Origin of the sequence: Paenibacillus campi (assembly GCF_034659835.1) — a bacterium.
Lineage (GTDB): Bacteria > Bacillota > Bacilli > Paenibacillales > Paenibacillaceae > Saccharibacillus > Saccharibacillus campi.
Map to the genome: position 1 here is coordinate 115343 of NZ_JAXSQZ010000001.1, position 461373 is coordinate 576715.

Genomic DNA, 461373 nt, shown 5'->3' on the forward strand with positions numbered 1-461373 from the left:
CAATACGGTCGATGGTTTTAAGTCTGTACCGTCCACACTGATTCGCTCCGCCCTTAGCCTCGGCGCCTCCCAGCGCCAAGTGTTCACACGGGTCATGATTCCGTCCGCTGTGCCTAATCTGCTCATCGGCGCGCAAATCAGTCTTGGCTTATCGTTTTCCGCATTGATCGTATCGGAAATGATGGGCGCTGATTCCGGGCTTGGTTATATGATCGTCGATGCACGTAACTATTTTAAAGTGACCAATATGTTTGTGGCGATCATTCTAATCGGCATTGAATACAGCATCTTCGCCGTATTGCTGAAATTGCTGGAACGCCGTGTACTAGGCTGGCGCAAAGGCGGTATCGGACAAGCGGTCGAAAAAGCACGCGTTACACGGGGCTAATTACAGCTGCCTAATGCATCAAATGTGAGTAACACGAAACCGAGATAAAGCATTAAACGATCACTAGACATGCATACCATAACAACGCAGAATGATCATAAATACGGTATCCATATAGATAAATATACAACCATTTGGAAGGGGTAAAAGGTATGAAAACAAACTGGTTCAAAATGATTACAGGTGTAGCTATGGTCGCGCTCGTCGCTACCGCATGTTCAGGCGGTGGCGCAAACAGCAAAGATACAGCGGCGAATCCGTCCGCATCGGCAAATGGAGCATTGGAACAAACGGATGTGACGCTAGTCGGTGTACGGGATGCCCAAATTTCATCGCAGCAAATTATCGCTGACAAGCTCGGCTATTTTAAAGCAGAAGGTTTGAATGTGGAAAGTAAACTGATCGAAAGCGGCCCCGATATCGGCCCGATGGTATCCGGTGGCAGTGCGCCGGTCAGTGTGCAGACGAACTTTATGGACATTATTTTGAAATCGAACAATATCGGGGTGAAAATCGTCGCTCCACTGGCACAAATCGCCGGTACACAGGCGGTCGTTGGCTCCGCTAAATTGCAGCTTAATTCCGCCAAAGATTTGGAAGGCAAAACGATCGGTATCCCGAACGGAGCTGACGTCAAAATTGCGATCGACAATATGGGCAAGGAGCTGGGCGTCGATGTGAGCAAAATCAAATTCGTCAATTTGGCACCAAGCGATGCGGTAGCCGCACTGCAAAACGGCTCGATCGACGCGATGGCAGCATGGGAACCGTTTATTACGAAAGCGATTCAAGGTGGCGGCAAATTTCTGTTCAGCGGCACTAAAAGCGAGCTGCCTGACAAAAAAGGCGATGTAAACTGGATGAGCGTACATACGACCATGCAGGTGACGGATAAATATTTACAGGAAAACCCGAACACGATCAAAGCGATTTTGCGTGCATTGGAAAAAGCGACCAAGTACATTAATGACAACCGTGCGGATGCAATCAAAATATTGGCACCAGAGCTGCATTTGTCCGAAGCGGAATTGACCGAAATTATGAAACGTAATGTCTATTCGATGGAAGTGGATGACTCGTACGTTAATGGAAGTAATGGCGCAGCAGTTGGTAACTATTTGCTGTCGGTTGGCAATATCACTTCGATTCCTGCGCCTGCTTCTTATCATGATCTAAGCCTGCTGAAAGCAGTCGATCCATCGCTGATCAAAGCGGAGTTTAAGTAAGCTAAGCGATCGATCGCGACGGATCGCATGGCTGTAAATGAACGTGAATGAACAGTGCGCATAATAACAATGACCATAACGTGACAATCAATAAAGTGGTATCTTGGCTGCTGTAGATGTTGGATTTCAATCCGCTGCATATCCTTATTTATAAAGGGAATCTATGCACTATCAAACTATATATTTAAAGCGGTTAGAGCAGTAATCAAACGAAGCGATGCTGAAGCTTGGCATCGCTTCTCTGTCATATAAGAAACGAGCGAAATGTCAGCTACTGCAAGCAGGCTCGTCATTGTGTACCACATTACGATAGTCCATCATATGATCATAACAGACAGGAGCATGCTGAATATGAGCAGATTCGAAACCGGATTCGATACAATTATTCAAGGTGGCACCGTCGTTTTTCCCGACACCATTCAGCGTTGTGATATCGGCATTCGGCAGGGGCAAATCGTTTATATCGGTGCCATCGATTCCGCCACACTGGCACAAGCAACACAGATGATCGATGCGACTGGTCTGCACATTATGGCAGGCATGATCGATGCGCATGTGCATTTGAATGAGCCGGGACTCGGTGACTGGGAAGGTTTTGTTACCGGTTCAAGCGCACTGGCGGCAGGCGGTTGTACGACCTTTTTGGATATGCCGCTCAATGGGATTCCGCCGACCGTCACCGTCGCTGCGTTAGAGCAAAAAGTACAGGCGGCACATGGCACTACGTATATCGATTATGCTTGTTGGGGCGGGCTAGTGCCAGGCAAGTTGGAGCATTTGGAGCCGCTAGCGCAGGCAGGGGTATGCGGTTTTAAAGCGTTTATGTCTGCGCCAGGCGACCCGGATGAAGAAGCATTCCGTAATGTGGACGATGAAACACTGCTAGAAGGGATGCGCCGGATCGCCCGTACCGGGCATGTGCTTGCTTTGCATGCCGAATACGAGCCGCTAGTCGCGCAGCTTACCGCCGCATGTTTGGCAGAGCAGCGCACATCGGCAGCCGATTATAGCGCATCACGCCCGATTGCCGCCGAAGTAGCGGCGGTACGGCAGGCGCTCGATTATGCGCAACAGACCGGATGTCGACTGCATTTTGTCCATATTAGTAGTGCGGAAGCAGTGCAGCTTATTCAGCAGGCGCGAGCGGATGGAATGGATGTGACACTGGAAACATGCCCGCATTATTTGGCATTAACCGATCATGATCTGGAACAGATCGGCGCCGCTGCTAAATGTGCACCACCATTACGCAACCAGCAGCAACAGGAGCAATTATGGCAATGTGTAGCGAGCGGCGAGATCGATATGATCACTTCAGATCATTCCCCGTGTCCAACCGTGCTCAAACAGCAAGCACAGCATATGTTTGACGCATGGGGAGGCATTTCCGGTGCGCAGCACTCGCTAGAGCTGATGCTAGAAGAAGGGCATTTGCGCCGTGGCTTGCCACTTCCATTGCTAACGCGTCTGTTGTCGCTGGAACCGGCACGCCGGTTTGGACTGTTGTCACGTAAAGGTGAACTGCGAATCGGTGCCGATGCCGATCTGGTAATCGTCAACCTGCATGCAGGCTACCGTATCGAAGCCGAGCAGCTCTATTACCGCCACAAACATAGTCCATATATCGGACGCACGCTCGGTTGCCGGGTCGAGCAGACGATCAGTCGCGGACAAGTCGTTTACACAAGGCAACAAGGAATGATCGGTGAGCCGCAAGGTCAGCAGATTAGGGTCACGATTGGACAAGAAGCGGGGACGGTAACATAGAGTGCTGCTCATAAAGTGATACTAATACAGAACAGAACTGTTGGCAGACGGCAATTGGAAATAAAGAAATGGGGGCGGCTAACGTAAAGCTATCTATAATCGATCGTTAGCGCGCCGTTTGTCCAATATGTTGTAGCACATCATACGAATATGTTCCATGCGCTGTAAATAGTCTGCAAGCGAAATATCGGCTAGCTGCAAACTTTGCTCGCCATCGTTTTGATTATGCAAAATCGCTTCCGGGTGCAGGCTGATCATACAAAGCTGATTCCAAGTGGGAGCGATCGTGAAAATACGCTCTGTGCAGTGCAAGCTTTTGTACATTTCAGTATATATGCGCCCCCCAATACCCAAGAAACTCCTTTCGCTTACAGAAAGGAGTTTCTTGGCAATACAATACGATATTATCCGCTTCAAAAGCAGCTATAGTACTAGCCCAGTAGTATGACCGAGATTACGATAAATTTTGAGGCGGATTCAAGCTTTAAAATTCAAGCTTTATTTGTAACGATTTCAGTCTACAATCAAAGTTAAAAATCAACTTGGTCGGCGTACTGGTAAATTGCCGCAAGTAAAAATTAGATTTCCATCTACACCAACCTGTTTACCAATAAGGCTACATCTACGACGAATGAAAGTGAAACAATGCACGAACCTATTGTCCCAGCATCCAAACGATAGGCTTATACCCCTACCCCGGCACCTTCCGCTGTCAAAATCGCTTGCTCCAAATCAGCAGTATGCAGATCAGCGTTCAAGTAGCTGTCATCGCCAGGCAACAGCAGATTGAATTGCTCACTGCTGCAAATAGAAATTTTGCATTTTTCCACGACAAAATCGAGTACATGCCCGCCACCGTTACGCTGCTCATTAATAAAATGCAGATGATACCCCGCCACACCGATTCCTTGTGCAAAAGCAGGTGTCCAGAACCCGGCAATCACACCGTTCGTCCGTTCAAAATGGAACGAGGACTGCGATTTGGTCACTTCGACAAATGGTTTGTACGGTTTGCTCTGATGCGTCACCGTCCGCGTATTCACCTCACGAAATGTACCTTCAATCCGAATCGCATGAAAAATGTTCGGGCTGGATAAACGATCATTCAGCACTTGTTCCAACTGCCCGCGCGTAAACGTTCCGTTTAGCTCAAACGTCTGCTCTGGTTCAAAAAAAGTAACGGTCGAAAATGGAGTCGATTCCTGCAATTCCACTTTGCGCGCTGTTCCGTTCGGGTACAGATGATAATATTCACCGTCAAACGCGATCATTTCACCATCCAATTGATGAAATGTACCGATTCCGAAATCGCCATATTGTTGCAATTTCTCAAATGTAATCGCTCCATCATATAGCCCGCTAAGTAGCGCAACCATCGTCGACGCTTGATATACTGTATGATTACTCATGTTTATTCTCTCCTTTATATGGATCGTGCTAATCTGTCCTCCATTGCATCATTCATTAGAACTTTGCTTTATAGTGAAGCGTTTATGCTTGAACGATATGAGCGAGCAGCCAAGGCATCATTGCCATTGTGCTGACCGTATACATCGCATCATTGCAAGCTGTCTTCGTCAACTTCGGATGGAGTTGACAAACAAGAACGGTCAGCCGCTCGCATCATCGTAGACTGTGTTCGTCAAATCCTAGGCTGAGGTAACCCTTTGAGTGGATGGATTCGTCCATTCGTAAGCATCCAACACACGATGGAACGAAGACAAAGGATTAGCTATTGAACGAAAACAAGGGAGTAGCCTGACCTCTAAGCTAGAGGTCAGGCTGTATGCCCAGCTGCTGTTAGTTGGTCGTACCTGGCAGCAACTTTTGTCCAAGCTTAATATTGTCTTTGTAGTCGATCGGCACATCGATCACGACTGGGCCTTGCTGCTGTAGCGCTTCACGCAGTACGGATTCCAGTTCGCCCGGTTCATGGACACGCATGCCTTTGGCGCCAAAGCTTTCCGCATATTTGACGATATCGACATTGCCAAAATGTACACCAGATGTGCGTCCATATTTCATTTCCTGCTGGAAGGCGACCATATCGTACGTACCATCATTCCAGACGATATGCACCATCGGCGTTTGCAGACGAACCGCCGTTTCCAATTCCATCGACGAGAACAGGAAACCGCCATCGCCGGAAATAGATACCGCCTTTTCATGCGGATTGACGAGTCCGGCAGCGATCGCCCACGGCAACGCGACACCGAGTGTTTGCATGCCATTGCTGAACAGCAGGCGGCGCGGTTCATATGAACGGAAATAACGTGCCATCCAAATATAATGCGAACCGACATCGCACGTAACGGTCACATCATCGTCGATCAGCTTGCGCAGCGTTTGGATGAAAAAGAGCGGGTGAACCCGGTTATCATGAGACGCTGTATAGCTTAGATCATCCTGATTCAAACGGTTTTGCAGTGGCGCCAATAGCGCTTGCGCTTCTGTACTTAGTCGCAAACCGTGCAGCTTCGGTGTTAATGCTTGTACATTCATAGCGATATTACCGATCAACTCAAGCTGTGGTTGATAATCTTGGTCGATATCCGCTTTGCGATTGTCCAGATGATAGACAAGGCGTTGACCGTCTTTATTCCATTGATACGGATCGTATTCGATCGGATCATAACCGATGGTTAGCACCAGATCAGCTTGCTGGAGCAGCAGATCGCCCGGCTGATTGCTGAACAGACCGACCCGTCCGTAAAAATGATCGACCAGCTCGCGTGAGATCGCACCTGCCGCCTGGAATGTTTCCACTACAGGCAAATCGGTATGACGAATGAGCTCACGTACCGCTGTCGTAACTTCAGGAGCACTTGCTTTCATGCCGAGCAGCAATACCGGCAGTTTGGCATTGCGAATGTGCTGGCATACTTCATCGATTAGCGCAGCAGGAGCAGTGCCCAATTGCGGCATAGCCGACGATTGAAAATGAAACGGCTTCGCTTCACTGAGCAACACATCGGTTGGCAGACTGACAAAAGCTGCGCCCGGCTGCGAAGCGGACGCTTCACGAAATGCGTTGGTGATCGCCTCGGCAACATTGTCCGGATGACCGACTTCAACGCTATATTTAGTAACCGGTGCAAACAGACCGGCATTATCCATCGATTGGTGGGTACGTTTCAGACTGGCACTGCGTGGTACAGCACCAGCAAGCGCTACGACCGGGTCACTTTCCGAATTGGCAGTGACCAGCCCAGTAACTAGATTGGAGGCGCCTGGCCCGGAGGTGACAAGACATACGCCCGGCTTACCGGTCAGTCGTCCAACAGCTGCTGCCATAAATGCGGCATTTTGCTCATGCCGACATACGATTAGTTGTGGTCCACGTTCTTGCAGCACATCAAAAACCGGGTCGATTTTGGCGCCCGGAATGCCAAACACATATTGCACACCTTGTGCGATCAACGTATCAACAACCATATCCGCTCCAGTCGTCTGCTTTTGCACAGCCGGCTTGGCAGCAGCTTCATTCGCTTGATGCTCATTAGGCATATGCAGATTGCTAGTGGAAACTACAGGTGCTTCAGTGGTAGCGACTGCTGCTGTTGCACTGTAGGTTTCATTAGCTTCAGCAGCACCTAATGCAGCGGCGTTTGTTGAGCTGTTAGTTTCAGTAGCTGTTGATGCAGTGGCGTTTGTTTGGTTGTTAGCTTCAGTAGCTTCTGATGCAGCGTTGTTTGTTTGGTTGTTAGCTTCAGTAGCTTCTGATACAGCGTTATTTGTTTGGTTGTTAGCTTCAGTAGCTCCTGACGTAGCGTTGTTTGTTGAGCTGTTAGTTTCAGTAGCTATTGATGCAGCGGCGTTTGCCTGATTGTTAGCTTCAGCCGCTGTTGCAGCAGTATTGGTGTGGTTGTTCACTTCCTTGACCGATAAGTCGGTATACGCTCGATCTGTGTCACCGTTAACTACCGTCGTAGTCGATGTTGCATTAGTCCGTTCGGTTTTAGCTGTGTCTATACTTGCTGTTTTTGTACTCAATCTCTCCATCTCCTCTTTATTTTGTCTTGTTCTGTCTCATGAACAGAACCTGTTCTATCCAAGATTCTTTTTCTGTATTTACATGTAAATATGGAAAAGAGTACATTTCTATTTTATTACCATAAAAAGTAAAATCAACAGTTAAAATTTAAAGTATTAACTGGAAGCGATAACAAAAAGAGTAGTATGGACAAATAGATATCATATGTCCAAAATTTTATATTGAGTTTAATGAAATGCGGTTATTTGATCGTTTTTGAAGGAATATAACGAATTTTGATAGAAAAAGGTAAAGTATTCATATTATGACGGAGCAGCGAATAGGAGCAAGAAAAACGATTTTTTCCAATTTAAAGCGAAGTATATTGCTTAAAAAATACAATGTTTTCATGAATAAGCAAACGGTATGTTACGCCTGAATAAAGAAAGAAAAGGGTAAACAGAAACAAAGCGCAACGTATGAACATGAATTTAAAACGACCTGCAATATGTATAAAATATGCATAAAAACATACGAAAAACCACTACTCTTTGCGCAAAGAATAGTGGTTCTCATACGTACAATTAACGATTATCGACCGTCTCCGGGTACATATCGTGATTCATCAGCCGATGATCCGCCATTTGCTCGTATTTGGTGCCTGGTTTGCCGTAGTTGGTGTACGGATCGATGGAAATGCCACCGCGCGGGGTAAATTTGCCCCATACTTCGATATAACGTGGCTCCATTAGCTTCACCAGATCGTTGAGGATAATGTTCATGCAGTCCTCATGGAAATCACCGTGATTGCGGAAGCTAAACAAATACAGCTTGAGCGATTTGCTTTCGACCATTTTCTGATCGGGAATATAACTAATATAGATCGTCGCAAAGTCCGGCTGTCCTGTAATCGGGCACAGACTGGTGAATTCAGGGCAATTAAATTTAACAAAATAATCGCGGTACGGATGCTTGTTATCAAAGCTTTCCAGTACGCCCGGATCGTACGAAAATGTATATTGTGTACCTTGATTGCCAAGCAATGTCAGGTCTTTCATCTCATCTTGCTGTCTTCCTGCCATAGGTAAAAGCTCCTTTATAAGATCATTGTGGATGACTTGCATCATTATATGCGTGTCAACCGATATCGCTGTAAATACGTGTTGCACATGAACTGGTTATTATGACGCAGATACGCTACTTCAGCTAACTGCTTTCGTCGCCGGATGAAGGATCGCAAGTAGGATGTCTCCAATAAAATCAGGTTTGCATGCACCTAACTAAACGCGTTGGTGATCAAGCAATGATACGATCGACATACGCTGAATTGATTTGAGATAAACTACTGTTTTGACCGAGATTAAGCTGAATTTTGAAGCCGGATCAAGCACTTATTGATAAACAATTTAGCACACAATCAAAATTGAAATTATACTTCGTCTTTATGCTACTGGTGTCATCGCAGTTAAACCTTTGTCTGGCATGCGTAGTTGACCGCTACCCTATACCCCGCGTTTGTTCCCCCATACGAGCGTATGCAACTGTGGCAAAATACGCGCATCATTAAATGAACGACGCTCCATCGCCCGCTCGATCAACCATTCATAACGACGTAGCAGCGATGCCGCCATATCGTCTTCCTCTCGCAGCACATCCGGATTACCGGTCTGCATATAAAATGGAAGCGACGGATAGCGCAGATGCACTTGCTCTGCATAATCAAGATCAGCTTCATCAAAAATAACGACTTTCAAACTCACCTGCTGGTTGATCGCTTGCAGCACGCCGGTTTGTTCATCTTCGTCAGCAAACATAATCTGCTGCATCATCGACTCGACCGAACTGCGGCTGAGCCGGTGAATGATATCGTCCAGTAAGGCAAAATCGGTTGACATGCCAGAGCTTGGCGGCTTGGGTGAAATCGTCACATCGTCGATGCCAAGCAGCCAGTCTTGCCAGCGTGAGCCTTGCGTTTCTACAGCGGTACGAATCCCGTTGTCACGCAGCAAACGCACTAGCTCACCAAGCGAACCGAGCAATGCCGGATTGCCGCCAGAAATCGTCACATGACCAAAACGGTCGCCGCCGATCGCTTGCAGCTCCGCCCAAATTTGCTCGGCACTTAGCTTGCGAATTTGGTCTTTGGCACTACCGTCCCACGTAAACGCCGAATCGCACCAGCTACATCGGTAATCGCAGCCAGCCGTACGCACAAACATCGTCTTTTGCCCGATCACCATACCTTCACCTTGTACGGTCGGCCCGAAAATTTCCAGCACCGGGATGGAAGCAGTAGCTTTAGCAGCACCTGCCTTAGCCGTACCGCTATGACAATCAGTACGAATATCGGTAGTATCGCTTTTAGCACGAGCAGCCCAAACTTTACTCATTCGCCCATCCACTCCCGTCTAGCTTCGGCATAACTTGTCGGTGTCTCATACAATTGCACAAACTCCGTCCGTCCACTTTCGACCGCGCTGGCATACGGCTCGCTTTGCAGTGCCAGCTCCATTTGCTCATATAGCCAGACGACCATATTTTCCGCCGTTGTATTCATCGGTGGCAGTGTTTCATTTAAATAACGGTGATCTAAATACGGCTCAATCCGCTCTTTCCAAATCGTTTTAATATCGCCAAAATCAACCACAATCCCGTTAGCTGACGGAATGCCGCTAATGCCAAAAATAACTTTATACGTATGTCCGTGTAAATTCATACATTTACCTTCATAAGCATGCAAATGATGGGCGGCATCAAACGTAAATTCCTTATTCACTAGCACACGCTTACGGTGATACTGCAGCTGTGCATGCGTAATGTCGGTGCCATATTGTTGCAGCTTCTCGACAATGCGAAATGGCCCAGGCTGATTCATCGTACCGTTCCTCCCGAATGGGAAATCGAAGCCGGAGTATCCGCATCGTCCAGTTCAATTGAAGCGCGTTTGGACGGAGCTGTCGCTTTGCGTTGTTGCAAATATTGCTCCAAACCTGCTTTACGCAGTTTACATGCTGGACACTCGCCACAACCGTCGCCCACGATGCCATTGTAACAAGTGAGTGTACGCTCACGGATGTACTGGAATACGCCTAACTCATCCGCCATTTTCCACGTTTCCGCTTTATCGATCCACATTAATGGCGTATGGATAACAAATTGGTGATCCATCGACAAATTCAGCGTCACATTCAGTGATTTGACGAAAATATCACGGCAATCCGGATAACCGCTAAAGTCGGTTTCACAGACACCAGTTACGATATGACGCGCCCCTTTTTGTTTCGCCAAAATCGACGCAAAGCTTAAAAACAGCAAATTACGTCCATCGACAAATGTGCTCGGCAGCGCGCCTTCTTCATGTGTAATGTCAATATCCGAGCGAGTGAGCGCATTAGGCGCAAGCTGATTGAGCAAACTCATATCAAGAATCGTATGCTGCAAACTTTGCTCTTTAGCAATTTGCTGCGCGACTTTGATCTCGGCGCTATGCCGCTGACCATAGTTAAACGTCACCAGCTCCACTTCAGCAAACTGCTTTTTTGCCCAAAACAGGCAAGTCGTACTATCCTGGCCACCGCTAAATACGACAACCGCTTTTTCATTTGTAAGCATAAAAAAATCTCTCCATTTCCTTAAAAGGGTATCGGTGAGCATAACAGGAAAGAACACTCCACTGGAGCCAAGATCACATGGATTCAACGACTAACTGATCAACAAACGACATCGATACGAGACAGATCGGCTCTGTGTGAGCCGAATAGATATTGAACGTACTTGCGTGCCACTGCGAAGCTAGCATGAGCGCTATTATGCGGAGCTGAGCCGTGAAAGCAATACGCTATTGCGTGCTTATGCCGAGCCGAGCGTGAAAGCGATGCGCCATTGCGTTCCCCTGCCGAAGCGAGCATGAACACGATGCGCCATTGCGTTCCCCTGCCGAAGCGAGCATGAACACGATGCGCCATTGCGTTCCCCTGCCGAAGCGAGCATGAAAGCGATACGCCATCGCGTTCCACTGCCGAACCGAGCATGAAAGCGATACGCCATCGCGTTCCACTGCCGAACCGAGCATGAACACGATGCGCTATTGCATTGCTATGCCGATCGTAATCGCATAAATAAAGGCAACTATTCGTCAATATCAATGTAAGATGCGGTAATGTTGAATAACAGGCACCTTAGCCATCGCAGGCTAACAGGTTGCTTGTCGTCGTAATAAATGGTGATCTATATCGCTGTCATAACGCGGACTGCACGTCTGCACTAGCACAGCATCTTCCAACTGCTATCTCTGTCGTCCTTCGGGAAGCGAGAGATTCATGAACATAATCTATAGGCATTTCAAACACAAAACAGAAATGCAAAAACAGACCTTGCCTGTACACCGAAAAAATGACCATGCCATTTCCTTCAGCCTACCGTCAAGGCGGTTTTAGTTTTTTATAGAGGGAGTTCGCGAACCTCTCCCGCGTTGTTGCCGGCACGATAATGCGTTACAAGCACAGTTTCCTATTCAACAACGTCGGACTTTCTTCTGTTCAGGATGCGGTATCCAAAAATCGCTTAACTAGTATAGCATATTTGTGTGAAGATGGAAGGTGAAAGTAGAATCGAAGTATGTAAAAAGGGGCATTGAACTATGTAAATAATAATTCCATATCTGCTATGTATCGATATGAATATAAAAAATATTTTCATAAAAACATCTAAAGTTTAGAGAAATAAAACGTCATAGATTCGTGTTAAAATACATAAAGATGAATATTTAACCAATAGCTTGACCCGCTTAAATGTGGTGTCAGATCGATTCTATTTTATTGAACGTATATCTGCATCACACTATGAACTTTTCTGGGCTATTCGACATTTTAAAGAGAAGTGAATGTGGATACATAAGATTTCTCAAGGTTTAGATTTTTTGTAGAAGCTTGTAGTGTTATGGCTGGCGATTATGCTGGATTGTTGGAAGTTACACAGGAGTTTAAAGATTATGAGAGTGATACAGCTTTCATGAACTTGTTTTAGAGCTGTTTAACATTAAAAAAGCACAGAATTGGAGAGAAGTACAAGAATTCATTATCAATGATGCCATTTGGAAACGTGATTTGGACACAATTGCAAGATTAATGGACGACATATTAGCTATATTGCAATAGGAAAAAATTAAAGGCAAAAGTATTGATATAAGAGTAAAACTAAACATAAGGAGAATGGATATGTTTTCCAAATATGAAATAGAATTAATTGAAGAATTACGAGAACTTTTTTTAGATGGAATGCTTGTTATAGAAGGGGTCAGACTGAACTGTTTAGATATGTTGTATCATCTAGTTCGCAATAAAACATATCTAGATAACTTCACAGTCAAAGAAATTGAATCACTTGAAGATCAATTGCGATTGTATCAAGATTTTATGCTAAGTTTGAATGTGACATTTAACGAAGAAGATAAACAATTATATTTTAAATTAGAACAGCTTTTGAAAACGCAAAAAAGCAAATCATTATAAGACACACAGCTAAATAGAGTTGTTATTTAGGAGGAGAAAAATGAGGATTTGGAAACTATGGAATAATGAGAATAATCTAGGGTTAATTACGACAACTGAGAAGAGCCCAGAAATATTGGATCAAATAGATGGGAGATCATTACTTGATGGCTGGATGCCCCTTCCTGTGAAAATTGAAGGCAGCAAACGCAAAAAAAGGGACTTTCCGATTTTTTTGTTAAACGCTCCTGTAGTTAATCAAAAAACTAAAGCATTGTTAGAAACATATTTGGACGATCAAGTTGAATTTCTCCCCTTAGACTTTCAGTCTTCCGATCCCAAAGATACATCTTCATTTTACATTTGTAATGTACTTCGTATTGTCGAATGTGTAGATGAAGAAAAGTCGATCCGAAAATATTCTAAGAGTGGGACATTTCGCGGGTACGAAAAAATTGTATTTGATGAGCGGATATTTAGCATGGAACAAGACTTGAAAATTTTTAGAATTGAGGCAATTTCTCACAAGTCTTGTTATGCTACAGATCAATTTAAACAATTCCTTGAACAGCATCACATTAGTGGACCTAATTTTGAACTCATATGGGATTCTGAAATGGATTACGAACACACTCAGCAGAAGTACGACGAAGCCGTTCGTAAGATTAATGAAGACCCTCAACTCATTTTGAGTTGGACAGAAACGATCGAACTTCTGAAGCAAGGGAAATGTGCCGTTAGTGATCATTGGAAAATTAAATATGATGCGAATCAAAACTTTTTGCTAGGCAAGCTCACTCCTGATCTGAATTATGAGTTTATGCAGCCGTTGTATATTCCGCCGATTTTGCTTGATTTGAAATGGAAAGAAAGTGATCTATGAGGATGCGAGTAGTAGGTGGTTGGGGATTTTACAACAACGAAGAATAGTGCTATTAAAAGGTGACGCAGTGTTGCAACAATTAACAAAACTATACTTCTATAAGTGAGGCTATCCAATGAAAATTTGGGAAATGTGGAGTAATGAAAATAATGTGAAAGTAGTTACGATAGAGGAAAGTAGCCACGATATTTTAGATCAAATAGATGGAAGATCATTGCTGGATTGTTGGACACCTATCCCGGTAGAAGTTAAAGGAGGAAAGCGTAAGAAAAAAGATTTCGCTAGTTTTTTATTGAAAGCTCCAGTAGTTAGTCACAAAACAAAGGCATTATTAGAACCTTTTTTAGGAGACCAAGTAGAGTTTCTCCCATTAGACTTTCAGTCTTCCGATGCCAAAGATGACACTACATACTATATTTGCAATGTGCTCAATATCGTCAATTGCATCGACGAGGAAAAATCAATTCGTAAATATTCCAAGCGTGGAACATTTATTGATTACGAAAAAATTGTATTTGATGAGCGGATATTTAGCATGGAACAAGACTTGAAAATTTTTAGAATTGAGGCAATTTCTCATAAGTCTTGTTATGCTACAGATCAATTTAAACAATTCCTTGAACAGCATCACATTAGTGGACCCGATTTTGAACTCATATGGGATTCTGAAGTGGATTATGAACACACTGAGCAGAAGTACGACGAAGCCGTTCGTAAGATTAATGAAGATACGCCATAGAATATTAATGGGAGAAGGTATTTGGAAGCAATGATTTGTATGGATTGATTGTTTACTATTACAACAAACGAATGTTTGATTACGTAGTCAGCAGATTCGATGCTTACACCCAATATTTGTATCACTGCGATTAACACTGAAGATGCTCTCTATGATGGACATGTTCAAGTGGAGAAGGGGTAAATGTCTATGAAAATTTATAAATTACATTTAGGTGAAGTATCGATTATGAAGTCTTCAAGGGATAAGAAAGCCAGAGATGAACTCAGTGATAAGCTATTCAAGGGAGAATTTATAAAGGATTGGAAACCATTCAAAGTAGAAACAGCAATAGAAGGGGAATATACAGATTTCGGGAGTTTTACAAGTGGTTCTGCTTTATGGAGAAAAGATATTGTTGATTTACTCGTACCATTAGTTGGCGAACAAGTGCAATTTCTGCTTGTACAACATCCGGAATATGATTATTTTTTAATGAACATATTAAATATATTGGATCGTATCGATCATCGTCACGCTATATCGGAGCGGATCGAAATTCTGGATTTAATAAGACAGTACCAAGTCTATGTGTTTGATAACAATTGGTTAACGCATTCCAAGCAACGCTATATCTTTCGTATTCCTGAATTAAATCATCATATTTATGTTTCGGAAGATTTCGTGAATATCATTCTAGAGAATGATATAGGTGGGATTTTCTTTGAATTATTATACGATTCTGAAACTTGGCAAGACCCTAATCCTAAAGTGACCGCGCAATATCAGGATTTCATTTCGAACCATATTGAAGTAGGAGCTTATTATAATTGGAAGCAGGTAGAAGAAGGTTTGCAACATGGGAAAGCTTATGCAAGTGCTCATTGGAAAGTTCAATTAACAGAAGATGGAGATCGCATTTTCGGGCAATTGCGTAGAAGTTTGGATTATCATTTCTTTTTCACTACTACGATTCCTCAAGAATTATTTGCCTTGAAGTGGTATGAAACAGAGCGAACTGATATATAAAAATACACAGCGTAATCCATTGGAGGAATTATTTTGAAAAAATTGGTTGTTTGGTATCTTTTATTTACTATCTTAGCAAGCCAATGTTTAATTACGGTGTCAGCAGACTCAATGCTGACACCCAATGTTCGCATTAGTAATCATAAAGGTGAAAGTAGTATCGAAGTACGTAAAAAATAACATTAAACTACATAAACAATAATTCCATATCTTATATGTATCGATAACAATATAAAAATGATGTCAGTAAAAATATTAAAAATTTTATACAAACAAAGCGCCTTTTTGTTGGATAAAAATACATAAAAGCAAATATTTAACTAGTTTTTGAAAATGGTTTTAAAGTATGATCTTGTTGAAAAATATATATAAATACTAATTTTACAATTGAAGGGGACAAAGAGAAAAAATGAAAAGAATACTAGCATTATTGTTTTCCTTACTTTTACTGCTGCAAACAATAGACCCTAGCGTCTATGCGGCAGGAGAGACGACCGGGATTGTCGCAGCTACCTCGGCAGAGGAAAGGTCAACCGACACGAGCACCAACGTAGCAAGTGACAGACAAGCAGCCGATGATATAGCTAGCAGCAATGAATTAGCACAGAATGATACCGACCTCAATCCAAGCACTGTAAATGAAGCAGTATATACAACAATCCCTCCTGTATTGCCTCAAGAGGAGGAGCAGAAATACATAGTCCGTCTTACCGACAATCATGAGCAACAAAGCAATCAACCAATCGCCGCTGAACTGGAAGATGCGGTCAAACTTCCGTTAGTCGATCGCTATTCTGCCGAACTGACACCAAGTGATGTAAACGATCTTATTCGAGACGGTGCAGTACAGTCGGTAGAGCTGGATCAACCGATCGAGCTGGCAGCAAGCAAAATGCAGGAGACAGATTTACAAAACGAAGCACAGCAAATCCCGTGGGGATTGTATGCTATCGGTGCCAATCTGATACACGCTTCAAATACCGCTAAAAAAGTAAAAGTGGCTGTACTTGATACCGGAGTATCGAGCCACTCTGATTTAAACATAACAGGCGGCGTTTCCTTTGTGGAAGGGGAACCCGATTATAACGATCAGCAAGGTCATGGCACACATATGGCTGGTACGATTTCGGCGATCGATGATACGTATGGAATCGTTGGGGTAGCGCCTAATGTAGATTTGTATGCTGTCAAAGTCATTAACGCCGAAGGCAAAGGATACACCAGCTCGGTCATCCAGGCGATCGATTGGGCGATCGACCACCAGATCGATATTATTAATATTAGCTTTACGAGCGTAGAATACAGCGATTCACTGGAAAAAGCAATCCAGACTGCGCGTGACAAGGGGTTACTACTATTCGCGGCAGCAGGCAACTCAGGTAATGGCAGCGATAACGTAAGATACCCTGCCAAATATCCGGGCGTGATCGGTGTAGGTGCTGTAAATACAGCCCACCAAAGAGCGACTTTTTCCGCGACTGGCGATGGCGTCGATCTGGTCGCTCCAGGAACGAATGTGCTTAGCACATTGACGAATAACAAATACGGCGTTTTATCCGGTACATCTTCAGCAACGGCATTTGCCTCTGGTGCGGCAGCACTATTATGGGGACAACATCCGGACTGGACATCCCGGCAAGTGGAAGACCAAATGCTGGACACCGCCACATCATTAGGTGAATCGGCACAATACGGCAAAGGTCTGATCAATATTGCCAAAGCATTAGGCAAAATCGATGGCTCCATCGCTCCATTAACAGACGGCGAAGACCCTTCATTGATTACCCTTCCGACAGAACCGGTCGAGATTCCACCAGTTCCAGGCGATTTAGAGCTGGCTTCCTATGCACATGTGGGCAATAACCAGACGATTAATGCAGGGGATGTAGCCAAAGTATCGCTTAAACTACAAGGCGGATTGAATGGAGAAAATGTTCACCCTCGTGTCACTATTACCGTAGCACCAGCCAATGATCCAACTAGCGTATTGACTCCATATACGAAAGTGGTCATGGACCCCGATCTGGATGTGGAGATTCCATTTGAATGGAAGACTGCGACCGATACGACGCCAGGTGTGTATACGATCAAATATGCGTACCGTGCTTTTGCCGACGGCAGCATGGACGATACGTTCAAAATTACCGTATTACCGGCTTCCGGCGAAGTGCAAGACACCTATGAGCCGAACAATACAGTCGCAACGGCAAAAGTCGTCCAAGAGGGAGAAAGCTACATTTCGTACATCCCGACGAGCGATGATGTGGACTATTACACATTCACCGCAACGACAACACGGACGGCTAAAATTCAACTGTATTCTTCGCGTGCTGCTTCGTATAGCATCACCGCCTATACCGATAGCCAAAGCCCACTGGCTTCTGTCACATCAGCCAATGGGGATACGGGAGAACTGTCGCTCTCGGTTGAAGCGGGTAAAACGTATAATCTCAAAATTGTTGGCAGCAATGGATATTTTGGAGCAGCTGCTTATACATTGTCAATTGATGGTTATGTGGCTTCAGGGCTGGCGGCGCCGACTAAATTGATCACTGTTCCTAACTATAATAGTGTAAAGCTGACCTGGGATATGATGTCAGATGCGACAGCTTATATTGTTCAAGTTAATGGTAAGACTGTAGCAACAATCACAGACAATGTTTTCAAAGTAGTGGGACTTAGCTCATTAACTTCCTATACGTTTGGAGTCGCAGCCGTTTATCCTACTGGCACTAGTAAGTTTACGACTGCTCGTGACACGACGTTAATTTCAGAGCTGATTATTAATGTTCCGCAGGATAGCAAGTTGACAGCAGGTGCAGAGCAATTATTTACCTTTAAGCCTGCAACAACGGGCATTTATCATATTTATACAGGTTCTTATTTGAATAATGGCAAACAAAGCTTTACAGATTTGAAAATATTTAATGATGCTGCCCAAAGCAGCCTCGTAGCCGATGGACAAGATGCTGTAGGTACATCATTTGCGGAGATCAAAGCACCGTTAACAGGGGGCAAAACATATTATGTGCGCTTATCTGGCTTTGATCGCCTTCCAATGGAAGCCAGAATTACAGCTAAAGTAATTAGCTCCGATATTCCTTATATTGCACTGAATGAAGCTAAAGATATTGATGAAAACAAAGATAATAGTACACTGTATATTTTTGTTCCTGGAGCAACAGCGAATTACAAATTGCTGACTAGCTATTATGGCGGTCAGTCAGGGAAGGCTAACAATACACGCATACAGGTTTACCAAGATGCAGGTTTGAAAAGTCTAATTACAGGGGGGGAAGCAGATGATAGCAGTACATCTGGTTTCTCCAAATTAGAAATAAACCTAGATAAAGGCGTACCTTACTATGTGAAAGTGTCTGCTTATGACAAAGTATATGCCAGATTGTTTGTAACAGCAGGAGCAATTAACTATACTCCATTACAAGCTCGTCAAGCTACAGACGTTTCTGTTAGAGCGGATCAGCAAGTATATTATTCATTTACACCCGCTCAAACAGGAAAGTATAGACTGTTCACGGCTACTCCTGGTGGTACTTCCAGAACGATAGACCCGTATATCTATCTATACAGTGACCCTACACGAACGAATTTGATTGGTGAAAATGATAATGCGGAAGGAAGTAACAAGTATTACGGCAGCCTGGATTCTAAGTTGGAGACGGAATTACAAGCTGGAAAAACTTATTATCTTACTGTAGAAAATGATGCAGTAGGGAAAGCAATGACTATTAGATTGCAAGTAGAAGACGCTTTTCAGTCAACAAAAGCTACTGCGCAAAGAGTGGATTGGGATCAGATTTATGAAGCTGATAGTTTGAATCAAAAGTTAAGTACAAGCTCTCTGTATGATGTTGATTTCTATCGCTTTAGTTTGAGCAGTACATCTCAAGTCAATATTAATCTGTATGATAACTTTGCCTATATTGAAAACCAAAATAATAGGCTGTATGGTTTTGTCAGAACAGATGATGTCGGTGGGCGTGTATTTACACTACCTGCCGGAGAATACTATTTGCGAGTGGATAGCACACTGACAGGAGTTGCTTCGGCACAGATTTTGGCTAACAAAGAGTACACCATGTCTTTGTATATTAATGAGATCAATATCGATACAGATGGCGGTACAGATAGCTTTGAAACATCTTCTATACCAGCCAATGCAGGTACAGGTGCAGGAATTTTCTATAGCTTTACGCCCAATACCGAGGGAGAGCGCAGATCACAAGCTGTATTTAAATATCCGAATAAACTAGGTTTTAGTAAAATCGTTTACAAAATATATCCGAATCAGTTTGCTGGAGCATATACAGAAGACTATACTGTTTTTCAAAGCTCTCGAAATCATGTTTCTGCGATCGCTAGTGTGGATTTAAAATGGGATGGAAGTGTTGCTGAGCGACTTCGAACCGATTTATCCTGGAAGTATAATGGCGCATATTATGCTAAAGATGGGCTATATCAAATTGCATCCTATCCTTATCCATTAACAGAAGCAGAACGCGCTAAAATTATAAAGGGACAGGTAAAATATCAAGAAATTTATGTACAGAATAGTGTATCGTTCAATCAGATTACGGGCAATCATTACTATCCTCCACCGTTTACATTAGATGGAACTAAGAACAGTGATCTTGTTCGCGCAGGGATGTATAACGAATGTGATAAGTGTAAGGAATACTATAGACAGTATGTAGTACAGGCACATGAGGTGGGTCATTCAAATTGGTATGCTGAATATGTCACCTGGTTCAAGAACAACTACGGCACAACCAGCTTACAGAAGTTTTTTGATGGAGCAGATAAACTAATCAGCCCAGACCCTAATGCAACACTTTCAGAAATGATCCATAGTGCGTTATTTGCGGGAGAGCTTATACCGGTTATTTCGGTTGGCGCTGGCGGTGTAGACAGTATTATGTATCTTTCCGAAGGTGAGTACACCGAAGCGAGTTTAAGCGCAGCTGGAATGATTCCATTTGGAGCTAGTATAAAGGTTAGTTATCGTACGGTTAAAGCTGGCGGTGAGATTGTTAGAGTAACTAAAGAGGTTAACATAGCAGGCATAGCTAGAGCAGACGAAGTTGCCAAGTATGCGAAGAAAACGTGTAACTGCTTTGTAGCCGGTACAAAAATTCAGACGATTCATGGGGAAGAACCGATCGAAGATATTAAAATTGGCGATCAGGTACTCTCTAAAAATGCAGAAACTGGGCAAAAAGACTATAAAACCGTAACAGCGTTATATCGCAATGAAAAAGAGACAACGTATAAGCTACATGTGAATAATGAAGTGATTGAAACAACGGATAACCACCCGTTTTGGGTAGAAGGTAAAGGATGGGTCACAGCGATTGACCTGAAAGTTGGCGATCCGTTAAAGCAAAGCAATGGGCATGTACTGGCGATCGGGCAGATTGAAGTGGTGCATCATGAGCAGAAGGTAAAGGTGTATAACTTTACCGTTGCGGAGTATCATACGTATTTTGTGAGTGATTTGGGGATTTGGGTTCATAATTTGAATTGTGTTGTGACAGCAAATGCAGTCCGCAAATTGGATGCTTCTATTTTGGATAAATCTGAAAATTACTCTTGGTCTTCATCCAGTAAAGCAGTAGGACATTTATTAGATAGACATGTAGCTCAAAGAAATGAAGATTTGATTAAAAGAACTTATGACAAATCAATTCCTGCGACTTCATTTACCAATAAAAATATAGCCAGTAAAGCTATGTTGGAGGTTTTTAGGAAGAACGCAGAAGACATTGCTGAATTTGTAAACAATTCGGAAAATGGTGCGAGGAAAATTATTCATTCGGAGCATTCGATTGCTATTGGTAAAGGTGTAAATGTAAGAGGCGAAAATGGTTCTAGCAAAGTTGTCAATGGATTAAATAAATCTACTTTTATTTTAATAAGAGACGATAAAACTGAAGCAGGCTTTTATATTTTAACAGGCTATCCGACATTTTGAGGAGGAGTTAGATATGGATTTGAACGAGTTTAAAAGATTTGGTTTTTTCTTAGGGGCTTACAGTGTAACAGCTGAAAATTATCAAGAATTGTTAGAAATTGTAGAGGAATTCAGAGACTACGAAGGTGATCCTACAGTCAGTGAACTGATCTTAGAATTGTTAAAGATTCAAGAGCAAAATAAATGGAAAGAAACTCAAGACTTTATTATTGAACATGCGCTTCGTAAGTATGATTTAGAGGAAGTAGAACAATTTATAAATGACATGCTAACTATATTAAAAGGAGAGACAAGTGAAGAAGTATAGGTGCTAGGTTACAAGTAATTATTTTTTAGTAGAGTATCAAGATGTGAATCGTGCTAAGTACTAATCGTAGATTAAACCATAGCATAGTACATACTATGCTATGGCAAACCTATTAAAAATTAGAAAGGCTAATTCGTGCAAAGGCAAGAGTGTACTTAGAAGTCATTAAAAGTCAGGTCACAGCGATTGAGCTGAAAGTTGGCGATCCGTTAAAGCAAAGCAATGGACATGTACTGGCGATCGAGCAGATTGAAGTGGAGAAGGTAAAGGTGTATAACTTTACCGTTGCGGAGTATCATACGTATTTTGTGAGTGATTTGGGGATTTGGGTTCATAATATTAATTGTACATTCACTAATGGGGAGCTTTTCGAAACATCGATTAAATCAAAATCTGGTCTTTTAATAAAGGGAGTAGCAGAAGTTGAAGTCAAGGATAGTACTTTGATTTTAAAAGATTTAGCTATTTATCCTGATGGAGTTGTTGGTAATGCAGCTAAAAATAGTGTGGGTGCTAAAGATTTTGTTGCTTGGAAAAATCAGGTGAAAGAGATGGCAAAGGAGCAAGGATTTAACACATTGAAGATTACTGGAGTAAGAGCACCTAATTTATCTTCTGCTAACCCTGGAAAAATAATTGATTACACATTTGATTTAACAAAGTGATAGGAGTCGAAATCTATGTTTTCTAAAGAACAGATTGAGGAAATCGATGTTTTACAAGATTTATGTGATAGTCTCCAAGTTAACGGAGAACCTTTTATATGTTTTGATATTTTGTCTGATATTGTTCATAGTAATAAAGGATTTTCAAAATTATCTCAAGAAGAACTTTTATTATTAAAGAAACAGCTATTTGAATATAAAAAATTTTGGCAGGATATCGATTGGTTTGATAATCGTATTTTTCTTGAATTGTTACCACAATTCGAAACTAGGATTGAGATTGAGTTATTAAAATATTAATTATGGAAGAGTTATACAAATAAATGGGTGGTGAGAATGGATGAGAGTAATAACTATACGATATCCAACTTCATTGGATAAAATAGAGGACATTCACGTAGTTCGATTAAGTGATGCTCAAATGTTGAAATTCGGATTGAAATAAGGTACTAACATGGATTTAGGATAAGGCGAATACATTGGAATTTCGTTATGTATTTCTAATCCGTACAATTACAAAGATATAAAAAAAGTTATCGAAAATGGATTGGGAGAGCAAGTAATCTTAGAGGAGTGTAGTGGGGCTAATATACATCCGACTAGAGCAATTTATAGGATGTTGTGGGAATGCAATGAATGGATGTCGAAACCGTATCATAGCGAACGATTGGAACAATTCTTTTTAACTTCAATCGACCTTTATTTTAAAGACATTGATCTGCCAGCACGTATAAGTATTCAATTTTCAGATGATAGCTCGTATGAATTCTTAATTTATTTTAACTATCATGATCTGACTCTAAAATACAATGAATGGTCCTTCTTTTTAGAGAATTTATAATTTAAATGACCTAACATTTATTAATTCTCAAACTAAATACCAATCCACTCAGAGCATAGTCCACTCTATGCTCTGATAAACTAAAAGAATGCATTAACACATAGAAAAAATTCATTTATACAAAGGGGTATTACTTTGAAAAAAACGATGATATGGAGCGTTGTGTTGTTGCTATTTTTGATTGAAATCTCGGTTTTTCCGAAGTTAGCTGCTGCTGAAAGCTATTCACCCGCTTCTGGAATCCAACTCGATGGTATTCGCGGTACCAACGGGATTTATTATGGTGATGTCAAACTCAGTTTCGATAGTGGAATAGAATACAGTTTGGATCAAGGAGTAAATTGGAAATTACCTACGTCTACTATCGTTCTTGTTCCTACGAAAGGATATAACATTTGGTATCGTACAACAAATAGTTCGTCAAACAATGAATTAACGATTGTCGTAAAAACAGATACTAAGCCGCCATTAACGACTGCCGAATTGCTAAATAGTACAGATGGCTATACAAAAGACAGCTTGAAAATTCAATTATCTGCTATAGATAACGAATCAGGTGTACAAAAGACACAATATAGTACAGATATGGGTCTTACCTGGATGGACTATAGTAGTACAGTCACTTTAACAGACGAAGCACAACAAATATTTTCTTATCGATCAATAGATAAGTACGGTAATGTAGAAAAAACACGTAAGCTCAATACGCTTATTGATAAAACTCCACCTAATCCGCCATCCATTCAATTATCTCCAATGAACTGGACAAAGGATAATATTACTGTATCGATAACAGATGGTCTGGATCAACATAGCGGTACGGTTCGCTCCGAGTACCAGATCGGTAATAATAACCAATGGACTACATACTCTACACCATTTGTAGTCACTGCAGAAAATCAAGATATATATGCTCGTTCTATAGATGCAGCCGGAAATATAAGTGTAGTCATGCAGAAGTTTGTTCCTATTGATCAAACGCCTCCGTCTTCACCAACTATTGAAATGAGCGAGAAGTGGGAGTGGTTGCCCGTTGATATTGCAATTGACCATAGCAAAGATAATGAAGAAATTAATCGTATTTGGTATGAGTATAAGTTGGGCGAAAATGGGGAATGGAAAGATTTTGTCGAGGATTTGATGATAGACACTCTCGGCGAAACCCCCATCTCCTTCCGCTCCTTCGACGAAGCGGGCAACTACAGCCCGATCGTCAACAAAGTAGCGCGTTTCGACGATATCGCACCTACAGAACCAACCGCTTTCAAAGTATCCAATCTACGCTACAATCGTTTCGATCTATCCTGGTCAGGAGCTACCGATAACATCGGAATTAAAGGGTATGACATTTATACAGCAGATGATCAATATTTAACGACAGTAACAGACGCTACATATCAAATGACCGGTCTTGCAGCCAATACAACGTATACATTCAAAGTGGTTACCTATGATAACGCTTATAACGAATCCGGCTTTAGCAAAACGATTGAAGTGACAACGCATAGTCGTCCTGATTTTCAGTCGGGACAATCTTATAATATGGTCGCTTTACGTGGGGATGGACGGGTCTGGACATGGGGAATAGCTAAAGAAGGTTCATTAGGAGATGGTACAACAGCAAGTCGTGATGTACCGAAACCGATCCCGAATTTTAAAAGTGTGAAGGCTATCTTTAACGGAAACAATATTACACTAGCTCAAAAAGTAGATGGTAGTGTGTGGGGCTGGGGTGGCTATCCGATTAACAGTGCTGTCCCTATAGAAATCAAACCATTTGATCAGGCGAAACAAATTTACGTTAAAGATCATACGATCTTTGTCGTGCAACAGGATGATATGTTATGGGCATGGGGCAAAGGAACGTTGTATGGTTCGGTTAATGCTGAATTGGAGCAACCAACCAAGTTGAATGTGCGAGATGTCAAATATGTAGAAATACAAGCACAGCATATTCTCATTATGACGAATCAAGGGGCATTATGGACGTGGGGGATGCCGTCTTCTGGTCTGTTAGGTGTGTCTCCGCCTGCGAATACGTATTATCCATTTGTCGTTAAATTTTCGAATGCTAAAGTTGCTAAAATTGCGGCGGGTACAGCGTTTGACTTGCTTTTGAATGATGATGGTACGATGCAGGCTTGGGGATATGATCAACAAGGTCAGCTCGGTAACAATCGGGACAATAACTTTTTCCAACCTGCTCCGATGTATTTTTTCCCGGGCGGAACGTCTGTGTTAAGGCAATCGATGTCTGGAGAAGCCGGAGATTATCGTAAAATAAATAATATTAGAGATATCGTTATCGGTGAAAACCATGCGCTGGCAGTAGATCAAAATAACGAATTATGGGGCTGGGGTTCCAATACACAAGGTTTGCTTATGCATAATGCCCAGTATAAAGAAGAAAATGGAATCATCTATCAAGCGGAAAAATTAAATATAAGCCGTGTCAAAGAAATAGTAAAACATGTACCGTATCAAACGGATTCCTATTTCACGCTAGTCATTACAACAGATAATCGATTAATCGGATGGGGAAATAACAAAAATGCCGTCTTAGGCACACAGTCCACAGCCAAAGTACCGCCTGTTGTACTTGCTGATCATATTGATAAAGTGGCTGCTCGTGCGGGTGATGTGATTTATACGAAAGACGATGAGACGTTTTGGATGCTTGGCAATGGTGTTTGGAATGGCAAAGACTATGCTTCTTATGCTACTCCGGTTAAAGTCGATTTCGATAATGGTGCTGTACCGCCTGGTGAAGACACTCCGCTGCCGACGGTAGATGAACTGCCGGAGCAGCCAGCTCAGCTTGAATTGAAACAAAAAGGAGCCGCAACTGCGACGATTAACTGGACACAATCTGAACAAAAATTCCAAATCGAACAATACCGAATTTTTGTCGATAATAAGCAAGTCGGAACGTCCACTACCAAAACGTATACATTAACAGGGCTTCAGCCCGCACAAACGTATGTCGTTACGGTCGAAGCCGTCAGTGACACAGGCAAAGTGTCCAACCGAAGCGAACCATTAACGATCGAAACCGCAACCGATACACCTTCCAAGCCAGCAGATTTAAAAGGGACAAGTTCTACATTGCATACGGTAGACCTGGTTTGGCAACGAGCAAGCAGCGTGTCCCCGATCAAACAATATATCATTTTCCAAAATGAAGTGGAAATCGGTCGAACGTCTGCACTGACCTATAGTGTGAAAAAACTTCGTTCTGCGAGTGTGTACGAGTACACGGTGCAGAGTGTGAATGAGGCGGGGAAAGCATCCGAGTACAGTGACAAAGTTTCAGTATCATTGGAGGCAGATATTCCAACTATACCGAAGGATATAACGATGAGCAAGCCAGTCGACGGAAGTGCAGCGGTTAGCTGGACGGCATCGACGAGTCAAATGGCGATTCAAAAGTATATCGTACGGATCAACGATACAATCGTTGCGGAGACGTCAGAAACGAAATATACGTTGAGTGCGATAAACAAAAACAAACTTTACAACATGACTGTCACTGCTGTTACAGAGGAAGGTTTATCGTCAGCTCCGGGTGTACTCCTATTGACGGCAGCACCAATCAATCTGTCCACTACCGATGTGGACATGTACACTAAAAAACTGAGCTGGGAAATAGCGGATGACCAGAAATCCAGTGTGAAAACGTATAATGTGTATTTGAATGGGAATTTATATAAAGCGACAGCCGATACCCATATTGCGTTGGAATTGCTCATTCCTGGCAAGTTGTATACGGTACAAGTCACAGCGATTAGCAATACGGATACACAATCGCCATCAAGTGAAGCGGTGGAATTTTCCACGATTGCCAGTCCATTGCAAAAGAAATTTATTTTTGCTTTGAATGGTAATGCAGGCTGGATTAAAAATAATGCTAATTTGTTAATGTGGGGTAGTAATATTGAAGGGCAGCTTGGTGATGGGACTATAATTGATAAAACGAATGCTATTCCAATCGATATTCAAAATGTAAAACAACTATCTAGCGGTGGCTATTCAGGCAGAGGGTATTATACACTTGCTGTCACCGATGACGGCAAGCTATGGGGCTGGGGCACATCGTATGATCACGCTATAGGCGATTTAAGCCCACATGCCGGTACGCCCAAACCAGTTACGTTATCTTCAAAGTCCATCGATTCGGTGATGTCGGTTACTAGTGTGTATGATATGAACTATATTCTGAAAACCGATGGCACCATTTGGCGCTTTGGGGCAGCTGCCAGCGAGTTAAAGCAAGTGGAAGGAATTACCTCTGTTGTGCAGATCGTAGGCAAGTACGCGTTGAAAACGGATGGAACAGTATGGAAATATACCGGTGATCAAGTTGTGCAACTCAAAGGGCTGTCTGATATCCAGCAAATTACGTATAGTTATGGCTTGAAATTGGATGGAAGTGTATGGAAATGGACATCCAATGGCAATACCGATGATATTACCGTTAATCAAGTTACAGGGTTAAGCCAAGTCATTCGAGTAGAATCAGGTGGGGGTCATCTTGTAGCTTTAAAACAAAATGGTACGGTATGGACATTGGGAATTAACGATCTTGGACAATTGGGAGATGGAACGAAAACAACTCGTACAGAGCCTGTACAAGTTGCAAGTTTAACGAATGTCGTTGACATAGCCGCCAGCGGTACTTCATCATTTGCTGTGCTGGCAGATGGAACGGCTTGGAGCTGGGGCTTTAATTATGGAGGGCGACTGGGAGACGGTACAACGACAGATCGTCTAGTACCTGTACGTGTAATGGAAAATACACCGCCCGCCGTCACGCTGCTGGAACCAGCCGGGTCAGCTCAAAGCCCTACATTAACAACCAATCCAAAAGTTACTTTCAAATGGGCACAAAAAGATACAGCAGTAGGCACATTATTTAGCGATATACAAATTCAAGTGCTTAATGAAGCAGGGGAGAAAGTGTTTGATTCTGGTACAGTGAGTCAAACCGGTTCACAACTGACGAGTGAAACGAGCAGCTGGATCGCCAGTCAGGATTTTTCGAAAAACATCAAGCTACAAGCTCAAGTACGGGTGAAAGATGGAAGCGCATGGTCAGACTGGTCATCATCCGGCTGGTTTCAAGTGATCGATGAGCCTGTGAATCCAGCTGTATTTAGTATGTATGGTGCAATGGGCTGGTTAAAAGCAGACGGAAGTGTATGGATGTGGGGGCGAAACAATTCGGGGCAATTGGGAGATGGAACGAGTAACGACCAGCCAAACGCGATCCCGGTGAATATTCAAAATGTAAAGCAATTAGTTAGCGGTGACTCGTATACACTTGCACTTAAAACAGACGGATCGTTATGGGGCTGGGGCAGTGCGTATAGCGCAGAATTAGGCGTATCATCTTCATATAAACAGACGCCACGTCCTGTAAGGCTAGCAGGAAAGCCGCTCCAAGATATCCAACAGGTTGTTTGTATGTATGGTTCAAATTATATATTGAAAAATGATGGTACAGTTTGGTATTTTGGAAGTTACGCTGAATTACGAAAAGTAGACAATCTCGCATCCATTACGCAATTGATCCGAGGTTATGCTTTAAAAAATGATGGCACCGTATGGAACTATGATACGAGCTATCCTTATCAAGTACCTGATTTGACAAATGTGCAGCAACTTACATCTGACTATGTACTGAAGCAAGATGGGACAGTCTGGAAATGGTCGCATAATAGCAATTATCCGAAGGAAACGACTTTGACACAAGTATCCGGATTAACTCAGATCGCTCAATTACAAGATGGAATGGCATTGAAAAAAGATGGAACCGTTTGGACATGGGGAGAGAGCTATTATGGACAGCTTGGAGATGGAACGACGAGTTACCGCCAAGCCCCTGCTCAAGTCAAAGGGTTAAGCCAAGTGGTAAGCATATCTTCTAATGGAACGTCTTTAATTGCTCTGCAAGCCGATGGAACGGCTTGGAGCTGGGGCTTAAATGATCAAGGCCAATTAGGAGATAGTACAAAAACCAATCGTTTAACACCTGTACGTGTAATTGAAAATACTCCACCATCAGTCAAATTGCTCGGACTTGGCGAAAACGCTGCAAGCTCAGTCACGAACACAAACCCAAGAGGCGATTTCAAATGGGAGCAAACCGATACGATGGCTAACACATTGTTCAGCGACATGCAAATTCAAGTACTGGACGAAAAAGGCGTGAAGATAGTAGATTCTGGTGAAATAAAACAGGATCAAATACAGATGTCCACCAACACAGGGAGCTGGCTTACAGGTGCAGACTTGCCGGAAAATGTGAAGCTGCAAGTGCACGTACGAGTTAAAGACGGAAGCATGTGGTCAGACTGGTCACAACCGGGCTGGTTTATGGTGGAAGTTGAAGTTCATGCTCCGCTTAATCGTACTGTTTTCAACTTGAATGGTGCTATGGGGTGGATAAAAGCCGATGGCAGTGTATGGATGTGGGGACAAAATTCGTATGGTGAATTGGGGGATGGCACAAGCAATCATCGACTGCACGCCATTCCGGTTGAAATGAAAAATGCAACGCAGTTAGTGAATGGGGATTCATACGTTCTTGCACTCAAAACGGATGGGACATTATGGGGCTGGGGCACTTCGCAAGCAGGAAAATTAGGTGCTGAAAATGTAGTTAAGCAGGGACCTAAACCGATTGTTTTTTATGGACAACCCGTCACAGACATTCAGCAGGTGTCTACCAATGGGTCCACCATCTCTGTCTTAAAAAATAATGGTACAGTATGGTATGTGAATAATGGGTTACGCCAAATATCTAATCTTGACTCTGTTGCTCAATTGTACCAATATTATGCGGTGAAAACAGACGGAACGGTTTGGAGATACAGTAGTTATTCTGTACAGAAAGCACCGGAATTTACGAATGTGTATCAACTAACAGCACGCCATATCCTGAAAAAAGATGGCACCGTCTGGAAATGGACATATGACTCATCGACACAAAAAACAACGTTGACTCAGGTGAGCGGATTAAGTCAGATCATTCAGGTGCAAGATGGAATGGCATTGAAAAAAGACGGAACGGTTTGGACATGGGGCAATAATACGTATGGACAACTTGGAGACGGAACGAACACGGCTCGCGAAACGCCAGCTCAAGTGAGTGGATTAAGTACTGTTTCGAGTATAGCTTCTAATGGATATTCTTTAATTGCGGTTCAGACAGATGGGACGGTATGGACATGGGGGGACAATACACAAGGACAACTGGGAGACGGAACGAAGACGAATCGTTCTGTACCTGGACAAGTGGTGGAAAATACACCGCCCACTGTTAAAATGTTAGGGATGGGACAATCTGCTCAAAATGCTAAAGTTGTAGATACGTTACGTGTTCCTTTTAATTGGGAACAAACAGATAATATGACAGGTACGGTGTTCAGCGATCTGCAAATTCGAGTGTTAGATGAAAGTGGACAACAGATACTGGATTCTGGTGAATTGAAGCCAGAGTACAGACAAAGATCGATTGGCAAAGTGTTCTGGATTGCGAATCAGGATTTGCCGGAAAATGTGAAGCTTCAGGTTCAAGTGCGGGTCAAAGATGGTGCTGCATGGTCAGACTGGTCACAACCAGGCTGGTTTAGTATCAAACTTGAAGTGGATACCTCTACACTGCCTACACCGGCTGTGTTCATGTCTTATGCTAGAATGGCATGGACAAAAGCAGATGGAAGTTTATGGATGAGTGGGCAAAATAATAGTGGTCAATTAGGTGATGGCACAACGGTTGAACAGTTAAAAGCAGTACAAGTTCTTATGCGCAATGTGAAGCAACTAGTTAGTGAAGGTTCCTATACACTTGCACTCAAAACGGACGGGTCGCTGTGGGGATGGGGGATGGCAAGCGATGCTGGCTTGGGCGACAATACGGAAACGATAAAAATGCCTAGTCGAATGATGATAGAAGGTCAGCCACTCAACGATATTCAGCAGCTAGCGAGTATGAACCAAATAAACTTTATATTAAAAAATGATGGCACCGTCTGGTATTTTGGCAAAACAGCTACTTTGCGTCAAGTACCAAACTTGAGTTCGATCATTCAGATTACGCGTGGTAGAGCGTTGAAAAATGATGGCACGGTCTGGGAGTATGATACCAGTTCTGCGCAAGTTATATCTGGTGCAACGAATGTTCAACAAATTACGTCTTCCACTATCCTTAAAAAAGATGGAACAGTTTGGGATGTATGGTATAATGGGTACTCCAAAAAATTCGTAGTGCAACAAGTGTCAGGGCTAAGCCAAGTTACTCACATCCAAACCGGTATGGCAGTGAAAAAAGATGGTAGTCTATGGACTTGGGGCGATAACAGCTATGGACAATTGGGAGATGGCACCCAAAAATATAGACAAACTGCTGCTCAAGTTAGCGGGTTAAAACAAATTACAAGCATCTATTCCAGCGGGAATTCTGTCATTGCTTTACAAGCAGATGGAACCGCTTGGAGCTGGGGCGATAACTATTATGGACAATTGGGAGATGGCACAAAGACCAATCGTTTAGTACCGGTCAAAGTATTAACTTCGAATTGATTCTGGATCGTCTGTTATGTGTATTGTAGTAAAACAACGTCTTTCTAATCCGAAAGACGTTGTTTTATTGTTTTAATACTTATGAGTGATAGGGTTGCTCAAATGGTTACACCAATTGCCCATCTTCCCTTTCTAGAGTACACTGACATAGGAGAATATGTAGTTTAATACGGTGAAATGGGCGCAATGATGCCTGTTGCATGCAGCGTATGATCAAACGTAACCATAACAGCCCTGTTCTAACATCATTATGGTATTGTTCAGGAAGCCAGGGATCATCATCACGAAGTCGGTGAAGCCCTGTTTTAACGTCATTATGGCATTGCTCACCCTGTATAGGCGATGAACGAAAGGATGCTGTTGTTTGTTGCTGTTGCTTAGGCAATGCCGTTCCATACCACTACATGCTGATTATTATGCACATGGCTGATCATGAACGAACCTAGCTAATTACAAATGTAATTTGCACCAAACTATAATCACCATCACCAAATACAGAAAGGCGGAACCCCAATGACAACGATTCAGATTCGTCAGCCCAAATTAGAAAGGCTAGAAGAACCGGAGAAAGGTTTTCTCGGACGTGTAGAGCTTGAAGTAGAAGGGCATGCAGAGCCGTATGAATTGACCTTGTTTTCCAAGCGTGGACATGATTGGGATTATAGTCTGCATTTTTTGGACGCATCAGGTAAAGAAGAAGAAATTGAAGCGGTAGAGCGGATCATTGAGGAAAATGATGACGAGTTTGACCGAATCATCGAAGCGATTTGGGCAGTGTATCCAGGTCCGGATGAGCATAAACCTAAAGATTATCGCGTTTAAGCTACCGGGTTACGAATTGTAAAAAAGATATTACGGTTCCTGTTAGCTGCTCTTGCTGGACTGTCAGTAGAGCAGCTATTTTTGTAAAAAAATACATATTAGAAATAAGGTATAAAGACGCATGTCTAAAGGTTGGATAGCTATTTGTAGCGGTAATAAAGGAACCGTAATGAAACAGCACTTCGTTTAACTTCATATTACACGTTTAAAAGATACTATAATCTGTAAAAATGCTGTATTATGGGCTTTTTTGATTGTTCAAATCGAGTTTTGGTGGGTATATATGACTAGCACTTGCATATATGTGTAGATACAATATGACAAATATCTTCAAAATTTGAAGCTTGGAGTCTTTAGACTCAGGTTTTTGTAGCCTATGCCCTGTATATTTAGTAATACCTGGATGATACACAAAAAGGTCATTATTATGAAATGAGAAGCGATAGCGTGAAATAAGCTTACATGAAGACGATAAAGTAGCCAAATGATGGGCTTGTATTTGCATTCTGCTAGCGGTTATGATAACGAAGGCTTAGAGGCAGCAGGGACAAATGGAATGGATGCCTCGTTGCATGTTCATACTAACCTCATACGGCTATGATCTCGAGAGATGAATGTCTGCAATGCACGAGAGATGAGTGTATGCAATGGATGAGATCGAGGAGACAATCGTTTTCATGTTAGCATAATGTTTCTTATTAAGATTGATGATCATGATGTATTTATCTATGAGTAAGGGATATGGGCGAACGATATTAACGCTGTTATAGATACGAATGAATGGCAGCGGGGGCGATGATCGCTGTCATGATGGAAGCGCGACAAAAAGGGACGTTAAACAATGCCAATCTGATGGATTGTCCAGAGAGGAGATTAGTAATGATCAGTTTTTTTCGCAATAAAACGATTCCGTTAGCGGAGCAATGGAGCAAGCTGCAAGAAGCGGGAATTTATCTCCGTGCTAATATGGGCATCGAGCAAGTTGTAGCTGGCAATTCACTGTCCTGGTATGAGGAAAAACCGTATACGCATTTGCTCATTTCGCTTGGAGAAAAAGTGTGCAAAGATACGATTGATCCGGACTGCATGTATCCGAGTGACCAGCTCTGGTATGTTGATTTGCAGGCGGTAGAAAATACAGATTTGTACAGCCAGCTGGCAGAGCGGATGGTGATGATGACCGATGGGGCGCTGGATATGCGTCATATTCGTAGCTGTCTCGATCATGAGCACAAGCGTGTATTGTTTAGCTTTTTGCATCAGGGCGAACGGATCGAGTGGGATATCCAGTATTATAGTGAATGGATCGACAAATCGTTTTTTGATCGGGTCATTCAGCTTAATCGTCAACGTGGCGATGAGCGCGAATTTGTATATATGACACTTGGTCAACATTTGCTAATCGGTTATATCGACCCAGCACAGTTTAAACTGTTGAACAAGCTCGTTGACCCGAAATTTAACGTATGGACGATGAAAAATTAAGTTTGCTATAAGCCGGATAAGCGAGTAAACGTAGATGCGATCAGCTTGGTGCATGTAGGCAACCAACGGTAACGGAATTTGGATGCTAGCTTTTAAGCAGACATGGACTGGATTTGATATGATTTTGCCGTTCATTAGTTAATGGCGTTTATACTTTAAGTGTGTATTACGATTGCATATACACAGTTGAAATGTAAATATGTATACGTATACGTGATAAGTAGTATTCATGTTTAAAATTAAAGCCGCTACCGAACCAGACTGCATAATGCGGTTCTGGTTCAGTAGCGGCTTTTGTTTTGGTAGATGACATAAAGATGTGTGTTCGCATTCTGCTATGCAATATAGATGCTGTTTATTTTCGTTAGCTGCACTATATTTATGAATTGTTTTATTCTAAATGTGATCTTTTCGACACTGATGAAATGGCAACGATGAGATGTAGAAGACACTGTTTAGTAAGCAAACTTAGTTGCTACTACGGTAAGGAATAAGCAGCTGGACTGCTGTCTCGCGACGGAATATTATTTTTCAGCCGTGCAAGTGACCAGTTCACCTGTAGCTAACACCGACAATTGTACACCTGTCGACATTTGCAGCTGCACCGGGTGGATTTCGGAGACGCGATCAGAGAACAGCCAGCGACGTCCCGCAGGCCCAACGAGCAAATATACATCCTGTTGACCGACAAAATTGAGTCCCGTATCGTCAATCTCATCCGGTTGGACAGGGAATCCGGCTTTGTACAGCAGTTTGGCAGTTTGTTTTACATCTATGGTCGTGATATTCATCTCACCGATTCCAAGCAAATGCGCTGGCGAGAACGGTACATCCAGCATAGGTGCATACTGCTGACGCGAGATCAGTTCGATAATATTACCGGCAGGGTCTTCAATATAACAGGAATAAGCATCCAAAAAACTAAAATACGCTTCGTCCTTGCCATTTTCAGTGAGCAGTTTACCAGCTTCGCTGAGCCAGTGTTTTGCTTCTTGAAAATGATTAGCAGCGATATTAATCGCAATATGATAAAACGGCTTAGTTCCCGTTGTGGCAACACGAAATTGGATACTGGATTGACCGGATAGGATCGTAAAGGCATTCTCTTGTTCTGTAATAAGCTCGGTGCCAAGCAGAAGTGCATAAAATTCGTGCATTCGTTCAAGTTCAGCGGTATATAAAGTAAGCTGTGTAATGGAAGTCATGTTATCTCCTCCTGGCTGTAAATAGTGTAGTATAAGGCGATTATACATAACTTTAAGCACACAAAGCAGAAAATCATCAAAGCTTTAGCAAGTGCTCATATACCGTTCAGCCGATGTTCATTTGGTGAATATAGAGGGTGCTTATGTGCGTTGGTTCCTCATTCCGTGCATTCAGCAGATGTTCATTTGATGAATATGCCGCCAAATGGGATCACTTCACGCAAAATACGTTTGAATAAACCATTGTCTTCCAAATGCTCAGCCAGTTCTCCGTGGTCGTGTCCGCTATGCAGCAATACAGAGCCATGACCGGTCATTGCCCACTGGTAATGCATATGCTGGCTGGCAAGATGGTTGCCGTATACACTTAGCCGCAGATCGGCATTTTCGGGATAGGCGAGCAGGCTGCGTGCATCGACATAGATCGGCTCGTGCGGGTGCAACGACAGTTCGACGACAGCGCCGCGGGTGAGCAGACCGATTTCGCCATCGCCGCCGAATTTGACTTTGATCACATCGCGGGTGATGACGATATTTTTTAGTTTGAGCAGTCGGGTTTGCATCGTAATGCCGGATGTATAATAAAATAGATGGCGGAAATCGTACAATAGATCGCTACCGGCATCAATACGAATCGGGATCAGATTAAAGCCCGGCGGCAATGAGCTAACAAAGCGGCATGGCCCGGTAAAATCGGCACGAATTAAATTGCGTTTGCGATACATCCCTTTTACATCCATCAGCCGATCGTTGCGTCCAGCCGATGCGCCTTCATAGGCGATAATTTGACCCGGATGCAGCATATGTAGCTTTTCGGCATCCGCCAACTTCACGATCACCGCTTGCCCGCCATGCGGGAGTGATGACGATTTTTGCCATTCCAATTGCAACGGGATCGCCTCCTTTGTACAGAGTGTATTTCGTAGCTTGACCAGCTTCAATGTACGATCTGATCGATTTTATCGTATGAACATCTACCTGCATTATACCTTGAACTTTTCTAAGCTAAATGACATTAAACTGCACGTTCAGTGCGGTCAGTCTACTAGTAGCTTGACCCACTTAAATTCAATGTGTGATTGACTACATCTTATAAAAAATATACTGGAATCGCAGCCTAAGAACATCGCTGCTGTGCAATATCCAACTGCATAGTTAACGTGATCAAGCTATGAAGCGATGTCTTCCAACCGTTAACTTTGTCATAGTAGCGGTCGAATCGGTTATATCTCATATGAAATAAATCACATGTATAACAAAGCAACATCGAACGTCAGCGAACCGCATCGCATGAGTTGCAAAACAGTTTGAACATACGCCCTAATTTGTATATCTTACTATGATATAATAACTCCTCGCAAAAAAACCGCCGTCATCTTAACGGCGGCGCAGTCCAAAGCGGACGAGGCGGGTGAAAATAAACCAGAGCAGCACGATTCCAATCGCGGAGAACAGCAATGTTTTCCAAAAACGAGCGCTTGCAGCACGCTCGGCTTCCGCTTGCTGCAATTGCTTGACTGTCTGGGTAAGCAGCTCATTTTGCTCAGCGAGACGCTTATTTTCATCGCGAAACGATTGCATATTTTGCTTCGCTTCATCGAGTTCGGTCATTGCTTGATCGTAGTTTTGCTTCAGTTGCTGGACTTCCTGCGGTAGCTCGGTAAAACTGCGGATGCCATTTTTATAATCTTCCCACCAACCGGCATGAGCGGCGGACGGTTTCAGCAGCAGACCGGTGCTTGTCAGCATGAGTATGACGAGGGCAGACAGCAGCAGGCGTTTATATTTCATTCGGATCGTTGTTCCTCCTTCGGTTAAAAAAACAAGTGGATGATCGAGGTCGAGCGGAAAGGATGCTGGATACATAGACCGTTATCGAGTTGGATCGTTTGGACATATGATGAGTTGCTTGTGAATCAACGTCATTATATACGCAATCAACACGGGAAAGATGCCGAATTTGAAAATTTTATCAAAAAAATAAGTTTGGTAACGTTGACAATATCCATTTTTTGGAGTAAAGTAGATCAAATGTTCCATGCGGTCATCTTTTCTATCATTAGGGTTACATGTATCGACGTTGCGACCGATATATTTGCCCAGTCAAGTTATAATAGATGGCATCATAGCATAGGACTGCCGCCCTTATGTTTAAAGTGGAATAGGGCGGGGTAATAGTTAGTTGTTCTGCACCATATTGTGAATGGCGGTTCGTCCATGCGAGGCGGTTCACACTTAAACGTTTCCTATTTGCGATTCCTGTGAGCACAGGATCAACGACACTATATACAGTCGGATGATCGTAGCGGATGTACGATGATCTATTTTAACAACAAACACAACTATAACAGCAAGGAGTGACACATGATGCAACAAACAAACTTTGAAGCGAATTTCAAAAAAGTAATGATTACCGTTAATGGCGAGCCTGTCGGCAAAGGTCTAGTCATCGACAGCGTAACGTACGCACCGGTTCGCGAGCATGAGCTGACAGCTTCGGTCGTCGAGCAACCATCGACTGCACCTACTGCTTAATGAAGTAGGCGAAGGGTAGACTATACGCAGACTAAGTTAAATTTCAAGTTTGATTGTGTACTGAAATCGTGATCCATGCGGTCTTAAAGTAGATTCAACACTCAAATTAATCTTGGACAAGTGACTACTAGCTTGTCTCAAATACATTTATAGCTTGTCGATCTAACCATTGCTTGATGATGAATAGGTTAAGGTACGTTCAAACACAATTTCCATTTGAGACAGTCTACTACTACTTTGACCCTATTAAATTTTAACTTTGATGATGTGCTTCCATATGTATCATTCAGCATTTGAAGCAGATTTAAAGTTCATATGAATAGCGGTCAACGTACTAACGCGTACCTAAGCTACTTGTTCGCCTTTTTGAGGCAAACGTATATAGAGTATGTAACGTAAGACGCAGGCTACGGCACTGTGTCTTTTTTGTATGTTTGATAGCGGATAGATGATTAGCTAAAACAATGACGATTGGAGTTGTTTGATGAAGTGTTTCAAGTCGCCAGTCTGCGTACAATAGTCAATAAACAGTTTGCTATTGCGACATATACGGGATAGCGGCGTCTATGAACCGAGGCTGGAGGGATAGGATGATGGAGAAGCATGAAACACGTGCACAATTAGAGCAGGAGTTACAGCAGATTACCCAATGGGAAAAGGCACAGCATGGCACATCATGGATGGATAAAATCGGGCGTATTCCGTTTGCGGTACTCGATCGTTTAACACCTAAATTTATCCGTGATAAGCTGGGCATCGCCCTGAATGAAATCGGACGTTTTATTCAAAATGGCGGCGCGTATTTGATCTCTCCCAAAGCGATGATGAAAAAGCTTGCCAAAGCAAGCGGTCAGCCGGATGCTGAGCTAAAACCGAAAGATGTAGCACGCCTACCGCTACGCGTTATGGATAATGCCGCTTTGGATTTATCGCGCAGTCGTTCCAATCTGGCAGCGCTGGAAGGGGCGGCGTCAGGGATCGGAGGAATTTTTACGATTGCGGCGGATATTCCGGCGATGATTGGCATTTCATTAAAAGTGCTACAGGAGATTGCGCTTTGTTACGGTTACTATCCAGCTGATCCGCAGGAAAGGCTGTTTATTTTGAAATGTTTACAGTTTGCTGCTTCCGATGTCGTTGGCAAAAAGGCAGTGCTGCAGGAGCTGTCTAATTTTGAGCAGGCGGATACGGGCAAGGAAGTATTTTCGCAAATTCAAGGTTGGCGTGAAGTGGTAACTAAATACCGCGACAATTTCGGCTGGCGCAAAATGTTTCAGGCGGTTCCAGTCGCAGGCATTTTGTTCGGTTCGATCGCTAACAAAAATTCACTTGATAGCATTGCCGAAGCAGGACGGATGTTATATCGCAAGCGCCGGATTATGGAGCGTATGCGCGAACTGGATGAAGTGGCTGTGAATAAAGCATGATGTGAGTTACAACAGAAACAGCCGTTTTGGTGCCTATACGCACAAAACGGCTTTTTTCTTTTCACAAAAGCGAACATATGTGCTATAATATCGGTAGTTGTCCATTATCCTGCTACATATCATAAATGGCTATACTATTCGCAGTCGTCGCGCGCTGGCAAGTTCAATGAATCAGGTATGTCCCTGCCTGTCCATTGGATCGTAACTAGCAGCATAGAAGTGGTTTGATGCATGTACAATACGTAATGTAAAAGACGGTACCTATTCGTACAGACAGGTTTGTTACGATCATTTTATAATACCGTTTCGAAACGCTCCCATTATAGCAGATTGTCCCCTGCTGTAGGGGGTATTGAGCATATTATCGTAGTATGCTTATGCTATGTTGGACTGCTTATCGTGTTTCAGCGTACATACAATCACATGTCGATAATCTGTCCATACGAATACGATACGCTGACGAAGCTGTATATAAAGCTACCGTATTTACTAATTACTGAATATTGTCGCCTGCTAATGTTAGATTACCGACACGCATCGCCAATATCGTATGATCCGGATATTTAGAATGTTGTTCAGCGAATACGACTACAATCCCTTTATTATGTTTCGTATTCGTCCATAGTTGGCGAAGCTTGCTTTGTTCTCGCTTGCTGGAGGACAATGTATACGTGGAGCCATCTCCACTAAACGCTTGCAATGTATCGAGAAAAGCATCCCAGCTCACTTCGCGTTTAAATCGATCAGACGTTTGAGAGTAGATGAGTTCATAATTTCCTGCTGCAATATTGCCTGGCAACTGTTCCGGTGGAAGTGGATATTCCTGTATGGTTTGCAGGCGAGCTTGTTTATGCGGTGTCAGCTTGATTACAGACAGATGGTCTCCACCTTTACGTGCCAGTTGGCTTTGTTCGGTGGAGACAGAATTGCCGAGCATGCCGCAACCGCCTAGTAGTAGAGCGGATACGATCATAACCGGTGCAATATGCCGCCAGTGCTGTAGTCGATTCATAAGAGACACTCCTTATGTGCCGGGTCGCCTGCCCGGTTATGTAATAGGTATAAATTAACGATACTACAAAACAATACATTAACTATACCATTTACTTAAATTTAATATGACGTTAATGGAATGAAAACAGCGGATTTACAAACGCATAGAAAGGAAGAATGTTGCCTCATGATGGGTAAATCCCACTTCATTATTAGTACCGGTCTGACCGTCTCGATTATGACGATGGCAGATGTCCCCGTTACGTCAGCCGCCGTTGTCGCCGCCGCCGTCAGTTCATTATTACCCGATATTGACGAGCCTAATTCAATCCTTGTTTCCAAAACATTGTCTGAACCGATTTTGCGTGTATTGCAGACGATTATGCTGGTCGCAGTCGTATGGATTTTATGGAAAGGTTTATTTGGAATGCCGTGGGACCTCGGTATTGCGGTCGCGGTCGTATTTATCGCCTTTTTGCCGTTACGTTCATTGCGCAAAGTAGTGATGTGTTTGATCGGGATTGGGATTATTATATACGGACAAGACATATCGCCGTGGAATTATATGGGCGGTAGCTTATTGATTATTTGTACCTTTTTACCGCATCGCGGGTTGACGCATACATTGTATGGAACAGCAGCATGGGCAGCGTTATTGTACGGAACGACCGCTCATACTGGCAACAGCATCTGGATTGCTGGTAGTATCTCGTATTTGCTGCATCTGCTTGCCGATTCACTGACGAATCGGGGCGTACGATTGCTACCACCGCTTAAATGGCGGTTGCGTTTTAACTTGATGAGTACGGGCACACGCAAAGGCTCAGCGGTGGAGAACGTTTGTATTTTGCTGACGATTATTATCGCTGGGATCGTCTTTTTGCCGAAATTGACGGGTGGGTAAGCGAAATGGGTGACACATATCACCTTCATAAACACAACAACCCTGCTACTCCTAACGTTTGATCTGCACAAGCAGAATGGGCATTAGAGCAGCAGGGTTATTTTATGAACAAGGAACATATGTTCGATTAAATGTCAAAAAAATATAGCATTTCCTGTGGAATGCCGGTACGCATCGCAAACGCCTCCAATGTCTCATCGTCACGTTGTTCGCGTCCTGTCGTTAATAAGGTGATCGCAAACGAATTCGCCTGCCGCTCCAGTTTGCCAGGCCAAAAATAAGAATGCTCCTCCAAAAAGAAGCGACTTAGCCCTTTGTGCAGGCGATCATGTCCCAATTCATGAGCACATACGAATCGTTGCCACTGTTCAGACAGCCCTTGATTAATGACGATAAAGCGTCGTCTCAGCTTGGCATAGTACAGCCCTTTGGTCGATTTGCCGAGGTCCATGTAACGAATATGTATGCCGAGCGCTGTAGCAATCTCAAAAGGGCAATTGGTCTGGTATTGATGTACGAGCCTGGCTGCGATATCATCCATCGTTATCATTCACCTCGATTAAGCGTTAGGATTGGAGCATCCGGTAGGGAAGCTGTTGAAATCGTCTGGCATTGGAAACATACCAACAGCCTCGTTTATGAACCGCTCCTTTCTTTGGAAGCAGGAGCGGGTGGCTTGCGTTTGTTCATATGTTTCGCTTCCCAAAACAAGCCGGTAAGCACATCTTTAATCCGCTGGCGGTCGTCTTCATCAAGCGGAACGCCATCAAACATTAATTCGCCGTCTTCTTCCAGCATTTTTTTGAAGTCTCGTTTGTCACGAGTGTTTGCCCATGCCGGAATTTGTGCGTGTTGTTCAGGGCGCAAATAGCCGGCATGATCCATCATTTCGGCATACGAAACGCCCAGCGCACCGGCGATCTTTTCGATCGTTTGCGGTTTGGGAACACCGCGTTTTCCGTTTTCAATGCGCGAGATTTGGGAGGTGCTAATACCGGCTGCATCTGCCAACTGGTTAATGCTCCATTTTTTCTGTTCGCGCATCTGTTTCAAATATAGTCCAAATGAAGATTGCTCCATTGACAAAACATCCTTTCTCCCGGCATCATGCGCCGCAAACTGCAATACGAAAGCTAAATGGGAGCAACTGCATTCGTTACTGCCCCATATCCAATCTTTATTTAACTATACCCCATTATTGCCATTAGGTAAACATTGGGAAATATCTCTTTGCCAAAAGGCATAATCGAGTGAGTAACAGCGAGCAATTGCAGGATTGGATGGTAAAAAATGCTGAATTTGGCGGTTTACGAAATGAGGCAAACATGATATCTTAAATATACGAAATGCGAACAAAATACGAACAAGAAGTAAAAAATGGAATTGAGATGACGGGAAATAGCAAATGGATTGCCGATCATCCAACAAATCACTATGTTTTTTTTGCCAAAAGGCAAAAAGTATATAAATAAAATTTGCTGCTTTTGACCTTTGCTTACTGATAAGAACTACTTTTAAGAGCCATTTTTAAAAGCTATCTTTAAGAACTATCTTTAAGAGCTACTTACACTGATTACACTAAAGGAGTGTTGTATATGAATCCGATGATTTCCTTGCCCGAACTTGACCGCCGCGAAACCCGTACTGCTGTGGAGGCTGTATTTGAAAAATATCGTATTTATAAAACGATCACATTTGAAGTACGCGAAACGTCGGTTACAGCATCATATGAAGCAAGAATGCACGGACCGACTCATATGACTAGCGATCCGACTGCCGGTGCAGCCATTTACAATGTAGATACGCCAGCTGCAAGACGTGCTTATTGCGAGCGGATTGAGGCGATCGTTGCCCGTCTCGGTGAACGGGAACAATTGCTCATTCGTGAGCGTTATTTGAAGCAGGACGATGTGTTTGATTATAAAGTGTACAGTTATTTATTTGATCCGCCGATCAGCAAAGATACGTATGTCAAAATTCGCAGCAAAGCATTTTATAAGCTGGCGCTTGCTTTTGCCGATAACAGTATGATTCATCTCGATGAGCTTGCGCCAGCGAAAAAACGTGTGCGTCGTACGGATATGAGTTGCAGTTCGTTTGCGAATAGGTAGCTCGTTCGTTTTTAAACGTAATCCATTCGACTATAAAATGATAACTCTAACGGTTTACAGGCATCGCCTCATAAACAATATAGCAACCTCCCTAAGCGTGAAAATACAAATAGCTAGAAACGATAACTTATCGTAAGTGAATAATCTCTGTTTGCAGAAGTGAAAAGACTGCTCGTCGATCGGGCAGTCTTTTTGTATAATTGATTCGTAATAGCGATGCTTCGGTTATGTACACATAGGGAGAAGGAACTATATGCTGAGAACGTACTCATTATAGAGGGAGCAATAGCATATTTCATTAGTTTATGTTATTTTATGGTAAATATAGTAGTCGGTATACATAATGAATGAGCGACATACATAATTATTTATAGATAGGGGTTATTGTTCCGTGAAAAGTGAATTTCCTGCCACCACATCATCCGGCGGTTCAGGACGTGTCTGGTCCAAATATGTCCGCCGTGCCTGGTTGTTTGACAGTGCCGTTGTGTCGGTGCTGGTCGGTTTGCTCGGGTCGATCTATTTGAATTTTGCGCTACAGCAGACGACTGTATTGGAGCCGGTTAGTTTACGGGAGCAGCTGATGTTGTTTTTGATGTTTTTGATCCCGATAGTCAGTTATGGATTGGTCATACTGGCACCGCTTAATGGCTGGATTCGCTCTAGTGTACGGCGGGTGTTGTTTCAGTTTCTGCTATTTAATGTAACGGCACTGCTGTTCACACAAATCGTCATCAGCACATTACCGTTGCCGGATGCGTTTGAGTCTTCGATGGTGCTATGGTGTGTGCCGATATTCGGGATGATCTCGTATTTGTATTCAAGTTTGTTTTTGAATCAGACGTCAGCGGCGGTATAAAGTGTTACAGACAGGAGTGCAATCGCTTGGATTGGATGCAGCAGCAAAGTAACATGGCTAGTACTTTGACCAAGTTAAATGTTAATTTTGATTGTGTACTGAAATCCTGATCCATGCGACCTTAAAACAGACTCAACACTCAAATTAATCTCAGTCAAGATACTAGTAGACTGTCTCAAATGAAAATTGTGTTTAAACTTCCCTAAATCGATTCAGCACCAAGCGATTGTTGGATCGACAAACTGTAAATGTATTTAAGACAAGTTACTAGGGATGGAGCGCCCATGATTAACGAATTGGATCAAGCGCATTTGGCATAACCGGTGAATGTGTTAGAGTGCATCAACAGGCATCAACAGTCCATAGAGAAGGCGCAGCGAATAGAGCATACAACACTGATCGTTTAAGCAGATATAAAGCTAGTAGTTATTGGGCAAATGGAGAGAGTTTTCGGCATGTACGCGGCTGAAGGCTCTTTTTGCGTATTTTTGACGCTATAATTCCGCCAAGCTTCGCTTATAATCGTCCTTTTTCCGTCCGGTATGCCGTCTCCATTAGGGGAAAACCGGTGTAAGATTGTATTATCGGAAATGAAGCAAACGAGCACATCACCGAAAGCACCTACGCTAATGTTACAAGGACCTGCTATGAAGCGGTTTTTTTTGATGCGGTCTATAGTGCCAGTGCTTCATTTCTGTTTTGCAGTATAGTTTGAAATGGACGGGAAAGGAGGGGAGTGGGATTCCGAAGATTAGGGCAACACTAAAAGCGCAGCTGGCGCAGTTCATTCCCGAATGGCAAGGCAAAGTGTTCGATCTGCCATCAGCAACAGCTACGTTAAATGCACCGTGCGCGGTCATTACATTTGCTGAAGAAGTACAAAAATCCGCTTGGGCAGGATACCGGCGTATCGTTAAAGTTTCGCCTTATGTTACACCAGCTGCGGGTGGGATGGAGCAGATCGAGGCATGGTGCGCTCTTTTGATCGCGAAGCTGCATCAGACGCGTTTGACTGATTCGACTGGAGCCGCGTTTACATGTGTGTATTTGGGCACAGCCGACAGCGACCAGTTGGATGCGGGCGGACAGCTGCTTACACGACCGATTCGTTTCGGTATTTATGTGCCTGAGCCGACCGGCATAGAGCAGCAAGCAGCATCTGGTTCGGCAGCTGTCTCAACGACAACAGCGACATCATCTGCATCAACAGAGACTGTTGATACATGGCTAGAGGCGTTAAACCGCTGGACGTATGAGCAGCTTGGCGACGAATGGACGGTGTATAACGATGCCTGGCCTTCCGGTTATGTAGCGCCGTCGATGTTGTGGCGTTTAAGCGGTGTCAGCAGTACGGCAGCAGGTACATCAACGTTTGAGCTGCGCAAGCAGTGGATCGGGCATGTGTACGGGGTTAGCGAGCAACAGAACAAACGCATTGCCGCCCAACTGGTAGAGCGATTGAATGCAACAGTGAAATTAAAGCTATCATCGAATACAGCACAGCATCGTTACGTAACGATTGGGGAAGCATCCGCCGATGTACAGGCAGATGCTTTTTTAAATGGGCAAATTCGCCTCACCTTGCTGGCGCGCACATCGCGTGATTTGCCGCAAGCACCGCTAATGCGTGACATTCATCATACATCTATGCTCGATAGCTAAGCATTGTATTTTGGCATTATAAACAGAAACGAGGTTGAGTCTATGACGGCAACGACCGAGCTATCGGCAGTGACAAATGAAGCGCGTTATTCGCTACAAGTGCTGCTGCCGTATGCACAAACGACATTTGGCGTAAAACCGGAAGTGATGCATGGTGTATTCCATGTTATGGCAGAGCGCACCTTTACGATTGAAGAAGTACACACACACATCCAACAATTTATGAAAGCGAAGGTGGAGTAATATGGCAGGCGGAACTTGGGAAAGCACGAATCGACCGGTATTACCGGGTTTGTATATGAATTTTCAGGCGGCAGCAGCTTCAGCTATTCAAGGCGGTGATCGTGGTACCGTTGTTGTGCTCGTCAAAGGTAACTGGGGTCCAACGAAGCAATTTGTGGAAATCGGCAGCGAAACGGCGATTACGACTACATTTTCGGGCGAAAGTACGAATGGTGCAACCGCGTACAGCTCGCTTTATCTTGCCTTGTTAGGTGGGCCGAAAAAGCTGCTCGCCTACCGTCTTGCCGATACGACGGCAGCAGCGGCAAGCGTTAGTCTAAAAGCGGATACGACAGCGGTGTTGAAGCTGGATGCCAAATATACCGGTACACGTGGTAACGGCTTTAGCGTCACTGTTCAGCCAAGCATTGCCGATAGCAGTAAGCAGGAGTTGCGTCTGTATGAAGGTACACGTCTGCTGCGTGCGTATGTGTCGGCAAACGGTACAGCTGCCGATTTTACGGCACAGATCAATGCGGATACGGACAATGCGTATGTGATCGCTTCGGTCATTGGTAATGGCGGCGTCGTATCCAGTATCGCTACCGCAGCATTTACCGGTGGTGTCAGTGGCAATGCAGGTCTGGTCAATGCGGACTATATCGCGGCGCAGGCAGCGCTGGAAGCGGAAGATTTTAATGTGCTGGCGCTTGATTTTGCCGCCGATTCTGCGCTGCTGCAAAGCTTCTCGGCTTGGGTGAAACGAGTGCGTAGCGAAGGTAAAGGCATCACGCTGGTCGTTGGCGGCAATACTGCCGATGATATTTCGTCCAAAGCCGCCACAACCGCAGCAACACGCTCGCTGGCGCTGAACAATGAAGGTGTGATTAATGTCGGCACAGGCGTACGTATCGGTACAATCGACTATAGTTCTGCACAGACAAGCGCCTATGTTGCCGGTTTAATTGCCGGTCAGCGTTTGAATGAATCGACGACATATTATGTGGCACCATTTGACGATGTGACTCGCCGTTGGACGCGTTCGGAACAAGAGCAGGCGGTAAAAAATGGCGTGTTTATTTTCTTTTACGATGGTCGTCAGGTCAAAGCATTACGCGGCGTCAATAGCCTCGTCATTCCAGCTGCTGGTCAAAATAACGCGTGGAAGAAAATTCGTTCGATTCGTGTTATGGATGCGATTAACAGCGATTTGCAGCGTGCGGCAGAGGAGTCGTATATCGGTAAAGTAAACAATACCGAAGAAGGCAGACTGGCGTTAATCGGTGCGATGAAACAGTATTTGAACCTGCTTGCACAAAGCAGTGTAATTGAGGCATCCGGTTTTGACGTCATTCTCGACCCAGCTTATTACGGTGACGCGCCTGTACTGAAGCCGGCGGCAGACCAAGTATTCCTGCAATGGAATGTGAAGCTGACCGATGTGATGGAGCAGTTGTTTGGCACATTTTACGTGCAATAATGGTTTTGCTGTGGGCAAGTGCACGATATAAATAAACCATTCAACCCAAATACTAACGATTCCTGAGGAGGAATAAACGATGCTGGATGCTTCAAGAGTAATTCTTGGTACACATGGACAACTGCATATCGATGGAGTGTGGCAAACACATATTAATAAGCTGGAAGCAAGCGTGGAAATTGAAAAACGCGAGCTGAATCTGGTCGGCAATGACTGGAAAGTGCACAAAAATGGTATCAAAAAAGGGACGGGTACGATGACCGGCTATAAAGTCACATCCGATATGATCCGCCGTGGTTTCCAAAAATTCGATATTATTTCCAAACTGGATGATCCTGAATCGTATGGCCATGAACGTGTGCGTCTAATCCGCTGCATGGCAGACAAAATTCAACTTGCCAACTGGACCGCAGGTGAGGAAGTGCCGGAAGAAACGACGTTTACGTTTGAAGGGTACGAGCTGCTCGATCCGATCGTAGCAAATTAAGACATGCTGAACAGATCGGTGCGATTGCACATGAACGTATCGTTGTGACAAGACGGTAGCCTAACTTGCAGGCAAGCGGTACAGCCGTAATGGACTGACAACTAACGAGTGTGGCAAATAAGTATAAACGATTTGTCGCATTCGTTGTTTGGTCTATAGCTGTACATCATCATTTATTTACAGGAGGAATTGTTGTATGAGTTTGAATGAACATATGTCGGAAGAACAAATTTTGGACAGTCTGTTTGAAGCGGCGGATAAACTGCCGGAGGAAACGGTACGCATTCAACGTCTCGATATGCTGATGACGCTACGCGGTCTGACGTCGAGTAAGGTCGATAGCATTCGCGAGCGTTGTACCGTGCGTAAGACGGTGAAAGGGCATACAGAGGAAAAAGTGGACGGGGAGACGTTCAATGCACTGCTCATTTCGGAAGCGACAGCGCAATTGGAAGTGAAAGGGCTGGCGCTGAACGGCTGGGGCGATCCGCGGATTACGAGTCGTTTGAAATTGTCCGGTGGCGAGCAGGCGGTGCGCCGGATGTTGTTGGCGGGTGAATTGGATGCGGTAGGGGATAAAGTGTTGGAGTTATCCGGTTTTGGTGTGGAGCTTGAAGACATAAAAAACTAATCGATACCGGCGGAATCACGACGATAATGTATCATATGTGGGTACGTCATCATCTCCGACCGGGCGATTTCTGGAATTTGCCAAAAGGCGAGCGTATGCTGCTATTGGCATTTACTAAACAAGAATTAGAATCGATCAATGGATCATCATCCAAATGATATAGCAGTGCGCAATGTAATAATACAAGGAGGTGAAAAAGTGGCGGATTCTAAAAGTTATAAAGTGAATTTAATAACCGATGTGCAAGACCTGATTAAAGGCAATCATGAGTTACGGGCAACGAGCCGCTATATGGATAGCGTAAAACGGGCGACCGAACAATTTGGCAGAGCCAGATACCAGGGCTTGATCAAAGTTAATACGGAATTGAAATATATGGAACGTCATTTAGCCAATATTTATAGTCTGGCGGTGCGTGTAGCACGTTTACGGGTTACGCCAGCCGTTTATTTGATCGATTACGCTACACCAGCGTTAGAACGACTTTTGCAAAAGTTAAAGAAAGTTAGTTCGTATGCTGTCCTGGCAAGAGCGAATTTTAATATGCCGATCCTACCTGCAACAGTGATGACCAAAGTGGATACTACGACCACGACCACGATTGAAGGATGGAATATGGATGCATGGATTGCAGCGCTCAATACAAATACGACTGCGATAACAGGGCTTACAGCTAAATTGGATACTTTAAAATTAGATGGCGGTGGGGAGAAAAAGGAAGAACCTAAAGGATTTCTGGATTCATTGGTTGGTTTTCTAGGCGGAGGCAAATCGGTTGGAGAAGGACTGAAATCGGTTGGAGAAACGCCTGAAAAATGGACTGAAATGGCAAAAACATGGAAAGATTTGAAAACACCTGGCAGTAAAATAGCTAAGATTATCAAAGTAGTACAAACTACAGGAGAGTTTGCGGAAACAGTATTTAAAGCAGGTGAAGGGTTAATTGGTGGATCAAAAAGTCTTTTGGAAAATGGCAAAGGAATGTTTAATAGTTTGGTTGAAGGCGCGGGAGGGATGGTTAAAGGTTTCTCTAAATTTTTGGGACCTTTAAGTTATGCATTTGATGCTACGCGGTTTGCAACTGCGGACAATAACGAACAAAGAGGATCAGCTATTGGTTCAGCTATTGTCGGCGGAGCCGGTACAGCTTTAGGAGGCGCTTTAGGTTCGGCTTTACCGGGAGTGGGGACTGTCGTTTTAGGAGCAAGCTTAGGTGTTGGCGGAAGTATAGTAGGGGATAAGCTTGGCGGAATGATAGGTAAAATTTTCGATTCACCGAATGTACCTACACAGACAACAGTTACGCAAAGTATTAAAAATGGAGCGACTATACCGCCTATAGACTTTTCGCATGTTACCGGCTTTCCTACATCACCACCTAAAATGATGTTAGCCCCTCAACCGACATTTGCCAGTCGATATGTATTGCCGATCGTTGAGAACTATATGAAACCTAAAGTGGAGGCGATGTCTCGACAAAATGCGGCTAACTCTCCATTACTGCCAGCTCCCCTCCATGTCGGTAAAGTACCGCCAGCAGCTACAATTACGACGAAAACAAGCGTTCAATCGGTCGTAAAACTTAGCGACACACAAATGGGAACGATCTCAGGAATGCTAAAAGATTTCAAAACAGAGCTGACGAACAATATATCTGTCAATGTTCCAGCAGGTGCTGTGCAAGTGACCGTTAAGGAAAATAAAATTGATTATGATTTACTCGCTAGCCAAGTCGGGCAGCGAATTATGGTTGAAGTTAGAAAAGCGCTCGAAAATCGCAAACCTCCTGCTCAAGCGATCAAATAACTGTTTTATGTATACTGCTAACTATACATGAAAGGAGGAACCCGATTGGACATCTACCTGATCGATGGCACGCGCAATTTTTTCCATTTTCCCGTTAATCCCGAAGAAATTACAATTTCCCGTTCTAAAGGCTATGAGACGATCAATATGCTGGAGCATGGTGAATTCGATTTTACATTGGGCGATAAAATGAAGGAAATCAGCTTTGCTTCCTTTTTCCCTAAACATTATGATCCATCGTATTGCCGTTACCCAACATTGCCGACTCCGCAGGCAGCGACGAATCAATTGAATCAGTTTCTGATATCCAGACAGCCTGCCCAGCTCGTGATCACCGGTACCGGCGTTAATGTCCCTGTGTATTTGATCATGTACAATACGACATTCCGTGGCGGCGAGCCGGATGATATCGCGTTTGAGCTGACGTTTCGTACATGGCGTGATGCCAAAGTACAGTCTCTAAAAGCAGCGGTTGCAGGCAAAACGACCGGGCAATCCGGGTCACGTACCGATCTGAAGCAAACGAATAAAACGTACATCGTCAAAGCAGGCGATTCGCTCTCCAAAATCGCCAAGCTGGAGCTAGGTGACAGTTCCAGCTGGAATGCTATTTACAAGCTGAATGCGAAGATGATCGGCGGTAATCCGAATGTGCTCAAGCCTGGACAGAAGCTGGTGATGCCGTCATGAGCTACAAAGTGATCGTACGGAACCGGTATGATCTGACCGCACTAGTAGAGACGATCAGTTTGCGTGATTCGCTTGATCAGATCGCTTATCAGGCGAGTATCCGGCTAGCGGTACGAAGCGACTCTGGCTTGCCTAGGCTAGCGCCGGGGATGGACATTCGCATTAGCGGCATTCCGTTTGGCGACAAGCAGTTTCATCCACTGCTCCATCCGGGCGTAATTTGGGAAATCGAAAGTGCTAATAGTGGCAGCAAACGGCTTAATTTGACCGTATATGACCGGATGATCTATTTGGAAAAATCCGAAGACGAATATTTGCTGCCCAAAGACCAGACGGCAAGCCAGCGGCTAAAAACGTATGCCAAAGACTGGAACATTACGCTCGGTACGATTCCGGACACCAAAACGAAGCTAGGCAAAGCGGTGTATCGGTCGCAAACGATCTTTGCGATGCTGTTTGCTGATCTAAAAGAAACCGCCAAATCCGGCGGCCCGATGTTCCATCCACGGATGACGAGCCGCGGCTTGGAACTGTTTGAGCTGGGCAGCAATCGTGAAGTGCAGCAATTGGAGCGCTTGATCGATCTGACACAGCTGCGCACATTGGAAGGTGCGGTTACTAAAGTGAAGGTGCTGGCTGCCAATGAAGCGACGACTGGCAAAGAAGTGCCTTCCAAAGTGCTCGCTGTCGAGCAAAAGGATGCCGCTACTTTCGGAACGCTGCAAAAGCTAGTTAATGATGACCAGATCAAAACCGCAGATGCTGCCAAAAAAGTTGCCAAACAGATGCTAACTGGTGTACAGCAGACATTCAATGTGACTGCACCGGATATCAATACGATTCGTGCCGGTGATGCGGTACTGCTGAGCGGCATGAATCTGCTCGTTATAACCGTCAGCCATGATCTGGGCAATCCGGGCACGATGACACTGGAGCTTGCGACCCGGGACTATGTAAGAAGGAGGTATTATTTTGAGTAAAAAAGACCCGTATGGGCATTTTGCCGATGTAATGCGTTCAACGATGTCGCAGCATACACAACAGGCGATTAGCGGTCTGGGAGCTGTGCTAGGTACGATAACCGCTTCCGGTGTGAAGCTGGATGACTTCAAGCATGAAATTCAAGATTATATGATCGCTGAGCTGCCCGGTTTGCTGGAATTGCCGCAACGTATATACACAGGCAGTGTGCATCCGCAAGGACAAGGTAGCTTTCATGGCGGTGTCTCGCTTAGCGATTATGCATTTGATGCCTCTGCGGTGCAGCAAAGTGTACTGCATGTACAGCATGGCTTGAAGCCGGGGGACCGTGTACTTGCACTGCGTGTGAACAGTGGAAATGATGTGGTCATCGTTTGTAAGGTGGTGAATGCGGGTGGCTAATTTGTTTCCGAGTACAGATGATTTTATTTGGGGCGATGAAGAAGCGGTAGCCGCTGCCGATCGCGGTGAAATTTCATTTGGACGAAGCTGGCGCTATGATTATGATGCTGGCGAATTTGTGATGACACCGAGCGGACGAGTGGCGGTTGCCGCTGGCAAACAAGCATGGGTGCAGTGGTGCCACAAAGCGCTACTCACACCACGCTACCGACATGTGATCTATTCGCGTGACTACGGTAGTGAACTGGATACGTTAATCGGCACCGGGCAGGGACGTGCGGTGCTGGAAAGCGAAATTACACGCATGGTGACCGAGGCGCTATTAGTTGATACCCGTACAGCTGCTGTAGATCAGTTTACATTTGAATGGGCTGACGATCATTGCCAGATGAAATGCCGTGTCATCAGCGTGCAGGATGATATTGAAATTTTGGAAAGTGAGGTGATCTGAGATGGCGGATTTCCCTTATTATTTGGAGCAACAAACAGAACAACAAATTATGCAGCGTATGCTGGACAAAGTGCCTTCGGATATCGACAAATCCGAAGGTTCTTTTATGTGGGATGCCGGAGCACCGGTTGCGTTTATGCTGTCCGAGGCGGCGATTTGGGCGCAGGAGCTGCTGCGGCGTGGTTTTGCCAGTACAGCGGCAAGTACGGATGACAGCTATCGTTCGGAGGAGCTGGATTTGCGTGCGGCTGAGCATGGATTGACTCGTCGTGCGGCTGTCGCTGCTGTCGGAATGATTCGTTTTACGGGTGAACCTGGCAAAACGGTGCCTGCCAGTACGGTCGTCTCGACGCCTGCTGACGATGTATCCGGTGAAGCTTCGCAGGAATATGCAACGACAGCAGCCGTTACGCTGACCGCATCCGGCATAGGCGATGTGCCGATTCGTGCGCTTATCGCTGGCAAAAGCGGTAATGTTGCCGCAGGTACAATTACTATTTTGTCGACTGCCATCAATGGGGGGATCAGCGTAACGAATCCGGCTGCGATTACAGGTGGTACAGATATCGAGACCGATACATCGTTGTTGGAGCGTTTTTATGCAAAAGTACGCAATCAAGGGACTAGCGGCAATAAAGCGCAATATATGCAGTGGGCAAGCGAAATTGCTGGCGTAGGGGCGAGCCGTGTCATTCCGTTATGGAAAGGGCCGGGAACGGTCGGCATCTATGTGCTCGATACAGACAAACGGGCAGCCAATGCCGAGATGGTGACTGCCGTACAAACGTATATCGATCCGACGCAAGATGGACAGGGTGCAGGCACAGCACCGGCGGGACCGATCGTAACGGTTATGCCTGCTCAAGAGGTGGCGATCGATATTAGTGTGAAGTTGACGTTAGCAAGTGATGCGACATTGCAACAGGTCAAAACACTCATTCAAAAAGGGGTAACCAGCTATTTGAAGCAGCTTGCTTTTCATGATTCATTGGTGCGGTATACACGCATCGCTGCTATTTTGCTCGATATTCCGCCGATTATCGATTACGCCAATCTGACCGTAAATGGCACCAGCGACAAAAATATCGAAATTAGCGCAAATCAGGTCGCTGTACTTGGGACGGTGACAGTCAATGGCTGATGCTACTACAAATCAGTTCATTCCAGCAGACGCGGACTTTTTTACCAGTGTAAAAGGAGCCGAGCTATTTTCTTACTTACCTGTTTATTATGACCGCTCTCGTGTCATGCGCACCGACAGCGAGCGCAAAGGTGCCGAAATGGATGCGTTATATGATGCATTGGATGATACATTTCGGCAATTTTTCGTGCGTACTGCTACATGGGGCATCGAGCGCTGGGAAAAAGAACTCGGTATTGTGCCAGATGTGACCAAACCGCTGGAACAACGCCGGGCGGTAGCCGAATCCAAGCTGCGTGGTGGCGGCAAGTTTTCGGGGGAACAGGTTAAAAATGTAGCGGCAGCGTACGAACGCGGATCGGTACAATTGACGTTTCAGCCGAGCGATTGGTCGTTTACGATCACCTTTCTCGATACGATTGGCGTGCCGCCCAATCTGTCCGATTTACAAGCGACGATCGAGCAGATCAAACCGGCTCATCTGCTGGCACGATATGTGTTTCGTTATTTGCGCATTAAAGAAATTCACAATACGATGACGATCCAACAGCTTCAACAACGAAAAATGTCAGATTTCGCGGGGGGAAACGTATATGTCGAGTAATACAGAACAATTGAATCTGCTCAAAGTCGATCCGGTGACGGATAGCCAGCAGTATTTTAATGTGGATACGATGTTAAATGCGAATTGGGATAAAGTGGATGAGTTTGCCGGGCAGATCGCGGATAAGGTGGATGGTGATCTGTTGCCGCGGTTGAATACGGCTGCAACGACAGAGCTTATCCTAAAGCCCGGAACGCAAACGATTACCGTCGCTCGTGATACACCGTTTAACTTCTCCGGTATGTCTGGACGGATGCTGCTAAATTTGCTAGGGCGGAACGGGAATTGCGAAAGTTTGACGGGCTGGACATTTTCCGGCACGGCTACGCTTAATACGGCGAATGTGGCGACAGGTGCAGCTTCCATTCAAATCACATCCAATTCAAACGTTGGCATCATGTCCAGAAATGTAGAGCTGAAAGTGGGCGCGACGTATATACTGGCAGCCTCGATCAAGCTCGGTACAGCTAGCGGAGCTGCCGTTAGTGTCACAACTATTGCCAACGGCTCGCTGGCAACGTCTGCAAGTGACTTTACGACTTCGTATATGCGCTTTACAGCAACTTCATCGGTGCATAGCATTGCGGTGGTGACACAGGCAACACAGGGACAGACCGCGTATGTGGATGCGATTCGATTATATGAAATTTCAGCCGCGGAATATACGCAGCTTGGCAATATGACGGGCACGGATGTAGAGAAAGTTTATCCGTATACAGAAGGGCTAGCAGGTGTAAAAAATCCGTATGCGATTCGCTGGACATCGGCTGCCAAAACCGATGTGGCGGCAATGCTTGCGTTTGACACTGAGCTGCTGGCGGCGCCTGTGCCGGCAAGTGATGCAGAGCGGGATCGGTTGGAACTAGGAGTAGATGGGCAATATTATAAAACGAGTGTTTGGAATAAAATCATTCTGGATGGTAGCTTGCCATGGGTTTATACTCAATCTTGGACAGGATATAAAGCTGTGGCATGGCTAGATGTGCATTCACCTCTTTCCAATAGCGGTTTTATTACAAAGTACGACAAATCTGTGTTATCTCGCTGGGTAGCCGGAAGTAGCGCTACTTCCGCAGACTCGCATGTGCTTGACGGTTCAACTTCTGATCTGTGGATAACGATTTCATCGGCAGATTCCGGCTGGGGTGATAATTATAACCCTAACGATAACGATGTTAAAGCCTACTTCTTCGGTTGGAAAATGTATGACACCTCTATAAGTTCAGACGGTAGTGGTATTTACAATCGGACCGACGGCGCTAATAAAGCTTGGGCACGACGTACAAATGGAGTAGATGGATCAGGAGGCTATGCAGAGGGAACTTTGATCGTTCCTACGACACCGGCAACGAATTTCAGTCCATACGAGATCATTTATCGTCGCTCAAGTTCGGTTAAAGTGCCCGTTGCTTCCGAAGGAGCAATGTCGTTAATTCAAGGCAGTAATATTATAGAAGTCGGGTCAGGGTTAGTTTTACGAGAATCGACCAAGCCGCTATTATATCCCGGCTCAAACGATCGATATATGATTAATTTTACTGGCTATGTAGGTAACGATACATTTGTTAATCCTTTTAGTAAAAGTCCGAGTTCAGTTCTTCAGGTCTATGATAACGGCCTGCCGACATCCTTCAATACGGGTGTTACAACGGATAAGGTGACATGGAAAAATGGAGTGTACGTGGATCGGATCGATGGATATTCACCCGATAAAACATATTCTGTCTCCTATTTTCAGGCGGGCAGATTTCCTGTAGTTGATATCCAGGGAAGAACTTGCGACAACGAACGTGCAATCTTAAATGATCTAGTTCGCGACATAGGGCAAGTTACACGCCGAGTCTCTGCAACCGAACTCAGAAAGCTTGAAAAGGAAAGTGCCACGCCTTGGATAGCTCCAACTTGCCTCAATGCCTGGTCTTCAGACAAAAGCAATCCTGTCGCCTATCGTAGAAAGGATGGCACTGTTACGTTTACTGGAGTCGTTATAAACGGCGTTACTTCAAATGGGACGGTTATTTTCCGGCTCCCTATGGGGTTTAAACCTCTACAGGAGCATCATTTTTCTTGCTACACATACCAAATCTCAGACGGCTCCTATGGCTCTGTTGAGATCGTTATACGAATGAATGGCGATGTGGTTATAGGCCAAGGCGGAAAGTCTTATATCTCTTTTGCAGGGATCAATTTTAGCACAATGTAAGGAGGATACTTTATTTATGAGAGTCGCACAACTTGTAGATAAACAAGGTAATTTTATAGAAGACGTACTCGTTGAAGACTCCTTCGAGAGGAAGTCTACACTGACAGATCAAGGTACGATTATTGCGGTTGCTGTGCCAACAGGTCTATACAAACTACGCTGGAACTTTGAGCAATCGAGATGGGAAGAAGCGCTATCGGTGGAGGAAATCGCTGCCCTGCAACCTGTCATTACTGAAACGCCGGAGCAGAAAATCGCACGGCTGGAGCAGCACGATCTGGACAATAAAGAGTTAATCACATCGCTGTATGAGATGCTGCTCGCGCAAGGAGGTCATTAATTTGAATAGTCTGAACATGAAGTTTGCCGAAGCGTATTGGGTGCTTGTGCAGGCAGGGCGTCGTACAGAGGAGGCAGTGCCGGAGGAATTGCGATCAGAATATGAGGCGATCAAAAATGCCGCTGCGGTGCCGGGTTCGACACAATAAAGGGATAAAGTTATAAACAGCATCCATGTCGCATAATATAGTGCGAAGGCATACCCTAATATCAAGGTAAAATTATGCAGTATTGAAAGTGTATTTAACAGTATGAGTATATGCAATATCGGTTTGAACGTTATGATACGTTTTGGGCAGTATGCCAGGTCGGATCATACGTTTAAGAACGAGAAGTAAAGCCATACCGAGCTAGCGATTCACAAGCGTAGCCATATGTGTACGCAGATTCACACCGGAAGGAGAAGGAAGGGGATGGGGGAGCCGTGGCCGCAAATCATCAAGTTAGTCGCGACAGCAGTGGGCATTGCTGCAGGCTACCTGTTTGGGGGTTGGGATGTGTTAATCAATTTGTTACTGTTGCTCGTTGTGGTCGATTGGTTATCCGGGTGGGCAGCCGCCTGGATGCGGGGCGAGCTGAAAAGCCGGATTGGTTTTAAAGGTATTATCCGCAAAGTAACGATTTTTGTCATTGTGGCGATTGCTCATTTTATAGATCAGGCGCTTGGAAGTTTGCGTTATTTCCAAGATGCAGTGATCTTTTTTTATTTGGCAAATGAGCTGTTGTCGGTCATTGAAAATATGGGCAAAATGGGGTTACCGATGCCGGATGTACTGCGTAATGCGGTACAGATTTTTGAATCGAAAAAGGCGCCGTCGGAAAATCCGAATTTGACCGAAGAAGCGCAGCCAGATGCGGTGAAGGCGAAAGGGGACGATGCAGCGGTTCAAACAGAGCTGCCGCCTGCTCTGGAGGAACAAGCGTCAGATGCGAAGGAGAAGCCTGACATCGTGTTAGTACCGGCTGAAGATGAGCCGACGCAGACGCGTAATCGGGATCGTTAGCAAGCACAATTGTCGTGCATGACTGAGCTTCATTTAAGTTTTGAAGTTGTTTCAATTCAAGCTCTTATTTATCAGCGTTTCAGTACACGATCAAAGTTGAAATTTAATCTGGTCTTCATAGTAATGCGCTTTGTTATTCTAATTTATCGTCTATATGTATCTTATGATCGTTTAACTATGAACAGATGTAGAGCAGTTTGAGCCTTCTTTTTGCTGGAGAACGGACAATGGTCGCTTACTTTACGCTGCTGTATACATGGGCTAGCAAGCTTAGCATCACTTGATTGTAAACGCATATAGGTGCGCCTTTACGGTTGTACAAGTTAGGATAGGAGTAGATCGGGTAGGATCGAGCAAACAATTTCTGCCCTGCTGTTATTTTTGTTATGTTTTATTAAAAACTAATGCCGGAAAGGTGGAAAAATCACGATGCAGACAAGAAATGATGCACAAGCACAAGGGATCGACGTATCTCATTGGCAGGGCAATATTGACTGGAATCGGGTGAAGGCAGCTGGCAAGCAGTTTGTGTTCATTAAAGCGACCGAAGGCAAAAGTTATCGGGATCAGCAATTTTTGAGCAATGTGAGCGGAGCGCGTGCGGTAGGCTTGCTGGTGGGTGCGTATCATTTTGTGAATGCGGTCAATGTTGTGGATGCGAAGCTGGAGGCGGCTAATTTTGTAACTCGTTTGCAAGATGCCGGTGGGACGGCAAGTTTTGAGTTGCCGCCGGTGATGGATTATGAAAGCAATCCAGGCAATTTAAATAAACGGTCGATCAATGCGGTGGCACTTGCTTTTTTACAGGAGGTAGAGCGGCTTGGAGGGCGTAAGCCGATCGTGTACACCGGCAATGCGTTTGCGCAAAATTTCGAGCCCGCGCTGAGTGATTACGATCTGTGGATCGCCCGTTATAGCAATACACGTGTGCCGGATGATGCGCCTGCCTGGAAAAGATGGAGCTTCTGGCAATATACCGATTCCGGGCAGGTGAGCGGCATCGGCGGTGGTGTTGATTTGAACGTATATTGCGGGACGCTGAGTGAATTAAAAGCACGTTATGGAAGCGGAAACGACGGACAGCAAGGAGGTGAACATCAGATGACAAATGATGAGAAAAAAGCGTTTGTCGAGCTGCAAGCGCTCGTTAAAGCGCAGGCTGATCGTATCGCTGCATTGACGGATAGCCGCGATCTGCTCAAGACGAGCCTTTCCACTATAGACCAACGCCTGCAAAAGATCGAGCAAAGCCATGCGATGCCGATTCCAGAATGGGCTAAATCGTCTGTGCAAAAAGCGGCAGCAGCTGGGTTAATTCAGGATAGCGATGGCGGCAGTTATGATTTTTACCGTTTGCTGACGGTGCTGGATCGTAAAGGATTGATTTAAATACAGCTCAAAAAACCGTTTGTTAGGCTATGTACTATTTCATTGTATGATGTCTGAATTTGCATGACAGCAATTTCAGCGATGACTCAATTGAACGATTATGAGCGAAACACGAATGATATAAATAATAAAAAGGCGATCCGTGTCGCTTCTGATTGCGCATTGTTTGTACCGTATAGCTTGTAGCCTAATATCCTGCAACACAGGAATAGCTATTCGCTTGCAGTATACACATTACGAAGCAGAAGCGGCGGTGGATCGCCTTTTTTATTTGGTTGAACGAGATGGATCATAAAGTGCTAGGGCAATAGACAAGTTGCCAACTAGCCGCAGTAGCTTGTATAACAGCAAGGATTACGGATTACATACATTACTACAGTTACCGTTTTACATATACAGTTTGATGTTGTACAGATTCCAGTTCTGGATAAGACATCTAGCAGATTTAAAGCCAATCTTTAAAGCGATCGATGTGCTATACGGCTATACGATCATACCATCAGCTTATCACCTATCCGGCAAGCGATCCTTCCGTCTAGTTCATGGAGCTAGCTCTGCCAACAGCTATCTGTATTCACTGCCCTCTCTCGTCTCTACCCGGCTGCCAGCTGATCCGTTTAAGATGCGGATGGAACTTCCAGTTTTTGCCCCGGATAAATCCAATGTGGATTTTTGATATGGTTTACATCGCGCAACACTTGCCAAGTGGTGCCATACTTTTTGGCGATCGCATACAATGTATCCCCGCTTTTTACGACATACACGATTGGAGGTGCAGTGGTCGTTGGGATAGGGTCTAGCGGTTTAATTGATGCTGCCGGTTTGGTTGGTTGTGATGTGGCTGGTTTTGTAGGTGTAACAGACTTGCTCGGTGTGCTTGTGCCTATACCTTTAGCTGGTGCAGTTGTAGTAGACATCGCCGCTTCCGTAATGCGTTTGCCGGAAGTGAGATTAGTGCTGCCTTTTTGCTGCATATAGTCGATCAGCGCTTCATCCAATGTGCCGTACGTACCGGTTTGCTGTTTGCCGACGAACATTTTGTATTCGTCACCGCCTGCTACCATAAAGTCATTTGTAGCGACATTGTACGTTTTGTTAAGATCGAGCGCTTTGCCGTCTACGGTGACAGAGTGAACGCGGCTACCGGCAGGTTTGGCTGGATCGATTTGGTACGTAATACCGGATACGTGTGCAAATGCGCCTTTTGCTTTTGGATAGTCGGTAGCACCATTTTCCAGCGCAGCCAATATGTCTTTGCCGGTCACTTTAATGGAGATGACCAGGTTACCAAATGGCAGCACGGTTACGATTTCGCCTTTGGTAACTGGACCCGCATCGATTGATGCACGGATACCACCGCCATTCGTAATCGCTGCATCCGCACCGGATATATGACGCATCGCATCGGTGATCAGATCGCCCAGATTCGTTTCGCCGGTGCGCACTTTTTCGCGTGCACCGTTAAGCGCAACCGGGGATTGAGCGACGACTTCGTTCAGGATCGGTTCCTGGGATGCTTTGATGGAATCGATCAGGTTGGCAACTTCAGCATTCGGAGCGACATTTGCCGCCGCTTTTTCATCGATCGTGTACGCTTCTTTTTTGGTCACTGCGCCTTTATCGACCCACAGATCGATCACGCCCAGATGTTCGCTATAAGAGCCAGTGCTGGCGATCAATGTGCCGTTTTCAGTTTGACCGTTTGCTAGCAGTGTATGGCTGTGACCGTCGATAAACACATCGATACCTGGTACGGCTTTGACGATATCGATGCTGGTCGGGTTACTTGATTCATCCATCCCGATATGTCCAAGCGCTACGATCACATCGACTTTGCCCTTCAACTCGGCAACCATTTTGCGTGCGGCTGCGGTTGGATCGGTAAATTCTACATTTTTTACATTGTTCGGATTCGTTTTGTACGCTGTTTCCGGTGTTTCCAAACCGAAAATACCGATTTTCACACCGTCTACTTCACGAATAATAAACGGCTGGAATGGTGCTTTGCCGGTATCTTTTTGCACAATATTGGCAGAGATGACCGGGAAGTTTGCCATTTTGGCAAGTTCGAGCAGACGCTCATAACCGTAGTCAAATTCATGGTTGCCCGGCTCCATTGCAGCATAACCCATTTTGTTCATAACTTGGATCATGCTTTCGCCGCGGACAAGTGTGGCGAACGATGTGCCATGCACGGCATCGCCATCATCAAGCAGCAGTGTATTCGGATTAGCGGCACGGTACAGATCAGCCAGTCCGGCAATTTTCGCCAAACCCATCGATGGAGAATCTTCAACTGCATGAGCATGAACGTCATTCGTATGTAACAGTGTAATATGTGTGCCTGTACCAGCATCTTGCTGAGCTTGTTGCTTGATGCCGTCCACCGTCAACGTAGCCGGTGCAGCAGCGCCTGCTAGACTGGCAGCATTAAAAGTCATAAATGCTGACACCGCGAGTGCAAAAATCGTTTTGCCATTAAACATAAGTAGTATGTGCCTCCTTTTGACTCAATTCCTATTCATTCTAGCAGTTTTGTATTAACGCTGGGAATACATTTATTAGCGTAGTATGTAAAAAAATTGATTTAATGTTGTCTGTATGAAATTTGATACATATTTATAATGAATCCTTTTGCACATAGATTGCTGTATGACTCACTTATTACGTATCGAGGTAGTTTATATTTATTTTTTTTGTAAAAATATTATCTATAAATAGAAAAATATAGGCGAAATATGTCTGAATATGACGTTTTGAGTTATGTTTTAATATTAAAAAATAATATTTGTTAAAAATATTGCCAAATAAAGATATGTAATGTACATTGTATTCACTTATGGTCTATTCCATACATTGGAAACGATACAATATTACATAAGGAACGATAAAAATTGTATACCTCTGATGGATAGGCTCATTCTTTTAAGCTGGAAAGGGGAAAGCAATATTGAGAAAACACGGGATGTTTGGATTGGCACTGGTGTTATGTTTAGTTTTGGTGTTAGCTGGTTGCAGTGGCGGAGATAGTGAAAATTCAGCCGAGCCTGCGGCGGTAAATGAAGGGGAAACTGCGGCAACAGGCGGTACGCTCATTGTCGGGCGCGGTGGCGATTCGGCAGCACTTGACCCAGCGATTGTGACAGATGGGGAATCGATCAAAATTGCGCAGCAAGTATTTAATCCGTTGCTTGCTTACAAAGCCGGCACAACTGAGGTCGAACCGGCACTGGCGGAAAGCTGGGACATTTCCAAAGATGGCTTAACGTACACATTCAAGCTGCGCCAAGGTGTAAAGTTCCATGATGGCACGGATTTTAATGCCGAGGCAGTCGTATTTAACTTTGACCGCTGGAGCGATCCGAAAAGCAAGTATAAGTTTGAAGGGGATTCGTTTGATTATTATGACTCCATGTTTGGTTCCGCCGATGGACGCATCATCGCCAGTGTAACGGCTGTCGACGATTATACGGTCGCGTTCAAGCTCAATCATCCACAGGCACCATTCCTGCAAAACATCGCTATGCCTGCTTTCTCAATTGCTAGCCCAGCAGCCATTGAAAAAGAAGGGGCAGCATTTAAATCCAACCCGGTCGGTACAGGCCCATTCGTGTTCAAAGAGTGGAAACGCAGCGACTCCATCACATTGGACAAAAATCCGAATTACTGGCAACAAGGATTGCCCAAAACAGATCAACTCATTATCCGTTCGATTCCTGATAATACAGCGCGTTTTAACGCCTTGCAAAATGGCGAAATCGATCTGATGGAAGACCTTAGCCCCGATGATCTCGCTACACTCGAAAGCAACTCCGAACTGCAAAAATTCAATCGCCCTCCGTTTAATGTGGCGTATATCGGCTTTAACTTAACCAAAAAGCCATTTGATAATGCCAAAGTACGGATTGCACTAAACCATGCTGTCGATAAAAAGAGCATCATCGATGCCTTTTATGCCGGACAAGCTGAAGCGGCAATCAATCCGATCCCACCGACGTTGTGGGGCTATAATGCAAATGTCAAAGACTATGACTACGATCTGACAAAAGCAAAACAACTGCTTGCCGAAGCCGGTTATCCAAACGGAATTGATCAAGAACTGACTTTTTATGCGATGCCCGTATCACGTCCATACATGCCGGACGGTAAAAAAGTCGCTGAAGTTATTCAAGCAAGTTTTGCCCAGATCGGGGTGAAGGTAAATATTCAATCGCCAGAGTGGGCGACCTATCTAGAAGATTTACGCAAAGGAGACAAGGACGATCTGTATATGATCGGCTGGACTGGCGACAATGGCGACCCGGACAATTTCTTCTATCCGCTGCTGGATAAAGATTCGATCGGCGCCAACAACTATAGTCAATATGCGAGTGAGCCATTGCATAAATTGCTAGTGGAAGCACAGCGTGAAACGAATCAAGATGCCCGTGCCAAGCTGTATGAGCAAGCACAAGTTATCGTAAAACAAGATGCGCCGTGGATTCCACTCGTGCATTCCACACCACTGCTGGCGGCAAGTGTGAAGGTGAAAGGTTATGTCCCTTCACCGACAGGCTCGGAATCCTATGCAGATGTGTCTATTGAACAGTGATTTAATATAGCTAATAAGATGAACTGTTTGGTGAGAAATGCCGTCTCCTCTGTAGGTGACCTTTGTAGCATCATCGCTATTCAGGCAAATCGTTGTTCCATTGTCCAGGCGACATGAGAATGTTGAACGCTTTGGCAATTTACATGTAATGTCCATGTCCATCATAACTGTATGCTATGCAGTACAGTTATGATGGACGATATTGTATTCAGAACATAAAGCGGGTGAACATATCGATATGGGCTCTTATATTGCAAAAAGGCTACTCGTACTCATTCCAGTGCTGCTCGGTATGACGCTGATCGTATTTTCGATCATTCATGCGATTCCCGGCGATCCGGCAGATACGATTTTGGGAGAAAAGGCGACAGAGCAGTCCAAACAAGCGCTGCGCGAACAGCTCGGACTGGATCGTCCGTGGTTGGAGCAATATACCGCTTATTTGGGCGATTTGTTGACCGGTGATCTGGGGCGTTCGATTCGTACAAGAGCGCCGATTACGGAGGAAATTGGTCCTTATTTGGCAGCAACGATTGAATTAACGATGGCAAGCATGTTATTTGCGATCATGATCGGGGTCAATGCAGGCATTGTTAGCGCCTGGAAGCATCGCTCCTGGTTTGATTATATTTGTATGTTGATTGCTTTAGTTGGCGTATCGATGCCGATTTTCTGGCTCGGTTTGATGGAGCAGTGGATTTTTGCCAACAAGCTGCATTGGTTGCCATCGATCGGTCGTATCAATCAGCGTGATCCGCTGGAAAGTATTACTGGCTTTTATGTAATCGATGCGATATTGTCTGGTCAATGGTCGCAATTGTGGACGGTCATTAAGCATCTCATTTTGCCATCCGTTGCGCTTGGCACGATTCCGATGGCGGTCATTGCGCGGATGACACGTTCCAGTATGCTGGAAGTGATGCAGTCCGATTATATCCGTACAGCCAAAGCGAAAGGCATCTCACAATTTCTCGTCATTTATCGACACGGTTTAAAAAATGCATTTATTCCGGTGCTGACCGTCATTGGCATTCAGGCCGGATCATTGCTGGGCGGTGCGGTATTAACCGAGACGATTTTTGCTTGGCCTGGTGTCGGACGTTATATTTATGAAGCGATTAGCAATCGCGACTATCCGGTCATTCAATCGGGTATTCTAATTATCGCGCTCATGTTCGTACTTATTAATCTGCTGGTGGATCTACTGTATGCTTGGTTTGATCCGCGTATCCAGTACAAGTAGAGGTGATTCCATGACACAGGCTTCACTGGGTACAGGCTCGGATCGCCCCGCCCAAACGATTCGCTCCGGGCCGTGGCGTGACGGGATTCGTTTGTTTATGCGTAATCGTACCGCTGTTGTCGGACTGGTGATCGTATTGCTGTTTATCGTATTGGCGCTGATTGCGCCGTGGATTACCCGTTATGAATATACGGCACAGGTGCTTGCGGATCGGTTACAACCGCCATCGGCAAAACACTGGTTCGGTACGGACGATCTGGGACGCGATATATTTACGAGAACGATTTATGGTGCACGCATTTCGTTATGGGTTGGCTTTTTGTCGGTGATTGGCTCGCTTGTGATCGGTACATTGCTTGGCATTGTGGCAGGCTTTTACGGCAAATGGGTCGATATGATTATTTCGCGGCTGTTTGATGTTTTGCTCGCTTTTCCAGGCATTTTGTTGGCGATTGCGATTGTGGCAATTTTGGGACCGTCGCTGCAAAATGCATTGTATGCGATTGCAATCGTAAACATACCGACGTATGGCAGACTTGTGCGCGCTCGTGTATTGTCGCTGCGGCAGGAAGAATTTATTACCGCCGCCCGAGCGATCGGTGTGCGGGATACACGGTTGCTGTTCCGGCATATTTTGCCCAACAGTCTCACTCCGCTGATCGTGCAAGGGACACTAGGGGTCGCAACTGCTATTATTGAAGCGGCAGGACTTGGTTTTCTCGGTTTGGGCGCACAGCCACCGGAGCCGGAATGGGGGAAAATGCTGTCTGATTCGCGCCAATTTATCCAAACCGCGCCCTGGACGGTCATTTTCCCAGGCGTATGTATTTTGCTAACATCGCTTGGTTTTAATCTGATGGGTGACGGGCTGCGCGATACGTTTGATCCGAAGCTGAAAAATCGCTGAGCGGTTAGCAAGCTATCGTACGGTGCGTCGCTGATTTTATACAAATGACGTATGCTCTGTAGGCTGATTATTATGTGCGATAATGCTTTCGGTTGATGCTTTAAAAGGGCAATTTGCTTAGCTGTATTAGTGTGCCGATAAGCGTTTAATTCGATCCGAACCTCTAGGTTCGGATTTTTTTCTACTATAATATAGGGGTAAATAAAGGGGGGCAAATAGACATCATTTGCGCTCGTTAATCGTGCCGAGACGATGGACAAAAGATCATCTTACTGTTCTGCTTATTGGCAGTCTTCAACTGCATACTTTAATAAAAACACAATTGCGTAATCTGCTATGCTAGCCTGCTCCATAAGAGCGGGATCACGAACACCGATTACGTGCGCAATTATCCAAGTCGATCCATCCCTATAAGTTCAGCCGATTTGTGACTTGATCTTTTCGCAGCGACAAAAAGCGTGTATAATCACTCCAACTGTGGGTGTATACGTCATACGAACAAACAGGATACCGAACGGACAGGAGAACGATGATATGGACAAATTTGTACAACTAAAGACGCTGCGCGAGCACCGTCAATATGCTGAAGATAAACATGAAGCTTCACGGGAAGCGTATGAGCGGGATTATTCACGGCTCATTCATTCACCGACATTTCGCCGCTTGCAAGGCAAATCGCAAGTGTTTGGCGCGGGCACTGGTGATTATTACCGCACTCGTCTGACACATTCGTTGGAGGTGGCGCAAATTGCGCGCCAGGCGGCGAAAAGTTTGCTCGCTCGTCATCCTGAAATTAGCGAGGAGCAGGCGGGCAATCCGGGGCTGATCATTCATCCCGAAGTGGTGGAATGCGCATCGATTGCGCATGACTTTGGTCATCCTCCATTTGGACATAAAGGGGAGGAAGTGCTGGCAAGCATTCTCGATGACTGGATTGCCAGCAAAACGACCGAAGCGCTGCGCGGTAAATCGGTAACCGAGCAACAATATGAGCGCATTCATGAGCAGATGCGTGAGAAATACGAGCATTTTGAAGGTAATGCCCACAATTTCCGGCTCATTATGTATTTGGAAAAACGCGAAAATTTGGATGGGCTTAATCTATGTGATGCCGTGTTGCTCGGCATTAATAAATATCCATATTCGGGCTTGGACAACAAAAAAGGATTGTACCATCGTGAATGGGAATACATCCGCAGCATTCGTCAACAATGGGGCATACCGGATGGCAAAACGACGCTGGAAGCGCAGCTGATGGACTTATGCGATGATATTGCTTATTCTGCCCATGATTTGGAAGACGGTATTAAAGCAGGCAAAATCGAAGTGCATGAGCATTTTATGAATGACCCGCATATTCATAAGCTGATCATTGAGAAGATTACGACGCTGGAAGACTGGTTTTGGAAAGGCTGGCAGCGTGACGGGATCGCGGTAAAAGTGGAGCAAGTGTTGACCGCTTATTTGCGTATATGGCGTGAGAAGCTGCCGACATGCGGTAACGATTATTCCCGCACACGGCGTGAAGTAAAAGCATACTGGGTAAATCATTTTGTAAGCCAGCTTGGTGTAATCGATGATGCAAGCTGGAAAAAGATTACGTTTGTATGCGCTGGACGCGAGGACGACGATATGTTGCGTACGGTCAGTGTATTGAAAAGTTTTGCCTGGGTAACGATGATTCGCGATCTGCGTGTACAGCGTCTGCAAAAGCGCAGTGAATGGATTATTCGTCGCTTATGGAAAGCATTTATCGATCAGGAAACATCGATGTCGATCATCCCATCGGATTGGCTGCAACGGTTTCAGCAAGATCAGGAAAGCGAGCAACCGGTATGGACGTGGGAACGGATGATTATTGACTATATCGCCGGCATGACCGATGCATTTGCTGAGAAAATTTATAACGAGCTGTATGGTCTGAAGGTCGGCTCGATCTACGATGTAGATTGAAGGCGCACCGGCAGCGGAAGGAGGAAACAGCATGAACGATCAGCATACGCCCATTCCGCTGGGCATACTGGATATGTCGCCACTGCTGGAGCAAGCATCCCCAGAGGAGGCGCTGGAACGTTCGGTGCAACTGGCGATTGCGGCAGAGCGTTGGGGCTACGAGCGCTTCTGGTTGTCTGAGCATCACGATATCGACGGGCTTGCTTGTACGGCACCTGAAGTGCTGATCGCCCATATCGGTGTGCGTACGTCATCGATTCGGCTCGGAGCGGGAGCGGTATTGTTGCCGCATTACAGCGCGATGAAAGTGGCGGAGACGTTTCGTATGTTGTCGGCGTTATACCCGGATCGCATCGATCTTGGCATCGGGCGTGCACCGGGCGGCTCTGCTCACGCGGCGATTGGACTAAGCGGCAATTATCTTGCCCATGTTGCCGAGATGCCTGCACGCGTGCGCGATTTGCGCAGTTTGCTGGAAGATTGTTATACGGTGGAAGGGACAGCGGTGCTGGCACGTCCACTTGCCGCCTACACACCGCAGCTATGGCTGCTAGGCACGAATCGCAAAAGTGCCACATTGGCAGCCGAGCATGGTGCAGGTTATGTGTTCGGTCATTTTATGAGTACAAGTGATGGACAGGCAGCGATTGCACAGTATCGAGAACAATTCCAGCCATCTCGATCGCAAACGGATGCACGGGTGATACTGGCAGTTAAAGTGATCACGGCTGCAACGGAGCAGCGTGCAGAGCAGCTATATAACGGATGGAAGCGATCGCCAGCTGGTCTGGCGGCGATCGGTGAAGAAATGCCGGAACCGATCGTAGGTGGGCCACATACATTGTCGGCGCGGATGAATAAGCTGTTGTACGAATACGATGCCGACGAACTGTTGCTCATCTGTCCGCTCGATCGTTATGATGATCGAATGCATACGTACGAGTATGTGGCAAAATGGTTGCTGTCTGACGATGTTTCAGCAGCACAGTAGCTGCACGATCGGCATGCTTCGTTTGTAATGGTTTCTCTGTTCCAATGGTTATGTTTACGACAATGGGAGCAGTCGTAAGGAACTGTTTTTATACGGCTACAGTAGTAAATTTGCGGTTTATGTATCCTTGTGTTAGCTGAAGTGAGAGACAAATACAGTGCTTTTCACCTGGTCGAAAATGTAAAATGAACACCTATTCAGCGTTATTATATTTATGCATCGATATGAATGCCGATATAGATGTTTGGAGACGTATATAAATTAAAAACGCCTACTACTTTTACTGCAACAGTGTGGCAGGCGTATACTCACATAAAGCTGGCAGGGCTTTGCTGACAAGCGATTGCGGGAACAGAAGTGATCGATCAGCTTGTCGTTCATATTTAGCCTATGTATTGTATTGCCACCGCTGCTCGCTTTGCCGCTATAATATCTATAGTAATGATTTAAACATAAAAGTGAATAAAAAAGGCTCTTTTCCTGTATAAGGAAAGAGCCCTTTTTTATAATGTTTTGCATGTCTCGTTTTCATTCCAGGTTTATTTATGCACAAGTGAATAGCAATCCAAACCTAATATGAACGAGCGACCGACCGTCTACTGCAATCTCTATTACATTTCAGCGCATCGGTTAATAACCGTTCGAATAGTCCACCAGATTGACAGGCAACTTTTCCCCCTGCTGATATGCTTTCAGATTGGTCAGGAAAATATCGATGACACGCTCGGTGTAATGCTCATTGCTGCCAGCAATATGCGGTGTAATGATGACTTGCTCCATCGACCAGAGCGGATGATCTTCCGGCAATGGCTCAGGATCGAACACATCCAAACCCGCACCGGCGATGTTGCCCCCTTGCAGTGCAGCTACGAGATCGTCTGTTTGTACTGTTGCGCCACGTCCAACGTTGATAAACAGCGCTGTTTGCTTCATCGTCTCAAAGCGACCGCTATTAAACAGCCCGCGGGTTTGCTCGGTCAGTGGCAAAATATTGACGACTACATCCGCCAGTGCTAGTGCGGTGTCCAATTGCTCCATGCTGTACATATGATCAAATTCATCCAGCGGTTGACCGGAGCGGCGTACACCGACCGTTTTCATCCCAAATGCACGTGCCAGACGGGCGGTGCCAATCCCGATGTTACCTGCGCCGACGATCACAATCGTTTTGCCATGCAGCTCGCTAAAGCTGCCGCTCTCATCCCAACGCGCCTTACTCTGATTGCGAATCGCCTGATGCAGATTACGACTAAACGCGAGCAGATAGGCAAAAATTTGCTCGGAAATCGCAATCGTATGCACACCGTTAGCGCTCGTCAGCAGCACCTGCTTTTGCTCCAATTGCGCCAGCGGCATTTTATCGACACCAGCCGACCATGCTTGTACCCATTTGACCGCACAATGCGGAGACAAAATAAAATCCTGAAATTTGCGCGACCAACCGACGATAATCTCGGCATCCGCCAAATCGTGCTCGGTCGCTTGTTTGACCGGAATAGCGATCACTTCATCATGAGGAGCGGCTGCTTGAATTTGCTGTTGTTGCTGCTCATTTAAATGTTGCAGAAAAACGATCTTGGACATAAAACAATCTCCTCCTCGTATTAGGCACGATATCGGGTCAGCGGGTGATCCGTACATAGTGTCTGCTGTCTTTGTCATCATATCAAATTTGGTGTACTGTACCAAACAGAATGGATTACACCGATTCAAGCCCAGTGAAAACTTTGCACTTAACGTCAGATTGTTGTATACTATTTGCATTCGTCAGGAACGTGTGTTCGGGAAATGATTGCCGAATTATGGAAGTTGGAAAATTGGTCGTGTTCCAGCATCTACCTATGGCAAACAGGCGCACGGACATAGGCTGAAGGGAGTGTCGGACAATGGCTACCGGTAGCGAGCAGGAGCGTGTATTTGCTGCGATTGCCGTGAAAGGGGCAGCACAGCAATGTTTGGCAGCATGGAGCGCACAGATGCAGCAACACTATGCTTTTCGCAAATGGACAGACAGTGCCGATTTACATATTACGCTGCAATTTTACGGTGATGTGGATCGCGCCTACTTACCGGAGCTGTCGCAGACACTAACTGCCGCTGTTTCAGCGCATACGCCGTTCACATTAGAGCTGGGCGCTGTCGGCAGCTTTGGTTTGCCAGCGCGTCCGCGTGTGCTTTGGATCGATCCGGCAGGCGATCGGCACGCATTAATGTCGCTGCAAAGTGATATTGTGCGCGCCTGTGCAGCGATCGGGTATCAGGCGGAACAGCGATCGTATCATCCGCATATTACGATAGCTCGTAAATATGCCGACACAGAGCCAATTAAGCCGCTCGTTTTTGACGAGATCGAATGGCAGCATCCAAATTGGTGCGTACAATCTGTCGTTTTGTATTGCACTCGCGTGGGCAGCATTCCAATGTATGAAGCAGCAGGTCATTTCCCACTTATTGGAGATGGCATACTCTAAAATTTCGATTTTGTCAATTTGACAAAAGTAATCAATTTATAATAATATACTTGCTGCTGCAAAAGGCAGTGGATTTTCAGGGGAAACAACATCATTATTGCATCATGTACAGACGTTATCGTTTGGATATTCGGTGAGCGGATATCGATTATTAAGTTGGCTCTTTTTGCGGATACAGGGTATGTCCGCGAAATTCATGTAAATTGCTTATGATTCAAAATTTGGATGTTGGTGTATTCAAATGGAAGGTCTAACGATTACATAGAAAATAGAGTAAGCCAACGTTACTGGAGGAAAAACATGGATTTTATTAGACGCAATCAGTGGATTACGCCTCTGCTCGGCGTGCTTTTTATATTTGTTATGAGCCTTCCATTTTGGATGGCAAATCATACGACACATAACCAAACCTTTACAAAGCTGCCAGCGTGGGGTGCGCAGCCGGCAGGTTCTGTTTCGTATGCACAAAAAGACAGGGGCAGTACGACAGGTACGTTTATCGCATGGAATGAAACCCATACACGTAACCTGATTCAACAAGCAAAAGCGAACAAAGCAACATTAGCGAAGCAGCAGGCTGCACAGGCGAAACAGGAACGCACAGCAATCGCACAGGCAAAAGTAAAACAAGCCGCAGCAATCACAGCTGATGCATCCGTCAGCAACACTACCCCCACCAAATTATACTTTACTCGGACAAAGTTACTTTCCCAGGATAACCATGCACATGCGACCTGGACCTACGCATTGTCTGATAAAGAACGGCTTATGCTTGAACGAATGGTCATGGCAGAAGCTGAAGGTGAACCGTACGAAGGCAAAGTGGCAGTTGCCAATGTTGTCTTAAACCGGCTGCGGTCCGCCAATTTCCCCGACACGATTAAAGGTGTACTGTATCAAAAATATCAATTTTCACCGATCTCCAACGGTCGCTTTGAGCGCGTAAAGCCCAATGCCGATTCGATTAAAGCTGTCCGCGAAGCGCTGGAAGGACGTAAAGAAGTGCCGGATAATACGTATTATTTTGTGTCGCTATCGCTGGCGACTGATTTTTCGGTTCCAAATTCGCAAACGGTCGTCAAAAAAATCGGTCATCATACCTTTTACAAATAAGCGCCAGTGGACGTACTGTACTGCAATTTAGCGGGCGTTAACAAACGTCAATCCGTGTCAGCGGCAAAATATAGGTAGCTGTCGGACTGCAATTCAGCTATGTTCGATTTTGCGCAACAGCCGTCCAAACGAGCCGATCAGTACTCGCAAAGTTACAAACACATCGATTTTGGTGATAAAATAAACGGTAGTGATACGATCTATTTTATTGCGGAGGTGCTTTATCGATGAAAATTACGTACTATGGACAATCGTGTCTGCTTGTGGAAGAAGGCGGCAAAAAGGTCATTATCGATCCTTTTTTGTCCGGCAATCCGCAAGTTGATGTTGATGTGAACGATATTAAAGTGGACGCGGTTATTTTGACGCATGGACATGGCGATCATTTTGGCGATACGGTTGAAATTGCACAACATAACAATTGCCCGGTAATCGCAGTAGTGGAGCTGGCGCAATATGCCGCAGCCAAAGGCGCAGCGGAGACGGTTGGGATGAATTTGGGTGGTTCAAAACAGTTTGACGGCTTCAAAGTGAAATACACGATCGCTTTTCATACTTCATCCAATGAGCTGGATGGGCAAAATGTATATCTCGGTGAGCCAGCCGGTATTTTGCTGACGATGGGCGGCAAAACGCTGTACCATGCCGGCGATACCGCTTTGTTCGGTGATATGAAGCTGATCGGTGAAATGAACGACATCGATGTGGCGGCATTGCCGATCGGTGACTTTTTCACGATGGGACCTGATGATGCGCTATATGCGGCAGAATGGGTACAAGCGAAACATATCATTCCGGTACATTACAATACATTTCCGCCAATCGAACAGGATGGCGATGCTTTTGTCGCTGCACTGGCAGCAAAAGGGATACAAGGTACCGCATTAAAAGTCAGCGAGAGCATCGAGCTGTAAGCTAGCTGTCTGTCTGTATCCGGCTGCACGATAAGCTTTTCTCGTTGTGCCTGATCGCAGTTACCGGTGACCGGATCACGGTAGAATCACCCTGCTTCACTTACTTTATACAGAAACAGACTTTATACATGAACGGATAGCTCTGACAAAGGGCTGTCCGTTTTTGTTGTAGCGGTAAACGGGAGCGCCTTCCCAATGATCATATCACCGATCCCAGTAAAATTTCGACGAATATATTGAATTATTTATTAATTTTAATGTATAATCATACATTGTATGCAATGCGTTACGTTATCACGCTAATGCTTTGACGCAAAATAATAATTTATCGCATATATAAAAAGTTTGAATTGCCATCATGTAAGGTCAGTGTTAAAATGTATAAAACTAACGAAGGTTACAGTGATATCACATCGATAACTAAGTTGCTTGCATGTTAGCAAAGTGGATATTTATTCTTCGCTCTTTACTTCAAACCTATATCCAAATATAGGCTGCTTCCATCACGGTCTTGTACAATATGTACAAATATTGTAGATGATACTGTATGGAATGAGCGGTCTGTTTTGTATACCCTACCCTTAGAAGCATGTATCTTCGTCCGGCCGTCCTCTGGCTCATCTCTTGACAGTCACTTCATAATAGAAAGGTTGCGTATTATGAACATTACAGGTTTACCTCCGAAGCAGGGTCTGTATGATCCGCAGTTTGAAAAAGATGCTTGCGGTATGGGATTTACCGCGCATATTAAAGGAACACCTAGTCACCAGATTGTCAGTCAAGCACTGACCATGCTCGAAAACATGGAGCATCGCGGCGGCCAGGGAAGCGAACCGAATTCCGGTGACGGAGCCGGTATTATGGTGCAGATTCCGCATTCCTTTTTTGTAAAGGAAGCAACAGCGAATGGATTTGAATTGCCAGACAAAGGTCAATATGGCGTAGCGATGGTATTCCTGTCCCGTGACGAGGAATTGCGCGAACGTCATGAAGCGCTGCTCAAAGACATTATCGAGCAGGAAGGTCAAATGTTGCTTGGCGTGCGTACCGTGCCGACCGATGACAGCACACTTGGCAAAACGGCTAAGGCGGCAAAACCGGTCGTACGACAGTTTTTTATCGGACGTGGCGAAGCGTTGCGCAGTGCAGATGAGCTTGCTTTTGAACGTAAGCTGTATGTCATTCGCCGGCTGGCAGAGCGTCATATTCGTTATGCGGAAGCCGCAGGTGGCGAGACGTTTTACGTACCGAGTTTGTCATGTCGCAAAGTCGTATACAAAGGCATGTTGACGACGATTCAGGTCGGTGCGTTTTATCTCGATCTGCGTGACGAAGCGTTTGAATCAGCGATTGCGCTCGTTCACTCCCGTTTCAGTACAAACACATTCCCAAGCTGGGATCGTGCGCACCCGTATCGTTTTATGATTCACAACGGTGAGATCAATACGATGCGCGGTAATGTGAACTGGATGCATGCGCGTCAATCGCTGTTTGAAAGCGAAGTGTTTGGCAATGATCTGGACAAAATTCGTCCGGTCATTAACCCGGACGGTTCGGATACGGCAATGTTTGATAACACGCTCGAATTTCTGTACTTGAACGGACGTTCATTGCCGCATGTAGCGATGATGATGGTGCCGGAGCCGTGGAGCAACCACGATACGATGGATGAGAAGAAAAAAGCTTTTTACCAGTATCACAGCTGTCTGATGGAGCCGTGGGATGGACCTGCTGCAATGGCATTTACCGACGGTATTCAGATCGGCGCGATTCTCGATCGTAACGGACTGCGTCCGGCGCGTTATTATGTGACTAAGGATGACCGTATTATTCTGTCTTCTGAAGTGGGCGTACTTGATATTGCCCCTGAAAATATACTGTACAAAGATCGCCTTCGTCCGGGCAGAATGCTGCTGATCGATACGCAGGAAGGTCGTATCATTTCCGACGAGGAGATCAAAGAACAGATCGCATCCGAGCATCCGTATGCGGAATGGTTGGAAGAACATCTGGTAAATCTGGACGATGTGCCGGAAGCGCCGGAAGCAATTCAGCCTGATCATGATAATGTGCAGCAGTTGCAGCTTGCGTTTGGCTATACGTTTGAAGAATTGCGCAAAGTGATCGAGCCGATGGCTTCGACAGGTGCAGAAGCGCTCGCCTCGATGGGGTATGATGCACCGCTTGCCGTATTGTCCGACCAACCGCAGCGTCTGTATAACTATTTCAAACAATTGTTTGCTCAAGTTACGAACCCGCCGATCGATGCGATTCGTGAGGAGATTGTAACATCGACAGCGACATCGCTCGGACCGGAAGCGAATTTGCTTGATCCGCAGCCGGAAAGCTGCCGTCAGATCATTTTGAATACACCGATTTTGTCAAATGAACAATTTGCCAAAGTGCGTCATGTGCGTCGTCCTGGCTTTAAAGCGATGACGATCCCGATTTTCTTCGAAGCTGCCAAAGGTACCGAAGGCTTGCAAGCTGCACTCGTCAACCTGTGCGAGGCGGCAGATCGTGTCATCGCCAAAGGTCACAATTTCCTAATTTTGTCCGACCGTGGCATGGATAAGGAAAATGCGGCAATTCCAGCCTTGCTTGCTGTCGCTTGTCTACATCATCATCTGATTCGTCAAGGTACACGTACCCGTGTCAGCCTGTTGCTGGAATCCGGCGAGCCGCGCGATATTCACCATTTCGCCTTGCTGCTCGGTTACGGCATTAGCGCGGTAAACCCGTATCTCGTATTCGAAACGATGCAAGATATGATCAAACAAGGCATGTTGCGCGGTATTTCGCATGACAAAGCGGTGAAAAACTATATTAAAGCAGTGACCAAAGGTGTCGTGAAAATTCTGTCCAAAATGGGCATTTCCACGATTCAATCGTACCGTGGTGCACAGATTTTCGAAGCGGTCGGTCTGAAACAGGAGTTTGTCGATCAATATTTCACTTGGACACCATCCCGTATCGGCGGCATCGGTCTGGATGAAGTGGCAGTGGAGACGCTGGCTCAGCATAACCGTGCTTTTACGGATAAAGACGGCAATGACCGTGTGCTCGATTCCGGCGGTGACTATCAATGGCGCAATGATGGTGAACAGCATATGTTCAATCCGCAAACGATCCATCTATTGCAACATTCCGTTCGTACCGGTGACTACAAGCTGTACAAAAAATACGCTGCGCTTGTCGACGGCGAAAACGAGAAGCATTTGACATTGCGTTCCTTGCTCAAGCTGAAACCGAACGGCGCTCCGGTGCCGCTGGAAGAAGTAGAGCCAATCGAATCGATTATGAAACGCTTCAAAACAGGCGCGATGTCATTCGGATCGATTAGTAAAGAAGCGCATGAAAGCTTGGCGATTGCGATGAACCGGATCGGCGGCAAAAGCAACAGCGGTGAAGGCGGCGAAGACCCGGCGCGCTTTATTCCGGATGCTAACGGCGATTCCCGTCGCAGTGCGATCAAACAGGTTGCATCCGGTCGTTTCGGTGTAACGTCCAATTATTTGGTCAATGCCGATGAAATTCAGATCAAAATGGCGCAAGGTGCCAAGCCTGGTGAAGGCGGACAATTGCCTGGCCGTAAAGTATATCCGTGGGTAGCGGAAGTTCGTCACTCTACACCTGGTGTAGGTCTGATCTCGCCGCCTCCACATCATGATATTTATTCGATCGAAGATTTGGCAGAACTGATCTATGACCTGAAAAATGCGAACCGTCGCGCTCGCATTAACGTGAAACTTGTATCCGAAGTCGGTGTTGGCACAATCGCTGCTGGTGTAGCTAAAGGCCGTGCTGATGTGATCCTTGTGAGCGGTTATGATGGCGGTACAGGTGCATCCCCGCAAGGTTCGATCCGTCACGCGGGTCTGCCGTGGGAGCTTGGGCTTGCCGAAACACAACAAACGCTCATTATGAACAATTTGCGTGACCGTGTCGTACTGGAAACAGACGGTAAAATGCTAAGCGGTCGCGATCTCGCGGTTGCTGCATTGCTTGGTGCTGAAGAATACGGTTTCTCCACCGCACCGCTCGTGTCGATCGGCTGTATTATGATGCGTGTCTGTCAAATGGACACTTGTCCGGTCGGCGTAGCGACACAAAATCCGGAACTGCGCAAAAACTTCACTGGCGATCCTCAGCATGTGGTGAACTTTATGAAGTTTGTCGCACAGGATTTGCGCGAAATTATGGCAGAGCTAGGTTTCCGCACCGTCAAAGAAATGGTCGGTCGTCTTGATTGTCTGGACGCTTCGCAGGCGGATGCACACTGGAAAACAAAAGGTCTCGACCTATCCGTACTGCTCCATCAACCGGCGCTTCCAGAAGGTAGCGAGCGCTTTAACGTCCAGCAGCAAAACCATCTGTTGGAAGAAACGCTTGATCTTCGTCAATTGCTGCCATTAGCTGCACCAGCCTTGGAAAATGGCACAGCGGTTCATGCCGAGCTGTCCATCTGCAACGTCGATCGCGCGGTTGGCACAATTCTCGGTAGCGAAGTGACGCTTAAATACGGCGCAGCGGGTCTGCCGGATGATACGATCTCATTTACATTCAAAGGCTCGGCTGGACAAAGCCTCGGTGCGTTTGTACCGAAAGGCATTACACTGCGCGTTGAAGGCGACTGTAATGACTATGTTGGTAAAGGTCTGTCCGGCGGTAAAATTATCGTGAAGCCGGATGCGGCAGCTACATTCGCCGCTGAAGACAATATCATTATCGGCAACACCGCATTGTATGGCGCAACGAGTGGTGAAGCGTATATTAGCGGTATTGCTGGTGAGCGCTTTGCTGTACGTAACTCCGGTGCAAAAGTCGTCGTTGAAGGCGTGGGCGACCACGGCTGTGAATATATGACTGGCGGACGTGTCGTTGTACTCGGCTCGACCGGACGTAACTTTGCCGCTGGTATGTCAGGCGGGATCGCGTATGTGCTTGATCCAAGCCATGATTTTGTCGGTCGCTGTAACTTGGAAATGGTACTACTGGAAGATATCGAAGATGCGGACGAGCTTGCCGAGCTGCGGACGATGATCGAACAGCATGTTCAGTATACTGGCAGTGAAGCGGGCAAACGTGTATTGGAAGATTGGGAACATCAATCGCAGGATTTCGTGCGTATCATTCCGAAAGACTACAAACGGATGCTCGAACAAATCCGCAAAGTTCACGAAAAAGGTCTGACTGGCGAAGCGGCATTGCTCGCAGCGTTCGAAGCCAATATGCGTGAACTGGCACGTTCTGGTGCGTAATTTGTTACAAGCTTTAGGGATGCTGCTGGCGCTGTTTGAAGTGTTTGAATAGCGCTAGCCAGCTCTGAACACATTCATTTCGAACCCGCTCTGCGCAGCGCTATCATCGTAGCTGCTGCGCCAGAGACGGGTTCTTTTTATATCCAATGTGTAGTATGTTACAATGAATGCGCTACAAACAATGTCTGCTTATGTGCGACGGTAGCTTCGTTTTTCCGTTAGAGACGGTATACGAAGTACAATATAAAATCAAATCTGCCATTCTGTTTTGTATCCATAGGGCAGATCGTTCAGCATACGGCATACGATGTAGATGGCTATCGATTTTAATCAACAGCTCAAACTTACAGACAGCTGCCGAATGAGTTAAACCGTAATATGATGAATCGTACGATGATGAAAACGCACTATGATGATACCGTACATACGAAAGCAGGCTGCTCTTGGCTAGACAGTGCAGCGTCAATCCGAAAGGAGTCAACCGATGATGATCCATATTAACCAGCTCAGACCGTACTGTTTGCTACCGGATGGCAGAGCCGAAGGGAGCCATCCGTCCCAACCTGATTCGACGAATGGACAAGCACGAGCGATACCGTCTCCGTCTGACCTTTCCACCAGCAATACGACGACCTACTCCAATGCGCCAACGTCAGGTGGCAAAATGGACGAGTTAACCGCACCTGTCGTACAATTTCGCGGAGTGACGAAAAAAATCGGCTCCAAAACGATTATCGATAATTTGACATTGGATGTACCAGCAGGTTGTGTATTCGGTTTTCTCGGTCCGAACGGCTCCGGCAAAACGACGACGATCCGCATGCTCGTTGGTTTGATGACACCGACAGCCGGAGACATTCGCATTGAAGGGCAAAGCATTCGCACGCATTTTGAACAGGCGATCAGTAAAGTGGGTGCGATTGTGGAAAACCCGGAAATGTACAAATATATGACCGGCTACCAAAATCTGATGCAATATGCACGTATGTCGCCAGGTGTTACACGCGAGCGGATTGCGGAAGTGGTCGATTTTGTCGGTTTGGGCGGGCGTGTGCGCGATCGGGTGAGTACGTATTCGCTTGGGATGAGACAACGTCTTGGCGTCGCGCAGGCGCTGCTGCATCGTCCGCGTCTGCTCGTGCTGGATGAGCCAACGAATGGGCTTGATCCGCAAGGCATTCGTGAGCTACGCGATTATTTGCGTGCGCTTAGCCGCGAGCAAGGCACAACTGTGTTTGTGTCTAGTCATTTATTATCCGAAATGGAACTGATGTGTGATATGGTCGCAGTTATTAATGGCGGCAAGCTCGTCGATGTACGCCATCTGCATGCACAACCAGCTTCTGCTACAGCCGTTGCGGAACAATTGATCACTGTTCGGTTTGAAACCGACCAACCACAGCATGTACAAGAGCTAATTCCAGACAGTTATTTGGAGGGCAGTAGCTGTATAGCACGCGCGACCCGTTCCGATATTGCTCGCTTTAATGCACAGCTTGTACAGCAAGGAATTGCCGTGTATGGAATCATTCCGCTGCGGCAAACGTTAGAGGATCAATTTCTGGCGATGACACGGGAAGGCGGTGGGCGTCATGATTAATTTTATGCAACTCGTCTGGAATGAATTGTTAAAAATTCTGCTGCGTATTTCCAATTGGGTAATGTTGATTTTGCTCGCCTTGTTGTCGCCGGCGCTGCTCATTTTGCTAAAGTTGGGCGATTATCCGGCTGCTGCACCGATGGCGTTGGATCAGTCGTTTTCGATGTTTTTCCTAGTTGTGTTGTTTGCGCTAATTGTGGCGTCGGAATCGGTCGCGATCGAATTTACGACCGGCACGATTAAGCTGCTGCTCATTCGTCCGTGGCAACGCTGGAAAATATTAAGTTCCAAATTTGTGGCGCTAGTCGTTTTTTTGCTCGGGTTGACGCTGTTGTTTACACTAATTAATTTGGCGGTAGCGTATATGCTGTTTCCGGCAACTGTAACGGTATTGCCGGATTGGGCAGCCGCAGCGCCGGATAGCAATTTGTTTTTGCTCGTTGTATATTCGTTTATTCGTGCACTTGTGTTGGCGACATTTGCGTTTATGCTGTCCGCGCTGTTTCGGTCACCAGCATTGGCGATCACCTTATCGATGTTACTTTATTTTTCAGGTACGCTTAGTAACGGATTGTTGCATGCTTTTCTGCGCCCGCAAGATTACTGGATCGTTAAATATTTGCTGTTTACGAATTTAGACTTGACCCAGTATTTCTCTAACCCAAGCGGTAGCTTTGGCATTACATCGCTCGGCTGGTCGCTGTTGATGTTGACGGTGTATGTTGTCGTGTTTGCACTAATCGCCTGGGTATCGTTTTCCAAGCGGGATGTGCGTGCTTAATGTTGTGCGTGCTTAATGTATCGATCGTTTTAACTACTGATGAAATTATTCATTGCATGCGTTTACTAGCAAAGGGGTCTTCTGTTCAATGTGCAGAAGACCTCTTTGCTGTATTTGGTAATACATGTATGCGATATAAATGGTGTAATAATGAGCGCAAGTTCGCGTGTCCATGCTTATCGTTTAGGTGCGTCCACTGTTTCTGTTTGTGTATGTACGAACTCATTTGTATACATAAACCTGTAAATGGCAAGCAAAGTCCGTCTCACTAACATGTCTATCCTAGCCATAATTATACGTACAACAACGCTAATTGTTGATTTAGCCGAAAAATAACAAGTCATTCTTTTGACCATAACAGACGAGATATGTTCATTTTATTATATGCAGTGCCGATCGGTATGACGTATAAACAGTCCTATGCTAAATGGCATTATTTTTATAGCTATATCATTCAACACGATGCTTGCACAATAAACTCATATTCTCAAATAAACTTGATCATAACAGTGTTCATTTGGAACTATACGTTTCTGTATAGCGATCCAGCACATAATCGACTTGATTACGTTGGAAAATAAAAAAACTAAGCGCATAAGCGATATAATAATAACGTTGTTCCACATTATTTCGGTTAAAGCAAAAGACAGGCTGCCTATTTTTAAAAATTGAGCTATACAATCATTCAATACATCTCCCTATGTTTATAGCGAAAATCGATACAGAAGCTGATAATATTACAAATGTAAGCGCTTATATCATATTTTGGTAAATGATGATCGGACGTACATTCCATGACCAACGCATACAAAAGAGGAGGAAATGAATTGTTGAAAAAGTCCAAATTACTACGAATTGTCGGAACAGCCGCTATCGCAGGTGCATTGTTCACCTCGTTTATGTCGGAGTATAGTTATGCCAGCCTCACGAATGGAAACAAATTTCTCGGCAATATTATTGCTGGCAGCGTTCCATCTAGCTTCGGAACGTACTGGAACCAAGTGACACCGGAAAACTCCACCAAATGGGATGCGGTTGAACGTACACGCAACTCCATGAACTGGGGACAAGCTGATATGGCTTACAATTATGCGCAAAGTAAAGGGTATCCTTTTAAATTCCATACATTAGTCTGGGGCAGCCAGGAGCCTGGATGGGTGAAAAATCTGTCAGCAGCTGAGCAGAAAGCCGAAGTGACACAATGGATTCAATTGGCAGGGCAAAAATACGGCAAATCCGCGTTTGTCGATGTAGTTAACGAGCCGCTGCATGTCAAACCATCTTATCGGAATGCGATCGGTGGAGATGGAGCAACAGGCTGGGATTGGATTATCTGGTCATTCCAGCAGGCAAGACAACAATTTCCAAACTCCAAGCTGCTCATTAACGAATACGGCATTATCGGTGATCCTGCACTGGCGGATCAGTACGTAAATATTATTAATATTTTAAAAAGCCGCGGTTTGGTCGACGGTATCGGTATCCAGTGTCATCATTTTAATATGAACAACGTATCGACAAGTACGATGACAACGGTGCTAAACAAATTAGCTGCAACCGGATTGCCGATCTACGTATCCGAGCTCGATATGTCAGGTGATGATGCGACCCAACTCGCACGTTACAAAGAAAAATTCCCGGTACTGTGGAATCATCCTGCCGTCAAAGGCGTAACGCTGTGGGGCTATATTCAAGGACAAACATGGGAACCTAATACCCATCTGTTGAACAGCAACGGTACAGAGCGTCCGGCACTAAAATGGCTTAAACAATTTTTCGGTCAATCCGCACTGACTGAAGGGCAATCGATTATGTTGGAAAAAGATAGCTTGGAAACGGCGGATGCAGGCGCACAGTAACATATACGCTTCAAATCATATCTATGTATTGATAACATACATGTTGCGGAGGACACATAATGGGTGGGATAGGCATGGATTTGATTGCTAGTTAAACGGATTGCTTGCCTAGTTGATCGTCGCCATCCACGATGAAAAGAGCATCTGTGATTCCATTATAGGAGCATAGATGCTCTTTTTCGTGTTATAGAAGCTATTTTCGATTTGAAATGACGGTTTCGTAAACTAGTTTGTCCGCATAACCGACAGAGTGCCTCATTTCAACATTTTAATCGTACATGTACACTCTCTTGAACTTGTTTATACGTAAGATTGTTGTGAACTGCACATAAGTAGGCATGCATCACCACTTAAGTCTGTATACATATCTCCCAATACTTTTACCAACTAAAATGTAAAGACTGATTTCTCTAGCTTTTACAAAATATACGTGCAGCACCAAATGAACTTCCCGCTTGCTGAATCAAATTCTCACCAGATTGGTTATATGGTAATGGCAAGCTGTTGCTAAATAACCATCAGTTTTGGCATCATTTCTGATATGATAGGTTTTGCATAGAGAAGATCGGTGTCGAACAGGCAAGATTCAGAAAGGAAGGAACGTTTAGCATGGTCTGGTTGGTATTGTTCGGTATCGTATTTATTAGCCAGTGTGGCATTATATTGTTATTGGAATTCCGTTCACCGACCAAAGCGGTCGCCTGGTTGTTTATTTCGTATTGCGCGCCTTTTTTTGGCTTTGTCATTTATTATTTTGTCGCCCGTAACTATCGGAGCCGGCGTACGATTCGTAAAAAAGGTACGATTTTGTTCCGTGAAGTACGTAGTCGGTTATGGAGTCAGGCAGCTGTTATTCAGTCGGTGGACAATATGGGCAATCCTGAATTTGCCACACAGACGCGTCTATTCTCATTATTGTCGCATTTAACGGAAAATCCGATCACCGCTTGCAGCGAAATCGAAGTGTTGACCGATGGCGAAGCGACCTATGCGGCGATGCTGCGCGCATTGGAGCAAGCGCGGCATCATATTCATATTCAGTTTTACATTTTCCGCGATGACGAGATTGGTCAACGTTTTATCGACATTTTGATCCGCAAGGCGCTTGCCGGGGTAAAGGTGCGCATGATGTGTGACGGACTGGGCAGTTATCATTTAACAGATCGGTTTGTGCGTCGGTTGAAGTCAGCGGGAATTGAGTTTTACTTTTTCCTGCCGCCATTTACTTCATTTATTCAGCGCGAAGTCAATTACCGCAATCATCGCAAAATACTCGTTATCGATGGGGAAATCGGCTTTATCGGTGGCTTGAATGTCGGTGACGATTATCTCGGTCATGATCCAAAGCTCGGATACTGGCGTGATACGCATTTGCAAGTGCGCGGGGATACGGTTTATTTTTTACAGATCGTATTTTTGGAAGATTGGGAGTTTGCTTCCGGTCAGCGAATTACGGATTCGATTTATTTTCCGGTGCATCAATGTGTCGGTAGCGAGCGCGCGCTCATCGTTGCGAGTGGGCCAGATCGGAACTGGGATGCGATTCAGGAGATGTGCTTTAGCGCACTGGCAGTGGCGAAGCAGCGTATTTGCATTACGACCCCTTATTTTATTCCCGATCAGAGCATTTATGCGGCGCTGAAAACGGCGGCGATTAGCGGGGTAGAAGTCGATATTATTATTCCAAATATATCGGATTCACAAGTGGTGCAGTATGCTTCACTGTCGTATTTGGAGGAATTAATGCGTGTGGGCGTGCGTGTACATCAATATGAAAAAGGCTTTGTACACGCCAAAATTGTCATTATCGACGATCTGCTCGCCTCGGTCGGCACCGCTAATATGGATATGCGCAGTTTTTACAGCAATTTTGAGCTATGTGCGGTGCTGTTTGAGCAGGAGACAATCGAGCGGTTAATGGACGATTTCCGGCGTGATTTGCAAGTTAGCCGCAAAATTAACTACCATGAATTTATTCGCCGTCCACGCATCCAGAAAACGATGGAAACATTATCCCGTATGTTGTCTCCACTGTTGTAAAAATGCGGTGGAAGGCGGAAGTAAGCGGCGAATGTGGTATACTGGAACAAAAGTCAATAAACACGATGCCCTGATCGCTTATGCGGTCGTATGGCATATTGGAGGATCATATGGCACAATCACTGCCTCAGCAGACGGCAAACTTTACGAGCCGCAGTCTGGAGGATACCGAACGACTGGCTGCTTTTTGGGCAAGCCGAGCGTTTCCGGGCATGATGATCACGCTTGATGGCGATCTGGGCGCAGGCAAAACGCATTTTTCCAAAGCGTTTGCCAAGCATCTCGGCGTCGCTGGCATGGTGAACAGCCCGACATTTACGATCATTAAAGAGTACGAGGGTCGTATGCCCTTTTACCATATGGATGTGTACCGTATTACCGAAGATGAAGCCGCCGAGCTGGGGCTGGATGAATACTTTTTCGGACAGGGAGCGACACTGGTGGAATGGTCAAGCCGAATTGAATACCTGTTGCCAGAGCAGCGATTGTCGCTGCATATTACCGTAAATGCGGACGATAGCCGCACGATCGTCTGTACCGGTTATGGCGATCCATATGCAGACTGGTGTGCTGAGTTCAAACAGAATGGAGTTAATGACAATTCATGAATGAAATGAACGAACAGCCGCGTAAGCGGTTTTTAGTTTTGGATACAGCGACCGCTGCACAAGTGGTCGCTGTGATGGACGGCAACAATGTGCTAGTAGCGGAAAGTAGCCAAGCTGATCGCAATCATTCGGTCGGCTTGCTGGACAGCATCGCCCGTATGCTAGAGACGGCAGCGGTGTCGCGCCGTGAACTGGCTGGGATTGCGGTTGGCGTGGGACCGGGTTCCTATACCGGCATTCGAATCGCCGTGACGACAGCCAAAACGCTGGCATGGACGTTACAGCTTCCTGTGGCAGGATTTTCCAGTTTGGCAGCGCTGGCGCTAAGTGGATATCGTCAGGCACAGACAGCTAGCGAATCGATCACACTACCAGCGCAGTCAGTTCAAGCTGACGAAACATCGTTAGACGAGTCTGCTGTTGCCGCTGCTACCAACGAGCAGATGATCGATCCTATCATCGTGCAGGCGCATGGTGCTGACGATACGGCATATGAATATGAGCCTATCGTGACAGCTCGCACAGCTGCTGCTACCAGCTGGATCGTGCCGCTAATGGATGCGCGCAGAGGTCAGGTGTATAGCGGACTATTTGTCGCCGCAGGCAACGGTGAGCCGGTTCGTCTGGAACAGGATCGTATCGTGCTTATGGACGAATGGGTCGAGCAATTGAGCGCGCGTTATGCTGCATTATCAGAGCAGGAGCGCCCGGCGTTCATTTATATAGTCGGTGATACCGCTGTTCATGAGCAGCGTACGAGCAAGCTAGCTGCATGCGTCGGAGACCGTTTACGGTTGCTGCATTGCAGTCTGGAAGCGGAAGATGCAGGGGTGGTTGGAGCGGCAACATTGTTGTCCGGGCAAAGTGAACCTGCGCATACATTATTGCCCAATTATACGCAGCTATCAGAGGCGGAAGCCAACCTGCTGCGCCAATCCTGATGAAAGGACGTGCCGATGTGGCAATGTTATCGGAGCAGGGGGAAGAACATGTCGTTCTTCGCCAGATGAAAATGGATGATTTGCCGGCAATTATGGAAATTGAGCATGAGGCGTTTACACTTCCCTGGACAGAGGAAGCGTTTCGCAACGAGCTGACGATGAATCATTTTGCCAAATATATGGTACTGGAATTAAATGGGTATCTTATCGGTTATGCCGGTATGTGGACGATTATGGATGAAGCGCATGTGACTAATATTGCCGTTCGTGAAGCATATCGCGGCAGACGGCTTGGACAATTATTGCTAATGCGGATGATGGAATGGGCGCTTGAGCTGGGTATGATCCGGATGACGCTGGAAGTGCGTGTTACGAACGAGTCAGCGCAAAATCTGTATCGCAAACTGGGCTTTACGAATGCAGGTGTACGCAAAGCATATTATTCGGACAATAATGAAGATGCACTCATTATGTGGTGTGAACTTTCTGGAGACAGGGAGTCTGAAAACGGGAAGGAAGCGTGAACGATAAATGATACAGCAACAGCACCGGGAATCGGTGTGCAATATACTCGCGATTGAGACGAGCTGTGATGAAACGTCGGTGGCGATTGTGCAAAACGGCAAGCATGTGCTGTCCAATCTCGTATCAAGCCAAATTGAAACCCATAAGGCGTTTGGTGGTGTCGTGCCAGAAGTCGCTTCACGCAAACATGTGGAGACGATTACGCTAATGATCGAGCAGGCGGTACAGCAATCCGGTCTGACGCTGGACGATATATCGGCGGTCGCTGTAACGGAAGGACCAGGGCTTGTCGGCGCATTGCTCGTCGGCATTATGGCGGCGAAAAGCGTAGCATTTGCGCTCGATAAGCCGCTGATCGGTACCCATCATATCGCTGGACATATTTATGCCAACAATTTGACCGCAGAGATCGCGTATCCTGCGCTAGCGCTCGTTGTGTCTGGTGGACATACGGAATTGGTGCTGCTAGAGCGGGAAGGGCAGTTTCGTCTGATCGGCAGTACGCGCGATGATGCGGTTGGTGAAGCGTATGACAAAGTGGCACGAGCACTCGGTTTTCCATATCCAGGCGGGCCGTATGTAGATCGGCTGGCGATGGAGGCGGAAAGCGCAGTTGAATTGCCGCGTGTATGGCTGGAACCGGATTCGTATGATTTTAGTCTGAGCGGTTTGAAGTCGGCGGTGCTAAATGTGGTCAATCAGAAGAAAATGCGCGGTGAAGAACCGATGACGGCTGAAATCGCACGTGGCTTTCAAGAGTCCGTCGTTGAGGTGCTAGTCGAAAAGGCGATTCGCGCCGTTAACGCCTATGCGGTCAAACAGTTACTGTTATGCGGCGGGGTTGCCGTGAATAAAGGCTTGCGTCATACATTGACCGAACGCTGTGAGCGTGAAGGGATTGAGCTGCTCATTCCACCATTTGAATATTGTACCGATAATGCGGCTATGATTGGCGCTGCGGCTTATTTAAAATGGAAAACCGGCGAATTTTCCGATCTACGCATCAAAGGAGACCCGTCGTTATCGCTAGAACGATGGTCAACTGCGGCGATCGGCTAATATAGTGACAGCATTACCCATAGGAATGTCATGTTAAAAAAGACCGTACACGGAGCATGTTTCTCTCTACGTGTACGGTCTTTGGCATGATGAACAGGCACCTATTTACCTATTTACATACGAGCATCATTTGCCCTCATACAGCTAGCGGCTAGCACACGGAGTCCACATTCGCACAAGCTACTGTTCGTACTTTGACCGAGATGAATCTGATTGTTGAATGCGGATCAAGCTGCTATGGATAAAGAATTTAGTACACAATTAAAGTTGAAATTTAACTGCGTCTGTCTATTAGCCTGTCTCAAGCACAAATTAAGTTTGCACGGATGTGGGTGGTATTCATAATCAAGTGACATCCATGTATTGGAGGCAAGCTATTACACGTATATGGCTGTCAGATCGCCATAATACGATCAATAACAGAGCAATTATAGAATATACCGTACACTAATACAGTGCGGGAAAACGGCATTAAATGGTGTAAGCAAGCCGATTACGTACTTAAAGCCGTACCGGGCGCTAGCTGCGTCTGGAATTTTTACTAATATTGGATTTTACAATGCTATGCATCTAAAAGGTAGTTTTGTCAAGATGTTAACAAAGTTATCCACATATCCCCCAAAAAATGTGGGCAAGTCACAAATTGCTTGCTGTATCTGTGTTTTTGAAAATGCTTGTTTAGGGGATAGTTAAGCACAGCTTTTGTTACGTATTATGTGGATAATGTGCATAACTTAGTGGATAAATATGGATTTTTCTTAAAAAGACGATTATACCAACTAAAATTCGCCTATTCATCGTCAATTATTCGTCCAAAAATCACTGTGAATTGTGGATAAGTCTGTTCACAACATTACACTATTGGTTTACAAAAAAAGTATGAACTTTTACAATTCCGTGGATACGTATTGACAGGCGTTTATTCAGCGGCTAAAGATTCCCACTCCTCATACGCTTGCTCCAATGTCTGCTGATTGGTGGCGATTTCTGCCTGGCGCGTTTGCACGGCTGCATAATCTTGATAAATGTCCGGCAATGTCAGTTCCTGTTCCAACTCGGCAATCCGAGCTTCACGAGTGGCGATTTCACTCTCTAGCTGTTCCAGACGGCGCTTGCGATTACGTTCCTCTCGTTTCGCCTGTTTGCTTTCTTCAAACGAATTGGTAACGGCACGGTTTGAATCGGTCGACGATGTGTCCGACTTTGCCGTTTTACGCGCATTGGCAGCTTCTTCGGCAGCCATTTCCAGCAACTCCTGCTTTTTGGCTGTATAATCATCAAAATTACCAAGATACGTCGTCAGACCATCCGGACGCAATTCCAAAATGCGCTCTGCCATTTTGTTGAGGAAATAACGGTCATGGGAAATGAACAGCAGTGTGCCTTCATAATCCATTAACGCCGATTCAAGCACCTCTTTGCTAACGAGATCAAGATGGTTCGTCGGCTCATCCAAAATGAGCACATTCGCTTCCAGCAGCATGAGCTTGCTGAGCGAGACGCGCGCTTTTTCGCCGCCGCTTAAGGCAGACACCTTTTTGAGCACATCTTCGCCGCTAAACAGAAAGTTGCCAAGTACGGTACGAATACGCACTTCTTCCAGATGTGGAAAGCTGCTCCACACTTCTTCCAGCACCGTATTAGTTGGCGTCAGATGTCCTTGTTCCTGATCATAATAACCGATCTTCGTTTTGGCACCCCATTCGATTTTGCCGCTGGCTGGCACATGATCGCCGATAAGCGCTTTGAGCAGTGTCGTTTTACCGGTTCCGTTCGGGCCGATTAATGCGACCATATCGCCACGCCACAGCTCGAATGAGATCGGATCAAATAGCCGCTGTTTGTCCGCATAAGCAAGCGTCAAATTGTGCACGCGCAGTACGTCTTTGCCGGATACGACGGACGTCTCGAACGTAAAGCTCGCTTTTTTCAGATCACCGGCAGGGCGATCCAGTCGATCCATTTTCTCCAATGCGCGTCGGCGGCTCTGGGCACGCTTCGTCGTGGAGGCACGCACGATATTTTTTTGGATAAACTGCTCCATCCGGGCAATCTCATCTTGCTGTTTTTCAAATTGCTTCAGCTCTGATTCGTATTCCGCCGCTTTAATATCGATATAGCGGCTATAGTTGCCGGTATACCGTCTGGAGCGATGACGTTCGATTTCGACGATGCTTGTCACCAGCCGATCGAGAAAATAACGGTCATGTGAGACGATCAGCAATGCGCCGGAATACGCGCGCAAATAATCTTCGAGCCAGGCGAGTGTGTCTAGATCGAGATGGTTCGTCGGCTCATCCAGCATGAGCAGATCAGGTGCCTGCAATAAAATGCGGGCGAGTGCAAGCCGTGTTTTCTGACCGCCGCTAAGTGTAGCTACCGGCGTATGTTGCGGAAAATCGGCAAAGCCCATCCCGTGCAAAATGCTGCGAATTCGCGTCTCCATCTCATACCCACCGCGCTCGCGGAAAAAGTCGGATTGACGGGAATAACGCTCCAGCAGCTCGGCATACGCTTTCTCATCGCCCATATGCACCGGATCAGCAATTTGCTGCTCCATGACACGTAGCTCACGTTCGGTGTCGATCAAGTCGGCATAGACGGAGCGCATTTCTTCACCGATCGTATTGCCGTGATGCAAACCGCTATTTTGCGCCAAATAACCGAGCGTTACTTCTTTGCTGCGGAATATTTGCCCGCCGTCATGGGACATTTCGCCAGCGATAATTTTGAGTAATGTGGATTTGCCGGCACCGTTAACGCCGACGAGACCGATACGCTCACGTTCTTCAATTTGTAAATTGATGCCTTCAAGCACCGGAGTGATGCCGTATAATTTCGTAATGCCACTTGCTTGCAATAACACTGTCCATCCATCCTTTCCTGCAAGAACAACTATACGCGAAGCTGTTCGTCTGTCTGTTATGAAGTGATGTACCGTTTCTCCGCCATGCTGATTTACGTATGATCGTCGTTGACTTCGCATAAGCGTGATCTTGAATCATTGGAGTAAACGGTACGATATGACGTAATAGTCAAGCGTTATATTTCATCGTTATATCGTATAGGGATGATTATGAATGCGTAGGGATGCGCAATCCGCCCATCCTGTCTAGTGTACATGAAAAGCGGTGATTTTGCATGATTTAATCCGGTCTGCTAGCCGAAAAAGTGCACGATGATACCGCGCGTAAGCGCAGAGGAGAACGATAAATGAACCGGAAAGGGAAATTGGTTTTTTGACAGGAAAGTGTTACACTGTCAATATGAATGACCTATGCCTTTTCGCTATAGGGATATGGTCTGTGTACGGGAGGCTTGAAATGGAACATCAGATCGATAAACGGCGGCTGCGGCAGCAGCTTCAACAGCGAAGACGCGAGCTTGAACCAGAGCAGCGTATTCAGCAATCGGCGGAGCTGTGTGCGGTTGCAACGGAGTTTGTGGATCATTTACGCACGCAGACACGTACTAAGCCGTTTACGGTGTTCAGTTATTTAGCCTATCGAGATGAGCCGGACACACTGCCGCTACTGGAGCATTGCTGGAAGCAGGGGGATCGTGTACTCGTACCGCGCATTCAGCGAGCGCAGCAAGGCATTTTTGAACTATACGAAATTAGCGGTATCGCTGATGTGGAATCCGGCATGTACGGCATTCCCGAGCCGAAGCAACATCTGCCCCTTTACGGTGTCGAACGCTGGCAGGAGATTGATTTAGTTATCGTACCAGGGCTTGGATATGACCGTGCTGGTGGGCGTATCGGCTATGGCGGTGGGTATTATGATCGCTTTATGGCACAGCTTACCGTTTCCGCCAATGCTTGTCCACTGCTTGCTGCACCGGCATTTGAGTTGCAATTGTTGCCTCATATTCCGATGGAGCCGCATGATTTTAAAGTTCAGTTTTTATTTATGCCTTCCGGTGTAATAGTTACGCATCCATGACGGTGTATGCCGTCATTTGATAAATGAAGCAAGCGATGAAAGTTGGGATGGCATTGAGTGATGAACAACATAATGAATATGAAGGTTTGCCCACCGCAAGCGGCGCACTGACTCATTTTAATGAACAGGGGCGAGCGCGAATGGTTGATATTTCCGGCAAACAGGAGACGGTGCGCATAGCAATTGCAACGAGCCAAGTGACGATGCAGCCGTCCACATTACAGGCGATTCGTTCTGGCGCAGTAGGCAAAGGCGACGTACTGGCAGTCGCTCAGGTGGCAGGTATACAAGCAGCCAAACGTACGTCAGACTGGATACCGATGTGTCATCCATTGCCGCTGACCGGTGTAAATATTACATTTGCTGATAATGGCATCGATGAGCTGTATATCAAAGTGCAAGTCAAGACCGAAGGCAAAACCGGCGTTGAAATGGAAGCTTTGACCGCCGCTTCAGCCGTAGCGTTAACGATTTATGACATGTGCAAAGCGTTACAAAAAGATATGGTGATCGGTCCCACATTGCTGCTGTCCAAAAGCGGCGGTAAAAGCGGAGACTTCACGAGAGACTAAACCTAACCGCCATATGATGCATGAACACACAATGCAAGCGATCATATACAGAACAGCCGAAATAGGGATGGCATAGAGATGGGAGGGTGAGCGTATGGTTTGGAGAACGGCTATTTTAACAGCTAGTGATAAAGGGGCGCGCGGTGAACGCGAGGATACAAGCGCACAAGTCATCCGCGAACTGGTAGAGGAGGAGCTTGGCGGTAAGATTGTAGAATATCGTGTCGTACCGGATGAGCCGGATGAAATTATCGCCGCATTGATTGAGATGACCGAATATTTTAATGCGGATTTAATTTTGACAACAGGTGGAACCGAGCTTGCCCAACGTGACGTTACCCCGGAAGCGACGCGGCGTGTTATTCAGCGCGAAGTGCCTGGAATGGCGGAAGCGATGCGAGCGACCGTGATGCACAAAAATCGTTCGGCTATGCTATTTCGCGGCATTTGCGGCATTCGTGAGCGCAGCCTAATCGTCAATTTGCCAGGTACGCCGAAAGGTGTGCATGAGCATCTGGCAGCGATTATGGATCAATTGCCAGAAGCGCTGTTGATGATTACCGGTCAGTATCGACCTGGTGATGAGCGCTAAACAAAGTTGCTGCCCTATTCAACAGATGGCATCGTTTACACCGTATACATTCAAGCTGGTATATCGATCGTTTACCTGTCCGCAACAATGTGCTAGTACGCTGTCTCAAATAAAAATCAGGTTCGCACATACCTAAACGTATTCATTGTCAAGCAATTATAAACTAGGCATACCGTGAGTTTATCTGAGACAAGCTGCTAGTAGTCTGTCTCAAGTGGAAATTGTGTTTGAACGTACCTTAACCTATTCATCATCAAGCAATGGTTAGATCGACAAACCGTCAATGTATTTGAGACAAGCTACTAGGAACAGTTTGTCGGTAATATAAAATGAGTGGCTTCTGCCATTTTTTGGCGGAAAAACTGGATATATGGGTATGCAAACGATGAAGCTATGTTCATGTGATCCGATAGTGAAGCCGAGTGCGTATGTATGCTATGATAGGAGCACGATCGACGGATGCTGTCGTACGATGAAGGAGGAGTTTCAATGCTTAGCGGTATAGGCCCAACCGGCTTTATTTTGCTAATTATACTGGCGCTTATTTTGTTTGGACCGAACAAGCTGCCTGAGCTTGGGCGTGCGGTAGGACGTACATTCCGTGAATTTAAGGAAGGTACACGTGATATGATGAAAGATGACGATAAATCGAACAAGCCACCAACGGCAGAGCCTGTTCAGTCTGTACAACCCGTTCAGACGAACCAGCCCCAGCTTCATCACGAGTCCAAACCGGACGACAAACAATAACACGACGGGTGCTTCGTTCAGAATTGGACATGATCACCGTTCACCTATGCTGGAGGCTCTATCGATGGAGCTTCCGAATCCCTTCCTTTCGGAAGGGATTTTCTTTTCGTATATGGTAAAAGAATGCAGCAGTCATCTGTTTTACAGGTGAGGACGGGCATGAAAAGTGAGGGAACCTATGAACAAATCGGAAAAAGAAATGTCGCTGGTTGATCATCTGACCGAGCTGCGGCGCAGGCTGATTATCGTCATTGCGGTGTTGTTTTTCGGAATGATTTTGGGCTTGTTTGTTGCCCAGCCGGTATACCAATATCTCGTAGCAGCAGAAACGGCGCGCAATCTCGTCTTCCACGTCTTTTCATTCTGGGACGGCATCGGATTATATATGAAAATTGCGATGGTTGTCGCGCTCGCATTGACGCTGCCATGCGCATTATATCAGGTATGGGCATTTGTTAGCCCCGGCTTGTTGCCACAAGAACGACGCATGGCACTGCGATACATTCCGTTTGTGTTTCTGATGTTTATGATCGGTGTGTTGTTTGCGTATTATGTCGTCTTTCCGATGGCGCTAGCATTTACGTCACAGGTGACCAAAAGTATGGGGCTGGAGGAGACCTATGGAGTTGTCCAATATTTTACGTTTATGTCCAATATCGTTTTCCCGGTTGCCGCGCTATTTGAATTGCCGCTGATCATTATGTTTTTGACCACATTGCGGATCGTCTCGCCTGCTCTGCTGCGCAAGTTGCGGCGGATCGCCTACTTTGTGCTTGTATTTATCGCGATCGTCATTACTCCACCGGATTTTATCTCCGATACGCTCGTTGCCATACCGTTGATTGGCTTGTATGAGCTAAGTGTGTTTTTGTCTGCGATCGTATACCGTAAGCAACAAGCTCGCGATCGTGAGCAAATGGAACCATAATAGCGTATATAAAAATGTCGACAAAACCAGAAAAGTAAAGATGATTATAACGAAATAACCCACATTTCGAATAGCGAAAAATGAATATTGTTTAGGTTGCGCCATTCGTTTGCATCCTCACCTTGTCTTCCTAACCGCTCATGGTGCTTTTCCAAAGTCATTCAATAGTACAGGCAAATGGCTGTACTGACTGGAAAAGCATTTTTTTTACTTAATTATGTATTAAAACACTATCTTTTTTTAGCATAGCCGATTATAACTAGTAAATAAGGACTGATTCCAATTTGGCTCGTTTGTAGAATAAAGACGACAAACACAGGTTACTGGAGATGCACGGGTGAATGGGGGGGAGGGCGAATATATAAACGGGAAGCATACAATGCAATATATCGCTTGAATGGCTTGGTAACGGGATGCAACAATTCGCAGCGCATTTGCTTCAAGCCAATAAGCAAACATGTTTAGTATAAAGATAAAAGGGGTTAAGACGTTGAAAAAAATAGTCGCTTTGCTTATTACGTTTGGTTTGATTTTTTTGTTGCCTACGCTTGGCAGTATGGTGAGAAACGGTGCGGATGGAATACTGTGTAAATTTGAAAAAATTAATAAGCATCTACCGTGCGGTTATGGCATATTTCCGGCACAAAGTGTAGCCGCCCCTCCTGGTTTCAATTTGACCTATTTTATTGGCGCTTCTGTAGTCGCTGCTTTTATTGTTATGTTCCTTGTTTTTCCGAAATTGTTCGGCTTTAAAAAGCCATTGCTGCAAACTGTTGTTAGCGAAAAGGCCAAGTTTCCATATTGGTTTTGGGCAGCATTACCTGTATTGATTTTTTGTTGGATCATTATGTGGACGCGTGCCAAGCTGCCGCTTGATCTTGAACCGTTAACATCGTTGCCGATTTCTTTTTCATTAGAAAAATATACATTTGTGCCGCTATGGTGGGCATTCATTTGTATTTTAGACGGATTTGTATACAAACGTAACTATGGCATATCGTTGATATCGAGTAAGCCTAAAGTGATGCAATTGCTCGCGGTTGTTTCCTGTTATAGCTGGTTTGCCTTTGAATATCTTAATTATTTTGTAATGGAAAACTGGTATTATCCTAATGGAGAAGTATTAAGCAATTTTGGGAATATTGCTTGGTTTTCCATGTCGTATACGACCGTATTGCCAGCGATTGTGGAATGGTATTTGTTACTCAAAACGTTTCCGCGTATGCGAGGACGTTACAGCCAAGGTCCACGTTTAAAAATGGGCAAAATCTGGATGATCGGTTTGTATATTGTCGGCATTGTACTTGCCTTTTTGATGGGTTATTATCCATACCAATTGTTCTGGGTATTGTGGGTCGCATTAGTGCCGTTGCTGTCAGCAGTTATGGGTTTAAACGGTTTGTGGACACCGTTCAAACCGATTAGGGAAGGTAACTGGTCACCATTATTGCTCATTGCGATCGCTACGCTAATCAATGGTTTCTTCTGGGAGATGTGGAACTTTGGTAGCGAATGGTTCAAGGATGGCATTCCACTCAATCCGAACTATTGGCAATATTCCGTACCTTATTTGGATAAATTTAAAATTTTCTCTGAAATGCCGATTTTGGGCTATTTTGGATATTTATTTTTCGGTGTAAACTGCTGGATTTTGTGGTTGACGGCAGCGTACATTTTCAAATTTGACCCTAACTTTGAACTGAAAGGCAGACAGGATGAAACGAGGGGACGCTAATGATATGGAAAGATCAAAAATACACCGTGATAGAGGAAATTGCCGATCATGGCAACAAAGCCATCTATCGCTGCATTAACAATCTTTCCGGACAACGTGTAATTGCTAAAGTGCTAGGGGCTAAAGTGTCCACGTACGAAGCGATTATGCGCATCAAAAAAGAATACAAATTGTTATCCGAACTTAGTCCGACGATCACAGGCATTATTCGTCCGATTCAACTTGAAGAACGCGGCGGTTATATGGTGTTGACATTAGAGGACATATCCGGCGAATCGCTGAAAAGCATTATGAACAAGCAGCGTTTGGATACACAGACGATTTTGCATGTGGCGATCAAATTAACCGATATTATCGGCAGCATTCATGAACGACAAATTATTCATAAAGACATCAAACCTGCCAATTTGATCTGGAATCGTGAGACAGATGAGCTGCGTTTGATCGATTTTGATCTGTCGGTGCGCTGGCATAATGAAAAGTCCGACTATATAGTAAACGGTGTGATGGAAGGCAGTCTCGGTTACATTTCGCCGGAGCAGACCGGACGTATTAACCGTACGATCGACTATCGTTCCGATTTTTATTCGCTCGGTGTAACATTGTATGAGATGTTGACAGGCAGTCGTCCGCATCCGATGTCTTCTACGATGGATCAGATTTACGCCATTATTGCTAGAAAGCCGGTCTCGCCGTATGAGCAGACAAGCGGCAAAATCCCACAATCATTGTCCAATATCGTGATGAAATTGTTGGAAAAGTCGCCGGAGGATCGTTATCGTAGCGCCTACGGCATTCGTGCCGATTTACGCAAATGTCTGGCTTCGCCAGTGAATTATCATTTTAAAGTCGGACAGGATGACCGGATGACCTTTTTCCGTATTCCACAAAAGTTGTATGGACGTGATCAGGAAATGGCATTGCTGGAAAATGCGCTTGATCGCAGCATTCAAGAGCGCGTACAACTTGTGCTCGTCGCAGGCGAAGCCGGTGTTGGTAAAACGGCATTTGTGAATGAGTTGCAAACATCGGTCTCGACTCGTAAAGGCTATCTTGTACAAGGCAAATTTGAACAATATAACAAAAACATTCCGTACAGTGCGTTTATTGAAGCATTGCGCTCCCTGCTTAGTCAGTGGATGAACGGCCCAGATGAAGAACGAATCGGCTTGCAGCATGCGTTAAAACTTCATCTTGGTGCCAATGCGGGTTTAATGACTCGCTGGTTGCCAGAATTGGAGCAGTTAATCGGCTCGCAGCGTGAGCCGGATCAACTGTTGCCAGTGGAGGAGAACAATCGGTTTTTCATGTCAGTACTGCGTTTGCTGGAGACATTGGCAGGGCAGCAAAAGCCGATCGTACTGTTTTTGGACGATGTGCAATGGGCGGACGGATCAAGCATACAGCTGTTTACGCGGTTGCTGGAAAGCAAAACGTTAAAACGAGTAATGATGATCGCCTCTTATCGACCGAATGAAGTGAACGAGTTGCACCCGTTAACGATAGCGATGCAGCGTGTGCAAGAGCAAGAGTTTATTCATCAGCTGCATTTGCTGCCGCTGAGCGAAGCGGCGATACAGCAGTTTATTAGCGATACGGTGGAATTGAGCACTCAACTGCTGCGATGGATCGCGCCGATCATTTATCGGCAAACCGGTGGCAATCCGTTTTTTGTGCAGGAAATTTTGCGGGATTTATATAAACAACAGGCGCTTTATTTTGATGAAGGTACCGGGCAATGGAATTTGGATCGTTCGCGTATTCATGCACTGACATCGAATGAAGACCTGATCGATTATTTGATTCAAAAGATGAAAACCTTACCATCGGAAACACAGCTCATTTTGAGCACGGCTGCACTGATTGGGCGCAGTTTTCACTGGCGTGTGCTGCAATTGATCGGGCATGCCGACAAAAATCAGTTATTACCTGCATTGCTGCAAGCGGTAGCGCAAGATATTTTGTTACCACAGCAAGCGAGTTATCATCTGCTGGATGAGTCGTCTCTGTCCACAGAGGAGCTGAATCGGCTCGATATTCAATTTACATTTCAACATGATAAGCTTCAACAGGCGTTATATCAGATGATCGATCCAAAATTACGCAAAAATTTGCATGTAAAGCTCGGTTGGCTATTGTTAAACCAGCATCCTGAAAATGGAATCAAAACCGATATTATGGATATTGCGGGTCATCTAAATCAGGGGCTGGAGCTGGTCGTACGCGATGACGATCGGGAACGTATTATCGAAGTGAATTTGCAAGCAGGACGACGTGCGAAAAAGGCGTTTGGTTATGGAGCAGCATTGACATTTTTGGATGCAGCGATCGGTTTGTCGACTGTACATCACTGGTCTACCCATTACGAACGTATGTATGAGCTGCATTTTTTATATAGCGAATGTGCGTATTTGTTACAAAAATGGGATCAAGGCGATCGGATTAGTATGCTGCTGCTGGAAAAGGCGGAGACCGATCTGGAGCAAGCTTCCATTTATGAGATGCGATCAAGTCACTATATGTATCTCGGTATGATGGAGGAGGCAATTGCTGCTGGGATCGACGGGCTTGCCTGTTTTAATTTCAAAATGCCCAAACGATTTACAATGGCAAATGTAGCCAAAGAATTGATCGCCGTTAAACTTAAACTTGGCAAACGCAAGCCGCAGGAATTGTTGGAGGAACCGGAAGTTAAAGAGCCAAGAATGAAGATGATTATGCGGCTGTTGCGAGGATTTGCCGCACCATCATTTATTACAGGGAAGAAGGAACTTTTTGCCTGGTCTGTGCTCAAACAAACTGCACTCTCTGTCCGGTATGGCAATTCGCCGGAGTCGGCAGGTGCTTATGTCGGTTATGCCATGTTATTGTCCGGTCTTGGTGATTTCAAAGGGGCGGAGGAATATGGTCGTCTGGCGGTTGAATTGAACCGCAAATTTGATGATTTGCAATGGCGTAGCCAGATTCATGTATTGTACACGTTATTCTGTTATACATGGAGTCATGATTGGGAAACACTGGAAGAAGAATATAGCTTGACGATGGAATATAGTCTACAATCCGGAGACTTGCTATATGTATCACATGCGTATTATTATATGAATTTATGGAATCCGGGTATGGAGATCGATACGTATTTGCAGGAAAGCGACTATATACTCGACAAGATTGAAGATACCAATTATATGCCAACACTGGCGACCGCTCGTCTAGCTCAACAAAAGTTCAGACTGCTGGCAGGTAAGCTGGAACGTACAGATTCGCTTGATGAAGGCGCATTTAGCGAAAAGGAATATTTAGAGTTGCTGCATAAGGCACGTTATTATTCAGGCATAGCGATCTATTATGTGACCCATTTGCAAATTTCCTTTTTGTTTGAGCAAAAAGGACGATCCAAAGAGCTGCTGCAACATGCCGATCCTGTGATGCCAACCCTTGCCGGCTCGGCTTTTATGGAGGAAGCGAGTTTTTATACGCTAATGTGTCTGGCAGCGGATTACGATCTGTATACCGCCAAAGAAAAAGGACGCGTACGCCGCAGAATGAAGCGTGAGCTGGGCAGAATGAAAAAGCTTGCCAACCATCATCCGCATAACTTTTTGTCACAGTACGAAATGATGCAGGCGGAATGGCTGCGTGTCAATGAGCGTTACCGTGAAGCAGAAGGGCATTATCATCAGGCATTGCGGCATAGCGAGCAAGGGCATTTTACCCGCTATAAAGCGATTGCTAGTGAGCTTGCCGGACGTTTTTATTTGGAGCGCCAATTGCCGGAAATTGCCGCTTATTATGTAAAGCAAGCATCGTATTATTATTCCGTCTGGGGCGCTAAAGCAAAAGCGATGCAGCTTCAAAGCGCATATGAAGACTTAATGGGACATATTCAATGGCTGCCGCTACATGGCGATCAGACGATGAGTATCTCTACCGAAAATATCGATATTCATTTGCTGCTCAAAGCATCCCAGTCGTTTTCACGTGAGATTGAGATCGATCAATTGCTGCACAATATTATGAATGTAGTACTGATCAATGCAGGCGCTCAGCGTGGCTGTATGATTATGAAATCCGGCCCTAGCCTGTGGGCGGAAGGCAGATATGACGAATATAGCGATCAGATCAATGTGCAGGTGTATCATGATCAGCATACATTGGGAACGGAATTTCCGTGGCTGACACTGGAAGAAGTGGCGACCGATAAGGAAACGCTCATTTATAGTGACGCACGGCTCAGCAATCGTTTGTCCGATGTCCGTTATATGTCGGATCATCAGCCTAAATCGGTATTGTGTATGCCGCTAGTGAATCAGGATCGTGTAATCGCCGTCATTTATCTCGAAAATAACTTGATCACCGGTGCATTTACCCGTGAACGGCTGAATATGATCAATTTGCTGTCACGCGAAATGGTGTATGCGATCGAAAATGCCAGCCTGTACAGTGAACTGGAACATCTAGTCACACAGCGCACCGAAGAACTTGCCATCAAAAATGATCAACTGATCAAATACCTCGATATCGTCGATAAAAATGTCATTATCGCCAATATTGATACGTATGGTCGTATCGTTCATGTCAGTGAGGAATTTTGCTTTTTGACCCGTTACAAACGTGAGGAATTGATCGGCAAGCCGCATCAGTTGTTTAAGCTTCCGTCGGAGCGTAATGATGTGTTGGAACCGTTTGTAATGAATGCGAGCAAAACATGGCATGGGGAACTGCTGCAATTTTGCCGGGATCAAAGCAAATTATGGCTGGATGTAGTGATCGAGCCGGAATTTGATGGGAAAAAGCTGGTCGGTTATACATGCATCGGACAAAATATTACGGACAAAAAGCAGATTGAACGCCTATCGATTACCGATGAGCTGACCGGTCTGTACAATCGCCGTTACTTTAATAGTCAAATTGCCTACAAGCTAGAGCAGGCAGCCATTCAACAAGCTAGCATCACGTTTATTTTGCTCGATATCGACCATTACAAAAAATACAATGATATATATGGTCATTATGAAGGCGATAATGTGTTGCGGATTATGGGTTCAACCTTGCTCAAACAAACCGGAAACGAAAAGATGGCATTCCGTCTTGGCGGCGAGGAGTTTGCGATTTTGTACATTGGCAGCACCTATGATGAATCGTACGAGCATGCCGAACGGATTCGCGATAGTATTGAAGCATTGCAAATTCCACATGCGCAAAATGATGCTGCTCCATATGTGACCGTATCGATCGGTGTCGGCTTTATCGAAGCGACGACGCAAAGCCTATCGGAAGAAGAATTGTATCGTCTGGCGGATGAAGCGCTGTACGGGGCGAAAGATAATCGTCGTAACTGCGTCGTTATTCATACGGATCAAGCCGCATCGTCGCCATCCAAAGCAACGGTTAATCGTGGTGCCTATCCAGAGGCAGAACGTTGAGACAGTACGATATTTGTACAGTAACAGGAACAGAGCGTTATTTTTCTGAAGCGCCCGTTTAAGCGGGTGTGCTGACTGGAAAATGATTCTCTGTTCTTTTTTATAGGACAGCAAGACGATTTTTACATAAAGGGACTTGAAATCATCGTCCAAGTTGAGTATCATAAAGTTGGTTGTTAGCACTACACGTTGTCGAGTGCTAACACATAGGTGCAGATGAGCTGCACAATGTAATTATTCAAATTAAGGAGGCTATTTTTCATGATCAAACCTTTAGGTGAACGTGTATTGGTAGAAGCGAGCCAGCAGGAGGAAACAACTGCATTCGGTATCGTGCTTCCGGATTCCGCCAAAGAAAAGCCACAAGAAGGCACGATTATCGCTGTGGGTAGCGGACAACTGAAAGATGGAGTTCGTATTCCGCTTGAAGTTAAAGAAGGCGACCGTGTGCTGTTCTCCAAATATGCCGGTACAGAAATCAAGTTTGAAGGCAAAGAATACCTGATTATGAAAGAAAGCGATATTCACGCAATTATCGGTTAATTCCGCGATCTTGCCTATACATCGCCTGGACGATTGACGTTCAAGCAACGCTTTTCCCAAAATGAATTTCCAACATACTGAGGAGGTACTTTTCAAATGGCTAAAGACATTAGATTCAGTGAAGATGCTCGTCGTTCCATGCTGCGTGGTGTGGATGCACTGGCAAACGCAGTAAAAGTAACACTCGGACCAAAAGGTCGTAACGTTGTTCTGGAGAAAAAATTCGGTAGCCCGCTCATCACAAATGACGGTGTAACGATCGCCAAAGAAATCGAGCTGGAAGATGCATTCGAAAACATGGGTGCACAACTCGTTAAAGAAGTAGCAACGAAAACAAACGATGTTGCCGGTGATGGTACAACAACAGCAACCGTGCTGGCTCAAGCGATGATTCGCGAAGGGTTGAAAAACGTAACTGCTGGCGCTAACCCGATGGTAGTGCGTAAAGGGATCGACAAAGCGGTTCGTGCTGCCGTAGAAGAACTGCAAAAAATTTCCCGTCATGTAGAAGACAAACAATCGATCGCGCAAGTTGCTGCGATTTCCGCAGCTGACGATGAAGTTGGCCAACTGATCGCAGAAGCGATGGAAAAAGTCGGCAACGACGGTGTAATCACAGTGGAAGAATCCCGTGGATTCGCAACTGAACTGGAAGTTGTAGAAGGTATGCAATTCGACCGTGGCTACATCTCTCCATACATGATCACAGATACAGATAAAATGGAAGCCGTTCTGGACAACCCATATATTCTGATCACTGACAAAAAAATTAGCAATACGCAAGAAATTTTGCCATTGCTGGAAAAAGTCGTACAACAAAGCAAACCGCTCGTACTGATCGCTGAAGACATCGAAGGCGAAGCGCTGGCGATGCTCGTTGTCAACAAACTGCGCGGTACATTTAACGCGGTAGCTGTAAAAGCGCCTGGCTTTGGTGATCGTCGTAAAGCGATGCTGCAAGATATCGCTGCATTGACTGGCGGACAAGTAATTACTGAAGAACTCGGTCTTGATCTGAAATCCGCAACGATCGACCAACTTGGTACTGCACGTCAAGTACGCGTAACGAAAGAAAATACAATCGTTGTTGACGGTGCTGGCGACAAAGCCGACATCGATGCACGTATTAGCCAAATCCGTTCGCAACTGGAAGAAACAACTTCCGAGTTCGACAAAGAAAAACTGCAAGAGCGTCTGGCTAAACTGGCTGGTGGCGTAGCTGTCATCAAAGTCGGTGCAGCAACTGAAACCGAACTGAAAGAGCGCAAACTGCGCATCGAAGATGCCCTGAACGCAACTCGCGCAGCGGTTGAAGAAGGTATCGTATCCGGTGGTGGTACTGCACTTGTGAACGTATATAACGCAGTAGCAGCTGTAAATGTAGATGGTGACGAGAAAACAGGCGTTAACATCGTCCTGCGCGCTCTGGAAGAACCAATCCGCACAATCGCTGCAAACGCTGGTCAAGAAGGCTCTGTTATCGTTGAGCGCCTGAAAAAAGAAGAAGTAGGCATCGGTTACAACGCCGCTTCCGGCGAGTGGGTAAACATGTTCGAAGCAGGGATCGTTGACCCTGCCAAAGTAACACGTTCCGCTCTGCAAAACGCCGCTTCCGTAGCTGCAATGTTCCTCACAACTGAAGCTGTCGTTGCTGATAAGCCAGAACCAGCAGCACCTGCCGCTCCAGATATGGGCGGTATGGGTGGAATGGGCGGTATGATGTAAGAAGGGGTTAAACCCTTGCTGCATCAGCAATCCGGTAGTGAAACAAAGCTATCATTTAACAAATAAGTAATATAAAAGCCGCTCAGGAGATTTGCGAATCCCTGAGCGGCTTTTATATGTTTGATCAGTAATCGACGTAACAACCAAAATAAAAGCTGACACTCAGGGGAGAATGTCAGCTTTTTATATAGGTACTTATTTGGCAGATAAGCACCTGATCTATATTATTCGGTCGATTGTGAAAGGGGGACTTTCAATCGTGTATGGATGATGTTGTTCACTATTGGCTTGTATACTGGTGCTTCTGAGTTGATGGGGAGCAATTCAGAAGCGTATACCGGCAAATGGTAAGACTAGTTTAGCGTTTGCAGCTATACGTTACAATACTGCTTATTTTTGTGGGATTTTCAATTCAAAACCAACAGGCAGCAAGTTGTTGGCAGCAACTAGCTCGTCTACAGTTACACCATATTGAGCAGCAAGTTGAGTCAGGCTGGCACCTTGTGGAACGACAACAGTGATCGTTTTGTTCGTTGCATTAGCGGCTGGCGCTTGGGAGTTGGCAGGCTCCTGTGTCGTTGTTGCGCTATCTTGTTGTTCTGGCGTACCGAACATCGCTTGGAATTGAGCTTCTTGTGCAGCTAGGAAAGCGGCGTTGTTAGCGATCCGTTCTGCTTTGTCTTTATTTTTCTGATGGTTCGATTCGTCGGTTGCCGCGTACGCATGACCGCCTCCGATTGGGGCGATGGCAACGGCACCCAGACTTGCAGCTAAAGTGGCAGACAACAGGATTTTGTTAAATTTTGTATTCATGTGTAATGGCTCCTCTTAGTTTGGTTTATTTGGCTCATGATCGTAATACCGTGTTGTTCTTATAAACTAAATATAACATACATTTAAGATGATTGCAATACTAAATAAAAGCAAAACTATTTATTAGTATTGCATCGAATAAAGTGAGCGAAAAAAACTGCACCTTTATTGTAAAAGGCGCAGTCACGATACGAATTCAACATAGATGTGTATCGTTTCGCTTACCTGATTGGTGTATAGCTAGTATACTGCGGCTATATGTCGGTTTTATGTCCATAGGAATATTATCAATATCGATACCGTTTCACCAGCAACTACATAACGATTATGAACGACATCGCCATTCATAACGCGAAGAAACGCTTTTACCGACTACTCTGGTGAATAATTTCAGCAAGGCGATCAGCGACAACGTGAGCACCGCGTTCAAGCTCACTTTTACTGAGGTCAAGCCAACTATGTCGTTCATCCATTTCAAATGCATTGGCGAAAAAGCCGCTCAATCCGCGTCCACGCCGATCGACTTCCACCAGCACTTGCAGACCGTCTCCACGGAAAGCCATCATCAACTCCAACTCACTCACACGACTATTAAACTGGGGGCCTGGATAAAATTCAATCTCTTGTACATACGGAACACCAAATGGAGCACGGGAAGCATACTCAACTGTCGAATCTTTAAACCGGAAACCGAGCAATTCGGTGGCGTCCAGCACAGTGCTCATATACGGATGCGGTCGCACGGAGATATAGTCCTGATCGGTTGGGTCTACACTCATTTCGATATCCAGTCCGGTATGTAACCATACTTTTTGATGTTTGAGTGTGAGTGGGGTTTGCGCAGGTAATAGAAAGGAGAATGGAACGTCCACTTTTTCCCCGCTTTTGATCAACCCGCTGTCAGCGACACGGTGACGTGCGATCGTATAATTGACTTCCTGCTTTTTGTCATCCTGCTCACGTGTATAGCGGGTCATCACTTCGATATAAATACTACCAACTGCCTGATCGACATTGCCGCCTTCAATATACACGACACCACGTACCTCACTATTTGGCGTATATTCGTTTTGCTCAAGCACCGTATCAATTTTGGCTGCGCCTACACCTACACGCGCCAGCATTTTGTTGAAAAATGACATCATACATTTCTCCTTTAATAAAGTAGGATAGCTTTACCAAGGCATAATATTTACAAAATGAACGACCTAAGCCATGTTTCAGGTCGATCCATTTGCATCGTATGTCTGCCTTAGTTCAGTTATGTTCAATATACGAAGTGAACGGAATTTACGTTTCTTTAAATATGTAGCAACAATGAAACTGCGCAAAATTAGTTGCATTTTGTCGAATTTTGACTTAGTAATCTATCAAAATCGAATCTTCCAACCGATATAGAAGGATAAGGAAATGTAATTTATGAACCTATATAGCCAGGAGGCAATCCAATGAATATTAAAATGAAATTGTACAGCGTTTTTTCGGTTATGACTTTGATTGTGCTTATTGTAGCAGGGGTTAGTAGTTATGCTGCACATTATTTGAATAACAGTTATGAAAGTTTGCTGAATGGCCATGTCGAAAATATTGCGGCGATTAAAGATTTAAAATATTACGCTGCTGACGAAACGAAATATATGCGTGGCTATTTGTTGACAGGCAGAGAGGATCAGCTTGAGTCTTTAAAAGAAGCTAAAAAGAGCACAACTGAGCAAATTAAAATGCTGGAACAGTTGCTGTCAGGAGACAGTGAGCAATTGCTTAAAAAATTCGAAAGCGCACAAACCAACTATGCTAATTTGACAGATCAACTCGTTGTTTTGAAGCAGCAAGGTAATGAAGCTGCATATAATGAAATAGTTTCTACCAAATGTGTGCCGATAGCGCAAGAACTTGCTAACAATGCGGAAGCGATGGAAAATTATGAGCGTCAGCAATTAATACAAGCGCGTGCCGATAATGCGCACACGGTTAAGGTAGTCAACTGGACGTTGATTATCGCCGGTGTAATGGGCGTATTGCTTGGTATGATTATCGCTACTTTTGTCGTGCGTATGTTTTCACGACCGATTAAGCTGGTGGCAGACTCTGCCAAAGAAATCGCGGAAGGCAATTTGACGATTCCAGATATTGAACTGAAGTCACACGATGAGCTGGGACAGATGGCAACTTCATTTAATCTGATGAAAAATAAGCTGCGTGAGCTGATGAATGTAATTGCCGGTAGCTCGGAGCAGATGGCAGCCGCTTCGCAACAATTGTTCGCTAATGCCGAAGAAGGTATTAACAGTTCGTCTCAGACAGCGGTAGTCGTTGGCGGCATTTCTGACTCGGCAACACAGCAGCGTATGCAAGTGACCGAAAACAAAGCACGACTCGATCAAAATGCTAGCAGCATTGCCAATATCGTAGCGGCAACTTCCCAAGTATCCCAATCGTCCGAACGCGTATTAAGCGAGGTGGAACAGGGCAATCGCAATGTACAACATACGGTTACACAGATGAGTGTTATCGACAATACTGTACAGGAAACCGCTGCTTCGCTCTATAAGCTTGCCGAGCATTCACAGGAGATTGCGGCGATTGTGCAGGTCATTCGCGATATTGCCAGCCAGACGAATCTGCTGTCGCTCAATGCATCGATTGAGGCAGCACGCGCAGGCGAGCATGGCAAGGGCTTTGCTGTCGTGGCGAGTGAAGTCAAAAAGCTGGCTGATTATTCCAGTCAATCCGCCGGTCAGATTAGCACCAAAATTGAAGATATGATTCAAAATATGGCTTATACGGTATCTAAAATGGAAGAAGGCGCACGTCAAGTACAAAGCGGTACAGCAGCTGTACAGGAGATGGGAGCTATTTTTGATACGGTACAAGAAACGATACAGATCGTTTCTATTCAGGTGAAAGAAGCATTGCAAGCATCTGATGTGCTGTCCAGCGCAGCTACAAGCATTATGGACGCGGAGAACCACATTGTCGGTATGGCAGAAACGATTATGGACAATTCGCATACCGCAACCGATGCATCAGAGCAACAAGTACGTATGATGGAAGAAATTTCAGCGGCAGCGGATTCGCTTAGTCAATTATCGTTTGAACTGCAAACTGAGATTGGCAAATTCCGCATTTAAATGGCGAGTGGTATGGTCGTTACGTGGCTGCTGTTATGATTTGAATTGAATTTGTGTCTTGCCTGTTTCAGCTAAACGTATGTTCCCATCTTGTGCAAACCCGTTTATACTTATAATGTATAGCGGTGTCCGACTTGCTAATTTGGCGGGAACGGGCACAAGGGGGAGGAATTGAATGTCATCGAAGAAAAGATGGGCTGCCTTAACGGCGTTGATTGCAGCGATTCTTATTTATTTGATTACTGGCAAGCTTGATCTGTCGCATGTGCTGGGGGAACTGCACACCGGAACAGGCAGCGTACAGCAGCAACAACATCAAGATGGGAAAGCGGATTACACACTACAGTTTCCGCTTAGTCGTTACCCGGAGACTGGCGCACATATTCGTGAAGCGATCGCTGCTGGCAAATCAGCGATTTGCACGATCGATCGTTCTGGTGCGGAGGAGAATCGCAAACAATCGCTTAAAGGTATACCTACCCGTAAAGGGTATGACCGGGATGAATGGCCGATGGCGATGTGCCGTGAAGGTGGCACAGGTGCGGATATTAAATATGTTACTCCAGCCGACAATCGAGGGGCGGGATCATGGATTAGTAACCAATTAGACAATTATCCGGATGGCACCCGCGTATTAATTGAGGTAAAATAGCTAGTGTATGGTTATTTATAATCAATGATGCAAATCGATAAAGGAGGAACGAGTGTGGAAACAGCGATGACGGCTCTATTGCCTTTATTTACGGAATTTAATGCACATACACCTTATATTCTGCTGTATGCGGTTATGATCTTGGGCGCGAGCATTTTGTTCGGAATTTGGATTAAAAAGCTGAGCGATCATAAGGACGATTCAGACAGCGGCATGTAAGTCGGAATGCGGCATATATGTACAATGAAATGATGCGGAACAACTCCAACATCATCGCTTCATGATGATGTTGAAACTGTCCGCTGAACGCAAAAGGCGCTTCCTGCTAAGGAAGCGCCTTTTGCGTGATACCACCTGCGTGATACCACCTGCGTGATACCACCTGCGTGATACCACCTGCGTGATACCACCTGCGTGATACCACCTGCGTGATACCACCTGCGTGATACCACCTGCGTGATACCACCTGCGTGATACCCTATGTGAACTATCGATTACTGTTGATCTTTCAGTTGTTCAATCGAGCTGACATTCATATAAGCTGGAACGACCAAGCCTACTTTGACGCCTTTCATATTCGCGCCAAGGTCTTCCAATTGATTTTTGTATTTTGCCCAGTAGTCGGCATGGGTGAGTGGCAGCCATGCGGCTACAGTTGCGTCTGCATCGCCTTTGGCTACACCGGTAAACATCGGGCCGGCTTCTACTTGAAGTGCGGTTACTTTGTAGCCGAGTTTAGTTTCAAGAATGTATTTGAGCAGATTAGTGCTGGCGATTTCGGAATCCCATGCGACATAGCTCAGTGTGAGCGATTTGCCGTTTGATGGACTTAAGCCTTTTGTCCATTCGTTTACGCGATCCGGATGCGCTTCAGTCCATTGTTTTGCTGCGACTGCTGGATCGGCACCGTCTTGGATTGCGACCATCATTTCGCCCATTTCATCGGACGTCCAGGAGAAACGGTCAAGAAATTGATAGGCGGTTGGGTCTTGTTGTTTAAGACCTTTACGTACAAGTGTATGAATTTCTTCGGCATCACCGTATGATTTTTTCGGATCGTCCAAGTATTTAAGATCGTATTTGCTAAACATCCAGTGTGGTGTCCAGCCGGTTACGATAATCGGTTCCTGATTGCGAATCGCTTTATCGAGTGTGGCGGTCATTGCGGCGCTGGAGCCTTCGACCAATGTCCAGTCGCTTAGACCGTAATCTTCCATCGCTTTATGGGTCGCTTTCATAATGCCAGCACCGGCATCAATGCCGATAATTTGGTGATTCACCTGTGCACCGACAGGATCGGAACTAGTCGCAGCAGTGCCGCTGCCAGGAAAGCTTGGGAATGGCTGGCGTTCCGGGTTACATGCCGAAATAATCAGAATCAGCACGATACAGCCGGAGAGAAGCCAGTTTCTGTATTTTTTCATAGGTGAATTCGCTCCTTTTGCAGTTGTAGTTGTATATAGTGGCTTGCTCCAAGATAAGGATTTAATTCGTTCGCTATCTTAATCGGATAATACAATCGTTCAACATATTAACTTTACATAAAATAGGCAAATGATACGCAAAATATGAGCTATATAGGTTGCGCATGCAGCGGTACTTTATATGTTTAGGCAATGAATCATATATTAGTAGTAAAGTTTTGAATCATTGCCTTATCGCAATGGAAAAGCGGCTGTATTAAGCCGCTCGTTTGCTTTTGCCATTGAAAAAGCTTTGGGACAAACGATCCAGCACGATCGCCAGTACGACAACAGCTAGTCCAGCTTCAAAGCCTTCACCGATTTTAAGCTGACCTACCGCACGATAAACGACTGCACCGATGCCTTGCGCACCGATCATCGAGGCGATCACGACCATCGACAATGACAGCATAATCGTCTGGTTGACGCCTGCCATAACGGATGGCAACGCGAGTGGCAATTGTACTTTAAACAGCTTTTGTCCGCCAGTGGAGCCAAATGCGTCAGCCGCTTCAACAAGTTCACCAGACACTTGCGTAATGCCAAGATGGGTCAGGCGAATCGTTGGCGGAAGTGCAAAGATAACAGAAGCGACTACCCCTGGCACTACGCCGAGGCTGAAAAAAGTAACAGCCGGCAGCAAATAAACGAATGCAGGCATCGTCTGCATAAAGTCAAGAATAGGCGTTACGATCCGGGCTACGATTTTGCTGGACGCACACCAAATACCGAGCGGCACACCGATGATGATCGAGATGAGCGCTGATGTGACGACCAGACCGAGTGTATTCATCGTTTCAGTCCAATAACCGAGGTTATAAATAAGTAGAAAGCCGAGCGCCGAAAATAGCGCCATCGTCCATCGTCCTGCCATATAACCAAGTAGTGCGATAATGATCACAAACAGAAATGGATGTGGCAACATAAACAACCAAGTGAACACATCAACGACATACGTAATAATGTTGGACATGCCTTTGAAAAAGGCTGCCCAGTGAATGCTGAGCCACTCTACAATGACATCAACCCAGTTTGCTACAGGAATTTTAGGCATTTAAAGCAACCCCCTCATTTTCAACTTCGCCAGCGAGTGCGCCGAGCAGTGCACCGCGTACGATTACGCCAGTCAGACGTTCCCGTTCATCGACAACTGCAACCGGCAACTTCGCTGTACTTACGAGTTCAAACAGGTCGTTCAACATGCGCTCAGGCTCAACATGCGGAACCTCTTTAATCAAAATATCATCAAGTTTCATTTGCTGACGAACCGCATTAGCAGCATCTTCGGCGGTAATAATGCCGAGCAATTTCTTGGAACGATCAATGACAAACAAGTTCGAAATGCCGCGTTCACGCATCAATTCTAGTGCGACACGAGGGCCGCGATCGAGTGTGATCGTTTCCGGTCTGCGCATCACATGGGCGGCAGTCAGTACTTTGGACAGATCAACATCTTCAACGAAGCGCTCCACATAAGAGTTGGCTGGTTGGATCATAATTTCTTCCGGTGTGCCGATTTGCACGACAGCTCCGTCTTTCATGAGTGCGATGCGATCACCGATACGCAATGCTTCGTCTAGATCGTGGGTAATGAAGATGATCGTTTTGCGCATTTTCTCTTGTAGTTCTAGCAATTCGTCCTGCATATCGCGGCGAATCAACGGGTCAAGCGCACTAAACGCTTCGTCCATTAGCAGCACTTCCGGATCGTTGGCAAGCGCACGCGCCAGACCGACACGTTGCTGCATACCCCCACTGAGTTCATCCGGCATTTTGTCACCCCAGCCTTTCAGACCGACCAGTTCGAGCGATTGTAACGCTTTTTCGCGGCGCTGTGCTTTGGCAACCTTTTGGATTTCCAATCCATATTCCACATTGTCGAGTACGGTACGATGCGGGAACAGTGCGAATTTTTGGAACACCATGCTGATCGTTTTACGGCGCACATTGCGTAGTTGTTCTTTGTTCATTTTACGTAGGTCTTTGCCGTGGACAAGAATTTCGCCGGATGTCGGTTCAATCAATCGATTAAACATGCGCACGAGCGTAGACTTACCGCTACCGGATAACCCCATAATGACAAAAATCTCGCCTTCCTTGATCTCCATATTGACACGGTTAACACCGACAGTGATCTGCTTTTCTTTCGCCATTTTCTCTTTAGTCCAGCCTTGCTCTAGCATTTTGACACCTTGCTCGGCATTGGGACCAAACAGTTTGCTGACATTTTTAATTTCCAGAATGGTAGACATTCCATCGTCACCCCTTATTAAGATGTAGAATTTTGCACATACAAAACGATTTTTCATTAAAACGATTGCTAAAATTATTCATACTGTCTGCACTGCTGCACAGTTTCCATATGGCGGCGTGTTGATGAACATTACCGCAGCATGGAAAGCCTCTGAAGCGAAGCAGAACGCAATGCTTAATCGGTTGCTTGCTCAATAGTAACGTTATTAACCAGTTGTTAGCGAAATGAAAACAAAATTTATTTTCATGTGGATGAATAATTTTCATGGCTTGCATAACAACGGGATTAATTGTAACAAATCCGATTTTGCAAATCAACCGTAAAATCCGTATAATAAGTTTGTACAGAAAAAACTGTACAGTATTTACGATTAGAATACTGCCATATGCTAGATGATGCTCCGCATTGCTCATCTTTACATTTAGTCGCAATTTTTTTAAAATGGGAAAAGTCAACTATGTTCAGATTATTTGGTACAAACTGTATATATAGAATGGAGTGGGCAAGCATGAGCTTGAGCCAATTGGATGAAAATCAACTGGAAATTGTACAAAAATTAAGAAAACGAGTCATCGAGGTAATCGGTCGCAATATGGATTTATACGGGATTTCACATTCCACAGGTCATTTATATGGCTTGCTTTTTTTTGCGGATCGTCCGATGACATTGGATGATATGGGACGCGAAATGGCGATGAGCAAAACGAGCATGAGCACCGGCGTACGTAATTTGCTTGATTTGCATATGGTTAATAAAGTGTGGGAAAAAGGGTCACGCAAAGACTTATATGAAGTGGAATATGATTGGTATCAAACGTTTACCGATTTCTTTGTCATTAAATGGCGCAAAGCGGTGGAGAGCAATTTGCTCATACTGCGCAAGTCGGTCAAAGAGATCGATAAACTGATTGCCGAGCAAGGACAATCGCCTGTGCGCGATGTGTTGATGCGTGACAAAGAGAAAATGCAGGAGTCGATTAAATACTATATTTGGCTGGATCGATTGATTGATACGATGGAAGATGGTTCAATTTTTGAATTAGTGCCACGGGAAGAATAATAATCTACGGCCATTCGGAGAAAACCTAACATAAAGCATTTATTCATTGTATTTATAATTATGCAATGTAATGAATGCTTTTTTAGTTGCATATAATGAGGAAGATGCTTGTTATAGATAGGCTTTCAATGTTTTTTAGTCTGATTAATAAAAGTTAGTATATTATTTATACGTAACAAAAAATTTGTCTATACAGAAATAAATGGCTAGCCAATAGCTAATTAAGATGCTAATATAACGATATGTAATAAATGCTTCCTTGATTTTAGGTAGCAAAAAGAGGAGGTGGTTAACTAACCTAACACTTAAATGAAGTTTCTAAATGTATGGACGATATTAGGGGTAGGCTCATTCTATTTGGTGTACGACTACATTATATTTGAAATGAGGGACGTCTTTTGGTGAAAACATCATTTAAGATTTTGCGTAAGTTGTCTATGGTTTCATTTGCCGTATCGCTGACGGTAGGAACGGTTTGGGCTCCGAGTGCTGCCCATGCTGCTGAATTGGGAACGGCACAAGCGCCGTATATTTTGGAGCAAAAGACACTGCCTGATCATCTGTTTAATTTGCATAGTACCGATCAGGAACATATAATCTCACCTAATATTAATACATCAAGTACAGCAAATATTCGTGTCATTGTACAGTTAACAAAGCAACCGGTAGCTGTAGGGGAATACGCAGCTACGCTTGGCTTGGACGCTATTGCCGAACAATCTACCGAAAGTTCGATTAACAACCAACAAAAGAACTTAATCAATCGTGCGGCAGCGGCAGGCATTAAGCTGCGGGTCAATTATCGTTACAATACAGTATTGAACGGATTGGAAGTTACCGTTCCCGCCAATCAAGTGCCTAAGCTGGCTGCATTGGATGGCGTAAAATCCGTCTATGAAAATAGTACGTATTATGCGACTCCCGTACAGGACCCACCTACACTTACCGCAAGTCAGGCTACATATGATGCGGTTCCACTGTCTTTAATCGGCGCTGAAAAAGCATGGCAAAAAGGACTGACCGGCAAAGGGGTCAAAGTCGGTGTAATTGATACCGGTATCGATTATGATCATCCTGATCTGAAAGGCGCTTATAAAGGTGGATATGATTCGTTTGACAAAGATGATGATCCATATGAAGCGCCTCCAAGTGACGGGTTTGCAGGTAGCCTACACGGTACACACGTATCCGGTACGATTGCAGGACGGGCTGCCAATACACAAAGCGAAGTGGTGCAAAAAGGCGTTGCCTATGGAGCGGATTTGTACGTATATCGCGTATTGGGACGCAGTCCGGGATCATCGAAAGTTTCCGGTTCTTCTGCACAAGTAATTGACGGAATTGAACATGCGGTCAAAGACGGGATGGATGTGATTAATCTTTCATTAGGTACGGATGCAGATAAAAATGTAAATTCTCCAGATTCGATTGCGATTAACAACGCTGTATTAAGCGGTGTGACCGCAGTTATTGCAAACGGCAATTCAGCGACACGAGGCTATTATTATTATTCGATGGGTTCACCAGCAAGTGCGCAGCTTGCGATCTCGGTCGGCGCATCGTCTATTCCTTACACATTGTACAATGCAAGTGTGACCGCTTCGGTCTATGGTGACGGAACAGCCGCTAAATCGGAGGGCGATGTATCAACCGTAAATGAGCAGGTATACGGCGATTCAACGTATGGACTGAACATGTTGGCATGGACGACCGGACGCGAAGATTTTGCATCGGTACTCGGTACGTCTGCTCAAGAAGGCGTTTATGTTGGATTAGGAGCAGATGACGATTATGCAGGCAAAGATGTGCAAGGGAAAGTTGTATTGATTTCTCGTGGTGTTATCACATTTGCGGATAAGATTACGAATGCCCATAAACATGGTGCGAAGGCAGCGATTATTTTTAATGGTAATTCAAGTCCAAGCAATTCGAACGAAGCGGATTTATCGGATAGCATTAGCGGACGTGACGGTCATATCGGCGCGGCGGCGTTTATTGGAGAAGGATTTGACTATGTGCCAGCTTTTGATATGAGCGGTAAAGAAGGACGAGCATTGGCGCGTGCTGCACTGGAAAGTGCGAACGGAAATATAACGTTCACCTTTGGCAGTGACTATCCAAAAACGTCAGTGTCCGGCGATCATATTGCTTATTTCAGCTCACGCGGTCCAAATCAGGACGGGTTGCTCGGCATTAAGCCGGATATATCGGCACCAGGTGTAGGCATTCGTTCCACCATTCCAGCGTATGGCAAATACTTCCCGGATGCTTCGTACAGTCAAGCCTATGAGCGTGAAAGTGGTACGAGTATGGCATCACCGCATGTTGCCGGGATGGCAGTGTTGCTCAAGCAAGAACATCCGGACTGGACACCGTTTGATATTCGCGCTGCACTGGCGAATACTTCCGATACGCTGTTTGATGAACAAGGCAAACGATATGATGTGTATTCGCAAGGAGCAGGACGCGCCAATGTCGGTAATGCGATCGATACACCTGCTATATTGGAGACGGTAGAAGATATTACGATTTTGGATAAAGATTGGAACAAAACGAAAGTGACCAACTATAATCCATCCGCCGCTTTTGGATTGATTGGAGCGGGTGACGAGGCGGTAACAAAGCAATTGCAATTGAAAAATACATCCGGCTCTACCGTTACGTATACGGCAACTGTAAAGCTGCATCCATCGGTAACGTCCGATCCGTACAACCCTGTGGCAACGCCAGATGTGAACAATGTTACGGCTACACTTGAAGGTGTTGATGCCAATGGCACAGTAACGGCAGCGCCTGGTCAGGCGGCGAAATTTGCACTGTCGTTTAAAGCAGCTGCAAATGCAGCTGATGGACCATATGAAGGTGATGTTGTATTGACGGCTGCCGGTTATCCGACATTGCATTTGCCATTCGTGGCACAGGTCGGCAAAAGTCAGCCAAACAGCGGCTTAGGTTTGCAGGAATTGACGGTGAGCAATCCGGTCATTCGTCTGGATGGTAAACAAGATTCCACTAATATACGGTTCCACATAGTGGACAATAAGTTTAATTTACTTGAATTGGATGTCACTGATCTGGATGGAAATTCTATTGGTATCCTCGGACAAAAGGTATTGACGCCAGAAGCAGGCGCTACAACATATCCAACCTTTACGCCAGGCTATTATGAGTTTAATAACATCGACAATGTGTATATGACCTATGACGATAAAAATCAATTGGTGTATAAACCGTTGGAAAAAGGCAAATATAAGCTTGAGCTGTACGCAATATATATCGCTCCAGGCGGATATATTGACTTTGATTCATTGAAATCTGCTTCGGCTGTGTATCGTATTGATGGTACGGAAAGCGATCGTGTGAATACGGCAGCCAAAGCATTCAATTACATTATTGATGGCAATTCAGTACTCGGAAAACCGGTATTAAATCTGCCGAATGATGGACGTTTGCAGTATAAAGTATTGTCCAGCAGTGATACAGACTATGTCGATAACAGCGGTATACTGATTAAATATCCAAACTCCAGTTATCGGATCGCCCGCTTGCAAGTTCAAATTAGCTCCATTGCTGATCCGACTGTTACACGCACTGTGCAGGCGTTGGTAAAGATCACAAAGCCTCAATAAAATGATCATTATAAAATGCGAGCGGATCGAGTGTTGCAGTTCCCAAAGTGGAAACGACGAACCGATCGCTTAGCTGGCAATGTATAAATCAAAGTACACAGCATAATAGACCCTTTGGAAAGTAGGCTGATTATAGTTCAGTTTACTCATTCCAAAGGGTTTTTTTTATGTTTATATGTACACTTGTATTTTTGAATACGTGTGAAATTATAGGGGTTTAGATTTTTGGTTCATGGTGCTAAAGTCTATAATTTTATACCATTTAAGCTTGAAAAGGAGGATTATAGTTGCGAATTACTTTTTTTAGATACATAAACAGTGATTTCTAACGCTTTTTAGTTGTTTAATAAATAATATTTTTAAATAAATAAGTATCGTAAAAATAATCTATAGTTGGATAAAATATCTAGCCAGTGGTTAATTCAGATGATAATATAATGCTATGTAACAAAATCTACCTAAAAATAGGATAGAAGGAAAAGGAGGTCAATTAAACTAACATATGTATTTTTTTGATTACAACAGGGGTATGTTGAGGTAAGGTATACACTACTATTGGAAATGAGGGACATCATTTGACGAAGACGAAATTTCACGTGTTACGCAAGCTGTCTACCGCATCTTTGGCTGTGCTGCTTACTGCAGGAACGATTTGGGCACCAGGAGCTGCTTATGCCGCTGAGCAAGGTACGGCACAATCGCCGTATATTTTACAGCAACAAACACTGCCTGATCGACTGATTGGTTTGCATAGTACGGATCAGGAGCATGTGATCTCGCCTAACATTAATACAAACGGTAAATCGAATATTCGTGTCATCGTGCAGTTGACCAATCAACCCGCAGCTGTAGGCGAATATGCTGCCAAGATTGGTTTGCAAGCGCTTGCTGCGGAGTCTACGGAAAGTGCGGTTAACAACCAGCAGAGCGATGTTGTTAGGCGTGCACTGGCGGCAGGTATTAATTTGCATGTTAATTATCGTTACAATACGGTTCTGAACGGGTTGGAAGTTACGATTCCTGCCAATCAGGTGCCTAAGCTGGCTGCATTGGATGGCGTAAAATCAATCTTCGAAAACAATACGTATTACACCATTCCAGTGCAAGACCCGCCTTCATTGACGGCAAGTCAAGCTACATACGATGCTTCTCCATTATCTTTAATCGGTGCGCAAAAGGCATGGCAAAAAGGATTGACTGGCAAAGGGGTCAAAGTTGGTGTGATCGATAGTGGTGTCGATTATGATCATCCGGATTTAAAAGGGGCGTACAAAGGCGGATACGATTCGTTTGATAAAGACAATGATCCGTACGAAGCGCCTCCAATATCTGTTAGTGAAGACCCATACGGCATCGGTTTCGCCGGCACATCGCACGGTACACACGTATCCGGTACGATCGTAGGTCGCGCTGCCAATAAGCAGAGCGAGATTGTGCAAAAAGGTGTTGCCTATGAAGCTGATCTGTACGTATATCGCGTACTCGGACGTAATCCGCAAACAGGTCGCGCTTCCGGTTCTTCCGCACAAGTAATCGATGGTATTGAGCATGCGGTCAAAGACGGCATGAATGTAATCAATCTGTCACTCGGTTCCGATGCGGAGAAAAGCGTCAATTCCCCGGATTCGGTAGCGATCAACAATGCGGTGCTGAGCGGTGTGACTGCGGTCATTGCCAACGGTAATGCTGCTAAAGCAGGTTACTATTATTATTCGATGGGTTCGCCAGCAGGCACACAGTTGGCGATTTCAGTAGGTGCTTCCACCACACCGTATAATCTGTATGAAGCGAGTGTGACCGCTTCGGTTTATGGCAGTGCAGCAGCTACGGATACGTCTGTACGTACTTTGGACGATCATACAGCTAATGTGAACAATAACGTATATGGTGATTCATCCTATGGATTGAGCTTGATGGGCTGGTATGCAGGGCAGGAAGATTTCGCATCTATTCTCGGTACATCGGCACAGCCTGGTGTGTATGTTGGATTAGGTACGGATGCTGATTATGCAGGCAAAGATGTGAAAGGGAAAGTGGTATTGATGTCACGCGGTAATTTGACATTTATCGATAAGATGACGAATGCTCGTAAATACGGTGCCAAAGCTGCAATTATTTTCAACGGTAATACAAAGCCAGGCAATACAAGCGAAGCCGATTTGTCGGAAAATATTAGCGGACGTGACGGTCATATCGGGCCATCCGCTTTTATCGGTGAAGGCTTTGATTATGTGCCAACATTTGATATGGCAGGTAAAGAAGGACGCGCGCTTGCACGCACTGCATTGGGGAATGCCAATGGTGAGCTGACATTTACATTTGGCAGTAATTATCCAAAAACTGAAGTGCCAGGTGACAATATGGCAGATTTCAGTTCGCGCGGTCCAAACCAGGACGGTCTGCTCGGCATTAAGCCTGATGTGGCTGCACCGGGTGTAGGTATTCGCTCGTCTGTACCGGCATACGGTAAATACATTAAAGATGCTTCGTACAGCGAAGCGTATGAGCGTCAAAACGGTACAAGTATGGCATCACCGCATGTTGCCGGGATGGCAGTATTGCTGAAGCAAGAGCATCCAAACTGGACGCCGTTTGATATTCGTGCCGCACTGGCAAACACTGCCGATACGATTGCAGATCAGGATGGCACACCATATGATGTGTATTCTCAAGGTGCCGGACGTGCGAATGTTGGCTCGGCGGTGTACACACCGGCTGTGCTGCAAACGGTAGAAGATATTACGATTCTCGATAAAAACTGGAACAAAACGAAAGTGACTAACTACAATCCATCCGCAGCATTCGGTCTGCTTGCAGCAGGTGGCGATGCAGCAACAAAGCAGCTGCAATTAAAAAATACGTCTCGCGCTGCTGTGACCTATAAGGCAAGTGTGAAGTTGCATCCGTCAGTCACCTCTAATCCGTACAATCCTGTTGCCACACCGGATGTGAGCAATATAACGGCGACGCTGGAAGGCGTTGGTGCAGATAGTTCCATCACTGCGGCAGCAGGTAAAGCAGCCAAGTTTGCACTGTCGGTTCAAGCATCCGCAAATGCAGCCGAAGGGCCGTATGAAGGTGAAGTCGTATTGACGGCAGCAGGTTATCCGACACTGCATCTGCCATTTGTGGCGCAGGTTGGCACAAGCGATCCGGATAGCGGACTTGGTTTGCAGGAAATTTCCGTCAGCGAACCGGTTGTGCGTCTGAACGGTAAGCAAGATGCTACAGATGTTCGTTTCCGCCTGCTGACCAATGATACAAATGTGCTGGAATTGTATGTATACGATCTGAATGATGAATATGTAGGCACACTGGCGCAAATGGTGCAGCCGCCAAAAGAAGACGGTTATCCGGCATTTGCGCCAGGCTACTATCAATTTAGCAATATCGACAATGTGTATATTAGTCAGGATGAGAGTGGCAAGCCGGTCTTTAAAGTGCTTGGCAAAGCCGGTTACAAGCTAGAATTGGTCGCTTATCACATCAACCCGGACGGCAAAGTCGTCGATAGTTCCATTAAGCGTGCCTATGCTTCGTATCGTATTGACGGTACAGAGCAAGATCGTGTAAATACGGCAGCACGAACATTCAATTATATTATTGACGGCAATACCGTATTAGGACAATCGGTACTGAATTTGCCGCAAGATCGACGCGTGCAATACAAAGTATTGTCCAGCAGTGACGTGAAATATGTGGACAATAACGGTGTATTGATTAAATATCCGAGCGCAAGCTATCGAATCGCCCGTCTGCAAGTACAAATTAGCTCGTTAAATGATCCAACCGTACAGCGTACTGTACATGCACTCGTCAAAATTACAAAGCCTAAACATAAATAATCGCGCAGCACAAGCACATGAAATCGATCATTGAGTGGACAATATAACACATCGGATCGTATAAGATGACAACCGATACCCTTTGAAGTAGAGCGATTTCCTTCTATGAGGAAGCTCACTTTAAAGGGTATTTGTCATATAAGCGTCTCGCTTGTCTTATGTATGGATAACAATCGATAACAATCGATAACAATCGCAATTGTTGAAGCTAACTAGCTTGGCTTACTGAGTTGTGCGGCTACATCGGAAGATTGGCTCCGTTTATGATCTATTTGCAAATCAGACTTTATGAGGACAGATCAAAGGATATTGATGTCAAACTATATTTGGTTCAACACGCATAATATTGAACAGGGAAATGTTTTTAAATGTCGGGTACGAATAGTTCAGTATACTCATTTTAAAGAAAATTTTCAGAAAAGTATATTATATATAGTCCTTTATACTCGACATTTTTCTTTATAAATAGTCTTTTAGTCTCTAATATTATAGGTATTTAGAATTATTTTATGAAAAAATCAACATTGGAAGAAAAAAATATTCTGCTTATAAATTACTTTTGTTGGATAAATAAAGGTGATTTTCAGGCGGTTTTTGCTGTTTGATAAATAATATTTTTTGATAAATAGGTATCGCAAAAAAAATGCTATCTGTGAAAAAAGTCTCTATTCAACAATTTAAAGACGGTGGTAGGATAGCACTGCTTTACTATAATCATCTGAAATGAGGGAGAGCACTTGAACACAAAAACAAATACAAAGCGTAAGCAGTTGCTCACATGGTCCATTGTAACTATGTTGACAGTTAGCATAGGTACAGGGCCATCCACCGCTGCGGCTGCCGCGCAAGGAACGGCACAATCTCCGTATATTATCAATCAAGCTGATACAGCAGGTTCCATCTCCGGATCGCTTCATGAGCAGGAACATATGATTTCACCGGATATTGATACGTCTTCCAGCAATCCGGTATCCGTTATCGTACAGATGACAGATCAGCCTGCTGCTGTACAAGTAAACGATGATAACGAGCAAGCCGAGCCGCATGATCTTCTTTCTGATGAGAAATTGGCAACTTCTCAACACACTGTTTCCTCACAGCAAAATGATGTTTTGCAACAAGCGAGCAATGACAATATTTCGTATAAAGTAAATTATCGCTATAATACCGTACTTAACGGGTTCGAAATGACACTTCCGGCTAACCAGATTCCAGAGCTTGCCAAATTGCCGGGCATTAAGTCGATTTACAAAAATAAAAAATATACGATTTTGCCGGTTCCCGACAATCAGGATACAGCGACTAAGGCTACATATGATGCCGTGCCTTTATCGCTCATTGGTGTGCAGACGGCATGGGCGAAAGGGTTAACCGGTAAAGGTGTAAAAGTCGGCGTGCTTGATACCGGTATCGATTACGATCACCCGGATTTGAAGGGAGCGTATAAAGGCGGCTATGATTCGGTCGACCACGATCGTGATCCGTATGAAACGCCACCGGTGTCCGCTGCGGACGATGTATACGGAACAGGTTATGCCGGTAGCTGGCACGGTACACATGTATCCGGCACGATTGCTGGACGTGCGGCAAATACGCAAAGCGATGTCGTGCAAAAAGGAGTCGCCTATGGAGCCGATCTGTATATGTATCGGGTGATGCACCGCGATCCACAAACGAATTCTGATACCGGGGACACAGCGACGATTATCGATGGCATTGAGCATGCTGTCAAAGACGGCATGGAAGTGATCAATATGTCGATCGGTACGGATGATGACAAGGATATCAATGCACCGGAAACGATCGCGGTTAACAACGCCGTTTTGAGTGGGGTAACGGTCGTGATCGCTAACGGTAATGCAGCGACCCCTGACTCTTATTATTACTCGATGGGTGAACCGGCGACATCACAGTTAGCGATTGCAGTAGGCGCATCCACTGTACCTGTTACCCATTACAGTGCAACAGTACGTGCCGATGTATATAGCGCAGATGTGCCGACTGATCGGGTAACAGCGAATACGTACGGTCCTAGTAATACAGCTGTGGCGAATACGAACAATCAAAATTCTAATTCTGTCAATCGTGCGTATGATCTGAATATGCTCGCTTGGGAGACGGCACATGATCAATTTGCTTCGGTGCTGGGCACCAATCCACTGCAAGGCGTCTATGTTGGTTTGGGTGCTGATGCGGATTATAACGGTAAAAATGTAACCGGTAAAGTCGTGCTTGCTTCACGCGGCGGGCTGACTTTTGTACAAAAGGTTAAGAATGCGAAGCAACATGGAGCATTGGCACTGATTTTGTTTAATGGCAATTCGGATGCCAATGATCCAAACAAAGCCGATCTGTCCGATAGCATTAGCGGTCGTGATGGCTATATCGGTTATGGTGCTTTTCTAGACGACAGTTTTGACTATATTCCAACCTTTGATATGAAAGGCGCAGAGGGACGTGCGCTTGCGCGTGCTGCACTCGCCCATACCGATCAACCGATTCAGTTTACATTTGGTGCAAATTATCCACAACAGGATGTGTCTGGCGATCATATCGCTTCATTTAGCTCACGCGGTCCGAACCAAGATGGCGAGCTTGGCATCAAACCTGATCTGGTAGCACCAGGTATGTATATCCGTTCAACCATGCCGGAATACGGTAAATATATTAAAAATGCCAGTTATGCCGATGCTTATGCACGTGAGAACGGTACAAGTATGGCAACACCGCATGTGACAGGAATGGCTGCGCTGCTCAAGCAGGAGCACCCAGACTGGACGCCATTTGATATTCGCGCAGCGCTTGCCAACACATCAGTTCCATTAGTGGACGAATCCGGTCAACCGTATGATGTGTATTCGCAAGGAGCGGGACGTGCCGATATCGGCGCAGCAGTAAATACACCAGCGGTGTTGGAAACGGTAGATAATATTACCATTTTGGACAAAAAGCTGAACAGTAAAGCGGTCACCAACTATAATCCATCCGCATCGTTCGGTGTGATGCAAGCAGACGGCAAGCCGCATGACCAAACATTGCAACTCAAAAATACGTCCGGCACGGCAGTTACGTATCATGCAAGTGTACACATGCACCCATCGGTCACATCCGATCCATTGTCACCTGTACCGACACCGAATGTGAACAATATTCAAGCTGTGCTGCAAGGTATCGGTGCCGATGGTACGATTACGGCTAATCCGAACGAAGCGACTTCATTTACGCTTTCGGTTACACCTTCCGCCGCAGCGGCAGACGGTGTATATGAAGGTGATGTACAGTTGACGGCTGACGGTTATCCGTCGCTGCATCTGCCATTTGTACTCCATATCGGTCAAGATCAGCCAGATACTGGCTTAGGCATTCAACAAGTGCAGATCAACCATCCGGTCGTTCGTTTAAACGGCAAAGAAGATGCGGCTGATTTGAGTTTCCGTTTGATGTCGACTAATATTAATGCGCTTGAGTTAGATGTGTTTGACATCAATGGTGATTATGTTGGTACACTGGTGCAAGAGATTAAAACGTCGCCAGATACGTTTGCGCCTGGCTATTATGATTTGAGCGGACTAGACAATATCGTGACGTATTTGGGTGATGACGGCAGCTCGCAAGTACAAATATTGCAGCCAGGCACGTATCAACTGCGTCTGAACGCGTATCATCTCGACGAAAATGGCAATGTCGTACAAAGCGCTACCAAAATTGCCAACAGCATTTACCGTATTGCCGGTACAGAGCAAGATCGTGTCAAAGCTGCGGCTGCGGCATTTCATAAAGTAATTACAGGCAATCAGACGATCGGACAGCCTGTGATCACATTGCCGCAAAGCAATCGTCTGAACTACCAGATTTTGTCCAGCAGTGATACAAATTATGTGGACAATACCGGCAAACTGTTAAAACTGCCGACTTCATCGCACCGAATTGTGCGCCTACAAATTAAAATCAGCTCCATCAACGATCCGTCTGCATCGACTACGGTAACAGCACAGATCAAAATTCAGCGTCAGCAATAAATAGTCATATCGTCTCATCGTTTGAATAACTTGTTCATTACTTTGGTGAAGATGTGCACAAATGGTCGGCTGTGCATTCCACACTGTGAAAAGCAATAAGGAGGCGGAGCGGATCATGCGCTTCAATACGCATACTCTCCGCTTCATTTCTTTTCCGTAATGGATGATCGCTTGTCTGATCTAATGGTGAGCATGCTCTAAATAGCTTGCCTAATTCTGCTTCAGACTAGTTTACGAAACGATAACACCAAAAAGGCATCCTTTCCCGTTTGGGTAGGATGCCTTTTTGGTGATGCAAAGCCGATTGTTTTATCGAGAGTATGTTGCGCTCTACAGAATAAGCTTAGCCATATAAAGCGTATCGGTGCAGTGGCAACTCATTTGCGACAAATGGCAAACCTATCAAGCATATTCGCACATTGGCAACTATAACAAACACCAGTCATTGCTATCGATGCCATTTCAGCCTTCCAGTCGGGTCACCGAGCCTATATGCGTTTGTAATTTCTTGGTTAAACAGTCCGTTTACTGCTGAACTTCTTACTCTTAAACTTTGCGCTGCTTTACGCCAAGCTGACGATATACAAGCGACTGTTGTTGCACCGCTTCAGCATATTGATCATGCTCTGGCTGCTGCAATATAAAGGTCAGATCATCGTGAAAATCTTGCAGCATATAACCTTCTGGTAAATCTTCAAACAGGCTATGATAGTCAACCGTCGGCAGTGGCTGCTCGCCTTGGGCACAGCGCTCTAACCAGTCGATCCAATCGGATACGGTAAGGATGCCGCTCATACACAAATCTTCCTGCAAACTGATAATATCTTGTAGCTGTTCATACGTTTCCGGCTTGTTATAGCGCTGAAAAGCTTCAATGACGATCGTATACAGCGCATCAGCTGCGGCAGCGAGATCGCCGGTCAAAGCAGACTCCAACTGCTCGTGAAAATCGTGCAGTTTTAATTGCCCGCCTTCATCATACAGCAGCGGCACGACCGAACATTGATGCAAAATATCGATCAACGTATCCTCTGCTAATGTTCCTTCTACAAACCATCGTTCAAGTTGATGTGGTGACATGGTAATCCTCCGGCTTCGGTTTCGGCAGCTTGTAAGCTACTTTAACCGTCGTTGATTTCTGTTCATATGATCCGTAACGATTATACACTACATCACCGCGCTATAGTTATGCTTTGCACAAATTGCGCGATTACCGCTCCCATTGCGAACCGGCAGGCGAAGGGCAACGGCTTGCTTGTAAACGGGTGCGAATATGCACAAGGCAGCCGCAATGTTTACACGTTGTGCCAAATTGCAGTGAAGGGCAGACCATGCAGCGCTGAAAACGTTCCTCCTGCACCACGGCAGTTGCCAGTTCTTCTGCCTCTTTGCCAGCTAATGCAAGCTGAACGAGCTGATTAATTTTGTCTTCTGACAGCACAGGGCTGCGATTACAGCCTTTGCAGTCATTGTTAGTGTTGGGAACGTGCTGCTGCGTTGGACGGGGGATTGCACTCATCGGTTATGCCCCTTTCACAAGTATTAAAAAAGTAAATTAAGCAGGTATTTAAGCTAGGTAGCTTGTATCAAATACATTTACGGTTTATCGATCTAACCATTGCTTGATGATGAATAGGTGAAGGTACGTTCAAACACAATTTCCATTTGAGACAGACTACTAGGGCGTATACGCAAACCTGGCGTGTTGTTGCAGCTACCACTGCGGTACGGAATAAGGGGACGGACTCCCGTCTCGCACAGGAATCTACGGAGTAGGAGTAATGGTAGATTCCCATGCTCAAAAGTCCGTCGTTCCCCCTTATTCCTTCCCTCCGCTCCGTGCTGCTCGCATCATACAAGTTTGCTTACACAACTTAGTAGCTTGACCAAGTTAAATTTCAATGTTGATTGTGTGCTGATATCCTAATCCATAAGGGCTTGATCCAGCGTTAAAAATCAAATTCATCTCGGTCAAGGTACTAGCCTAGAGCAGTTCGTAGTGTGCTGTAAGTATATATTCATACGATGGAGTCGAGCAGACAGCATATGTAAGCTAAATGGGTCAGTCTACTAAACAGTTGGCTATGACATGGGACTAGTTAGCATATAACGATCACTGCTCCAATCGTTATACGCTAACTAGTTTGTCCAAGTCTATTCCGAGCATGATGCTATGACCGTATCAACTTTTGACAAAGCAATATGACCGTTCGCTCGGGCAGTTCATCTGTTATGAAGACAGTGTGATGCGTGCAACAGAAGCTGGTGGAAGCTCGAAGCTTAGTACACCTGCTGCCGACAGGCTAACGTCGAATGCTTTAGGTGCTACACGCTCTGGTTGCTCAAACGTATTATGCGCATCCAGTGCATCACCGGTCAGTATGATTCCGTTTGCGCTGTAAGAGCCGCCTTCGATCTGACAGCTAAACGTTTCGGATTCATGATGGCTTAAGTTACATACGGTAATATTCACTTCACCGTTTGCATTTTTTGATGCGGCAGCGCTAATTTTCGGAATTGATTGTGCGCCAACTACGTATTCCGGGCTTTCCCATTGCAGTTTCAGACGCTCGCTATCTTGATGCACCTGGTACATATGGAACACATGATACGTTGGCGTGAGCAGCATTTGGTCGCCTTCGGTCAATACCATCGCTTGCAGCACGTTTACCATTTGCGCGATATTTGCCATTTTGATGCGATCCGCGTATTTATAAAACAAGTTCAGGTTCACCCCGGCTACAACCGCGTCGCGCACTGTATTTTGCTGGAATAAGAAGCCTGGATTAGTGCCTGGTTCCACATCAGTCCAAATGCCCCACTCGTCGATAATCATGCCGACTTTTTTCTCGGGATCGTATTTATCCATAATTTTGGCATGTTTGACGATTAATTCTTCCATAAACAATGTGTTTTTGAGTGTACGGAACCATTCTTCGGCAGCGAAGCCGGTTGCAGAGCCTTTGACCGGGAAAAACTCGCCGGACGGAATCGTGTAATAGTGCAGACTTAAGCCATTCATCAGATGGCCTGCTTCGCGCATGAGCACTTCCGTCCATTTGTAATCGTCCGTATTGGCACCACAGGCGATTTTGTACACTTGATTGTCGCCATAGTTACGTACATACGTTGCATAGTGACGATACAGATCGGCATAATATTCTGGACGCATATTGCCACCGCAGCCCCAGTTTTCGTTGCCGACGCCAAAATAAGTCAACTTCCACGGTTCATCACGTCCGTTGCGTCGACGCCAGTCCGCCATCGGAGAAGCGCCGTCCTGTGTCATATATTCCACCCATTGCTGCATCTCGTGCACCGTACCACTGCCGACATTACCGCTAATATACGGCTCTGTGTTAAGCAGCTCGCACAATCGCAAAAACTCATGTGTGCCAAAATGGTTATTTTCCTCTACACCGCCCCAGTGGCTATTGACCATACGGGCGCGTTCTTCCGGTTTGCCAACGCCATCTTTCCAATGATATTCATCTGCAAAACAGCCGCCTGGCCAGCGCAGTACCGGAATATTCAACTCGCGCAGCGCTTCCAGCACATCATTACGAATACCGTCTGTGTTTGGAATTGGAGAATCCGTGCCAACCCACATGCCTTCATAAATACAGCGTCCAAGATGTTCAGCAAATTGTCCATGCAGATGACGGCTTAGCGTTCCAGTCGTTACAGTTGTGTTCACATTCATATTAATCATACGTACATTCCTCCTTATAATGGTAAATGCGCAATGATAGCGCTATTTGATGTGCCACAAAGAGCACTTTAAAACTTACCGATAAACGTTTGTGTTTTTGTTAACATAAGGATATAGTGAAAAGATAAACAAAAATGTTACACACTCGCTAATGGAGGAGCTTGCCCATGAATCTGGATATTTCGGACAAATCATTGCCTGTGTACGAAGCCCTTGCCAGCAGTGTACGGCACAAAATTATTCAACTGCTCGCTGATAAACCGATGAACATTCGCGAACTAGCGGAAGCGGTCGGTCTAACTAGCGCGATCGTCTCTATGCATGTCAAAAAGCTGGAAAAGGCAGCGATCATTTCGACCAATATGCAGCCCGGTAAAGGCGGCGTACAAAAGGTTTGCTATCTTCAGGTCGAAGAAGCAACGATCTCATTTCCGAACAAAATAGAGCAAGTGCGCTATTATCATGAAAGCGAAACTTCGATCGGTCATTATACTGATTTGGCTGCTGAGCCAACGTGTGGACTTGCTTCAACCGAGAAGTTTATCGGTCAGATTGACGATACGCGCTACTTTTTTGATGCTGAGCGTTTCCAAGCGAAAATTTTGTGGTTTAGCGAAGGCTTTATCGAGTATAAAATTCCGAATTTCCTGCTCTCCACCGAAAATCCGTTGGAACTGATCATATCGATGGAAATTTCTTCGGAAGCTCCGCTAACCGACAATCGTTTTCCGTCCGACATTACATTTTATTTAAATGAAGTCCGACTAGGCACATGGACAAGCCCAGGTGATTATGGTGACAAACGCGGCAAATACAATCCTGCCTGGTGGCCGGAAATTATTAACCAATACGGCTTGCTCAAACATTTACAAGTTACCCGTGAGGGCACTTTTATGGATGGCATTCAACTGTCCGATGTCACACTGGATCAAGTTAACGTACGTGATCGGCAGTGGACATTGCGCCTTGCTGTAGAAGCTTCCTCCGAGCATATCGGCGGGCTGACTTTATTCGGACGCGGCTTTGGCAATTACAATCAGGACATCGTATTCCGTCTGTATTACGATAAGCCGCTGCGCTCGACTGCATCGCCTGCTCAACAGGAAAAGCAAGCGCAACGTTAACCGCTGCCTACTGAGCCCGATACAGGAATATGATCGGCTTAGCAAAGCGTTGATAACGCTTGCAAAAGTAGGCTACATATCGTTTACTCCAAGCGAACAAGCATCGCAACATATGTTGCTTTGACCGAGATTAATTTAAATTTTGAAGTTGGCTCAAACTGTTATCGCTGAGCATATGAGCACACAATAAAAGTTGAAGTTTAACTTGGTCTGCCTAGTATTCCGTTCTGATTGGTCATACAGCCGGACAACCGTTGGCTCATCCATTATAGCTGTTACGGTTTATTGCGATCATGGAGTATAGTGAGTCCAACATACGAATCATACAGCAGAAAGGGAGCGATACAAGTACAGTTTCGATCCCTTTTTGCTATGTTTCTATCCGACTACCTCGGCAAACAAGATTGCTTACACTTTAAAATAACAGCGATCCCCTGCGCGACATTACCCTTTACGCAAACGAATCACATTCCATGACGCTTTGCTCAAACGCGCGCTCAACATTCCGCCATCCAGCGTAGATTGACCACGGTTATGCGGTTTTACCGCTTCATGGTCAGCAGTGTTCACCGATTTCAAATCATCATTTTCCAGCACGATATGTTCTTCAATCACATAGCCTTCAAACGAACGAACATCACAGTTTAGATCAAGCGCATCGGTCAGATGGCGATTGACAGCAAAAATCGTCAAATGATCGTTTTCCTCATCATGTACAACCGCACTGTCCAAATAAGGTACATCAGTGTAATCTTTGGCATCATATACAGGGGAATCGATGACCGGCTTTAGCGAGACACCGCGACCGTATACGGAAGCATGCATATATGGATAAAAGATCGTCTGTTTCCACGAACGTCCGCCTGTCTCGGTCATAATTGGTGCAATTACGTTTACGAGCTGTGCCATACAAGCCATTTTAACGCGATCGGCACGACGCAGGAACGTAAGCAACATGCTGCCAACGAGCAATGCATCTTCAAAATTGTACACATCTTCAAGCTGTGGTGGTGCAATGCTCCACGGATCGATTTTGCTGTCCGATTCATTGGAGTGATACCATACATTCCATTCGTCAAAGCTCAAGTACATATTTTTTTTGCTGCGTTTTTTCGCTTTAATATAATCACAAGTAGAGATAACGGTATGAATGAAATGATCCATATCGACCGAACGTGCCAAATAATTTGCCGGATCATTTTCCTGGTTGCCGTAATACTGATGCAGTGAAATGAAATCGACCTCATCATACGTATAATCAAGTGTTGTCGCTTCCCACTGTGGGAAAGTAGCCATACCTGTATTGGAGCTGCCGCAGGCGACGAGTTGAATCGACGAATCGACCAAACGCATCGCTTTCGCTGCTTCCAATGCCAGTTTGCCGTAATCTTCAGCATTTTTGTGTCCGATCTGCCACGGCCCATCCATTTCGTTGCCAAGACACCATGTCTGGATACGATGCGGATCGGCATAGCCATGCTGTTTGCGCAGATCGCTGTAATATGTACCGCCCGGATGATTGCAATATTCGACCAGATTACGCGCCGCATCGATGCCGCGTGTACCAAGATTGACTGCCATCATCACCTCAGAGCCAACTTCGCGTGCCCAGTGTGCAAACTCATTCGTGCCGACTTCATTAGGTTCAATCGTTCTCCATGCTAACTCCATCCGCTTCGGACGTTGCTCGACTGGCCCGACACCATCTTCCCAATTGTAACCGGATACAAAATTGCCGCCCGGATAACGAATGATCGGCACTTGCAGCTCCTGAATGAGCTGTTTCACATCATTACGATACCCATGTGTATCAGCGAGTGGATGCCCTGGATCATAAATACCGCCATATACCGCCCGACCGAGATGCTCGATAAAGGAGCCATAAATTCGTTTGTCTACCTCGGCAATACGGAACGATTTGTCGACAATCATTTTGGCTTTGATGCTTGTTTGAGACATAATACTCATCCTTTCATTTTCAATGTGAAGGTGGTGCATAGATTGAAAGCGGGCAGCCGTATGTATAACCGAGAAGCAGGTGGCTGCCAAATCATGCTTTTATAATTTGAATGTATCATATCGTTCGGTTATAGGTCAATCATAACATTAATAATTAACATTTTTATTAACTATAAAAATATAAAACTTTATTCGTCCCACTCGTCTCCTGACGCCCCATATTTTGTTAGTTAGCGTAACCTTTTGAACGAAGGAATTTGCTATAATTTGTGTATGTAAGCGTTTCAATAGATTGTGTAATGACGTGAATTGTACATTTGTATGAACGATATGCCAACGCAATCTCAATCCAAAATAAAACAAGGGGCTGAATAACAGATGCAGACGCAACCGATTTTTCCTCCTTCCGTGCGCGAAGTGATCGATTTTATTGAGCATGGAGCTTTATTGAGCGAACCTTATCAAGGACAGTTACAAACGATTAGCGTCACCGCACAACTACCGGAGCGCTATGGTGGCGAAATCGAGGTGAGCGTGTCTAATCTGCTGTTTACCGATTTGCAGCAAGCGTTGGATTTTTATGGGAATGAAGATGTGGAGCCGCCTTATTATTTTTTGCTCGATATGACGGTGGAAGCGTCTGGGGACATTCCGGCTGCGGCAACGGAGGCGCAAAAGCAACTTGCACGTGCGCTGATTGAGTATGAAGAAGAACGTGATTTTTATAACCTTATAAAGGAAAGAATCGCGGCGCTTGCAGCCGAGCTACAAATTGAGGATGAACATATCGCTCATGTAGCAGATATCATTAGCGGCGATTTGTATCAATGTGCCAAAGCGCGTTTGTTACTGGAGGAGCCGCATCCTTATTTTGAACAGATGCTAACGATTTACCAAAATCAGGGCATGCCTGTCGGCTGGTTCGGCAGTGAACGTCTGGATGAAGGACAGTTCATTATATATGCACAGCGTTTTTCGCTAAAATAAGCGCGCATCGTTTATGTGTCCTCCAAACCGGTTGGCGGATTTGGTTGTTCCTATTTACAAGTACATTCGGTTCCGATATTATATATTTATAATTATTCTAAATATAAATACAAATTGTAGCTACCGATAATCTTTTAATATATTGGAGTACGGTATTGTACCGCGTGCGTGACGATACAGACATCAGAGTTCATTTCAATTATGGTCGGTATGTGCATGTATGAATCGGCATATGATGCGGATTAGATCGTTGTAGCATACCGTTTGAATAGATAACGAATATGCAGGTGAGCTGCCAAACTGAAACGATAAAGTTGAAACGTTACTTGGACAGAATGAACAAAATCAACCGGAAGGTGTGAGAAACATGATGGTGCTGACGGAACAGGTAGACCGGATTAAAGAGCGTTTGAAATCCAAAGGCTACAAACTGACGCCACAGCGTGAAACGACAATCCGGGTATTGCTGGAGCATGAAAAAGACCATTTGAGCGCAGAGGAAGTATTTCTGCTCGTTAAAGAGCGGTTTCCGGAAATCGGCATGGCAACCGTATATCGGGTACTTGATCTGCTAAACGAACTGCAAATTGTGCAAAAAGTAAATTTTGGTGATGGTGCCGCACGCTTCGATTTGCGTGCCGCCAATAGCCCGCATTTGCATCATCATCTAATCTGCACACGCTGCGGTAGTGTAGAGGAGATTATGGAAGACTGGCTGGTCGCGTTAGAAAAGCGTGTCGAACGTGAATACGGCTTTACCGTAACCGACCACCGGCTCGATTTTCAAGGCGTCTGCTCCGCTTGCCAGGCAAAGGAACGGGAGAAGAACAAAGGCGGCAAAAACTGCCAGGCGGTTTCTTAAACGGTAGATGTTGTGAAGCGATAATTTGAAACGATCGGCGTAAGTGTATGTTTTGTGAGCATATGGAGTTGAACTTGCTAAGAGCAGCTTATTATGAGGTTATAGTTGTGAATAGGGTGCTGTAAATACGGTTATGGAAAAGAGCCTGCAAAGGCTCTTTTTTGATGGGCGGGTTATTAGCTCGGTTTGCGACAGTACACTCCTTCAAATGACAAGTGCAAGCCTAACTTTTCAATATGTAGGCTTTATGACAGTTATAAAATGTAACAATGAGAAGCTGTGCATATTGATCTTTCTGTATATTGATCATAATTGAAATGAAAAAAGTGAAATTTTAAAAAGCAGCGCGCAACATCCCTGTAAACAGTACAACTATGACGGTGCAATCGGCACTCGCACCTGATTTCAGAAACGATAATGATGCCTTTTCGTCGAAGTATGTAATTTGCAAAATGTCCGCTTCTATTCTGAAAGAAGCGGGTAAATACTACAAACAAGGCGAAACCGAACAGAATGATGCTGGACGGCTGTTCGCCTTTTTAAGGTGTAATTATATATAATAGGATTATGTCCTTCATTGCCGCGCTTCCGGCATACGGAATGCTCTGCCTTGGACAGCGGTTTATCCGAAGCGGTCTCGCCTTGTTTTAAGATGCTGCAATTGCCTTTCACAGCGTTTTGAAGTTCGTTCGTAATTGACAGTTGTCCGGCTTCCGCATTAACATAGTTGTATTGCCCGGATGGGCAAAAACGGATAGAAGGTGACTGTAATTGCAAGAGCAATATCGACCAACAAGAGCGGAAATTAATCTGGATGCGCTGCGGGCGAATTACGAAGCTTTTCGGAGTGCATTACCGCACACAACCAGACTGATGCTTTGTGTAAAAGCAGGAGCGTATGGACACGGCGCCGTCGGGGTAGCCCGCGAGCTGGAGCAGCTCGGAGCGGATTATTTGAGCGTGGCTTTTCTGGATGAAGCGATTGAGCTGCGTCAACATGGCATTTCGTTGCCGATTTTAGTGCTCGGTTATACGACACCTGAAGCGGTCGCGGCAGCTTATGAGTATGACGTTACTTTAAATGTGTTTACAGAAGAAGTGCTTGAAGCGATTGCCGGACTGTCTGTGGAACCTTCCGGTCGCAAGCTCAAGGTTCATATCAAAATCGATAGCGGAATGGGCAGACTTGGTTTGCTTCCAGATGAAGCACCTGCATTTGTCGCAAAGGCGTTTGCAGTGTCGACATTGGAAGTGGAAGGGATGTTTACTCATTTTGCAAGAGCCGATGAGCATAATAAACAATATACACTGATGCAATACGACAATTTTCAACGTGTAGACCGCGAAGTGCGAAATATGGGTTATACTATCCCTGTTATACATACGGGGAACAGTGCTGCCGCGATTGATGCTCCCGAATTGTCCCCACAGATGATTCGGGTAGGAATTGCACTGTATGGGCTGTATCCTTCGACCGAAGTGAACCAGCAGGTGATAGCATTAGCCCCTGTCATGGCTGTTAAAACCAAAGTGGTCTATGCCAAAACGCTGCCGGCAGGTGCGGGTATAAGCTATGGTACCCGCTATGTGACCGAGCAGCCTGAGGTCATCGTCACATTGCCAATCGGTTATGCGGATGGATATTCGCGCTTACTTAGCGGAAAAGCCGAAGTGCTATTGCACGGACGCAGAGTACCGGTCGTTGGCACGATCTGTATGGATCAGTGTATGGTATCACTTAAATCTTTTGCCAGAGCGGCAGAAGAAATCCAAATCGGCGATGAGGTTGTCTTAATCGGCCGTCAGCAGGATGAATATATTCCGGCTGATGAGCTTGCTTCCTGGCTCGGCACCATCAATTATGAAGTGATCTGCATGATTGCTTCCCGCGTCCCTCGTCTCTATTACCGTGACGGCGAAATCGTTAGCCGTTTGAACCCTTTGCTGCGTTAATACTGCGTCAAAAAAATTTTCGCAGGTGGAAGGAAACGGAAAATGTTGAGCGAATCTTACATAATGTGATGAAAAGTCTGTACTCATACTGTGATTGTAGTTTATAATGAGGGCAGCAAAATGGCTTTATGTATTGTGCATAGAGTCAGACCATAAACTTGGATTCGCATTATGAAAAAATGCCGTTACAACAGCTAAGGGGTATAGCTGAAAAGGTTTTGGGGGTGCTGGATAGTTGGACAACATGCAGAACGTGCAAGGGATTATGGTCCATTTACCGGATCAGCTTTTGCAGGAAATCGATGGGATCGCAGCCTTGGATAATTCCGACCGCAATGAGTTAATCAGAAAGGCGACGAAAGTGTATCTGACGGAGCGTAAGAAACGGATTGTCCGTGAATCGATGCAGCGTGGATATATGGAAATGGCCAAAATCAATTTAAGAATTGCTTGTGAAGCATTCTATGCGGAGGAAGAAGCGGACATCACTCTGGACCGCTTAGTTAGCGGGGTGTAGACATTGATCGTAAAGCGTGGCGATGTATTTTTTGCAGATTTATCGCCCGTCGTCGGTTCTGAGCAGGGTGGCGTGAGACCGGTTCTGGTGATCCAGAACGATATCGGTAATCGCTTCAGTCCGACGGTCATTGTGGCGGCGATTACGGCGCAGATTCAAAAAGCCAAATTGCCGACACACGTGGAGATCGACGCGAAGTCTCATGGGTTTGACCGAGACTCCGTCATTTTACTAGAGCAGATTCGTACCATTGATAAGCAACGTTTGACTGACAAAATCACACATTTGGATGAGGATACGATGCGCAGGGTGCACGATTCTCTCCAGATCAGCCTCGGCCTGGTGGACTTCTAAAGGCTTTCGGCAAGCAAGTGAACCCGGTGACTGCACCGGGTTTTTTGCGTCCCATAAGTATAGCTTGCGATAGCGTTTGAGATCATGCCCAAATTTTGAGATAATACAGCTATTGATGACAGGGTTCTCTGCATGAACAGAGAGCGGAAAGAGGGATTAGATTGTCTGAACAAAAAGTAATTCATGAAGCACAAGCCCAAGACAGTGAGCAGCAGGTACGTCAGCGGATCGTACGCCAAATTGCCGATGAACTGCATATTTCGCAAAAACAGATTCGTACGACGATCGACTTATTGTCGGAAGGAAATACGATTCCGTTTATCGCCCGTTACCGTAAAGAGATGACAGGCGAGCTGGATGAGAATCAGCTACGCGATATCGAGGAGCGCCATCAATATTTGCGTAATTTGCAGGAACGCAAAGACGAAGTGCTGCGCATCATTAGCGAGCAGGACAAGCTGACCGAACCATTGGCAGCCGCGATTCAAAATGCAAGCAAGCTGCAAGAAGTTGAAGATTTGTATCGCCCTTACCGCCAGAAACGCAAAACACGCGCTAGTGTAGCACGTGAAAAAGGACTGGAACCACTGGCAGAGTGGATACGCAGTCAGCCTAAGGCGCCTGAAGCGCTCGTAGAGGCAGCCAAGTATGTAGACGAGGGTAAAGGTGTAGAAGATGCGTCACAAGCGCTGCAAGGCGCGATGGACATTATTGCCGAGGAATTGTCGGATGATGCGACAGTACGCGCCTGGATTAGACGTTACACGCTCGATCATGGCATGCTCGTGACCGAAGCGCGTAATGCAGATGAAGAAACGGTATACGAAATGTATTATAGCTATCGTGAGCTGGCAAAAAAAATGCCGCCGCACCGCATTTTGGCAATCAATCGTGGAGAGCGCGAAAATGTGCTCAAAGTTCAACTGGAAGTTGACCCGGAACCGATTTATCGCTATATGGAAAAGCAGCTTATTCAGGGATCATCCGCTGTGCAAAAGCTGCTGAGCGAAGTGATCGAAGATGCGTACAAACGTCTAATTGCACCGTCGATCGAGCGTGAAGTGCGCACCGAGCTGACTGAAAAAGGCGATGAACAAGCGATTTCCATTTTTGCCGGTAATTTGCGTAATTTGCTGCTGCAAGCGCCGATCAAAGAAACGCGCGTGCTTGGCGTTGACCCTGCTTATCGTACCGGTTGTAAATTGGCAGCGGTTGATGAGACGGGCAAGCTGTTGGAAGTGGCGGTAACGTATCCGACACCACCGGTCAACAAAAAGCGTGAAGCGACCGAAATTTTCCACCGTATGATCAACGAACACGAAATTGAACTGATCGTCATCGGTAACGGCACCGCATCGCGTGAAACCGAGCAATTTGTAGCTGAATTGATTCAGGAGATCAATGACCGCCAATTGGCGTATTTGATCGTCAGTGAGGCGGGCGCGAGCGTCTATTCCGCTTCCAAACTAGCACAGGAGGAATTTCCTGAGCTGGACGTAGCACAGCGCAGTGCGGCATCGATCGCCCGCCGTGTACAAGACCCGCTTGCCGAACTGGTCAAAATCGATCCAAAAGCGATCGGTGTCGGACAGTATCAGCATGACGTATCGCAAAAAAATCTGGAAAGTTCGCTCAAAGGCGTCGTTGAATCGGCGGTTAACCATGTCGGTGTCGATGTGAATACCGCCTCGCCATCGCTGCTGTCTTACGTAGCTGGTGTGAACGCCACGATCGCCAAAAACATCGTCAAATACCGCGAGGAAAACGGGCGCTTTGTTAGCCGTAAACAGCTGCAAAAAGTGCCGCGTCTTGGTGCCAAAACGCTGCAACAATGCGTTGGCTTTTTGCGCATTAAAGGCGGCGACAATCCGCTTGATTATACCGGCATTCACCCGGAATCGTATGCGGCGACAAGCAAGCTGCTGCAATCGATCGGCATTCAGCCGGAACAACTTGGCAGCGCGGAAGCGGTAAGTGCGCTAGCGAGCGTAGATGTAGAGCAGACAGCAGTAGCGCTTGAGCTTGGTGTGCCGACATTGCGCGATATTTTGGATAGCCTTCAGCGCCCTGGACGCGATCCGCGTGATGAATTGCCATTGCCGATTTTCCGGACCGATGTTCTCAAAATTGAAGATTTAACACCAGGCATGGAGCTACAAGGAACGGTGCGTAATGTGATCGATTTTGGTGCGTTTGTTGATATCGGCATTAAAAACGACGGGCTTGTCCACATTTCCCAGCTTAGCGAACAATTCGTCAAGCATCCGATGGACGTTGTGTCGGTAGGGGACAATGTGACCGTCTGGGTACTGAATGTGGACGTCAAAAAAAGCCGTGTCGGCTTAACGATGCGCAAATCCTCCGCCCAGGCAGCAGCCGGTCAATAAAAGCGCTACAAACGAAGCTGGACAGCCAGCAGGTGTAAATAATACCATTTGCTAGAAGCAGAAGCAGCGATAACGTAATAACAGCCCTGTAGAGCGCTCTACAGGGCTGTTTGCGTACTAATCTGCTACGATCTGGATTGAAGTGAAGCATAAAGGCATTATACGTAACACAGCCAAAATACAGACAACTGCATCCATTCAGCAGCGTCATAACACAAAAGCAGCCTAATCAAACGCCATCACATACTAAACGCAGCTAACACTATAATTTGCATACCAATATAGCAAATGAAGCCATTCAAAACGCCTGATCGATTCAAGCCAGCAAATCAATGGTAGTCCACTTGTAATGAATGCCATGATTCAACTTTATATGCCAGCATCATCACATGCTGATTAACGTTAGTACAAGCGCTCAATATTGTTCTTCGTATTCTTCATACCATTGTTCAAGCTGTGCTTGTAATGCACGTATTTCCGTCAGTAATGAGATCAGCGGATACTGCTGCTCCTGCAAACGGGCAAAAGATTGCTCCAACTCATTAATATAATCCAGCCCGCCAACCGTTTGCGCACCATCTTGCAGCAGCTCCAGCTCACTGCATTCCGCAATCGCATACGGCAGCGCAGGCACGTCAGTAGCGGTCAATTTGCTAATTTCCTTATGTAATCGTAAATTAAGCGCGCTGAGCTGGTAAGCATAATCGGCAGGCATTTCCACATAGTGGAGCTGGTTGTCCTGTTGTAAAATTACGTAGCGCATCGGTGAAGTGCTCATGATCATTCTCCTTAAATCGAATTGCCGGAAGCCCGGTCAGCATGTTCACACATCCAGAAATGCTCGAACATGCAGTTTGTACTTGAAGTGTAGCGCATAACAAAGTTAAAATTCAAGAGAAGATGCTGATTTACGCTGCTTTTCTGAAAAGACGATATATTATATACAAGCACAGTCCATTCGGAACAATCACGTCAAAGGAGCAGAATACGTTTCATGACAAATGAAGAACTGCAGACATGGGTAGAGCAATTATCGCTCCAGCATTTTGAACGTCCATTTGTGCACCAAGCTGTATTTAATACGCGTCTGCGCACAACGGGAGGACGTTATTTTTTAAAAAGCCACAATATCGAGATCAATCCGCATCAACTTGTCGCCTTTGGTCACGATGAGGTGGAGAAGATTATTAAGCATGAGTTATGCCATTATCATCTGCATATTCTAGGCAGAGGTTATCAGCATAAAGACGCAGAGTTTAAACATTGGCTACAGCGGGTGGGCGGTGGACGCTATTGCCAAATTCCGCCGCATATGCTGAACACTAAGCGTCAGGAGCTGTATCGATATCGGCTAGTATGCCGTGATTGCGGTACGCAATATTTGCGTAAACGTCGTATGAACCCGAGCAAATATCGCTGTGGCAAATGCGGTGGAAAACTTACATTAGAATCGCTTGACTTGCCTAGAGAAACATGGTAAATTATTTTTTGTATTCAATAACGTTCCCTGATAGCTCAGTTGGTAGAGCACTCGACTGTTAATCGAGTTGTCACAGGTTCGAGTCCTGTTCGGGGAGCCATTTCTTGGAGAGATACCCAAGTGGCTATAAGGGGACCCTCTGCTAAGGGGTTAGACTGCGTAAGCGGTGCGAGGGTTCGAATCCCTCTCTCTCCGCCATATGAATATTATAATCATATAGCGATCATTAGCAATGAGCATACATAAGCAAGTCAAGAGTCGGCGCAGCCGGCTCTTTTTGTTTTAAGATGGCTTAAAAATGCAGTGAACTTCACTTCTAAAGCAAAGCGTATGGCAATAAATATATAGTAGCTGTTTAAGCAGCATAGATGCGCTGACTATACCTTTACACAACTACACAACTACACAACTACACAACTACACAACTACACAACTACACAACTACACAACTACACAACTACACAACTACACAACTACACAACCAACTTATCAATCATAGACATATGCCAAAAAGATCATCCAATTCGTACCAAGGATGATCTTTTGCCTAAATAAAATAATAATGAATAGCCTAATCTTGTGCACAAACAGAGGAGACGAGCAATACGACTGTTTGGACAACTAAAAAACTTCCCTTAAATCATTTTTTCGCTGCTCTAATTCTGTTCCATGCGGACGCCTATACGAATGTACGCATACAGCTTGTAATCAATGTCTATATCTCAACAACGAGGCAATGCCAACGGCTCATCAATGCAAAGCTAACTATTCATACGAGCGGCACATTCATCCCCAGCGCCTTATAAATCGCATGAGCTACGCCATCCTGCTCATTCGTCAATGTAATCTCATCTGCGATCGCCTTCACTTCCAGTTCGGCATTACCCATCGCGACACCAAGCCCGGCAAGCTGGATCATCGAAATATCGTTAAAATTATCACCGATCGCCATCGTTTGCTCTAGCGGGATATTGTAGTGTGCTGCCAAATGTTGTAATGCCGTGCCTTTGGAAGCATGTTTATGCTCAATCTCAAAGTTCATATGACCCGATACAACCATCGTAATATCTTCACGACCGTCAAAATGCTTCCGTCCCACTTCCAACTTATCCTGTTCAAAAGACAGCGCCAAAATATTATAAAAATCAGTGTGATCCGGAATCTCATGATACGTATGCACACGGATCATTTTCAGCTTAGCGCTCATACTTTGCATCGCTTCCAGCATTTGCAAATAGCTCGGATCGGGATTCGTACTTAACAAACGATCGATCTCAACCGCAAGCAGTTGATGACCAGTGCTGATCGTATAAATGCCTCTGCTCGTATGCACTTGATAGTAGTAGTCATTCTTTTCCAGCCAGTCCAACACTTCTAGCGCCTGATGGCGTGCCAGTGGTAGCGAAAACATAGGCTGTTTCTGTTCATCATGAATGACCGAACCATTAGAGGAAATAACCGGTGTGACCAGCTCTGCCGTTTCCAAAAATGAGCGCACATTGTTATGCTCACGTCCGGTTGCGATTGCCACAACAATGCCTGCCGCCTGAGCAGCACGAATAGCGGCTTTGTTCGTTTCATTAATATACGTATGTCCGCTTAACAGCGTACCATCCAGATCGATGGCGATTAATTGGATCGTCATACATTCAACTCCTTGGAAAATGATTGATCGGCAACCCACAATTCCACCTCATGCTGATCAAGCAGTTCCAGCATTTCAGGGGTAGGGGAACGATCGGTAATAATCAGATCGACTTCGGACAGATCGGCAAATTTGTAAAACAGCTCACGACCAAATTTGGAATGATCGGCAAGTACGATCGTCATCTCGGCTTGCTGCATCATTTTGTGTTTAATACGGCCTTCTTCTACGGTGAGCGACGTTAGCCCTTTGTTAGAAATGCTGCCCACCCCGATAAAAGCGCGTTCGGCAAAATAATGCGATAATGCTTCAACGGCGGCTGATCCATACACATAACGATGTTGGGATTGCAATTGCCCACCAAGCAAATGGACGGAGATGTCCTGTTTGTTAGATAATATGTCCGCCTGATTAATTGAATTGGTGACGATCGTGCCGCCAGGTGCATCGATAAATTCGGCGCAAGCCTGGACGGTAGTAGAGGAATCGAGGATGATGCGTTGCCCACTCTGAACAAGCTGTGCCGCCCGGCGACCGATTTGCTTTTTCGCGGCAGAAACGGTGTTTAAGCGATCATTGTAACTTGGAATAATGATCGGTCCGGCAGAAAGCAATGCGCCGCCACGTGTGCGTACGATGGAGTTCTGTTCTTCCAAACGTACTAGATCGCGCCTTGCCGTATCACGCGATACTTGAAAAATACGGCAAATGTCTTCGACCGTAATACGCTGATGCTTGCCGAGGTATTCCAAAATGTGCAACATGCGTTCTTCCTGATACATAGACAGTCTCCTTTGGCACAAGCAAGGTTGCTGTGGCACTCATCATGATTAAATTAGTCTATATAATAAGCACAACAAGTATACGACACACCTAAAACACGATATTAAGCAACAAGCCCAGTTCAAACGTATTTCTTAAGTGAAATAAGCTTTTAATGCTTTTTATTAAGTTTATATAAGTGATTATAAGTATTTTTAAGCGAAACTACAAGTTATTATTTACTCATTGTATTTGACGAACAGAGTGGAAACATGATGTTAAACCAAAATATGTACATTTATTAGTAGCTTAGCGCGATCAAATTGTAGGTGAATTTAGCTCTTGGATGTTGATGCTGAATACGTTTAAAAGAGTCCAACTTACTATTAAAGTGAGACAGCCTGGCGTATATGCAAACTCATATGTTGCGAGTAGCACTTCGCTGCGGGAAGGAAATGAAGTGTAAGGACGGACTTCTACTGTTTGTGATGCTCCAACGCAATAGTTTGTGTACACGCTTTAGTGAATTGACCAGCTTACATTCAGTTTCTGATTCACTCCATCTTCTGAAAGATACACTGGAATCGTAGCAGGAGAACAGCGCTGCTCTGTAATAGCAAACTGCCCATTTAACTTGGATTGTGTACTGAAACCCTGATCCATGCGATCTTAAAACAGATTCAACACTCAAATTAATCTCGGTCAAGCTACTAGTAACTTGTCTCAAGTACATTTATAGTTTGTCAATCCAACAATCGCTTGGTGCTGAATCGATTTAGGGACGTTTAAACACAATTTTCATTTGAGACATCCTACTAGTAGTACTTTAACGAGCTTACATGTAATGTCTGCTATACTTCACCTAAAAATCATCGCTACAATTGCAGCCATCTAAGCATTCGCAAAAAAACGAAAAAAAGTGCTTGCAATGTAACTCTGTACTTGATATAATAATTTTTGTTGTTGAGAAAATGAGGCCCGTTGGTCAAGGGGTTAAGACACCTCCCTTTCACGGAGGTAACAGGGGTTCGAATCCCCTACGGGTCATCCCTTATTTGATGAGTGAGAGCCATTAGCTCAGTTGGTAGAGCACCTGACTTTTAATCAGGGTGTCGAAGGTTCGAGTCCTTCATGGCTCACTTTTTATAGTACATGCGGTCGTGGTGGAATGGCAGACACGCTATCTTGAGGGGGTAGTGGGTGTATACCCGTGGAGGTTCGAGTCCTCTCGACCGCATTATGCAATACGTAAAAGTCCCTGTTTCGCGACAGGGACTTTTTGTTTGCAATTTGTAGAATAAAATGGAATAATTTGAATAAATAAGGTGATCTTGCGCATAACCTTGTTGAATTCCGTTCCAAACCATACTATATTAGTAATCATAATTGTGTTTTGGTTTGAAACTCGACAGACTACATAATTCTTGTGACAGGCGGAGCGATGATCATGATCCGAAAAGCTGGAATTGGTAGTGGGGAAGCCGATTGTTTTTGCTTTATTATGTACGTTCTGAAGCGAACGTAAACAGCTAGTCATTGCGGTTATTCGGGAATATCAAGTATTTCAGCCACTTGTTTGCGGTATCGTACTGCCTTGCGTGTGCCATTGATTAAATTGGATAACCGAGACGGCGGAATCCCGTAACACTCGCAAAACGTTTTTTGATCCATTTGTAGCTCTGCCAGCCTTTGTTTAATTGCCCAACCAAAGGAGGTAACAGGCTGCTTGCGGTTCAACGGTATCACCCCTTGCTTGCCAAAGTGTAACATGCCATACGTCTAACTGACCGGTACCGGTTCCTAGTCAGCATAGTGAATATGGTATAATGTTTCAGGAAAAGAAGTAAAAAAATGTCGTTAGCTAAATTATATACTTAAATGCGATTTTTATCAATATTAAATTACTTATAAAAGTGTTATTGGAAGCTTTAGATGACATGGTCGGGGAGTTGAAATCATATGCAGTCGCAATCGATTTATGAACGCATTGAATTACTGATCAAAAATAAAGGCATTACGAAAAAGTCTTTCTGTGAACAACTCAAAATTAGTACCGGTAATTTTGGAGACTGGAAACGCGGTAAGTCGACACCGGGTACACATAAGCTGATTGAAATTGCAGCGTATTTTGACGTTAGTCTGGACTGGCTGCTCACGGGTAAAGAACGCTATGCAGAAGCAATTAACGAGCAGACGAGCCCGTATTTTTTTGAATTGATGGGGCAATTGAATTGCCAGGATGAAGTGTTGTCGGAACGGGAAAAAGACTTTATTAAAGAATATATTGAGTTTTCGGTATATCGCAAAGCGAGACAGCAAGACAGTAATCGCTAAAGTGATATCTCTTATAGCGGATTGAACCGGAATTCGCTTGAAATAGGGCATATTTGCGAGCGGTAAAAATCGTGTAGGGTGCGGAGCAAGCTGACGTGTTCGTCATGTTTCGATTGGAATAAAGGATGCGCGCAATGCGATCAAGTTGTACGGGCTAGTATACGATCAAGTGCGGCAGTTGATGCGGTACACAAACTCGGTTACCGTGGCATCATTGTAGATCGTATACGATGAAGTGCGGCAGTTGATCATACACTTATGTTTATAAGGTGATAGGATATTGAGCAACGATGACTGCGTAAGTATGTGCTGATGCATCCCAGTTCACTAATGTAAGTTTGCACATGTATGAACGAGCTGCAACATAGACAGGCTGATCCTCACGTCTAGTGACGAGAGGATCAGCCTGTTTTTGTATAATTATGTTGCGAGTTGCGAAAGTTTACAGCATCGGTAGTTCATCTGATGCTAGACGGTATAACGTTTAAGCGCCTCATCATCTATAATCGCTCAATACAAAGTCTAGCTATAGCGCGTACTTTTAAACAGTCATTACGGTCATTCGGTTGCCATTATGACAATAGCCGATTTCGTCCGCACTCAGTTGCCAGACAAGCTGGACGAGAACGGGACAGAAGGATACAACGGATCGGTAAAAGGATGCTCTTGTTTATGAACGATATGCCGGAGTTGTTGTAACCATTGCTGCTCCATTTGCGACGATAATTGGTCGGTAAGCAGATGGGCTTCCTGAATCGTTAAACTAAGCGGAGCGGCGATCCGGCTTATGCAGCAGGACAATAACGTATAAAAATAACATTCGATCGCTTGCTCCCGTTCCATCCCCAACTGTATATTGATCCAGGCGTGCAAAACAGTGAGCGATAAAATCGCTTCATATTGTTTCATCGCTTGCTCTAACAGCTCAAAGTCCATCCACGGATACAGTGTATGCGCTAATTTCAGTAAGCGCTTACCTGTTTTTCGGGCTTCCTCCATATTAGTCGGCTCGATAATTTGTTGAATGATCGCATGATCCATCTGTGCAAGCATTTGGGCATCTTGGTGGATGGCAGCATAGTATACACCATAAATAGCAGGAGCTTCCCAGCGAAATAAATGTGGCTGTAAATGGTCACTGATGTAATGCTCTAACGCGGCAACATCGGTAATTCGACCTGCTCGCACATGTCGTTCCAAATTATGAGCATGCGTAAAACTGGCCGTAGGCAGCTTGGCTTCCAGTAGTTGCACATAGGCAAGCAACTTCTGATTGCTGTTCATTTGGTATCCTCCTCCGCAAGGTAGGGTTATGAATTTGTATTTGCATGTCTATATATATTACATTGTAAGCTGAATTGAAATGATTTGATGATTTTTTGTGTTTATTTGTTAACTATAGTTACATAATTGTAGTATTCGTGTCAATAATATTAACCCAAAATGCGAAAATGAATAAAATGATAGAGTAGATGAGTACTTTAGACGCTCAATAGGATGTAAACCGATTTAAAGTATAGATGCCTATAGTGAGAACAGGGGCAAGTGAGTTTTAATAAAAGCTAGAATAAGTAAGCATGTTAGTATACATTGATATATCACTATATTGCTATGAAAAGTGCAATAGCGGTTTTGGCTAGATCGACTTTGCTTGTCTTTGCTTGCTATTGTAAAATAGGCATTTACAAGTGGAATAGAAGATGGTATATTATAAAAGTTGCTGCGGATTGTTGATTTATTTGGCAAGTTAGTAGCATTCATACTGTCTGCGCGGTCGTGGTGGAATGGCAGACACGCTATCTTGAGGGGGTAGTGGGTGTATACCCGTGGAGGTTCGAGTCCTCTCGACCGCATTTTGCATTGTATAGTGAGTTTATAGTCAAAAAAGCAAGCAACGAAATCTAAATCAGATTCGTTGCTTGCTTTTTTGTTGTGAGCGCAACATAGACTATGTTGAACGTGATTCATTTCAGTGTTGACGTTAGTTCGCTAGCGTTTTAAAGCTGCTTGCGGATATCGTCTTCGATTTTGTCGGGTGTCGTTTGTGGGGAATAACGTTTGATTGGTGTGCCATCAGGGCTGATCAGAAATTTGGTGAAATTCCATTTGATCGCTTTGGAGCCGAGAATGCCAGGTGCCTGTTCAGCCAAATATTTGAATAGAGGATGTGCTTGTGAGCCATTGACATTAACCTTTTCAAACATCGGGAAACTGACACCGTAATTCAGTTGGCAAAATTCAGAGATTTCTTCGTTGCTACCAGGGTCTTGATTAGCAAACTGATTGCTTGGAAAGCCTAAAATTTCAAAGTTTTGAGCTTTGAATTTGTCATACAGCTCTTGTAGACCGGAAAATTGAGGCGTTAATCCACATTTGCTTGCCGTATTGACGATTAGCAATGTTTTGCCATTATATTGATCGAGCGAAACTTCTTCACCGCGTATGTTGGTCGCTTTAAAATCATGCACGTTCATTCGTTATCCAGCCCCCTTTTAATATAATGATATCAAATTAATTTTAAAAAATTAAAATGGTAAAGTCAATTTTAGTGTACCTATATAAATTCTTAAAAAGGCGTTTCAATCGTGGAACAGTGCTTTACAAATATAGTGTTGGTTCAAAATCATGACGTATAAAGGAGCTGAATGATAATGGCATTGTATACGGCAACAGCGAAAGTTCACGGTGGACGTCAAGGTAAGGTTGAATCCAGCACAGGTGCTGTAGATGTGAATCTGGTTATGCCGAAAGAACTCGGTGGTGGTGGCGGTAACGGCACGAATCCTGAAGAACTGTTTGCGGCTGGATATGGAGCATGTTATCAAAGTGCACTTGCGAATGTAGCGCGTAAAGCGAAGGTGAATGTGACCGATACGCTCGTCACGAGCCATGTGATGATCGACAAAGACCCGACAGACGATGGTTTTAAACTGTCTGTCCGTCTCGATGTCAGCATTCCCGGTTTGTCGCATGATGAAGCGTTGGAAATTGCTAAACAGGCACATGAATTTTGCCCGTATTCTAAAGCGACACGCGGCAATATTGATGTTGAGCTGAATATTGTGTAATAGAATAGATCGATATGGAATAGATCGTTGAATGACAGCGATAGGTGTCATCGTATGATATAAGGTACACCATGCTGCCGAGAAATGGATGGGCAGCTGATCGCTGTACTATGAACGATGCGAAAATACCTTCTTTGTGTATGCAGAGAAGGTATTTTTGTTGATTGTTATCAGGATAGATATAACGATGCGTATATGCCATTAAAAGTATATGTTTATGTGTACGTAACCTTGATTTAAGTAGAGCTATCATTAGGATGAAAATGATATTATTTGTTGTCACAATGATCGCAACTTTGCCTATCTAGTAGACTGTCTCCATTAAAAATCAGGTTCGAACGTACCTGAATACGTTCATGATCAAGCGATGATGACAAAGACATATTTTGAATGTACTTAAGACAAGCTACTAGTAGACTGTCTCAAATGGAAATTTTGTTTGAACGTACCTTAACCGATTCATCATCAAGCAATGGTTAGATCGACAAACTGTAAATGTATTTGAGACAAGCTACTAGTACGTTGACTGCTTTCAATATTGGATTTCAATCCGCTGCCTCTCCTTATTTATAAAGGGAATCTGTGCAGCATCAAACTATATATTTAAAACGGTCAGAGTATTAGCACCTTGACTGCTTTAAATATTGGCTTTGAATCCATTGTATGTCCTTATTTGTAGCGGTAATCTACAGCTACACCTTTTCAACCTATATATTTAAAACGGTCAGAGTGCTAGCCTAGCAGAACATAATATTTTTCACTACGATCCAATCATGCGTATCGATCGGCAACTGGCGACTTTTTGCATGAATGGCGATTAAATTTATGCGTTACGGGTAAGGTTTACATAATAGAACATGCTTTAGCATCGTTTGATAAGACAATTTTAACTGGTGATCATCTATCCGACAAATCATGACAATCAACGCAAAATTGCTCGTTTCGCTCTGTATTTGTGCTCCCCCGCGCACATACGGAGTTGACACATACCCTAAAATTCTTTAATATGTCATATGTCGTATACACAAACGGAGTAGCCGATTTCGGTAAAGCGCTGCTGGTAGCACGGATTTTGATTGTTGGTAAATAGAAAGTCAAAATGATCGGTGCGGCTTGGCAGCTACAAACTTAGTTTGTCGATATAGCGCAGATGAATTGGAATTGGCTATGAAATTTTAAGGATAACGGGTGATGATAAAATGGCATATAGACCGACGATTACGAAGCTCAAAAAAGCCGGTATCAATGAAAAAGAAGGACTGTACGAATTTACGGCAAAACTGGTAGATGGAACGGAGTGCCGTATGTTCTACAATCGTTTTCCAGAATGGAAAATGACCTATATTAACCGATTGCTGACCAAGCCATGTCCAGTATGCCGCAAAGATTTTATTTGCAATTGCTTTAATGCGTTTGCAGGCGAAATTGATCAGCAAATTAAAGATCGTCAACTGATTGACGAAGCACTGGCATAAGCTATTTGTCACAACGCTATAACAATCAATCATAGGCAAAGCGCGGGGGAAATCTTCTTCGTGCTTTTTTGCTATTTTGAATAATAGGCTGATTTTGGGTTATAAAAGGAAGTAGGGGCAAATGACTTTGTATAAAGGAGAGTGACCGAAATGGTAACTGCACATGCTCCGGTATCCAGACCGGGTGAACGAACCGAATTGACGGATCAACAGATTGAACAGCTCATTCATGGCGATCATCCGATCGTGCTCGTAGATGGGGTTTGTCATTTTTGTCAAGGAGCGACCAAGTTTATCATCAAGCGCGATCCGCAAGGAATTTTTCATTTTGCATCATTACAGTCCGAAGTCGGTCAAAAGCTACTGCAAAAAGGCGGTATGCGCAACGATGTGATGGACACATTTGTGCTGATTGAAAAAGGAACTTTTTATACACGTTCAACTGCTGCGCTGCATATTGCCCGCAAATTGCGGTTTGCGTGGCCGTTGTTGTACGCTTTTATTATCGTGCCACGTCTGTTGCGAGACGGAGTATACAATATGATCGCCCGTAATCGGTATCGTTGGTTTGGCAAATCAGATCAATGTATGCTGCCTACACCGGAAATTCGGGAGCGTTTTTTGGAATAATTTGATCGTGTAGAATTAGGGATAATAATGCGAGTGTTCGTTGGTTATAGTGTAGGCGGTTGACATGATACGATAAATATTGCAGCAAAAGCCTGTTGTATGGCAGATGCTCGCTCTAAGCTGTATGGGAATAGCATCCGGCAAGGCGGCATATCATACGAACAGGCTTTTTGGTGTTTGAGTATAGCGATGAAGTTTGAATTTTTATTATGCAATTATATTACATTGACCGAGATTAATTGGAGCGTTGAAGCTGGCTCAAGCTTTTATTCATAAGGAGTTTAGTACAGAGTCATCGTTGAAATTTAACTTGGTTTGCGTACTAATACCTTGACCGTTTTAAATATATCGTTTAAAAAAGTGTAGATTATTGCTACAAATAAGGACTTAAAGTGGATTCAAAGCAAATATCGAAAGCAGTCAAGCTACTAGTACCTTGACTGAGATTAATTTGAGTGTTGAGTCTGTTTTAAGGTCGCATGGATCAGGATTTCAGTACACAATCAAAATTAACATTTAACTTGGTCAAAGTACTAGTAGGCTGTCTTAAATGGAAATTGTGTTTAAACGCACCTAAATCGATTCATCATCAAGCAATGGTTAGATAGACCGTAAATGTATTTGAGACAAGGTACTAGTGATTTTATTTTGAAATTACATATTTGTGCAAAATCCCTTTGTTTTCGTCTGTGTAGATGGCATCGTTAGCATAATCAAACATCGCGTCTGCGGGCGTTCTGTACCACGCCTCAACGATAGATAATGTAGCTGGATTTAAAATATATGTGCGATCCAGCATATTGACCATTACATTTCCATCCAGCGTACGCACTATCCATGTATAATCGGCTGGTGTACCTTTTAATGTAACTATAGCTGATGGTTTGGTAGATGTAGCAGTGTACAATTTAAATGTTCGATTTTCATACAAAATATAGCTATTACCGGTCGCTTGGATACGATAATCATCTGCAACTTTATGTTTCCAGATTAGCTTGCCTTTGGCATCAAATTTGAACAACATATTACCGGCGGCAACTTTATTATACGTACCGATGAACACGGTGCCGTCATCAAGTGTAACAATCTGATCATCATACCGGTCAAATTGAAGTAATGAGGAATGACTGTACAAACGTTTCAAATCGAGTCCGTACGCTTCGAATTTGGCATGTTGTAATGAAGTTTGATTGTTGTGATATCGACTCGTATCGACGATAATGCGGTTACCGCTTGCGCTCATCACATAGGCTGGAATGGTTTGCTGTTGAAGCAGTTTACCGTTGCGATCATACCGTTTCAACATCGATTTTACATTGCCTGCTGAATCGGTAGGAATCGTAACCGCTACGAGCAGTGAGCCGTCTTTCATCAGATTGGCAGTGTACGGAAAAGCGTTTGCCAGTTTAGGTAGCTTTATTTTCCAATTCGGCTTTCCAGATGAATGGAGGGACGTTAACCAATAATGACCATCTGTATATAGATTGCAAAAATAGACGGTTCCATCATTGGTGTACAATGTGTCGCCTAAATCCCCAGATTCCCCCAGATCGTTATAGCTCCATTGCAGTTTGCCATCGTTTGCACTGTAAGCCTGAAACGTATCTGTTGATTTATTGCTCGTATAGTTGGTGGAATGTGAAGATTTTACATACACAAGTGCTTTGGACGGTATTACTTTTACCGAGTACACTACAGAAGAATCCGGATTATAGGTGGAAGCTGCAAACAATGGTGCAGACCATGCAGCGGAATGGAGCTTGGAAATCGTCTCTGCTGCATACGCTGGCAGTGTGATGTTAATGGACATGCTAACGATCACTGTAATTAGCAGTATCGTCCAGCCATAATGGCGATAGGAATGCGATTTGTTTTTCGTCATAATAAGATTACACCTTTCCGATGAGTATGTTGAAGGGAGCTGTAACATATGTATGGACAGCGATGGGCAAAATAAGCTAACAGCGACAATGCCTGCGCTTACGAGTAATGTCTGTTGCAACGCTGCGTTTATTATAAAATAATAATGCACGGAAGGTATGAATACATGGTAACAATATGTAACAGAATAGCCTGATTTACACACAAAAAGCCTCTCTTGTAACCGACCATTATAATTCTGTTCTCTATGCCGTTGTGCATAGCATAGAGCGGAATCACGGTCGTAATACAGGCAGGCTTTTTGTGCATTTGCAAATGAGGAGCACAGCGGGATTTATTTTTTGAGCACGTATTTGTACAACATATCATCCCTTACCGAGTAAACGGTACGATGAACATAATCCAGCGGTGATCCTAGATTGGTCGTATCGATCGTCTCTACGATCGCAAGCGTAGTCGGATAAATTACATACGTACGATCAGCCAAGTTGATCATTAGATTGCCGTCGCTTGTGCGGAGCAGCCATGTGTAATCGTCGGGATCACCTTCCAGTGTGACCGATGCCAGCGCTTTGCCGGATGAGGTGTTATACAATTGGAGCGTTTTATTTTCATAGACGACATAGCCGGTTCCGGTTGATTGGGTGAGCGAATCGCCTGGAATCATTCGTCCCCATAGCAGCTTGCCTTTGGCGTCAAAGCCGAACAGTTTGTTGCCAACGTCTTGAATATTGGCACGAATGAGCACGGTGCCGTCGTTGAGCACAAACATGGAATCACTGCCGTCGCCATAAATGTTGGCATGGGCTGGGAATTGATAGCTGTACAATCGTTTTAGCTCCAATCCGTACACATCCATGCGTGGATTGGAAACCATTTCCCACCCGTTTTGATTTTTGTTCAGCTTGCTGGCGGCGATCAAAATGCGGTTACCTTCCGCCTTGAGCAAGGAGCCTTGAATCGACTGCTGGTTGAGCAATTTGCCGTTATTGTCATAGCGGGTAAGGGTAGAGCGAATAACCCCTTCGGAATTTACCGTACCGCGACTCGCTACGAGCAATGAGCTATCTTTCATTAACGTAATAGTTGCTGCCTTGCTGAGCGATTTTTCCCAGTTTAGTTTACCGGAGGCATGGATCGAGTATAGCTTGTACGTACCGTCCGAATATTCGGCATACAGATAGACGGTGCCGTAATGAGTATAAGCAGTCTGTGTCGATAATGTATAAGCGCCGGCAGGCTTATGCAAGCTATAGCTCCATTGCAGTTTGCCTGTCGCCACGCTATACGCTTTTAATGTGTCCAAATACCAGCTATTTTGTGTTTTGCCGGTTGTGTTCGGAATATCTTGCTGGGTATGTACATAAACCAGCGCTTTGGACGGTACGGCATGTACATCTGTCACTCTTGATGCAAGTGCATTGTCGACATGATCAGCAAGCAGCGGTGGCGATGACCATACAGCCGGGCTAAGTCTAGTTACCGTATCTGCTGCAAATACAGGTAGGGCGATAGACATGCCAAGCACGCCTGCAAGCAGTGCTGAAATCCAGGCGTAGCCGCGATGTGATCGTTGTGCATTGTTCATCATTACATTCCGCCTTTCTGGTAGTGGGATCGATAAAGCGATTCCGTGCATATCCTTATACTTTTTAACCTGAATTGGGAATGACGCAACAATGATGAATGAAATGTCATCGTTTAAAAACGAGCATACACAACCGTACGACGATTGTATTGCCGTTTGCGGAAAATTCGCAAACATAGTCTTGCAGACCTATCCATTCTATGCTATTCTTACGTTAAATTATAGTTATTTCAACGGAAGCACCGTTTAAGTTACGCATCTGAAGTGCGTAGTTTAAACGGTGCTTTTTTGTTGTGTTTATCCAAAAGGGGGATGCCGATGGCTCCGATTCAAATTGTAGTTTGCGTTGAGGATCAACAATATATTGAGCTATTGCTGCGCTATATTCGTTCCAGCGAGTATGCAGCCAAAGTGACGATTCGTGCCTTTTCGGAGGTGACGATGTTTATGCAATATATTGCCGAGGAGCGACAGAAGCCGCTGATTGTTGCTGAGGAGGTATTTTTGCAAGCATGGCGTATGCATGAATCGCTTTCCTACACACGTTGGGTACGGCTGGGCGAGTTGGATGAGCTGAATGCAGATGAGTATACCGTTGCCAAATACCAGCCATTGCATCATTTATTAGAGCAATTGTGCAGCTTTACCGGTAGATCAGCGCTGGAATCGCCACGTGAGTCAGGGCGTGCAATGATTACGTGTCTATATTCTGCTGTTGCTGGAAGCGGCAAATCCGTAACAGCGATGAATATGGCGAAGCAGCTTGGACTGCAAGGGGAATCGGTATTTTATTTAAACCTGGAGGCGATGAGCAGTAGCGGTTTGCTAACGTTTGCTCAAACGAATAATATGCCTGAGCTGTCACGACTGCTGTACGATTTACAAGCAGCCACGGAGAGCAAGCAAACGTTAGCGTATCCGATTCATACGTATACGATCCGTGCTGAGGAAATTCGTGCGGATACGTTTATGCCGCCAGCGAATGTGAATGAATGGTTGCGTATGACCGTGGAGGAGGCATTAAGGCTGATCCACTATATCGCTGACAGCGGCGTATATGATCATATTATTATTGACAGCGAGTCCGGTTGGACGGAGCGTGTACAGGCGGCTTTAAAGTGTAGCGACCGTATTGTGTGGCTATTAACAGACGATTTGTTATGTAAGGTCAGAACGGAGCAGTGGCTTGCGTATTTGCAAAACTATAATAAACAGTGGCTGGAACGGTTGGAGCCAAAGCTTTCTTTTGTCATGAATCGGTACAAGGGAAGTATAATGAACGCTTTGCCAGCAGGCATACAGCCAGACGCGACATTGCCTGATGTGCCTTCTTGGAAGCAGGTGACAAGCAGTGAGTTGTTATGGTGCTCGCCTATTTTCCAGCGTGCTATTTTGAAGCTATGCCGTCTGGATCGAGAGCCGATGCACGATGCGCAACAGTCTGCTGGCGGGGTGGGAATGTGAATGAAGAACTGTTTGTTGCGCTGCGTAATGAGGTGCGTTCAGGGCTGGATGTGACGTTTGCGGTCGATGATCGCGAGCTGATGAGCCGAATTGAATATAAAGTGCTGCATGAAGCGCGTTATCCTGGGCTGACGGCAGGTGAGCGTCGCAAATTGGTGCGGCAGGTGTTTGATTCGTTTCGCGGGCTCGATATTTTGCAGCCGCTTGTCGATGATCGCAGTGTGACGGAAATTATGATTAACAGTTATCAGGATATTTTTATTGAGCGTCATGGACAGGTAATACGAAGTGAAGCTGTATTTGAGTCACCGGAGCGACTGGAAGACATTATTCAGACGATCGTTGCCAGCGTGAACCGTGTCGTTAATGAATCGTCACCGATCGTAGATGCCCGCCTGCCGGATGGTTCGCGTGTCAATGTAGTGTTGCCGCCTGTCGCGCTCAAAGGACCAACGATGACGATCCGTAAGTTTCCCGAACAGCCGCTAACGATGGACGATCTGGTGCGGATCGGTGCGCTTGACCGGACAGCTGCGGAACTGTTGCAAACGCTAGTACGCAGTAAATTTAATATTTTTATTAGCGGTGGAACCGGCTCTGGTAAAACGACTTTTCTGAACGCATTGTCACAGTATATTCCGCCGGATGAACGTGTGATTACGATTGAAGATTCAGCGGAATTGCAAATTTGCACTGTACCGAATCTCGTTTCGCTGGAAACTCGGAATGCCAATACGGAAGGCAAAGGTGAGATCGGTGTGCGTGATTTGATTCGCTCATCGCTGCGCATGCGTCCAAACCGTATTATCGTCGGTGAGGTGCGTGGTGCGGAAGCGCTCGATATGTTGCAGGCGATGAATACAGGTCATGATGGATCATTCACTACAGGTCACAGTAACAGTGCACGCGATATGCTAAGTCGGTTGGAAACGATGGTATTAAGCGGAGCTGAACTGCCGATTCAAGTGATCCGACAGCAGATTCGTTCGGCGATTGATATTTTTGTACATGTGGCTCGTTTGCGCGATCGTTCACGGCGTGTAGTCGAAATTGCGGAAGTGCGCGGGATGAGCGATGGCGAAGTGATTTTAAATCCGCTGTTTGTGTTTGAGGAACAAGCAGAACGGGATCGCCAAATAATCGGCCAGCTCAAACCGACAGGGAATTTGCTGCTGCATACGGATAAATTGCGTGCTGCCGGGCTGGAAGAATGGAGACAGCTAGCTGCGATCGTAGATATGGATAATTGTCTGAAAGACTGAGCGGAAAGGAGTGAACGGTCATGAATAGCGATCTTCGTTCTTCGATCGCAAAGCAGCAACAGCAGCAGACGGTGCAATCCGTTACTACACATCATTTGTCCGAGCAGCAGGACAGGTATAACGATGTACATCAGCAGACGGCTTCATCGACTGGGCTTGCCGATTATACGACATGCGAGCTTTGTATCGCACAGCGTGTAGGATGTATGATCATGTGCGGAGCGATATTTGCGGTGATCGGATATTTGTTTTATCACAATTGGATAATGAGCATCGTGCTGGCATGTTTGACATCGTTTACGCCGCGTTTGTTGCGCAATTATTTGCTGGAACGCAGACGCAGCGCATTAAGCGCTCATTTTAAACAGGCATTGTATTCATTATCTTCGTCACTGGCGGCAGGACGGTCAGTGGAAAATGGATTTCGTGAAGCAGCACAGGATTTGCGCATATTATATCCGGATGGAGATAACGATATGATCCGTGAACTGACGATCATTACGACACGTATGGATTATGGACAGCCGATTGAACAAGCTCTAGAAGACTTTAGCGTGCGGGCTGCTAATGAGGATATTGCCAATTTTGCGGATGTATTTATTACATGTAAACGTACTGGCGGTGATTTGGTGGAAGTCGTGCGCAAAACATCGACCATTATCGGTGAAAAGCTGGATATTCAGCAAGATATCGCGGTGATGATTGCGCAGAAGAAATTCGAGTCTTATCTTTTGATGGCGACACCATTTGTATTTTTGATCTTTTTGAATATGGTAGCTGAAGATTTTATGAAGCCGTTGTATGGCAATCCGCTCGGGATTGTGGTGTCTACATTATGCTTACTGGCGCTGACAGGCTGCTTTTGCATGATTCGTAAATTTATAAATATTCGTGTGTGATCGGTTTGATCGGTTTGATCATGATCATACGGAAGGGAGGTGAAGCGATTGATAGAGGCATGGTTGGAGGGAATCGTTGCCATTTTGCTGATCGCAGGCTGGTTTGTATTATATCAAAGTGCCGAAGAAAAGCATAAACAGTTGGCACAGATGCCATTTGACGTTATTAAGCTAAGGCGGTTTACACCTGCATCGTTAGTGCTGCTTGAAAAGGTTCGATTTGTAGCTCGTTTTCCCGGTATATTTTATCGTATTCAAAGCTATATTCAAAAAGGATTCGGGGTCCATTTGAGCGGAGAACGAACATTGTTGTACATTGCCGAAATGGTAGGTTATTGCTGGCTGCTGCTAACAGGAGGCTGTGTCGTGTCAGCGCTGAACGATGGTAGTGTAAACTGGCTTGTGCTCTGCACTTTACTGGCGCTCGTCTTGTCTGCTTCGCTTATACGTGATTTGCAAAGAAAAGTGCAAGAGCGTGAGCAGGAGATTTTGATGGAGCTGCCGGAGCTGCTTAACAAAATTGTGTTGCTTGTGGGCGCAGGCGAAACGGCTCAGCGTGCGATCATACGCTGTGTACAGCGTAAGCAAGGAAGCGCATCCACCCATCCGCTCTATCGCGAGCTGTTCCAGATGTTAAATGAGCTGGAGAACGGATATCCGTTTCAACAAGCATTAGAATCATTCAGCAAGCGCTGTGGCGTACAGGAAGTGTCGGTATTTACAACGACTGTGTTGCTGAATTTCCGCCGTGGAGGCGGTGAGTTTGGACTGGCATTACGCGAGTTATCCCGTACGTTATGGGATAAACGTAAAGCGGTTAGCCGTATACGTGGAGAGCAGGCATCTTCGAAGATGGTATTACCGATGGTAATGATTTTTGTAATAGTAATGATTTTGGTCGGAACGCCGGCATTTATGATGATGAATATGTAAGGGGGATACGAAATGACATCTGTATTTACACTCGTTGGTAATGGAATGAAAAGTTTTTGGCAGCAGGAAGATGGTATTGGCACGCTGGAAATGGTGCTCATCGTGGCGGTTATTTTGATTATTGCGCTTGCTTTTAAAAACAAAATTACACAAGTCGTTACCACTATGCTGAATTATATGGATAGCCAAAGTAAAGAGTTTACCGAATAATACGATGACCAAACGATCCTTTTGGAGCAGTGCGCGCGGAAGCTTCACGATTGAAGCTTCTGCCGTATTTCCCATCATCCTGTTGACGACACTGCTCATGATGCTGTTTTGCATGTATTTGTATCAAAATACGATGTTAAAACAAGCCGCTGCCAAAACATCGGAGCGTGCAGCTTATTCGTGGGATAACAGTTACAAAAATCCGTATACCGGTGCATTTGCCGAAGGTGAACACGATGGGCTGTATTGGAGGCTTACCCAAGACGAAATGCTGAGCAAACTATTTGGCTGGGCGGGTACGGCAAATGAGGCTAAAGTTTTTATTCCAAGTGGAGGTGGCGGATCATTGCCTGAGAAAAAGCTGGCTGCGGCTTCCACATGGGTTCCTCGTGGAATGAATGGAACGGTGCAATACAACAATGGAATGTTAGTACGTTCGGTTGAAACGACATTGTCCCGTCCGCTGTTTGTGCCACCGCTGGAACGAATGCTGAACCGCTCGCTTCATTCGCAAATTCGTGCGGGCGCAGTCATTGTAGAGCCAGTTGAGTATATCCGTAATGTAGAGCTGATGCGTTATTATGCAGCCAAAGCGAAAGGGGGAGCAGGACCGGCATTGCAATTGGATAAAGCAGGCGCTATTTTGCAATGGTTTGGTATGTAAGCATGATGCTAGTACGAACGATTATACGATGCAGATGTATGAATGATGGAAATATGCAGTGGAGGGATTATGAATACAATAAGGCGTACAGTTGGCACGAACGTATGGCGTAGCCGGGTGAGGTTGTTATGGCATCGAATGGCTGATGCCCGTGGTGCGGTAACGATTTTTATGATTGTTGTGCTTGCTGGTGTGTTTATGTTTACGGCGGTGTTTATCGATTATGCCCGGATTGCGGCGATGCAGGTGCAAGCTGAACGGTTAACTCATACGTTGGTGCGCTCGGTGATGTCTGCTTATGAGCCTGAGTTTCAGATACGATATGGGTTATTCGCTTTTGGTGCAAGCAATGCGGCGAGTTTGCTCGATACAGCGGTAGCCGACAATTTGAGTTATACCGATATCGACAACAGCTTCAATCTTATTCCGTTACAAATAGATAAAACTTCAATCGCGATGAGTAGGCCGCTCGGTAAATATGATGTATTTAACGGACAAGTACAGGAAGAAATGAAGTATAAAGCGCCGATCGACTTTACCGTTGAAGTGGTAGAAAAGCTGCGCGGTATGTCTGCGATTATGAAAGAGACAACACAAACGGTCGATGTGCTGAATGCGGTGCGTATCCCTTATGAAAAAAGAGAGCAGGCGATCAACGATTTGATTGCATTACAGAAAAACACAGCGCTAGATGTGCATGTATTGGCAAAGATGGTCATGTATCCGGCATCAAACAGCATCGCTTCCCGAAATATCGGCTCGATTCAATCGCTTGCCGATATTGCCGCTCAATTTGCTGATTATGCTTCCAAAATCTCTGAAGATCAAAAGCGCAAAAAGAAAAAAAAATCAGCGCTCTATACCGAAAAGATAGCCAATTACCAAAGCAATGCTGCATCGTTAATCGATAAAGTAATGCCCAAAACGAATGCGCTTATGATCACTCATGAGTCTACATACAAACAAGCCGTTCGTTTGATGCAAACGATCCGCGAACAAAATCAAAAAATCGCGACGATTATTAAGCAAGCACGAAGTCGTTCCGCAAATGCTTCATATGATCGGGTTAGCACGACCCGCACACCAGGCAGCACAAATGGGTCAGCAAATGCTTCGGCAGAAGCTCAGATTGCCGAGCTACGCAAAAATTTGGATCAGCTTGTGTTGTCCGACGAATTGATGCAGCGAATGGAAACAAATTATACGAGCCAGCATGCCGATTATGCGGCGATTAAGGATGCGATACGAATTGCCGTTGGAGAAGCACAGCAGCAGATTAGACGCACATCCGGCAGTACGTCAGTATTAGCATCCCGAACGATAGCGGCAGCCCATTTGCTGCAAACGTATAGGCAAGCTTATATGGGCAAACCGGAGTCGCCTTCAGGGGCGCTCGGTAAAATTGAGCACGATATCGATACCGCTCGCGCCGGTACGGATACGGTTGCCGCCAATGAGCAAAAGGCGAAGCAATCGATGCAAAAAGCAACTGCACTAATCGCGACGATCACCGCGCTTGGAGCGGGCGCAACAGCCGCTAACGTAAGCTTTGATGAGGTCGATCGTTATTATGAATCGAATCTGGAATTTAATAAGGGGACAGGTGGCACTACAGCCACTACTCAATCGCTAAACAGCGATCCTTATGATGAAAGCCAGCAATCGATGGGTGCGATGGATATGATGTTTGGCGGTGTGTCTGATGTGCTGATGAAAAGCCGGAATGAGTTTTTTATGAATGAATATGCGATCCATTATTTTGAACCGTTTGATGTGATGATGTGGGGCAATTTGCTCGATTCTGTCAAGCAACGTGATGCGTCATTGGCAGGTGATTTTCCGATTAACGATGTGTCCAACAGCGGTAGTGCACAAGAGGCGCTAACGATGCTTACGATTGATCAGCAGCAGTTGGAATATATTATTTACGGTTTTAATGGCCCGGTCGCTAATCTGACGGCTGCGTATAGCGAAATTTTTGGTGTGCGACTGGCGATTCGTATCGCAGAAGGGTTGGTGAAAAATGCACGTTTAGGACATCCGCTCGCTGTGCTGGCGGCGGGAATCGCTTATGGCGCTGAGCGCGCCGTGCTCGATATGATTGATCTGTTTAGCAAAGGTTATACGAATTTGTCGGATTATTGGAAAGTGGAGTTTGCCTATCGTGATTATTTACGCTTGTTTTTGTTACAAACGAACAAAGAACAGAAAATGTCCCGTATGCTGGCGCTCATTCGCTACAACACACAGATCAATCCGCAAGAACGAGATACGTATGCGACAGCATCTGTACATACAGGGATGAAAATATGGTTTTTGCCGGGCATTACTAATATGTTGCAATCCGGTTATAGAAACAGTTCAGTAGAACAGGGTGTATATTATGCGGATCAACAGGCAGATTACAGTTATTAAGCGCGTAAAAAAGCTGCGTCGCGAACAACATGGCAGTATAGTGCTGGAAGCGGCAATGGTCATGCCTATTTTTTTGTTTGTGGCTATTTTCCTAGTATACATCGTGCATATGACATTGCTATCGACAGCGCTTAACAGTGCTGCTTCAGACACAGCAAAATATGTGGCAACCCATATGTATCCGGTCAAGACAGCTGCACAGGCGATCGATAATGCGCCGCTGATGCAAAAGCTGAGCCTTACCGATCTTGCCGCTCAATATGGCTCCACGTTTCCACCGCCGCTAAGCGACTGGATTCAAGATGTTGCGAGTACAGGTGATACCCGTCTGCGTCAGCTTAAAAATCAGGCTGCTGCCGCTGCGCTGGATTCAGCGATCAAACCGCTCATCCAGCACATTTCTGCGGATCATGGACTTGATTATGAACTTATTCATGTGACCGAGGTGACGGTGCCTGATTTTACGGGCGATCCTTATTTTGGGGTCGAGCTGAGCTATGAGCTGCCATTTCGTATACCGCTCATTTTCAAACCGATCGTGTTGCAGGCGCGAGCGACAGAACGATTATGGATCGGTGATACCGGAGAAGGAGAAGCGGCATCCGGTGATGATAGTAAAGAGGAGACAGGCGTACGGGTCGTATCGGTGCCTCATCCTGCTCATCCCGAATCGCTCATTTCGATTGCGGCGACAGCACCGGCAAATGCCCGTGTCAAGCTGGAAGTGCATTACAAAAGCGGTGTTAGCAGAGCGCAAGGACTAGGCGAAGCTACCGCTGATGCAAACGGAAATGTGATTTGGACATGGAAAATTCCATCCTCCGCTTCTGCTGGTTGGGCAACGTATGTGTTGACGACAGCAGATGGGCAAAAGATTCGTGGTACATTTGAAATTGCGACGTATGATGGTCGCCCGGTCATGCCTGCTCCTGCGAGCGGCGGAGCTTATCCGTCACGATAATATGAACAGTAAGTTGTAGCTATTTGGAAAAAGCGAAGCAACACAATGGCAAACGAGCCTGTACTGTTTGTATCGCCCATAAAGGAGTTAGCTGAAATGGAAATGATATTTATAGGCAGTGGGATTTTTATTTTATGGGCATGTTGGACGGATATCTGTACCCGCAAAATTCCGAATCTGCTTAATTTGATCTTTGTGCTAAGCGGGCTTTTGTATCATATTATGAATGCTGGCTTGAACGGGATATGGTTTGCTAGTAAAGGCATTGTGCTTGGGTTTGGCATCATGCTGTTATTGCATATGATGCGGGCAGTTGGAGCGGGCGATGTAAAATTATTTGCTGGCATTGGTGCATGGTTTGGGATCGCGATGACAGCGCAAGTGATGATGTATTCGATTTTGTTTGCCGGGCTGATCGGAATTGTCATTATGATCTGGCGGCGGGAAACGATCGTGCGCATGCGCACCGTATTGTGGCGGATCAGTGGAGCTTTGTTATGGAAGCAGCCGCTTCGTCCGGATCAGATAGAACAGCAACAATATTTAACATTCCCGTTTATGACGGCTGTATTGCCAGGTGTAATTTTTTGTTATCTGTATGTGTAAATTTGCTGTATTACGATGTATATGATATAGGCAAACGGCGAACAAATCGCTAATAGTATCGAGTCCATTTCATTTCGCTGGAATAGTTAGAGCTGTAACTTTTATATTCGATACATGATGTCGTTTTACTTTAACAGGCGAATCAGTTTGCGTACACATGTTAACCGATTGCAAAATCGGAACGGAGCAAGGAGGGGATTGCGTTCATGGGCAGCATATTGGTGCAGGATTTTATCCAAGATGGTAAAACATTTATGATTATCGATAGAGAGCAAGGCTTTCAGGCAGCTGAGCTAAGTCGCACGCAAACAGGTATGATGTTGTCCAGTCGTATACAGGGGGTATTGCAGTTGCATTTGCATGATCTGAATATGATGTCGCAACTTCGCTACGATATTACAGGTAAACGAATGCTAAAACATTGTTTGCAAAGTGAAGCGATCGGGATTGCCGAATATTTAGGTTTGCTGCTGCAACTCGTTACGACGCTTGAGGAAGCGAACCAGCATATGCTGTCATTGCCCAATTATGTATTGAATGAAGACTATATGTTTATCGAAGGCACATTACAAGCAGGACGATTATATATAACGTATGTGCCTGTGTTGGAGTCGCTGACCGATACGTCGGTACAGGAGCAGATCAGTCAGCTTGCTTCGCAATGGATTATTACGGTACGCGAACTTTATGGCAATGTAGTACAGCAAATTTTGCGCCATTGTCAGCAGGAACAGTTTACACTTGCGAGCCTAAAACAACTATTGCTAAGCGAGCTTGCTGGAGAGCAGCGGTTTAGCGACGGACAAGATAGATTAGCCGAAAAGCCATATTTGTCGCATACGGATGATCATAATTGGACATATGAGCCGATAGAACGTTCAATGCACATGCATGCCAATACAGATGTTCCATCCAATATGAAAACGGAGCTTTATAGCTTCTCCGGTAATCCTCCGCCTGCATCACACCGGTTCGATTCGTCAACAGATAGAGTAACCAAGCCAACAGATAATGCCGTTACCGGGCAACCGATACAAGCTGGTCTAACGATGTCTCCCCATACAGATGCTTTTAAACCTACAGGGAGGATAGCAGGTCAGTCGTCCACTGATCAAGCTGCTTCCGCCAGTAGAAAAGCTAGTACTGCTGCATCTTTATTTTTCGCAAACAAAAAAAAGCAAGTTGCACCGAGCAGTCATCCACATGACAAGCCTACAGACCAGATGGAAACAAAGGCTAACAAGCTGCCATCCTCCTATCGTACCTATCTTCTGGCAGGTAGCTTACTGCTGATTGCGATGATCTGGCGGTATGGATATATGGAGCATGGCAATGAGCTGATGTTATATGGATGTTCTGCACTAACACTTGCGGTCATACTGATCTTATATTTGCTGATTAAAGGGAAGCTCTCAATAAAGCCACAACTAAAACCGCAAGCAGAGTCAACAAATGCAAGCTTTGCTGCTCCACTTAAACCGCTGCAATTTGGGAGTAAAGCTAGCCAACAAAATGAACGATCTGTACAGGAACAATGGCGCTGGAACAAGGAAGTTACAGTTGGTACTAGCGCTACTACCGCAAAAGGTATGCCTGCAACTACACAGTCTGGGAGAGAGTACAGTGCTGCGCCTATTGCTAATACTAATGCACATCCACGTTCGTCGCAGGAACAAGCATCGCAAAGAGAACGAAGTGTGGCTGAGTTGTTTGGCTCTTTTACCCGATCAACTTCCGGAAATATGCCTGAAATGCATGAAAGTCATGTTGCATACGACGATCCAGAAATGATGGATGATCGTTTGCCAGACAGGAAAGCAGCATCGTACACTAGTATGCAGCATGGAACCGCTGCTGTTGCAGCTAATGTTCATCGGTCAGAGCAGTCTACGATGTATAGTGAGCCTTGGAGGGGAGTAGGATATGCTGAGCCGGGTGATGTAATGTTTGGCGACGCATTTACAGAAACATTATCTTCACATATGGCAACTGTACTGCTGGATGCACATCAAGCACCTCCGCAGACAGCTACAAATGGTGAGCAGTTTCGCGGCTATCTGGAACGTCATGACCAAGAGGGAGACGGGCGTGAGTCGATTCGTTTACGAAATGGAAGCTTTATTATCGGACGAGCGGAGGATGGAGTTCATTATCGCGAACAATCGCTCGGAACGTCACGCAACCATGTGGAACTGGAAGTGCGCAGTGGAAATGTGTTCATTAAAGACCTCGGTTCACGTAATGGCACTCAACTCAAAGACGAATCGCTCGTTCCTTATAAAACGTATCCTATACAGGATGGAGAAAGCTTTACAATAGCAAGAACGGTGTATACACTTCGGCTGAACGGCTGAACGGCTGAACGGCTGAACGGCTGAACGGCTGAACGGCTGAACGGCTGAACGGCTGAACGGCTGAACGGCTGAACGGCTGAACAGTAGGACACATGGATGCAGCTAATAAATTATAGCTTGGAGAATAAATATGGAGTAGTTTTAAATACTGTTGTCTAGTATGGAGTGATGATTATGTACGAGCTGAAAATGAACAGTGTTATGTCCACAATTTATAGCTCTACCGTCTGTACCTATACAACTTTATACTGCAATTGTTTATGTTGAGTGTCTATTCCATACAGGAATAACAGATGATAGAGTGTCCATACAATCAGCCAATCATTACATTAGTCTCAACAATTATAGTAAAGCATAACGTAGCAATTTTAGTTTGAAAGTAGAAGCGTGAAAAGTAAAAAGTCAAACTAGAAGTAACTAAGCATATACGATAACAATGAAGCAATAAAATAAGCAAAATTGAACGATAGCAATATGGAAACGAGCAATAAAGAAGCCTTGAGCAAGCATTAAACAAGCACCAACAAGTAGTAAAAAAGCAGTAGAACAGCATTACACCAACAATTACAGAAAAGATCATATAGCTATACCATAATTAAAAGTAGCCCTTTCAGCTTACACAAACTTTTGCAACTGTATAGCATTCACACCAATGCCCGCAATTTGAAATCCATTCTGTTACCTTAAAACACAGGCACTGGAGCCTTTCATAAATTGCGGGTCATTGTCATTACAAACAGTCACTAAATCGTTATGACGATTGCGTTTTGGCAATGCTCATCTTCAACAACTGTTAAATAATGTAATTTTCGTCTTCTCAAACGATCAAATGATTAAACGCTCCACTTATCAAACGATCTATTGAACGTTTCAATACATTTGTGCATACACTAACGTTGACTATTTTGACCATACTTAATTTAAATTTTGCGGTCATTTCAAATTCGTATTCACAACAGTATAAAAGTATATATGAAAAGTGGAAATTAATATTTAAAGCGTTCAACCGCTTACAAAAACTATAACTTTATAACATTCAAACTATAACTTCATAATAAAATGCCGTTACGTCAACATAAAAGGCTGCTACATCAAGCCCGTTTATTCTCGTGCACTGCCACTTCCTTGCTTTCCAGGTCAGTAATAGCGGAGCGCAAATCCGGATAACGGAAAGTGAAGCCGTGATCCAATGCTTTTTGTGGGATCACTCGTTGACCTTGCAACAGGATGACTGACATTTCACCTAGTACAGGCTTGATCGCAAATGAAGGCACATGGAACCAGTGTGGACGGTGCATTACTTTAGCCAATGTAGCGCCAAATTCGCCATAACGTACAGGGCCTGGTGAAGATGCGTTGACAGGACCTTCTACTTGTTTATTTTTAATGCAAAAATCAATCAATCGTACCATGTCATGAATATGAATCCACGATACCCATTGATGACCAGAGCCTATTTTACCGCCAGCATACAATTTGTAAGGCAGGCTCATCAATGGATAGGCACCGCCATCTTTGCCAAGTACGAGACTGATCCGTAGTTTGATCAGACGCACATCTTTAATGCTGTCTGCTACAGCCTCCCATTGCTCTGCCAGGCTAGAAGGGAAATTCATCGTCCGGCGCTCACTGCTTTCATCAAATGTTTCATCGTCGGACGTCCCATAAATCGCCATCGCACTTGCTTGTACGACAACTTCAGGCTTATGCTGCAATTTTTCCAGCGACTTCGATACGATGTTGACGGTACGCATCCGCGATTCAACCAAATCCAGCTTCGTTTTGGTCGTCCAGCGTTGGTTTAACGATTCGCCGGACAAATTGACAAGCGCATCGATTCCTTCAATTTGTTCCGGATGTTGTTCCAGATCATCCCATGTGATGTAATGAACTCTTTGTGCTGCTGAACGTTCAGGTGTCAACTCACGGGTCACAATCGTAATTTCATGCCCTTCATGAAGCCAGTGTGGAACGAGATGTTTACCGACAAAGCCGGTACCGCCACATATTACAATTTTCATAACAATTCCCCCTTGGTTGGATGTTGGATTTTAATAATGAATATGGTCTCAATTCAAATTGCTAAAAATGTTTGAATTTGCATAGGTACGATAAACGTTTGGAGCATCGTGTTTGAAACGTGGCAAAGTGTATACATGAAGTTATATGATGCCTGAAATTAAATATACATGTATACAATATGTGCAAACCCGAGAACATGTCTTCGAACTGGTTTATGAACTGCTCGATGTAGTTTATTGTCATTGGAAGATGCTGTGCATGCAGCTCAGTTCACTTAAAACTTGACCATTTGAAGCGATTGTTAGATAAACAGACTGTAAATGTACTTACGACAAGCTATTAGTAGATTGACTGCCTTCAGTATTGGCTTTGAATCCACTGTATGTCCTTATTTATAGCGGTAATGTGAATGATTTTAAACTATATATTTAAAGCGGTCAGATTATGAGTAGGCTGACCGCACTAAATGTGGAGTTTACTGTCATATATAGGCTAGAGAAGTCTATAGTACGATGCAGACCTATGTCATATGATGGTGGCGATCAAACAGCACCTATAAGTTGGTCGAGCTACTAGGTAGTGTCTTCAAACCTTCAGCATTGTCATTTTATTATTCAAGTGGGTCGCGTTTTAAGTGAGTTGAGCTGTGTATACAAGCGTAATCTAATGAAAAAAGCGCATCGAACTGACTATGAAGCCGTTTGAAGACACGCCGTAGTACCTTGACCAGTTTAAATTCAGTGTCTGACTGACTACACCTTACGAAAGATACACTGGAACCGTAGCCTGAGAACATCGCTGCTATACAATATCAAACTGCTTATTTAACGCGGTCAAGCTACTAGTAGCTTGTCTCATATACATTTACGGTTTGTCGATCTAACCAGCGCTTGGTGCTGAATCGATTTAGGGACGTTTAAAAACAATTTTCATTTGAGACAGCCTACTAGTAGATTGTCTCAAATACATTTACGGTTTGTCTATCTAACCATTGCTTGATGATGAATTAGGTTAAGGTACGTTCAAACACAATTTCCACTTGAGACATCCTACTGGTAGCTTGTATCATATACATTCAGGTATGTCTTTGTTATCATCGCTTGATCATGAATGTATTGATGTACGTGCGAACCTGATTTTAATGGAGACAAGCTACTAATCCAAGCTACCCTATGATGTATTACCCACGAATGCCCCTTACTGACCTGCCATAACATTTATCATTTATTCATGGACGATTTCTGGCTTTCTGGCAATATTCACGTTAAAATAGGTGAGATTCGACTGATGCTTTCTCTAAATGAAGCTTAATCAACAATCGATCGGTCATCAGCAAGGACAGAGTTGCTTTCATCAAGGAGGAAAAGAACGTGTTAAAAATAGGTTCTCATGTATCATTTTCAAATAAAGGATTGCTCAGTGCAGCGAATGAGGCGGATGAATATGGCTCGAGTTCGTTCATGATCTATACCGGAGCACCACAAAATACGCGCCGTAAGCCTATGGACACGATGTTTATCGAAGAAGGCAAAGCGAAGATGGATGCGATGGGCGTCGAAGAAATTGTCGTTCATGCTCCGTATATTATTAATCTTGGTTCATACAAAGAAAATACGTACGAACTGGCTGTAAACTTTTTGCAGGAAGAAATTCATCGTACCCATGAAATTGGTGTACATAATATTGTGCTGCACCCAGGTGCATTTACCGATATGGATGCCGAGTATGGCATCAAGCGGATCGCGGCTGGTTTGGAGCAGGTGCTGGCTGGTGTACGTGAAACCGATGTGAATATCGCGTTGGAAACGATGGCTGGAAAAGGAACGGAGATGGGGCGCAGCTTTGAAGAAATCGCTCGCATTATGGAGCTTGTGCCGCATAATGAGCGTCTGAAGGTCTGCTTTGATACTTGTCATACGCATGATGCAGGGTATGATCTGGTGCACAATCTAGATAGTGTGCTGGAACAGTTTGATCGGATCGTTGGGCTTGATCGCATTACGGTTGTGCATGTGAACGACAGTAAAAATCCGGTCGGTGCAGGTAAAGACCGTCATACACCGATCGGTTCCGGTTGGATTGGTTACGAGGCGATCCAACGTATCGTGCACCATGAGCAGTTGCAAGGACGTCCGTTTATTTTGGAAACACCGTGGATTGGAAAAGATGTCAAAAAGCAGCATCCAATGTACGAGATCGAAATTGCGTTACTGCGCGGCGATGTTGCCGGGCGTTTTGGCAATGAGTTTGTCGATGATGTGGGCAAGCTGCATCATTTCTTTGACGGAAAAGACATTGATGCGCGTACGTATGTGCTGGACACATGGGCGGTACTGAAAAATGATGCCAAAGCACGCAAAGCCGATCCGCGTGAGCCATTGGAGCGTTTGTATGATCTGGTTGCTGAAGCTGGACTGTTTGCTACGTTGCGCGAGGAACAGATCAATGCACGTTTGATCGCCTGGCTTGCAGGTAAGCAGGCGCTTTAGTGAAAGGTCTTAATATTTACACGTGGGATTCATCATTACGCTTATACTTATGCTTGAATGGATCACTGTAAATATGGATTCGCAATGACTTCAACATTCAAATGAACAATGGGTTAGGGTATGTCTGCAAATTGCGTTACAGACTATGCGATGCGTTTAGTTTATGTTAAACGATGTTCTAGATATGGCTCATTCAATTTGCGTCATGCCTTATTTTGTTTAAGGCAGCACGATCGTTATGCGGTTATTCGTTGATTAACTATTGCTTCTATAAACAGCAAATGACTTAGTACTAGTAGCTTGTCTCGAATACATTTACAGTTTGTCGATCCAACAATGGCTTGGTGCTGAATCGATTTAGGGACGTTTAAACACAATTTTCATTTGAGACAACCTACTAGTAGATTGTCTCAAATACATTTACGGTTTGTCGATCTAACCATTGCTTGATGATGAATAGGTTAACGTACGTTCCAACACAATTTACATTTGAGACAGACTACTAGTAGGCTGTCTCCTATACATTCAGGGTATGTCTTTGTCATCATCGCTTGATTATGAACGTATTCAGGTACGTTCGAACCTGATTTTTAATGGAGACAATCTATTAGGCAGTGTCTTCAAACTACTTTACAGATCGTTCGATCCGGGTAATTTGCGTCAGACTAAGCTGCACAGGGTCTTATTTCTAACCTTTGTGAACAATAAATAATATGTAGGACAGTTGGAAGACACCACCTAGTAGGCTGACCGCGTTAAATAGGCAGTTTGATATTGCAGACCAGACATATTCTCCTGCTACGATTCAGTGTATTTTTCATACGATAGAGCCAATCAGACATTGAATGTAAGCTGGTCAAGCAACTAGAATTCACTCCTCCCGGCTATTGTCGGGATTATTTTTGCTTGTGTTCTTTTTCGCTTTAATGCGGTATATTAAAATAGTTGATTTCTGGCTAAACGGCAAGAAATCTATTTACTTTGCGTGGCATATCACATAGATTGTAATATAAGATATTTTGCCATATGGGTGAGGGCATGTGTTCAAACTGCTTTACACACTGTTCGATACAGTTTATTTACGTCCGACTATGTTGTATAAGTCGAATCAGTTGATATGCCCGTGGTATAGCTATTTAAGGAGGAAATGAATGTATTATGGAAGTACATGTTAAACAAAACCGATCTGCACGCGAACCGCAGGATAACCGTGCACGTATGCTAATTTCTTGCCCGGACGGTCCGGGTATTGTAGCGGCGGTGTCGCAGTTCCTGTATGAGCATGGAGCAAATATTGTGCAATCTGATCAATATACGATGGACCCGGATGGTGGCATGTTTTTTATGCGGGTAGAGTTTGATCTGCCACAGCTTGCCGATAATTTGGCATCGCTGCAACAAAACTTTGAAGAAATTGCCGGACGTTTCCAGATGAAATGGACGATCAATCAAGTAAGTCGCAAAAAACGGCTAGCGATTTTCGTTTCCAAAGAAGATCATTGTCTGGTTGAACTGCTCTGGCACTGGCAAGCCGGTGATTTGGATGCGGAAATCGCTATGGTGGTGAGCAACCACAACGATATGCGCGGTTATGTGGAATCGTTTGGCATTCCATTCCATCATATTCCGGTTACTGCCGATACGAAGCAAGAAGCAGAGCGTCGTCAATTGGAAGTGATCGGTTCAGATATCGATGTGATCGTGCTAGCGCGTTATATGCAAATTATTTCGCCATCGTTTATCGAGCATTATCGCAACCGGATTATTAATATTCACCATTCGTTTTTGCCTGCATTTGTTGGCGGTAAGCCATATGCACAGGCATACGATCGCGGTGTGAAAATCATCGGCGCAACAGCGCACTATGTTACCGAAGAACTGGATGGCGGGCCGATCATCGAGCAGGACGTACAGCGTGTTAGTCATAGTGACAACGTAAACGAACTGAAGCGCATCGGGCGTACGATCGAACGTGTTGTGCTGGCGCGTGCTGTGCAATGGCATGCCGAAGACCGCATTCTCGTTCACCAGAACAAAACGGTCGTATTTAATTAAAATGTCATAACAAAACCTCCTGACATACGGCAACGATCGTAGCAGGAGGTTTTTTGTTTATCGTTTTGTTTGATTGATACCGCAATAGCAGGATCGTTTACGAACAAACAGACGAGTCCAAAATCACAAATCAAGTATACCGTCACAAGCGAATACAATGTCGCAACCAATTATCAAATTACTATTAAATGGTGCATATTACGGCTCTCGATAGATTATTCGCTCAACGACGGATCATTTTAATACCTGTTTAACGTTAATATGTTACTTTCATAATGCCGTAAGTTCGTTCATATAGACTCGGCGTTAAAAATAGAGCTGCCGTTGCATAAAATGTTTGCAAATTCACTATCCTGAAATTAAAATTTTGCAGACTCGCAGACTCGCAGACTCGCAGACTCGCAGACTCGCAGACTCGCAGACTCGCAGACTCGCAGACTCGCAGACTCGCAGACTCGCAGACTCGCAGACTCGCAGACTCGCAGACTCGCAGACTCGCAGACTCGCAATTAGCGTATAATCGTCCGTCCCATCATACCTAGCACAGCGCCATACACAAGATGCCCTGCTAGCCAGTACATATAAGCGGTCATATCCGTTATCTCAGGCACGCGGGTTGATAGCATAGTCAGCGGAAAAAACAGCAATGACGAAGCGGCGCCGATCGCGATGCCGGCGAGCCACGGATGGCGCCAGTATTCGATTCCAAATCGGTATAGCACACCGAGAGCTAGCGCAACAACTAGATGAAGCGCGAATTCAAATGTCTCCGGCAATCGTTGAGGCAATAGTGGTACGAAATCGATATTTAATAATAGCGTATACACCAGTGCACCTGTCGCATATTGTACCGCTTTGAGCAGCAAGCCGAGCACGATTCCACTTACCAATCCAGCGAGTAAACCTTGTCCAATCATTCGTTTCAAAATGGAATCCTCCCTTTTAGCGTCTGCAATATTGGGTATAAATACAAAGAGTGAAATAACGATATGGTAAACTTCCGCAACAAGTGTTACAATGGACAAAGGGTTAATAAGTCAAATTGAAAGACTCAAGGGACATATTTCATTTGGAACTTACTCCAACGGAATAAACGATCTTGTTTCAGATGAAATAAGAGCCGAGCACCTCGCTTTACCAAGAAGAATGAGGAGGATTAACATGACTGACAAGAAACAAGAGCAAGAACAAAGCATTAGTAAATCCGAAAACTCTAATGTGGACAATCTGTCGATTTCCACAATTCGTACACTTTCCATCGATGCAATCGAGAAAGCCAATTCTGGACACCCTGGTATGCCAATGGGTTCCGCTCCAATGGGCTATCAACTGTTCGCTAAAACGATGACACATAATCCGGCAAATCCGACTTGGGTCAACCGCGATCGTTTCGTGCTGTCCGCAGGTCATGGTTCCATGTTATTGTACAGCTTGCTGCATCTGTCCGGCTACGGTCTGGAAATGGACGAAATCAAACAATTCCGTCAATGGGGCAGTAAAACGCCAGGTCACCCAGAATACGGTCACACAGTAGGTGTGGACGCAACGACTGGCCCACTCGGTCAAGGTGTAGCGATGGCAGTAGGGATGGCAATCGCTGAAGCGCATCTGGCAGCTACTTATAATAAAGGCAACGCTAACGTAATCGATCATTTCACTTATGCAATCTGTGGTGATGGCGATATGATGGAAGGCGTAGCAAGTGAAGCAGCTTCAATGGCAGGTCATATGAAACTGGGCAAACTGATCATGCTATACGATTCGAACGATATTACGCTGGACGGTAAAGCGAATCTGTCTTTTTCCGAAAACGTGGAAGCTCGTTACAGCGCATACGGCTGGCAAGTGCTGCGTGTAGAAGACGGTAACGATCTGCCGGCAATCGAAGCGGCATTGGCGGAAGCTAAAGCTGATACATCCCGCCCAACGCTGATCGAAGTGAAAACGGTGATCGGTTACGGTAGCCCAAACAAACAAGGTATCGGCGGTCATGGCGGTACACACGGTAGCCCACTCGGTTCCGCAGAAGCAAAACTGACCAAAGAATTTTACAAATGGACATATGAAGAAGATTTCTACGTACCGGAAGAAGTTCGCGAACATTTTGCCAAAGTGAAAGAACGCGGCGTAGAAGCGAACAAAGCGTGGGACGATATGTTTGCTCAATACAAACAAGAACATCCGGAACTGGCAGCTCAATTTGAGTCCGCATTTTCCGGAAACCTGGCAGATGGCTGGGATAAAGAACTGCCGTTCTATAGTACAGAAGACAAAGCGGTATCTACACGCGTCGCTTCTGGTAATGCGCTGAACGGTCTGATTAATGGTGTTCCTCAGCTGGCAGGCGGCTCTGCCGACTTGGAAAGCTCCACGATGACTCACCTGAAAGGTCTTGACAACTTCACACCGGAAACACGCGCTGGACGTAACATCTACTTCGGCGTTCGCGAATTTGCGATGGCAGGTGCAATGAACGGTATCGCTCTGCATGGCGGTATCAAAGTATTCGGCGGTACATTCTTCGTATTTACCGATTACCTGCGTCCAGCTGTACGTCTAGCTGCGCTGATGGGGCTACCAGTAACGTATGTGCTGACTCACGATAGTATCGCTGTCGGTGAAGATGGCCCTACGCATGAGCCGATCGAGCAACTCGCTTCCTTGCGTATCATTCCAGGTCTGACTACAATCCGTCCTGCGGATGGTAACGAAACATCGGCTGCATGGGCACATGCGATCGAAAACAAAGGCGGCCCAATCGCGCTCGTGCTGACTCGTCAAAACTTGCCAATTTTGGCAGGTACAACAGAAGGCGTACGCGAAAACATCAAAAAAGGTGCTTATGTTGTATCCGATGCAAAAGCGGGTCAACCGGTAGCGCAACTGATCGCAACAGGTTCCGAAGTGCAACTGGCTGTCAAAGCGCAAGCAGCACTTGCGGCTGAAGGCATTGAAGTGCGCGTCATCAGCATGCCAAGCTGGGAACTGTTCGAAAAACAAGATCAAGCATACAAAGATTCCGTACTGCTGCCTGACGTAAAACCTCGTCTGGCGATTGAAATGGCACAAACATTCGGCTGGGAACGTTATGTTGGTGATAAAGGCGCGATCCTCGGTATTACTACATTCGGCGCTTCCGCTCCTGGTGACCGCGTAATCGCTGAATACGGCTTTACAGTAGACAATGTTGTGCAAAAAGTAAAAGGCTTGCTGTCTTAATTTGCGGACAATCGCTTAAACGGTTGCGGAGTCGTATCGCTTCAAGCGATCGATTCGATCAAATGTCTGTAACGGACATTTGATCGTCCGCATTTGGGTATAATGAATTGCTTACAAGGCGTAGGAGTGGCGAAGCGCCGTCCTGCGCCTTTTTGCTAGGGCGTGTACGAAACTTCGTATGCTGCGAGCAGCACTTCACTGTGGGAAGGAAGAAGGCGGAAGGGCGACTTTAGTGTTTGTAGTTTCCAAACACAAGGTGTAATGAACAGAGGGTTTTGCGCAGCAAAAGACCTTACCTCTTTTGAGCACGGCAATCTACCTTCTCTCCTACTCTGTAGATTTCGGTGCGAGACGGGAGTCCATCTTCTTATTCCGTAGCGCAGTGGGAATGTCTCAATACGCCAAGTTTGCGTACACGCCTACTATTACCTAGACCAAGTTAAATGTTAATTTTGATTGTGATTGTGTGCTGAAATCCTGATTAATACGACCTTAAAACAGATTCAATCCTCAAATTAATTTCGGTCTAGGTACTATACTTTGGGTGATCCTGAAGGCAATGCCATTATGAATGCAGGGAGCGGAATGACCAATGAGCCAATTCGAACAGGTGACGGTAATCAAGCAAGCGAATGTATATTATGACGGCAAGGTGACGAGCAGAACGGTATTGTTGCCGGATGGTAGCAAAGTCACACTGGGCATTATGCTGCCGGGTTCGTATGAATTTGGTACAGACAGTCATGAAACGATGGAAATTTTGGCAGGCAAGCTGTCTGTGCTGCTGCCGGATAGTGAACAATGGCTGCATATCGATGGTCAAGCGACATTTGAGGTGCCTGCTAATACACGCTTTAAGCTGGAAATTAGCACGGTTACCGATTATTGCTGCTCCTATTCCTAATTCGTCCGGCAGCTGATACATTTAGCATCATGCCGATCATTGTGATAACGACTACTAAGTGGGATACATCGCTGTAAGCGCGCAGGCACCTGCTTGCATTGCAGCGTGCATCGCGTCATACTTAACATTGGGTTTGCCCCGTACAGTCGGCGTGAACGAGTTGACTGGCTGTACAGGGATACGATGCAGCTTCAGGCTACATACAGTTTAGGCTGCATACAGAATGTATTCGCGGGAGGGTATTGATTATGTCTAACACAGTAAAATTTGACTACAGCAAAGCACTTTCGTTTGTTGCTCAACATGAAGTGGATTATTTTGCCGAGCCGATTCGTCTCGCGCATGAACAGTTGCACAATGGTACAGGCGCAGGTTCTGACTACCTCGGCTGGATCGATCTGCCAAACAGCTATGACAAAGACGAGTTCGCTCGTATTCAAAAAGCGGCAGCTAAAATCCAGAGCGATTCCGACGTATTGATCGTGATCGGTATCGGTGGTTCGTACTTAGGCGCACGGGCAGCGATTGAAATGCTGAGCCATTCGTTCTACAATGTACTGCCAAAAGACAAACGCAAAACGCCGGAAATTTATTTTGCCGGTAACAATATTAGCTCCACGTATGTGAACCATTTGCTGGAAGCGATCGAAGGCAAAGATTTCTCGGTCAATGTCATTTCCAAATCCGGTACAACGACTGAACCGGCGATTGCATTCCGTATTTTCCGCGCTGAGTTGGAGAAAAAATACGGTAAAGAAGAAGCGAGAAAACGTATCTATGCAACAACTGATCGTGCCAAAGGCGCTTTGAAAACATTGGCGGATGCGGAAGGCTACGAAAGCTTTATTATCCCTGATGATGTAGGTGGACGTTATTCCGTACTAACTCCTGTCGGTCTGCTACCGATCGCGACCGCAGGCATTAACATTCAGGACATGATGGATGGCGCAGCAGCGGCAGCCAAACAATACAGCAACCCGAATGTAGCTGAAAACGAAAGCTACCAGTATGCAGCTGTACGTAATGCACTGCATCGTAAAGGAAAAGCGATCGAAATTCTCGTGAACTATGAGCCATCCTTACACTTCGTATCTGAATGGTGGAAGCAGCTGTATGGCGAAAGTGAAGGGAAAGACTACAAAGGCATCTATCCAGCAGCGGTTGATTTTTCGACTGATTTGCATTCGATGGGTCAATTTATTCAGGACGGTAGCCGTAACATTTTTGAAACGGTCATCCAGGTGGAAGAAGTGGCAAGCCATATTACGATCGAAGAAGACGCGGAAGATTTGGACGGTCTGAACTTCCTGGCTGGCAAAACACTGGATTTCGTTAACAAAAAAGCGTTCCAGGGTACACTGCTGGCACATACAGACGGACAGGTGCCTAACTTGATCGTAAATATTAAAGATCAAACGCCGTATACGTTTGGCTATCTCGTATATTTCTTCGAAAAAGCTTGTGGCATTAGCGGATATTTATCCGGTGTAAACCCATTTGACCAAGAAGGCGTCGAAGCTTACAAAAAGAATATGTTTGCTTTACTCGGCAAACCGGGCTTTGAAAAGCAAAAAGCGGAGCTGGAAGCGCGTCTTTCCGAATAATCGAACGACGATTTGCTGGAATTTGCGGAAGAAGCTTTTGTAAAGGTCTTTTCGACCGGGCTACTTTTGATGTAAAATAGGATAAACTTCATGAGGAAAGCAGTTCTCTGACCGGGGTGTCGGGGGGCTGCTTTCTTGATACCTAAATATATTGTATGATATCTTTAGTAACGATGAAGCGATGAGCGCCGGAATGCGGGTCTACTATCGGCATTTGTGGATGAATATATACTACTATTATTTACTGTTTGTTCTGCCTCATACGATCGGCAAGAATGATCTTGTACAAGGAAAGGAACATCATGACAACAGACAAACCAGAACGCTACAAAACGATACAAGAAGCCGGTGAAAAGGAAATTGTGATCAAAAAATCACGATTTATCGGTCACTCCAAGCCGGTCGCTACAGAGGAAGAAGCACTCGAATTTATCGAGCGCATCAAAAAGCAGCATTGGAATGCCACGCACAATTGCTCTGCTTATCTGATCGGCTCACGCGGTGAACTGATGCGTCAGTCGGATGACGGAGAACCAAGCGGGACGGCGGGCAAGCCTATTTTGGAGGTGATCAAAAATCAGGGATTGCAAGATATCGTCATTGTGGTCACCCGTTATTTTGGCGGCATTATGCTGGGAGCGGGCGGTCTAATCCGTGCTTATACGGACGGTGCGGTAGCGGCAATCGAGGCAGGTCAAGCGATCACCCGTGTGCTTCATCAACAAGTACGGGTCGAGATTGATTATACTTGGCTTGGCAAACTGGAAAATGAGCTGCGTAATCGTGACATTCGCATGGGGGAAACGGAATTTGCAGATAAAGTCATTTTGAATTGTCTTCCGGTAGCAAGTGAAGCGGAAGCGTTTGAAGCATGGATGACTGATCTTACCCAGGGACAGTCCGTTATTACGCGGGGAGAACAGCGCTATTTTACAGAGTAAATGATCCGGCGGGATACTGGATAAGAAACAATCGATGACGTCATGTATCTGTTCATGACAGCAGTGCGATTGGGGAATGGCAACTGGGATATGCCATTGTAGACGGATAATGGCAAGTTGATTACCATTACCGATACCGACTGCACGGGACGGATCATGCAAAATGCTTGCTTGAAGGGGAATCACACTATGGCGCGTAGAGCGGTTGAGCAGGAGTTATCAAGAGAGAGAATTTTGGAAGCTGCCAGGCATCTGTTTGTGACAAAAGGATACCGGGCGATATCGATGCGAAGTATTGGTCAGCATCTGGGCTACAGTCATGGTTCGCTTTATTATCATTTTAAGGAAAAAGCCGAATTGTTTTATGCGATTGTGATGGAGGATTTTGATCATCTCTGTCAATTGCTCAATCAGGTGAAAGATATGCCGGAACAGGGCGAGACCGGTAAAGTCGAACGGTTGCTGCTGGAATTTATCCGTTTCGGGTTGAACAATGCGCATCAATATGAAATTATGTTTATGATTCGTGATGAAGAATTGCTGAGCTATTGTCGTGCTGAGCAAGCGCGTTGTTTTGAAGTGTTTGCGTCCATCGTAAGGGGCAATATGGACTTGAATGAGCATTCGCTAGAAGCGATGCATACGGTGCCGCTGAGCTTGTTTTTATCTATTCTTGGCTTTATCTCTTATTATATTCAAGATCGAGTTACGTATGAAGAAATACAAGCCGCTGCAGTTGCACATGTCAAAACGCTTTGCCGGGTATTGTGAGCGCAAGCGATAGCCAGCAAGGAGCAAAGTTACCCTTGTTCAGCTACTCGCTCGCGGAATCGTATCGATATCGTATAGTCAAGCTATGCCGTATCAAATCCATACCGAAAAAGGATGTAAAGAATGGACTTTGTGCCTCTGCACGCTTTAAGACTTTCCCTTGTCAAAACGTTGAATCCCTATAGCAGACAAAGGAAACAAAGCAATGATAACCCTACCGGTTACGGTAATCATCATAAAAGGCGGCTCCCCTGAACATAACGATCAGGAGGCCGCTTTTTGTTGTCACATTTTGTTATATCGTGTGGCAAGCTGCTAGGGCGTGTCTTCAAACTATTTTACAGATTGTTCGATACGGGTAATTTGCGTCAGATTAAGCTGTACAGGGTCTTATTTCTAACCTTTGTGAACAATAAATAATACGTAGGACAGTTTGAAGACACCACCTAGTAGGCTGACCAGCTTACATTCAGTATCTGATTCACTCCATCTTATGAAAAATACACTGGATTCGTAGCAGGAGCACATCACTGCTCTGCAATCTCAAACTACTTATTTAACGCGGTCAGCCTGCTAGCCAGTATTGCCATATTCATATATTATCGTCTAGCTATATTTTCATGTTACAGCCTATTTTCATAGTACAGCCTATTTTACGATCGGCAAAATCGTATACAGTTAGCCTTCCATAATTTTCACGATGTATTCGCGTGTACGTGGGCCATCGAATTCGCAAAAATAAATCCCTTGCCAGCGTCCCAGCACCATCCGTCCGTGATCAATAATGACCGTTTGCGAAGGCCCGGTCGTGATCGATTTTAGATGGGAGGCGGTATTGCCTTCCATGTGCCGATATTTGGGATGTTCCCACGGATACACTTCATCCAGACGCATGAGCACATCATGTTTAACATCCGGGTCGGCATTTTCGTTAATAGCGATGCCAGCTGTTGTATGGGGGCAATAAACAATGACGATTCCGCTTTGTACACCGCTGCGACTAATGAGCGCGGCGACGTCTCGCGTAATATCTCGAATTTCATCGCGTTTTTTCGTTGAAATTGTAATCGTTTCCAGCATAATAATCCCTCCTGATGAGCTTTTTGTCAGTCTGGTGCTTACATTTGATTCGATTGTGTACATAGGGACGAAAAAGGTAATTTTTTCGCTTGATTCTGCTCTCATATTACCCGATTTGCTGGATCATTGACTACAGTCGTTTATCAGTGACTGTTACAAATGCAGTTTCAACTTGTCCAAACATAATTCCACGGCATAGTTGTTTGTTAGGCAAAATCGCTTGGATTCAGCATCATACAGGCGATTTTCACCTTGAAAAAGATAAATTTATCCCGTGAACAGCAAACTATTAATCATTTTGGCAAAAAGTCGACGGAATATTGACGCAAATGTGACGATTTTGCTAAAGTATGGCTAAGATTTAAAACCGAGTATACAAATAGGGAATAAAGGTTAAAACTTCGCCATATGAGCAAACTTAGCTTATAACAGTAGTTAATGCTTGTAATCGTTACAGGCGATTTGATGCAATCCATTTATCGTTAATGTAATCCACATGATGTTAGCCAATCGACGCAATTCGATCTGCAATTGAATTAATGCAATCTATCATGAGCTGCCTCGATCGACGTATTAAGGGCGAGCAACTTGGTCTTTATGTTATGAGCGGTGAATAAGTACAACTATTAATGGTCAACGGTAAAGGGGTCATGGCGTGAATAATACGTGGATTCGACACAAAGGCTGGACCTGGGGCTTTCGGACAACTGTATTGCTCTATTTTTTAATACTGATCGTACTGCCGATCGCTGGTGTGTATGTAAATTCATTGTCAGATGGCTGGACAGCGTTTGTGCAAAATATCGCTGATCCAATCGCCTGGAAAGCGGTGTTGCTCACTTTGCAGCTTGCACTGGTGGCGACGCTGATCAATGTGGCGATCGGCACGATGAGCGCATGGGTACTTGTACGTTATGACTTTCCTGGCAAATCGCTGCTAAACAGCATTGTCGATCTGCCATTTGCATTGCCGACTGCGGTAGGCGGATTGATGATTCTCGTGCTGCTCGGCCCGCATAGTGTAGTGGGACGGCTCGCTTCGTCGCTTGGCATTGATCTGGTGTTTCATCAGCCGGCAATTGTAGTAGCGATGGTGTTTGTGACGTTTCCGTTTGTTATTCGGGCGATTCAGCCGCTATTGGAAGAACTCGATACGTCGGCAGAGGAAGCATCATATACGCTTGGTGCTTCGCGGGCGTTAACGTTTTGGCGGGTTATTTTACCAGCGATGTTGCCAGGCATTTTGAGTGGCGCGATGCTTGCCTTTTCACGCGCATTGGCTGAATTTGGTGCGGTAGTCTTGGTAGCTGGTAATATTCCGGGGCGGACGCTGACGGCATCGGTTTACATTTTTGGTGAGGTGGAGAGCGATAATGAAGCAGGTGCGGCGGCGGTATCGATTTTGCTGCTGACATTATCATTCCTGATTCTCTGGCTTATTAATCTCGTACAAACAAGGAGAGCGGACAAATGAAAAGACTATGGATTACGCTCACCTGGCTTGTATTCAGCATTCTGATTCTCATTCCGCTTATCGTACTGGCAACCGGAGCATTTAGCGAAGGGACGGGCGGTTTTGTCAAAGCATTGGCACGACCGGAAGCGCTACATGCGCTGAAAATGACCGGTTTGATCGTAATTGTCGTCACATTGCTAAATGGACTGTTTGGTATTATGATGGGCATTTATCTCGTACGTGCTCACTGGCTTAGTCGCCGTTTACGTCAATTGTTTAATAGCATCGTCGATCTGCCGTATGCGGTATCACCCGTTATCGGCGGGTTGATGATCGTACTGCTGCTCGGACCGGATGCAATTGTGGGTGCTTTTTTTGAGCGGATTGGCTTTCAGGTCGTTTATGCGTTTCCGGGGATGGTCATTGCGACGCTGTTTGTCACTTTTCCGTTAATGGTACGTGAAGTGATGCCTGTGCTACAGGAACTGGGCACCGACCAGGAGCAGGCGGCATCTACACTTGGCGCATATAGCTGGCGGACGTTTTGGCAAGTGACCTGGCCGTCGATTCGGTGGGCGGTCATTTATGGCACGATTTTGACGGTGGCGCGCTCGCTCGGTGAGTTTGGTGCGGTGCTCGTCGTGTCCGGCAATATTATTAACAAAACGCAAACGGCAACTACACTCGTTTATCAAGATATGGAGAACTTCAATGTGACCGCAGCTAACGGCGTTGCGCTCGTGCTGGCTGTATTCTCGATCGCTCTGTTATTGCTAATGGAGCGTGCGAAGAAACGAAAGGAAGTGCACTGATATGCATATCGAAGTTCGCAATCTAGACAAGCATTTTGGTCAATTTCACGCGGTAAAAGATGTAAGCTTTTCGATCGAAAAAGGGCATTTGATCGGACTACTCGGCCCAAGCGGTGGCGGCAAAACGTCGATTTTGCGCATGCTGGCAGGGCTGGAAGCGCCGGATAGCGGTGATATCGTGTTTCACGGTGAGCGGGTCAACAATTTGCCACCCCAGGAGCGGGAGATCGGTTTTGTATTCCAAAACTACGCGCTGTTCAAACATATGACCGTATTTGAAAATATCGCGTTTGGGCTAAAAGTGAAAAAGCTGAAAAAGCAGGCGATTCGCGAGCGTGTACAACAATTGGTCGAGCTGACCGGATTGTCTGGTTTTGAGCATCGGTATCCGCATCAGCTGTCCGGTGGGCAGCGGCAACGGGTTGCGTTTGCAAGAGCGCTGGCACCGCAACCGCAATTGCTGCTGCTTGATGAGCCGTTTGCTGCGATCGATGCGAAGATTCGGCAGGAGCTGCGCACATGGCTGCGTGAGCTGATCGAACGTGTCGGCATCACATCGATTTTTGTTACCCATGATCAGGATGAAGCGATTGAAGTGGCGGACGAGATTATGATCATTAATGGCGGACGAGTCGAGCAAAAAGGCACACCGTGGGACATTTACAAACAGCCATCAACACCGTTTGTCGCTTCATTTATCGGGGAATCGACGATAATCGACGAGGTTAATCGGCTGAAAGGGTTTGAAAATAGTTCGCATGCAGCGCGTGCGCTCATCCGTCCCGAATATATCGAAATCGGACATGCTAGCGAATTTCGGCTGCTGTCGGCGACGGAAAAAGGGATCGTACGTCATTTGCATTTTCGTGGCAGTCAGTGGATGGTCGAGGTGGAGGTGGGCACAAGCCGCCTGATCACCTATCGTTCGCTGGAAAAGGAAACGCTGGAGATTGGACAGGAAGTGCATGTGCTTGTACACCGTGCGTATTTGTTTAACGATGATGAAAGCTGGATCGCTGAAAATGCATTGAAGGCGGATAATGTATCGATGTTTATTTAAGTCGCCTGATGAAAAGAGGAGGAATCCGGCGTGAGCACAATAGGCAATAATACACGGTGGAAACGATACGGCGTTGGTGGACTGGCAATTTTGCTGCTGTTTACGATGCTGCTGTCCGGCTGTGGGCAAAAGGGCAACGAATCGTCCGCATCGGCAACACCGACGAATAGCGCAGACGTCACGCTCGTTATCGGTGCGTACAGTGTGGCAAAGGATGCAATAGGCGAGATTTTGCCGAAATTTCAAGCGTATTGGAAGCAGAAGACCGGGCAGACGGTTAATTTTCAGGAATCGTATGAAGCGTCAGGCACACAAGCGCGAGCGATTGCCGGTGGCTTTGAAGCGGATGTGGCGATTTTGTCGCTGGAAGGTGATGTTGATAAACTCGTCAAAGCCGGTCTAGTTAATAAAAATTGGAAAAAGGATGCACCGGATAACGGAATGATCACACGCTCGATCGTCGTGCTAGGCACACGTAAAGGTAATCCGCTCGGTATTCACAGCTTTCAAGATTTGACCCGTCCGGGTGTAAAAGTACTGTATCCTAATCCCAAAACATCAGGCGGCGCACAATGGGACATTAATGCGATCTATGGCGCAGGATTGAAAGCATCGGAGCGAGCAGAGGGCAAAAAAGACCCTGCTGCGGCAAAAGCATTTCTAGAGGCAGTGCATAAAAATATCGAATCACTCGACAAAAGCGGACGCGCTTCGATGGCGGCGTTTGAATACGGTGTTGGTGATGTGATCGTCACGTATGAAAATGAACTGCTGGCACGGATCGCCAAAGGTGCTGCTTATGATCTGGTCGTACCGAACGATACGATTTTGATCGAAAATCCGGCGGCTGTAGTGGATGCGTATGCCGACAAACATGGTACACGTAAAGTGGCAGAGGCGTTTTTGCAGTATTTGTACAGCCCGGAAGCACAGGAGATTTTCGCGCAAAATGGGTTCCGTCCGGTGGACAAAACGGTCTTTAAAGAGCATGAAAAAGAGTTTCCAACACCGCCGGGATTGTTTGATATTAACTATTTGGGCGGTTGGAGCAAGGTGCGCAGTACATTGTATTCCAAGCGCGGGATTTGGTATCAGGTGTTGGCAGGAATTTAGAGTTCAAGCGGACGGTCATTATCTAGTCCGTGCGTGCTAGCGATCTTGCATACGAATATGCCGGGAACAATGGATGTGCGGTAAAACCGCGATCAGATTGAAACCGCGTTGGAATGGATCAACATATGAGGTAGTTTGTCCGATGATAACGATATATGGCAATCAACAAGGGAAAAGCCGTCAAACGCGCTTTTCCCTTGTTTATGATATGTTATGCATCGATTGTATAGGCATATCGATACACGGATGGAAGTTTACATGATCACATATCGCAAATTTCGCTAAAATGGTATAATGTAATGTATAATCGTATGGATACAAATAACTATGAATCAATCTGAACAGCCTGACTTTTACATTCGCTATGACGGCTGAACAGGTCGCCTGATGCCACTTGACTGGCTAGCGCAGACCGGCAGAGCGATTTTTTGTTGGCAGGCACGGTAATCCGGTAATGAAGCGATGTGTTGACACGGATCAATGAGCTTTATCATCCGGTAGGATCGATTAGCGTGTCTACCTGTACCACACAATCGAAGCGAAGCGGTATACTTACGGATATAAGCTTGCCAGTACGGATACTGTAATCTTGACGAGCAAAGACGATATCAACTAGGCGCAAGGAGAGAAAACGGAATGAACGGACGCATAGTGGACCGATTAACTTTTTTGGGTACCGGAGATGCGATGGGGGTTCCCCGCGTATATTGCGATTGTGAAGTATGCGAGGAGGCACGAAGCGGAGGTAGCAATCGCAGATTGCGTTCTTCGGTACTCATCGAAGGAAATGGTGGCGATTTCCTGATGGATTGCGGTCCTGACTGGCGATTGCAAATGGAAATGATCAATCGTCGTGCAGATATTACAGATATTGTGATTACACATGCCCATTTTGATCATATTGGCGGTTTGCCGGAATGGGCGGATGCTTGTCGCTGGCAAGAAAAGCGTGGACGTGTATTTGCGCCGCAGGAAGTGCTTGATCTGATCATGCGCCAGTTTCCGTGGATTGATCGCCATCTGGAGCTGACCGCAAATGATGAAGGGATGCTGCTGAGCGGCTGGCGGCTGACACCTTGGAAAGTGAATCATGGGCAAAATGGGTATGCTTACGCCTACCGATTGGAAAAGCAGGATTTTAACTGGGTGTATTGCCCAGATGCGATCGGTATGACTGAGGAACAAAAGCGTCCGTTAGAGCGACTTGACCTGCTTGTGCTCGGCACTAGTTTTGTCCACGAGCAAGCTGAATATGCGACACGCTCGGTGTATGATATGCATGAAGCTGCCGTTTTGATCGAAGAAGTGTCCCCGATTCAAACGATTTTTACGCATATGTCGCATTATGTGGATGTGCGGCAAAAGTTGCCGTTGCCAGAAGGCGCGACAACAGCGCGCACAGGCATGACGATTGATCTGGGTAATTATTCCGCTCTGTTGTCGGAGGAATAACAGGCAGTTGTTCATCGCTAACCGCGTTGGAGGTAGACTTCAATTGGAGTCGCATACGAGTAAAAGCCGAAGCGATGGTGAATAGGCTTCGGTTTTTAATGTGTAGCTAGATTGCTGTATAATAGTACGAATGATGTATTAAGTTACATAGCAATGGCATAGTTTGTAGAGGAATCGGTATCAAATGATACCGGTTTCTTTGTGTTTTTTGGATGATTATTTAGACAAAATGTTTTATTTTTAACGATGTGAAGTCGGATTACGTAGTATTATGTAGTCTTGCTTTAGGATTATAAAAAATGTCATTATTCCTTACAACATAATCCTAATAAATGGCTATTTTGTACATATGAGAGGAGGAGTAAGATGATTACCTTCCATGAAGTTAACAAATTTTATGGTGATTTTCAGGTATTAACGGGCATTAATCTTCATGTTGAACCAGGTGAGGTAGTCGTCGTGCTTGGACCTTCCGGTTCCGGTAAAAGTACGATGCTGCGCTGTATTAATCGGCTGGAAGAAACGAGCAGCGGACAGCTGACCGTTAATGGTGTAAGAGTGGATGAACGCAAAACCGATCTGAACAAGCTGCGTCGCAATATCGGGATGGTGTTTCAGCATTTTAATCTGTACCCGCACAAAAAGGTGATCGATAATATTACACTTGCTCCGATCAAAGCGCTCGGTGTGTCCAAAGCAGAAGCACACCAAACGGCAATGCAGTATTTGGAAAAGGTTGGAATCGCTGATAAAGCGCAGGCGTATCCGTCCCAACTGTCTGGCGGGCAACAGCAGCGTGTCGCAATTGCACGCGGGCTGGCGATGAAACCACAAATTATGTTGTTTGACGAGCCGACATCGGCGCTTGATCCCGAAATGGTCGGAGAGGTGCTTGATGTAATGAAAGCACTCGCTCGTGAAGGGATGACGATGGTCGTAGTTACCCATGAGATGGGCTTTGCGCGTGAGGTGGCGGATCGGGTTGTATTTATGGATCAAGGTAAAATTATCGAAGAAGCGCCGCCGGAACAGTTTTTCTCCGCTCCACGTGAAGAACGTGCCCAGTTGTTTTTAAGCCGTTTGCTTAACCATTAATGATTATATTTCAGACGAAAAGGGGAAATACAATGACTAACAAAAAGAGATTTTCATTCCTGCTCGTATGTTTGATCGCACTCGTAACCGTACTTGGAGCATGTAGCACAACGACTGCTCCAAGCGCAAGCAATGGTGCAAACGGCACCGATAACGCCAGTTCGGTGCTAGATCAGATCAAACAGCGCGGCAAGCTGATCGTTGGCGTGAAATATGATACAAAGCTGTTTGGATTGAAAGACCCGGCAAGCGGCAATGTGGAAGGGTTTGATGTCGATATGGCACATGCGCTTGCTAAAAGCATTCTTGGCGACGCAAGCAAAGTGGAGCTAAAAGAAGTGACTTCCAAAACACGTATCCCGATGCTGAACAATGGCGATGTTGATATGGTCATCGCCACGATGACGATTACGGATGAGCGCAAAAAAGAAGTCGACTTCTCGAATGTGTATTTTCAAGCTGGTCAATCGCTGTTAGTGAAAAAAGGCAGCCCGATCAAAGGCATTGAAGATGTGACCGCTAATACAACGATTTTGGCAGCCAAAGGCGCTACTTCGATCAAAAATATCGAAGCCAAAGTACCGGGCGTCAAAGTACTGGAATATGATAACTACCAAGATGCATTCAATGCGCTCAAAGCGGGACAAGGTGATGCGCTGACGACGGATGATGCGATTTTGTACGGTATGGCTGCACAGGACCCGAACTATGAAGTAGTCGGTAAACCATTTACAGATGAGCCGTATGGCATCGCTGTGAAAAAAGGTCAAACCGCACTTGTAGACGCGATCAACAAAGGATTGAGCGAGATGAAAGCAGACGGTTCGTACAATGAAATGTACAAAAAATGGATCGGTAAAGAGCCTGAAAGCAAATAAGTAATCCGGTATAAACCAAATGATCCGGCATTGCTCACAGAGCAGATGACAAAGGGTGGGCGAGTCGTGCCCATCCTTTTCATTCTAGTTCGATTTCAATCATTGTAGTGAACATGAAAAGCTGAAGGAGGGATGCTGGATGATCGATTTTTCGATTCTGGTCAATTATTTCCCCTATTATGTGGAAGGTTTTTTAAATACGATTTTGGCGAGTGTGCTGGCGTTGATTGGCAGCTTTGTGTTGGGCGCGGTGTTGGCGGTATTTCGGATTACCGGTATGAAGCCGCTGCAATGGATCGGCACTGCTTATGTAGAGTTTGTGCGTAACATCCCATTATTGCTGATCGTATTCTTTTTCTGGTATGCATTGCCGACATTTGGCATGCGCTTGAATGGATTTCAAGCGGGTACGGTTGGATTGACGGTCTATACTGCTGCTTTTATTGCAGAAGCGATTCGTGCCGGCATTTTGTCTGTACCGAAAGGGCAAATGGAGGCGGCACGTTCGTCAGGCATGACGTATGTACAGGCGATGGTGCATGTTATTTTGCCACAAGCGATCAAACTGGTCATCCCGCCGCTTAGCAATCAGTTTATTAACTTAATCAAAAATTCCTCTGTTTTAACCGTGGTGGCGGGTCTGGATTTGATGTATTTTGCCGATAAGGTGAATGGTGATAGCTATGCAACGGTAAGTGCGTATGTGTTTGCCGGGTTGTTTTATCTTGTGCTGACATTGCCGATGAGTTATGGCTCGCATGTGCTGGAACGTCGATTGGCGAAAAGCTCCTGATGCGGTGTATGGAATAGGAATAGATGTGTACAGGGATACAGTAGTCGTGTGTGACATCTTTCCGGTAGCTTGGCTTGATCCATGTGATCATATGAATAGCTGATGTTCGTAGAGTGTGGATGATCTGAATACAAGCTAACGCTACGGACGATACATAGCAGCTTGTTGGATCACCTGCATACATATTCGCTCGAAAAGCCCGATAGCTGATACCGGCACAGAGGAAGAAGGAGGGATCGTATGGATTTTGCGGGAGCTTATTCAGCCGATAATTTGCGTTTTTTAATGGAAGGTTTGGAGATGACGTTATACGTCGCGTTTTGGGCGATTTTGTTAAGTTTTGTGATCGGTTGTATTATTGGGGTTATTCGCTATATGCAAGTGCCTGTACTGGCGCAGGTGTTGGCGGTTATTGTAGAAGTGCTACGGAATTTGCCGCTACTGCTCATTATCTTTTTCATCCAATTTGCAATTCCACAAATTTCATTTTTTGGTTTACAATTTAAATTTACGATTCCAGCAGGGGCGATTATTGCGCTAACATTGTTTGAAGCGGCGATGATCTCGGAAGTGGTGCGTGCTGGTCTGAAGTCGATTCCAAAAGGGCAAGTAGAAGCGGCACGTTCGTCCGGGCTTGGCTCGATCCGTACATTATGGCATATCGTGTTGCCGCAAGGTTTGCGCCGGATGGTGCCGCCGCTCGTCAGTCAATTTATTTCGCTGCTCAAAGATACATCGTTGGCGGTAATCGTCGCACTGGCTGAGCTAATGCATAATGCACAAATTATTATCGGTCAAAGCCCGAATTTTTCGATTCCGATTTTGCTGCTTGTCGCGATGATCTATTTTGTTGTAAATTATACATTATCACTAATCTCAAGACGGCTGGAGACGAGAACGGTTTGACGGTTACTCACACGATGTGCGAATGATACGACTAGCGTATTACAATATCATTACAACTATCGATTGCGATACGATCTATTTTGGCATAGTGAACAGTAGGAAGCCGGTTTCCGGAAGGAAGCCGGTTTTTGCTATATGCGTAGCTGTCGTCGTACACGAATAGCATTGTATTTTTGCGATCAAAACCGCATGAGAGGGACATTTTATGGTAACATATAAACAATTTCAAAAATCGATGATTGTCGTGCTGTCCACATTCCGGAAGCCTGTCGCCCGCTTCCGCCGCAAGGAGGCTGAAGGGCGGATGCCTGCATTGTTTAGAAACGAAAAAATTCAGATGTTCGTGGTGGCGCTTGGTACGGCTATAGCAGGGGAGTTCAAAATCAATCCGGTGCCTGGTGATCTGTTTCGCATTGGTCTTGGTGGCAGTGCGTTTTTGCTGTTTTTGCTGTTGATGACACGACTTCCGTATATACGTACCGGTTTGTATACGGCAGTGACGGTAATTGTATTTCGGATGGTGCTTGACTATGTGTTTACACCGGACAGCTTTTCTCTGCTAAACAGTTTGCAAATTCATACGTCGGCAGGGCTGTATTATTTGACATTTGCGTGCGGGATGGCGCTTATTCAAGGTCAGATTGAACGGATGCATTTGTTGTTGCTTGGTGTGGTGGCAACTTGTATCGATTTTGGCTCGAATACGGTTGAGATGGTATCGCGGTGGCTATTAAATGGCTCGGATATCGTTAATCCGGCGACATGGGGCTATATTGCGCTCGTAGCGGCAATCCGCGGCTTTTTTGTAACCGGTTTGTACAGTAGCATCGCGGTCAGTCAAATTCGCGCGCTCTCGCAGGAGCAAAACAAGCGCATGGAGCAAATGCTATCGATCAATTCGGGGCTGTATGGTGAAGTGTTTTATTTGCGCAAATCGATGGATACGATCGAGCGCGTGACGAGCAGCAGTTATCGGCTCTATACCGATTTAAAGCGTGCCGAATTGAAGGAATTTAGCCAGCGCCAGCTTGGTATTACCCAGGAAATACATGAGGTAAAAAAAGATTCCCAGCGCGTTGCTGCCGGCTTGCTCAAGCTGTTTGATCAGGAAACGAAAATGGTGCTCGCGCTGTCCGAAATTATGGATTATGCGATTCGTGGCAATCGTAAATATGCGGTTATGCTCAAAAAGCAGGCGTCTATTAGCGCTTATCTGGATGAAGACTTTGTAACTGCGGATTATATTCCGCTGCTGACGCTGCTTAATAATTTGCTGGCGAATGCGATTGAAGCGCTAGGGGATACCGGTTCAATCGAGTTGCGGATCGAGCAGGAAGGCTGCTGGACAGTCATTACGGTGTCCGATTCAGGCAAAGGTATTCCGGCGAAACACCGAGATACGATCTTTGAGCCTGGCTTTACAACGAAATTCGGTGAAGGCGGCAGCGCAGCGACCGGAATCGGGCTATCGCATGTGCATGATATTATCGGCTCGCTTGGCGGTACGATCAAGTTGTATACGGATAAGCAACATGCACCGTGGACAACGATTTTTCGAGTCAAGCTACCGACCGGAACGTTAAAAAAGGGGGAGTAGTATGGGATTGACTTTTTGTATTGTGGACGATGATCCAGCAACACGAGCAATGCTGGAAAATATTATTCAGGAAAGCCGACTCGGGGAAGTGACCGGTACAGCACGCGGTGGTGAGGAAGGCATACGCATCATTTTGGAAACGAAACCGGATGTGGTGCTCATCGATTGGCTGATGCCGGATCAAGATGGGTTGGAGACGATTACGCAACTTAAACGTCAAGGTTTTGACGGCAAATATGTGATGATCTCGCAAATTGAAAATCAGGAAATGGTCGGGGAAGCGTACCAATCGGGAATTGAGTTTTTCATTCGTAAGCCGATTAACCGGATCGAAGTAGAATCGGTGCTAACACGGGTGAGTGAACATGCGGAAATTCGTCGCTATTTGCATGAATTGAAGTCATCATTGTCCAAGCTGGATACGCTCAATTTGTTATCCGCTGATCGGCAAACAGTCGCTGCGGTTAAGCCGCGCAGTGTGAGTGAAGTGATTCGTCCGATTTATATGAACCTCGGTATCGTGGGCGAAGCCGGGTGCAGCGATATTACGGCAATTATGGAAATGTTGTTGCAACATGGGCAAAGCGGGCCTTTTCCACCACTGAAACAGCTGTATGAAGGGGTGGCGGCAGGATATAAAGCAACACCGCGCGAGATCGATAAAGAAGCCAAAGCGATTGAGCAGCGGATTCGCCGCACGGTAACGACAGCGCTGACACATCTGGCTTCAATCGGGCTGACTGATTACGGTAATCCAAAGTTTGAGCATTATGCACCGCTCTATTTTGATTTTGAAGACATTCGGGCGAAGATGAAGGAAATCGATGAAGAACGTGATGATGGTAAGAGTAAGGTAAGCATTAAAAAGTTTTTGCAGGTGTTGTATTTGGAAGCGCTGGATCAGATGAAAATGGGATGAAGCAAGGGTATACAAAAAGCACCTTGCGGTGAGTATAGGATTATCCATCCGTTAGCTAAACGGGATGATCCTATACTCTCTGGCAAGGTGCTTGTTTGCATGGGACAAAACGAATGAAGCGATGCAGTTGGAACGGGTGGAGCCGACAAACACATAAATGAATACTACATGCAGCCCTGTCTAGACCGCATCTAAGCGGCTACAGTCTGGCTCCTTCACGTCCGCTTTCCCATTCAAGCCTGCTGCTGCTGAATCATATTAAACGGAAGCTTGCTCCGCATTCAAAATGAACTTTTCGATCACTTGTTTTACACCGTCTTCATTGTTGCTAGCTGTAATATAATCAGCGATCGCTTTCAGCGGCTCGATGGCATTGCCCATCGCTACGCCAAGACCGGCAACTTCCAGCATCTCATGATCATTCCATGAATCTCCGACAGCGATCGTATCTTGCAAAGCGCAGCCGAAGTGGTTAGCAAGAAATGTCAATGCAGCACCTTTAGTGCCTTCATGATGCATAATTTCGAGAAATTCCGGCTTGGACTTCGTAATATGCACGCTATCGCCAAGCAGTTCACGCAAAATTGGTTGCAGCTCATCGAGAAATGCCGGATCGTCAATAATGAGCATTTTCGGTGTTGGCAATTCCATCAATTTGGAAAAATCAGGCTCGATGTAATACGGTGTACGATTGAGTGTAGTGTAGTCGATCAAATGCTGGTTCAACTCGCGTGCATACAGCTTATCGTCGATATATGTTTGCAGATGCAGATTGTGTTCGATACAGTAGTCATGCAGTTTGCGTGCAGCTTCGACCGGAACATAACGCTCGTACAGTACTTGTTCATCCATCAGATTTTTCACGAGTGCGCCTTGATACGTAATGATCGGTACGTTCAGCCCGGTTTGACGAGCGATCGCTTGTGCGGAAGCATAAGCGCGACCGGTAGCGAGTGTAACGACTGTACCTTTCGCTACCGCTTGTTCTAGTGCCTGCTGGGTAGCAGGGGTGACTTCTTTGTTATCGTTAATGAGTGTGTCGTCAATATCGATTGCAATCAATTTGTACATAGGGTTTACGCTCCTTCAATCCAATTGGGTATGTTTCTATTTATAAAAATTAGTCTTCCAGCAGCACCAGTCCGATAAATTCATCCAGCTCGATATTGCCAAAATAATGCTTGATGTCTATGCCGCTCATCGCCTCGCGTACACTGATCTCCTCATAACGCTTGCCGCGCAGACGATCTTCAATATCAGCTACATCGCCAATGCCGAAAAAGTCGCCGTAAATTTTGATCTCCTGAATATGCCCGTCTTTAATATCCATCCGAATATCGATAATGCCGACCGGGAATTTGCGTGTATGTTTAATATTCGATGCTGGCGATTGCCCGTAATTCCAATCCCAGTTGCGATAACGTTCGGCAGAAATGTCATGGATTTTGTTCCAATCCTGCTCTGTGAGCACATACTGCGGCACATCAGCTGGCTCCACGCCAAAAATATGGCGCAAAATTTCGTCGCGGAACTGCTGCATCGTCAGCGGCGCTTGCAAAAATTCGGAAATATTGGCGACACGGCTGCGGACGGACTTGGTGCTTTTTGATTTAAACTTTTCCGGGTTGACCTTAAGTGCGGATTGCACATTGTCCAGCTCAGAGTCGAACATAAGCGTACCGTGGCTAAACATTCGTCCACGGGTGGAAAATTGAGCATTACCGGAAATTTTGCGTTCGCCTACTTGCAGATCATTACGTCCAGACAGATCGGCAGCGACGCCAAGCTGGTGTAATGCTTCAACGACAGGCTGGGTAAATTTGCGGAAATTGTGGAACGACTGTCCGTCATCTTTGGTCAAAAAGCTGAAGTTTAAATTGCCGTGGTCATGATATACCGCGCCACCGCCGGACAGACGACGGACGACATGAATATGGTTCGCCTTCACATATTCGGCATTGATTTCTTCAATCGTATTTTGATGTTTACCGATAATGATCGATGGCTCATTAATGTAAAATAGCAAATAGCTGTCATCCATCGGCAAATGCTTGAGCACAAACTCCTCAATCGCCAGATTGATGGTCGGGTCATGAATCCCCTGGTTATCAATAAAAAGCATGGGACGTTCCTCCAGTATCATTTTACGTTGCCGGTCAGTTGCGAGTGTGTGCCGCTGCGACGATCCTGGCGGAAAAGAAGCGAACGATGAACTTCGTTTCATGCTGATTCGGTACGGTTTGTTGCTCTGGTCGGTGACCGAGGGGAGCGTACACTATACGGCAAACAGAAGCATACAGGGCATACTGCCTTCTTGTCCATTGTAAACGAAACCGTCTGTAAAACCAATTGAATGTTGCAAAATGACAGTATCGATCACTGGCAACGATCATAGTAAATTCCATTAAAATCCATAATGTCGTTTTACAGGAAAAAGGGAAGGGTAATAAAAAATAACGCTTGCAAAAGGAGGCAAATCATCATGAATGATCAAGCACGACAATTGCTGAAAAGTAAGCAGGAGAAGGATGAACACAATCAGGATATGAAAAAGTTTGTGGAAGGCAAAGAGCAGGCGCCTGATTTGGAACAGGCAGTGTCCGATCAGAATCGTCAGCCAGATCAGCAAAATCGGATGAAAGACCAGGAAAATCGAATTACCTGATAGTGAATAACACGATATATGAAGCTAATAAGCGTGTGATGGTGCTAGTTGTCGAGCTAGTAGTTTGACCAGCTTACATTTCATGTCTGATGGACTACATCTTATGAAAAATACGCTGGAATCGTAGCCCCAAAACATCTCTGCTCTGCACGATCAAACTACCTAATTTAACGCGGTCAAGCTACTAGTAGCTTGTCTCAAATATATTTATAGTTTGTCGATCTAACCATTGCTTGATGATGAATCGGTTAAGGTACGTTCAAACAAAATTTCCATTTGAGACAGACTACTAGGGCATAATGGTGCATTAATGCTGACTTAATATTCAGCGTATTTAGATTTATTTAGATTAAGATGATACAAACAATGATCCCCTCCGGGCAAATAGTGAACAAAGCTCATCGCTTGATGAGACAAACACTGTAGACCGGAGGGGATTTTTGGGCTGCGATATACATATCATGCAAATGCAATTGTGACAATCATCATTATGCCCTATAATCAGGGGGATTGTATTGGTGTTGACCGAATGTGATCTAAGATTATGCATATGCCCAAAAGGAGACTTAGTGATGAATTTTAACGCTTCCAAACTGCGCTGGATGTATTCGATCCTGATTACAGCCGCGTTATCGATGCTGCTATCTGCCTGCGCACCAACGCAGCCTGCGCCAGCGACTGAGCAATCTGCATCTGAAAGTGCAGCAACAAACAACAGCAATTCCGTAACATCCACTGAAAGCAAGACGACTGATGAACAGACGACCTATCCGCTTACGGTTAACGATGCGACCGGTTATGCGTTTACGTTTACACAACAGCCACAACGCATCGTCTCGATTTCACCTGCCGAGACGGAAGCGCTATTCGCACTTGGACTTGATAAGCAAATCGTTGGTGTATCGGAATACGATAATTATCCGGCAGGGGTGAAAACAAAAGCACAGATCGGCGGTGTGAGTAAACCGGATGTGGAAGCGATCGTGGCGCTGCGCCCGGACGTCGTATTTACCGGTATTTCTTCAAGTGAAGCATTGGTGAAAGAACTGCGTGCAGCCGGTATTCCTATTTTCAAAACGACGCCTAAAACGATCGCTGATGTCATCAGCAATATCGAGCTGTACGGCAAAATTACGAATCATCAGGCGGAAGCAAAACAAGTTACCGATCATATGCGTCAGCAGATGAAAACGGTCACCGATGCGGTCGCTTCATTGACACCGGAGCAGAAGAAAAAAGTGTATATCGAATTTTCGCCAGGTTGGACGGTCGGTAAAGGCGAATTTATGGATGAGATGATTACACTGGCTGGCGGTATCAATATTGCGGGCAATACGACCGGCTGGCATGAAATTAATGAAGAAGCGATCGTTGCTGCTAATCCAGATGTAATTTTATATTCCAAACAATCAACCGATCCGACGACTAAACAAACGCTCGATCAAATTATTCGCGCACGCAGCGGCTGGAACAAGATCAAAGCGATTCAAAATGACCAGCTGTTCGGACTTGACGATGATCTGGTCAGTCGTCCCGGCCCGCGGGTAACTGACGGTCTAGTTGAGATCGCACAGGCGATGTATCCGAATTTGTTCAAGCAATGAGTCGCCGATATGTATTGCCGTTATTGATATTTCTGCTGTTGCTTATCGTTAGTGTTGTGCTGAATACAGGCATCGGCTCCGTGTATATACCGGGTAGTCAAATTGTACGCATGTTGCTGCATCATCTGCCAGGCATGCAGCGCTGGACGACACCGGATTGGAGTGAGGCAGCCGAGCAAATTATGCTTTATATTCGTTTGCCGCGTGTGCTGCTGGCGCTGCTCGTTGGGGCGGCGCTAGGATTGGCGGGAGCGGCGTTTCAAGGTGTACTGCGCAATCCGCTTGCCGATCCGTTTACGCTTGGTGTATCGTCCGGTTCGTCGGTTGGGGCGGCGGTATTAATTTTTACCGGTTATCAGTATTCGTTGTTTGGCGGCTGGACTTTGCCGCTAATTGCCTTTGTCAGCGGGGCGATGACGCTGTATATCGTACTGGCGCTGGCGAGAGAGCAGGGCACTATTCCGACAGGCAGCTTGATTTTGGCGGGCGTCGTGATGCAGTCATTTCTCGGTGCGATCGTCTCGTTTCTGGCGTCGATGTCAGAAGGTAGTGTAAATGAGATTATTTTCTGGACGATGGGAAGTTTGAGTTTGCGCGGCTGGGCGTATGTGTTGGCGATGTTGCCGTATGTTACGGTCGGTCTGTTACTGCTATGGAGCCAGGCGCGTACGATGAATGTGTTATCGCTCGGAGAACGGGAGGCAGCGCATCTAGGCGTGAATGTCGATCGTACGAAGACGATTGTACTGATGATTGCGACACTCATCACCGCTGCGGCGGTATCGGTATCCGGTGTCGTTGCGTTTGTCGGTCTTGTCGTGCCGCATATGATCCGTTTGCTGCTCGGACCCGATTATCGGCTGCTCATTCCATTGTCCGCACTGGGCGGCGGTATTTTTCTAATGTGGGCGGATACGGCGGCACGCACGGTGCTGGCACCTACGGAAATTCCGCTCGGTGTGGTGACTGCGTTTGTAGGGGCACCGTTTTTTGCTTATTTATTGCATCGTAGTAAACAGAAGCAGCGCGAGATGATGTGATGGGCTAGCCAAGTTCGTAGTTTGACCGGGATGAATTTGAATGTTAAAGCTGGTTTAAATTTTGAGCGATAGAGATACGTGTGTACAATCACAATGCATAGTTAACTTGGTCTAAGTATTAAGGCGTGTACGCAAACTCGTAGGTTGCGAGTTGCAGTGGTTACTGCCTTAACAAGCTATGTTTGCGTACACGTTTTAGTAAGCTGATTGCGCTAAAGGTGAAGTTTAATGTCATATAGCCTAGAGAAATTTATAGTCTGATGCAGGTATATGTGCATAGGATGGAGTCAATCCGATAGTGTATTTAAGCTGGTCAACGTACTAGGGCGTGTCTTCAAACTACTGTACAGATCGTTCGATCCGGGTAATTTGCGCCAGATTAAGCTGTACAGGGTCTTATCTCTAACCTTTGTGAACAATAAATAATACGTAGGACGGTTTGAAGACACCACCTAGTTGGTTGGTTATAGCACGGTGCGAGCTGCACAGAACGGAGGTGAACGATGCTGCCCAAATGGAAGAAACGAACTTCCGCTCCATCGCAACATGCCAAGCAGGGAAATCAACCGAGCAAACTAATAAACTCAAGCTGGTCGCTATCTGATCGTTCAGCGTCATCGTTTACAGCTACGAATGCGAGCAGTCCGCTCTTGCAATTAAACGATGTTGCCAAATGTTATGGCGAACGTACGGTGCTGCACGACATGAACTGGGCGGTGCAGTCTGGCGAATACTGGGGTATTATTGGGCCGAATGGTAGTGGCAAAACGACGCTGTTGCAGTTGCTCGCTGGCACTGAGCGTGCAGAGCGCGGCACGATTATGTTGCAACAGCGTCCGCTGCAACAATATAGCCGTCGTGAGCTTGCCAGACATACCGCTGTACTCGGGCAGGAGGGGTTGGCACCACTGCATTATCCGGTCAAACAAGTGTTGGCGATGGGACGATATCCGTATCAGAACTGGCTCGGTCATGATGAATTGGAAGCGGCGGACATATTGCTGGAAACGATTATGGAGCGGCTGGATTTACAGGAGCTGGCGGAGCGCCCGCTTGATCAATTAAGCGGCGGGCAGCGCCAGCGGGTAGCATTTGGGAAAGTGATGGCACAACAACCGAAACTGTTGTTGCTCGATGAACCGACTACGTATTTGGATATTGCGTATCAGGTTCATTTTATGGAATGGTTGGATGCATGGCGTAAGGAAACGGGTATGACGGTAATCGCTGTGCTGCACGATCTGAATTTGGCGGCGCGGTATTGCGATCGTTTGCTAGCAGTGCAGGAAGGGCGAATAATGATACAAGGGACACCGGAGCAGTTGATGGAGGAATCGGTACTCAAACAGTTATTTCGCATTCGTCCGGCGATTGTACGCCATCCTGAAATCGCTGTGCCACAACTGTTGTTAAAGCGTCCAACTTCTACATTCACTCCTTATCGGTAGATTATAGTACGAGGCGGAAGTCCGTCCCCTTATTGCGTACCGTAGTAGTTGTTATCCTAACATGCCAAGTTTGCGTGCACATCCTAATCTACGAAAAACCGCCGCTCTCTGCTCTAAAGCAAGAGAACGGCGGTTTTGGCAATTATCGCTTTGTTATGGTAGAGATTACGCTTATTTCAACGTAAACTTGCTAACTGCATCTTGTAGTGAATGAGCTTGCTCGTTCAGCTCTTGCATAATGGCAGCATAGGCTAACATTTCGGATGATTGACGATCCGTATTTTTGGCGATGCCTTGAATATTGTCGAGTGCTCTTTGGGTAATTTGAGCTGTTTCATCTACCGATGCGCTCACCTGCTCGGAGCCAGCAGAGATTTCTTCGGTGGCAGCAGACGCGGACTGTACGGTCATATTTACCTGCTGTACAAGCTCTACAAGCTGATCAAATGATTGTCCGGCTTGCTGCACGAGCTGCGCACCGGATTGTACTTCCTGGCGCACCCGATTCATCGATTCCGTCGATTTCAATGATTCTTCGCGAATGGATTGTAATGCCGATTCGATCTGCTGCGCTGCACCGCGCGATTGATCTGCCAGCTTGCGCACTTCGGCAGCGACAACAGCAAAGCCGCGTCCATGTTCACCAGCGCGTGCTGCCTCGATCGATGCGTTTAACGACAGCATTTGAATTTGTTTCGTAATCTCCCCAATTGTGAGCAAAATCTGGCTGATCGCTTCTGAACGATTGATCAACATTTGCACCGATTCGCGTGTGTCGGAAACGACCATTTCCACCGAATGCATTTGCTCGATCGCATGTTGCGCCATTCCGTTACCAGATACAGCTTGCTCGGATGCTTGTCCAAGCTGATCGGAAATGTCAGCAGTAGAAGAAGCGATATGTTGAATACCGTTGGTGATTTCTTCCATAGCACGCGCATTTTCGGTTGACGAGGATGCGATCATCGTGCTGCCGTCTTTGATCGTTGTGATCGAGTCGACCGATTGGTCGACCATAGTTTGCATTTTGTTAATTCGTTTGCTGAGCGCTTCGGTGCCAAACAACACTTTGTCCGAGCTGTCGATCACATGATTGACCATCATACGCAGATTTTCGGTCATAATACGGAAACCGCGCGCAAGCTGGGCAATCTCGTCGCTGCCGGTCATTTTGATATCTTGTTGCAAATTACCTTCAGCGACAAGGCGCGTATGGCGCACGAGTCGGGCGAGTGGCAATGTGATTTTGCGGCTAAATCGATAAGCGACAAACAGACATACCGCTACCGACAAGATGACGACGACAAGGGTCGTTATAATCAGATTCGTAATAATGCCGCCGACAAAGCTTGCATCCATACTGGCTGCGATTAACACATCGCTGCCAGGAATATGATAATAATACGTCATATCCGTACCGTGTTCGGTGGAATACAGGTCGGTCAGCAGCTTGCCTTGCTTCATAGCGATTTGCATATTGTCGCTTAACGGAACTTCCTGTTTGTCTTTAAAGTTTTTGGAACTGTTGGCTGTTGCCGCGACGACTGCTTTGTCGTTATCAATATGCAACACATACAAATTGTCCAACTCATATTTCGTAAGCTGTGTATTCAAATACGATTCAAGCTTCATAATTTCGCCGTTATTGCCCTGTGCAGCGAGCAGCACCTGTGTGTTATCCAAATCTTTCAAAATACCGTCCATCGCAATGTTAAGCACCTGTCGAAATTGAGGCACCACATTATCGTTGACCACTCCCCTGGTCATAAAATAAAAAAATGTGCTCATCACAACACAAACGACGATAATTAACAGTGCAAAAGTGAGCATAATTTTACGGCTAATCGATTGATTCATGCGAAACATATACAATCTCCTTCCTGTACTTAACACTATGTGAGGTCCAAGCGGCAATTTCGACGATTTGCGCTATCTTTGACACAAACACAGTTCCCCTACGTAAAAATAATTGACGCAAACAGTTAACTAACTTACATTATAAACAATAACCGAAAAAGAGAGCAGTTTTGTGACTTCAGTCCCCTGTATGATCAGTAAATAATCCGACTCCCTTCAAGCTTCCGGAAAAACATAATCTGTTAGTAGCAGTAAATATGTAAACCCAGGCTTTATATACGCTTAATGAACTAAGCAAAAAGACTTAAATAATTATTTATATTATATCAATTGACCGTTGTTTGAATAGTTTTTTGCACACATAAATTTGAAAAAAGTTAAAAAAATATGAAAAAAAGTTTATTTTTTGTGAAAATGAACGACATAAATTACATATAGCTAACATGAATTTTTATAAATTAAATAAATTCATAGTTGGCCTATTGGGCAATGAACATTTAGCTAGCTAGGTAACTATTTGCATCATCATTCCGGTTAACCTGATCCCAAGGTGAGTTATACGTGTACATGACTGCTTTTAACAGCAAATCAATGTAAGGTAGCATAAATTGGGCTTGTCGAGTTAGGGTTACTATGATAAAGTAAAACAGTTTTCAGCATGTTTCGCGGTTCGTAGACCATCCCGCGTTAGCAAAACTAGGGGGAAATTGGATTGTTTAATCTATGGTGGGGCATATTATTCGTGCTTGTTACGTATACATTGTTTGTATTATGTTATCGATTGTTCGGTATTAAAGGAATTTATGGTTGGATTGCGATTGCGGCGATTCTTGCCAACATTCAAGTGATCAAAACGATTGAGTTGGTCGGTATTGTTACGACGCTTGGCAATACGCTATATGTGAGTATGTATTTGGCAAGCGATTTGCTGAATGAACGGTTTGGGCCTGGAGTGGCGCGTCGTGCGGTCTGGTTTGGATTTTTGACATTGATTGTGACGACGATTGTGATGCAGATGGCGTTGCAGTTTGATGTTGCGCCAGGTGTGGACATTTCGGCGGATGCACAGCGCGCATTGGAGCTAATTTTTGGCCAAGTGTCCATTTTGCTAATTGCCAGTCTGACTGCATATCTAGTTAGTCAGCTACTTGATGTGCGTCTGTATCGCTGGTTACGCCGTTCGTTTCCGAAGCCGGAACAGCTATGGATTCGCAATAATGGCAGCACGATGATCAGCTCATTTGTCGATACGTTGATCTTTTGCACGATTGCGTTTCTCGGTATTTACGAATGGTCGGTCTGGCTGCAAATATTGTTTACGACCTATATTTTGAAGTTTATGTTGACCGCTGCTGGTACGCCGTTTTTATACTGGGCGCGCACATTTAAAGTTCCGCCGGAAGATCAGCCACTATTGCTGCGTCACGGTTCTTCCCATAGCGAAGCCGAGCGGGAATGGACATAATAAGCTGTACGTTTATTATACAGGAGAGAGTTGCAGTTTTGCTAGTTTGACGATAGCCGCACTGGTAGCTGGTCAAATCGTAGCCTATGAAAATAAAACCACGTCGTTTGCAGCGCTTAATATGCGCACAGACGCCGTGGTTTTTTTGTAGTTTGAAATTTGTCCATGACAGGCTGATCGGATTGATCCAGCTTCGATCGGTGGGTGAGTCATACGCGGACAATACGATGCGTTTGGGCACACAAGATGTGCTTAGACAGCGCTATACGGTCAGACAGCGCCAGATGACTCAACCTTATACGATAGCGTGAAAAAGCATCATCAACGCCAAAACGTGCACAATTAACCGATCACAGTTAACTCTTTCGGGAAAGAGGAGAGCACATCGATCCCGGTCTCCGTCACAATCACATCATCTTCGATGCGCACGCCGCAGTGACCCGGAATGTAAATGCCTGGCTCTACCGTAAACAGCACGCCCGGTTCCAGCACATTTTCATTACCGCCATGCACGGATGGGTATTCATGCGTATCCATACCAAGTCCGTGTCCGAGACGGTGGATAAAGCGATGCCCATAACCTGCTTCAGTAATGACATCGCGTGCCGCTTTATCGATCGAAGCAAATGTTACACCTGGACGTGTCGCCTGAATCGCCGCTTCATTGGCTGCCAGTACGGTATGGTAAACACGCGCCGTTTCTTCATCAATATCCCCGATAGCAAACGTACGTGTAATATCAGAAGCATACCCATTGTAAAACAGCCCCAGATCGAACATGACCAGCTCGCCGGTTTGCAGTTTGCGTTCACCAGGCACACCGTGCGGCAATGCTGTATTCGGGCCAGACAATACCATCGTGTCAAAAGCGGGCTTTTCCGCGCCGACCTTTTTCATTTGATATTCCAGTTCGGCAACGAGATCAAGCTCGGTCATACCGACTTTGACGCCGGAAATGCAGCGGCGCAGCACTTCTTCGATCTTGTAGATCGATAAGCGCATCCGTTCCACTTCGTCCGGCGATTTGCGCGAGCGCATGCTGTTCAGTATGCTCGTTATATCATGATACGATTCCGCATGCAATACCGAACAAAGCTGCTCAAAGCGCGCTACAGACAAATGTTCTTTTTCCACGCCTAGTTTGCCGATTTTACCGCTGCCGATACACTGTTTTAGACGAACATACGGATTATCGGTATCGAGATGGGTTTCAATGCGTTGTACGCTGGATGTGCTGCGCGCTTTGTCTTCATCGAGCGCAGGCAGCAAAATAAACGGCTCATTTCCTTCCAAAATAAATAAGCCGAGAAAACGTTCATGCGGATCACTGGCGAAGCCGCTCAAGTAATATACATGTTTAGGATCGGTAATTAGCAAACTATCCAGCTCTGCTTGCTTCATCAATCCGCGTACGGTTGCGATTCTGTCGTCCATTATTACAGCTCCTTGTCGTTATAAAATAGAGGTAATTACATTAACTCTATCTATTGTAGCGGTTATTGCAATTTAGGAAAAGTCGGTTGCTTATCGGTTACACGTCCGTATACATGTTACAGCATACAGGGGATATAATGAACACCATTCAGCGCTAGTCTGAAGTGAGAGCACTCAAGCAAATTGAACTTAACCTACATGACTTGCGAGAGCAGTAGTAAATATGTGCATAACAAAGCCGCTTCATTTCCCTATAGAAAGGAAGCGGCTGCGATGATCGAGCTAGCTCAATCATTGCGACGAATCATAGTTAACGTATTGGGCGAAGTGGCTAGCTCATTTTAATGGTGAGTTTAGACATATTTGCACTTGTTTATCGACAGCGGATAATCAACAGTATGTTATTTATCCATGCGCCGCCGTCAAAGCGGATTGAATTTCCTTCATCTGTTCCAAATGGCGCTGTTCATGCAAGCCGATAAATTCGACCCATTCTTCCAATGTCATCGATCCGAACACAGGATGGTTCATCGTTTTGCTCTGTAATTGCTGTACATTGGTCGTTTGCAGCAATTGCTCCAAATGGGTGCGTGAACGTGACAGCCGGGTATGCAGTTCCTGCCGGGTCATATGTTTATCCGCAGGTGTTAGTTCAGCGGGCGCTTCGATGCGGCGCGAACGATCCGGTGTCAGACGGAAAGAAGGGGCATCGCTATGCTGAGACATGGGCGCCGGTGTAGGCTCATTTTGCTGGAGTACTGCCCCCATACGTGTAGTAATCGCTGTTTCCATTAAATATAGATGCTCTAGCACTTGGGCAATGCTCCATTGTCCAGCGTGAGCATGTTCGTTCAGTAGCGTTTCGTCTTGTGAATCCATAAAATCTCGAATATGCTGACGAATCGTAACGGTATGAGGATGAATCATAACAAAACCTCCTTACATGGTCGTTTGCCTGTTTCAGGCATGGGCACTGTGCATCCATGTCCAAAGCGGTTATAATTGCAGAGTACCCCGCTAAGCACGGGTTTGAAACGAAAGCGGTGTATGCTGCCCATATCCCAAATTATACACTATTTTGCAGTCGCACCGGTATGAGCAGATTGGCAGCAGGATAGCGATGCCCGGGAATGGTACATAATTCGGCAGACGGTTATAGGCTGTATCGGTATGTTTTGCAATGATGAATGGTTAACGATGTATTGTTGGTTTGCTGGCTTGAGCGCCAGTGTTTTATTCGTTGCTATACAACTATTCGTTCAGAAATGCTCTAAACAGGGTAATAAAGAGCAGCAAGCTAGCCTCGTCATTATATCAGTTGCAGGATATAAGCAGCCTGAAGGCGAACATAATGCTGAAGCGCAGCAACGATTTGCTGTAGAGGCTAGTATGGATTGCACAGCAATATACAGACTTCGTTTGAAAAGGAAAGGAGCTTGATGAGACGATGACATCCATGCAACCCGGTCAACCGGACCCAGAGCAACAACGTGAAATGGAAGATGATTATGGCTACGCTCCCATTTATACGGCGCAGTTATTATATAAGGAAAAGCCTGTGATTGATCATGAAGCATTATATGCCAAAATTATCGAATATACCGGCCCGATCCGCACATCCGACGATTTTGCCGATGATACGGAAGAAACGTTAGCGGTATGGGAAGCGCGTAGTGAAGCCGGGCATGAGGAAGATGAAGATCATTATCACTTTTTTCATCTGAATCATACGCTCAATTATCAGGAAGGCGCGATGCCGGTGCAAACGGTATTAATGCCAGTCACCGATTCACCGACGGTCGATCGGTATGAGTCATCGCTTCAGCAATCGTGGCATTGGCTGGAAGCGGCGGCTACAGTAGAAGCGTGCCAGCATGAATGGATGCTGACCGATATGATGGCGCGAGGTATGCCACCACAGCGTAGATTACCGTTGTTTAATAGTGTATTGCGCGCGATTTTGGAAGTTGCTCCATGTGAAGCGGTTTATTACAAAGCTAGCGATAAGCTGGTCCCAGCAGCAGAGCTGCTGCAATCGCTTCAGCAGGAGCAGCCATTGTATGGTGCGCTAAACATTCGTCTGTATCAAATCCCTGGCGAAGGTGAGCGCAAGGAAATGGTCATGGACAGCTGCGGGTTGGCAGCGCTTGGCGTGCCGGACGTACAGTGTCATTTTTATGATATGGAGCCAGGCGAAGTCGCGCAGTTTCTAATGAATGTGGCGGATTATGTGTATCATCAGGGCGATATTATCGCGGATGGCGAAACGATCGGTTTGCATGAAAATCAGCGCTGGCGTGCCGAACATCAATATTCACTCGTCATGCCACGTCGCGTTGTGCTTGATCTAGACCCCGGAGCGCCGTACTATGCCGGACATCAACAAGCACATACGTCCAACGGTGGACAGGATCAGGTTGAGTAATGGAATATTACAAGTTGCGCTTTGAGGAAAGCAACGAGAATTACTATTTTGAAGTGGACGATGAGCGCACTGTACTGCGTCAAGTTATTGAAGATGAAGAACGCTGGGTCGTATCGTGTCGTCCGGATGAGGAATTGCATTTCTGTCTGTTTGATCAAGTATTTGATCAAAGTATGGAGGATGCGGAAGGACGGGACGTTACCGCCGAACAGTTTGAAGATGTATGGGCGGCGGCGACACAGCGGTATCGCAAATCATGGGAGCGTACGAAGCAGCGTTTTGCGCCCGGAGATCAGGTGTCCGGCATTGTGGAAGTATTTTATCCGCAGGGCACTATTCTCAGTCTGCCGAGCGATGCTTATGGCATATTAGCTGATCGCGAATGCAATGGATCGGTAACCGTGGCAGGACGTGCGCCGGGTTATATGCTAAAAGCGTATGTGATCGGATGGGATGAGATCAATATGTGGCTCAAACTATCGTGTATGAAACCACATGCCATGAAATAAAGGAGGCTACAGCATGCTGGATACGATCGTTCCTTCATTGCAAGCGAAGCTCGAAAGGCAGCAGCTATTGCCGGCAAACTTGTGGGAACAGCTTGATGAAGGGGCATACTTGGACTATCGTGATAGTACAGACTTTGATACCGCCTGGATTGAGGCGTATCAAAAGCTGCGTCGTGAAGGGCTGACGCCGACCGAACAAGAGCAGGTGCAACAATGGAGCCGCCTTGCATTTGACGAGGTGATTCGCGCTTCAGGTAGCGGTGATCTGGCGGCATATGTGAGCGATGATATCGATTTGATCTGTTGTGCGCATCTGCTCGGGCTGGACGATGAGTTTGTAAACTGGCTTGCCGGTTGTTATGCGGAAGGTCGCTTGCCGTCCTGAACGTAGCTAGCCGATGCATCCGCATGAACATATGGAATATCATCCAAGCGGATGTACAGGTATAGCAGATTGTCGCTATGATTTGCTTACTGCCTCACTTTGCGCTGGATTATTTCACTTAATATAAGCAGACCAAATACGCCGTGCACCCGTTATCGGGCAGCACGGCGTATCATTTGGTTAAACACTTCAGACAGTACAAGCCCAAGCGCAATCGAGCCGGACAGCATCGCTGCTTGAGCGGCAAGCGAAGTGGCGGTAGCATAGTCATTTTCGACGAAATTACGCATCGAATTGTAGGCAAGTCCACCCGGTACGAGCGGAATGACACCTGCCACGCTGAAAATAATAATCGGTGTTTTGTATATGCGTGCAAAAATTTGGCTAATTCCGCCCACGATAAACGTAGCGATCAGCGTAGCCACAATCGGATTAATATGCATATAGAGCAGCACATAAACCATCCAGCCGAGCATACCGGCAATGCCGCATTGCAGCAGCGAACGCCGTGGTGCATTGAAAATAATGCCAAAGCCGACGGAGGCGATAAAGCTCGTAATTAACTGAGCCAGCATAACAGCATTGACCTGCCTTTCTGTGCTTACATAAATGTTAAAATAATCGCTACACCCGCGCCAATCGCAAAGGCGGTTAACAACGCATCCGCACCTTTGGAAATGCCGGATACGAGATGCCCTGCCATCAGATCGCGAATCGCATTGGTAATTAACAGTCCCGGCACAAGCGGCATCACCGAGCCGATAATAATTTTATCCAGCTCACGCCCGATATGAAATTCGATAAAAATCGAGGCGAGCAAGCCGATACAAAAGGCAGCCGACAACTCGGCAAAAAATTTAACCTGTACCCATTTATGCAAATACAGCATCGTCGTATAGCCGAAAAATCCGGCGATGATCGACGGCAGAAAATCATTCCAACTACCTTGAAACATAATCGTAAAGCAGCCGCTGGCAAGCGCTGCAGCAATCATTTTCATCCACGGTCTATATTCTTGCGGGCCTGCTTCAATCACTTTGAGCAGTGGATACGCTTCATGGGCGTTCAGCTCACCGTTGCTAATACGCCGCGAAATATCGTTAACCTGCGCAATTTTATGCAAATCGGTCGTGCGTTCATCGATCCGTACAAGCCGTGCACTTTCCGCACCAGTCGTCGAAAACATAATCGCCGTCGGCGTTACATAGCTATGCGCGCCTGGCATGCCCGCAGCGACGGCGATACGTGTCATCGTATCTTCAACACGATACGTTTCCGCGCCGCTTTGCAGCATAATTTGCCCCGCCAGCATACATGTATCCATAATTTCATTAATCGCCCGGCTGAACGTTGACGGTTGCTCCAAACGTATTCTCCATCCTCTCCTGAACATTCATCTCTCACATTATGCGTGATCTATGAAAATCATTCAATCCTAAAATGTTATTTTGCAAAAAAACAGCAGTTTGCAGAAATCGTAGCAAACATCATTCGATCAGATAGGAGCAGCTACAAACCCAAATCCGGCAAAAAATGTTTATGCTGACCGTAGAGCGCATGTTTTATTCTTGTGTATGAAGGCGTATAATATGATGTAATCTACTATCCAGCGGCTGGTATGAGCAGCGTCATCGCATATACGTTCGACCTCACCACACGCAATAGTGGGATCGGCATGATCTCTGTGAGCGCTGTCGTTACTCGGTGCAAGCGATCCGGTATACAGTCAGCTTCTCCTAAGGTGTTGCCGAACTACCGTTTTGTCGGCATGCATATGATTCTACTGCTAAGGGAGGAAAAGAGGATGGACAAGGTATTACATGAAAGTCAAGTACTGGAGGATGTGTTCAAAGAAGGATTTCATCTGGAACAGGTCAAATTCTGGCGAGGGCAACGACGCAATCTTGCTTTTTATACCGAGTCTATCGGGGAACTGCGCGTGACGACCGGTAAAATTGTTGCCGATGATCCGTACAGTCTGATTGAATCGACCCCTTTTGTGCAGGAGTTTCCGCAAGGTTCGTTTAAGTTGGAGCTGGCGATCGCTCGTATTACTGATCCTCAGTCTACACATGAGATCGTGGCGGACGAGCGTGTCGCTTTTGCACGGATCGTGTTTAGCGATGCGCCGGTGGCAACATGGAAAGGTGCTGAACGTGAATTTAGCCCTGAAGTTGACCCGAATCATTTGGATGAACAAGCACGTTGGGGCTTTGCCGTCGATTCAGGCACCGGCAGCTATTTGGATGCTAGAGGGTATTACTGGCTGGCAGAACAGCAGGAGCTGGACGATCCGCAGCTTGCTCAGGATTTGATGGACGCTTGGGAAACCGCAGCGATGGAGACGTTTCGTCCGAACCGGAGCTGGCTCATGACCGAGCTGCAAACCGGCGATAATATGGCGCTATTTTCAAGCGGTTTCGGCAATGGCGTGTATCATAGTTATATCGGTTATGCGGCGGATGGAAGCTGTGCACAGCTTGTGACTGATTTTAATGTATATCCCGATTAAGCTAATCGTTAGGATGATCGTATAAAGTGATAAAGTTGCTGCGGAATGGATGACAGTATGCGCAAGTAAGCGTTGATAAAATAAACAACAGCCGGGTGGACAGATTCATCCGGCTATTGCCGTGTAATAATACATAAAGCAAGCATGATACCGGCACTTAACCGTTGTACCGGATATTGGATGGGAAGTGACACTAAACTTCCGATGACTGAGAAATGGAACAGGCACTAGACGATGAGAGGAGAGAGCAAGATGAGTAATTTGGACAGAGCGATTATTTTGGCAACACGAGCCCATTCAGGACAGGTAGATCGGGCGGGACAACCTTATATTTTACATCCGCTGCGTGTGATGCTGAAGATGAGTTCGGAGGATGCAAGAATTGCGGCGATTTTGCATGATGTGTTGGAAGATACCGAAGTGACGGCACATGATCTGGCGGCGGAAGGTTTCACAGAGGAGATTATAGAGGCAGTGCAGGCGCTAAGTCGCCGTGATGATGAAGATTATGAAGCATTTATTCAACGTGCTAAGCAAAATTCGTTGGCACGTACGGTTAAAATGGCGGATATCGAAGATAATATGGACCCTTCCCGCAATGCAGAGCCATCGGTCAAAGATATGGAGCGATTAAGCAAGTATGGGCGTGCGCTTGATGAGCTGATGAACGAGCAGTAAAACAGCGATTCGATCGTCGATACACGACGAGCTCATAGCTAAACATAGGAAGCAGAATTGCCGTTGTATGCGGCAGCTCTGTTTCTTTTTTTAATAACTAAATGCAGATCATATTTATGTAATTTCATATGGATTATGCTTCATGTAATTTATTAAAAATATTTCGATTATATTCGTCAAATACCTAACTGAAACTATGTTAGTGACCGATAACTAAAAGAATACTTGTTTATTCAAGTAATTTGACTACATCTTTCAAAGGGGTTATACACTGATGATCAAACAAACGAAAGATACAGCAAGCGCCAAAAAGATCATTCACTTCGCAGGCACATCGATTTTGGCAACCGGGCTTGTCGCAGCACCCGGTGCAACGCTAGCTGCAAGCCATTCGCCTAGCTCGCTACAAACGCCCCCTTCCTATCAGATGAATCATGATGCGCCTGAAGTGTATGCCGGCGACTCGATCGCTTATTTTAAACAGAAATTTTTTAAAGGGCAATCTTCATTAACGGTTGGCGAAAGCGGTTCTATACCGATCGCGCAAAGTTTAAACTTTACTATCAAAAGATCAGTTGTTTTGTCCAGCAAGTTGCAGGCGACCGATGAGGATGAATTGGATACGCTATCATACCAACTGATGAGCCAGCCTAGCAGTGGCATATTAACATTGGACGGGAAAACTGGGGAATTCACATACATCGGTCATGATGAGGGCACATATACATTTTCCTATCAAGTCATCGATTCACAGGAACATAGCTCTGACCCGGCAACGGTTACAATCATCGTCGAAAAAGATAAAGAGAAAAATAAAAACAAGCAATCTGCAACTTCAGCACCAACAGAAATACCGGCACAACCTGTTGAACCGACAGTTCCGGTAGCAAGCGGCGACATGACGATTGATGCGGTGCATACTGATAATGCTCCAGGCACACCGAACAATTCAACCGGACGCACACGCGGTGTGGCAACCTTGTCGGCAGCTAGCACCGAGCAAAAGGTTGTGTTAAACATACTGTCTGAGCGGATTGCGAATACAATCAAAGAGGCACAAGTAAAACAAAATATTGCGATCGATGCGACCGTATTAAAGGATAAGCAGCAATATCAATTGAATTTCACGGGTGATATCGTCCAAAATCTGCTGAATAAGCAAAATGGCTTAACTTTGCAAACCGGCGACCTGCAAGTACAGCTCCCATCTGCCGCACTTAGCCGGATGACACAGCAGCAAAATTTGGGCATTACCGATGCTGCAAAATGGACATTAACCGCGCAAAAAGTAGCATTACCTGCTAACTCTAACTGGAATGGCGCAGTCATTACACCGCTATCGAATACCGCCTATGAGCTAAAGCTTGCCGTAAATGATGCCAACAATACAACCAATCCGTCCAGCTACGAAAACCGGTATGTGAAACTCGGCTTTATCGTGCCGGAAGCGGTCAATGATCCTGGCAATTATATTGCGCTCGCTACCGATCCCGCTGGCAATACGTATATAGTTCCGGTTACGTTTGATGCACAATGGCAGGCGACGGTGCACACATTGGAAGGCAGTACCGTACACATTGCCAAAGTGACAACGCCAGCAACAAGCGGCGGTTCATCAGCAGTTGATCTGCTGCAACAAAAGCAAATTATTCCGTTTATTGATCGTGCACCTGCACAGTCGGATGCGTCGTTAACCCGTGGTGAACTGGCATTGTATTTGTCCCGTGCGCTTGGAGTGAATACGGCGAACAGCTCGGGTAGCGCATTTACCGATCTGGATGCAAATTCTGAACAGAGCAGAGCGATTGCAGCGCTCTCCAAAGTAGGGGTGCTGAAAGGAATTAGTATGACCACATTTGCGCCGGATCGCGTCATTAGTCGTGAGCAACTTGCTGTTATTTTGACCCGTGCGGCAGCGGTTTACGGTTTGAGCGAAACAGGCACTACCACTATAAGCACCGATACGACAAGCAATTCTGCCAGCAAATGGGCACAGCAAGAATTGCAGCAAGAGCTGGTACAAGGTAATGATACCGGCATTCGCTCATCCGGCAATCGATCACTGAGCGCTCAACCGGATATGAGCGAAAGTGAAGGTGCACAGATGCTAGTAGACTGGCTGCAAAACGCGAAACTGCTGAACTGAAATGACTGAATTGAAATCGTTGAATACAAATGACTGAACTGAAATGATTGGACGAACATTGCTGAACGAAGCAGACAATTCCGGCTCAAGCGCAATTGCTAGTAATAGTAATAGTGAATGTATCGGTGGTAAATGCAACAGTGATCATCACACAATCACATAAAGTTCGGATTACGGATGAAGCATGGTCATCTCATGATCCGTAAACGACAAACAGGAGCAGCGCATCGATGTGAAGGTGTCCTATCGTTAGATATCTGTCTAACATGGGCACAGTCATTCAGAGGATGTTTGCTCTTGTTTGCTTTGTATGGAGAAATAACATGTCCAAAATTTGCGTGTTTCCATATCATATCGTACTATCTTGTCTCATTCTACTTTAGTATATGCGTATGTCCGGAGCGCTTGATAATGAACAAGTTTAGCTGCATTTAAATCTGATTTTGGATGGGGACAAGATCGTAGCCCCATCCAAAATCCATGCTGTCCCATTTAGAGTTGATTTTGGATACAGACAGCTGACACAACTACCGTTACGATAGCTCTGTCAGCGATACTAGTACTGGACTAGCGTCTTCGCCGCCGGTATTCATCACCGTGACGATTGTTGTGCCAGCGATACCGCATACGGAATCGCATATTTGGCAACTTCAAACGGATGGAAGGAATTACCGATCCGATTAAAGTTGGCTTCAAATAACCAGATATTTTGCTGTTTGTCGATGCCTAGATCGATCGCAATCTCGGGAAAGCGACGTTTAAGTAGCGGCTCTACATAAGTGGCGATAGTAGCTGCCAGCTCGCGAATCGTACTGTCAAGCGCGTCGCCAGGCTGTTGACCATATTGTGTATGAAGCAACCAGCTCCATTTGGTAGACAGACGTAATGTTTGCTCATGATTGGTCACTTTCCGATACGTCGACACCGCCACATACGGCTGGATAAAGACGACTTCCCAAGAACGATCCGCCTTTTTCATCACATGGACACGCAGATGAAATGGATGACCTTCCGAAGTAGAACTTTCGACAAAGCGCTGTAAAATATAGCCTTGTCCAATCGTCATCCCGACCAACTGGCGCAACTCATTGGCACCTAATGTATGCAAATACGACTGATCATACACTTCATAGCCTTCAGCCTGCCGCTTTATATTAAAAATATGCTGTCCATGTGATCCGGTATCCGGCTTAAGCACCGTATTATGATGTTGATCGATAAACGATAATACATCGTCCGCACGATTGGATTCGTAAAATGGAATCAGCACAGCACGTACCGATGCAGGCGCTTGTTGCAATAAGCGATAAATATGCAGTTTGCTCATTGAGCCGCTTTTTAGTTCATGGGTAGCCGGGATATGGGCGAGTTCGCTATACAGTCTAGAATAAGCGGCGATACCGCGTTTTTTTAAACGATCAAATAGCACATCCGGATATGGACAGCAGTAAGCGACCCATTGTGACTGTTCCCATACATAACCACGCAAACGTTGCTGTGCATAAAAGATGTCGTCGGCATCGATCCGCACGACAATCGCTTCATGCAGCCGCGCAACCGCCGAACAAGCTTCTACAAAAATCAGCTCGCTTTCCTCGGCATTTGGAATTGCAAGCAAACCAATCACCGTTTGCTCGGTTTGCAGTTGTGGCAACTCGTTTAGCAGCAAATGACGCTGTGCCAAATGCTGTGCATAGCCGATCGTATGCACCGCCCGCTCGGCTTCATGTTCCCGTGTTTGCGGAGCTGTATTCGCTTCGTAAAACCACCATTTGCCCGCTGCATCGACAGCCAGATCAATGCCAAGCTCATCGAGTTGGTAATCGTACAAATCGTCGATATAACAAGCAAGTCGAATGCCAAGCTCCGGCAATTGCGCAATCGATTGTTCCGCGATATGAGCGCGATATCGATATAGCCATTCCATCCAATCCGCCGTCTGTCCGCCTTGTTCCAAATTGCTTGTGACAGCATCCGGTTGCCCATACCGTACATAAATACGGGTGATGACAAACTGACCGTGTTGGTCGCGCTGAATATGAAGCCGACAATCAAATGGCTGTCGCTGTTCAGTCGTACTGTCAATATAACGCTGCACGAGAAACGGCTGCTCTCCGATCAATGATTGTGCTAGCTGCTGTAATCCGTCCGGCGCCACTTGCAGTACGGTATCCCCGGAGCGCCATATTAAGCTTTGTTTATCTGTCTTTGTAATGCGCACAATTTGCTTGCCTTGACGCCCTTGATCCGGCTTCAAAATGATGTCTTGCTCTTGTGTCAACATCGTGAGCAAGCTATCGCTGCCTGTATAGGCAATAGTAGGGATAACGAGTGACGACCATGCAGTGGATTGGCTTAGTTCATGTTGAATCCGCATTTTGCTATGGATCGAGTGGGACGTAAAGGTGACGAGCCGATTTAGCTTTTGTTCAAGTACGGAGCGTTCAGCGGGAAGTTTTGCCATTTCATTAATGACAATGTCTGGCAGTGGATGAGATTGCACAAGCCAGTGATCGGACAGATCGGGATCGGGAACCATCGCCTGTACGGTGCGCTGTTGCGCATCAAAGCTTGATTCATCAAAAAACAGCAGGCGTACATCGCGCTGCTGGGCGGCATCGACCAGCGCACGAATGCGGGCGGGTGGTAACGTTTTCAATGGATGGGCGGCATGATATACCCCTATATCGGTCATACACAACCTCCTTATTGGATATCGGCAAAAGTAATGAATGATCATAAAACTACACGGAACAGCTCAGCCCGCATGGAAAAAGTAACGGCTGGATCGACAGTGGCGATCCAGCGCGATGTGGGTAATTGGAAGAATCGTAATTGACGATCCGATCTATATCGTACAAAGCGATATCGTGCAAAATAATGATCGAAAGCTCTAGTAGGCTGACCGCGTTAAAGAAGTAGTTTGCTCGTGCAGAGCAGCGATGTTGTCCTGCTACAATTCCAGTGTATTTTCATAAGGTAGAGTGAGTGAGACACTGAATTTAAGCTGGTTAGCCTACTAGTAGCTTGTCTTAAATACATCTACAGTTTGTCGATCTAACCATCGCTTGATGATGAATCGATTAACGTACGTTCAAACAAAATTTTTACTTGAGACAGCCTACTAGTATCTTGTCTCAAGTACATTTACAGTTTGTTTATCTAACCATCGCTTGGTGCTGAATCGATTTAGGTACATTTAAACATAATTTTCATTTGAGACAGCCTACTAGAACGTGTACGCAAACTCGTATGCTGCGAGCAGCGGTTGATGTTCCAACGCCATAGTTTGCGTACACGCTCTAGCTAAGGAGTCGGACATCTGACTTTATATGGTGATAGGCACAATCAGATGTCGTTAACAACATCTGATTTGGCTGCAAATGCATATAATAAGCGGCTACTGCGATGTTTTTGCATCGGCAGGATAGACGAGTCCAAGCTGCTTACGTGCTTCTTCCATCATCTCGACCGTAATTAATGAATTTTCCCAGGAAGCGACCTCGGACTGCTGCCGACCTTCAGCGATTAGATCGAGAAATTCACGGATTTCATAATACATCGGCGGTTCATACTGGGTCACATGCAAATCTTCCTCATAGCCGCCGCGATACGTCATAACGATTTGGTTGGGCTCGCTAATTTTGTCGATCCGGATGCTGCCCAGCTCGCCTTGAATTTCGGATGGCAGCGAGGAGTCGGTAATTTTGGAATACATTACGACTGCATCCATATCGTCATACGAAGCGACGATGCTGCCTTCGCCGTCAACGCCGGATTCCAGCATTACGCCAGTAGCTTTGACCGCATTTGGGCGACCAAACATGACCGCCAGCGGATACAGACAATACACACCTAAGTCCATTAAGGAGCCATTGGAAAATTCTGGGCGAAACGCATTTTGCACATTGCCTTCTTTGTATGCATCATAACGTGATGAATACTGACAATAATTCGCAAAATAGCGCCGGACTTGTCCGAGCTTAGGCAAACTTTGCTGTAATGCGCGCAAATTCGGCATTAGTACCGATTTGATCGCTTCCATCAGCGTGACACCGTTACGCTGTGCCGCTTCGATCATCGCTTGCACTTCTGCGGTATTGGAAGCAAGCGGCTTTTCACACAGTACATGCTTGCCATGATCCATACATAAAATCGCTTGCTCTGCATGCAGTGAATTTGGACTGGCAATATAGACGGCATCGACATGCCCGCTGTCCAACATCTCTTTTAGCTCGGTAAACAGATGGGGAATATGATGCTTTTGTCCAAATTGCTGTGCACGCTCCCCGGTACGCGAATAGAGCGCAGTCAATTCAAAATCGTCATTACGTTGAGCTGCCTCAATAAAACGTTCAGTAATAAAATTTGTGCCAATGATACCAAAGCGGACCATACCATCGCCCTTTCCTCGTCAATAAATTGGAGTACATCGCCGTCTCAAACACGTTCAGCGATCAATAAAAACCGATTCTGTTTTACATCAAAATAGCCATGTGATTCGATATGCAAATGAATGGCATACAACTGCTCCATATAATGCGCAGGCACAAATCCAGGAATTTGCCATTCAATTGCTTTTAAATAATAGATCAGCGCACCGATATCGTAAAAACGCTGTATCGGACATTGCTCTTGCTTACGCACGATCCGAAAGCCATGCTGTTCCAGTTGCTGCGTGGCAAACGTCAGTGTCCAATGACGAAATTCATCATTATGTGGTGCGCCAAGCGCGTCATTTATGTCAGTACAATCCGTGCCACCTACCTGTTGTGTGATTAGCATCGCTCCGGGTTTCATAATCCGCCATAGCTCTGCGGGATCGTACGCTTCATGACGATTGCTAACCAGATCAAACTGCTCATCCGCAAATGGAAGCTGATCATCACGCTCCAGCGCTTTGACTGTAATGCCAAGCGGTTCCAGACGCTGGCGCGCAATCGGCACATTCGGTGCATACGCCTCGGTGGCAAACACCTGTTTTGGCAAAGGGCGCAGCATCGCCAACAACTCCCCACCGCCTGTGCCCATATCAAGCATACAATCGGCAGCTACCAGTCGGTTCGTCAGCAAGCTGACATACGACCAGTCGAGCGGTTCACTAGCGATACGTCCTGTAGCGGTAATCCAGGCAAAATCCCAGCCGGCAAATGTCTGATCATAATGTGAAAGATACTGTGTAAAAGCAGTCGGATACGTCGTCATTCAGAAAAGCCCCCTAAATGTAAATAAAATACCTTTGTTCCTGTGATTGCGCGAATCGCCATCATAGGTGGGCCTCGCTGCCTCGCTGGATGACCGACTGTTGGACAGCGTTGTTATATCGGATGTGTCGCAAAAGGAAGAGCCTGTTTGTTCATCGCTGTCTCTCCTTATTCACAAAATAAAAATCATGCCCCGTGTACAGCCTGCTTGCTTCGGTCTTGATCATACGGATCGGTGTCTTCAAACCGTCAACATCGCCATTTTAGCAAGCGAAAGCATCGTATTTCAAATCAAAGGAGTGTTTTATATAGCTTAGTCTGACACCAATAAACGACATTAAACAGGATGCGAAGCAATTTGCAGACACGCTATAGTAGCTTGACCAGCTTAAATAGCTGTCTGATCGACGCTATCGCATGAACATATACCTGCATCACATTATGAACTGTACTTCTCTAGGCTAGACGACCTTAACCTCCATATTCAGCACGGTTAGCCTACTAGTCCACAGCGAGTAGCATCGAGACCATCGCTGTCAAAATAAAGCGATGGTCTCGATAGACGGTTCAAGTGCAGTCTCATTTATTATACCTGAGTATGCAGCAGGCTGACAAAGTGTTATTTGATAACGTTTCCTTTTTGTTTTGAACGGAAGGTCTTTTGCTGCGCAAAAAACCTTTTTTCATTGCACCTTGTGTTTATCGCTAGCAGAAAGGGGTTGTCAATTCCCTAAATGAGCATTTCAATAGAAAATTATGATTTAAGCTCAATTTGGATCGTAAAGTTCGATCGATGGAACGGCTGCAAATAGCTGTTTTCATATTGAATAAATGGTGCAAAGTTGATAAAGTTCATTCATAACTTAGTAATAAGGTAGGAATTGTTGGTTAAAGGGATTCGTAACGATTTTTGAAAGTATGTTCAAAGCATTTATTTGCAAACAAACAAAGATGGGGTGTTGGGATTGAACAATCGCAAACGAGGAAGCGCACAGAACAGATCAACTTATGCAAACGGACAGGCGGAACGTCAAGCAGAACAAATGATTTCGAACCGAAGAAAATATCGCTCGAGTATGCTTGTTTTGTCAGCGGTACTTTTGTTCAGCCTGGCTTTAAGTGGATGCGGCAACGCGTCTTCAAACGCTTCTTCGGCAGCTGAAGGCGGCAAAGGACAGGTGGAATTGCTCAACGTTTCGTATGATCCGACCCGTGAGCTGTATGAGGAATACAATACCGCTTTTCAAAAATATTGGAAAGGGAAAAGCGGGCAAGATGTAACGATCAAACAATCGCATGGCGGATCAGGCAAACAGGCGCGTGCGGTGATCGATGGGCTGAAGGCGGATGTGGTCACACTTGCACTCGGTTATGATATCGATGCAATTGCCGATAAAGGGCTACTGCCAACCGATTGGCAAAGCAAATTCAAGCATAACAGCTCACCGTATACTTCCACCATCGTCTTTCTCGTACGCAAAGGCAATCCGAAAGGCATTAAAGACTGGAACGATCTGATCAAACCGGACGTGCAGGTAATTACACCGAATCCGAAAACATCGGGCGGAGCGCGTTGGAACTATCTCGCCGCTTACGGTTATGCACTTCAGCACAACAACAATGATGAGGCGAAAGCAAAACAATACCTCGCCGAGCTGTTCAAACATGTACCTGTACTCGATACCGGAGCACGCGGAGCGACGACTACATTTGTTGAAAAAGGCATCGGTGATGTGCTGCTCGCCTGGGAAAATGAAGCATTGTTATCACAAAAAGAACTTGGTCCCGATAAATTTGAAATCGTCTATCCATCGATCAGCATTTTGGCAGAACCACCTGTTGCTGTTGTCGACAAGGTAGCAAAGCAGCACGGTACGGAAGAAGTGGCAAAGGCGTATTTGGACTATCTATATTCTGATGAAGGACAGCAGATTATCGCCAAAAATTACTATCGTCCGATCAATGAACAAATTGCAGCCAAGTATAAAGATGTATTTAAAGATATGAAGCTGCTGACGATCGATAAAGATTTTGGCGGCTGGAAAAAAGCACAGCAAACGCATTTTAGCGATGGTGGTGTATTTGACCAGATTTATACACCAGGCTCCTAAATGATAGCTGGTACTTGCAAAGGGGCATCGTTCGTCCAAGTAGCGGATGATGCCGCCTATTGCGCTCGGAAAGTCGAGCAGTTACATGGCGAAAGTGCTTGTTAAGCCAAGCACCAGATCGTCCACAACAATAACAGCAAAGGAGCCGTTTACGATGAGCATACATGCAAAGGAGCCGACCGATCGCGTGCCTCGTTCTTATAGGCGCAAACGAAGCGGACGAAATGGTGAGCGCGGCATTTTGCCTGGCTTTGGATTATCGATGGGGTTTACCATTTTGTATATGGGGTTGATTGTGCTAATTCCGCTGGCAGGGCTAGTCGTGAAAGCGACCGGTTTGAGTTTGAGCGGATTTTGGGAAGCGGTAACAGCGCCACGGGTGCTCGCTTCGTATCGGGTTAGCTTTGTGACGGCATTTGCTGCTGCACTCGTCAATCTTGTATTTGGTCTGCTGCTGGCGTGGGTGCTCGTCCGGTATCGTTTTCCAGGCAAACGACTAATCGACAGTTTGATCGATCTGCCATTTGCGTTGCCGACGGCGGTGGCGGGCATTGCCCTTAGTACGATTTATGCGCCAAATGGCTGGATCGGTCAATTGTTTGCGCCGCTTAATATGAAGATCGCTTATACGCCGCTTGGCATTACGCTCGCATTGATTTTTATCGGGGTGCCGTTTGTTGTACGTACGGTGCAGCCGGTATTGCATGATTTAAATCGGGATACAGAAGAAGCGGCGGTCATGTTGGGGGCGTATCGGTTACGCGTATTTGTAAAAGTGATTTTGCCGCAGCTATTGCCTGCTTTGTTGACCGGATTTGCGCTCGCTTTTGCACGTGGTATTGGCGAATACGGATCGGTCGTGTTTATTTCAGGCAATATGCCGCTAAAAACAGAAATTGCGCCGCTGCTCATTATGACCAAGTTGGAGCAATATGATTATGCCGGGGCAGCAGCGGTGGCATTGGTGATGTTAATTATTTCGTTTATTTTGCTGTTGCTGATTAATATGTTGCAGTGGCGTATGAATCGTCATGCGGTTTAGATAAGTTATGAATACTGTGAACGTAATTTGTATGCGTGTTGAAGCTGCTTTGATTCATCATTTAGAGCGAGCTCCATTATAAATCAAAGCTGCTGTTTAAAGCGTTATGCTACTAACGTATAGTTGTAAAATTTCATGTTTGACGCTTTCATTTAACAAATGATTGCAGCGGGCTTGTCGGATCGTAAGCTTGTTAGTTTATGCGCTGACATGGTAGGGATTTATTAGTACATGCGCATAGAAGTTTTAGGAGGTGAGCGGATGGCTGAGGCAGTTTGGCAAGCGGCACAGCTACGTCGACCGGCACAGCCGCAGCATGCGACTGAATCGGTAGCGGTACGGGTGTTGCTCATTACGGTAGCATTGTTATTTTTGAGCGTCATCGTTGTGTTGCCGCTTGTCTGTATCGGTATTGAAGCATTTCGCAAAGGTTGGGAAGTGTATGTCGCTGCGGTCGTTGATCCGGATGCGTTATCTGCGCTGCGGCTGACCGTACTGGTGACGGCGATTGCGGTGCCGCTGAATACGCTATTTGGACTGGCGGCGGCATGGGCGCTTAGCAAGTTTAGCTTTCGTGGCAAACAAGCACTCATTACGCTAATCGATATTCCATTTGCCGTATCACCGGTCATTTCGGGACTTGTGTACATTTTGCTGTTTGGTGCGCAAGGTTTTCTTGGGCCGTGGCTTGATGAACAAGGGATTCAAATTGTGTTTGCACTGCCGGGGATGGTGCTGGCAACGATGTTTGTCACATTGCCATTTGTCGCGCGCGAATTGATTCCGCTAATGCAGGCACAAGGCATTAGTGAAGAAGAAGCGGCGGTCAGTCTTGGCGCGCGTGGCTGGCATATTTTCTGGCAAGTGACATTACCGAATATTAAATGGGGATTGTTGTACGGGATCGTACTGTGCAGCGCACGCGCGATGGGCGAATTTGGCGCCGTCTCGGTCGTATCCGGTCATATTCGCGGCGAAACGAATACGTTACCACTGCATATTGAGATTTTGTACAATGAATATCAATTTGCTGCCGCGTTTGCCGTATCATCGATTCTCGTACTGCTGGCGCTGATCGTGCTGGTGTTAAAGTCGATTCTGGAATGGAAAATGGAACAAAGTTCGCAGCAATTATAAGCTGCTGCTTTTACGATGTCGATTGGGTAGTGCATCATTTGTAAGCGGTTATAAAATAATTGTGCCGATTGACGTTTTAACGATAGGCAAGCCTCTGCTAAATGGGTAATAATTGGATAATGCCTGTTAGAAGGAGGGAATTGACATGAAGGTAGAGCAAGCGGGAGTGAACACCGTTTCATGGGATGAACCGCTACGGCGCATAATGGAACAACTCGCCCGTTCGGAGCCGACGCCGGGTGGAGGTAGCGTCGCTTCCATCGTCGCTGCTCTTGGCGCGGCAATGACCTCAATGACGGCAAACTTTTCCCAAGGTGAAGGCTATGAGCATATCGAGCAACATGTCGCACAGGCACTGCAAGATATGGAATATATTTCGTCAGCCTGCGAATGGTTGATGGTGGAAGATATCGAGGCATTCGGTCAATATATCGAAGCATTGCAATTACCCAAATTAACCCCGCAGCAGCAGGAAGAACGACGGTATATGATTGATGAGCTGCGTATTCAGTCGATTGATACACCGTTGCGGTTGATGGAATGCTGTTTGTACGGGATGTATAGTGCAGCGCCATTGATCACAGTGTGCAACCGGACGGTGCTGTCCGATGTTGGCATTGGCATTATATTGTTTGAAGCGGCGGCACATAGTTCGTTGTTAACCGTCAACATCAATCTCGTTACACTGAAAGACGAGCAGCATAAGCAGACGTATGCCGGTTATGCGACCGTATTGATGAACAAAATTATCGATCGCAAAATGGAGTTGCTGGAACAAGTGCAACGCCGGATTTATGAAAAAGATTAACTGTTTAGCCTGTTTAGCAGATTGAATTTAATCGATAAAATGTCCATAAAAAAGCCTCTTACCCTATACAGCCGATTCAATGGCTACATAGTGTAAGAGGCTTTGGTTCGTTAATTTTGTTGTTGCATTACGTATATAAGCATCGTTATAAAGGAGTTTGTTCGTTAGTCATAATGTTCAACATTCAAACTACATATGGAAAGCGGCGGGCAGCCTAATCTATTTTATTGCCAAACACATAATTACCGGCATAGCCACGGTAATAATCTTGTTCCCGCCACGCTGGCAGCATTTCACAGCTACCGACATACAAAATTTCATCCCCACGAATAAGCCATTCCAATCCATGCTCCGGTTCCCATTCACATTCCAATTCCAGATGTAGCACCGGCTCGGCATTGTCGGCATTGTACGCTGTCGGAAAGGGTGTAATTTCCATGCTCATCGGAGCGATATAATGTAAAATATGTTCCAGTTGCCCAATCGGCGGCGGCGTCTCACCGACATAGTCGCAGAAATCGATACAGTAGTCATAGCTATATTGACACAATTGCCGCAGCAATGACGGATGCAATGTATTAAATGCCTCTGCACAGCGCTCGGCATAGGCAAGCGGAATGTCCGGTTCCAGCCACTGTACACGAATCGGCTGTTGAAATAGCGTGCTGTCCAACATAGCGATTAGACAGCCTTGTTCCTCTGTAATTTCTTTTAATAAAGCAGCTTGCACATTCGTTCACTCCTTAACCTATATTTTTGGCATAATAAATTTCGTTCATCTCCCGTGTTAAACGGTCGGTAATATGCTGCTGTTCTGCCGGGGACAATGAATCGCTCGTATAACCGAACAGATAGTTATCCAGATCAAACACATTGCGTTTACATTTAGTATGGAAAATATTTTCCTGATAAATATTCACATCGATCATTTGATACAACTCTTTGACTTCCTCGGGAATAAAATTCTGGATTGAGCTAATATCATGATCGATAAACAGTTTATTGCCTTCAATATCGCGTGTAAAGCCGCGTACCCGATAATCGATCGTCATAATGTCGGTATCAAACGAATGGATCATAAAATTAAGCGCTTTGAGTGGCGAAATCTCACCACATGTCGACACATCGATATCGGCGCGGAATGTACTAATGCCTTCGTCAGGATGATATTCGGGATACGTATGCACAGTAATATGGCTTTTATCCAAATGGATAAGCACATGCTCTGGCAGCGGTCCCGGCGATTCTTCAAATGAAGCATTCGGCGCCGTCTCCACCGGGCCTTCCGAAATGAGCATCGTTACGCTCGCACCTTGTGGCACATAGTCCTGTTTGGCGATATTTAGCACATGCGCGCCGATAATATCGGACACATTGGTCAAAATATGACTAAGCCGATCCGCATTATACTGTTCATCGATATATTCCAAATACGCTTCACGCTCCTCACGTGTGCGTGTATAACAAATATCGTACATATTGAAGCTAAGCGACTTGGTTAGATTGTTAAAGTTATGCAACTGGATACGTTGCTGTCTAGTCAGTCCCATACCGTTACCTCCTGTTGTTCGGTGAAATAGGTAAGCAGGCAGAATAATGTAGCACCATTCCGCCATCCTGTCCCGGTAGCTAACGTCTGCGCTCAGCCACTTCTTATACTTTTACCCGTACAGCTTTTGCAAAAACAATGTCTGTGCAGTCGCCCGATCGTGGTCATTGATGCAGCCATATGCTGCAAACTTCTGTGCAGGTTAGTGCAACCTATGTAATTGCGCCGGCTTGTTTGTCATTATTAGCATATTTGCGAAGCAATCCGCCTATTGCTGCCAGCTGGATATCTATCCGTTTATCGCGCCATCGATCGCATAGTCACATATCTACCAGCCTATTGCTGATGGTGCATTCGCATCATTCCACTAGTAGCCTGTCGCTGCCCGTCAGTCAGCATCCAGCGTCCGCTGTGTACCTATGACTCGTAACACTGCACTATAGCCCCCGCCGGGGAGGGGGCTATAGTGCGCATGATGACGGAATGAACGGACAGGATCATAGCACCGATCTTATCAGCAATGCTAAAGCTGCGACTTGCGGCGTTCCTGCGGTGCATCCTGCCAATGCGATTTGTTCAGCACGGTAATACGATCACCGCTGAGCAGCAAATACGTATCCGTGCCGGTCTGAATCATTATGCGTTCTCTCGTGCCATACGGCGTTTGGAGCAGAGCAGCATGGCAATCCGGCAGCGGGTGATCATGATCCAGCGCTACGTAGACAGCTTCATTCAGAGGGATTTCCAGCTTGGATTGCTGCCAATCGATGACTAGTTGATCTTCGTCACGGGCAATCTTAATACTAGACATATCCATTCCTCCTTACTTAGCGTAGTCACGCTGAAATAAATAGAGACTGCTTCATTACTGCTTATGCGCCCGGCGTCTAAACAATGATGAACAGTCTCTATACATTTAGATTACCCAACCTGAATAGGGTGTCAAGCACCTTTTGCATTGTTTGCAGCCGGCTCTGTCGTATAATGGACGATACTAAAGCGCGCTCCGCCGAGCGGTGAATCATCGTAGACCAGGTCGGCATGCAGGCGGGTAGCAATCTGTTTGCTAATCGCCAATCCAAGCCCGGTGACTCCATTTGTACCCGTATAAAAGCGTCTGAAAATATGCTCACGTTCACCTTCTGCCAGTCCTGGGCCATTATCATCAATATGCATCATCCAATCGATCCCAGCCTCTGTTTCCGATGGCAATTCCACCGTAATACTCACTGCGGATTGGCAATGCCGAATCGCATTTTGCAGCAGATTAAGCAAAATTTGAAACAGTTGCTCACCGGCAATTTCCACCGTATGAGAAGTACCATGCGCTTGCAGTTCGACCCCTTGTTGCCGTGCCGCCGGTTGTAGCAAATACACGGCTTCTTCTGCCATACTTTTCAGATCGACCGGAGTGAGTGGCCAGTCTTCATCTACACTTTCCAATCGTGTCAGTTGCAGCAGCTTGCCGACCATATCGGTCAACCGTTGCGACTGAACCGAAATAATATCAAGCCCTTGTTCTACCGGCATCACTTGATCTTGAATTGCATACACATACCCTTGAATCGACATGAGCGGTGTTTTTAGCTCATGTGATACATTTTGCAAAAATTCTAACTGATAGCGATGATGCTGCTCCAGCCGTTCCGCCATCAGCCGAAACGTGCTCATTAGCTCACCGATTTCGGTATGATCCGCCTGCAAAAAAGCTTGTCGATTCATCAGATGCGGCTCATACTGATTCACCGCTTCTTTTAACCGATTAAGCGGTTGTACCGTCCGCCACACAGCGAACAGACCGATTAACAAAATGACGATAAAGCTTGCCGCAATCGACAATAATGTAGTACGCAGCAATGGGATATACAGCGCGCGCAGTGAGGAGAGCGGGGAATACAGAATGATACGAAATGGCTGATGCGCCAATCTGGCTTCGCTGTATAACACCTTGCTGCCGTGAAGCTGCATGATGCCTTCGCGATTGGTTGGGAAGTCCGCCATCGTTTTGCCGACTTCTTGCGCCGTGCTGGAAGCGACGATCCGATCATTCGTATCAAGTACAAAGTAATGCGCATAAAAGAGCGTGTCCTTGATAAAAAAACGGAAACTTTCACTGTCCAGACTGTCCAAATTGTCTGCGGTCATCATATGCACAGCCTTAATCGTCTGATCTTTCAACTGCAGCTTGACCTGATTCAGTAAAATATCGTCAAGCAAGCGGATGAAAAAGAACACTGTAATCGCCACGGTCACGATCATGCCTGCGAATAGCGCTAACAGCATTTTGCTGCGTATGGTGTTCATGGATTATGCACCGCCGCCTTGTAACCAAATCCCCACACCGTATCAATCGTTAACGTAGAATGCTGCTGTGACAGCTTTTTGCGTAAACGTTTAACAAGATCGTCAACGACACGAACTTCACCAAAAAAGTCGTAATTCCACACTTGTTGAATTAACTGCTCACGGCTAAACGGGCGATCAGGATGCTGAGCTAGAAACAATAGCAGTTCAAATTCGCGTCCGGTAAGCGACAATTCATGCCCTTGCACAATGACGCGCCGAAATTCTTCGGACAGTTGCACATTACCGACATGAATATATGCAATCGACTGTTGGGACTGCGTCGTGCTGCCAGCAACCGCAAACGGTTCGACCGCACCGGTTTCACCGACGGCGATCCGGGTGCTGCGAATGAGCCGCAGCATACTTTTGACACGGGCAACAAGTTCACGTGGATTAAATGGCTTGCTTAGAAAGTCATTACAACCGAGTTCCAGACCGTTTAACCGATCCACTTCTTCACCGCGTGCCGAAATGATAATAATCGGCATTTCTGTAAATGTACGCAGCTCGGTCAGTAGTGTTAAGCCATCGATGCCGGGTAGCATAATATCGAGAATAAGGCAATCCGGATGCTCAGCGTGTACTTGTTCAACCAAATCACGTCCGTGTCCGAAAGTTGTTACCTCATATTGTTCTTTGCGCAAATACCCCGTAATAAGCTGAGCGATATAAGGATCATCATCAACGACAAAAATCCGGGTCATGGTGTCCACCTCTATTTTATGAATGACATTGTACTTCTCTAATGTAGCAGACGCGACGGGTTCATTTCAAAGCATTATTTTATAAACGAGTTCAGTTATAGAAGAACAAAAAGACGGAACCTCCGTAGAGTATTCCGTCTTTTTGCAGCAAGTTTTTGCAGGAGGGAGGGTGTACTCCCGACCGTCAGTTTTGCCCTGGATCAAAACTGCGGCATTTGAATCAACATGAACGCAGGAGTTGAAGCATGTGCCGACCGAATATTTCTGGTCAGGCTGGCTGATTCTGGGGGAGAATCAATCCGATATTTTATTTGTGGGAAGTTGTAGCCGCTTTTTTAGTTGTTTTGTGAGTCACTTTTTTATGAGCCGCTTTTTTGTGAGTGTTTGTTTTGTGAGCCGCTTTTTTATGAGCAGCAGTTGCTTTGTGAGTCGCTTGTTTTGTTTTGTGAGCAGCAGCTTTTTTAGCTGTTTTAGTTTTGTGAGTTGCTTGTTTTGTTTTGTGAGCAGTAGCTTTTTTAGCAGTTGCTGTTTTGTGAGTCGCTTGTTTTGCTTTGTGAGCAGCAACTTTTGTAGCTGTAGCTTTGTGAGCAGCAGCTTTGTTTTTGTGAGCAGCAGCTTTGTTTTTGTGAGCAACTACTTTTGTACTGTGAGTTGTCGCTTTTTTAGCGGATGTTTTGTGAGCAGTTGCTTTTTTGCTAGTTGCTTTTGTAGCCGCTTTTTTGTGAGCAGCAGTTGCTTTGTGAGTCGCTGCTTTTTTAACAGTTGCTTTGTGAGCAACCGCTTTGTTTTTATGAGCGACTACTTTTGTTTTGTGAGTTCTTGCTTTGTGCGATGCTTTTTTGTGAGTCGCTTTTTTATGTGTAGCCTTTTTGTAACCTGCTTTTTTGTGGGACGCTTTTTTAGCGGTTTTTTTGTGAGTTGCTTTTTTGTGAGTCGCTTTTTTAGCTGTACCTTTTTTAGCAGTTGCTTTATGTGTCGTAGCAGCTTTTTTCTCTGTTGCGGACTTGGTTGTTTTAGCGGCTGTGCTTGTTGCAGACTTGGAAGCTTCTACTTTTTTAGTTGGAGTAGTTGTTGTTGCGGAAGCCGCGAATACACTGCTTGCTCCACCCAGTACGCTAATTGCTGTCAGTAATGCTGCTACGTTTTTTGTCCATTTGTTCATTTCTATTCACCTCATTATAAGTTTGAGCAGTTTGCATGTTCCCGGCTTACCGTATGCGCGTCCGGCGGATGCTGTCGCTTCCGGACTCGGTAGCTTTTGAGTGCTCCCTGCTGATGTAAGTTCATCTTAACAAGGGAATATGTGAGAACAATGGAATAGATGTGTGAAAAGTGTATGAAATGAATTAATGTGATTTGGCGCGTTGACGAGTTAGCAACCAGAACAAAATCGTAATCGCCACCGGATACAAAATCGCCCATCCGGTAAACGGAAACACGATCAGTGTGAACAAAAAGGAGATGCCGCTAATCCAGCGTCCGAGTCGTTCCTTCCATAATAGACGCACCCCGGCAGCACAGCCGGCGAGATAGGTCAAAATAAAGGCGGAGTTAGGCAGTTGCAACAGCAGTTCCAGCTTCAGCCAGCCAGTTGCATACAATGATAAAATCAACATAAAGCACATTGCCAGAAAGCCGATTCCTACCGTCGGTGTTCGAAAACGCGGCGATAGATGGCTGAAACGACGTGCTGCATACCCATTACGGGATAGTGCAAACGCGACACGCGAAGCGGCGCCGATATAAGCGACCGATGTTGCGGTACAGATGAAGGCGGCGGTCAGACCGGACAGCACCGCACCCCAAACACCGAGCCGACTACCGATTACATGCACAAGTGATGCGTCCGCATTGTTCATATAACTCTGTGTGCCAATCGTCACGATGGCAGTCAGCAAATAGAGCAAGCCAACGATCGCTGCCGCGATCATGACGCCGCGCACGGCTGCTTGTTGCGGGTCTTTAAATTCCTCGGACAGATGCGATACCGCTTCCCAGCCGATAAAGCACCAGAACAGCATCGCTGCCGCTTGCCCGACTGGCACCCAGCCATGCGGCATAAATGGAGTGAAATTCGCCGCCCGTACATCCGGTATGGCGACGACGATCGCCACGCCAAGCACCAAAATGATCGCACCGACGATAATGACCTGAATTTTGCCAGCAAGTTGAAAACCGATCCAGTTGACGAGCAAACTGAACAGCAGCAATACCGCAGCGATGACTACACGTACCGGCTCGCTCCAGCCGAGCGCAGCGGTCAAATAACCGGCACCAGTCAATGTTGCCACCGGCGCACCAATCGGTACAGACATAAGGAAAAACCAGCCGATTAGCGCACCGAGTTTAGGCCCAAACGCGAGCGTCACAAAATGAGATACACCGCCTGCATTCGGATAACGAGCCGATAACAAGCCCATTGACAGTGCTAGTGGCAAAATGAGCAATGCCATACAGCCCCAGGCAATCAATGCAGATGGGCCAGCCATACGAGCGGTAATGCCTGGTGTGAGCAAAATGCCGGAGCCGACAACCGCTCCGATATACAGCGCTACCGCTTGCGGCAAATTAATATGACGACCAAGCTGAGCGGTCTCTGTTGCCGCAGTGGCGCTACCTGATGTGCCGGAGGCGGGAGCTGAATCGGACGTTCTCGCTGAAGCGGAAGGGGCTACTGTAGCTTGATTAGCATTGGAAACGACGGATGCGGATACATTGCCGCTAGCTGAAACAGGTTGTGAAATCGTGCCTGATGTGCTGGCTGAGTTGCCGCCAGCAGCGGAATAATGTGAACTTTTCATTGCATTCCCTGCTTTCCTTGAGATTTTGTTCAGCTTAACAGATAATAGGTTCATCGGTAAAACGGATTATTTAAATGTTATCTATCGGTATTTCCGATGGGAAAAGGAGAGGATAATGATGGAGTCGCGACATCTGTTTACATTTTTGACCGTAGTAGAGACAGGTAGCTTTACGGCTGCTGCACGTAAGCTGGATTATGCGCAATCGAGCGTGACCGCGCAAATGCAAGCATTAGAGCAGGAACTGGGCACACCGCTATTCGACCGGATTCACAAACGCATTTTGCTAACCGATGCGGGACGGCGCTTGCAGCCGTATGCGCAGGAAATTGCGCGGATGCACAATCTGGCGCGTGCAGCGATTGGATCGGGTGATCAGCTTGGCGGGGTGCTGCATATCGGTGCACCGGAATCGCTGGCGGCTTTCCGTCTGCCGCCGATCATCAAAGAGTTCCGGCAACAGTATCCATCGGTACAAATTATTTTGAAGCCAGGCGCATGCAGTGATCTGCATGAGAGGTTGCGACGCGGCGAGTTGGATATTGTATTTTTGCTGCAACCGCATATGGAAGATTATGAATTAAAAGTCGATCTGCTCGTCGAGGAACAGATGGCATTGGTCGCGCCGCCGGAGCACAGACTGGCGACATTGCCGGTAGTAGAGCCGGTTCATTTGCGCCATGAGACGATTTTGAATACCGAATCCGGCTGCAATTATCGTGTACTGTTTGAAAAGGTGCTGAATCGGCATGGCATTTTCCCTGATCCAAGCATTGAATTTTGGAGCAATGAGGCGATTAAACAATGTGTGATGGCAGGGTTAGGATTGGCTTTTCTACCGTTCATTACGGTGCAGCGTGAGTTGGAGGAAAGGAAAATGACCGCTCTGAACTGGGACGATACCGACCAGCGTGTATGTACCTACATTAGCTATCATACGAAAAAATGGCAGTCCCCGGCACAAAGTCGTTTTATCGAGCTGACGCATCGGCATGCCGAACGCTGGCGGCAGCCCGCGGTATTTGCGCATAGTCAATTGTAAGAAAAGAATTGTAAGAAAAGAATTGTAAGGAAGTACCGGAGTAAAGGAAGTAAACGAAGGAGAGGAAGCGGGCGGCGTGTTTCCTCTCCTTATATTGATAACATCTTTCCGTATTTTTTTATTGTAAACGCTTCCAAAAATAACTAAAATGAGTGTGAAAATGATCGTGATCGATTTCAACCGATCTCAAGGGGGCGTATGATGATGAGTGCAGGCAAATGGGGTTCGCGTCAAATGTTGGCAATCAGTGTTACCTTTTTACTGCTGCTAACAGGTTTAGGCTGGGGCGGTCAGCCCGCAAACGCGGCAAGTGTGACGATTACAAACGGTACCGATTGGCAAGATACCGCAGGCAATCCGATTCAGGCGAACAGCGGCAATATTCTCAAAGTAGGCTCCACCTATTACTGGTATGGCGAGCATGCCACTAACGGCACATTTGATAAAGTAAATGTATACATATCAACCGATCTCAAAAATTGGACGTTTGACAATAGCATACTGACCAAAAACTCCGCTGCTGAGCTAAATTCTAGCAAAATCGAGCGTCCCAAAGTCATTTATAATGCAGCGACCAAAAAATACGTATTATGGGCGCATTACGAAAATGGCTCCGATTATTCACTGGCACGTGTAGCGGTCGCTACGAGTGATACGCCGGATGGCAATTTCGTCTATCAAGGCAGCTTCCGTCCGCTCGGTTATGAATCACGCGATATGACTGTATTTGTCGATACCGATGGCATAGCGTATTTGATTACAGCGTCTCGTCAAAACAATGGCGGTGCCAACAATACGATGGCGATTTTCCAATTGAATGCGGATTATACGAATGTCGCTTCGTTTGTCGGCTGGGTATTTGATAATGCTTATCGTGAAGCGCCAGCGGTTGTGAAAAAAGGCAGCACTTACTACTTGTTCACTTCCCAAGCGTCCGGTTGGTATCCGAATCAAGGTGCCTATGCAACCGCATCTTCGATGACAGGCACATGGTCAGCATTGTCGCCATTTGGTGATCCGTCTGCCTATGCGACCCAAATTCATTCGATTGCGACGATTAGCGGCAGCTCAGGTACGAGCTATATTTATATGGGCGATCGCTGGAATCCGCTCCATTTAAGTGACCATAAATTCATTTGGCTACCGTTGACACTGAACGACAGTGCACGCACCGCCACACTCGATTGGTATAGCAGTTGGTCGATCGATGCCGCTGCCGGAACGATCTCCACTCCGGCACGTACGAATCATGCACTTGGCAAAACGGCGACAGCGATCTCGGCAACGACCGCCAATCCAGCCTCCAATGCAAACGATGGTAATGCGCAAACGTCATGGGCAGCGACTTCGTCGTCATGGCCGGCATGGTGGCAAGTTGATCTTGGTACGGTGAAAGCGATCAATGAAGTCGATATTTCTTGGTTTATGTATAAAGGTTCAGAAGGTTACTATAAATACAAAATCGAATACAGCACAGATGGGGTCAACTATACGACGATCGACCGCACGAACAATACGACTTATGGTTTTACGACGGATGCGGTTTCATTTAGCGCACGTTATGTACGTATCCATATGGTCAATGCTTTACTGCACAACAATCCGCACAACTGGTATACGCCGACATTGTATGAAGTGCGGTTGTTTGGGAATTAAGTGGATTATAGCTGGCGGTGATCGTGTACATTCGGATTATAGATCATATCATAGCTGTACATGATGGGTCATCATTATGTGCCTGTATGTGCATTTAAGCGTTATGCAATCAACGCTCGCAATCGACATTGGAGCTTTACCATCCAGTGCCGATTGCGGGCTGTTTGCGCTTTTTTTCGCCCTGTTATACAAAATTTCTATAACCGATTCAGCACACAGCCGTTTACAAATAAACAGTAATCATCTAAACTACGTTCACAATAAAATGACATCGTGAGACAGAAAAAGCTGTCTGGTGAGCGCCATAACTTTATAGTTTGAAAGGAGTAAAGCATGAATCTTATACACAATATATTAAATGACTACCCGCTGATCGTACTGGATGGAGCGATGGCAACCGAGCTGGAAAAGGACGGTGCTAATCTGAATGATGAGCTATGGTCAGCCCGCTTATTGCTTGATAATCCGGCGGCGATCGCTGCGGTGCATCGCCGTTATTTTGAAGCCGGAGCGGATTGTGCGATTACAGCCAGCTATCAGGCGACGGTGAGCGGGTTTATGGAGCGTGGATTGTCACAGAGGGACGCGACAGCGCTTATTGCTCGTGCGGTACAATTGGCAGTGCAGGAGCGTGATGCTTTTTGGCACAGTTATTTGGATAGATCGTCTGGTGTTGCTGTGCGTCCCCGTCCATTTGTGGCGGCATCGGTTGGGCCTTATGGAGCGTATTTGGCAGACGGCTCGGAATATCGCGGTAATTATGGGCTAAGCGAGCAGCAACTGTATGAATTTCATCTAGAACGGATGCGCATATTGATCGAAGCGGGTGCAGATATACTAGCATGTGAGACGATTCCGTGTTTGATCGAAGCGCAAGCGATTGTGCGTGCATTACGGCAATTCCCACATATCTATGCATGGATTAGCTTTAGCGCGCGTGACGGTCACCATATTAGCAGCGGTGAAACGGTGGCGCAGTGCGCTGCCTGGCTTGATGATCAGCCGCAAGTTGCTGCACTTGGCATTAACTGTACTGCGCTAGAGCATATTCCTTCGTTAATTCAGCAAATGGGCAAGCATACGTCCAAACCGATTCTTGTTTATCCGAACTCTGGTGAGCAGTATGATCCGGTCACCAAAACATGGCATGGCACCGCATGTGCTGGCAGCTATGGCGAACATGCCCGCACATGGTACGAGCTGGGCGCGCGTTTGATCGGTGGCTGTTGTCGTACGACGCCACAACATATTGCCGAAATCAAAGCTGCATTGCAGTCATAAGTATGAACATCATCTTGATCATTATGGAAAGTGAAAGGTAGGAGTTCGATGTCGGTACAGCAAGATCAGGGACACCCGGAATCGTCGGGGGGAGAATTTCAACGCAAAATGAAAAGCCGTCATTTGGTCATGTTATCACTTGGCGGTGTGATCGGCACCGGGCTATTTCTCAGCTCAGGTTATACGATCAATCAGGCAGGCCCGCTCGGTACGATTATCGCGTATCTTGTCGGCGCGGTGATCGTGTATCTGGTCATGCTCTGTCTGGGCGAGTTATCGGTACATTTGCCGGTAACAGGGGCGTTTCATACGTATGCGGCACGGTTTATCGGACCAGGCACAGGCTATATGATCGCCTGGATGTACTGGCTAACGTGGGCGGTGGCGTTAGGATCGGAGTTTACGGCAGCCGGATTGTTAATGCAGCGCTGGTTTCCGGATAGTTCGGTCTGGCTATGGAGCGCTATATTTGCAGTATTGGTATTTTTGCTGAACGCCTTTTCGGTACGTTCGTTTGCAGAGGCGGAATTTTGGTTTTCCGGTATTAAAGTAGCGGTCATTTTGCTGTTTATCTTGCTTGGCGGTGCGGCGGTGTTCGGACTGTTGCCGCTGAAAGATGCGGCAGTAGCGCCGCTATTGAGCAATTTTACGAGTGATGGTGGTTTGTTCCCGAACGGGCTATTGCCGATCTTTATGGCGATGCTGTCGGTGAATTTTGCTTTTTCCGGCACCGAGCTGATCGGGATTGCGGCAGGAGAGAGTGTGGAGCCGGAGAAAACGATTCCGCGTGCGATCAAAGCAACGGTCGGACGGCTAATTATCTTTTTTGTCGGTACGATCTTTGTCTTATCTGCGCTCATTCCGTGGCGGCAGGCAGGTGTGATCGAAAGCCCGTTTGTTATGGTCTTTGATCGGATTGGCATTCCGTATGCAGCTGATCTGATGAACTTTGTCATTATTACCGCGCTGTTGTCGGCGGCAAACTCCGGGTTATATGCATGCTCGCGGATGCTCTGGTCGTTATCGTCGGAACAGTTGTTGCCGCCAACATTTGGACGCCTGACTCGTGCCGGTATTCCGCTCAATGCGATGATAGTGAGTATGTTAGGCGGCGGTCTGGCACTGCTAACCAGTGTAATCGCACCGGATACGGTGTATATTTTCCTCGTTTCGGTATCCGGGTTTGCCGTGGTGGTCGTGTGGATGGGCATTGCAGCTTCACAGTATATGTTCCGGCGCCAATATGTGCGAGAAGGCAAGCGAGTGGAAGATTTGAAGTATCGGGCACCGTGGTATCCGTTTGTACCGATTGCCGCCTTTGTGTTATGTCTTGCTTCATGTATCGGGATTGCTTTTGATCCGAATCAAAGCTTGGCATTTTATTGCGGGATTGCGTTTATGATTGTGTGCTATGGGGCGTATGCGATCCAGCGTATGTGGAAGAAAAAATAAAAATAAAAATACCCTTCACGATGCGTATGCGAACACCATTCAGGTGAACTTATACGATGTGAGGGGTATTTTTATGCTTATCGACGTCGATGCTTGTCGGTATCCGTTAGTGCAATGAAGTGACTTTGAAACGACTGGTCGGCTTGAGGTTGACTACTTAACTATACTAACAAAAACAACGCATCGATCATGCTTATTAAGCACATACGGCATGTACAGCTATCCATTAGCTAATTAGCGAATGCTATACGCATAATGATACAGCGAGTTAATATCCGCATTTAACTGAATGCCCATATTGCTGAATGTGATCGGAATAATATCATAATAATGCGTCGATACCGGGCCGCGATACGTATATTGACCTGCCGCAGCGCCGATGCTCAGCGGGATTGAGAAGTAGCCGAGGCTATCCGTTGTGCCATTTTGTTCAAAGACACTGTTGCCAACGCGTGTTTGTACTTTGACCGACACGATGCCGCTCGCGACCGGATTGCCTGTTTTATCAAAAGCGCGTCCTTTGACGACGATGTTATAACCGACACGCCACTTCTTGCCCTGACCATAATCGATAAAGCCTTGTACGCCACGGTCGGATGTAATCTCACTTACCGCTACACGGGAGATCGCTGGTCCAACGCTTAATGTGTACGGTGTCGTCAGATCGAATTTGGATGGGGCATACACTTGTGTGTAATAGCTGCCTGCTGGCAACGTGATTTGTCCGAGTTGATTTTGTTTCAACGAACCGAGGTTTTGCAGATTGGCATCTTTAATATATACAACATAGTCGCCGTTGGCGGATGGATTGTTCAGACGCACATTCAGCGTCGTTTCCTTCGTTAACGTAATTTTGCTCCAATCTTCGTCAAGCACATTGTCGATATTTTGCTGACTGACAAATGCTGCACCACGATCTTTGGCAAAATACGGATTATCATCCGGTTCGCTCGAATCGTAACTGTCGGACAGTACGGTAGCAAGTGTGAACGGATTGCTCGTATCGGCACCTTGGTAAGACGTTACACTAATAAAATAATAACCTGGTGTCGCCACCTGACTAAGCAATTCATAGTGCCCTGCTCCATACGAGGAATAGGAAACGAGCTGCAATGTGGAATCAGTTTCATTGTAACGGTACAGTTTCAAATCATAATCAAGATTCGCCTGACTGACTGTCATAAATGCCGTTAATTTGAGTGCACTGCTTATATTCGTATAATACCAGCGTGCACCGCCCTGTTGATCGATATAACCGGAAACGGCAGTAGGCGTCGTACTCGACTGGATCAATAGCGCCGTATCTGGGGAAGTGTTACTGCCATATGTATTATCAGTGGCGGTCGCAAGCATATTGGCAGCGAATAAGCTGTGCTGAGCAGGCAGATGGGATAAAGGAATGTTTTGAGTTGATACGGTCTTTTCGTTACGCACAGTTACAGGTTGAACATGAGTCGCCAGTGGCAGTTCGGACTGCTGCTTGGAGAATGAGTTAGCAACTGAACTGCTTTGTGCAAGTGCACTTGGGCTAATGCCGGCGATGCCGATTGCCATTGTGAGTGCAACTACACGTAAAGATTTAAATTTCATGTAAAAAACTCCTTTATATGGTTTTGTTGACGATTTTAGTATAAATCTAAATGACTAGATGTCAAACTGTTTTTTATACTTTTAGCCCCTTGTTATCCGATTTATGGAATTATGCATAATTCTTTTGTAGTGGTTAAAAAGGTGCGAATCGTTTCCGTGACAAGCATACAGCCCATTGTAATGCGTGTAGTAACTTTTATAATGGATGTGATGTTCATTATTGGTTAGCTTGAAATCCTATGCTTGAATCACGGTAAAGGCTGGGAAAATTGTTGTGCATCGGTTATAATAAACATAAAGAAAGCAGACCAGGCAGGTACTCCTACTTACTGGGCTGCTTTTTGCCGTCTGCACTGCTGTGTACTCGTTATGCGGATGCCGGCAGACAGCATTTTAGATCGTAATGTAGATACATGACAGCCTGGATGATGGCATGACATGTTGACTTGAATACGTACTAATGAGAGCTGGTCAAGTTTAGATAGACAGGAGTTTTGCATAATGAGCATACAGGCGCCTGTAATGCAGCAGGCACAGCAATTGCTGCAAAAATATTTCGGGTATGAAGATTTTCGCGAAGGACAGCGCAAAATTGTCGGCAGTCTGCTCGATCGCCGTGATACGCTTGGCATTATGCCAACCGGGGGCGGTAAGTCGATCTGTTATCAGATTCCGGCGCTCGTCCATGATGGCGTCACACTCGTCATTTCGCCGCTGATCTCGCTAATGAAAGACCAAGTGGACGCATTGGAAGCGGCAGGTGTGGCAGCCGCTTATATTAATAGCACACTCAGTGGACGCGAGGTTAATCAACGCATTAATGCGGCGCGGCGCGGGGAATTGAAGCTGCTGTATGTGGCACCAGAGCGATTGGAGCTGGATTGGTTCCGCGAGGAAATGAACGGTGTGAATATTACGTGTCTGGCGGTAGATGAAGCGCACTGTGTTTCGCAATGGGGACATGATTTTCGTACCAGCTATTTGGAAATTGCACCTTTTGTCGATCAATTGCCACAGCGACCGATTGTTGCCGCCTTTACAGCGACGGCGACTCCGGAAGTGCGCAGCGATATTTTACGGCTATTGCAATTGAAGCAGCCGGAAGTGTTTATTACCGGGCTAGGAAGGGATAATTTATCGATGTCCGTTCTGCGTGGTACAAAGCGCAAAGAATTTGTGATCGATTATGCGCACACCCATGCCAATGATTCCGGCATCGTATATGCGGCGACACGCAAAGATGTGGACGATCTGTACAGCCGTTTGCTTAGCAGTGGCATTCAGGCAGGACGTTACCATGCCGGGATGAGTGATGAGGAGCGCGATCGCAGTCAGGAAGCGTTCCTTTACGATGATATTCGTGTCATCGTAGCGACCAATGCGTTCGGAATGGGGATCGACAAATCCAACGTACGTTATGTGATCCACTACAATATGCCCAAAAATATGGAAGCGTACATTCAGGAAGCCGGACGCGCCGGGCGTGACGGCGATCCGAGTGAATGTATTTTGCTATTCAGCCCGCAGGACATTATGACGCAAAAATTCCTGCTTGAACAAAATATGAATGAAGGCGATCGCAAACATAACGATTATCGCAAAATGCAGCAGATGATCGACTACTGTTATACGACCAAATGTTTGCGCAATGCGATGCTTGATTATTTTGGCGAGCAGCATTCCGGTGAACATTGCGGTCAATGCAGTTCCTGCCGCGATAACCGCGAACTGGTCGATACGACGATTGAAGCACAAAAGATTTTTTCGTGCATTTACCGTTTGCGTGAACGCTTTGGTGTCTCGATCGTCGCGCAAGTGCTCAAAGGCTCACGCAACAAAAAAATACTGCAATACAAATTCGACGAATTGCCAACCCACGGTCTGCTGTCGCACTTGACGGAAAAAGAAATTTCCGAGCGCATTAATGTGCTGGCAGCGGAAGGCTATCTGCTGCTCACTGAAGGTCAGTACCCGGTCGTCAAATTGCAGCCACTTGCCGCCGAAGTGCTCAAAGGCCAGCATAAAGTGATGCAACGCGCCCCATTGCCAGTCACCACACCAGCAGCGGCAGGACGCAGCACATCCGGCAGCCGCGCGCGTGCTGGCGATGATGGGCTATCTGCCGTTAACGAAACGATTTTCGAGCAATTGCGCCTTATTCGCCGTGAGCTAGCATCCCGTGAGGGCGTGCCGTCGTATATCATTTTTAATGATGCGACATTGCGCGAAATGAGTGTAGTCGAGCCGCAAAATGAAGGCGAAATGCTGACGATCAAAGGTGTCGGTGAAGTGAAATATCGCAAATATGGCGAGCCGTTCCTTGCTTTTTTCCAAAAGAAGACGATGGAGGAAAATAGCACGTACGGGGATGAGTATTAACACAAGCGCAGAAGATGAAGGCAGACTAGCTACAAGCAAACAGCATATGCCTACATGATACATGATGCGTGTGAACATCATAACAAGCAAAAATAAAAGGGAACCCCGTCCGTGGAGGTTCCCTTTTGCGATTGCTTAAGTCTGTCCAAAAGTCAGGCGGATATGAGCTACACATACTACGAATTAAATTGACAAAATATACAAGTCTGCTCGGCATAGCTATTGTTATCATTGACCTTCACAACAGCTACACGCTCGTTTTAAAATGCGGATGAAGATTGGACGATATCAACTCGTCGTTTACGATATTACGCCGTTTTACGACGGAACAACATCTGATCGAGCGAGAAACCGGTATTGTTGCTAACCGCCAAATACAGCGCAACGAGAATAAATGCCAAATCAAGTTCATAACCAGCCATTTGCCCATTGCCCATCAGCCCGGCAGACAATTTGACCGTAAAGATGGCGCCCAGCAAAACGATAATGAGTAACACCGATACATAACGAGTAAACAAGCCGATAATGAGCAAAATGCCACCAACGAGTTCAATTGGAGAAACGACATAAGCGAGAAAGCCCGGAATGCCTACACTTTGGAACCAGTCCGACACACCTGCCAAGCCCATCTGAAATTTACTAATCCCATGAGCCAAAAATAAAATACCAAGTACCACCCGCATAATCGTCGATACTACTGTTAACTTCATCATAAACCACTCCTTAAATAATTTGATTACTAAAAGTAATTTACAACCTGTTTGCTAGTTGTGTCAATAAAAATATTGTTAGTAGTTATTTAATATTTTCACAGGTAATATTTGTTGGAGTAAGCAATTGGATGAACACGAAAAGAAATGAGGTAACAAAATGCGCTAGACAAGTGCGATGAATATAGCAAATGAATACAATAAAATTTTAAAAAATAGACAATGGTCTCATTTGGATTCGTAATCCGGCTCGTTCATGCTATTTTTATTTGTACATAGGCATTACAAGCAGTTTCAAGATAGTTTGTCTTTGTTCTTTTTCAAAATCTCTGTCAGCTCCTATGTTGATACACAAACATATAAGCTAGCCAGCACCAATTTCATTTGCGTCATTACACCGCCCGCCTGTATGATGGAAACTACTAGCAACACGCTAATTTTATCGATGCAAGGAGAACGATCACGATGGAAATCGGTTCGATGATTCGTGCCATTCGTAAACGTAAAAACATAACGATTGCCCAAATTTGTGAGCAGACCGGTCTATCGCAAGGATTTATGAGTCAATTGGAAAATAATAAAACATCGCCTTCACTCGCTACATTGGAAAGCATTGCAGCCGTATTAAACGTTTCGCTTGCCTATCTACTGCTGAGCCGTGAAGAACGCATCAATGTAGTGAAAAAAGATGAGCGTCCACTCACTTCGATCGGCAAGCAGCCGATGACGGTATACGAACTCGGCATTACACGCAATATGCGGGTCACGCTCGTGGAACTGCCGCCCGGCAAATCCAGCTCTGAGCAGATGGTGGCGCATGAAGGAGAAGAAATTCATACGGTCGTACAGGGACGGGTACGCGTAGAATACGGCTCCGAATTGACCGAGCTGGATGCGGGTGACAGCTTTAGCTGGAATGCGGTCGTACCGCATCGGGTGACCAATATCGGTGCAGAGCCGGCAAAAATATTAATCTCGGTCTATCGGGAACGGGAGTGGATATGAATGAGCGGCAGGCGACCGCTATTTGCCACCTATGTTGGCATCGATTATTCCGGCGCAGACAGACCGGATGCACGTATTAAAGGACTCGCGGTTGCAGTAGCGCAGCAGCACAAACCGTTTCGGCTGCAATGCCCGCCATTACCGCGTCATCGTTCACTACAGTCTGTTCAACTATCCAAAGCAAATCTATGGTCAAGGCGCCTCGTCTATGAGTGGTTATTGCATGAACTGCATCATAGCCGTGAGCGGATGATCGTCGGGTTGGATCATGGTCTATCGTATCCAAGTGATCAGCTCCAGCGGCTTGGGTTAAGCAACTGGGCTGAATTTTTACATTGGAGTAGCCGTACATGGAAAACGACCTGGCTGACGATGAAGCAGAGCAAAGAACAGGCGGCATACGTCAATTCCGTCGCCAAACGACTGGTGGAGCGCGATTTTATCCCATCTACTAAAAGCGTCACCGATCTGGATCGTATATCCGGTATGCAAGGGGCGGTATCGTATTCGACCCATACCGGTTTGCCGTGGATATATCGATTGCGCCAATGGCAGCGGCGCGGGTTAAAGGTGCATTTTTGGCCGTATGATGGATTACACGTACCAGACGATTGCCATCTAATTACCGAAGCCTATCCAGCGCTATATCGGCGGCGCATAACCGCTACAGCATCGTTTGAGCGACTGAGCGAGCATGAGCGTGATGCCGCATACATTGCGGAGTGGATGCAGGCGCGCGATCAGAGCGGTACGCTTGCTCCGTATTTGGAACTCGCCACATTAAGTCAGGCAGAACAGCAAATTGCCCTGCTGGAAGGCTGGGTACTGGGCTGTTTATAACATCAAGCAAAGGAGCGGATCATCCATGAAGGTTGTTCTGTCCACATTAAATGCGAAATATATTCATACGTCACTTGCCATCCGTTGCCTGAAAGCGTATAGCGAGCACGAATTTGAGATTGAACTGGCGGAGTATACGATCAAAGACCCGGTGATGAATATCGTATCCGATCTGTATCGCAGACAGCCGGAGGTGATCGGCTTCTCCTGTTATATTTGGAATATCGAAGAAACGATTCGTGTAATCGAAGTGCTGAAAAAAGTGATGCCACATACCCGCATCGTGCTCGGTGGGCCGGAAGTATCGTATGATACCGAGCAATGGATGCAGCGTCTGCCGCAGGTCGATTTTATCGTGATCGGTGAAGGGGAGGAGACGTTTCATCAACTATTGCAAGAGATCGAAGGTGCCGGCAAATACCATTTCATTTACGGTGTCGCTTATCGCAAAGGCGATGAGATTATCGTCATGCCAGGCAGACCGAAGCAGGATTTGAATGAGCTGCCTAGCCCGCATCGTTTTGCGGAAGATATTCCGCATTTGGCGAAGCGGGTCGTTTATTTTGAGACGAGTCGTGGCTGTCCATTTAGCTGTCAGTTTTGCTTGTCCAGTATTGAGGTAGGGGTACGATATTTTGATATCGAGCGTACGAAAAGCGATATTTTGTACTTGATCGACAATGGTGCCAAATTGATCAAATTCGTCGATCGTACGTTTAATATTAAACGAGACTATGCGCTGGAAATGTTCCGCTTTTTAATTGACAATCATAATGGCTGTACATTCCAGTTTGAGATTACGGCGGATATTATGCGGCCTGAAGTGCTCGATTATCTTGCTGCGCATGCACCGCCAGGGGTGTTCCGGTTTGAGATCGGCGTGCAGTCGACTAACGATCCGACCAATGAGTTAGTAAAGCGTCGGCAAAATTTTACGAAGCTCAGCCGCACGGTCAATAGTATTAAACGATCCGGCAAAATCGCGCAGCATCTCGATCTGATCGCCGGGCTGCCGCTGGAAGATTATGCGACATTCCGCAAAACATTTAATGATGTGTTTGCACTGGAACCGGAGGAATTGCAGCTTGGTTTCCTCAAAATGCTGCGCGGCACCGGATTGCGTCTAGATGCGGACAAGTATCAATATACGTATATGGATCATGCACCGTATGAAATTTTGGGCAGTCATGTGTTGTCATTTGAAGATATTGTACGGCTCAAACGGTTGGAAGATGTGCTCGAGAAATATTGGAATGCCCATCGGATGGATCATACGCTTGCGTATTTAATGCGTTATGAATTTCAGTCGCCATTTGATTTTTTTCAGGCGTTTGGCGATTATTGGGAGCAGCAAGGTTGGCAAAAAATCGGGCATCAGCTTGAAGATTTGTTTACTCGTTTGCAGGCATTTTTACAGCAGCACGGACTGCGGCAGCCGGATAGGGTGCACGGTTTAATGAAGCTTGATTATTTGCTCAATCATCGGCAAAAACCGCGCAAAATCTGGTGGGATGATGCACCGGATCGCGATGCAGTCAGTCATTATTTGCAGGCGATCATGCAGCGTCCAGATGAATTGCCTGCCGGGTGGACAGGCGCAGGCATTAACGAGCGCGAGTTGCACAAGCATATTATGCTGGAAACATTGCCGTTCCGCTTAGATGCGATACTGGCAGGTGAGCCGGAGACGGCAGCGGACAGCGGAAGCGTGCTGTTGGTGAGCTATCGCCAGCAGGAGCAGGCGAAGCCGGACTATGTTATTTTGCAAATGCAGTCGTATGAGGTGTGACAGGTTAGCGGGAATAGGGAGTTAACAATATGACAGCACAGCATACTTGATCATAAGCGGAGAGTGACAGAGGAGCTGATCGGCATTGCGCAGGCATCGTATGTATTTCAATCCACACGCTCGCACGGAAGTAATGAAATCGGTTTGATACTGTTTGCAGAAATATACGGATGGAAGCTGTCTAATGTTTAACGGCAACGCTGGAGGAAGCAACAGAGCAACAGATTTCGTCCACTATTTAAGGTATAATGGGAACCGGCAGTTTAACTGCACGGTTCTTTTTGCCTGTTAGTATGGAGCGGACAGATCAGATTGTATATTCAAACCGTCATACACGTCCTTTACGATCATTCAGCACTTACAGCAGATTTAAAGTTGAAATTGATCTCGGTCAACATGCTAATGTGCTTGAGCTGCTTTGCACCGGAAAACGGTGTGCAACTGAGCGGATGTGATAAGGTATTCTTTGCCCTGATGTTTACTGCCGAACGGTCTGCTGCCGAACTAGCTGACAGACAGGCATCATTGGCTTGAATAAGCGGAACGGTGCTGGATGATGCGCATCGTCCATGTTTGGTTACCGATAGCGATATGAATAGGCAGGCAAGTATTTGGCTTATGCTGCAATAGACAGGTGTAACGATACATCAATACCGAATAAGGAGGATGGCGGATGAGCTATAGCTGGGTAGGCAGTCGATATATGTTTTTGGATGAAATTTCGGTCACAGAACAGAAAGGTATCCATATCGGGCGTTATGGCGGTAATACGCTAAGTGGGGCGAGCAAAAATGAAGATGGATTGATCGTGCTGCAAAATGAAGCGGGCAACTGGCGGCTGGCTGTCGTGCTAGATGCACATCATAGCGCTGAAAGTGCAGAGTTGGTCGTCGATCAGCTACTTCATCATAAAGAGGAATTGAGCGCTTTGTTGGAGCAAGGCGATGCTTTTGAACAACTTCAATCGTATGTCGTTAGCTTATTGTCCGCGGAAAGTTTTCGCGCTGCCTGTCGTCACGTAAAAGGCGAAACCGCGCTGCTGATGTTATTTCAGCATGAACAGTATGTATGGTGGTTGTCAGTGGGCGATTGTGTAGCTTATGTGCTGCATCCAGAATTGGCACAGCTCGGTCAATATGCGCTAAATCAGCGACAATTTTACGAATGGATCGGTCAGGTGAATACATTTGACCAGCCGGTGCCTTGTTACAGTAGCGGACGGCGCCAATTGCGTAATGGACGGAATGTGCTTGTGCTAGTGACGGACGGTATTGTGGAAGGAGCTGAGCGGCAGTATGAGCAGGGGCAAGTATTGTATGACGCTTTGTACAATGAACATAGTATGAGTTTAAATATGCATCGGTTGCTTAATCATCTGCATACGACCGGCTCTTATGACAGTGCGACGATGATTTGTTGGGAATATGATTATGCAGGTGAAGCGGATATGCCGTCCGATCAGAAGGCAGCTGTGCACAATGATGGACAGTGAGGAGGCTTTTATACATGCCGATCCGATCTGACAGCGTTGCCGTGCAATTTACATGCACAAGCGAATTGATCTGCCGCTGCAATTATACCGATCATACAATCCAATATAGTGCAGCAGAGGCAGCTCCATCATATGCCTGTCCGATAAATCCGAATATAAGACGTTCATAATAGCGGAAAGGAACGATTACATTGACAAACAATCATCATACCGAGATGGCGACCGGCAGTTTATCCGCTGCGGCAAGCGATGAACAAACACCACAAACACCACAAGCATCGCCAACACTACAACCATTACTGCCAGCCGAACCGTTATCCGCAACAATAAACGAACATACCGATACCGACACCGCTATTCCAGCAGCGCCAATAGCGGAAATACATACGGATTTGCCGCTAGCACAGCAGCAAATTCTGGCGGCTACGTATGCGTTTGTCAAACAGGAGCTGGGCGGCGAGACGAGCGGGCATGATTGGTGGCATATTCATCGGGTCGTGCAGATGGCACGTCGACTGGCATTGGCGGAAGGGGCGGATGATTATATTTGCAGCATGGCAGCACTGCTGCATGATATCGCTGATGAGAAACTTAATCCATCCAAAGAAGTGGGGATGCAGCGAGTTGCCGACTGGCTGGAACGGCAAAAAGTAGAACTGGAAGAACGAGCGCATATTACGTTTATTATTGCCAATATGTCATATAACGGTGGCAACAATCCGCCCTTGCCTTCCATCGAAGGCAAAGTCGTACAGGATGCGGATCGGTTAGATGCGATTGGCGCGATCGCGATTGCCCGTACATTTGTGTATGCCGGGCATGTAGGTGATATGATGTATGATCCCGACTTGCCGGTGCGCCAGCAGATGACGGCGGCGGAGTATCGCACTGGACGCAGCACCGCGATTAATCATTTTCACGAAAAACTGCTCAAACTTAAACACCGTCTCAATACACAGTCTGCACGCCAAATTGCGGAAGATCGGCATCGGTATATGGAGGAATATGTGCAGCGTTTTTATCAGGAATGGGAAGGGCGTTAAGCATACGTATGTACGGTTATTCATCATAGTTGAACAGCTATTATAAACAGGATAAGCAATTTAGCCGCCCTGGCGTTCGGGCAGGAATGTACACCTGCGCTATCGTTTCGCTTTAGGGCGGCTATTGTTATGCGCTTATTTATAGGGGGAAAGGGAATTTATATTTTATGCTGTATACAAAAAGCCAATCATGTACATTAACATAAATCATGATTGGCGGATATATAAAATTACAATCTAAGCAAGTGAATGAGCAATAGATGCAATTGGGCAAGTGATTTATAATTTTACAGATTCATGGATTCATGGATTCATGGATTCATGGATTCATGGATTCATGGATTCATGGATTCATAGATTCATAGATTCATAGATTCATAGATTTACAGATTTATGGAGGAACAGGCGATCAATCTACTGTAGTGACTGCAAAAACTAGACGATATCGTATACTTTGCGTGCCTGCACATCAAGTTGCTGTGCGGAAGAAGCGAGCAAATTGAATTCTTCCAGTGCAGTTGCGATCTGTTCGCGGCTCTGCTGTACATTTTGATCGACATCGGTCGTGCCGCTGGAAATTTTTTGGATTTCTTTGGTGATAGCATCGGCGTTGTTTTTAACTTCGATGATCGACGCTTCTACAATCCCTGCCAGCTTACGTACTTCTTTGGCAACGATATCAAAGCCGCGTCCAAATTCACCTGCATGGGCTGCTTCAATCGCCGCATTTAGCGCCAGCAATTGTGTTTGTGAAGAAATTTCGCGGATCGTTTTGACTACATTTTGAATCGCTTGTGCCTGTTGTTGTAAGCTGTGCAGCACTTGCGTATTTTCCGACGAAACGATAGCGATTTTTTGAATGCTGGCTAGCAGCTCGCTATTACGCTGGATACCTTCTTCAGCACGGCGTGTCAGATCGTCCGCCATCTCCTGCATATCGGTAACAACATTCGTAATATTGATCTGACGGGTCGTAATATTGGTCGCGATTTTGCATATGCTAACGACACGGATGCCTGCGTCATCATAGATTGGCATATACGTCGCTTCAAGCCAGATCGGATTGCCATGAGCGTCTTTACGCTTGATTTTATCTTGATAGCTGCGACCAGTCAGCAACCCTTTCCACATCGTTTCGTATTCCGGGGTTTGCGTAAATTCAGGAAAGCAAAATTGCTTATGATTCAAGCCGATCATTTCATCCGTACGATAGCCCATCGCTTGCGCGAAATTTTCATTAACATAAGCGACTTCACGGTTGTGGTTAAAACGGATAATTGCCAAATTCTGATTGAGTGCCTTCATCATTAATTGATCATTAACTTCATAATTGGATGTAACAGGAATGTATGTGGACATATAGAGCCTCCATCGTTCAATCTCTAAACTAAGTTATATGAGAGCAAAGTGATAAATGATTATATTGTTATAAATAATATAGTGAGTTAATATACTGTATACTTATATATCGTATGCGAACCAATTTTTGATTAGGTATTTTAACATATCTTCATAAAAAACATAAATTTAATCGGTATAAATTAAATTTTGAGTAAAATAATGGTTGTAATTAGATAAAGATATAATTTATAAAGAAAACGGATTCCTACATTGCGCTTGTAAGTCGGAGTGACAAGCGTGTTTATAAGCTGAAATTATCAACTAGTAATTGTGGCGTAGCATAAAGCGAAGTGTACAGCATCTATACAGTTACCTGCTTGACGAGTCATCATACGGTGTGTGTATATATAGCATAAGAAGTATGCAAACAAGAGAAGTATGCAAGCAAGCATTTGGCTGTGATTATAGCTGCTTTCGCGCGTTATAAACCAAACATAAGCAGCGGTCACCTCCCTGCAATAATTATGATCGTTTGCTTTCAGTCTGCGCTAGGAAAATGAACGTTAATATAGCAATATAGCAGCGATTATAATGATGAACATTAGACGGAAGCGATTGATGTTGAAGAAAGGACAGACGATTAAAAACAGCATCGTTCATACAGCTTAGTTTCTTAACCTTGTAGTACGCTAAAATGTTAGCTATGGGTCACTTTACACAATATTTTATTTCATATGTGTTATTGTATTCAAGTTATACGAAGCAGGTAGGAGAAAATAATCTCTCCGTATAATTGAGACGGAGGTCTGGTTGTTCTCATCCAATGGGAACGCTATACTTAAAAGTAACATCCCATCGTAGCGAGCCTGCTGTAGCAAATAGCTGTCGTGCAAACTACGAATCAGTAATACCGGGATGAAAGCATTGCATTCTACATATAGCAGGTGTTCACAATGTAATATACCCGATTGAAAGTATGTTAATCGTCACTCGTCTGATAACGGTTGCGCTGTATGTAATGGAAGCTTATCCGAAACCGTGCGGATACGCCTTCAGCATCGTATGCCGGTGAAAGGAGGGTCACTATGAAACGCTTTGTAGATGTAAGTGGAGAGCCGTATGCGATGTGGTCTATTTTGCGAAGCGGCAATTCGGTTATGGTCAGGTGCACATGCGGCAGTGAAGCATGGATTCGCTCTGACAACGATCAACTAGTGCTAATATGCAAAAGCTGTATGCAAAAAAAGGTGTATGAGCAAGCAGCGGTTTACCGTGTAAGTGGAAACTGCAACTATTGCGATCGCTGGTTTAACGAACAATTGCATGAGCAGCGACAATTTACACAACATATGCTGAATTATCCGTGTCCGCATTGCGGGACGGTTCAAGCTATGCCTGTGCAGAAACGATTCGACTGTATCTATTATGCGCCTGAAATTCGGCAGGGGCGAGAACCTTATTTTGGCATGGAACTGTATTTTATGGCTACTTATCGCGGGAAACCAGTGTGGGCGCTGAATCGGGAACATCTTGATTATTTGTTGCATTATATCGCTGCCGATCAGCGTCAACGTCCAACGTATGCATACACACGTACCGCTTCCTATCGTGTGCCACGTTATATGAAAGCAGCGAAAAATCGCGACGGCATCGTCAAGTTGCTAACACGGATGCAAAATCAATGGTGAGTGATGATGCGATAGTCAGCGGGTGACTGTAGCAATGCATATATTATGCCGAAGGGGTGAACAGAGATGAGTCGTTATGAAGATCGATTGAACGATTACAACCATCTTCAGCATGCGGATCGTCTGACATTTGCTACATTGGATCAACTGGTCGCGATGTGTGGGAAGCTGCACAACAACTGGCTGTATACTAATGTGCAGCATTGGGAGCATGATCCGCTGCATACGCCGGTATATTATTTTGACGAGGATTGGCTAGCAGAGCAGGAAGCACAGGGGCAAGCAACCGAAAATGAACGCGGTGATATCGTTCCTAATGATCTGCTAGAAGCTGGCGTGCAAACTTGGTTTGAAATGGCAACTTTTGAAGATGTAATCGATGTGTTGTATGAGGCAGAGCAGCCGGTCACATTGCCGATGATTGTGATCGCGCTTAAATATTATTACGAATATGATGCTTTTTTGGATTATGACGATGTGGAAGCACGTTTGCAGCTGCATAGTGTATTGAAGCAGGTCAATGAAGCACAGTCCGAATGAAAGCAAGGCGCTCAAGCATGATGGGGGCGCATAGAAGTGGCAGCTATGACGGTGTAGTTTGAACAATGACGGATGATGTTATGCTCTGGTGTTACGGATGCAGAGCGATATGCGGTAGAACAAGTGTGTCACTTCTGGACGAAATGACCGACTTGGGGGCGGTATGAAGTATACAACATACAATGCCAATGATAAGACGACAGTTGCAATGATCACGAACAATTATATTTAAGCATGCTTATCCAATGAGCGAGACGAAAGGATGACCGATTATGACGAACCAAGATACATACCGCTTTCAGGTCAATCTGAGCGGCATGATTAATATTTTATCGAATCATCTGTACAGCAATCCACGGGTATTTCTGCGTGAAGTGATGCAAAATGCGGTCGATGCGGTGACGGCACGCACGCAGCTACAGCCCGAACATAGCGGGCAAATTCATATCGAGCTGACCGGTGATGCTACAAACCGAACGCTCATTATTGAAGATAACGGGATCGGTTTAACTGAGGACGATATTCATGAGTTTCTGGCGCAAATCGGTCAATCGTCCAAACGTGGTGAAGCGGCATTTACCGGTGAAACGTCATTTATCGGGCGCTTTGGGATCGGGTTATTGTCCTGTTTTATGGTTAGCAATGAGATCGTTATGGTCACACGCTCGGCAAAAGGCGGGCCAACGCTGGAATGGCGCGGTCAACCGGACGGTACGTATAGCATCCGCAAGCTGGATACCGAATTGTCGCCAGGCACGAAAGTGTATTTGCGCTGCAAACCGGGCAGTGAGCTGTATTTTGAGCCGGACTATTTGGCGGAAGGATTGTATTATTACGGGGCGTTGCTGCCGTATCCGATTACGCTGCATGATGGGCAGCAGACAAAGGTGATTAATGATCATCGTCCGGCATGGCTGCATGAGCCGGAACTGGCGCGCAGTCATCGCGATGAGGTGCTGGCGTTTGGCGAGCGTCTGATGGGCGAGCGTTTTCAAGATTTTATCCCACTACGCACGTCGTCCGGTCGGACGGGCGGGATTGCGTTTGTATTGCCGCATGCGGTCAATCTAAACGCTAAACGCTCGCATCAAGTATATTTGAAATCGATGCTTGTGTCGGATAAAGCGGAAAATATTTTGCCGGATTGGGCGTTTTTTGTTAAATGTTTGATTTGGACGGATGAGTTGCAACCGACCGCATCGCGTGAACATTTTTATGAAGATGAAAAGCTGGAACATGTACGCGGCGAATTGGGCGATTCGATTCGTAGCGAATTGATGCGCATGGCGGATTATGATCCGGATCGGTTGCAGCATATTATCCATTTGCATGTGTTGTCGATGAAAGCACTCGCTACCGAAGATGAGCAATTTTATCGTATTATTCATCGCTGGTTGCCATTTGAAACGACGTATGGTCGTCGTACATTAGGCGATATGTTGAAAGAGCATGACGAAATTTATTTTACGCTCACATTGGACGAGTATCGCCAGATTACCCATGTCGCTGCGGCACAGGCGCTGCTCGTTGTAAATGGTGGCTATATTTACGATGCCGAGCTGATGACGGCGTTGCCGCTCGTTAATGATGAAGTGCGTACAATTCGGTTGCAGCCGGAAGATGTGTCGCTGTCATTTGTCGATCTAACGCCGGATGAGCGGCGTGCGTATTATGAGCTGACCCGTACTGCCGACATGGCATTACAGCGCTTCCGTTGTCAAATTCAATTGAAACGGTTTAAGCCATCTGAGCTGCCTGCATTGTTCACATTGTCCAAAGAATCATCCGATCTGCGTTCACTGGAAGCCGCCAAAGAAGTGAGCACAGACGCGTTAGCTTCGATTCTTGGCAGCCTTGGCTCGGCGCTAGAGCAGTCCGCCTATTCGACACTGTATTTAAATTTGGACAATCCGGTCGTAAGCAAAATTTTCATGCCTGGCAATGAAGCGATGATGGTCGTAGCGGTAGAAATGCTGTACGTCAACGCGCTGATGATGGGGCATTATCCGATGAATCGTCAGGAGCTGGCGGTGCTGAATCAAGGCATTTTACGCTTTATTGAACTCGGTCTGTCCGCAGGCGGAAGCGGGGAGGCACGGTGAGCGGCGTTTTTGCGGATGAAGAATGTAAACGATTGTTCTGGCAGTCACGTGCACTGCCTAACGGAACTGCCAAGCTAGAGCTGCTCGAACAGGCTGTCCGTATTGCCGATGCGCTCGGCGATGTGCAGGGAGCCTATATGATCCGTGAAGATTTGGTGGAAGCGGCGGTATTTAGCGGCTTTGCGCTTAAAGGGATCACTCATTTCTCCTGGCAGCTCGGTCAGTTTGATATCCATCCGGCGCTCTACAATGAACGGGAACTGTTATGGTCATACAAATGGATCATTAGCAATTCGATGCATTTTCCGCAAATTAGTCGCCAACAGTTGATGGAGCTGCTGGCGGATATGCGTGATCGGTATATGCGTGCAGGTTATAGTGAACGTACGTATTATAGCAATCTGTTTACGCTGCATATGCATACCGGCGAATTCGAGCAGGCGGATGAATATTATGCAATCGTCAAAAAAATGAAGCGTGAAAATATTAGCGATTGCCGCGCCTGTGATCAAAATGAGATCGTCGAATATTTTGCCCGCACCGGACGGTACAAGGAAGCGCTCAAAGCGGCAAAACCGATCGTAGATGGCAAAATGCGCTGTACCGAAATTCCGCATTTGACGCTGGCGGAATTGTTAATGCCATCGTATCAACTTGGTGAGCATGGGCAGGCGGCAGATTATCAACATCAGAACTATCCGATGATTCGCAACAATCGCGATTTTTTGCGCAGTATCGGACTGCATATTGCCTATCTCGCCCATGCCGATCCATTTAAAGGATTGCAGCTGTATGAACAGCATGCCACATGGTCGCTCGACTCTGAGAGCCCGCTCGATCGAATGTATTTTCACGCTTCGGCAGCGGGCTTGTTCCAAGTGCTGTCACAGGAAACGGTAGCGTTTAACGTACGGTTACCAGACGGTTATCCTTATGGAGATGATCGCCATCATATGTCGTCATTGTCGCATCATTTACAGGCGATGGCATTGGAGCTTGCCGAGCAATTTGATCGCCGTAATGGTACAGCGTATTATGTCGATGCAATGCGCAAATTATCTGCTGCACAACCGTTATAGTTCATTTGGTCTTCACGGTAAATGAACAGGTAGCCGCATTGTATGTCACGATAAATACGTATGTACATGAATGAATAAAAGATGAGCGTGTTACTTCAACAAACGCAGACGCGGAGTGTACGGTGTGCACTCTCATTGCATACATCCCAATATAGAAATGATCGCTATAGGAGGAATAAATGATGAGCATGGATACAGAACAAAGTTATGAGGAACTGTTAAATGAGGCGTATGGGATGCCCAACGGGCGCGCCAAGCTGCAATTGTTAGAGCAAGCAGCACGAATTGCCGATACGCTTGGTGATGTGGAAGCAGGTTATTTTATTCGTGAGGAAATTGTGGAAACGGCTGCGTTTAGCGGTTTTCCGCGTACAGCGCTCGTTGCTTTTTCATGGCAGTTAGGACAGTTTGACCAAAATCCGGAACAATACGATGAGACAACATTGCTCTGGTCATACAAATGGATTCTTGGCAATGTCGCAAGTTTTCCAGAAATTGAGCGTGCGCAAATCGAACACTTGCTGGAAGATATGCGTCGTCGCTATTTGGAATACGGGTACAGCGATTATACGTACCAATATTACCGCTTTGTGCTGGCGCTGGATTTTGGCGAGCTGGATGCGGCTGAACAGGTGTTGGAGCATGTCAAACATTTGGAACGGGACGATATGAGCGATTGTGAAGCGTGTGAGCAAAATGAATTTGTCGATTTTTGGTCACAGCGTCAAAATGATGAGAATGTGCTAACGTTGGCGGAGCCGATTTTGCGTGGTCGATTGAGCTGTGCCGAAATTCCACATTTGACACTGCCTAAAGTGCTTATGCCGCTGTATCGCCAAGGCAATCAGCAACAAGCGGATCAGTATCAAAAGAAAAGCTATAAGCTGATTTATGACAATACCGACTTTGTGCAAAGTATCGGTGAGCATATCGGTTATTTGACTGTAACTGATCCGTATAAAGGGTTGGAATTGTTTGAAAAGCATGTGCACTGGACAGACATTAATGAAGCACCGATCGATAAAATGCTGTTCCACGCCTATGCCGCCGGTTTGTTCAAGCGTTTGAGCGCAGAGACGGTGCAATTTAATGTGAAGCTGCCTGCATCGTACCCTCATCCTGAACATGCTACCGATGTGAAGCGACTGGCAGCATATTATGGCGAACTGGCGCTGAATGTGGCGCACCAGCTTGATCGTCGCAACGGGAACACCTATTATAGCGAGTATATAACACGGTTGATGGATACAGTTTGATCGGGGGAGGGAGCAGATGATCCGATCGGTTCTGAAAAGGGGACTAATTAAATCTGATCGCATCCCGCGCCACGTGGAGTCCAGATGATCCGATCGATTCCAGCCGTGAAAGCTATACAGGCAGCCGATTAACACCAACTGAAACGATCCGGTTTGCGCCAGTTCATCATTTACATGAACAGGCAAACCGGATCGTTTTTTTAACTCCATTCGTTATGATCATCACTTGACCGAGCCGATCATACGTGTACACGCTGTACCGCTTCACTCATCGCGTCGGTCTGTTGACTCAGCTCGGCAGAGCGGTCGGTAATTTTGTGAAACAAAGACGCTTGCTCATGTACGAGCTCATAAATTTCATCCGCATAATCGGACACATCGGATGAGACACGCGCGATCGTTTGGACGGAGGCAGCGGCTTCTTCCGTACCGGCGGTAATTTGCTCGGCGGCAGCCGAAATTTCCTGAATACGGTCGCTTACCGTTACAAAGGCGGCGATCACCTCTGTAAATGCATGCTCTGCGGCGGCGGTAATTGTTACGCCTTGTTTAATTTCGTTGGCGGTTTGATCCATCTGTGTCCCGATGCCAATCGCTCCTTGCTGAATGCCAAGCAGCAATGTAGAGATCATCTGCACCGATTGATTGGAAGCTTCAGCCAGCTTGCGCACTTCATCAGCTACGACAGCGAAACCTTTACCATGCTCACCGGCATGAGCTGCCTCGATCGATGCATTAAGGGCGAGCAACTTCGTCTGGGCGGCAAAGTCTGTTACCGTATGCAATGCACTACCAATCTGTTGCGAATAGTTGTTTAATGTGCTGACCATCACTGAAACTTGATCGGCAGCTTGGGAAATATGATCCATCTGGTGTTTGACATGCGTTATGCTCTGTTGTCCGGTTTTTGCTGTTTGCAATGCATCGGTTGCGGCATCTGAGACGGTAGCAGACGATTCCGAAATATCGTTAATGCCACGGGCGATTTCTTCCATCGCATTGGAACTGTCTATAACCCCTTGTTTTTGTGTATGGGCGCCATGACGGATTTTGTCCATCGCCTGATTTACGGTTGTACTCATCTGCTGCATGCCGTCCGCATCTTGTTTGAACTGTACTGCGGATTGTGTCAGTATAGACGTCGTTGAAGACACACCGGTTACCATATCACGCACCATTTCGTGCAAGTTACCGGACATATGCAGCATCGCGTTATACGTGCTGCCAATCTCATCTTCATTGCGTACAGTACGTGTGGACAACAGACGATGTGCTTCCGCTAACTGACCGTCTGCCATCTGTAGCACACTTGATTTTAATGTATGGAGTGGACGTAGTGCACGTATAATGACGAACATGACCGTAGCGATGCCAATTACGGTCAAAATGAACAACAACAAATAAAATATCCAGCTTGATTTCAATACATTGGCTTTAACATGATCGATTACCGCTACCGATGTATCGATTCCGATCACACCGAGCAGCTTACCGTTTGTATCTAGAATGGGAGCATAGGAGGAAATATATCGTCCGTATTCCTTATTATTAATAATGGAGGAACTGGCGCTTTGCCCGGCTAACAGACGTTGTACCGCAGCAGGAGGAATATCGGTCACTTCATTGATGGCGGAAGCTTTATGCGGGTCTTTCATCCCGTCTACGATCATGAGCGGCGTGCCTTTGGCATCGATTTTGACAAAATATACATACATGGCACCAATGCGCTGACGAAACTGGTCTAGCTCATCACGAATCGCCATAAAGTTTGCATTTTGCTGCGGATTTTGCGCAAACTGGATATAGTTTGCTTTATCGATCTGTTTGACATAACTTTCGGCAATCTGAACATTGTAGCTAGAAATCGATTCCTCTGCCGCCAGTTTCATATTCATCCATTGCAACAATAAACTGCCAGCCGCAACGACCATCATCACAAGCGTCACCATAGCTACAATACGAATGACCAAGTGATTTTTGAAAAAACGAACCATCCCATCATCTTCCTCTCACGCACACACCGTTGTAATAAAGTTTAATATAGACTAAAGACTCAGGCTTATAGAACTATTATATTATGAAAATCGTAGCTGAATTTGTCGTTTTTTGCAATAGAATATGCTCAATTTTATGACTATTATTGCGTTGTTTTCCGGTTGGAGTGAGTAAAGTAATTAAGAGGGGGAAGATGGATGAACTATGGAATAGAGCGGAATTTTTGGTGAATGTATAAATAAAAGTGCGCAGGTGAGGCATTGGAAGGAAATACAATAAAACAGGTGGCATATTGTGCATAACCTCCATATCACTGAATTGTATAATAACTGTACATCGTTTGTTGTGCTTGCCGATAGTTGCTACGCAATATTATACATATACATAACGTGTTGTAAGCGTACTTACGCTGGTAGATACATAAAACCCACTCTTGCGAGTGGGCATGGGCTGTTTGAACCGCTACATTGTTAGTCGAAAATGACGGATTTGTTGTATACCGAAACGATCAGCATGTGTATACTTTTGATGCGTGATGCGTGATGCGTGATGCGTGATGCGTGATGCGTGATGCGTGATGCGTGATGCGTGATGCGTGATGCGTGATGCGTGATGCGTGATGCGTGATGCGTGATGCGGCGATACTTATGATGAACTATGCCGCTCCATTAGCGATCAGACGTCGTATCCGAATCTGAACCCGATAGGGTCTGCCCAGCAATTCGCCAGCGTTTGCTAAATTTGCTTAGACGTGGATGTAGCTGATCCGGCTGCTCGGTGAGCACGAGGCTGATTTTGCCAATCCATTCCTCAAAGATCGCAAAAGAAGCAAATCGATTCGCCATCTCCGGTGTCAGCAGCAAAAAGTACGGTGATTCATAATGATCGATTAATGTGCGCAGTGCAGCTTCCATCGGCGTATACTTTTTGCGCTTGCCATCCCAGCCTTCCACAGTGACTGCGCGATGAGCACCATCATGCTTCCATGCTTGTAAGCGTCGTTCCCGTTCGTAAAAGGGGGCAACAGGCTCGTTGGACATCCGTCGTACCGTTTGCTCATGCAGCGGATAGAGCACCAGTCGTGCGAAGTTCATTTGCTGCATCGTCATGAGCGCCTGCTCCAGCTCGGCATTGGAAATATGCTGAAACGAATCATAATAGATCAGCGTACCGCGTGCATAAGATGGCGGCGGTTCATAACCGTAAGGGACGTGCTGAGTAGGTTGTGACATGCGGTATGCTCCTTTGATCATATCGTATCGGATTGCGTTTATTGCGTTGCTATCCGTATTGTACTTGTCCTGATACACAAATGACTAGTAGCTTGTCTCAAATTTATCCAGGGATTACGTTCGTCTGAATGCTGCACGGTTCAAGCAGGGTTCAGATGGACGCAACCTTACATCTTCCTGAGACAAGTCACTAGCGTATTATTGCGTATGTGTTGATGAAACGCCTTTAGGACGGGCATGGCTCATAATAAAACGGCTCGCCGGCAATGCTGGCATACGCGACAAATCGATCGATAAGTCTTGCTCTGGCACCTCATAGTCCAACTGACCCGCCAGAAATTCCAGACTAATGCGCATGACATCAATCGTCAGCCACTCGCCGGCACAGCGATGATCATGACGATGATCACCACCACCTTGTGGAATCAGATCGAACGGACTGCCATCCCAATCTGCGAATCGCTCCGGGCGGAATTGCTGCGGCTCATCCCATAGTTTTGGATCATGTGTCGTCCCATACACATCAAGCAGGACGGTCGTGCCTTCTGGAAAATGATACCCTTTCCACGTAAAGTCTTTGCGCACACGTGCACCGAGTATTGGCGTAAATGGGTACAGTCGCCGTACTTCCTGTACAAACCATTGGTTATACGTGTGATCCCCATTTTCAAATGATTCGATCAGTTTTTGATGTGTTTGCGGGTGCAAATGCAAAGCATGGGCGCTAAATACGACATAATACGAAATCGCTACGATCGGACGGATAATATTGATCAGCTCGACAGCGGCTAATTTGGCGTCTAGCAGTACCCCGTCCAGATCACGGTGCCAGGAAATCGTATAGGCTGCCGTCTGTTCAGCAACTTGCACGCGACCAGCACGAATAAGCTCCACCAGTTCGGTGACCCACTGCTCGGTACGCTGCCTTGCGTCACGACCTTCTTGATGACGCTCACCGATCGCACCAAACGCTTCAATCATGCTGCCAAGATCATGGGCAATCGTCTGCACATCTTGTTCGCGCAGCGGTACGCCTGCCCACTGACAAGCAGAACGACACATTATTTGTTGAGCTTCGTCAAACAGTTCCAGTTGCACCGTACTTTGCCAGCGCATCGCCGCAGCTTGCCATTGCTGATGCACAATTTCCTGTACCATCTGCAACCGATCTGGTGTCATTAACGACATAAACATTTGCTTACGATGAGCATGTGCCTGACCGTCTAACGTCTGTACGCCTTTTTCGCCAAACAGCGATTTTTGAATCCGCTTCGGAATCGCCCCGCTGCGCTGGAAAAGTTCACGATCATAAAATAACTCGGCTGCCTCTTTACCTCCAATACAGATCGCCGTTTGCCCAAGCAGACGTGTCTGAAAAATATCCGTTTGCAGCTTTTGTCTGCGATCCAGTACATACGTATATCCTTCCGCCAGCAAATTGATGCTACTGTCAATCGTATGATCGTGAGGAATGTCCAGATTTTTCATAGAAATCGCTCCTTTGGTATCGTTTATTGGATGACATTAACGGAGGCAGACTTGAAATTATGTACGCAAATGAACAAGCAGACGCTGTTCCAAACGTGCTTCCGCTGCCACAATCGTTATTCCGTTTAGTTACAAATGATATGTCTAACTCGCCTTAACTCATAAGCTTGCGTACATGCCTGCTTTGTTTGTTATACTGAGCAAGACTAATGATGACAGCGTACTGGAATTCATTACCTCTAAATACGACAGACATAACACGATCGCTATAAAATGATATTTATTCAAGCATAGTAAAACGTATATCCCTCTGCAAACTCAAGCAATAGTAAAGCTCAAATAACAATGATTTGGACAAAGGAGCATATGATGTCGTTTACATTCATTCCCTCTACAGCACAACATATGACCGAGGAGTTAGCAATTTTAAATTCTAATCCGTACTACAACCGTCTTAACAAAGGCAAAGAGCATATAACCGCATCGGAATTACAAACAGAACAAGCGGAAGTGCGCAAGCTTGGTGCCGAACGCAGGCTCATTTGCTGGGACGATATACCGATTGGAATTGTCGAATGGCTGCCACTCAATCCGGAAGACGGTTATCCGTGGCTTGGCTTGTATATGCTGCACAGTCGTCTGCACCGTACCGGTTATGGCGCAGCAGCATTACGTGAGCTGGAACGATTGTTGCTAGCAACCGGCATGACCGAGCTGCGACTGGCAGTACTATTAGAAAATGAACCTGCACACGCATTTTGGAAAAAACAGCAATTTAACTATGTAAGCCCATCCGTAACAGAAGATGGGCAAGCGGTGGTCATTTATGAGAAACAGTTGGAACGATTTTAACGATTTGATTGTATTGGAGTGATTGGAAGGTCAAGATAAGAGCAAGAGCAAGAGCAAGAGCAAGAGCAAGAGCAAGAGCAAGAGCAAGAGCAAGAGCAAGAGCAAGAGCAAGAGCAAGAGCAAGAGTAAGAGTAAGAGTAAGAGTAAAAGTAAAAGTAAAAGTAAAAGTAAAAGTATAGAGTCGTAAATCAATCTATAAACGACTTAACAAAGTTCATATAACAATATATTCATAAAAGATACGAAACGAAATGTCAAAACTAACATATCGTATAGGACACTTCATAATAAATTAACAAATGATCGAATTTTTCGATAATATTTTACAAACTTAGCGATTGACACCTGTAATGGCTGCCCTTAAAATTTGGATAAACCACAAGGTTTATTCATTATTCAGGGGAGGGACCCTTATGCTGCAAACCATTCAAAAGGTGTTCGAATGGCTATTTGTTCACCGTAACGGCGTATATCAGTTCGGTGATGTGTATTGTGAAGATAGCGGTTTCATCGTCTACATCCCTAGAGAAGAAGAATAACTTCGGCGTATAGACTATATGACCTTATCCATAGGCTGCATGCACGGTAATTCCGTGTCTGTGGCTTTTATTTTGTGGATGGGAGAGATGAAATGGCTACTCTAGCCGTTTGTTTCACGTTCATTCAAAGTATACGTATCTGATCATTTGATCATAAATACGTTTAGATGCGTTAAACTTGGTTTTTAATTGAGACAACGTACTTGTACACACAACATAGTAAAACGCACATTATATCTACATAGATTAGACGATCAAACCAAGCTATAATAGAAAAGACAGCCTATCACAACAACGCATCTGCCAGCAGCAATGAGCAGTGCACTTCATTTGAAACTACAGCTGAAAGGATGCATCACTATGACACAATTGCAAAAAGCTACATTTGCCGGCGGTTGCTTCTGGTGTATGGTCACACCATTTGAAGAACTGCCAGGTATTCATGGCATCGTCTCTGGTTATACAGGCGGACATGTGAAAAATCCGACCTATGAGCAGGTGAAAACCGGCAATACTGGGCACTATGAAGTGGTGGAGATTACGTTTGACCCGGAGCTGTTTCCGTATGAACGTCTGTTGGAGCTATATTGGCCGCAAATTGATCCGACCGATGATGGTGGACAATTTCAGGATCGTGGCTCCCAGTATCGGACAGCGATCTTTTATCATAATGAACAGCAGCAACAACAGGCGCAACAGACCAAAGCGGATGTTGCCGCCAGCGGACGGTTTGGTGATAAGCCGATTGTGACTGAAATTTTACCGGCAGATGTGTTTTATCCGGCAGAGGAATATCACCAAGATTATCATAAAAAGAACAAACAGCATTACAAAGAAGATCGGGAACAGTCCGGCCGTGACGAGTTTATTCAGGAACATTGGCAAACGGAAGCTTGATCTAGGGAAGTACAGAGTGGACGTGTACGGCTATGCTTTGTTGTCGTACTTGACCGAGGAACAGTACAGGGCAGACGTGTACGTCGATGTCATGCCCAGATTGTACAGTAGCGCTTATGTAGCTTATATAAACAATGACCATCCGATATAATGGCAATTCGGATGGTCATTTTATATGTATTCCATCATCTATTTCATCATTTATGCCATTACTATACTGCCCGACTTGACAGCATATAGGTGTGTGGACTAATCTGGCTACATAACAAGTAACTAACGAGTAACACCGGATTCAAAACATGTCGCTTTTAATTTAACAGTAGAGAGGATGAGAGACGATGGCACTGCGAAATCCGATATTGTATGGAAGTCGATTTGATCGTGCGTCAGATCAAGGATACAGAGAATCGATGACACTGGCAGGTACAGCAGGCAAGGCGCTAATTTTGACAGTATTGCTCGTTGCTTCCGCTGCGTATACGTGGTACTTGTTTGTAAATGGTAAAGATGTAGGCGGATTTCTGAAAGTCGGTGTGATCGGGTCGCTGTTGATTTCATTGCCGACGATCTTTTTCCCACGTATCTCGCCTGTGACTGCGCCATTGTACGCGATCGTTAACGGTTTATTGCTAGGGGCGATCTCTGCGATCGCGCAATCTTCATATCCTGGCATTGTGATGAATGCGATTTTGATTACGTTCTCGCTGTTTCTGATCACTCTGTTTCTATATGCGACTCGTATTATTCGTGTGACACCGGGATTGGTGACAGCGATCGGGATTGCTACATTAGCGATTGCGTTAACGTATTTGCTGAATTTTGTGTTAGGTATATTTGGTATGAGCGTGCCGTATATTCAGGATACAGGCTGGATCGGGATCGGCATTAGCGTATTTATTATCTTTGTCGCTACCTCGAATCTATTGATCGATTTTAGCAATATTGAGCAATATGCCAATGAAGGCTGTCCGAAATATATGGAATGGTACGGTGCATTTGGTCTGCTAGTAACGATTATTTGGATGTACTTGGAAATTTTGCGTTTGCTGACCAAACTTGCCAGTCGCAATTAATGCTAAAAGGAACAATAAATGAACGATAACATGAACTGTACAATCATGCCGTCTGTCCGCAAGCTGCGGCAGGCGGTATTTTTGCTATATGCCCAAATGCGTAGTGGCAATCGAAACGATCCGCCAAAAAAGGATAAAAAAGCTAGCTGACTCTCCTTATTTGCGATATAGTATTTGTCATATTATTCGTTCATATCGATAGGGGAGGAAGAAACATGATACTTGAAGTTGCCATATTAAATGTGATTCCAGGGCAAAGCGCAGCGTTTGAACATAGCTTTAAACAGGCGGAGCGCATTATCGCGAGCATGAATGGATATATTTCCCATGAATTGCAGCGTTGCTTGGAGGTGGAACATCAGTACATTTTGCTAGTACGCTGGGAAACGCTAGAAGATCATACAGAAGGATTCCGTCGTTCGGCGCCGTATCAAGAGTGGAAAAAGTTGTTGCATCATTATTATGATCCGTTTCCGGTTGTGCATCATTACGAGCAGGTGTAAAGCCGTGAGAGGATATGAGGCAGAAGGCAGCGCCTTATTAGTTTAATTGTTCGCGATTACGAATACGTGCAGGTGCTGGGCAGTTTGATAAGCGCTCGCTTCAACTGACTGGAATCGACAGTAGCAGGCGTTAATCTAATCGATGAACGACATACTGCCTATAAACTAACTAATGGTACATAAATGAGTACAACCCTATACAAAATACAAAGGAGCTGAATGTCATGATTACGATCGAACATTGCACCGCAAAACATGCCGATTTGCGCCAGTTGATTAGCGAGCTGGATGCGGATTTGTTGTTGCGTTATCCGGCAGAGCGAATTTACGGTCTTGATTTGAATCATCCGGACATACATAAAATTACGTTTATGGTCGCTTATGTAGATGGTCAGCCAGCAGGTTGTGGGGCGATTCGGCAGTTGGACGCACAATATGCGGAGTTAAAGCGATTTTTTGTACGTGCTGATCAGCGGCGTAAAGGCATTGCGAGTCGTTTGCTGGCAGCGCTGGAAACGGCTGCTTTTGCGCAAGGCGCGACCGGTATGCGATTGGAAACAGGGGATGGGCAGCCGGAAGCGATCGCCTTTTATGAGCGTCATGGCTATGTGGCGATTGAGCCGTTTGGACAATATGTTGGCGATGAAGATAGTCGCTGTTATGAAAAAGCATTACCATCGGTGACGGCGCAAGGAGAACGACATGTGGGGAATTGAGCACTACTGGTTATTTGTATTGTCAAGTGTGCTGCTTAATATTACGCCAGGTAGCGATACGATTTATATTTTAAGTCGGAGTGTATTTCAGGGCAGACAGGCAGGCTTGATGTCGGTGTATGGCATTATTGCCGGTTCATGCGTACATACGCTGCTGGCAGGGCTGGGGTTGTCGCTCATTTTAATGCAGTCGGCGCTCGCCTTTAATTTGCTCAAATGGATCGGAGCAGGTTATTTGATCTGGCTTGGTATTCGTTCGCTAATGGCGCGTCAGCAATCCGGCACAACGATAGCGCACGCACCGGGGCAGTCGCTGCGCAACGTGTTTTTGCAAGGGATGTTGACCAATGTGCTGAATCCGAAAGTGGCGTTGTTCTATCTTGCCTTTATCCCGCAGTTTGTAGATGCGACGCAGAGCATGGGCGCGGTGCCGTTTTTGCTGCTTGGTTTTACATTTAGCGGCACCGGATTATGTTGGTGTTTGCTGCTCGTGCTCTTTTCCAGCAAAATGGCACGTCAACTGCAATCGAGCCGCATCTCCCGTTATATGAACCGGATTACCGGCAGTGTATTTGTACTGCTAGGATTGAATTTGCTGCGGACGACACGCACATTGCCTTAAGTGGAGCGGACATAATTTTCGCTGAAATTAGGTGGTGTCTTCTTTTCATACAGCGTATAAGTAGCAACAGATTGCTTGAGCATAAATAAATAGTTTCAGCCATCTTCAAATGTACTATAGGACAACGATAGCCCGGTATGCACCATCATCATATGCATACCGGGCTATTCATGCTATGCGCATACGATGTAGTTGCAGTCCTATCTGGATTGCTGCTGTGCATAAGTGACTTGTGCAGGTGCGGTGCAATGACGCTCTAACCAGTGCAGCAGATCAGCAGTCACTTCGTCACGGTTAATATCGTTTAACGTTTCATGCCGTGCGCCCGGATATAATTTAAGTTCGACATCGGACAGTTGCAGTTTTCGATACTGTTCATACAAACGCCGCACGCCTTTACCATACAGTCCTACCGGATCACAATCGCCGCTGAACAGATAGATCGGTTTATGTTTCGGAATACGGCGCATATGTTCAGGACGATGAATTTCCATCAGCAACCGAAAAAAATGCACATAAAAGCGCACACTGACCGGCTTAGCACAATATGGATCATTGACGTATTGTAGCACTTCTTCCGGATCACGGGATAACCAGTCAAACCGGGTCGCCAGCGGACGCGGCAAGCCGCGATTGTACGCGCCAAATACCAGCGCATGCAGTAGCAGACTGCGATGAAGTGGGCCGTGCAGCTTATGCTCCAAATCGGCAATCCGTGCGCCGGTGGACAGCAGTCCACGCGCGCCACTGGAACCGGACAACATAAATCCGGCATAATCGTCCGGCTCACTATACATCAGTTGCTGCACGACAAAAGAACCCATACTATGTCCAAACAAAAACAATGGCAGCCCCGGATACTGCTGCCGAATCCATTTTGACAGCTGGGATAAATTTTGCCCCATCCAATAAAATCCATCTTCGCCCGGATCGCCCAATTCGTGCACAGAAGCAGCCGTTTGTCCATGACCACGATGATCATTTCCATAGACCGCATAACCTTGCGCGGTTAAAGCGGAAGCCAGCCGTGCATAACGTGCCGCCGTTTCCGACATCCCATGCGACAATTGCACGATCCCACGCAGCCCGCGCTTAATCGTTATGTCATGCGGGAGCCATTCGTACACATGCACCGCAATGCCCTGTGGGTCGATCATTTGAAATGTACGTTCCTGCATGAGATCATCTTCCTTTCCATCAAAAGCGATCGTGTATACGCTACATCCACCATTTAGATCATCCCATTATTAACCATAATCAGCCTATAATCTTACAGTTTTAAATGGTTTTTTTGTGTTGATCGATAAGCCCGAGTACATTATAACGTGTTCCAATGGACATTGCTTGCTCGATTCGCAGCCTGTCAATTTATAATTCAAATTGACGAACGTTCCAGAGACTGCTAAATTAATTGTAATCTTGTGATGGAGGCGGTACGTTCATGAATTTTGTGTTTTTCTCTCCTCATTTTCCGAGCAGCAGCGGCGAGTTTGCCATTCGCTTGCATCAGGAAGGTGCAACCGTGCTTGGAATCGGTGATGCCGCATATGAAAGCCTGGAACCTCGTTTACAGGCAGCACTGACAGAATATTATCGGATCGACAGTATGGAACAGCAGGATGACATTTTGCGTGCCGTTGGATTTTTTACTCATAAATACGGCAAGATCGACCGCTTTGAATCGATGAATGAATACTGGTTGGAAAGTGATGCACAAATGCGTACCGATTTTAATATCGAAGGCACAAAAGCTGATTTTGTCGATAACTTGAAGCAAAAATCAAAAATGAAAGACTTTTTCCAAAAGAGTGGCGTTGATACCGTCCGTTTTCTCAAAAATCCGGATAGCGAAAGTGCGGCTGCCTTTATTGAGCGTAATGGCTTTCCGGTCGTCGTTAAGCCTGATCTTGGCTCAGGAGCGAGTATGACCTACAAGCTGAACGATCAGGAGGAGCTGGACTACTTTTTACATACACGTCCGCCAGAGATCGAATTTATTATGGAAGAATTCGTGGATGGTATTATTTTGACCTATGATGGGCTGATTGATCGTGATGGGGTCGTGCGCTTTCAGGCGAGCCATCGTTTTGAACAGAGCATTATGAAAGTGGTGAGCGATGACGATCATCTGCGTTATTTTTGCCTGAAAACGGTCGATCCTGACGTGGAGCAGGCAGGGCGAAGCATTTTGCAAGCTTTTGATATTAAAGAACGATTTTTCCATATCGAGCTGTTTAAGTCGAATAAAGATGGCAGATTGATTGCGTTGGAAGTGAATATGCGTCCACCTGGAGCGTGGATGACCGATGCGATTAATTATGCGTACGAAGTCGATGTCTATTCCTTGTGGGCGAGCATGGTTGTACACGGCGGACAGGGCGAGCCGCCAGCCGGACATTATTATACCGGTTATGCTAGTCGCAAAGACTGGAAAACATACACTTATACGCATGACGAAATTATGCAGCAATTTGGCGATGGGATCGTACGTTATGGAGAAATTGAAGCGATTTTCAGTCGTGCTAGCGGTAATCGGGCGTATCAGTTCCGTGCGGATACGCTAGAGCGTGTACGCGAGATGGCTAATTATATTCAGGCAGAGCGCTAAACATCACCCTAATCCGGTAGCAGCATAGCGAATAGCGTTACAGCAGATCGCTGTTGGAGCCGGATCGCAGGTGATTCTATATAGAGAAGCAGAAGGGCGGAAAGCGTGAATATGGTAAGTGTACAATACCGAAAAGAATACAGCCCGGCACTCGGCCGCGAAATGGAGTACAAGATTTATGGTGATCGTGGCAAGCCTATGCTCGTCTTTCCGACATCATTAGGGCGTTTTTATCAGTATGAAGATTCAGGTATGATCGATGAGCTGGCTGAATGGATCGATGCTGGTAAATTGCAAATATGGACATGCGATAGCATCGACGAGGAAACGTTTTTCTCCTCACACTGGAATATCGACGATCGTATCGGTCGTCATGAACAGTACAATGCGTATATCGTCAATGAACTTATTCCACGCATTTTATGGGAAAGTCAGCATCATAACGGCGGTCACGAACAAAAAATTATGATTAGCGGCTGCTCGATGGGCGCGTATTACAGCGGCAATTTCTTTTTCCGCTATCCGCAATTTTTCGATACATTGTTAGCGTTAAGCGGTGTTTATTCTGTACAGCACTTTTTTGGCGATTATCGAGCAGGGGCAGTCTATTACAATTCACCACTTGATTATTTGCCCAATCTGCACGACGAATATGTGTTAGATCAATACCGCCGCAGTCGAATCGTCATCTGCTGCGGACAAGGCGCATGGGAAGACGAGATGCGCTACGAAACCGGACGCTTGCAACAACTACTCCAACATAAACATATTCCTGCCCGCATTGAATTTTGGGGCGATGATGTCGATCACGAATGGTACTGGTGGAGACAGCAGATTCGTTATTATATGAGTAGTCTGCTGTAAAGGAAAGGTTTTTCATCGTGCATTTTGCTAAAGCGTGTCTTCCAATAGTTTTATAGACTGCTCCGTTGTATGCGGTTAGTTTGCATAATGATAAATAAACATAAACAGCCTGCATCGCTGCGCTAAGTGAAGCGCGGATGCAGGCTGTTCGTTATGCCGCTAGGCAGGCAGTGTTCATTTGGTATTTGTGCTTTATTTAGCTTATTCAGGCTCCATCCAAGTGGAAGGGGGGATGAGCGCAAATTGTTATGATGCGAGCAGCACTTCACTGCCTCCCCCCTACAAATCGGTTAAGGCAAGTACGAGCGAATGACGGTGCAGTGACCGTCCAGCGTATAGCTGCCCAGATTCGCTGGCAGCAAGAAGCATTGTCCACCTTTAAGCGGTGTGCTGCCGCCATCCCAAGCTAATATGCCTTCGCCGTCCGCAACGACTATAATCGTAAAACTGTCCGGTGTAGTGGACAGTTCCCACGCCTGCTCCACAACGCCTTTTTCCACGATAAAATAAGGCGAGCGAGCCAGCTCCAACCATTCGCCTGCTGCCAGTCCATCGGTCTTCATCGTCGTAGCGCCGGCACCTTCGTAGGCGATAACGTTTAACGAATCGTCGATATGCAGCTCGCGTGGCTTGCCATCCAGACCTGGACGATCATAATCATACAGACGATACGTCGTATCGGAGTTTTGCTGGATTTCGGCAACAAGTACACCTGCACAGAGCGCATGTACCGTTCCTGCCGGGATATAAAAAGTATCGCCAGCCTGTACCGGCACTTCTTGCAACTCGTCCATAATACGGTTTTCGTTAATCGCAGCCGCCAAAGTTTCGCGTGTAACGCCTTCTTTTAGACCGTAGATAATTTTGGCGCCTGGTTTGGCATCAAGCACATACCACATTTCCGTTTTGCCCAGCTCACCTGCCGGCAAAGCCGTATACGCATCGGTTGGATGCACTTGTACCGACAGATCATCATTGCAATCGAGCAGCTTGATTAGCAGTGGAAAGCGACCGTTCGTTTCGGATACGCCTTTGGTGCCAAACCAGTCACGTCCTAATGTTTCGCGCAGTTGATCCAGTCCTATGCCGTCCAGCTCGCCGCCGATGACAGATGTAGTACCGTTTGGATGATCGGCAATCATCCAGCCTTCACCGATCACGCCGTCAGGAATGTTCCAGCCGAATTGTTCTAATGCGCGTCCACCCCAGACACGTTCTTTAAATTCAGGTTGAAATTGCAGAGGGTATGGCTTTGTCATAATATTCTCTCCTCCATACAGATGAATAATAGTGTGCCGCAGTATGTATCGCAGTCAAGCAACTAGATGGTGCTTCCCATCCGGTCAGATAGCGAATGACTGCATCTAGCCTAACGTGCGGATTGGAAAAATTCCAGACGCTCTCCGTCTGGACCATCGAAAAAGAAATAACGACTTCCGTTTGGTAATGTCGTAATGTCCGCATCCAGTCCATGCGGCTTTAATTCACCAATGCGTGCAAATTCCGCTTCCACATCATCGACCGTAAAAGCGACATGATGCACTCGTCCTTCTGCTGGCAAATGGTCGCCAAAACCTTGAATCAGTTCCAGTTCCGTGTCGGTATGTCCGGGAAAAGCAAGAAAGGCGAGCTGAATGTGCTCATTAATATGACCGGTCGTTTCCAAATGCTGCAAGCCGACCACCTGCTCATAAAATGCGATCGATCGTTCAATCGAAGAAACCATAATACCGACATGCTCGATTTTGCGTACTGGCATAATGAGGTTGCACTCCTTTTACGATAATAAATGTCCGCTGTTGCTGCGATTGCGCACAGCATCTAAATTATAAGCGCAGCCGCAGCAAAATGCATCCATGCCGTAGTCCCTAACGCGAAACAATTTGCAGTTTGAACACGCATCCGATCCAGTTGAGTAAACAAATGGTAGGCATAGCAAAAATTACTGCACTCCAACGACTAACTGCGCATTCACGTTGCTCCTAGCGATCTACACGCTAGCAAAGAAATCACCTGTTTATGTAGCAGCACCAATATTCCATTCGACTTGGTGCATTCGATGGACATATTGTAGTAGCATCCGCATCAGAGCGAGCGCTGTGCCAGCAAGCTACACCCATCGATGTAATTAAAAATTGCGCTCCTATCGTCAAATTATTACGATCGCTCATCGTTATCGATCATTTCCGCTGATGGTTGCCCTTTTTTTCGCTCAATCGCAATCAAATAAGGTGCATCCGGTCGTTGTAGCTGACGGTACACGATACATTGCGCACGCCATACCGGCAGTGAGGCTGCCCATTGCTGCACGAGTGCCGCTTCTTCGGCACCGCCGGCATGACCCGGATACAGTACAATCGTCAATATGCCGCGCGGCGATAGCAGCTCAAGCGCCAGCTCAAGCGCAGGTAATGTGGAAGCCGGCACCGTAATAATCGAATGATCCCCGGTAGGCAGATAGCCCAGATTAAACATAACCGCTTGTAGCTTGCCGTGCAGCGCAACCGGAATATGCTCCCTCATTCGCTCATGGCTGGCAAGCACAGGCGTGACCGTAGCGAGCGGCTCGCCTGTATAACGACTCAACCGCTCCAATGTACGATCAAGCGCCGCCTGCTGAATGTCAAAGCTAAATATATGACCTTTAGGCCCCGCTGCACGTGCCAGCATTAACGTATCGGCACCTGTCCCAGCGGTCGCATCAATCGCGACTGCGCCGGAGATCGCCTGCAACCGTTCGGCAGCAAGCTTATGAGCAAAGCTTAGTACGGACATAAATCCCATGCTAGTTGCCCCTCCAATATTTGCCTTGCCAGCTATCCCGACGTGTTAGTTCAGCATCGATGCCGGTCAATACTTCCCATTTGTTCAAACTCCAGAGCGGCCCGATTAGCAGATGACGTGGCGCATCGCCAGTCAGACGGTGAACGATCATTGCTGGCGGCAGCATTTCCAGTGTGTCCGCAATTAAACGGATATATTCATCCTGCTCCAAAAAGCGCAGCAAACCAGCATCGTATTGTTTGACCATCGGCGTTTTGCGCATGAGATGTAGCAGGTGGATTTTGATACCTTGTACGTCCATATGGGCGACCGCACGTCCGGTTTCCAGCATCATCTCATGCGTTTCCAGCGGCAACCCATAAATAATATGCGTGCAGACACGAATGCCACGCGCACGCAGCTTGGCGACCGCTTCTTCATAACAGCGTGTATCATGGGCGCGATTGATCAACGTCGATGTCGATTCATGGATCGTTTGCAAACCCATTTCTACCCACAAATACGTACGCTCGTTCAGCTCCGCAAGATAGTCGATCACATCATCAGGCAGACAATCCGGGCGAGTCGCAATCGATAACCCAACTACACCTAGTTGCTGTAAAATAAGCTCATAACATGCCCGTAACTCCTCAACCGGTGCATACGTATTCGTATACGCCTGAAAATAACCGATATATTGCGCCTGCGGCCATTTGCGATGCTGTCGATCACGGATCGTTTCAAACTGGGTCACCAGATCATCACGTCGCCAGCCTGCAAAGTCACCCGATCCACGCGCACTACAAAACGTACAGCCGCCGGTGGCGATGGTGCCGTCCCGATTCGGACACGTAAAACCTGCATCCAACATCACTTTGAACACTTTGCCGCCAAATTGCCGTTTCATCTCCGTATTCCACGTATGAAATCGTTTGTCGCCCCAAAGCAGGGGCTGTTGTCCAGCATGAATGACTTCCATAATAAACTCCTTTGCGTGGAAAATGTAAATATAATACGACTACATATGCCTCTATAGCGCAATGTTAGTCAAATCGTCTGCTATCATCCCAATATCGTTACGTTGCTGACAAATCCGATCTGTACTGCATACCCCAAATGGTCTCCATCAAAAAACAGGTTTGAACGTATCTAAACTGTACACATATTCATGATGAATCGATCATATGCTAGCTATACTAGCAGTTCAATAACCATCATCATCTGCTGCACGATTGCACAACATGTATACATATGGCGATAGCAATGGAACAAGTAGTACAGCCACAGACAGCCCTTATTGTAACAAAAATGCACAACCATTGAAAATGAACCGATCCGCTGATTCATTTGCCTACTCGATGGTTAAAAAATAGTTGCTGAGTAAAATACAGCCTGTTCATAGTTTACATGTACAATACGATTGCATTTAGACGCAAAAATCGGTAGACTAGGATAGCCTAAATATTGTTGGACCCCAATTCCAAATATAGAAAAAAGGATTTTTTGCATTCATTTTGAGTGCAGAGAGTCCTTTTTTCCTTTTAAGTCTTTACATTTTACTGTTTCTTCGTCAAAATAATCCCGTACAAGCGATAGAGCATATTAACGGGTGAGCCTGCAACCGGCAGTGAAAAGCGTGCCGGACGCACGAACTTATTTGAAAATCGGAGGAAGAAGATGCGTTTAAGAGGAAGAAAAGGGATTCGCGAGGAACTGGAGCAGCAACATGAGCTGGTCGTATTGAATCCTGAACTGCATAAAGGGAAATGGCGCGAGCGTTTTCGCAATAATTATCCGATTCATGTTGAATTCGGAATGGGCAAAGGACGTTTCGTTAGCCAGATGAGCGTACGCAATCCGGAAGTGAACTATATCGGCTTTGATATGTATGATGAGCTGGTGCGTCGTTCAGCGGAAAAAACGCGTATCGCCTGGGCAGAAGCGGAGAAGGGTACACCGACAAGCATTCAGTTGGCACTGGCGAATATCGAGAATATCGAAGATATTTTTGAACCGGGCGAGATTGAGCGGGTGTACTTGAATTTTAGCGATCCGTGGCCGAAAAAGAAACATGGACGTCGTCGTTTGACACATCCTCGTTTTTTGGAGAAATATTGCCGTCTGCTCAATGAACATGGTCAAATTCATTTTAAGACCGATTCCGAGACATTGTTTGAGTTCTCGATCAACTCGTTTGCGGATTATGGTCTGCAAATGACTAATATTAGCTTGAACTTGCACCGTGATGGCATCAATGAACAACATGTGATGACCGAATACGAAGCCAAATTTATGGGTAAAGGGATGCGCATTCACCGCTGCGAAGTCATGATTGGTCAAGCAGCGCTTGCCGAATACAACCGGGTACGACTTGATCAATATTAAGCGAGCGGCTTATGGAAGCAAGCATACGGAGTCTACGGTTTGGCAGCGATCGTGAACCGCTATCGCGATAACCGAATATAGCGTGACCATAATAAAACAAGGTCTTAACCGATTCAGGTTAAGACCTTGCTTTGTTCTACCATATCCATAATGCTACGCGCGCATTCTGTCGGGTTGTAACGGTCGATTTGCTCTAGCTTGAGTTGGCGCTGTGTGACGACCGCTTCATAATCATGAATGAGCAGATTCATCCATTGATGCACGATGCCCGGTGATGTGATCGGCTCGCCCCAGCCTTGTTCGGTAAAATATTGCGAATTTTGTTCCTCTTGCCCTGGCAATGCATTGTAAAACAGCATCGGTATCGCTTTGGCAAGACCTTCGGTGCAAGTCATACCGCCTGGCTTCGTTACGAGCAGATCAGCCACTTCCATCAGTTTGTCGATTTCTTTCGTGTAGCGAATCAGATGAATATGGTCATGATTGAAGCGCCAATCCTGTCTGGCGCGTTCATACGATTTCTCATTGCTGCCAAAACAGAACAGAAACTGCACATCATCGGCATAACCGATTAACTGGCTGCTAATCGATTCGTCCGCCATCCCCCAGCCACCGCCCATAACGAGTACGGTCGGCATATCTTTCAGCCCAAAGCGCTTACGAATTTCCGCTTTGCTCGGATGTTCCCAGAAATTCGGATGTACCGGGATGCCGGTAATATGAATACGGGAGTTTTCAATACCGCGCAGCCGTAATTTGGAACGAACGCCATCGGTAGAGACGAGATAGCGATTCACTTCCGGAATAACCCATGTTCCATGTGCATCGTAATCGGTAATGACCATGCATAGCGGGACTTGCAGTCCGAGACGCTTTAACCGGGCGATAACAGCACCCGGGATCGGATGTGTGCATACGATCACATCCGGGCGCAGTTGACGAATAACGTTATGTGTATGGGTATAAAAGATACGATGAAGGGCAAGTGTAGCCAGACGATTGATCGATTTTTTATATTGGCTTTTGTACATCATCCGTATCAATTTAGGCTGCGATATAACCGTTTTTTTGTAAGCGGTGATAATGAGTGGCGCTACTTTGGGATTGAGGAAACTGCCAAGCTCCAGCACACGTGTCTGGATATTCGGCGAGATTTTACGTAAGCTACTCGACAATGCATAGGCAGCTTGTGTATGACCTGAACCAAAACCTTCCGACAGAAGCAGCACTCTGTATTTTGTCACGTTCATTTCACCTTTTCTAAAACGTATTCTATGCATCATTATAGATAGCTTGTTGCTAGCAAGTCATTTCAGCGAATATCTGTAATATACTTGTAACATATTACTGTAATGTTACAATAACCCCTTTATGGCCATAATGCAACTGTACCATAGGCGACCCCAGAGCCAATCAGCATTCCGACCAACACATCGGACGGATAATGAAGCCCGAGATACATACGAGATATCGCTACGATTAGCGCAATCGGTAACAACCACGGAATCGTGCCCGTATGCGTTAGCATAAACGGTACAGTAACCGAGAAGATCGCTGTCGTATGCCCGGATGGGAACGAGTGATCGGTGAGCGGATTGCGAAAGGTGATCGTTTCCGGTAGCGCCAAATAAGGACGGATGCGCGGATATAGCTTTTTGACGATCGCGACAGGAATATGGCTAATCGCCAGCGCCACTGCCGCTTGCAGACCGGTCAATCCCCATGAATGCGGTGCGAACAGCCAGATCGCCAGCGTTGCAATAATCGTAAAGGTTGCTCCGCCCAGATTCGTCAGATAGTAGAAAAACAAGTTTAAGAATCGATTATGAAGTCTGGTGTTAACCCATCTGAAAATATACTGCTCCATCGTTTGTAAGCGGATAAGAAAATGACGCATGAGAGACCCCCGTATATATTGCCGTTTTTGGCTTAAATTAATCATATTTTTATTCTTTAACCATTTCAAGCATTATAACGTTAAGTAGCGGTTAAATTACCGTTGTATAGGTGTTATTCGTGCACATATGCGGTCAATGTCTGCCAATTGTGGAAACGATAGCTGCCTCCTTATTTAAACTTACCCTCTAACCGCTGCACTCATTCACGTTTGCGCTTAGACTATGCTAGATGTAATCGCAGCTGGATAAAGCGACCATATTAACGATCGATAGCTTCAAGATGGAGTGGAGGGACGCTGGACAAGCGTAATGATGGCATCATAACTAGCATCGTCGTTCACAAATTTGGTTGATTCAAGCGAAATTAAAACGTTTATAGGATTGGCAGACAAGTGCAGTGACGCTTAGCCGCAAATGATCGTTCTTCATTTTCCTTCCTAACAGAGCTGAAGTATAGACCAATCTTAAATACACATCAATCGAACCATAAATCACAATAAAAATGATGTAAATATGCGACTAAAGATTTAGAAAGCGAGCAAAACAGCGATAACGGGCGAGAAACGGATATTAAATCATCTTCTGCAACATTCCTGTAATATATTACGTCTATATTACAGAGTTTTCACGAAAGATTGAAAATTCGCGCTTTGACAAACGAATCAAAAGTGTGCAAAATCTTAATGGCAGCATCAATAGGTGCTATAGTTTCGGCAATTTGCAAAGTTTGCGTAAGGAACACCGTTCCTTCATAATGAAACACGCACACACTGTAACATAACTGAAATATGAAAATGAAATGGCAGTTCAGTTAAGCATACTGCAATCTGACAAATGGACTCAAATGAAACAGAACGCTTACGTATGAATGAATTCGTTTGGAAAAGGGTTTACCACTGAAGGGGGTCACACAAACTCATGGGCAATATATTGGACACAATCTTTATCGTATTACAAATTGTACTCGCATTTGTTGCGGTGTATCAGTTCGGTTTTTCATTATTCGGTATTTTAAAGCGTAAACGCAGACCGGATCATGCGCCACAAAAATCGTTTGCGATTTTGGTAGCAGCGCATAATGAGGAGCAAGTTATCGGCGCACTGATGGAAAATTTAAAGCAGATGGATTATCCGCGAGAACTGTATGACGTATTCGTTATTTGCGATAACTGTACAGACAGCACTGCTGACATCGTACGCAGCCACGGCATGAACGCATGCGTACGTGTCAATCCGAACCAACGCGGTAAAGGATATGCGATTGAATGGATGCTGCGCGAACTATGGAGCATGGAGCGTCAATACGATGGGATCGTTATGTTTGACGCCGACAACCTGGCTGCACCGAACTTCCTGAAAGAAATGAACAATGATATGTGCGAAGGCGCACGTGTTATTCAAGGTTATATCGATACGAAAAATCCGGAAGATTCCTGGATTACGGCGGCTTATGGTGTATCGTACTGGTACATTAACCGTCTGTGGCAGCTGTCCCGTCATAACTTGAATATGGCTAACTTCCTCGGCGGAACAGGCATGTGTTTTGAAAATGAACTGCTCAAAGAAATCGGCTGGGGAGCAACAAGCTTAGTAGAGGACTTGGAATTCACAATGCGTTGTGCTGAAAAAGGCATTTATCCAAAATTCAGTTATGATGCTAAAGTGTTTGACGAAAAGCCACTCACATTCAAAGCTTCTTCCCGTCAACGTCTGCGCTGGATGCAAGGTCACTTTACAGTAGCACGTCGTTATTTCTTCCCACTGCTCTGGCAAAGTATTAAGCAATTGAACATTATTAAGTTTGACCTTGCACTGTACAGTGTGAACGTATATATCGTGTTGGTTACGTTCCTGCTCACTGCTGGTGTATGGATCGATACCGCTATTTTGGGCGGGCCGCATATTTCGTCGATTTATAATTATTTGCCACTCTGGGTTACTTACGCTGCAATTGCAGCGAACGTTGTCACTTTCGTACTCGCGATGATACTGGAAAAGGTCAAATCGTGGAAAGTATACATGTACCTGCTGCTGTTCCCAATTTATGGTCTGTCCTGGTGGCCGATTACGTTTTATGCCTTTTTCACTCAGAACAACAAACAATGGAGCCACACACAGCATACACGTGTCGTACGCATCGAAGATGTACACGGCAGCAAGCAAAGCACGATGTAAGGGATTCAACATCATCAGCGCTCCGCATGCCTAATACCGGTTCAGGGGCGGGTTGCATATCATATAACAGGCGCAACGCTCGGAAAATGAGTGTTGCGCCTGTTATGTGAATAAGGCGGATCGTTATTATGCAAAATTTGCAGCCGATTTAAAGTTAACATCAATCTTGGGCAAAACGCTAGTCATTAACAATATGCATTTTAATAGCTTGCATCATTTGTAGGGGAGCTTTATATCGGATTACGAGTCGTACTGTACCTTTTAACTTTTAAGAAGGCGATTAGTGTGAGGGCATAGGTGACGATAATAAAATATAATAATGTGTTGACATACCTATACAGCCATGATATACTAATCAAGTGTTTTTGGAACGAGTAATGAATAAGTAGAAGCTTGACTTCTCACCTGACCGATTGGAATCGGCTGGTTCATTGATCTTACTTTGATGACGATGTTATTGTCATGAATAGATGTGATGATCAAGGGATGCGGGTGATGAGGCCTGCATCCCTTTTTATTTTGCAATACCGCTGTCTATCATAATGTGGAGGTGGAAGTTATTAGTAAGGAACATATGATCAATGATGAAATCCGGGTCAAGGAAGTGCGCCTGGTAGGTCCTGAAGGTGAACAAATCGGAATTAAGCCAACGCGCGAAGCGATGCAAATGGCGATTGATCTGAATCTCGATCTCGTTAACGTAGCACCGCAAGCGAAGCCGCCTGTATGCCGAATTATGGACTATGGCAAATTCCGTTACGAGCAACAAAAGAAAGAAAAAGAAGCGCGTAAAAATCAGAAGATTGTTGAACTGAAAGAAATACGCTTCCATGCCAATACGGAGGAGCATGACTACCAAACGAAGCTCCGCAACGTAGTAAAGTTTCTTAACAATGGCGACAAGGTGAAATGCTCGGTCCGCTTTCGCGGTCGCGAGATTGCACATGCAAATATTGGTCAAAGAGTCTTAGAACGCGTAAGAGATGAAGTTGCAGATATCTGTACTGTTGAGCGCCAGCCTAAACTGGAAGGCCGCAGCATGATTATGATCTTGGCGCCGAAAAATAACTAAGGGGGATATTCAAATGCCTAAAATGAAAACTCATAGCAGTTTGAAAGGTCGCTTCAAAATTACAGGAACAGGTAAAGTAAAACGCCATAAAGCGTTCAAAAACCACCTGTTGTCCCACAAATCCAAACGTCAAAAACGCGTACTTGGTACTAGCCCATTGATGGCTGCTGGTGATGTAAGACGTTTGAAACAAGGTCTGGCTAATCTTAAATAATTTAATTTTCCGGGAGGGTTTATAATATGGCACGAGTTAAAGGCGGATTCGTCACACGTCGTAAGCACAAAAAATATCTGAAACTTGCAAAAGGTTACTTCGGTTCCAAACACCGTATTTTCAAAACTGCAAAAGAACAGGTTAACAAATCCCTGGTCTATGCATACCGTGACCGTCGTCAAACAAAACGTAACTTCCGCAGACTGTGGATCGTACGTATTAATGCAGCCGCTCGTCTGAACGGTCTGTCCTACAACAAACTCATGCACGGTCTGAAACTGGCTGGCGTGAACATTAACCGTAAAATGCTGGCTGAACTGGCAGTTAACGATGTAACTGCGTTCAACTCCCTGGCATCTGTTGCAAAAGAAAAAATCAACGCTTAAATTTGGGCGTGATTAAGAGAGTCTCTGTATATGCAGGGGCTCTTTTTTTGAGGATAAGCGTAGATTAATCTTTACGACCGCATAAGCTTTTTGACGAGCTTAGCTTAAAATGAGACTGCTGACAATAGGATGCACATAACGCATCGTATACGTGGCTATATGCTTATTTCGTTTAGTAAAATGACTGGCTTTTGTATAGTTATCGGTTGCTATATATATAAGGAAGCAATTGGTGTAACAGCGAGCGATTGTACGGATTATGAATTCGTCAGTATAGGTGCAACTGGAAGCGATTACGTAAATGATGGATTAAACCTAACATATAATATGTCGATTTAGCGCGTTAAATGACGAAAATTAGAATGATCAGATAGTTTAGCTGACATTTAAATGACATATGTTCGGAAGAAATAACAATATGAAGCGCTTTCTTCATATAAATTATAAATTAATTGACCAATTGTTATTAAAATAGTAGATTTTCCTACCACATGATTGTATAATCGGTTCAGTGACTATTGAATCTGCTCATAAAACGAACATTTTGGTGTTTATTTGGGTAAAATGTTCGTCTTTTACAGACAGAAGCAGATGTATAGTTGATACTTTTAAGGGGGAACAACATACATGAAGAAAGTCTATTCACTTTCGCTGATCATGGTACTGGCACTGTCTGTCTTTTTGGCAGCATGCGGTAACAAAAGCGACTCCACAAACAATGCAGGTAGCGGTACATCAGGAAAAGGTGGTTCCAGTGATGTAAAAATCGGTATGGTTACTGACGTAGGCGGCGTGAATGACAAATCCTTTAACCAATCTGCTTGGGAAGCATTGGAAAAAGTACACTCCGAGACTGGTGCTAGCGTCAAGTATCTGCAAAGTAAATCCGATCAGGACTATATTCCAAACCTGAATCAATTTGTGAAAGACAACTATAATCTCACTTGGGGTATCGGTTTTAACTTGGCAGATGCCATTAAAACGGTTGCTCAGCAAAACCCAAATGCTAAACTGGCGATCATCGATAGCGTTGTGGATGAGCCAAATGTAAAATCGATCACATTTGCTGAAAACGAAGGTTCGTTCCTCGTAGGCGTTATCGCCGGTAAAATGACAAAAACAGACAAAATCGGTTTTGTTGGCGGCGAGAAAAGCCCGCTGATTCAACGTTTTGAAGCTGGTTTTAAAGCGGGTATCCAAGCGGTTAACCCGAAAGCTCAACTGCTCGTAAACTACACAGGTGCATTCGATAAGCCGGATATCGGTAAATCCGCAGCTGCTACATTGTACAATGACGGTGCGGACATTATTTTCCAAGCTGCTGGTGCAACAGGTACAGGCGTATTTAACGAAGCTACAGCTCGCGTAAATGCTGGACAAAAAGTATGGGTTATCGGTGTCGATAAAGACCAATCGCTGGAATTTGGCGACAAAGTGACACTGACTTCCATGATCAAACGTGTTGACACTGCTGTTGAGAAAGTATCCAAAGAAGTCATCGATGGTACGTTCAAAGGTGGTACCGAAACACTTGGTCTGAAAGATGATGGTGTAGGCGTTGCTTCCACTTCGAACAAAAACGTTCCTGCCGATGTACTGAAACTCGTTGATGAGTACAAAGAAAAAATCATCAAAGGTGAAATCAAAGTACCGGATTCCGTTCAATAATATAAGTTCATTCCAACTGCTTCAACTATAGCAGACTCCAACACAAGGCTGGTTAATCACTAGCCTTGTTGTTACGTCTACAGGTAAAATTGCTGACCATTTGCCAGTTGTCCAAACGGAGCGAACAGAATGGACGGATTACGATTGGCGTTATACAAAGAAGCTGATCGTAATGCCAAAACGTATTGCTATACTGGTGGTTGCAAGGCTTCCACGATCCATAGCTACATCCAATCCAGTGTGAAGTCTTACCAAACGGATAATCAATTTGCTTATAAGGGTGATTTCATGAATACAGCAACCCCTGTGGTAGAGTTAAAACAAATTACGAAACGTTTCCCTGGAATCGTCGCCAACGATTCGATCAGTCTCAAGCTGTTCAAAGGTGAAATTCATGCTCTGTTAGGTGAAAACGGTGCCGGCAAGTCGACGCTGATGAATATTGTGTTTGGCTTGTATCAGCCTGATGAAGGCGGAATTGAAGTGGACGGCAAGCCTGTTATGATCGATGGACCAAACAAAGCGATTGAGCTTGGCATCGGGATGGTGCACCAGCATTTCAAACTGGTACAGCCATTTACTGTTACCGAGAATATTATTCTGGGCTCCGAGCCGAAAAAGGGTGCCCGAATCAACTATAAAAAAGCGACGGAAGAAATCCGCAAGCTGTCTGAGCAATACGGTCTGCGCGTTGATCCCAATGCCAAAATTCACGACATTTCGGTCGGAATGCAGCAACGGGTTGAGATTCTTAAAACGCTATATCGTGGTGCTAATATTCTGATTTTTGATGAGCCGACTGCGGTGCTGACACCACAGGAGATTTCCGAGCTGATGGACATTATGCAGCGTCTGATCAAAGAGGGCAAGTCGATCATTTTGATTACGCATAAATTGAAAGAGATTATGCAGATCGCTGACACGGTAACGATTATTCGACGCGGTAAAGTGATCGATACGCTCAAAAAGAGCGAAACATCCCCGCAGGAACTGGCGGAAAAAATGGTCGGTCGCAACGTCAATTTTAAAGTCGATAAAATCCCTGCTAACCCGGGCGAAGTTGTGATGGAAATGAAAGATGTCGTTTCCAAAAACAAAGATGGAATGGCGGTGCTAAACCAGCTTAGTTTGCAGGTGAAAGCAGGCGAAATTCTAGGGATCGCTGGTGTTGATGGTAACGGTCAAAGCGAGCTGATCGAAGCATTAACCGGTCTGCGTCATGTAGATGGCGGACAAATTACACTGCATGGCAAACCGATTACGAATTTGACACCGCGTAAAGTGACCGAATCCGGTATCGCACACATTCCGGAAGATCGTCATAAATACGGTCTTGTGCTGGATTTCTCGGTTAGCGAAAATATGGTGCTGGAAACGTACTACAAACAGCCTTATAACAAAAATGGCTTTTTGCAGTATGATGAGATCGATAAAAAGGCACAGCGTCTCGTCGATAGCTTTGATGTGCGTACGCCAAGCATTCATACGATGGCACGCTCTCTGTCCGGTGGTAATCAGCAAAAAGCGATTATCGCCCGCGAGATTGACAAAAATCCCGATCTGCTCGTAGCGGCACAGCCGACACGTGGTTTGGACGTCGGTGCGATTGAGTTTGTGCAAAAGCAATTGATTGCGCAGCGTGATCAAGGAAAAGCCGTATTGTTGATCTCATTTGAGCTGGATGAAATTTTGAATGTATCCGACCGGATTGTCGTTATTTATGAAGGTCAAATTGTAGGTGAAGTGCTGCCGGAACAAACCAATGATCAGGAATTGGGCTTAATGATGGCGGGAAGCACCGTAAAGAGAGGTGCAGCGCATGAATAAAGTATTAAAACTATTTACGAAAGACTCGGTGACATTGCCGGTCGTTGCGATTATTCTCGGTCTGTTGCTCGGAGCGCTCGTAATGCTGCTGGGCGGTTATAACCCGATCGATGCTTATTCTGCACTAGTTGAGCGTGTATACGGCGATTCGTATGATTTTGGCGAAGCGATTCGGGAGATGACACCGCTCATTATGACCGGTCTTGCGTTTGCATTTGCCGCGCGTGCAGGTTTGTTTAATATCGGTGGTGAAGGTCAGTATTTGATCGGTATGACTGCGGCATCGATGATCGCGATTCATGTGCATGGTTTGCCTGCCTTTATTCACGCTCCGCTGGCGATTATTGCGGGTGCGGTATTTGGCGGTCTATGGGCGGCGCTGGCGGGTTATTTGAAAGCGGCGCGTGGTGTGAACGAAGTTATTTCATGTATTATGCTGAACTGGATCGGTTTGTATTTGTCCAATCTGGTCATTAATACATTTGCACTGCAGGCGGGAGACACACGTTCGGTTGCTATTGAGCCGTCCGCGTCGATTGCGATCGGTTGGTTGTCGGAAATGATGGGCAATGCGCGCGTGCACTGGGGTACATTAATCGCGCTGCTGGCAGCGGTATTCTTTTATATTTTTATGTGGAAAACGAAGCAGGGCTTTGAGCTGCGTTCGGTCGGTTTTAACCAGGACGCTTCCAAATATGCCGGTATGAACGTTAATCGTAATATCGTGAAAGCGATGTTTATTAGCGGTGCGTTTGCTGGTCTAGGCGGCGCTTTTACGGTGCTCGGTGTATTTGGTTACCAGTCCGTTATGGCAAGCTCACCAGGCACCGGCTTTGATGGGATCGCGGTCGCGTTGATCGGGATGAACAATCCGTTTGGCGTCGTGCTCGGTGCGATCTTGTTCGGTACGCTCACTTACGGTGCGGCAGGCATGAGCTTTAGTGCTGACGTGCCGCCGGAAATCGTACGTATCGTTATCGGTGCGATTATATTTTTTATCGCAGCACAGGGAATCGTGCGCTGGTTGCTTAAACCGTTTTATGCGAAGCGCAAGAAAGAGAAGGTGTCATAATGGACGTATTAACAATTATTGGTCAGCTTCTTAATACGACGCTGGTGTTTGCGACAGCGCTCATCTTCACTTCGCTCGGCGGTATTTTTTCCGAAAAATCGGGCGTGACTAACCTCGGTTTGGAAGGTTTAATGGTGTTTGGCGCATTTGCTGCCGGCGTGTTTGGTCATTATGCACAGGCTGCCGGGCTGGACGGCTTTGCCGCTGCTTCAATCGGTCTGTGTGCAGCGATCGTACTCGGCATTATCGTATCGCTCATTCATGCGGTGGCATCGATTACGTTTAAAGCGGATCAGGTCATTAGCGGGATCGTCATCAACTTCCTGGCAGCAGGCAGTACGCTATACATGGTCAAGCTGCTGTTTGATGGTGCTGGCGAAACCGAATTGATCTCCGGTTACAGCCGGATGCCGATTCCGGGACTGAGCAAAATTCCGCTAGTGGGAGACGCGCTGTTTAATGCGTATCCAACGACGTATTTGGCGATTATTCTTGTGTTCATTTCGTATTTTGTATTGTATAAAACACCATTTGGGCTGCGTTTGCGCTCGGTCGGTGAGCATCCAAGCGCTGCCGATACGGTCGGCATTAAAGTCAATCGTATGCGTTATGTAGGCGTAATGATCAGCGGTGCATTAGCTGCGGTCGGCGGTGCAACGATCACGCTGACTACGACAGGCACATTCGCGCACAATACGATTTCCGGTCAAGGTTATATCGCAATTGCAGCGATGATCTTTGGGAAATGGAATCCGATCGGTGCGTTTGGCGCGGCGGTATTTTTCGGACTGGCACAGGCTGTACGTAACTATGTACAGTTATTTGCCTGGACACAAAGCATTCCGCCAGAAATTATCTACATGCTGCCTTACCTGCTCACGATCATCGTACTCGTCGCTGCGGTCGGACGCTCCAGCGCCCCATCTGCACTCGGTCAACCTTACGATCCGAGCAAGCGATAACGGCTAGTAGGCTGACTGCACTAAATAAGCAATTTGATATTGCATAGCAGCGATATTCTCCTGCTAGGATTCCAATGTATTTTTCATAAGATGTAGTCAATCAAACATTCAATGTAAGCTAGTCAAGGTACTAGTTGCTGTCTGTACGTACACTGTGTTGTTATAAACGGTGGAAGATTTGTATGAGAGTAGCTTATACGTAACGATCCAAGTCGGTACTCCTGCGGGAGTGCCGACTTTTTTGTTGGCAGCGGTTCAGCCAATCAAGTTTACATTGCTTGTCCACATGTGTCGAATCCGACAAAAATACAAATCATATCGATAGGTTCATTTGTGCATAGAAGACAAAATCAAATCGGCAGCTATGTAAGATATATGCACTCTAGCTTTATAAATATAAAGCGATATCAACAATGGTTACGGTTACATTACATATTTGCTGTATAAATGTCTTATTCGCCATCATAACGATTGTCCAAAAGTGCAAAAAAAATTAATGTTGACTCTGTTTCAAATGAATCATATAATGTTCCTAAATCAGCGGCTGACAACAACTTGAAATGTTGCGGTCGATATTGTGAATATCCATGATCGGCTATGATGAGGACGAAGTTTTAAGGGCTATTTTGTTCAGAGAGTGAAGCGCATTGCTGAAAGCTTCATCAAAACCCCTTTTATACGAGCTCACCTCGGAGCTGTTTTCCTGAAAGGCATCGGTTGATCGATGATTATTAGGGAAAATCGTACTGTCTACGTTACAGACAATAGGTAAGACGTATAAGTCTTACTTGATGAGGCATATAGGCTGTGAGGCTGTATGCGAATCTGGGTGGTACCACGGAAGCTATAACCTTTCGTCCCTCGAACAGAGTTTTTCTGTTTGGGGTGGCGAAAGGTTTTTTTGATTATATTAGCCTGAGCCAGTACGCTTCAGCAGAAAATTGTAGCAAGCATCTGTCAATGGATGCGTCGGCCTGTCATACGTATTTTATGTAAGATCGATGTGAATTTTTGGGAGGAGGAACACAAATGAGCGCGCAAATACCGAATGTGCAATCTACTGAACAATTACGTGAGAAATGGATGAAGCCGGAAGTCATTACAGGTTCCGAGATGCTTCTCCGCAGCTTGCTGCTAGAAGGTGTTGAATGCGTCTTTGGTTATCCGGGTGGAGCGGTATTGTACATTTATGATGCGATGCACGGATTTGACGATTTCAAACATTTGCTCACGCGTCACGAACAAGGTGCGATCCATGCCGCCGATGGTTATGCACGGGCAAGTGGTAAGGTGGGCGTCTGTATTGCTACCTCGGGCCCAGGAGCAACCAACCTGGTAACCGGGATTGCGACCGCTTATATGGATTCGGTGCCACTCGTTGTCATCACCGGTAACGTAGCGACAACGCTGATCGGGACGGATGCGTTTCAGGAAGCGGACATTACCGGTATTACGATGCCGATTACGAAGCACAGTTATCTCGTACGTGATGTAGAGGACTTGCCGCGTGTCATTCATGAGGCGTTCCATATCGCCAACACCGGTCGTAAAGGCCCGGTATTGATCGATATTCCAAAGGATGTATCGGCAGCCAAATCACTGTTCAAGCCGCATACGGAGCCGGTTGTGATGAGAGGTTACAATCCGCGTGTCGTAGCGAACAAGCTGCAATTGGATAAACTGCATCAGGCGATTGCTAATGCGGAGCGTCCGTTGATTTTGGCAGGCGGCGGGGTCGTTTACTCTGGTGGACATGAGGAATTGCTGAAGTTTGTTACGGCAACCGGCATTCCAATTACGACCACATTGCTCGGTCTGGGCGGATTCCCAAGCGGTAACGATCTATGGATCGGGATGCCGGGGATGCACGGAACGTATGCGGCAAATCAGTCGATCCAGCAATCCGATCTGCTCATTAGCATCGGCGCTCGCTTCGATGACCGTGTAACTGGCAAACTCAATGGTTTTGCACCTCATGCCCGTATTGCCCATATCGATATCGATCCAGCCGAGATTGGCAAAAACGTAAAAACCGACATTCCAATCGTCGGTGATGTAAAAACGGTGCTGGAGCAATTGAACAGCGATACGGTATACAGTGCCAAAGCCGATGCATGGCGTCAGCAGATCGCTGAATGGAAACGTGACAAGCCTTTCCGTTATGACGACTCCGAGGAAGTGTTGAAACCGCAATGGGTCGTGGAAATGCTAAATGATACGACTAACGGTGAAGCGATCGTAACGACAGACGTAGGGCAACATCAGATGTGGGCAGCGCAGTATTATCGTTTTAATAAACCGCGCTCTTGGGTAACGTCCGGTGGACTCGGTACGATGGGCTTTGGCTTCCCGTCCGCAATCGGTGCGCAAATGGCAAACCCGGATCGCCTTGTCATCTCAATTAACGGTGATGGCGGTATGCAGATGTGTGCGCAAGAGTTGGCAATTTGTGCAATTAATAATATTCCGGTTAAGATCGTCATTTTGAACAATCAGGTACTCGGTATGGTACGTCAGTGGCAGGAATTGATCTATGACAACCGTTACAGCCATATCGATCTGTCCGGCAGTCCGGATTTTGTAAAGCTGGCGGAAGCGTACGGAGTCAAAGGGTTGCGTGCTACGAACAAAGAGGAAGCACAAGCAGCATGGCAGGAAGCGCTGGACACACCGGGACCTGTCGTAGTGGAGTTCATCGTCAACAAGCACGAAAATGTGTATCCGATGGTTCCGCAGGGAGCTACCATTGATCAAATGTTAATGGGGGATAAGGAATGATAGCGACAACGTTCAAACACACCATCGCCGTATTAGTTAACGACCAGCCAGGCGTGCTGCAACGGGTTTCCGGCCTGTTCGGACGCCGTGGCTTCAATATCGAAAGTATTACTGTCGGTCAATCCGAAGAAGCCGGTCTGTCCCGCATGGTCATCGTGACAACGGGTGACGAACACACATTGGAACAGATCGAAAAACAATTGTACAAAATTATCGACGTCATTAAAGTGATCGACCTTAGTTCCCGTCCGATGGTCGCGCGTGAGCTAGCATTGATTAAAGTCAAAGCCGAGCCGTCCGAACGTCCCGAAATTATGGGAGTTATCGAAACTTTTCGTGCAGCAGTTGTCGATATCGGGCCAACTAGCCTGATCGTACAAGTCGTTGGCGATACGGAAAAGATCGATGCAATGATCGAGCTGCTGAAGCCATACGGCATTCGCGAACTGTCCCGCACAGGCGCGACTGCGATGATTCGTGGTAACGTATAATCACGTTAAGCCGATTGACAGCAGTAATGCAGATAAAGTTTATAACTATGGAAGTCTGTTTAGAACATGCGAATCAGGCTGCAAACCGGCAAGCCATTCGTCTGCTTGGGGCAGGATCGAATTCATGATTAGCCTCACCTTTCCTGAAAAGGCGGGGATTTGAAAGGAAATCGGACGCTGTTCACCTACTCCGTGTGGGCGAACTGCAAACACAGTGTGCAATGAGAGCGGTTTGGCACAGCTAAAGAGCATACCTTTTCAGTGTTTATGAACTTCGAATGTAGTGTTTATAAACTTCAAACACGATGTACGATGGGAAAGGTGTTTGCACAGCAAAAGTCCATACTTTTGCCCACATGCTGGCGGAATGGATATAATGGTGATATTGCCGATATTGCCGATATCGTGTTGCTGATAGCAGCGTCGCTTCCTTTGAAATACCCGCTCTTTTCAGGAGGGTTAAAACAACCATCGGCAGTGCCGGTACAACGTTTCATATATTAAAGGAGGAAGAAAAAAATGGCAGTAACGACTTACTATGAAAACGATGCAGAATTGAACGTATTAAAAGGTAAAACAATCGCAATTATCGGTTACGGTAGCCAAGGTCATGCACATGCACAAAACTTGCGTGACAGCGGTCTGTCCGTTGTGATCGGTCTGCGTGAAGGTAAATCGTTTGACAAAGCGAAAAACGATGGTTTTGAAGTATTGTCTGTTGCGGAAGCGACCAAAAAAGCGGACATCGTTCAAATTCTGATGCCAGACGAAACACAGGCGAGCGTATACAATAGCGAAATCGCGCCAAACCTCAAAGATACGGCTGCACTGCTGTTCGCACACGGCTTTAACGTTCATTTCGGTCAAATCGTTGCTCCAAAAAGCAATGACGTACTGCTTGTTGCTCCTAAATCTCCTGGTCATATGGTACGTCGTACATATGAGGAGGGATTCGGCGTACCTGGCCTGATCGCGATTCATCAAGATGCTACCGGCAATGCCAAAGAAATCGGTCTGGCGTATGCAAAAGGGATCGGCTGTACACGTGCAGGCGTTATCGAAACGTCCTTCCGCGAAGAAACCGAAACCGATCTGTTCGGTGAGCAAGCGGTACTGTGTGGCGGCGTAAGCGCACTCGTTAAAGCAGGCTTTGAAACGTTGACTGAAGCTGGCTACGCTCCTGAAATGGCTTACTTCGAGTGTCTGCATGAGCTGAAGCTGATCGTTGACCTGATGTATGAAGGCGGTCTGGCAACGATGCGCGATTCCATTAGTAACACTGCGGAATATGGTGACTATGTAACTGGTCCACGTATCGTAACTGAAGACACGAAAAAAGCGATGAAAGAAGTGCTGTCCGATATTCAACAGGGCAAATTCGCACGCGACTTTATTCTTGAAAACCAATCCGGTCGCGCGTTCCTGACAGCAACACGCCGCAACGAATCCGAGCATCCGTTGGAAGTCGTTGGCGGTCAATTGCGTGAGATGATGCACTGGATCAAAAAATAATCATGCAATGATGTTTACATCATTTTGAAATGAGATCGGGAGACAGGTTGAACATGCTTGAATTGGAGTTGATCGAGTGAGGGGATCAGGTTTTATTTAAAGTCTGTTCAGCCTTGTTAATCCTGTAAAGGTATAGCTCGTTATAAGTTGCAGTTTGAATCATTGGATCGTTATAGATAGTTTAATGAGTTTCGCCAAGCTAATTCGTAATGATGTACGATGATGCTAGTCTAGCTGCAACGATCATGTGAATCATTTGCTTTACCTAAAACGATAAGGAGGTGCGAGTATGCGTAAAATTTATATTTTCGATACGACGCTGCGAGATGGAGAGCAATCGCCAGGAGTTAATTTGAATACTCCCGAGAAAGTTGAGATTGCGCATCAGCTTGAGCGTTTAGGTGTCGATCGAATTGAAGCTGGATTTCCGGCGGCGTCGCCTGGTGATCTGGCAGCGGTGCATGCTGTGGCGAACGCTGTAAAAAATGCCAGTGTGATTGGTTTGTCACGTTCGCGTGAGCAGGACATCGATGCGGTACGCGAGGCGCTGAAGGGGGCGCAAGACCCGTGCCTGCATCTGTTCCTGGCGACTTCACCGATTCACCGTCAGTACAAATTGCGGATGGACAAAGATCAAGTGCGTGATACCGCACGCTCAGCGATTCGTTATGCGCGCAAATATTTTGAAAAAGTTGAATTTTCGCTTGAAGATGCGGGTCGTACGGAGTTGGAATTTATCGCCGAGATGACCAAAATGGCGATTGAAGAAGGTGCATATGTGGTCAATTTGCCGGATACGGTCGGTTATTTGACACCATACGAATACGGTAATATTTTCAAATATGTTAAAGACAATGTGCCTGGTGTGGAAAAAGTACAATTGAGCGCCCATTGTCACGATGATCTGGGCATGGCGACAGCGAATGCGCTGGCAGCGATTTTGAACGGTGCCGATCAGGTGGAAGGTACGATTAACGGCATCGGCGAGCGTGCTGGCAATACGGCGCTGGAAGAAGTGGCGATGGCGCTGGAAACACGTCAAGATTTTTACGGGGCAAAAACATCGTTTACGCTGTCCGAAATCGCGCGTACGAGCCGTCTTGTCAGCAAGCTGACCGGTATGGTCGTGCCGGGCAACAAAGCGATCGTAGGTGCGAACGCATTTGCCCATGAATCCGGCATTCACCAGGACGGGATGCTAAAAGAAAAATCGACGTACGAAATTATGACGCCGGAAACGATCGGACTGAAAGAAAGCAAGCTTGTGATGGGCAAGCATTCTGGTCGCCATGCGTTTCGTGAGCATCTGATCGAGCTTGGTTTTGAGCTGGATGAAGAAGCGGTCAACCGCGCGTTTACTAAATTTAAAGTGCTGGCTGACAAAAAGAAAGAAGTGACCGATGACGATCTGTTTGCACTGCTGGAAGAACGGCTTGCACAGACGCCGGAGTTTTTCCAATTGGATTCGCTGTTTGTATCGTTTGACAGCGAGAGCGAGCCGACCGCGCGTGTACGTTTAAGCACGATCGACGGTGGTGTGCGTGAGGAGCAGTCCAGCGGTAACGGTGCGGTCGATTCGATCTACAATGCGATCGATAAAGCTTCCCAAGAGGACGTAACGCTATCCGATTATTCGATCAAAGCGGTTACACAAGGCAAAGATGCGCTTGGTGAAGTGCATGTAGCGCTAACACAAGAAGGCATTACCGCTCAAGGGCGTGGCGTAAGCACCGATATTTTGGAAGCAAGCGCGCGCGCATATGTGGATTCATTGAATCGCTTAGTAGAAAAGCGTAAAACAGGGCGCCGTGATAATATTTCGATGATTTGAGCGGTTTGGTGATGGGTTAAATACAATTGTGATGGGTTAGATATAGTGATCATAGGTCGGACATAAAAGTAAGCCTCTGGCTTTGCAGTGAGATCGCTGATGTACGAGACTGGATATTTCTGTAGTGGAATATTTGGTGCTTGCACGTAAGTGGATGTCATGCTGCAAGGTCAGAGGCTTTTTGATGTAGGTGGAACAGAATGGAATGCCTACAAAAAGCCTAGTATGTAATATGTGATAAAAAAATCACAGATCAGGTAGTGAAACGATCTGTACGATATTGAACAACGAAGTTTACGCTTGATTTCACTTATAGCGATTCGTTTGTGATTGCGGGTGAAGATCGTACCGCTTATTATTTTTTAAAATGTAGTTGTAAAAAGACGGTTTATTTTTACTTTATAGATGAACCCCGCTTCTCAGGCGCAAAAGCAATACTAGCATTGACAATCCGTTAGCGGCGGAAGCTTGGGAAGTGCGGGCAAAATCAGCATTTAAGGAGGTCATACAAATGACAAGCAGTGGACGTAATTTGACGATTGAGGCAGTGAATACAACAGGTGTGGTGCAATTTGATATCGCTTCGGCTACGCGCGGCGGTACCCGTCGTCTGATGGTGAGCGATAACCCGGAGACATTGAACGAAACGACTTTTTCGGTGACACATGGTGTGCTGTGGCATGATGTAGTGCGCAGTAATGAGGGACAGGTCAAGCACCGTATTTTTGGCTGGCATTATAATGTGCTGCCCAATCCGGTGAAAATTGGCATCACGCTCGAAAATCGTGCTAACCACGGTGCGCTGCGGCTGGAAGATGTGCAGCGCGAATACCGGATTGGTGGCGATGAAGTAAACTGGATTACCGATATTGGCGGCAACATTTCCCGTGCGGTGCTGGCGGGTACGATGGATCAGCGTACAGCGGATCAGCCGTTTATTCAACAGCAACAGTCCGGTCAAATCGAATCGTTTATCGTGCCGTCTGGTAAGCTGTTCGGATTTGTGTATGATTTTACGGTGAAAAGTACAGACAGTGGCGAGATGCTCTATACGGTGCGTACGGTAGCATCGCGTGATACGGCGTATGATCTGACACTGCTGAAATCGGAGCCGTTACCGTTCGCTGCACAGGCACATCCGCGAGGCAATTGGACATTTTCAGAGACGAATGCAGTTACGCCTGTCTATACGGCAGGTACGGATCGTGTCATTTATCCGACAGCCGCTAAGCTGAAAAAGGATGGTTCGATCCCGGCGGATCAATTGTTCACCGCCGCTGCCAGTGAGCAGCCGCAACAGTCGCTTGATAATCGCGCTCAATTTGGTGCCATTTATAATGTGACCGTGCCTGTACACAATCCGGGTCCACAACAACGTACGGTGCAAATCTCGCTTAACCCGCGTGGTGGCAGCTATGGCGGCGCAGTCAAAATCGGTGATGAAGTGTATGGCGTGCCCCTGCTGCGCACGAATCAGCAAAAAGCGCCTGTGTATGTAGCCAGTGTGCCACCCGGTACGAGCCAGTATCGTTTTAGCTTGATGATCGCTGGCGCTTCATCGACGCCGCTTGGTTTGCTAGTGGAAACGCTATAATTGGAAATGGCATGATCGTATCGTATACGTATATACCGCTGCCAGTCAGTAAGCCCTATATCAACATAGCTAAAGTGCCGTACATTTGATTCCATATGATCATGTGTCCAAGTCTAAGCGTACGATATAATAATTTACGAACGCATGTTTGTATATATATTATATAGTCTAATACGAAAAGGAGACATGATTATGAGTAAACAGGAAATCGATGAAACGATCGCCCCTTTTAAATGGGTAGCTTACGACGGTGGTGAAGGCGCATCGGTCATTCTCGTCGCTGGGATGTATAAACAGCAATTGTTTGACAGCCGTGCTGATGAAGGCTTTGAAGGTAGTGGTTATGATTGGGCAGCGCTAGCAGCGGTATATTTGGCGGAGAAGATGCCGGAATTGGAAACGATCGTCCGTTTTGATCCGGAGGCGGATATGTTTTGTGCTTATTCCAGTGACACCGAGGCATTGCACAAATTTATGATCGGATTTCACGCAGCCTGTGAACAGCCTGATGTAATTGCGAATTTGTTTGCACAGGCAGAGCTGGATTAAGCATGAACATAGCATCGTTCCGTTTCTATTGTCGTTCTCGTATCGCTGTTTCGTCTAACGAGCAAGTTGGGGAGTGGCTAGCTTTATTAGACTGATGATGGCTGATGCGGTTGGCAAGGAATGGGAAATAGATCGTCATTACGATACTGTGTTCACACTGGATACAAAACGTAATGAGTGACGAAATATGCTCACAGCGAATACAAATGATAAACAATGTAATATAAAAAACCTCTGCGGATAGTATCATTTATCCACAGAGGCTTTTTTGTCTGCTTAATTATTTGCTCTTAAACTATTAATCTTAAACTGAACATCAACTTACCACGCGTACGCCATTGGAGCCGGTTTGCCAGGGCCGGGGAAAATTTCATCTAGGCGCTGCATCGTCGCTTCATCCAGTTTCACATCCAAAATGCGCAGTGAACTTTCAAACTGCTCGGATGTACGGGGACCGATAATCGGTGCGGTCACAGCCGGGTTGGCGAGTACCCAAGCGAGTGCAACGACGTCTTGTGGCTCGCCTAGCTCTTTGCATAGCTTGTCAAACTGTTCCAGTTGTGTACGATGCTTTTCGACGCGCTCGGCATTGCCGCCGCTACGGGAGCCTTCGATTTTTTGCAGTGCATTACGACCGAGCAGACCGCCATCGAGCGGACTCCACGGAATCACGCCCAGACCAAGCTGTTTGGAAGCAGGCAACACTTCAAGTTCCGGCTCGCGGCAGAGCAGGCTATATTTATGCTGCTCAGATACGAGTCCGAGCAAATGGCGTTTCTCCGCTTCTTTTTGTGCAACCGCGATATTCCAACCGGCAAAGTTACTGGAGCCGACATAGCCAATTTTGCCTTGATTCACCGCCACTGCAAAGGCACCCCATAATTCATCCCAGCTAATTGCCGGATCGACATGATGCATTTGATACAGTTCGATATGATCGGTCTGCAAGCGTTGTAAGGAGCCTTCCAGATGCCGACGGATTTTGTAGGCGGACAGACCGTTTTCATTGTTCGGACTGTCTGGTTCGTTATTCATTTTGCCGTATACTTTGGTGGCAAGGATCGTGCGCTCACGTCGTCCGCCACCTTGCTGAAACCAGCGTCCGATAATTTCTTCGGTTGTACCGGATCGACCGCCACCAAACCCACCATACACATTGGCAGTATCAAAAAAGTTAATGCCTGCATCAAGCGCAGCATCCATAATCCGAAATGATTCCTTTTCATCGGTCACCGGGCCAAAATTCATCGTGCCCAAACAAATACGGCTCACCTTTAAACCAGACTTGCCGAGATACGTGTAATCCATCAATCATCGCACTCCTTTTGAGTATAAAGTAGACGTCTGTACAAACGAATCGGGACGATTACAGCCCAACGAGCGACCAAGTCCAGCCTAACGATTGCACAGGCGCATCAAGCCATTGCTGATGCACAGATGATAGTTACGATTGTACACCCTTGTACTTATTGTATTCGTTGCCAGCGTTCACTTCAAATTCAATCACCTATTATATGGGAATCCTGCTTAAGATGATATAATATATAAAAATAACGAAACGATAAGTATAGTTATAGTTATAGTTGTAGTTGTAGTTGTAGTTGTCGGATCGTCATAGAGTAGCTATAGCCGCTTTAGGACAGTTCGAACACACGTTATCATGACTTTGCGGACAATGTTTGGCTGTTTGGGCATACTTTATGATCGCTTTACGGATGCTGCCGAATTGCTTCCTAAATGTTCCATCAGATTGGGCAAATACGGATCACTACTCCAATGTAGCTCTATTATGATCCGATGACTATGGTCATTGTAATCGTACATGTACTGTTGTGCTTATTTCGTACCGTAGTGGTGGTTGCCCTAACACGCCAAGTTTGCCTACACGTCTTAGCGGAATCGTCCTCTGAGCAGTTATAGGTTATGCCTATAACGATCATAGTTTGTATATCTTGGATATGAAACGGATTACGTGTTAAAACTGAATATAGAGCAAATGAGCGAATGCACATCCGCATACGTAATACGTACTGACAGCGATGTACATAAATGGACTAATGATGCAGACCTTGGCACGGAGCAAGGCTGCCCAAAGGAGAGCTATATATGAGCGAAACGAAAAAAATTGCAGTCATCCCTGGTGATGGAATTGGCCCTGAAGTAGTAGCGGAAGCGGAAAAGGTATTACGCCGCGCGGAAGAACTGTATGGCTATGCTTTTGAAACAGAGCACGCATTGTTTGGTGGAATTGCGATCGACGAAAAAGGCACTCCGTTGCCAGAAGAAACATTAACTGTTTGCAAAAATGCGGATGCGGTATTGCTCGGTGCGGTAGGCGGTCCAAAATGGGACAGCAACCCAAAAGAACTGCGTCCAGAAACAGGCTTGCTCGGCATTCGTAAAGAGCTTGGTCTGTTCTCAAACTTGCGTCCGGCAGTTGTGTTTGATTGCTTGAAAGAAGCATCGACCTTAAAACCGGAAGTGCTGGAAGGCACTGATTTGATCGTTGTGCGTGAGCTGACTGGCGGCATTTATTTTGGCGAGAAATTCAGACGTCAAACAGAGCATGGTGAAGAAGCGGTAGACACATGTGCATACAATGTAGCGGAAGTGGAGCGCATCGTGCGTCAAGCATTTGAAATCGCTCGCGGCCGCCGCAAAAAGCTCGCTTCCGTCGACAAAGCGAACGTGCTGGAAACGTCCCGTCTATGGCGTGAAACGGTAAACCGTATCGCTCCCGACTTCCCGGATGTGGAGCTGGAACATGTGCTCGTCGACAATTGTGCGATGCAGCTGCTGCGTCGTCCGGCAAGTTTTGACGTCATCGTCACCGAAAATATGTTTGGTGATATTTTGAGTGATGAAGCGGCGATGTTGACCGGATCGATCGGTATGCTTGCTTCCGCATCGCTTGGTGAAGGTAGCTTCGGTTTGTATGAGCCTGTACACGGCTCCGCCCCGGATATTGCTGGACAAGGGCTGGCGAATCCAATCGCGACGATCTTGTCGTTGGCATTGATGTTCCGTACGACATTCGGCTATACGGAAGCGGCGGATGCGATTGAAGCAGCGGTAGCAAAAGTGCTGGACGAAGGTCATCGTACCGCTGATATCGCGGTTGACAAAAGCAAAGCGCTATCCACTTCACAAATGGGCGATCTGATCGTAGCAGCGATCCAAAAGTCCTAACTTTAATGATAACCCCTTTTCGATGCCGTTTTGGTAAAGAAAAGGGGTTTTGTCTTGCCAAAAAAAGGTGTAGAATGAACACAAGCTGGTTAATAATCTTTCACAAACATGTATACAATGTTGATGCGAAGTCACTTTGACGATTATAGAATCATGTCTGGAGGGAGAACACGATGAGCTTTTGCTGTGGCGGCAGTATGATTGGAACGAAAGGAACCCTCAAACATTTTAGAACCCAGGTTCACAATGTTCCCCTTCTGGTGTGTCCTGTATGCGAACGTATCGAAGTGCATTATAAGGTTGAGAACGAATATGAGATTCTAGCCGAGTATGCGCATGATGATGGCACACCGGAAATCGACTTCCAGGACTATGTAATGGAAGAAGAAGGTACGATGTTTGAAAACTGTGTTAATGTTGAAGAAGATGACCCGATGGATATGGTGCAGCGTCAGATTGATATGAGTCTCGATTTGCTCGCAGTAGCCAAGGAGATCGGTGATGAGAAATGGGAGCGCGATCTGAAAAAGCGCCTCGCTGTCATGAGCTTGCGCCGTGCCCGTCTTCAGCATAAATAAGCATAATACGGTTCGATTGATATACGGATCATTATCCGAGCGGCAGGGGAATTATTCTCCTGCCGTTTGTTGCCGAGATCATGAAAGCGCTATTTTGGAACAGTAGCACGAATCGTGCTGCTTTTTTATTTTCAAATGTATTCATTGTATGATAGACGAGAGCGCATACATAACGAAAAGGGGATGATGGCATGATGAATATTGATCACGTACAGCAATTGACAGAGCGGTTGGAAAAGGGAATCGGTCAACGGATTGTGGGCAAAACGCGTGAGGTGCGGCTGCTGCTGACCGCGCTGCTGGCGTCTGGACATGTGTTGATGGAGGATGTGCCGGGCACAGGTAAAACGCTGCTTGCGCGCACGCTCGCCCAGTCTGTCCAGTGCCGTTTTCAACGTATCCAATTTACGCCTGATTTGCTGCCTTCTGATTTGACTGGCGGCTATTTTTATAATCAGAAACAATCGGAGTTTGTGTTTCGTCCGGGGCCATTGTTTGCGCATATCGTGCTGGCGGATGAAATTAACCGGGCAACTCCACGTACACAGTCTAGCTTGCTGGAATGTATGGAGGAACAGCAGATTAGTATCGATGGTGAAAGCCATCGGCTAGGCGATCCGTTTATGGTGATCGCCACGCAAAATCCGGTTGATAATCAAGGTACATTTCCGCTGCCAGAGGCACAGATGGATCGATTTATGCTAAAGCTGTCGCTTGGTTATCCGACGCAAGATGAAGGGGTAGAAGTGCTGCGCCGTACGCTTGGCGCACAGATGGAGCGGACAGAGCCGCACAGACATACTGAAACAGTGATGAAATTAAGTGCAGATGAAAATGCAGAGCAACAGCCGCCTACGATCCCATCTACACGTACAGATGACACAACTATACACGATCAAACGGCAAATGAGCCGGTTACACGGCAGCATATTATGGAAGCACGCCGCCTATGCCGCGCCGTAAAAGTACATGACGATCTGCTGCATTATGTGGTACGGATCGCGGAGGCGACGCGCCAGCACAGCGATACAGCACTTGGTGCCAGCCCGCGTGCTACACAGGCATTGCTACGTGCTGCCCAGGCGTATGCGGCGATTCACGGTCGGGATTATGTGCTGCCTGACGATGTACAATCATTGGCGGTGCCGGTACTTGCTCACCGAATCGTATTTCGCAGTCGGCAGCGCAGCGGCAGTGAAGCCGGGCGTGAACTGCTGGAAGCGATTGTTAGCGCTGAACCTGTACCGACAGAGCCAAATGTTGTAAGTGGAGCGCATTAAGATGGCATTATTTTGGTTAATGGTGGTCGCTGTGCTCGTCGTTGCGGCGCAGGCGGTATTATTTGGCAAACATGCGCTGACCAAGCTATTGTATACACGGCGTTTGTCTGCTGCTCAATGTCATGTGGGCGAGCCGCTAGAAATGATCGAAGAACTGGAAAATCGGCGTGCCTTGCCATTGCCGTGGTTGCGTCTGGAAGCGATGCTGCCGGTAGCGTTTCAGTTCGCCGGGTCTGCTGATCTGGTCATTAGTGAAGGAACGGTGTATCAAAATCATCAAAGCCTGTTCAGTCTAGGACGCCAGGTACGTATCGTTAGGCGGCATCGTATGCTAGCACGACAGCGTGGTTGTTACCGGCTCGATAGCGTGTCGATGAGTGTTGGTGATCTATTCGGTCTCGTACGAGTTACGCGACCGCTGCAATTCCAATTGGATGTGAGCATTTATCCAGCGTATTTGCCGTCATATCATATGCCGGAAGCGTACAGCAGCTGGCAGGGTGAGCTTGAAATGCGACGCTGGATCAATGAAGACCCGTTTTTGATGACAGGTGTGCGGCAATATCGTACCGGTGATCCGATGAATCAAGTACATTGGGCGGCAACGGCACGGACGGGTGAATTGCAAGTGTATCAACATGGCTATAGCGCTGATCCGGAAGTGATGATCGTGCTTAATATTGAATTGAGTGAGCAGATGTGGAACACCGTTACCGAACCGGTCGCAGCGGAATATGCAATTAGCTGTGCCGCGACGATTGTTGCCGATTTGCTCGGACGGGGGATGAAAGCGGGCTTTGCCCATAATGCGATCATTCCGTATGAGCAGGAGGAACGTGCGTTTATTACGCCTGCTTACGGTACAGAGCAATTGTATGCGATTTTGCAAATGATGGCGGAGTTGCAGCTCAAAATCCGGCGTCCTTTTGCCCAGTTTATCCGAAGCTTGATGACGGACGATGAGCGGAGTATTCCGACTGATATGTTATTGATTACTCCGTATGTATCGGAAGCGATGGAACTAGTGATCAGCGAACTGCGTGCGCTAGCGATACGGGTGGATGTGCTGTTATTGCCAGAGTTGGACGAGATGAAGCAGCAATACCGCTTGCTCATGCAGCAAGCAGGGGTGGCAGGCACAGGAACTTAGTGTGGATCGTATAATTATAGGTTACACAAATGATGTGCACGTATATATTTGTTCAACTGTGCTAGCGGCTTGTTTCGATTTCATTCGCGGTAGGTATAGCGCTTACTCGCCTTAGTTGTAAATCTACAAATAAGACCGTGCAGTAGTTTCAACATAAATAGTTGACTTTGTGTAGATCACGACTGGTATTTATTTAAAAATTGCCAATTATCTGAGTCTATGATCGTAGCCGTATTGCATATACACGGAAAGGGGGAAAGAGCATGAATGAAGATCATCCTGTTAGTAGCCGTACAGTCGCCAGCATCATCCATATCGTGATGGAACTAGCGGCGATTTATCCGCTGCTTGTGTTACTGGATGCGTATGTGCTACGAACCGGAATGTCGTGGAATTGGGTGCTATTGTTGTTTGGCAGCGCTGGAATCGGCACATTGCTGCGCCCAATGCAGCGCTTGAATGGGCTTGTGACTGGCATTTCGTTTGCCATGTATGCTGTACTCGTTAGTGTTGCACTATATGGCATACTGGCAGCGTCATCGATCGTCACCATATGGCTCGCAGTGAGCGTGCTCGCTGTATCGGCACTACTGCGTGGCATTATGATCGCGCGCGGTAACATGGAGCGACTGTTTCCGATTCGTTGGCAGCTTGTCGCGCTGGGCTTAACATGGATTGTATATATCGTTGCAGGCAGCAGTTCATCGATCGATGATGGGCGCGCAAGTTTATATGTTGCAGGTGCGTTTACGCTGTTTGCGCTGCTGTTTCGTTTTGCCGGTCAGCAGATTGAGTATATTTCGCTAGATGAAGGATTTTCATTTGCTTCATTGCGTGCGGTCATTCAGCGTACACGGCGCTGGACATGGCTAGTCGTCGTATTAATCGCCATTTTGGGAGCGAGCGATCAGCTATCATTGTGGCTGGAACAAGCGTGGAAAGCAGTAGTCGCTTGGCTTAGCAATACGTCAGCACCACCGCCAGCACTGCCAACCGATACGTATACACCGCCACCGCTAGAGCCGCTACAGTTACCGGAAGCAAGTAGCTCCACAACCGATCCGTTTTGGATTGAAAAAATCGCCCAGTTGATCGTGTTGCTGGCAGTTTGCGCATTTATCGGTTGGCTCGGCTTGGTGATCATTCGATTATTGCGTCGTTATGCGCCTAAGCTATATCGCTGGTTGCTGTCATTATGGGAGCCACAGCAGTTGCGGCAAGAAGTTGTCGCCACAGTCGCTTATACGGATGAAGTACAGCAGTTAAACGAACCTGCACGTCATACACGTCGTTGGTTTGCACGTACATACAAACCGTCACAACCGGATGAGCGTGTACGTTATTATTATCGTCAGCTGTTAAGTCGTGCAAGTAAACAAGGCATAACGATCGCTGCTTCGGCAACACCTGAGCGGGTAGGGCGTCAACTTGCGCCAGAACAATATGCAAACCGGTCTACGCTTGTTATGGATGAGAGTGCAAGGCAGACACGCATAGCTGACACTACAGCAGGCACCAAAGAACTAATCGAGCTATACAATCGTGTTCGCTATGATGGGCAACCGGTAGCGGAGCAGGAGTTGGCACAGTGGGAGCAACGGCATCATAGCAGCAACAAGCGGTAAAATGATCGTAATCGTTTCGTTAGGGCTGGACATTAGGCGTAGTAACGTCTATCATAGAATGTAAATAGCTGTGATGAATTGATGCGTTAAAGCGTGTGAGGATTTTTTCTTTACTTTAAACTAGGCGTACAGTATCATGTAGAGAATGAACAGCCTGAAAGGAGATCAACAATGAAACTCAATCCATGCAAGATTGTAGACTGCACGATTCGCGATGGAGGTCTCGTTAACAACTGGGACTTTAGCATCGAATTTGTACAGGATTTGTACAATAAACTGAATGAAGCGGGCGTCGATTATATGGAGATCGGTTACAAAAACTCTCCAAAACTGCTCAAGGGAGCAGAAAGCGCCGGCCCGTGGCGTTTCCTTGACGACGAATTTCTACGTGAAGTTATTCCGCACAAAGGTCATACGAAGCTGTCTGCACTCGTAGACATCGGACGTGTGGACGAAAGTGACATTTTGCCACGTAACGAAAGTATGCTTGATCTAATTCGTGTAGCATGTTACATCAAAGATGTAGACAAAGCGTTACAACTGGTAGAAACATTCCATGAACGCGGCTATGAGACGACGCTGAACATTATGGCATTGTCCAACGTAATGGAAAATGAACTGATCGAAGCGTTCGAACTGATCAAAGAAAGCAAAGTAGATATCGTGTATATCGTAGACAGCTACGGTAGCTTAGATTATAAAGACTTTATTTACCTGGTCGAAAAGTTCAAAAACTATTTGCCAAACAAACGTCTGGGTGTACATACCCACAACAATATGCAGCTTGCTTTCTCCAATACATTAGTTGCAGCCGATAACGGTGTGGAACTGTTGGATGCATCCGTATACGGTATGGGTCGTGCGGCAGGTAATTGCCCGACTGAACTGCTCGTTACCCATTTGAAAAATACGAAGTACACGCTGCGTCCAGTACTGGAAATGATCGACAAGCATATGATCAAGCTGCGTGAAAAAGAAGAATGGGGCTATATCATTCCTTACATGGTCACTGGTACACTGGATGAGCACCCACGCTCTGCAATGGCATTGCGCGCTTCCGATGATAAAGATAACTCGGTCGATTTCTACGATAAGCTAACTACACCTGAAGTGAGCTTTGGTAAACCAGACAAAAATGCATAATAGGCTGCAAACCGGTGTGCGCTATGGCGTAGCACCGGTTTTTGGCTATTGTTATAATAAGATCATCCGTTGTTTTTAATTTATACAAAACAATAGAGATTCTTTTTTAATTCATCTAACTATAATAGAGAAAATAAAAAAGGGTTTACGATGAACAAAAGGAGAGTGAGCTCATGGACGTTCAGGTTTGCTTTAATGGTGAACAAGAAGCAATGCGCAAAGGTGAAATTGATATTTTTTACCAAATATCGGAAATGTAATGGTTCTGGCAATGATTTGTAATAGTTGCGGTGAATCCGTCATACATGAACGCGAAGTTAAAGTTTTGGAAAATGTAATGAGAGCCGTTCAGGAGCAAACGGTAGGAGCTTAAAATGGCTCCTATTTAGTTTCAACGGGAAGGTGATAAGCTCATATACTGTGGAACAATAATGTTTGCTGGAGAACAATCTGCTTGCCAGTTGCTCCAATAATCTTCCCTGTAGGTATGGACTTAGCGGGTAGTTATGTAAAACGCCAACAAATTTTACTTGCAAGCTAGCACGGGATGTGATATATTAATTTTTGTCGCTAAGATTGAATAACTGATTAACGGGATGTAGCTCAGCTTGGTAGAGCACCTGGTTTGGGACCAGGGGGTCGCATGTTCAAATCGTGTCATCCCGATATTTTATAGGCGGGTGTAGTTCAATGGTAGAACTCCAGCCTTCCAAGCTGGTAGCGTGGGTTCGATTCCCATCACCCGCTTTCCAAACAAATGTATAAAAACAAGAGCGCTGTAAACGAATAGACGTTTACGGCGCTCTTGTTTTTGGGTAAAGATTCGTTAGCAGATTGTAACTAGGCTAAAATACCTGTTACATTGCTTGGATGTGTAGGCAAACTTATAGTTTCGAATCAGGGTTTATCCAAATACGAATCAGAATCATGTCAACGAAAAACAAGCGATTGTATCGTATTGGGCAACTCATTAAGCAACTCATTATTCGTTTGGATGCCTATCATAGACCGTTGATTTTTGCGATTGTGATTGCACTGCTTCTTACAAGCTATTGAGCGAATGTTTACGCTACGGATTATGCCGATTCATACCAAAACCGGTCAATCTGTAATAACGGTTGCACATAAAACCCGCAACAGCATCATACGCATAATGCATAAAACATACATTATGTGTTCACTCATCGGAAAAATCATAGATAATACCACTGAATCCAGGAAAAAAGTCCTTATTCAGTGGATCGTAATTCAAGATTGTTTGGGGAAAGGTGAGCCATGAGTAAATATTCCTTTTTTAATGATGCGGTTGAGGCGGCGGGGCATATTACCGATGTGCTCGGCAATCTGCTGAAGGTCAATACGATCTTTGTCGCTAGTAATGATGGGAAAAATAACCGAATTTTGAAGGCGTTCAATCGAGAGGAAATGCTAGTTGGAGAAGGATTAGTACTGCCGCTGCGAGATACGTATTGCAGCCTCGTTTCCGGCAAAGCGGTATATATCCCGCATACGATTGATCATCCGTCTACTTGCCAATTACCGGTAACAGAAGGGCTTGGTGATCATTCGTTTATCGGATTCCCGGTCATTAAGCAAAATGGGACGCTGTTTGGCACGGTGTGTGCATTACATGCGCCAGGTTACGTATTTTCCAAACCCGAAATTCAGGCGTTACATTCGATGGCGATCTTTATGAGTTATGTCGTTGAGCTGGAAAAGCGCATCGATCAGCAATCTGAAATAATCGAATATGAGCAGGAGCGCAATGAAGAACTTCATCGTGATAAACAGCAAGTGGTGGAACGGTATGATGCATTGCAGCAAGTTAAAGACCAGCTTGATTTAAAGCTGCAACACAAGTCCGATACACTCGCTGTGCTCAGTCATGAAATTCGTAACCCGCTCAACGGAATCGCCAGTGTAATCGAATTGTTGGAGACGACCGGATTGTCTCCAGAGCAGCACGCCTATATTCAAATTATTAAAAAAAGCAGTCATACGTTAATGGACCTGCTGAACAATGTGCTTGAGCTAAGCAGGCTGGAATCCGGCAAAATGACGGTCGAAAGCGAACTGTTCGATCTGCCTACCCTTGTGGAGGAGGCGGCGTATGTGTTTGCAGCGAAGGCGCTGGAGCGCAATATTGAGCTGATTATGGATATCGAAGAAGAAATTCCTTTGTTATATGGCGATACACGCAAAATCCGGCAAATTTTAATTAATCTAATTAGCAATGCGGTGAAATTTACCCATGCCGGCGATATTTTGATTCAGGCGGCGGTTGTTGCAGAAGATGATATGATCGTGCCGGGCATCGCATTGGAGCCTAGCGTATCGTTACAGATTAGTATTACCGATACCGGCATCGGGATGGAGCCCAAACAGCTGGAACGTCTGTTTGAACGTTATTATCGTGCTGGGTTAAGGGAGTCGAGTTATAATGGTACCGGTCTTGGACTCGTAGTGTGCAAGCAGTTGATCGAGCTAATGGAAGGGTCGATTGAGGTGAAAAGTGTGCCTGGCGAAGGTAGTGTATTTTCGTTTACATTGCCGGTGTTGCGGCATGAGCTGACAACGCCGTCGCTGCGCCAGCCGCTGCTGCAAGATAAGCGGATTTTGCTAATCGATGATAATGAGAAAGTGCAGTGCTGGATCGGACGGCTAGTGGACGATTGGGGCATGCGACTGCTCGCTACGCATGATGAACAGGAATCGTTACGTTTGTTAAGTCATCCGCAAGCGCTTGATGCGGTGCTAATTGATTATGAATGGATGAAGCTACAGCCGGAGTCGGTACAAGCAACATTACGCCAGTTAAAAACATCGCGAGGTGTGGCGGTGATCTTGCTAGCTTCGCTCGGTACGATGATTGACGATGCCGCCCGCGACTGGTCGACCGGTGTGGTCGTGAAGCCGATGCGGCGTATGTATTTGCTAAATGCGCTCATTTTCGCGCTGACCAATCAGACCGATCCGACAAGCAAGCTCGTTTAGTCAGCTGTCTCTATACAAAATCGGGTCTGGATTTTTCTAAAGCTGCTTATGATCAAGCGGTAACGGATATACGTATTATGAATGAAATGGACACAAATTATTAGGGCGTGCATGCAAACATGGCGTGTTGGGGCATCCATCACTGCGATAAGAAATAAGGTGGCGGGCTCCCGCCTCGCACGGGAATCTACGAAGTAGGAAGAAAGAGTAGATTTCCGTGCTCAAAAGCAGTCTGGTATTTTGCTACGCAAAAACCTTTTTGATTGCACTTCTGCTTGGAGAACGTAAACACTAGAAGCAGTCTGGTATTTTGCTAAGCAACAACATCTTTTCATTGCGCCACATGTTTACAAATCGCAAACAGTAAAGTTCGTCCTTGACTCTTATTTCCCGCAGTGAAGTGCTGCTTGCAGCATGCGAGCTTGCGTACACGCCCTAGCTGCTGCTTAGCGGTTGGCAAGCGCTGTCGATTCTGCTACAATAAGGGTGTCTATGCGCTAGCGAATAGACGATTCCGCAGATAAGAGAGGTAACCATTTGACCAATGAAGTAACGATACGAACGTCCCCATGTACAGAATATGATGTACAGGCAGTTAGCCATTCGTGGCGATGCAGCGGGATTCGTATGCGTATTTTCATCGATAGGACAAATGGGAACTTTAAAGCTGAACGCTGAACTAGTAGCTTGTGATCCAAGTGTGGATTAGTTATAGCTATGAAGTGTCAGCACGGCAAAAGCAGCGGAATGGGCATATTTGCAGTGGCAATAGTATAACCGTATGTACGGTTGATTGCGGTATGCAATCGATAGGGTGAGCTGCCTTTTTTGCACATAGAAGCGATGGGATCGTGTCGAATCGGACATGTATTGCCGTATTAATTTTCCCTTTGTGATCGTTTGAAATGGAGTGCATATCCGAATACATGCTAATCGACCGCGTGGCTGCTGCTGCGCGGTTTTTTGATATGTTCTGCAAGCGGCAGAGGGAGGATGATGGATATGACAACATTGGCAAGTGTGCGTAAGCTGGCGAAAGATTGGAACGGTAAACATATTTTCGAAGCGGTCGATTTGCAGATTGAGAGTGGAGCACGATTGGCATTGCTCGGGCCGAACGGCAGCGGCAAAACGACGCTTATTCGTATGTTGATGGGGGAGGAAAGCCCAACAGCAGGTGAGATCGAGCGCTTTTTACCGTTAGAGCATTGGGATTGGATGCGTCAGGAGGAAGGCGAAGTTGATCCGCATGTGACCGTGCTGGACATTGCCCGACAGGCGAAAAGAGAGCTATGGTCGCTGCGCCAACAGCTGCATGAGCTCGAGCGACAATTGAATAGTGACCATGCTGCACATCAAAATGAATTGACGGCATCGTTAGAGCGATATGGGCGTTTATTGGAGCAATATGAACAACAGGCTGGCTTTCACTGGGAAACCGAAGTGGAGCAACAGCTTCAGCGTTTAGGCATCGGTGCAGAGCTATGGTCGCGCCCATATAGTAGTCTGAGCGGTGGGCAGAAAACGCGTGTACGACTTGCGGCTGTGCTGACGCGTGATACGCAATTGCTTATTTTGGATGAGCCGACTAACCATCTGGATGTGGAAACGATGGAATGGTTGGAGCAGCGGCTGAAACAGTATACTGGAGCGCTGTTATTTGTATCGCATGATCGTGAATTTGTCGATCGGCTGGCGACAGCGGTAGCAGAGCTATCAGCTACAGGCATAACGGTGTATAAAGGCGGTTATATGGCGTATCGGGAACATAAACAGCGTGAGCTGCAAGCGCAAGAAGCACTGTACAAAAAGCAGGAACAGCAGCGACAGGCGCTACAGGAATCGATTCGGCGGTATAGCGAATGGTTTAAGCAGGCACATCATGCAGCGTCCAAACAAAATGAAGTCAAAATTACGGCGAGCTTTTACAAAGCGAGAGCGAACAAAAACATTTCCCGTTATCATGCCAAACAAAAGGCGCTGGAACGACTGGAAGCGGAGCGGGTAGAGCGTCCGCGCGAGGCGGACAAGCTGCATTTTGAGCTGGAAGCGAGTGAATTTCGCGGCAATACGCTGTTGGAGTTGGAGCATGTCTATTTTGGATATGAGCATGCGTTGCATGAGTCGAATACGCTTGGTGTTAAACAGGAAAACGCTCCAAAACGGTGGTTGCTGCACGATCTTAGTTTGCAATTGCACCGGCTGGATCGCCTAGCTGTAATAGGACCAAATGGAAGTGGCAAAACGACATTGTTACGTCTGCTGCTGGACAGCTTACAGCCGCTAAGCGGTCATATTTACCGACATCCGGCGCTGAAGATCGGTTATTTCTCGCAGGAGCTGGAAGGGTTGCCGCAGCAACAGACGCTGCTCGATAGTCTGCTCGTGCTGCCAGGTATGACACGGACAGAGGCGCAAACGATTCTCGGTTGCTTTTTGTTCCGACGGGAAGATGTGCACAAGACGATTGCGCATTTGAGTATGGGGGAGAAATGCCGTGCCGCGCTCATTCGGCTCTATTTTGGCGGTGCAAATGTGCTCGTGCTGGATGAGCCGACTAATTATTTGGACATTTCTGCACAAGAAGTAATCGAGTCGGTGCTACAAGATTTTGGCGGGACGATTGTGCTTGTATCGCATGATCGGATGCTCGTACGACGGCTGGCGAATCGTTTGTTATTGCTCGATGGGACAGGTGGGCATGAGCAGTTTGCTGGCGGAATCGATGAATATGAGCAATTCCGAATGCGCAGACAGCAACAGCAGCAATCCGGTGGCAAACAAGGGGATGATGAGCGGCTATTGTTAGAGCTGCGACTTGCCCAATTAATGGCAGCTACCGAGCAACAGGGGCGGCACAAAACCGGTGTCGCTACCGATTCAGTAGAGCGTGCGGAGAGCGAACGGCAATTGCAGGCGGAGATCAGTGCACTGCGTCGTGAATTGGAACCGTACAAATTCGGCAACAATCGTTGACGGCAAGCAGGGAAGTTTGTACAATGAAATGTATCTTACGAGTCGCTTGTTGAACGATTGGATTAGCTGTTGCACAGATTGTGAACAGAGCGCCAATATGTTGAACGTCGACGTTAACATGCTCGTATCATGTCGGTATGATGAAGCAAGCGACGTTTCGTTGCTGAAACCGCTTGATCGTATCCCGTAATCGATGGAACGATAGGTTGCATGTTTAACGCTAGCGCACTTTGCCGTTACAGGTAGTAGCACGATCATCGCTGGTGAAGCATATGGATATGAAGCACATGGATAGCTGCAACGATGGAGACAAGTACACAGCACTGCCTGACAGGGAGCAAATGCCATAGATTGAGAGCATTTGACAAGGAAAAGGCTGTTGAAATTCACTCCGGAGCAGCTTGTTGAACGATCACATACCGGGCGTAGAGGTTCGTCTGCGCAGACTGACGATGTTGCAGCCGGAATGGGGTTCAGTAGGACAAGCCGGATTAACGATCCGTTATCATCGTTTTGAGCGAGAGACAATGTTTGTGAACCGCTTGCCTGTCATCGTAAGGTGGAGGTGCAGTCATTTCATTTGTCCGATAGCCTTATATGGGGTGAACAGGATGATGATGGAATACGCTGGCAGCAGTTGCAATATTGTTTCTAACAAGGGTGGTACCACGGTCTTTTCGTCCCTTACGGGAGAAAAGGCCTTTTTTTGTTGGTTTGCGGGGCTTTTATACGACTAGGCAGCCAGCAGGATTGTACAAGCACGCTGAAAGGGGAATTTATAATGAGCGAAATAGTTCAAATGCAAGAGCAGTTGCTGGCGCTAAAGCAAGAGGCGCTGGACGTGTTGGAAAAGGTTGAGACTCCGAAGGAACTCGCTGATCTGCGCGTTAAATATTCCGGTAAAAAGAGTGCACTGACCGAGATTTTGCGCGGGATGGGCAAGTTAAGTGCAGAGGAGCGTCCGGTCGTCGGTCAAGTTGCCAACGAAGTACGCGAAGCGATTGAAGAAGTGATCAATCGCAAACAGGAACATTTTGTACGCGCCGAGACGGATGCACGTCTGCAAGCGGAACAGGTCGATGTTACATTGCCAGGTCGTCCGCTAGCACAAGGCGGTATTCATCCGCTAAACAAAGTGATCGAAGAACTGGAAGATATTTTCCTTGGCATGGGTTATCGGGTTGCAGAAGGCCCGCAGGTGGAGACCGACTATTACAACTTTGAAGCGCTCAATCTGCCGCAAAACCATCCGGCACGCGATATGCAAGATTCGTTTTATTTGACCGAAGATTTGTTAATGCGTACGCAAACGTCCCCGATTCAAATTCGGGCGATGGAAGCCGCCAAAGGTCAAGCGCCGCTAAAAGTCATTTGCCCAGGTGCTGTCTATCGCCGTGATGATGACGATGCGACCCATTCGTTCCAGTTTCATCAGATCGAAGGGCTTGTGATCGATAAAGGGATTCGGATGAGTGATCTGAAAGGTACGTTGCTGCAATTCGCCCGCGAAATGTTCGGTGAGCAGACTGAAATTCGTCTGCGTCCAAGCTTTTTCCCGTTCACCGAGCCAAGCGTTGAAGTTGACGTCACATTTACAAAGAAAAATGGCGAGCGGATTTGGATCGAAATTCTCGGCTGCGGGATGGTGCATCCAAAAGTGCTCGAAATGGGTGGCTTTGATCCTGAAGTGTACAGCGGTTTTGCTTTTGGTATGGGCGTGGAGCGGATTGCCATTTTGAAATACGGGATCGATGATATCCGCCATTTCTATAGCAACGATATGCGTTTCTTGAAGCAATTTTCCCGTATGTAAAATAACAATATAAATAAACATGGAACGATAAATGATGCAGATTAGGTTCGTTTGCGACGGTAGCTATATAGGTTGCCGCAGCGAATCGGAACGAATAAGATGATGGGCAAACAAGTACATGATTGATGTTAAAGGAGTGGACGGACTGTGAAAGTATCAATGGATTGGCTATCTCAGTATGTGTCGCTGGAAGGCGTACAAGCTGAAGATTTGGCTGAGCGCATTACACGCGCAGGGATTGAGATCGATAGTGTACAATCGCGCAATGAAGGCATTACGACCGTTGTTGTCGGCTATGTGAAAAGCAAGGAAAAGCATCCAGATGCGGACAAGCTAAACGTATGTATCGTTGACGCAGGACAGGGAGAAGACGTACAAATCGTCTGCGGCGCCAAAAACGTCGCTGCCGGACAAAAAGTACCGGTCGCACTCGTAGGCGCCAAACTGCCGGGCGGGCTGCATATCAAAAAAGCCAAGCTGCGCGGCGTGCTGTCTCAAGGCATGATCTGTTCAGCAAAAGAGCTTGGCATCAATGACAAATTGCTGCCCAAAGAGCAGCAGGAAGGCATCCTCGTGCTGCCGGAGCAAACCGAAATCGGTACGCCGATCGTCGATCTGCTCGGTTTGAACGATCAAATTCTTGATTTCGATCTGACACCGAACCGTTCGGACTGTCTGAGCATGATTGGTGCTGCGTATGAAGTAGGCGCGATTCTCGGTCGTGATGTGAAACTGCCGGATGTGCAGCTCGTAGAAGCAGGCGATGCGGCAAGCGACCATATTTCGGTCACGATTGAAGCGACCGAAGCGTGCAGTCATTTTTCCGCGCGTTATATTAGTGGGATTACGATTGCCGCTTCTCCACTATGGCTGCAAAATCGTCTGATCGCTGCCGGTGTGCGTCCGATCAACAATGTAGTCGATATTACGAACTTTGTAATGTTGGAATACGGCCAGCCGCTGCATGCGTATGATGCAGACAAGCTGAACGATGGTGCGATCGAAGTGCGTATGGGTCGTGAAGGCGAAGTGCTGACGACGCTGGACGATCAAGAGCGCAAGCTGGATGAGCGTATGCTCGTTATTGCCAGCGGCGGTAAAGCGGTCGGTCTTGCCGGTGTGATGGGCGGCGCAGATAGTGAAGTGTCGCAAGGAACGGTCAATATTTTACTGGAATCGGCACGTTTTGATGGCGGTACAGTACGCAAAACATCCCGTCGCCTCGGTCTGCGTTCGGAAGCGAGTCTTCGTTTTGAAAAAGAAGTGGATGCAGCCGCGGTTGTACCTGCGCTTAATCGTGCGGCAGAGCTGATCGTGCGTTATGCACACGGTATGATCCATGAAGGTGTGATCGAGCAGGTCGTAAGCGAGCCGCAAGCGCAGACGCTTGAGCTATCGCTCAGCAAGTTAAACGGCTACCTGGGCACCGAGCTGTCGCTGCTAGAAGTAAAAACGATCTTCGCTCGCTTGCAATTCCCATGCGGTGATGTGGCACATGATCTGATTGAAGTGCGCGTACCGACACGCCGTGGCGATATTACACGCGATGTTGATCTGATCGAAGAAGTGGCACGTCTGTACGGCTACGACAACATCCCGACGACCCCAATCGAAGGGGCAACAACGCCGGGTGCACTGACTGCACCACAGCGTCTGCGCCGTACGGTTCGCCATTTGCTCGTGCATGGTGGCTATCAGGAAGTAATCAGCTATTCGTTCACACATCCGGACAAAAACAAACAGTTCCCACAGCTGCGCGGTCAGCATTATGACGTTGCGCTGGCGATGCCGATGAGTGAGGAGCGCAGTGTGCTGCGCACTGGTCTTGTAGCGCAGTTGCTGGAAATCGCCACCTACAACCGTAATCGCAAGCAGGACAATCTTGCCTTGTTCGAGATCGGCATGGCATTTTTCAGCGAAGAAGAAAAGCTGACACGTCAGCCGCATGAAATTCCGCTGCTTGGCTTGCTGCTTACCGGTCGCCGCCAACCGGCACAATGGAACACAACCGCCGAGCGCGTCGATTTCTTCGATATTAAAGGTGCACTGGAAGGCGTGTTCAGCTATTTGGGCATTCAGCCGCAGGTGACATACAAAGCGGATCAGCCGGAAGGTTACCATCCGGGTCGCTCGGCATCGGTTTATTTGCACACAGGTACACAGCAGCTACGCATCGGTACAATCGGTCAAATTCATCCAGACATTCAGCGTGAAGCTGATTTGGAAGATACGTATGTTGCCGAGATTGAGCTGACGCCGTTATATGAGCATGTGAACGGACAGATTACGTATCATGAGTTGCCGCGTTATCCTTCCGTACAGCGTGATATCGCGGTTGTCGTAGATGATGCAATCCCAGCTGGCGATCTGATCGCTTCCATTCGCGAGTCTGCTGGTGAACTGCTCGAATCAGTGCACGTATTCGACGTATTCAAAGGCGAGCGCCTTGGTGCAGATAAGAAAAGTGTAGCGATTGCACTCGTTTACCGTCATGCCGAGCATACGCTGACCGATGAAGAAGTAACGGCAGTACATGATGGCGTACTGGCTCGTCTGTCGGAGCAATTCGGTGCCGAACTGCGGAAATAAACGCAGTCTATCGCTAGAATAAAAATGCTAAAATATACCAACTTCCGTGAGTTGTCAGAACTGCCTACAGACAGTTGCAAATGAAGCAGGAAATAAGAGGAGCCACATCGAATTATTCGTCGATGTGGCTTTTTTGTTGCACGAGCACTAGAATATACAGAAGGACATTTTGTACAATGGGATCAGAGACATCATGTTTAACATACTACCCGCAAGCTAGGCTCACATACATGCGCAAACATCATACCGATGCGCATTGAATAGGAAGCGATACGAGACCATTCCGAGGGATGGCAGTATGCGATAAGGATGCCAAATGTTGATGGGGAACGCTGATGCTCCGTCAACATTTTGTGCTTATAACGGTATAAACTATCAGGATCACGCATAGATAATAGCATCAGTGCAAAGGAGGGCAACGCTGTGACAACACCTGAACGGATTCGAGTGAGTGTAAATATTTACGGTACGACATATAAGCTAGTAGGCAGCAGTGCCGACTATATGAAAAAAGTAGCCGAGTACGTCGATGAGCATATGCATAATATGGCGCAGACACATACGCATTTGGACACGACGAAGCTTGCCGTTTTGTCGGCGGTACATATGGCGGAAGAAGCGATTCAGGCAACGGTCGACCGCTCCGAGCTGGACGTGGCGATCGATGAACGGGATCAATTGCAGCAGGAGTTGGAGCGTCTATATGAAGTGCAGCTTCAGCAGAAGGATATGATTCGCCAATTGCAGGAAGACGCGGCACAACAGCAGGGGGAGCAGCAGCGCCTAACCGCTGAATTGTCGGTAGCGACCACTGAATTGACGCAAGCGCAAACCGAACTTTCGACAACGAAGCAGCAAAATGAAGTGTTGGAGCAGCAAAGCGCCGACTATCGCGAAACCGGTAGCCAGTTGCAAGACGAGCTGGAAAAAGCGCGCAAACAACTGCAAGCTCTGCATGATCAATATTATAATTTGGAAAAAAATACGCAGCAGGCGACCGAAGAACTTCAACTAGAATTAATGCAGTCAAATGAAAATGAGGAGATGTATCGTCTGCGCAGCGAGCAATTGGAAGAAAGTATCCATACTTTGCAGCAGGCGCATGATTTGGCACAGCAACGGGTGCAAGAACTGGAGGAAGATAACGACTTTTCACATGCACAATTGGAGGAGCTGCGCATCAAACAAACCGATTTGGAACAGCAGCTTCGCCAGCTTCAGGAAGATGCCGATACATGGCGCGAGCGATCCGGGCAACAGGAGCAAGAACAGCAGCGACTGTCTGTCGAATTGTCCCTTAACCTTACCGAATTGGAGCAAGTGCGACAGCAACGAGGCGAGCTGGAAAGCCAGCTTCAGCAGCGTGAATCAAGACTTGCCGAGCTGCAAACCGAGCAGACGGAGCGATTGGCAGAAATTCAAACGTTGGAGCGGCGTTATGACGAATTGCAGCAGCAGACGAACGCCACACAAGCCGAATTAAGCGAGCGCACCGCTGAATTGGAGCTAGCGCTACAGCAAAATGAACAGCTGCAACCTGAGCTAAGCGAGCTTAGACAACAGCAGCAGGAACAGCAAACCCGTCATACCGAGACGTTGCAGCAATTGGATTATATGCGTCAACAACTGGAACAGGCACAAGGCGAAAATGAACAGCTACGTCCTGAATTGGAGCAATTGCGAGGGCAGTGTCACGAACTGGAAGCTTTGCATAGGCAAGCACAGCAGCAGCTTGGCGAGCAAGCGACACGCCTGGAAGCGCTACGCGAAGAAAATGGGCAAGTATGGACGGAACTTGGCTCATGGCAAGAGCAGTACAGCAGTTTGCAAGAGCAGCATCGCGAACTGCAAACAAGCATTGTGCAGCGTAGCGAGGAGCTGGAACGACTGCAAACGACTAGCGAGCAGTTACACGCCGAACTGGAAACAGCGGAGCAGCGTTATGGCGAGCTGGAAAGCGAACAACAGCAGCTGCGTGAGCAATTGGCAGCGCGCCAAATCGAACTGGAACAACTGCGCAGCGAACATACACAAGTATGGAGCGAATTGGAAACATGGCAAACCCGCTATACCGAGCTAGAACAGCAGCGCCAGCAATTGGAGCAGCAGTTGAGCATAACAACTGAACAGCTGGCAGTCGTACAAACCGAGTTGAAGCAGGCAAAAGCACAAGTTGGCACATGGGAGCAAGTGTCAGGCGAGCATGAACAGCATATTCAACAACTTGAAATGCGCCTAAATGAAGCGCAGCAGCAGCGCCAACAGTTGGAGCAACAGCTAAGCGACACGAGCGAACAGTTGCAAATCGTGCAAACCGAAGCGAGCGAGGCAAAAGAAGAAATCGCCAGATGGCAGCAGTTGTCAGGTGAACACGAACAGCATAGGCAAGAGCTTGAACTGCGCATGACGGAAATGCAGCAGCAACGCCAGCAATTGGAGCAACAGCTTAGTGAAACGAACGAACACCTGGCGACCGTGCAAACCGAGGTCAAACAGGCAAAAGAAGAAGTCATCACATGGCAGCAGTTGTCAGGTGCGCATGAACGGCAAATTCACGAGTTGGAACAGTATTTGAGCGAAATGCGGCAACAGCGCCAGCAACTGGAGCAACAATGGCAGCAGCGGGAAGCCGAGCTGGAACAGCAATTGTCCCTGCAGACCGATCAGTTGCAGCAGCAACGTCGTGAAGTTGCAGACATTCGCGAAGAAGCGGACAATTGGCAGCGATTGTCCGAGCAGCATAAGGAAGAATTGGCTTCGCTGCAAGCGGAGATGCAGCAGCTCAACGAGCTGTATGATGAACAGCAAGCAGAGGCGGAAGAAACGTTGCAACTGCTGACTGCGGAACGCGATGATTTGACCGAACGTATCGATCAGTTGCAGCAGCAGTTGGAACAATTGACAGTTTCGGCGGCAACGATGCGTGAAGAAGCGGATACATGGGAGCAGCTATCGCAGCAGCGGGAAGCGGATGTGCAGCAGCTGGAACAGCAGTTGTCGACGCTGGAAGCACAGCATCATAAACAAGCGCAATTGCTGGAAGCAACACTCCAAGATATCGAAAACTGGAATGAACGCTACGCCCACTTGCAGGAGCAATATCAGAACACATGGCAAAATGAACAGGGACAGCTAGATGAGATCGAAAGACTGGAACAGCAAATTACCGGGCTACATGCCGAATTGGAGCAACGGCAAGCTCGCCTGACTGAATTGGAGCGCATCCAGCAGCAACAGGATGAGCAGCTGCAACAACTGGCGGTAAGCGAGCAGCAATGGCGCGAGCAATACGAACAGTTGCGTTCATCAGAGCAGGAGTCTAGCGAGGAATCGCAAGATATGTTAAACCAGTATGAGATGCTTACCCATCAGCTGCGACTTGTACAGCTTGAAAGCGATACGCAGCGACAAGAAAAGGAACATATTCAGCGCGAGCTGGAACAGCTCCGAGCACAACATCAGCAACTTCAAGCTGAGCTTAACGAATGGATGGAAATGATCGATCATGATCAAAAGTAAACGACAGGCGTATGTATAGCGGTGTGATTAGTTTTGCCCATTCCCTGCTAACCGTAATATGATACCTAAATACGGTCAGCGGAGCGACATATGTTACATTAACCCCGTACTGAACGATTCCGCTGACTGTACCTATATATTCAGTAACGATAATATGCCAAAAAGCACCGACAATACTGTGCAATGCCGCCTCACTGCCCATTAGTTTACCGTATAGGTTTGCTAATGAGCATTTTAAAAGGGCATTACACCGTCATTGGCAGTGCTTTTTAACGTTTGCTCTATTTAACCAACTTGCTTACTACCGCTCATCAACCGCATCGTCCGCAAATACCCATAAGACGAAATAAAGGCGAGCAACGCCATCACCATTAATCCCCAGAAAATATTAGAGTAGGCGGCTGCCAGCGATAGCCCTTTTTGCCATTCCATCGCACTGGAAGCGAGCGCGACACTGAATGCACCACTGAAAAATTGCATCAGTTGAAATAGCCCCATGCCCGATCCAACTTGCGAAGCTGGCAAAATGCGCGAAATTTCATTAGACACACTGCTGGACAGCATCGCAAAGCTCAAACTGTTCAGCAAATAAATAAACAAAATCGACAGCCACGAATTGCCTGCAAACAAGGCAAACAGTACAATTGCGAGCAATACGAGCAATGGCGCATATCGCAAAATCGACGAATTGCCATGCTGATCAATAATCGAACCTATTTTACGTGAAGCAACAATCGCCAGCAGCGAGCCAGGGAAAATAATAAAGCCAGCATGACTCGCACTAAAATCGAACCGATGCACAAGAATTTGCGGAATCAAAAACAGCGTGGCAAAACTGCATAAATACGACAAAATGCCAACGAGCGATAATGTGACATAAGCGGAGTTGGCGAGCAGAGCAGGCTGTACAAACGGCTCGGCAGCTATCCGAATCCGCACAATGAACAATGCCAAGCCAATCAGACCGATGCCTAGCGCCAACCAGGAATGATTAGTCAAAAATAACAAAATGCCACTTGTGCCTGCCGCCACAAACAAAGCGCCAGCAGTATCAAACACACCGCGCTTCGGCATTTCTTTGGGCAAAAATAAATAAAACAGCGGCACCAACACCAAGCTAATCGCCGTAATCAAAAACAAAAAGCGCCAGCCCATATAATCAACAATCGCCCCACCAACGACCGGCCCAAGTCCTAGACCAAGCGATACGGCAGACATAATAAATGCCATCGCCTTGCCGCGTCGTTGCAGCGGAATATACCGAGTAAACAGTACCATCGCTAATGAAATGACCGCGCCAGCCCCGACCGCTTGCAACACCCGCATCGCTAGCAACCAGGCAAAACTAGTACTAAACAGCCCGCCGACCGCAGCCAAGCCCAGAATCGCCAGACCGATCACAAGCAACCGTCGCAATGGCACAAAGTCAGACAGCCGACTATATGTAATGGAAGAAATGGCAAACATAATCGAATAACCGGTCACAATTAACGAAGATACCGAATCAGTCAGATGAAAATAAACGGTAATTTTGGGTAGCGCTAGATTGAACATCGATGTGTTCATAATCGCCAACACGACGGCGAGTCCGAGCAATACGGTTAACAGACTTTCTTTGTGCAAATGATGCTGTTGTGCATTGTCGGTATCGGAAGCAGCAACATCAGTTGATGCGGTAGTCGACATTCAGATTCCTCCTAAAACAATACGTTTTGTTGTTCGATATTCGTCGAACAATTGAAATATAGCATGCAATCATTTAAAATTCAAGGAGCACATCGTTTGGTCATACGGTCGTTGTGGGATGGCTGCCGGATGGCAGTAACATCATCAATATATGCTGCTTACCATAAAGGAGACCTAGGGATGAAAATGTTGTATCACCCGGATCGTAATGATATTGAATTGACATCTGTGTTGTACGCGTTGAGTGACCCTATTCGACTGCACATTATTTTGCAGATTATGAGCGAGGGCGAAAGCCCATGCAATGCATTTCAAGTGCCGATTGCCAAATCGACATTATCGCATCATCTACGCACACTGCGCGAAAGCGGGATTGTGTTTACACGTAGTCAAGGAACACAGCGGCTTATTACAGTACGCGAGGACGATCTAAACGATCGCTTTCCAGGCGTATTGGAAGCGGTATTGCGCGCTTATGCTGCCAATACCGCTTCCATTACCATTGCCGCGGCTAATGATCCGTCTGTTTCGCCGTTAATGGCTGACACAGCTACCCCCGCTATTACCGCTCGCAAAGAGTAGGCAAACGCGTAAGAAGTGGGCACATAGGACAATATACAACTGTAGCAGCGCAAAGCGCAGGAAAGCTTCATTGAAGCTGAATCGCCAGCTAAAACAAAAAAACACGCAGTCGTTATTAGAACGACCGCGTGTTTGCTTATGCTTGTAGTGTAATTATGCAAGCTAGATATAGGTTTAAGTTCGGAATAGCATAGACTGTGCTTATAAAAGTAATTTTTTGTAAGCAAGCATGAACACTCATTATTTATGCTTCATCAACGATCAGCTTTGCGACCATCGTGCTGTGACCGGAGCCACACATAATCGAGCATGCCATATCAAATTGACCAGCTTCTTGCGGAGTGACCGTCACCGTAGAGTTGCTGGAATTCAGCTTTACATTCAGCGCCGGAATGGCAAGTCCGTGGTTGCCTTGTTCATTTTCAAATACGATCGTGACCGGCTGTCCTTTTTTGACATGGTATTCTTTTTGATCAAAAGTATAATTGGTCGCTTTGACGACGAGTTGTTCACCGCTGGCGGCACCGTTTTCGGATGTGGCTACACCTGTATCGGTGACACCGCTTTGCCCGCTGGAACCCGTATTGCTCTGGCTCTGTCCGCCGCATGCTGTTGTTAGCATCAGCATAGCAGCAGTCATGCCGATCAGAAGATATTTTTTCATCGTATAAGCCTCCTCATTCGTAATGGTGTCGATTGCAATCCCTTTCATCATAGCGTATACTGGCAACTCCTGTCATTCAAACCTTTTGTGAAAATTCGGTCACGGTGTATAATAGAATGGAATTGTCGCATCCAACCCTGTGTACAAAACTGAACGGGGAAGCGTAACCCATATCGTGTATACAGTGGATTGCAGCAATTGTAGGACTGCTATAGGAGACAGTTTATCATTTTAACCGAGATTCATTTGAATTTTGAAGCTGATTTAAGCTCTTTGAAGCTGGCTTAAGCTCTTATGTATAAAGGTTTTAGTACACGAGCAATATTGAAATTTAACTTGGTCTGCGTACTGTTAGCTTGTCTTACGTACATTTATAGTGTGCCGATTGAGTCATCGCTTGATTATGGATGCATCCAGTTATGTTTAAACTTAATTTTCACTTGAGACAGGCGGCTCTGTTATCGATTATGTTTGCATCCTAGCAATCGATCCGCTATGCAGCCAGTACGATCTGCCGTCATATTGAACCATTGAACCGGACAGGCTCTGTCTTATGTCAGTTCCGGTATATAGAGGAGTGTCATCACGTTGAACGATAAAATATTCCATACGATGCAGTATGGGCATATTCTGGACATGCTTGCCGGTTATGCGGCAACCGCGATCGGCAAGCAGGCAGCACTTGCCTTACAGCCAGACACCGATCTGGATTATGTCAAAAAAATGTTGCAATTTACCGATGAGGCGGCAACGGTCGATCGTCTCAAAGGAACACCGCCATTTGGCGGGATCGTGGACATTCGTCCGGCAGTTAGCCGCGCACGAATCGGCAGTACACTTAGCCCAAGCGAGCTGCTTGGCATCGCCAATACGATTATGGGCGGACGCCGTGCCGCACGCCATGTAGAAAGTGTGCATGAAGATGAGCCGGTGCCGCTGCTCGCGGATTTGATCGAATTGTTATCCGATCAGCGTCCACTGGAAAAGTCGATCCGTGCTTGTATCGATGAATCGGCACATGTGATGGATTCGGCAAGCGGTGAACTGGCGACGATTCGTCGTGAGCTGCGTTCCGGTGAATCGCGTATTCGTGAAAAATTGGACGGGATGATCCGCTCACAGACGGTCGCCAAAATGTTGCAAGATCAGTTGGTGACGATTCGTGGCGACCGTTTTGTCATTCCGGTGAAGGCGGAATACCGCTCGTATTTTGGCGGGATTGTGCATGACCAATCCGGCTCCGGTGCGACGCTATTTATCGAGCCGGAATCGATCGTAGCGATGAACAATAAGCTGCGTGAAACGAAGCTGCGCGAGGAGCGCGAAATTGAAATCATTTTGCAAAAGCTGACCGCGCAGGTGGCAGAGCAAGCAGAATTGATCGGCTATGATGTCGAAACGCTGGCGCAGCTTGATTTTGTATTTGCCAAAGCTCGGCTGGCGCATGCGATGCGTGCCAGCAAACCGATGATGAATGATCGCGGTTTTCTGAAGCTCAAAAAAGCCCGTCATCCATTGATCGCGGCAGATCATGTTGTGCCAACCGATTTGGAGCTGGGCAATTCGTATACGAGCATTATCGTGACCGGGCCGAATACAGGCGGTAAAACGGTATCGCTCAAAACGGTCGGTTTGCTTAGCTTGATGGCGATGTCCGGTCTGTTTGTGCCTGCGGAAGATGGCAGTCAAATGTGCGTATTTGATGCGATTTATGCCGATATCGGTGATGAGCAAAGCATCGAGCAAAATTTAAGTACATTTTCCAGTCATATGACGAACATTATCTCGATTCTCGGCAAAATGACACCGAAAAGCCTTGTGCTGTTTGACGAGCTTGGCGCAGGTACTGACCCGGCGGAAGGTTCGGCGTTAGCGATTGCGATTTTGGAGCATATTCATAGTCAAGGTTGCCGTATGATTGCGACGACGCACTATAGTGAGCTAAAGGCGTATGCGTATGATCGCAAAGGCGTCATTAATGCAAGCATGGAGTTTGATGTCAATACGCTTAGCCCAACCTATCGTCTATTAATCGGTGTACCAGGACGCAGTAACGCATTTGCGATTGCTGAACGACTCGGTTTGCCGTCCAACATTCTCGATCATGCGCGCGGCGAGGTGAGTGAGGAAGATCAACGGATCGAGCATATGATCGCCTCGCTCGAAAGCAATCGTCTCGGTGCCGAAGCGGAACGTGAGGAAGCTGAGCGTCTGCGCAAAGAGCTGGAACAACTGCGTGCACGTTATGAACGCGATCTGAGTCGTCTGGAAGAACAGCGCGACAAACGCCTCGAAAAAGCCGAAGATGAAGCGCGCACCATTTTGGACAAAGCCCGCGTCGAAGCGGACGAAGTGATTAGTTCACTGCGCAAAATGGCGCAGGAGGAAGGCGCTTCGGTCAAAGAACATCGTCTAATTGCGGCGCGCCGTCAATTGGATGAAGCGGCACCCGCCCAGCGCCAGAACAAAAAGGCAGCTGCCGCTGTCGCCAAAAAAGCGAAGCCGATCGGGCCTGGCGACGAAGTGATGGTGCACAGTTTCAAGCAGCGTGGTCATGTAGTTGAACTGTCCGGCTCCAAAGAAGCGCTTGTGCAGATGGGCATTATGAAGATGAAAGTGTCGCTTAACGATTTGGAACTTATCGAATCTGCCAAAACTGCGACACAGCCGCAGCGCAAACAAGTTGCTACCGTCACCCGTTCACGCGACGATCAGACACGTTCTGAACTTGATCTGCGCGGTACGAATGTGGAAGAAGCATTGCTTGATGTGGATCGTTTTCTGGATGAAGCGTTTTTGGCGAATCTAGGACAGGTGTACATTATTCACGGTAAAGGCACCGGTGTGCTGCGTACAGGCATTCAAGATTTCCTGCGCCGTCACAAGCATGTTAAAAGCTTCCGAATCGGTAATTATAATGAAGGCGGAACTGGGGTAACGGTAGCCGAGCTGAAATAAGCCGGCTACTCGATCCCGAATCCGTTTGAAACCATTACAGTGTTCATGCGTACACACTAGGATGATCTGTAATGATTTCACTACCGGAAGGAGTTAGAAAGTGGCGTGAAGGACTATGTTGATCCGTTGCTGGCGCATCCGGTCGGAATGATGGTCGGTTATTTTTCCGTAGCTGTGCTGCAATTAATTGTATTTTTATGGTGCTTTGAACTGGTGACGAAGTATAAATGCTGGGACGAAATCAAGCGCGGCAATATAGCGGTCGCGATGGCAACCGGCGGCAAAATTTTTGGCATCTGCAATGTGATGCGCTTCTCGATCGAGGCGCATAGCTCGGTGTACGGAAGTTTGGGCTGGTCGGTGATCGGCTTTCTGCTGCTGATGGTCGCTTATTTTCTATTTGAGTTTCTGACCCCGGTTTTTAATATTGATAAAGAAATCGCTTCGGACAATCGGGCGATCGGTTTAATTTCGATGATTATATCCATTTCGCTATCTTATGTGATTGGGGCTTCCATTTTGTAGCCAGCATAGGACGAGCATGGAGCAAACGGCAACAAATTTGCAATTCAGAAAGGAACGGAATAATGGATACAACAGTATGTCCGTGGTGTCACAGTGAGATCGTATGGGACCCGGAACTTGGTCCCGAGGAATTTTGCCCGCATTGCGGGAATGAATTGAGCGGATATCGCACACTTAGCATCGAGCTGGATGATGAAGATGAGCAGGAACATGCACCTGTGGTTGCCCGTGAGCAAGCGTTGGAGGCAGCGGAGATGGCACAGATGGCAGATCGTCAACAGGGCGGTTTGGCAAGCCGTGCGGCAACATTGCTAGACGAAGCGGAACTGTTTCAGCAACCGAACTTAAGCTCGCTCAAAACGGTCGAAAGTTATGGCGATGACAGCTTTAATATGGTCGAGTATGAGCAGCAGGTTGAACAGTTGTTGGATGGGCAGGAGGAAATTCCACAATGCCCGCATTGTCAGGAATATATGTTACTGTCCGGCACCCAGCAGATGGGTACAAGCGGGTTCACTCCGGTGCAGATGACAGCAAACGCAGCCTTTTTGCCTGTACCGTATACGGTAAATGTGTATGTGTGCCCAAGCTGTTTTCATGTGCATCAAAGTTTGGATGAAGCAGCACGTCTGCATTTGATCGATGCGCTATCCGGTGCAAAGGAATAAGGCGAATAATCGCTGTCAGGCAAATTTGTCTTCTAATTAAAATAAAAAGTCAGACGTTCCATACGAGCTGTAGCGGTTTCTCTCCATTAAGCATAGAGAGCGAAAGCGAACGAGCGGTATGAGAGTGTCTGACTTTTTTGTCATATAGTACAGGATCAAGATAGGATTAAGCTGATCAACGAGTCAGCTTGTTTGTTACGCTGTAATATCTTTAATTTCAATTTCAGGCGCATTTGCCGGTGATGGCTTGGCGCTGCGTGTCAGGCTGAACAGTTCCAGCTCCGGGCGGGTAATGCCGGTCAGCTCGTCTGCGAGCAACATGGCGGCGATAGCGCTGTAGACCGTTCCGTTACCGCCATAACCTTCCACAAAATAACATTGCGGATAATCCGGATGAGCGCCCATATACGGCAATCCGTCACGACTGGAGCCAAATGGTGCCGCCCAAGCGGAGTCGATCGTCAGCGAGCCGAGGCGTGGAAACAGCTGTTCGACGGCAGCGAGCAGACGTTGGGCTTGATTGATTTTGCGCACTTCCATATTTTCGATGCTCGTTAGCGGCTCGTCCAGTCCGCCCGCGATAATACGATTATCGGCTGTAGTCCGAATGTATAAATACGGACGCGCTGTTTCCCACAACATACTGCGGTTATGCCAGCCATCCCAGTTGCTAATCGGTGTGGTTGCGATTGCATACGTGCTCATCATAAAGGCGCCGCGATCTTTTTTGATCTCCTGTGTTTCATAGCCGGTGGAAAAGACGACTTTTTGCGCCCGGATTTTATGTTCGCCCACATAATGGATCACGCCTTGCTCGGTAAACGTTTGTCCGGTCACTGCCGCGTCTTCGAACACACGCGCTCCATGTCGGCATGCGTCCATCATCAGTCCGTGCACGAGTCGATACGGATTCACTTCGGCATCGCCATGTGTATAAATGCCGCCTGCTTTGCTAAAAGAGAAATGTTTGGCAATTTGCGCTTCATCCCAGTAATCCGCCGCAAAACCATGTCGCTTCAAATTTTCATATTCCTCTTGCAGTCCAGGCACATCCTCCGGTGAGCTGGCAAAATACAAACTACTACGCGGGATCATCTGTACCGGAATCGGAAGCTGTGGAGCGGTGTGTAACAAATATTCCATCGCATCACGGCACAGGCGATAAAAAAGCACACCATTGTCTTCGCCAAATGTGTTAATGCATGCGGTTAATGTTTTATCATTCGTATATTGCAGCAAACCGGTATTGGCAATCGAGCTGCCTTGTCCGACTTTGCGTTTCTCGGCAACGATCGTACGTAGCCCCCGTTTGGCGAATTCTCTAGCACATAATGCACCGCCCATCCCTCCACCGATCACGAGCACATCACACTCCAGATCATCCTTTAGTTGTTCATAAACAGGTGTTCGAGGCATCGTATGTCCCCACATTGTATCTCTGGTGTGCAATTTCATGTGTATTCGCTCCTTTGGAAGTTGGGTAACAGCGTTTTAACGAACCTAATGTCGTTTTAGTTAACCTAATTAGATATATTAACCAAAGAAGATGTATAATGAAGCAGTACATGTGCTGAAAAAGGTATAATAATATCGAAAAATTTTATCGCTTGTCCGCATTAACGCAAAAATTCGCCCAGACACTTGGCAGAAATGTACGATTCGTGTAATATTTATTATTAATCTTTCGCACTTGGAGGCTATATCGTTATGAAGGAACTTAGCGAGCTAAAGCTGCAAATTTTGGATTTGCTTAAGGAAGACGCCAGACGCACACCACAGCTCATATCTACATTGCTGGGGATCGAAGAAGCCGAAGTTAAACAGGCGATTCAGCAACTGGAAGACGACAATGTGATCGTTAAATATGCAACGGTCGTTAACTGGAGCAAAGTGGATGACGAAACCGTTACCGCATTGATCGAAGTACAGATTACACCGGAGCGCGGACGCGGCTTTGAAGGCATTGCCGAGCGCATTTATTTGTATCCGCAGGTGAAATCGGTTTATTTAATGTCCGGCGCTTATGATCTGCTGGTGGAAGTGGAAGGGCATAACTTGAAGGAAGTGGCGAGCTTCGTTTCCGAACGGCTGTCTCCGATTGAATCGGTATTGTCAACCAAAACGCACTTTATTCTCAAAAAATACAAACAGGACGGAATTATTTTTGAAGATCATGAAGATGACCGCCGCCTGATTATTTCCCCGTAAAGGAAGATGAATGCTATGATTGTCAACCGAGATCAGACTGCCGGCGAGCAGAAATCGATGGAGTCGTATTTGTCCCCGCTCGTTCGTGGCATCCAGCCTTCCGGTATCCGCAAATTTTTCGATCTGGTGAGCGCCAGCAAAGACATTATTACGCTCGGTGTGGGCGAGCCGGATTTTATTACGCCGTGGCATGTGCGCGAAGCGTGCGTCTATTCGTTAGAGCGTGGCTATACCCGTTACACGTCCAATTCCGGTATGCCAGAGCTGCGCGAAGCGATCGCCGGTTATTTGGAAAATGAATTCAAAACAGCGTATGATCCCAAAGACGAAGTGCTCGTAACGGTCGGCGGCAGCGAAGCGATCGATCTGGCATTGCGTGCATTGATCGCGCCGGGCGATGAAATATTGATCCCTGAGCCTTGTTATATTTCGTATTCTCCGATTACGGCGATCGGTGGTGGTGTGCCGGTCGGCATCGAGACGTTTGCTGAGAACAACTTCAAACTAACGGCAGAAGCGTTGGAAAAAAGCATAACGCCGCGCTCGAAAATTTTGATTCTTTGTTACCCGAGCAATCCGACAGGTGCGATTATGACATACGAAGATTGGTTGCCGATTGCCAAAGTGGTAGAGAAGCATGATCTGATCGTCATTTCCGATGAGATTTATGCCGAACTGACTTATGGCACGAAGCATGTTAGCTTCGCTGCGATTCCGGGTATGAAAGATCGTACGATTCTTGTGAGCGGCTTTTCCAAAGCGTTTGCGATGACCGGCTGGCGGATGGGCTATGCGTGCGGACATTCCGATCTGATTGCCGCCATGCTCAAAATTCACCAGTACACCGTCATGTGCGCCCCGGTCATGGGTCAGGTGGCAGCGCTGGAAGCTCTTACGAACGGACTGGAAGAAAAGGACAAGATGGTGGAGTCGTATAACCGTCGTCGCCGTCTTATCGTAGACGGATTCCGCAGCATCGGGCTGGAATGCCATGAGCCACAAGGCGCCTTTTATGCATTCCCAAGCATTAGCTCTACCGGTCTTACATCCGAGCAGTTTGCCCAGCAATTGCTCGTGGAAGGGCGCGTAGCTGCCGTGCCAGGTACGGTATTCGGTCTCGGCGGCGAAGGCTTTATTCGCTGCTCGTATGCGACATCGGTCGCTCAGCTAACCGAAGCGTTAGAACGGATAGGTTCATTTTTGCACAAAATAAAATAATTTCCATCCCAACAAATTTCTGCTTCCATTTCGTTGCACCTGTGCTATAATAGGTCTTCGGAAGCAGGAATTTTTTGTTTATAAGGAGGGAATTACTTGTATTGTGCTGAATATTCGGTACCAATGTACCGAGGACTTATGCTGTCGGAAACGAAAACAGCCTGGCTACAGCAACCGGACGACGCGAGGCAATTCATTTCTCTGGAAAATGAGATTCATATGCTTCGCACACGGATGGAGCAAATGTTTATCGAAAAACAATCGTTTACTGTGGAAGATGTACTTGAAGTTAGCATGTTGCTCGATATTAAAATCAATGAGTACATGCATATGCGTTACCATCGCCAACCAGGAAATTAGCTTTCATCGCACTCTAACTACAGACATGGAATCGATATCAGAACAGTAACAGTAGCAACTAGAGGCAATTTTATACATAACATAATAACGGCACTGGAACGTTAGCAGTTGGAACGGGTAAGCTAGATTAGGGAACCCGATGTAATGGCTTTTTTGCGGATGAAGACCCTGGTGAAGGGTCTTCTTTTTTTGCGTGTTATGGATATGGTATGATGAGAAATAGTTACGTTGAAGGGGGAACATCGGTGAAAGCATGGGTAAAAGCAATCGTTGGCATACTGGCGATAAGTATGATCGCCATCTTGGCAGGCTGCGGTAGCGACGAAAGCGCTACCGATCCGAATGTAGTGAACATTTTTATTATGGGCAAAGACGGCTTTCCACAACAATATGCCGATGCGATCGGCAAAAATTTGCAGCAAAAGCTAGGCGCTAATATGAAGGTTATCGTCAGCACCACGCCGGTTTATTCGGCGGAAAAGCTCGTGCTGGAATATGTAGATCGTAAAGACGATATTATTATTTTGCCGGAAGCCGATATGAAAGGTTATGCGCTCAATGGCGGTCATATGGTGCTGGATCATGATTTTGATGCGAAAACGTACAAAGGCGGTGTTACGAAAGGTGCTGCTAATGAAAACGATACCGATCAAGCAAAACAGACCGATCATCTGTTTGCGATTCCGGTAAGTCAGATGTCCGCATTTAAAGCGATCGGCTATAAAGGCGATGATCTGTACGCGACCATTCCGATTTTTGCGAATCATGATAAAGCGGTCAAGGTGCTGAAGGCGCTGACGGAGTAGGCTAGATGTAGAAAGCAATATGTTAGAAGCGCTGTCGTAACTATAAAATTGTGGTGCATAGTAGTTCATATTCGTATGAAGCGAGATGATCTTATGATGCTTGGCAAATTATTGTTAATCATAATGCTCGTAGTCCAGAAGGTAATTACTGGATTGATTTTGAAAATAAAAAAAAGTTGTTGGAAGCTTCTTATTCTAAACTAGACCTTACTAGCAAAGAATTGATCAAAAATAATTTATTTAAATCAAAAACTTCTTAACCAGAATCTGTTATTGGTCTTAAATAAAACGATCAACAATATGTTCTGTAAAGCCACAAAAATGTGCAGATCGTATGCTCATATAGTGGCTTGTTTTGCTTTAGGAGTGTAAAACTTATATCATTTCACCTATAAGAGACAGTGAGCAAGCACGCAAAAGCGCGAGCATAACAAAAGGAGGCTCAACATGAACATTTACACACGTACAGGGGATGAAGGGCAGACGTCAGTCATTGGCGGGCGTGTACGCAAAGACGATTTGCGGGTGGAAGCGTATGGTACAATCGATGAGTTGAATAGCTTTGTCGGACAAGCGGCTGCGCTGGCGGTGGAGCAATCATTGTCGGATTTGCGGGACGATCTGATTCATATTCAGCAGGAGCTGTTTGATTGTGGGTCTGATCTTGCGTTTGTAGAGCTGGCGGAGGATCGTTACAAAGTGGACGCTGCGCTGGCGACACGGTTGGAGCAATGGATCGATCGTTATGAGGAGGAAAATCCGGCGTTAGAGCGGTTTATTTTGCCTGGTGGTAGTGCGCTTGCAGCTTCGCTGCATGTATGTCGCACCGTTTGCCGCCGTGCGGAGCGACGTGTCGTCACACTAGCGGCAACATATGCGATCAATCCGGCAGTACGGCAATATTTGAACCGGCTGTCGGATTACTTTTTTGTCATTGCGCGTACTGCTAATGTACGTGCCGGTGTGGCGGATGTGGAATATGTGCGCAGTGCGCGTGTATTTCGGCGCGATTAAGTTAGTAGGCTGACCGCGTTAAATAAGTAGTTTGCTATTGCAGAGCAGCGCTGTTCTTCTGCTACGATTCGAGTGTATGTTTCATTAAGATCGAGTGAATCAGACACTGAATGTAAGCTGGTCAGCCTAATCGGGCGTGTACGCAAACTCGTATGATGCGAAGTATGTGAGAATCTATATTCATTCCTCATCCGTAGATTCCGGTGCGAGGCGGGAGTTTGTTCGCTTATTTCGTACTGGAATGGCGTCTGTCCCAACACACCAAGTTTGCGTACGCGCCCGTCACATTGCAGTATAACGCCGCTTGTTATGTTAACACTAGCGAGATCGCAAGTTATCAGGCTCATTATGATGCCGAATGCAGCAATGAAGGAGAGGGATACCGAGCAATATGAATAAACATGAACAACAGCAGTGCTACAGCCATCCGAGTACAGACGATTATTATCCGCCCATCGTCTACACAATCGAGCCTCAAGATGAAGGCATGCTGCTCAAAACGATCCTTAATCGTCGGATGGGCATTTCGCGCAAGCTATTGTCACGGCTGAAAATGACGCAGCACGGTGTCGAGCTGAACGGACAGCGCGTCTATGTTGATCATAAAGTCAATGGCAATGATGTGGTGGAAGTGCGCATGTTGCGTGAAAGCTCGGACGATATTTTGCCGCAGCCGATGGAGTTGGATATTTTGTTTGAAGATGAGCATTTGTTAATTGTAAACAAGTTTGCCGGGGTGATCGTACATCCGACACATGGGCATTATACCGACACACTCGCAAACGGTGTAGTACATTATTGGAAAGAGCAGGGCGTGCAGTTCCGCTTTCGTCCAGTACATCGGCTTGATCAGGACACGTCCGGTGTGCTGGCAATCGCCAAAAACCCGTATGCCCATCAGCATATTTCCGAACAGATGATTCGTGGCGAAGTGTTCAAATCGTATCAGGCCTATGTGCATCATCAGCCACAACCGTTATCCGGTCGGATTGAAGGAGCGATCGACCGCCATCCTGAACATCCCCATATTCGAGTCGTGACACCGGATGGTTATGATGCGGCGACCCGTTATGTGACGTTGGAGTCATTTGCGGAGCATGACGCGGCGCTTGTATCGCTAGAGCTGGAAACCGGGCGCACGCACCAAATTCGCGTGCATATGAACTATATCGGCTGTCCGCTAATCGGTGATCCGATGTACGGCTATGCCGCAACCAATGAGCTGGCACCACAGGCAAATGCTGCCGATGCGGGACGTATGACAGCGCTCGATCGTATCGTAAATCGTCAGGCATTGCATGCATATGAGCTGGGATTTACGCATCCGGCAACTGGGAAATCGCTGCTGTTTAGAGCGCCTTTGCCAGCCGATCTGGCGCTGCTAGATCAGCGACTGCGCGAAGTGAAGCAATAGCGGTAAAAGAAGCCCAACAATCGCTGGAAACCGAATGACTTAACATAATCTATATTGTAATTAAAGTGTACGGTAATAAAGGATATGCAAACTAAACGATATCGAAACTAATGTACAATGAAACGACTAACTTGCCTTCATCCAATAGTAAGTGAAACGGTTAGGATATGTTCATAATTCACGTAAATGAGATACCGCAACCTATCTATTCACAGATTTTTATGAAGATCATACACCACTTTACCGAGTTATCTAAAAGGAGATTAACGCCATGAGCCAATTAACCGTCTATCAATATCCACCATGCAGCACGTGCCGCAATGCCATCAAATGGCTAAAAGAGCAAGGGCATGAACTGAATTTGATCCATATCGTCGATGAGCCGCCAACCGCTGAACAATTGCGCGAGTTGGTGGAACATAGTGAGGTGGAGTTGAAGAAGTTTTTTAATACAAGTGGTGAAGTGTATAAAAGTCTCGGCTTAAAAGACAAACTGCCTACGATGAGCGCAGAGGAACAATTGGAATTGCTATCGCAAAATGGCAAGCTAATCAAGCGTCCAATCGTGACCGACGGTGATCGGGTAACCGTTGGTTTTAAAGCAGACATGTACGAACAGACGTGGAAAGCCTAAATCGTTTCCATATCGACGAATAGCAAAGATGAACGATCCGCCAGTAAACAAAGCGTGTAGATGATCATAGTTGTGTCCGCATATATGCTTTTATTCGATTAGCAAGACATGATAAACTCCTCCTAAACTATGTGGAGGAGTTTTTGTTATGTCCAATGCCGATTCATATCTACGATATCGCCTGCAAACTGCTTCATTGGCAGATGCAGACTGGATTGCCGAACTGCGTGCGATCGTATTAAAAGCAGACCTGACACGTTTGCATCGGTATGATGAAGTGCGGGTACGCCAGCGTTTTTTGAGCGTATTTCAACCGGAATATACACGGCTCATTATGGTCGATGAAACGCCTGCTGGTTGTATCACTTTGCGTCCGGGGGATAATGCCGATTATATTTTGGAGCATTTTTATATCGATCCAGCCGTTCAAGGCAAAGGCATCGGCAGTCATGTGCTTGCCGAAGTACTGTCCGATCCGAAGCTGCATGGACGATCGGTTATGCTTAATGTATTGCAAGGCAGCCCAGCGCGTCGTCTGTATGAACGTTATGGTTTTACGCTTAGTGAACAGGATGAAGTGGACGTGTTTATGAAGTTACACATAAAACGTTGTGAATAGTTGTACAGCTTCAACCAAATTCGGTATGATAGAATCAAACTCGGTTTACACGTATAGGGGAGAATGAAATTGACACAACCGAAACAACAAAAGATGATGCTCGTTGACGGAATGGCACTGTTGTTCCGCGCTTATTATGCAACGGCGCAGACCGGCTATATTCGTCGTACGAAGGCGGGTATTCCGACCAATGCGATCTATGGATTTGTCCGTTATTTATGGGATGCGGTTAGTTTATATGAGCCGACACATATCGCTTGCTGCTGGGACCTCGGTACACAGACGTTTCGGCGCGAGCAGTTTGCCGATTATAAAGGCAATCGGACAGCTGCACCGGATGATCTGATTCCGCAATTTGATCTGATTTGGGAAGTGACCGAAAGTATGGGCATTCCGAATGTAAGCGCACCAGGCTATGAGGCGGATGATTGCATCGGTACGCTGGCGCGTGAGCTGGAACCGGACATGGAAGTGATGATTTTGACGGGTGACCATGATATGTTGCAGCTTGTCGATCAACGCACAAGCGTCATCATTATGAAAAAAGGCTATGGCAATTACAAAGTGTATACACCGCAATCACTGCTAGAAGAAAAAGAGTTGACGGCGGAACAGATGATCGATATGAAGGCATTAATGGGTGATACGAGCGACAATTATCCAGGTGTCAAAGGCATCGGTGAGAAAACGGCGGTCAAGCTCGTCAAACAATACGGCTCGATCGAAGGCATTTTGGACAATTTGGAGCAATTGACTCCATCGGTGCGCCAAAAGATCGAAGCCGATCTCGATATGTTGCATCTGTCGCGGCGCCTCGCGACCATTCATCGTGAAGTACCGGTCGTATGCACAACCGATGAATGTTTATTGCTGCTCGAAGATCACAAAATTATCGATAAATTTGAGGAGCTTGAAATCAAAAGTTTATGCTCCATGCTGGGAGTTGGCGTATTTTGAGCACACAATCATTAATAGGGAGACACAAGCGTCTACTAGCGTTGCTGCTTGTGCTGATTATGCTGACCGGACTAGTGTCGATCGCTCCCGCTGTACCGGTACAAGCTGCCGGCAGCGCTCTTAGCGCCAATACCGTCACCGTTAAAGCGGCAGGGCGCAGCTTTGCAGTTAAAACGGTGCGCATTCCGAAAGGAACTGCCACTGCGATCGGGCTTGCCGATCATCAGATCGGTCATACCGCTTCGCTGGCGGCGATCGCTTCCTCGTATGGGGCGAAAGCAGGCATTAACGGTGCCTTTTTTGACTCGTATGGCGGGCCGCCTGATCCGTACGGGACGTTAATTTCAGGCGGTCGCTTGCAGCATATCGGGCGCTATGGCACAACGATCGGTTTTACAGCAAACGGTACGGCGATGATGGATTCACTGCGTATTGAGGTGTCTGGCAATGTATCCCCACCACAAGGGCGTTCATCTAGCTGGTATGCGGTGTGGTTTAATCGCACACCGTCCACTACAGCGACCGGCACATCGATTGTGTACACACCGGATCGCGGTGCGACTACCGGTTCGCATGTCGGTGTGGCGGTAACGGTGCGTCAAGGCAAAGTCGTTGCCAAAGCGAATAATACGAACACTGCGATTCCATCCAACGGTTATGTGCTCGTATTTACCGGCGATATGAAATCGATGGCAGACCGCTTTGTCGTCGGCGCTCAAGTTACGATGGATATTCGTTATACCAATATCGACGGCAAAGCAATTCCGTGGGAAAATGTAGTTACTGCGGTTGGCGCAGGCCCAAGGCTCGTAACCGATCGTAAGCTGACTTTGAATGCCGCCGCCGAAGGGTTTCAAGACCCGAAAATTTTAAACGCTTCTGGCGCACGCAGCGGAATTGCGATTATGGCGGACGGTTCGGTCATGATCGCTACCGTCTCCGGTGCTACGATGAAGCAATGGGCAGCGGTGATGCAAAAGCTGGGCGCAGTACAAGCGATGAATTTGGATGGAGGCGCTTCCTCCGGCATGATCGCTGGCGGTAAAGTCGTCACTTCACCAGGTCGTTTGCTCAGCAATGCACTTTTATTTGGCGGTAGCGGCAATTAAGGCATAATGTTTCATGCGGGCATCCGCACAGTCTACACAATCTGGATTGATTGCATACAGAGTCTGGCAAATCATCGTTCGGTTGCTGAATTGTGGCGCTGCACGCATCGTTTTATTCCGGTTCACATGTTACGGCTCTTGGCATTATCGCATCGTATGACGGTTTGACATCCAGTCGACATATAGATGCGTTATGCTAAAGAGCCTGCACATACTTATTATTGGTCATCCATAAGGATGATACAAAGGAGACGCATGATTGATGAGAAAACTTGGAGCAATTGAAGCAGGCGGTACCAAATTCGTATGTGGAATCGGAACAGAGGACGGGCAAATTTTGGAACGTGCCAGCTTTCCGACCGAAACGCCGGAAATTACGATGCAAAATGTCGTTTCCTTTTTTGCAGGCAAAGGTATCGAAGCGCTCGGGATCGGTTCGTTTGGACCGATCGATCCGATTGTGGGCAGTCCGACGTACGGATACATAACGACGACGCCAAAGCCACACTGGGGTCAGTTCGATTTGGTGGGGCATCTGCAACAGCATTTTTCAGTGCCGATGTCATTTGATACCGATGTCAATGGTGCGGCATTGGGCGAGTATACATGGGGCGCTGCGCGTGGGCTGGACAGTTGTATTTACATTACGGTCGGTACAGGCATCGGTGCCGGTGCGGTTGTAGGCGGTAAAATGCTGCACGGTTTGTCTCATCCAGAAATGGGACATATTCTCGTGCGTCGTCATCCGGATGATACATTTGAAGGTTTCTGCCCGTATCATGGTGACTGCCTAGAAGGTATGGCTGCTGGCCCAGCGATCGAAAAACGGTGGAATATGAAAGGCTCCGAGCTGACTCCCGATCATCCGGCATGGGAAATGGAAGCGTATTATTTGGCGCAGGCGCTGATGAATTACGTCCTGATCTTGTCTCCGCAAAAAATCATTATGGGTGGCGGCGTGATGAAGCAGGAGCAATTGTTCCCGCTCATTCGCACTAAACTAAGCGAGCTGTTAAACGGTTACGTTCAGCATCCAAGCTTGTCGCAGCAGCTGGATCAATATATCGTTTATCCGGAACTTGGCGATAATGCAGGTCTATGCGGCGCAATCGCACTGGCGAAACTCGCACTTGAGGGAGAGGAAGGTGCAACGATTGGCTAAGCCAACTCAGAAAAAGAAAGGCAATCCCGAAATGAAGCGCCAGCAACAACAGGCGTACAAACAACAGGAACAAGAGCGTCAGCGCAAAACGATGCGTAACCTTATGATCGGTACGGTAGTCGTTATTGCCGTCGTCGTTGCACTCATTATACTTATTCCGAATAACAAAACCGAAGGCATTCGCACGACATTTGATTACAGCCAAATGCCGATGAAAGGCAATGCCAACGCCCCGGTCAAAATTGTGGAATTTGCCGATTTTAAATGTCCGATCTGCAAAATGTACAATGAACAAATACTGCCCAAAATCGAAGCCGATTTCGTCGATAAAGGCGTTGCTTCACTGTATTTTGCCAATTTCCCGTTTATCGGTCCGGATTCCACGACGGCTGCACTTGCTGCGGAATCGGTCTATCATCAGAAAAGCGCTGCATTTTGGCCGTATCTAAATGAAATCTATACCCATCAAAAAGATGAAAATACCGAATGGGCAACACCCGATTATCTCGTTAAACTGGCTGAAGATGCCAAGCTAGGCATCGATACGACCAAGCTGCGGCAAAATATCGACAACAAAACGTATGCTGATCAAGTGAATGCTCAGTTTAAAAAAGGGCAGGAGCTGAACATTCCGGGTACGCCGTCCATTTTTATTAATGGTGTGCAGTATACCGGTGATTTGGGCGACTATAATGCACTGAAAGCAGCGATTGAAAAAGCGCAGGCTGACGCTGGCAATCAAACCGGATCGGAGGGCTGACCGATATGGAGACGAGCGGCTTTAAGCTGTTTTTGTCGAGATATTATTTGTACATCGCCTGGATTGTTGCTATTATCGCCACTGGAGGCAGTCTGTTTTTGAGTGATGTACTCCACTGGGAACCGTGCAAGCTATGCTGGTATCAGCGAATCTTTATGTACCCGCAGGTTATTCTGCTTGGTATCGCCGCATATCGTAACGATCGCCGCATCGTAGGCTATGCCATCCCCATGACCATCATCGGTGGTGTGATCGCAATTTATCACTATGCCAAGCAGCACATTCCTGCACTGGATGAAATCGCCCCATGCACCGGCGGCGTATCCTGCAGCAAAGATTATTTCGAATTCCTCGGCTTCATCACGATCCCATTCATGGCAATGGTCGCTTTTGCCATTATCACTGTATTGCTCTGGCTAGGCAGCCGTGCGTATGATGAAGTCGAAGGCACGGAAGATGCGGAGTAGGCAGCGCAGATGAAATAAACTAGTACTAGCCACATTGAAATAATGTGAGCGATCAATGTTAAAAGTAGCTTTATAACGAAAACAGTTCCTTATTTTATCCAAATAGGGAACTGTTTTTGTTTAAGATTGTTGTTCGATTGCTCCTTCCTCTTTGAAGTGCGCTAAAGAATCTACATTCCGTCCTAAGCGGTAGATTCCTGGGCAAGACGGGAGTTCGTCCCTTTATTCCGTACCGCAGTGGTGTTTGTCCCAGCACGTCAGGTTTGCATGCACGCTTTAGTTACGATCGGTGCATACTCTACCTTTGGGCAACAAAATTCATTCACCAAAGCGCTTTTCCCCTTTACTCAACTATACAATCTTCCACCGATATTCCACTTTAATTTCGCTATTAAACAAGTTAATATTTTTTGTAAGGGCTTTCCACTTCAAAATGTGGTTAATAAATGAATAGCACCCGTATGACCTTCAACAGGACGATATCATCAGCACCTTGTCCGGCAATGCCGGAGCGTGGCGGTGGTCAAATAGCATCGATAATAATCAAGTGATAACAGCACATCTACCAGCTTGACGAGGAAAGGGGAATGACCATATGAGAGAAGGATCAACTATTTATGAGGTGGAACCGTGGGTAATCCGCGAGACTTCATTCAATCCGCAATACAACCGTAGAAGTGAAACGGTATTCACCGTTGCCAATGGCTATATCGGGATGCGCGGGCATTTTGAGGAAGGCATGGATGTGCCGGAGATCGATACGCTGAACGGTACATACCTGAACGGGTTTTACGATTCAGCTGATATTATTTACGGTGAGGAAGCGTACGGTTATGCACGCAAGCGGCAGACGATGCTCAATGTAACCGACAGCAAAATTATCGAGCTATGGATCGAAGGCGAGCGTTTTAATATGATGGCTGGGCGGATTATCGATTACGAGCGTGTGCTTAATATGCAGACAGGTATATTGACACGCCGGATGACATGGGAAAGCGGGCGCGGCAAATGCATCTCGATCTGCATCGAACGCCTCGTTTCATTTGAAAATAAACATATGGCGATGATCCGTTATACGGTCAAACCGCTTAATTTCTCCGGTGAGATTACGCTTGTATCCGCGCTGAACGGCGAAGTACACAACGAGATTAGCGAAGGTGATCCACGTGCAGGCGCAGCATTTACCGGACAGGTGTTGCAAACGATTGGCAATTTAAGCGGAGGCACACGGATGGCGCTGGAGCAGCGCACATCGGAGACAGAGTTCAATCTGTATTGTGCTGCCGATCATCGTGCCAATCACAAATATGAACTAAAAACCGAACAACAAGAGCAACGGATTGAAAAGCATTTTGTGTTTAACTTGAACCAGGATCAGGAAGCGGTGCTGGAAAAAAGTATCGTCTATTATACATCCCGTGACTATGAGCCAGCGCATTTGCCGATTCTTGCTGAGTCTACGCTTGACGATATGCGCAAAGACGGCTTTAACACACTCGCCAAGCTGCAAAAAGAGCATTTGGATGCATTCTGGGAAACAGCGGATATCCAAGTGGAAGGCGATGAGAAATTACAGCAAGGGTTACGCTTTAACGCCTTTCATCTGTTTCAATCGGTCGGTCGTGACGGCAAAACGAATATCGCTGCCAAAGGGATTACCGGTGAAGGGTATGAAGGGCATTATTTCTGGGATACGGAAACGTATATTATGCCATTTTTCCTGTATACACAGCCGGAATTGGCGCATCAGTTGCTTGAATTCCGCTACCATACGTTGCCAAAAGCACGTGAGCGTGCGGTGGAGATGGCGGCGCTTGGTGCACTGTATCCGTGGCGGACGATCGGCGGTGAAGAAGTGTCCGCTTATTATCCTGGTGGCACCGCACAATACCATATTAATGCAGATGTGGCGCATGCGGTCATTCAATATGCTGAAGCGACTGGTGATGAGGAATTTTTGCGTACTAAAGGGCTGGAAATGCTTGTGGAAACATGCCGCTTCTTCCTGTCGGTAGGCGACTGGATTCCAGGCAAAGGATTTTGTATTAACGGCGTAACCGGGCCGGATGAATATACGGCGATCGTTAACAACAATACGTACACAAATATGATGGTCAAAGACCAATTGGAATTTACGGCACGTAAGCTGAAAAAATGGCGTGAAGACGATGCGGCAAGCCATGAAGCGATGATCGGCAGCCCGATGGGACTGACCGATGAGGAGATTGATGTGTGGGAACGCGCTGCTGATGCGATCTATATTCACCGTCAGAGCGGGTTGATCGGTCAGGACGATTCGTTTTTGGACAAAGGCATCTGGGATTTTGAAAATACGCCTGCCGATAAATATCCATTGTTGCTGCATTACCATCCGCTCGTCATTTACCGTCATCAGGTGTTAAAGCAGGCGGATTTGATTTTGGCGATGTATATGTTAGGTCATCGGTTTACAAAGATTGAAAAAGTGCGTAATTACGCCTATTATGAGCCGCTTACGACACATGACTCGTCCTTGTCAGCAGCGATTCATGCGATTATAGCTGCCGAGCTGGGCACGATGGACCCTGCCTACGAGTTTTTTATCCAATCGGCACGGATGGACTTGGACGACTTTCACAGCAATGCCAAAGACGGTATTCATGCCGCTTCGATGGCGGGTAGCTGGCTGACGATTGTGGGCGGATTTGCGGGGATGCGCCAATATGATGGTATGTTGCATTTTGAACCGAAATTGCCGCCTAATTGGACGCGTTATAGCTTCCGTGTACAATTCCAACATCGTCTGCTTGAGATTAACATTGAGCAAAATATAACGACTTATCGTGTCATCCGTGGTGAGCCGCTAATGATCGGTCATTATGACGAGCACCATATGGTAGCGATGACAAAGCCGCTGGAAATTAAAAACCGGGTGCTAAAAGCGGTCATTTTCGGGCTGGAAGGCGTGCTTATTCCGATGCCAACTATGGAGGATACAAGCTACGCTGAAGCGTATGCGCCGGATGCTACACCAGTCGCATCGTCGGAAACGGCTGCACAGCAGGAAGCAACGGTGGCAATAGGGAGCGCAGCGGCGGCAGCCGATGATACGCACGATGCCACCAATGCACATATGCCGAGTCCATCCATTGCAGCACAAGCTCAAATAGCTAATGCGACTGCCAAAGAGCATACAAATGAGCCAGACGAGAGCGACCCGTCTGCCGGGACGACGCATCATAAAGCAGCGGATGCAGCTACTCGCCATGCTGATGCCAAACAGAAGGAGGCGAGCGGTGCCGGTAAAAAACGGCTGAAAAAGAACGATGCTGCCGATCAAGAAGCGGTTGCCGCTACAGCCAAACAAGAGGAAGCAGCACAAACCGCAGCCAAGTCGGACCAGATCGTACATGCCGACCCTATTCAAGCGCCGGTACTACGTGTGGAAACGATGGATGTAGAGCAGTTGAAGCGCGAGTTTCTGCTGCCTGGTGTAGAGGAGCTGCTGATTCAACTACGCGAACAAAATGTAGCAGTACTAATGACATCAGATCGTCCAGATGCACGACGCATTATGGAGCGGCTGGAAATGGATCATTATTTTGCTTCCATCGTCCAAGCACAGGATATTACCCATCCTAAACCGGATGCAGAAGGCTTTATTCTCGTCGCGGAGTCGGTCGGTATCCATCCGTATCATTGTATGGTGATCGAAGATTCAGCGGATTGTTTGCAGGCGGTACGCCAGGCAGGGATGAAAACGATCGGTGTGAGCTTGCACCATATTATGGATCATGCTCACTTTACCGTTGCGAGTTTGGAGCATTTAAATGCGGAGACGATGGAACGCTGGATGGAAATTCCGTAATAAATTACACATTAATAGTTATGAAAAATGAACAACATTAAAGGTGTTATATCGTATTAAAATCTACCCCTGAAGACCCCTCTTTGCAAATAAGAGGGGTCTAATAAATTAACAAGCTGAGAACAAATAAAGTTTATTAGCATTGTGTCCGTGCTATTTGACTGCTATTGCAAAAATTGGAGATGTATCTCCTATTGAATCCTTACAGCACAATAATTGCGATTAAAAGAAAAAGCGATAAAACATTTTTTTTATTTGTGCACCTTTTAATGTAGTAAACGTATTTTATGTAAAAATGTTGATTTAGTTTTAAAATGCAATCATCATCAGCATACATATTTTATAATTAATTGATTTTAAATTCCCTGTTACTGTGTATATGGTAGAAATGATAATAACCCCAACTTTTTTAAGTTGGAGTTATTATCATTTGAATCCCCTTTTTTTACTAAATTTTTTCATCAATGAGTATATATGCTCAACAGATGAAAACAATCCTTAAATCCAATCCTTTTTGCGAAACGTAAAAAACATCGTCAGACCGAGCACGATCATAATGCCGATTACCATCGGGTAGCCAAACTTCCAATGCAGCTCCGGCATATTTTCAAAGTTCATCCCGTAAATACCAGTAATAACGGTCAGCGGCATGAATATCGTCGTAATCGCGGTAAACACGCGCATAATTTCATTCGCCCGGTTAGCGATACTGGATTGATACGCTTCACGTAAGTTACCCATCAGATCGCGTAGCGTATCAAACATCTCGGACACTTTGACCGCATTCTCGTACACGTCGCTAAAATATTTTTGCAATTGATCATCGATCAGCCGCAAATCTTTTTTGTTCAGTGTATTAATGACTTCACGCTGTGGACCAAGCACACGTTTGAGCCACAAAATCTCACCGCGCAAACCGATAATTTCGTTCAAATGCGACTTTTTTGTACTCATCAAAATACTTTCTTCCAGCCGTTCTATCTGATCCTCGATTCGATCACCGACGGTAAAATAGTTATCGACGACCAGATCGACGAGCAAGTACATAAATTTATCGGGACGGCTAACTTCTTCTTCCCACAAAATCGGCTTGAGCGCACGCAGCTCACTAATCTTTTGTTTAGTAATCGTAATGATAAAATGCCGTCCGAGGAAAATATTCAGTGCGCGCAAAAAAATCTCCTCATCGTCGAAACGAATACTGTTCACGACGATAAAGTAGTGATTTTCGTAAATTTCAATTTTTGGCCGCTGCTCCTCATCGCCCATCATGTCCTCAACCGCCAGGTCATGCAGCATAAAGAGAGGTTGAAGCAAGATCAGATCATCAAGACCAGCGTCAATCCAGTAAAACCCTTCCTCCGGTGCAACCAGTGTTTCGTTAACATCTTCAACCAGCGTGAAATTGCCGGCGTTTACGTGCCGAATTTTCATAGTATGCTCTGCTCCTTTTTCATCGTAAATGAGTAGGAAAAGAGACGGCAATTGTACACACTTTTGTAAAGCCTCGCTATTATATGAAAATTATCTTTTCAACATGGCGCGCTCCTTCGGTATCCTATTGTCGTTCCATTCCTTTAACCGTGTATAGTGCCCATGTAAGCTCGTCCTCGGGTCGCCTTCCATCTTGAAATTCACCTCTTTATCATAAAATTCGAATGATATCGTATACGCAATGTTTTATGAAAAACATGAAAATACGTCAAATACTTGTTAAGTATACCGTGGAGACAGCAGGCTTTCAAGTTTAAATCATTCCGCTGCTGCATAACTTATTTATCGGCGTCACACCCCCTTGACGATAGGTGTGAAAGTAGTATAAATTATGGTATAAGTAATTCCATTCTTTCAGTTTTAACCCACAATCAAATACAGCGAATCTTATCAAGAGCAGGCGGAGGGACTAGCCCTATGAAGCCCGGCAACCGGCAGTCATATACTGTACGGTGCTAATTCTAGCAGAGATACAGGTACATCCTACGATGAAGTATCTGGTATCTGCTGACAGATGAGAGAGGCGCTATATAGACGCAACTTGTTTGCGGATACGACCTTTCTCAGCCTGCATGGAGAAAGGTCTTTTTGCGTATTTGCGCAGCTCCTTTCACAATCCGGGCACGCTGTTCATTGCATGACCAACTACTTACAAGGAGTGAATGACAATGCCAATCAAAATTCCAGACAGTTTACCGGCAAAGGAAATTCTAACCGGAGAAAATATTTTCGTAATGGACGAATCGCGTGCCTACCAGCAAGATATCCGTCCGCTGCGCATCGCCTTGCTGAACTTGATGCCAACGAAGGAAACGACCGAAACGCAGTTGTTGCGCTTGCTTAGTAACAGCCCGCTGCAAGTCGATATTTATTTGCTGCATACCCGTTCCCATATTTCCAAAAATACGTCGGCAGAATATTTAAATGCTTTTTACAAAACATTTCCTGAAGTAAAACATCTGCGCTTTGACGGTTTGATCGTTACCGGTGCGCCGGTCGAAACGATGGAGTTTGAAGATGTGAACTATTGGGAGGAAATTCAGGAAATTTTCGATTGGAGCAAAACGAATGTAACGTCAACGATGCATATTTGTTGGGCGTCACAGGCGGGTTTGTATCATCATTTTGGCGTGCCTAAGGTCGATTTGCCGGAGAAATGTTTTGGCGTCTTCCCGCACACATTGAACAAAAGCAATGTGCCGTTGCTGCGCGGATTTGATGAATGGTATTATGCACCGCATTCACGCCATACCGAAGTGCGGCGCGAACATATCGAACATGTGCCTGAACTAGAAATTTTGTCGGAGTCTGAAGAAGCTGGTATTTATATCGTAGCGACGCAGGATGGCAAACAGATTTTTGTGACCGGTCATTCGGAATATGATCCGTTATCGCTCAAATGGGAATATGATCGCGATATCGCCAAAGGCATGGATATCGCCGTTCCGAAAAATTATTTTCCAAACGATGATCCGACCCGCACGCCACCATCCAAATGGCGCGCTCATGCTAATCTGCTCTTTTCCAATTGGCTTAACTATTATGTGTACCAGGAAACACCGTACGATCTGGAAAACGAGAAAGTGGAAGCTGGGCTGTATTCGATTTAACAGGCTATCTACCATTTGAAATGGTATACAGTACAGATGCTGACGCTTGCAGCGGATCGCTCTGTTCGTAACAATAGCGAGCGTTTGCAATCGATACATGGTTAACAGTCGTAGTAGCGATTGGATTACATTTAGTACATTGAAGTGAGATATCGGAGGAGGACGTAACGAATGACGTACAGAAACAATCAGCAATCATCGCTTACTATTGAAAGCCGGCTGGCTCAGATCGGATCGGTGGAGGAGCCGGTAACAGGAGCTATTAATTTCCCTATTTATCAATCGACCGCATTCCGTCATCCAGAGCTTGGCAAAAGCACCGGTTTTGACTACATTCGTACGACCAATCCGACACGCGCAGTATTGGAGCAAGCGGCAGCGGAATTGGAAGCAGGCGATGCCGGTTTTGCCTGTAGTTCCGGTATGGCAGCGTTGCAAACGATCTTCGCGCTATTCGGTCAGGGCGATCATCTGATCGTCTCGCTTGATCTGTATGGTGGCACGTATCGTTTGCTGGAACGCATTATGTCCAAATTCGGCGTGAGCGCTTCGTATGTCGATACGAATGATCTGGAAGCGCTGGAACGTGTACGGCAGGACAATACATGTGCTGTATTTATCGAAACACCGACCAATCCGCTTATGATGATTACCGACATCGCTGCGGTGACCGGTTGGGCGAAGCAGCATAAACTGCTGACGATTGTGGACAATACGCTGCTGACGCCATTTTTCCAGCGTCCGCTTGAGCTGGGAGCGGATATCGTCATTCACAGTGCGAGCAAATATCTTGGCGGTCATAACGATGTGTTGGCAGGACTGATCATTACGAAAGGCACCGAGCTATCGGAGGAGATTGCTTTCCTACACAACTCTATCGGCGGCGTGCTATCGCCAAGCGATTCGTATCAACTGATGAGAGGGATGAAAACGCTGGCGCTGCGAATGGAGCGTCATGAATACAATTCGCTTACGATCGCCAAACATTTGCAACAGCATCCGCAAATTGCCGAGGTGTTCCATCCAGGCTTGCCGGATCATCCGGGGCATGAGGTACAAAAGCGGCAGTCGAGTGGCAATACCGGTATTTTCTCATTTAAAGTGACCGATGCGCGTTATATCGCACCGATTTTGCGTCATATTAAGCTGATTGCGTTTGCGGAAAGTTTGGGCGGTGTGGAATCGTTGATGACGTATCCAACCGTGCAAACCCATGCGGATATCCCGCAGTACATTCGTGAAGCGATCGGTGTGGATGAGCGTCTGCTGCGTTTCTCGGTTGGGATTGAACATGTCGATGATCTCATTGCCGACCTGGAGGCAGCGTTGGAAGCTGCTCGCCTTGAAGTCGAAGGAGCGTGAATGAAATGAGTGAAAACAATACCAATCAGCCTAACACAGGAACAGATACGGACGCAACAAATTCGACTTCCGATGCTACAGCGGCTGCCACTTCCGGCAGCACAGCGCCTAAACGCATCCTTCCACCGCGCAGTTTGGAAACGAAGCTGATTCATTTTAACGGTTCGTATGATCTGGCGACAGGTGCATCGAGCGTGCCGATTTACCAGGCGTCGACTTTTCACCAAGATGATATTTTGAATCCGCCAACACATGATTACAGTCGTTCCGGCAACCCGACCCGTCAGGCGCTGGAAGATTATATCGCGCTGCTGGAAGGTGGAGCGCGAGGGTTCGCTTTTGCGTCCGGCATGGCGGCGATCTCGACCGCCTTTCTACTGCTGTCGGCTGGCGAGCATGTGATCGTCACCGAAGATGTGTATGGCGGCACGTATCGTTTGCTGACGACCGTGCTCAATCGGCTGCATATTGAGATTAGCTTTGTCGATATGACCGATTTGCAGCAAGTGAAAGCGGCGCTGCGTCCGAATACACGTGCCGTATATATAGAAACTCCATCCAACCCAACGCTGAAAATTACCGATATTCACGCGGTCACCGAATGGGCGAAGGAAAACCAGTTGCTGACGATGCTGGATAACACCTTTATGACCCCGTATTACCAGCGCCCGATCGAACTAGGCGTCGATATCGTTCTGCATAGTGCAACGAAGTTTCTCGGCGGTCATAGCGATGTGCTAGCTGGACTTGCGGTCACACGCACGCCCGAATTAGGCAAACAGCTCAAACATTTGCAAAATGGACTCGGTACAGTGCTTGGCCCCCAAGATTCATGGCTGCTTATGCGCGGTATGAAAACATTGGCAGCACGGATGGCGCATAGCGAAAAAAGCACCGCACGCATCGCTGAATGGCTGCAAACACGCACCGATATCGCAGCGATCTATTATCCGGGCTTGCCTACCCATCCAGGGCATGAAATACACATTTCCCAATCGACCGGCTACGGCTCGGTCATCTCCTTTGACGTCGGCTCAGGCGAGCGCGCCAAACACGTACTGGATCGCGTGCAACTTCCGCTGGTGGCGGTCAGTCTGGGAGCGGTAGAAAGCATTTTGTCGTATCCACCAACGATGTCACACGCCGCAATGGGCGCGACCGTACGTGCCGAACGCGGCATTACAGATGGACTGCTGCGGTTGTCGGTTGGGTTGGAGGATGTGGAGGATTTGATTGCGGATTTGGAGCAGGCGTTGGAGGAAGAATAGAAATAAAAGCAGATATAAACGTCAAATTCGTTTATATCTGCTTTTATTTTGTTTAAATTGATATAATATACATAGTATAAACGAATTATGCGTTAGGAGGTTATAGACTAGTTATGAAAATTTTAAGATTTACGGTGCATGGATTAGATTTATTTCCAGAAGGGTTTGATTTCAATTTTGTTGCTCAACAAAATGTAACCGAAGATAACAATGAAGGATTAGAGCATTTATTTGCTAATATGTATACGCATAATGCGCTAGCTTTAATAGGAATTAACGCATCTGGAAAAACGGCATCTTTAAAGTTAATATCTGCTGTTTTGAACATTTTTTTTACACATGACAGATTAAATATAGACAGGCATAAAGAAGTGTTAAAGGGGAAACAAATTACCATTACGAGTTATTTTTATACGCAAAATGAATTTATTTTAAAATTAGATTCATCCATTTCCAAAAATGAAAAAGGTGAATGGTATTTTGCAGAAGAAATTTTATATAAAAAAAAGATAAAAAGTATCAAAAGCAAACTCAAATTATTTGAATTTAATGAGCGCGATTTTATTAAAAAAAGATCATTAGAGAATCATGAGTATTTAGTAGATGATTTAAGTATTTTTGTGGCTGAATTAAAAAAGGAGCAAAGTACGCCAGAAGTGTTTGCTGTTACCGGGTTTACGAATTTTAATTTTATGAATATAGCTGGAAATGTTCCACTTGAAGTTATACAATTTCTTGATCCTAGTATTGAATATGTTAAAGCTGAAAAAATGCGTGATACCGATGTTATTCGGCTGAAATTTAAAAGTCAAACTAGTGAAATTGAAGTCTATCCAATAGTAGCATTAGAAAATTATCTCTCGTCAGGCACAATTAAAGGTCTAAATTTGTTTGCTTATATCAATCATACTTTAAAAAAAAATGGCTATCTTATCGTAGATGAGCTTGAAAATCACTTCAATAAAGCGATCGTGCGGACGATTATCGGCTTTTTTAGAAATGAAAAAACAAATCCTAACGGAGCCACGCTTATTTTTTCAACCCATTATCCCGAACTATTGGATGATTTTGATCGCAATGACAGTATCTATGTTTGCAGAAAGCAGAATGTATTATCGATCATTAATCTCATGTATTTGTTAAAGCGTAACGATATGAAAAAAAGTGAGGTTTATCAAAGCGATTTTATTGGCGGAACAGCGCCTGATTACAATGCTTATATATCGTTAAAAGATCAATTTATAAAATTGCATCACACGGACTTCGTTAAATGAGAGAAGACTGCTTAATTGCATGTATCTGTGAAGGTTCTTCTGAACGCGCTATTATCGACATATTACTCGAACATGATAAGTTAATCTTCTCATTAGATCAATTGCTAGAGCGAGAAACGATAAAAATCCGCAATGCGAAAAAGTTCGAGACGATGTATTTAGATAAAGCGACCGCTCAAAAAGTCAAAATTTATAGAATACTTGATTCTCGAAATGAAAACTTTAAGCTGAGTAAAGCGTATGCAGCAAAAGTTGAAGTGATCAATATTATTACCGCTCCTGAAGTGGAATTACTGCTTATTCACGCTGAAAATCAATACGAATAATACGTAAAATCCAGAAAAAAACCGAGTGAATTTGCCAGCACTTTGTTTAAAGGTGAAAATATTAAAAGTTACAATTTTATAAAAAATTATTTTGGTCATGTTGAAATTTTAATTGCAGCTATTGAGATGTATCGCTCCAAAAAATCGATTAAATATAGTGATTTAACATTACTTGATATTTTAAAGTGAATCGTTCTGTTAAGAGACTGAGCCGCTATGAATGTGGGGAGTCTTTTGTTCAATTTGATCCGTTTGAATAGTAGTTTGGCTGTTATGTCAAAGTTTACTTTCCCCCTCAACGGGTAATGACCCTACATGTGCAACAACCGTGAAGCAACAACAGCGTGTAGCTAGTTTGTTTCTCAAATCATCACATGGAGGTTCGATCTATGACACATAACACGTATCCGTTTGAAGATGCTGTCGTACTAATTACCGGTGCTAGCGCAGGAATTGGGCGTGCGGTAGCAACTGCTTTTTTGGAAAATGGCGCCAACGTCGTGCTGGCGGCACGCCGTGAAGACAAGCTGTATGAAGTCGTCGATCGTTACAACAATGACCGTTATCTCATTGTGCCTACCGATGTGCGCGTGCGTGCGGAAGTGGATGCACTCGTCGACAAAGCGGTCGAACGTTTTGGCAAGTTAGATGTGGTCATTAGCAATGCCGGGGTAAATGTAGCGGGACCGATTGAGGAATTAACCGATGAAGACTGGGAGAATATGCGGGCGACCAATGTCGATGCGCAAATTTATTTGGCGCGTGCGGTCACGCCACATCTCGTCAAATCGCAAGGTTCGCTCATTGCCACTTCGTCCGTATCGGGGCTCGCAGGCGATTGGCCGCATCCGGGCTACAATGCGACCAAAGGCGCTGTCAGCCTACTTGTACAATCGCTTGCCTTGCAGCTTGGTGAAAAAGGAGTGCGTGTCAACGCGGTCGCACCTGCGTTTACGATTACCGAAATGACCAAGCCGATGATTGAACAAGGCGGGGAAGAAGTGGTCGAAAAATTCAAATCCCGTGTGACACTACAACGGATCGCTGAAGCTGAAGATGTCGCACCGGCGTATCTGTTCCTCGCCAGTCCGGACGCGCGTTATATTACCGGTGTTATTTTGCCGGTTGATGGCGGTACGAGCGCATCGAACGGACAAGGGAACTCACCGCGCGAATTTGGGAATGAATAAGCGATATCCGATCATAAGCAGCATAGGGCTGACGATTCAGACCGGCTAACGTTCCGGGCAACGATAGAGCGCTTATTTTACACGTATCGATCATAAATATAAGTTTGAGCGAAGCAGGCTTCCTGATATGGAGCCTGCTTTAGCTATAGCCTTTTGGATTATGGCGAAGTTTGGCATAGCAGGAAAATGGGCTGATGGCATAAGCAATAACGGATAGCGATTCTAACCGAGGCTACAAGGTAGTTTGCCTACGCATTGCTCGCCTGTATGGCATGATTCGTCACGTTTATACTTGTGCGCACTTCCATTTTCCACTGTATTAGTTCTAGATTGCCTTCATGCGCCGGCTGCCACAAACGAACTGCAAAAAATTACTAACCTGCCACTTCCATGCCTGTTTTTAAAATGTGAAATATGTTACGATAGTACATGCCGTCATGAATTTATTTTAATTTTTAACTATCGTGTGCTATGCAATGCGCTGGCACAGCTAGGATCAACCTATACTCAAATGGACTGTTCGACATCAACCTTTGGTGCCTGAATCGATTAGGAGGCTATCATATGAATACAGTAGATCGTATCCTGGACAAAGCGCTGCAAGGCGGACGCCTGGATGTGGAAGATACGATTGCATTATATGAATCGGATGAGATTGAGAAAATGGGCCATGTGGCTAACCAGCTCATGCAACGCATTAATCCGGACCCGATTACGACATTTGTGATCGGACGTAACGTCAATTATACGAATGTATGCGATGTGTTTTGCCGTTTTTGTGCCTTTTACCGTCGTCCTGGTTCACCGGAAGGCTATGTGCTGCCAGACGAAACGATTTTGCAAAAAATTCAGGAAACCGAAGATGTAGGCGGAACTGAAATTTTGATGCAAGGCGGTGTTAATCCGGATTTGCCGTTTGAATACTACTTGAACATTTTGCGTAAAATTAAACAGCATTTCCCGAACATTACGATGCACTCCTTCTCCCCAGCGGAAATTATGAAAATGCAAAAGCTGTCCGGGCTATCGATGGAAGATACGATCCGGGCGATTCATGAAGCTGGACTCGATTCATTGCCAGGCGGTGGCGGCGAAATTCTCGATGACCGTACACGCCGTAAAATCAGCCGTCTCAAAGGCTCATGGCGCGACTGGATGGACGTGATGCAGACCGCACACAAAGTCGGCATGAATACGACCGCAACGATGGTGATCGGGTTTGGCGAATCGTTTGAGGAACGTGCACTGCATATGATGCGTGTGCGTGACGCACAGGATGAATGTATCCGCAACGGCTACGATTCGGAAGGCTTCCTCGCCTTTATTTCGTGGACATTCCAGCCGGACAATACGAATATGAAGGCGGAAAAACAAACGCCTGAGCAATATTTAAAAAATGTAGCGATCAGCCGCATCGTGCTCGACAATATTAAACATTTCCAATCATCATGGGTAACGATGGGACCGGAAGTGGGCAAACTGTCACTACAATACGGTTGCGATGACTTTGGCAGCACGATGATGGAGGAAAATGTCGTTTCCGCCGCTGGTACAACGCATAAAGTCAATATCGAACAAACGTTGGACATTATCCGCGCCGCTGGCAAAATCCCGGCACAACGCGATACGAAATACAATATTCTCAAAGTGTTTGACGATGAAAACTTTAAAATACAGCGTGATTTTATTATGCAGAACTAAGCGACCAACAACGAGTACGCTGACTGCGCTCAATGCGGAATTTAATATCGTATAAACCAAAGAATTTCATCGTGTGATACAGGTATATGTTCATATGGATGTTATCATAATCGAAATCAACATAAAGACGCTACCGTTCCTATACAGGCATAGTAGCGTCTTTTGTTATGTATTGGAATGGAGAATGCAACGTTTATTCCGATCAGCCCAACCTGGATTTTAATTAAGAAAATATAGTGCATTGACTGAAATTAATTTAAGCTTTGAAGCCGACTAAAGCTCTTATTGATCAGCATGTAGGTACATCATCAAAGTTGAAATTTAACTTCGGTTGCATGCTCGTTTATGCACGCCCACCGTATCAAACGTCAAACGAATACGTGTGCTCCACTTTGCATATTTTGACCGTATAATGTTCATACCATTGCTGTTTTCCTTGCTGTTGGGCAAGCTGATGTACGGGATTGTCTTTCCAATTCCGAATATGTTCGAGATCGCGCCAGTATGAGATCGTAACCCCTGCGCCGTCGGCATTGCGATAGCTTTCCACACCGAGAAAACCAGGCTGCTGCTCAGCCATTTCTACCATCGTATCTGCCATTTTGCCATAACCTTGATCTGCTGCTGTTCGTTTGCTGGTGAAAATAACGGCGTAATACGGGGTTTGCTGCTGCTGGAGTGGAATATGCATCGACATGCTCCTTTCTAGTTTACAGTACTATACTGTTCAATTATAAAGCGATTTGCCTGCTAAGGAAACCGTAACATTACAATCTATATTAAGCACAACTAGACCGCTCTTGACGTACATGCAACACACTTCTATAATGATGAAAGTAAAGTTAAAGTTGATCATATTTGATATATGCAATGACAAAGACATGAACATCAATACAGTCCGGTACAGAGAGAGGAAAAGGTTGGGCGCTGGAATTTCCTCCGGTTGACGGTTGTTGTTTACCCCTTTGGAGCAATGATGTTGAACCCGGACTGTGCGATTCAGCGCAGCAGGCAGTAAGCATGATCGGTTCATCCCCGTTAACGGATGTGCAATGAAGGATTCTGTATACGGTTGGTGTAATCGTGCGGATGCCAGCTTACACGAAAGTGAATGCTGGATCATGATACCGTAGCTCATTTACAGCAGCGTAGCCGCCGTCAGTACAGAATTGAATCAGGGTGGAACCACGTGTGTATATAACGCTCGTCCCTTTGCCGGGACGGGCGTTTTTTGCTGTCTAGCGCAGCTTTTATCCAATATGAGAATGAGAGAGGAAGATTTGTGATGGCAATCGAAATTAAACTACCTGACGGCTCACTTCGTCAGTATGAGGAAGGCAACACTATTGGCGATGTTGCCAATTCCATCAGTAAAAGTCTGTTTAAAAATGCTGTTGCCGGCAAGCTCGATGGCATCGTCGTTGATCTGAACACTCCACTGCACAACGGTGCGCTCGTTGAGATCGTCACCGCAGACAGTGCAGACGGGCTGGAAGTAATTCGTCATAGTACGGCTCACTTGACAGCACAGGCGGTCAAACGTCTGTTTGGCAACAAAGAAGTGAAGCTAGGTGTAGGCCCGGTCATCGAGGACGGTTTCTACTACGATATGGATTTGGAACATCCGCTCAACCCGGAAGATTTGCAAAAGATCGAAAAAGAAATGGAACGCATCGTCAACGAAAACTTGCCGATCACACGCCGCGAAGTGAGCCGTGCCGAAGCGCTTAACATTTTCCATGAGCTGGAAGACCCTTACAAAATCGAACTGATCGAAGCGCTACCGGAAGACAGCATCATTACAATCTACGATCAGGGCGAATTTTTCGATCTATGTCGCGGCCCACACGTTCCGTCAACCGGCAAGCTGAAAGTGTTTAAATTGTTAAGTGTAGCTGGTGCGTACTGGCGCGGTGACAGCAAAAACAAAATGCTGCAACGTGTATACGGCACCGCTTTTAACAAAAAACCGGAGCTGGAACAGCATCTACACTTTTTAGAAGAAGCGAAAAAACGTGATCATCGCAAGCTCGGTAAAGAGCTGGGCATGTTCACCTTCTCCAATCTGGTCGGTCAAGGTTTGCCGATCTGGTTGCCAAACGGTGCCAAGTTGCGCCGTACGCTGGAACGTTATATTGTCGATTTGGAAGAAAAGCTGGGCTATAGCCATGTGTACACACCGGTACTTGGCAATGTGGAATTGTACAAAACATCCGGTCACTGGGAGCATTACCAGGAAGATATGTTCCCGGTGATGGCGATGGACAATGAAGAACTTGTACTGCGTCCGATGAACTGTCCGCACCATATGATGGTATACAAAAGCGATCTGCGCAGCTACCGTGATCTGCCGATCCGTATCGCTGAATTGGGCATGATGCACCGCTACGAAATGTCCGGCGCGCTAACCGGTTTGCACCGCGTACGTGCGATGACATTGAACGATGCGCATCTGTTCGTGCGTCCGGATCAGATCAAAGACGAGTTTGCGCGTGTTATCAAGCTCGTTCAGCAAGTGTACAAAGACTTCGGCATTAGCGAATATCGTTTCCGTCTGTCCTATCGTGATCCGCAAGATACTGAGAAATATTTCCCGAACGACGAAATGTGGGAAATGTCCCAGCGTATGCTACGTGAAGTAGTTGAAGACTTGGATTTGCCGTTTTTTGAAGCGGAAGGCGAAGCGGCATTTTACGGGCCGAAGCTGGACGTGCAAATTCGCACCGCACTAGGCAAAGAAGAAACATTGTCCACTGTACAGCTCGATTTCCTGCTGCCGGAGCGTTTTGAGCTGGAATATATCGGTGATGATGGACAGAAACATCGTCCGGTCGTAATTCACCGTGGCGTCATTTCCACGATGGAACGTTTCACTGCCTTCCTGTTGGAAAACTTTGCGGGTGCATTGCCATTGTGGCTGTCCCCGGTACAGGCGAAAGTCATTCCGGTATCGACCGCATTTGACGACTATGCACGCAAAGTGGAAGACGAATTGCGTCTGAGCGGCGTGACGGTTGAAGCCGACCTGCGCAACGAAAAGCTTGGTTACAAAATCCGTGAAGCACAGCTGGAAAAAATTCCGTATATGTTCGTTGTCGGTGAGAATGAAATGAACGCTGGCAGTGTATCAGTGCGTAAACGCGGTGAAGGCGATATCGGCTCGATGTCGCTTGAAGATGCGAGCAAATTGCTGCGTGAGCAAATTGCGGAACGTACTATTTTTTAAACAAATTTCCAAATAAATGTTTATAATAAAAGCATCGGTGTACTATGCCGGTGCTTTTATTTGTGCCTGTCTATCGGTCGCTGGACGGAGAACGATTTCATTCTGTTGTCGCTTGGGCAAGCGGTCATGTTCGTTTACACTAGGTTTATAGTACACATCGGTAACGGCAAGCAGAAGGCAATCGATGCCTTGTCCGGGCTGCCGAATGCAGAAAGTGAGGAAACGGCATGAATAGACATATGTTCCGCAAGGCGTTTTGGGGACTCAGTCTGATTGGCGTTGGACTGGTGTTTTTGCTAGACTGGTTAAACATTATTGATTTTAGCGTACGGGATGTTATTTTTCTGTTATGGCCTTTAATTTTGCTGGAAATCGGTTTGAATGAGCTGTTGTTCAAATGCAAGCGTGATATCGGCGGCTGGATTATGACGATCTTGGGCACGTTTTTTCTAGGACGCAATCTGGGGCTTTATGATTATTCGATCGGTGATCTGATTCGGTTAACGATTCCGATCGCATTTCTGTTCATCGGCTTCCGGATGATTACCGGCAAAGGCAAACGGGAGAAACAGCGTCATCATCGCGATTATGCCGATATGAACGGCAATGACGGGGTACGCGGTCAAACATACACACCTCCGCCGCCAGCACCTTCATCGCTGGATGATTTGTTCGATGAAAAGTTGGGACGCAAAGCGGTTCATGATCAGGCACATAGCGAATATGGTGCCCATAACGAAACGAGCCATCACCATACATTTACGAACGATACAGCCCAAGATACACGGTTCGAGCGCGCTTCATTTGATCGGCGTGCGGAATCGGGGCGAGGACCGAATTTGCGCAAGGAACCATCGCATTCGCAGCGCCCGGAACAACAACCGCTGTTCGATCCATACAAATCGATGCATGAACAGAACTGGAAACAGCATAAACAACATTTCAAAGACCATATGCGCCATATAAAGCAACAGAAACAATGGTATCGTGATGAGTGGAAAAAACAGTTTAAAAGCGATCACCAGTCATCGTATGATCACAACTATCGTAACGGTTACGATAGCAGTTACAGTGCAGTTGGCGATACAGAGGAACGTTCCAGCTTTATCGGTGATTTGCATATCGGCAAAGATTATTTTGAGCTGAAACCGCTGAATATTTCGCATTTTATCGGGGATACGATGCTTGATCTGACCCGTGCACAAATTCCGTATGGCACGACGCGGATTAATATTTCCGCTTTTATCGGTGATGTGAAAGTGTTTATTCCGAGCGGGGTGGAAGTCAGTTTCAAAGCGGAAGGCAACTCGTTTATCGGTGATATGGACATTTTGAACCGTCATGGTGACGGCATGATGAACCGTCTGAGCGGCGAGACGAGCGAAGCCGATTCCACAGGTAAACGGGTCGAGATTACGGTGAATGTATTTATCGGAGACATTCGCATCAACCGGGTGGGGTAAACGACAATGCGGACAAAGTGGTTTAAAAATATCAAATGGGAGCTAATCGGCTTTTTTAGTACGGTTAGCATTTTAACGACCATTACGATCTACATGATGTTGAGCGCTGATTATCAGCTGCTGCATTTGCCGGAGAAATGGTATTACTATCTTGTCGGTCTCATCGCGATGTGGCTGACCGCCGGTTATGTTGCCGGGCAGCGCGTGCAGCGGCGAATCGACAATGTGCATTTAAAGATGACACAGGTCGCCAAAGGCAATTTTGGTACACGGTTGGAACCGATTGATGATGAATCGTTTAACCGGGTACATGAACAATTTAACGAAATGATGAGCACGGTGGAGCGCAAAATGCGCATTTTGCAGCAGCTTGGCGAGCGTGAAGTGATGGAGCGTGAGCGCGAGGCAGAAATGGCGGTGCTAGAGGAGCGCCGCCGCATGGCTCGCGATTTGCACGACTCGGTCAGCCAGCAGCTGTTTGCAATTCATATGTCCGCTTCCTCGCTGCCCAAAGTGCTGGAACTGAATCCGACACAGGCAGGTATCGTGATGGAGCAGCTGATCCAGATGTCCCAGCTTGCCCAGAAGCAAATGCGAGCGCTTATTACGCAGCTGCGTCCGATAGAGCTGGAGGGACGTTCATTGTCTGAGGCGCTGGATGCGTGGTTTCCGGATTATTGTCGTCACAATGGCTTAAAAGGAATACAGGATGTTGAATTGGTAGGGAAATTGACTGAGGCTAAAGAGCGTCAGCTTTTTCTCATTATTCAGGAGGCACTGGCAAATATCGTCAAACATGCTGAGGCTTCGATCGTCAGCTTGTCGCTGCAGGAGGAGTCTCATCATGTAGCTGTACATATTAGTGATGATGGACGCGGCTTTGATATGAGCGTACACAAGCAAGGCTCGTACGGATTGACCATTATGGCGGAACGTGCCGAAAAGCTCGGCGGACAGGCGGAAATTATTAGCAAACCTGGTGCGGGCACAACGATTCGCATTCATATTCCGAAGTTTGACATATTGTATAAAGGAGCGGATGAGCGTGGACAAGATCAAAATATTGCTGGCGGATGACCATGATATGGTACGGATGGGTCTAAAAACGTATCTGATGCTGGATGAACGATTTGAGGTCATTGCCGAAGCTGCCAACGGGCAGGAAGTGATCGATTTGTTGGAGCAAGGAATAGACGCGCAGCAACCGGATTTGATTTTGATGGATATGATGATGCCGGTCATGAATGGGGTGGAAGCGACGCGGCGTATTTTGCAACATTATCCGCAGTTAAAAATCGTTATTTTGACGAGCTTTATCGAGGATGAGTTGGTCGTAGAGGCGATTGAAGCTGGTGCGGTTAGCTATATTTTGAAAACCGTATCCGCTGAAGAATTGATCTATGCGCTGCAAGGTGCGAGCCGTGGCATGCCGGTGATGACCGGTGACATTTCGCAGGCGCTTACACGCGGTATTCGTCAGCGTAGCACAGCGCAGGAGGAAGCGTCCGATCTGACCGGGCGCGAGCGTGAAGTGCTGATGCTGATTGCGGAAGGTTTGAGCAATAAGGAAATTGCTGAAGAACTGCATATTAGCATCAAAACGGTCAAAACGCATGTGAGTAATTTGCTGATGAAATGCGAATTGGAAGACCGAACACAACTGGCGATTTTTGCGCATCGTAAAGGGTGGGTCAGTCCGGCTTGAGCTGATTGTACATGTGTTATGCGATCCGGTTTCGTTCGTTTTACATACGGTTAAACCGCCTTACTTGGCGGTTTTTGCTGTTTTTTTGGCTCGTTTTATCGTATTGCGATCCAAGACGGCAAGGATTTATTTTCTTTTTAATTGATTTTAATGTGAAGTTAAGGTTAATAGGCGAATATAACAATGTACCAACTGAGTTAAACACGGCTTATACTAATGCAATTATATCATGGGAATCTGGGAGGTTTTCTTCATGGAAGAGAATAACAAAAACGGATTTAGCAACGGCGTGTCTGGAGACGGCCAAAACAATCATACAGCAGACTCTACTCCGAACGGACCAAACAACGAACAAGCGCATTATTATTCCTACGGTCCATTCCAATCGTTGAATCAGGACAATCGCGACAACAATGAACAGCGTCCAACATCACCAACATCTTCTAATCCACAAGTTGAAGTAACGCCTCCTGCTCCGGTTCGTCCGATGTACAGCTCGGACTCGAACCTTACTCCAAACGGTGCACAGCAAGACCCGCTGAATCATCTGCAAGGCTCAGGCAACGGTAACGGCGGTTACAATGGCTATAATGGTAATGGCACTGGCGGTAATGACGGCAACAATCGCAAACCACAATTCCAGTATAACAAGCCGAAAAGCCCGGTCAAAACGATTATAGCTTCTGTGCTCGCTGGGATGATTATCATGACCGGCGGTATGTACGGAGCCGATCGTGCGAACTTGTTTACCGGTGGCAATGCGGCAGCGAATGAAGCTACAGCCGCTACGAACGATAACACGATCACACAGGCAGCACTTCCCGCTGGCGCGGCTGACGTTGCCGATGTGGTGAAAAAAGCAAGCCCGGCAGTCGTCAAAATTGAAACATTCTCCCGTGGAAGTGACAATAACAGCGGTGGCAATAGCGGCGGTAGTAACAATCCATTTTTTAACGATCCGATGTATCGCTACTTCTTCGGTGATCAATTCGGTAACGGCGGTGGCGATGGCGGCGGCTCTGGCTCCGACAATGGCGGCAGCAGCAGCGGTTCTTCCAATTCCAATGCATTGACACCGATCGGCATCGGTTCTGGTTTTATTTTCGATAAAAACGGCGATATTCTTACAAATGCGCACGTTGTAGGGAATGCCGACGTGATCCAGGTTACACTGGAAAACGACAAAACTCCATACGAAGCCAAACTGATGGGTAAAAGCACTGGTCTTGACCTCGCCGTACTGAAAATTCAACCAAAAGAAGGTCAAGCGAACTTCCCTTATATTTCGCTCGGCAATTCCAGCAATATGGAAATCGGTAGCTGGGTTGTAGCGATCGGTAACCCGCTCGGCTTCGACCACACCGTCACAGCCGGTGTGCTGAGTGCGAGAGGACGTAGCATTACCGCATCGGATGAGGAAAATGGTCAATCGACTCATTATTCCAACCTGTTGCAAACCGATGCTTCGATCAACCCTGGTAACTCCGGTGGTCCGCTGCTTAATATGAACGGACAAGTTATCGGTATTAATACAGCCGTAAGTGAAAATTCGCAAGGTATCGGTTTTGCGATTCCGTCCAATGAAGTCGCTAAAGTGCTCAACAATTTGATGGAAGGTAAATCGGTACCGGCTACTCCAATTCCGTTTATCGGTGCATCGTTGATGACATTGACACCTGAAATTTCGCAGCAACTCGGTGTGAACACAACTAGCGGTTCTGTCGTAACTAATGTGCTGTACAGATCGCCTGCTTATCAAGCTGACCTGCGTTCATATGATGTAATTACCGGTATTAACGGTACACCATATTCCAACAGCCAAGACCTGGTGGCGGCGATTCAAAAACTGAAAGTTGGCGATACCGTTACATTGAATGTCATTCGTGACGGCAAGAAAATGGACTTGCCGGTCAAAATCGGTGACCGCAACCAGTTCAAAGATTCGCTCGACAACTCGACTAATCCGGATAGCGGAAACGGTCAATAACTTCGTGCTGGATTCGTGATGGTGATGCCGATTCGCATGGCATTATCATCCCCAGTTTATATACAATAAAAGGCGGAAAGGATATCCTTTCCGCCTTTTATAGTTGTTTGCAGCGCGTTTGTGAGCAAAACAGAAGCGGATATAGTGTAAAACCTATTTCGTTGGTACAATAGAACTAGTAATCCACCTAAGAACGTTGACCAAAGGAGAAGCAGCGATGAGACCAACGATTTTAATTATTGATGACGATGAAAAAATTATTTCCATGCTTCGGCGTGGGCTAGCTTTTGAAGGTTATGAAGTGCTAACCGCTTCCAATGGAGCGGAAGGCTTGAATAAGATGCTGGAAAATGATCCTGCACTGATGGTACTTGATGTGATGATGCCACAAGTGGATGGATTTGAAGTATGCCGCCGTGTGCGTGAAGCCGGCATTTCCGTGCCGATTCTAATGCTGACCGCCAAAGATGAAGTGGAAAATCGTGTGCGTGGACTGGATGCCGGAGCAGATGACTATTTGGTGAAGCCGTTTGCGTTGGAAGAACTGTTGGCACGGGTGCGTGCATTGCTGCGCCGTAAACCGGATGCTGATTCATCGAATACGAACCGATTATCGTTTGAAGATTTGACGCTTGATGCGGATGCACGGGAAGTGACCCGTGACGGTAAACGACTGGAACTGACCGCCAAGGAGTTTGAGCTGTTGTATCTGTTTATGCAAAATCCGAAACGTGTACTTTCCCGTGATCTGATTATGGATAAAATATGGGGCTATGACTATAGCGGCGAATCGAATGTACTGGAAGTGTATATCGCCATGCTGCGCCAAAAAACCGAAGAACATGGCGGCAAGCGCCTCATTCAGACGATTCGGGGGGCAGGCTATATTTTGAGAAGCAACACCTAATGAAAGGGCTGACAGTATGTCAATACGCTTAAGACTAACAGTATGGTATTCCGGCATATTAGCGGTGACGTTAATGCTGTTCAGTGTAGCGATTTATGCATTTGTTTATTTTAATACGTATCAGGATTTGCGGATGCGGCTGCTTGATCAAGTGTATCGAATCCAGGTTTCGACAGGTGTGCCGGATCGTCAAGGTCATGTCGATCTGCTACCATCGGTCAAAGATTATTATCGGCTAATGGAATCCGGCTTTCGGATCAAAATCGGCAATTATACCGATGCAGCGCTGGAACATTCCTATAACGGCAGTTTTCTTAAAGTTCCGCCGCCCGATAAAATTCCGGGCGATCTGAAACAGGTCGATTACAATGGGCGCTCGTATCTCGTTGCGTATGGAGCGATTTATTCGACAACGAATCCAGATCAATTGCTCGGTGTGATGATTATTGCAGCTGATATGACCGATTCCAATCAACTGTTTGACGATTTGCGAGTGACGCTGATCGTCGGCTCGCTGGCGACGTTGTTTATCGCATTTACGCTAGGGCTATTTCTGGCGCGCAAATCGATGGCACCGATCGGTAAAGTGATCAAAGCTGCCAATCAAATTCAAAACGGCAAAGATTTAAGCGTACGGATCGATTATGATGGTCCATCCGATGAAATCGGGCAGCTAATTAGCACGGTCAACGGTATGCTTGGACGTACTGAAGTATTTTATAAAGAGCTGGCAGAAGCGTACACGGCACAGCGCCGCTTCGTCTCCGACGCTTCGCATGAGCTGCGCACACCGCTGACGACGATTCGCGGCAATGTTGATCTGCTGCAAAAAGCATGGAACAAAAAGCCGGATGAAGCGCCTCATCTGGACGAACATATGCTCAAAGAGCTGTCGATGGAGGCGATTAACGATATCGCTGATGAAGCGAAGCGGATGAGCCGACTAGTCAATGATATGCTCTCATTAGCACGCGCGGATGCGGGGCAGACGATCATTAAGGACAGCTTGCCTGCCGGTGAATTGCTAGAAGAAGTAGTGCGCCGTGCCCAGTTTATCCCGCATCGTGCCGAGTGGCAACCGGCGGATATGGCGAAGCTGCATGAATATTTTATATACGGCAATAAAGATTATTTACAGCAAATGCTGTTTATTTTTATCGAAAATGCGTTTAAGTATACGCCAGACGGCACGGTCACACTCGATACGGTCATTTATCCCGAGCAGATCGGTGTACGTATTAGCGATACCGGGATTGGGATGGATCAGGAGGAAGTGCCGCATATTTTTGAGCGTTTTTACCGTGCGGACGAATCGCGCGGTGTTACGCCAGGCACTGGGCTTGGACTATCGATTGCCAAATGGATTATCGATGCACACGAAGGTTCGGTCGAAGTTGTGACCGCCAAAGGCAAAGGTACAACGTTTGTCATTTGGCTTCCGCTGGCAGCTGTGCCGGTCGAGGGCGAAATGTTGCCGGAGAGCTTGCCGGACAGCGAAGAAGTGCTTGATCTGCCTGATTTGAAAAAGGAACAATTGAACAAAGAAACGAACAAAAATATACTCAAGCCTGTCAAAAAGCAGCCGGACGATGAACAAAATGGCTCTGGTGGCAGCTCGGGCAACGAGTAGCTTACAAATTAGCTCTGTCAGGCACAGCCAAGCGGAGTCGGCACAACGTTACCGGCTGCGTGGGCGGTGCCTTTCTGTTGTTGTCAGAATACGTTATAATGAATAAGTATAGCTACTATGAGCAAACCCGAGAAAGCAGGTGTCTAGCCCAAATGGAAATCGTAAAAATTGCGCCACGTGGATACTGTTATGGTGTCGTTGACGCTATGGTTATTGCACAACAGGCTGCGCAGAATCCTGATCTGCCGCGCCCGATTTATATACTTGGCATGATTGTTCATAACAGTCATGTGACCCAAGCGTTTGAAGATCAAGGCATCGTGACGCTGGATGGTCCGAATCGGCTCGATATATTGGATCAAGTTGATAGCGGCACGATTATTTTTACCGCGCATGGCGTATCGCCAGAAGTGCGCAAAATCGCACGCGAAAAAGGGCTGACCACGGTAGATGCAACCTGCCCTGACGTTACCCGTACCCATGACCTAATCCGCGACAAAACGGCTGAAGGCTATGAGATTATTTATATTGGCAAAAAAGGTCATCCTGAACCGGAAGGAGCGATCGGTGTCGCACCAGAGCATGTGCATCTCATCGAACAGGAAGTCGAAATTGCCGAGTTGAATGTACCGGCAGAGCGTATTCTAATTACGAACCAGACGACGATGAGCCAATGGGATATTCGTCATATTATTACGAAGCTGCTGGAGAAATTCCCAGGCGCTGAAGTGCATAATGAAATTTGCCTCGCTACGCAGGTACGCCAGGAAGCGGTTGCCGAGCAAGCTGGTCAAGCCGAACTGGTCATCGTTGTCGGTGATCCGCGCAGTAACAACTCGAATCGACTCGCCCAGGTGTCGGAGCAGATCGCCGGCGTAAAAGCGTACCGGATTTCCGATATTACAGAGCTTGATCGGGAATGGCTGCAAGGCAAGTCCAGAGTGGCGGTAACTGCAGGCGCATCTACGCCGACACCGATTACCAAAGAAGTGATCGCTTATTTGGAAAAATACGATAACGATGACCCGACAACATGGGAAATTGTGCGTACCGTTAATCCGAACCGCCTGTTACCGCCTGTGCGCGAAAAAAAGGGTAGAACGACCAATCAACCAGTACGCCACTAAATAGCGCTCATATCGCTGCTATGAGCGTCTCATAAGGCTTTAACAGCGTATGGGCAGTGTGGATCAAATGTGATTCTTTTATTTCTATTATAAAGAAATCGGTAATAGAGCTAAAACGCTAGTTCGGATCGATAATGTACGAGCTTGACGGGATGATAAACTAGCCGGGCAATATGCTGCTGAAAGGCTGCTTAGAGGCGATTTGTAAGCAGCTGCTACATCCAAAGCGATATAGTCAATTGATGATAAGAATTTAGTTCATTGTAAGGACGTTGCTGCACTAATTAGCGACGTCCTTTTTTGTCTAGCTGCGGTTCACTATAGTGTATATTGCACCACCGTATTTCATTTGAAAATAAGCCTAGTACTTTGACCGAGTTAAATGTTAATTTTGATTGTGTACTGAAATCCTGATCCATGCGACCTTAAAACAGACTCAACACTCAAATTAATCTCAGTCAAGGTACTAGTAGGCTGTCTCAAATGGAAATTTTGTTTGAACGTACCTTAACCTATTCATCATCAAACAATGGTTAGATCGACAAACCGTAAATGTATTTGATACAACCTACTAGTGGCTTGTCTCATATACATTCAGGGTATGTCTTTGTCATCATCGCTTGATTATGAACGTGTTTAGTAAGTTCAAACCTGATTTTTACTTGAGACAAGCTACTATTACCTTGACTGCTTTCAATATTGGCTTTGAATCCACTATATGTCCTTATTGGTAGCAGTAATCTACACGGGTTTAAACGATATATTTAAAACGGTCAGCCTACTAGTTGTGGCGTTACTGCGCTGAGCAGGGGACGTTGCGGATGAAGATCGTAGTTGCTGTTTACGATATTAATCGGTATTTTGGCGACGGTTGCCTTGACAAGTAAGCACAAAGACGTTATATTTGCTTTAGTGATTAAAAGCTTAAAAGCTTAAAAGCTTAAAAGCGTGTAAGCTAAAAAGCGAACAAGCGTTAAAGTGAAAATAATTTTATGATGTAACTGCCAGCCCGCTCATTCGGGACAGACCTATACGAGCTAAGCTTATAACTGTATAAAACGATACAATTTTTAAATAAAGGGAGAGAATAATTATGATCGCAAAAGTATCCAAGCAAGCTTCACAAGAGCAATTAAACGCCATCGTTGACCTCATTTTGGAAGCAGGTGTGCAGGCACATCTCGCGCATGCGGCTGACCATATTGTCATTGGCATGATCGGCAACGTCACACCTGCACTACAGCAGCGTCTTGAACAGCAATCGGTTGTACAGGCAGTGAACAAAGTGTCCAAATCTTACAAACTGGCAAGCCGTGAATTCCATCCTGAAAATACGGTGATTGAGATCGGCAATGTGCGCATTGGCGGTGGCGAACTGGTCGTTATGGGCGGTCCGTGTGCCGTTGAGTCGGCAGAGCAAATCGATGAAATCGCGCGGCTCGTTAAAGCGGCTGGTGGTCAGGTGCTGCGTGGCGGTGCATTTAAACCGCGTACCGGCCCGTACAGCTTTCAAGGCGTTGGTGTAGAAGGTTTGATTATGATGGCGGAAGCCGGCAAAAAGCATGGCTTACTGACGATTACGGAAGTGATGACACCGGAATATGTAGATATTTGTGCAGAATACGCCGATATTTTGCAAGTTGGAACACGCAATATGCAAAACTTTGATCTACTGCGCAAATTGGGTGAAATTCGCAAGCCGGTATTGCTGAAACGCGGCTTTAGCGCGACATACGATGAGTTGCTAAATGCGGCGGAATACATTCTTGCTGGCGGTAATAAAGATGTGATGCTCTGTGAGCGCGGCATTCGCACATTTGAAGGTTACACACGCAATACGCTCGATTTGGCGGCGATTCCGGTGCTGCAGCAGCTTAGCCATTTGCCGATCATTTCCGATCCAAGTCACGGCACAGGTCGCCGCGAATTGGTCGAGCCGATGACACGCGCTTCGGTTGCAGCAGGTGCGGATGGGCTCATTATCGAGATGCACACCGATCCTGACAATTCCATGACCGGAGATGGTGTACAATCGCTGTTTCCAGATCAATTTGCCCGTTTGCTGCGCGAGTTAGAGCAATTGGCTCCGCTGCTCGGCAAAAGCTTTCATACCGCCAAAGCGTCGGCGGAACAGTTTGCCGTCTCCACGCACGTATAAGCTGCATCCCTATTCGACATTCAGCAGCAGTGTTCAGTTTGTACAACTGAACACTGCTGCTTCAAATTGAACAGTCTGCTAGCTGCCGCTAAGCTATCCTTTCATCCTTTCATGCAAACAGTGCAAAAAAATGAACATTAATCACAAATTGGCATTGCAAAAAGCCGTCGTATCAAGTGTTGACGGCTTTTTTGGCATAGATGTTTAGCGCTATTTTGATAGTGAATAGTAGCATAGTGAGGCGAAACGAACGGAACAGGGGTTGTAGTTTCGGATTGAAAGGAGTAATATGCCATTTAAAATATCATTTTCGTTTGCCGGTGTGACGCTTTAAAGCATGGATAGTGAGTAGTATGGTTTTATACGACACTGTGCTTTTAGCTTGCTGTGCAATCGTTGATTGACGAAGCGATTTATTTTTTGGTAAGCTATGAAGTGTAAGCATTTCTTACATTTCAGCCAGAAATATATTACATGGCTATTGACGATGTTAGATTTTTGGTTTTATAATGACGACAGAAAAAAAACGAGAACATGAACATTTGACATTAGGAAAAGTTGCAATGTTCGGAAATTTGGGGAGGAAAGTACAAATGCCGGTAGAAAATGTATTGAAGCTCGCACAGGAAAACAATATTGAGTGGTTCGATTTCCGTTTCGTGGATTTGTCGGGACGCGCACACCATATTTCATTGCCGTCTAGCGAAGTTGATGAGGATACTTTTGTGAATGGCGTCGCGTTTGACGGTTCTTCCATTCCAGGCTTCCGCGGTATCGAAGAATCCGATATGGTGATGATGCCAGACCCGGAATCCGTATTTATCGATCCATTTACCGCTCACCCGACAATTAACGTAATGTGCAACATCTACACGCCGGACGGAGAGCGCTATGAGCGTGACCCACGCGGTATCGCTGAGAAAGCGGAAGAATTCCTGCAATCGAGCGGTGTAGGTACAGCGGCATTTTTTGCTCCAGAATCCGAATTTTTCATCTTTGATGATGTTCGCTATCAAAGCGATGTAAACGTATCGGCTTATTCCGTAGATTCCAATGAAGGTTTCTGGAATACGAACCGTAAAGAAGACGGCGGTAACCTCGGCTTCAAAATCCGCAAAAAAGGCGGTTATGTACCGGTTGCTCCAGTTGATTCCCAGCAAGATATCCGCAGCGAAATGTGTCGCCTGCTGGAAGAAGCTGGCTTGAAAATCGAGCGTCATCACCATGAGGTAGCAACTGCCGGTCAAGCGGAAATCAACTTCCGTTTTGATACGCTGAAATTCACAGCAGACAACCTGCTGAAATATAAATATATCGTGCACAACACAGCGGTACAATACGGCAAAACAGCAACATTTATGCCAAAACCACTGTTCGGTGACAACGGTAGCGGTATGCACGTTCACCAATCGATCTTTAATGGCGATACGCCTCTGTTCTACGAAAAAGGCGCTTATGCTAACCTGAGCGAAATGGCACTGCATTACATCGGCGGTATTCTGTACCATGCACCTGCACTGATCGCGCTGACCAACCCAAGTACGAACTCGTTTAAACGTCTCGTACCTGGTTATGAAGCACCGGTTAACCTCGTATTTTCCAAAGGTAACCGTTCTGCAGCGGTACGTATCCCGGTAGCAGCTGTAACACCTAAAGGCTGTCGTATCGAGTTCCGTACGCCGGACTCCACTGCTAACCCTTACTTGGCGTTCTCCGCTATGCTGATGGCTGGTCTGGACGGCATCAAAAACAAACGTGATCCACGCGAACTAGGCTATGGTCCTTTCGACAAAAATATCTACGAGCTGTCTGATGAAGACAAACAAGGTATCCGTAGCGTACCGGCTTCCCTCGACGAAGCGCTGGATGAGCTGGAGAAAAACCATGAGTTCCTGCTGGAAGGTGACGTGTTCACAGCAGACTTTATCGCGAACTACATCGCGTTCAAACGCGCTGAAGCAAAAGACGTGGCGATCCGTGTACATCCACACGAATTCAGCCTTTACTACGATTGCTAATCGGCTGACTGCCGAATGCAGCTGCAATACGAGCCGTCAGGCTGAAATGATCCTCCGGAATGACTGTTCCGGAGGATTTTTTCATAAACGAATTGTAAATCGATTAACGCAATGTAAATGGTTTGTTCGGAAATAGCCATCATTAAGTGCAAAATGATCCATGATGTAAAATGGATCGCTTTTGTAGTGAGAATGACAAAAGACACTTGCTCACCTGTTGAAATGCTGATATTATAGCGATAATTACCATAAACCTGACATCACCTCATTACAGAGCTAAAGATGTCATGCCGAATCTGAAAGGATGGAGTAAGAGATGACCAAGAGAGCTTATAATTTCAATGCCGGCCCGGCTGCATTGCCGCTGGAAGTGCTGGAGCGCGCTCAGAAGCAATTTGTAGACTATGAAGGCACCGGAATGTCGATTATGGAAATGTCGCACCGTGGAGCCGTATACGAAGGTGTACATAAAGAAGCCGAGCAACGTCTGTTATCTCTGCTCGGTAACCCGGACGGATTTAAAGTGTTGTTTCTGCAAGGCGGAGCAAGCACACAGTTTGCGATGATTCCGCTGAATTTACTCGGTGAAGGTCAAGTAGCCAGCTATGTGAATACCGGAAGCTGGGCAGGCAAAGCGATTAGTGAAGCCAAGCTGCTCGGTGAAACGCAAGTTGCTGCTTCTACTAAAGAAGATAACTATATGCGTGTACCAACAGCTGATGAGCTAAACATTGCTCCTAACGCGGCTTATGTACATTTAACTTCTAATGAAACGATCGGCGGAGTACAGTTTAAACAGTTCCCAGATACCGGAGATGTGCCGCTTATCGTTGATATGTCGAGTGACATTTTGAGCCGCCCACTGGATATGAGCAAATTTGGCATGATTTATGCTGGCGCGCAAAAGAACCTCGGCCCTTCCGGCGTAACCGTTGTTATTGCGCGTGAGGAGCTGGTGCATAATTCTCCAAAGCATATTCCAACGATTTTCCGTTATGACACACATCTTAGCAATGGATCGCTGTACAATACACCGCCATCGTTTGCGATTTATATGGTGAATGAAGTGTTGAAATGGATTGAGGAACAGGGCGGTCTAGAAGGTGTCGAGCGTCTGAATGAGCAAAAAGCGAACTTAATCTATGATGCGATCGATAATAGCAATGGTTTTTACAAAGGAGCCGCTCATCATGATAGCCGTTCCCATATGAACATTACATTTAGGTTAGAAACGGAAGAACTGGAAAAAGCCTTTATTAAGGCATCCGAGCAAGCAGGTTTTGTCGGTTTGAAAGGTCATCGTAGTGTAGGTGGGCTGCGAGCATCCATTTATAACGCTGTACCGTACGAAAGCTGTAAGGCATTAGTAGAATTTATGCAAGATTTCCAGAAAAAACATAGTTAATTGAGCAACTTTTAGCACTCGTTTGCGTTAAAAGTTACAAGCCTTCCCGTTTGGGAGGGCTTTTTTTAAAAATATTTAACTATTTTTTGTCAAAAGCTGTCGCAATTTACCGAGATAGGTTATAATCAAAAAGAACTAGATAAAAGGTGGAAACAGAACTATGGCACTACACATTGTATTGGTCGAACCAGAGATACCAGCAAATACTGGTAATATTTCGAGAACATGCGCAGCTACGGGCATTCACCTGCATCTTGTGCATCCGTTAGGTTTTAGAACAGATGATGCTACTCTCAAAAGAGCAGGTCTTGATTATTGGCATGCTGTTAATATTCATTATCATGATTCATTTGATGAGGTTCAAAAGTCCTACCGGGATCATCGGTTCTTTTATGCCACTACCAAGGCTAAAAAACGATATTGCGATTTTACGTTTCAAGATGGCGACTTTTTTGTGTTTGGTAAAGAGACTAAAGGTTTGCCGGCTGAGCTGATTGCAGCCAATCCGGAAACAGCGATGCGTATGCCGATGTCTGGTGATGTACGCTCGCTAAACTTATCCAATTCAGCAGCGATCATCGCCTACGAAGCTTTACGGCAATTGGATTTCCCTGGTTTAAGCTAAATACAGCATAACCAATTCAAATGAAAAAAGTATCGTTTCTAAAAGAAAGAGCAGAAATCATTAAAAGTTAGCAGGATTAAACAAGTAAGTGAAGAATATACAGGTAAGTGAATATTATAGAATATATAGTTTATATTCCAAATTTTATAACCCTGATGTTCTTCCTTCACTTGTGAGCGAGTATTTGTATAGGTTGCAAATACTTTAGTATCCATTACAGAGAGGTGTATGATTGTATGAAACCGGCAGGCGTTGTACGTAAAGTTGATCAACTGGGAAGAATCGTGTTGCCAAAGTCACTGCGTAAAAGATACCAAATGAATGAGGGAGACCCGGTTGAAATTTTGGTACAGGGTGACCATATTATTTTGGAAAGATACCGTCCGAAATGTGTATTTTGCGGTTCGATGGAAGAAGTTAGCGAATTTAAAGAGCGTTATATTTGCGCCCAATGTGTAACTGAAATGAACTTGATTCCTAAAAATGCCTAATTCATTTAATGAGTAACGTTTAAGGGGATGAGCGACCGGGATAACGCTTGTACACTAGCAAATGGACAGCTCGCCTATTGTGCCATCCATCATCATCGGTCCTATACAAACATGAATCATCTCCCGTCGCTTTGATCCTAAATATAAAGACCTTCCAGCTTACCAATGAGCTGAAAGGTCTTTTTTGCATACATCGATCGCTGCATCTGAATTGTTGCTAACTATTACTGAATATTTGGCAGCAATATAGTCGTTATTTAAAAAACAGAAAGTTCGTCGCAACCGGACGCAATGAGCCATCGGACGGATGGTTGATGACGCGTCCATTTAAAATAAGCGAGGTTGAGCCGCCGCCATCGAGGTTATACGCATCGATAACGCCCCATATTGTACAGCTTGTTTTGTAATTCTTGCAATGTGGCGCCAGAGCTGCCGTTTTCATTGTAGCCGTCTGCGGCGATAATGATCAATTGATCGTCCTTATATTTGCCGATAACTGTGCGTGGCGCACGTAGCGGCGTTTTTTGCCATTTGTCTGGAATCGGCGTTTTTTGTCCATTTTGAATCAGGATCGGGACAAAGGAGGCGCCAAATGAAGGCGCAAGTGCGTCCAGCTTTTGCTGACTGGCGAATTTGCCGCCGATTAATTGCCCGGAATGATTCATGCCGACAAAAAACAAATCTTTAAAGCTTGGCTGAAAGCCGCTTACATACTGACCGTTTATTATCGTTGTGCTAAGCGGGTAACGCTTGCCAGCGGCATCGGCAAATCCGCCTGCATTAATGCCGGCGATTGCACCGTAACGTTGTGTCGCTGTCAGCGTCGTTTCGGCTCCGCCAAACGCATCTTTGCCTAGTGTCATTTTCATTGCGTCAGGCTCACGCAGCTTGATCTTCATCGCATAGGCGTTATAGGTGCCTGGATGAAGACGATATAGCTCGATGTTAATACGATTGCTGTTAATTTGTTCAACGGATGCTCCTAGCTTGGAGCTGATGCGTCGATTGTAAATTTGCTCCGGCTTTTGCGCTTCAGTGGAGGCGGTTTGTACGATGGATGACATGACCGAAGTGGTGCGATTGTACAGACGGGTCGTTTTCTCGATCGATGCCGACGTTTGCACCGCCACCTGTTCCGCCTGCTGCAGACCGTTCATTACGTCCGCTGTCTGCGTAGTTAGTGTCGTCTGCGGTTTATACGGTTCCAGATCAAGCGGGATGCTAATTTCATGCGGCTGTAGCAGCAGGATAACGATGACGCCGACAAAGGGCGCTATCGCCAGTAAGACGAAACGGTTGATGCGTTTAAATCGATTGTTCATTTGAGCAGCTCCATTTTCTTTTGTAGCGTATCGAGTTGCTTTTGCACTTCATTTAACTGAGTGTACAGCTTGTTGCTATTGTCGGTTTTATTGCTGGCATTGTCCTTCGTAAACGTAAGCAGTTCATTAAACGAATCGACTTTGCTTTGCAGCTGCTGAATCTGTTGTGACATCGTAGTCAGGCGCGTTTCATAATCGCTTTGCAGCGAAGCGATCTGTCGCTCCGTATCCGCTTTAATGGCTGTGATCATTTGTTGTTTCAGATGATTGCTATATGCATACGCCGCTGTAGCTCCGAGCGCAATGATGACGAGTAAGCTTACGAAAAACCAACGTGCAGAGTTTCCGCCTGCAAGCTTTGGACGTGTTGTCGAACGCGAAGTGGTCTCTTTGTTGGAATCCATAGCGGATCACCTCGATTTGCTGTTATTTTGGAACAAATCTCATTCTAACATGCGGTCAGAAGTGCGTCCATTTTCAAAATAGGCGTAATGATAAATAAATGCACTATGTTCTGTAAGTGCTGACTTCCCGTTCAACCCGCATGAATAAACGGAGAAAAGCGGTCGATAGGATTAAAATTCCGCTACTGTTGACCGATATGTAACTATACAGTCATAAACAACAGCAATGAGCAGCACGCTAAATAGATGGATCGATACAGGGAGGAAGTGCCCCAATGGATAGTATATGGAAGGTTATCATCATTGATAATCATCCGGCATTAATGCTGGGAACCAAAATTATATTGGAAGAAACCGAAAGCTTGAGCGTTGTTGGCACAGCAAGCTCGGTCAAAGAAGGGGTTAAGCTTGCTGCACGCACAAGCCCTCATCTGATTTTGTTGGATGATTCACTGCCTGAAGGCAATGCCGAATTTTATTTGCGTCAAATGAAGCGCAGCAGCCCGGACAGCCATGTGATCGTATTGACCGGCGACAATAATTTGTCGCTGTTTGCCGGGTTGATGAGCATGGGCGCAAGCGGTGTATTGTCCAAAGAATCGTCGCCTGCTCAATTGTTGCATCTGATCAGCGGCTTGCGTCAAGGGTTGACGGTCATTCCACTATCATGGCTCGGTCAGGGCGTCGTTCCAGTGCCAGCACAAATACCGACAGACGGTTATTTTGAGCTGTCCCATATTGAACACACGATTATGATACAGATTACACAGGGGTTTACATATGACAAGATCGCTGAGACGATCCGTGTAAGCCGCCGTTCTGTCGATAATTATTTGCGCAAAATTTATGATAAGCTTGGTGTGAGCAGCCGTGCGCAGGCGATCGAGAAATATACACTGTATTCGCATACCGCCTCATTTAAAGGCGCGCTCGAAACGTACCCGAATGTGCTTGCCTTTGAATCGGCGGTTGGGATGGAGCCTGTACGTACATTAAAAGCAAAAGGCGCGGCAAAAAAGGTTGCTCTCGATTCAAGTTCAGGTGTATGATCTTGAAAAAGCATCGTACAGGAGGCTGGAACGGTGAAATTTTCATTTGCATCCAGAGTAAGCAAAATGCCGCCCTTTTCGGTTCGGCCTGATCGTCGTGCACAGCGCCACGAGTCGTGGATTTCGCTGGCGGAAGAATTGCCAGCAGAAGAACTGTTTCCGCTAGCGCAACTAGGCGAAGCGGCAGGTGCGGTATTTTCGGCAGGTCCGCTTGCACTGCAATACGGCGATGTTGCCGGATCGCTGGCGTTGCGCCAATGGCTGCATAGTCGCTGGCAAAAAGACCAGCAGCTTATCGTCGACCCGGCGAATATGTTGCTCACTTCAGGCAGTCAGCAGACGATTGATCTGCTCGTCCGTATTTATGTGAATCATGGCGATGTAGTGTTGATCGAGTCGCCAGCACCTCCGGGCTGTTTGCAAGTGTTGCATTTGCAAGGGGCATATGTCGTTCATGTCGATTGTGATCATGACGGGATGAAGCCGGACGAGCTGGAGCGGCTAATCGCTCAGCATCAGCCTAAACTGCTGTTTGTCTCACCGAATTTTGGCAATCCGACGGGTAGAGCGTGGACGCTGGAGCGGCGGAAAGCGGTACTGGCGTTATGTCGACAACATGAGCTGCTTATAGCGGAAGATGATGCGTATGGGGATTTGCATTTTGGCGCGGAACCTGTGCGTTCATTTCGGCGTCGTTATCCAAGCTTATTTCAGTTGGATCGAGAGTTGGGCGGTAATCATGTGCTGTATATCGGCTCTTTTAGCAAAACGATCGTACCGGCGCTACGGATTGGTTGGGCGGCAGGTGATCCGCAATTGATCGAAGTGCTGTCGGCAGCGAAGCAGACGGCGGATTGGCAGTCGAGTACGATGAATCAGGCGATTTTGCTCCGATTGTTGCAATCGCCGCGTTTTGATTGGGATAGTCATATTACGATGCTGAATCGTGAATACGATATTCGGCTGAAGCTGATGCTGGAGCTGCTCAAACGACCGAACTGGCGTGGTACAGAAACCGAAGTGCCTGTAGGTGGTATGTTTTTATGGGCGCGTTTGCCGGATGAGCTGGATGGTGAACAATTGCTACAACGTGCGCTCGCCAAAGGGGTATCCTTTTTGCCGGGTAAACGATGTTATGCGGATGGACAAGGCAGTAGCCATATTCGGCTTAATTTTACCCATCCAGGGCGTGAAGAATTGCTGTTGGGCATGAATTTGATTTCGGAAGCCATTGCTGAGATGCGGAGTTAAGTTTCTGCTGGTAACAGCAATGGCATTGCGAATACGTCGTTGATGGACGCTTGCATTATATTATCTCGTAATTGCTGTATCTGTACAGTGCAACTATGCGTTGCATACATATATAGAAAAGCCGCAGTGGGCTTGTTGTCCACAATGCGGCTTTTTGGCTTGTTTAGGATTCGGTCTGGCGTGTAGAAGCTATGAAGGTGCTATGCCTGTTAAGCAATACACGATTTGCTCGTTAGTAGTATGAAGCTTTTTTACAATCATGGCATCGTTTGGTGACGGGTTATTCGTTTAATCCATTCATTTGGTCAACGAAGCGAGCTATGAACGGAGCGTCGTTTCCATAATGGTATCTTCTGACACAGCGGACTGAAATCGATTAGTTTCATTTGCTCATTTGCTTCATAATATGCTGATAATCATCCAACGCCTGTTTACCAGCGCTACTGAGCCTATAGCTGCCATGCGCGATACGTTCGAACCAGCCATAGTAATTAGCCTGCATAATGGCGGCTGCGGATGGCACGCCGCTTTGCTCTCTTAGCTCGCGCGGGGAGATGCCTTCGCGTGTACCGAGCGCTTGTGCTACACGCAGCGCTTTTTCGCGGTAGGCGGTTACTAACGGTACGCCGCTGCTGCCGCCCAGATTGTAGTCGCCGCTGCGCTCTGCCACTTCGCGCAATAGCCGCTCACGTCGGCTACCTTTACGTGGTTGCACGATGCTGGCGGACGAGCGTGCTGGCTGACAAAGTACTTCGACAAGCGGTGCTTTTGTTTTGTAAAAGGTAACCGTGATCAGTCCGAGTCCGAGTCGTTCGCATAGTACGACCAGTTCGCTCCAACGCTGATTGACAGCGCCCTTTTTGAGCCGATTGCGCTCGACAGCAACGTATACATTGCTGCTTAGCTTTTGCCGTTCGATGCCTTGTAATAGCAGGGCAAGATTAAACGTTTTTTTGATCTCGATAATAAGTGGTTCGCTTTCATTATGTTTGATACCGACCAGATCGCAATGCCGCACTTCGCCTTTGACTTCATAGCCTTGTTGGACAAAGAAATGTTTGATCGGTAAATAAAGTTCGGTTTCTCGCTGTACTGCCATAGCGTATGCGTGCTCCTTTGTAGCCGGATGACCGTTTGCTTGCAAATGGAACGGTACATCGTTGTTCATACGGGCTTGCCGTATACACCATTATAACGGAACATGTTCATGTCGAACAATTTGTCGATGTGATGGCACATATGCGGCTTCCTTAGTATAAAGGAACATGTTTATATAGAACATAGCCGCATCATTCGTTGCTGCTTTTGTCGTATAGAGCATGCTGCATTATAGGCGGATTGCCCTGCTGCATAGCGTGCAAATTTCGTTCGGCAGACAGGTTGGAAAAGCGATGTACCGCCTTTGATTAGCATGACTTTACGTATACCAGGCAATTCCAAGCGCATAATAAGGAATATACAAATGGTTCACAAACTTACTAAATGAAGTCGGTCTATAATCCGATGTAAATAGTAGCAGTTATAATCAATCTTGTGCGCAATACAAACTGCATGGGATACAAACGATATTTTTAATGTCTAAACAATAGTTGTAATTACAAGATGATTGAAAATGAACAGATATACTGATGGGAACGATGAACAAGGGGGATATATAGATGATTAATGTTTCAGCAACACGGTTGCGACAACTGGAATATATGGGATTGACCGAAAAGGAGCTGCATTTGCTAGCAAAGCATCGCGCTATTTTTGAGAAAGTAGTCGATGAGGTAGTTGATTATTTTTACAATCATATCGAGCGTTATCCTGATCTACAGCAAGTGATTCAGCGCAGTCAATCGTCTGTACATCGGCTAAAACAAACGCAGCGGGATTACTGGGTATCGCTTGCTGCCGGGAAAATCGATGATGCATTTATTGAAACACGGCTAAAAATCGGACGCATTCATTCGCAAATCGGCTTGAATCTGGATTATTATTTGGGCACGTATATGACGTACACTGATATTTCGGCACGCGTACTCAGTCGGGAATTGCCAGATGAGTGGATTGAGGTGCTGAATGCACTCACCAAAATGTTTAATCTGGATTCACAATTGGTGCTGGAAGCATATGGGGAACGCGAACAGAGCCAAATTCGCAAAATGGGCGCGCAAAAGGAGCATATGCTTACAGCCATTACCGAAGTGGTCAATCGGATTAGCGATATGATCGCCAGGCTGAACGACAATGCACGTGCTATTTCCGATTCTGCCAGTCATATCGCTTCAACGCAGGAAAGCTCATTGCAGGAGATGAATACGCTTGGCAATGAGGTGAAGCAGATCGGCAAAGTCGGTTCGGTTATGCGTGAGTTATCCGATCAAACGCATTTGCTCGGGCTGAATGCTTCGATTGAAGCCGCTCATGCTGGCGAATACGGTAGAGGGTTTAGCATCGTCGCGCAAGAAGTACGCAAGCTGGCAGGCTCCTCACAAAACGCACTACAGGACATCACGGCGACGCTGGATGTCATTTTGCGCAAGCTCGATCGGGTGGAGCATGAGTTTAAGCAAAACGTGGAGCTGTCCCATCAGCAGGCGCAAAGCTCGGAGGAGCTGGCGATCTTTGCCCGCACGATCGAAGAAGTAGCTCGCGAACTGTCAGCGCTTCAGGATCAAGACGATCAAACGCGAATTCGTTAATCCAAATAAATACGAAATTTGTAATACGCTGTTGTGCACGCACATTCGCCATCTGCATCCGATCAGATGGCGAACAGACCGCTTCATGTTGCTAATAACAACGTTTATCGGTTAATATGTGAGTGTAATTAGCACGTTTATTACAGTGTAAAATTATCGTTAGAAAAAAGCAGAAGTTCTTTGACTTTTCCAATCAACAGTGTATAATGGAAATAGTGCGATTAATTTTATGAAATAAGGTGATTACTCATGAAAAAAGAAGGACATCCTCAATTTCAACAGGCTATTTTCCTGGACCCTAGCTGTGGATATAAATTCCTGAGTGGAACAACGAAATATTCCAGCGAAACTATGGAGTGGGAAGATGGTAACACTTACCCTGTGATTCGTGTTGATACCAGCTCTGCTTCTCATCCGTTCTACACTGGTAAACAAAGAAACGCAGACGTGGGTGGCCGCGTAGACAAGTTCAACAAAAAATACGGCTTGAAATAAGACCGATTTACGATGAACTTTTCTTCATAACCGTTTCGGTTGTGAACCGTCATAAAAAGCGTACCGCAAGCATTCGATGAATGCCTAGCGGTACGCTTTTTTTGTATGCCTAAGCTAGGCATTATGCCTGTGATGGGCAGCGGATTCGTAAACAGCGTGTACATGATTGTATGAGCATTATTAAAATAAAGCGACGACTTTATCGAAAAAGTTTATATTGCGTTTACATTGTCCACACACTGTCTGCAATTTGAAGGGATATACTGTTCAAGAAACGTTGCGAGCTTGGGCATATTCAAAGCTACGTAAAATGATGGAAGCCGGTTCTGCTGAAAAACGGTGAAAACAGATGGAGTTGAATAACATGATGGAGCTTACTATTCTCGGTGGACCAGGAGAACATGGCCGTTCCAGCTATCTGCTTCGACGAGAAGATCAGTATATATTGCTTGATTGCGGAATTGACATACAGCCGGAATACGATGGAGAGCAGGCAAGACTCGCGCCGATTATGCCGGGGTTACAGGCGGTGTTTTTATCGCATGCGCATGAGGATCATAGCAGTGGTTTGCAGCTATTACAGCACTATGGATATCAAGGCGAGATTTGGACGACACGCGCGACAGTGCGTCAGTTACCTGTCTGTTTGAAAACGATGGAATATGAACGCTATGCACTGGCAGAAGCGGGTGGAGCGTATAAACAAGCGGGAATGGAAATGGACGCTGGAGACGGGTTGCAATTTCGCTATTTGGAAGATGTGGTCGCACCTGGTGAATGGATATCGCTGCGTCCTGAGCTGGACATTTGCTGGGGACGGGCAGGGCATTTGCCGGGGTCAATTTGGATTACACTGAACTGGAACGGTCGGAAAATATTTTATACCGGTGATTACAGCGCGGAATCGCGTTTGCTGCAAGCGGATCGTCCGCTTCATCATTCGCGTATTGTATCGCGTACGCATCCATTACCCGGACAGATTCCCGATCTTGATCTGGCGATTGTGGATGCCGCTTACGGTGTCGATACCGATCGGCAGGGCAACAAGCTGGCACAGCTTGGACGCTATATTAAAGAAACATTGCTGCGCCATAGTGCCGTATTGCTGCCGGTGCCGATATATGGTCGTGGTCAGGAGCTGATGTTATGGGCGTACGAACAATTTCCAAAGGTGCCGATTTTGGTGGAGCAGGATTTGCTCGATGCGCTGCGGTTGTTTGCTTCCGATGAGCGCTGGTTACAGCCGAACGGTATCGAACGTATTCAGCGCTTGTTGCAAACGGATCGTTTACATCGTATGACCGATGATCGTTCACGTGAACAACTGATGGGAGCGTATCCGTGCGCATTGATTTTTACCGATGATGGAATGATGCAAACGAGCAAAGCGCAGCAGCATTATATGCGGGTGGCGACAAGAGCAGATAACCGGGTTATTTTCACAGGTGATTTGGCGCAAGGTTCGTTTGGACGTACATTGATGATGGATATGGAGCATAAAGGTTGCCAAATTTTGCATGTGCGTTATAAAGTACATCAAGGGCTGCCGGATGTGCGCCAAATGCTACTCGATTTGAAAAGCCCGCCTACAGTGCTCGTGCATGCCCCGCCGTCACGTACGGATGGATTGGCGCTGCGCTTAGAGCAGGAAGGGTTTCAGCATGTGCATTCATTGCTGGCGGAACAGCAGTTATCGTTTGGGTGAGTGTAGTAGAGGCTGTCTGCTAGATGATAGATTATAGGCTAATTGTCGTGCACTTCAGCGGCATAGTCGTAAGGAGCGAACAGATCGGGAAGGATACGATAGTATTAAGTGAACAGCGCAGGCAAGGTGGATGATCAAACTAAACGAGCGTACAGCAGGCAATGAATGCGGCTGTATGCTCGTTTTTTGGGTTATGCAGCTTACAATGCCGCCTAGTAGCTTGTCTCAAATTTATTCAGGGATGGCGTTCATCTGAATGCTGCACGGTTCAAGCAGGCTTCAAATGGACGCAACCTTACATCTGCTTGAGACAAGTCACTAGTAGCTTGTCTCATATACATTTACGGTTTGTTGATCTAACCATTGCTTGATGATGAATAGGTTAAGGTACGTTCAAACACAATTTCCATTTGAGACAGTCTACTAGTACGTGTCTTCAAACTGCTTTATAGATCGTTCGATACGGATAGTTTGCGTCAGACTACGCTGTACAGAGTCTTATTTCTGATCTTTATGAATAATAAAATGAGACGTAGAATCATTTGAAGACACCACCTAGTACGTTAACCGAGATGAATTGGAGTGTTGAAGCTGGAACAAGCTATTATTTATCAGGATTCCAGTGCATGATCAAAATTAACATTTAACTTGGTCAACGTACTAGCAGTTTGCGTATACCATCTATGTCGTCGTCCCCACAACGTTGGGTGCCGCTTCATTTAAACAAGCGGCAAAGCGATGAATGAGTCCGGAATAATGGCGCTCTTTATTGTATGCATAATATAAATAGCGCCGTAGCGTCTGATCCGGCAGGCTATGCATATGCAATCTGCCGCTGTGCAGTTCTTCTTCGACTGCCATACGTGACAGAAAGGCAGCATAGCCGCCCAGCATAACCGCACGTTTAATCGCTTCCGCCGAATCCAGCTCGATATAGGAACCTGTTTCCAGCCCATGATCTTGCATCCAGCGATCGCTAATTTGGCGGGTGCTGGAATCGTGGCTATGCAGCACGAGTCTGCTTTGCTGAAGCAATTCGACATTTAGCTCCGACTCGACGGCAAGCGCATGATCCGGGGCGAAAATCACGACCATCTGATCCTCACCGATTAATCCTTTGACAAGTGCGGGATGTTCGAACGGCTCGGTTAGCATAATGCCCATATCGATCTCATGATTGATTAGCATATCACGTATGACCGGGGCGGTTTTGACAGCGATCGATAGCTGTACACCGGGATGCTCGCCGCTAAATTGGTGGATAATATCGGGCAAAAAATACGTCGCTGGCACATAGCTCGCCCCGATGCGCAATTGCCCGCGTTCGAGCGCGCCAAATTCCTGGACGATACGCTTGGATTCGGCAGCGAGCGCGTTAATTTTGATCGCATAATGCAGCAGCGCTTTGCCTGGCTCACGCAGCCATATTTTGCCGCCGCGTGATTCGAATAACGTCACGCCCATTTCTTTTTCCAAACTTTTCATATGAAAGGTAACGGTCGGCTGTTTCAGTCCCAGTTCATCGGCAACTGCTGTAATTTTCTGATGTCGGTTTAGCAACTCTACAATTTGCAGTTTGATCAGATTCATCTCACACCTCCATAGTTAAACACACTCCTTTCAATCTAGCATAGAATTATTCGATGATTATAAAAATAGAGCATAGTAAAAATTGATTATTCGTTTACATTCCCCACATATGACAGACAAACTCACCTTTTATACTGAATTCAGTTGAGACAAACATTCGCTGCCCGCTGGTGCAAGCCAGTATGTATAGATGACAGACATCAAGCAATCACGACAAACATAGCTACATAGAAAGGAGCAAGGCAGATGACGGAAATAACGCTCCGTAATGTGAGCAAAAGTTATGACGGTGTGCAGGCGCTCAAGCCGGTCGATATGGTCATTCCAGCCGGTAAATTCACCACATTGCTCGGGCCGTCCGGCTGTGGCAAAACGACATTGTTGCGGCTCATCGCCGGACTGGAAACGCCGGACAGCGGCGAGATTCTGGTCGATGATAAACCTATATTTTCCTACAAACGCAAGGTGAATGTACCGCCGCACAAACGGCATTTTGGCATGGTGTTTCAGGAGTTTGCGCTATGGCCGCATATGACGGTATATGACAATGTAGCATTTAGTCTAAAAGCCAACGGTCAGAACAAGCACATTCGCGAACGGGTGCAGCATGCTTTGGAACAAGTACGTTTAACAGGGATGGAAAAGCGTCATCCGCACCAGCTATCCGGCGGTCAGCAGCAACGGGTCGCGTTTGCGCGGGCGATTGTGATGCAGCCTGGGTTGATTTTGTTTGATGAGCCGCTTAGTGCACTTGATGCGATGCTGCGCGATAATATGCGCGATGAATTGATGAGTCTCGTGCGTGAACTGGGTCTGACCGCATTGTATGTAACGCATGATCAGACGGAAGCGATGTCGATGTCAGATGAGATTATGGTAATGCAGTCTGGCAATGTGCTGCAACGCGGTACACCGGAGCAGATTTATACGGAACCAGCACATCCGTTTGTCGCTCGTTTTATCGGTCGCTCCAACTGGATCGAACCGGAGCAAACGTTATTTCGCCCGGAGCATGGACGTTGGGAATCGACGTGCGAGCCGGGTGAGCAGATGTACAATGCCATCGTCCAGCGTGTCAGCTATATGGGCGATCGCTATGAGATTGAGCTGAATGCGGGTGCAGAACGCATTTGGACGGCTTATCATCATAAACGGATGGGGATCGGCAGTCAGGTGCAGCTGTATATCGCTCCACGCCATCTATGTCGGGTGGACAAGCATAGCGCTACGGTTGGCGAAAAGATAGATGCCGGTGATACTACCGAACCAGCGCCCGGCAAACAGCATATTTCATAAGTGATGCATTGCTTTAGCTAAACGCTAACACTTCGATCCTGTTAGCAGTTTACTGCCGCTGTTGTCGTTTGTTAACTAGCTATTTTACAACTATAAATTAGGGGGAATTGTTCATGAATTGGAATCAAATGTGGAAAACGACAAGTGTGCTCGCTATTACAGCGATGCTCGGTACGACACTGGCAGGTTGTGGCAATACAGGCAGCAACAGTACGACAAGCGCGGCAAGCGACTCGACCGCTCAAAGCGACAATACACTTGTCGTCTACAGCGCAGGCCCGGAAGGATTGGCGAAAAAGATCGAAGCCGGTTTTGAAGCGAAAACAGGCATTCATGTCGAAATGTTCCAAGGCACAACCGGCAAAATACTGTCCCGTATGCAAGCGGAGAAAAATAACCCGGTCGTCGATGTAGTCGTACTGGCGTCACTACCTTCGATGCAGTCGATGGCGAAAGATGGCCTCACATTGCCTTACCCGGAAGCGGCTAATCACGACAAGCTCGTCAAAGATTGGTCAGACGCAAATGGCAATTATTTTAGCTATAGCGCTTCCGCACTTGGAATCGTCTATAACACGAAACAGGTAAAAACGCCGCCCAAATCATGGGAGGAGCTAACACAGCCGCAATGGAAAGACAAAGTAAACATTCCTGATCCGTCATTGTCCGGCTCGGCGCTTGATTTCATTACCGGTTATTTGAGCGTAAAAGGAGATAGCGGCTGGTCGTTATTCGAACAATATAAGCAAAATGGCGTAGCGATGGCAGGCGCGAATCAAGAAGCGCTCGATCCGGTCGTGACAGGGGCAAAAGATGTCGTTGTCGCTGGTGTGGATTATATGGCTTACAAAGCAAAAGCGGCGGGCGAGCCGGTCGATATCGTGTATCCATCCGAAGGCACAGTGATCAGCCCGCGTCCAGCCGCAATTATTAAAACGACCAAACATGAGCAGCAAGCGAAACAGTTTATCGATTATTTACTGTCCGATGAAGCGCAAAAGCTTGTCGCCAAAGCGTATCTGTTACCAGGGCGTACGGATATTAAAGCCGACAAACGTGCCAATCTGTCCGACATTCCAACATATCCGGTGAAATGGGATTGGATGGATGAGCATGGTGCGGAAGTGGCAAGCCGTTTTACCGATTTGTACAAGTAAGCCTCGCTTACGAGTAAAGGGGATATCATCATGACACATACGTCAGGCTACTGGTTTCAAAGATGGAGTACGGTCGCAGCGTTTATGCTGCTGACCGTACTGATCGTGTTGCCGCTATTGCTTATTTTTCGTACGGCGATCGATCATGATGGCACTATCGATTGGCTGGCACCGTGGCAGACGATTACGAGCAGCAGTCTCGGTGCGGTGATGGTTAACTCGCTTTGGCTCGGCGTGCTAGTCATTGTATTGACGACACTACTCGCGTTGCCACTCGCTTGGATTATGGCGCGTTCGGCGCTTGGACGCTGGCGCTGGCTTGATGTCGTGCTGCTAATTCCGTTTATGACACCGCCTTATATCGGTTCGATGGGCTGGATGCTATTTATGCAAAAAAACGGGTATATGGAGCAATTGCTGCCACAATCGGCGGCATGGACACCTGCCTTTTTCAGTCTCGCCGGGATGGTGCTCATTATGAGTTTGCATCTGTTTCCGTTCCTGTATTTAATTTTGCGCAATACATTGCTGCAAATTAGCGGCAGTACCGAAGAAGCGGCAGCGCTGCATGGCGGTTCGCCTGTTTATCGATTTCGGCGCATTATTTTGCCGCTGTTGCTGTCGAGTTATGTGATGGGTGCGCTGCTTATTTTCGTCAAAACGATTGCAGAGTTTGGTACACCAGCTACATTTGGACGCCGGATCGGTTATTATGTGATGACATCGGAAATTCATAATTACATTTCCAGTTGGCCGATCGATTTTGGCAAAGCGACTGCGCTCGCATCGTTGTTGCTGAGCGTCTGTCTAGTTATGTGGTACATTCAAAGCGTGCTGAGCAGCCGCTATTCGTACCGACTGACCGGTGGTAAAGGCAGCCGCCAAAGCGGTTATCGTCTCGGCGGCTGGAAAGGTGTATTAAGCTGGCTGTATGTCATTGTGCTGCTGGTGCTATCGATCGGGATTCCGTATTTCTCGGTCATTACCGCTTCGCTGCTCAAGCTGCGCGGGATCGGTATCGCCGCAGGCAATTGGACATTGCAGCATTATGCCGAGCTATTGCAGCCCGGTTCAGACAGTATGCAGGCATTGATGAACAGTTTCACATTGTCACTCGCTTCGTCAACGATTGCGGTTGTGATCGGTACGTTTCTCGCACTCAAAGTCGACCGCAGCCGTCGTTTGTCGCAAAAGTGGATCGATCTGTTCAGCCTCATGCCGAACACTGTACCTGGTATCGTGATCGTCGTCGGCTTGATTCTGTTCTGGAATTCATCATGGATGCCGATTCCGCTGTACAATACGTACGGCATGGTCGTGCTGACGTATGTAGTGCTGTTTCTGCCGTATACGGTGCAATATGTAAAAGCGAATTACGGTCAAATCGACTCGATCTTGTTACAGGCAGGAGCGATGTCCGGCGGTCGTCCACTGTATGTATTGCGGCGTATTTTGCTGCCGCTACTTGTACCAGGCATCATCGCAGGCTGGATGATGACGTTTACGATTTCGAACCGTGAGCTGGTGGCGTCTTTGCTTATTCTCCCGCCGTCGATGCAGACGTCCGCCACGTATATTTTTGCCCAATTTGAGCAAGGTGAAGTATCGATGGGGATGGCGATGGCTGTCGTCTCGGTCGGCATTACGACACTGCTGTTGCTCATTCTGAATGCGTTGCCCGGAGCGGGCAGCAAGCAGCCGTAACATAATATGCAGCTAACGGTACTTGGTGGAGCGGGGGAGCACGGTCGTTCCAGCTATTTGCTGACCGAAGCAGGGCAGCATGTATTGCTGGATTATGGTGTAAAAAAAGAAGACGGCGGACAATATCCACTTGTGGACGATATGGAGGCATTGATCGGTGATTTGCAGACGGTATTTCTGTCCCATGCGCATGAAGATCACTGTATTGCGCTGCCGATTTTGTATCGGCACGGTTACCGTGGGCACGTATGGACGACAAGAGCGACGGTGCAGCAGTTGCCCGCTTATTTTGACGCTTGGAAAAAGTATACCGATCAGCGCCATATTGTTCGTCCGTATGATGATGAAGATGAACAGCGCATTTGTTACAGTTATGTGGAAGATATCGCCGCACCCGGACAATGGGGGCAGATTGCACCGGGACTGGATATTTGCTGGGGACGCTCGGGTCATTTGCCCGGTTCGATCTGGCTCACGCTGTGCTGGAAAGGCAAATACGTATTCTTTTCCGGTGATTATACGTCCGAATCGCAAATGCTTAGCGCAGATCGCCCGCTGCATCGCGCTGGGAGCAGTTTGCAGCCTGTGCAGTATAGTGTTAGCAGTGTGTTGGAACGGAGTGCGCAGCAAGCTGGCGATACGTTACGAGTGGGGAATATGCCGTATGGTCGTAACGGACTGCAAGTGGAGAATGTAGGGCAAGATTGCGACGGTCTACACGATTACGACCGATTACACCTAAATAAGACGCCGCAAAATGATGTCGCATTGCAAGCGGCAAATGTGCTAAAACACGATAACAAGCTGTCCGGATGGAGCGTGCAATCTTCAGCGCAACCAACCGTATGTTTACCCGTACTGCCCGACCTTGATCTTGCTATCGTCGATGCCGCATATGGCGACGATCCAGAGCAGCAGGCATATAAACTGCATCGATTACAGATGCATATAAACGATACACTGCAAGCCGGTGGCTCGGTATTGTTGCCAGTGCCGCTATACGGCCGCGGACAGGAACTGCTGTTATGGGCGTATGAACAATATCCGGATGTACCGCTATTCGTTGAATCGGTACTGCTGGAAGGTATGCAGCTACTCAATAGCTATGAAGACTGGCTGCATGAAGGTGTAGTACAGCGGATGGAACGATTGTTGAATGCTTTACAACTCTATCCGCTGTTCGCTTCAGAAACAACCGATCATTTGTACACACAGCATACAAGCCGCATTATTTTCACTCCGGATGGCATGTTACAAAGCGAGCTGGCACGTCAGCATTATGAACGACTACGCGCAAATCCGCGCAATCGAGTCATTTTCACCGGACATCTTGCCAAAGGTTCACTCGGCAGCAAGCTGTTACAACAACCACCGCCAGACGGCTGCCGGATCGAGCATATTTGCTACAAAGTGCACCAAGGTTTGCCGGATGTGCAGCAAATGCTGGATGATCTAAATTGTCCACCATCCGTACTCGTGCATGCGACCCAACAGCGAACCGATCGCCTTGCCGCGTATTTGCACGAGCAGGGGTATGAGCGCATTTATTCGTTGCTGCCGACGGCGCGGTTGGAGTTTTAAGTCTACAGTGCTCAAATGAACATTCAAGTACCGGATGCAGCGATAGGGCGGCTGCTCCGGTATTTTGTTGTTTGGAAAGGTCGATAAACTAGTAGGCTGACCAGCTTAAATTCAATGTCTCATTCACTTTATCTTATGAAAATACACTGGAATTGTAGCAGGACAACATCGCTGCTCTGCACGAGCAAACTACTTATTTAACGCGGTCAGCCTACTAGCAGCTTGTCTCGAATACATTTACAGTTTTTCGATCCAACAATGGCTTGGTGCTGAATCGACTTAGGGACGTTTAAACACAATTTTAATTTGAGACAACCTACTAGTAGCCATTGAATAATTCATCATTTCCATACAGAGAGTATATATAAATTTGATCATCCTCCACAGCAAGCTTGATGTTACGCTAATGCCTGTTTTTTAAAATAAAAGAGTTAAGTCGTAAGACTCATTCGAAATGAATAAGGGGAGAGTAAACAGGTGAATCGATTAACAGGAAGCTGGAAAAAGACAGTTGCAGTATGGATGAGTGGTACATTGCTTGCAAGCATGGTGATGGTCGCACAGCCTGCGCCAACAGAAGCTGCGGCAAATATGACACCAACGTACGAAGTGAAATTTGTACTGAAGCAGGCTGTGTTAAATGCAGACGGTACGCCGACTAACGAGCTCAGCAGTGCATTTAACCTGCCGTCTAAGCCGCAAAAGATTGCAATCGAATACTTTGATACAAACAACCAGAAATTGAATGAAGCAGGCTGGAATGTACGTCTGCGCAAAAAAGAAAATAAAACCAAATACGAAATGACTTACAAAAAACGTTATGCGATCGAAAATGGCGATATTGACGCCGCCTTAGACGAAGCGAATAAAGACGGTTTTGATGCGAACGATACGAATTATGATGCCGAAGTCGATTGGGGCTACAGCAAGCAAACATTGAGTCTATCCAACGATAAAGACAGCAAAGCGCCCGATTCCAGTGCATCATTGCCGTCAGCGAAAAAGGCATTGGAGCTTGTAATCGATAATATTCCGGGCAAGCTGGAAAATTGGAAATCGTCCAATTGGGGCAAAGACAAACTGAAAAACTCGCGTGTGTACGGCCCGATTATGGCGAGTAAATACGAAGGAAGCTGGAACGGTCTGGATGTAGATATTGAAGTATGGCCGATCCGTAAAGCAGACGGGGAAGGCACAGAACCGGTTATCGAAATTTCGTTTAAAGCGGATCAGTATTCTGATGCCTCCAAAAAACGCGATCAATTGATGCAAGCTTTGCAAAATAAAGGCTGGCTTTTGCCGCAAGATTCGCTCAAAACACAGCTTGTGCTGGATCGTTATTAAGAGAGCGGTAATACGGCTGGCTAGTAGGCTAACCGCGTTACATGTGGAGTTTAACGTCATATCGCTTAGACAATGTTCATAGTGTGATGAAGGTAGAGGCGCATACGATGGAGTCGGTCAGACAGCTTGCTAGTATAGCGTAAGTATGGCGATAGATCGAAATTGTTCGTTACAATAAAGGGTCGGTACGAAGCAATTATAATGGTTTGGATCGTAAGTTTCGATGCTCTGATCGGGTTTGCCAACATTGTTCCATCTATATGCTCTAATAGTTTGACTCGCTTAAATGTGTGACATGGTACATTTAGTATAGTTACGCTCATATAGGGATAATGTTGAAAATCATATTTCTACAGACGGTATAACAAAAAGAAGCCCTGCGTAGGGCTTCTTTTTGTATTCCATACAATCTTATAAGGTATGCACTTACTTTTGCCCATCCAACACATGCGTATATCCAGCACATAGCAACTATGCTACGATAATGGTTACGTTGTTTGCTGCATCGAATGAACGTAATGCAGACGCTCCTGCGTGAGCATCAATAGCTCATATTTTGCATATGCTGCATATTCGTCCACATCGCGGCACCGAAAAGTGCAAAGAAGATAATGTAAACAACGATCCAGATCGCTGCCCAGATTAGAGCGGCTTTGGCATAATTAGACTTGGAACGATTTGTTCCTCCGCTAAATGCCCATACAAACAGCATGATGATGTTCACGAGCGGAATTGCCAGCAACAACAGTGTGATCATCCAATCTTTGACGCTAATGACCTGTGCAGCTTGACCTGGCTGTGGTGGATAGCCTGGAGGTGTGTTATTGTAATCCAAATGACCCTACCCCTTTCAAGTATCAAAGTATGTAACAATGGTCTTACGGTTAAATCAGCTTCATTATATCGCCCTAACATCCATATAACAACAAAATTAGGAATGAAATATTAGTTTAGACCTATAGTTCTAGCGATTTTGCGTACATGCGCATGATTACTATGTTAATCCCGTGTTTGCGCATCAGAATGAATATAATTTTAGTTTTAATGTACAAAATAGTTGCAAGTTACGAAAAGTATCTTTATAATGAGATTTATTGAACAGTTAATTTGTGAAATTTTCAAAAAACTTTCGCACCGTTAATGAAAAGCATCATTATTGTATGTTTTAACTATGATTTTAACTAATCGAATAGAGGTCTTCGGGGTAAGGTGAAATTCCTAACCGGCGGTGAATGTCGATTCATTCGACAACAGCCCGCGACTCGCTGTTCTGTATAGAGCAGTTGACTGATCTGGTGTAATTCCAGAGCCGACGGTAAAGTCCGGATGGGAGAAGATCAATGGATAAACCTGCACAGGTGTATTTGTCGACGCATATTGTTCGGCATTTACGAGACTGACATGTTTATTTGATCAGCCCCTGAATGTCGATTTTCGATGCTCAGGGGCTTTCCGTATGAGATCGCCTATTCAAATTCTAATGACATGAGGAGTTTGAATGATGGAAAATGTTAATTATCGGTTCCAATCTGCACAAGCAACGAAACAACGTACGATTAAAAGTGGCTTTTGGCTCGTTTTTTTGGGAGCAGCATTATGGGGTGTTGATCCGTTATTCCGTATTTTATTGCTGGAATCGTTCACTTCGACTCAAATCGTGCTGTTGGAGCACTTAGTAGCGATGTTGGCGGCGGCTCCAATTTTGTGGGTCAATCGCCATGAGCTACGCGGGCTGAAATGGCAACATATCGGTGCGCTATTGTTCCTGTCATGGGGCGGCTCCGCGATTGCGACCGTGCTGTTTACGATGGGCTTAACGTACGGTGATCTGAACGCGGTACTTTTACTGCAAAAGTTGCAGCCGCTGTTTGCGATCGTGCTGGCACGTCTGCTGCTGAAAGAAGTGCTGCCACGCGGTTTTGGCTGGTTATTTTTGCTGGCGCTGGTCGGTACGTATTTGCTCACATTTGGCTTTACTTTGCCGCTCGGTCATATGAACGATCTGGCACAAGTCGGCTCACTGCTTGCGCTTGGGGCGGCTGCACTGTGGGGCGGTTCTACCGTCATGGGACGCTTGATGGTTGGTAAAATGAAGTACGAAACGGTCACATCGTTGCGCTTCATTCTGGCGATTCCGCTGCTGATCGTACTGACAGTGCATGAAAATGCCGCTTGGGGACTGCCAGCCGGTACGATTCCGGTATTGCTGATCCTGCTTAATCTGCTCGGACAAGCGCTGCTGCCTGGTTTGCTCAGTCTGCTCATGTATTACAAAGGATTGTCTACAACTAAAGCATCGGTCGCCACACTAGCAGAGCTAAGTTTCCCGATGGTTGGCGTACTGATCAACTGGATCGTATACAGACAGCTGATCACTTGGCCGCAATTGCTCGGTTTTATGCTCATCTGGGGCGTATTGTTCGCCATTTCCAGACAGCAGCAGCCAACTGAAGCCAAGCAGTCGGTGCCACTTGCTTCCTAAATTATAGGGATCGGTACGTACACTGTGTTGCTGGGCAAGTATATCATTACAGTACATGCTGCTTGCAACATGTCGGTTTGCGTATACATCTCGGTAGAGTGTATAACATAGTAATCTCAAAACAAATAGCTTCCAAGTGATCGTAAATGATCTGCTTGGAAGCTGTTTATTTTGGGCTGAATATAAATTTTTGCCAGATCAGCGAGAATGACGTGCGCGGGAAGGTCATATTGGCACATTTGGCATCGTTGGTTTGATCGTTGTCATGATTCTCGTTATATTGGCAAACCGTTGATTGTATTCCTTCTATATATGTCATTCAACCCAACCCAACCCAACCCAACCCAACCCAACCCAACCCAACCCAACCCAACCCAACCCAACCCAACCCAACCCAACCCAACCCAACCCAACCCAACCCAACCCAACCCAACCCAACCCAACCCAACCTAACCTAACCTAACCTAACCTAACCTAACCAACCTGCTCCACACTGGCAATAAAGCGTTCAAAATCAGGCAGTTGTTCCGCGATCATTTCCTCCAAAATTTCTACCTGTACGGCTTGATAGTCGTGCATGGCGATATTGCGGAAGCCGATCATTGCTTTTAGGCTACTGCTAAGTGTGCGGTCGATGATCCCGTTGCGTTGCAGTAGATCGAATGCATCGCGTGTGCTTTGGGGGATGCCAAGTTTATGAGCGGAGATCAGGTGCATCGCCAGGTCGAGACAACCTTCACAGGCACGTTGTAAATTTAAAATGATCGAATCTTGACGTGTCAGATTGTACAGATTTTCCGCATCGCCAGCGTATTCTTGTTCAATACGGGTAACGCAGTGCCGGATCGTTGCGGCTTTGTTAATTAAAATATCGCGGTTCATCGCAGATCGTCCTCCTTTTTGCCATGCTGCAAGCACAGGTTCGCGCCAATCGCCAAGTAGGGCATAATCACGATAAGCTTGTAGCCAAGCGTTTTGCCTGAGCAATGAGTTATGTTCATACAGTATGTGTCCGGTAGTGGCAATTTGCAATTGAAAGACAGTGCTCGATTGGTCAAAATCGATCAGATCGACATCGCGCTGTACCCGTTCAGCCAGTTGTTGGGCAATGCGGAAGCGTCGATACGTAGTGAGCGGGTTTGCCTGTGGGGCTGCAATATAGGCGATATCTACATCACTGTCGATGCGCAACTCACCGCGTGCCGCCGAACCGAGCAAAATAATGACTTCAGCCGCACAATGCTGGCGAATATGTTGGATAAGCGACTGCTGTTGGATGTCGGTAAGCTGCATAGGCTGCTCCTTTTATAATATGTAGATCAGAATCGGGATTGCTTTGACATGGCAGCAGTATCGTTTGTTATGCAAAAGTGAAGCAGACTACGATATGTTGCCCGGCAACTACGAGGCAGAAGATTGAGCTTTCTGCTTAATTAAAGTAGCGTAATGCCACGTATACAAAATCCGCAATGAGCATGTGTAATGCTAACTAATAAAATACCCGCCGAAAAACAGCAATTTTAACAACTATATCATATTTGCACAATAGGCATTGTCTTGCAGCCGCTCTACTTATCTTTTCAGCAAGCAAAAGATTCAAATTTTAAATTACAAATGAGCTAAGCTGGATGTACACAAATTGCAATATCGGTTGGTACACGCCGCCTTTTTCGCTTATGATAAAAGAAGCTGTATCCGTTACCGCTCCAACGGGCGGATACAATTAGGCTTCGCACGGGTGAAAGGGGTAGTGGCGGTATGACATTTTCGTTACAGGAAGCGACGCTGTATAAGCTTCAGCAGTGGATGGAGGAAGGCACGGAGTCAGCGGTGTCGCTGACGACTCAATATATGCAGCGGATTGCCGATGTGGATCGAGCGGGGCCATGTTTGCGCGCGGTGATCGAGCTGAATCCGGATGCGCTATATATCGCGGAGAAGCTCGATGCAGAGCGTGCTGCCGGGCATATTCGCGGCGTATTGCACGGCATTCCGGTGCTCATTAAAGACAATATCAATACAGCGGATCATATGCATACGACTGCGGGTTCGCTGGCGCTAGCGGATTCGTTTGCGCCTGCAGATGCTCATCTGGTGCAGCGATTGCGCCATGCTGGAGCGATCATTTTGGGCAAAACGAATTTGACCGAAATGGCGAATTTTATGGCTTTTCAGATGAAAAATGGCTACAGTGCGCGCGGTGGGCAAACGCTCAATCCGTACGGCATTGGTCGATTGGATGTGGGCGGTTCCAGTTCCGGTTCCGCTGCGGCAGTGGCGGCGAATCTGTGCGCCGTAGCGGTCGGGACGGAAACGTCAGGCTCGATTTTGAATCCGGCTTCCTGCAACAGTCTGGTTGGCATTAAGCCTACGCTCGGATTGATCAGTCGCACAGGCATCATTCCGATTACGTATACACAGGATACGGCGGGACCGATGGCACGTACAGTGCAAGATGCCGCTTTGCTGCTCGGTGTGTTAGCAGGCAGCGATGAGCGTGACGCAGCTACATTGTTACAGCCGCCGGAATTGCCTGATTATACGGCATGTTTGTCTGCTGATGGGCTACGCGGCGCTCGCATCGGTATTAATCGTGCGCTGCTTGAACAATACAATAAAGAAGAATGTGCGATTATGGAAGCTTCCATCGAAGCGATGCGTCATGCCGGGGCGATCATCGTAGAAGGTGTCGATTTGCCGCATACAGCAGGCGAGAACTTTGATGTATTGCTGTATGAGTTTAAATCTGCATTGAATCGATATTTGTCCACACTCGGTTCGCATACGGCGGTGCGTTCACTTAAAGAGATGATCGATTTTAACCATTTGCATCATCGGGAAGCACTTCGTTACGGTCAGGAAATGCTGCTGAAAGCGGAGTATGAAACATCTGGCACGATGACAGAGCCGGCATACATTAACGCTCGGCTGCGTCTCGGCAGGCAAGCGCGTGTCGACGGTATCGATCGTCTGTTACAGACGCATCATTTGGATGCGATCTTTAGCCCCGGTTTTACCGATACACCAGCAACGGTTGGTTATCCGGCGATTACGGTGCCGGCAGGGTATCGTCGTGACGGTATGCCATTTGGCATCAGTTTTATGGGCACGGCTTACAGTGAGCCTACATTATTGCGGATTGCGTACGGATTTGAACATGTTGTGCCCGCGCGGCGCAGTCCATTGCTGTAAACGAATACCATTTGCTGTTTACCCGCTGCACATCCGGCAGCATACACCGGGCTTGTTGACCTAGGATCATTATAACGATGTTAAGCTAAAGTATTTATTTTATGCCCTATTTGCTGCTTATCCATTGCAGTGAATAGGGCTTTTGGCTATTCCATCCAGAGCTGCAAATGCTCCATTGAGGCATAAAATGGTCTGGAAACCGAATCTTTTCGCAATTTCGATCGTATTTTGCCTGTTACCTATTCTTGAACCTGTAGTAAAGAAGGTTGCAGGCATAATGAATGACCGACAAAATGTACTCAAAAGGTTGTCGAATCAGAGTGTGATCCCCACAGTACTTGTTAATATAATCATATCGTGACTTGAACAACGGTATAGAAATGCAGATGAGCTAGCGCTGTAATGGCGCTATAATGCGAACGAGATGGCAGATGGCAGTATAACAAAAGCGTCAGCAAGATAGAGAGCGGCGTACACTCACATGTAACAATATTGATCTCATCCATACAGTGTAGACAGAGCTAATCGGAATTGAATTCCATGTTGAAGCAATACATCGGCTAAACAGTATATAGCGGAAGTAGATCAATACAGATCGACAGCAGGCATAAATCATATTGTACATATAACGGAATATAACAAATTTGTAGACAGTGAGCGAAGCTGTATCGATTAGCTGCTAATTGGGAAGCTGATTTCGCTTAGCAGCAAGCAGCTTTGGCTCGAAATAATCGGTCTAATGTTTATGCAATAATTATTCAACTAATTGTATAAATTGTAAATTTGCGCTCCTACACTGATTCGACAGTATAAAGTGGAGAAAGTGGATTTTTTTGTGGGAAAATAATGTTTTATTACTAGTTTAAGCATAGTTAATGTGATTTTTTATGTGTAAAAGACAGAAAATTAATCATTTTAGTAAGGGAAATAATTGCTTTATTTGAACATTATGGGTCTTTGGCACGGTTTCCGATTTGGAGCATTGACTAATGAACAGGGATGAAACATGATAGACGTATGTTCTTTCATATTCCAGTATATGTATTTTTATGCCAAAAAAAAGAATATGAAACAGGACAGAATGAAGATTGTATCTCATGCCTGTATCTACTGTATTTTTGCCAGCTCGTTACGCTTGCTTGAACTGATTCTCTCGTATGTGCACATCATTTTAAAGGAGGAATTAGAATGCAGCAGTCCGGTGTTTCTGTAGAGCAATTGATTCAAATGATTAGTGACGTGAAGGAAGACCCCGCTTGTTTAACCAAACTTGGTCCGGATTCGGATATTATCCATGATGCTGGTTTGGACTCCCTCCAGTTAATTCATTTTATTTTGCGGATTGAAGATGAATACGATGTAGAGATCGATTTTGAACAATTTGATATGGATCATCTCGGCTCGATTGCTGGATTTTGTAACTTTGTCAATCAGGCAAAAACCGGAGAAAACACACAAACGATGGAAGCTTAGGTCTTACATATAATGTAAGACCGTGACGCAATAAAACGTCGAAAACTGTATAGTGGGATGGCAAAACAGGATGTGGCAGGTGCCATGTAACACTACATGTCGTAGGCTGCTTTTGATCATTAACTGTGAACATACTAGGATGATGGGGACCTTGTTAGCATAACGCAGACAGATGTCTGTACGTATGAGCATGTGTGAGAAGTGAATGGTCCGAAAACAAACCAAATCGCAATGTAGGAACGACCCGCCTTTCAAATTGACGAAAGAGGTGTTATACATGCAGCCAAGAAGTGAAGTCACGATTGACCGTGAAGCATTTAAGTTAATTAAACGCACAATTCGCAATGCCGCTGTATCCTACCGTAACAAAATGAAAGACCCTACGTACAAAACCGAGTTACCGCAATCGCTTGGCATCAAGCTGACGAATCGCTGTAATTTGCGTTGTACGCATTGCTTTCAGTGGAATGAAGACGGCTATCATCATCAGATGGACAAAGCCGAGCAAAATATGGACCTTGATCCGGCGATCTTCAAGCAATTGCTGGACGATACGAAAGCGGTTAAATCACGTCTGTATTTATGGGGCGGAGAGCCGATGTTTCACCGTCAATTCAGTGAAATTTTGGGACATATCCAAAATGATCGCCGCGAGATGACGATCTGTACAAACGGTCTGCTGATTAACAAGCATTTGGATCAAATACTCGATCTGTCCGAAAATCTGGAGCTGCTCATTGCGGTGGAAGGGTTTGAGAAGGAACATGATCTTATTCGCGGTAAAGGCACATTTAAGAAAACGATGGCTGAAATCGATCGACTGGTCGAGCTGCGTGAACAAGGATTGTACAAAGGTCGCATTTCTGTGCATGCGGTCATTAATGACAATATGATCGGACGTATGACCGAGCTGTTGGAATTTTTTGAATCGAAAAAGCTTGATCTCGTCATGCTCTGCTTCCCGTGGTATATTTCGCGCGAAACGTCGGTGAAGATGGATCATTATTTTACCGAAAAATTCAGCTGGTTGCGTCAGCTTGATGAACGCCATATTAGTAGCTGGCATGCGTTTAAATACAAAATTAACCCGGACAATATGGAAGCGCTTATGAACGATCTGAACGCGATCAATGAACGGGTATGGAAAATACGAATTCGTTATCAGCCAGGGCTGGACTACGATGAGATCGACAAATTTATTCACGGCGAAGAAATGACGAGCCGCTGCTCCAACAACTGTCTTGCGCTCACATCGCGTACGGATATTATTCCGGATGGCAGCGTGCTACCGTGCAAATTTTTCTCCGAGTTTACGGTCGGCAATTTGAAAAATCAAAGCTTGCGCGATATTTGGGATTCAGAGGAATATGACCGGATTCGGCAGACGATCAATGAAGGCGGGCTTACACCGGCTTGCTCCAAATGCAGTGTACTTTATTTGCACGGGGCGAGCGGGCTGCAATCGCTGAACTATATTTGATCGGAAGGGGCGAAGCGATCATGAGTCAAAACGACAAAACGTTAGTGTCACTCGATATTGATGTGCTTGGTTTGCCGCCTGAAGAAGTGCAGCATATTATCGATTCTGTGCAAGTACCGGAAAATGGAGAAATTGTAGTTGCCGATCTGCTGCAAATTATGGAAGATCGGGTCGTCATCAATCACTGCTTTTATGGCGTCGTGCGTGGCATGCTGAATCAAAAAGGGATGACGCTGGAAGAATCGGATATTTATATGTTATGTAATGGCCCGTTTATCGCTTATAACGGACAGTATGATACATTTGGTCAATGCCCGATGGTGCATATGCTGAAAGAACTGGAAGCTCATACCGGTATCGGTGTGCATTATAAAGTAGTTGATTTGTCCGCTCGTGATCGTGTCGCCATTTTGCAAGATTGGTATGAAGTGCTCGATAGCGGGCAAACGCTGCTGTTGCATATGGAAACATCGAATCTGATTTACAATCAACTGTATGTAGAAAGTCCGGGTAAAGGGCATGTCGTTCAACTGTACGGTCTGCATGCCGAGCAGAATACAGCGCATATCGCTGATTATTATTTGCTTGATAAAGCGGGTCAGGTGCTTGGTTATAACGGTACAATCCCGTTGTCCGAGCTGCTGGACGGAGTGGTCGAATATGCGTATATGAGCGGGGAAACCGAACATACGGTGCAGCCGGAGCAACTGATGTCTGCTTGTGCGGAACATGTTGCCGAGTTTCTGGCAGGCAGCATCGACGCGGATGGCAGCGCGAACGGTATGGCGGCATATCGTTACCTGAATACGCAGCTCGCCTCGATGCAGGAGCTGGATGATGCGGCGTTTGAAGCGACATGTGCGCTAATCTATTATCATCTGCGGATTGAAAGTTGGATGCATCTGCTACGTTATACGACTCAGTTTGTCACAGATCATGAGGGACTGTTAGGAGCGGATGGAGCAAGCTTGCGCAGCGGTATGGAAGGGGTGCAACAGATGGCACGGCGCCAGTTGATGATGTTATACAAAATGGGTATTCGCCGTGATCGTGCTGCACTTGATCGGTATTTGGCAAACAATGAACGTATGTTGGATGAATTTGAAATGCAATTAAAAAAACTACAGTATGCAGCTAGCAAAGTTAGCGTCCCTGCGCCGTCTCAGCCGTAGTGTTAGCGAACGATCCATTAGACTGTCCGCATTCGTGCGGGCAGTCCTTATATTCTAACAAGGAGGGATCATGATGCGTGAATCGATACGTGAAGCCGCTGGACAAGCTGTACTGCATATGGGGACATTTGAAGCCGAATTGCATTGGCGTGAACCTAATTTGGCAACATTGCCTTCATTGCCTGATCAAGAAGCAGAGCGGATTGTAACGGCGATGGATGAGCTATTGTTCGCTTTTTGCCAGCCTGGTGATCTGTTGTTAACACGGTATGCGATGGAAGCGTGCCAGCGTGATTATACGGCGGCGCTTGGCTTTGATTTTGCGACAGCGCGCAGCGATTTGGAACCGCTTTTGCATGCTGATACGGCTACAGTATCTCAGTCGCTGCATAGCGGCGGTCAATTGCTGCAACAGAACAAGACGGAACAGCCGATTTCCGTCTTTCGGCTATTATATGAGCAAGGGCAAGCGGTCGCTGCTCAATTGCCACTCGCCGGCGCGCAATTGTCGCCATTTGCCTGGGTTCCTTATATTAACGAAACGAGCCAGCGGTATAGTATTGTGGCAAGGCAGCCACAGCTTGAAACGGTACGAACGGTCAATACGAAGCATTATTCCGCTTTGATGAAAGAGCGGCTTGAACTTGCTAATCCAGGGCTGCTTGTACGCAGTGCAGCCGAATTGGAACTAGTGGGCGGCACTTTACTACAGGACGGCAGCTTTATGATCAAGGACAATTATGGCGTTTCCGGTAAAGGCAATCTACATATCGATTCCCCTGCATTGCTACAGCGGATCGTAAACAGCGTACGCAAACAGGAGCAGAAGGGGCGTCATGTGCAGTTTGTGCTGGAACGCTATTTGCATAAGGAACGCGATTTTTCATGCCAGTTCCACATTACCGAGCAGGGCGATATCGATATTTTATCGGTGCAATGGCTTGCCAATTCCCAATTTGCTTATCGTGAATCATTGTCACCGGATGCACAGTTTATGGAGCGGCTCGAGCGCAGTGCGTATTTTGATACGATGATCGATATCGGGCGTTTGCTGTACCGGGACGGATATTTTGGGCATGTGTGTATCGATTCAATGACATTGCAAGACGGTACGATCGAGCCGATGGTCGAGATCAATGCGCGCAAATCGATGAGTTTGATCAAACATAGCATCGACCGCTATTTGCGCCAATACGGATTGGTCGGTAATATGACCAATTACACCGTGTCTCATGACGGCAGCTTTACGTATGAACAGTTGTTGATTGAGCTAGAGCATCAGGGGCTATTGTTTATGCCGGAACGCGGTAGCGGTATTTTGCCGCTCACTTCGGCGGCATGGTCGGTCAATCATCGCGATGCGCCTATGGGCAGCAAACGTAAAGGCAGATTGTATTTGTCGGCTGTTGCGGCAGATGAGCAGCAGAAGCGGGAATTGCTGGATCGGCTTGAAACACTGCTGGATAATCGCGATGTAAAAGTGCTGAATTAAACATAGGCAATGCCGCAGTCAATTCGATCTGCACAGGCAATACACCGTCTATGAAAGCGCCTACGAATGAAGCAATATCCGTATCGATCTTCATATCCGCATTAGAGGAGGGAAGAATAGAGATGACGGTAACTATTTTATGTTCAGGCTTTGGGCTTGGCTTTTACACACCAGGCTTGCTTGTCGAAGCTAGTCTAAAACGTCATGGGCTTACGACCGAAGTGCTCGTTTTTGAAAATGTGATGCAAGATGCGCAGCGCAGTCGGGTCGATCATAGCCGGCGCGAATATCATCATAATTTCTCAGTGGCGCTTATGTCGCAACGTATCCCGCAGGACATTCGCAAAAGTATGGATGCCGGGCAGGTAGATGAGCTGCTACAACGCTGGCAGGCGGAGGGCAGACGCCATTTTATTTGTTTGTCTGGACATTGGGTGTATGTGCTAGAACTGTATCGGGAACAGCTTGGCGAGCCGCTGGAAGTAGATTTGCTGTATTTGGATGTGATGGACTCGCCTTCCTGGAAAAATGTAAAGCGACGTATCGATGCGCTAGGTGAGCGGTATCGTGAAGTATGGTTGTTCGGAGATGGAGAGCAGCCGATGAGCACGTATATCGATATTGCCGGTTCCGATCCGGTACAGCCTTATGACCAGCGCGACCAAAGACTGCTCGTTCATGGCGGCGGCTGGGGGATGGGCACGTATCGGGAGCATTTGGACGGTTTACATGGAGCCGGGTATGCGCTTAATATCGTATTGTACGAAGGCGATGCGCCAGGCAGCACGGAGCAAGGACAACGTTATTACCGCATGGACCCTGACTGGCGTACATGGCAGCAAAATGATGAAGGCAAGCATACATTTCCGCCTTTTGCCCGTGTTATTCAGGGTGAGCCGGAGCGATATGAGATTCATCCGGATTATCATAAGCTGTGCGAGCTGGAGCGGTCGGTCAAAGCGATTGTGAGCAAGCCGGGCGGCGGTACGTTGGCGGATTCGTTTGCTTCCGGGACGCCGGTGATTTTTTTGGACCCGTTTGGCGAGCATGAGCAGCGCAATGCCGAGCTATGGGAGCAGTACGGGTATGGGATTACGTATGCGCGCTGGATGAGCGACTATGGCGGTGGAACGGATATTTTGGAACAGTTGCATCACAATTTGCTGGCGGCAAGACAGCAGTTGACCCCTTATCCACAACGATATGTGGCAATGTATAGGGCAGCGATCGAGCAGACGGCAGGGGAGGCGGGATTATGAATTCCACCGCCAGAGTGATTCCTTTTCCGGCTAAAGTGGCGCCGGAGCGACTGTCTGGTGCCCGTCCGGTACGAATGGGTATTGTCGGCTGTTCTGGCATCGTGCCACGTGCCGTATTAGAGCCAGCCGTGTATGTGGACGAGCTGCATATTCATGGCGTCGCCAATCGCACCTTTGCCAAAGCGCAGCTGATGGGCGAGCAATATGGCGTGCCGGTCATCTATGCTACGCTGGACGAATTGCTTGCTGACCCGCTGCTGGATGCGGTATATATCGGGCTTGGTAATGCGCTGCATGCCGATTGGATTGTACGCGCATTGGAAGCAGGTAAGCATGTGCTAGTGGAAAAGCCACTTTGTTTGCAAGCGGAGCAGCTTCCGCAATTGGAGGCGGCGGTACGGAAGCGTGGATTGTTGCTGGCAGAGGCGATGATGGTAGCGCATCATCCGTGGCAGGCAGCGGTTCGCGCTCTAGTAGAGAACAGCACATACGGCAAATTGCTGCGCACTTCCACCCGGATTACGATTCCGGCGCGCCATGATCATTTGGACAATTATCGCAGTCGACCGGAAGAAGGTGGGGGTTGTTGGTGGGATTTAGGTTGTTACTGGCTGCAATTTGTGCAGCAAATTAGCGGAGAGCAAGGACTGTCGAAGTTTGATTTCAAAGGAACATCCGAGTTTAACGGCCCGAACGGTTGTGATTGGACATTTGAAGCGGAGGCTGTAGCAGATGATGGTTTTGTCGCATCAGCGGTATTGTCGTTTGAGCAGCCCTATGCGTGTCGGCATGTGCTTCATTTTGAACAGGCGATTGTAACGATTCCGGATGTGTTTCGCTGCAATCTGGGCTTTTACAAAATGAAACTCAAAATCGCGCTGCTGCAAGATGGGCAGGAGATTGGACAAACACATCAGCAATTGTTTGAGCCGCTGAATTATTATGTGAATCAACTGCGCTCATTTACCGAGCAAGTGCGCCTTCACGGTCATAATGGCAGTGAGCAAAGTATTGCCGAGCATGGATTAATGCAGGCGATGGAGCGTATTCGGGTGCTCGATCATGTGTATCGTAGTGCTAGAGCAGAGTTGTTGCAACGTTGATCAGCGGCGGCTCAGCTGTATTTGATCATAAACATATTGATCGTTACGATGCCAACTGCGAATCTTTGTAATGAACGAAATGCCAACGAATACGTCGTCAACTTTGAATAGTTTAATTTCTAACAGGCAATAGCGAGATATCGTTTTCAACACCGTTATCATATGCCTACAGCAAAAAGCCCGCTCTGTCTTCGACGACAGCTAGCGGGCTTTGAACTGTGTTTACATAGTCAGCTACGATTGTTGCCGCTGCTAGCGATTATGCTGCTGCTCATTATTTATAGCAACCATCGAATCCGGTAACGAGACTGCATATTTGCCATAGTAAGACGACTATAAACGATGCTGCTCTTAATTATTATGTTCTGGCAGCAGTTCGCTCCAATCGACCATAATGAGTGGGCGCGGCCCGAACGCAACAGCACTGCATACGGATAGCTGGTGCTCACGATCGAGATTGATTTTGCGAAAAAAGCACGTTTGCTCGCAGTGATCATCCCAGCCGCCGGATGAATCCTCCTCAGGATCAGGGGCAGCAAGACGCGCCCTATCCGGCTCGATCAACTCGATCGAAAAGGAATCAAGCGGGATCGATAGCCCTTTGCCAATAAACTTGATATAACTTTCCTTTAATGTCCAGAGCGTGTAAAATAATTGAAGTCGGTCTTGTTCAGCTGTGTTCATAAGCAGCTTATATTCAGAAGCGGTGAAAAAGCGTTCGGCAATCGCAAAATCGATCGGTCGCACACGTTCGATATCGGCGCCAACCGGTACATTTCCATCGGCACAGATGACCCAATCACCCGCATGGGACAGATTAAAATGAATATCGGTGTGCTCACTCAGATATGGCTTACCATAGCTGTTTTTGCTGAATGTCAGTGTATCTGCTGGGAGCTGATAACGCTCCTGCAAAATATAAAGCACCAACAATTCACCAAGCAGGCTGCGCTGCGCGTCCTGCTGCCGCTGAAAGCGTAATGATTGCTGGCGGCGTTCTTCGGACACCGCTGTACGCATTCGTTCCATCGTTTCTTCGGACAGTAGCTCAGGCACATATACACCAGTGATGTTAATCAATGCATAGTTCCTCACTTTCAATAACTGGCTTCGTAATAAGTGAAGCTTTTACCCTTATATTGCCGAATATTAAAATCGCCGTCAAGCATCTTCATGTCATTTGGCGCATCCACATACATTGTACGCGGAAGCTGATATAATGAAAGCAGTAATGTTTTGATCATAGCAACAGGAGGGAATACGTTGTCAGAGATTAAGCAGTTGCCGTTTCAGACGGAAGATTATTATTTTGTACAGATGATTCCAGACATTCAATTTGCCCGTTTTCCAAATGGACATACACTGAAAATGAATATTTTGCGTCCGCAATCCCATATGCCGTTACCGCTTATCGTCTGGATAGTTGGAGGCTCATGGCTAGATGCGGACAATTATAAGCATGTACCGATGATGTCGTCGATGGCAAGTCAGGGTTATGTCATCGCCTGTATCCAATATCGTACCGTCAATCGCGCGCCATTCCCGGCGCAGCTTCATGATGTAAAAACAGCGATTCGTTTCCTGCGTGCTCATGCGGATGAATACGGTATTGATACCGAGCATATCGGCATCTGGGGGCATTCGGCTGGCGGCCATCTAGCTGCACTTGCCGGTGTGACCGGAGATCAGCCGCAATGGGATGAGGTTGGGCAGTGGGCAGGCTATTCTAGTCGTGTCAGTGCGGTTGTTGATTTTTGTGGACCGACCGATGTATTGACCGATTTTCAGTCCGAGTATGCGCAGCCGGTCATTTCGTTATTGCTGGGCGGATCGATCCGTGATAAAGCTGACAATGCCGCACTGGCGAATCCGATGACGCATATTCGTACAAATGCCGAGCGGCAAAGTACATTGCCGCCGTTTCTGATCGTACATGGCGATGCGGATGAGATGGTGCCGCTGCGTCAAAGCCAGTTGCTGTATGATGCACTGTATGAAGCAGGCTCGCAAGTCGACTTGTATGTGCTGGAAGGTGTAGAACATAGCGCTGCCGGTTTGATGACCCGACTGGATGTGATGGATGCGGTTAGTCGCTTCTTTGCTTTTCAGTTGAAAGGTTCTTAAGTTCAACGGCAAATAGCAAGGATGATCGTGTTAACGTATGCTTGGTCGGTGTAAGCTGCCGGGCGGAATGAACGAATCATTGCACATGAAGACTCCGTGTACGATGCCAAACGTTGTAATGAGGGGGACAAACATTTGGACAAGCACGACTACGATATGCTCCATAATCTCATTGCTGGCAGCGGTGTGTACCGTCCGCTTTTTGAGCATCATCCGGATGCCATCTATGTGATGGATATGGAGGGTAATTATGTCTATACGAATCCTGCCGTATTGCGTATGACTGGCTATACGCTGGAGGAGTTGTTGACGATTGATAAAAGCAAAATTTTCGGCAAGGAGCGATTATACTTCCGTTCGCCTTATTTTAACCAGGTGATGTGTGGGGAATCGGTGCAATTCGAAGCGGAAATTTATCATAAACAAGGTCATACGTTGTATTTGGACGTGACGTATGCACCTGTGGCAAGTGGGGAGCGGGTCGTCGGTATTTTTGGTGCCGCCAAAGATATTACCGAGCGCAAGCAAGCGGATGAGCGGCTTAGGCAGAGCGAAGAACGTCTAACGCTTGCCCAAGATATCGGCGGGTTTGGTTGCTGGGAGTGGAATATGGATACGGACGAGCTGAACTGTACGCCTAAGTTTTTTGAAATTGTTCATATGAAGCAGAAAGCACCGGTACTGCTTTATCGGCGCTTTTTGTCCAGAATTCACCCTGATGATCGCGGCAACGTCAGTGAGGCGTTTCGGCGTATGATGACCGAAGGCAGCATTCATTTGGAATGTCGACTGCAAGATAGCGTCCATCCGGTCAAAACGATTGCGATTCATGGACGATTGCTGTATGCGGAAGAACGGCATGAGCGCCGGATGATCGGCACCGTTCAGGATATTACAGAGCAACGTCTGCTCGCTGATCTGATTCGTGAAAGTGAACGTCAGTACCGGATGTTGTCCGAAAATACGATGGATTTGATCTCTACGCACACGGCGGACGATCAGCTTCGTTTTTTGTATGCTTCCCCTTCGTTGACCCGCTTGCTCGGTTATGAGCCGGACGAGATGGTCGGTCAATGTGCTACCGATTATTATCATCCCGAAGATCGTGCTATCGTGCGTATGTATATTCAATCGGTATTATATGCACGGGAACAGCATACGATCTGCTACCGCTTCCGACACAAAGATGGACATTATGTATGGCTGGAATCAAGCGCTACGCATGCTGGTGAAAGTGGTCGAGGGATATCCGGTACGATCGTCGCCGTATCACGCGATGTGTCGGATCGCAAATTTGCCGAGCAACGGCTGTTGGAAAGCGAGCAGCGCTATAAGTCGCTCGTTGAATATAATCCGTCCGGTGTCTATTCGTTTAATATGGATGGGCGGCTGTACAATCTCAATCCGGTTGCCGAAATCCAAAGCGGCTATACGAGTGCACGGATGGGCGAACTGCGCTTTATCGATCTAATTGATGAAAAGCATCAACAGGAGGCGCAGCATCATTTTGACCGTGCACGGAGGGGGTTGCCGCAAAATTATGAGACGACATTGATTCAGTCGAGCGGCAACCGAATGGAAGTCAATATTACAAACGTGCCGATTATTGTAGGTGGTCAAATTACCGGCGTCTTCGGCATTGCAACCGATATTACCGAAAGCAAGCGCTATTTGGAGCAAATTCAGGCGCTTAGTGACGAATACAATCTGATTCTTAGCTCTGTGTCTGAGGGGATTTTTGGTATCGATACGAACGGACGCGGTATCTTTATCAATGAAGCGGCGGCACGAATGTTGCAGCTTCCACGTCAGCAATTTATCGGCATGTTGTTACAAGAAGCGCTCGTCAATGCGCGTGCAGATGGCGAGGCGTATTCGCCAGGGCAAAATCCGGTACGGCTGACGCTTGCGGATGGAGTGTCCAGACATGTGTTGGAAGAAGTGTTTTTTCGGCGCGATGGGTCCAGCTTTTTTGTATCGTACCGGACGAATGCATTGTTTGATCGCGGCCGTATTATCGGAGCGGTCGTTGTATTCAGTGACCGTACGAATGAACGGAAAATTTTGGAGGCAAAAGAAACAGCAGAGCGTGCCGCTTATACGAAAACACAGTTTATCTCGATGATGAGCCATGAGCTGCGCACCCCGATGAATGCAATTGTCGGTATGAGCGAACTTATTCAGGATTCGGTACTAGATGAAGAACAGCGCTGGTATATGGACATTATCGTGCAAAATAGCCATGAACTGGTGCGCATTATGGACGATATTACCGATGTGCATCGGCTGGAAAATGGACATGTAGATTTGGAAGAACATGACTTTAATTTGTATGAGCTGCTTGATTCGGTGTATGTACAGTTTTTGCCGCTTGCCGAGAGCAAACATATCCGCTTGGAGCTGCGCGTTGAACAGGAAGTACCGTTATATGCGAAAGGCGATCTGCTGCGTCTACGCCAGGTGCTTGTCCATATTATCGGCAATGCGATCAAGTTTACCGATCATGGTCATGTCGAGATTGTCGTCAGTCTGTCGCATCTGTCACAGGAGCACGGGATGGTGATCGATTTCCGCATTATCGATACCGGGATCGGCATTCCGACAGATCGGCTAAGTGAGCTGTTTCAGTCGTTCTCGCAGGTGCATCATGCGACCAATCGATATTATGGCGGCACCGGTCTAGGGCTGTTTATTAGCAAAAATCTGATCGAACTGATGAACGGTACGATCGGCGTAGACAGCAGGGAACATAGCGGCTCGACGTTTTATTTTACGCTACCGTTTAAATTGGCAGACGAATAAAATAAGCAATCAGGTGCTTCCAAAAACAAAGACGCTCCGGCGGTTCTCATTGTGAGATCACTGGAGCGTCTTGCTGTACAACTACCTAATCAAGCACAAACTTTGCGAATGGAACAAACGGAGCGATCGGTTGGACGGCTGTAATCAAACGGTCGCGTACATAATGGCGATCGTTTGCGGGCCGCAGTGGCTGGCGATTACGCAGCCTGCTTCAGTAATGATGACCTGTCGTGCATTCGTTTGCTCGCGCAAGACAGTTTGCATCATCCGCGCTTCATCTTCGGCAAAAGAATGCACGACAAAGATCACATCTTCATCGATTTGTGCTTTGTTGGCGACACAGTTACGTAGCAGCTGTTCCACCGCTTTTTCACGTTTACCGCGTATTTTGTAAGCTGGTGTGAGTGAGCCTTCCGGTGTGACTTTGATCACCGGACGAATTTTAAGCAGGCTGCCGATCCAATTTTGCATACCGGAGCAGCGACCGCCTTTGTACAAATAATCAAGCGAATCGATCGCAAACTCGGTTTCGATCCGTGCACGTACGTGTTCGAGCATCGATACAATCTCACTCACACTACTGCCGGAGTTTGCTGCATGTACCGCCTTCATAACGAGCAAACCGATCGAGCTGGACAGATTGAGCGAATCGACGACCGTTACCGCTCCCGCAGGCAACTCCTGCGCGGCAATGCACGCATTGGCAAAAGTAGACGACAATGCTGACGACAAGCTAATGTAAACAATCGCATGTCCCGCTTGCACGACCGGCGTGAACGCAGCCACAAAATCAGCCGGGGAAGGTGCAGACGTTTTGGGCAGTTGCCCTTCACGGCTGACACGATCATACAATGCGCGCGGTGTAATATTTACACCATCGCGATATACATCCTGACCAAAAGTAACATAAAGCGGAACGATGCCGACTTGATGCTCTTGTAGCCAGGAGGAAGGCAGATCACATGTACTATCTGCAAAAATACGAATGGAAGTCATAACATTCTCCTGTCTTCTGAAACCTGTACACGAACCGCTTAGCTACGTATAGTTGCTCAAAGCCATCGTTGTGATAGCTAGCCTGTATAGTTGTTATAACGCTTAAATTCAAGCATACATAGTGCAGGCGAAACATCGAGCGACTTAGCATATGCTATATTGCGGCGGCTCCTTAATCGTGTACGTACAAGCAACAGTTTATAAAATAAAGCGATAATAAACGCAGATGGCGTTATTATACCACGACTTTCGTTTCACCAAAACAGGGCTACCAATCGGCAGCACTTCATCAATTGCTCACAACTGAAAGCTGTTCAATGCGTTATAATGAAACAGATTCATGCGTCACCGTTAACTTGAACTTATACAGGAGGCAGATTATGCAACGCACGTATATTGTTATCGCTTCGATTCTTGGTATGCTCGGGGTAGCCATCGGTGCATTTGGCTCTCATATTTTGGAACCGATCATTGGAGCACGGATTGAAATATTCAAGACTGGAGTCGAGTATCATTTTGTACATGCGCTCGCGATTTTATTGACTGCGGTCATTGCAGGTCAGCTTGGCGAGAATGCGTTGCTACGTTGGGCAGCGCGTTTGTTTACCGTCGGCGTGCTTTTTTTCTCAGGCAGTCTGTATGTACTATGCATTACAGGTGTCAAAGTGCTGGGTGCGATTACGCCGCTTGGCGGCGTTTGTTTGATTGCAGGTTGGATTTTGCTAGCAGTAGGTGCAACACGTAGCAAACGTTTTTAATGACTGTATGATCGGTATACTTAATCATTAGCTTGATACAAAAACGCCAGTCGGAATAGCCGGCTGGCGTTTTATCATAGTGAGATATGATGATGAACGATCAAAATGTTATATGTGATTAGATAGCTACAGTCAATCGCTCACTCATTAGTTTTAAGCTTGCTGAAAATCATCAATTTCATTCAATTTGAACGTATAGACCTGCTTTTCATCCACATGGTATACGCTAATCGTCTGATCATCATTATCGTATTTAAGCACACGGCACGGAATCGACATACGCTCACCTCGCCGGTTAATCGTAAGGCGGATCAGATGACTGTTTTCGATATACATCGATAACCAATTGCCCATATCACTATTGCTGCTTTGCTGTGAAGTAGAGGGGGATGACGCTACTTTTGGTTTTGTTTCCGTTTTAGTTCGTGTTTGTACGATTGAGGATCGTTTAGTCGTTACCGAAACTGGAATTTTAAGCGGTATGCGCTGTACACTAGTAGCATCCAGCGTCTGTTCAATCTTTGTTCCTAGTTTAATACCAGTTACAATGCGAAAATCAGCCAATTCTTGCTGGTTGTTCAGAATGTCTAGCAGCTTTTGAAGGGCAACCGCATTGCTTTTCCCGGTAATCATGAGGTCAACGTTAAATAAAAATTCGGTGTCATCATTAGTCTGCTGCTTGTTCATCATTTCCCCATCTCACTTACTTTTCGGATTAGTGTAACATTGTGTAAATATCCTATTTTATTCAACTATACCATTTAGGAACCTATTTTCATAGGTCTATCGATGCATAAAAAATAACGAAAATAGTGCAATAGCGACAAGAGACCTATTTAGCTAAACGAATATACAATTATTATTATTTATCGGATAAAATGACCGTTTTCTTAATCCTTAAATCAAGGAAATTACACATAAATCAACATACACATATGAAAAAGCTACAACCGCATGGGTCGCAGCTCTCATAGTTCCAAAGACTTATCCTACATATATGTTACGATTTAACGCGCTTATGATGCATGGAATTCATGTCAAATTGCACCTCTAATACCAAACGGTGAAGCTCCATTATACAGTCATTATGCTACCGCGTACAATGAAATGGAAATAGCACACCAAGCGGCATCATCTAATCCGGTACAGCAGTCTATTCGATCCATGTTCAGACAGAACTGTTATACCAAAAGCGCATCATCCCCCTATCCGTCTTATAGCGAACAGCTTAGGCAGTTGTTCGCTATAAGACGGATAGACGATCCCTTTTTCCGTAATAATCGCCGTTACGTATTCGTTTGGCGTTACATCAAATGCCGGATTAAACACTTTAATATCCTGTGGCGCTGTCCGTTTACCAAAGCCTATCGTCACTTCATCAGCCGTACGTTCTTCGATCGGAATATCGGCACCGGTTGCGGTCGCCAGATCGATCGTAGATAGCGGGCAGGCGACATAAAAGGGGATACCGTGCGCGTGGGCGAGCACTGCTACACTGTACGTGCCGATTTTGTTCGCCACATCGCCATTGGCAGCTACACGGTCAGCGCCAACGATAACCGCTTGAATCCAACCTCTGGACATAACCATGCCTGCCATATTGTCACATAACAGCGTTACATCAATGCCAGCCTGTTGCAATTCAAATGCGGTCAGCCGTGCCCCTTGCAGCACCGGGCGTGTCTCATCAGCATACACTTTTAAATGAATACCTTGTTCGTGCGCGAGATACATCGGAGCGAGTGCCGTCCCGTATTTGGCGGTTGCCAGCCCGCCGGCATTACAATGTGTCAGCACACCCATGCCGTCTTTGAATAAAGGTAAGGCATGTTCACCGATTTGGCGGCATACGTCTTCATCTTCCGCATGAATAGCGATCGCCTCGGCAAGTAGCGCTTCATTGCGACCCTCTGTTGGGCCGGATTGCTCGGCAAGCTGATGCGCCTTTTTGTTCATCCGATCAAGCGCCCAGAACAGATTGACCGCCGTCGGACGCGACTGAGCAAGATAAGCGGACGTTTTTAGCACATGCTTCAGCCATACGTCAGCATCTTCCCCTTCATATGTCCACGTACCGAGCACGACACCATAAGCGGCAGAAATGCCAATCGCCGGTGCCCCACGTACTTTCATCGCTTGGATGCCTTCAAATACTTGCTCCGCTGTAAACAGCTCAAGCATTACGATTTCTTCCGGCAACAAACGCTGATCAAGCATTAACAATCGATCTTGTTCCCAGCGCAGCGATAATAACGGTTCAAACGGTGCGGTAGCGGACGTTTCAGAGGTAGTCTCGTTATTCATACAATGAATCACTCCTTGCAGATCGTATAGGATGGTACAGCAGCGAACATATGAGTACAAGCATAAATGGCTAAAAACGGATGGTGCAAGCGGAAATAGATGTAGCCGGTACATATTCTGTATTAGTATACGGAACGGTTAAGAGGGACGCAATATGTATTGCGGATGTTGGAAATAATAATACAAGCATGAACTGGAAACACATACTTGATATGTAAAATATAAAAACATTAAGCAGCATAACATGGGATAATATGGATGATGTAAGCAGCAATAAGCAAGTAAGCAGGTAAGAGAGAGGAGCATGCCTACCGATGTGCGATCCGTACTCATTTCTATACCGAATAGAACAGCAACGTCAAGACATGTATCGTTTAGCAGCACAATACGGTTTGGCGGATCAACGTGTGTTGGACAAATCGAAACAACTGGATAATACGTTGAATGAATACAGTCGATGCCAAGCGCATACGAATCATAAAAGCATAACGATTTTTTAAACTTGAAGCTTGTTTTGAGAGCTTCAAGTTTTTTGTATGTTCATTGTGTACGCAAACTTAGGTGTAGGCGCAGACACCCTAAACAAAGTACGCCTTTGCGGAATTACGTTGATTGGCATGGAGATCGGTATCCGCCATGATGTGTTAAACTCACAATTTTCGATAACGGCAACATCTATTATGATAATACAGATGGTAATAATAGGATGGAAATACACTATACTCATCTGTATCAAATAAAAACATACACGCTATAAATACGAGATGGAAGCATAATAACGTCCCTATGATTCCTAAAAGTATATTAATTTAAAATGAGTTGAAATAGCATATCATCTATCATCTGAGATCACGATATACGTATCGTCAAGGAGGAGCAGAGCATGGCGAACAAACAAATGAGCATCCGTTCCATCTTGCAGCAAGAAATCGAACGGAAAGGCTTTAATTTGAGTCAATTTAGCCGATATTCCGATATCAACCGGGGAACACTAAGCCAAGTACTCAATGGCAATCCCCCGCAACTGCCTTCCATCGCTGACCTGGATCGACTTGCTACAGTCACTGCGTATAGCCAGGAGCAATTGTATGCTTTGTACATAGAAGATTGTTTTAGGGAAGAAGCGTTACACGGCAAACGACTGAAAAATGTGCTGTATCGTTGTGTGGAGTTGAATTTAAATCAGTTGATTCAAACCATGATGCAGCGTTTGCTCGCTTATCCATCACAGAGTAAAAGCGTATATGACATGGCAGAGCATTGGTATGATGAAGGGCATCGTCAAATGTTAATCCCACTATATGAATATGTGACCATTAGCGAAAAATATCGCAGTTCCGATCGGATTGCGATTAGCCGTTATCGCATCTTCCAACTGAGCCAAACGAACAATTTTGAACATAATCTGCATGCAGCGATTGCGTTTGAACCGTACCGCAATGAACTGCCGATCGGTTATCGTCTGGATGGGTTGTTAAAGCTGGCTAATATTTATTTTAACCAGCATTTGTGGAAGAAGGTAGAGCAGTTTGCCGATGAACTGCGCGAGCTGGCGACGAGCGCGTATGAACATCGCTTGCATATGCAGGAAAATATAGATGGGGAGAGAGGGTTGGAGACGGAGCGGCATTTGGTTGTTTATTATGGGCATGGTTATTTGTTGAAAGGCAATGCGCTGGAGAAGCAGGGGGTGTATGAAGAAGCGATGATGTATATTGAGGGGTATAGGGATTTGGGGTGGTTTGAGGGGTTGGATTCGATAGGTGTATATTCAGTTGAGAAGTTTAGTATTTTTGCTGAAGCTAACTTTCTTGGTTTGCAAGTTTTATTAGGGAATGAGCAATATTTATTAGAATATGTGAAGTTTTTAGAAAAGTTTCCTGAAGAAATTTTGCCTGGATTAATAACAATTTTACAAGTTTCCAATAAATATGAATTTGAAATTGATTATATCATTAATAAATTTTCTTTTATTTTGGCTTACAATGGTGAAGACACGTTAATGATTGATGATTATTATTCTATATTTACCACGTTAGAACGGTATGAACATTTATATCGTCAGCTGGCAATCTACTATTTTCAAAAAGGTGAATATGCAGATGGGCTTCATTATATTTCTAAGTGCTTAGAAATCGCTAATCGTATTAATAAAAAAAGCGATTTTATTGAGTATCCTGAATTACTGCATTTATTGAAAGAGTGGTCTGTATTATTGAGTCAGCAAAAGAATATGTAATCCATATACATTTGAATTTAATAAAAACATAACAACAGCGTGCAAATGTTTATAATCTGCACGCTATTGTTATGTTTTTTCCTATATTCAGCTAATGCAATAAGGTGAAATATGCCTTGGAATATAGCTAGATTATATTGATACGTTTTGTACATGAAGTTCATATACATAATATCGACTTGCAGAGATGTGTGGGGAGCGTTTTATTTTAAGAGCAAATATTATATTTAATGCGATATTGATCGCTGCTTACGTCTGCGATAAACGACATAATACACAATTCCCAATCCAACCACAATTATACCAGCTACAATCCAGATGAATGCTTGAGACGTGAATAGTTTACCGGTAAACATCTCGGTTGCTGCTTGAACATTTCCTGTCCCTCCGCCACTATTTACAGCACCGCCACCGCCGCCACCGGATGTAGGCTCATTCGTAAAACTAGCTTGTTGTGCCTGTTCTGCTTCTACTTGGCGAACTTTTGCAATCAGCTCATGCAAAGATAAAACATCGTATTTTTTCAGTCCTAATAGCATACTGTCTTGCAATAAAGCAACGTGCTCTCCCTGATCGGTAGTTGTGACGAGAGCGATAGTTTGGTGTGCCAGATCATAAAGTAGCTTGCTTGTAGCATTGAAGCCAATACGTTGTTTTGCTTTTGCCATCGGTATTTTAAAATCGGCGTCTGAGAAGTTTTCGGAAGAAGAAATACGAGTGATTTCAGTATAGTTTGGTGGACTGTATGCGAAAGCAAGTGCTTTGCTACCATGTTGCCCCTCTACAATAAACATATACCCTTTAAATCTTAGCACATCTTGATCTGACTCCGCAGTATACGTGCTTTGCGTTGCAGAACGTCTAAGATCAATATCGTAGACAGCATAACCATCGCCAAGATGATCCTGATTTTCTTCTTTATCCGAAAGACTTTGCGTGTTATATGTTGTAGAATTTTCAGTCAAACGTTGAAGCGATGGAATCCACTGCGATACGTTTTGTTGGAGATTTTCTTGAACATCTTCAGGGACAGAAGATGCAAAGACAGACAAAGGTAAAGTTAGCAGTCCGATTAAGGTAGCAAATAGGAGCTTTTTAAACATGATGCTCCTCCTTACGATTTTTAGATTCACGTTTGCGATAAATGAAATAATAAACAAATCCAATCAAAATAATACTCGATATGACCCAGATCAAAGTTTGAGATATAGACGATTTATCCGTAAACGTCTCGGTTGCTGCTTGAATATTCCCTGTCCCTCCGCCACCATTGACAGCACCGCCGCCACCGGATGTAGGCTCATTCGTAAAACTAGCTTGTTGCGCCTGTTCTGCTTCGAAATTTTGCACTTTCGCAATCAGTTCGTCAAAAGATAAAACATCTTATTTTTTTAATCCTAATGGTGAGCTAGCTTCTAACAAAGCAACTTTTTCTCCTTGATCCGTAGTGGTGACAAGCGCAATGATTCGATGTGCCTCATCGTAAATAAGTTTACTGGAAGCATTAAAGCCTACGAATTGTTTTGCTTTTGCCATCGGTATTTTAAAATCGGCATCAGAGAAATTTTCGGAAGAAGCTAGTCCTGTAATCTTTTTATAGTCAGAAGGATCGTCTGCAAAGGCAAGTGCTGTACTACCCGATTTGCCCTCAACTAAAAATACATAACCTGTAAAGCGTAGCACACTATTATTCGTTGAAGAAACATACGTATTTTGGGATGCAGAGTAAGAGGAAACGTTAATATTGTACTTTGCATATCCGTCCCCTAAATAACTGGAAGTCGTTTTATCATCCGACAATGTATTGGTCTGTGTTGCTTGTTTAGAATGAGTAGTCAGTGTCTGCATTTGCTGTTGCCAATGGCTTAAATCTTTATTTAAAGCGTCCTTGATATTTTCAGGTGTTGTAGCATCAGCTGGGACACTTAATGATAAACAAATAAAACTGATCCAAATTAATGCCATCATTCTTTTAATCATCTGCTACTGCTCCTTTATGAGTTTTATTGTCATACATAATTTAGATAACTTATTTTTCAGACAGCAAAAACGTTAAAAAATAAGCTCATTATGGAGATCACATGCCTGCAACAGACCCGTTTACGCATCGCTTCCTACCCCTCATAAATTAGACTTGCGTCTGCGATAAATGAGATAATAAAGCAAGCCTGCGACAACAATCACAGTCACTGCTATACCGCCAAACAAAAGGTAAGGCAGCATTTGTAAACCTGTCCAAGACGACGATAACGATAATCTGTTTTCACCACCATCAGAACCGCCACCAGACAGCGGCTCATGCGTATCATTAACAAACTTCGCTTGCTCGGCTTCAGCCTGGCGGATGTTAAACATAAACTTGGCAAAAGGAAGTACCTCAAACTGTTTCATATGATTCAGCGTACTATTTTTAACAAGTGCTACTTGTTCCAAACGATCTTTGACTGTGACCAAAGCGATCACCTGATGTGCAGGGTCATAAATGAGCTTACTGTGTGAGTGATAACCGATCGATTTTTTGGCTTGTTCCAGTGGTAGTTTAAAGTTGCTGTCAGCAAAGTGTTGTTCGGTGGATAGTTGGGTGATGGTGTTATAATCAGGAGCTTGCTCGGCAAAAGCAAGTGCTTTGCTACCGTGCTCGCCTTCGATGATGAACAGATAACCGCTAAATTGTAGGGCGTTTGCGGAGTGGGCATCGTTTGGGACAGTAGTTGCATTTTTAATGATATACACCGGATAGCCATCACCTAATTGATAGGCTTGATTGTGATTCTTTTCCGTAGCCTGTTGTTGATCTTGATTCAAAAAGGTATTAATCTCTTGTTGTTGTTTCTGTAATTCGTTGTTAATTGACTGTCTAACCGATTCGGGCACAGATGATGCAAAAATGGATATCGGAAAAACTAAACACGAACATAGGATGACGATTAAAAGTGCTGATTTTTGTAACATCTCCATTCCTCCTTAATCAAGCACGAATGATTTCCGTATAGATAGCTTGCTCGCTTACGAACATCGCTTTTACATCGTTAACAATCCGTAATTTGGTTTTGTTTCACTGAGATTGCTAAAGCCAACGGAAATTTAATGACTACAACGACTAACAACGAAAGGACGAACGACTATGCAGCAATCTCAATCCAACATCATCACCGTCCAAAATCTCTCCAAACTCATCTACAAAGCAAAAGGCTGGTTCAAAAAAGAAACAGAAGTCATTTTGCATCCGATTAGCTTTTCCGTTCTGTCCAATGAATTTGTGTTGATCCTGATGCTCATCGTTTCATATATCGTTTGGAAACAAGGTTTGAAGCGGTATGCTGCCCCATTATGAACGATTATGGATATGTAATAGCGATAGCATGATCAATCCGTTTACCGCTGACTGTTAAGCGTGTTTTGCTGGCTTGAGTTGTATACAACTGGAAACTCACTTGTTTCGCCCAACATCACGACGGGTAAATGAAAAACAGAACAGCTTCACTTGTTAAAGGCATTCACCAAAAACTATTAAAGTGAGGGATTACCATTATGTCTAACGTTACCAATCAAAACTCGACTCAAACAAAACGCATCGAAGAACTGCTGAATTTGCAAGTGGCGAATCTGAACGTACTGTATGTTAAAATCCACAATTTTCACTGGTATGTAAAAGGTGAAAACTTCTATACGCTGCACATTAAATTCGAAGAACTGTACAATGAAGTAACATTGAAAATGGACGAAATCGCTGAGCGTCTGCTGACGCTGAAAGGTTCTCCAGCGGCGACGCTGAAAGAATACTTGGAAATCAGCACGATTCAGGAAGCAAACGGAACTGAAGATGCGCGCACGATGGTGCAAACGATTATCGAAGACTTTGCTACCGTATGTGAGCAATTCCAGGAAACGATCGATCTGGCAGACGAAACTGGCGATCAGCCAACTTCCGATATGCTGACTGCATTTAAAGGCGATCTGGAAAAACATATGTGGATGCTGCGTTCTTTCCTCGGCTAAGCGAGCGAATATTACGCTTTGCACATGTTAAATGACCGTTAGGGAAGATGAACCGCTATCTGCTGCGTGCAGATGGCGGTTTTTTACATATAAATGGGGTATAATAAAATGAATCAAACGTATAAAACGTATATCAAAGCAGATTGTAGTACAAGCATATTAGCGTGTATCGCTTCAAATGTATCGTTGTTGCATGTATAAGTAGTTCGGTGAAAATGCTAAATGATTCAGCATAGCCAAGCCAATGGGGGCGATGTGATGAGATTGGACGAGAACGGCACCTTCATCGTAGAGGATGATGATATCTCCGGAATATTATGTTATTTTGCCAAGGATGGAATCCCATTTGAAGATGGATTTCAGTTTGAGATGCAATTACAACAGATCGTTCTTTTTCCGGGCAGTATACAAGCGGTACAATTTCCTAAACATCTGCTAGTACAAGCTGAAGACGCAGACGCAGATGAACAAACTAGCCAGGACGTTGACACTCAAAATGAACAGTGGGAGCGAGAGCTTCGGCAGGCGGTCTATAACGCAATCGGCTATGTAGAGGAGGACTATAAATGAGTGAACAACAGTCGCATACAATTGCATTAAAAGAATGGGCATCTGCCATTCAAGCGTTAGCAGACGGTAAACAAATCGTATTGATGCGCAAAGGCGGGATTGTAGAGGAAACGCGTAGTTTTGAATTGAAAGAGCGTGCCTTTTATTTATATCCAACATATGAGCATCAGCGCAGCGAGTTGCTGAAGCCGGAATATCGTCATCTGGTGAAACAGTCGCTGCAAAGCTGGTCACCTGAGCAAGCGACTGCCACGATTCGTCTGTATGCTGAAGTCGTTGACGATTTGGAAATTACGAGCCAGGAACAACTGGATCGCTTGCGCCACCACCATATTTGGACAGACACATTTGCCGAAGAACGTTTACGCTGGAAAAAGAAAAATCCGCTTCATGTGCTAATATTACGGGTATATAGTATTGAACGCCCGGTGGATATCCCAGTGGAGGAGCAGTATATCGGCTGCAAATCGTGGATATCCATACCAAGTAGTTCGGTGACGAGCGAAATGACGCCGGTGCTGGACGCTGCGGAGTTTGAGGTCATGAAATCTGATCTATTGCTATCGCTGCAGGAACAGAACATACCTAAACATAAGGCTTGACTGAGCATATCGGTCAGGTCTTTTATTTGTTATCGGGCACCATAACAGATGCGGATCGTCAAGCATACAGCAAGATGAAGGGAAAATGAAGACAAAGCGCTTGCATCATGAGCGTACGTTAAGATAACATGAAAGCTTGCGCATTTCATTGCAGCATATTTTAAATTATAATAAAATAGCTTGAGAATCGTTGAGAATCAGTTTAGAATGGTTCTAAGAAGGATTTATTCTTAGACTTTATCTAAATCGCTGAACATTGGAGTTTACTCTTTCCATATTGACTGAGCGTAGTAACGATGCGGTTGCTGCGCGCCAAAGTCGGTCTGTAAAGCTGCTACTCATCATCACGAAGTAGAGCACAAACAGACTTCTATCCTTATGATAAGCAACATAACAAGGAAAAGTCTGGAAAATATCTACGAAAAAAGCGGCGATTGTTTTGCAGAAACGACCGCTTTACTGGTATGATTTAAGCAGCAAAATGATTATGCGATTAATTCTGAAGCTGCCGAACAAACAATCCATCAAAATTGTTATATTTGGCAGCTTACTTACTTATTTTGGAGGGACGTCTATTATGGCAACAAATTTCGTCATCGAAGGTCTGAAAGCAACAATCGACAACAAGGAAATCCTCAAAGGTGTTAACTTGTCCATGAAAGGTGGAGAAATCCATGCGATCATGGGACCAAACGGTACCGGTAAAAGTACACTCGCTTCCGCACTGATGGGTCATCCGAAATATGAAGTGACCGAAGGTGTCGTTACACTGGACGGCGAAGACGTGCTGGAAATGGAAGTGGACGAGCGCGCACGTGCAGGTCTGTTCCTGGCGATGCAATATCCGAGCGAAATTAGCGGCGTAACGAACTCCGACTTCCTGCGTAGTGCAATCAATGCACGCCGTGAAGAAGGCAAAGAAATCTCGCTGATCAAGTTCATTCGTCAAATGGAAGGCAGCATGAAAGAACTGGATATGAATCCTGAATTTGCACATCGTTACTTGAACGAAGGTTTCTCCGGCGGCGAGAAAAAACGTAACGAAATTTTGCAAATGCTAATGCTCGACCCGAAAATCGTCATTCTTGATGAAATTGACTCCGGTCTCGATATCGATGCACTGAGAATCGTTGCGGACGGCGTGAACAAAATGCGTAGCGAAGATCGCGGCTTCCTGATCATCACTCACTATCAACGTCTCCTGAACTACATTACGCCTGACTACGTACACGTTATGATGCAAGGCCGCATCGTGAAATCCGGCGGTCCTGAACTGGCTGCCCGTCTGGAAGCAGAAGGCTACGACTGGGTAAAAGAAGAACTCGGTATTACCGACGAAACTGTAGGCCAGGAACAAGAAGCGTAAATAACGGTACGGAAGGAGCAAGAGCATAATGACATTGCAGACGATACTTCCGCTCAATGCGGAAGCACTAAAATCACTATCCCAGCAAAAAAACGAACCGGCATGGCTGGCTGAAAGCCGTTTGAACGCACTTGAACTGGCTTCTCGCCTTGAACTGCCAAAGCCGGAAAAAACGAAAATCGATAAATGGAATCTGTCCGATTACGGTACGTATCAGCCAGCGACACGCGTAACGTCGCTGCAAGAGCTGCCGGAAGCGATTCGTGCGCTCGTCAAAGAAGAAGAAGCGACGAACTTGATCGTACAAAAAGATTCCGGTGCCGTATACAGCAGTCTGTCAGACGAGCTGAAAGCACAGGGCGTTATTTTCACCGATCTGGAAACCGCAGCTCGTGAGCATAGCGATCTCGTACAAGCTCATCTGTCCACCGTTGTCAAAAACGATGAAAACCAGTTGACTGCACTGAGTGCAGCACTGTGGACGGGCGGCGCATTCCTGTACGTTCCGAAAAATGTAGAAGTATCCGTGCCGCTGCAAGCGGTATTCCTGACCGAAAACGCTGACGCTACGTTCGCACCGCGTGTGCTCGTTGTCGCTGATGTGAATAGCTCGGTCACGTATGTGGACAACTACATCTCCACCGGTGAAGGCGACCGTCTGCACAATGGTATCGTGGAAGTGATCGCCAAGCCGGGGGCAAAAGTTCGTTTTGCTACCGTTCACCAGCTTGGTTTGGGCACAACCGATATGAGCTATCGTCGTGCAGTAACCGAAAATGATGCATCGATCGAATGGATCATCGGTGAAATGAACGATGGGAATACCGTCACTGATACATCGACTGTGTTGAAAGGCAACGGCTCGACTTCCGATGCCAAAGTGATCGCAGTCGGTTCCGGCTCCCAGCGTCTGAACTATACAACACGTGCCATTCATTTCGGTAAAGATTCCACTAGCCAAATGACGACGCGTGCGGTTATGCGCGAAGAAGCGAATGCAATCATTAACGGTATTACTAAAATCGAGCATGGTGCAACCCGTTCAAACGGTGAGCAGGCAGAAAAAGTACTAATGCTAAGTCCAAAAGCTCGTGGTGATGCGAATCCGATCCTGCTCATTGATGAAGATGATGTTATGGCAGGTCACGCGGCTTCGGTCGGACAAGTGAATCCTGAGCAGGTACATTATCTGATGTCCCGTGGTATCTCCCGTGCACAGGCAGAGCGACTGATCATTTATGGTTTCCTGGCTCCGGTCGTGTCTGACATTCCGCTGGAACAGCTGCAAGTTCGTTTGCAAGAGCTGGTTGAAAGGAAAGTCGGACAGTGAACGCGCACATCCGCGAGCAGTTTCCGATTTTACACCAGGAAGTAAACGGACATCCGCTTGTGTATTTGGATAATGCGGCAACTTCGCAAAAACCGCGTGCCGTGTTGGACGCGCTAAGTCATTATTATGAATGGGACAATTCCAACGTACACCGTGGCGTGCATACGCTCGGTACGCGTGCGACCGATGCGTATGAAGGCGCACGGGAGAAGGTAGCGCGTTTCATCAATGCTGCGCGCAGCGAGGAAATTGTATTTACCCGCGGTACAACAACGGCGCTCAATTTAGTCGCTTCCGCTTACGGCGGCCCACGCCTGCAAGCTGGCGATGAGATTGTGATCACACCGATGGAGCATCATAGTAATCTCATTCCGTGGCAACAGCTCGCTCTGCGCACTGGTGCTACGCTGAAATATATTCCACTACAACCGGACGGCAATATCGATCTGGCTGATGTGGAAAAGACGATTACCCCGAATACGAAAATCGTGTCAGTCGTATACGTGTCCAACGTACTCGGCGTCGTCAATCCGGTGAAACAAATCGCTGAAATTGCTCATCGTCACGGCGCGATTATGGTCGTTGACGGCGCACAGAGCACGCCGCATATGAAAGTGGATGTGCAAGATTTGGATTGCGATTTCTATGCGCTGTCCAGTCACAAAATGTGTGGCCCGACCGGATTTGGCGCCCTTTATGGCAAGCGCAATTTGCTGGCAGACATGGAACCGATCGAATTCGGCGGCGAGATGATTAACGATGTCGGTCTGTACGAATCCGATTGGAAAGATGCACCGTGGCGATTTGAAGGCGGTACGCCGATTATCTCCGGTGCGGTCGGACTGGCGGCAGCGATTGATTTTTTGACCGAGATTGGGATGGATAAGATCGAGGAGCATGAAGCACATCTTGCCAATTATGCGATGGAGCGCATGTCCGAGATCGAAGGCATTCACATTTATGGGCCGGTGAAACGTAAAGTCGGCATCGTTACGTTTAATCTGGACGGCGTGCATCCGCACGATCTGGCAACCGTGCTGGATACGTACGGAATTGCGATCCGTGCCGGGCACCATTGCTGTCAGCCGCTAATGCGATGGCTGGAAGCAAGTTCTACTGCACGCGCCAGCTTTTACCTGTATAATAATGAACAGGACGTGGATCGATTTATCGATGCGTTAGTTCAGACAAAGGAGTATTTTGGCGATGCAATTGGATGACCTATACCGTCGCGTCATTATGGATCATTACAAAAATCCGCGTAACCGTGGAACATTTGGCGATGATGCTGTAACCGTGAATCTGAACAACCCGACATGTGGTGACCGGATTTCACTTCAGCTATTGATCGAAGACGATAAGATTATCGATGCCAAATATACCGGCGAAGGCTGCTCGATCAGCATGTCCTCCGCGTCCATGATGACCGAAGCTGTCAAAGGCAGAACGTATGCGGAAGCACTTGATATTGCAACACGTTTCTCCGCTCTAATGAAAGGTGAAGACGTGCAATTTGATGAATATGAAGAAATCGAAGCCCTATCCGGAGTAAACAAATTCCCAGCCCGCATCAAATGCGCGACACTGGCATGGAATGCACTGCGCAAAGGCATCGGTGAAGACAGTACGACCAATTAAGATAGGGAGGCTACAACCATGGCTAAAAAAGCACCTGAAATGGAAGATTATAAATATGGTTTTCGCGACGAGCATAAGTCGATTTTTCAGTCCGGTAAAGGTCTGAACAAGGAAATCGTTATGGCGATCTCCAAAATGAAAGACGAGCCGGAATGGATGCTCGATTTTCGTCTGAAATCGCTGGAACAGTTTGAGAAAATGGCAACTCCAGAATGGGGCGGCGATCTGAGTGGACTGGATTTCAACGATATCCAATACTATGTAAAACCGTCCGAAGGACAAGGTAAAACATGGGAAGAAGTACCGACGGAGATCAAAGAAACATTTGATAAACTCGGTATTCCAGAAGCAGAGCAAAAGTTTCTTGCCGGTGTATCCGCTCAGTATGAATCTGAAGTTGTCTATCACAACATGCAGAAAGAACTGGAAGATCAAGGCGTTATTTTCACCGATACAGATACAGCGCTACGTGAGCATCCAGAAATTTTCAAAGAATATTTCTCAACGATCGTACCACCAGCAGATAACAAATTTGCAGCGCTGAACAGTGCGGTATGGTCGGGTGGTAGCTTTATTTATGTGCCACCAGGCGTACAATGTGAAATTCCGCTGCAAGCGTACTTCCGTATTAACTCCGAGAATATGGGTCAGTTTGAACGTACGCTGATCATCGCGGACGAAGGTAGTTTTGTGCATTATGTAGAAGGCTGTACAGCGCCAATCTACAGCACAAACTCCTTGCACAGTGCGGTTGTTGAAATTCTTTGTAAAAAGAATGCACGCGTGCGTTACACAACGATCCAAAACTGGGCACCTAACATCTACAACCTCGTTACAAAACGTGCGGTTGCAGAAGAAAATGCTAACATGGAATGGGTTGATGGCAACATCGGTTCCAAGTTGACGATGAAATATCCAGCTGTCGTACTGAAAGGTCGCGGTGCGAAAGGTTCGGTACTGTCGATCGCGGTTGCAGGTAAAGGTCAGCTGCAAGATGCAGGTGCCAAAATGATTCACCTTGCACCAGACACTACATCGACAATCGTATCCAAATCGATCAGTAAGCACGGCGGTAAAGTAACGTATCGTGGTCTCGCTTCCTTCGGACGCAACTCCGATGGCGCAAAGTCCAACATCAAATGTGATACGCTCATTTTGGACAACGAGTCCACTTCCGATACAATCCCGTACAACGAGATCAAGAATGATAACATCACGCTTGAGCACGAAGCAACGGTATCCAAAGTATCCGAAGACCAGCTGTTCTACTTGATGAGCCGTGGTCTGAGTGAAGACGAAGCTACGCAAATGATCGTTATGGGCTTTATCGAGCCATTTACGAAAGAACTGCCGATGGAATATGCGGTAGAGATGAACCGTCTCATTAAATTTGAGATGGAAGGTTCGATCGGTTAATCGAATAATTACTAACAAAGAGTAAGTATCTGCTATTTTAAGATACTTGCTCTTTTTGCTTTATTGTTGCTATGTATTTATTTTATATATGCCGCTACGAAATAAGCTGTTACTGTTTTCGTATAAGCAAAAGCTGAATTATATCTAATGCAAACGACATATAGGGTGCGAATCCATTCATTTGAAAATTATACGATGTGCTGGTTGCTCTATCCGGAGCTACCAGTGATACTTTGTCCGGTATCATTGTGGCGGGTACGAGTTATCCCGTGTGATCGCTGGCAGGCGGTGTACTGTCGTTGTTGCTCATTCCGTTGGTGATCTGGTCGCGTCGTGTCGTAAGCGACAGACTGCTAGCTAGGGCATGATGTGAGCCTGTATACGGCAGTAAGCTTACAGGTGATATGAAACTGGAGATGGGATGATTAAGGTGGAAATGATCCTACTATATTCGTAAACAGGTTCTGATTGCAGGTGTATACACACTTTTGCATTAGAACCTTTTTATGGATTTCAGCCAGGGGGATCGTTTTATCCGCTTGTTGACGAAGGGGTAGTATAGGCATTACGCTGTAAAAAGGGGCTTATGACCTGCATTGCTCCCTTTGCCCTGGACGCATGATTATTACCCTACACCGACACCCGTCTCAAGCCCCATTCCAAATTCATTGCAGCAAGGTGGTACGACCTCCATTGAAAACGAGAAATGAACGATTGAAAGCAAGCAACAAGCAGCAGCGTACGAAGCACAAAAAGGCACGAATCTACATATTATTGCTCTGGACGGTACTGTTTATTGCAGTATTGGCAGGCGGTTCGATGTGGTATGCCAAAGCAATGTCACCGTTCGCTTCGTCAACAACGACAGCCGAACAGCCCGGAACAGAAGCTAGTGATCACCAGGTAAATACGGCAAGCGAGCCGGCTCCGGTTATCGATGAGCATTATGATTTGGTCATCATCGGCAGTGAAATCGAAGGCATATTAATGGCAAAAGCCGCTCATGATGAAGGACAGAACGTGCTCATTCTCGATCCGCGTGCCAAACCGGGCGGTCAACTGCTGCAAGGACAGATGCTCGTGCTCGATGAGCCGAACAACGACAAAAATATTAGTCTTGTGCAAGGGGAAATGAAAAAGCTGTATACGGCGTACAATGACGGCGAGATTCGTAAAGAGAGCGATTTTGTAAACTATTATAACGGTCTGATCCAAAATATTCCGTTTAAAAGTGGCATTAAGCTAGGCGCGATTGGGCAAGACAAGCAGGACGGTATGCACCGTATTACAAGCATCACCTACACCGAGCAAGATGGAAGCCAGCATACGGTAGCAGCGCGTTATTTTGTGGAAAATACCGATTATGCAGCATTAACGTCCCACTTGGATGTGAAACGAATTCCTGGCGTAGAGTCGATTTTTCGCAGCGATGCCGCTACGAAGCCTGAATATATGGCAGCTACGTATATGCTCAAATTTAAGCATGTAAACTGGCTCGCTTTGCATAGCTCGACTTTGCTAGATTATCCGCTTACCCGTCTGGAAGCTAAGTATGGGACGAACACTTATGTCGATTACGACTTTGGCACCGGGTATAGCAAAATTACCGATACATTCCATATTGCCGATCCACAGCTCAAGCTGCGCGGCATTAATTCAACGTATCAAAAAGATGGCGATGTCATTATGAATGCGTTGCTAATCTATGATGTCGACCCGTCCAATCCGGAATCGGTACGCAAAGCGATCGCCAAAGGCAAAGCGGAAGCGCCGCGTGTGCTTGAATTTTTGCGTGAACATATTCCGGGTTACAAACATGCTGAGCTAAATGGATTTCCTGATTATTTGTATATTCGTGATTATAATCGCTATGAAACCGATTATGTGTTGCAAGCGCACGACTTGATGAGCAGCAAAATGTTTTGGGATAATGTTAGCATCGGCGGCTATCCGCTTGATATTCAAGGTACGCGTGAAGTGCCGACCGGTAAAGGATATGGGAAGCCAGATGCGTACGGCATTCCGCTGCGCTCGTTTGAATTAAAAAACTATGATAATGTACTCGTCGCTGGCAAAAATATCGGTGCGTCGATTAAAGCATATGGCAGTGCGCGGATTACACCAACGACCGCGCTGGCTGCACAGACGATCGGTATTATTTTGGGACGTGAAGGTAAACAGAAAAAGCTGCGCACGCTCACTAAAGCGGATTTTGTGCATATCCATGACTATTTGCGCAAAGATTATCATATTTCTTTGCAATAGATCGCTGCGCAAGCAACATCATATTTGCCAATGGACTAAAACGAGTCCACACGATACTAGGCACTACCAATTACAATAGCCACTGTCCTTAAATAATCGGACAGCGGCTATTTCTTTGTCTGTGCAAGCTTATAGCACATTTCGAATCGAACCGATTTTTTATAGAAAAAGGTCTTCAATTTCCAATTCCGTCTCGATCGCCAAATCTTTAAACCCGTTATTCGTTTCGATCAATGGGCGGAAATAATCGGACGGATTCGTCATAATAATTTTACCGGTTTCGCCGGAATTTAGCTTCACGTGTTTGCCGATCATATTAGGCAGCATATGACGGACAAATGTTTGTGCCGACTCTGCATGCAATTGTCCAAAGCTCATGCGATGCAGCTCTTTTAACACCTTTAGCAGCTCCTGTTTGGTCTGATAGACACGGTTTGTTGTCATCGCACTATAGATGTCGGCTACCGCTACGATACGCGAATACGGGTGAATATCGTCCAGTCGCAAATGGTTTGGATATCCTTTGCCATCGGAGCGCTCATGATGCTGCAATGCGACAAGTGCGCTTAGCTCATCACCGGTTGAGTTCATAATAATCTCATATCCGTAAGTCGTATGCTTTTTCATCCAGTCAAACTCGTCTGTAGTCAGTTTCCCCGGCTTGTTCAAAATATCGGATGGGATTTTCGCTTTGCCAACATCATGCAAATAGCCTGCACGCCCGGCAAGATACGCTTCTTGCTCTGTATAACCTAGCCACATTGCCAAATAATAAGACAGCATGCCAACTTGTAAAGAGTGGGTATACGTATAATTATTTTTATCATTCAGCACGAATAGTACAGAAACAACATCTTTTTGTGTATGCAACTCCTCCATGAGTGGCTCCAGCATGTCATCGACTTGGCTTCCGTCAAATTCTCCGCGTGCAGATGCACTAAGAAAAAGATTTTCGAAGCCATTTAGAGCGGTGTCAAATTTGACTTTAGCCTGCTCAAGCGAATGAGGTGCAGAGATAACAGGAGAAGTTACGGCTGTATGCTCAATGGTCACATAGTCCACGCCATGCTGAAGTAATTTGCTGATGTCATTGGAATGGAGTGTATGGCCCTTTTGCATAATGTGAATGCCGAATGAGTTGAATGTATCACTTGATAGCGTATCTCCCGGCTTTAAATCGGTCACATGTACTCTCAATGCGGGGCACCTCCGTAGATGAATAATACATTTATCATATCAAGAAAAAAATTTGATCACAACGAAAACATAGACATATAATCAAGACTTAGGAACGACCGGATTCCAAGGTCCGGTTTGTACGCCTTTCCATTCGGAACCGTCTGCCCACAGTTCCTTTTTCCAGATCGGTACGGTTTCTTTTAACCGTTCAATCGCAAATCGACTCGCTTCGTACGCATCGTTTCGATGTGCAGCAGAAACGGCGATGATGACGCTCGTTTCGGCAATGCCAACCGCACCGATCCGGTGACTGATCGCACAGCGGCTGCCCTGCCATTGGTTGGCGATATGATTACCGATCTTTTGCAGCTCAGACAATGCCATTGGCACATACGCTTCGTATTCCAGATATGTCGTTTGCATATTACCGGTCATTTCCCGTGTTGTGCCAATAAAGGCAATCGTGGCACCGTGATTGTTATCGCTCACTTTGGCAATAACGTCTTCAGCGGATAATGGCAGCGGGGTAATGACGAACAATCCGTCCTCCGTCTGTGCGCCCTTGTCTGCTCCTGATCCACCTGATACGGGAGGAATGAGCGCGATCTCATCTTCGGGTTTAATAGTATTATCGACAGAAGCATACTCTTGATTAACAGCAGCAAAAGCATGAGCGATCGCTTGAGCCGCATCGGGATATTGAGCGGTAAGCGCAGCTTTAAGCTCTGCAACCGTGCATTGTGCTGCATTCGTCTCTGTAGCGGAAGGAATGCTCAATATGACTTCGGGTTGCCCGATCCGTTCGGCAAGCCCGGCAAACAATTTAATGGTATACTTCATAAAAGTAATGACCTCCAAACGATGAATTTATCCAATTTCATCTTATCATATTACCGTCTGAATAACGGAAAAGAAAAGCTGGAGCCGAAAGGAGTTGCCCCATGAACAAAGATCAACGAACATTCAATGATACGATTACATTGCTGCATACGAATGATATCCATAGCCATTTTGAAAATATGGGCATTCTGGCGGCGATTGCTAATGATTACCGTGAACGCTATCGTCCGGAGCAGGTCGTTTTGCTCGATATGGGCGACCATATGGATCGCATGTCACTGGAAACGGAAGGTTCGGACGGAGCTGCTAATGTCGATATTTTGAATCTGACCGGATATGATGCGATTACGATCGGTAATAATGAAGGACTTACCTACACGACTACTATTTTGAATCAGACGTATGCCGGTATTGTCTGTCCGATTGTATGTTCCAATGTAATCGAGCATACGACCGGGCTACCTCCGGTATGGATGAATACGCATCAGATCATCGAAAAAGGCGGCTGGACGATCGGTCTAGTCGGTGCGACGGCGCCGTATGGCGATTTTTATGAGCTGCTTGGCTGGGATGTGGAGGAGCCGTTGAACAGCCTTGCACCGCTTGTGCATAAGTTGCGTGGTGAGGTTGATTTGCTTGTGCTGATGTCCCATCTGGGACTTGCTGCCGATCAGCGGCTGGCAGAACAGTTGCCTGAGTTGGATGTCATTTTGGGCGGGCACAGTCATCATGTACTGGAGCGTCCGCTCTGGATTGGGGAAACGGTAATTGGTGCAGCAGGCAAATTCGGTCATTATATGGGGCATATGTGCTGGCAAAAAGGAGCAAATGGCGGACGTGCCAAGCTACTGGATGGTGGGCTCATTCCGACTGGTGCTGACCTTATGCCACGCGATGAGCAAATCGAAGCAGCGATTGCGCTGCATCGGGAGCGTGCTGCTGAGCGGATGAGCCGTACGGTAGCGATCTTAAAGCAGCCGCTGGAAATCGATTATGAGCATGAATCGCCGCTTGGTAATTTGCTGGCACAAGCAGTTCGCCGGTATACAGGCACCGAGCTGTCGATTATAAATGCCGGTCAGTTGCTCGGCTCGCTACCAGCAGGCGAGATTAGTGAAGCATTGCTGCATCGCCTCTGTCCGTCACCGATCAATCCGAGTCAGACGCTACTGCAAGGGCGCAGCATTCGTCTGGCGCTGGAGCAATCGCTGCTGGAGGAGTTTACGAGCCGCGCGATTATGGGCTTTGGTTTTCGTGGCAAAGTGCTGGGCTGTCTGTGCGTGGATGGGCTGACGATCCGGTACGATCCGAATCGCTCACCGTACGAGCGGATCGTATCGATTACGACGACGGCTGGCGAGCCGCTGGACGATGAGCGCGAGTACAGTGTCGGTACGCTCGATATGTTTACGTTTCGCATCGGCTATGAATCGCTAAGCGAGAGCACAAGCGTATCGTATATGCTGTCCGAATTTATTCGCGATCTGCTACGCACAGAGCTGCAAACGCCAGGTGCGATCGATGTGTCTGCCGAACGCCGCTGGTTTATGTTATGATAAATAGGACCTTGTACCAATAATTGCATGACTCGTTATGAACGGATCGGTTTAGGGTTAATACATGAAATAAGGTGAAAAACAAATGACAGTAATACACAGAAGTGAGTGGCCACTGAAGGAGCTTTCCCCGAGTTATGACCCGTGGGACCCATTACAATCACTTCGTCAGTATGGCAAGCATACACTCACCAGCGTGGAAATGACGGTGACCAATCTGTGCAATATGCGCTGCGAGCACTGCGCGGTAGGCGATTCGCTCGTCATGCGTGAGCCGGATATGATCCCATTACCACTCATGCTGAAACGTCTGGATGAAGTGGAAAATTTGCAGACGATTAGCATTACTGGCGGCGAGCCGACATTCCGCAAACAGACGGTGGATGAAGTGATTATTCCGCTGCTTCGTTATGCGCGTGAACGTGGCGTACGTTCACAGATTAATTCTAATTTGACGCTTGATATCGGGCGTTATGAGCCGATGCTGCCGTATCTTGATGTGATGCATATCTCGTTTAACTATACATCGCCAGATGATTTCCATGAGGTCGGCTTTGCTAACAGCGGGCATCCGGTTCCGCGCGAAGCGGCTGTACGACTGTACGACAAAATGATTGAAAACACACGCAAGTTAAGCGATGCAGGCATGTTCATTTCGGCGGAATCGATGATTAATTATCGGACTCATCGCAAGCTGCCGGACATTCATCGTCTTATTCGCGAAATGGGTTGTCAGCGTCATGAAGTGCATCCGATGTATGCGGCGGATTTTGCGGCAAGTTTGCCGGTACTGGCGCTCGATGATTTCCGGGCGGCGATTCACGATCTGCTCGATCACCGTGATCCAAGTCTATGGATGCTGTTCGGTACGTTGCCGTTTTTCAGTTGTAATCCAAATAAGGCGGATCGCGAGTTGGTGGCGCGGCTGCGCAATGAACCGAATGTGACTGTGCGTAATGATCCGGACGGTCGTAATCGCGTCAATGTGAATATGTTTACCGGTGATGTGTTTGTGACCGACTTTGCGGCAATTCCTGCGTTTGGCAATATTCATGAGCATAAGTTAGATGATATTTTTGGGGAGTGGAGCGATAATCATCCGCTAAATCAACAGGTGAATTGCCATTGTGATGCAGCGGCTTGCTGTGGTCCGAATTTGCTCGTTGCGGATATGTACTACAAAGGAACCGACTTCAAATCACGCAGAGCGATACTGTAAAAGCCGTATAGGTAGCAGACGTCGGTACGCCATGTATGGGCTCCGGCGGCAACTTGCGGCTGCTGTACCATCTATCCGAGAAATGGGGCGTTCTGGTTGGAGCATGAGTTTGAGTTAGGTCAGTTAGCACTCAATTTGGCTCTTGTGTTTATCCTTGTATTTTTAAACGGTTTTTTTGTGGCGGCAGAGTTTTCGCTCGTTAAAGTGCGTCATTCCCGGTTGACCGAACTGCAAAGTGAAGGCAATCGGCTTGCCGGTTATGCGCTCAAAGTAAACAGCAAGCTGGATGCGTACTTGTCGGCAACACAGTTCGGCATTACGCTTGCTTCGCTTGGACTCGGCTGGGTCGGTGAACCCGCTGTATCCGAGCTGCTAGTAGAGCCGATTATGTACAAGCTCGGCTTTGTCGACGAGACGTTAATCGCCACCATCTCGGTCATTATCGGCTTTGCGGTCATTACGTTTCTACATATCGTATTAGGCGAGCTGGCGCCGAAATCGTTGGCGATTCAGCGTACAGACGGCGTCTCGCTTGCTCTATCCGCGCCGCTGTTGTTCTTTTACCGGGTGTTTTTCCCGTTTATTTGGCTGCTGAATGTTGCCGCGAATGCGGTGCTGCGCGCCGTAGGGATTGAACCGGCGAGTGAAGCGGACGGCGCGCATTCAGAGGAAGAAATTCGCATTCTGATGAACCAGAGCGCCAAAAGCGGTATTTTGGATGAAGGCGAAATTGAGCTGGTGAACAATATTTTTGAGTTTTCCGATCTGCTTGCCCGTGAAGTGATGTTGCCGCGAACGGATATGAATTGTCTGTATACGAATTTGTCCAAAGAGGAAAATTTGGCGATTATTCAGGAAACGAAACATTCGCGTTATCCGGTTGCTGTTGAGGATAAAGACCGTATTATCGGCTTCATACATATTACCGATGTGCTGCTTTCTCCGGTCAACCAGCCGTATGATTTGGCTGCACTGGCAAGACCGATTTTGAATGTGCCGGAATCGATGGAGATTAGCCATGTGCTGCAATTGATGCAGAAGCATCATGCCCAGATGACGCTCGTTGTCGATGAATACGGCGGTACAGCTGGTTTGCTGACAGCAGAGGAAATTTTGGAAGAAATCGTCGGAGAGCTGTATGATGAGTTCGAAGATGAACGACCGGATGTGGAGCGGATTGGCAACGTGATCTCGGTAGACGGACGGATGCTAATCGAGGATGTGAACGAGCTGGCTGGCGTGGAAATCGACGATGATGAAGTGGATTCGATCGGTGGCTGGATGTTCAAAGAACTTGAAGGCGTGCCGAAAAACGGCAAAACCGTAGAGGTCGATGGCGTCATATTTGAAGTGGCGGAATCGGAGCGGCTTCGCATTATGCGGGTTCATATTCATCCGCTGTTGGAGCCTAAGGAAGAAGCTGAAGGCGAAGGGAAGGCTGAAGGCAGTCCGTCATAAGCGTGAGCGGGCATTTAGAAGTTTTGCCCACCGCTATCGTGCCGATGTATCCGACTAGATAGTGTCTTCAAACGATGCTACGTCTCATAGCAGCGTAGCCCAATAAAATGCAGGTGCGGTGTGGATGCCGCACCTGTCTTATTTTCGGACACAACATATAGGTTGCATAACATATACATACGGCTAGTCGATAAATGAAAAGGAGACGATCCTGTGCAAAATCAACGATTACGTAAACCGCAAGCGATGATGTTTGATATGGACGGTACGCTATTTGAGACAGAGACGGTATTGTTACCTGCGTACCATCGTACATTCGAGCAGTTGCGCCATGAAGGGTTGTATGAAGGCGATACGCCGCCAGAGCAGATTATTTTAGGATCGCTAGGCATGCTGTTGGAAGACATTTGGGCACGTGTGCTCCCTAGTGCGAGCCGACAGACGGTGGAGCGTGCTAATGAGTTGCTGTTGGAGTTTCAGCTTGAAACGATGCAGACCGGTGTATCACGCTTGTATCCGCATGTAGAAACGACGTTGCAGGCGCTGCATGCACAAGGCGTGCGTCTGTTTATCGCTAGCAATGGGTTGGAACGGTATGTGAAATGCATTACCGATGTGCATCATTTGGATCGCTGGCTGGAAGGTGTGTACAGCGCAGGTGAATATGCAACCGCGACGAAAACTGAACTGGTGCGCCTGTTAATGACGCAGCACCGTTTGCAAAGTGCCTGGATGATCGGTGATCGCTCATCCGATGTGGAAGCAGGCAAAGGCAATGGGCAAACGGTGATCGGGTGCCGATATGCGGATTTTGGCGATGAACAGGAGCTGGATGGAGCGGATGCGATCATCGTGTCGTTTGAGCAACTGCTGGATGTGTTTAATAGAGCGGAGTAGGTTAACGGTTTTACTTCTGCAAGCAAATCAGTTAACCTGTATAGGATGTGTTTGAGCCTGTGCTGTCTGAAACTTGAAGACAGGCTGTAAGCATAAAATAACGATAGCTGGCGTCCGCAGCGTGATGCGAGTCTATCGGAAAGTGGGGCTTATAATGACAAACATTTATGACAAGGCAAATGAACTGTCCAGCGCGATTCGCAACAGTAAGGAGGTTGCCGATATTACCGCAGCGATGCAATTGATCGAAGCTGATCCAGAGAGCAAACGTATGCTGGATGATTTCCGTGCGCGTCAGATCGAAGTACAGCAGCGTATGATGTCCGGCGATATGCCAAACCCAGAAGAAATGGAACAAATGGAAAAGCTGTTTGAGGTGCTGAACTTGAACCTTAACATCCGCCGTCTGTTTGATGCTGAGCAGCGTCTGAGCACGATTATTGAAGATATTAACAAAATCATCACGGATAGCCTAAGCCATCTGTACGGCGGGCCTGAGCAATAATCTGTTGTACTCTCGCCCGATTACGTAGTAGTACAGCGATTAGGATGACAAGTTCGCATGCAGTGGTACACGTTGTAAAGCAATATCGCAGCCGTGAGTGAACAAGGCTGTGCATCGATGTGGCTTATAGTTATGTAAAGGAAAGGAACGTATACTGCCAAATGATATGGTGAGTTGCGTTCCTTTTTTGTGCTATAATACATACACAGTAATACAGCTACGGAAAGGTGGTGCTACAGTTGCAGCAACATGATGAATCCATTACCAAACACGAGCAGCTTTTGCAGCATATCGAAAAGCTCGAAATCGGTTCCAAAATATCCGTCCGCAAGCTGGCACGCCAGATGGGGGTAAGTGAAGGCACAGCCTATCGTGCAGTCAAAGAAGCCGAAACTATGGGCATTGTCGTTACTCGCGAACGAATTGGTACCGTTCGGATCGAAAAGCGTCCGCGCGGCGTATCCGACCAGCTTACATTTTCCGATGTGGTCGATATCGTCGAAGGTAAAGTGCTAGGCGGCAGCAGCGGTCTGGATAAGACGCTCGTGAAATATGCAATCGGCGCGATGAAGCTGGATGCGATGATGCGTTATGTGGAAGCGGGCAGCCTGCTCATTGTAGGTAACCGTGAAGATGCGCATCAGCTTGCATTGGAGCACGGAGCGGCTGTATTGATTACAGGCGGCTTTAGCACTAGCTCTGAGGTGAAAGCACAGGCGGATGTGCGTGGGTTACCGATCATTTTGTCCCGGCATGATACGTTTACAGTAGCGTCGATGATTAATCGCGCCCTGTTCGACCGCATGATCAAAAAGAAAATTATGCTGGTCGAAGATATTATCGCCGGCAAACCAAAACCCGGCGTGCTTAAAGCATCCAGCACTGCCGAAGATTTCTACGAGATGGCAGAGCGAACCGGTTATCTGCGACTCGCTGTCGTCGATGAATGGAACCGGATTATCGGCATTATCGGGCGCAAAGAGATGGAGCAGCTTCCGCCAGGGCAGCCGATCGAAAAAGTGCTCATTCGTCGTCCGATTACAGCGACATTGCAAACGTCGCTCGCATCCGCCGCGCAAACGATGATGTGGGAAGGGATCGACTTTTTGCCGATCGTCGATCGTAACCGCAAGCTGATCGGTACGATTACGCGGCGTGAAGTGCTGCAAGCGATGCGGGATGCACAGCAGGAGCCGAGCGCAGGCACGATGGAGACGTTTGATTATTTGATCTGGAACGGTTTTGCCGAGGAGCGGGATGAGGAAGGGATGGTTTTTTTCCACGGTTTGATTACACCGCAGATGGCGACCCAGCTCGGCAACATTTCCGAAGGCATTCTGATTACCGTTATGGTGCAAGCAGCGGTGCGTACCGCTCGTCTGCTTACGGGCAATGATTATGTGCTGGACAATATGTCAACGTATTTTCTGCGTCCGGTTCAGATTGAAGATGCGATTACTGTGCGTCCGACGGTGTTGGAAGCAAGCCGCCGTACGTACAAGCTGGAAATTGAGATTATGTACGATCATGTGCCTGTCTCCAAATCGATATTGACGTTGCAATCGATCGATCATGGTTGATTGATGGACGATGAATATGACGACTGAATACGTCCAGTAGGTTGGCTCGATCAAAAATCGGGTTCGAAAGCACTTCAACGTGTTCATGATGAGGCGAGCATGAGCTTGGCATATGATGAGTGTAACTGAGACAAGATTAGTATATGCACAAAGTGCATGCGTTGATCATAGATTGACAAGTAAGTATATTGATTTTTAGCAAATGCACATAGAGTAGCTTTATCGAGATACATGCCAAAAAGGATACTCCTGCGACAGGATTATCCTTTTTGGGTTATAAACTTTTTCGGTTATACAGATGAAATTTGTTGATCAAGCCCGCTTATACGAGATTATACTTTAAAGCGCTCCACCATCGTTTTTAGTTCATGTGCGACATTAGATAGCACGGTAGAGGAAGCGGAAATTTCCTCCATCGTAGCCAGCTGTTGTTCGGTCGCAGCCGATACCGATTCAATCTGACCGACCGTTCCATTCGTAATGTCCGACATGTGCTGCACCGATTGGATCACTTGGGCGGTGCCTTGTGACAAAGTGGAAGAAGCGTCAGATACGCCCTGAATGCTGCTGACGACTTCATCCACATAGCTGCGAATGAGATGGAACGATTCACCTGCTATATGCACGGCTTGAATGCTGTGTGCTACTTCGCTGGCACCGGATTGGGTTTTGTGCACAACGGTTTGAATCTCGGCTTGGATGCGATCGATTAGCGAGCCGATCTGACTGGCAGCCGAGGAAGCTTCGTCCGCCAAATAGCGGATTTCTTTGGCGACGACACTGAAGCCTTTGCCATGTTCACCTGCCCGTGCAGCTTCAATACCAGCGTTGAGCGACAACAGATTCGTTTGTCTGGCGATCTGGGCGATCGTGACTACGATGTTGCCAATCGTTTGCGAATGTTCGTTCAGATGGTTGACCGAGCCGGACAATTCGCCAAAAATCGTATGTAAATTGTTAATTTCACTGTTGGCGGATTGCAACGCTTGATCCCCATCGTTTACTTTGTCCGCTGTGAGCGCAGCTGTGGCAGCGACTTGTTGTGCACTGCTAGCAATATGCTGAATCCCATCGGTCATATCATTTACGGTCGTTGCGGTGCGCTTCACTTGTTCGGATTGTTGCTCCGCGCCTAGGGCGACTTGTTGAATCGATTCTGCAATATGCTGAGAAGCGTATGATGTTTCACTGGCACTGGAGTTTAGCTGCTCTGATGATGAAGCGACATGCAGGGAAGTGTCTTTTAAATGGGAGACGATGCTGTGTAAGTTCGTTGTCATCTGCGCTAAGGAATCGGATAACGCACCGACTTCATGTTTGGCTTTCATTTTCCAAGTCGTCGTTAAATCGCCTGCGGCTACCGATTGGGTGACACCAACGAGTTGCATCAGTGGACGTGTAATCCGACCGGCAAAAATATAGCTAGCAGCAATCGCCACGATCAGCGCGAGTGCCATAATGATCATGCTGCTGTTCAAAAGTTCGTCATAATCTTGCATCACAAGATGGTATGGTTTTTCGCTGAATATCGTCCAGCCGGAAATCGAATCATGCATAAAGGAGACGATTTCTTTGTTATTATCCTCGTCAACGATGAGTGTACCTTTATTTTCAGTCTGACTTTGCTGAAATGCGGGTGTTGTACTGATGTCGGAATCCAGTTGATTCGCATCAGGATGAGCCAACACAGTACCGTTACGATCAGCAATATACACGGTTTGTCCGTCGGTGGAAAAGCTTTTGGCGTATTCGCCCATTGTTTTGACAAGCACAGTACATTGAAGAACACCGCTCATTTTGTTATTGCTAAATACAGGGTATACGATATTAATTATTTTTTTGCCGTCTGCTTTGCTCGTAAACACATCGGATACGACCGGTTTTTGCGTTGCGAGAATTTGTTTGAAATAAGGGCGTTCGCCTACATTGATGATTGGTGTATTCGTATTTTTCACAAGCTGTGTTCCGGTGAGATCGTTGAGGACAATAGATTGCAGTTCAGGTGCTGTTGCTGCGAGCCGAATGAGTAAAGCTTTAACCTGTGCTTTTTGTTGGGGATTATACTGTTTAAGTAAAGGGTTGGTAGAGATTAGCTGTAACATGTATTTCTGTTTGTTGATTAAAGTTTGTACTTTCTGGGTTACAAGTTCAACATTTTGCATATTCATGTTGAAAGCGTCGCGCTGCACTTTGTTCGTTATGCTCGTCATGCTGAAAATGCTAAATACGAGAAATGGAATGATGGTAATGATGGATACGATCATAATGAGCTGCTTTTTCATGTAATCCGATCCCCTGTCAATAGAATGGAAAAGCTTAGTTTCGTATTTAACTAAGTTAGTTTATCGGTTGTATGCGTAAAAAGTTTAATAGCTTATTGTCAATATTTGTCGATAAAGCAATAATAATTATATAATCATACGATTTGCTTGCGTGAATGTGATAAAATAGGAGAGATAGTCTGGCTTATTCGTGCGAATGTATGAACAAGCTGAGAGGAACCCATTTCGTAATGATTGTTACTATTTTGCCAACAGAAAGCAGGGAAGCGTATGACCCCATTTGTCCATTTGCATGTGCATAGTGAATACAGTCTGCTTGACGGGGCTGCGCGTATTCATGATCTGGTCAGTCAGGCGGCAGCGGCAGGCATGAGCTCGCTCGCCTTGACAGATCATGGCGTCATGTATGGAGCGATCCCTTTTTATAAAGCATGTTTGCAACACGGTATGAAGCCGATTATCGGCTGTGAAGTGTATTACACCGCCGGTTCACGCCGCGAAAAGGCAGCGCGCAAAGATCAGCCGATTCACCATCTGCTGTTGCTCGCCAAAAATGAAACCGGCTACCGCAATTTGATGAAGCTGTGCTCGATCGGGCATTTGGAAGGTTTTCACTATAAGCCTCGTATTGATGGGGATGCATTGCGTCAATATCATGAGGGCATTATTTGTTTGAGCGCGTGTTTGGGCGGTGAGATTCCGCAGCATTTGCTGCATGGTGAGCCGGAGCTGGCGAAGCAGGCGGCACAGCGGTATGTGGATATTTTCGGTGCGGATTTTTATATCGAACTACAAGATCACGGTCTGGCGGAGCAAAAAAAAGTCACTCCGCAATTAATCGCATTGGCACGCGAGCTGAACATACCGCTTGTCGCTACGAATGATGTACATTATTTGAGCGAAGACGATGCCAAAACGCAAGATGTGCTCATCTGTATCGGCACCGGTAAAACGGTCGATGATGAAAGTCGGCTGCGCATTCCGACCAATCAGCTGTATTTGAAAAATGGCGAGCAGATGGCGACGTTGTTCCGTCATGTGCCAGAAGCGATTCACAATACGGTACGTATCGCGGAGCAATGTCAACTGACGATTCCGCTCGGTCAATCGCTACTGCCTTCGTATCATCCGCTGCCGGATGGGTTAAACGCGGAGCGGTATTTGGAGCAGCTTTGCCGTGAAGGGTTGGAGCGCCGTTATAGTAAAGGTAAGCTGTGGCATGATGCGGAGGAACGAGGCAAGCTGGAGGAGCGGCTAGCTTATGAGTTGTCGGTCATTGGCAGTATGGGCTTTGCCGATTATTTTTTGATCGTATGGGATTTTATGAGCTTTGCGCATCGTGCCCGTATAACGACCGGGCCGGGTCGTGGCTCGTCGGCAGGCAGCTTGGTCGCCTATGTACTAGGGATTACGAATGTCGATCCGATTCGCTACAAACTGTTGTTTGAACGTTTTTTGAATCCGGATCGGGTGTCGATGCCGGATATCGATATCGATTTTAGCGATTTGCGCCGGGATGAGATGATCGATTATGTCGTATCCAAATATGGACGGGATCGTGTCGCTCAAATTATTACGTTTGGTACGCTGGCTGCGCGGGCAGCGGTACGTGATGTCGGACGCGCACTCGCTGTGCCTTACGCCGATACCGATCGCGCTGCCAAGCTTATTCCCGCTCAGATCGGTGTGACGATTCGCCGTGCGTTGGAGCAGGTGCCGGAGCTGCGTGAACGTTATGAAAAGTCCGGTACGGTGCGCGAATTAATCAATACCGCGATCAAAGTTGAAGGGATGCCGCGTCACGCTTCTACCCATGCTGCCGGTGTAGTCATTTCCAGCGGCCCGCTTACCGATGTAGTACCGCTGCAAGAAGGTAGCGAACATGCGGTGTTAACCCAGTATGCGATGGAAAGTTTGGAAGCGATTGGCATGCTGAAAATGGACTTTCTCGGTTTGCGCACATTGTCGATTATCGAGCGCTGTCTGGAATGGATTAAGGAGCAGACGGGTGAAACGATCGATTGGGATCGTGTGTCGTACGATGATCCGCTTACGTATCATATGCTTAGTCAAGGCGATACGATGGGCGTGTTCCAGTTGGAGTCGGTCGGCATACGACGTGTGCTGCGCGATCTAAAACCGAGTGAATTTGAAGATATCGTCTCGGTTAATGCGCTCTATCGTCCAGGCCCGATGGATTTCATTCCACGTTATATCGATGGCAAACACGGACGGGCAGTCGTCGAGTATCCGCATCCCGATTTGCAACCGATTTTGCAAGATACGTACGGCATTATCGTATATCAGGAGCAAATTATGCAAATCGCTTCTCTGATGGCAGGTTTTTCGCTTGGTGAAGCCGATTTGCTGCGCCGTGCGGTGTCGAAGAAAAAGCGCGAAGTGCTGGATCAGGAGCGTGAGCATTTTGTGAGCGGCAGTTTGCAGCTTGGTTATACTGAGCAGGATGCGAATGCGGTATACGATATGATCGTTCGTTTTGCCGATTACGGTTTCCCGCGCGCACATGCGACCGCATATGGTGTGCTGGCGTTTCAGACCGCTTATTTAAAAGCGCATTATCCGGTGCAGTTTATCGCTTCGATGTTGACCGCGGTAATGGGTACGCATCGTAAAGTAGCAGAGTATGTGCTGGAATGTCAGCGGATCGGCGTAGAGGTATTGCCGCCGGATATTCATTTGAGCGGGGTTAACTTTACGCCGGTGCTGGATGAAGCATCCGTAGTTCGGGCTGCGCGAAACGCAGAGCAGGCTGAGCAAGACAGCGTACACGACGCAAATGAGCTGATGAGTGATATGGAGCAGGTTGATTTGCCAACTGAACAGTTAGCCGCAACGCCATCTATACCCGCACAAGTGACAGCAACGAAGCAAGCGAACAATGGCGAACTGCGCCTTGATCAAGATGGCGGTCATATTCGCTTCGGTCTAGGCGCTGTCAAAAATGTCGGTACACAGGCGATTAACAGTATTATTAAAGAGCGGCAGGAACGTCCATTTGACAGTCTGGTCGACTTTTGCCGACGCGTTGATCCGAAGGCGTGCAACAAACGGGTGATCGAGTCGCTCATTCAAGCAGGCGCCTTTGACAGCTTGCCTGGGCATCGTGCACAATTGCTGCAAATGCTGGACGAAACGATGAAAGAAGCGGCAAAATGGCGCAAGGAACGCGAGGAGCTGCAAATCGAAATGTTCGATTTCGATCTGGGCGAGCAGCCGAACTGGGACGTATCGTATCCGGATGTGCCGCCATTTACGGCAGGCGAGCAATTGGAATTTGAGCGCGAGCTGTTGGGGCTGTATTTATCCGGTCATCCGCTTGATGATTATGAGGCAGCGATCGAGCAATCCGGTCTGTCACGACTGATGAACTTGCACGAAGCGGCGGATGATACGCTTGTAGCGGTTGCCGGTATGGTCGTTTCCTTGAAGGCGATTACGACCAAGCAGGGCAAGTCGATGGCATTTATGGAGCTGGAAGACCAGATTGAGAAATGCGAAGTGGTCATGTTTCCGGAAATTTGGCGCAAATGCCGCGAGCTGGTCGACAAAGGGGTACTGCTAATCGTACGCGGACGTTTGCAGCAAGAAGACGAAAGCTTTAAGCTGCTAGCAGAAGAAGTGGTGCCGCTTACCCTATCCACGGCGACCGAAATGGCGGCAAAGGTAGAGCAGCGCGCCCAAGCGTTACGCAGCAAAAAAGCCGCTACGAGCGAGCTGGATCATGCGCCAGCAACGGCAGCGCGTACATCGACCCGTACCGCCACCAATACGCGTACACGCTCTGCTGGCGGAGCGGTCACCAATACAGACACAGGCACACAAACCGAATCGATTCCAGTAGCAGAGCGTACACCAAAGCAGCATGTGTACATCAAAATTACCCGCGAAGCACAACAGGCTGGACGGCTGGAGCAACTAAAACAGCTGCTGGCAGATCATCCGGGTCAGCTCGGTACGATGTTATTTTATGAAGAAAGCCAGAAGCTGCTCGATCTGAGCGAAAGTTACCGTATTAAGCCATCGCCGGGTTTGTTTAGCGCGATGGAGGACATGCTTGGCACAGGCACGGTACGGGTAAAATAAATGCAAAACCGCTGGATAGCCGACTTCTGACGACCGTATAGTAGCACAACGTTAGCATAATACGGGTCGCAAGGATCATGTACAGCTGTAATAAACTCGTTTTACATCTATTCCCTTTAAATGAAATCGATTCACCTGTTTACCGCTACAGGTGGATCGATTTATTGTGTTGTCTCTTTGTTGCGGCAAAAAAGTGTGGTATGGTATCATTATCCCATTATGCGGGCTTACGGTGTCTGGTATTGTTATCCCTGATCATCTGCCAGCAGACAGGTCCGGATGAAGTCCGGTTATACACGTTATTGATCTGATCGCGCATACGCGCTAACAGAATCACACACTAATCATGCAGCAAACGCACATTGATAAACCGGGGAATAAGTATACGTCTGAAGAGGTGTCGTTGTGTTTAGAGATTTATTCCAAAAGAAAAAAAAATATGCGACCATTCCTTCACAACGTTGGAGCAATGAGACCGCATCAGATGAGCAGCCGCAGGAACGCCCGAAACGCGAAATTCCCGAAGGCTTAATGAACAAGTGCAGCAAATGCGGCACGATTCATTACAGCAAAGAGCTTGAAAAGAACTTGAAAGTATGCAGCAATTGCGGCTACCATATGCGGCTCAATGCGATTGAACGAATCGTAATGACCGTAGATGAAGGCAAATTTACCGAGATGGATGCGGGCATGGAATCGACCGATCCGCTGAACTTCCCGGGCTATGCGCAAAAGCTGGAGCAGCAAAAAATGAACTCCGGTCTGCGCGACGCGGTCATTACCGGTCAGGGCGAAATCGATGGTCATCCGGTCATGCTCGCGGTGATGAGCTTTGACTTTTTTAGCGGCAGCATGGGCTCGGTTGTTGGTGAGAAAATTACCCGTGCAATCGAAGCGGCTGACGAACGCGGTTTGCCGATCATCATGTTCTCGACTTCAGGTGGAGCACGGATGCAGGAAAGTATTATCAGCCTGATGCAAATGGCGAAAACAAGCGCTGCGCTTGCGCGCTATCAGGAAAACGGCGGACTGTACATATCCGTCATTACCGATCCGACGATGGGTGGTGTATCCGCCAGCTTTGCGATGCTGGGCGATATTATTATCGCTGAGCCGGGCGCATTGTTTGGCTTTGCCGGACGAATCGTGATCGAGCAGACGATCCGTCAAAAGCTGCCGGACAACTTCCAGACTGCCGAGTTCAATCTGGAACACGGACAGCTTGATATGGTTACACATCGTAAAGATATGAGGTCTATGCTAGGCGATCTGCTGGACTATCATACGGGAAAAGGGGGATTTTAAGTGGCAGGAGAGATGCCTTTTGAAATGCCTCTCGTTGAATTGCGCAAAAAAATCGACGAGCTAAAGCAGTTTAGTCAAGATAAAGAAATTGATTTTACAGATGAAATCAACCGTCTGGAAGAACGTTATCGTCAGATGGAAGGTGAAATTTATACGAATATTAGCGCCGCTCAGAAAATGCATCTGGCACGCAATCAGCAGCGTCCAACGACGCTTGACCTGATCCCGCTAATTTTCACCGATTTTATCGAGCTGCACGGCGACCGCATGTATGGTGACGATCTTGCTATTGTAGGCGGTCTTGCGCGTTTGGAAGGCAAACCAGTAACGATTATCGGTCATCAGCGCGGTAAAGATACGAAGGATAATATCGCTCGTTTCTTCGGCAGCCCGCATCCGGAAGGATTCCGCAAATCGCTCCGTCTGATGAAGCAAGCGGAGAAATTCGGTCGTCCGATTGTTACATTTATTGATACCAAAGGTGCGTATCCGGGTAATACAGCAGAGGAGCGCGGTCAGTCTGAAGCGATCGCCCGTAATTTGTGGGAGATGGCGAAGCTGCGCGTGCCGGTCGTTTGTGTCGTAATCGGTGAAGGTGGTAGCGGTGGTGCGCTGGCGATTGGTGTCGGCAACCGCGTGCTGATGCTGGAACATGCGATTTATTCCGTCATTTCTCCCAACGGTGCAGCTTCCATTCTATGGAAAGATGCGTCCAAGGCAGATCAAGCGGCGGAAGCGATGAAAATTACCGCCAATGATTTGCTGGACATGCAAATTATCGAAGGGATTGTCCCAGAGCCACAAGGCGGAGCGCATAAAGATTACGAAGCGACTGGTACTGCCATCAAGCAGGAGTTGCTTGTGCATTTGCAACAACTTGCCACAATGGATGCGGACACGCTCGTACAAGATCGTTACGACAAATTCCGTAAAATTGGCGAATTTGTAGAAAAACAAGTTCCGACCAGCTACGGAACGCCAGATCAACAGGAACAAGGCACAGAGGCGACGACAGCGCAACCCGCAGTCGCTGATGAAGACAGTGAGCATCTGTCTTCGGTTACGAACGCTTTCCATAACAGTGACTCGACAGACGCTTTGCCACATTAAGTGTATGATCGAACACAGCGTGTAATCTCGATGCCGTCCATGCCTCCCGGCAGGGAAGGTCATGGACGGTATTGGTGCGTTTGGGAGGATATGGATGATGAAGCGAAAGCGGGCTAAATATTGTCCATCTTCTGTATACAAATGTGCAAATTTGTAGTAAATTTAATTGTTGGAGCCTGTTTGCTGTGAGGCGGCAGGTTATGTTGGAAAACAAACAATAGAGAGACCTTGAAAACGGAGGCAATCAATTATGCGTAAAACGAAGATTGTATGTACGATCGGCCCGGCAAGTGAGTCCCTGGAAAACACTAAGAAGCTGATTATGGCAGGTATGAACGTAGCCCGTCTGAACTTCTCTCACGGTGATTTCGAAGAACACGGCAACCGTATCAAAAACATTAAACAGGCAAGCCAGGAACTAGGCAAAACGGTAGCGATTTTGCTCGATACAAAAGGACCGGAAATCCGTATCGGCAAGCTTAAAGAGGAGCCAATCGACCTGGTGCAAGATGAGTACATCACGCTGACTACCGAAGAAATTTTGGGCGACCAGCATCGTCTGACTGTATCGTACCAAGAGCTGCCAAGCGACGTTGAAGTAGGTTCCACGATTCTGATCGATGACGGTCTGATCGGACTGAGCGTTGTACAGATACAAGGTACAGAGATCAAGTGCCGTATTGTAAATGGCGGACAGATCAAAGGTCGTAAAGGCGTTAACGTACCGGGCGTAAACATCTCCCTGCCAGGCATTACGGAAAAAGATGCAAACGACATTATTTTCGGTATTGAGCAGGGTGTTGACTTCATCGCTGCCTCGTTCGTGCGCAAAGCAAGCGATGTATTGGAAATTCGCGAGCTGCTGGAACAAAAAGGCGCAAAACATGTTCAAATCATTTCCAAAATCGAAAACCAGCAAGGCGTAGACAATCTGGAAGAAATTCTGGAAGCGTCTGACGGTCTGATGGTAGCCCGTGGTGACCTCGGCGTTGAAATTCCGGCTGAGCAAGTGCCACTGGTACAAAAACAAATGATCGAAAAATGTAACCGTGCCGGCAAACCGGTTATCACGGCTACACAAATGCTCGATTCTATGCAACGCAACCCGCGTCCGACTCGTGCGGAAGCAAGTGACGTAGCTAACGCGATCTTCGACGGCACCGATGCGATCATGCTGTCCGGTGAAACAGCTGCTGGTAAATATCCGGTAGAATCCGTGCTGACGATGGCTCGTATCGCTGAAAAAGCTGAATCCGCACTGAACTATCGCGAAATTTTCCTAAAACAAAGCCATGCACAACAAACGACGGTAACGGAAGCGATTAGTCAATCGGTAGCAAGTTGCGCGATGGACCTGAACGCAACCGCGATCATTTCCTCCACCGAGTCCGGTCATACCGCTCGCGTTGTGGCGAAATATCGTCCGCAAGCACCAATCATCGCCGTAACGACGAACGAGCAAACGATGCGTCGTCTGTCGCTGGCATGGGGCGTGCACCCGGTTAAAGGTACACAAGCTCATTCTACAGATGAGCTGTTCAACGTAGCTCTGCAAGGTGGTAAAGATTCCGGTTTGCTCAAAGACGGCGATCTCGTTGTAATTACAGCAGGTATCCCACTGGGTAAATCCGGTTCAACTAACCTGATCAAAGTAGCACAAATGTCCTCGAACTAAGCGCGGACAGCGTGTCCTATAGCACCAGCAAAAAAGCAGTGGCATTGTCCATTGCTTTTTTGCTTATGTCAGAAACGAAATGTATGCCAATACGTACACATAATATTAGCTACAGAAGCAGGGGGAATAGAAGATGGGTACACAACTGAATTTGCCTAGTCATTGGCATGGTATCGCCTTCCGGGTACGTTATCAGGAAAATGACCCGATGGGTGTTGTTTATCATACGAACTATTTGAACTGGTTTGAGCTGGGACGAACGGAGATGATTCGTGATCTCGGATTCCGCTATCGCGATATGGAACAAGCAGGCGTATTGCTGCCGCTGATTGACGCTTCTTTATCATATGGTCGTCCGGCTCGTTACGATGATCGGGTAGCGGTGTATACACGAATTGTCAATTTCTCGCGTCTGCGCATCGATTACGAATATCGGATTCATTTGCTAAACGATGCCGATCAAACGGTCGGTGATGCATCGGCTACAAGCGGACGTCGATTGTTTACACACGAACAGGAGCTGCCGGGCGAGCCGCTTACGAGCGGGTCTACACGGCATGTGTGGGTAAACCGCGAATTCGCTCCGATCCGGCTTGATAAAGTGTTGCCATCGCTGTATGATGCACTTGTACGGTCTTTGCAGGACTAGAGAGGAGAGCTATCGTTTGAAAAAATGGATTGTTGCCTTCATTATCGTTGTGCCACTACTGGAGTGGTACGTATTTTTGCAAATGATTCAATGGATCGGTGGCTGGAATACGCTGCTGCTGCTTATAGTTACATCGTTAATCGGAGTTGTGATGATGCGCTTTGAAGGTCGCAAAGTGCTGGAAGATACACGTGCATTGATCAATGCCAATCAACCGCCAGGTCGCAAAATGCTTGACGGGTTATGCGTATTTATCGGTGGTATTATGCTCGTCCTGCCCGGCTTTGTGCTTGATGTGGTCGGCTTCACACTCGTCTTCCCATTAACACGTCCGCTCTACCGCAATCTGCTGCTAAAATGGATTGAAAAACGGATGAAAAATGGCTCAATCACGATTTATCGCCCATGATCCAAACAAAAAAGCCTTTCATCGTAACCGACGCGTAGTTTACACGTTTGGAGGCGATGGAAGGTTTTATTTGTTTTGTACATGTAGGCAAACAGGTCTGCTGCTCCGTGCATATCCTTTAGCGCACTTTACCATTCACAATATAATTACGCAGGTCGCGGAATACATTGGCACGGTTTAGCGCAGTCACGAGCACCAGTGTAACCGGTCCGATAATCAAACCGAGCGCACCGAACAGCTTCAGACCGACAAACATACTAATCAATGTTGCCAGTGGATCAAGCCCTACATTGCTGGCGAGAATTTTCGGTTCGATCATTTGCCGCACGATCAGTACGATTACATATACGACGCTCAGACCGATACCCAACCCTACATCGTTGCTCATCAGACTGTAAATCGCCCACGGCACCATCACGATGCCGACGCCCAAATACGGCAGCAGATCAACCAATCCGATCAATAGACCGATCAGCAAGGCGGACGGCACTTGCAAAATAAACAGACCGACGATCACGATCAAGCCGGTAATCGAAATCAGAATCACCTGTGTTTTAATATAGCCAAATAGCGCTTTTTGCAAATCGCTCCAAATCGCGGCTGCCGGTTGCCGAATGTTGGACGGAAACCAGCCGGATACCATCCGATTATGGCGTTCCCAGCTATTGCTAATGAAAAATGCCGACAATACAACGACGACCATAATCCAGGCAAAGTTGGGCAAAGCGGTCAAAAAATTGAGCACATAATTCAAAATGCTCGTCACGATGTTGCTGACCATGCCGGTTAAATTTTGTGTCGTTTGGTTCAGATTGTCATTGAGCGGACCTTGTGGCTGTCCTTGCTGTAAAAAGGAATTGATCTGATCGATAATGGACTGGATACGATCATTTTTAGTCCAGCCGACAAACATAGTGCGCCAGCTATCGATATGATCGTTAAACAAATCCATTAATGAGATCGTTTCCTGTACAAGTCGTGTAATGAGCAGCGACAAAATCGTAATCACACCGCCAAAATAGACGAGTAGTGAGAGCGAAACAGCGAGCCAGCGCGGAAAATGGAGTCGTTTTTGCAGCAATCGTACGAGCGGATTCATCGCATACGCGAACAACCAGGCAAGCAAAAGTGGATAAAGCAGCGGAAACAGATAACGAACGCCAACGATCGTTAACACAACAACGACCAACACCGCTATTCCGCGCAAAATCCGTCCACGAATGATCGGATTCAAATCATCTGTACTCCTTTCGGTATATCCGTATTGCCAACTGACACTAAGACCATACTACAGGTCTACATGAACATCAACATTATGTAATACGGTTCATAGTATGAGTTAAACGAGCGGACAGACATTTGAAACGAGTGAGCGAAGCAGGCGGATGATCGCTCCGGCTGTTGTATAGCGGTCGCTAGTTATAACGCCGATGTATCGCTGCTGTGCGGGCTATTTATCATTTTTTTTAAACTGGAAAATAGAATTAAAATCGATCAGTAATATACAATAATATTAATTATTTAGATTTAATTCCGATATTATACAGTGGTGGTTGGAGCAGCAATTCAAATAAGAGAGGAATTGTGATCCGTATGATGATAAATCAAAGCGTTACAACAAGTTTGCTGTTTGTGATGGTTATAGTATTGTTAGTTGGCTCTGTCATGCCTTCCCAGGCAAAGGCGGCAACGAATGACGCCGTGCAAAATATGATATTTGCGATCCCTGCCAATACATTTTGTGATCAATCGCATCTGGTGGAGTTATCGCTAAATATTACTAATCTGAGCAACACCGAGCAAACGATCAAACTGGAATTGTTAAAAGCGGATGGAAGCGCAGTTACGAATGCAGGCACAGCATACAATGGCATCAAATCCGATCTGATGCCAGGTTTTAATGTCAAAGTGGCGGCAAGACATACCGGTACATACCATTTTACATTCGGTGGGCAAAGTAGCAATTGTGATGATCGTCCATTTGCTGGTGTATGGACGACGGCAGGAGCGGTTGAAGCGCAGCTGATTGCTTCCGGTTTTGTAAGCAGTTCGCTGTATAGCGTACCTGTGATCGTAAATGGCGGCATGGTGTGGAATATGGCGGCGCAGTCGGATACCGAAACATCGCCCACACCTGCACCAACGCCTGTACCGATCAACCAACCGGTAGACAGTTGCAGTGTAACGCCGACCGATTCGCTTATTCATGCGATGTCAGCCAATCAAGATGTGTACGGTATCGCCAGCTCTAGCAGCTATGATACCGCATGGAATACACAACCATTTCGCGCTTTTGACAATCGCTGCGCTCCATTTTCCACGCAAAATGGAGACATTAAAGGCTGGCTCGCCTATGAATTTAAACAAGCTAAAACGGTCACTTCGTATTCGCTGCAAATGAAACAAGGCGATAGCCAGTACGGTTTTGCCCAGTCGCCAAAAGCGTGGGTATTTGAAGCTTATGACGGCAAAGCATGGAAGACGCTAGATACACGCAGTGGAATTACGAATTGGACGACTAGCAAAGCGAATGTATATACGATCGACAACATAACAGCGTACAATAAATACCGTATTCGTTTTCTGGAAAACAATGGCGGCAATCTCGTATGCATTAGCGAAATGGGCATGATGGGCTATTGAACGAGTGCCTGGTGATGGGAATCATACTATTGCCGATGCCCTCAATTGCACCATTTGTAAATTCAGAATGAGACAATCTACTGGATGCCGGATAAAAGCCTGTTCTAGCCATGTTATAGTAAAGCGATCGAATAAGTTTAAGTATATTTATTCGATATAATGAATATTAAAACATAAGTACACGTATGCAATCGCTGACGTTTCAGCTAGCGTTTTCAGTCTAATTACAGCTATACGATTGCTTGCACAACGACCACCAACAGTTTAGCAGCGAATCGATCGTCATCCATTGAGCGATCGATTCGCTATTCTAATTGTCAAAACAGGCAAAAAGAAGGCGATAAAATGGTAAATTTTGCGCGCTATCACGGCGTTGCAAAGGTTTACAAAAAAAAGTTATCCTTGCGATAAAACATTTTGATATACTAACAATATCTACTTTTGTTCACAAGTCCGTCAAAATAAAGTATGATGGTATAAGGTTCTTGGAAGGTTAGTGGCAGGTGTAAGGTCCGGCGATGACAATTTAACCGAATTCCTGCATACAGTAATCTTCATTTTTTACCATTTTTAAAAATGTAACGGTTTTCATTTACAAATTGGACAAACTTCAAGAATCGTTCTGCAAAGGAGAGAAGAATATGACAGCTACCAAAGGTTTGGAAGGCGTTGTCGCTGCAAGCTCATCCATTAGCTCCATTGTTGATGGAGTTTTAACGTACCGTGGGTATGATATTGATGACCTGGCTGTAAACGCTAGCTTTGAGGAAGTCGCGTATTTACTCTGGTTTGGTAAGCTGCCAAATCAGAACGAGCTTGACCAGTTACAAAGCGATCTGGATAAATATGCAGTTTTGCCGGATGCACTTATCGAACAAATCAAACTGTACCCTAAACATATGAACACGATGGCTGCGCTGCGTAGTGCGGTATCCGCACTGGCACTGTACGATGATGGTGCCGATGAGATGAGCCTGGAAGCGAATCAGCAAAAGGCGATCAAGCTGCAAGCGCAATTGCCAGCGATCGTTGCAGCAATCGGACGTATTGGCGCCGGACAAGAGCCGGTTGCACCGCTGCAAGGTGTATCGATCGCTCACAATTTCCTCTATATGCTTACCGGACAAGAGCCGGATCAAGTTGCGGTCAAAGCGCTCGATCAGGCACTTGTTTTGCATGCCGATCACGAGCTGAACGCATCGACATTTGCCGCGCGTGTTACGGTAGCGACATTGTCGGACATTTATTCCGGCGTAACATCGGCAATTGGCGCACTCAAAGGCCCGCTGCACGGTGGTGCCAATGAAGCGGTTATGAAGATGTTGGAAGAAATCGGTTCGCCAGACAATCTGGAAACCTATATTCAATCCAAGCTCGATAACAAAGAAAAGATTATGGGTTTCGGTCACCGTGTATACAAAAACGGCGATCCGCGCGCCAAGCATCTGCAACAGATGTCCCGCGAACTGGGCGAGCTGAACAATGATCTGACTTTGTACAATATGAGCGTGCGCATCGAAGAAATCATTACCGAGCGTAAAGGTTTGAAGCCAAATGTTGATTTCTATTCCGCGTCCATGTACACGATGCTAGGCATTCCGCGTAATCTGTTTACGCCGATTTTTGCAATCAGCCGTGTGTCCGGATGGTCGGCTCACATTTTGGAGCAATATGAAAATAACCGCATTATCCGCCCGCGCGCTGAATATGTTGGTCCAATTGATCAAAAGTATAGCCCGGTCGAAACACGCTAATTTGGCGTGCCTGAAAATGGCTTTATTCGCAGCACAAGTAAATCCCGCTTTTCAATAACTTCCGGTGTCTGCTAAAATGAATACAACCGTTGTTTGCAGCGCATGTCAGTAATGTTGCTCACCTTATCGTAAGCAGCAAGCAGACTACATGGAGCCGGAACGCTGGATATTATCCGAGCGGAACGGCTTTGTGTGCGCATGTGTGCCTGAGCGTCAGGTGCATATATAACCCGCCTTCATTTTATTTATCGAAGCGGGTAGTATACGTATGCGCTTTCCTACATAGACGGGTTGTTTTTCCTGGCGACAGTGCAAGTTTGAACAGAACCGGGACACGATCGATTACAGAATGAATCTGAGGAGGAACTTCAATCATGCCGAACTTTGAAAAGTACGAATTGCCAACTGCTGGTGAGCAAATCACCATTACCGATGGAACACTTCAGGTGCCTAACAACCCGATCATCCCTTACATCGAGGGTGACGGAACAGGCCGCGACATTTGGAAAGCTTCCGTGCGCGTTCTGGATGCAGCTGTAGATAAAGCTTATGGCGGCTCCAAAAAGATTGCTTGGTACGAAGTATTCGCCGGTGAGAAAGCATTCAATACATACGGCGAATGGCTGCCAGCGGACACGCTGGAAGCGATCCGCGAGTACATCGTGGCGATCAAAGGCCCGCTGACTACGCCGATCGGTGGCGGTATTCGTTCCCTGAACGTTGCGCTGCGTCAAGAGCTTGACCTGTACGTATGTTTGCGTCCGGTACGTTATTTTGACGGCGTGCCTTCCCCTGTAAAACGTCCTGAGCTGGTTGACATGGTTATTTTCCGTGAAAACACAGAGGACATCTATGCAGGTATCGAGTATCAAGAAGGTACAGAAGAAGTGAAAAAAGTACTGGAATTTCTGAAAAACGAAATGGGCGTTAACAAAATCCGTTTCCCAGAAACTTCCGGTATCGGTATTAAGCCTGTATCCGAAGAAGGCTCCAAGCGTCTCGTGCGCGCAGCGGTACAATACGCGATCGACCATAACCGTAAGACGGTTACACTTGTACACAAAGGCAATATTATGAAATTTACCGAAGGCGCGTTCAAAAACTGGGGTTACGAAGTGGCTGAAGCTGAATTCGGCGACAACGTATTCACATGGGCGCAATACGATAAAATCAAAGACGAGCAAGGTACAGATGCTGCTAATGCTGCACAAAAAGCGGCTGAAGATGCTGGCAAAATCATCGTAAAAGATGCGATTGCTGATATCGCGCTGCAACAAGTATTGACTCGTCCAGCTGAATTCGATGTGATCGCAACGCTGAACTTGAACGGTGACTATTTGTCCGATGCACTGGCTGCACAAGTTGGCGGTATCGGTATCGCACCGGGCGCGAACATTAACTACGTAACAGGACACGCGATCTTTGAAGCGACTCATGGTACTGCACCAAAGTATGCGGACAAAGACGTGGTAAATCCAGGTTCCGTTATTTTGTCCGGCGTCATGATGCTGGAACATTTGGGCTGGCAAGAAGCGGCTGACCTGATCTACAAAGGTCTGGAAACGTCGATCAACAACAAAACCGTTACGTATGACTTTGCTCGTCTGATGGACGGAGCAACCGAAGTGAAATGCTCCGAGTTTGCCGATAAAGTAATCGAAAACATGTAGGAGGATGCTTCATGACAGCGATTAAGCGCAAAAAGATCACAATTGTGGGCGCCGGTTTTACCGGTGCGACGACAGCTTTGATGATAGCCCAGAAGGAACTTGGCGATGTAGTGCTGGTCGATATTCCGCAGCTCGAAAACCCAACCAAGGGAAAAGCGCTTGATATGCTGGAAGCAAGTCCGGTTCAAGGTTTCGACAGCCGGATTCGCGGTACAGCCGATTATGCGGATACCGCAGACTCACATATCGTCATCATTACGGCAGGTGTTGCCCGCAAACCGGGCATGAGCCGCGATGATCTGGTCAATACGAATGCAGGTATCGTGCGTGCAGTGTGTGAGCAGGTCAAGCAGCATTCACCGGAATCGATTGTCATTATTTTGAGTAATCCGGTTGATGCGATGACTTATGTAGCTTACGAAACACTTGGCTTCCCCAAAAATCGTGTAATCGGACAATCCGGTGTACTCGATACGGCACGCTATTGTACATTTATCGCTGAAGAACTGAATGTATCGGTTGAGGATGTACGCGGTTTTGTGCTGGGCGGTCATGGGGACGATATGGTTCCGTTGATTCGCTATTCCAGTGTCGGCGGCATTCCGATCAGTACGCTGATTGCGCCAGAGCGCTTGGATGAGATCGTACAGCGTACCCGTGTGGGCGGTGGCGAGATCGTCAATCTGCTCGGCAACGGCAGCGCTTATTATGCGCCTGCTGCGGCGTTAACTCAGATGACCGAAGCGATCCTAAAGGACAAAAAGCGTATTTTGCCGGTAATCGCCTACTTGGAAGGCGAATACGGTTATGATCAACTGTTCCTCGGCGTACCGGTCATTCTAGGCGGCGCTGGCATTGAGCGTATTTTCGAACTGGAGCTGACCGATGAAGAACAAGCCGCGTTGAACCAATCGGCTGACTCGGTACGCAGTGTGCTAGAAATCGTAACCCGTTAATTCGATGGATGTGCAAGGCAGTGATTGCCATGCAGCTACAAACTTGCAAACGATCAGCTTGTGCTTGTATTTCCACCGAAACGAACGTTAACGAACGCTGATCCAATACACTTTAAAGCCTCAAATTTTGCCGCTTTAGCGACAGGTTTGAGGCTTTTTGCTGTTAAGGTTACGATTCATATGTTTAGTGCTCGTTCGATACACTAGAAGCAGGGAGAAGGGAAAAGGGAGCAGATGGGATTTCAAATGCATGCACAATATTCATAAAAATAAACATAAACATAAACATAAACATAAACATAAACATAAACATAAACATAAACATAAACATAAACATGGAGCTTATACGATATTACGTTTTGGAGAGGGAAGTACATTGACCGAGATTGATTGGAGTTTTAAAACTGGATTAAGCTCTTATGGATGAGGATATCAGCACACAATCAAATTTGAAATTTAATTTGGTCAATGTACTAGCGGTTCGTTGAGCTATATTCCGTTATTCCGGTTGAAAGTAGTGACGATGTTAGCCTGCTGCTTGTTTGAATATGTTTGTTGCACGATGTATGGTATGTGCTGCTAAATTCGTCTAAAATGCACTTGGATAAATAACATTTACGATGCAACATCATTATCGGCAGCCTAAAGTCATTTGCAAAAATTGCTGCGTATATACAATAGCGGATTTTGGAAGGAGCTATATTTTTAATACCAGTTTGGTTAAAATAAGATTGCAGATGATCTTTTCTAAGCGTTTGTTGGGCAATGGTGAAGCCGTAGTCAACATTGCCGATCACGACAGGATGCACGGAAGATCAAAATCCAATCTGATGGGAGAGAAAGAATTTGGAACGTTTCCTCGTGTTTTTGCACATTTTGGGCGCTTTATCGACAGGCTTTTATATTTTGCTGCCGTTTATTGCTGCCAAGCTGCCGAGTTGGGATGGACAATCGCAGTCCGGTGCGATTTCTATCATTCGTGTCTTAAACCGTATTGCGCAGTTTGGACTCATCGTACAACTGCTAACTGGCGGTTATTTGATGACAAAGGGTACATATTCAATTGCCTGGATGGTAATCGTAGTCGTGCTATTGCTGGCGATCGCTGCATTGGGTGGCATTATGGGCAAGCCGCTGCGCCTTGCGTTAGCTAACATTGAGCAAAAGCAAGAGATCACTGTCTATACAGGCAAAATTCGTGCGCTTAGTATGGGTCTGGCGGTATGTTTGCTCATTATGGCGTTTTTTATGGTATATCGTCATATTATTTAAATGGGGCTGTTGGTAGCTCGTGTACTCTATAGGGGCTGCGCATTAAAGCTGAAGCTTGATTGATCCGCAAGCAAAATTAAAAACAGAAACAGTAAACAAGCCGCTGAGCGCTCGATCGAGTCTTAGCGGTTTGTTTAGTTAGGGGCACATATTTATGTTTTATGTAGGTATCGAGCAAACATATAGACATAGTACCTTGACGAGCTTAAATTCAATGTCTGATGGACTACATCGTATGAAAAAAACACTGGAATCGTAGCTTTAGTACATCTCTACTATACAACATCAAACTGCCTCTTGAACGCGGTCAGCCTAATAGTAGATTGTCTCAAGTAAAAACCGTGTTTGAACTTACCTTAACCTATTGATAATCAAGCGGTTGTTAGATCGGCATACTGTAAATGTACTTAACACAAGCTAATAGGCATACTACGTTGTTTAACGAACATCGGCTACGAATTCGCTACATTTTGTTTAAACGTAAAGGGTGTGTGGTAATAACGCAACGTAGTGAACTGGGAGACATTTTCCAGATCAAAGCATTCAGCTTGACTTCACAAGTATACTCATCACGTACTGAATGAAAGGAGAACTGAACATGTCCAGTAAACCACAAAGCGTACCTGCTCAAGATCAATCATTGCCAGGTCATGAGTCGCAAATGACGCCGCGTCCGCAGTTTAAAACGCCGGAATATAAGGCGGCAGGCAAGCTAGCAGGCAAAAGAGCGATCATTACCGGCGGAGATAGCGGGATCGGTCGTTCTGTTGCCGTGCATTTTGCCAAAGAAGGTGCAGACGTTGCGATCATTTATCGTGAGGAAGACAAAGATGCCGAGGAAACGAAACGTTATGTCGAAGCAGAAGGACGCAAATGCGTAGCGATTGCTGGTGATATCGGTGACGAAAGCTTTGCCCGTTCCGCCGTAGAACAGGCGGTACAAAGTCTCGGAGGACTGGATATCGTCGTCAACAATGCGGCTGAGCAACATGTGCAGCAATCGATCGAAGACATTTCGGCTGAACAGCTGGAACGAACATTCCGCTCGAATATTTTTGGTATGTTTTACATCACCAAGGCAGCGATGCCTCATTTAAAAGAAGGATCGACGATTATTAATACAACTTCGATCACCGCTTATCGCGGCAGTCCAACATTACTCGACTATTCATCGACCAAAGGCGCAATCGTTGCATTTACGCGTTCATTGTCGATGAATTTGGCAGAGAAAAGTATTCGCGTGAATGGCGTAGCACCAGGTCCCATCTGGACACCGCTCATTCCAGCTACATTCGATCCAGAGCGTGTCGAACAATTCGGACAATCCCAGCCACTTGGACGCCCAGGACAACCGGATGAAGTCGCACCAGCATACGTGTATCTGGCAAGCACGGATTCTTCGTACGTAACCGGGCAAATTATTCATGTAAACGGCGGCGAGGTTGTGAACGGTTAATTGATAGGAAGGCGGCTTGAAGCATATGTATAATGTTCTGTTGGTGCAGCGGATAGGGTAAAACGCTGAATGTGGATGGCGAGCTAGCGTTAATGACTCATAGCGGCAACACAATAGGGATGTGCAAATGCGGACGGTATGTTTTATTTAAAATATAGAAATAGAAAAAGAAAAAGAAAAAGAAAAAGAAGCCTACTTAAGGCTTCTTTTTGCGTGATTACAACCTATCATTTATGCACACGTTAAACTTTTCATGCTGCTAATACCCATTCTTTGCCTGATTATAAGCAGAATATGCTATCATAAAAGGCAATGATATTAAAATAAGTTGGTTACGGATTACGTTGTATCTGCCCATCCTTATCCAAGCGTATGGGCAAACATATGATGAGGCGAGCAGTGTATACGTATGCATATCCGCTCATCACCTCAAGAAAGGAACCCGTTATGAGACAAGCAATGGACACATTTACACGCTCGTTTGAAAAATATATGTTTGCGATTATCCCATGCACATTGCTGCTCGGTTTTGCATGGTCAAAGCCGTTGATCGCGTATACGCATTCGGTTCCGTATTTATTCGCCTATGTCACATTTGTAATGGGCATCGGCTGTGGACGAAAGCATGTGCAAGGAGTGCTCAAAAAGCCGTTACCCCTGTTGCTGACACTGCTGATGGCGCATATTGTTGCACCGCTGCTTGCCTATGAGCTAGGATTGCTGTTATTTGGAGCGGGCTCGCCGTATACGGTTGGGCTTGTGCTGTTTACCGCGATTCCGCTCGGTGTGTCGTCTGTGCTCTGGGTGAGCATGTCGTCCGGTAATGTGGCGCTTGCCTTGGCGCTCGTTATCGTCGATTCAGCGATCAGCCCGTTTGTCGTGCCAGGGTTGATCGAGCTGTTGTTCGGCACGAGCATTCATTTTGATACGCTGGGCATGATTCGTGATCTAATGCTCATTATCGTATTACCGACGCTACTCGGCATGGTCGTATATGAACTGTCTCGCGGTACATTTAAAACATGGTCGGCACCGGTCACATTGCCGCTATCCAAGCTTTGTTTTGCCGGTGTGGTGTTGTTAAACGCCGCTGCGATCGCGCCGCAGCTACATGCGCTCAAAGGTGATTTACCGGTCGTTATTCCTGCGGTGCTCATTACCGTTGCGCTTTGCTATGGACTCGGTTACGTCTGTTCTGGTATACTTCGCGCGAAAGGTCGTGAATTGCCGGTGACGCTGGCGTACACTTCCGGTATGCGCAACATATCGGTTGGCATCGTGATCGCGATGGGTTATTTTAGCCCACAAACCGCGGTTCCGGTCGTGCTGGGCATTATGTTGCAGCAGCCGATGGCAACGCTGCAATATTCTATTTTTCAGCGGATTGCGGCGTATCGGAAGGCACAACGACTGAAGCAAGCAAATTATATTAAAGGAGATTGACGCACTCGCATGAAACCGTTCCGCATTCGCCTGACTATCATTATGATGCTTTTGCTCGCTATGCTTGGCTTGGCGGCAGCCTTTACGATGGCGCATATTTACAAAAAATCGCATGAACAGACGTTGGAAGATAATATGCTGCGTGAAATTCGCCTGCTGGAAACGACATTTACGTTCCAGCCTGTAGGTAATCCGGATGAGACCCCTTCCAGCGAGGTGCTCAGCTATTATTCCCGTGCAGCGCAGGAAATTGGCAGACTGACCGATTCGCGTGTTACGTTTATTGAACAAGACGGAACGGTAATCGGTGACTCCGAAAGCGATCCGCGCACGATGAACAATCATGCGAACCGCGAAGAAATTGTTGCTGCGGCGCGCGATGGGGTAGGCAGTGCGGTTCGCTATAGCAACACATTGAAGGAAAATATGCTATATATCGCTGCACCTGTACACAAGCAAGGAGAATTTGACGGGTATATTCGTCTATCGATGAGCCTGGTAGCGGTAGAAGATGGCGTACGCAGCACATGGACGATTATGGGCATTAGTTTGCTCGTGCTATTTGTTATCGCTGCGCTCGTTAGCTATAGCGTCGCTGCGAGTCTGACCCGTCCGTTGGAACATATTACCCGTGTAGCAAATCGTATTTCCCGGCTTGATTATGGGGCAAGGGTGCGGCTTGACCGTAAAGATGAGATCGGTGAACTTGGTAAAGCGATCGATAATATGGCAGATAGCTTGGAAATGCAGCTTAAAGTTATTCGTGATAATGAAGATTTGCTGCAAAGCGTACTCGCCAATATGACCGGTGGGATGGTAATGGTCGATGACACTGGCAAAATCGCGCTCATTAACCGGTTCGCTGAAGAAATGCTCAGTATTAACTCCAAACGTATGATCGGCAAATCGTATCAGGAGCTAAAGCAACATTATGAGCTAAGCAAGCTGCTTGGCGAAGGGCTGCGGCGCAAAGAGCGTATTCATGATGAGCAAACATTGTACAATCCAGAGCCACGCTTAATCGAGATCGATGGTGTGCCGATGTTTGAGGACGATGATACGTATCGCGGGATGCTGTTTTTAATTCAGGACGTATCGAATATTCGCCGTCTCGAACGGATGCGTAGCGAATTTGTCGCCAACGTTTCGCATGAGCTAAAAACGCCGATTGCGGCGGTAAAAGGTTTTGCCGAGACGCTATTAAGCGGTGGTGTCAAAGACGAGCAGACCGCGCGTTCGTTTTTGCAAATTATTTATGATGAAAGTGAACGGCTTAATCGGCTGATTGGTGATATTTTGGAGCTATCCAAAATCGAATCCAAACGTTCGCCGCTAAATTTTTCACCGATTCATTTGCAGCCCTTTTTCGAGACGATTCGTGAAATGATTAACGCATCAGCAGCGAAGAAAAATATTACACTGCAAATGCATGTGCCGGAGGAACTATTTATGGAGGCAGATGAAGATCGGTTGCGCCAGATTTTTGTCAATCTGATCTCAAATGCGATAAACTATACACAAGATGGTGGTCAAGTGCGTTTGCACGTACGGGAGACGGTGTCCGAGCAGGGCGAAGAACGGATTTTGTTCGATGTGACCGATACCGGCATGGGTATTCCGCGTAAAGATTTGCCACGCATTTTTGAACGATTTTACCGGGTCGATAAAGCGCGTTCACGCAGTTCAGGCGGTACAGGGCTGGGACTATCGATCGTCAAGCATTTGGTGGAACTGCATCATGGTGTCGTTACGGTGGAAAGTGAAGTGAATATCGGTTCGACGTTTACGGTAAATTTACCGCTATTGCAAGCGGATGAGCCGGAAATGTAAGCTATTTTAATGAAGCGCTAACTGTTGGCTAATCAAATTCAGTATTTTTACACTCTCTTAACAAAATAGTGATATGCTGGTCACGGTGAAACAATTGTAAACCCGAGTGGAGGTTATCATGACTAAACGATTGCTAGTCATTGAAGATGAATCAACGTTGTCCCGACTGTTATCCTACAATCTGACCCAGGAAGGGTATGAGGTGACGGTAGAAGATCATGGCAGCGCCGGTTTGGAGCGTGCCCAGAGTGAGTCATTTGAGCTGATTTTGCTTGATCTGATGCTGCCCGGTATGTCGGGATTGGATATTTTACGCAAGCTGAGAAGTTCTGGCATTCGTACGCCAGTTGTTATTTTGACGGCGAAAAATGCGGAAGAAGAAGTGGTCGAAGGGCTTAAAGCTGGCGCGGATGATTATATTACGAAGCCATTTGGCGTATCCGAGCTGCTTGCTCGTGTCGCTGCGGTGTTGCGCCGTGCGACTGGACGTGAAGATCAGCCGACTGATGAAGATGTGCAGGAAAGCCGGATTGAGCTTGGCGATTTGATGATCTATCCGGACAAATATGAAGTGGCGCTGGGCAGTCAGCAAATTACACTGCGTCCGAAAGAATTTGAAGTGCTGCTCTATTTGGCACGCAAGCCTGGTGTCGTCATGACGCGCGATGATCTGATGAACGCGGTTTGGGGCTTTGATTATATCGGTGGTCAGCGTACGGTGGACGTGCATGTTAGCTCACTGCGCAAAAAGCTGGAACTTGATCCCGACTCGGTGCATATCGATTCGATTCGCGGTGTCGGTTATAAATTAGTTGTACGCAAAAAGGCAGGTGCTCCTCATTCCGGTTAACGGAGTGATGGGCATCTTTTTTTGTAGGTGCAGTGTTTACGAAAAAACGACTGGAAAATTTACTCATATTACATACATACGCAAAAAGCAGGCAGTTTATTTTACATTTAGAAAGTAATCTGTAAGAGTTAATAATGCCTAAGAACTAAGGAGTGGATACAATTGACTACTCAAGCGTTAAAAGAACGGGAACAAACACCAACTGCCACAGCTTCAGAACCGACGGTCACTGAACGACAGACAGTAGCTGCTAACCCTACCTATACACAGCCTACCAATTCCATGCAGCAACAAGCGCTTTCCCAAAATGTAAATGATAGTAATGTTGCACAAGTTGAACCGATGTCATCGACCGCCGTCTTAGAAAGCAGGCAACAACAGCAGCTAACTTCCGCTAACAGCAATGCTGACCAATCTGAATCTACGCAGCTGGATGATAGGCAAGCAGTGCAATATGATCCGCTCAAGGCGGAGCAGAAAAATAACAATGCTGCTCAGCCGACTTCTGCACCATTGACACTAACTGTCCCACCAGCGCCAGCGGTTGTACCGCCAACTAGCACGACTACAATAAATACAGACATACAGGCAAACAGGCTAAAAGAGGGCATAACCGTTACGGACAGCCCGCCTGCCACTGCTCTAACCGATCCAGACGGACAAATTAAAACGATCATTAATAGCAACACGACCAGCGCAGCTAGCTCAACCGCTAACCTTCATACGACGACAAAACCGGCTTCAAACGTACAAGTAAACCGCACCGTAACATCAACTATGGCTGTAAAACCGAGTACAACTGCAAGTTCATATGTCACAAATAAGCTTGATGTAGCCGTCAAAGCAACTCCAAGTGCACCAGTTCAGCCAGCTGCCCAATCGACAGTGCCAGTGAAACCGAGTACAACAGTCAAAGTCAGTGCATCGACTGAACGTACTTCAATCGGTAACACTACTCCGGCTGCACTAACTAAGCCTATTGTCCAATCGCACAGAGCGACGAAGACTGGGCTTATCGCTAAAGACGATGCACCTGTCCAAACTGCCGTATCCGCCAATCCAGCTTCGACGATGCCGACTCACCGAACTGCCCAATCGACCGTCACTGCAAAGCCCAGTATAGTGACACAGCCAAATTCGGTATCCAATCGCCTGAACACATTGCCGAACCGCTCAACCGCATCGGTTACGCCAACGATCACCAGTTCAACCGCTAGCACCGTTCCAAGCAAAATACCGAAATTGGATGCATCGTCTGGCACAAATAGCACAGCGACGACCAGCGCTAGTTCTACACGTATTGATCCATCCAAGCCAGCGTCTAACGTATCGTCTGTGACAACGCATAATCGTAACATACTAGGAACCGAATCTGCGCCAACCGCCAAGTCAGCGTCGTCATCTACGGCAATATCATCGTTGATGATTGCTCCGACCGCATCGTTTACGCGCAAAAGCGATCCGATGCAACAGCCGGCGACCGGAACATCCAAGTCATTACCAACGTTAACAAACACTGTTACTAGACCGACCACCGATGTGGCGAATTCGACTGCCCCTGAAGCGATCCCTGCTGCATCGGCTACTGCATGGCGAAC

At 46.2% G+C, this 461373-nt stretch carries 355 protein-coding genes, 8 tRNA genes, 4 pseudogenes and 3 riboswitches (2 of these 370 only partly in view); of the genes and pseudogenes, 276 read left to right on the forward strand and 91 right to left on the reverse strand.

Features of this window, described 5'->3' with window-relative positions:
* The 3 genes from U1I11_RS00410 to U1I11_RS00420 form a co-directional block, all read left to right on the forward strand.
* A protein-coding gene (locus U1I11_RS00410; RefSeq protein ID WP_322902898.1) for an ABC transporter permease crosses the window boundary here: on the forward strand, positions 1-388 show its 3' portion. Its footprint begins 500 nt before the window's first position; 388 of the gene's 888 nt are visible here — the last part of the coding sequence; the start codon falls outside the window, past its left edge; its stop codon occupies positions 386-388.
* Positions 389-540: 152 nt separating this feature from the next.
* Positions 541-1614, forward strand: coding sequence for an ABC transporter substrate-binding protein (locus U1I11_RS00415; protein ID WP_322902899.1), 1074 nt, complete (start codon positions 541-543; stop codon positions 1612-1614).
* A 351-nt stretch (positions 1615-1965) separates the two neighbouring features.
* On the forward strand, positions 1966-3381 hold the full coding sequence (locus tag U1I11_RS00420; RefSeq protein WP_322902901.1) for an allantoinase: 1416 nt from the start codon (positions 1966-1968) through the stop codon (positions 3379-3381).
* 93 nt (positions 3382-3474) lie between these two features.
* Here U1I11_RS00420 and U1I11_RS00425 read toward each other — a convergent pair whose 3' ends face one another.
* From U1I11_RS00425 to queC, 7 genes are all read right to left on the reverse strand, one after another.
* The gene (locus tag U1I11_RS00425) at positions 3475-3705 is read right to left on the reverse strand and encodes a hypothetical protein (RefSeq protein ID WP_322902903.1); all 231 of its coding nucleotides are present in this window, start codon (positions 3703-3705) and stop codon (positions 3475-3477) included.
* Positions 3706-4064: 359 nt separating this feature from the next.
* Positions 4065-4790 (reverse strand): acetolactate decarboxylase, encoded by a 726-nt coding sequence (gene budA, locus U1I11_RS00430; RefSeq protein ID WP_322902904.1) that lies wholly within the window; start codon positions 4788-4790, stop codon positions 4065-4067.
* A gap of 391 nt (positions 4791-5181) precedes the next feature.
* Positions 5182-6888 (reverse strand): acetolactate synthase AlsS, encoded by a 1707-nt coding sequence (gene alsS, locus U1I11_RS00435; RefSeq protein WP_322904423.1) that lies wholly within the window; start codon positions 6886-6888, stop codon positions 5182-5184.
* Between the two features lie 1050 nt (positions 6889-7938).
* Positions 7939-8436, reverse strand: a complete 498-nt coding sequence (gene queF / locus U1I11_RS00440) for a preQ(1) synthase (RefSeq protein WP_322902905.1) — start codon at positions 8434-8436, stop codon at positions 7939-7941.
* Positions 8437-8856: 420 nt separating this feature from the next.
* Positions 8857-9594, reverse strand: coding sequence for a 7-carboxy-7-deazaguanine synthase QueE (gene queE / locus U1I11_RS00445; RefSeq protein ID WP_416235588.1), 738 nt, complete (start codon positions 9592-9594; stop codon positions 8857-8859).
* A 146-nt stretch (positions 9595-9740) separates the two neighbouring features.
* Positions 9741-10229 (reverse strand): 6-carboxytetrahydropterin synthase QueD, encoded by a 489-nt coding sequence (gene queD / locus U1I11_RS00450; RefSeq protein ID WP_322902907.1) that lies wholly within the window; start codon positions 10227-10229, stop codon positions 9741-9743.
* Positions 10226-10966, reverse strand: a complete 741-nt coding sequence (gene queC, locus U1I11_RS00455) for a 7-cyano-7-deazaguanine synthase QueC (protein ID WP_322902908.1) — start codon at positions 10964-10966, stop codon at positions 10226-10228. The genes queD and queC overlap by 4 nt, the downstream gene beginning before the upstream one ends.
* A gap of 814 nt (positions 10967-11780) precedes the next feature.
* A riboswitch (PreQ1 riboswitch) is annotated at positions 11781-11824 on the reverse strand.
* A 746-nt stretch (positions 11825-12570) separates the two neighbouring features.
* On the opposite strand from queC, the gene U1I11_RS00460 reads away from it, so the two are divergent.
* The 12 genes and pseudogenes from U1I11_RS00460 to U1I11_RS00510 all read left to right on the forward strand — a co-directional run bounded on the left by U1I11_RS00460 (position 12571) and on the right by U1I11_RS00510 (position 34168).
* The gene (locus tag U1I11_RS00460) at positions 12571-12864 is read left to right on the forward strand and encodes a hypothetical protein (protein ID WP_322902910.1); all 294 of its coding nucleotides are present in this window, start codon (positions 12571-12573) and stop codon (positions 12862-12864) included.
* Between the two features lie 40 nt (positions 12865-12904).
* Positions 12905-13726 (forward strand): imm11 family protein, encoded by an 822-nt coding sequence (locus U1I11_RS00465; RefSeq protein ID WP_322902912.1) that lies wholly within the window; start codon positions 12905-12907, stop codon positions 13724-13726.
* 115 nt (positions 13727-13841) lie between these two features.
* On the forward strand, positions 13842-14465 hold the full coding sequence (locus U1I11_RS00470; protein ID WP_322902915.1) for an imm11 family protein: 624 nt from the start codon (positions 13842-13844) through the stop codon (positions 14463-14465).
* A gap of 189 nt (positions 14466-14654) precedes the next feature.
* The gene (locus U1I11_RS00475; RefSeq protein ID WP_322902916.1) at positions 14655-15473 is read left to right on the forward strand and encodes a hypothetical protein; all 819 of its coding nucleotides are present in this window, start codon (positions 14655-14657) and stop codon (positions 15471-15473) included.
* Between the two features lie 409 nt (positions 15474-15882).
* Positions 15883-21465 carry a S8 family serine peptidase gene (locus tag U1I11_RS00480; RefSeq protein ID WP_322902918.1) on the forward strand — a complete coding sequence of 1861 codons (5583 nt, stop codon included), beginning with the start codon at positions 15883-15885 and terminating at the stop codon, positions 21463-21465.
* A gap of 13 nt (positions 21466-21478) precedes the next feature.
* On the forward strand, positions 21479-21772 hold the full coding sequence (locus tag U1I11_RS00485; RefSeq protein WP_322902920.1) for a hypothetical protein: 294 nt from the start codon (positions 21479-21481) through the stop codon (positions 21770-21772).
* Positions 21773-21921: 149 nt separating this feature from the next.
* Entirely contained in the window at positions 21922-22437 is a 516-nt protein-coding gene (locus U1I11_RS00490) for a polymorphic toxin-type HINT domain-containing protein (RefSeq protein ID WP_322902922.1), read from the forward strand.
* A gap of 15 nt (positions 22438-22452) precedes the next feature.
* Entirely contained in the window at positions 22453-22737 is a 285-nt protein-coding gene (locus tag U1I11_RS00495; protein WP_322902923.1) for a hypothetical protein, read from the forward strand.
* A 688-nt stretch (positions 22738-23425) separates the two neighbouring features.
* Positions 23426-23974: pseudogene (locus U1I11_RS21630) on the forward strand (OmpL47-type beta-barrel domain-containing protein); the annotation flags it as partial.
* 330 nt (positions 23975-24304) lie between these two features.
* Positions 24305-31861, forward strand: coding sequence for a fibronectin type III domain-containing protein (locus U1I11_RS00500; RefSeq protein WP_322902926.1), 7557 nt, complete (start codon positions 24305-24307; stop codon positions 31859-31861).
* Between the two features lie 513 nt (positions 31862-32374).
* On the forward strand, positions 32375-32683 hold the full coding sequence (locus tag U1I11_RS00505) for a hypothetical protein (protein ID WP_322902928.1): 309 nt from the start codon (positions 32375-32377) through the stop codon (positions 32681-32683).
* A gap of 879 nt (positions 32684-33562) precedes the next feature.
* Entirely contained in the window at positions 33563-34168 is a 606-nt protein-coding gene (locus tag U1I11_RS00510) for a hypothetical protein (RefSeq protein ID WP_322902929.1), read from the forward strand.
* A 524-nt stretch (positions 34169-34692) separates the two neighbouring features.
* On the opposite strand, the gene U1I11_RS00515 is transcribed toward U1I11_RS00510, so the two are convergent.
* The 3 genes from U1I11_RS00515 to U1I11_RS00525 all read right to left on the reverse strand — a co-directional run bounded on the left by U1I11_RS00515 (position 34693) and on the right by U1I11_RS00525 (position 37164).
* The gene (locus tag U1I11_RS00515) at positions 34693-35373 is read right to left on the reverse strand and encodes a glyoxalase (RefSeq protein WP_322902930.1); all 681 of its coding nucleotides are present in this window, start codon (positions 35371-35373) and stop codon (positions 34693-34695) included.
* A gap of 182 nt (positions 35374-35555) precedes the next feature.
* The gene (locus tag U1I11_RS00520; protein WP_322902931.1) at positions 35556-36263 is read right to left on the reverse strand and encodes an AIM24 family protein; all 708 of its coding nucleotides are present in this window, start codon (positions 36261-36263) and stop codon (positions 35556-35558) included.
* 487 nt (positions 36264-36750) lie between these two features.
* A complete protein-coding gene (locus tag U1I11_RS00525; RefSeq protein WP_322902933.1) occupies positions 36751-37164 on the reverse strand; it encodes a hypothetical protein in 414 nt (137 codons plus the stop codon).
* 573 nt (positions 37165-37737) lie between these two features.
* Here U1I11_RS00525 and U1I11_RS00530 point away from each other — a divergent pair.
* Complete coding sequence (locus U1I11_RS00530) at positions 37738-37908, forward strand: hypothetical protein (protein WP_322902935.1); 171 nt, start codon at positions 37738-37740, stop codon at positions 37906-37908.
* Positions 37909-38501: 593 nt separating this feature from the next.
* Positions 38502-39335 (forward strand): EcsC family protein, encoded by an 834-nt coding sequence (locus U1I11_RS00535; RefSeq protein WP_322904424.1) that lies wholly within the window; start codon positions 38502-38504, stop codon positions 39333-39335.
* Between the two features lie 493 nt (positions 39336-39828).
* Here the strand turns inward: U1I11_RS00535 and U1I11_RS00540 are convergent, their stop codons facing one another.
* Positions 39829-40347 carry a hypothetical protein gene (locus U1I11_RS00540; RefSeq protein WP_322902937.1) on the reverse strand — a complete coding sequence of 173 codons (519 nt, stop codon included), beginning with the start codon at positions 40345-40347 and terminating at the stop codon, positions 39829-39831.
* A gap of 168 nt (positions 40348-40515) precedes the next feature.
* On the opposite strand from U1I11_RS00540, the gene U1I11_RS00545 reads away from it, so the two are divergent.
* Entirely contained in the window at positions 40516-41232 is a 717-nt protein-coding gene (locus U1I11_RS00545; protein WP_322902939.1) for a metal-dependent hydrolase, read from the forward strand.
* Positions 41233-41359: 127 nt separating this feature from the next.
* On the opposite strand, the gene U1I11_RS00550 is transcribed toward U1I11_RS00545, so the two are convergent.
* Positions 41360-41773 (reverse strand): ImmA/IrrE family metallo-endopeptidase, encoded by a 414-nt coding sequence (locus U1I11_RS00550; protein ID WP_322902940.1) that lies wholly within the window; start codon positions 41771-41773, stop codon positions 41360-41362.
* 95 nt (positions 41774-41868) lie between these two features.
* Positions 41869-42312: a helix-turn-helix domain-containing protein gene (locus tag U1I11_RS00555; RefSeq protein ID WP_322902942.1), complete on the reverse strand. Its 444-nt coding sequence runs from the start codon at positions 42310-42312 to the stop codon at positions 41869-41871.
* Positions 42313-42827: 515 nt separating this feature from the next.
* On the opposite strand from U1I11_RS00555, the gene U1I11_RS00560 reads away from it, so the two are divergent.
* From U1I11_RS00560 to U1I11_RS00650, 19 genes and pseudogenes are all read left to right on the forward strand, one after another.
* The gene (locus tag U1I11_RS00560; RefSeq protein ID WP_322902943.1) at positions 42828-43343 is read left to right on the forward strand and encodes an ArpU family phage packaging/lysis transcriptional regulator; all 516 of its coding nucleotides are present in this window, start codon (positions 42828-42830) and stop codon (positions 43341-43343) included.
* Positions 43344-43734: 391 nt separating this feature from the next.
* A complete protein-coding gene (locus tag U1I11_RS00565; RefSeq protein ID WP_322902944.1) occupies positions 43735-44202 on the forward strand; it encodes a hypothetical protein in 468 nt (155 codons plus the stop codon).
* 711 nt (positions 44203-44913) lie between these two features.
* Positions 44914-45864 (forward strand): hypothetical protein, encoded by a 951-nt coding sequence (locus U1I11_RS00570; RefSeq protein ID WP_322902945.1) that lies wholly within the window; start codon positions 44914-44916, stop codon positions 45862-45864.
* Positions 45865-45906: 42 nt separating this feature from the next.
* Positions 45907-46107, forward strand: coding sequence for a YqzN/YkzM domain-containing protein (locus U1I11_RS00575; protein WP_322902946.1), 201 nt, complete (start codon positions 45907-45909; stop codon positions 46105-46107).
* A 1-nt stretch (position 46108) separates the two neighbouring features.
* Positions 46109-47566: a phage tail sheath subtilisin-like domain-containing protein gene (locus U1I11_RS00580; protein ID WP_322902947.1), complete on the forward strand. Its 1458-nt coding sequence runs from the start codon at positions 46109-46111 to the stop codon at positions 47564-47566.
* Positions 47567-47645: 79 nt separating this feature from the next.
* Positions 47646-48053, forward strand: a complete 408-nt coding sequence (locus tag U1I11_RS00585) for a phage tail tube protein (protein WP_322902949.1) — start codon at positions 47646-47648, stop codon at positions 48051-48053.
* A gap of 196 nt (positions 48054-48249) precedes the next feature.
* On the forward strand, positions 48250-48684 hold the full coding sequence (locus U1I11_RS00590) for a phage tail assembly chaperone (RefSeq protein WP_322902950.1): 435 nt from the start codon (positions 48250-48252) through the stop codon (positions 48682-48684).
* A 198-nt stretch (positions 48685-48882) separates the two neighbouring features.
* Positions 48883-50490 carry a hypothetical protein gene (locus U1I11_RS00595; RefSeq protein WP_322902951.1) on the forward strand — a complete coding sequence of 536 codons (1608 nt, stop codon included), beginning with the start codon at positions 48883-48885 and terminating at the stop codon, positions 50488-50490.
* A 45-nt stretch (positions 50491-50535) separates the two neighbouring features.
* Positions 50536-51180 (forward strand): LysM peptidoglycan-binding domain-containing protein, encoded by a 645-nt coding sequence (locus tag U1I11_RS00600; protein ID WP_322902953.1) that lies wholly within the window; start codon positions 50536-50538, stop codon positions 51178-51180.
* Positions 51177-52160 carry an XkdQ/YqbQ family protein gene (locus tag U1I11_RS00605; protein WP_322902954.1) on the forward strand — a complete coding sequence of 328 codons (984 nt, stop codon included), beginning with the start codon at positions 51177-51179 and terminating at the stop codon, positions 52158-52160. Before U1I11_RS00600 ends, U1I11_RS00605 begins: the two co-directional genes overlap by 4 nt.
* Before the next feature lie 31 nt (positions 52161-52191).
* Complete coding sequence (locus tag U1I11_RS00610; RefSeq protein ID WP_416235589.1) at positions 52192-52563, forward strand: hypothetical protein; 372 nt, start codon at positions 52192-52194, stop codon at positions 52561-52563.
* Entirely contained in the window at positions 52556-53014 is a 459-nt protein-coding gene (locus U1I11_RS00615; protein ID WP_416235576.1) for a DUF2634 domain-containing protein, read from the forward strand. The genes U1I11_RS00610 and U1I11_RS00615 overlap by 8 nt, the downstream gene beginning before the upstream one ends.
* Before the next feature lies 1 nt (position 53015).
* Positions 53016-54155, forward strand: coding sequence for a baseplate J/gp47 family protein (locus tag U1I11_RS00620; RefSeq protein ID WP_322902958.1), 1140 nt, complete (start codon positions 53016-53018; stop codon positions 54153-54155).
* Complete coding sequence (locus tag U1I11_RS00625; protein ID WP_322902960.1) at positions 54148-54759, forward strand: putative phage tail protein; 612 nt, start codon at positions 54148-54150, stop codon at positions 54757-54759. Before U1I11_RS00620 ends, U1I11_RS00625 begins: the two co-directional genes overlap by 8 nt.
* Complete coding sequence (locus U1I11_RS00630; RefSeq protein WP_322902961.1) at positions 54749-56962, forward strand: hypothetical protein; 2214 nt, start codon at positions 54749-54751, stop codon at positions 56960-56962. Before U1I11_RS00625 ends, U1I11_RS00630 begins: the two co-directional genes overlap by 11 nt.
* 16 nt (positions 56963-56978) lie before the next feature.
* Positions 56979-57302, forward strand: a complete 324-nt coding sequence (locus tag U1I11_RS00635; protein ID WP_322902963.1) for a hypothetical protein — start codon at positions 56979-56981, stop codon at positions 57300-57302.
* Position 57303: 1 nt separating this feature from the next.
* A complete protein-coding gene (locus tag U1I11_RS00640; protein ID WP_322902965.1) occupies positions 57304-57450 on the forward strand; it encodes a CD1375 family protein in 147 nt (48 codons plus the stop codon).
* Between the two features lie 264 nt (positions 57451-57714).
* A pseudogene (locus U1I11_RS00645) lies at positions 57715-58113 on the forward strand (phage holin family protein); the annotation flags it as partial.
* 621 nt (positions 58114-58734) lie between these two features.
* Complete coding sequence (locus tag U1I11_RS00650) at positions 58735-59694, forward strand: glycoside hydrolase family 25 protein (RefSeq protein WP_322902969.1); 960 nt, start codon at positions 58735-58737, stop codon at positions 59692-59694.
* Positions 59695-60311: 617 nt separating this feature from the next.
* Here the strand turns inward: U1I11_RS00650 and U1I11_RS00655 are convergent.
* Positions 60312-62180 carry a 5'-nucleotidase C-terminal domain-containing protein gene (locus U1I11_RS00655; protein WP_322902970.1) on the reverse strand — a complete coding sequence of 623 codons (1869 nt, stop codon included), beginning with the start codon at positions 62178-62180 and terminating at the stop codon, positions 60312-60314.
* A gap of 479 nt (positions 62181-62659) precedes the next feature.
* On the opposite strand from U1I11_RS00655, the gene U1I11_RS00660 reads away from it, so the two are divergent.
* The 5 genes from U1I11_RS00660 (at position 62660) to U1I11_RS00680 (ending at position 69379) form a co-directional block, all read left to right on the forward strand.
* Complete coding sequence (locus U1I11_RS00660; protein WP_322904426.1) at positions 62660-64285, forward strand: ABC transporter substrate-binding protein; 1626 nt, start codon at positions 62660-62662, stop codon at positions 64283-64285.
* A 238-nt stretch (positions 64286-64523) separates the two neighbouring features.
* Entirely contained in the window at positions 64524-65528 is a 1005-nt protein-coding gene (locus U1I11_RS00665) for an ABC transporter permease (protein ID WP_322904427.1), read from the forward strand.
* A gap of 10 nt (positions 65529-65538) precedes the next feature.
* Positions 65539-66435 carry a nickel transporter permease gene (gene nikC, locus U1I11_RS00670; RefSeq protein ID WP_322902972.1) on the forward strand — a complete coding sequence of 299 codons (897 nt, stop codon included), beginning with the start codon at positions 65539-65541 and terminating at the stop codon, positions 66433-66435.
* A 534-nt stretch (positions 66436-66969) separates the two neighbouring features.
* On the forward strand, positions 66970-68388 hold the full coding sequence (locus U1I11_RS00675; protein WP_322902974.1) for a deoxyguanosinetriphosphate triphosphohydrolase family protein: 1419 nt from the start codon (positions 66970-66972) through the stop codon (positions 68386-68388).
* A gap of 31 nt (positions 68389-68419) precedes the next feature.
* Positions 68420-69379 (forward strand): MsnO8 family LLM class oxidoreductase, encoded by a 960-nt coding sequence (locus U1I11_RS00680; protein ID WP_322902976.1) that lies wholly within the window; start codon positions 68420-68422, stop codon positions 69377-69379.
* A gap of 630 nt (positions 69380-70009) precedes the next feature.
* Here the strand turns inward: U1I11_RS00680 and U1I11_RS00685 are convergent.
* A complete protein-coding gene (locus tag U1I11_RS00685) occupies positions 70010-70963 on the reverse strand; it encodes a D-2-hydroxyacid dehydrogenase (protein WP_322902978.1) in 954 nt (317 codons plus the stop codon).
* Positions 70964-71265: 302 nt separating this feature from the next.
* Here U1I11_RS00685 and thpR point away from each other — a divergent pair, with 302 nt between their 5' ends.
* The 12 genes from thpR to tsaD all read left to right on the forward strand — a co-directional run bounded on the left by thpR (position 71266) and on the right by tsaD (position 88551).
* Complete coding sequence (gene thpR / locus U1I11_RS00690) at positions 71266-71850, forward strand: RNA 2',3'-cyclic phosphodiesterase (protein WP_322902979.1); 585 nt, start codon at positions 71266-71268, stop codon at positions 71848-71850.
* 300 nt (positions 71851-72150) lie between these two features.
* Positions 72151-72963, forward strand: a complete 813-nt coding sequence (locus tag U1I11_RS00695; protein WP_322902981.1) for a cell wall hydrolase — start codon at positions 72151-72153, stop codon at positions 72961-72963.
* A 227-nt stretch (positions 72964-73190) separates the two neighbouring features.
* Complete coding sequence (locus U1I11_RS00700; protein ID WP_322902982.1) at positions 73191-73877, forward strand: metal-dependent hydrolase; 687 nt, start codon at positions 73191-73193, stop codon at positions 73875-73877.
* Positions 73878-74536: 659 nt separating this feature from the next.
* Entirely contained in the window at positions 74537-79138 is a 4602-nt protein-coding gene (gene gltB / locus U1I11_RS00705) for a glutamate synthase large subunit (protein ID WP_322902983.1), read from the forward strand.
* 664 nt (positions 79139-79802) lie between these two features.
* Positions 79803-80738, forward strand: a complete 936-nt coding sequence (locus U1I11_RS00710; protein ID WP_322904429.1) for an ABC transporter ATP-binding protein — start codon at positions 79803-79805, stop codon at positions 80736-80738.
* Positions 80731-81519 (forward strand): ABC transporter permease subunit, encoded by a 789-nt coding sequence (locus U1I11_RS00715; protein WP_322902985.1) that lies wholly within the window; start codon positions 80731-80733, stop codon positions 81517-81519. Before U1I11_RS00710 ends, U1I11_RS00715 begins: the two co-directional genes overlap by 8 nt.
* A gap of 830 nt (positions 81520-82349) precedes the next feature.
* Positions 82350-83378, forward strand: a complete 1029-nt coding sequence (locus U1I11_RS00720; RefSeq protein WP_322902987.1) for an endo-1,4-beta-xylanase — start codon at positions 82350-82352, stop codon at positions 83376-83378.
* Between the two features lie 609 nt (positions 83379-83987).
* Entirely contained in the window at positions 83988-85418 is a 1431-nt protein-coding gene (gene cls, locus U1I11_RS00725; RefSeq protein ID WP_322902989.1) for a cardiolipin synthase, read from the forward strand.
* A gap of 110 nt (positions 85419-85528) precedes the next feature.
* Positions 85529-86026 (forward strand): tRNA (adenosine(37)-N6)-threonylcarbamoyltransferase complex ATPase subunit type 1 TsaE, encoded by a 498-nt coding sequence (gene tsaE / locus U1I11_RS00730; protein ID WP_322902991.1) that lies wholly within the window; start codon positions 85529-85531, stop codon positions 86024-86026.
* A complete protein-coding gene (tsaB, locus tag U1I11_RS00735) occupies positions 86023-86967 on the forward strand; it encodes a tRNA (adenosine(37)-N6)-threonylcarbamoyltransferase complex dimerization subunit type 1 TsaB (protein WP_322902993.1) in 945 nt (314 codons plus the stop codon). Before tsaE ends, tsaB begins: the two co-directional genes overlap by 4 nt.
* Before the next feature lie 23 nt (positions 86968-86990).
* Positions 86991-87491, forward strand: coding sequence for a ribosomal protein S18-alanine N-acetyltransferase (rimI, locus tag U1I11_RS00740; protein ID WP_322904431.1), 501 nt, complete (start codon positions 86991-86993; stop codon positions 87489-87491).
* Between the two features lie 7 nt (positions 87492-87498).
* The gene (gene tsaD / locus U1I11_RS00745) at positions 87499-88551 is read left to right on the forward strand and encodes a tRNA (adenosine(37)-N6)-threonylcarbamoyltransferase complex transferase subunit TsaD (RefSeq protein WP_322902995.1); all 1053 of its coding nucleotides are present in this window, start codon (positions 87499-87501) and stop codon (positions 88549-88551) included.
* 919 nt (positions 88552-89470) lie between these two features.
* Here tsaD and U1I11_RS00750 read toward each other — a convergent pair.
* Positions 89471-91417 carry an ABC-F family ATP-binding cassette domain-containing protein gene (locus U1I11_RS00750; RefSeq protein WP_322902996.1) on the reverse strand — a complete coding sequence of 649 codons (1947 nt, stop codon included), beginning with the start codon at positions 91415-91417 and terminating at the stop codon, positions 89471-89473.
* A gap of 457 nt (positions 91418-91874) precedes the next feature.
* Here U1I11_RS00750 and U1I11_RS00755 point away from each other — a divergent pair, with 457 nt between their 5' ends.
* From U1I11_RS00755 to groL, 9 genes are all read left to right on the forward strand, one after another.
* Positions 91875-92498, forward strand: a complete 624-nt coding sequence (locus U1I11_RS00755; RefSeq protein WP_322902997.1) for a 5-formyltetrahydrofolate cyclo-ligase — start codon at positions 91875-91877, stop codon at positions 92496-92498.
* 47 nt (positions 92499-92545) lie between these two features.
* Positions 92546-93070, forward strand: a complete 525-nt coding sequence (gene moaC / locus U1I11_RS00760; RefSeq protein ID WP_322904432.1) for a cyclic pyranopterin monophosphate synthase MoaC — start codon at positions 92546-92548, stop codon at positions 93068-93070.
* 94 nt (positions 93071-93164) lie between these two features.
* The gene (locus U1I11_RS00765) at positions 93165-93662 is read left to right on the forward strand and encodes a MogA/MoaB family molybdenum cofactor biosynthesis protein (protein ID WP_322902999.1); all 498 of its coding nucleotides are present in this window, start codon (positions 93165-93167) and stop codon (positions 93660-93662) included.
* A 489-nt stretch (positions 93663-94151) separates the two neighbouring features.
* Positions 94152-94412, forward strand: a complete 261-nt coding sequence (locus U1I11_RS00770; protein ID WP_322903000.1) for a twin-arginine translocase TatA/TatE family subunit — start codon at positions 94152-94154, stop codon at positions 94410-94412.
* 178 nt (positions 94413-94590) lie between these two features.
* Positions 94591-95340: a twin-arginine translocase subunit TatC gene (tatC, locus tag U1I11_RS00775; RefSeq protein ID WP_322903001.1), complete on the forward strand. Its 750-nt coding sequence runs from the start codon at positions 94591-94593 to the stop codon at positions 95338-95340.
* 490 nt (positions 95341-95830) lie between these two features.
* Positions 95831-97075, forward strand: a complete 1245-nt coding sequence (locus U1I11_RS00780; RefSeq protein ID WP_322903002.1) for a small-conductance mechanosensitive channel — start codon at positions 95831-95833, stop codon at positions 97073-97075.
* Positions 97075-102498 carry a diguanylate cyclase gene (locus U1I11_RS00785; protein ID WP_322903004.1) on the forward strand — a complete coding sequence of 1808 codons (5424 nt, stop codon included), beginning with the start codon at positions 97075-97077 and terminating at the stop codon, positions 102496-102498. Before U1I11_RS00780 ends, U1I11_RS00785 begins: the two co-directional genes overlap by 1 nt.
* 261 nt (positions 102499-102759) lie before the next feature.
* Positions 102760-103041 (forward strand): co-chaperone GroES, encoded by a 282-nt coding sequence (groES, locus tag U1I11_RS00790; protein ID WP_322903007.1) that lies wholly within the window; start codon positions 102760-102762, stop codon positions 103039-103041.
* Positions 103042-103137: 96 nt separating this feature from the next.
* Positions 103138-104766 carry a chaperonin GroEL gene (gene groL / locus U1I11_RS00795; RefSeq protein WP_322903009.1) on the forward strand — a complete coding sequence of 543 codons (1629 nt, stop codon included), beginning with the start codon at positions 103138-103140 and terminating at the stop codon, positions 104764-104766.
* A gap of 390 nt (positions 104767-105156) precedes the next feature.
* Here groL and U1I11_RS00800 read toward each other — a convergent pair whose 3' ends face one another.
* A complete protein-coding gene (locus U1I11_RS00800) occupies positions 105157-105579 on the reverse strand; it encodes a LysM peptidoglycan-binding domain-containing protein (protein ID WP_322903010.1) in 423 nt (140 codons plus the stop codon).
* Between the two features lie 365 nt (positions 105580-105944).
* The gene (locus U1I11_RS00805; RefSeq protein WP_322904433.1) at positions 105945-106721 is read right to left on the reverse strand and encodes a sporulation protein; all 777 of its coding nucleotides are present in this window, start codon (positions 106719-106721) and stop codon (positions 105945-105947) included.
* Between the two features lie 306 nt (positions 106722-107027).
* Here U1I11_RS00805 and U1I11_RS00810 point away from each other — a divergent pair, with 306 nt between their 5' ends.
* From U1I11_RS00810 to U1I11_RS00820, 3 genes are all read left to right on the forward strand, one after another.
* Positions 107028-108710, forward strand: a complete 1683-nt coding sequence (locus U1I11_RS00810) for a methyl-accepting chemotaxis protein (RefSeq protein WP_322903012.1) — start codon at positions 107028-107030, stop codon at positions 108708-108710.
* Positions 108711-108885: 175 nt separating this feature from the next.
* Positions 108886-109362 (forward strand): NucA/NucB deoxyribonuclease domain-containing protein, encoded by a 477-nt coding sequence (locus tag U1I11_RS00815; protein WP_322903014.1) that lies wholly within the window; start codon positions 108886-108888, stop codon positions 109360-109362.
* A 54-nt stretch (positions 109363-109416) separates the two neighbouring features.
* The gene (locus U1I11_RS00820) at positions 109417-109581 is read left to right on the forward strand and encodes a hypothetical protein (RefSeq protein ID WP_322903015.1); all 165 of its coding nucleotides are present in this window, start codon (positions 109417-109419) and stop codon (positions 109579-109581) included.
* A 275-nt stretch (positions 109582-109856) separates the two neighbouring features.
* Here the strand turns inward: U1I11_RS00820 and U1I11_RS00825 are convergent, their stop codons facing one another.
* From U1I11_RS00825 to U1I11_RS00835, 3 genes are all read right to left on the reverse strand, one after another.
* Positions 109857-110786 (reverse strand): glycine betaine ABC transporter substrate-binding protein, encoded by a 930-nt coding sequence (locus U1I11_RS00825; protein WP_322903017.1) that lies wholly within the window; start codon positions 110784-110786, stop codon positions 109857-109859.
* A 256-nt stretch (positions 110787-111042) separates the two neighbouring features.
* Positions 111043-111879 carry an ABC transporter permease gene (locus tag U1I11_RS00830; protein WP_322903018.1) on the reverse strand — a complete coding sequence of 279 codons (837 nt, stop codon included), beginning with the start codon at positions 111877-111879 and terminating at the stop codon, positions 111043-111045.
* The gene (locus tag U1I11_RS00835; protein WP_322903020.1) at positions 111872-113077 is read right to left on the reverse strand and encodes a quaternary amine ABC transporter ATP-binding protein; all 1206 of its coding nucleotides are present in this window, start codon (positions 113075-113077) and stop codon (positions 111872-111874) included. The genes U1I11_RS00830 and U1I11_RS00835 overlap by 8 nt, the downstream gene beginning before the upstream one ends.
* Positions 113078-113587: 510 nt before the next feature.
* Between U1I11_RS00835 and U1I11_RS00840 the strand changes: the two genes are divergently transcribed.
* From U1I11_RS00840 to U1I11_RS00855, 4 genes are all read left to right on the forward strand, one after another.
* Complete coding sequence (locus U1I11_RS00840; protein ID WP_322903022.1) at positions 113588-114139, forward strand: GbsR/MarR family transcriptional regulator; 552 nt, start codon at positions 113588-113590, stop codon at positions 114137-114139.
* Between the two features lie 401 nt (positions 114140-114540).
* Positions 114541-117768 carry a S8 family serine peptidase gene (locus U1I11_RS00845; protein WP_322903023.1) on the forward strand — a complete coding sequence of 1076 codons (3228 nt, stop codon included), beginning with the start codon at positions 114541-114543 and terminating at the stop codon, positions 117766-117768.
* A 575-nt stretch (positions 117769-118343) separates the two neighbouring features.
* A complete protein-coding gene (locus tag U1I11_RS00850) occupies positions 118344-121613 on the forward strand; it encodes a S8 family serine peptidase (protein ID WP_322903025.1) in 3270 nt (1089 codons plus the stop codon).
* A 737-nt stretch (positions 121614-122350) separates the two neighbouring features.
* Positions 122351-125632, forward strand: coding sequence for a S8 family serine peptidase (locus tag U1I11_RS00855; protein WP_322903026.1), 3282 nt, complete (start codon positions 122351-122353; stop codon positions 125630-125632).
* Between the two features lie 546 nt (positions 125633-126178).
* Here the strand turns inward: U1I11_RS00855 and U1I11_RS00860 are convergent.
* From U1I11_RS00860 to U1I11_RS00870, 3 genes are all read right to left on the reverse strand, one after another.
* Positions 126179-126712, reverse strand: a complete 534-nt coding sequence (locus U1I11_RS00860; RefSeq protein WP_322903027.1) for a hypothetical protein — start codon at positions 126710-126712, stop codon at positions 126179-126181.
* A 130-nt stretch (positions 126713-126842) separates the two neighbouring features.
* Positions 126843-127151, reverse strand: a complete 309-nt coding sequence (locus U1I11_RS00865; protein WP_322903029.1) for a hypothetical protein — start codon at positions 127149-127151, stop codon at positions 126843-126845.
* 711 nt (positions 127152-127862) lie between these two features.
* Entirely contained in the window at positions 127863-129344 is a 1482-nt protein-coding gene (locus U1I11_RS00870) for an alpha-N-arabinofuranosidase (protein WP_322903030.1), read from the reverse strand.
* A gap of 167 nt (positions 129345-129511) precedes the next feature.
* On the opposite strand from U1I11_RS00870, the gene U1I11_RS00875 reads away from it, so the two are divergent.
* On the forward strand, positions 129512-130468 hold the full coding sequence (locus tag U1I11_RS00875; RefSeq protein WP_322903031.1) for an ArsR/SmtB family transcription factor: 957 nt from the start codon (positions 129512-129514) through the stop codon (positions 130466-130468).
* A gap of 444 nt (positions 130469-130912) precedes the next feature.
* Here the strand turns inward: U1I11_RS00875 and arfA are convergent, their stop codons facing one another.
* Positions 130913-132427: an arabinosylfuranosidase ArfA gene (arfA, locus tag U1I11_RS00880; RefSeq protein ID WP_322903033.1), complete on the reverse strand. Its 1515-nt coding sequence runs from the start codon at positions 132425-132427 to the stop codon at positions 130913-130915.
* 378 nt (positions 132428-132805) lie between these two features.
* Between arfA and U1I11_RS00885 the strand changes: the two genes are divergently transcribed.
* From U1I11_RS00885 to U1I11_RS00910, 6 genes are all read left to right on the forward strand, one after another.
* The gene (locus U1I11_RS00885; protein WP_322903035.1) at positions 132806-133414 is read left to right on the forward strand and encodes a hypothetical protein; all 609 of its coding nucleotides are present in this window, start codon (positions 132806-132808) and stop codon (positions 133412-133414) included.
* A gap of 370 nt (positions 133415-133784) precedes the next feature.
* Positions 133785-134276, forward strand: coding sequence for a ferric iron uptake transcriptional regulator (fur, locus tag U1I11_RS00890; protein ID WP_416235590.1), 492 nt, complete (start codon positions 133785-133787; stop codon positions 134274-134276).
* A gap of 771 nt (positions 134277-135047) precedes the next feature.
* Positions 135048-136229, forward strand: a complete 1182-nt coding sequence (alr, locus tag U1I11_RS00895; RefSeq protein WP_322903036.1) for an alanine racemase — start codon at positions 135048-135050, stop codon at positions 136227-136229.
* Positions 136230-136464: 235 nt separating this feature from the next.
* Positions 136465-136746, forward strand: a complete 282-nt coding sequence (locus tag U1I11_RS00900) for a CopG family ribbon-helix-helix protein (protein ID WP_322903037.1) — start codon at positions 136465-136467, stop codon at positions 136744-136746.
* 3 nt (positions 136747-136749) lie between these two features.
* Positions 136750-137100, forward strand: a complete 351-nt coding sequence (locus U1I11_RS00905; RefSeq protein WP_188773610.1) for a type II toxin-antitoxin system PemK/MazF family toxin — start codon at positions 136750-136752, stop codon at positions 137098-137100.
* Between the two features lie 161 nt (positions 137101-137261).
* Complete coding sequence (locus U1I11_RS00910) at positions 137262-139487, forward strand: Tex family protein (RefSeq protein WP_322903039.1); 2226 nt, start codon at positions 137262-137264, stop codon at positions 139485-139487.
* Positions 139488-139902: 415 nt separating this feature from the next.
* On the opposite strand, the gene U1I11_RS00915 is transcribed toward U1I11_RS00910, so the two are convergent.
* Complete coding sequence (locus U1I11_RS00915; RefSeq protein ID WP_322903040.1) at positions 139903-140265, reverse strand: hydrolase/acyltransferase; 363 nt, start codon at positions 140263-140265, stop codon at positions 139903-139905.
* A gap of 216 nt (positions 140266-140481) precedes the next feature.
* Between U1I11_RS00915 and U1I11_RS00920 the strand changes: the two genes are divergently transcribed.
* The 3 genes from U1I11_RS00920 to U1I11_RS00930 all read left to right on the forward strand — a co-directional run bounded on the left by U1I11_RS00920 (position 140482) and on the right by U1I11_RS00930 (position 141165).
* A complete protein-coding gene (locus tag U1I11_RS00920; protein ID WP_322903042.1) occupies positions 140482-140967 on the forward strand; it encodes a SprT family protein in 486 nt (161 codons plus the stop codon).
* Between the two features lie 24 nt (positions 140968-140991).
* Positions 140992-141067 (forward strand) — tRNA-Asn (locus U1I11_RS00925).
* A gap of 6 nt (positions 141068-141073) precedes the next feature.
* Positions 141074-141165 (forward strand) — tRNA-Ser (locus U1I11_RS00930).
* Positions 141166-141736: 571 nt separating this feature from the next.
* Here the strand turns inward: U1I11_RS00930 and U1I11_RS00935 are convergent.
* Together U1I11_RS00935 and U1I11_RS00940 are read right to left on the reverse strand one after the other, a co-directional pair.
* Positions 141737-142612, reverse strand: coding sequence for an HAD family hydrolase (locus U1I11_RS00935; protein WP_322903043.1), 876 nt, complete (start codon positions 142610-142612; stop codon positions 141737-141739).
* On the reverse strand, positions 142609-143394 hold the full coding sequence (locus U1I11_RS00940; protein ID WP_322903044.1) for a DeoR/GlpR family DNA-binding transcription regulator: 786 nt from the start codon (positions 143392-143394) through the stop codon (positions 142609-142611). The genes U1I11_RS00935 and U1I11_RS00940 overlap by 4 nt, the downstream gene beginning before the upstream one ends.
* Before the next feature lie 955 nt (positions 143395-144349).
* On the opposite strand from U1I11_RS00940, the gene U1I11_RS00945 reads away from it, so the two are divergent.
* The 3 genes from U1I11_RS00945 (at position 144350) to U1I11_RS00955 (ending at position 144611) form a co-directional block, all read left to right on the forward strand.
* A tRNA-Glu gene (locus U1I11_RS00945) sits at positions 144350-144421 on the forward strand.
* A gap of 19 nt (positions 144422-144440) precedes the next feature.
* A tRNA-Lys gene (locus tag U1I11_RS00950) sits at positions 144441-144513 on the forward strand.
* A 15-nt stretch (positions 144514-144528) separates the two neighbouring features.
* A tRNA-Leu gene (locus U1I11_RS00955) sits at positions 144529-144611 on the forward strand.
* A 305-nt stretch (positions 144612-144916) separates the two neighbouring features.
* Here the strand turns inward: U1I11_RS00955 and U1I11_RS00960 are convergent.
* Positions 144917-145111 carry a helix-turn-helix transcriptional regulator gene (locus U1I11_RS00960; RefSeq protein WP_322903045.1) on the reverse strand — a complete coding sequence of 65 codons (195 nt, stop codon included), beginning with the start codon at positions 145109-145111 and terminating at the stop codon, positions 144917-144919.
* 222 nt (positions 145112-145333) lie between these two features.
* Here U1I11_RS00960 and U1I11_RS00965 point away from each other — a divergent pair, with 222 nt between their 5' ends.
* A complete protein-coding gene (locus U1I11_RS00965; RefSeq protein WP_322903047.1) occupies positions 145334-145708 on the forward strand; it encodes a helix-turn-helix domain-containing protein in 375 nt (124 codons plus the stop codon).
* Positions 145709-146308: 600 nt separating this feature from the next.
* On the opposite strand, the gene U1I11_RS00970 is transcribed toward U1I11_RS00965, so the two are convergent.
* The gene (locus tag U1I11_RS00970; protein ID WP_322903048.1) at positions 146309-146992 is read right to left on the reverse strand and encodes an urease accessory protein UreF; all 684 of its coding nucleotides are present in this window, start codon (positions 146990-146992) and stop codon (positions 146309-146311) included.
* Between the two features lie 486 nt (positions 146993-147478).
* On the opposite strand from U1I11_RS00970, the gene U1I11_RS00975 reads away from it, so the two are divergent.
* A tRNA-Leu gene (locus U1I11_RS00975) sits at positions 147479-147561 on the forward strand.
* A 144-nt stretch (positions 147562-147705) separates the two neighbouring features.
* On the opposite strand, the gene U1I11_RS00980 is transcribed toward U1I11_RS00975, so the two are convergent.
* A complete protein-coding gene (locus tag U1I11_RS00980; RefSeq protein WP_322903049.1) occupies positions 147706-148182 on the reverse strand; it encodes a glutathione peroxidase in 477 nt (158 codons plus the stop codon).
* 174 nt (positions 148183-148356) lie between these two features.
* On the opposite strand from U1I11_RS00980, the gene U1I11_RS00985 reads away from it, so the two are divergent.
* The 3 genes from U1I11_RS00985 to U1I11_RS00995 all read left to right on the forward strand — a co-directional run bounded on the left by U1I11_RS00985 (position 148357) and on the right by U1I11_RS00995 (position 150881).
* Positions 148357-148776 (forward strand): organic hydroperoxide resistance protein, encoded by a 420-nt coding sequence (locus U1I11_RS00985; RefSeq protein WP_322904437.1) that lies wholly within the window; start codon positions 148357-148359, stop codon positions 148774-148776.
* A 1199-nt stretch (positions 148777-149975) separates the two neighbouring features.
* Positions 149976-150251, forward strand: a complete 276-nt coding sequence (locus U1I11_RS00990; RefSeq protein WP_322903051.1) for a hypothetical protein — start codon at positions 149976-149978, stop codon at positions 150249-150251.
* A gap of 150 nt (positions 150252-150401) precedes the next feature.
* A complete protein-coding gene (locus tag U1I11_RS00995) occupies positions 150402-150881 on the forward strand; it encodes a thiol-disulfide oxidoreductase DCC family protein (protein ID WP_322903052.1) in 480 nt (159 codons plus the stop codon).
* Positions 150882-151524: 643 nt separating this feature from the next.
* On the opposite strand, the gene U1I11_RS01000 is transcribed toward U1I11_RS00995, so the two are convergent.
* Both U1I11_RS01000 and U1I11_RS01005 read right to left on the reverse strand, forming a co-directional pair.
* Complete coding sequence (locus U1I11_RS01000) at positions 151525-152763, reverse strand: hypothetical protein (RefSeq protein ID WP_322903054.1); 1239 nt, start codon at positions 152761-152763, stop codon at positions 151525-151527.
* 333 nt (positions 152764-153096) lie between these two features.
* Positions 153097-154353 carry an outer membrane protein assembly factor BamB family protein gene (locus U1I11_RS01005; protein ID WP_322903056.1) on the reverse strand — a complete coding sequence of 419 codons (1257 nt, stop codon included), beginning with the start codon at positions 154351-154353 and terminating at the stop codon, positions 153097-153099.
* Positions 154354-154668: 315 nt separating this feature from the next.
* Here U1I11_RS01005 and U1I11_RS01010 point away from each other — a divergent pair, with 315 nt between their 5' ends.
* From U1I11_RS01010 to U1I11_RS01055, 10 genes are all read left to right on the forward strand, one after another.
* Complete coding sequence (locus U1I11_RS01010; protein ID WP_322903058.1) at positions 154669-155814, forward strand: P-loop NTPase family protein; 1146 nt, start codon at positions 154669-154671, stop codon at positions 155812-155814.
* The gene (locus tag U1I11_RS01015; protein WP_322903060.1) at positions 155811-157076 is read left to right on the forward strand and encodes a TadA family conjugal transfer-associated ATPase; all 1266 of its coding nucleotides are present in this window, start codon (positions 155811-155813) and stop codon (positions 157074-157076) included. Before U1I11_RS01010 ends, U1I11_RS01015 begins: the two co-directional genes overlap by 4 nt.
* Positions 157077-157096: 20 nt before the next feature.
* Positions 157097-157975 (forward strand): type II secretion system F family protein, encoded by an 879-nt coding sequence (locus U1I11_RS01020; RefSeq protein ID WP_322903062.1) that lies wholly within the window; start codon positions 157097-157099, stop codon positions 157973-157975.
* Positions 157976-158026: 51 nt separating this feature from the next.
* Entirely contained in the window at positions 158027-158908 is an 882-nt protein-coding gene (locus U1I11_RS01025; RefSeq protein WP_322904439.1) for a type II secretion system F family protein, read from the forward strand.
* A 12-nt stretch (positions 158909-158920) separates the two neighbouring features.
* Positions 158921-159118 carry a Flp1 family type IVb pilin gene (locus tag U1I11_RS01030; protein ID WP_322903064.1) on the forward strand — a complete coding sequence of 66 codons (198 nt, stop codon included), beginning with the start codon at positions 158921-158923 and terminating at the stop codon, positions 159116-159118.
* Between the two features lie 4 nt (positions 159119-159122).
* Entirely contained in the window at positions 159123-159782 is a 660-nt protein-coding gene (locus tag U1I11_RS01035) for a TadE/TadG family type IV pilus assembly protein (RefSeq protein ID WP_322903067.1), read from the forward strand.
* 69 nt (positions 159783-159851) lie between these two features.
* The gene (locus tag U1I11_RS01040) at positions 159852-162197 is read left to right on the forward strand and encodes a hypothetical protein (protein ID WP_322903068.1); all 2346 of its coding nucleotides are present in this window, start codon (positions 159852-159854) and stop codon (positions 162195-162197) included.
* Complete coding sequence (locus U1I11_RS01045; protein ID WP_322903070.1) at positions 162166-163158, forward strand: TadE/TadG family type IV pilus assembly protein; 993 nt, start codon at positions 162166-162168, stop codon at positions 163156-163158. Before U1I11_RS01040 ends, U1I11_RS01045 begins: the two co-directional genes overlap by 32 nt.
* 96 nt (positions 163159-163254) lie before the next feature.
* Positions 163255-163764: an A24 family peptidase gene (locus tag U1I11_RS01050; protein ID WP_322903072.1), complete on the forward strand. Its 510-nt coding sequence runs from the start codon at positions 163255-163257 to the stop codon at positions 163762-163764.
* A gap of 206 nt (positions 163765-163970) precedes the next feature.
* A complete protein-coding gene (locus tag U1I11_RS01055) occupies positions 163971-166118 on the forward strand; it encodes a DUF6382 domain-containing protein (protein ID WP_322903074.1) in 2148 nt (715 codons plus the stop codon).
* 1091 nt (positions 166119-167209) lie between these two features.
* On the opposite strand, the gene U1I11_RS01060 is transcribed toward U1I11_RS01055, so the two are convergent.
* Complete coding sequence (locus U1I11_RS01060) at positions 167210-168139, reverse strand: TIGR01777 family oxidoreductase (protein WP_322903076.1); 930 nt, start codon at positions 168137-168139, stop codon at positions 167210-167212.
* A gap of 1371 nt (positions 168140-169510) precedes the next feature.
* Here U1I11_RS01060 and U1I11_RS01065 point away from each other — a divergent pair.
* Positions 169511-170629 (forward strand): deoxyribonuclease IV, encoded by a 1119-nt coding sequence (locus U1I11_RS01065; protein WP_322903078.1) that lies wholly within the window; start codon positions 169511-169513, stop codon positions 170627-170629.
* A 1158-nt stretch (positions 170630-171787) separates the two neighbouring features.
* Positions 171788-172684: a formyltetrahydrofolate deformylase gene (gene purU, locus U1I11_RS01070; protein WP_322903080.1), complete on the forward strand. Its 897-nt coding sequence runs from the start codon at positions 171788-171790 to the stop codon at positions 172682-172684.
* A 509-nt stretch (positions 172685-173193) separates the two neighbouring features.
* Here the strand turns inward: purU and U1I11_RS01075 are convergent.
* Positions 173194-173601 (reverse strand): hypothetical protein, encoded by a 408-nt coding sequence (locus U1I11_RS01075; RefSeq protein WP_322904441.1) that lies wholly within the window; start codon positions 173599-173601, stop codon positions 173194-173196.
* A gap of 244 nt (positions 173602-173845) precedes the next feature.
* On the opposite strand from U1I11_RS01075, the gene tkt reads away from it, so the two are divergent.
* The 5 genes from tkt (at position 173846) to U1I11_RS01100 (ending at position 180123) form a co-directional block, all read left to right on the forward strand.
* A complete protein-coding gene (tkt, locus tag U1I11_RS01080) occupies positions 173846-175903 on the forward strand; it encodes a transketolase (RefSeq protein ID WP_322903082.1) in 2058 nt (685 codons plus the stop codon).
* A gap of 592 nt (positions 175904-176495) precedes the next feature.
* On the forward strand, positions 176496-176807 hold the full coding sequence (gene ppnP, locus U1I11_RS01085; protein WP_322903083.1) for a pyrimidine/purine nucleoside phosphorylase: 312 nt from the start codon (positions 176496-176498) through the stop codon (positions 176805-176807).
* Positions 176808-177055: 248 nt separating this feature from the next.
* Positions 177056-178411, forward strand: coding sequence for a glucose-6-phosphate isomerase (locus U1I11_RS01090; protein WP_322903085.1), 1356 nt, complete (start codon positions 177056-177058; stop codon positions 178409-178411).
* A gap of 302 nt (positions 178412-178713) precedes the next feature.
* Positions 178714-179352, forward strand: coding sequence for a YigZ family protein (locus U1I11_RS01095; RefSeq protein WP_322903087.1), 639 nt, complete (start codon positions 178714-178716; stop codon positions 179350-179352).
* Positions 179353-179541: 189 nt separating this feature from the next.
* Positions 179542-180123 carry a TetR/AcrR family transcriptional regulator gene (locus U1I11_RS01100; protein WP_322903089.1) on the forward strand — a complete coding sequence of 194 codons (582 nt, stop codon included), beginning with the start codon at positions 179542-179544 and terminating at the stop codon, positions 180121-180123.
* A 678-nt stretch (positions 180124-180801) separates the two neighbouring features.
* On the opposite strand, the gene U1I11_RS01105 is transcribed toward U1I11_RS01100, so the two are convergent.
* Positions 180802-181203: a secondary thiamine-phosphate synthase enzyme YjbQ gene (locus U1I11_RS01105; protein ID WP_322903091.1), complete on the reverse strand. Its 402-nt coding sequence runs from the start codon at positions 181201-181203 to the stop codon at positions 180802-180804.
* A 655-nt stretch (positions 181204-181858) separates the two neighbouring features.
* Here U1I11_RS01105 and cysT (U1I11_RS01110) point away from each other — a divergent pair.
* The 11 genes from cysT (U1I11_RS01110) (at position 181859) to U1I11_RS01160 (ending at position 193284) form a co-directional block, all read left to right on the forward strand.
* A complete protein-coding gene (gene cysT / locus U1I11_RS01110; protein WP_322903094.1) occupies positions 181859-182677 on the forward strand; it encodes a sulfate ABC transporter permease subunit CysT in 819 nt (272 codons plus the stop codon).
* Positions 182674-183471 carry a sulfate ABC transporter permease subunit gene (locus U1I11_RS01115; RefSeq protein ID WP_322903096.1) on the forward strand — a complete coding sequence of 266 codons (798 nt, stop codon included), beginning with the start codon at positions 182674-182676 and terminating at the stop codon, positions 183469-183471. The genes cysT (U1I11_RS01110) and U1I11_RS01115 overlap by 4 nt, the downstream gene beginning before the upstream one ends.
* A 1-nt stretch (position 183472) precedes the next feature.
* Positions 183473-184531: a sulfate/molybdate ABC transporter ATP-binding protein gene (locus U1I11_RS01120; protein ID WP_322903098.1), complete on the forward strand. Its 1059-nt coding sequence runs from the start codon at positions 183473-183475 to the stop codon at positions 184529-184531.
* 105 nt (positions 184532-184636) lie between these two features.
* Positions 184637-185644, forward strand: coding sequence for a sulfate ABC transporter substrate-binding protein (locus U1I11_RS01125; protein ID WP_322904443.1), 1008 nt, complete (start codon positions 184637-184639; stop codon positions 185642-185644).
* Positions 185645-186280: 636 nt separating this feature from the next.
* Positions 186281-187096, forward strand: coding sequence for an MBL fold metallo-hydrolase (locus U1I11_RS01130; protein ID WP_322903099.1), 816 nt, complete (start codon positions 186281-186283; stop codon positions 187094-187096).
* Positions 187097-187462: 366 nt separating this feature from the next.
* Positions 187463-188191: an amino acid ABC transporter ATP-binding protein gene (locus tag U1I11_RS01135; protein WP_322903101.1), complete on the forward strand. Its 729-nt coding sequence runs from the start codon at positions 187463-187465 to the stop codon at positions 188189-188191.
* A 32-nt stretch (positions 188192-188223) separates the two neighbouring features.
* A complete protein-coding gene (locus U1I11_RS01140; RefSeq protein ID WP_322903103.1) occupies positions 188224-189069 on the forward strand; it encodes a glutamate ABC transporter substrate-binding protein in 846 nt (281 codons plus the stop codon).
* Positions 189070-189208: 139 nt separating this feature from the next.
* Positions 189209-189862, forward strand: a complete 654-nt coding sequence (locus tag U1I11_RS01145; RefSeq protein WP_322903105.1) for an amino acid ABC transporter permease — start codon at positions 189209-189211, stop codon at positions 189860-189862.
* 240 nt (positions 189863-190102) lie between these two features.
* Complete coding sequence (locus U1I11_RS01150) at positions 190103-190768, forward strand: amino acid ABC transporter permease (protein ID WP_322903106.1); 666 nt, start codon at positions 190103-190105, stop codon at positions 190766-190768.
* A gap of 205 nt (positions 190769-190973) precedes the next feature.
* On the forward strand, positions 190974-192365 hold the full coding sequence (locus U1I11_RS01155; protein ID WP_322903108.1) for an ATP-binding protein: 1392 nt from the start codon (positions 190974-190976) through the stop codon (positions 192363-192365).
* A 1-nt stretch (position 192366) separates the two neighbouring features.
* On the forward strand, positions 192367-193284 hold the full coding sequence (locus U1I11_RS01160; RefSeq protein WP_322903110.1) for a response regulator: 918 nt from the start codon (positions 192367-192369) through the stop codon (positions 193282-193284).
* A gap of 258 nt (positions 193285-193542) precedes the next feature.
* Here U1I11_RS01160 and U1I11_RS01165 read toward each other — a convergent pair whose 3' ends face one another.
* Both U1I11_RS01165 and U1I11_RS01170 read right to left on the reverse strand, forming a co-directional pair.
* On the reverse strand, positions 193543-194355 hold the full coding sequence (locus U1I11_RS01165) for a Cof-type HAD-IIB family hydrolase (RefSeq protein WP_322903112.1): 813 nt from the start codon (positions 194353-194355) through the stop codon (positions 193543-193545).
* Between the two features lie 49 nt (positions 194356-194404).
* Positions 194405-195406, reverse strand: coding sequence for a lipoate--protein ligase (locus U1I11_RS01170; RefSeq protein WP_322903114.1), 1002 nt, complete (start codon positions 195404-195406; stop codon positions 194405-194407).
* Positions 195407-195766: 360 nt separating this feature from the next.
* Here U1I11_RS01170 and U1I11_RS01175 point away from each other — a divergent pair, with 360 nt between their 5' ends.
* From U1I11_RS01175 to U1I11_RS01190, 4 genes are all read left to right on the forward strand, one after another.
* Positions 195767-195949, forward strand: coding sequence for a hypothetical protein (locus U1I11_RS01175; protein ID WP_322903116.1), 183 nt, complete (start codon positions 195767-195769; stop codon positions 195947-195949).
* 572 nt (positions 195950-196521) lie between these two features.
* Complete coding sequence (locus tag U1I11_RS01180; protein ID WP_322903118.1) at positions 196522-197553, forward strand: ABC transporter substrate-binding protein; 1032 nt, start codon at positions 196522-196524, stop codon at positions 197551-197553.
* A complete protein-coding gene (locus tag U1I11_RS01185) occupies positions 197550-198593 on the forward strand; it encodes a FecCD family ABC transporter permease (RefSeq protein WP_322903120.1) in 1044 nt (347 codons plus the stop codon). The genes U1I11_RS01180 and U1I11_RS01185 overlap by 4 nt, the downstream gene beginning before the upstream one ends.
* Positions 198594-199096: 503 nt before the next feature.
* Positions 199097-200041: an ABC transporter ATP-binding protein gene (locus U1I11_RS01190; protein WP_322903121.1), complete on the forward strand. Its 945-nt coding sequence runs from the start codon at positions 199097-199099 to the stop codon at positions 200039-200041.
* A gap of 171 nt (positions 200042-200212) precedes the next feature.
* Here the strand turns inward: U1I11_RS01190 and U1I11_RS01195 are convergent, their stop codons facing one another.
* Positions 200213-201907 carry a methyl-accepting chemotaxis protein gene (locus tag U1I11_RS01195; RefSeq protein ID WP_322903123.1) on the reverse strand — a complete coding sequence of 565 codons (1695 nt, stop codon included), beginning with the start codon at positions 201905-201907 and terminating at the stop codon, positions 200213-200215.
* 703 nt (positions 201908-202610) lie between these two features.
* Here U1I11_RS01195 and U1I11_RS01200 point away from each other — a divergent pair.
* Entirely contained in the window at positions 202611-203363 is a 753-nt protein-coding gene (locus tag U1I11_RS01200) for a queuosine precursor transporter (RefSeq protein ID WP_322903125.1), read from the forward strand.
* 342 nt (positions 203364-203705) lie between these two features.
* Here the strand turns inward: U1I11_RS01200 and U1I11_RS01205 are convergent, their stop codons facing one another.
* Together U1I11_RS01205 and U1I11_RS01210 are read right to left on the reverse strand one after the other, a co-directional pair.
* Complete coding sequence (locus U1I11_RS01205) at positions 203706-204797, reverse strand: M24 family metallopeptidase (RefSeq protein WP_322903128.1); 1092 nt, start codon at positions 204795-204797, stop codon at positions 203706-203708.
* Positions 204798-205202: 405 nt separating this feature from the next.
* On the reverse strand, positions 205203-205724 hold the full coding sequence (locus U1I11_RS01210; RefSeq protein ID WP_322903130.1) for a DinB family protein: 522 nt from the start codon (positions 205722-205724) through the stop codon (positions 205203-205205).
* 520 nt (positions 205725-206244) lie between these two features.
* Between U1I11_RS01210 and U1I11_RS01215 the strand changes: the two genes are divergently transcribed.
* The 3 genes from U1I11_RS01215 to U1I11_RS01225 are packed head-to-tail and all read left to right on the forward strand — an operon-like array spanning position 206245 to position 208116.
* Positions 206245-207222 (forward strand): DUF4261 domain-containing protein, encoded by a 978-nt coding sequence (locus U1I11_RS01215; protein WP_322903132.1) that lies wholly within the window; start codon positions 206245-206247, stop codon positions 207220-207222.
* Positions 207222-207731, forward strand: a complete 510-nt coding sequence (locus tag U1I11_RS01220; RefSeq protein ID WP_322903135.1) for a hypothetical protein — start codon at positions 207222-207224, stop codon at positions 207729-207731. The genes U1I11_RS01215 and U1I11_RS01220 overlap by 1 nt, the downstream gene beginning before the upstream one ends.
* Positions 207732-207744: 13 nt before the next feature.
* Positions 207745-208116, forward strand: coding sequence for a hypothetical protein (locus U1I11_RS01225; RefSeq protein WP_322903137.1), 372 nt, complete (start codon positions 207745-207747; stop codon positions 208114-208116).
* A 152-nt stretch (positions 208117-208268) separates the two neighbouring features.
* Here U1I11_RS01225 and U1I11_RS01230 read toward each other — a convergent pair whose 3' ends face one another.
* Together U1I11_RS01230 and U1I11_RS01235 are read right to left on the reverse strand one after the other, a co-directional pair.
* Positions 208269-208691 carry a threonine/serine exporter family protein gene (locus U1I11_RS01230; protein WP_322903139.1) on the reverse strand — a complete coding sequence of 141 codons (423 nt, stop codon included), beginning with the start codon at positions 208689-208691 and terminating at the stop codon, positions 208269-208271.
* A gap of 26 nt (positions 208692-208717) precedes the next feature.
* On the reverse strand, positions 208718-209440 hold the full coding sequence (locus tag U1I11_RS01235) for a threonine/serine exporter family protein (protein WP_322904445.1): 723 nt from the start codon (positions 209438-209440) through the stop codon (positions 208718-208720).
* A gap of 480 nt (positions 209441-209920) precedes the next feature.
* On the opposite strand from U1I11_RS01235, the gene U1I11_RS01240 reads away from it, so the two are divergent.
* The 3 genes from U1I11_RS01240 (at position 209921) to U1I11_RS01250 (ending at position 213452) form a co-directional block, all read left to right on the forward strand.
* The gene (locus U1I11_RS01240; protein WP_322903140.1) at positions 209921-210628 is read left to right on the forward strand and encodes a DUF4241 domain-containing protein; all 708 of its coding nucleotides are present in this window, start codon (positions 209921-209923) and stop codon (positions 210626-210628) included.
* 252 nt (positions 210629-210880) lie between these two features.
* Positions 210881-211306, forward strand: a complete 426-nt coding sequence (locus tag U1I11_RS01245) for an HD domain-containing protein (protein ID WP_322903142.1) — start codon at positions 210881-210883, stop codon at positions 211304-211306.
* 274 nt (positions 211307-211580) lie between these two features.
* On the forward strand, positions 211581-213452 hold the full coding sequence (locus tag U1I11_RS01250) for an Ig-like domain-containing protein (RefSeq protein ID WP_322903143.1): 1872 nt from the start codon (positions 211581-211583) through the stop codon (positions 213450-213452).
* A gap of 592 nt (positions 213453-214044) precedes the next feature.
* Here U1I11_RS01250 and U1I11_RS01255 read toward each other — a convergent pair.
* From U1I11_RS01255 to U1I11_RS01265, 3 genes are all read right to left on the reverse strand, one after another.
* On the reverse strand, positions 214045-216147 hold the full coding sequence (locus U1I11_RS01255; RefSeq protein WP_322903145.1) for a YheC/YheD family protein: 2103 nt from the start codon (positions 216145-216147) through the stop codon (positions 214045-214047).
* A gap of 705 nt (positions 216148-216852) precedes the next feature.
* Positions 216853-217848: a Gfo/Idh/MocA family protein gene (locus U1I11_RS01260; protein ID WP_322903147.1), complete on the reverse strand. Its 996-nt coding sequence runs from the start codon at positions 217846-217848 to the stop codon at positions 216853-216855.
* 44 nt (positions 217849-217892) lie between these two features.
* Positions 217893-218657, reverse strand: a complete 765-nt coding sequence (locus U1I11_RS01265) for a class I SAM-dependent methyltransferase (protein ID WP_322903149.1) — start codon at positions 218655-218657, stop codon at positions 217893-217895.
* 1075 nt (positions 218658-219732) lie between these two features.
* On the opposite strand from U1I11_RS01265, the gene U1I11_RS01270 reads away from it, so the two are divergent.
* From U1I11_RS01270 to U1I11_RS01285, 4 genes are all read left to right on the forward strand, one after another.
* Entirely contained in the window at positions 219733-220767 is a 1035-nt protein-coding gene (locus U1I11_RS01270) for a sulfate ABC transporter substrate-binding protein (RefSeq protein ID WP_322904447.1), read from the forward strand.
* Positions 220768-220921: 154 nt separating this feature from the next.
* A complete protein-coding gene (gene cysT / locus U1I11_RS01275; RefSeq protein WP_322903150.1) occupies positions 220922-221809 on the forward strand; it encodes a sulfate ABC transporter permease subunit CysT in 888 nt (295 codons plus the stop codon).
* A 261-nt stretch (positions 221810-222070) separates the two neighbouring features.
* Positions 222071-222946 carry a sulfate ABC transporter permease subunit CysW gene (gene cysW, locus U1I11_RS01280; RefSeq protein ID WP_322903151.1) on the forward strand — a complete coding sequence of 292 codons (876 nt, stop codon included), beginning with the start codon at positions 222071-222073 and terminating at the stop codon, positions 222944-222946.
* Between the two features lie 145 nt (positions 222947-223091).
* Positions 223092-223754 (forward strand): cyclodeaminase/cyclohydrolase family protein, encoded by a 663-nt coding sequence (locus U1I11_RS01285; protein ID WP_322903153.1) that lies wholly within the window; start codon positions 223092-223094, stop codon positions 223752-223754.
* Between the two features lie 214 nt (positions 223755-223968).
* On the opposite strand, the gene U1I11_RS01290 is transcribed toward U1I11_RS01285, so the two are convergent.
* The 7 genes from U1I11_RS01290 to U1I11_RS01320 all read right to left on the reverse strand — a co-directional run bounded on the left by U1I11_RS01290 (position 223969) and on the right by U1I11_RS01320 (position 231154).
* Positions 223969-224484 carry a DUF6985 domain-containing protein gene (locus tag U1I11_RS01290; protein ID WP_322903154.1) on the reverse strand — a complete coding sequence of 172 codons (516 nt, stop codon included), beginning with the start codon at positions 224482-224484 and terminating at the stop codon, positions 223969-223971.
* Positions 224485-224497: 13 nt separating this feature from the next.
* Positions 224498-225304, reverse strand: coding sequence for an adenosylmethionine decarboxylase (speD, locus tag U1I11_RS01295; protein WP_322903155.1), 807 nt, complete (start codon positions 225302-225304; stop codon positions 224498-224500).
* Positions 225305-225826: 522 nt separating this feature from the next.
* Positions 225827-226114 carry a SunI/YnzG family protein gene (locus tag U1I11_RS01300; RefSeq protein ID WP_322903158.1) on the reverse strand — a complete coding sequence of 96 codons (288 nt, stop codon included), beginning with the start codon at positions 226112-226114 and terminating at the stop codon, positions 225827-225829.
* 131 nt (positions 226115-226245) lie between these two features.
* Entirely contained in the window at positions 226246-227607 is a 1362-nt protein-coding gene (locus U1I11_RS01305; protein WP_322903160.1) for a sensor histidine kinase, read from the reverse strand.
* Complete coding sequence (locus tag U1I11_RS01310; protein ID WP_322903161.1) at positions 227604-228353, reverse strand: response regulator transcription factor; 750 nt, start codon at positions 228351-228353, stop codon at positions 227604-227606. The genes U1I11_RS01305 and U1I11_RS01310 overlap by 4 nt, the downstream gene beginning before the upstream one ends.
* A gap of 307 nt (positions 228354-228660) precedes the next feature.
* Entirely contained in the window at positions 228661-229515 is an 855-nt protein-coding gene (locus U1I11_RS01315; RefSeq protein ID WP_322903162.1) for a hypothetical protein, read from the reverse strand.
* Positions 229516-229699: 184 nt separating this feature from the next.
* The gene (locus U1I11_RS01320; protein WP_322903164.1) at positions 229700-231154 is read right to left on the reverse strand and encodes an APC family permease; all 1455 of its coding nucleotides are present in this window, start codon (positions 231152-231154) and stop codon (positions 229700-229702) included.
* A gap of 118 nt (positions 231155-231272) precedes the next feature.
* On the opposite strand from U1I11_RS01320, the gene U1I11_RS01325 reads away from it, so the two are divergent.
* From U1I11_RS01325 to U1I11_RS01340, 4 genes are all read left to right on the forward strand, one after another.
* Complete coding sequence (locus tag U1I11_RS01325; protein WP_322904449.1) at positions 231273-232196, forward strand: LysR family transcriptional regulator; 924 nt, start codon at positions 231273-231275, stop codon at positions 232194-232196.
* A gap of 204 nt (positions 232197-232400) precedes the next feature.
* Positions 232401-233852: a family 43 glycosylhydrolase gene (locus U1I11_RS01330; protein WP_322904451.1), complete on the forward strand. Its 1452-nt coding sequence runs from the start codon at positions 232401-232403 to the stop codon at positions 233850-233852.
* 333 nt (positions 233853-234185) lie between these two features.
* The gene (gene mmuM, locus U1I11_RS01335) at positions 234186-235133 is read left to right on the forward strand and encodes a homocysteine S-methyltransferase (protein ID WP_322903166.1); all 948 of its coding nucleotides are present in this window, start codon (positions 234186-234188) and stop codon (positions 235131-235133) included.
* A gap of 48 nt (positions 235134-235181) precedes the next feature.
* On the forward strand, positions 235182-236585 hold the full coding sequence (locus tag U1I11_RS01340) for an amino acid permease (protein WP_322903167.1): 1404 nt from the start codon (positions 235182-235184) through the stop codon (positions 236583-236585).
* A 234-nt stretch (positions 236586-236819) separates the two neighbouring features.
* Here the strand turns inward: U1I11_RS01340 and U1I11_RS01345 are convergent, their stop codons facing one another.
* Positions 236820-238175: a carboxypeptidase regulatory-like domain-containing protein gene (locus U1I11_RS01345; RefSeq protein ID WP_322903168.1), complete on the reverse strand. Its 1356-nt coding sequence runs from the start codon at positions 238173-238175 to the stop codon at positions 236820-236822.
* Positions 238176-238676: 501 nt separating this feature from the next.
* On the opposite strand from U1I11_RS01345, the gene recQ reads away from it, so the two are divergent.
* Complete coding sequence (gene recQ / locus U1I11_RS01350) at positions 238677-240554, forward strand: DNA helicase RecQ (RefSeq protein WP_322903169.1); 1878 nt, start codon at positions 238677-238679, stop codon at positions 240552-240554.
* Positions 240555-240862: 308 nt separating this feature from the next.
* Here the strand turns inward: recQ and U1I11_RS01355 are convergent, their stop codons facing one another.
* On the reverse strand, positions 240863-241267 hold the full coding sequence (locus tag U1I11_RS01355) for a DoxX family protein (RefSeq protein WP_322903171.1): 405 nt from the start codon (positions 241265-241267) through the stop codon (positions 240863-240865).
* A gap of 462 nt (positions 241268-241729) precedes the next feature.
* Between U1I11_RS01355 and U1I11_RS01360 the strand changes: the two genes are divergently transcribed.
* From U1I11_RS01360 to U1I11_RS01380, 5 genes are all read left to right on the forward strand, one after another.
* A complete protein-coding gene (locus tag U1I11_RS01360; RefSeq protein ID WP_322903173.1) occupies positions 241730-242269 on the forward strand; it encodes a cupin domain-containing protein in 540 nt (179 codons plus the stop codon).
* Positions 242270-243109 carry a hypothetical protein gene (locus tag U1I11_RS01365; protein WP_322903174.1) on the forward strand — a complete coding sequence of 280 codons (840 nt, stop codon included), beginning with the start codon at positions 242270-242272 and terminating at the stop codon, positions 243107-243109.
* A gap of 25 nt (positions 243110-243134) precedes the next feature.
* Positions 243135-244898: a B12-binding domain-containing radical SAM protein gene (locus U1I11_RS01370; protein WP_322903175.1), complete on the forward strand. Its 1764-nt coding sequence runs from the start codon at positions 243135-243137 to the stop codon at positions 244896-244898.
* Between the two features lie 673 nt (positions 244899-245571).
* Complete coding sequence (locus tag U1I11_RS01375; protein ID WP_322903176.1) at positions 245572-246390, forward strand: PP2C family serine/threonine-protein phosphatase; 819 nt, start codon at positions 245572-245574, stop codon at positions 246388-246390.
* 191 nt (positions 246391-246581) lie between these two features.
* A complete protein-coding gene (locus U1I11_RS01380) occupies positions 246582-247433 on the forward strand; it encodes an HD domain-containing protein (protein WP_322903178.1) in 852 nt (283 codons plus the stop codon).
* Between the two features lie 435 nt (positions 247434-247868).
* On the opposite strand, the gene U1I11_RS01385 is transcribed toward U1I11_RS01380, so the two are convergent.
* Positions 247869-248792 carry a methyl-accepting chemotaxis protein gene (locus U1I11_RS01385; protein WP_322903179.1) on the reverse strand — a complete coding sequence of 308 codons (924 nt, stop codon included), beginning with the start codon at positions 248790-248792 and terminating at the stop codon, positions 247869-247871.
* Positions 248793-249859: 1067 nt separating this feature from the next.
* Here U1I11_RS01385 and U1I11_RS01390 point away from each other — a divergent pair.
* The 5 genes from U1I11_RS01390 (at position 249860) to U1I11_RS01410 (ending at position 255439) form a co-directional block, all read left to right on the forward strand.
* Complete coding sequence (locus U1I11_RS01390) at positions 249860-250462, forward strand: hypothetical protein (protein WP_322903181.1); 603 nt, start codon at positions 249860-249862, stop codon at positions 250460-250462.
* A 66-nt stretch (positions 250463-250528) separates the two neighbouring features.
* A complete protein-coding gene (locus tag U1I11_RS01395) occupies positions 250529-251002 on the forward strand; it encodes a DUF7716 domain-containing protein (RefSeq protein WP_322903183.1) in 474 nt (157 codons plus the stop codon).
* A gap of 272 nt (positions 251003-251274) precedes the next feature.
* Positions 251275-253104, forward strand: a complete 1830-nt coding sequence (locus U1I11_RS01400) for an HSP90 family protein (RefSeq protein WP_322903185.1) — start codon at positions 251275-251277, stop codon at positions 253102-253104.
* Complete coding sequence (locus U1I11_RS01405) at positions 253101-254183, forward strand: hypothetical protein (protein WP_322903186.1); 1083 nt, start codon at positions 253101-253103, stop codon at positions 254181-254183. The genes U1I11_RS01400 and U1I11_RS01405 overlap by 4 nt, the downstream gene beginning before the upstream one ends.
* A gap of 179 nt (positions 254184-254362) precedes the next feature.
* Positions 254363-255439 carry a hypothetical protein gene (locus tag U1I11_RS01410; protein WP_322903188.1) on the forward strand — a complete coding sequence of 359 codons (1077 nt, stop codon included), beginning with the start codon at positions 254363-254365 and terminating at the stop codon, positions 255437-255439.
* A gap of 239 nt (positions 255440-255678) precedes the next feature.
* Here U1I11_RS01410 and U1I11_RS01415 read toward each other — a convergent pair whose 3' ends face one another.
* The 3 genes from U1I11_RS01415 to U1I11_RS01425 all read right to left on the reverse strand — a co-directional run bounded on the left by U1I11_RS01415 (position 255679) and on the right by U1I11_RS01425 (position 260154).
* Complete coding sequence (locus U1I11_RS01415) at positions 255679-257433, reverse strand: methyl-accepting chemotaxis protein (RefSeq protein WP_322903189.1); 1755 nt, start codon at positions 257431-257433, stop codon at positions 255679-255681.
* 669 nt (positions 257434-258102) lie between these two features.
* Positions 258103-258666: a hypothetical protein gene (locus tag U1I11_RS01420; RefSeq protein WP_322903191.1), complete on the reverse strand. Its 564-nt coding sequence runs from the start codon at positions 258664-258666 to the stop codon at positions 258103-258105.
* 198 nt (positions 258667-258864) lie between these two features.
* Complete coding sequence (locus tag U1I11_RS01425; protein WP_322903193.1) at positions 258865-260154, reverse strand: CYP152 family fatty-acid peroxygenase CypC; 1290 nt, start codon at positions 260152-260154, stop codon at positions 258865-258867.
* A 366-nt stretch (positions 260155-260520) separates the two neighbouring features.
* Between U1I11_RS01425 and U1I11_RS01430 the strand changes: the two genes are divergently transcribed.
* The 7 genes from U1I11_RS01430 (at position 260521) to U1I11_RS01460 (ending at position 265356) form a co-directional block, all read left to right on the forward strand.
* A complete protein-coding gene (locus U1I11_RS01430) occupies positions 260521-261006 on the forward strand; it encodes a GNAT family N-acetyltransferase (protein ID WP_322903195.1) in 486 nt (161 codons plus the stop codon).
* 413 nt (positions 261007-261419) lie between these two features.
* Positions 261420-261545 carry a hypothetical protein gene (locus tag U1I11_RS01435; RefSeq protein WP_322903197.1) on the forward strand — a complete coding sequence of 42 codons (126 nt, stop codon included), beginning with the start codon at positions 261420-261422 and terminating at the stop codon, positions 261543-261545.
* 369 nt (positions 261546-261914) lie between these two features.
* The gene (msrA, locus tag U1I11_RS01440) at positions 261915-262442 is read left to right on the forward strand and encodes a peptide-methionine (S)-S-oxide reductase MsrA (RefSeq protein WP_322904453.1); all 528 of its coding nucleotides are present in this window, start codon (positions 261915-261917) and stop codon (positions 262440-262442) included.
* Positions 262443-262780: 338 nt separating this feature from the next.
* Entirely contained in the window at positions 262781-263515 is a 735-nt protein-coding gene (locus U1I11_RS01445) for a Bax inhibitor-1/YccA family protein (protein ID WP_322903199.1), read from the forward strand.
* 215 nt (positions 263516-263730) lie between these two features.
* A complete protein-coding gene (locus U1I11_RS01450) occupies positions 263731-264018 on the forward strand; it encodes an antibiotic biosynthesis monooxygenase family protein (protein ID WP_322903200.1) in 288 nt (95 codons plus the stop codon).
* A gap of 224 nt (positions 264019-264242) precedes the next feature.
* The gene (locus U1I11_RS01455) at positions 264243-264734 is read left to right on the forward strand and encodes a GNAT family N-acetyltransferase (RefSeq protein WP_322903202.1); all 492 of its coding nucleotides are present in this window, start codon (positions 264243-264245) and stop codon (positions 264732-264734) included.
* The gene (locus tag U1I11_RS01460; protein WP_322903204.1) at positions 264721-265356 is read left to right on the forward strand and encodes a LysE family translocator; all 636 of its coding nucleotides are present in this window, start codon (positions 264721-264723) and stop codon (positions 265354-265356) included. Before U1I11_RS01455 ends, U1I11_RS01460 begins: the two co-directional genes overlap by 14 nt.
* Before the next feature lie 200 nt (positions 265357-265556).
* Here U1I11_RS01460 and U1I11_RS01465 read toward each other — a convergent pair whose 3' ends face one another.
* The gene (locus U1I11_RS01465; RefSeq protein ID WP_322903205.1) at positions 265557-266534 is read right to left on the reverse strand and encodes an alpha/beta fold hydrolase; all 978 of its coding nucleotides are present in this window, start codon (positions 266532-266534) and stop codon (positions 265557-265559) included.
* A gap of 263 nt (positions 266535-266797) precedes the next feature.
* On the opposite strand from U1I11_RS01465, the gene U1I11_RS01470 reads away from it, so the two are divergent.
* Together U1I11_RS01470 and U1I11_RS01475 are read left to right on the forward strand one after the other, a co-directional pair.
* Complete coding sequence (locus tag U1I11_RS01470) at positions 266798-267964, forward strand: ATP-grasp domain-containing protein (RefSeq protein WP_322903207.1); 1167 nt, start codon at positions 266798-266800, stop codon at positions 267962-267964.
* Positions 267965-268075: 111 nt separating this feature from the next.
* Positions 268076-268828 (forward strand): esterase family protein, encoded by a 753-nt coding sequence (locus U1I11_RS01475; protein ID WP_322904455.1) that lies wholly within the window; start codon positions 268076-268078, stop codon positions 268826-268828.
* Between the two features lie 290 nt (positions 268829-269118).
* Here the strand turns inward: U1I11_RS01475 and U1I11_RS01480 are convergent, their stop codons facing one another.
* The 4 genes from U1I11_RS01480 to mnmL all read right to left on the reverse strand — a co-directional run bounded on the left by U1I11_RS01480 (position 269119) and on the right by mnmL (position 272570).
* A complete protein-coding gene (locus U1I11_RS01480) occupies positions 269119-270087 on the reverse strand; it encodes a type I phosphomannose isomerase catalytic subunit (protein ID WP_322903209.1) in 969 nt (322 codons plus the stop codon).
* A gap of 110 nt (positions 270088-270197) precedes the next feature.
* Positions 270198-270587 (reverse strand): VOC family protein, encoded by a 390-nt coding sequence (locus tag U1I11_RS01485; protein ID WP_322903211.1) that lies wholly within the window; start codon positions 270585-270587, stop codon positions 270198-270200.
* Between the two features lie 398 nt (positions 270588-270985).
* On the reverse strand, positions 270986-271612 hold the full coding sequence (mnmM, locus tag U1I11_RS01490; RefSeq protein ID WP_322903213.1) for a tRNA 5-(aminomethyl)-2-thiouridylate-methyltransferase MnmM: 627 nt from the start codon (positions 271610-271612) through the stop codon (positions 270986-270988).
* A 1-nt stretch (position 271613) separates the two neighbouring features.
* Positions 271614-272570 (reverse strand): tRNA modification radical SAM protein MnmL/YtqA, encoded by a 957-nt coding sequence (gene mnmL, locus U1I11_RS01495; RefSeq protein WP_322903215.1) that lies wholly within the window; start codon positions 272568-272570, stop codon positions 271614-271616.
* Positions 272571-273268: 698 nt separating this feature from the next.
* Here mnmL and trmB point away from each other — a divergent pair.
* Positions 273269-273976 carry a tRNA (guanosine(46)-N7)-methyltransferase TrmB gene (trmB, locus tag U1I11_RS01500; RefSeq protein WP_322903216.1) on the forward strand — a complete coding sequence of 236 codons (708 nt, stop codon included), beginning with the start codon at positions 273269-273271 and terminating at the stop codon, positions 273974-273976.
* 113 nt (positions 273977-274089) lie between these two features.
* Here trmB and U1I11_RS01505 read toward each other — a convergent pair whose 3' ends face one another.
* Positions 274090-275220, reverse strand: a complete 1131-nt coding sequence (locus U1I11_RS01505) for an MGDG synthase family glycosyltransferase (protein ID WP_416235453.1) — start codon at positions 275218-275220, stop codon at positions 274090-274092.
* Between the two features lie 125 nt (positions 275221-275345).
* Positions 275346-275873 carry a phosphatase PAP2 family protein gene (locus tag U1I11_RS01510; RefSeq protein WP_322903221.1) on the reverse strand — a complete coding sequence of 176 codons (528 nt, stop codon included), beginning with the start codon at positions 275871-275873 and terminating at the stop codon, positions 275346-275348.
* Between the two features lie 928 nt (positions 275874-276801).
* On the opposite strand from U1I11_RS01510, the gene U1I11_RS01515 reads away from it, so the two are divergent.
* From U1I11_RS01515 to U1I11_RS01580, 14 genes are all read left to right on the forward strand, one after another.
* Positions 276802-278049, forward strand: a complete 1248-nt coding sequence (locus U1I11_RS01515) for a glycosyltransferase family 2 protein (protein ID WP_322904457.1) — start codon at positions 276802-276804, stop codon at positions 278047-278049.
* 574 nt (positions 278050-278623) lie between these two features.
* The gene (gene infC / locus U1I11_RS01520; protein ID WP_322903222.1) at positions 278624-279121 is read left to right on the forward strand and encodes a translation initiation factor IF-3; all 498 of its coding nucleotides are present in this window, start codon (positions 278624-278626) and stop codon (positions 279119-279121) included.
* 13 nt (positions 279122-279134) lie between these two features.
* On the forward strand, positions 279135-279335 hold the full coding sequence (rpmI, locus tag U1I11_RS01525) for a 50S ribosomal protein L35 (RefSeq protein ID WP_322903223.1): 201 nt from the start codon (positions 279135-279137) through the stop codon (positions 279333-279335).
* Positions 279336-279361: 26 nt separating this feature from the next.
* Positions 279362-279721, forward strand: a complete 360-nt coding sequence (gene rplT, locus U1I11_RS01530; RefSeq protein WP_322903225.1) for a 50S ribosomal protein L20 — start codon at positions 279362-279364, stop codon at positions 279719-279721.
* A 627-nt stretch (positions 279722-280348) separates the two neighbouring features.
* Positions 280349-281389, forward strand: coding sequence for a BMP family lipoprotein (locus U1I11_RS01535; RefSeq protein ID WP_322903226.1), 1041 nt, complete (start codon positions 280349-280351; stop codon positions 281387-281389).
* Positions 281390-281677: 288 nt separating this feature from the next.
* Positions 281678-283216, forward strand: a complete 1539-nt coding sequence (locus tag U1I11_RS01540) for an ABC transporter ATP-binding protein (protein WP_322903228.1) — start codon at positions 281678-281680, stop codon at positions 283214-283216.
* Positions 283209-284288: an ABC transporter permease gene (locus U1I11_RS01545; RefSeq protein WP_322903230.1), complete on the forward strand. Its 1080-nt coding sequence runs from the start codon at positions 283209-283211 to the stop codon at positions 284286-284288. Before U1I11_RS01540 ends, U1I11_RS01545 begins: the two co-directional genes overlap by 8 nt.
* Positions 284288-285250: an ABC transporter permease gene (locus U1I11_RS01550; protein ID WP_322903232.1), complete on the forward strand. Its 963-nt coding sequence runs from the start codon at positions 284288-284290 to the stop codon at positions 285248-285250. The genes U1I11_RS01545 and U1I11_RS01550 overlap by 1 nt, the downstream gene beginning before the upstream one ends.
* Before the next feature lie 1029 nt (positions 285251-286279).
* The gene (gene ilvB / locus U1I11_RS01555) at positions 286280-288028 is read left to right on the forward strand and encodes a biosynthetic-type acetolactate synthase large subunit (protein ID WP_322903233.1); all 1749 of its coding nucleotides are present in this window, start codon (positions 286280-286282) and stop codon (positions 288026-288028) included.
* Entirely contained in the window at positions 288025-288519 is a 495-nt protein-coding gene (gene ilvN / locus U1I11_RS01560; RefSeq protein ID WP_322903235.1) for an acetolactate synthase small subunit, read from the forward strand. Before ilvB ends, ilvN begins: the two co-directional genes overlap by 4 nt.
* A 519-nt stretch (positions 288520-289038) precedes the next feature.
* Positions 289039-290031 (forward strand): ketol-acid reductoisomerase, encoded by a 993-nt coding sequence (gene ilvC / locus U1I11_RS01565; protein ID WP_322903236.1) that lies wholly within the window; start codon positions 289039-289041, stop codon positions 290029-290031.
* A 289-nt stretch (positions 290032-290320) separates the two neighbouring features.
* Positions 290321-291862 (forward strand): 2-isopropylmalate synthase, encoded by a 1542-nt coding sequence (locus U1I11_RS01570; RefSeq protein ID WP_322903238.1) that lies wholly within the window; start codon positions 290321-290323, stop codon positions 291860-291862.
* 511 nt (positions 291863-292373) lie between these two features.
* Positions 292374-293456, forward strand: coding sequence for a hypothetical protein (locus U1I11_RS01575; RefSeq protein WP_322903240.1), 1083 nt, complete (start codon positions 292374-292376; stop codon positions 293454-293456).
* 192 nt (positions 293457-293648) lie between these two features.
* Positions 293649-294005 carry an Imm51 family immunity protein gene (locus tag U1I11_RS01580; protein ID WP_322903242.1) on the forward strand — a complete coding sequence of 119 codons (357 nt, stop codon included), beginning with the start codon at positions 293649-293651 and terminating at the stop codon, positions 294003-294005.
* 321 nt (positions 294006-294326) lie between these two features.
* On the opposite strand, the gene U1I11_RS01585 is transcribed toward U1I11_RS01580, so the two are convergent.
* Positions 294327-295313, reverse strand: a complete 987-nt coding sequence (locus U1I11_RS01585) for an aldo/keto reductase (RefSeq protein WP_322904458.1) — start codon at positions 295311-295313, stop codon at positions 294327-294329.
* Between the two features lie 798 nt (positions 295314-296111).
* Here U1I11_RS01585 and leuB point away from each other — a divergent pair.
* The 13 genes from leuB to zapA all read left to right on the forward strand — a co-directional run bounded on the left by leuB (position 296112) and on the right by zapA (position 316861).
* Positions 296112-297194 carry a 3-isopropylmalate dehydrogenase gene (gene leuB / locus U1I11_RS01590; RefSeq protein ID WP_322903244.1) on the forward strand — a complete coding sequence of 361 codons (1083 nt, stop codon included), beginning with the start codon at positions 296112-296114 and terminating at the stop codon, positions 297192-297194.
* Positions 297195-297367: 173 nt separating this feature from the next.
* Positions 297368-297772, forward strand: coding sequence for a hypothetical protein (locus tag U1I11_RS01595; protein WP_322903246.1), 405 nt, complete (start codon positions 297368-297370; stop codon positions 297770-297772).
* Positions 297773-297966: 194 nt separating this feature from the next.
* Positions 297967-299052 carry an AAA family ATPase gene (locus U1I11_RS01600; protein ID WP_322904459.1) on the forward strand — a complete coding sequence of 362 codons (1086 nt, stop codon included), beginning with the start codon at positions 297967-297969 and terminating at the stop codon, positions 299050-299052.
* 1 nt (position 299053) lies between these two features.
* A complete protein-coding gene (locus tag U1I11_RS01605; protein ID WP_322903247.1) occupies positions 299054-300202 on the forward strand; it encodes a DUF58 domain-containing protein in 1149 nt (382 codons plus the stop codon).
* Positions 300203-300465: 263 nt separating this feature from the next.
* Entirely contained in the window at positions 300466-301827 is a 1362-nt protein-coding gene (locus tag U1I11_RS01610) for a DUF4129 domain-containing protein (protein ID WP_322903249.1), read from the forward strand.
* A 171-nt stretch (positions 301828-301998) separates the two neighbouring features.
* Positions 301999-302970: an aldolase catalytic domain-containing protein gene (locus U1I11_RS01615; RefSeq protein WP_322903251.1), complete on the forward strand. Its 972-nt coding sequence runs from the start codon at positions 301999-302001 to the stop codon at positions 302968-302970.
* 592 nt (positions 302971-303562) lie between these two features.
* A tRNA-Pro gene (locus U1I11_RS01620) sits at positions 303563-303636 on the forward strand.
* 10 nt (positions 303637-303646) lie between these two features.
* Positions 303647-303717: transfer RNA gene (locus U1I11_RS01625), tRNA-Gly, on the forward strand.
* A 528-nt stretch (positions 303718-304245) separates the two neighbouring features.
* Positions 304246-305964, forward strand: coding sequence for an ATP-binding protein (locus U1I11_RS01630; protein WP_322903252.1), 1719 nt, complete (start codon positions 304246-304248; stop codon positions 305962-305964).
* Positions 305965-306966: 1002 nt separating this feature from the next.
* Positions 306967-308940: a ribosomal protection-like ABC-F family protein gene (gene abc-f / locus U1I11_RS01635; RefSeq protein ID WP_322903255.1), complete on the forward strand. Its 1974-nt coding sequence runs from the start codon at positions 306967-306969 to the stop codon at positions 308938-308940.
* A gap of 799 nt (positions 308941-309739) precedes the next feature.
* Positions 309740-310753, forward strand: a complete 1014-nt coding sequence (gene pheS / locus U1I11_RS01640) for a phenylalanine--tRNA ligase subunit alpha (RefSeq protein ID WP_322904460.1) — start codon at positions 309740-309742, stop codon at positions 310751-310753.
* 147 nt (positions 310754-310900) lie between these two features.
* Entirely contained in the window at positions 310901-313342 is a 2442-nt protein-coding gene (gene pheT, locus U1I11_RS01645) for a phenylalanine--tRNA ligase subunit beta (RefSeq protein WP_322903256.1), read from the forward strand.
* Positions 313343-313765: 423 nt separating this feature from the next.
* Positions 313766-316861, forward strand: coding sequence for a cell division protein ZapA (gene zapA, locus U1I11_RS01650; protein ID WP_322903258.1), 3096 nt, complete (start codon positions 313766-313768; stop codon positions 316859-316861).
* 285 nt (positions 316862-317146) lie between these two features.
* Here the strand turns inward: zapA and U1I11_RS01655 are convergent, their stop codons facing one another.
* Complete coding sequence (locus U1I11_RS01655; protein WP_322903260.1) at positions 317147-318547, reverse strand: MFS transporter; 1401 nt, start codon at positions 318545-318547, stop codon at positions 317147-317149.
* Between the two features lie 180 nt (positions 318548-318727).
* Between U1I11_RS01655 and U1I11_RS01660 the strand changes: the two genes are divergently transcribed.
* Complete coding sequence (locus tag U1I11_RS01660; RefSeq protein WP_322903262.1) at positions 318728-319129, forward strand: ArsR/SmtB family transcription factor; 402 nt, start codon at positions 318728-318730, stop codon at positions 319127-319129.
* A gap of 244 nt (positions 319130-319373) precedes the next feature.
* On the opposite strand, the gene U1I11_RS01665 is transcribed toward U1I11_RS01660, so the two are convergent.
* Complete coding sequence (locus tag U1I11_RS01665; protein ID WP_322903263.1) at positions 319374-319793, reverse strand: cupredoxin domain-containing protein; 420 nt, start codon at positions 319791-319793, stop codon at positions 319374-319376.
* Between the two features lie 588 nt (positions 319794-320381).
* Here U1I11_RS01665 and U1I11_RS01670 point away from each other — a divergent pair.
* From U1I11_RS01670 to U1I11_RS01680, 3 genes are all read left to right on the forward strand, one after another.
* Entirely contained in the window at positions 320382-322751 is a 2370-nt protein-coding gene (locus tag U1I11_RS01670; RefSeq protein ID WP_322903264.1) for an endonuclease MutS2, read from the forward strand.
* A gap of 105 nt (positions 322752-322856) precedes the next feature.
* Positions 322857-323276 carry a DUF350 domain-containing protein gene (locus tag U1I11_RS01675; RefSeq protein WP_322903266.1) on the forward strand — a complete coding sequence of 140 codons (420 nt, stop codon included), beginning with the start codon at positions 322857-322859 and terminating at the stop codon, positions 323274-323276.
* Positions 323277-323338: 62 nt separating this feature from the next.
* The gene (locus tag U1I11_RS01680) at positions 323339-323944 is read left to right on the forward strand and encodes a hypothetical protein (protein WP_322903267.1); all 606 of its coding nucleotides are present in this window, start codon (positions 323339-323341) and stop codon (positions 323942-323944) included.
* Between the two features lie 195 nt (positions 323945-324139).
* Here the strand turns inward: U1I11_RS01680 and U1I11_RS01685 are convergent, their stop codons facing one another.
* A complete protein-coding gene (locus tag U1I11_RS01685; RefSeq protein ID WP_322903268.1) occupies positions 324140-325399 on the reverse strand; it encodes an NAD(P)/FAD-dependent oxidoreductase in 1260 nt (419 codons plus the stop codon).
* A 252-nt stretch (positions 325400-325651) separates the two neighbouring features.
* Between U1I11_RS01685 and U1I11_RS01690 the strand changes: the two genes are divergently transcribed.
* The 14 genes from U1I11_RS01690 to U1I11_RS01755 all read left to right on the forward strand — a co-directional run bounded on the left by U1I11_RS01690 (position 325652) and on the right by U1I11_RS01755 (position 340519).
* Entirely contained in the window at positions 325652-326152 is a 501-nt protein-coding gene (locus tag U1I11_RS01690) for an Lrp/AsnC family transcriptional regulator (RefSeq protein WP_322903270.1), read from the forward strand.
* Between the two features lie 15 nt (positions 326153-326167).
* Complete coding sequence (locus U1I11_RS01695; RefSeq protein ID WP_322903271.1) at positions 326168-327370, forward strand: aminotransferase class I/II-fold pyridoxal phosphate-dependent enzyme; 1203 nt, start codon at positions 326168-326170, stop codon at positions 327368-327370.
* Positions 327371-327508: 138 nt separating this feature from the next.
* Entirely contained in the window at positions 327509-327730 is a 222-nt protein-coding gene (locus tag U1I11_RS01700) for an aspartyl-phosphate phosphatase Spo0E family protein (protein ID WP_322904461.1), read from the forward strand.
* Positions 327731-327975: 245 nt separating this feature from the next.
* A complete protein-coding gene (locus tag U1I11_RS01705; protein ID WP_322903272.1) occupies positions 327976-328536 on the forward strand; it encodes a hypothetical protein in 561 nt (186 codons plus the stop codon).
* A gap of 447 nt (positions 328537-328983) precedes the next feature.
* Positions 328984-329550: a cob(I)yrinic acid a,c-diamide adenosyltransferase gene (locus tag U1I11_RS01710; RefSeq protein WP_322903274.1), complete on the forward strand. Its 567-nt coding sequence runs from the start codon at positions 328984-328986 to the stop codon at positions 329548-329550.
* 391 nt (positions 329551-329941) lie between these two features.
* Entirely contained in the window at positions 329942-330964 is a 1023-nt protein-coding gene (locus U1I11_RS01715) for an RluA family pseudouridine synthase (protein WP_322903276.1), read from the forward strand.
* A 271-nt stretch (positions 330965-331235) separates the two neighbouring features.
* Positions 331236-331598, forward strand: coding sequence for an arsenate reductase family protein (locus U1I11_RS01720; protein ID WP_322903277.1), 363 nt, complete (start codon positions 331236-331238; stop codon positions 331596-331598).
* A 148-nt stretch (positions 331599-331746) separates the two neighbouring features.
* Positions 331747-332217, forward strand: a complete 471-nt coding sequence (locus tag U1I11_RS01725; RefSeq protein WP_322903278.1) for a GNAT family N-acetyltransferase — start codon at positions 331747-331749, stop codon at positions 332215-332217.
* 96 nt (positions 332218-332313) lie between these two features.
* Positions 332314-333174, forward strand: coding sequence for a 5'-3' exonuclease (locus U1I11_RS01730; RefSeq protein WP_416235458.1), 861 nt, complete (start codon positions 332314-332316; stop codon positions 333172-333174).
* A complete protein-coding gene (locus U1I11_RS01735; RefSeq protein WP_322903282.1) occupies positions 333171-334283 on the forward strand; it encodes a phosphodiester glycosidase family protein in 1113 nt (370 codons plus the stop codon). The genes U1I11_RS01730 and U1I11_RS01735 overlap by 4 nt, the downstream gene beginning before the upstream one ends.
* A 262-nt stretch (positions 334284-334545) precedes the next feature.
* Positions 334546-335445: an ROK family protein gene (locus U1I11_RS01740; protein ID WP_322903283.1), complete on the forward strand. Its 900-nt coding sequence runs from the start codon at positions 334546-334548 to the stop codon at positions 335443-335445.
* Entirely contained in the window at positions 335438-336205 is a 768-nt protein-coding gene (locus U1I11_RS01745) for a DsbA family protein (protein WP_416235578.1), read from the forward strand. Before U1I11_RS01740 ends, U1I11_RS01745 begins: the two co-directional genes overlap by 8 nt.
* A gap of 5 nt (positions 336206-336210) precedes the next feature.
* Positions 336211-336672, forward strand: coding sequence for a disulfide oxidoreductase (locus U1I11_RS01750; RefSeq protein WP_322903286.1), 462 nt, complete (start codon positions 336211-336213; stop codon positions 336670-336672).
* 595 nt (positions 336673-337267) lie between these two features.
* Positions 337268-340519, forward strand: coding sequence for an HAD-IA family hydrolase (locus tag U1I11_RS01755; protein WP_322903287.1), 3252 nt, complete (start codon positions 337268-337270; stop codon positions 340517-340519).
* A 498-nt stretch (positions 340520-341017) separates the two neighbouring features.
* Here U1I11_RS01755 and corA read toward each other — a convergent pair whose 3' ends face one another.
* Positions 341018-341953 (reverse strand): magnesium/cobalt transporter CorA, encoded by a 936-nt coding sequence (gene corA, locus U1I11_RS01760; RefSeq protein WP_322903288.1) that lies wholly within the window; start codon positions 341951-341953, stop codon positions 341018-341020.
* A gap of 444 nt (positions 341954-342397) precedes the next feature.
* A riboswitch (SAM riboswitch) is annotated at positions 342398-342534 on the forward strand.
* Positions 342535-342681: 147 nt separating this feature from the next.
* On the opposite strand from corA, the gene metA reads away from it, so the two are divergent.
* The 7 genes from metA to mqnC all read left to right on the forward strand — a co-directional run bounded on the left by metA (position 342682) and on the right by mqnC (position 350744).
* A complete protein-coding gene (metA, locus tag U1I11_RS01765) occupies positions 342682-343623 on the forward strand; it encodes a homoserine O-acetyltransferase MetA (protein ID WP_322903289.1) in 942 nt (313 codons plus the stop codon).
* Between the two features lie 171 nt (positions 343624-343794).
* Complete coding sequence (locus tag U1I11_RS01770) at positions 343795-344985, forward strand: PLP-dependent transferase (RefSeq protein ID WP_322903290.1); 1191 nt, start codon at positions 343795-343797, stop codon at positions 344983-344985.
* A 5-nt stretch (positions 344986-344990) separates the two neighbouring features.
* Positions 344991-346253, forward strand: a complete 1263-nt coding sequence (locus U1I11_RS01775) for a trans-sulfuration enzyme family protein (protein WP_322903291.1) — start codon at positions 344991-344993, stop codon at positions 346251-346253.
* 113 nt (positions 346254-346366) lie between these two features.
* On the forward strand, positions 346367-347527 hold the full coding sequence (locus U1I11_RS01780; protein WP_322903292.1) for an AAA family ATPase: 1161 nt from the start codon (positions 346367-346369) through the stop codon (positions 347525-347527).
* Complete coding sequence (locus tag U1I11_RS01785) at positions 347524-347853, forward strand: hypothetical protein (RefSeq protein ID WP_322903293.1); 330 nt, start codon at positions 347524-347526, stop codon at positions 347851-347853. Before U1I11_RS01780 ends, U1I11_RS01785 begins: the two co-directional genes overlap by 4 nt.
* Positions 347854-348242: 389 nt before the next feature.
* Positions 348243-349043: a meso-2,3-butanediol dehydrogenase gene (gene budC, locus U1I11_RS01790; protein WP_322903295.1), complete on the forward strand. Its 801-nt coding sequence runs from the start codon at positions 348243-348245 to the stop codon at positions 349041-349043.
* A 564-nt stretch (positions 349044-349607) separates the two neighbouring features.
* A complete protein-coding gene (gene mqnC / locus U1I11_RS01795) occupies positions 349608-350744 on the forward strand; it encodes a cyclic dehypoxanthinyl futalosine synthase (RefSeq protein ID WP_322903298.1) in 1137 nt (378 codons plus the stop codon).
* Positions 350745-351105: 361 nt separating this feature from the next.
* Here the strand turns inward: mqnC and U1I11_RS01800 are convergent, their stop codons facing one another.
* Positions 351106-351435 carry an antibiotic biosynthesis monooxygenase family protein gene (locus U1I11_RS01800; protein ID WP_322903299.1) on the reverse strand — a complete coding sequence of 110 codons (330 nt, stop codon included), beginning with the start codon at positions 351433-351435 and terminating at the stop codon, positions 351106-351108.
* A 594-nt stretch (positions 351436-352029) separates the two neighbouring features.
* Between U1I11_RS01800 and thrS the strand changes: the two genes are divergently transcribed.
* The 13 genes from thrS to U1I11_RS01865 all read left to right on the forward strand — a co-directional run bounded on the left by thrS (position 352030) and on the right by U1I11_RS01865 (position 369486).
* Complete coding sequence (thrS, locus tag U1I11_RS01805) at positions 352030-353970, forward strand: threonine--tRNA ligase (RefSeq protein ID WP_322903300.1); 1941 nt, start codon at positions 352030-352032, stop codon at positions 353968-353970.
* 227 nt (positions 353971-354197) lie between these two features.
* Complete coding sequence (gene liaF / locus U1I11_RS01810; protein WP_322903302.1) at positions 354198-355433, forward strand: cell wall-active antibiotics response protein LiaF; 1236 nt, start codon at positions 354198-354200, stop codon at positions 355431-355433.
* Positions 355434-355439: 6 nt separating this feature from the next.
* Positions 355440-356510 carry a sensor histidine kinase gene (locus U1I11_RS01815; RefSeq protein WP_322903304.1) on the forward strand — a complete coding sequence of 357 codons (1071 nt, stop codon included), beginning with the start codon at positions 355440-355442 and terminating at the stop codon, positions 356508-356510.
* On the forward strand, positions 356473-357138 hold the full coding sequence (locus U1I11_RS01820) for a response regulator (protein WP_416235579.1): 666 nt from the start codon (positions 356473-356475) through the stop codon (positions 357136-357138). The genes U1I11_RS01815 and U1I11_RS01820 overlap by 38 nt, the downstream gene beginning before the upstream one ends.
* A 253-nt stretch (positions 357139-357391) precedes the next feature.
* Positions 357392-359125 carry a S1C family serine protease gene (locus U1I11_RS01825; RefSeq protein ID WP_322903307.1) on the forward strand — a complete coding sequence of 578 codons (1734 nt, stop codon included), beginning with the start codon at positions 357392-357394 and terminating at the stop codon, positions 359123-359125.
* Between the two features lie 217 nt (positions 359126-359342).
* A complete protein-coding gene (locus U1I11_RS01830) occupies positions 359343-360032 on the forward strand; it encodes a response regulator transcription factor (RefSeq protein WP_322903308.1) in 690 nt (229 codons plus the stop codon).
* Positions 360033-360048: 16 nt separating this feature from the next.
* Positions 360049-361662, forward strand: coding sequence for a HAMP domain-containing sensor histidine kinase (locus U1I11_RS01835; protein ID WP_322903310.1), 1614 nt, complete (start codon positions 360049-360051; stop codon positions 361660-361662).
* 152 nt (positions 361663-361814) lie between these two features.
* On the forward strand, positions 361815-362789 hold the full coding sequence (locus U1I11_RS01840; protein WP_322903313.1) for a 4-hydroxy-3-methylbut-2-enyl diphosphate reductase: 975 nt from the start codon (positions 361815-361817) through the stop codon (positions 362787-362789).
* A 1093-nt stretch (positions 362790-363882) separates the two neighbouring features.
* A complete protein-coding gene (gene aroF, locus U1I11_RS01845; protein ID WP_322903315.1) occupies positions 363883-364947 on the forward strand; it encodes a 3-deoxy-7-phosphoheptulonate synthase in 1065 nt (354 codons plus the stop codon).
* Positions 364948-365540: 593 nt separating this feature from the next.
* The gene (gene glnA / locus U1I11_RS01850) at positions 365541-366965 is read left to right on the forward strand and encodes a type I glutamate--ammonia ligase (protein ID WP_322903317.1); all 1425 of its coding nucleotides are present in this window, start codon (positions 365541-365543) and stop codon (positions 366963-366965) included.
* Positions 366966-367281: 316 nt separating this feature from the next.
* Positions 367282-368370 (forward strand): 3-phosphoserine/phosphohydroxythreonine transaminase, encoded by a 1089-nt coding sequence (serC, locus tag U1I11_RS01855; protein WP_322903318.1) that lies wholly within the window; start codon positions 367282-367284, stop codon positions 368368-368370.
* A gap of 160 nt (positions 368371-368530) precedes the next feature.
* Positions 368531-368995 carry a tRNA (uridine(34)/cytosine(34)/5-carboxymethylaminomethyluridine(34)-2'-O)-methyltransferase TrmL gene (trmL, locus tag U1I11_RS01860; protein WP_322903320.1) on the forward strand — a complete coding sequence of 155 codons (465 nt, stop codon included), beginning with the start codon at positions 368531-368533 and terminating at the stop codon, positions 368993-368995.
* Positions 368996-369231: 236 nt separating this feature from the next.
* Entirely contained in the window at positions 369232-369486 is a 255-nt protein-coding gene (locus tag U1I11_RS01865) for an AbrB/MazE/SpoVT family DNA-binding domain-containing protein (protein WP_046215508.1), read from the forward strand.
* A 253-nt stretch (positions 369487-369739) separates the two neighbouring features.
* On the opposite strand, the pseudogene U1I11_RS01870 reads toward U1I11_RS01865, so the two are convergent.
* Positions 369740-370808, reverse strand: a pseudogene (locus tag U1I11_RS01870) (phosphodiester glycosidase family protein).
* Positions 370805-371212 carry a hypothetical protein gene (locus U1I11_RS01875; protein WP_322903324.1) on the reverse strand — a complete coding sequence of 136 codons (408 nt, stop codon included), beginning with the start codon at positions 371210-371212 and terminating at the stop codon, positions 370805-370807. Before U1I11_RS01875 ends, U1I11_RS01870 begins: the two are co-directional and overlap by 4 nt.
* 275 nt (positions 371213-371487) lie before the next feature.
* On the opposite strand from U1I11_RS01875, the gene U1I11_RS01880 reads away from it, so the two are divergent.
* Positions 371488-372261: a response regulator transcription factor gene (locus U1I11_RS01880; protein ID WP_322903326.1), complete on the forward strand. Its 774-nt coding sequence runs from the start codon at positions 371488-371490 to the stop codon at positions 372259-372261.
* A gap of 33 nt (positions 372262-372294) precedes the next feature.
* Complete coding sequence (locus U1I11_RS01885; RefSeq protein WP_322903328.1) at positions 372295-373512, forward strand: aminotransferase-like domain-containing protein; 1218 nt, start codon at positions 372295-372297, stop codon at positions 373510-373512.
* 382 nt (positions 373513-373894) lie between these two features.
* On the opposite strand, the gene U1I11_RS01890 is transcribed toward U1I11_RS01885, so the two are convergent.
* On the reverse strand, positions 373895-374611 hold the full coding sequence (locus tag U1I11_RS01890; protein WP_322903330.1) for a DUF2161 domain-containing phosphodiesterase: 717 nt from the start codon (positions 374609-374611) through the stop codon (positions 373895-373897).
* 559 nt (positions 374612-375170) lie between these two features.
* On the opposite strand from U1I11_RS01890, the gene U1I11_RS01895 reads away from it, so the two are divergent.
* The 3 genes from U1I11_RS01895 to U1I11_RS01905 all read left to right on the forward strand — a co-directional run bounded on the left by U1I11_RS01895 (position 375171) and on the right by U1I11_RS01905 (position 378399).
* Positions 375171-376199 (forward strand): globin-coupled sensor protein, encoded by a 1029-nt coding sequence (locus U1I11_RS01895; protein ID WP_322903332.1) that lies wholly within the window; start codon positions 375171-375173, stop codon positions 376197-376199.
* A gap of 249 nt (positions 376200-376448) precedes the next feature.
* A complete protein-coding gene (locus tag U1I11_RS01900; protein WP_188773884.1) occupies positions 376449-376694 on the forward strand; it encodes a type B 50S ribosomal protein L31 in 246 nt (81 codons plus the stop codon).
* Positions 376695-377058: 364 nt separating this feature from the next.
* The gene (locus tag U1I11_RS01905; protein WP_322903334.1) at positions 377059-378399 is read left to right on the forward strand and encodes an MBL fold metallo-hydrolase; all 1341 of its coding nucleotides are present in this window, start codon (positions 377059-377061) and stop codon (positions 378397-378399) included.
* 681 nt (positions 378400-379080) lie between these two features.
* Here the strand turns inward: U1I11_RS01905 and U1I11_RS01910 are convergent.
* On the reverse strand, positions 379081-379989 hold the full coding sequence (locus U1I11_RS01910; protein ID WP_322903336.1) for a LysR family transcriptional regulator: 909 nt from the start codon (positions 379987-379989) through the stop codon (positions 379081-379083).
* 246 nt (positions 379990-380235) lie between these two features.
* Here U1I11_RS01910 and U1I11_RS01915 point away from each other — a divergent pair, with 246 nt between their 5' ends.
* The 5 genes from U1I11_RS01915 (at position 380236) to U1I11_RS01935 (ending at position 387071) form a co-directional block, all read left to right on the forward strand.
* Positions 380236-381285 carry an ABC transporter ATP-binding protein gene (locus U1I11_RS01915; RefSeq protein ID WP_322903338.1) on the forward strand — a complete coding sequence of 350 codons (1050 nt, stop codon included), beginning with the start codon at positions 380236-380238 and terminating at the stop codon, positions 381283-381285.
* Positions 381286-381398: 113 nt separating this feature from the next.
* Entirely contained in the window at positions 381399-382442 is a 1044-nt protein-coding gene (locus tag U1I11_RS01920) for an ABC transporter substrate-binding protein (protein WP_322903340.1), read from the forward strand.
* Between the two features lie 30 nt (positions 382443-382472).
* Positions 382473-384146 (forward strand): ABC transporter permease, encoded by a 1674-nt coding sequence (locus tag U1I11_RS01925; RefSeq protein WP_322903342.1) that lies wholly within the window; start codon positions 382473-382475, stop codon positions 384144-384146.
* A gap of 6 nt (positions 384147-384152) precedes the next feature.
* Positions 384153-385727, forward strand: coding sequence for an MBL fold metallo-hydrolase (locus tag U1I11_RS01930; RefSeq protein ID WP_322903344.1), 1575 nt, complete (start codon positions 384153-384155; stop codon positions 385725-385727).
* Between the two features lie 522 nt (positions 385728-386249).
* Positions 386250-387071, forward strand: coding sequence for a hypothetical protein (locus U1I11_RS01935; protein ID WP_416235592.1), 822 nt, complete (start codon positions 386250-386252; stop codon positions 387069-387071).
* Positions 387072-387612: 541 nt separating this feature from the next.
* Here U1I11_RS01935 and U1I11_RS01940 read toward each other — a convergent pair.
* Complete coding sequence (locus U1I11_RS01940) at positions 387613-387906, reverse strand: hypothetical protein (protein WP_322903348.1); 294 nt, start codon at positions 387904-387906, stop codon at positions 387613-387615.
* A gap of 356 nt (positions 387907-388262) precedes the next feature.
* A riboswitch (FMN riboswitch) is annotated at positions 388263-388413 on the forward strand.
* A 159-nt stretch (positions 388414-388572) separates the two neighbouring features.
* Between U1I11_RS01940 and U1I11_RS01945 the strand changes: the two genes are divergently transcribed.
* Complete coding sequence (locus U1I11_RS01945) at positions 388573-389553, forward strand: DMT family transporter (protein ID WP_322904462.1); 981 nt, start codon at positions 388573-388575, stop codon at positions 389551-389553.
* A gap of 474 nt (positions 389554-390027) precedes the next feature.
* On the opposite strand, the gene hepT is transcribed toward U1I11_RS01945, so the two are convergent.
* Both hepT and mntA read right to left on the reverse strand, forming a co-directional pair.
* Complete coding sequence (gene hepT / locus U1I11_RS01950; protein WP_322904463.1) at positions 390028-390435, reverse strand: type VII toxin-antitoxin system HepT family RNase toxin; 408 nt, start codon at positions 390433-390435, stop codon at positions 390028-390030.
* Between the two features lie 63 nt (positions 390436-390498).
* Positions 390499-390846 (reverse strand): annotated as a pseudogene (gene mntA / locus U1I11_RS01955) (type VII toxin-antitoxin system MntA family adenylyltransferase antitoxin); the annotation flags it as partial.
* Positions 390847-391311: 465 nt separating this feature from the next.
* On the opposite strand from mntA, the gene U1I11_RS01960 reads away from it, so the two are divergent.
* The 7 genes from U1I11_RS01960 to U1I11_RS01990 all read left to right on the forward strand — a co-directional run bounded on the left by U1I11_RS01960 (position 391312) and on the right by U1I11_RS01990 (position 400724).
* Entirely contained in the window at positions 391312-392745 is a 1434-nt protein-coding gene (locus tag U1I11_RS01960) for an amidase (protein WP_322903350.1), read from the forward strand.
* A 1188-nt stretch (positions 392746-393933) separates the two neighbouring features.
* Positions 393934-394218, forward strand: a complete 285-nt coding sequence (locus tag U1I11_RS01965; RefSeq protein ID WP_322903352.1) for an acyl carrier protein — start codon at positions 393934-393936, stop codon at positions 394216-394218.
* A gap of 277 nt (positions 394219-394495) precedes the next feature.
* Positions 394496-395698, forward strand: a complete 1203-nt coding sequence (locus U1I11_RS01970) for a radical SAM/SPASM domain-containing protein (RefSeq protein ID WP_322903353.1) — start codon at positions 394496-394498, stop codon at positions 395696-395698.
* A gap of 20 nt (positions 395699-395718) precedes the next feature.
* Positions 395719-396870 carry a BtrH N-terminal domain-containing protein gene (locus tag U1I11_RS01975; RefSeq protein WP_322903354.1) on the forward strand — a complete coding sequence of 384 codons (1152 nt, stop codon included), beginning with the start codon at positions 395719-395721 and terminating at the stop codon, positions 396868-396870.
* Positions 396871-396940: 70 nt separating this feature from the next.
* A complete protein-coding gene (locus U1I11_RS01980) occupies positions 396941-398362 on the forward strand; it encodes an ATP-grasp domain-containing protein (RefSeq protein WP_322903356.1) in 1422 nt (473 codons plus the stop codon).
* Between the two features lie 122 nt (positions 398363-398484).
* Complete coding sequence (locus U1I11_RS01985) at positions 398485-399621, forward strand: UDP-glucuronosyltransferase (protein ID WP_322903357.1); 1137 nt, start codon at positions 398485-398487, stop codon at positions 399619-399621.
* Positions 399618-400724, forward strand: a complete 1107-nt coding sequence (locus U1I11_RS01990) for a Gfo/Idh/MocA family protein (protein ID WP_322903358.1) — start codon at positions 399618-399620, stop codon at positions 400722-400724. The genes U1I11_RS01985 and U1I11_RS01990 overlap by 4 nt, the downstream gene beginning before the upstream one ends.
* Positions 400725-401075: 351 nt before the next feature.
* On the opposite strand, the gene U1I11_RS01995 is transcribed toward U1I11_RS01990, so the two are convergent.
* The gene (locus U1I11_RS01995; RefSeq protein ID WP_322903360.1) at positions 401076-401804 is read right to left on the reverse strand and encodes a 4'-phosphopantetheinyl transferase family protein; all 729 of its coding nucleotides are present in this window, start codon (positions 401802-401804) and stop codon (positions 401076-401078) included.
* A 183-nt stretch (positions 401805-401987) separates the two neighbouring features.
* On the opposite strand from U1I11_RS01995, the gene U1I11_RS02000 reads away from it, so the two are divergent.
* Both U1I11_RS02000 and U1I11_RS02005 read left to right on the forward strand, forming a co-directional pair.
* Positions 401988-402848, forward strand: a complete 861-nt coding sequence (locus U1I11_RS02000) for an alpha/beta hydrolase (RefSeq protein WP_322903362.1) — start codon at positions 401988-401990, stop codon at positions 402846-402848.
* 135 nt (positions 402849-402983) lie between these two features.
* Positions 402984-405650, forward strand: a complete 2667-nt coding sequence (locus U1I11_RS02005; RefSeq protein ID WP_322903364.1) for a PAS domain S-box protein — start codon at positions 402984-402986, stop codon at positions 405648-405650.
* Positions 405651-405794: 144 nt separating this feature from the next.
* On the opposite strand, the gene U1I11_RS02010 is transcribed toward U1I11_RS02005, so the two are convergent.
* Positions 405795-406646, reverse strand: coding sequence for a DegV family protein (locus U1I11_RS02010; protein WP_322903365.1), 852 nt, complete (start codon positions 406644-406646; stop codon positions 405795-405797).
* A gap of 380 nt (positions 406647-407026) precedes the next feature.
* On the opposite strand from U1I11_RS02010, the gene U1I11_RS02015 reads away from it, so the two are divergent.
* Positions 407027-407404, forward strand: a complete 378-nt coding sequence (locus U1I11_RS02015) for a DUF423 domain-containing protein (protein WP_322903366.1) — start codon at positions 407027-407029, stop codon at positions 407402-407404.
* A gap of 153 nt (positions 407405-407557) precedes the next feature.
* Here U1I11_RS02015 and U1I11_RS02020 read toward each other — a convergent pair whose 3' ends face one another.
* Together U1I11_RS02020 and mtnA are read right to left on the reverse strand one after the other, a co-directional pair.
* Positions 407558-408094, reverse strand: a complete 537-nt coding sequence (locus U1I11_RS02020; protein ID WP_322903368.1) for a hypothetical protein — start codon at positions 408092-408094, stop codon at positions 407558-407560.
* Positions 408095-408601: 507 nt separating this feature from the next.
* A complete protein-coding gene (mtnA, locus tag U1I11_RS02025; protein ID WP_322903370.1) occupies positions 408602-409708 on the reverse strand; it encodes an S-methyl-5-thioribose-1-phosphate isomerase in 1107 nt (368 codons plus the stop codon).
* A 314-nt stretch (positions 409709-410022) separates the two neighbouring features.
* Here mtnA and U1I11_RS02030 point away from each other — a divergent pair, with 314 nt between their 5' ends.
* Both U1I11_RS02030 and U1I11_RS02035 read left to right on the forward strand, forming a co-directional pair.
* The gene (locus tag U1I11_RS02030) at positions 410023-410208 is read left to right on the forward strand and encodes an aspartyl-phosphate phosphatase Spo0E family protein (protein WP_322903372.1); all 186 of its coding nucleotides are present in this window, start codon (positions 410023-410025) and stop codon (positions 410206-410208) included.
* A 383-nt stretch (positions 410209-410591) separates the two neighbouring features.
* The gene (locus U1I11_RS02035) at positions 410592-411947 is read left to right on the forward strand and encodes a helix-turn-helix domain-containing protein (RefSeq protein ID WP_322903373.1); all 1356 of its coding nucleotides are present in this window, start codon (positions 410592-410594) and stop codon (positions 411945-411947) included.
* Between the two features lie 227 nt (positions 411948-412174).
* Here the strand turns inward: U1I11_RS02035 and U1I11_RS02040 are convergent, their stop codons facing one another.
* The 4 genes from U1I11_RS02040 to U1I11_RS02055 all read right to left on the reverse strand — a co-directional run bounded on the left by U1I11_RS02040 (position 412175) and on the right by U1I11_RS02055 (position 414899).
* A complete protein-coding gene (locus U1I11_RS02040; protein ID WP_322903375.1) occupies positions 412175-413050 on the reverse strand; it encodes a hypothetical protein in 876 nt (291 codons plus the stop codon).
* Complete coding sequence (locus U1I11_RS02045; RefSeq protein ID WP_322903376.1) at positions 413043-413297, reverse strand: hypothetical protein; 255 nt, start codon at positions 413295-413297, stop codon at positions 413043-413045. The genes U1I11_RS02040 and U1I11_RS02045 overlap by 8 nt, the downstream gene beginning before the upstream one ends.
* Before the next feature lie 33 nt (positions 413298-413330).
* Positions 413331-413927, reverse strand: a complete 597-nt coding sequence (locus U1I11_RS02050) for a hypothetical protein (RefSeq protein ID WP_322903378.1) — start codon at positions 413925-413927, stop codon at positions 413331-413333.
* Between the two features lie 141 nt (positions 413928-414068).
* The gene (locus U1I11_RS02055; protein WP_322903379.1) at positions 414069-414899 is read right to left on the reverse strand and encodes a hypothetical protein; all 831 of its coding nucleotides are present in this window, start codon (positions 414897-414899) and stop codon (positions 414069-414071) included.
* Positions 414900-415071: 172 nt separating this feature from the next.
* On the opposite strand from U1I11_RS02055, the gene U1I11_RS02060 reads away from it, so the two are divergent.
* The 10 genes from U1I11_RS02060 (at position 415072) to U1I11_RS02105 (ending at position 425133) form a co-directional block, all read left to right on the forward strand.
* Complete coding sequence (locus U1I11_RS02060) at positions 415072-415281, forward strand: hypothetical protein (protein WP_322903380.1); 210 nt, start codon at positions 415072-415074, stop codon at positions 415279-415281.
* A 197-nt stretch (positions 415282-415478) separates the two neighbouring features.
* On the forward strand, positions 415479-415946 hold the full coding sequence (locus U1I11_RS02065) for a Dps family protein (protein ID WP_322903382.1): 468 nt from the start codon (positions 415479-415481) through the stop codon (positions 415944-415946).
* A gap of 258 nt (positions 415947-416204) precedes the next feature.
* Complete coding sequence (locus U1I11_RS02070; RefSeq protein ID WP_322903384.1) at positions 416205-416516, forward strand: hypothetical protein; 312 nt, start codon at positions 416205-416207, stop codon at positions 416514-416516.
* Positions 416513-417118 carry a DUF1802 family protein gene (locus U1I11_RS02075; RefSeq protein WP_322903386.1) on the forward strand — a complete coding sequence of 202 codons (606 nt, stop codon included), beginning with the start codon at positions 416513-416515 and terminating at the stop codon, positions 417116-417118. Before U1I11_RS02070 ends, U1I11_RS02075 begins: the two co-directional genes overlap by 4 nt.
* A gap of 577 nt (positions 417119-417695) precedes the next feature.
* Positions 417696-418484 carry a Fe-S cluster assembly ATPase SufC gene (gene sufC / locus U1I11_RS02080; RefSeq protein ID WP_322903388.1) on the forward strand — a complete coding sequence of 263 codons (789 nt, stop codon included), beginning with the start codon at positions 417696-417698 and terminating at the stop codon, positions 418482-418484.
* A 28-nt stretch (positions 418485-418512) separates the two neighbouring features.
* Positions 418513-419814 (forward strand): Fe-S cluster assembly protein SufD, encoded by a 1302-nt coding sequence (sufD, locus tag U1I11_RS02085; RefSeq protein ID WP_322903390.1) that lies wholly within the window; start codon positions 418513-418515, stop codon positions 419812-419814.
* Positions 419811-421034, forward strand: coding sequence for a cysteine desulfurase (locus U1I11_RS02090; protein WP_322903392.1), 1224 nt, complete (start codon positions 419811-419813; stop codon positions 421032-421034). The genes sufD and U1I11_RS02090 overlap by 4 nt, the downstream gene beginning before the upstream one ends.
* On the forward strand, positions 421021-421452 hold the full coding sequence (gene sufU / locus U1I11_RS02095) for a Fe-S cluster assembly sulfur transfer protein SufU (RefSeq protein WP_322903394.1): 432 nt from the start codon (positions 421021-421023) through the stop codon (positions 421450-421452). The genes U1I11_RS02090 and sufU overlap by 14 nt, the downstream gene beginning before the upstream one ends.
* Positions 421453-421470: 18 nt before the next feature.
* Positions 421471-422868, forward strand: coding sequence for a Fe-S cluster assembly protein SufB (sufB, locus tag U1I11_RS02100; RefSeq protein WP_322903396.1), 1398 nt, complete (start codon positions 421471-421473; stop codon positions 422866-422868).
* 693 nt (positions 422869-423561) lie between these two features.
* A complete protein-coding gene (locus U1I11_RS02105; RefSeq protein ID WP_322903398.1) occupies positions 423562-425133 on the forward strand; it encodes an FAD-dependent oxidoreductase in 1572 nt (523 codons plus the stop codon).
* Positions 425134-425292: 159 nt separating this feature from the next.
* On the opposite strand, the gene U1I11_RS02110 is transcribed toward U1I11_RS02105, so the two are convergent.
* Both U1I11_RS02110 and U1I11_RS02115 read right to left on the reverse strand, forming a co-directional pair.
* Positions 425293-426330, reverse strand: coding sequence for an HD-GYP domain-containing protein (locus tag U1I11_RS02110; RefSeq protein WP_322903400.1), 1038 nt, complete (start codon positions 426328-426330; stop codon positions 425293-425295).
* An 81-nt stretch (positions 426331-426411) separates the two neighbouring features.
* Entirely contained in the window at positions 426412-427152 is a 741-nt protein-coding gene (locus tag U1I11_RS02115; RefSeq protein ID WP_322903402.1) for a molybdenum cofactor biosynthesis protein, read from the reverse strand.
* Positions 427153-427253: 101 nt separating this feature from the next.
* Between U1I11_RS02115 and U1I11_RS02120 the strand changes: the two genes are divergently transcribed.
* The 6 genes from U1I11_RS02120 (at position 427254) to U1I11_RS02145 (ending at position 434367) form a co-directional block, all read left to right on the forward strand.
* Positions 427254-428708 carry a bifunctional metallophosphatase/5'-nucleotidase gene (locus tag U1I11_RS02120; RefSeq protein WP_322903403.1) on the forward strand — a complete coding sequence of 485 codons (1455 nt, stop codon included), beginning with the start codon at positions 427254-427256 and terminating at the stop codon, positions 428706-428708.
* Positions 428709-428793: 85 nt separating this feature from the next.
* On the forward strand, positions 428794-429927 hold the full coding sequence (gene yfkAB / locus U1I11_RS02125) for a radical SAM/CxCxxxxC motif protein YfkAB (protein WP_322903405.1): 1134 nt from the start codon (positions 428794-428796) through the stop codon (positions 429925-429927).
* A 96-nt stretch (positions 429928-430023) separates the two neighbouring features.
* Complete coding sequence (locus tag U1I11_RS02130; RefSeq protein WP_322903407.1) at positions 430024-431385, forward strand: hemolysin family protein; 1362 nt, start codon at positions 430024-430026, stop codon at positions 431383-431385.
* Positions 431386-431631: 246 nt separating this feature from the next.
* On the forward strand, positions 431632-432282 hold the full coding sequence (locus U1I11_RS02135; RefSeq protein ID WP_322904464.1) for an HAD family hydrolase: 651 nt from the start codon (positions 431632-431634) through the stop codon (positions 432280-432282).
* A gap of 154 nt (positions 432283-432436) precedes the next feature.
* The gene (locus U1I11_RS02140) at positions 432437-432787 is read left to right on the forward strand and encodes a YlbF/YmcA family competence regulator (protein WP_322903409.1); all 351 of its coding nucleotides are present in this window, start codon (positions 432437-432439) and stop codon (positions 432785-432787) included.
* A gap of 239 nt (positions 432788-433026) precedes the next feature.
* Entirely contained in the window at positions 433027-434367 is a 1341-nt protein-coding gene (locus tag U1I11_RS02145) for a DRTGG domain-containing protein (protein WP_322903411.1), read from the forward strand.
* A 332-nt stretch (positions 434368-434699) separates the two neighbouring features.
* On the opposite strand, the gene U1I11_RS02150 is transcribed toward U1I11_RS02145, so the two are convergent.
* A complete protein-coding gene (locus tag U1I11_RS02150) occupies positions 434700-436649 on the reverse strand; it encodes a methyl-accepting chemotaxis protein (RefSeq protein ID WP_322903412.1) in 1950 nt (649 codons plus the stop codon).
* Positions 436650-436919: 270 nt separating this feature from the next.
* On the opposite strand from U1I11_RS02150, the gene U1I11_RS02155 reads away from it, so the two are divergent.
* The 6 genes from U1I11_RS02155 (at position 436920) to U1I11_RS02180 (ending at position 445901) form a co-directional block, all read left to right on the forward strand.
* Positions 436920-440753, forward strand: coding sequence for a DNA polymerase III subunit alpha (locus tag U1I11_RS02155; RefSeq protein WP_322903413.1), 3834 nt, complete (start codon positions 436920-436922; stop codon positions 440751-440753).
* A 405-nt stretch (positions 440754-441158) separates the two neighbouring features.
* Positions 441159-442058, forward strand: a complete 900-nt coding sequence (accD, locus tag U1I11_RS02160; protein WP_322903415.1) for an acetyl-CoA carboxylase, carboxyltransferase subunit beta — start codon at positions 441159-441161, stop codon at positions 442056-442058.
* Positions 442059-443168 carry an acetyl-CoA carboxylase carboxyltransferase subunit alpha gene (locus tag U1I11_RS02165; RefSeq protein ID WP_322903416.1) on the forward strand — a complete coding sequence of 370 codons (1110 nt, stop codon included), beginning with the start codon at positions 442059-442061 and terminating at the stop codon, positions 443166-443168.
* Positions 443169-443418: 250 nt separating this feature from the next.
* The gene (gene pyk / locus U1I11_RS02170; RefSeq protein ID WP_322903417.1) at positions 443419-444843 is read left to right on the forward strand and encodes a pyruvate kinase; all 1425 of its coding nucleotides are present in this window, start codon (positions 443419-443421) and stop codon (positions 444841-444843) included.
* A gap of 133 nt (positions 444844-444976) precedes the next feature.
* The gene (locus tag U1I11_RS02175; RefSeq protein ID WP_322903419.1) at positions 444977-445492 is read left to right on the forward strand and encodes an acyl-CoA thioesterase; all 516 of its coding nucleotides are present in this window, start codon (positions 444977-444979) and stop codon (positions 445490-445492) included.
* 16 nt (positions 445493-445508) lie between these two features.
* The gene (locus tag U1I11_RS02180) at positions 445509-445901 is read left to right on the forward strand and encodes an FxsA family protein (RefSeq protein ID WP_322903421.1); all 393 of its coding nucleotides are present in this window, start codon (positions 445509-445511) and stop codon (positions 445899-445901) included.
* A 118-nt stretch (positions 445902-446019) separates the two neighbouring features.
* Here the strand turns inward: U1I11_RS02180 and ytvI are convergent, their stop codons facing one another.
* Positions 446020-447135 carry a sporulation integral membrane protein YtvI gene (gene ytvI / locus U1I11_RS02185; protein ID WP_322903423.1) on the reverse strand — a complete coding sequence of 372 codons (1116 nt, stop codon included), beginning with the start codon at positions 447133-447135 and terminating at the stop codon, positions 446020-446022.
* 359 nt (positions 447136-447494) lie between these two features.
* On the opposite strand from ytvI, the gene U1I11_RS02190 reads away from it, so the two are divergent.
* From U1I11_RS02190 to U1I11_RS02235, 10 genes are all read left to right on the forward strand, one after another.
* Entirely contained in the window at positions 447495-448544 is a 1050-nt protein-coding gene (locus U1I11_RS02190) for a discoidin domain-containing protein (RefSeq protein WP_322903424.1), read from the forward strand.
* A gap of 641 nt (positions 448545-449185) precedes the next feature.
* Positions 449186-450298, forward strand: coding sequence for a citrate/2-methylcitrate synthase (locus U1I11_RS02195; protein WP_322903426.1), 1113 nt, complete (start codon positions 449186-449188; stop codon positions 450296-450298).
* A 374-nt stretch (positions 450299-450672) separates the two neighbouring features.
* Positions 450673-451968 carry an NADP-dependent isocitrate dehydrogenase gene (gene icd / locus U1I11_RS02200; protein WP_322903428.1) on the forward strand — a complete coding sequence of 432 codons (1296 nt, stop codon included), beginning with the start codon at positions 450673-450675 and terminating at the stop codon, positions 451966-451968.
* Positions 451969-451979: 11 nt separating this feature from the next.
* Positions 451980-452924, forward strand: a complete 945-nt coding sequence (mdh, locus tag U1I11_RS02205; protein WP_322903430.1) for a malate dehydrogenase — start codon at positions 451980-451982, stop codon at positions 452922-452924.
* Between the two features lie 846 nt (positions 452925-453770).
* Positions 453771-454196 carry a hypothetical protein gene (locus U1I11_RS02210; protein WP_322903431.1) on the forward strand — a complete coding sequence of 142 codons (426 nt, stop codon included), beginning with the start codon at positions 453771-453773 and terminating at the stop codon, positions 454194-454196.
* A gap of 598 nt (positions 454197-454794) precedes the next feature.
* Entirely contained in the window at positions 454795-455652 is an 858-nt protein-coding gene (locus tag U1I11_RS02215) for an SDR family oxidoreductase (RefSeq protein ID WP_322903433.1), read from the forward strand.
* A gap of 447 nt (positions 455653-456099) precedes the next feature.
* Positions 456100-457095 carry a bile acid:sodium symporter family protein gene (locus U1I11_RS02220; RefSeq protein ID WP_322903435.1) on the forward strand — a complete coding sequence of 332 codons (996 nt, stop codon included), beginning with the start codon at positions 456100-456102 and terminating at the stop codon, positions 457093-457095.
* Between the two features lie 9 nt (positions 457096-457104).
* On the forward strand, positions 457105-458925 hold the full coding sequence (gene pnpS, locus U1I11_RS02225) for a two-component system histidine kinase PnpS (RefSeq protein WP_322903437.1): 1821 nt from the start codon (positions 457105-457107) through the stop codon (positions 458923-458925).
* 118 nt (positions 458926-459043) lie between these two features.
* Positions 459044-459775 (forward strand): response regulator transcription factor, encoded by a 732-nt coding sequence (locus U1I11_RS02230; protein ID WP_322903439.1) that lies wholly within the window; start codon positions 459044-459046, stop codon positions 459773-459775.
* Between the two features lie 162 nt (positions 459776-459937).
* On the forward strand, positions 459938-461373 hold the 5' portion of the coding sequence (locus U1I11_RS02235) for a methyl-accepting chemotaxis protein (RefSeq protein ID WP_322903441.1). The gene runs 1255 nt beyond the window's last position; only the first 1436 of its 2691 coding nucleotides appear in the window; it begins with the start codon at positions 459938-459940; the stop codon falls past the right edge of the window.

Coding starts and splice junctions, on each gene's coding strand:
- U1I11_RS01700 (WP_322904461.1), top strand. CDS start 327,509: ATGCTGTCGGAAACGAAAACAGCCTGGCTACAGCAACCGGACGACGCG.
- leuB (WP_322903244.1), top strand. CDS start 296,112: ATGAGCGAAACGAAAAAAATTGCAGTCATCCCTGGTGATGGAATTGGC.
- U1I11_RS01125 (WP_322904443.1), top strand. CDS start 184,637: ATGCTGCTGTCCGGCTGTGGGCAAAAGGGCAACGAATCGTCCGCATCG.
- thpR (WP_322902979.1), top strand. CDS start 71,266: ATGGCTACCGGTAGCGAGCAGGAGCGTGTATTTGCTGCGATTGCCGTG.
- U1I11_RS01985 (WP_322903357.1), top strand. CDS start 398,485: ATGACGGTAACTATTTTATGTTCAGGCTTTGGGCTTGGCTTTTACACA.
- alsS (WP_322904423.1), bottom strand. CDS start 6,888: ATGCCTAATGAGCATCAAGCGAATGAAGCTGCTGCCAAGCCGGCTGTG.
- nikC (WP_322902972.1), top strand. CDS start 65,539: ATGACACAGGCTTCACTGGGTACAGGCTCGGATCGCCCCGCCCAAACG.
- U1I11_RS01400 (WP_322903185.1), top strand. CDS start 251,275: ATGACGAACCAAGATACATACCGCTTTCAGGTCAATCTGAGCGGCATG.
- U1I11_RS01190 (WP_322903121.1), top strand. CDS start 199,097: ATGCTGCCCAAATGGAAGAAACGAACTTCCGCTCCATCGCAACATGCC.
- glnA (WP_322903317.1), top strand. CDS start 365,541: ATGCCGGTAGAAAATGTATTGAAGCTCGCACAGGAAAACAATATTGAG.
- U1I11_RS00415 (WP_322902899.1), top strand. CDS start 541: ATGAAAACAAACTGGTTCAAAATGATTACAGGTGTAGCTATGGTCGCG.
- mdh (WP_322903430.1), top strand. CDS start 451,980: ATGACAGCGATTAAGCGCAAAAAGATCACAATTGTGGGCGCCGGTTTT.
- U1I11_RS00465 (WP_322902912.1), top strand. CDS start 12,905: ATGAGGATTTGGAAACTATGGAATAATGAGAATAATCTAGGGTTAATT.
- queE (WP_416235588.1), bottom strand. CDS start 9,594: ATGGTGATCGGGCAAAAGACGATGTTTGTGCGTACGGCTGGCTGCGAT.
- U1I11_RS01285 (WP_322903153.1), top strand. CDS start 223,092: ATGAAGGTAGAGCAAGCGGGAGTGAACACCGTTTCATGGGATGAACCG.
- U1I11_RS01390 (WP_322903181.1), top strand. CDS start 249,860: ATGAAACGCTTTGTAGATGTAAGTGGAGAGCCGTATGCGATGTGGTCT.
- U1I11_RS00875 (WP_322903031.1), top strand. CDS start 129,512: ATGAATCTGGATATTTCGGACAAATCATTGCCTGTGTACGAAGCCCTT.
- queD (WP_322902907.1), bottom strand. CDS start 10,229: ATGAATCAGCCTGGGCCATTTCGCATTGTCGAGAAGCTGCAACAATAT.
- U1I11_RS00620 (WP_322902958.1), top strand. CDS start 53,016: ATGGCGGATTTCCCTTATTATTTGGAGCAACAAACAGAACAACAAATT.
- U1I11_RS01710 (WP_322903274.1), top strand. CDS start 328,984: ATGAACATTTACACACGTACAGGGGATGAAGGGCAGACGTCAGTCATT.
- U1I11_RS00605 (WP_322902954.1), top strand. CDS start 51,177: ATGAGCTACAAAGTGATCGTACGGAACCGGTATGATCTGACCGCACTA.
- U1I11_RS01580 (WP_322903242.1), top strand. CDS start 293,649: ATGAGTAAACAGGAAATCGATGAAACGATCGCCCCTTTTAAATGGGTA.
- U1I11_RS00785 (WP_322903004.1), top strand. CDS start 97,075: ATGATATGGAAAGATCAAAAATACACCGTGATAGAGGAAATTGCCGAT.
- U1I11_RS01820 (WP_416235579.1), top strand. CDS start 356,473: ATGAGCGTGGACAAGATCAAAATATTGCTGGCGGATGACCATGATATG.
- U1I11_RS00935 (WP_322903043.1), bottom strand. CDS start 142,612: ATGACGATCCAATTAATCGCCATCGATCTGGATGGTACGCTGTTAAGC.
- U1I11_RS01135 (WP_322903101.1), top strand. CDS start 187,463: ATGATTACCTTCCATGAAGTTAACAAATTTTATGGTGATTTTCAGGTA.
- U1I11_RS01690 (WP_322903270.1), top strand. CDS start 325,652: ATGAAGGAACTTAGCGAGCTAAAGCTGCAAATTTTGGATTTGCTTAAG.
- U1I11_RS01895 (WP_322903332.1), top strand. CDS start 375,171: ATGATTAATGTTTCAGCAACACGGTTGCGACAACTGGAATATATGGGA.
- U1I11_RS01715 (WP_322903276.1), top strand. CDS start 329,942: ATGAATAAACATGAACAACAGCAGTGCTACAGCCATCCGAGTACAGAC.
- U1I11_RS01605 (WP_322903247.1), top strand. CDS start 299,054: ATGGCATTATTTTGGTTAATGGTGGTCGCTGTGCTCGTCGTTGCGGCG.
- moaC (WP_322904432.1), top strand. CDS start 92,546: ATGGCATTGAGTGATGAACAACATAATGAATATGAAGGTTTGCCCACC.
- U1I11_RS02175 (WP_322903419.1), top strand. CDS start 444,977: ATGGGTACACAACTGAATTTGCCTAGTCATTGGCATGGTATCGCCTTC.
- U1I11_RS01615 (WP_322903251.1), top strand. CDS start 301,999: ATGAAACTCAATCCATGCAAGATTGTAGACTGCACGATTCGCGATGGA.
- U1I11_RS00630 (WP_322902961.1), top strand. CDS start 54,749: ATGTCGAGTAATACAGAACAATTGAATCTGCTCAAAGTCGATCCGGTG.
- sufD (WP_322903390.1), top strand. CDS start 418,513: ATGACATTGCAGACGATACTTCCGCTCAATGCGGAAGCACTAAAATCA.
- U1I11_RS00555 (WP_322902942.1), bottom strand. CDS start 42,312: ATGGAGCAATCTTCATTTGGACTATATTTGAAACAGATGCGCGAACAG.
- U1I11_RS00915 (WP_322903040.1), bottom strand. CDS start 140,265: ATGAGCACTTCACCGATGCGCTACGTAATTTTACAACAGGACAACCAG.
- gltB (WP_322902983.1), top strand. CDS start 74,537: ATGAACATTACAGGTTTACCTCCGAAGCAGGGTCTGTATGATCCGCAG.
- U1I11_RS01485 (WP_322903211.1), bottom strand. CDS start 270,587: ATGCCAGTACGCAAAATCGAGCATGTCGGTATTATGGTTTCTTCGATT.
- U1I11_RS02155 (WP_322903413.1), top strand. CDS start 436,920: ATGACCCCATTTGTCCATTTGCATGTGCATAGTGAATACAGTCTGCTT.
- U1I11_RS01655 (WP_322903260.1), bottom strand. CDS start 318,547: ATGTCGACTACCGCATCAACTGATGTTGCTGCTTCCGATACCGACAAT.
- U1I11_RS01270 (WP_322904447.1), top strand. CDS start 219,733: ATGCTTGTTTTGTCAGCGGTACTTTTGTTCAGCCTGGCTTTAAGTGGA.
- recQ (WP_322903169.1), top strand. CDS start 238,677: ATGAGCATACAGGCGCCTGTAATGCAGCAGGCACAGCAATTGCTGCAA.
- U1I11_RS01420 (WP_322903191.1), bottom strand. CDS start 258,666: ATGTCACAACCTACTCAGCACGTCCCTTACGGTTATGAACCGCCGCCA.
- U1I11_RS00830 (WP_322903018.1), bottom strand. CDS start 111,879: ATGCCTAAAATTCCTGTAGCAAACTGGGTTGATGTCATTGTAGAGTGG.
- U1I11_RS01220 (WP_322903135.1), top strand. CDS start 207,222: ATGGAATATTACAAGTTGCGCTTTGAGGAAAGCAACGAGAATTACTAT.
- U1I11_RS01410 (WP_322903188.1), top strand. CDS start 254,363: ATGATGAGCATGGATACAGAACAAAGTTATGAGGAACTGTTAAATGAG.
- U1I11_RS00665 (WP_322904427.1), top strand. CDS start 64,524: ATGGGCTCTTATATTGCAAAAAGGCTACTCGTACTCATTCCAGTGCTG.
- tkt (WP_322903082.1), top strand. CDS start 173,846: ATGACTGACAAGAAACAAGAGCAAGAACAAAGCATTAGTAAATCCGAA.
- U1I11_RS01225 (WP_322903137.1), top strand. CDS start 207,745: ATGCTGGATACGATCGTTCCTTCATTGCAAGCGAAGCTCGAAAGGCAG.
- U1I11_RS01630 (WP_322903252.1), top strand. CDS start 304,246: ATGAGTAAATATTCCTTTTTTAATGATGCGGTTGAGGCGGCGGGGCAT.
- U1I11_RS01165 (WP_322903112.1), bottom strand. CDS start 194,355: ATGTACAAATTGATTGCAATCGATATTGACGACACACTCATTAACGAT.
- mnmM (WP_322903213.1), bottom strand. CDS start 271,612: ATGGGATTTATGTCCGTACTAAGCTTTGCTCATAAGCTTGCTGCCGAA.
- U1I11_RS00495 (WP_322902923.1), top strand. CDS start 22,453: ATGTTTTCTAAAGAACAGATTGAGGAAATCGATGTTTTACAAGATTTA.
- U1I11_RS00710 (WP_322904429.1), top strand. CDS start 79,803: ATGGACGAGTTAACCGCACCTGTCGTACAATTTCGCGGAGTGACGAAA.
- U1I11_RS02195 (WP_322903426.1), top strand. CDS start 449,186: ATGACAGCTACCAAAGGTTTGGAAGGCGTTGTCGCTGCAAGCTCATCC.
- U1I11_RS01230 (WP_322903139.1), bottom strand. CDS start 208,691: ATGCTGGCTCAGTTAATTACGAGCTTTATCGCCTCCGTCGGCTTTGGC.
- icd (WP_322903428.1), top strand. CDS start 450,673: ATGCCGAACTTTGAAAAGTACGAATTGCCAACTGCTGGTGAGCAAATC.
- U1I11_RS01360 (WP_322903173.1), top strand. CDS start 241,730: ATGGAAATCGGTTCGATGATTCGTGCCATTCGTAAACGTAAAAACATA.
- trmL (WP_322903320.1), top strand. CDS start 368,531: ATGGCACTACACATTGTATTGGTCGAACCAGAGATACCAGCAAATACT.
- U1I11_RS00675 (WP_322902974.1), top strand. CDS start 66,970: ATGGACAAATTTGTACAACTAAAGACGCTGCGCGAGCACCGTCAATAT.
- U1I11_RS01185 (WP_322903120.1), top strand. CDS start 197,550: ATGAGTCGCCGATATGTATTGCCGTTATTGATATTTCTGCTGTTGCTT.
- U1I11_RS01155 (WP_322903108.1), top strand. CDS start 190,974: ATGGTAACATATAAACAATTTCAAAAATCGATGATTGTCGTGCTGTCC.
- U1I11_RS01770 (WP_322903290.1), top strand. CDS start 343,795: ATGACGTACAGAAACAATCAGCAATCATCGCTTACTATTGAAAGCCGG.
- U1I11_RS00510 (WP_322902929.1), top strand. CDS start 33,563: ATGATCAGTTTTTTTCGCAATAAAACGATTCCGTTAGCGGAGCAATGG.
- U1I11_RS01830 (WP_322903308.1), top strand. CDS start 359,343: ATGAGACCAACGATTTTAATTATTGATGACGATGAAAAAATTATTTCC.
- U1I11_RS00545 (WP_322902939.1), top strand. CDS start 40,516: ATGATGGGTAAATCCCACTTCATTATTAGTACCGGTCTGACCGTCTCG.
- U1I11_RS01825 (WP_322903307.1), top strand. CDS start 357,392: ATGGAAGAGAATAACAAAAACGGATTTAGCAACGGCGTGTCTGGAGAC.
- U1I11_RS01345 (WP_322903168.1), bottom strand. CDS start 238,175: ATGAAATTTAAATCTTTACGTGTAGTTGCACTCACAATGGCAATCGGC.
- abc-f (WP_322903255.1), top strand. CDS start 306,967: ATGACAACATTGGCAAGTGTGCGTAAGCTGGCGAAAGATTGGAACGGT.
- U1I11_RS01325 (WP_322904449.1), top strand. CDS start 231,273: ATGGAGTCGCGACATCTGTTTACATTTTTGACCGTAGTAGAGACAGGT.
- purU (WP_322903080.1), top strand. CDS start 171,788: ATGGAAGTACATGTTAAACAAAACCGATCTGCACGCGAACCGCAGGAT.
- U1I11_RS00990 (WP_322903051.1), top strand. CDS start 149,976: ATGGCATATAGACCGACGATTACGAAGCTCAAAAAAGCCGGTATCAAT.
- budC (WP_322903295.1), top strand. CDS start 348,243: ATGACACATAACACGTATCCGTTTGAAGATGCTGTCGTACTAATTACC.
- U1I11_RS01255 (WP_322903145.1), bottom strand. CDS start 216,147: ATGACCGATATAGGGGTATATCATGCCGCCCATCCATTGAAAACGTTA.
- U1I11_RS00980 (WP_322903049.1), bottom strand. CDS start 148,182: ATGAACGTGCATGATTTTAAAGCGACCAACATACGCGGTGAAGAAGTT.
- U1I11_RS01460 (WP_322903204.1), top strand. CDS start 264,721: ATGTGGGGAATTGAGCACTACTGGTTATTTGTATTGTCAAGTGTGCTG.
- U1I11_RS02030 (WP_322903372.1), top strand. CDS start 410,023: ATGTGCGATCCGTACTCATTTCTATACCGAATAGAACAGCAACGTCAA.
- cls (WP_322902989.1), top strand. CDS start 83,988: ATGGTCTGGTTGGTATTGTTCGGTATCGTATTTATTAGCCAGTGTGGC.
- tsaD (WP_322902995.1), top strand. CDS start 87,499: ATGATACAGCAACAGCACCGGGAATCGGTGTGCAATATACTCGCGATT.
- U1I11_RS00550 (WP_322902940.1), bottom strand. CDS start 41,773: ATGGATGATATCGCAGCCAGGCTCGTACATCAATACCAGACCAATTGC.
- U1I11_RS01880 (WP_322903326.1), top strand. CDS start 371,488: ATGGATAGTATATGGAAGGTTATCATCATTGATAATCATCCGGCATTA.
- U1I11_RS01575 (WP_322903240.1), top strand. CDS start 292,374: ATGACAAGCAGTGGACGTAATTTGACGATTGAGGCAGTGAATACAACA.
- U1I11_RS01330 (WP_322904451.1), top strand. CDS start 232,401: ATGAGTGCAGGCAAATGGGGTTCGCGTCAAATGTTGGCAATCAGTGTT.
- sufC (WP_322903388.1), top strand. CDS start 417,696: ATGGCAACAAATTTCGTCATCGAAGGTCTGAAAGCAACAATCGACAAC.
- serC (WP_322903318.1), top strand. CDS start 367,282: ATGACCAAGAGAGCTTATAATTTCAATGCCGGCCCGGCTGCATTGCCG.
- U1I11_RS00460 (WP_322902910.1), top strand. CDS start 12,571: ATGTTTTCCAAATATGAAATAGAATTAATTGAAGAATTACGAGAACTT.
- U1I11_RS01910 (WP_322903336.1), bottom strand. CDS start 379,989: ATGAATCTGATCAAACTGCAAATTGTAGAGTTGCTAAACCGACATCAG.
- groL (WP_322903009.1), top strand. CDS start 103,138: ATGGCTAAAGACATTAGATTCAGTGAAGATGCTCGTCGTTCCATGCTG.
- U1I11_RS00475 (WP_322902916.1), top strand. CDS start 14,655: ATGAAAATTTATAAATTACATTTAGGTGAAGTATCGATTATGAAGTCT.
- U1I11_RS01660 (WP_322903262.1), top strand. CDS start 318,728: ATGAAAATGTTGTATCACCCGGATCGTAATGATATTGAATTGACATCT.
- U1I11_RS00660 (WP_322904426.1), top strand. CDS start 62,660: ATGTTTGGATTGGCACTGGTGTTATGTTTAGTTTTGGTGTTAGCTGGT.
- U1I11_RS00940 (WP_322903044.1), bottom strand. CDS start 143,394: ATGTATCAGGAAGAACGCATGTTGCACATTTTGGAATACCTCGGCAAG.
- U1I11_RS01175 (WP_322903116.1), top strand. CDS start 195,767: ATGAATGATCAAGCACGACAATTGCTGAAAAGTAAGCAGGAGAAGGAT.
- U1I11_RS01100 (WP_322903089.1), top strand. CDS start 179,542: ATGGCGCGTAGAGCGGTTGAGCAGGAGTTATCAAGAGAGAGAATTTTG.
- U1I11_RS01060 (WP_322903076.1), bottom strand. CDS start 168,139: ATGAAAATTGTAATATGTGGCGGTACCGGCTTTGTCGGTAAACATCTC.
- cysW (WP_322903151.1), top strand. CDS start 222,071: ATGGCTGAGGCAGTTTGGCAAGCGGCACAGCTACGTCGACCGGCACAG.
- U1I11_RS00530 (WP_322902935.1), top strand. CDS start 37,738: ATGATGCAACAAACAAACTTTGAAGCGAATTTCAAAAAAGTAATGATT.
- U1I11_RS01875 (WP_322903324.1), bottom strand. CDS start 371,212: ATGGATTCCAACAAAGAGACCACTTCGCGTTCGACAACACGTCCAAAG.
- U1I11_RS01385 (WP_322903179.1), bottom strand. CDS start 248,792: ATGTCCACATACATTCCTGTTACATCCAATTATGAAGTTAATGATCAA.
- U1I11_RS01450 (WP_322903200.1), top strand. CDS start 263,731: ATGATACTTGAAGTTGCCATATTAAATGTGATTCCAGGGCAAAGCGCA.
- U1I11_RS01840 (WP_322903313.1), top strand. CDS start 361,815: ATGGAAATCGTAAAAATTGCGCCACGTGGATACTGTTATGGTGTCGTT.
- U1I11_RS01095 (WP_322903087.1), top strand. CDS start 178,714: ATGACAACAGACAAACCAGAACGCTACAAAACGATACAAGAAGCCGGT.
- U1I11_RS00590 (WP_322902950.1), top strand. CDS start 48,250: ATGAGTTTGAATGAACATATGTCGGAAGAACAAATTTTGGACAGTCTG.
- trmB (WP_322903216.1), top strand. CDS start 273,269: ATGCGTTTAAGAGGAAGAAAAGGGATTCGCGAGGAACTGGAGCAGCAA.
- U1I11_RS00755 (WP_322902997.1), top strand. CDS start 91,875: ATGGAACATCAGATCGATAAACGGCGGCTGCGGCAGCAGCTTCAACAG.
- U1I11_RS01975 (WP_322903354.1), top strand. CDS start 395,719: ATGAGTCAAAACGACAAAACGTTAGTGTCACTCGATATTGATGTGCTT.
- U1I11_RS01395 (WP_322903183.1), top strand. CDS start 250,529: ATGAGTCGTTATGAAGATCGATTGAACGATTACAACCATCTTCAGCAT.
- U1I11_RS01425 (WP_322903193.1), bottom strand. CDS start 260,154: ATGAAAAATCTGGACATTCCTCACGATCATACGATTGACAGTAGCATC.
- U1I11_RS00525 (WP_322902933.1), bottom strand. CDS start 37,164: ATGAAATATAAACGCCTGCTGCTGTCTGCCCTCGTCATACTCATGCTG.
- U1I11_RS00840 (WP_322903022.1), top strand. CDS start 113,588: ATGAGCTTGAGCCAATTGGATGAAAATCAACTGGAAATTGTACAAAAA.
- U1I11_RS01045 (WP_322903070.1), top strand. CDS start 162,166: ATGCGGATCAACAGGCAGATTACAGTTATTAAGCGCGTAAAAAAGCTG.
- U1I11_RS01550 (WP_322903232.1), top strand. CDS start 284,288: ATGGACGTATTAACAATTATTGGTCAGCTTCTTAATACGACGCTGGTG.
- U1I11_RS00610 (WP_416235589.1), top strand. CDS start 52,192: ATGCGTTCAACGATGTCGCAGCATACACAACAGGCGATTAGCGGTCTG.
- U1I11_RS01865 (WP_046215508.1), top strand. CDS start 369,232: ATGAAACCGGCAGGCGTTGTACGTAAAGTTGATCAACTGGGAAGAATC.
- U1I11_RS01685 (WP_322903268.1), bottom strand. CDS start 325,399: ATGAAATTGCACACCAGAGATACAATGTGGGGACATACGATGCCTCGA.
- U1I11_RS00835 (WP_322903020.1), bottom strand. CDS start 113,077: ATGTCTACCATTCTGGAAATTAAAAATGTCAGCAAACTGTTTGGTCCC.
- U1I11_RS01965 (WP_322903352.1), top strand. CDS start 393,934: ATGCAGCAGTCCGGTGTTTCTGTAGAGCAATTGATTCAAATGATTAGT.
- thrS (WP_322903300.1), top strand. CDS start 352,030: ATGGCAATCGAAATTAAACTACCTGACGGCTCACTTCGTCAGTATGAG.
- U1I11_RS02050 (WP_322903378.1), bottom strand. CDS start 413,927: ATGATTAAAAGAATGATGGCATTAATTTGGATCAGTTTTATTTGTTTA.
- U1I11_RS01160 (WP_322903110.1), top strand. CDS start 192,367: ATGGGATTGACTTTTTGTATTGTGGACGATGATCCAGCAACACGAGCA.
- U1I11_RS01305 (WP_322903160.1), bottom strand. CDS start 227,607: ATGAACACCATACGCAGCAAAATGCTGTTAGCGCTATTCGCAGGCATG.
- U1I11_RS01075 (WP_322904441.1), bottom strand. CDS start 173,601: ATGATTGGACAAGGTTTACTCGCTGGATTGGTAAGTGGAATCGTGCTC.
- U1I11_RS01725 (WP_322903278.1), top strand. CDS start 331,747: ATGTCCAATGCCGATTCATATCTACGATATCGCCTGCAAACTGCTTCA.
- U1I11_RS01265 (WP_322903149.1), bottom strand. CDS start 218,657: ATGACGACGTATCCGACTGCTTTTACACAGTATCTTTCACATTATGAT.
- U1I11_RS01365 (WP_322903174.1), top strand. CDS start 242,270: ATGAGCGGCAGGCGACCGCTATTTGCCACCTATGTTGGCATCGATTAT.
- U1I11_RS02150 (WP_322903412.1), bottom strand. CDS start 436,649: ATGAAAAAGCAGCTCATTATGATCGTATCCATCATTACCATCATTCCA.
- queF (WP_322902905.1), bottom strand. CDS start 8,436: ATGGCAGGAAGACAGCAAGATGAGATGAAAGACCTGACATTGCTTGGC.
- U1I11_RS01120 (WP_322903098.1), top strand. CDS start 183,473: ATGCATATCGAAGTTCGCAATCTAGACAAGCATTTTGGTCAATTTCAC.
- U1I11_RS00470 (WP_322902915.1), top strand. CDS start 13,842: ATGAAAATTTGGGAAATGTGGAGTAATGAAAATAATGTGAAAGTAGTT.
- U1I11_RS00800 (WP_322903010.1), bottom strand. CDS start 105,579: ATGAATACAAAATTTAACAAAATCCTGTTGTCTGCCACTTTAGCTGCA.
- ppnP (WP_322903083.1), top strand. CDS start 176,496: ATGAGCCAATTCGAACAGGTGACGGTAATCAAGCAAGCGAATGTATAT.
- U1I11_RS01585 (WP_322904458.1), bottom strand. CDS start 295,313: ATGGATTACACGTATCTCGGCAAGTCTGGTTTAAAGGTGAGCCGTATT.
- queC (WP_322902908.1), bottom strand. CDS start 10,966: ATGCTTACAAATGAAAAAGCGGTTGTCGTATTTAGCGGTGGCCAGGAT.
- U1I11_RS01375 (WP_322903176.1), top strand. CDS start 245,572: ATGAGCTATAGCTGGGTAGGCAGTCGATATATGTTTTTGGATGAAATT.
- U1I11_RS01535 (WP_322903226.1), top strand. CDS start 280,349: ATGAAGAAAGTCTATTCACTTTCGCTGATCATGGTACTGGCACTGTCT.
- U1I11_RS01310 (WP_322903161.1), bottom strand. CDS start 228,353: ATGACCCGGATTTTTGTCGTTGATGATGATCCTTATATCGCTCAGCTT.
- U1I11_RS01780 (WP_322903292.1), top strand. CDS start 346,367: ATGAAAATTTTAAGATTTACGGTGCATGGATTAGATTTATTTCCAGAA.
- U1I11_RS02190 (WP_322903424.1), top strand. CDS start 447,495: ATGATGATAAATCAAAGCGTTACAACAAGTTTGCTGTTTGTGATGGTT.
- U1I11_RS01105 (WP_322903091.1), bottom strand. CDS start 181,203: ATGCTGGAAACGATTACAATTTCAACGAAAAAACGCGATGAAATTCGA.
- U1I11_RS01370 (WP_322903175.1), top strand. CDS start 243,135: ATGAAGGTTGTTCTGTCCACATTAAATGCGAAATATATTCATACGTCA.
- U1I11_RS00825 (WP_322903017.1), bottom strand. CDS start 110,786: ATGAAAAAATACAGAAACTGGCTTCTCTCCGGCTGTATCGTGCTGATT.
- U1I11_RS00810 (WP_322903012.1), top strand. CDS start 107,028: ATGAATATTAAAATGAAATTGTACAGCGTTTTTTCGGTTATGACTTTG.
- U1I11_RS00535 (WP_322904424.1), top strand. CDS start 38,502: ATGGAGAAGCATGAAACACGTGCACAATTAGAGCAGGAGTTACAGCAG.
- U1I11_RS00680 (WP_322902976.1), top strand. CDS start 68,420: ATGAACGATCAGCATACGCCCATTCCGCTGGGCATACTGGATATGTCG.
- pnpS (WP_322903437.1), top strand. CDS start 457,105: ATGAAACCGTTCCGCATTCGCCTGACTATCATTATGATGCTTTTGCTC.
- U1I11_RS00625 (WP_322902960.1), top strand. CDS start 54,148: ATGGCTGATGCTACTACAAATCAGTTCATTCCAGCAGACGCGGACTTT.
- U1I11_RS01210 (WP_322903130.1), bottom strand. CDS start 205,724: ATGATTCATCCTCATACCGTTACGATTCGTCAGCATATTCGAGATTTT.
- U1I11_RS01170 (WP_322903114.1), bottom strand. CDS start 195,406: ATGCTTTTTATTGATAACCAGGGGATTCATGACCCGACCATCAATCTG.
- U1I11_RS02140 (WP_322903409.1), top strand. CDS start 432,437: ATGACAAACATTTATGACAAGGCAAATGAACTGTCCAGCGCGATTCGC.
- pyk (WP_322903417.1), top strand. CDS start 443,419: ATGCGTAAAACGAAGATTGTATGTACGATCGGCCCGGCAAGTGAGTCC.
- speD (WP_322903155.1), bottom strand. CDS start 225,304: ATGGGACTGACTAGACAGCAACGTATCCAGTTGCATAACTTTAACAAT.
- U1I11_RS01900 (WP_188773884.1), top strand. CDS start 376,449: ATGAAAAAAGAAGGACATCCTCAATTTCAACAGGCTATTTTCCTGGAC.
- U1I11_RS01355 (WP_322903171.1), bottom strand. CDS start 241,267: ATGATGAAGTTAACAGTAGTATCGACGATTATGCGGGTGGTACTTGGT.
- U1I11_RS00815 (WP_322903014.1), top strand. CDS start 108,886: ATGTCATCGAAGAAAAGATGGGCTGCCTTAACGGCGTTGATTGCAGCG.
- U1I11_RS01935 (WP_416235592.1), top strand. CDS start 386,250: ATGAGTGGTACATTGCTTGCAAGCATGGTGATGGTCGCACAGCCTGCG.
- mtnA (WP_322903370.1), bottom strand. CDS start 409,708: ATGAATAACGAGACTACCTCTGAAACGTCCGCTACCGCACCGTTTGAA.
- U1I11_RS01750 (WP_322903286.1), top strand. CDS start 336,211: ATGGAGACGAGCGGCTTTAAGCTGTTTTTGTCGAGATATTATTTGTAC.
- U1I11_RS02020 (WP_322903368.1), bottom strand. CDS start 408,094: ATGATGAACAAGCAGCAGACTAATGATGACACCGAATTTTTATTTAAC.
- hepT (WP_322904463.1), bottom strand. CDS start 390,435: ATGAACCGCGATATTTTAATTAACAAAGCCGCAACGATCCGGCACTGC.
- U1I11_RS00650 (WP_322902969.1), top strand. CDS start 58,735: ATGCAGACAAGAAATGATGCACAAGCACAAGGGATCGACGTATCTCAT.
- U1I11_RS01005 (WP_322903056.1), bottom strand. CDS start 154,353: ATGATGAACAATGCACAACGATCACATCGCGGCTACGCCTGGATTTCA.
- U1I11_RS01570 (WP_322903238.1), top strand. CDS start 290,321: ATGCGTAAAATTTATATTTTCGATACGACGCTGCGAGATGGAGAGCAA.
- sufU (WP_322903394.1), top strand. CDS start 421,021: ATGCAATTGGATGACCTATACCGTCGCGTCATTATGGATCATTACAAA.
- ilvB (WP_322903233.1), top strand. CDS start 286,280: ATGAGCGCGCAAATACCGAATGTGCAATCTACTGAACAATTACGTGAG.
- U1I11_RS00805 (WP_322904433.1), bottom strand. CDS start 106,721: ATGTCATTTTTCAACAAAATGCTGGCGCGTGTAGGTGTAGGCGCAGCC.
- pheS (WP_322904460.1), top strand. CDS start 309,740: ATGCAAGAGCAGTTGCTGGCGCTAAAGCAAGAGGCGCTGGACGTGTTG.
- U1I11_RS01730 (WP_416235458.1), top strand. CDS start 332,314: ATGCTCGTTGACGGAATGGCACTGTTGTTCCGCGCTTATTATGCAACG.
- tatC (WP_322903001.1), top strand. CDS start 94,591: ATGAACAAATCGGAAAAAGAAATGTCGCTGGTTGATCATCTGACCGAG.
- U1I11_RS01800 (WP_322903299.1), bottom strand. CDS start 351,435: ATGCATATTCCACTCCAGCAGCAGCAAACCCCGTATTACGCCGTTATT.
- aroF (WP_322903315.1), top strand. CDS start 363,883: ATGATCGCAAAAGTATCCAAGCAAGCTTCACAAGAGCAATTAAACGCC.
- U1I11_RS00970 (WP_322903048.1), bottom strand. CDS start 146,992: ATGAACAGCAATCAGAAGTTGCTTGCCTATGTGCAACTACTGGAAGCC.
- U1I11_RS01545 (WP_322903230.1), top strand. CDS start 283,209: ATGAATAAAGTATTAAAACTATTTACGAAAGACTCGGTGACATTGCCG.
- liaF (WP_322903302.1), top strand. CDS start 354,198: ATGAATAGACATATGTTCCGCAAGGCGTTTTGGGGACTCAGTCTGATT.
- U1I11_RS00635 (WP_322902963.1), top strand. CDS start 56,979: ATGAGAGTCGCACAACTTGTAGATAAACAAGGTAATTTTATAGAAGAC.
- U1I11_RS01480 (WP_322903209.1), bottom strand. CDS start 270,087: ATGACAAAGCCATACCCTCTGCAATTTCAACCTGAATTTAAAGAACGT.
- U1I11_RS00585 (WP_322902949.1), top strand. CDS start 47,646: ATGCTGGATGCTTCAAGAGTAATTCTTGGTACACATGGACAACTGCAT.
- U1I11_RS01315 (WP_322903162.1), bottom strand. CDS start 229,515: ATGAACAAATGGACAAAAAACGTAGCAGCATTACTGACAGCAATTAGC.
- U1I11_RS00655 (WP_322902970.1), bottom strand. CDS start 62,180: ATGTTTAATGGCAAAACGATTTTTGCACTCGCGGTGTCAGCATTTATG.
- U1I11_RS00700 (WP_322902982.1), top strand. CDS start 73,191: ATGAAAATTACGTACTATGGACAATCGTGTCTGCTTGTGGAAGAAGGC.
- U1I11_RS01945 (WP_322904462.1), top strand. CDS start 388,573: ATGGAAAATGTTAATTATCGGTTCCAATCTGCACAAGCAACGAAACAA.
- U1I11_RS00770 (WP_322903000.1), top strand. CDS start 94,152: ATGCTTAGCGGTATAGGCCCAACCGGCTTTATTTTGCTAATTATACTG.
- U1I11_RS01205 (WP_322903128.1), bottom strand. CDS start 204,797: ATGGACGACAGAATCGCAACCGTACGCGGATTGATGAAGCAAGCAGAG.
- U1I11_RS00560 (WP_322902943.1), top strand. CDS start 42,828: ATGAATCCGATGATTTCCTTGCCCGAACTTGACCGCCGCGAAACCCGT.
- U1I11_RS00685 (WP_322902978.1), bottom strand. CDS start 70,963: ATGTCCAAGATCGTTTTTCTGCAACATTTAAATGAGCAGCAACAACAG.
- U1I11_RS02120 (WP_322903403.1), top strand. CDS start 427,254: ATGAACAAAGATCAACGAACATTCAATGATACGATTACATTGCTGCAT.
- U1I11_RS01905 (WP_322903334.1), top strand. CDS start 377,059: ATGATGGAGCTTACTATTCTCGGTGGACCAGGAGAACATGGCCGTTCC.
- U1I11_RS01925 (WP_322903342.1), top strand. CDS start 382,473: ATGACACATACGTCAGGCTACTGGTTTCAAAGATGGAGTACGGTCGCA.
- U1I11_RS01775 (WP_322903291.1), top strand. CDS start 344,991: ATGAGTGAAAACAATACCAATCAGCCTAACACAGGAACAGATACGGAC.
- mnmL (WP_322903215.1), bottom strand. CDS start 272,570: ATGGAAGTCATTCATGCTGGACAACAGCCCCTGCTTTGGGGCGACAAA.
- U1I11_RS01815 (WP_322903304.1), top strand. CDS start 355,440: ATGCGGACAAAGTGGTTTAAAAATATCAAATGGGAGCTAATCGGCTTT.
- U1I11_RS01010 (WP_322903058.1), top strand. CDS start 154,669: ATGGCTCCGATTCAAATTGTAGTTTGCGTTGAGGATCAACAATATATT.
- U1I11_RS01180 (WP_322903118.1), top strand. CDS start 196,522: ATGAATTTTAACGCTTCCAAACTGCGCTGGATGTATTCGATCCTGATT.
- U1I11_RS01235 (WP_322904445.1), bottom strand. CDS start 209,440: ATGGATACATGTATGCTGGCGGGGCAAATTATGCTGCAAAGCGGCGCG.
- U1I11_RS02010 (WP_322903365.1), bottom strand. CDS start 406,646: ATGACTTCCATTCGTATTTTTGCAGATAGTACATGTGATCTGCCTTCC.
- U1I11_RS01040 (WP_322903068.1), top strand. CDS start 159,852: ATGAATACAATAAGGCGTACAGTTGGCACGAACGTATGGCGTAGCCGG.
- U1I11_RS00425 (WP_322902903.1), bottom strand. CDS start 3,705: ATGTACAAAAGCTTGCACTGCACAGAGCGTATTTTCACGATCGCTCCC.
- U1I11_RS00995 (WP_322903052.1), top strand. CDS start 150,402: ATGGTAACTGCACATGCTCCGGTATCCAGACCGGGTGAACGAACCGAA.
- U1I11_RS02230 (WP_322903439.1), top strand. CDS start 459,044: ATGACTAAACGATTGCTAGTCATTGAAGATGAATCAACGTTGTCCCGA.
- U1I11_RS01665 (WP_322903263.1), bottom strand. CDS start 319,793: ATGAAAAAATATCTTCTGATCGGCATGACTGCTGCTATGCTGATGCTA.
- U1I11_RS01455 (WP_322903202.1), top strand. CDS start 264,243: ATGATTACGATCGAACATTGCACCGCAAAACATGCCGATTTGCGCCAG.
- U1I11_RS01970 (WP_322903353.1), top strand. CDS start 394,496: ATGCAGCCAAGAAGTGAAGTCACGATTGACCGTGAAGCATTTAAGTTA.
- U1I11_RS01050 (WP_322903072.1), top strand. CDS start 163,255: ATGGAAATGATATTTATAGGCAGTGGGATTTTTATTTTATGGGCATGT.
- rpmI (WP_322903223.1), top strand. CDS start 279,135: ATGCCTAAAATGAAAACTCATAGCAGTTTGAAAGGTCGCTTCAAAATT.
- infC (WP_322903222.1), top strand. CDS start 278,624: ATGATCAATGATGAAATCCGGGTCAAGGAAGTGCGCCTGGTAGGTCCT.
- U1I11_RS00885 (WP_322903035.1), top strand. CDS start 132,806: ATGCAGACGCAACCGATTTTTCCTCCTTCCGTGCGCGAAGTGATCGAT.
- U1I11_RS01990 (WP_322903358.1), top strand. CDS start 399,618: ATGAATTCCACCGCCAGAGTGATTCCTTTTCCGGCTAAAGTGGCGCCG.
- tsaB (WP_322902993.1), top strand. CDS start 86,023: ATGAATGAAATGAACGAACAGCCGCGTAAGCGGTTTTTAGTTTTGGAT.
- U1I11_RS01020 (WP_322903062.1), top strand. CDS start 157,097: ATGAATAGCGATCTTCGTTCTTCGATCGCAAAGCAGCAACAGCAGCAG.
- U1I11_RS00965 (WP_322903047.1), top strand. CDS start 145,334: ATGCAGTCGCAATCGATTTATGAACGCATTGAATTACTGATCAAAAAT.
- U1I11_RS00765 (WP_322902999.1), top strand. CDS start 93,165: ATGGTTTGGAGAACGGCTATTTTAACAGCTAGTGATAAAGGGGCGCGC.
- U1I11_RS01960 (WP_322903350.1), top strand. CDS start 391,312: ATGACATTTTCGTTACAGGAAGCGACGCTGTATAAGCTTCAGCAGTGG.
- yfkAB (WP_322903405.1), top strand. CDS start 428,794: ATGACAGTAATACACAGAAGTGAGTGGCCACTGAAGGAGCTTTCCCCG.
- U1I11_RS00920 (WP_322903042.1), top strand. CDS start 140,482: ATGACAAATGAAGAACTGCAGACATGGGTAGAGCAATTATCGCTCCAG.
- U1I11_RS01695 (WP_322903271.1), top strand. CDS start 326,168: ATGATTGTCAACCGAGATCAGACTGCCGGCGAGCAGAAATCGATGGAG.
- U1I11_RS01835 (WP_322903310.1), top strand. CDS start 360,049: ATGTCAATACGCTTAAGACTAACAGTATGGTATTCCGGCATATTAGCG.
- U1I11_RS00540 (WP_322902937.1), bottom strand. CDS start 40,347: ATGAATCGACTACAGCACTGGCGGCATATTGCACCGGTTATGATCGTA.
- U1I11_RS01930 (WP_322903344.1), top strand. CDS start 384,153: ATGCAGCTAACGGTACTTGGTGGAGCGGGGGAGCACGGTCGTTCCAGC.
- U1I11_RS01035 (WP_322903067.1), top strand. CDS start 159,123: ATGACCAAACGATCCTTTTGGAGCAGTGCGCGCGGAAGCTTCACGATT.
- U1I11_RS00575 (WP_322902946.1), top strand. CDS start 45,907: ATGACGGCAACGACCGAGCTATCGGCAGTGACAAATGAAGCGCGTTAT.
- U1I11_RS00515 (WP_322902930.1), bottom strand. CDS start 35,373: ATGACTTCCATTACACAGCTTACTTTATATACCGCTGAACTTGAACGA.
- U1I11_RS01415 (WP_322903189.1), bottom strand. CDS start 257,433: ATGGTTCGTTTTTTCAAAAATCACTTGGTCATTCGTATTGTAGCTATG.
- U1I11_RS01195 (WP_322903123.1), bottom strand. CDS start 201,907: ATGTTTCGCATGAATCAATCGATTAGCCGTAAAATTATGCTCACTTTT.
- U1I11_RS02220 (WP_322903435.1), top strand. CDS start 456,100: ATGAGACAAGCAATGGACACATTTACACGCTCGTTTGAAAAATATATG.
- U1I11_RS01145 (WP_322903105.1), top strand. CDS start 189,209: ATGATCGATTTTTCGATTCTGGTCAATTATTTCCCCTATTATGTGGAA.
- U1I11_RS01470 (WP_322903207.1), top strand. CDS start 266,798: ATGAATTTTGTGTTTTTCTCTCCTCATTTTCCGAGCAGCAGCGGCGAG.
- U1I11_RS01215 (WP_322903132.1), top strand. CDS start 206,245: ATGACATCCATGCAACCCGGTCAACCGGACCCAGAGCAACAACGTGAA.
- U1I11_RS00695 (WP_322902981.1), top strand. CDS start 72,151: ATGGATTTTATTAGACGCAATCAGTGGATTACGCCTCTGCTCGGCGTG.
- U1I11_RS01435 (WP_322903197.1), top strand. CDS start 261,420: ATGCTGCAAACCATTCAAAAGGTGTTCGAATGGCTATTTGTTCACCGT.
- budA (WP_322902904.1), bottom strand. CDS start 4,790: ATGAGTAATCATACAGTATATCAAGCGTCGACGATGGTTGCGCTACTT.
- ilvN (WP_322903235.1), top strand. CDS start 288,025: ATGATAGCGACAACGTTCAAACACACCATCGCCGTATTAGTTAACGAC.
- U1I11_RS00480 (WP_322902918.1), top strand. CDS start 15,883: ATGAAAAGAATACTAGCATTATTGTTTTCCTTACTTTTACTGCTGCAA.
- U1I11_RS00420 (WP_322902901.1), top strand. CDS start 1,966: ATGAGCAGATTCGAAACCGGATTCGATACAATTATTCAAGGTGGCACC.
- U1I11_RS00715 (WP_322902985.1), top strand. CDS start 80,731: ATGATTAATTTTATGCAACTCGTCTGGAATGAATTGTTAAAAATTCTG.
- U1I11_RS01980 (WP_322903356.1), top strand. CDS start 396,941: ATGATGCGTGAATCGATACGTGAAGCCGCTGGACAAGCTGTACTGCAT.
- U1I11_RS01300 (WP_322903158.1), bottom strand. CDS start 226,114: ATGTCTAGTATTAAGATTGCCCGTGACGAAGATCAACTAGTCATCGAT.
- U1I11_RS01245 (WP_322903142.1), top strand. CDS start 210,881: ATGAGTAATTTGGACAGAGCGATTATTTTGGCAACACGAGCCCATTCA.
- U1I11_RS01260 (WP_322903147.1), bottom strand. CDS start 217,848: ATGGTCCGCTTTGGTATCATTGGCACAAATTTTATTACTGAACGTTTT.
- U1I11_RS01720 (WP_322903277.1), top strand. CDS start 331,236: ATGAGCCAATTAACCGTCTATCAATATCCACCATGCAGCACGTGCCGC.
- U1I11_RS02065 (WP_322903382.1), top strand. CDS start 415,479: ATGTCTAACGTTACCAATCAAAACTCGACTCAAACAAAACGCATCGAA.
- U1I11_RS01600 (WP_322904459.1), top strand. CDS start 297,967: ATGAATATTGATCACGTACAGCAATTGACAGAGCGGTTGGAAAAGGGA.
- U1I11_RS00580 (WP_322902947.1), top strand. CDS start 46,109: ATGGCAGGCGGAACTTGGGAAAGCACGAATCGACCGGTATTACCGGGT.
- U1I11_RS01250 (WP_322903143.1), top strand. CDS start 211,581: ATGATCAAACAAACGAAAGATACAGCAAGCGCCAAAAAGATCATTCAC.
- fur (WP_416235590.1), top strand. CDS start 133,785: ATGGTGCTGACGGAACAGGTAGACCGGATTAAAGAGCGTTTGAAATCC.
- U1I11_RS02035 (WP_322903373.1), top strand. CDS start 410,592: ATGGCGAACAAACAAATGAGCATCCGTTCCATCTTGCAGCAAGAAATC.
- U1I11_RS01340 (WP_322903167.1), top strand. CDS start 235,182: ATGTCGGTACAGCAAGATCAGGGACACCCGGAATCGTCGGGGGGAGAA.
- U1I11_RS01150 (WP_322903106.1), top strand. CDS start 190,103: ATGGATTTTGCGGGAGCTTATTCAGCCGATAATTTGCGTTTTTTAATG.
- cysT (WP_322903150.1), top strand. CDS start 220,922: ATGAGCATACATGCAAAGGAGCCGACCGATCGCGTGCCTCGTTCTTAT.
- U1I11_RS01920 (WP_322903340.1), top strand. CDS start 381,399: ATGAATTGGAATCAAATGTGGAAAACGACAAGTGTGCTCGCTATTACA.
- arfA (WP_322903033.1), bottom strand. CDS start 132,427: ATGTCTCAAACAAGCATCAAAGCCAAAATGATTGTCGACAAATCGTTC.
- groES (WP_322903007.1), top strand. CDS start 102,760: ATGATCAAACCTTTAGGTGAACGTGTATTGGTAGAAGCGAGCCAGCAG.
- U1I11_RS02040 (WP_322903375.1), bottom strand. CDS start 413,050: ATGTTTAAAAAGCTCCTATTTGCTACCTTAATCGGACTGCTAACTTTA.
- U1I11_RS01430 (WP_322903195.1), top strand. CDS start 260,521: ATGATGTCGTTTACATTCATTCCCTCTACAGCACAACATATGACCGAG.
- corA (WP_322903288.1), bottom strand. CDS start 341,953: ATGAAAATTCGGCACGTAAACGCCGGCAATTTCACGCTGGTTGAAGAT.
- rimI (WP_322904431.1), top strand. CDS start 86,991: ATGTTATCGGAGCAGGGGGAAGAACATGTCGTTCTTCGCCAGATGAAA.
- mmuM (WP_322903166.1), top strand. CDS start 234,186: ATGAATCTTATACACAATATATTAAATGACTACCCGCTGATCGTACTG.
- ilvC (WP_322903236.1), top strand. CDS start 289,039: ATGGCAGTAACGACTTACTATGAAAACGATGCAGAATTGAACGTATTA.
- U1I11_RS01240 (WP_322903140.1), top strand. CDS start 209,921: ATGGACAAGGTATTACATGAAAGTCAAGTACTGGAGGATGTGTTCAAA.
- U1I11_RS01785 (WP_322903293.1), top strand. CDS start 347,524: ATGAGAGAAGACTGCTTAATTGCATGTATCTGTGAAGGTTCTTCTGAA.
- U1I11_RS00865 (WP_322903029.1), bottom strand. CDS start 127,151: ATGAGTGCAATCCCCCGTCCAACGCAGCAGCACGTTCCCAACACTAAC.
- U1I11_RS00870 (WP_322903030.1), bottom strand. CDS start 129,344: ATGATTAATATGAATGTGAACACAACTGTAACGACTGGAACGCTAAGC.
- sufB (WP_322903396.1), top strand. CDS start 421,471: ATGGCTAAAAAAGCACCTGAAATGGAAGATTATAAATATGGTTTTCGC.
- U1I11_RS00485 (WP_322902920.1), top strand. CDS start 21,479: ATGGATTTGAACGAGTTTAAAAGATTTGGTTTTTTCTTAGGGGCTTAC.
- U1I11_RS01140 (WP_322903103.1), top strand. CDS start 188,224: ATGACTAACAAAAAGAGATTTTCATTCCTGCTCGTATGTTTGATCGCA.
- U1I11_RS01130 (WP_322903099.1), top strand. CDS start 186,281: ATGAACGGACGCATAGTGGACCGATTAACTTTTTTGGGTACCGGAGAT.
- U1I11_RS01115 (WP_322903096.1), top strand. CDS start 182,674: ATGAAAAGACTATGGATTACGCTCACCTGGCTTGTATTCAGCATTCTG.
- U1I11_RS02070 (WP_322903384.1), top strand. CDS start 416,205: ATGAGATTGGACGAGAACGGCACCTTCATCGTAGAGGATGATGATATC.
- U1I11_RS01465 (WP_322903205.1), bottom strand. CDS start 266,534: ATGCAGGAACGTACATTTCAAATGATCGACCCACAGGGCATTGCGGTG.
- rplT (WP_322903225.1), top strand. CDS start 279,362: ATGGCACGAGTTAAAGGCGGATTCGTCACACGTCGTAAGCACAAAAAA.
- U1I11_RS01915 (WP_322903338.1), top strand. CDS start 380,236: ATGACGGAAATAACGCTCCGTAATGTGAGCAAAAGTTATGACGGTGTG.
- U1I11_RS01055 (WP_322903074.1), top strand. CDS start 163,971: ATGGGCAGCATATTGGTGCAGGATTTTATCCAAGATGGTAAAACATTT.
- mqnC (WP_322903298.1), top strand. CDS start 349,608: ATGAATACAGTAGATCGTATCCTGGACAAAGCGCTGCAAGGCGGACGC.
- U1I11_RS02215 (WP_322903433.1), top strand. CDS start 454,795: ATGTCCAGTAAACCACAAAGCGTACCTGCTCAAGATCAATCATTGCCA.
- U1I11_RS01740 (WP_322903283.1), top strand. CDS start 334,546: ATGAGAAAACTTGGAGCAATTGAAGCAGGCGGTACCAAATTCGTATGT.
- U1I11_RS01610 (WP_322903249.1), top strand. CDS start 300,466: ATGAATGAAGATCATCCTGTTAGTAGCCGTACAGTCGCCAGCATCATC.
- U1I11_RS01030 (WP_322903064.1), top strand. CDS start 158,921: ATGACATCTGTATTTACACTCGTTGGTAATGGAATGAAAAGTTTTTGG.
- U1I11_RS01090 (WP_322903085.1), top strand. CDS start 177,056: ATGTCTAACACAGTAAAATTTGACTACAGCAAAGCACTTTCGTTTGTT.
- U1I11_RS01890 (WP_322903330.1), bottom strand. CDS start 374,611: ATGGCAGTACAGCGAGAAACCGAACTTTATTTACCGATCAAACATTTC.
- U1I11_RS01540 (WP_322903228.1), top strand. CDS start 281,678: ATGAATACAGCAACCCCTGTGGTAGAGTTAAAACAAATTACGAAACGT.
- U1I11_RS01445 (WP_322903199.1), top strand. CDS start 262,781: ATGGCACTGCGAAATCCGATATTGTATGGAAGTCGATTTGATCGTGCG.
- U1I11_RS02115 (WP_322903402.1), bottom strand. CDS start 427,152: ATGAAGTATACCATTAAATTGTTTGCCGGGCTTGCCGAACGGATCGGG.
- U1I11_RS00860 (WP_322903027.1), bottom strand. CDS start 126,712: ATGTCACCACATCAACTTGAACGATGGTTTGTAGAAGGAACATTAGCA.
- U1I11_RS01755 (WP_322903287.1), top strand. CDS start 337,268: ATGAGAGAAGGATCAACTATTTATGAGGTGGAACCGTGGGTAATCCGC.
- metA (WP_322903289.1), top strand. CDS start 342,682: ATGCCAATCAAAATTCCAGACAGTTTACCGGCAAAGGAAATTCTAACC.
- U1I11_RS02015 (WP_322903366.1), top strand. CDS start 407,027: ATGCAACGCACGTATATTGTTATCGCTTCGATTCTTGGTATGCTCGGG.
- tsaE (WP_322902991.1), top strand. CDS start 85,529: ATGGCACAATCACTGCCTCAGCAGACGGCAAACTTTACGAGCCGCAGT.
- U1I11_RS01320 (WP_322903164.1), bottom strand. CDS start 231,154: ATGAAAAGTTCACATTATTCCGCTGCTGGCGGCAACTCAGCCAGCACA.
- U1I11_RS02055 (WP_322903379.1), bottom strand. CDS start 414,899: ATGTTACAAAAATCAGCACTTTTAATCGTCATCCTATGTTCGTGTTTA.
- U1I11_RS02075 (WP_322903386.1), top strand. CDS start 416,513: ATGAGTGAACAACAGTCGCATACAATTGCATTAAAAGAATGGGCATCT.
- U1I11_RS01000 (WP_322903054.1), bottom strand. CDS start 152,763: ATGACGAAAAACAAATCGCATTCCTATCGCCATTATGGCTGGACGATA.
- U1I11_RS00505 (WP_322902928.1), top strand. CDS start 32,375: ATGACAACGATTCAGATTCGTCAGCCCAAATTAGAAAGGCTAGAAGAA.
- U1I11_RS02060 (WP_322903380.1), top strand. CDS start 415,072: ATGCAGCAATCTCAATCCAACATCATCACCGTCCAAAATCTCTCCAAA.
- U1I11_RS01680 (WP_322903267.1), top strand. CDS start 323,339: ATGGATACAACAGTATGTCCGTGGTGTCACAGTGAGATCGTATGGGAC.
- U1I11_RS01510 (WP_322903221.1), bottom strand. CDS start 275,873: ATGCGTCATTTTCTTATCCGCTTACAAACGATGGAGCAGTATATTTTC.
- U1I11_RS01475 (WP_322904455.1), top strand. CDS start 268,076: ATGGTAAGTGTACAATACCGAAAAGAATACAGCCCGGCACTCGGCCGC.
- U1I11_RS01595 (WP_322903246.1), top strand. CDS start 297,368: ATGAGCTTTTGCTGTGGCGGCAGTATGATTGGAACGAAAGGAACCCTC.
- U1I11_RS02135 (WP_322904464.1), top strand. CDS start 431,632: ATGATGTTTGATATGGACGGTACGCTATTTGAGACAGAGACGGTATTG.